The organism is Methylovorus sp. SPW-M1, from assembly GCF_053848825.1.
Window position 1 is genome coordinate 1,323,336 of the sequence record NZ_CM132626.1, and the last position, 461,373, is coordinate 1,784,708.

At 53.9% G+C, this 461,373-nt stretch carries 426 protein-coding genes, 9 tRNA genes and 1 other RNA gene (2 of these 436 running past the window's edge); 246 read left to right on the forward strand and 190 right to left on the reverse strand.

Annotated elements, in window-relative coordinates; genetic code table 11:
- The 17 genes from ACWWD9_RS06185 to ACWWD9_RS06265 all read left to right on the forward strand — a co-directional run.
- A protein-coding gene (locus ACWWD9_RS06185) for an entericidin A/B family lipoprotein (protein ID WP_309546563.1) crosses the window boundary here: on the forward strand, window positions 1-91 show its 3' portion. It extends 14 nt beyond the left edge of the window; 91 of the gene's 105 nt are visible here — the last part of the coding sequence; its start codon lies beyond the left edge, outside the window; the stop codon is at window positions 89-91.
- Window positions 91-729 (forward strand): 3-isopropylmalate dehydratase small subunit, encoded by a 639-nt coding sequence (gene leuD, locus ACWWD9_RS06190; RefSeq protein WP_013442394.1) that lies wholly within the window; start codon window positions 91-93, stop codon window positions 727-729. Before ACWWD9_RS06185 ends, leuD begins: the two co-directional genes overlap by 1 nt.
- A 35-nt stretch (window positions 730-764) precedes the next feature.
- Entirely contained in the window at window positions 765-1,820 is a 1,056-nt protein-coding gene (gene leuB, locus ACWWD9_RS06195) for a 3-isopropylmalate dehydrogenase (RefSeq protein ID WP_455868043.1), read from the forward strand.
- 60 nt (window positions 1,821-1,880) lie between these two features.
- Window positions 1,881-2,993: an aspartate-semialdehyde dehydrogenase gene (asd, locus tag ACWWD9_RS06200; RefSeq protein ID WP_455868044.1), complete on the forward strand. Its 1,113-nt coding sequence runs from the start codon at window positions 1,881-1,883 to the stop codon at window positions 2,991-2,993.
- Window positions 2,994-3,137: 144 nt separating this feature from the next.
- Complete coding sequence (locus tag ACWWD9_RS06205; protein WP_455868045.1) at window positions 3,138-6,341, forward strand: FimV/HubP family polar landmark protein; 3,204 nt, start codon at window positions 3,138-3,140, stop codon at window positions 6,339-6,341.
- Window positions 6,342-6,453: 112 nt separating this feature from the next.
- Entirely contained in the window at window positions 6,454-7,239 is a 786-nt protein-coding gene (gene truA, locus ACWWD9_RS06210; RefSeq protein ID WP_041362183.1) for a tRNA pseudouridine(38-40) synthase TruA, read from the forward strand.
- Window positions 7,240-7,332: 93 nt separating this feature from the next.
- Window positions 7,333-7,956: a phosphoribosylanthranilate isomerase gene (locus tag ACWWD9_RS06215; protein WP_013442389.1), complete on the forward strand. Its 624-nt coding sequence runs from the start codon at window positions 7,333-7,335 to the stop codon at window positions 7,954-7,956.
- Complete coding sequence (trpB, locus tag ACWWD9_RS06220; RefSeq protein WP_013442388.1) at window positions 7,943-9,145, forward strand: tryptophan synthase subunit beta; 1,203 nt, start codon at window positions 7,943-7,945, stop codon at window positions 9,143-9,145. Before ACWWD9_RS06215 ends, trpB begins: the two co-directional genes overlap by 14 nt.
- Before the next feature lie 25 nt (window positions 9,146-9,170).
- Complete coding sequence (trpA, locus tag ACWWD9_RS06225) at window positions 9,171-9,971, forward strand: tryptophan synthase subunit alpha (RefSeq protein WP_013442387.1); 801 nt, start codon at window positions 9,171-9,173, stop codon at window positions 9,969-9,971.
- 12 nt (window positions 9,972-9,983) lie between these two features.
- Window positions 9,984-10,850, forward strand: a complete 867-nt coding sequence (gene accD, locus ACWWD9_RS06230) for an acetyl-CoA carboxylase, carboxyltransferase subunit beta (protein ID WP_013442386.1) — start codon at window positions 9,984-9,986, stop codon at window positions 10,848-10,850.
- A gap of 12 nt (window positions 10,851-10,862) precedes the next feature.
- On the forward strand, window positions 10,863-12,155 hold the full coding sequence (folC, locus tag ACWWD9_RS06235; protein ID WP_455868046.1) for a bifunctional tetrahydrofolate synthase/dihydrofolate synthase: 1,293 nt from the start codon (window positions 10,863-10,865) through the stop codon (window positions 12,153-12,155).
- A 12-nt stretch (window positions 12,156-12,167) separates the two neighbouring features.
- Window positions 12,168-12,911 carry an SPOR domain-containing protein gene (locus tag ACWWD9_RS06240; protein WP_455868047.1) on the forward strand — a complete coding sequence of 248 codons (744 nt, stop codon included), beginning with the start codon at window positions 12,168-12,170 and terminating at the stop codon, window positions 12,909-12,911.
- A 13-nt stretch (window positions 12,912-12,924) separates the two neighbouring features.
- Entirely contained in the window at window positions 12,925-13,416 is a 492-nt protein-coding gene (locus ACWWD9_RS06245; RefSeq protein ID WP_455868048.1) for a CvpA family protein, read from the forward strand.
- A 70-nt stretch (window positions 13,417-13,486) separates the two neighbouring features.
- On the forward strand, window positions 13,487-15,025 hold the full coding sequence (gene purF, locus ACWWD9_RS06250) for an amidophosphoribosyltransferase (RefSeq protein WP_013442382.1): 1,539 nt from the start codon (window positions 13,487-13,489) through the stop codon (window positions 15,023-15,025).
- A gap of 211 nt (window positions 15,026-15,236) precedes the next feature.
- Complete coding sequence (locus tag ACWWD9_RS06255) at window positions 15,237-16,406, forward strand: O-succinylhomoserine sulfhydrylase (protein WP_455868049.1); 1,170 nt, start codon at window positions 15,237-15,239, stop codon at window positions 16,404-16,406.
- A gap of 106 nt (window positions 16,407-16,512) precedes the next feature.
- Window positions 16,513-16,797, forward strand: coding sequence for a sll1863 family stress response protein (locus tag ACWWD9_RS06260; protein ID WP_013442380.1), 285 nt, complete (start codon window positions 16,513-16,515; stop codon window positions 16,795-16,797).
- Window positions 16,798-16,837: 40 nt separating this feature from the next.
- Window positions 16,838-17,059 (forward strand): hypothetical protein, encoded by a 222-nt coding sequence (locus tag ACWWD9_RS06265; RefSeq protein ID WP_013442379.1) that lies wholly within the window; start codon window positions 16,838-16,840, stop codon window positions 17,057-17,059.
- A 102-nt stretch (window positions 17,060-17,161) separates the two neighbouring features.
- Here ACWWD9_RS06265 and ACWWD9_RS06270 read toward each other — a convergent pair whose 3' ends face one another.
- On the reverse strand, window positions 17,162-17,764 hold the full coding sequence (locus ACWWD9_RS06270) for a peroxiredoxin (RefSeq protein WP_013442378.1): 603 nt from the start codon (window positions 17,762-17,764) through the stop codon (window positions 17,162-17,164).
- Window positions 17,765-17,963: 199 nt separating this feature from the next.
- On the opposite strand from ACWWD9_RS06270, the gene gyrA reads away from it, so the two are divergent.
- The 12 genes from gyrA to ACWWD9_RS06330 all read left to right on the forward strand — a co-directional run bounded on the left by gyrA (window position 17,964) and on the right by ACWWD9_RS06330 (window position 31,080).
- Entirely contained in the window at window positions 17,964-20,510 is a 2,547-nt protein-coding gene (gene gyrA / locus ACWWD9_RS06275) for a DNA gyrase subunit A (RefSeq protein WP_455868050.1), read from the forward strand.
- A gap of 21 nt (window positions 20,511-20,531) precedes the next feature.
- Window positions 20,532-21,614 carry a 3-phosphoserine/phosphohydroxythreonine transaminase gene (gene serC / locus ACWWD9_RS06280; protein WP_455868051.1) on the forward strand — a complete coding sequence of 361 codons (1,083 nt, stop codon included), beginning with the start codon at window positions 20,532-20,534 and terminating at the stop codon, window positions 21,612-21,614.
- 9 nt (window positions 21,615-21,623) lie between these two features.
- Window positions 21,624-22,700 carry a prephenate dehydratase gene (gene pheA, locus ACWWD9_RS06285; RefSeq protein ID WP_455868052.1) on the forward strand — a complete coding sequence of 359 codons (1,077 nt, stop codon included), beginning with the start codon at window positions 21,624-21,626 and terminating at the stop codon, window positions 22,698-22,700.
- 131 nt (window positions 22,701-22,831) lie between these two features.
- Window positions 22,832-23,899: a GGDEF domain-containing protein gene (locus ACWWD9_RS06290; RefSeq protein ID WP_148211163.1), complete on the forward strand. Its 1,068-nt coding sequence runs from the start codon at window positions 22,832-22,834 to the stop codon at window positions 23,897-23,899.
- Between the two features lie 86 nt (window positions 23,900-23,985).
- Entirely contained in the window at window positions 23,986-25,080 is a 1,095-nt protein-coding gene (gene hisC / locus ACWWD9_RS06295; RefSeq protein ID WP_013442373.1) for a histidinol-phosphate transaminase, read from the forward strand.
- A gap of 32 nt (window positions 25,081-25,112) precedes the next feature.
- Window positions 25,113-26,132: a 3-deoxy-7-phosphoheptulonate synthase gene (aroF, locus tag ACWWD9_RS06300; protein ID WP_015830206.1), complete on the forward strand. Its 1,020-nt coding sequence runs from the start codon at window positions 25,113-25,115 to the stop codon at window positions 26,130-26,132.
- A 186-nt stretch (window positions 26,133-26,318) separates the two neighbouring features.
- Complete coding sequence (gene pqqA, locus ACWWD9_RS06305; RefSeq protein ID WP_013440845.1) at window positions 26,319-26,390, forward strand: pyrroloquinoline quinone precursor peptide PqqA; 72 nt, start codon at window positions 26,319-26,321, stop codon at window positions 26,388-26,390.
- 162 nt (window positions 26,391-26,552) lie between these two features.
- Window positions 26,553-27,470: a pyrroloquinoline quinone biosynthesis protein PqqB gene (pqqB, locus tag ACWWD9_RS06310; RefSeq protein WP_455868053.1), complete on the forward strand. Its 918-nt coding sequence runs from the start codon at window positions 26,553-26,555 to the stop codon at window positions 27,468-27,470.
- Between the two features lie 40 nt (window positions 27,471-27,510).
- Window positions 27,511-28,242, forward strand: coding sequence for a pyrroloquinoline-quinone synthase PqqC (gene pqqC, locus ACWWD9_RS06315; RefSeq protein WP_230337065.1), 732 nt, complete (start codon window positions 27,511-27,513; stop codon window positions 28,240-28,242).
- Window positions 28,217-28,501, forward strand: a complete 285-nt coding sequence (pqqD, locus tag ACWWD9_RS06320) for a pyrroloquinoline quinone biosynthesis peptide chaperone PqqD (RefSeq protein ID WP_013442368.1) — start codon at window positions 28,217-28,219, stop codon at window positions 28,499-28,501. The genes pqqC and pqqD overlap by 26 nt, the downstream gene beginning before the upstream one ends.
- Window positions 28,502-28,549: 48 nt before the next feature.
- Entirely contained in the window at window positions 28,550-29,737 is a 1,188-nt protein-coding gene (gene pqqE, locus ACWWD9_RS06325; protein WP_015830203.1) for a pyrroloquinoline quinone biosynthesis protein PqqE, read from the forward strand.
- A 137-nt stretch (window positions 29,738-29,874) separates the two neighbouring features.
- The gene (locus ACWWD9_RS06330; RefSeq protein WP_455868054.1) at window positions 29,875-31,080 is read left to right on the forward strand and encodes a multidrug effflux MFS transporter; all 1,206 of its coding nucleotides are present in this window, start codon (window positions 29,875-29,877) and stop codon (window positions 31,078-31,080) included.
- Between the two features lie 78 nt (window positions 31,081-31,158).
- Here the strand turns inward: ACWWD9_RS06330 and recQ are convergent, their stop codons facing one another.
- The 8 genes from recQ to ACWWD9_RS06370 all read right to left on the reverse strand — a co-directional run bounded on the left by recQ (window position 31,159) and on the right by ACWWD9_RS06370 (window position 39,782).
- A complete protein-coding gene (gene recQ, locus ACWWD9_RS06335; RefSeq protein ID WP_455868055.1) occupies window positions 31,159-32,988 on the reverse strand; it encodes a DNA helicase RecQ in 1,830 nt (609 codons plus the stop codon).
- A 174-nt stretch (window positions 32,989-33,162) separates the two neighbouring features.
- Window positions 33,163-33,486 carry a ferredoxin FdxA gene (gene fdxA / locus ACWWD9_RS06340; protein WP_013442364.1) on the reverse strand — a complete coding sequence of 108 codons (324 nt, stop codon included), beginning with the start codon at window positions 33,484-33,486 and terminating at the stop codon, window positions 33,163-33,165.
- 111 nt (window positions 33,487-33,597) lie between these two features.
- Window positions 33,598-34,896 carry a sulfate adenylyltransferase subunit CysN gene (gene cysN, locus ACWWD9_RS06345; RefSeq protein WP_015830200.1) on the reverse strand — a complete coding sequence of 433 codons (1,299 nt, stop codon included), beginning with the start codon at window positions 34,894-34,896 and terminating at the stop codon, window positions 33,598-33,600.
- A 72-nt stretch (window positions 34,897-34,968) separates the two neighbouring features.
- Window positions 34,969-35,904: a sulfate adenylyltransferase subunit CysD gene (gene cysD / locus ACWWD9_RS06350; protein WP_015830199.1), complete on the reverse strand. Its 936-nt coding sequence runs from the start codon at window positions 35,902-35,904 to the stop codon at window positions 34,969-34,971.
- Window positions 35,905-35,921: 17 nt separating this feature from the next.
- The gene (locus ACWWD9_RS06355) at window positions 35,922-36,692 is read right to left on the reverse strand and encodes a phosphoadenylyl-sulfate reductase (protein ID WP_455868056.1); all 771 of its coding nucleotides are present in this window, start codon (window positions 36,690-36,692) and stop codon (window positions 35,922-35,924) included.
- Complete coding sequence (locus ACWWD9_RS06360; RefSeq protein ID WP_455868057.1) at window positions 36,689-37,309, reverse strand: DUF934 domain-containing protein; 621 nt, start codon at window positions 37,307-37,309, stop codon at window positions 36,689-36,691. The genes ACWWD9_RS06355 and ACWWD9_RS06360 overlap by 4 nt, the downstream gene beginning before the upstream one ends.
- Window positions 37,302-38,972 carry a nitrite/sulfite reductase gene (locus tag ACWWD9_RS06365; RefSeq protein WP_013442359.1) on the reverse strand — a complete coding sequence of 557 codons (1,671 nt, stop codon included), beginning with the start codon at window positions 38,970-38,972 and terminating at the stop codon, window positions 37,302-37,304. Before ACWWD9_RS06365 ends, ACWWD9_RS06360 begins: the two co-directional genes overlap by 8 nt.
- A gap of 15 nt (window positions 38,973-38,987) precedes the next feature.
- Window positions 38,988-39,782 (reverse strand): sulfite exporter TauE/SafE family protein, encoded by a 795-nt coding sequence (locus tag ACWWD9_RS06370; RefSeq protein ID WP_455868058.1) that lies wholly within the window; start codon window positions 39,780-39,782, stop codon window positions 38,988-38,990.
- Window positions 39,783-39,928: 146 nt separating this feature from the next.
- Between ACWWD9_RS06370 and ACWWD9_RS06375 the strand changes: the two genes are divergently transcribed.
- Genes ACWWD9_RS06375 through ACWWD9_RS06385 form a run of 3 tightly spaced genes read left to right on the forward strand, consistent with a single transcriptional unit; the run spans window position 39,929 to window position 42,886 of the window.
- A complete protein-coding gene (locus tag ACWWD9_RS06375; protein ID WP_455868059.1) occupies window positions 39,929-40,864 on the forward strand; it encodes a CysB family HTH-type transcriptional regulator in 936 nt (311 codons plus the stop codon).
- Window positions 40,865-40,868: 4 nt separating this feature from the next.
- Window positions 40,869-41,378, forward strand: a complete 510-nt coding sequence (locus ACWWD9_RS06380; protein WP_455868060.1) for a DUF302 domain-containing protein — start codon at window positions 40,869-40,871, stop codon at window positions 41,376-41,378.
- An 11-nt stretch (window positions 41,379-41,389) separates the two neighbouring features.
- A complete protein-coding gene (locus ACWWD9_RS06385) occupies window positions 41,390-42,886 on the forward strand; it encodes a helicase HerA-like domain-containing protein (protein ID WP_455868061.1) in 1,497 nt (498 codons plus the stop codon).
- Between the two features lie 25 nt (window positions 42,887-42,911).
- Here the strand turns inward: ACWWD9_RS06385 and ACWWD9_RS06390 are convergent, their stop codons facing one another.
- Window positions 42,912-43,532, reverse strand: a complete 621-nt coding sequence (locus ACWWD9_RS06390; RefSeq protein ID WP_455868062.1) for a DUF4124 domain-containing protein — start codon at window positions 43,530-43,532, stop codon at window positions 42,912-42,914.
- Window positions 43,533-43,636: 104 nt separating this feature from the next.
- On the opposite strand from ACWWD9_RS06390, the gene ACWWD9_RS06395 reads away from it, so the two are divergent.
- Window positions 43,637-44,203, forward strand: a complete 567-nt coding sequence (locus tag ACWWD9_RS06395) for an IMPACT family protein (protein ID WP_159355560.1) — start codon at window positions 43,637-43,639, stop codon at window positions 44,201-44,203.
- A 60-nt stretch (window positions 44,204-44,263) separates the two neighbouring features.
- Here ACWWD9_RS06395 and ACWWD9_RS06400 read toward each other — a convergent pair whose 3' ends face one another.
- The 5 genes from ACWWD9_RS06400 to ACWWD9_RS06420 all read right to left on the reverse strand — a co-directional run bounded on the left by ACWWD9_RS06400 (window position 44,264) and on the right by ACWWD9_RS06420 (window position 49,790).
- Window positions 44,264-44,932, reverse strand: coding sequence for an OmpA family protein (locus tag ACWWD9_RS06400; RefSeq protein WP_159355562.1), 669 nt, complete (start codon window positions 44,930-44,932; stop codon window positions 44,264-44,266).
- Between the two features lie 145 nt (window positions 44,933-45,077).
- Complete coding sequence (locus tag ACWWD9_RS06405; RefSeq protein WP_455868063.1) at window positions 45,078-45,884, reverse strand: formylmethanofuran dehydrogenase subunit C; 807 nt, start codon at window positions 45,882-45,884, stop codon at window positions 45,078-45,080.
- On the reverse strand, window positions 45,881-46,789 hold the full coding sequence (gene fhcD, locus ACWWD9_RS06410; RefSeq protein WP_013442349.1) for a formylmethanofuran--tetrahydromethanopterin N-formyltransferase: 909 nt from the start codon (window positions 46,787-46,789) through the stop codon (window positions 45,881-45,883). Before fhcD ends, ACWWD9_RS06405 begins: the two co-directional genes overlap by 4 nt.
- Complete coding sequence (locus tag ACWWD9_RS06415) at window positions 46,786-48,465, reverse strand: formylmethanofuran dehydrogenase subunit A (protein ID WP_013442348.1); 1,680 nt, start codon at window positions 48,463-48,465, stop codon at window positions 46,786-46,788. Before ACWWD9_RS06415 ends, fhcD begins: the two co-directional genes overlap by 4 nt.
- A gap of 26 nt (window positions 48,466-48,491) precedes the next feature.
- Window positions 48,492-49,790 (reverse strand): formylmethanofuran dehydrogenase subunit B, encoded by a 1,299-nt coding sequence (locus ACWWD9_RS06420; protein WP_455868064.1) that lies wholly within the window; start codon window positions 49,788-49,790, stop codon window positions 48,492-48,494.
- Between the two features lie 354 nt (window positions 49,791-50,144).
- Here ACWWD9_RS06420 and ACWWD9_RS06425 point away from each other — a divergent pair, with 354 nt between their 5' ends.
- From ACWWD9_RS06425 to fae (ACWWD9_RS06475), 11 genes are all read left to right on the forward strand, one after another.
- Window positions 50,145-51,155 carry a beta-ribofuranosylaminobenzene 5'-phosphate synthase family protein gene (locus ACWWD9_RS06425; RefSeq protein WP_455868065.1) on the forward strand — a complete coding sequence of 337 codons (1,011 nt, stop codon included), beginning with the start codon at window positions 50,145-50,147 and terminating at the stop codon, window positions 51,153-51,155.
- 113 nt (window positions 51,156-51,268) lie between these two features.
- Window positions 51,269-52,180 (forward strand): NAD(P)-dependent methylenetetrahydromethanopterin dehydrogenase, encoded by a 912-nt coding sequence (locus ACWWD9_RS06430; RefSeq protein WP_193373532.1) that lies wholly within the window; start codon window positions 51,269-51,271, stop codon window positions 52,178-52,180.
- 27 nt (window positions 52,181-52,207) lie between these two features.
- Window positions 52,208-53,374: an ATP-grasp domain-containing protein gene (locus ACWWD9_RS06435; RefSeq protein WP_455868066.1), complete on the forward strand. Its 1,167-nt coding sequence runs from the start codon at window positions 52,208-52,210 to the stop codon at window positions 53,372-53,374.
- A complete protein-coding gene (gene mch / locus ACWWD9_RS06440) occupies window positions 53,337-54,320 on the forward strand; it encodes a methenyltetrahydromethanopterin cyclohydrolase (protein ID WP_013442343.1) in 984 nt (327 codons plus the stop codon). Before ACWWD9_RS06435 ends, mch begins: the two co-directional genes overlap by 38 nt.
- A 21-nt stretch (window positions 54,321-54,341) precedes the next feature.
- Window positions 54,342-55,262, forward strand: a complete 921-nt coding sequence (locus ACWWD9_RS06445) for an ATP-grasp domain-containing protein (RefSeq protein ID WP_455868067.1) — start codon at window positions 54,342-54,344, stop codon at window positions 55,260-55,262.
- Window positions 55,263-56,105 (forward strand): triphosphoribosyl-dephospho-CoA synthase, encoded by an 843-nt coding sequence (locus ACWWD9_RS06450; RefSeq protein ID WP_455868068.1) that lies wholly within the window; start codon window positions 55,263-55,265, stop codon window positions 56,103-56,105.
- Window positions 56,106-56,459: 354 nt separating this feature from the next.
- Window positions 56,460-57,413, forward strand: a complete 954-nt coding sequence (gene tal, locus ACWWD9_RS06455; RefSeq protein ID WP_013442340.1) for a transaldolase — start codon at window positions 56,460-56,462, stop codon at window positions 57,411-57,413.
- Between the two features lie 181 nt (window positions 57,414-57,594).
- Entirely contained in the window at window positions 57,595-58,224 is a 630-nt protein-coding gene (gene hxlA / locus ACWWD9_RS06460; protein ID WP_013442339.1) for a 3-hexulose-6-phosphate synthase, read from the forward strand.
- Between the two features lie 121 nt (window positions 58,225-58,345).
- Window positions 58,346-58,882: a 6-phospho-3-hexuloisomerase gene (gene hxlB / locus ACWWD9_RS06465; protein WP_013442338.1), complete on the forward strand. Its 537-nt coding sequence runs from the start codon at window positions 58,346-58,348 to the stop codon at window positions 58,880-58,882.
- 264 nt (window positions 58,883-59,146) lie between these two features.
- A complete protein-coding gene (fae, locus tag ACWWD9_RS06470) occupies window positions 59,147-59,683 on the forward strand; it encodes a formaldehyde-activating enzyme (protein WP_015830180.1) in 537 nt (178 codons plus the stop codon).
- A 100-nt stretch (window positions 59,684-59,783) separates the two neighbouring features.
- Window positions 59,784-60,365 carry a formaldehyde-activating enzyme gene (gene fae / locus ACWWD9_RS06475; protein ID WP_013442336.1) on the forward strand — a complete coding sequence of 194 codons (582 nt, stop codon included), beginning with the start codon at window positions 59,784-59,786 and terminating at the stop codon, window positions 60,363-60,365.
- Window positions 60,366-60,436: 71 nt separating this feature from the next.
- Here fae (ACWWD9_RS06475) and ACWWD9_RS06480 read toward each other — a convergent pair whose 3' ends face one another.
- A complete protein-coding gene (locus ACWWD9_RS06480) occupies window positions 60,437-61,135 on the reverse strand; it encodes a HisA/HisF-related TIM barrel protein (protein WP_455868069.1) in 699 nt (232 codons plus the stop codon).
- Window positions 61,136-61,237: 102 nt separating this feature from the next.
- Here ACWWD9_RS06480 and ACWWD9_RS06485 point away from each other — a divergent pair, with 102 nt between their 5' ends.
- From ACWWD9_RS06485 to ACWWD9_RS06505, 5 genes are read left to right on the forward strand one after another with little or no spacing between them, the layout of a single operon-like run.
- The gene (locus ACWWD9_RS06485; protein ID WP_455868070.1) at window positions 61,238-62,143 is read left to right on the forward strand and encodes an ATP-grasp domain-containing protein; all 906 of its coding nucleotides are present in this window, start codon (window positions 61,238-61,240) and stop codon (window positions 62,141-62,143) included.
- Window positions 62,136-63,194 (forward strand): hydantoinase/oxoprolinase family protein, encoded by a 1,059-nt coding sequence (locus tag ACWWD9_RS06490; protein WP_455868071.1) that lies wholly within the window; start codon window positions 62,136-62,138, stop codon window positions 63,192-63,194. The genes ACWWD9_RS06485 and ACWWD9_RS06490 overlap by 8 nt, the downstream gene beginning before the upstream one ends.
- Window positions 63,187-64,557 (forward strand): aminodeoxychorismate synthase component I, encoded by a 1,371-nt coding sequence (pabB, locus tag ACWWD9_RS06495; protein ID WP_455868072.1) that lies wholly within the window; start codon window positions 63,187-63,189, stop codon window positions 64,555-64,557. The genes ACWWD9_RS06490 and pabB overlap by 8 nt, the downstream gene beginning before the upstream one ends.
- A 1-nt stretch (window position 64,558) precedes the next feature.
- Window positions 64,559-65,185: an amino acid kinase family protein gene (locus ACWWD9_RS06500; protein ID WP_015830174.1), complete on the forward strand. Its 627-nt coding sequence runs from the start codon at window positions 64,559-64,561 to the stop codon at window positions 65,183-65,185.
- A gap of 51 nt (window positions 65,186-65,236) precedes the next feature.
- Window positions 65,237-65,632, forward strand: a complete 396-nt coding sequence (locus ACWWD9_RS06505; protein WP_013442330.1) for a 4a-hydroxytetrahydrobiopterin dehydratase — start codon at window positions 65,237-65,239, stop codon at window positions 65,630-65,632.
- 3 nt (window positions 65,633-65,635) lie between these two features.
- On the opposite strand, the gene ACWWD9_RS06510 is transcribed toward ACWWD9_RS06505, so the two are convergent.
- The 5 genes from ACWWD9_RS06510 to ACWWD9_RS06530 all read right to left on the reverse strand — a co-directional run bounded on the left by ACWWD9_RS06510 (window position 65,636) and on the right by ACWWD9_RS06530 (window position 73,202).
- The gene (locus ACWWD9_RS06510) at window positions 65,636-67,132 is read right to left on the reverse strand and encodes a diguanylate cyclase domain-containing protein (protein ID WP_455868073.1); all 1,497 of its coding nucleotides are present in this window, start codon (window positions 67,130-67,132) and stop codon (window positions 65,636-65,638) included.
- 28 nt (window positions 67,133-67,160) lie between these two features.
- Window positions 67,161-70,280: an efflux RND transporter permease subunit gene (locus ACWWD9_RS06515; protein WP_455868074.1), complete on the reverse strand. Its 3,120-nt coding sequence runs from the start codon at window positions 70,278-70,280 to the stop codon at window positions 67,161-67,163.
- A gap of 82 nt (window positions 70,281-70,362) precedes the next feature.
- Complete coding sequence (locus tag ACWWD9_RS06520) at window positions 70,363-71,421, reverse strand: efflux RND transporter periplasmic adaptor subunit (RefSeq protein WP_455868075.1); 1,059 nt, start codon at window positions 71,419-71,421, stop codon at window positions 70,363-70,365.
- 18 nt (window positions 71,422-71,439) lie between these two features.
- Window positions 71,440-72,831: a TolC family protein gene (locus ACWWD9_RS06525; protein WP_455868076.1), complete on the reverse strand. Its 1,392-nt coding sequence runs from the start codon at window positions 72,829-72,831 to the stop codon at window positions 71,440-71,442.
- A gap of 122 nt (window positions 72,832-72,953) precedes the next feature.
- Window positions 72,954-73,202 carry a hypothetical protein gene (locus ACWWD9_RS06530; RefSeq protein WP_015830169.1) on the reverse strand — a complete coding sequence of 83 codons (249 nt, stop codon included), beginning with the start codon at window positions 73,200-73,202 and terminating at the stop codon, window positions 72,954-72,956.
- Between the two features lie 299 nt (window positions 73,203-73,501).
- On the opposite strand from ACWWD9_RS06530, the gene ACWWD9_RS06535 reads away from it, so the two are divergent.
- From ACWWD9_RS06535 to ACWWD9_RS06575, 9 genes are all read left to right on the forward strand, one after another.
- A tRNA-Leu gene (locus ACWWD9_RS06535) sits at window positions 73,502-73,586 on the forward strand.
- Window positions 73,587-73,617: 31 nt separating this feature from the next.
- The gene (tig, locus tag ACWWD9_RS06540) at window positions 73,618-74,919 is read left to right on the forward strand and encodes a trigger factor (RefSeq protein WP_013442318.1); all 1,302 of its coding nucleotides are present in this window, start codon (window positions 73,618-73,620) and stop codon (window positions 74,917-74,919) included.
- Entirely contained in the window at window positions 74,919-75,545 is a 627-nt protein-coding gene (gene clpP / locus ACWWD9_RS06545) for an ATP-dependent Clp endopeptidase proteolytic subunit ClpP (protein ID WP_013442317.1), read from the forward strand. Before tig ends, clpP begins: the two co-directional genes overlap by 1 nt.
- 34 nt (window positions 75,546-75,579) lie before the next feature.
- The gene (gene clpX, locus ACWWD9_RS06550; protein WP_015830147.1) at window positions 75,580-76,851 is read left to right on the forward strand and encodes an ATP-dependent Clp protease ATP-binding subunit ClpX; all 1,272 of its coding nucleotides are present in this window, start codon (window positions 75,580-75,582) and stop codon (window positions 76,849-76,851) included.
- 169 nt (window positions 76,852-77,020) lie between these two features.
- The gene (gene lon, locus ACWWD9_RS06555; protein WP_013442315.1) at window positions 77,021-79,456 is read left to right on the forward strand and encodes an endopeptidase La; all 2,436 of its coding nucleotides are present in this window, start codon (window positions 77,021-77,023) and stop codon (window positions 79,454-79,456) included.
- A gap of 103 nt (window positions 79,457-79,559) precedes the next feature.
- A complete protein-coding gene (locus ACWWD9_RS06560) occupies window positions 79,560-79,832 on the forward strand; it encodes an HU family DNA-binding protein (protein ID WP_013442314.1) in 273 nt (90 codons plus the stop codon).
- Window positions 79,833-79,855: 23 nt separating this feature from the next.
- Window positions 79,856-79,931, forward strand: a tRNA-Val gene (locus ACWWD9_RS06565).
- A 56-nt stretch (window positions 79,932-79,987) separates the two neighbouring features.
- Window positions 79,988-80,064 (forward strand) — tRNA-Asp (locus tag ACWWD9_RS06570).
- Window positions 80,065-80,273: 209 nt separating this feature from the next.
- A complete protein-coding gene (locus ACWWD9_RS06575) occupies window positions 80,274-82,172 on the forward strand; it encodes a SurA N-terminal domain-containing protein (RefSeq protein ID WP_455868077.1) in 1,899 nt (632 codons plus the stop codon).
- A 168-nt stretch (window positions 82,173-82,340) separates the two neighbouring features.
- Here the strand turns inward: ACWWD9_RS06575 and ACWWD9_RS06580 are convergent, their stop codons facing one another.
- The 6 genes from ACWWD9_RS06580 to gloB form a co-directional block, all read right to left on the reverse strand.
- Window positions 82,341-83,126 (reverse strand): enoyl-ACP reductase FabI, encoded by a 786-nt coding sequence (locus ACWWD9_RS06580; RefSeq protein ID WP_013442312.1) that lies wholly within the window; start codon window positions 83,124-83,126, stop codon window positions 82,341-82,343.
- Window positions 83,127-83,230: 104 nt separating this feature from the next.
- Window positions 83,231-84,067: an ABC transporter permease gene (locus ACWWD9_RS06585; protein WP_013442311.1), complete on the reverse strand. Its 837-nt coding sequence runs from the start codon at window positions 84,065-84,067 to the stop codon at window positions 83,231-83,233.
- A gap of 2 nt (window positions 84,068-84,069) precedes the next feature.
- On the reverse strand, window positions 84,070-85,086 hold the full coding sequence (locus tag ACWWD9_RS06590) for an ABC transporter permease (RefSeq protein ID WP_013442310.1): 1,017 nt from the start codon (window positions 85,084-85,086) through the stop codon (window positions 84,070-84,072).
- A gap of 9 nt (window positions 85,087-85,095) precedes the next feature.
- Window positions 85,096-86,691 carry a peptide-binding protein gene (locus ACWWD9_RS06595; protein WP_455868143.1) on the reverse strand — a complete coding sequence of 532 codons (1,596 nt, stop codon included), beginning with the start codon at window positions 86,689-86,691 and terminating at the stop codon, window positions 85,096-85,098.
- A 91-nt stretch (window positions 86,692-86,782) separates the two neighbouring features.
- Window positions 86,783-88,495, reverse strand: coding sequence for a LysM peptidoglycan-binding domain-containing protein (locus tag ACWWD9_RS06600; protein ID WP_455868078.1), 1,713 nt, complete (start codon window positions 88,493-88,495; stop codon window positions 86,783-86,785).
- A gap of 72 nt (window positions 88,496-88,567) precedes the next feature.
- A complete protein-coding gene (gloB, locus tag ACWWD9_RS06605; RefSeq protein ID WP_455868079.1) occupies window positions 88,568-89,320 on the reverse strand; it encodes a hydroxyacylglutathione hydrolase in 753 nt (250 codons plus the stop codon).
- Between the two features lie 28 nt (window positions 89,321-89,348).
- On the opposite strand from gloB, the gene ACWWD9_RS06610 reads away from it, so the two are divergent.
- From ACWWD9_RS06610 to rfbD, 7 genes are read left to right on the forward strand one after another with little or no spacing between them, the layout of a single operon-like run.
- On the forward strand, window positions 89,349-90,068 hold the full coding sequence (locus ACWWD9_RS06610; RefSeq protein ID WP_015830141.1) for a class I SAM-dependent methyltransferase: 720 nt from the start codon (window positions 89,349-89,351) through the stop codon (window positions 90,066-90,068).
- Between the two features lie 2 nt (window positions 90,069-90,070).
- Window positions 90,071-90,535: a ribonuclease HI gene (gene rnhA / locus ACWWD9_RS06615; RefSeq protein ID WP_015830140.1), complete on the forward strand. Its 465-nt coding sequence runs from the start codon at window positions 90,071-90,073 to the stop codon at window positions 90,533-90,535.
- Window positions 90,532-91,236 carry a DNA polymerase III subunit epsilon gene (dnaQ, locus tag ACWWD9_RS06620; RefSeq protein WP_015830139.1) on the forward strand — a complete coding sequence of 235 codons (705 nt, stop codon included), beginning with the start codon at window positions 90,532-90,534 and terminating at the stop codon, window positions 91,234-91,236. The genes rnhA and dnaQ overlap by 4 nt, the downstream gene beginning before the upstream one ends.
- A 15-nt stretch (window positions 91,237-91,251) precedes the next feature.
- Complete coding sequence (gene rfbB, locus ACWWD9_RS06625; RefSeq protein ID WP_455868080.1) at window positions 91,252-92,328, forward strand: dTDP-glucose 4,6-dehydratase; 1,077 nt, start codon at window positions 91,252-91,254, stop codon at window positions 92,326-92,328.
- Window positions 92,325-93,203 carry a glucose-1-phosphate thymidylyltransferase RfbA gene (gene rfbA, locus ACWWD9_RS06630; RefSeq protein ID WP_455868081.1) on the forward strand — a complete coding sequence of 293 codons (879 nt, stop codon included), beginning with the start codon at window positions 92,325-92,327 and terminating at the stop codon, window positions 93,201-93,203. Before rfbB ends, rfbA begins: the two co-directional genes overlap by 4 nt.
- Entirely contained in the window at window positions 93,203-93,748 is a 546-nt protein-coding gene (gene rfbC / locus ACWWD9_RS06635) for a dTDP-4-dehydrorhamnose 3,5-epimerase (protein WP_455868082.1), read from the forward strand. Before rfbA ends, rfbC begins: the two co-directional genes overlap by 1 nt.
- Before the next feature lie 21 nt (window positions 93,749-93,769).
- A complete protein-coding gene (gene rfbD, locus ACWWD9_RS06640; protein ID WP_455868083.1) occupies window positions 93,770-94,675 on the forward strand; it encodes a dTDP-4-dehydrorhamnose reductase in 906 nt (301 codons plus the stop codon).
- A 63-nt stretch (window positions 94,676-94,738) separates the two neighbouring features.
- Here rfbD and queD read toward each other — a convergent pair whose 3' ends face one another.
- From queD to ACWWD9_RS06665, 5 genes are all read right to left on the reverse strand, one after another.
- A complete protein-coding gene (gene queD, locus ACWWD9_RS06645) occupies window positions 94,739-95,179 on the reverse strand; it encodes a 6-carboxytetrahydropterin synthase QueD (RefSeq protein ID WP_455868084.1) in 441 nt (146 codons plus the stop codon).
- Between the two features lie 95 nt (window positions 95,180-95,274).
- Window positions 95,275-96,192 (reverse strand): histone deacetylase family protein, encoded by a 918-nt coding sequence (locus ACWWD9_RS06650; RefSeq protein WP_455868085.1) that lies wholly within the window; start codon window positions 96,190-96,192, stop codon window positions 95,275-95,277.
- A gap of 138 nt (window positions 96,193-96,330) precedes the next feature.
- Window positions 96,331-97,209: a ribosome small subunit-dependent GTPase A gene (rsgA, locus tag ACWWD9_RS06655; RefSeq protein ID WP_455868086.1), complete on the reverse strand. Its 879-nt coding sequence runs from the start codon at window positions 97,207-97,209 to the stop codon at window positions 96,331-96,333.
- Between the two features lie 48 nt (window positions 97,210-97,257).
- On the reverse strand, window positions 97,258-97,566 hold the full coding sequence (locus ACWWD9_RS06660; protein WP_159355584.1) for a cytochrome c: 309 nt from the start codon (window positions 97,564-97,566) through the stop codon (window positions 97,258-97,260).
- 16 nt (window positions 97,567-97,582) lie between these two features.
- Complete coding sequence (locus ACWWD9_RS06665; protein WP_455868087.1) at window positions 97,583-98,827, reverse strand: M48 family metallopeptidase; 1,245 nt, start codon at window positions 98,825-98,827, stop codon at window positions 97,583-97,585.
- Between the two features lie 108 nt (window positions 98,828-98,935).
- Between ACWWD9_RS06665 and orn the strand changes: the two genes are divergently transcribed.
- Window positions 98,936-99,484, forward strand: a complete 549-nt coding sequence (orn, locus tag ACWWD9_RS06670; protein WP_455868088.1) for an oligoribonuclease — start codon at window positions 98,936-98,938, stop codon at window positions 99,482-99,484.
- 244 nt (window positions 99,485-99,728) lie between these two features.
- Here orn and glgA read toward each other — a convergent pair whose 3' ends face one another.
- Together glgA and ACWWD9_RS06680 are read right to left on the reverse strand one after the other, a co-directional pair.
- Window positions 99,729-101,210, reverse strand: coding sequence for a glycogen synthase GlgA (gene glgA / locus ACWWD9_RS06675; RefSeq protein ID WP_455868089.1), 1,482 nt, complete (start codon window positions 101,208-101,210; stop codon window positions 99,729-99,731).
- 141 nt (window positions 101,211-101,351) lie between these two features.
- Window positions 101,352-102,608, reverse strand: a complete 1,257-nt coding sequence (locus ACWWD9_RS06680; protein ID WP_455868090.1) for a putative Na+/H+ antiporter — start codon at window positions 102,606-102,608, stop codon at window positions 101,352-101,354.
- A 173-nt stretch (window positions 102,609-102,781) separates the two neighbouring features.
- Here ACWWD9_RS06680 and ppc point away from each other — a divergent pair, with 173 nt between their 5' ends.
- From ppc to ACWWD9_RS06730, 10 genes are all read left to right on the forward strand, one after another.
- Window positions 102,782-105,562 (forward strand): phosphoenolpyruvate carboxylase, encoded by a 2,781-nt coding sequence (gene ppc, locus ACWWD9_RS06685; protein ID WP_455868091.1) that lies wholly within the window; start codon window positions 102,782-102,784, stop codon window positions 105,560-105,562.
- 139 nt (window positions 105,563-105,701) lie between these two features.
- Window positions 105,702-106,079 carry a 30S ribosomal protein S6 gene (rpsF, locus tag ACWWD9_RS06690; RefSeq protein ID WP_013442289.1) on the forward strand — a complete coding sequence of 126 codons (378 nt, stop codon included), beginning with the start codon at window positions 105,702-105,704 and terminating at the stop codon, window positions 106,077-106,079.
- Window positions 106,080-106,391, forward strand: a complete 312-nt coding sequence (gene priB / locus ACWWD9_RS06695; RefSeq protein ID WP_159355588.1) for a primosomal replication protein N — start codon at window positions 106,080-106,082, stop codon at window positions 106,389-106,391. It begins immediately after the preceding gene.
- A 19-nt stretch (window positions 106,392-106,410) separates the two neighbouring features.
- Window positions 106,411-106,638, forward strand: a complete 228-nt coding sequence (gene rpsR, locus ACWWD9_RS06700; protein ID WP_013442287.1) for a 30S ribosomal protein S18 — start codon at window positions 106,411-106,413, stop codon at window positions 106,636-106,638.
- A gap of 11 nt (window positions 106,639-106,649) precedes the next feature.
- A complete protein-coding gene (rplI, locus tag ACWWD9_RS06705) occupies window positions 106,650-107,099 on the forward strand; it encodes a 50S ribosomal protein L9 (RefSeq protein WP_013442286.1) in 450 nt (149 codons plus the stop codon).
- A gap of 115 nt (window positions 107,100-107,214) precedes the next feature.
- Window positions 107,215-108,384, forward strand: coding sequence for a cystathionine beta-lyase (locus ACWWD9_RS06710; RefSeq protein ID WP_455868092.1), 1,170 nt, complete (start codon window positions 107,215-107,217; stop codon window positions 108,382-108,384).
- A 52-nt stretch (window positions 108,385-108,436) separates the two neighbouring features.
- On the forward strand, window positions 108,437-109,819 hold the full coding sequence (gene dnaB / locus ACWWD9_RS06715; RefSeq protein WP_013442284.1) for a replicative DNA helicase: 1,383 nt from the start codon (window positions 108,437-108,439) through the stop codon (window positions 109,817-109,819).
- A 12-nt stretch (window positions 109,820-109,831) separates the two neighbouring features.
- Entirely contained in the window at window positions 109,832-110,902 is a 1,071-nt protein-coding gene (gene alr, locus ACWWD9_RS06720; protein ID WP_455868093.1) for an alanine racemase, read from the forward strand.
- Complete coding sequence (radA, locus tag ACWWD9_RS06725; protein WP_041362159.1) at window positions 110,895-112,253, forward strand: DNA repair protein RadA; 1,359 nt, start codon at window positions 110,895-110,897, stop codon at window positions 112,251-112,253. The genes alr and radA overlap by 8 nt, the downstream gene beginning before the upstream one ends.
- A 20-nt stretch (window positions 112,254-112,273) precedes the next feature.
- Window positions 112,274-112,918, forward strand: coding sequence for an HAD family hydrolase (locus tag ACWWD9_RS06730; RefSeq protein WP_015830122.1), 645 nt, complete (start codon window positions 112,274-112,276; stop codon window positions 112,916-112,918).
- 28 nt (window positions 112,919-112,946) lie between these two features.
- On the opposite strand, the gene ACWWD9_RS06735 is transcribed toward ACWWD9_RS06730, so the two are convergent.
- Window positions 112,947-113,576, reverse strand: a complete 630-nt coding sequence (locus ACWWD9_RS06735) for a DUF2238 domain-containing protein (RefSeq protein WP_455868094.1) — start codon at window positions 113,574-113,576, stop codon at window positions 112,947-112,949.
- A gap of 182 nt (window positions 113,577-113,758) precedes the next feature.
- Between ACWWD9_RS06735 and ACWWD9_RS06740 the strand changes: the two genes are divergently transcribed.
- The gene (locus ACWWD9_RS06740) at window positions 113,759-114,001 is read left to right on the forward strand and encodes a hypothetical protein (protein ID WP_013442279.1); all 243 of its coding nucleotides are present in this window, start codon (window positions 113,759-113,761) and stop codon (window positions 113,999-114,001) included.
- A gap of 34 nt (window positions 114,002-114,035) precedes the next feature.
- On the opposite strand, the gene ACWWD9_RS06745 is transcribed toward ACWWD9_RS06740, so the two are convergent.
- From ACWWD9_RS06745 to hpnC, 5 genes are read right to left on the reverse strand one after another with little or no spacing between them, the layout of a single operon-like run.
- Complete coding sequence (locus ACWWD9_RS06745; protein ID WP_455868095.1) at window positions 114,036-114,782, reverse strand: YciK family oxidoreductase; 747 nt, start codon at window positions 114,780-114,782, stop codon at window positions 114,036-114,038.
- An 11-nt stretch (window positions 114,783-114,793) separates the two neighbouring features.
- The gene (locus ACWWD9_RS06750; RefSeq protein ID WP_015830119.1) at window positions 114,794-115,189 is read right to left on the reverse strand and encodes a phage holin family protein; all 396 of its coding nucleotides are present in this window, start codon (window positions 115,187-115,189) and stop codon (window positions 114,794-114,796) included.
- Complete coding sequence (hpnE, locus tag ACWWD9_RS06755; RefSeq protein ID WP_455868096.1) at window positions 115,186-116,535, reverse strand: hydroxysqualene dehydroxylase HpnE; 1,350 nt, start codon at window positions 116,533-116,535, stop codon at window positions 115,186-115,188. Before hpnE ends, ACWWD9_RS06750 begins: the two co-directional genes overlap by 4 nt.
- Before the next feature lie 46 nt (window positions 116,536-116,581).
- Window positions 116,582-117,418, reverse strand: coding sequence for a presqualene diphosphate synthase HpnD (gene hpnD, locus ACWWD9_RS06760; RefSeq protein ID WP_015830117.1), 837 nt, complete (start codon window positions 117,416-117,418; stop codon window positions 116,582-116,584).
- A 16-nt stretch (window positions 117,419-117,434) separates the two neighbouring features.
- Window positions 117,435-118,286: a squalene synthase HpnC gene (gene hpnC / locus ACWWD9_RS06765; RefSeq protein WP_455868097.1), complete on the reverse strand. Its 852-nt coding sequence runs from the start codon at window positions 118,284-118,286 to the stop codon at window positions 117,435-117,437.
- A gap of 131 nt (window positions 118,287-118,417) precedes the next feature.
- Here hpnC and ACWWD9_RS06770 point away from each other — a divergent pair, with 131 nt between their 5' ends.
- From ACWWD9_RS06770 to ACWWD9_RS06790, 5 genes are all read left to right on the forward strand, one after another.
- On the forward strand, window positions 118,418-119,164 hold the full coding sequence (locus ACWWD9_RS06770; protein WP_013442273.1) for an S-methyl-5'-thioinosine phosphorylase: 747 nt from the start codon (window positions 118,418-118,420) through the stop codon (window positions 119,162-119,164).
- A complete protein-coding gene (gene def, locus ACWWD9_RS06775; RefSeq protein WP_455868098.1) occupies window positions 119,154-119,687 on the forward strand; it encodes a peptide deformylase in 534 nt (177 codons plus the stop codon). The genes ACWWD9_RS06770 and def overlap by 11 nt, the downstream gene beginning before the upstream one ends.
- 69 nt (window positions 119,688-119,756) lie before the next feature.
- Window positions 119,757-119,846, forward strand: a tRNA-Ser gene (locus tag ACWWD9_RS06780).
- A gap of 62 nt (window positions 119,847-119,908) precedes the next feature.
- Window positions 119,909-120,184, forward strand: coding sequence for a cupin domain-containing protein (locus ACWWD9_RS06785; RefSeq protein WP_013442271.1), 276 nt, complete (start codon window positions 119,909-119,911; stop codon window positions 120,182-120,184).
- Between the two features lie 176 nt (window positions 120,185-120,360).
- Window positions 120,361-121,149, forward strand: coding sequence for an SDR family NAD(P)-dependent oxidoreductase (locus tag ACWWD9_RS06790; RefSeq protein ID WP_455868099.1), 789 nt, complete (start codon window positions 120,361-120,363; stop codon window positions 121,147-121,149).
- A 29-nt stretch (window positions 121,150-121,178) separates the two neighbouring features.
- Here the strand turns inward: ACWWD9_RS06790 and dinB are convergent, their stop codons facing one another.
- Genes dinB through map form a run of 3 tightly spaced genes read right to left on the reverse strand, consistent with a single transcriptional unit; the run spans window position 121,179 to window position 125,769 of the window.
- Window positions 121,179-122,354: a DNA polymerase IV gene (gene dinB / locus ACWWD9_RS06795; RefSeq protein WP_455868100.1), complete on the reverse strand. Its 1,176-nt coding sequence runs from the start codon at window positions 122,352-122,354 to the stop codon at window positions 121,179-121,181.
- Window positions 122,355-122,371: 17 nt separating this feature from the next.
- The gene (locus ACWWD9_RS06800) at window positions 122,372-124,960 is read right to left on the reverse strand and encodes a [protein-PII] uridylyltransferase (protein WP_455868101.1); all 2,589 of its coding nucleotides are present in this window, start codon (window positions 124,958-124,960) and stop codon (window positions 122,372-122,374) included.
- Between the two features lie 5 nt (window positions 124,961-124,965).
- Window positions 124,966-125,769, reverse strand: a complete 804-nt coding sequence (map, locus tag ACWWD9_RS06805) for a type I methionyl aminopeptidase (RefSeq protein ID WP_274377355.1) — start codon at window positions 125,767-125,769, stop codon at window positions 124,966-124,968.
- 221 nt (window positions 125,770-125,990) lie between these two features.
- Between map and rpsB the strand changes: the two genes are divergently transcribed.
- The 15 genes from rpsB (at window position 125,991) to rnhB (ending at window position 140,280) form a co-directional block, all read left to right on the forward strand.
- Window positions 125,991-126,740, forward strand: coding sequence for a 30S ribosomal protein S2 (gene rpsB, locus ACWWD9_RS06810; RefSeq protein WP_015830110.1), 750 nt, complete (start codon window positions 125,991-125,993; stop codon window positions 126,738-126,740).
- A gap of 87 nt (window positions 126,741-126,827) precedes the next feature.
- Entirely contained in the window at window positions 126,828-127,703 is an 876-nt protein-coding gene (gene tsf, locus ACWWD9_RS06815; protein ID WP_013442265.1) for a translation elongation factor Ts, read from the forward strand.
- A gap of 127 nt (window positions 127,704-127,830) precedes the next feature.
- A complete protein-coding gene (pyrH, locus tag ACWWD9_RS06820; protein ID WP_013442264.1) occupies window positions 127,831-128,547 on the forward strand; it encodes a UMP kinase in 717 nt (238 codons plus the stop codon).
- A 27-nt stretch (window positions 128,548-128,574) separates the two neighbouring features.
- On the forward strand, window positions 128,575-129,132 hold the full coding sequence (gene frr, locus ACWWD9_RS06825) for a ribosome recycling factor (RefSeq protein ID WP_013442263.1): 558 nt from the start codon (window positions 128,575-128,577) through the stop codon (window positions 129,130-129,132).
- A 39-nt stretch (window positions 129,133-129,171) separates the two neighbouring features.
- Window positions 129,172-129,921: an isoprenyl transferase gene (locus tag ACWWD9_RS06830; protein ID WP_455868102.1), complete on the forward strand. Its 750-nt coding sequence runs from the start codon at window positions 129,172-129,174 to the stop codon at window positions 129,919-129,921.
- A 3-nt stretch (window positions 129,922-129,924) separates the two neighbouring features.
- Complete coding sequence (locus ACWWD9_RS06835) at window positions 129,925-130,764, forward strand: phosphatidate cytidylyltransferase (protein WP_455868103.1); 840 nt, start codon at window positions 129,925-129,927, stop codon at window positions 130,762-130,764.
- A 15-nt stretch (window positions 130,765-130,779) separates the two neighbouring features.
- The gene (gene ispC / locus ACWWD9_RS06840) at window positions 130,780-131,973 is read left to right on the forward strand and encodes a 1-deoxy-D-xylulose-5-phosphate reductoisomerase (RefSeq protein WP_159355600.1); all 1,194 of its coding nucleotides are present in this window, start codon (window positions 130,780-130,782) and stop codon (window positions 131,971-131,973) included.
- Window positions 131,970-133,322, forward strand: a complete 1,353-nt coding sequence (gene rseP / locus ACWWD9_RS06845; RefSeq protein WP_455868104.1) for an RIP metalloprotease RseP — start codon at window positions 131,970-131,972, stop codon at window positions 133,320-133,322. Before ispC ends, rseP begins: the two co-directional genes overlap by 4 nt.
- Window positions 133,323-133,327: 5 nt before the next feature.
- A complete protein-coding gene (bamA, locus tag ACWWD9_RS06850; protein WP_013442258.1) occupies window positions 133,328-135,676 on the forward strand; it encodes an outer membrane protein assembly factor BamA in 2,349 nt (782 codons plus the stop codon).
- A 39-nt stretch (window positions 135,677-135,715) separates the two neighbouring features.
- Complete coding sequence (locus ACWWD9_RS06855; RefSeq protein ID WP_015830106.1) at window positions 135,716-136,219, forward strand: OmpH family outer membrane protein; 504 nt, start codon at window positions 135,716-135,718, stop codon at window positions 136,217-136,219.
- 29 nt (window positions 136,220-136,248) lie between these two features.
- Window positions 136,249-137,304: a UDP-3-O-(3-hydroxymyristoyl)glucosamine N-acyltransferase gene (gene lpxD / locus ACWWD9_RS06860; RefSeq protein ID WP_455868105.1), complete on the forward strand. Its 1,056-nt coding sequence runs from the start codon at window positions 136,249-136,251 to the stop codon at window positions 137,302-137,304.
- A gap of 9 nt (window positions 137,305-137,313) precedes the next feature.
- Window positions 137,314-137,775 (forward strand): 3-hydroxyacyl-ACP dehydratase FabZ, encoded by a 462-nt coding sequence (fabZ, locus tag ACWWD9_RS06865; protein ID WP_013442255.1) that lies wholly within the window; start codon window positions 137,314-137,316, stop codon window positions 137,773-137,775.
- Between the two features lie 5 nt (window positions 137,776-137,780).
- Entirely contained in the window at window positions 137,781-138,566 is a 786-nt protein-coding gene (gene lpxA, locus ACWWD9_RS06870) for an acyl-ACP--UDP-N-acetylglucosamine O-acyltransferase (protein WP_455868106.1), read from the forward strand.
- A 14-nt stretch (window positions 138,567-138,580) separates the two neighbouring features.
- Window positions 138,581-139,717 carry a lipid-A-disaccharide synthase gene (gene lpxB / locus ACWWD9_RS06875; protein WP_015830103.1) on the forward strand — a complete coding sequence of 379 codons (1,137 nt, stop codon included), beginning with the start codon at window positions 138,581-138,583 and terminating at the stop codon, window positions 139,715-139,717.
- Window positions 139,714-140,280 carry a ribonuclease HII gene (rnhB, locus tag ACWWD9_RS06880; protein ID WP_159355605.1) on the forward strand — a complete coding sequence of 189 codons (567 nt, stop codon included), beginning with the start codon at window positions 139,714-139,716 and terminating at the stop codon, window positions 140,278-140,280. Before lpxB ends, rnhB begins: the two co-directional genes overlap by 4 nt.
- Here rnhB and ACWWD9_RS06885 read toward each other — a convergent pair.
- The 5 genes from ACWWD9_RS06885 to ACWWD9_RS06905 form a co-directional block, all read right to left on the reverse strand.
- Entirely contained in the window at window positions 140,277-141,032 is a 756-nt protein-coding gene (locus ACWWD9_RS06885; protein WP_455868107.1) for an SAM-dependent methyltransferase, read from the reverse strand. The two genes, rnhB and ACWWD9_RS06885, sit on opposite strands and share 4 nt — an antisense overlap.
- Before the next feature lie 4 nt (window positions 141,033-141,036).
- A complete protein-coding gene (locus tag ACWWD9_RS06890; protein ID WP_455868108.1) occupies window positions 141,037-142,473 on the reverse strand; it encodes a DUF4139 domain-containing protein in 1,437 nt (478 codons plus the stop codon).
- A gap of 26 nt (window positions 142,474-142,499) precedes the next feature.
- Window positions 142,500-143,081 (reverse strand): Maf family nucleotide pyrophosphatase, encoded by a 582-nt coding sequence (locus ACWWD9_RS06895; RefSeq protein ID WP_455868109.1) that lies wholly within the window; start codon window positions 143,079-143,081, stop codon window positions 142,500-142,502.
- Between the two features lie 68 nt (window positions 143,082-143,149).
- A complete protein-coding gene (gene oadA, locus ACWWD9_RS06900) occupies window positions 143,150-145,000 on the reverse strand; it encodes a sodium-extruding oxaloacetate decarboxylase subunit alpha (protein ID WP_455868110.1) in 1,851 nt (616 codons plus the stop codon).
- Between the two features lie 39 nt (window positions 145,001-145,039).
- On the reverse strand, window positions 145,040-146,458 hold the full coding sequence (locus tag ACWWD9_RS06905) for an acetyl-CoA carboxylase biotin carboxylase subunit (protein ID WP_015830097.1): 1,419 nt from the start codon (window positions 146,456-146,458) through the stop codon (window positions 145,040-145,042).
- Between the two features lie 54 nt (window positions 146,459-146,512).
- Between ACWWD9_RS06905 and ACWWD9_RS06910 the strand changes: the two genes are divergently transcribed.
- The 16 genes from ACWWD9_RS06910 to ACWWD9_RS06985 all read left to right on the forward strand — a co-directional run bounded on the left by ACWWD9_RS06910 (window position 146,513) and on the right by ACWWD9_RS06985 (window position 158,911).
- Entirely contained in the window at window positions 146,513-147,016 is a 504-nt protein-coding gene (locus ACWWD9_RS06910; RefSeq protein ID WP_013442246.1) for a YceD family protein, read from the forward strand.
- Window positions 147,017-147,036: 20 nt separating this feature from the next.
- On the forward strand, window positions 147,037-147,216 hold the full coding sequence (rpmF, locus tag ACWWD9_RS06915; RefSeq protein ID WP_015830096.1) for a 50S ribosomal protein L32: 180 nt from the start codon (window positions 147,037-147,039) through the stop codon (window positions 147,214-147,216).
- A gap of 73 nt (window positions 147,217-147,289) precedes the next feature.
- Window positions 147,290-148,348 (forward strand): phosphate acyltransferase PlsX, encoded by a 1,059-nt coding sequence (gene plsX / locus ACWWD9_RS06920; protein WP_013442245.1) that lies wholly within the window; start codon window positions 147,290-147,292, stop codon window positions 148,346-148,348.
- Entirely contained in the window at window positions 148,345-149,298 is a 954-nt protein-coding gene (locus tag ACWWD9_RS06925) for a beta-ketoacyl-ACP synthase III (RefSeq protein WP_455868111.1), read from the forward strand. Before plsX ends, ACWWD9_RS06925 begins: the two co-directional genes overlap by 4 nt.
- A gap of 22 nt (window positions 149,299-149,320) precedes the next feature.
- A complete protein-coding gene (gene fabD / locus ACWWD9_RS06930) occupies window positions 149,321-150,250 on the forward strand; it encodes an ACP S-malonyltransferase (RefSeq protein WP_455868112.1) in 930 nt (309 codons plus the stop codon).
- A gap of 18 nt (window positions 150,251-150,268) precedes the next feature.
- The gene (gene fabG / locus ACWWD9_RS06935) at window positions 150,269-151,009 is read left to right on the forward strand and encodes a 3-oxoacyl-ACP reductase FabG (protein WP_455868113.1); all 741 of its coding nucleotides are present in this window, start codon (window positions 150,269-150,271) and stop codon (window positions 151,007-151,009) included.
- A gap of 102 nt (window positions 151,010-151,111) precedes the next feature.
- Window positions 151,112-151,348 (forward strand): acyl carrier protein, encoded by a 237-nt coding sequence (gene acpP, locus ACWWD9_RS06940; RefSeq protein WP_013442241.1) that lies wholly within the window; start codon window positions 151,112-151,114, stop codon window positions 151,346-151,348.
- Between the two features lie 50 nt (window positions 151,349-151,398).
- Entirely contained in the window at window positions 151,399-152,631 is a 1,233-nt protein-coding gene (gene fabF / locus ACWWD9_RS06945; protein WP_041362697.1) for a beta-ketoacyl-ACP synthase II, read from the forward strand.
- A 321-nt stretch (window positions 152,632-152,952) separates the two neighbouring features.
- Window positions 152,953-153,786 carry an aminodeoxychorismate lyase gene (pabC, locus tag ACWWD9_RS06950; RefSeq protein ID WP_455868114.1) on the forward strand — a complete coding sequence of 278 codons (834 nt, stop codon included), beginning with the start codon at window positions 152,953-152,955 and terminating at the stop codon, window positions 153,784-153,786.
- Window positions 153,773-154,777: an endolytic transglycosylase MltG gene (gene mltG / locus ACWWD9_RS06955; protein ID WP_455868115.1), complete on the forward strand. Its 1,005-nt coding sequence runs from the start codon at window positions 153,773-153,775 to the stop codon at window positions 154,775-154,777. Before pabC ends, mltG begins: the two co-directional genes overlap by 14 nt.
- The gene (gene tmk / locus ACWWD9_RS06960) at window positions 154,767-155,372 is read left to right on the forward strand and encodes a dTMP kinase (protein ID WP_455866557.1); all 606 of its coding nucleotides are present in this window, start codon (window positions 154,767-154,769) and stop codon (window positions 155,370-155,372) included. The genes mltG and tmk overlap by 11 nt, the downstream gene beginning before the upstream one ends.
- Window positions 155,369-156,391 (forward strand): DNA polymerase III subunit delta', encoded by a 1,023-nt coding sequence (holB, locus tag ACWWD9_RS06965; RefSeq protein ID WP_455866558.1) that lies wholly within the window; start codon window positions 155,369-155,371, stop codon window positions 156,389-156,391. Before tmk ends, holB begins: the two co-directional genes overlap by 4 nt.
- On the forward strand, window positions 156,388-156,768 hold the full coding sequence (locus ACWWD9_RS06970; RefSeq protein ID WP_013442235.1) for a PilZ domain-containing protein: 381 nt from the start codon (window positions 156,388-156,390) through the stop codon (window positions 156,766-156,768). Before holB ends, ACWWD9_RS06970 begins: the two co-directional genes overlap by 4 nt.
- A gap of 117 nt (window positions 156,769-156,885) precedes the next feature.
- The gene (locus tag ACWWD9_RS06975) at window positions 156,886-157,662 is read left to right on the forward strand and encodes a TatD family hydrolase (RefSeq protein WP_455866559.1); all 777 of its coding nucleotides are present in this window, start codon (window positions 156,886-156,888) and stop codon (window positions 157,660-157,662) included.
- Entirely contained in the window at window positions 157,653-158,417 is a 765-nt protein-coding gene (locus ACWWD9_RS06980) for an MBL fold metallo-hydrolase (protein WP_455866560.1), read from the forward strand. Before ACWWD9_RS06975 ends, ACWWD9_RS06980 begins: the two co-directional genes overlap by 10 nt.
- Window positions 158,418-158,497: 80 nt before the next feature.
- Window positions 158,498-158,911 carry a hypothetical protein gene (locus tag ACWWD9_RS06985; RefSeq protein WP_015830086.1) on the forward strand — a complete coding sequence of 138 codons (414 nt, stop codon included), beginning with the start codon at window positions 158,498-158,500 and terminating at the stop codon, window positions 158,909-158,911.
- Window positions 158,912-158,973: 62 nt separating this feature from the next.
- Here the strand turns inward: ACWWD9_RS06985 and ACWWD9_RS06990 are convergent, their stop codons facing one another.
- Window positions 158,974-159,891 carry a LysR family transcriptional regulator gene (locus ACWWD9_RS06990; protein ID WP_015830085.1) on the reverse strand — a complete coding sequence of 306 codons (918 nt, stop codon included), beginning with the start codon at window positions 159,889-159,891 and terminating at the stop codon, window positions 158,974-158,976.
- Window positions 159,892-160,052: 161 nt separating this feature from the next.
- On the opposite strand from ACWWD9_RS06990, the gene ACWWD9_RS06995 reads away from it, so the two are divergent.
- From ACWWD9_RS06995 to ACWWD9_RS07025, 7 genes are all read left to right on the forward strand, one after another.
- Window positions 160,053-161,042 (forward strand): XdhC family protein, encoded by a 990-nt coding sequence (locus tag ACWWD9_RS06995; protein WP_455866561.1) that lies wholly within the window; start codon window positions 160,053-160,055, stop codon window positions 161,040-161,042.
- Window positions 161,035-161,664, forward strand: coding sequence for a nucleotidyltransferase family protein (locus ACWWD9_RS07000; RefSeq protein WP_455866562.1), 630 nt, complete (start codon window positions 161,035-161,037; stop codon window positions 161,662-161,664). Before ACWWD9_RS06995 ends, ACWWD9_RS07000 begins: the two co-directional genes overlap by 8 nt.
- Before the next feature lie 70 nt (window positions 161,665-161,734).
- Window positions 161,735-162,205, forward strand: coding sequence for a (2Fe-2S)-binding protein (locus tag ACWWD9_RS07005; protein ID WP_013442227.1), 471 nt, complete (start codon window positions 161,735-161,737; stop codon window positions 162,203-162,205).
- Window position 162,206: 1 nt separating this feature from the next.
- Entirely contained in the window at window positions 162,207-164,402 is a 2,196-nt protein-coding gene (locus ACWWD9_RS07010) for a molybdopterin cofactor-binding domain-containing protein (RefSeq protein ID WP_455866563.1), read from the forward strand.
- Window positions 164,403-164,694: 292 nt separating this feature from the next.
- Window positions 164,695-166,113, forward strand: coding sequence for a cytochrome ubiquinol oxidase subunit I (locus tag ACWWD9_RS07015; protein WP_455866564.1), 1,419 nt, complete (start codon window positions 164,695-164,697; stop codon window positions 166,111-166,113).
- A 2-nt stretch (window positions 166,114-166,115) separates the two neighbouring features.
- Window positions 166,116-167,120: a cytochrome d ubiquinol oxidase subunit II gene (cydB, locus tag ACWWD9_RS07020; RefSeq protein WP_455866565.1), complete on the forward strand. Its 1,005-nt coding sequence runs from the start codon at window positions 166,116-166,118 to the stop codon at window positions 167,118-167,120.
- A complete protein-coding gene (locus tag ACWWD9_RS07025) occupies window positions 167,120-167,257 on the forward strand; it encodes a DUF2474 domain-containing protein (RefSeq protein ID WP_013442223.1) in 138 nt (45 codons plus the stop codon). The genes cydB and ACWWD9_RS07025 overlap by 1 nt, the downstream gene beginning before the upstream one ends.
- Before the next feature lie 52 nt (window positions 167,258-167,309).
- On the opposite strand, the gene ACWWD9_RS07030 is transcribed toward ACWWD9_RS07025, so the two are convergent.
- Window positions 167,310-167,732 carry a hypothetical protein gene (locus ACWWD9_RS07030; RefSeq protein WP_455866566.1) on the reverse strand — a complete coding sequence of 141 codons (423 nt, stop codon included), beginning with the start codon at window positions 167,730-167,732 and terminating at the stop codon, window positions 167,310-167,312.
- Between the two features lie 149 nt (window positions 167,733-167,881).
- Between ACWWD9_RS07030 and ACWWD9_RS07035 the strand changes: the two genes are divergently transcribed.
- The 6 genes from ACWWD9_RS07035 (at window position 167,882) to ACWWD9_RS07060 (ending at window position 171,350) form a co-directional block, all read left to right on the forward strand.
- A complete protein-coding gene (locus tag ACWWD9_RS07035) occupies window positions 167,882-168,625 on the forward strand; it encodes a ferredoxin--NADP reductase (protein ID WP_455866567.1) in 744 nt (247 codons plus the stop codon).
- A gap of 143 nt (window positions 168,626-168,768) precedes the next feature.
- Window positions 168,769-169,386 (forward strand): LuxR C-terminal-related transcriptional regulator, encoded by a 618-nt coding sequence (locus ACWWD9_RS07040; protein WP_455866568.1) that lies wholly within the window; start codon window positions 168,769-168,771, stop codon window positions 169,384-169,386.
- Between the two features lie 142 nt (window positions 169,387-169,528).
- The gene (locus ACWWD9_RS07045; RefSeq protein ID WP_455866569.1) at window positions 169,529-170,068 is read left to right on the forward strand and encodes a phage late control D family protein; all 540 of its coding nucleotides are present in this window, start codon (window positions 169,529-169,531) and stop codon (window positions 170,066-170,068) included.
- A gap of 5 nt (window positions 170,069-170,073) precedes the next feature.
- Entirely contained in the window at window positions 170,074-170,364 is a 291-nt protein-coding gene (locus tag ACWWD9_RS07050) for a hypothetical protein (protein ID WP_455866570.1), read from the forward strand.
- A 13-nt stretch (window positions 170,365-170,377) separates the two neighbouring features.
- On the forward strand, window positions 170,378-170,569 hold the full coding sequence (locus ACWWD9_RS07055; protein ID WP_455866571.1) for a hypothetical protein: 192 nt from the start codon (window positions 170,378-170,380) through the stop codon (window positions 170,567-170,569).
- A 127-nt stretch (window positions 170,570-170,696) separates the two neighbouring features.
- Window positions 170,697-171,350 (forward strand): hypothetical protein, encoded by a 654-nt coding sequence (locus ACWWD9_RS07060; RefSeq protein ID WP_455866572.1) that lies wholly within the window; start codon window positions 170,697-170,699, stop codon window positions 171,348-171,350.
- 128 nt (window positions 171,351-171,478) lie between these two features.
- Here ACWWD9_RS07060 and ACWWD9_RS07065 read toward each other — a convergent pair whose 3' ends face one another.
- Window positions 171,479-172,027 (reverse strand): hypothetical protein, encoded by a 549-nt coding sequence (locus ACWWD9_RS07065; RefSeq protein WP_049757284.1) that lies wholly within the window; start codon window positions 172,025-172,027, stop codon window positions 171,479-171,481.
- A 33-nt stretch (window positions 172,028-172,060) separates the two neighbouring features.
- A complete protein-coding gene (locus ACWWD9_RS07070; RefSeq protein ID WP_013442211.1) occupies window positions 172,061-172,255 on the reverse strand; it encodes a CsbD family protein in 195 nt (64 codons plus the stop codon).
- Window positions 172,256-172,541: 286 nt separating this feature from the next.
- Here ACWWD9_RS07070 and ACWWD9_RS07075 point away from each other — a divergent pair, with 286 nt between their 5' ends.
- From ACWWD9_RS07075 to ACWWD9_RS07110, 8 genes are all read left to right on the forward strand, one after another.
- On the forward strand, window positions 172,542-172,745 hold the full coding sequence (locus ACWWD9_RS07075) for a cold-shock protein (RefSeq protein WP_013442210.1): 204 nt from the start codon (window positions 172,542-172,544) through the stop codon (window positions 172,743-172,745).
- A 228-nt stretch (window positions 172,746-172,973) separates the two neighbouring features.
- Window positions 172,974-175,178 (forward strand): heavy metal translocating P-type ATPase, encoded by a 2,205-nt coding sequence (locus ACWWD9_RS07080; protein ID WP_455866573.1) that lies wholly within the window; start codon window positions 172,974-172,976, stop codon window positions 175,176-175,178.
- Between the two features lie 18 nt (window positions 175,179-175,196).
- Window positions 175,197-176,144, forward strand: coding sequence for a succinylglutamate desuccinylase (locus ACWWD9_RS07085; protein WP_455866574.1), 948 nt, complete (start codon window positions 175,197-175,199; stop codon window positions 176,142-176,144).
- Window positions 176,145-176,200: 56 nt separating this feature from the next.
- A complete protein-coding gene (locus ACWWD9_RS07090; RefSeq protein WP_455866575.1) occupies window positions 176,201-176,806 on the forward strand; it encodes a YceI family protein in 606 nt (201 codons plus the stop codon).
- A 146-nt stretch (window positions 176,807-176,952) separates the two neighbouring features.
- Window positions 176,953-177,615 (forward strand): DUF1345 domain-containing protein, encoded by a 663-nt coding sequence (locus ACWWD9_RS07095; protein ID WP_013442206.1) that lies wholly within the window; start codon window positions 176,953-176,955, stop codon window positions 177,613-177,615.
- Window positions 177,616-177,770: 155 nt separating this feature from the next.
- Complete coding sequence (locus tag ACWWD9_RS07100) at window positions 177,771-178,007, forward strand: KGG domain-containing protein (RefSeq protein ID WP_013442205.1); 237 nt, start codon at window positions 177,771-177,773, stop codon at window positions 178,005-178,007.
- A 305-nt stretch (window positions 178,008-178,312) separates the two neighbouring features.
- Window positions 178,313-178,957 carry a response regulator gene (locus ACWWD9_RS07105; protein WP_159355634.1) on the forward strand — a complete coding sequence of 215 codons (645 nt, stop codon included), beginning with the start codon at window positions 178,313-178,315 and terminating at the stop codon, window positions 178,955-178,957.
- 118 nt (window positions 178,958-179,075) lie between these two features.
- Window positions 179,076-179,981, forward strand: coding sequence for an SDR family oxidoreductase (locus ACWWD9_RS07110; RefSeq protein ID WP_455866576.1), 906 nt, complete (start codon window positions 179,076-179,078; stop codon window positions 179,979-179,981).
- A 110-nt stretch (window positions 179,982-180,091) separates the two neighbouring features.
- Here ACWWD9_RS07110 and ACWWD9_RS07115 read toward each other — a convergent pair whose 3' ends face one another.
- A complete protein-coding gene (locus ACWWD9_RS07115) occupies window positions 180,092-180,592 on the reverse strand; it encodes a DUF4142 domain-containing protein (protein WP_455866577.1) in 501 nt (166 codons plus the stop codon).
- 68 nt (window positions 180,593-180,660) lie between these two features.
- On the opposite strand from ACWWD9_RS07115, the gene ACWWD9_RS07120 reads away from it, so the two are divergent.
- A complete protein-coding gene (locus ACWWD9_RS07120) occupies window positions 180,661-181,083 on the forward strand; it encodes a hypothetical protein (protein WP_455866578.1) in 423 nt (140 codons plus the stop codon).
- A 37-nt stretch (window positions 181,084-181,120) separates the two neighbouring features.
- Here the strand turns inward: ACWWD9_RS07120 and ACWWD9_RS07125 are convergent, their stop codons facing one another.
- Complete coding sequence (locus ACWWD9_RS07125; protein WP_455866579.1) at window positions 181,121-181,300, reverse strand: hypothetical protein; 180 nt, start codon at window positions 181,298-181,300, stop codon at window positions 181,121-181,123.
- 14 nt (window positions 181,301-181,314) lie between these two features.
- On the opposite strand from ACWWD9_RS07125, the gene ACWWD9_RS07130 reads away from it, so the two are divergent.
- Together ACWWD9_RS07130 and ACWWD9_RS07135 are read left to right on the forward strand one after the other, a co-directional pair.
- Window positions 181,315-181,899, forward strand: coding sequence for a TetR/AcrR family transcriptional regulator (locus tag ACWWD9_RS07130; protein ID WP_455866580.1), 585 nt, complete (start codon window positions 181,315-181,317; stop codon window positions 181,897-181,899).
- A gap of 98 nt (window positions 181,900-181,997) precedes the next feature.
- A complete protein-coding gene (locus tag ACWWD9_RS07135) occupies window positions 181,998-182,831 on the forward strand; it encodes an oxidoreductase (protein WP_455866581.1) in 834 nt (277 codons plus the stop codon).
- Window positions 182,832-183,142: 311 nt separating this feature from the next.
- Here the strand turns inward: ACWWD9_RS07135 and ACWWD9_RS07140 are convergent, their stop codons facing one another.
- Window positions 183,143-184,051 (reverse strand): hypothetical protein, encoded by a 909-nt coding sequence (locus ACWWD9_RS07140; protein ID WP_455866582.1) that lies wholly within the window; start codon window positions 184,049-184,051, stop codon window positions 183,143-183,145.
- Between the two features lie 487 nt (window positions 184,052-184,538).
- Here ACWWD9_RS07140 and ACWWD9_RS07145 point away from each other — a divergent pair, with 487 nt between their 5' ends.
- A complete protein-coding gene (locus ACWWD9_RS07145) occupies window positions 184,539-185,483 on the forward strand; it encodes a hypothetical protein (protein ID WP_455866583.1) in 945 nt (314 codons plus the stop codon).
- A gap of 146 nt (window positions 185,484-185,629) precedes the next feature.
- On the opposite strand, the gene ACWWD9_RS07150 is transcribed toward ACWWD9_RS07145, so the two are convergent.
- Together ACWWD9_RS07150 and ACWWD9_RS07155 are read right to left on the reverse strand one after the other, a co-directional pair.
- Entirely contained in the window at window positions 185,630-186,412 is a 783-nt protein-coding gene (locus ACWWD9_RS07150; RefSeq protein WP_455866584.1) for a DUF4365 domain-containing protein, read from the reverse strand.
- A gap of 111 nt (window positions 186,413-186,523) precedes the next feature.
- Window positions 186,524-189,190, reverse strand: a complete 2,667-nt coding sequence (locus ACWWD9_RS07155) for an AAA family ATPase (RefSeq protein WP_455866585.1) — start codon at window positions 189,188-189,190, stop codon at window positions 186,524-186,526.
- Between the two features lie 126 nt (window positions 189,191-189,316).
- Here ACWWD9_RS07155 and ACWWD9_RS07160 point away from each other — a divergent pair, with 126 nt between their 5' ends.
- Window positions 189,317-195,754, forward strand: coding sequence for a hypothetical protein (locus ACWWD9_RS07160; protein ID WP_455866586.1), 6,438 nt, complete (start codon window positions 189,317-189,319; stop codon window positions 195,752-195,754).
- Between the two features lie 47 nt (window positions 195,755-195,801).
- Complete coding sequence (locus ACWWD9_RS07165; protein ID WP_455866587.1) at window positions 195,802-196,137, forward strand: hypothetical protein; 336 nt, start codon at window positions 195,802-195,804, stop codon at window positions 196,135-196,137.
- Window positions 196,138-196,142: 5 nt separating this feature from the next.
- On the opposite strand, the gene ACWWD9_RS07170 is transcribed toward ACWWD9_RS07165, so the two are convergent.
- A complete protein-coding gene (locus ACWWD9_RS07170) occupies window positions 196,143-196,574 on the reverse strand; it encodes a hypothetical protein (RefSeq protein ID WP_455866588.1) in 432 nt (143 codons plus the stop codon).
- Between the two features lie 94 nt (window positions 196,575-196,668).
- On the opposite strand from ACWWD9_RS07170, the gene ACWWD9_RS07175 reads away from it, so the two are divergent.
- Entirely contained in the window at window positions 196,669-196,953 is a 285-nt protein-coding gene (locus tag ACWWD9_RS07175) for a helix-turn-helix domain-containing protein (protein ID WP_455866589.1), read from the forward strand.
- A gap of 14 nt (window positions 196,954-196,967) precedes the next feature.
- On the opposite strand, the gene ACWWD9_RS07180 is transcribed toward ACWWD9_RS07175, so the two are convergent.
- The 12 genes from ACWWD9_RS07180 to ACWWD9_RS07235 form a co-directional block, all read right to left on the reverse strand.
- Complete coding sequence (locus ACWWD9_RS07180; RefSeq protein WP_455866590.1) at window positions 196,968-197,432, reverse strand: hypothetical protein; 465 nt, start codon at window positions 197,430-197,432, stop codon at window positions 196,968-196,970.
- Window positions 197,425-199,737 (reverse strand): hypothetical protein, encoded by a 2,313-nt coding sequence (locus ACWWD9_RS07185; protein ID WP_455866591.1) that lies wholly within the window; start codon window positions 199,735-199,737, stop codon window positions 197,425-197,427. The genes ACWWD9_RS07180 and ACWWD9_RS07185 overlap by 8 nt, the downstream gene beginning before the upstream one ends.
- Window positions 199,727-201,241: a site-specific integrase gene (locus ACWWD9_RS07190; protein ID WP_455866592.1), complete on the reverse strand. Its 1,515-nt coding sequence runs from the start codon at window positions 201,239-201,241 to the stop codon at window positions 199,727-199,729. The genes ACWWD9_RS07185 and ACWWD9_RS07190 overlap by 11 nt, the downstream gene beginning before the upstream one ends.
- 2 nt (window positions 201,242-201,243) lie before the next feature.
- A complete protein-coding gene (locus ACWWD9_RS07195; RefSeq protein ID WP_455866593.1) occupies window positions 201,244-202,464 on the reverse strand; it encodes a tyrosine-type recombinase/integrase in 1,221 nt (406 codons plus the stop codon).
- A 449-nt stretch (window positions 202,465-202,913) separates the two neighbouring features.
- Entirely contained in the window at window positions 202,914-203,204 is a 291-nt protein-coding gene (locus tag ACWWD9_RS07200) for a hypothetical protein (RefSeq protein ID WP_455866594.1), read from the reverse strand.
- A gap of 578 nt (window positions 203,205-203,782) precedes the next feature.
- Window positions 203,783-204,955: a zonular occludens toxin domain-containing protein gene (locus ACWWD9_RS07205; protein WP_455866595.1), complete on the reverse strand. Its 1,173-nt coding sequence runs from the start codon at window positions 204,953-204,955 to the stop codon at window positions 203,783-203,785.
- The gene (locus ACWWD9_RS07210) at window positions 204,952-205,251 is read right to left on the reverse strand and encodes a DUF2523 domain-containing protein (RefSeq protein WP_455866596.1); all 300 of its coding nucleotides are present in this window, start codon (window positions 205,249-205,251) and stop codon (window positions 204,952-204,954) included. Before ACWWD9_RS07210 ends, ACWWD9_RS07205 begins: the two co-directional genes overlap by 4 nt.
- On the reverse strand, window positions 205,251-206,609 hold the full coding sequence (locus ACWWD9_RS07215; protein ID WP_455866597.1) for a virulence factor TspB C-terminal domain-related protein: 1,359 nt from the start codon (window positions 206,607-206,609) through the stop codon (window positions 205,251-205,253). Before ACWWD9_RS07215 ends, ACWWD9_RS07210 begins: the two co-directional genes overlap by 1 nt.
- 113 nt (window positions 206,610-206,722) lie before the next feature.
- On the reverse strand, window positions 206,723-206,923 hold the full coding sequence (locus ACWWD9_RS07220) for a major capsid protein (RefSeq protein WP_455866598.1): 201 nt from the start codon (window positions 206,921-206,923) through the stop codon (window positions 206,723-206,725).
- Window positions 206,907-207,248 carry a hypothetical protein gene (locus tag ACWWD9_RS07225; protein WP_455866599.1) on the reverse strand — a complete coding sequence of 114 codons (342 nt, stop codon included), beginning with the start codon at window positions 207,246-207,248 and terminating at the stop codon, window positions 206,907-206,909. The genes ACWWD9_RS07220 and ACWWD9_RS07225 overlap by 17 nt, the downstream gene beginning before the upstream one ends.
- 1 nt (window position 207,249) lies before the next feature.
- On the reverse strand, window positions 207,250-208,119 hold the full coding sequence (locus ACWWD9_RS07230; protein ID WP_455866600.1) for a rolling circle replication-associated protein: 870 nt from the start codon (window positions 208,117-208,119) through the stop codon (window positions 207,250-207,252).
- 75 nt (window positions 208,120-208,194) lie between these two features.
- Window positions 208,195-208,476, reverse strand: a complete 282-nt coding sequence (locus ACWWD9_RS07235; protein ID WP_159355646.1) for a hypothetical protein — start codon at window positions 208,474-208,476, stop codon at window positions 208,195-208,197.
- 161 nt (window positions 208,477-208,637) lie between these two features.
- On the opposite strand from ACWWD9_RS07235, the gene ACWWD9_RS07240 reads away from it, so the two are divergent.
- Together ACWWD9_RS07240 and ACWWD9_RS07245 are read left to right on the forward strand one after the other, a co-directional pair.
- On the forward strand, window positions 208,638-208,973 hold the full coding sequence (locus tag ACWWD9_RS07240) for a hypothetical protein (protein ID WP_455866601.1): 336 nt from the start codon (window positions 208,638-208,640) through the stop codon (window positions 208,971-208,973).
- Window positions 208,970-209,326 (forward strand): hypothetical protein, encoded by a 357-nt coding sequence (locus ACWWD9_RS07245; protein WP_455866602.1) that lies wholly within the window; start codon window positions 208,970-208,972, stop codon window positions 209,324-209,326. The genes ACWWD9_RS07240 and ACWWD9_RS07245 overlap by 4 nt, the downstream gene beginning before the upstream one ends.
- A 68-nt stretch (window positions 209,327-209,394) precedes the next feature.
- On the opposite strand, the gene ACWWD9_RS07250 is transcribed toward ACWWD9_RS07245, so the two are convergent.
- The 4 genes from ACWWD9_RS07250 to ACWWD9_RS07265 form a co-directional block, all read right to left on the reverse strand.
- The gene (locus ACWWD9_RS07250; RefSeq protein WP_455866603.1) at window positions 209,395-210,087 is read right to left on the reverse strand and encodes a PP2C family protein-serine/threonine phosphatase; all 693 of its coding nucleotides are present in this window, start codon (window positions 210,085-210,087) and stop codon (window positions 209,395-209,397) included.
- A 2-nt stretch (window positions 210,088-210,089) separates the two neighbouring features.
- Entirely contained in the window at window positions 210,090-211,400 is a 1,311-nt protein-coding gene (locus tag ACWWD9_RS07255; protein ID WP_455866604.1) for a serine/threonine-protein kinase, read from the reverse strand.
- Window positions 211,401-211,604: 204 nt separating this feature from the next.
- Complete coding sequence (locus ACWWD9_RS07260; RefSeq protein ID WP_455866605.1) at window positions 211,605-212,489, reverse strand: dihydrodipicolinate synthase family protein; 885 nt, start codon at window positions 212,487-212,489, stop codon at window positions 211,605-211,607.
- A gap of 789 nt (window positions 212,490-213,278) precedes the next feature.
- Entirely contained in the window at window positions 213,279-213,809 is a 531-nt protein-coding gene (locus ACWWD9_RS07265) for a DUF4142 domain-containing protein (RefSeq protein WP_013442194.1), read from the reverse strand.
- A 213-nt stretch (window positions 213,810-214,022) separates the two neighbouring features.
- On the opposite strand from ACWWD9_RS07265, the gene ACWWD9_RS07270 reads away from it, so the two are divergent.
- The gene (locus tag ACWWD9_RS07270) at window positions 214,023-214,502 is read left to right on the forward strand and encodes an EF-hand domain-containing protein (RefSeq protein ID WP_013442193.1); all 480 of its coding nucleotides are present in this window, start codon (window positions 214,023-214,025) and stop codon (window positions 214,500-214,502) included.
- 144 nt (window positions 214,503-214,646) lie between these two features.
- Here ACWWD9_RS07270 and ACWWD9_RS07275 read toward each other — a convergent pair whose 3' ends face one another.
- The 14 genes from ACWWD9_RS07275 to smc all read right to left on the reverse strand — a co-directional run bounded on the left by ACWWD9_RS07275 (window position 214,647) and on the right by smc (window position 231,170).
- Entirely contained in the window at window positions 214,647-215,381 is a 735-nt protein-coding gene (locus ACWWD9_RS07275) for an endonuclease/exonuclease/phosphatase family protein (protein WP_455866606.1), read from the reverse strand.
- Between the two features lie 73 nt (window positions 215,382-215,454).
- Window positions 215,455-217,653 carry a VTT domain-containing protein gene (locus ACWWD9_RS07280; RefSeq protein ID WP_455866607.1) on the reverse strand — a complete coding sequence of 733 codons (2,199 nt, stop codon included), beginning with the start codon at window positions 217,651-217,653 and terminating at the stop codon, window positions 215,455-215,457.
- Between the two features lie 12 nt (window positions 217,654-217,665).
- Window positions 217,666-217,959, reverse strand: a complete 294-nt coding sequence (locus ACWWD9_RS07285) for a hypothetical protein (protein WP_159355654.1) — start codon at window positions 217,957-217,959, stop codon at window positions 217,666-217,668.
- A 122-nt stretch (window positions 217,960-218,081) separates the two neighbouring features.
- Window positions 218,082-218,699, reverse strand: coding sequence for a cation transporter (locus ACWWD9_RS07290; RefSeq protein WP_455866608.1), 618 nt, complete (start codon window positions 218,697-218,699; stop codon window positions 218,082-218,084).
- A 34-nt stretch (window positions 218,700-218,733) separates the two neighbouring features.
- Window positions 218,734-219,066 carry a YnfA family protein gene (locus ACWWD9_RS07295; protein ID WP_455866609.1) on the reverse strand — a complete coding sequence of 111 codons (333 nt, stop codon included), beginning with the start codon at window positions 219,064-219,066 and terminating at the stop codon, window positions 218,734-218,736.
- A 105-nt stretch (window positions 219,067-219,171) separates the two neighbouring features.
- Entirely contained in the window at window positions 219,172-219,849 is a 678-nt protein-coding gene (locus ACWWD9_RS07300; protein ID WP_159355657.1) for a mechanosensitive ion channel family protein, read from the reverse strand.
- A gap of 217 nt (window positions 219,850-220,066) precedes the next feature.
- Window positions 220,067-220,570, reverse strand: coding sequence for an HvfX family Cu-binding RiPP maturation protein (locus tag ACWWD9_RS07305; RefSeq protein ID WP_455866610.1), 504 nt, complete (start codon window positions 220,568-220,570; stop codon window positions 220,067-220,069).
- 59 nt (window positions 220,571-220,629) lie between these two features.
- The gene (locus ACWWD9_RS07310; protein WP_455866611.1) at window positions 220,630-221,241 is read right to left on the reverse strand and encodes a sulfite oxidase heme-binding subunit YedZ; all 612 of its coding nucleotides are present in this window, start codon (window positions 221,239-221,241) and stop codon (window positions 220,630-220,632) included.
- A 2-nt stretch (window positions 221,242-221,243) separates the two neighbouring features.
- Window positions 221,244-222,215 (reverse strand): protein-methionine-sulfoxide reductase catalytic subunit MsrP, encoded by a 972-nt coding sequence (gene msrP, locus ACWWD9_RS07315; protein WP_455868144.1) that lies wholly within the window; start codon window positions 222,213-222,215, stop codon window positions 221,244-221,246.
- Window positions 222,216-222,337: 122 nt separating this feature from the next.
- Window positions 222,338-223,255 (reverse strand): tetratricopeptide repeat protein, encoded by a 918-nt coding sequence (locus ACWWD9_RS07320; protein ID WP_455866612.1) that lies wholly within the window; start codon window positions 223,253-223,255, stop codon window positions 222,338-222,340.
- A gap of 2 nt (window positions 223,256-223,257) precedes the next feature.
- Window positions 223,258-224,082 (reverse strand): 3'(2'),5'-bisphosphate nucleotidase CysQ, encoded by an 825-nt coding sequence (gene cysQ / locus ACWWD9_RS07325; RefSeq protein WP_455866613.1) that lies wholly within the window; start codon window positions 224,080-224,082, stop codon window positions 223,258-223,260.
- Window positions 224,072-226,183: an NAD-dependent DNA ligase LigA gene (gene ligA, locus ACWWD9_RS07330; protein ID WP_455866614.1), complete on the reverse strand. Its 2,112-nt coding sequence runs from the start codon at window positions 226,181-226,183 to the stop codon at window positions 224,072-224,074. The genes cysQ and ligA overlap by 11 nt, the downstream gene beginning before the upstream one ends.
- A gap of 24 nt (window positions 226,184-226,207) precedes the next feature.
- Window positions 226,208-227,596: a cell division protein ZipA C-terminal FtsZ-binding domain-containing protein gene (locus ACWWD9_RS07335; protein ID WP_455866615.1), complete on the reverse strand. Its 1,389-nt coding sequence runs from the start codon at window positions 227,594-227,596 to the stop codon at window positions 226,208-226,210.
- A gap of 52 nt (window positions 227,597-227,648) precedes the next feature.
- Window positions 227,649-231,170: a chromosome segregation protein SMC gene (gene smc, locus ACWWD9_RS07340; RefSeq protein ID WP_455866616.1), complete on the reverse strand. Its 3,522-nt coding sequence runs from the start codon at window positions 231,168-231,170 to the stop codon at window positions 227,649-227,651.
- A 115-nt stretch (window positions 231,171-231,285) separates the two neighbouring features.
- Between smc and queF the strand changes: the two genes are divergently transcribed.
- Window positions 231,286-231,705 (forward strand): preQ(1) synthase, encoded by a 420-nt coding sequence (gene queF, locus ACWWD9_RS07345; protein WP_455866617.1) that lies wholly within the window; start codon window positions 231,286-231,288, stop codon window positions 231,703-231,705.
- Window positions 231,706-231,798: 93 nt separating this feature from the next.
- Here the strand turns inward: queF and ACWWD9_RS07350 are convergent, their stop codons facing one another.
- Window positions 231,799-232,254, reverse strand: a complete 456-nt coding sequence (locus ACWWD9_RS07350; RefSeq protein ID WP_455866618.1) for a PA2169 family four-helix-bundle protein — start codon at window positions 232,252-232,254, stop codon at window positions 231,799-231,801.
- Window positions 232,255-232,802: 548 nt separating this feature from the next.
- Here ACWWD9_RS07350 and ACWWD9_RS07355 point away from each other — a divergent pair.
- The 3 genes from ACWWD9_RS07355 (at window position 232,803) to ACWWD9_RS07365 (ending at window position 234,207) form a co-directional block, all read left to right on the forward strand.
- Window positions 232,803-232,878 (forward strand) — tRNA-Ala (locus ACWWD9_RS07355).
- A gap of 91 nt (window positions 232,879-232,969) precedes the next feature.
- Window positions 232,970-233,045 (forward strand) — tRNA-Glu (locus ACWWD9_RS07360).
- 64 nt (window positions 233,046-233,109) lie between these two features.
- Window positions 233,110-234,207, forward strand: a complete 1,098-nt coding sequence (locus ACWWD9_RS07365; RefSeq protein WP_455866619.1) for a choice-of-anchor A family protein — start codon at window positions 233,110-233,112, stop codon at window positions 234,205-234,207.
- Window positions 234,208-234,306: 99 nt separating this feature from the next.
- Here ACWWD9_RS07365 and ACWWD9_RS07370 read toward each other — a convergent pair whose 3' ends face one another.
- The 3 genes from ACWWD9_RS07370 to ACWWD9_RS07380 form a co-directional block, all read right to left on the reverse strand.
- Window positions 234,307-237,420, reverse strand: coding sequence for a methyl-accepting chemotaxis protein (locus ACWWD9_RS07370; protein ID WP_455866620.1), 3,114 nt, complete (start codon window positions 237,418-237,420; stop codon window positions 234,307-234,309).
- 198 nt (window positions 237,421-237,618) lie between these two features.
- On the reverse strand, window positions 237,619-238,791 hold the full coding sequence (locus ACWWD9_RS07375; protein ID WP_455866621.1) for a phospholipase A: 1,173 nt from the start codon (window positions 238,789-238,791) through the stop codon (window positions 237,619-237,621).
- Window positions 238,792-238,856: 65 nt separating this feature from the next.
- Window positions 238,857-240,605 (reverse strand): outer membrane protein assembly factor BamB family protein, encoded by a 1,749-nt coding sequence (locus ACWWD9_RS07380; RefSeq protein ID WP_455866622.1) that lies wholly within the window; start codon window positions 240,603-240,605, stop codon window positions 238,857-238,859.
- A gap of 152 nt (window positions 240,606-240,757) precedes the next feature.
- Here ACWWD9_RS07380 and ACWWD9_RS07385 point away from each other — a divergent pair, with 152 nt between their 5' ends.
- The 12 genes from ACWWD9_RS07385 (at window position 240,758) to ACWWD9_RS07440 (ending at window position 251,287) form a co-directional block, all read left to right on the forward strand.
- Window positions 240,758-241,321, forward strand: coding sequence for a sigma-70 family RNA polymerase sigma factor (locus ACWWD9_RS07385; protein ID WP_013442171.1), 564 nt, complete (start codon window positions 240,758-240,760; stop codon window positions 241,319-241,321).
- Window positions 241,322-241,325: 4 nt separating this feature from the next.
- Entirely contained in the window at window positions 241,326-242,027 is a 702-nt protein-coding gene (locus ACWWD9_RS07390; RefSeq protein WP_013442170.1) for an anti-sigma factor, read from the forward strand.
- A gap of 394 nt (window positions 242,028-242,421) precedes the next feature.
- On the forward strand, window positions 242,422-243,351 hold the full coding sequence (locus ACWWD9_RS07395) for a MerR family transcriptional regulator (RefSeq protein WP_013442169.1): 930 nt from the start codon (window positions 242,422-242,424) through the stop codon (window positions 243,349-243,351).
- 26 nt (window positions 243,352-243,377) lie between these two features.
- The gene (locus ACWWD9_RS07400) at window positions 243,378-244,424 is read left to right on the forward strand and encodes an SAM-dependent methyltransferase (protein ID WP_455866623.1); all 1,047 of its coding nucleotides are present in this window, start codon (window positions 243,378-243,380) and stop codon (window positions 244,422-244,424) included.
- 14 nt (window positions 244,425-244,438) lie between these two features.
- Window positions 244,439-244,990, forward strand: a complete 552-nt coding sequence (locus tag ACWWD9_RS07405) for a DUF2878 domain-containing protein (protein WP_455866624.1) — start codon at window positions 244,439-244,441, stop codon at window positions 244,988-244,990.
- A complete protein-coding gene (locus ACWWD9_RS07410) occupies window positions 244,983-245,768 on the forward strand; it encodes a DUF1295 domain-containing protein (RefSeq protein WP_455868145.1) in 786 nt (261 codons plus the stop codon). The genes ACWWD9_RS07405 and ACWWD9_RS07410 overlap by 8 nt, the downstream gene beginning before the upstream one ends.
- A 1-nt stretch (window position 245,769) precedes the next feature.
- The gene (locus tag ACWWD9_RS07415; protein WP_455866625.1) at window positions 245,770-246,402 is read left to right on the forward strand and encodes a DUF6134 family protein; all 633 of its coding nucleotides are present in this window, start codon (window positions 245,770-245,772) and stop codon (window positions 246,400-246,402) included.
- 2 nt (window positions 246,403-246,404) lie between these two features.
- Entirely contained in the window at window positions 246,405-246,983 is a 579-nt protein-coding gene (locus ACWWD9_RS07420; protein WP_013442164.1) for a lipocalin family protein, read from the forward strand.
- On the forward strand, window positions 246,983-247,936 hold the full coding sequence (locus ACWWD9_RS07425) for an acyl-CoA desaturase (protein ID WP_455866626.1): 954 nt from the start codon (window positions 246,983-246,985) through the stop codon (window positions 247,934-247,936). The genes ACWWD9_RS07420 and ACWWD9_RS07425 overlap by 1 nt, the downstream gene beginning before the upstream one ends.
- Window positions 247,933-249,171, forward strand: a complete 1,239-nt coding sequence (locus ACWWD9_RS07430) for an NAD(P)/FAD-dependent oxidoreductase (RefSeq protein ID WP_455866627.1) — start codon at window positions 247,933-247,935, stop codon at window positions 249,169-249,171. The genes ACWWD9_RS07425 and ACWWD9_RS07430 overlap by 4 nt, the downstream gene beginning before the upstream one ends.
- Window positions 249,164-249,970, forward strand: coding sequence for a DUF1365 domain-containing protein (locus tag ACWWD9_RS07435; RefSeq protein WP_455866628.1), 807 nt, complete (start codon window positions 249,164-249,166; stop codon window positions 249,968-249,970). The genes ACWWD9_RS07430 and ACWWD9_RS07435 overlap by 8 nt, the downstream gene beginning before the upstream one ends.
- Before the next feature lie 27 nt (window positions 249,971-249,997).
- Window positions 249,998-251,287, forward strand: a complete 1,290-nt coding sequence (locus ACWWD9_RS07440; protein ID WP_455868146.1) for a class I SAM-dependent methyltransferase — start codon at window positions 249,998-250,000, stop codon at window positions 251,285-251,287.
- A 7-nt stretch (window positions 251,288-251,294) separates the two neighbouring features.
- Here ACWWD9_RS07440 and ACWWD9_RS07445 read toward each other — a convergent pair whose 3' ends face one another.
- Window positions 251,295-251,822, reverse strand: a complete 528-nt coding sequence (locus ACWWD9_RS07445) for a class I SAM-dependent methyltransferase (protein ID WP_455866629.1) — start codon at window positions 251,820-251,822, stop codon at window positions 251,295-251,297.
- A gap of 155 nt (window positions 251,823-251,977) precedes the next feature.
- Between ACWWD9_RS07445 and mnmC the strand changes: the two genes are divergently transcribed.
- Window positions 251,978-254,044 (forward strand): bifunctional tRNA (5-methylaminomethyl-2-thiouridine)(34)-methyltransferase MnmD/FAD-dependent 5-carboxymethylaminomethyl-2-thiouridine(34) oxidoreductase MnmC, encoded by a 2,067-nt coding sequence (gene mnmC / locus ACWWD9_RS07450; RefSeq protein ID WP_455866630.1) that lies wholly within the window; start codon window positions 251,978-251,980, stop codon window positions 254,042-254,044.
- Between the two features lie 9 nt (window positions 254,045-254,053).
- Window positions 254,054-256,147 carry an O-linked N-acetylglucosamine transferase, SPINDLY family protein gene (locus ACWWD9_RS07455; RefSeq protein WP_455866631.1) on the forward strand — a complete coding sequence of 698 codons (2,094 nt, stop codon included), beginning with the start codon at window positions 254,054-254,056 and terminating at the stop codon, window positions 256,145-256,147.
- A 79-nt stretch (window positions 256,148-256,226) separates the two neighbouring features.
- Here the strand turns inward: ACWWD9_RS07455 and ACWWD9_RS07460 are convergent, their stop codons facing one another.
- Window positions 256,227-258,584, reverse strand: coding sequence for an EAL domain-containing protein (locus ACWWD9_RS07460; RefSeq protein WP_159355679.1), 2,358 nt, complete (start codon window positions 258,582-258,584; stop codon window positions 256,227-256,229).
- Window positions 258,585-258,807: 223 nt separating this feature from the next.
- On the opposite strand from ACWWD9_RS07460, the gene ACWWD9_RS07465 reads away from it, so the two are divergent.
- Together ACWWD9_RS07465 and ACWWD9_RS07470 are read left to right on the forward strand one after the other, a co-directional pair.
- Entirely contained in the window at window positions 258,808-259,896 is a 1,089-nt protein-coding gene (locus tag ACWWD9_RS07465; protein ID WP_013442155.1) for a PilT/PilU family type 4a pilus ATPase, read from the forward strand.
- Window positions 259,897-259,995: 99 nt separating this feature from the next.
- The gene (locus ACWWD9_RS07470) at window positions 259,996-260,793 is read left to right on the forward strand and encodes an intradiol ring-cleavage dioxygenase (RefSeq protein ID WP_455866632.1); all 798 of its coding nucleotides are present in this window, start codon (window positions 259,996-259,998) and stop codon (window positions 260,791-260,793) included.
- On the opposite strand, the gene ACWWD9_RS07475 is transcribed toward ACWWD9_RS07470, so the two are convergent.
- Window positions 260,750-261,628, reverse strand: coding sequence for a DMT family transporter (locus tag ACWWD9_RS07475; RefSeq protein WP_159355681.1), 879 nt, complete (start codon window positions 261,626-261,628; stop codon window positions 260,750-260,752). The two genes, ACWWD9_RS07470 and ACWWD9_RS07475, sit on opposite strands and share 44 nt — an antisense overlap.
- An 82-nt stretch (window positions 261,629-261,710) precedes the next feature.
- Between ACWWD9_RS07475 and dapC the strand changes: the two genes are divergently transcribed.
- Entirely contained in the window at window positions 261,711-262,892 is a 1,182-nt protein-coding gene (gene dapC, locus ACWWD9_RS07480) for a succinyldiaminopimelate transaminase (RefSeq protein ID WP_159355682.1), read from the forward strand.
- A 36-nt stretch (window positions 262,893-262,928) separates the two neighbouring features.
- Here dapC and miaA read toward each other — a convergent pair whose 3' ends face one another.
- The 8 genes from miaA to tsaE form a co-directional block, all read right to left on the reverse strand.
- Window positions 262,929-263,885, reverse strand: coding sequence for a tRNA (adenosine(37)-N6)-dimethylallyltransferase MiaA (miaA, locus tag ACWWD9_RS07485; RefSeq protein WP_455866633.1), 957 nt, complete (start codon window positions 263,883-263,885; stop codon window positions 262,929-262,931).
- Window positions 263,886-263,979: 94 nt separating this feature from the next.
- On the reverse strand, window positions 263,980-264,816 hold the full coding sequence (thiD, locus tag ACWWD9_RS07490) for a bifunctional hydroxymethylpyrimidine kinase/phosphomethylpyrimidine kinase (RefSeq protein WP_455866634.1): 837 nt from the start codon (window positions 264,814-264,816) through the stop codon (window positions 263,980-263,982).
- On the reverse strand, window positions 264,813-265,637 hold the full coding sequence (locus tag ACWWD9_RS07495; RefSeq protein ID WP_455866635.1) for a DUF817 domain-containing protein: 825 nt from the start codon (window positions 265,635-265,637) through the stop codon (window positions 264,813-264,815). Before ACWWD9_RS07495 ends, thiD begins: the two co-directional genes overlap by 4 nt.
- A 2-nt stretch (window positions 265,638-265,639) precedes the next feature.
- Entirely contained in the window at window positions 265,640-267,514 is a 1,875-nt protein-coding gene (mutL, locus tag ACWWD9_RS07500) for a DNA mismatch repair endonuclease MutL (protein WP_455866636.1), read from the reverse strand.
- Window positions 267,515-267,686: 172 nt separating this feature from the next.
- Window positions 267,687-268,058, reverse strand: a complete 372-nt coding sequence (locus ACWWD9_RS07505) for a putative quinol monooxygenase (RefSeq protein ID WP_013442147.1) — start codon at window positions 268,056-268,058, stop codon at window positions 267,687-267,689.
- Between the two features lie 68 nt (window positions 268,059-268,126).
- A complete protein-coding gene (locus tag ACWWD9_RS07510; protein ID WP_455866637.1) occupies window positions 268,127-269,482 on the reverse strand; it encodes an MBL fold metallo-hydrolase in 1,356 nt (451 codons plus the stop codon).
- Window positions 269,483-269,505: 23 nt separating this feature from the next.
- Complete coding sequence (locus ACWWD9_RS07515; protein WP_013442145.1) at window positions 269,506-270,891, reverse strand: N-acetylmuramoyl-L-alanine amidase; 1,386 nt, start codon at window positions 270,889-270,891, stop codon at window positions 269,506-269,508.
- Window positions 270,869-271,336 (reverse strand): tRNA (adenosine(37)-N6)-threonylcarbamoyltransferase complex ATPase subunit type 1 TsaE, encoded by a 468-nt coding sequence (gene tsaE / locus ACWWD9_RS07520; protein WP_455866638.1) that lies wholly within the window; start codon window positions 271,334-271,336, stop codon window positions 270,869-270,871. The genes ACWWD9_RS07515 and tsaE overlap by 23 nt, the downstream gene beginning before the upstream one ends.
- Between tsaE and queG the strand changes: the two genes are divergently transcribed.
- Genes queG through ACWWD9_RS07540 form a run of 4 tightly spaced genes read left to right on the forward strand, consistent with a single transcriptional unit; the run spans window position 271,337 to window position 275,944 of the window.
- Window positions 271,337-272,449 (forward strand): tRNA epoxyqueuosine(34) reductase QueG, encoded by a 1,113-nt coding sequence (gene queG, locus ACWWD9_RS07525; RefSeq protein ID WP_455868147.1) that lies wholly within the window; start codon window positions 271,337-271,339, stop codon window positions 272,447-272,449.
- 31 nt (window positions 272,450-272,480) lie between these two features.
- Entirely contained in the window at window positions 272,481-274,100 is a 1,620-nt protein-coding gene (locus ACWWD9_RS07530) for an ArnT family glycosyltransferase (RefSeq protein WP_013442142.1), read from the forward strand.
- A 23-nt stretch (window positions 274,101-274,123) separates the two neighbouring features.
- Window positions 274,124-275,122: a glycosyltransferase family 2 protein gene (locus ACWWD9_RS07535; RefSeq protein ID WP_455866639.1), complete on the forward strand. Its 999-nt coding sequence runs from the start codon at window positions 274,124-274,126 to the stop codon at window positions 275,120-275,122.
- 3 nt (window positions 275,123-275,125) lie between these two features.
- On the forward strand, window positions 275,126-275,944 hold the full coding sequence (locus ACWWD9_RS07540) for a ChbG/HpnK family deacetylase (protein ID WP_455866640.1): 819 nt from the start codon (window positions 275,126-275,128) through the stop codon (window positions 275,942-275,944).
- Window positions 275,945-276,088: 144 nt separating this feature from the next.
- On the opposite strand, the gene ACWWD9_RS07545 is transcribed toward ACWWD9_RS07540, so the two are convergent.
- A complete protein-coding gene (locus ACWWD9_RS07545) occupies window positions 276,089-276,553 on the reverse strand; it encodes a hypothetical protein (RefSeq protein WP_015830008.1) in 465 nt (154 codons plus the stop codon).
- A 197-nt stretch (window positions 276,554-276,750) separates the two neighbouring features.
- On the opposite strand from ACWWD9_RS07545, the gene ACWWD9_RS07550 reads away from it, so the two are divergent.
- The 3 genes from ACWWD9_RS07550 (at window position 276,751) to ACWWD9_RS07560 (ending at window position 282,256) form a co-directional block, all read left to right on the forward strand.
- Complete coding sequence (locus tag ACWWD9_RS07550) at window positions 276,751-278,397, forward strand: glycoside hydrolase family 17 protein (protein ID WP_455866641.1); 1,647 nt, start codon at window positions 276,751-276,753, stop codon at window positions 278,395-278,397.
- Window positions 278,397-281,000: a glycosyltransferase gene (locus tag ACWWD9_RS07555; protein ID WP_455866642.1), complete on the forward strand. Its 2,604-nt coding sequence runs from the start codon at window positions 278,397-278,399 to the stop codon at window positions 280,998-281,000. The genes ACWWD9_RS07550 and ACWWD9_RS07555 overlap by 1 nt, the downstream gene beginning before the upstream one ends.
- 269 nt (window positions 281,001-281,269) lie before the next feature.
- Window positions 281,270-282,256, forward strand: coding sequence for a hypothetical protein (locus tag ACWWD9_RS07560; RefSeq protein ID WP_455866643.1), 987 nt, complete (start codon window positions 281,270-281,272; stop codon window positions 282,254-282,256).
- 121 nt (window positions 282,257-282,377) lie between these two features.
- On the opposite strand, the gene ACWWD9_RS07565 is transcribed toward ACWWD9_RS07560, so the two are convergent.
- From ACWWD9_RS07565 to glgC, 5 genes are all read right to left on the reverse strand, one after another.
- Entirely contained in the window at window positions 282,378-284,237 is a 1,860-nt protein-coding gene (locus ACWWD9_RS07565) for an EAL domain-containing protein (RefSeq protein WP_455866644.1), read from the reverse strand.
- 95 nt (window positions 284,238-284,332) lie between these two features.
- Complete coding sequence (locus ACWWD9_RS07570; RefSeq protein ID WP_455866645.1) at window positions 284,333-285,262, reverse strand: ROK family protein; 930 nt, start codon at window positions 285,260-285,262, stop codon at window positions 284,333-284,335.
- A 31-nt stretch (window positions 285,263-285,293) separates the two neighbouring features.
- The gene (locus ACWWD9_RS07575) at window positions 285,294-287,300 is read right to left on the reverse strand and encodes an alpha-amylase/4-alpha-glucanotransferase domain-containing protein (RefSeq protein ID WP_455866646.1); all 2,007 of its coding nucleotides are present in this window, start codon (window positions 287,298-287,300) and stop codon (window positions 285,294-285,296) included.
- 76 nt (window positions 287,301-287,376) lie between these two features.
- Window positions 287,377-289,095, reverse strand: coding sequence for a glycoside hydrolase (locus ACWWD9_RS07580; RefSeq protein ID WP_455866647.1), 1,719 nt, complete (start codon window positions 289,093-289,095; stop codon window positions 287,377-287,379).
- A gap of 71 nt (window positions 289,096-289,166) precedes the next feature.
- Complete coding sequence (glgC, locus tag ACWWD9_RS07585; protein ID WP_013442130.1) at window positions 289,167-290,447, reverse strand: glucose-1-phosphate adenylyltransferase; 1,281 nt, start codon at window positions 290,445-290,447, stop codon at window positions 289,167-289,169.
- Window positions 290,448-290,609: 162 nt separating this feature from the next.
- On the opposite strand from glgC, the gene glgB reads away from it, so the two are divergent.
- Complete coding sequence (gene glgB / locus ACWWD9_RS07590) at window positions 290,610-292,790, forward strand: 1,4-alpha-glucan branching protein GlgB (RefSeq protein WP_455866648.1); 2,181 nt, start codon at window positions 290,610-290,612, stop codon at window positions 292,788-292,790.
- Window positions 292,791-292,964: 174 nt separating this feature from the next.
- Entirely contained in the window at window positions 292,965-294,620 is a 1,656-nt protein-coding gene (gene pgi, locus ACWWD9_RS07595; RefSeq protein WP_455866649.1) for a glucose-6-phosphate isomerase, read from the forward strand.
- A gap of 96 nt (window positions 294,621-294,716) precedes the next feature.
- Here the strand turns inward: pgi and ACWWD9_RS07600 are convergent, their stop codons facing one another.
- From ACWWD9_RS07600 to ACWWD9_RS07615, 4 genes are read right to left on the reverse strand one after another with little or no spacing between them, the layout of a single operon-like run.
- Window positions 294,717-295,667 carry a S49 family peptidase gene (locus tag ACWWD9_RS07600; RefSeq protein ID WP_013442127.1) on the reverse strand — a complete coding sequence of 317 codons (951 nt, stop codon included), beginning with the start codon at window positions 295,665-295,667 and terminating at the stop codon, window positions 294,717-294,719.
- Window positions 295,660-296,022, reverse strand: coding sequence for a Rieske (2Fe-2S) protein (locus ACWWD9_RS07605; protein ID WP_015829999.1), 363 nt, complete (start codon window positions 296,020-296,022; stop codon window positions 295,660-295,662). The genes ACWWD9_RS07600 and ACWWD9_RS07605 overlap by 8 nt, the downstream gene beginning before the upstream one ends.
- A complete protein-coding gene (locus tag ACWWD9_RS07610; RefSeq protein ID WP_013442125.1) occupies window positions 296,001-296,660 on the reverse strand; it encodes an HAD-IA family hydrolase in 660 nt (219 codons plus the stop codon). Before ACWWD9_RS07610 ends, ACWWD9_RS07605 begins: the two co-directional genes overlap by 22 nt.
- Window positions 296,661-296,675: 15 nt before the next feature.
- Window positions 296,676-297,677, reverse strand: a complete 1,002-nt coding sequence (locus tag ACWWD9_RS07615) for an RluA family pseudouridine synthase (protein WP_455866650.1) — start codon at window positions 297,675-297,677, stop codon at window positions 296,676-296,678.
- A 547-nt stretch (window positions 297,678-298,224) separates the two neighbouring features.
- Between ACWWD9_RS07615 and ACWWD9_RS07620 the strand changes: the two genes are divergently transcribed.
- Window positions 298,225-300,966 (forward strand): Rne/Rng family ribonuclease, encoded by a 2,742-nt coding sequence (locus ACWWD9_RS07620; protein ID WP_455866651.1) that lies wholly within the window; start codon window positions 298,225-298,227, stop codon window positions 300,964-300,966.
- A 154-nt stretch (window positions 300,967-301,120) separates the two neighbouring features.
- Here the strand turns inward: ACWWD9_RS07620 and uvrB are convergent, their stop codons facing one another.
- Window positions 301,121-303,157, reverse strand: a complete 2,037-nt coding sequence (gene uvrB / locus ACWWD9_RS07625) for an excinuclease ABC subunit UvrB (RefSeq protein WP_455866652.1) — start codon at window positions 303,155-303,157, stop codon at window positions 301,121-301,123.
- Between the two features lie 149 nt (window positions 303,158-303,306).
- Between uvrB and ACWWD9_RS07630 the strand changes: the two genes are divergently transcribed.
- From ACWWD9_RS07630 to ACWWD9_RS07645, 4 genes are all read left to right on the forward strand, one after another.
- Entirely contained in the window at window positions 303,307-304,317 is a 1,011-nt protein-coding gene (locus tag ACWWD9_RS07630) for a trypsin-like peptidase domain-containing protein (RefSeq protein WP_455866653.1), read from the forward strand.
- Window positions 304,318-304,446: 129 nt separating this feature from the next.
- Window positions 304,447-305,658, forward strand: coding sequence for a pyridoxal phosphate-dependent aminotransferase (locus ACWWD9_RS07635; RefSeq protein ID WP_013442120.1), 1,212 nt, complete (start codon window positions 304,447-304,449; stop codon window positions 305,656-305,658).
- 132 nt (window positions 305,659-305,790) lie between these two features.
- A tRNA-Asn gene (locus tag ACWWD9_RS07640) sits at window positions 305,791-305,866 on the forward strand.
- 57 nt (window positions 305,867-305,923) lie between these two features.
- Window positions 305,924-305,999, forward strand: a tRNA-Asn gene (locus ACWWD9_RS07645).
- A 56-nt stretch (window positions 306,000-306,055) separates the two neighbouring features.
- On the opposite strand, the gene ACWWD9_RS07650 is transcribed toward ACWWD9_RS07645, so the two are convergent.
- Window positions 306,056-306,829 (reverse strand): nuclear transport factor 2 family protein, encoded by a 774-nt coding sequence (locus ACWWD9_RS07650; protein WP_455866654.1) that lies wholly within the window; start codon window positions 306,827-306,829, stop codon window positions 306,056-306,058.
- Window positions 306,830-307,026: 197 nt separating this feature from the next.
- On the opposite strand from ACWWD9_RS07650, the gene ACWWD9_RS07655 reads away from it, so the two are divergent.
- The gene (locus tag ACWWD9_RS07655) at window positions 307,027-307,956 is read left to right on the forward strand and encodes a helix-turn-helix transcriptional regulator (protein WP_455866655.1); all 930 of its coding nucleotides are present in this window, start codon (window positions 307,027-307,029) and stop codon (window positions 307,954-307,956) included.
- Between the two features lie 28 nt (window positions 307,957-307,984).
- On the opposite strand, the gene ACWWD9_RS07660 is transcribed toward ACWWD9_RS07655, so the two are convergent.
- The 6 genes from ACWWD9_RS07660 to ACWWD9_RS07685 form a co-directional block, all read right to left on the reverse strand.
- Entirely contained in the window at window positions 307,985-309,622 is a 1,638-nt protein-coding gene (locus ACWWD9_RS07660) for a phosphoethanolamine transferase (protein ID WP_455866656.1), read from the reverse strand.
- A 158-nt stretch (window positions 309,623-309,780) separates the two neighbouring features.
- Window positions 309,781-310,173 carry a flagellar brake protein gene (locus tag ACWWD9_RS07665; protein WP_013442116.1) on the reverse strand — a complete coding sequence of 131 codons (393 nt, stop codon included), beginning with the start codon at window positions 310,171-310,173 and terminating at the stop codon, window positions 309,781-309,783.
- A gap of 178 nt (window positions 310,174-310,351) precedes the next feature.
- The gene (locus ACWWD9_RS07670; RefSeq protein ID WP_455866657.1) at window positions 310,352-310,855 is read right to left on the reverse strand and encodes a DUF2059 domain-containing protein; all 504 of its coding nucleotides are present in this window, start codon (window positions 310,853-310,855) and stop codon (window positions 310,352-310,354) included.
- A gap of 251 nt (window positions 310,856-311,106) precedes the next feature.
- Entirely contained in the window at window positions 311,107-311,790 is a 684-nt protein-coding gene (locus tag ACWWD9_RS07675; RefSeq protein ID WP_013442114.1) for a Crp/Fnr family transcriptional regulator, read from the reverse strand.
- A 509-nt stretch (window positions 311,791-312,299) separates the two neighbouring features.
- Window positions 312,300-313,754 carry an ATP-binding protein gene (locus tag ACWWD9_RS07680; protein ID WP_455866658.1) on the reverse strand — a complete coding sequence of 485 codons (1,455 nt, stop codon included), beginning with the start codon at window positions 313,752-313,754 and terminating at the stop codon, window positions 312,300-312,302.
- A 2-nt stretch (window positions 313,755-313,756) separates the two neighbouring features.
- On the reverse strand, window positions 313,757-314,440 hold the full coding sequence (locus ACWWD9_RS07685; RefSeq protein ID WP_015829986.1) for a response regulator transcription factor: 684 nt from the start codon (window positions 314,438-314,440) through the stop codon (window positions 313,757-313,759).
- Between the two features lie 239 nt (window positions 314,441-314,679).
- Here ACWWD9_RS07685 and ACWWD9_RS07690 point away from each other — a divergent pair, with 239 nt between their 5' ends.
- Window positions 314,680-315,219: a Spy/CpxP family protein refolding chaperone gene (locus ACWWD9_RS07690; RefSeq protein ID WP_455866659.1), complete on the forward strand. Its 540-nt coding sequence runs from the start codon at window positions 314,680-314,682 to the stop codon at window positions 315,217-315,219.
- Window positions 315,220-315,423: 204 nt separating this feature from the next.
- Complete coding sequence (locus ACWWD9_RS07695; RefSeq protein ID WP_455866660.1) at window positions 315,424-316,083, forward strand: EF-hand domain-containing protein; 660 nt, start codon at window positions 315,424-315,426, stop codon at window positions 316,081-316,083.
- Window positions 316,084-316,197: 114 nt separating this feature from the next.
- Here the strand turns inward: ACWWD9_RS07695 and ACWWD9_RS07700 are convergent, their stop codons facing one another.
- Together ACWWD9_RS07700 and ACWWD9_RS07705 are read right to left on the reverse strand one after the other, a co-directional pair.
- Complete coding sequence (locus ACWWD9_RS07700) at window positions 316,198-316,749, reverse strand: hypothetical protein (protein ID WP_013442108.1); 552 nt, start codon at window positions 316,747-316,749, stop codon at window positions 316,198-316,200.
- Between the two features lie 42 nt (window positions 316,750-316,791).
- On the reverse strand, window positions 316,792-318,693 hold the full coding sequence (locus ACWWD9_RS07705; RefSeq protein WP_455866661.1) for an ATP-binding cassette domain-containing protein: 1,902 nt from the start codon (window positions 318,691-318,693) through the stop codon (window positions 316,792-316,794).
- 240 nt (window positions 318,694-318,933) lie between these two features.
- Between ACWWD9_RS07705 and ACWWD9_RS07710 the strand changes: the two genes are divergently transcribed.
- The 5 genes from ACWWD9_RS07710 (at window position 318,934) to mfd (ending at window position 329,494) form a co-directional block, all read left to right on the forward strand.
- Window positions 318,934-322,851, forward strand: coding sequence for a YhdP family protein (locus ACWWD9_RS07710; protein ID WP_455866662.1), 3,918 nt, complete (start codon window positions 318,934-318,936; stop codon window positions 322,849-322,851).
- A 113-nt stretch (window positions 322,852-322,964) separates the two neighbouring features.
- Window positions 322,965-323,825: a carbon-nitrogen hydrolase family protein gene (locus tag ACWWD9_RS07715; RefSeq protein ID WP_455866663.1), complete on the forward strand. Its 861-nt coding sequence runs from the start codon at window positions 322,965-322,967 to the stop codon at window positions 323,823-323,825.
- A gap of 157 nt (window positions 323,826-323,982) precedes the next feature.
- Window positions 323,983-325,458: a metalloprotease TldD gene (gene tldD, locus ACWWD9_RS07720; RefSeq protein WP_159355707.1), complete on the forward strand. Its 1,476-nt coding sequence runs from the start codon at window positions 323,983-323,985 to the stop codon at window positions 325,456-325,458.
- A gap of 91 nt (window positions 325,459-325,549) precedes the next feature.
- Window positions 325,550-325,831 (forward strand): DUF2934 domain-containing protein, encoded by a 282-nt coding sequence (locus tag ACWWD9_RS07725; protein WP_455866664.1) that lies wholly within the window; start codon window positions 325,550-325,552, stop codon window positions 325,829-325,831.
- 243 nt (window positions 325,832-326,074) lie between these two features.
- Complete coding sequence (gene mfd / locus ACWWD9_RS07730; RefSeq protein WP_455866665.1) at window positions 326,075-329,494, forward strand: transcription-repair coupling factor; 3,420 nt, start codon at window positions 326,075-326,077, stop codon at window positions 329,492-329,494.
- Window positions 329,495-329,594: 100 nt separating this feature from the next.
- Here mfd and ACWWD9_RS07735 read toward each other — a convergent pair whose 3' ends face one another.
- Window positions 329,595-330,500, reverse strand: a complete 906-nt coding sequence (locus tag ACWWD9_RS07735) for a choice-of-anchor A family protein (RefSeq protein ID WP_455866666.1) — start codon at window positions 330,498-330,500, stop codon at window positions 329,595-329,597.
- Window positions 330,501-330,656: 156 nt separating this feature from the next.
- On the opposite strand from ACWWD9_RS07735, the gene ACWWD9_RS07740 reads away from it, so the two are divergent.
- Window positions 330,657-331,292, forward strand: coding sequence for a DedA family protein (locus ACWWD9_RS07740; RefSeq protein WP_015829977.1), 636 nt, complete (start codon window positions 330,657-330,659; stop codon window positions 331,290-331,292).
- 86 nt (window positions 331,293-331,378) lie between these two features.
- Here ACWWD9_RS07740 and ACWWD9_RS07745 read toward each other — a convergent pair whose 3' ends face one another.
- Together ACWWD9_RS07745 and ACWWD9_RS07750 are read right to left on the reverse strand one after the other, a co-directional pair.
- Window positions 331,379-334,804: a UvrD-helicase domain-containing protein gene (locus ACWWD9_RS07745; RefSeq protein ID WP_455866667.1), complete on the reverse strand. Its 3,426-nt coding sequence runs from the start codon at window positions 334,802-334,804 to the stop codon at window positions 331,379-331,381.
- A complete protein-coding gene (locus ACWWD9_RS07750; protein ID WP_455866668.1) occupies window positions 334,801-337,530 on the reverse strand; it encodes a PD-(D/E)XK nuclease family protein in 2,730 nt (909 codons plus the stop codon). The genes ACWWD9_RS07745 and ACWWD9_RS07750 overlap by 4 nt, the downstream gene beginning before the upstream one ends.
- Before the next feature lie 76 nt (window positions 337,531-337,606).
- Here ACWWD9_RS07750 and greB point away from each other — a divergent pair, with 76 nt between their 5' ends.
- From greB to efp, 3 genes are read left to right on the forward strand one after another with little or no spacing between them, the layout of a single operon-like run.
- A complete protein-coding gene (gene greB, locus ACWWD9_RS07755) occupies window positions 337,607-338,101 on the forward strand; it encodes a transcription elongation factor GreB (RefSeq protein WP_041370008.1) in 495 nt (164 codons plus the stop codon).
- Window positions 338,102-338,115: 14 nt separating this feature from the next.
- The gene (gene earP / locus ACWWD9_RS07760) at window positions 338,116-339,240 is read left to right on the forward strand and encodes an elongation factor P maturation arginine rhamnosyltransferase EarP (protein ID WP_455866669.1); all 1,125 of its coding nucleotides are present in this window, start codon (window positions 338,116-338,118) and stop codon (window positions 339,238-339,240) included.
- A 59-nt stretch (window positions 339,241-339,299) separates the two neighbouring features.
- The gene (gene efp / locus ACWWD9_RS07765; protein ID WP_013442094.1) at window positions 339,300-339,857 is read left to right on the forward strand and encodes an elongation factor P; all 558 of its coding nucleotides are present in this window, start codon (window positions 339,300-339,302) and stop codon (window positions 339,855-339,857) included.
- A 91-nt stretch (window positions 339,858-339,948) separates the two neighbouring features.
- Here efp and ACWWD9_RS07770 read toward each other — a convergent pair whose 3' ends face one another.
- Entirely contained in the window at window positions 339,949-340,809 is an 861-nt protein-coding gene (locus tag ACWWD9_RS07770; protein WP_455866670.1) for a TIGR03915 family putative DNA repair protein, read from the reverse strand.
- Window positions 340,810-340,814: 5 nt separating this feature from the next.
- Window positions 340,815-342,050, reverse strand: a complete 1,236-nt coding sequence (locus ACWWD9_RS07775; RefSeq protein ID WP_455866671.1) for a putative DNA modification/repair radical SAM protein — start codon at window positions 342,048-342,050, stop codon at window positions 340,815-340,817.
- 217 nt (window positions 342,051-342,267) lie between these two features.
- On the opposite strand from ACWWD9_RS07775, the gene ACWWD9_RS07780 reads away from it, so the two are divergent.
- The gene (locus ACWWD9_RS07780) at window positions 342,268-344,883 is read left to right on the forward strand and encodes a chemotaxis protein CheW (RefSeq protein ID WP_455866672.1); all 2,616 of its coding nucleotides are present in this window, start codon (window positions 342,268-342,270) and stop codon (window positions 344,881-344,883) included.
- A gap of 72 nt (window positions 344,884-344,955) precedes the next feature.
- The gene (locus ACWWD9_RS07785) at window positions 344,956-346,359 is read left to right on the forward strand and encodes a phage tail sheath family protein (protein WP_455866673.1); all 1,404 of its coding nucleotides are present in this window, start codon (window positions 344,956-344,958) and stop codon (window positions 346,357-346,359) included.
- Between the two features lie 7 nt (window positions 346,360-346,366).
- On the opposite strand, the gene smpB is transcribed toward ACWWD9_RS07785, so the two are convergent.
- On the reverse strand, window positions 346,367-346,825 hold the full coding sequence (smpB, locus tag ACWWD9_RS07790) for an SsrA-binding protein SmpB (RefSeq protein ID WP_013442089.1): 459 nt from the start codon (window positions 346,823-346,825) through the stop codon (window positions 346,367-346,369).
- A 116-nt stretch (window positions 346,826-346,941) separates the two neighbouring features.
- Between smpB and ACWWD9_RS07795 the strand changes: the two genes are divergently transcribed.
- Window positions 346,942-347,373 carry a type II toxin-antitoxin system RatA family toxin gene (locus ACWWD9_RS07795; RefSeq protein WP_013442088.1) on the forward strand — a complete coding sequence of 144 codons (432 nt, stop codon included), beginning with the start codon at window positions 346,942-346,944 and terminating at the stop codon, window positions 347,371-347,373.
- A gap of 12 nt (window positions 347,374-347,385) precedes the next feature.
- A complete protein-coding gene (locus ACWWD9_RS07800; RefSeq protein ID WP_455866674.1) occupies window positions 347,386-347,691 on the forward strand; it encodes an RnfH family protein in 306 nt (101 codons plus the stop codon).
- A 107-nt stretch (window positions 347,692-347,798) separates the two neighbouring features.
- On the opposite strand, the gene ACWWD9_RS07805 is transcribed toward ACWWD9_RS07800, so the two are convergent.
- Window positions 347,799-348,275 (reverse strand): DUF4124 domain-containing protein, encoded by a 477-nt coding sequence (locus ACWWD9_RS07805; protein WP_013442086.1) that lies wholly within the window; start codon window positions 348,273-348,275, stop codon window positions 347,799-347,801.
- Window positions 348,276-348,496: 221 nt separating this feature from the next.
- Between ACWWD9_RS07805 and guaB the strand changes: the two genes are divergently transcribed.
- The 15 genes from guaB (at window position 348,497) to ACWWD9_RS07880 (ending at window position 365,685) form a co-directional block, all read left to right on the forward strand.
- The gene (gene guaB, locus ACWWD9_RS07810; RefSeq protein ID WP_455866675.1) at window positions 348,497-349,957 is read left to right on the forward strand and encodes an IMP dehydrogenase; all 1,461 of its coding nucleotides are present in this window, start codon (window positions 348,497-348,499) and stop codon (window positions 349,955-349,957) included.
- Window positions 349,958-350,043: 86 nt separating this feature from the next.
- Entirely contained in the window at window positions 350,044-351,651 is a 1,608-nt protein-coding gene (gene guaA, locus ACWWD9_RS07815; RefSeq protein ID WP_455866676.1) for a glutamine-hydrolyzing GMP synthase, read from the forward strand.
- Between the two features lie 355 nt (window positions 351,652-352,006).
- Complete coding sequence (locus ACWWD9_RS07820; RefSeq protein WP_455866677.1) at window positions 352,007-352,510, forward strand: GreA/GreB family elongation factor; 504 nt, start codon at window positions 352,007-352,009, stop codon at window positions 352,508-352,510.
- A gap of 1 nt (window position 352,511) precedes the next feature.
- The gene (locus ACWWD9_RS07825; protein WP_041362125.1) at window positions 352,512-353,114 is read left to right on the forward strand and encodes a nitroreductase family protein; all 603 of its coding nucleotides are present in this window, start codon (window positions 352,512-352,514) and stop codon (window positions 353,112-353,114) included.
- Between the two features lie 126 nt (window positions 353,115-353,240).
- Window positions 353,241-354,836: an ABC-F family ATPase gene (locus ACWWD9_RS07830; protein ID WP_013442081.1), complete on the forward strand. Its 1,596-nt coding sequence runs from the start codon at window positions 353,241-353,243 to the stop codon at window positions 354,834-354,836.
- Window positions 354,837-355,021: 185 nt separating this feature from the next.
- Entirely contained in the window at window positions 355,022-356,479 is a 1,458-nt protein-coding gene (locus tag ACWWD9_RS07835; RefSeq protein ID WP_455866678.1) for a TolC family protein, read from the forward strand.
- A gap of 37 nt (window positions 356,480-356,516) precedes the next feature.
- Window positions 356,517-357,752 (forward strand): efflux RND transporter periplasmic adaptor subunit, encoded by a 1,236-nt coding sequence (locus ACWWD9_RS07840; RefSeq protein ID WP_013442079.1) that lies wholly within the window; start codon window positions 356,517-356,519, stop codon window positions 357,750-357,752.
- Between the two features lie 2 nt (window positions 357,753-357,754).
- Entirely contained in the window at window positions 357,755-358,474 is a 720-nt protein-coding gene (locus tag ACWWD9_RS07845; protein ID WP_455866679.1) for an ABC transporter ATP-binding protein, read from the forward strand.
- Window positions 358,467-359,687, forward strand: coding sequence for an ABC transporter permease (locus tag ACWWD9_RS07850; RefSeq protein ID WP_013442077.1), 1,221 nt, complete (start codon window positions 358,467-358,469; stop codon window positions 359,685-359,687). The genes ACWWD9_RS07845 and ACWWD9_RS07850 overlap by 8 nt, the downstream gene beginning before the upstream one ends.
- Window positions 359,688-359,939: 252 nt before the next feature.
- Window positions 359,940-360,530, forward strand: coding sequence for a Yip1 family protein (locus ACWWD9_RS07855; RefSeq protein ID WP_013442076.1), 591 nt, complete (start codon window positions 359,940-359,942; stop codon window positions 360,528-360,530).
- Between the two features lie 224 nt (window positions 360,531-360,754).
- Entirely contained in the window at window positions 360,755-361,219 is a 465-nt protein-coding gene (locus ACWWD9_RS07860) for a DUF2244 domain-containing protein (RefSeq protein WP_041362124.1), read from the forward strand.
- Between the two features lie 16 nt (window positions 361,220-361,235).
- On the forward strand, window positions 361,236-362,405 hold the full coding sequence (gene coxB, locus ACWWD9_RS07865; protein WP_015829957.1) for a cytochrome c oxidase subunit II: 1,170 nt from the start codon (window positions 361,236-361,238) through the stop codon (window positions 362,403-362,405).
- Window positions 362,406-362,446: 41 nt separating this feature from the next.
- Window positions 362,447-364,039 carry a cytochrome c oxidase subunit I gene (gene ctaD, locus ACWWD9_RS07870; protein ID WP_013442072.1) on the forward strand — a complete coding sequence of 531 codons (1,593 nt, stop codon included), beginning with the start codon at window positions 362,447-362,449 and terminating at the stop codon, window positions 364,037-364,039.
- 128 nt (window positions 364,040-364,167) lie between these two features.
- Complete coding sequence (locus tag ACWWD9_RS07875) at window positions 364,168-364,710, forward strand: cytochrome c oxidase assembly protein (RefSeq protein WP_159355728.1); 543 nt, start codon at window positions 364,168-364,170, stop codon at window positions 364,708-364,710.
- A gap of 96 nt (window positions 364,711-364,806) precedes the next feature.
- The gene (locus ACWWD9_RS07880; RefSeq protein ID WP_013442069.1) at window positions 364,807-365,685 is read left to right on the forward strand and encodes a cytochrome c oxidase subunit 3; all 879 of its coding nucleotides are present in this window, start codon (window positions 364,807-364,809) and stop codon (window positions 365,683-365,685) included.
- Window positions 365,686-365,710: 25 nt separating this feature from the next.
- Here ACWWD9_RS07880 and ACWWD9_RS07885 read toward each other — a convergent pair whose 3' ends face one another.
- Window positions 365,711-365,905, reverse strand: a complete 195-nt coding sequence (locus ACWWD9_RS07885) for a twin transmembrane helix small protein (protein WP_013442068.1) — start codon at window positions 365,903-365,905, stop codon at window positions 365,711-365,713.
- Between the two features lie 127 nt (window positions 365,906-366,032).
- Here ACWWD9_RS07885 and ACWWD9_RS07890 point away from each other — a divergent pair, with 127 nt between their 5' ends.
- The 5 genes from ACWWD9_RS07890 to ACWWD9_RS07910 are packed head-to-tail and all read left to right on the forward strand — an operon-like array spanning window position 366,033 to window position 369,897.
- Window positions 366,033-366,722, forward strand: coding sequence for an SURF1 family protein (locus tag ACWWD9_RS07890; protein ID WP_455866680.1), 690 nt, complete (start codon window positions 366,033-366,035; stop codon window positions 366,720-366,722).
- A complete protein-coding gene (locus ACWWD9_RS07895; RefSeq protein WP_455866681.1) occupies window positions 366,719-367,381 on the forward strand; it encodes an SCO family protein in 663 nt (220 codons plus the stop codon). Before ACWWD9_RS07890 ends, ACWWD9_RS07895 begins: the two co-directional genes overlap by 4 nt.
- 3 nt (window positions 367,382-367,384) lie before the next feature.
- Window positions 367,385-368,389, forward strand: coding sequence for a COX15/CtaA family protein (locus ACWWD9_RS07900; RefSeq protein WP_455866682.1), 1,005 nt, complete (start codon window positions 367,385-367,387; stop codon window positions 368,387-368,389).
- A 1-nt stretch (window position 368,390) separates the two neighbouring features.
- On the forward strand, window positions 368,391-369,296 hold the full coding sequence (gene cyoE, locus ACWWD9_RS07905; RefSeq protein ID WP_013442064.1) for a heme o synthase: 906 nt from the start codon (window positions 368,391-368,393) through the stop codon (window positions 369,294-369,296).
- Between the two features lie 25 nt (window positions 369,297-369,321).
- Window positions 369,322-369,897, forward strand: coding sequence for an SCO family protein (locus tag ACWWD9_RS07910; protein ID WP_455866683.1), 576 nt, complete (start codon window positions 369,322-369,324; stop codon window positions 369,895-369,897).
- A gap of 37 nt (window positions 369,898-369,934) precedes the next feature.
- Here the strand turns inward: ACWWD9_RS07910 and ACWWD9_RS07915 are convergent, their stop codons facing one another.
- A complete protein-coding gene (locus ACWWD9_RS07915; protein WP_455866684.1) occupies window positions 369,935-370,324 on the reverse strand; it encodes a surface-adhesin E family protein in 390 nt (129 codons plus the stop codon).
- A 421-nt stretch (window positions 370,325-370,745) separates the two neighbouring features.
- On the opposite strand from ACWWD9_RS07915, the gene ACWWD9_RS07920 reads away from it, so the two are divergent.
- The 8 genes from ACWWD9_RS07920 to ACWWD9_RS07955 all read left to right on the forward strand — a co-directional run bounded on the left by ACWWD9_RS07920 (window position 370,746) and on the right by ACWWD9_RS07955 (window position 378,887).
- Complete coding sequence (locus tag ACWWD9_RS07920; protein WP_455866685.1) at window positions 370,746-371,438, forward strand: MtnX-like HAD-IB family phosphatase; 693 nt, start codon at window positions 370,746-370,748, stop codon at window positions 371,436-371,438.
- 11 nt (window positions 371,439-371,449) lie between these two features.
- Entirely contained in the window at window positions 371,450-372,823 is a 1,374-nt protein-coding gene (locus ACWWD9_RS07925; RefSeq protein ID WP_455866686.1) for an aspartate aminotransferase family protein, read from the forward strand.
- Between the two features lie 71 nt (window positions 372,824-372,894).
- On the forward strand, window positions 372,895-373,728 hold the full coding sequence (locus ACWWD9_RS07930) for an alpha/beta hydrolase (RefSeq protein ID WP_455866687.1): 834 nt from the start codon (window positions 372,895-372,897) through the stop codon (window positions 373,726-373,728).
- A 16-nt stretch (window positions 373,729-373,744) separates the two neighbouring features.
- Window positions 373,745-374,005 carry an acyl carrier protein gene (locus ACWWD9_RS07935; RefSeq protein WP_013442057.1) on the forward strand — a complete coding sequence of 87 codons (261 nt, stop codon included), beginning with the start codon at window positions 373,745-373,747 and terminating at the stop codon, window positions 374,003-374,005.
- A 5-nt stretch (window positions 374,006-374,010) separates the two neighbouring features.
- A complete protein-coding gene (locus tag ACWWD9_RS07940; protein WP_455866688.1) occupies window positions 374,011-375,246 on the forward strand; it encodes a beta-ketoacyl-[acyl-carrier-protein] synthase family protein in 1,236 nt (411 codons plus the stop codon).
- A gap of 4 nt (window positions 375,247-375,250) precedes the next feature.
- Window positions 375,251-376,324: a GNAT family N-acetyltransferase gene (locus ACWWD9_RS07945; RefSeq protein ID WP_455866689.1), complete on the forward strand. Its 1,074-nt coding sequence runs from the start codon at window positions 375,251-375,253 to the stop codon at window positions 376,322-376,324.
- 169 nt (window positions 376,325-376,493) lie between these two features.
- Window positions 376,494-376,583: transfer RNA gene (locus ACWWD9_RS07950), tRNA-Ser, on the forward strand.
- A gap of 291 nt (window positions 376,584-376,874) precedes the next feature.
- Window positions 376,875-378,887: an SGNH hydrolase domain-containing protein gene (locus tag ACWWD9_RS07955; RefSeq protein ID WP_455866690.1), complete on the forward strand. Its 2,013-nt coding sequence runs from the start codon at window positions 376,875-376,877 to the stop codon at window positions 378,885-378,887.
- A gap of 97 nt (window positions 378,888-378,984) precedes the next feature.
- Here ACWWD9_RS07955 and ACWWD9_RS07960 read toward each other — a convergent pair whose 3' ends face one another.
- Both ACWWD9_RS07960 and ACWWD9_RS07965 read right to left on the reverse strand, forming a co-directional pair.
- Window positions 378,985-379,785 carry a helix-turn-helix transcriptional regulator gene (locus tag ACWWD9_RS07960; protein ID WP_455866691.1) on the reverse strand — a complete coding sequence of 267 codons (801 nt, stop codon included), beginning with the start codon at window positions 379,783-379,785 and terminating at the stop codon, window positions 378,985-378,987.
- Complete coding sequence (locus tag ACWWD9_RS07965) at window positions 379,785-380,717, reverse strand: NAD(P)-dependent alcohol dehydrogenase (protein ID WP_455866692.1); 933 nt, start codon at window positions 380,715-380,717, stop codon at window positions 379,785-379,787. The genes ACWWD9_RS07960 and ACWWD9_RS07965 overlap by 1 nt, the downstream gene beginning before the upstream one ends.
- A 227-nt stretch (window positions 380,718-380,944) precedes the next feature.
- Between ACWWD9_RS07965 and mltF the strand changes: the two genes are divergently transcribed.
- Together mltF and ACWWD9_RS07975 are read left to right on the forward strand one after the other, a co-directional pair.
- The gene (mltF, locus tag ACWWD9_RS07970) at window positions 380,945-382,372 is read left to right on the forward strand and encodes a membrane-bound lytic murein transglycosylase MltF (RefSeq protein ID WP_455866693.1); all 1,428 of its coding nucleotides are present in this window, start codon (window positions 380,945-380,947) and stop codon (window positions 382,370-382,372) included.
- A gap of 22 nt (window positions 382,373-382,394) precedes the next feature.
- Window positions 382,395-384,149 (forward strand): cation:proton antiporter, encoded by a 1,755-nt coding sequence (locus ACWWD9_RS07975; RefSeq protein WP_015829942.1) that lies wholly within the window; start codon window positions 382,395-382,397, stop codon window positions 384,147-384,149.
- A gap of 103 nt (window positions 384,150-384,252) precedes the next feature.
- Here the strand turns inward: ACWWD9_RS07975 and serS are convergent, their stop codons facing one another.
- The 4 genes from serS to ACWWD9_RS07995 are packed head-to-tail and all read right to left on the reverse strand — an operon-like array spanning window position 384,253 to window position 389,857.
- Window positions 384,253-385,542, reverse strand: a complete 1,290-nt coding sequence (serS, locus tag ACWWD9_RS07980) for a serine--tRNA ligase (protein WP_455866694.1) — start codon at window positions 385,540-385,542, stop codon at window positions 384,253-384,255.
- 33 nt (window positions 385,543-385,575) lie between these two features.
- A complete protein-coding gene (locus ACWWD9_RS07985; protein ID WP_013442048.1) occupies window positions 385,576-386,898 on the reverse strand; it encodes a replication-associated recombination protein A in 1,323 nt (440 codons plus the stop codon).
- 22 nt (window positions 386,899-386,920) lie between these two features.
- Window positions 386,921-387,550, reverse strand: coding sequence for an outer membrane lipoprotein chaperone LolA (gene lolA, locus ACWWD9_RS07990; protein ID WP_455866695.1), 630 nt, complete (start codon window positions 387,548-387,550; stop codon window positions 386,921-386,923).
- Between the two features lie 3 nt (window positions 387,551-387,553).
- Window positions 387,554-389,857: a DNA translocase FtsK gene (locus tag ACWWD9_RS07995; RefSeq protein ID WP_425325804.1), complete on the reverse strand. Its 2,304-nt coding sequence runs from the start codon at window positions 389,855-389,857 to the stop codon at window positions 387,554-387,556.
- Between the two features lie 242 nt (window positions 389,858-390,099).
- Between ACWWD9_RS07995 and ACWWD9_RS08000 the strand changes: the two genes are divergently transcribed.
- The 7 genes from ACWWD9_RS08000 (at window position 390,100) to ACWWD9_RS08030 (ending at window position 398,437) form a co-directional block, all read left to right on the forward strand.
- Window positions 390,100-390,564, forward strand: coding sequence for a Dps family protein (locus tag ACWWD9_RS08000; RefSeq protein ID WP_013442045.1), 465 nt, complete (start codon window positions 390,100-390,102; stop codon window positions 390,562-390,564).
- Between the two features lie 55 nt (window positions 390,565-390,619).
- The gene (trxB, locus tag ACWWD9_RS08005; protein WP_013442044.1) at window positions 390,620-391,570 is read left to right on the forward strand and encodes a thioredoxin-disulfide reductase; all 951 of its coding nucleotides are present in this window, start codon (window positions 390,620-390,622) and stop codon (window positions 391,568-391,570) included.
- Window positions 391,571-391,734: 164 nt separating this feature from the next.
- Window positions 391,735-392,256 (forward strand): Smr/MutS family protein, encoded by a 522-nt coding sequence (locus tag ACWWD9_RS08010; protein ID WP_015829935.1) that lies wholly within the window; start codon window positions 391,735-391,737, stop codon window positions 392,254-392,256.
- Between the two features lie 52 nt (window positions 392,257-392,308).
- Window positions 392,309-392,704, forward strand: a complete 396-nt coding sequence (locus tag ACWWD9_RS08015) for a VOC family protein (protein ID WP_455866696.1) — start codon at window positions 392,309-392,311, stop codon at window positions 392,702-392,704.
- Window positions 392,705-392,910: 206 nt separating this feature from the next.
- On the forward strand, window positions 392,911-394,197 hold the full coding sequence (locus tag ACWWD9_RS08020) for a TolC family protein (RefSeq protein ID WP_455866697.1): 1,287 nt from the start codon (window positions 392,911-392,913) through the stop codon (window positions 394,195-394,197).
- A gap of 1 nt (window position 394,198) precedes the next feature.
- Window positions 394,199-395,317, forward strand: coding sequence for an efflux RND transporter periplasmic adaptor subunit (locus tag ACWWD9_RS08025; RefSeq protein WP_455866698.1), 1,119 nt, complete (start codon window positions 394,199-394,201; stop codon window positions 395,315-395,317).
- 12 nt (window positions 395,318-395,329) lie between these two features.
- Entirely contained in the window at window positions 395,330-398,437 is a 3,108-nt protein-coding gene (locus tag ACWWD9_RS08030; RefSeq protein WP_455866699.1) for an efflux RND transporter permease subunit, read from the forward strand.
- A gap of 107 nt (window positions 398,438-398,544) precedes the next feature.
- Here ACWWD9_RS08030 and ispF read toward each other — a convergent pair whose 3' ends face one another.
- The 7 genes from ispF to ACWWD9_RS08065 form a co-directional block, all read right to left on the reverse strand.
- Entirely contained in the window at window positions 398,545-399,027 is a 483-nt protein-coding gene (ispF, locus tag ACWWD9_RS08035; protein WP_013442038.1) for a 2-C-methyl-D-erythritol 2,4-cyclodiphosphate synthase, read from the reverse strand.
- Complete coding sequence (gene ispD / locus ACWWD9_RS08040) at window positions 399,024-399,743, reverse strand: 2-C-methyl-D-erythritol 4-phosphate cytidylyltransferase (RefSeq protein WP_455866700.1); 720 nt, start codon at window positions 399,741-399,743, stop codon at window positions 399,024-399,026. Before ispD ends, ispF begins: the two co-directional genes overlap by 4 nt.
- A 121-nt stretch (window positions 399,744-399,864) precedes the next feature.
- Window positions 399,865-400,089, reverse strand: a complete 225-nt coding sequence (locus tag ACWWD9_RS08045; RefSeq protein ID WP_013442036.1) for a formate dehydrogenase subunit delta — start codon at window positions 400,087-400,089, stop codon at window positions 399,865-399,867.
- Window positions 400,086-400,946 (reverse strand): formate dehydrogenase accessory sulfurtransferase FdhD, encoded by an 861-nt coding sequence (gene fdhD, locus ACWWD9_RS08050; protein ID WP_455866701.1) that lies wholly within the window; start codon window positions 400,944-400,946, stop codon window positions 400,086-400,088. The genes ACWWD9_RS08045 and fdhD overlap by 4 nt, the downstream gene beginning before the upstream one ends.
- Before the next feature lie 6 nt (window positions 400,947-400,952).
- Window positions 400,953-403,799: a formate dehydrogenase subunit alpha gene (fdhF, locus tag ACWWD9_RS08055; RefSeq protein ID WP_013442034.1), complete on the reverse strand. Its 2,847-nt coding sequence runs from the start codon at window positions 403,797-403,799 to the stop codon at window positions 400,953-400,955.
- A 20-nt stretch (window positions 403,800-403,819) separates the two neighbouring features.
- Window positions 403,820-405,370 carry a formate dehydrogenase beta subunit gene (locus tag ACWWD9_RS08060; protein ID WP_455866702.1) on the reverse strand — a complete coding sequence of 517 codons (1,551 nt, stop codon included), beginning with the start codon at window positions 405,368-405,370 and terminating at the stop codon, window positions 403,820-403,822.
- Window positions 405,370-405,840 carry a formate dehydrogenase subunit gamma gene (locus ACWWD9_RS08065; RefSeq protein WP_015829927.1) on the reverse strand — a complete coding sequence of 157 codons (471 nt, stop codon included), beginning with the start codon at window positions 405,838-405,840 and terminating at the stop codon, window positions 405,370-405,372. Before ACWWD9_RS08065 ends, ACWWD9_RS08060 begins: the two co-directional genes overlap by 1 nt.
- A gap of 412 nt (window positions 405,841-406,252) precedes the next feature.
- Between ACWWD9_RS08065 and adh the strand changes: the two genes are divergently transcribed.
- The 4 genes from adh (at window position 406,253) to cfa (ending at window position 412,673) form a co-directional block, all read left to right on the forward strand.
- The gene (gene adh, locus ACWWD9_RS08070; protein WP_013442031.1) at window positions 406,253-407,773 is read left to right on the forward strand and encodes an aldehyde dehydrogenase; all 1,521 of its coding nucleotides are present in this window, start codon (window positions 406,253-406,255) and stop codon (window positions 407,771-407,773) included.
- A gap of 115 nt (window positions 407,774-407,888) precedes the next feature.
- Window positions 407,889-408,263, forward strand: a complete 375-nt coding sequence (locus ACWWD9_RS08075) for a DUF779 domain-containing protein (RefSeq protein WP_013442030.1) — start codon at window positions 407,889-407,891, stop codon at window positions 408,261-408,263.
- Window positions 408,264-408,443: 180 nt separating this feature from the next.
- Window positions 408,444-411,053: a sensor domain-containing protein gene (locus ACWWD9_RS08080; protein ID WP_455866703.1), complete on the forward strand. Its 2,610-nt coding sequence runs from the start codon at window positions 408,444-408,446 to the stop codon at window positions 411,051-411,053.
- A 441-nt stretch (window positions 411,054-411,494) separates the two neighbouring features.
- Complete coding sequence (gene cfa / locus ACWWD9_RS08085; protein ID WP_013442027.1) at window positions 411,495-412,673, forward strand: cyclopropane fatty acyl phospholipid synthase; 1,179 nt, start codon at window positions 411,495-411,497, stop codon at window positions 412,671-412,673.
- Between the two features lie 368 nt (window positions 412,674-413,041).
- Here cfa and ACWWD9_RS08090 read toward each other — a convergent pair whose 3' ends face one another.
- Both ACWWD9_RS08090 and ACWWD9_RS08095 read right to left on the reverse strand, forming a co-directional pair.
- Complete coding sequence (locus ACWWD9_RS08090) at window positions 413,042-414,313, reverse strand: OmpP1/FadL family transporter (RefSeq protein ID WP_455866704.1); 1,272 nt, start codon at window positions 414,311-414,313, stop codon at window positions 413,042-413,044.
- A 40-nt stretch (window positions 414,314-414,353) separates the two neighbouring features.
- Window positions 414,354-416,600, reverse strand: coding sequence for a putative bifunctional diguanylate cyclase/phosphodiesterase (locus ACWWD9_RS08095; protein WP_455866705.1), 2,247 nt, complete (start codon window positions 416,598-416,600; stop codon window positions 414,354-414,356).
- 333 nt (window positions 416,601-416,933) lie between these two features.
- Between ACWWD9_RS08095 and ACWWD9_RS08100 the strand changes: the two genes are divergently transcribed.
- Window positions 416,934-417,260 (forward strand): cupin domain-containing protein, encoded by a 327-nt coding sequence (locus ACWWD9_RS08100; protein ID WP_015829922.1) that lies wholly within the window; start codon window positions 416,934-416,936, stop codon window positions 417,258-417,260.
- A gap of 166 nt (window positions 417,261-417,426) precedes the next feature.
- Here the strand turns inward: ACWWD9_RS08100 and ACWWD9_RS08105 are convergent, their stop codons facing one another.
- Entirely contained in the window at window positions 417,427-417,822 is a 396-nt protein-coding gene (locus ACWWD9_RS08105) for a hypothetical protein (RefSeq protein ID WP_015829921.1), read from the reverse strand.
- A gap of 153 nt (window positions 417,823-417,975) precedes the next feature.
- On the opposite strand from ACWWD9_RS08105, the gene ACWWD9_RS08110 reads away from it, so the two are divergent.
- On the forward strand, window positions 417,976-418,437 hold the full coding sequence (locus tag ACWWD9_RS08110) for an Aca2/YdiL-like domain-containing protein (RefSeq protein WP_455866706.1): 462 nt from the start codon (window positions 417,976-417,978) through the stop codon (window positions 418,435-418,437).
- A 460-nt stretch (window positions 418,438-418,897) separates the two neighbouring features.
- Here ACWWD9_RS08110 and ACWWD9_RS08115 read toward each other — a convergent pair whose 3' ends face one another.
- The 8 genes from ACWWD9_RS08115 to ACWWD9_RS08150 form a co-directional block, all read right to left on the reverse strand.
- Window positions 418,898-419,359 (reverse strand): hypothetical protein, encoded by a 462-nt coding sequence (locus ACWWD9_RS08115; RefSeq protein WP_455866707.1) that lies wholly within the window; start codon window positions 419,357-419,359, stop codon window positions 418,898-418,900.
- Window positions 419,360-420,079: 720 nt separating this feature from the next.
- Window positions 420,080-420,682 (reverse strand): type VI secretion system amidase effector protein Tae4, encoded by a 603-nt coding sequence (locus tag ACWWD9_RS08120; protein WP_455866708.1) that lies wholly within the window; start codon window positions 420,680-420,682, stop codon window positions 420,080-420,082.
- Between the two features lie 396 nt (window positions 420,683-421,078).
- Window positions 421,079-423,607: a methyl-accepting chemotaxis protein gene (locus ACWWD9_RS08125; RefSeq protein WP_455866709.1), complete on the reverse strand. Its 2,529-nt coding sequence runs from the start codon at window positions 423,605-423,607 to the stop codon at window positions 421,079-421,081.
- A 349-nt stretch (window positions 423,608-423,956) separates the two neighbouring features.
- The gene (locus ACWWD9_RS08130; protein ID WP_455866710.1) at window positions 423,957-424,529 is read right to left on the reverse strand and encodes a DNA-3-methyladenine glycosylase I; all 573 of its coding nucleotides are present in this window, start codon (window positions 424,527-424,529) and stop codon (window positions 423,957-423,959) included.
- Between the two features lie 156 nt (window positions 424,530-424,685).
- Window positions 424,686-424,934: a hypothetical protein gene (locus tag ACWWD9_RS08135; RefSeq protein ID WP_455866711.1), complete on the reverse strand. Its 249-nt coding sequence runs from the start codon at window positions 424,932-424,934 to the stop codon at window positions 424,686-424,688.
- 426 nt (window positions 424,935-425,360) lie between these two features.
- Complete coding sequence (locus tag ACWWD9_RS08140) at window positions 425,361-425,609, reverse strand: hypothetical protein (protein ID WP_455866712.1); 249 nt, start codon at window positions 425,607-425,609, stop codon at window positions 425,361-425,363.
- Complete coding sequence (locus ACWWD9_RS08145; RefSeq protein WP_455866713.1) at window positions 425,606-425,965, reverse strand: hypothetical protein; 360 nt, start codon at window positions 425,963-425,965, stop codon at window positions 425,606-425,608. Before ACWWD9_RS08145 ends, ACWWD9_RS08140 begins: the two co-directional genes overlap by 4 nt.
- Window positions 425,966-425,983: 18 nt before the next feature.
- Complete coding sequence (locus ACWWD9_RS08150; protein WP_455866714.1) at window positions 425,984-426,262, reverse strand: hypothetical protein; 279 nt, start codon at window positions 426,260-426,262, stop codon at window positions 425,984-425,986.
- A gap of 115 nt (window positions 426,263-426,377) precedes the next feature.
- On the opposite strand from ACWWD9_RS08150, the gene ACWWD9_RS08155 reads away from it, so the two are divergent.
- The 4 genes from ACWWD9_RS08155 to ACWWD9_RS08170 all read left to right on the forward strand — a co-directional run bounded on the left by ACWWD9_RS08155 (window position 426,378) and on the right by ACWWD9_RS08170 (window position 429,523).
- Entirely contained in the window at window positions 426,378-426,815 is a 438-nt protein-coding gene (locus tag ACWWD9_RS08155) for a LexA family protein (RefSeq protein ID WP_455866715.1), read from the forward strand.
- Window positions 426,793-428,085: a translesion error-prone DNA polymerase V subunit UmuC gene (umuC, locus tag ACWWD9_RS08160; RefSeq protein ID WP_455866716.1), complete on the forward strand. Its 1,293-nt coding sequence runs from the start codon at window positions 426,793-426,795 to the stop codon at window positions 428,083-428,085. Before ACWWD9_RS08155 ends, umuC begins: the two co-directional genes overlap by 23 nt.
- A gap of 606 nt (window positions 428,086-428,691) precedes the next feature.
- Window positions 428,692-429,015, forward strand: a complete 324-nt coding sequence (locus ACWWD9_RS08165) for a hypothetical protein (protein WP_455866717.1) — start codon at window positions 428,692-428,694, stop codon at window positions 429,013-429,015.
- Between the two features lie 43 nt (window positions 429,016-429,058).
- A complete protein-coding gene (locus ACWWD9_RS08170) occupies window positions 429,059-429,523 on the forward strand; it encodes a hypothetical protein (protein ID WP_455866718.1) in 465 nt (154 codons plus the stop codon).
- A 43-nt stretch (window positions 429,524-429,566) separates the two neighbouring features.
- Here ACWWD9_RS08170 and ACWWD9_RS08175 read toward each other — a convergent pair whose 3' ends face one another.
- From ACWWD9_RS08175 to ACWWD9_RS08225, 11 genes are all read right to left on the reverse strand, one after another.
- Window positions 429,567-429,995 (reverse strand): hypothetical protein, encoded by a 429-nt coding sequence (locus ACWWD9_RS08175; RefSeq protein ID WP_455866719.1) that lies wholly within the window; start codon window positions 429,993-429,995, stop codon window positions 429,567-429,569.
- A gap of 64 nt (window positions 429,996-430,059) precedes the next feature.
- Window positions 430,060-430,371, reverse strand: a complete 312-nt coding sequence (locus ACWWD9_RS08180; RefSeq protein WP_455866720.1) for a DUF6980 family protein — start codon at window positions 430,369-430,371, stop codon at window positions 430,060-430,062.
- A 65-nt stretch (window positions 430,372-430,436) separates the two neighbouring features.
- The gene (locus ACWWD9_RS08185; protein ID WP_455866721.1) at window positions 430,437-430,862 is read right to left on the reverse strand and encodes a hypothetical protein; all 426 of its coding nucleotides are present in this window, start codon (window positions 430,860-430,862) and stop codon (window positions 430,437-430,439) included.
- A 928-nt stretch (window positions 430,863-431,790) separates the two neighbouring features.
- Window positions 431,791-432,192, reverse strand: a complete 402-nt coding sequence (locus ACWWD9_RS08190; RefSeq protein ID WP_455866722.1) for a hypothetical protein — start codon at window positions 432,190-432,192, stop codon at window positions 431,791-431,793.
- Entirely contained in the window at window positions 432,189-432,518 is a 330-nt protein-coding gene (locus ACWWD9_RS08195; protein WP_455866723.1) for a heavy-metal-associated domain-containing protein, read from the reverse strand. Before ACWWD9_RS08195 ends, ACWWD9_RS08190 begins: the two co-directional genes overlap by 4 nt.
- A gap of 10 nt (window positions 432,519-432,528) precedes the next feature.
- Window positions 432,529-433,122 carry a hypothetical protein gene (locus ACWWD9_RS08200; RefSeq protein ID WP_455866724.1) on the reverse strand — a complete coding sequence of 198 codons (594 nt, stop codon included), beginning with the start codon at window positions 433,120-433,122 and terminating at the stop codon, window positions 432,529-432,531.
- Window positions 433,123-433,255: 133 nt separating this feature from the next.
- Window positions 433,256-433,630, reverse strand: a complete 375-nt coding sequence (locus ACWWD9_RS08205; RefSeq protein WP_455866725.1) for a hypothetical protein — start codon at window positions 433,628-433,630, stop codon at window positions 433,256-433,258.
- A gap of 162 nt (window positions 433,631-433,792) precedes the next feature.
- On the reverse strand, window positions 433,793-434,761 hold the full coding sequence (locus ACWWD9_RS08210) for a DUF4892 domain-containing protein (protein ID WP_455866726.1): 969 nt from the start codon (window positions 434,759-434,761) through the stop codon (window positions 433,793-433,795).
- 74 nt (window positions 434,762-434,835) lie between these two features.
- Window positions 434,836-436,902, reverse strand: coding sequence for a TonB-dependent siderophore receptor (locus ACWWD9_RS08215; protein ID WP_455866727.1), 2,067 nt, complete (start codon window positions 436,900-436,902; stop codon window positions 434,836-434,838).
- A 507-nt stretch (window positions 436,903-437,409) separates the two neighbouring features.
- Entirely contained in the window at window positions 437,410-437,646 is a 237-nt protein-coding gene (locus tag ACWWD9_RS08220) for a hypothetical protein (protein WP_041362108.1), read from the reverse strand.
- Window positions 437,647-437,853: 207 nt separating this feature from the next.
- The gene (locus ACWWD9_RS08225) at window positions 437,854-438,222 is read right to left on the reverse strand and encodes a VOC family protein (protein ID WP_455866728.1); all 369 of its coding nucleotides are present in this window, start codon (window positions 438,220-438,222) and stop codon (window positions 437,854-437,856) included.
- A gap of 493 nt (window positions 438,223-438,715) precedes the next feature.
- Here ACWWD9_RS08225 and ACWWD9_RS08230 point away from each other — a divergent pair, with 493 nt between their 5' ends.
- Complete coding sequence (locus tag ACWWD9_RS08230; protein WP_455866729.1) at window positions 438,716-439,090, forward strand: hypothetical protein; 375 nt, start codon at window positions 438,716-438,718, stop codon at window positions 439,088-439,090.
- Between the two features lie 216 nt (window positions 439,091-439,306).
- Here the strand turns inward: ACWWD9_RS08230 and ACWWD9_RS08235 are convergent, their stop codons facing one another.
- Complete coding sequence (locus ACWWD9_RS08235; RefSeq protein ID WP_455866730.1) at window positions 439,307-439,963, reverse strand: hypothetical protein; 657 nt, start codon at window positions 439,961-439,963, stop codon at window positions 439,307-439,309.
- Between the two features lie 51 nt (window positions 439,964-440,014).
- Here ACWWD9_RS08235 and ACWWD9_RS08240 point away from each other — a divergent pair, with 51 nt between their 5' ends.
- Window positions 440,015-440,458: a hypothetical protein gene (locus tag ACWWD9_RS08240; RefSeq protein ID WP_455866731.1), complete on the forward strand. Its 444-nt coding sequence runs from the start codon at window positions 440,015-440,017 to the stop codon at window positions 440,456-440,458.
- Between the two features lie 7 nt (window positions 440,459-440,465).
- Here the strand turns inward: ACWWD9_RS08240 and ACWWD9_RS08245 are convergent, their stop codons facing one another.
- The 12 genes from ACWWD9_RS08245 to ssrA all read right to left on the reverse strand — a co-directional run bounded on the left by ACWWD9_RS08245 (window position 440,466) and on the right by ssrA (window position 448,219).
- Complete coding sequence (locus ACWWD9_RS08245; protein ID WP_455866732.1) at window positions 440,466-440,645, reverse strand: hypothetical protein; 180 nt, start codon at window positions 440,643-440,645, stop codon at window positions 440,466-440,468.
- Window positions 440,646-441,283: 638 nt separating this feature from the next.
- Entirely contained in the window at window positions 441,284-441,499 is a 216-nt protein-coding gene (locus ACWWD9_RS08250; protein WP_455866733.1) for a transcriptional coactivator p15/PC4 family protein, read from the reverse strand.
- Window positions 441,496-442,029, reverse strand: coding sequence for a hypothetical protein (locus ACWWD9_RS08255; RefSeq protein ID WP_455866734.1), 534 nt, complete (start codon window positions 442,027-442,029; stop codon window positions 441,496-441,498). The genes ACWWD9_RS08250 and ACWWD9_RS08255 overlap by 4 nt, the downstream gene beginning before the upstream one ends.
- A gap of 21 nt (window positions 442,030-442,050) precedes the next feature.
- A complete protein-coding gene (gene dnaB / locus ACWWD9_RS08260) occupies window positions 442,051-443,433 on the reverse strand; it encodes a replicative DNA helicase (RefSeq protein WP_455866735.1) in 1,383 nt (460 codons plus the stop codon).
- Entirely contained in the window at window positions 443,430-444,158 is a 729-nt protein-coding gene (locus tag ACWWD9_RS08265) for a replication protein (RefSeq protein WP_455866736.1), read from the reverse strand. The genes dnaB (ACWWD9_RS08260) and ACWWD9_RS08265 overlap by 4 nt, the downstream gene beginning before the upstream one ends.
- A 263-nt stretch (window positions 444,159-444,421) precedes the next feature.
- Window positions 444,422-444,625, reverse strand: coding sequence for a helix-turn-helix transcriptional regulator (locus ACWWD9_RS08270; RefSeq protein ID WP_455866737.1), 204 nt, complete (start codon window positions 444,623-444,625; stop codon window positions 444,422-444,424).
- Window positions 444,626-444,730: 105 nt separating this feature from the next.
- Window positions 444,731-445,474 carry a hypothetical protein gene (locus tag ACWWD9_RS08275; RefSeq protein ID WP_455866738.1) on the reverse strand — a complete coding sequence of 248 codons (744 nt, stop codon included), beginning with the start codon at window positions 445,472-445,474 and terminating at the stop codon, window positions 444,731-444,733.
- Complete coding sequence (locus tag ACWWD9_RS08280) at window positions 445,461-445,928, reverse strand: hypothetical protein (RefSeq protein WP_455866739.1); 468 nt, start codon at window positions 445,926-445,928, stop codon at window positions 445,461-445,463. The genes ACWWD9_RS08275 and ACWWD9_RS08280 overlap by 14 nt, the downstream gene beginning before the upstream one ends.
- A 9-nt stretch (window positions 445,929-445,937) precedes the next feature.
- On the reverse strand, window positions 445,938-446,180 hold the full coding sequence (locus ACWWD9_RS08285; RefSeq protein ID WP_455866740.1) for a hypothetical protein: 243 nt from the start codon (window positions 446,178-446,180) through the stop codon (window positions 445,938-445,940).
- An 83-nt stretch (window positions 446,181-446,263) separates the two neighbouring features.
- Complete coding sequence (locus tag ACWWD9_RS08290; protein ID WP_455866741.1) at window positions 446,264-446,458, reverse strand: hypothetical protein; 195 nt, start codon at window positions 446,456-446,458, stop codon at window positions 446,264-446,266.
- Window positions 446,458-447,678, reverse strand: coding sequence for a tyrosine-type recombinase/integrase (locus ACWWD9_RS08295; protein WP_455866742.1), 1,221 nt, complete (start codon window positions 447,676-447,678; stop codon window positions 446,458-446,460). Before ACWWD9_RS08295 ends, ACWWD9_RS08290 begins: the two co-directional genes overlap by 1 nt.
- Window positions 447,679-447,853: 175 nt before the next feature.
- Window positions 447,854-448,219: a transfer-messenger RNA gene (gene ssrA / locus ACWWD9_RS08300) on the reverse strand.
- 146 nt (window positions 448,220-448,365) lie between these two features.
- Here ssrA and ACWWD9_RS08305 point away from each other — a divergent pair.
- Window positions 448,366-448,833 (forward strand): DUF4186 domain-containing protein, encoded by a 468-nt coding sequence (locus ACWWD9_RS08305; RefSeq protein ID WP_455866743.1) that lies wholly within the window; start codon window positions 448,366-448,368, stop codon window positions 448,831-448,833.
- Between the two features lie 89 nt (window positions 448,834-448,922).
- Here the strand turns inward: ACWWD9_RS08305 and ACWWD9_RS08310 are convergent, their stop codons facing one another.
- From ACWWD9_RS08310 to ACWWD9_RS08355, 10 genes are all read right to left on the reverse strand, one after another.
- Window positions 448,923-449,651, reverse strand: coding sequence for a YoaK family protein (locus tag ACWWD9_RS08310; protein WP_455866744.1), 729 nt, complete (start codon window positions 449,649-449,651; stop codon window positions 448,923-448,925).
- Window positions 449,652-449,827: 176 nt separating this feature from the next.
- Window positions 449,828-451,279 carry an AdeC/AdeK/OprM family multidrug efflux complex outer membrane factor gene (gene adeC / locus ACWWD9_RS08315; protein WP_455866745.1) on the reverse strand — a complete coding sequence of 484 codons (1,452 nt, stop codon included), beginning with the start codon at window positions 451,277-451,279 and terminating at the stop codon, window positions 449,828-449,830.
- Window positions 451,276-454,398 (reverse strand): efflux RND transporter permease subunit, encoded by a 3,123-nt coding sequence (locus ACWWD9_RS08320; protein WP_455866746.1) that lies wholly within the window; start codon window positions 454,396-454,398, stop codon window positions 451,276-451,278. Before ACWWD9_RS08320 ends, adeC begins: the two co-directional genes overlap by 4 nt.
- A gap of 8 nt (window positions 454,399-454,406) precedes the next feature.
- Window positions 454,407-455,612: an efflux RND transporter periplasmic adaptor subunit gene (locus tag ACWWD9_RS08325; RefSeq protein ID WP_455866747.1), complete on the reverse strand. Its 1,206-nt coding sequence runs from the start codon at window positions 455,610-455,612 to the stop codon at window positions 454,407-454,409.
- A 375-nt stretch (window positions 455,613-455,987) separates the two neighbouring features.
- Entirely contained in the window at window positions 455,988-456,476 is a 489-nt protein-coding gene (locus ACWWD9_RS08330; protein WP_455866748.1) for a Spy/CpxP family protein refolding chaperone, read from the reverse strand.
- A gap of 192 nt (window positions 456,477-456,668) precedes the next feature.
- Window positions 456,669-457,877 (reverse strand): ammonium transporter, encoded by a 1,209-nt coding sequence (locus ACWWD9_RS08335; RefSeq protein ID WP_455866749.1) that lies wholly within the window; start codon window positions 457,875-457,877, stop codon window positions 456,669-456,671.
- Between the two features lie 217 nt (window positions 457,878-458,094).
- On the reverse strand, window positions 458,095-459,117 hold the full coding sequence (arsB, locus tag ACWWD9_RS08340; protein WP_455866750.1) for an ACR3 family arsenite efflux transporter: 1,023 nt from the start codon (window positions 459,115-459,117) through the stop codon (window positions 458,095-458,097).
- A complete protein-coding gene (locus tag ACWWD9_RS08345) occupies window positions 459,114-459,626 on the reverse strand; it encodes an arsenate reductase ArsC (RefSeq protein ID WP_455866751.1) in 513 nt (170 codons plus the stop codon). Before ACWWD9_RS08345 ends, arsB begins: the two co-directional genes overlap by 4 nt.
- A 19-nt stretch (window positions 459,627-459,645) precedes the next feature.
- Complete coding sequence (locus ACWWD9_RS08350) at window positions 459,646-460,131, reverse strand: ArsI/CadI family heavy metal resistance metalloenzyme (protein WP_455866752.1); 486 nt, start codon at window positions 460,129-460,131, stop codon at window positions 459,646-459,648.
- A 2-nt stretch (window positions 460,132-460,133) separates the two neighbouring features.
- Window positions 460,134-460,457, reverse strand: coding sequence for an ArsR/SmtB family transcription factor (locus tag ACWWD9_RS08355; protein ID WP_013441999.1), 324 nt, complete (start codon window positions 460,455-460,457; stop codon window positions 460,134-460,136).
- 220 nt (window positions 460,458-460,677) lie between these two features.
- On the opposite strand from ACWWD9_RS08355, the gene ada reads away from it, so the two are divergent.
- Window positions 460,678-461,373, forward strand: the 5' portion of a protein-coding gene (gene ada / locus ACWWD9_RS08360; RefSeq protein WP_455866753.1) for a bifunctional DNA-binding transcriptional regulator/O6-methylguanine-DNA methyltransferase Ada. It continues 387 nt past the right edge of the window; 696 of the gene's 1,083 nt are visible here — the first part of the coding sequence; the start codon lies at window positions 460,678-460,680; its stop codon lies beyond the right edge, outside the window.

Sequence of the window (461,373 nt, forward strand, 5' to 3'; positions counted from 1 at the left end):
ACTGTTGAGCCTCACAGCCTGTAATACTGTTGAAGGCATGGGAAAAGATATTGAAAAGGCTGGCGAAGCCATCCAGAAAACGAGCAAGTAATGCAGGCATTTACCCAATTGAATGGAGTTGTGGCACCGTTGGATCGCGCGAACGTCGATACCGATGCCATCATTCCCAAGCAATTTCTGAAATCCATCAAACGTTCAGGCTTTGGCCCCAATGCGTTTGACGAGTGGCGCTACCTGGATCATGGCGAGCCCGGCATGGACAACAGCAAACGTCAGATCAATCCTGACTTTGTACTGAACCAGCCTCGCTATCAAGGCGCGAGTATCCTGCTGACCCGCGAGAATTTCGGTTGCGGCTCCAGTCGGGAGCATGCGCCTTGGGCCCTGCTGGATTATGGTTTCCGCGCGATTATTGCGCCTAGCTATGCGGATATTTTCTTCAACAACTGCTTCAAGAATGGCATCTTGCCCATTATTCTGAGCGCGGATGTGGTGGATAGCCTGTTTCAGGCGGTGGAAGCTGATGAAGGCTACAAACTCACCGTGGACCTTGCGACCCAGACGGTGAATACGCCGGACGGCAAATCCTATGCGTTTGAGGTGGATGCATTCCGCAAGCATTGTCTGCTCAATGGCCTGGATGATATTGGCCTGACCTTGCAGCATGTAGACGATATCAAGACGTTTGAAACCAAGCATAAAGCAGCCCAACCCTGGCTGTTTAACTAACTTCTCATTAAAGAATCTTCAGGAAATCGCGGTATATGAAAATAGCAGTTTTGCCGGGTGACGGCATCGGTCCCGAAATTGTGGCGCAAGCGGTCAAGGTATTGAATGCCTTGAATATTGGCATTGAAATGCAGGAAGCGCCTATCGGTGGCGCTGGCTACGAGGCAGCTGGTGATCCATTGCCAGAAGCTACATTGGCGCTGGCAAAGTCCTCGGATGCCGTATTGCTTGGCGCTGTAGGTGACTGGAAATACGACAAACTGGAGCGTCATCTGCGTCCTGAGCGCGGCCTGTTGCGTATCCGCAAGGAACTGAACCTGTTTGCCAATCTGCGTCCGGCCTTGTTGTATCCCGAGCTGGCCTCGGCTTCTACATTGAAGCCTGAAGTCGTGGCCGGGCTGGATATCATGATCGTGCGTGAATTGACGGGTGACATTTACTTTGGTCAGCCACGTGGCATTTCCACACTGGAAAACGGCGAGCGTGAAGGCATCAATACCATGCGCTACAGCGAATCCGAAATTCGCCGTATTGCCCACGTTGCCTTTGGTATCGCCATGAAGCGCAACAAGAAGGTGTGCTCTGTGGATAAGGCCAATGTGCTTGAGACCACCGAGCTGTGGCGTCAGGTCATGATCGAAGTGGCGAAGGATTACCCTGAGGTCGAGCTTAGCCATATGTATGTCGATAATGCTGCCATGCAGCTGATCCGTGCGCCCAAGCAGTTTGATGTGATGGTCACGGGGAATATTTTTGGGGACATTCTCTCTGATGAGGCATCCATGTTGACCGGCTCCATCGGCATGTTGCCATCCGCCTCGCTGGATCAGAACAACAAGGGTATGTACGAGCCAAGCCATGGCTCTGCGCCTGATATTGCCGGTAAAGATATTGCCAACCCTCTGGCGACGATTTTGTCGGCTGCCATGATGCTGCGTTATAGCTTTAATGATGAAGCCAATGCTACGCGTATCGAGAATGCCGTTAAAAAAGCGCTGGCTGAAGGTTATCGTACAGCGGATATCTACACGGATGGATGCCGTAAGGTTGGCTGTGCTGCCATGGGCGATGCTGTAGTTGCCGCCTTGTAACTAGATCAAAAGCGGAAATTGACGGTCAATAAACCGGTTTTTTCGCTAAAGGAAATGCACATGTTAAGAGTAGGATTTGTCGGTTGGCGTGGCATGGTGGGTTCCGTGCTGATGCAACGTATGCGTGAAGAGCGCGACTTTGACCATATCGAGCCCGTGTTTTTTACTACTTCCCAAACGGGGGGGCAGGGCCCGGACATTGGCAAGGATGTGCCGCCCTTGAAGGATGCGCGCGCCGTGGATGAGTTAAAGGCCATGGATGTGATCGTTTCCTGTCAGGGTGGCGATTACACAACCGAGATTTTTCCGAAACTGCGTGCCGACGGCTGGAATGGGCACTGGATCGACGCGGCATCTACCCTGCGCATGGAGCAGGATGCCGTGATTGTGCTCGACCCAGTCAATCTTGATGTGATCAAGAATGCCTTGGTGAGTGGCGGCAAGAACTGGATTGGTGGTAACTGCACGGTTTCCCTGATGCTGATGGCGCTGAACGGCTTGTTCCGTGAAAACCTGGTGGAATGGGCTACCTCCATGACCTATCAGGCAGCGAGTGGTGCAGGCGCACAGAATATGCGCGAATTGCTCAAGCAGATGGGCGAGGCCCATCGTGTGGCTAGTGACCTCTTGAATAATCCGGCTTCGGCTATTCTGGATATCGATCGGGAAGTTGCCGGTATTCTGCGCGACGAGCGTTTCCCTACCGATCATTTCGGCGTGCCGCTTGCCGGCAGCCTGATTCCCTGGATCGACAAGGACCTGGGCAACGGCCAGAGCAAGGAGGAGTGGAAGGGGCAGGCTGAAACCAACAAGATACTAGGACGGGAAGCAACCCCGGTGCCTATCGATGGCCTGTGTGTGCGAATCGGCGCTATGCGCTGTCACTCCCAGGCGCTGACCATCAAGCTCAAAAAGGATGTGCCACTGGATGACATCATCGGACTGCTTGATGGCGCAAACCCCTGGGCAAGCGTCATACCTAATGAGCGTGATATCACTATTCGGCAATTGACTCCTGCTGCCATTACCGGGACCTTGAAAACCCCCGTCGGACGTTTGCGCAAGATGAGCATGGGCAATGAGTATTTGTCCGCATTTACCGTAGGCGATCAGCTATTGTGGGGCGCTGCTGAGCCTTTGCGTCGGATGCTGCGAATTCTGGTTGAACATTAAGGGTTTAAGCGCTCTGCTTTCGTCAGCAGAATGGACCATTTTTGGCAGTAAAAAATAGCATGTAAATGTGATGTGAGCTGTCAGCTTGCAACTCTAAATGATTGATGTTAGCTTACAATCTAATACTGCAATAAGGGTGGAATAGTGCATAAGTCTAAACTAAAACGGATTTCGCTCGCGGTTTTCCTGGCGATAATTCCATGGACTGCTGATGCTGCCGGGCTGGGAAGATTGACGGTCGCATCAGGTCTTGGAGAACCGTTAAGTGCCGAAATCGAGTTGCTTGGAACCACCCAGGATGAACTCGAGTCTCTCTCCGCTGCCATCGCTCCAGAAGCTGCTTACGCTGTACAAGGTGTAGAGCGCACTCCTATTCAAAATGCCATCAAGATCAATGTCAGCAGGAAAGCCAACGGCACTGCTGTTCTAAGATTAAGCAGTAATCAGCCGATTACTGATCCGTTTGTCGATATGTTGATCCAGGTTGAGTGGGCGACGGGCCGTCTGGTGCGTGAGTACACCATGTTGCTGGATCCACCTGGCTATGCCACGCCTAATCCCAATAGCAACCTGCCACAGGCTGCAGCACCAGCAAGCAATCCAGTTCCATCGGCTACTGCCCCGTCCGCGGTGGCTGCAGGTCCTGTGCGTCCAAGTGCAGACAGCGCTAGCGCCCCTCCGGCAAAGACAGCCAAACGCAATAATCGCAAACCCGCAGCGCCTGCTGAAAAGCCAGTGCCCGTGGAAAGTGAAAGCGCAGACAAGACACATACGACCAGTCGTGGCGATACCCTCAGCGCTATCGCGCGGAATGCTGATGTAGAAGGCGTCAGCCTGGATCAGATGCTGGTGGGTATCTATCGCGCAAACAAGCATGCGTTTGACGATAACAACATGAATCGCCTCAAGGTGGGGCAGATATTGCGCATTCCACCCACGCAAGAGGTGCAAGGAATCAGTAATGCCGAGGCGCGTCAGGAAATCCAGCTGCAGGCGGCTGATTGGAATGCCTACCGCAAACGTCTTGGCGAGTCTGTTGCTACGGCAAGTGCGGGTCGCGAAGGTGAGGGCAGCCAGTCCGCCAGTGGCAAGCTGACTTCGGCAGCGCAGGACAAGGCAGCTCAATCGCAGTCTGGGGCACGCGATGTTGTTCGATTGTCCAAAGGTGAGGCCCCTGATAGTGCCGCTTCCCGTTCTGGTCAAGAAAAGCTTAATGCCTTGCAGGAAGAGGCGATAGCAAAAGAAAAAGCCTTGCAAGAGGCGAGCGATCGCGCTGCTGCCCTCGAGAAGCAAGTGCGGGATATGCAAAAGCTGCTTGAGATCAAAAATCAAGCCATGGCTGAACTGAAAGATAATGCAGCTAATCAGCTGCAGAGCGCTAAAAATGGCGAGCAAAAAGCAGAGCCTGTTACGCCTGAAAAGCCCGCTCAAGCTGTTCCGGCAGTGAAGCCTGATAGTGGTGTGGTTAAAAAGGAAGAGGAAGCAACTTCTCCTGCGGTAAACCCCAAACCAAGTGTGACTCCTGCGCCAGTGCCGGATACTGAGTTGATTGCGGGTGTGGAGAATGAAAAACTGATGCTATGGGGTGGTGCAGGTGCTGCATTACTCGCACTGCTCGGTGGCTGGTTATATCTGCGTAACAAGCGTAAACGTAATTTGGATACGTTCGAGAAAGCGATCCTCACCTCCGGAGGCTTGAAGGCAAATACCGTTTTTGGCAGCACCCTGAGCAGCAAGGTGGACGCCGGGGATACCTCATTCCTGACAGACTTTTCGCAAACGGGTGGTGGCATGATCGACACACATGATGTCGACCCAATTGCCGAAGCCGAGGTCTACATGGCATATGGGCGCGATGCGCAAGCCGAAGAGATTCTGCGTGATGCGATTGCCAAGGACCCTAAGCGTTACGAATTGCATCACAAGCTATTGGAAATGTATGCCGCTCGCAAGGACACCGCTGCATTTGAAACCTTGGCCGGTGAAATTTATGCCACGATAGGGGCAAGTGACCCGCAGTGGCGCAAAGTGGCAGAACTGGGACGCAAGTTGGATAGCCAAAACCCCATCTACCAAGGCGGTGACGAAGGCCTGGGTCTGGATGATGATTTGGGCTTGGATGAAGTCCCTTCGACGGCTAAACCTGATATTGCCAGTGGCATGGACTTTTCTCTGGATGATAATCTGGATGACAGGGCTGTCTCTGACATTGAATCTGCAGATGACGCCTCTTCTGATCTGGACTTTGGTCTCGGCGAAGATAAGCCTGCCAATGAGACTGCCTCGGTAGAGGATGCTAATACGCTGGATTTCGTCGGATTCAATGTTAATTCTGGCGCCGACGAGAATGATGATCAAGACACAAGAAACAGCGAGATAGCGTCATCTTCGGCAGCGGGCTCCATGATGGCGCCCACCATTATGGATGATCTGCCTGAGCCATACTCAGTCGATGAGGATGTGAATCCGCAGCTTGAGTCTGATAACCAGCCCTCCGATTCCAGCGATCTTGATTTTCAGCTCAACTTGCCAGAATCCCCAGCGGCAAACACCATACAGATGGACATAGGCGAGTTCGGCAATACATTGCCTGGTTTGCCAGTGGAGGATGCATCACCCTCTGAGAATGCAAACGATACGCTTCCGACTACGTTTGATTTCGATTTGCCAGGATCGGAAGCGGGTAACAGTGACTTCCCTGATCTTGGATTGTCATCTTCGACTGCGTTCGACGAAGACAAACTGCCGAGTGTAGAGGCGGATGAACAGGGCGTTGCATTCGAAAACAGCGATGCCGCTGTAGACGCAGATGTATCTTCCCAACCTGCCAGCGATGATTCATTGCCGCAGCCCAAGGCATTTGTTCCTGACATCAGTCTGGACTTTGATACGCCTGAAAGCGAGCAGGATAAAAAAGTGGCTGACTCTGCCACCGCATCTGCAGACGCTCTGCCTGATGCCTTCAATGAGGATCCGGTGGAAGAGATTGTGTTCGAGTCGCCATCCAGTGATGTCGATCTCGACTTTAATCTGGATAACCTGGCTGACGCGGAAGAGGATGTCGCGTTGCCTGATCTGAATACAAATTCCACGGAATCCATTGCGCCGGCAGAGGTAGATTTTTCAGATATCAGTCTGGATCTTAATGGCGCCAATGCTTCCGATGAGCCACCTGCGGCCATTGCGGCTGAATCTGCCGAAGTAGATACCAAGTTGGATCTGGTCACGGCCTATATGGATATGGGCGATAATGAAGGTGCCAAGGAGCTGCTTGAGGAAGTGCTTAGCGAGGGCGGCCCACAACAGCGGGCCCGAGCACAGGCCATTATCAATAGTCTGGGTGCTTAGCGGATATCTGCATTTAGTTGTGTAGTTGTGATAAAAAGCCGGATGATTTGATCCGGCTTTTTTCTTATACGATGGCAAGCTGACACGGGATATTGTGAATGGTGAGGTTTAAATGAGAGTTGCCCTTGGGCTAGAGTACGACGGTGCCCATTTTTGCGGCTGGCAAAGCCAGCCGGGGGGCTGCGGTGTGCAGGATGCACTGGAACGGGAGCTGGCCCGTATGGCTTGCCATCCTGTGCGGGTGATTGCGGCTGGGCGAACCGATACCGGTGTTCATGCCCTGGCCCAAGTGGTGCATTTTGAAACAACGACCGAGCGACCGCTGAATGCCTGGGTTCGTGGAGTAAACGCAGGCCTTCCCTCCAGTGTCAGAGTGTTATGGGCGCAGCAGGTGGACGATGAGTTTCATGCCCGATTTTCTGCTCGCCAACGGTATTACCAATATATTTTGTTTGACCAGGCGGTAGCACCAGCCATCCTTGCTGGCAAAGTTGGCTGGTTTCATCAGCCTCTGGATGTAGACGCCATGGCGGAGGCTGCTGCGCATTTGATTGGTGAACATGATTTCAGCGCTTTCCGTGCTGCCGAATGTCAGGCCAAATCTCCCGTACGGACATTACAGCAGGCGGAGGTGCGTCGTGCAGGGCAGGCTATTCTGTTTGAGTTTAGCGGCAATGCATTTTTGCATCATCAGGTGCGTAACATGGTGGGTGCGCTGGTATATGTAGGGAAGGGGAGTCAGCCACCTGCGTTCATCCAGCAACTCCTGCAGAGTCATGACCGTCGTCTTGCTCCTCCAACATTCTCCCCGGATGGCTTGTATTTGAGTGGAGTAGGCTACGAATCGCGTTGGGGGCTGCCCGATACCCGCCGCTATGTGCATTTGTCATTGGCCTGAGGCTTTTTTCATATTGCCGCAATGTGACATGCGACAACGTTTCAGTTAACCTAGCGGTCTCAATCAATTCTGCTTTCATCAAAGAATCTCATCTTGCGTACCCGAGTCAAAATATGCGGCATTACCAGAGAGGAAGATGCCCTCACAGCAGTGCGGCATGGCGCTGATGCGATTGGACTGGTGTTTGTTGAGGCTAGCCCCAGACATGTCAGCATTGCTCAGGCACAAGCCGCTATTCTTAGCTTGCCTCCATTTATTGCGGTGGTAGGTTTGTTTGTCGATGCCGAGCCCTCATTCATTGAACAAGTGCTAAAAGAAGTGCGACTGGATATGTTGCAATTTCATGGCGATGAGTCTCCTGAAGAATGCCAGCGTTATGCTCGGCCTTATATGAAGGCAATACGCGTCAGGCCGGACACAAATTTGCTACAATACGCCCTCGATTATCCACGGGCCAGCGCGCTGCTGTTGGACGCCCATGTTGAAGGCGTAGCGGGTGGAACGGGCCAGCGTTTTGACTGGTCGCTTATTCCCGCAGAATTGCCTATGCCCATTGTGCTGGCAGGGGGGCTGAATGCGGACAATGTGGCAGAAGCGATAAAACAGGTTCGACCATATGCCGTTGATGTGAGTGGTGGTGTCGAGTCCCAAAAAGGAATTAAGGATGCCGGCAAAATTGCCGCATTCATGCGAGGAGTTACAGATGCAGCTTTATGATATGCCTGACGACAGAGGCCATTTTGGTCCGTACGGCGGGATTTTTGTCGCAGAAACTCTGGTGGAAGCCCTGGAAGAATTGCGTGTCATGTATGAGCGCTTTCGCCATGACCCTGAATTTCTGGCCGAATTTGCACATGATCTGAAGTATTTTGTAGGCCGTCCAAGCCCTATCTACTATGCCAAGCGCTGGTCTGAACGCGTTGGCGGTGCTCGCATTTATCTCAAGCGGGAAGATCTGAACCACACTGGCGCCCATAAGGTGAACAACACCGTGGGGCAAGCACTACTGGCAAAACGCATGGGCAAGCCACGCGTAATCGCTGAAACGGGGGCAGGCCAGCATGGCGTTGCGACGGCTACCATTGCAGCTCGTATGGGGCTGGAGTGTGTCGTGTACATGGGGTCTGAAGATGTGAAGCGCCAAGCTCCCAATGTCTATCGCATGAAGCTGTTGGGGGCGACGGTTGTGCCAGTGGAAAGTGGTTCAAAAACCCTCAAGGATGCGCTGAATGAAGCCATGCGCGACTGGGTAACCAACATCTCCAACACTTTTTACATTATTGGTACCGTGGCTGGCCCGCACCCTTATCCCATGATGGTACGGGATTTTCAGGCGGTGATCGGTGTGGAAGCCAAGCAGCAAATGCAGGAAATGATCGGGCGTCAGCCAGATGCGGTCGTGGCATGTGTGGGCGGCGGTTCCAATGCCATGGGTATTTTCTACCCCTACATCAATGAAGAAAACGTGCGCCTGATCGGCGTTGAGGCAGCGGGCCTGGGCCTGGCAACGGGCAAACATGCCGCGCCATTGACAGCCAATAGCTCAGTCGGCGTATTGCATGGAAACCGTACTTATCTGATGCAGGACGAAGACGGTCAAATCATCGAAACGCATTCGATCTCGGCTGGCCTGGATTATCCAGGAGTAGGGCCTGAGCATGCATGGCTGAAAGACAGCAAGCGTGCTGAATACGTGGCCATTACCGATGATGAAGCCATGGCGGCTTTCCATAGTCTTTGCCGCACCGAAGGTATTATTCCTGCACTGGAATCCAGCCATGCGTTGGCGTATGCAGAAAAGATGGCGGCGACCATGTCTCCTGACCAGGTCATTCTGGTGAACCTCTCCGGTCGTGGCGATAAAGATATCAACACGGTGGCCGGTTTGTCTGGCATTACCCTTTAATCATCCAGTATTTAAGATCCCATTCATGTCTCGCATAAAAACCACGTTCGATCAGCTCAAGCAGCAGGGAAAGAAAGCACTGATCCCTTACATTACCGCTGGTGACCCTCATCCTGACCAAACCGTAAAGCTGTTACATGCCATGGTGGCAAACGGTGCCGATATGATTGAGCTCGGCGTGCCTTTTTCAGATCCGATGGCAGATGGTCCTGTTATTCAGCGCGCCAGCGAGCGTGCGCTGGTCCATCACGTTGGCCTCAGCCGCGTACTCGACATCGTGCGTGAGTTCCGTCAGCAGGATAATGTGACGCCTATCATACTGATGGGTTACGCTAATCCGGTTGAAGCAATGGGGCAGGAGAAGTTTTCTGATCGAGCCAAAGCCGCCGGTGTGGATGGTGTACTGACGGTGGATTATCCGCCTGAAGAGTGCAAGGAATTCACCGCCCTGTTGCAGGCACGCGGTATTGACCCCATTTTTCTGTTATCACCGACCACCGAGCCTGCTCGTGTGGAGGTGATTGTGAACCAGGCCAGCGGCTTCGTTTACTATGTCTCCCTCAAGGGGGTGACGGGTGCCAAAAACCTCGATATTGAAGAGGTGGCGCAAAAAGTGGCTGAAATTCGAACCCTGACGGATTTGCCTGTAGGCGTGGGTTTTGGTGTGCGTGATGCGGCGACAGCAACGGCTGTGGCTGCGATTGGTGATGCTGTGGTGGTGGGCAGCCGTATGGTGCAGGCTGTGGAACAATCCAATGATCAAAATCTCGTTGATAACGTGGCTGCGCTGATGAAAGAATTGCGCATCGCGGTTGACGCTGCTTAAAAAGGACATGCCATGAGCTGGTTACAAAAACTACTTCCTCCCAAGATCAATCGCCCGACGGGCATTAATAAAAAAACCGTACCAGAAGGTCTCTGGAGCAAATGCCCTTCGTGTGAATCCGTGCTGTATCGGACGGATCTCGAAAAGAATGCTGAAGTTTGTCCCAAGTGTGGCTATCACAACCGTATTTCAGCGCGTGCCCGTTTGGCCATGCTGCTGGACGAGGAGGGGCGCTCCGAAATCGGCGCCGAAGTGCAGCCTGTAGACCCGCTGAAGTTCAAGGATAGCAAACGCTATGCTGACCGCATCAAGTCCTCGCAGGCAGATGTGGGTGAAACCGATTCCCTGATCGTGTTGCAAGGCAGCATCAAGGCTGTTCCTGTGGTAGCCGCTGCGTTTGAGTTCAAGTTCATGGGTGGTTCCATGGGTTCGGTGGTGGGTGAGCGCTTTGTGCGCGGCGTCAACGCTGCCATTGAGCGTCGCTCGGCGTTCGTATGCATTTCCGCCAGTGGCGGCGCCCGTATGCAAGAAGGCCTGTTTTCACTGATGCAAATGGCGAAAACCAGCGCTGCCTTGACTGCGCTTGGCCGCGCCGGTTTGCCTTATATTTCAGTGTTGACGGATCCGACCATGGGTGGCGTTTCTGCCAGTTTTGCCATGCTGGGCGATGTGATTGTGGCCGAACCGCAGGCGCTGATTGGCTTTGCCGGTCCACGCGTGATCGAACAAACCGTTCGCGAAACCCTGCCTGAAGGTTTCCAGCGCGCGGAATTCCTGCTGGAACATGGCGCGGTGGATATCATTGTTGATCGCCGTGAAATGCGTGACAAGCTGGCCAACCTGATCAGTAGCATGACCAAATTACCTGCTGTTGCCTGATTCCCTCGTATTGTGACTGATCTTTCAACGCCGCCTGACTCGTTGCAGGGCTGGCTGCAATACATTGAAGCGTTACATCCCAAGTCCATTGCCATGGGCCTGGAGCGTGTGCAGGCAGTGAGGCAGCGCCTTGATCTGCCCCTTGATTTCGTGGTCATTACTGTCGCCGGCACCAATGGCAAAGGATCCACCTGCGCCATGCTGGAGCAGATCTATCTGCAGTCCGGCTATCGCGTAGGCTGTTATACATCCCCCCACATTCTGCGTTACAACGAGCGGGTTCGTATCATGGGCCGTGAGGCTGCGGATGCGGATCTATGTGCCGCATTTGCCCGCGTCGAAGAGGCTCGTGGCGACACGGCATTGACGTACTTCGAGTTCGGTACCCTGGCCGCCTTGTGCTGTTTTTGTCAGCACGCATTGGATGTCGTGATTCTTGAAGTCGGTCTGGGCGGAAGGCTTGATGCCGTGAATGTCGTCGATGCCGATGTTGCCATCGTTACCAGTATTGATCTGGATCATATGGATTATCTCGGCGATAACCGGGAAAGCATCGGTTTCGAGAAAGCTGGCGTTTATCGTGCTGGCCGTGCCGCCATTTGTGCAGATGCATCTCCGCCAGCAACCTTGCTGAAACACGCCGAGACCATCCAGGCTGAACTGCTCTGTATTCATCGTGATTTTCACTACCAGGTGCAATCTGGGCGCTGGCATTACCAGTGGGCGGAGTTCACCTTGCATGACTTGCCTTTGCCAGCGTTGGCAGGGGATTTTCAGCTTTCCAATGCTTCCGCTGTATTGACGGCGATTCAAGCGCTGCATGACAAACTGCCGGTGAATGCTGAGGCAATTCACGCCGGTTTGCAGCATGTGAATCTCGCTGGGCGCTTTGACGTGCGACGGTCAGCACCCAGTGTCATTCTCGATGTGGCGCATAACCCTCATGCTGCCGCTGCGCTGGCCTCCAACCTGAATGCACAGGCGAATGCCGGTCGAACCCTGGCGGTTTTTGCCATGCTGGCGGATAAGGATATCCCCGGTGTGGTGGTGGCCGTACACGCCACGGTGCATGCCTGGTATCTGGCGGATATTCCTCAGATTCGGGGTGCCAAAGCCATTCAGCTGCAAGAAGCCGTGACCGAAATTGACCCCGACGTTCCTGTGCATGTATACCGAACGGTGGCAGAAGCCTACAGGCAAGCCTGTATAGATGCAGGCGAAAATGATAGAATTATCGTATTCGGATCATTTTTCACCGTGGCTGATGTCATGCAGCTTTTACCCGCGTCACCTGATAACCACTAGGATGTTTTACCCATGGCCTCTGATAATTTGAACGAGCAGGAAATTCAATTCAAGAAGCGTGCTCGTAGACGGCTGGTTGGTGCAGTTGCGCTCGTATTGCTGATGGTAACGGTCTTGCCCATGCTGCTTGATGATCGTGCCAGCAAGGCTCCACAACAAGAAATTGCCATTTCCATTCCTAGCCAGGATAGCAAATTCAACTCCAAGATTGTTCCGGTCAAGCCCGAAGCCACGGCGACTACCGAGCAATCCGGCTCTGCCATTCCAGAAGACCAACCCGTTACTGAACCTGAATCAACAGGCGAAATTGCACCGCTGTCACCGCCTATTGAGTCGCGTGCCGAGCCTGTTGCGCCAGCCAAGCCTGCAGTAGCCAAGCCTGCGGCTGCTCCAGCTCCTGTTAAAACAGCCCCTTCGACTGCAGTGGCAAAACCTTCCGAAGCCGTCAAACCTGCTGAAACCAAGCCTGCAGAAAGCAAACCCGTAGCCGCGGAGGTTGCGAAAAAAGATTCCTCTGAAAAAGTCGCAGGCTTTCTGGTGCAAGTCGGTGTGTTCTCCGATCCCGATAACGTGAAGCAGCTGCAACAGAAGCTGGCGGGCCTGGGCATTAAATCCACTACTGAAAAGCTGGATACCCCTAAAGGCCCTAAAATCCGGTTGCGCAGCCAGCTATATTCCACTCGTCCACAAGCCGAGCAGGCGCTGGACAAGATCAAGGCTGCAGGGTTGACCGGCATGGTGGTCACCAGCAAGTGAGGGGTTATCCCTTATGACAGTATTTGACTATGCCGTGCTCGGCATACTCGGGCTTTCGGTATTATTGAGCGTCATGCGCGGTTTTGTACGGGAAGTGCTGGCGCTGGCTGGTTGGGTAGCTGCTTTTTTCGTTGCCAAGCTTTACACCATGGAGCTGGCACTCTTATTACCTGAGGCAATTCCGTCAGAGGCCTTGCGTTTTCTGGCAGCGTTCCTCATATTGTTTTTAGCTACCTTGCTGTTATGCAGCCTGCTGGCGATTGTGCTGGGTCAGTTATTCAAGACAGTCGGCCTCGGGTGGCTGGATCGCGCACTTGGCGCGGTATTTGGTTTGTTACGTGGTGTGCTGATATTGCTCGTGCTGGTTTTTCTGGCCGGCCTGACCAGTGTGCCCAAGGATGAAAGGTGGCGCAATGCGATGTTCAGTGCGCCATTGGAGGCGATGGTGGTCAGCTTGTTGCCATGGCTTCCGCAAGATATTACTAAGCATGTCAAGTACGATTGAAGAACCATTTGCGGTATACACAGTCGTACGCGCTTCATCGGAATTCTCGTTTTTTTAAGGTGCTCACTCCATGTGTGGAATCATAGGCGTTGTCGGTAAAAACCCGGTCAATCAGTTGCTCTACGACGGATTGCTGGTTCTGCAACACCGCGGGCAGGATGCGGCGGGTATTGTCACTTGCGATGGCAATACGTTCTACATGCACAAGAATAACGGCCTGGTGCAGGACGTTTTCCAAACGCGCCACATGCGTAGCCTGCAAGGCAATGCCGGTATCGCCCATGTGCGCTACCCCACGGCGGGTTCTTCCTCTGCCGCCGAAGCCCAGCCTTTTTATGTGAATTCTCCCTTTGGCATTGTGCTGGGTCACAACGGTAACCTGACCAACTCCACGCAGCTGAAGGAAGAAATGTTCCGTCAGGATCTGCGTCACATCAACACGAGTTCCGATTCCGAAGTGCTGCTGAATGTGCTTGCTCATGAAATTGAGCACACCGCACATAGTGCAGTGCTGAACAGTGACATGATCTTTGAAGCGGTCGCTGGCGTGCACAAGCGTTGCCTGGGCGCGTATGCCGTCGTGGCAATGGTGGCCAACTTTGGCCTGCTGGCTTTCCGTGATCCCAATGGGATCCGGCCCCTGGTCATCGGCAAATCCGAAACAGAGAAGGGCGTTGAATATATCGTCGCTTCTGAAAGTGTGGCGCTGGATGTGCTGGGTTTCAAACTGGTACGCGATGTTGAGCCGGGCGAGGCTATTTTCATTGATATGGATGGCAATTTCTTCTCCCGCCAATGCGCTGAAAAGCCCAAGTTGTCCCCCTGCATTTTTGAATATGTTTATCTGGCACGTCCGGACTCGGTGATCGACAAGGTGTCTGTCTACCAAACCCGCTTGCATATGGGCGTTAGCCTTGCCAAGAAAATCGCCAAGGAGTGGGGTGATCTGCATATCGACGTGGTAATCCCTATCCCTGATACCAGTCGCCCAAGTGCCCTGCAATTGGCGAATGCCTTGAATCTCACCTACAGAGAAGGCTTTATCAAGAATCGCTATATTGGCCGTACCTTCATCATGCCAGGTCAGGCATTGCGCAAAAAATCCGTACGCCAGAAGCTGAATCCGATCGGCATGGAGTTCAAGGGCAAGAATGTATTGCTTGTAGATGACTCCATTGTGCGTGGCACCACCTCCAAGCAGATCGTGCAGATGGCCCGCGATGCAGGTGCCAATAAAGTGTATTTCGCCTCTGCTGCACCACCTGTACGTTTCCCTAATGTGTATGGCATTGATATGCCGACGCGCGATGAGTTGCTTGCCACCGGCCGTACCGATCAGCAAATCTGCGAAGAAATTGGTGCGGATGCCTTGATCTATCAGGATCTGGATGCGCTGATTGAAGCCGTCCAATTGAGCAATCCGGACATCAAGATGTTTGATTGCTCCTGTTTTGATGGGAATTATGTCACTGGCGATATCGACGAAACGTACCTCAATAACGTTGAAAGTGCGCGCGGCGATAAGCTGGGTCACAAGAAGCCTGCTAACTCCAGCACCCAGCTGGACCTCAATCTGGTGACCATCAAGGAATACGAGGAAGCTGTATAGACATGAACCTGGCAGCGGTGTTGGCCTTGACCACTACCGCTTGCAGGCATATCATGAACTTGCGCCGATTTGAGCTTAATTCATTTAACTCAGCTTGCGGGCGCCTTATAAATTCAGCTAAAGCGAGTGCATAAACCCGTTTTAGCGCCAGCTATCACGGGTTTTTTTATGCTCGGCGCTGGTTTGTTCTTGGCGTAGAAAGGAAATAACAATGACACAAGATTGGCATGCAGAAACCCTGGGGGTGCGTGCAGGCAGCGAGCACACGGAATTTGGTGAGAATTCCGAGGCCATGTTTCTTACTTCCAGCTTTGTTTTTGAAAATGCAGCCCAGGCGGCTGCACGCTTTGGTGGGCAAGAGCCAGGCAATATCTATTCGCGGTTTACCAACCCCACGGTCACCATGTTTCAGAACAAGCTGGCAGCGCTGGAAGGCGCGGAGTTCTGCGTAGCTACCTCGTCTGGCATGGCCGCTATTCTGGCAACCGTGATGGGCTTATGCTCGGCGGGCGATCATGTCGTAGCATCGCGCAGTATTTTTGGTACTTCGGTGCAATTGTTCAGCAATATCCTCAAGCGCTGGGGGCTGGAGACTACCTTCGTTTCGCTGACCGACCCGGATGAATGGCGTGCTGCCGTCAAGCCAAACACCAAATTGTTTTTTGTGGAAACGCCGTCTAACCCACTGACGGAAGTGTGCGACATTCCTCTGCTGGCCGGGATCGCCCATGAAGCCGGAGCCTTGCTGGCCGTGGACAATTGTTTCTGCACGCCTGCCTTGCAGAAGCCTTTGGCGCTTGGGGCTGATATCGTGATTCACTCAGCCACAAAATACATAGACGGGCAGGGGCGTTGCCTGGGCGGTGCTGTGTTGGGGCGCCGTGATGTGCTGGAGCCGGTATATGGCTTCCTGCGTACCGCCGGTCCGACCATGAGTGCATTTAATGCCTGGGTATTTCTGAAAGGCCTGGAGACGCTGCATGTACGCATGGCCGCCCACGTGCAAAATGCCCTGGCCCTCGCCACCTGGCTGGAGCAGCAACCGGCGGTTGCCCGCGTGTACTACCCAGGTCTGCCATCGCATCCGCAGCATGCGCTGGCAATGCGCCAGCAAAGCGGTGGTGGCGCTATCGTGTCATTTGATCTCAAAGGTGGTAAGGATGCCGCCTGGGGCTTGATTGATGCTACCCGCCTAATTTCCATTACGGCCAATCTGGGGGATGCAAAGAGCACGATTACGCATCCTGCGACCACGACACATAGTCGCGTGAGTCCGGAAGCGCGCGCTGCCGCAGGCATTGGCGATGGGCTGGTACGCATTGCCGTAGGTCTGGAACACATTGAGGACTTGAAGGCGGATCTGCTATTGCTCACGCGCTAGTCGGCGTGAATATTGGCAGATAGCCATATTAGCCCAGCACTTTTTTAATTGCCGTTAGTCACACAGTCGTAGGTTGGTATCCAATAACAATATGGGAGTCATTAGCATGAGTTTGAAAGACGAATATTTGGAAAAGCTGAAGCTGCAACTGGATGAGTGGTCAGCCGATATTGATGTGCTGGAAGCCAAGGCCCGCAAGGCTGAAGCGGAATTGCGGATCAAATATGAGCAGCAGATCGAAGCCTTGAAAGTAAAGCGTGAGGAAGCCAAGATCCGCGTTGGCGAGGTCAAGGAGTCCGCAGGTGAAGCTTGGCAGGAGCTGAAGAAGGGTGGCGATGCGGCATGGGAAAACATACGCAAAGCCTTTGAAGAAGCCCGCAAGAAGTTTTGAGGCAAGTCATTCCACGTTTAACTAGAAGAAAGGAATCCAGATGAAATCCTCTGTCGTAGTTGGTCTGATATTGATTGCCTTGGGTGCAGCGGCGCTGGTGTATAAAAACATCAGTTATTCGTCTGAGGAAACCGTGATGCAGATTGGTCCTGTGAAGGCCACTGCTGAAACTGAAAAGAATATCCCCATCCCGAATGTGCTGGGTATTGTGGCGATAGTGGCTGGCGTCGTGGTGATTGCGGTAGGTGGTCGCGGCAAATAAGCGGCCGTGTTCTGTATCTTCATGATATAAAAGCAAAAAGGGGCGTTTCCCCTTTTTGCTTTTATGGCGGGCAGAGTATCTGCCCGATAGTGTTGCCGTGCTTTAGAGCGAAGCGGCGTTATCGGCCAGATATTTGGCGACGCCTTCAGGAGAAGCATCCATGCCTGCCTTGCCTTTTTTCCAGCCGGCAGGGCAGACTTCGCCATGCTCTTCAAAGAATTGCAGCGCATCGGCAATGCGCAGTGTTTCATCAATATCACGGCCCAGAGGCAGGTCATTCACCACCTGATTCACCACAATACCTTGCTTGTTGATGAGGAAGGTGCCGCGGTAAGCCACGCCCCCGTCAGCCTCTACGTCGTAAGCCTTGGCGATTTCATGCTTGATATCCGCCACCATGGGGTAGCCAACCTTGCCAATGCCGCCTTTTTCCACTGGGGTATTTTTCCATGCCAGATGGGTGAAGTGAGAGTCGATGGAAACACCGATCACTTCAATACCACGTTTCTTGAATTCATCCAGACGGTGATCAAACGCAATCAGCTCGGAAGGGCACACAAAGGTGAAGTCCAGAGGCCAGAAGAAGATGACCGCGGCCTTGCCCTTGATGTAGCTTGCCAGATTGAAGTCTTCCTTGATCGTATTGTCACCCAGCACGGCAGCAGCAGTAAAATCGGGGGCGGGTTTGCCAACAAGTACGGCCATATTGATCTCCTTTTTGATGAGTAAATAAAAAATTCTAACAGCGTGCCAGACTACACCGCAAATGAAGAATTGGATAGCGCCATCACCTTCTGCAGCAATGGCCGGATGCTGTGATGGACGCGGCTTAAAGAGGCATGCCCTGCGTGGCTTATCGTGTTAAAATCAGGGTCTTTACAGCCACTTTACGCCGATAGCCCACATGGATCAGTTCGCAAAAGAAACCCTCCCTATCAGCCTCGAAGACGAGATGCGCCGTTCCTACCTCGATTACGCCATGAGCGTGATCGTGGGACGTGCACTACCAGACGTTCGTGATGGCCTGAAGCCCGTGCACCGTCGTGTGCTTTTTGCCATGCACGAGCTGAATAACGACTGGAATCGTCCTTATAAAAAGTCTGCCCGTATCGTCGGCGACGTCATCGGTAAATACCACCCTCACGGGGATACTGCCGTGTACGACACCATCGTGCGTATGGCCCAGGATTTCTCCTTGCGCTACATGCTGGTCGATGGCCAGGGTAACTTTGGTTCGGTGGATGGTGATAATGCCGCGGCCATGCGGTACACCGAAATCCGGATGGCGAAGATTGCGCATGAACTGCTTGCCGATATCGACAAGGAAACCGTCGACTTTGGCCCCAACTACGATGGCTCTGAGCACGAACCGCTCATCATGCCGGCGCGTATTCCGAATCTGCTGATCAATGGCAGCTCCGGTATTGCCGTGGGTATGGCAACCAATATTCCGCCGCATAATCTCAATGAAGTGGTCGATGCCTGTCTGGTCTTGCTGAAAAATCCAGAAACCACCGTGGATGAGCTGATTGACATCATCCCCGCGCCGGATTTTCCTACCGCAGGCATTATTTACGGCACGCTGGGTGTCAAGGAAGGCTACCGTACAGGCCGTGGCCGTGTGGTCATGCGCGGCCGCACCCATGTGGAAGACATGGAAAAGGGCAACCGTCAGGCGCTGATCATTGATGAGCTGCCTTACCAGGTCAATAAAAAGACCCTGATCGAAAAAATTGCCGAGCTGGTCAACGACAAGAAGATTGAAGGCATTTCCGATCTTCGTGACGAGTCTGACAAGTCCGGCATGCGCGTGGTAATCGAGCTCAAGCGCGGCGAGGTTCCGGAAGTCATCCTGAACAATCTGTACAAGCAGACCCAACTGCAAGACACCTTCGGCATGAATATGGTGGCATTGCTGGATGGTCAGCCACGCCTGCTTAACCTTAAGCAGATGCTGGAAGCCTTCTTGCGCCATCGTCGCGAGGTCATTACCCGCCGTACCGTTTACGAACTGCGCAAGGCACGCGAGCGCGGCCATGTGCTGGAAGGCCTTGCCGTCGCACTGGCCAACGTAGATGAAATGATTGCCTTGATCAAGGCTGCGCCTACGCCGCCAGAAGCCAAGAAGTCACTGATGGCACGCACCTGGGTTTCGCCTGTGGTGGAGGAGATGCTGAAGCGTGCCGCCATGGAAGCCTCGCGTCCTGATGGCTTGTCCGTCGACTTTGGCATGACGCCGAATGGCTATCGCTTGTCGGATGTCCAAGCCCAGGAAATTCTGCAGATGCGTCTGCAACGCCTGACTGGTCTGGAGCAGGACAAGATCGTCAATGAATACAAGGAGGTGATGGATGTCATCGCTGACTTGCTCGATATTCTCGCCAAGCCAGAGCGTGTGACGCAAATGATCGTGGATGAACTAGCCGCTATCCGCCAGCAGTTTGGCGATGAGCGCCGCAGCGAGATTGTGCACAACGCACAGGATTTATCGCTGGAAGATCTGATCACCCCGCAGGATGTGGTGGTGACACTGTCGCATACCGGTTACGTGAAGTCGCAACCGCTGGATGAGTACCGTGCCCAGCGCCGTGGTGGTCGTGGCAAGCAGGCCACCGCTACCAAGGAAGACGATTTCATCGACAAGATGTTCGTGGCCAATACCCACGATTACATCCTGTGCTTCTCCAGTCGTGGTCGCGTCTACTGGCTCAAGGTTTACGAAGTGCCTCAAGGCAGCCGTATCAGCCGTGGCAAGCCTATCGTCAATCTGTTCCCGCTGGAAGATGGCGAGAAGATCAATGCCATCCTGCCCGTGAAAGAGTTCGACGAAAATCACTTTATCTTCATGGCAACGGCCCAGGGTACTGTGAAAAAGACCGCACTGGTCGAGTTCTCCAACCCGCGTCGCGCTGGCATTATCGCCATCAACCTGGATGACGGTGACTACCTGATTGGTGCCGAGGTGACCAATGGCGCTAACGATATCGTGCTGGTATCCAATGGCGGCAAGGCGGTATGGTTCGACGAAGAAGATGTACGTGCTATGGGCCGCAACACCCGTGGCGTGCGCGGCATGAAGCTGATGGCCAAGCAGCGCGTGATCTCGCTGCTGATTGCCGAGGATGACAAGCAAACCGTACTGGTCGCTACTGAAAACGGTTATGGCAAACGTACTGTGCTGTCCGACTTCCGTCACTCTGGTCGCGGCACGCAGGGTGTCAAGGCCATTGCCACCAGCGAGCGCAATGGCAGCGTAGTGGCAGCGCGTCTGGTAAGTGATGAAGATGAAATCATGCTCATCACCACTGGTGGTGTGCTGATCCGTACCCGCGTCAAGGAAATCCGTGAGCTGGGCCGTGCCACCCAAGGCGTCACCCTGATCAATCTGGGTGAAAATGAAAAACTGTCTGGCCTCGAAAAAGTGGTCGAGACTGATGATGCCGATGAATAACTAAAAAGTTGGGGGCAGGGAATGACGCAGATCTATAATTTTTCGGCAGGGCCTGCGGTATTGCCCAAGGAAGTGCTGCAGCAGGCCGCAGCTGAAATGCTGGACTGGCACGGTTCAGGCATGTCCGTCATGGAAATGTCGCACCGCGGCAAGGAATTCATGTCCATCGCGGCGGAAGCGGAAGCAGATTTACGGGAATTGCTCGCCATCCCTGCCAATTACAAGGTGCTGTTTTTGCAGGGCGGGGCGCATGCGCAGTTCTCCATGATCCCGCTCAATCTGCTCAAAAGCAAGAAAGCGGCAGATTACATCGACACTGGCATCTGGTCGCAAAAAGCCATTGCAGAAGCTCGCAAGTATTGCGAGGTCAATGTGGCGGCCTCTTCGGCGGATCGCCATTACACCTATGCTCCCGAGCAGAGTGCATGGAAGCTGGATCCGGATGCGGCTTATGTGCATTACACCTCTAATGAAACCATTGGTGGTGTTGAAATATTCTGGACTCCCGAGACCGGAGATGTCCCTCTCGTTTGCGACATGTCGTCGCATATTCTTTCCCGCCCGATTGATGTCAGCCGCTATGGCCTGATCTATGCGGGCGCACAAAAAAACATCGGACCTGCCGGATTAACCATTGTCATCGTGCGCGAAGACCTGATTGGCGAGACCTTGCCTGGCACGCCAACGATGTTGGACTACAAGATTCACGCCGATAATGACTCCATGTATAACACGCCACCTACCTATGGCATTTACATAGCGGGTCTGGTGTTCAAATGGCTGAAAGCCAATGGTGGCCTGGCGGCCATGGAACAGCGCAATATTCGCAAGGCTGCCATGCTGTACGACTACATCGCCAGTTCCAGCCTTTATGTTTCACCGATTGCGCCTGACAACCGCTCGCGCATGAACGTGCCATTCACTCTGCGCAACACTGCCCTGGATGCGGAATTTCTCGAGCAGGCGCAGCAGCGCGGCCTGTTGCAGCTGAAGGGCCACAAGCTGGTTGGTGGCATGCGGGCGTCGATATACAACGCCATGCCCATCGAAGGTGTGCAGGCATTGGTGAGTTTTATGCAAGAATTTGAGCGTGCGCAAGGCTAGGAAATATTCATGAGCGACCAACTCAAACAATGTCGTGACCAGATTGATGCCATTGATCTCCAGTTGCTGGAGCTGGTCAATGCTCGCGCGCGTCTGGCACGTGAAATCGGCACCCTGAAAAACGGTGGTCCCATCTATCGTCCGGAACGTGAGGCGCAGGTGCTGCGCCGTCTGCTGGATGCCAACCAGGGCCCATTGTCGGCGGAGGCCGTTACCGCGATTTTCCGTGGCGTCATGTCCAATTGCCGTGCGCTGGAAAAAGAACTGACCGTGGCTTTTCTCGGGCCAGTAGGCACCTTCAGTGAAGAAGCTGCCAACAAGCAGTTTGGCGGCCTGACCTCGCCCATGGAGTGTGTCTCCATTGATGAAGTCTTCCGCATGGTGGAGTCTGGGGCCGCTGATTATGGCGTGGTGCCGGTAGAAAACTCGACCGAAGGCGCAGTAGGGCGCACTCTGGATTTGCTGATGGCGACCAGCCTGCATATTTGCGGTGAGATCGAACTGCCTGTACACCACAACCTGCTGTCTACGGCGGCTGACCTCAACGCTATCAAGGTCGTGTATTCCCACGCGCAATCGCTAGGACAATGCCATGAGTGGCTGAACCGCTATTTGCCGCATGCCGAGCGTCAGGCCGTGGTCAGCAATGCCGAGGCAGCCAGGCTCGCCAAACAGGCACCCGACGGCCAGGGCGTAGCGGCGATTGCCAGCAAGCGCGCTGCCGAGCTGTTTGATTTGCAGGTGCTTGCCGCCAGCATTGAGGATGATCCGCGCAACACCACGCGGTTTCTTATTCTTGCCAACCACGATGTCGCCCCGTCCGGTCAGGACAAGACTTCACTCGTGATCGCCGCCAAGAATGTGCCAGGTGCAGTGGTTTCCCTGCTGGCGCCGCTCGCCGAGTACCAGGTTAGCATGACCAAGTTTGAGTCCCGCCCTTCGAAAATCGGCATGTGGGAGTATGTGTTTTTTGTCGATGTTGAAGGGCACCATCTCGATGCATCAGTGTCACAAGCCTTGGAAGAGCTTAAAAAGCGGGCATCCATGCTCAAGGTGTTAGGTTCTTATCCCGTTGCAGTTATATGATGTAATCATCCACCCAACACGATTCGAGGCCTATGCTTATCAGTCGAGACATTTTGCGATCTGCAAGCCTGCACCCGTGGTCCCTTAGTTTCATCAACAAACGGCTTGAAACGCTATATCTGCATTACCTCATGCCCTCGGTCAAAAGCCAGGCACGCATGGGTTTGCTGCTGGGCGCCGTCATGTATGGGCTGTATGGCTTTCTGGATGTGCTGTTTGTCACGCCAGAGGCCGTGATCAAGGTCTGGTATGTGCGCACCATGGTGCTCATGATCGGCTTTGCCGTGTTTGCCATCAGCTTTACCAAAAAATTCACCCGTTATCACCAGCAGTTAATCGGTATCACCGGGCTGTTCGCGGGCATCGGCCTGTTTGCCAAGATGAGCTACCTGCCGCCCAACGCCATTAACTTCTATTACGCTGGCCTGATCATCATCACCTTCTGGTGCCACACATTCTCCGGCTTGCGTTTTGTCTACGCAACCGGGGTTTCGGTGCTGTTGTTGCTGATTTTTAATATGCTGTTCTGGGGCTTGCGTGACATGCCCAGCCTGGATATGACCAGTTATGATTTTTTCATCATCTCGGCCAATATCATTGGTGCCTTTGCCAGCTATATGAATGAAAAGCAAAGCCGCCAGCTGTTTCTGCGCGAAAAAGAGCTGGATAACGAGCGTTACCTGCAACAGGAGCGTGCACTGCACGACAGACTGACGGGCTTGCCCAATCGTGAACTGTTGCATGATCGCATTGAGCAGGCCATCCACTATGCTGCTCGTAATAGCCAGGTGTGTGCCGGCTTGTTTATTGATCTGGATAAATTCAAACCGATTAACGATACCTATGGGCATGCCGTAGGTGACATGGTGCTGAAAGAGGTGTCTTCCCGCTTCAAGAATGTCATGCGGGAGGCCGATACGCTGGCACGATTGGGTGGTGACGAGTTTTTTGTTCTCGCCAAGGATATTCAGACGCAGGAGGAGGCCGAGGCCTTTGCCCACAAGCTTTTGCAGCAGCTGCGCATACCGCTCACCTCCATCAACGCCTTCAATAGTAATTCGGTGTCTGCCAGTATTGGTATCTGCATGTTTCCATACCCGCACGCCACGGCGATTGATGTGGTGCGCCGCGCAGATCAGGCCATGTATCATGTCAAACGCATGAGCAAGGATGGTATTGCCGTGGCCGCCATCGATTAACATGAAGCTGCAAACAGCACGCAAGCAGCGGCCTGGCCGCTTTTTTATTTTTTGATCTGACAAGCAAGAGGTTTATCGTGACTAGAATGTGCGATCTCGCACCACCTTATATCCGCTCCATTGCCCCATACCAGCCGGGCAAACCCATCAGTGATCTGGCGCGGGAAATGGGCCTGCAGCCCGAAAACATCATCAAGCTCGCCTCCAATGAAAACCCGCTCGGCGTCGGCCCCAAGGCCCAGATGGCGATGGAAGAGGCCTTGCATGACATCGCGCGCTATCCAGATGGCAATAGCTTTGCGCTGCGCGATGCGGTTTGCAGCAAGTTTGGCGTTAAACCAGACCAACTGGTCTTCGGCAATGGCTCCAACGACATTCTTGAACTGGCGGCCCGTGCATTCCTGCATACAGGAACAGAAGCCGTGTATTCGCAGCATGCGTTTGCTGTGTATGCCCTGGTGACGCAAGCGGTCGGTGCAAAAGGCGTCGCGGTACCTGCAGTAAATTTCGGCCACGACCTGACGGCAATGCGGGCAGCGGTGACGCCGCGTACCCGTATCGTGTTTATTGCCAATCCGAATAACCCGACCGGCACCTTGCTGGGCAAGCAGGCGCTGCATGACTTTATCGCCAGTTTGCCGCGCGAGGTACTGGTGGTGCTGGATGAAGCCTACGACGAATATCTGGCACTTGAGCACAAGTCAGAGGCTATCAACTGGCTGGGTGAATTTGAAAACCTGATTATTTCGCGCACTTTTTCCAAAGCCTATGGCCTCGCAGGCCTGCGCATCGGCTTTGGCATGGCATCGCCGGATGTGGCGGACATGATGAACCGTGTGCGCCAGCCATTTAACGTCAATAGCATTGCCCAGGCAGCTGCCGTGGCGGCGCTGGATGATGAAGAATTTGTCCTGCGCAGCTTTGCCCTCAATCAGGCTGGTATGGCGCAAATCACGCAGGGCTTGCATGCCTTGGGGCTGGAATACATTCCATCGCATGGCAACTTTGTCAGCTTCAAGATCGCCGAAGCGGGCAAGGTTTATCAGCAGCTATTGCAGCAAGGGGTGATCTTGCGGCCGATTGCTGCTTACGAAATGCCGGATTACCTGCGCGTCAGTATTGGTCTGTTTGACGAGAATGCCCGCTTCCTGCAAGTGCTGGAATCAATCTGCCGTGGCTGATCGCCAGGGAGTGATGTCATGAGGAAAGCGCGATGATTATCGTCATGCACCGGGAGGCGACTGATCGCGATGTGGCCGCCATTGTGGCCCGCATTGAAGAGCAGGGGCTGGGGGTGAATGTATCCCGCGGCACCGAGCGTACCGTGATCGGTGCGATTGGCGATGAGCGCAAGCTTGACCAGGTCATGTTTGAAACCATGGCCGGCGTTGAGCAGGCATTGCACATTCTCAAGCCCTATAAAATCGTCGCGCGCGAATGGCATCCTGAGGATACCGTCATCAATATCCGCGGGATTCCGCTGGGTGGGCCGCAAGTGCAAGTCATCGCCGGACCTTGCTCGGTGGAAACGCCTGAGCAGATGGCGGCCTCTGCCAGCGCCGTGAAGGCGGCGGGCGTGAGGCTGATGCGCGGCGGCGCATTCAAACCCCGTACCAGCCCCTATACCTTTCAGGGCACCGGGGTTGAAGGGCTGGAGATGTTCCGTCAGGCCGCCGATGCCGAGAATCTGCCTATCGTGACCGAACTGATGGATGTGCGGCAATTGCCCATGTTCATGGACTATGGCGTGGATGTGATTCAGATCGGCACGCGCAACATGCAGAATTTTGATCTCTTGAAAGAGGTGGGGCGCATTAATGTCCCGGTCATCCTCAAGCGTGGCATGTCGGCCACTATCAGCGAATGGCTGATGGCCGCTGAATATATTGCCGCCGGTGGCAATCACAATATTATTTTCTGCGAGCGCGGTATACGCACCTTTGAAACGGCCTACCGCAATGTGCTGGATGTGACGGCGATTCCCGTGCTTAAAAAGGAAACCCATTTGCCGGTGATTGTGGACCCCTCTCATGCAGGCGGCAAAGCGTGGATGGTGCCAGCCTTGTCGCGGGCAGCCGTGGCGGCGGGGGCCGATGGCTTGCTGGTCGAGATGCATCCCAGCCCCTGCGATGCCTGGTGCGATGCTGATCAGGCGCTGAACCCGCAAGAGTTGCAAACGCTGATGGGCGAGTTGCGGGGCATTGCCGGAATTCTGGGACGCAGCATCGCCTGAATACCGCATGAATAGTCGCGTTGCGCGCATTTTCGGTACCAGACTTCATGATTATCATGAGCCCGCTTTGGTTGTTTTTGCCCTGTTGCCCTGAATGAAGGGGATGCACAATGGCTACACATCAACGCAAGCAAAGCAACAAGCTGTTGATGCCAGTGTTTCAACCCATAATTAAGGAGAATCAACATGTGGACCAAACCAGAAGCTACTGAAATGCGTTTCGGCTTTGAAGTAACCATGTACGTTTGCAATCGTTAATTTGATTGCTTGCAGGTTACGCAAGACGGGCCGGGTTTCCGGCCCGTCTTGTACTGAATGATGCCTGAGTGCTGTCTTGTGAGAGTATTCAGGCATCATCCAACGGGGATGTGGACATTAAAATAAAGACCCCGAATCCAGTTTTGAGAGAGAAGAACAAGCATGCAAATACATGTACTAGGCGCTGGCGCTGGCGGCGGCTTTCCGCAGTGGAACTGCAATTGTCCCAATTGTGATGGCTTGCGCACAGGCACGATCAAAGCCAAACGTCGTACCCAATCTTCCATCTGCGTGAGTGGCGATGGCATCAACTGGGTATTGTTCAATACCTCTCCCGATATTCTGCAGCAAATCCAGGAATTCCCGCCTTTACAGCCTGCCCGCGCGATTCGCGACAGCGGCATTGTCGGTATTGTGCTGATCGACGCCCAGATTGACCACACCACGGGCTTGCTGATGTTGCGCGAGGGCCAGGTGAAGCGTGAAATCTGGTGTACCGACATGGTGTATCAGGATCTCACCACGGGTAATCCCTTGCTGAATATCCTGGGGCATTACTGTGGCGTCAATCATCACCCCATCGCGGTGGATGGACAATCGACATTTGAAATCCCCGGCGCTGCCAACCTGCGCTTTACCGCCGTCGCTCTCAAAAGCGCGGCGCCACCGTATTCACCACATCGCAACGACCCACACCCTGGTGACACCATAGGCGTGCTGATCGAAGATACGAAAACCGGCAAGAAGTGCTGGTATTCCCCCGGTCTGGGCGAGATTGAGCCGCACCTGCCACCGTTGCTGGAACAGGCCGACTGCATCATGGTGGATGGCACATTCTGGACCAACACCGAAATGATAGACATGGGCCTGATGACCAAGACAGCCCGCAGCATCGGCCACCTGCCGCAGTCAGGCGAAGGCGGCATGATGGAGGCCTTGTCACCCTACAAGAAAGCGCGCAAGGTGCTGATTCACATCAACAATACCAACCCGATTTTGCGTGAGGACTCCGCCGAGCGGGCCGAGCTGGAACGTCACGGCATTGAAGTTGCCTACGACGGTATGGATATCGTTTTATAAAAACCAGGCTATAAAAATACCAAGATAGACGGAGATCATCATGAGTGCACCATGGAGTCGTGAGGAGTTTGAGGAAAAGCTGCGTGAGAAGGGCAAGGGTTATCATATTTACCATCCCTTCCACGTGATGATGTATGAGGGCAAGCTCACCCGCGAGCAGCTGCAATGCTGGGTGGCCAACCGCTTTTACTACCAGATTGGTATTCCGCAAAAAGACGCGGCCATCATGTCCAACTGCCCGGACAAGGAAATCCGCAAAGGCTGGATACAGCGCATTATCGATCACGATGGTGATGGCACTGCCGAAGGCGGTATTGAAGCCTGGATCAAGCTGGGCGAAGCCGTTGGCCTGACGCGCGAGGATGTGACTTCCCTGCGCCTGGTGAGCCCTGGCGTGCGCTTTGCCGTGGATGCCTATATCAACTTTGCCCGTCAGCGCCCATGGCAGGAGTCGGTGTGTTCATCGCTGACCGAGCTGTTTGCGCCACACATTCACCAGCAGCGCATCAGTTCCTGGCCCAGCATGTATCCCTGGGTTAAAGAAGAAGGCCTGATCTATTTCAAGAAGCGTCTGACCGAAGCCCGCCGCGATGTGGAGCAGGGCCTGGCTGTGACGCTGGACTACTTCAGCCAGACGCGCGAAATGCAGGAAAAGGCGCTGGATATTCTCCAATTCAAGCTGGACGTGCTGTGGGTCATTGCTGACGCCATCATGCTGGCCTCTACCGATATTAAGGTTGAAGATCGTGACTACCTCCGTCAACCCCGCTGATATTTACAGTCTGGCCCGCCACTACCGCTTTCAGTGGGAAGAGGCGCAGCAATGCTATGTGCTGTTGTTCCCCGAAGGCATGATCAAGCTTAACGGCGGGGCCGGTGAGGTGATCAAGCGGGTGGATGGTAATAAAACGGTGAGTGATATTGTTGCTGAACTGCAGCAAGCTTTCCCGGATGCACCGGATATTGAATCTGACATTCTCGCCATGCTCCAGCTGGCGCTTGAAAAAGCCTGGCTGGAAAAACGCAACTAATGTTTAAAAACTTAAGGTTGCAAAACTAAGGTTGCAAGGAGCGTTATCATGACTACTACAGGCAATAACGGCGTCGCCGCCTCCAAAACCAATACCCAGCCCCTGTGGCTGCTGGCTGAAGTCACTTATCGCTGCCCGCTGCATTGCGCGTTTTGCTATAACCCGACCGATTACGACAAGCATACCCAGAATGAGCTGACCACCGAACAGTGGATACAGGCGCTGCGCGATGCCCGCAAAATGGGGGCGCTGCAACTGGGTATCTCCGGTGGAGAGCCGCTGTTGCGCGATGACATAGAAGACATCGTGCGCGAGGCGCGCCAGCTGGGCTATTACAGCAACCTGATCACCTCAGGCGTGGGCCTCACGGAAAAACGCATACAGGAATTCAAAGAGGGCGGGCTGGACCATATCCAGCTCTCCATGCATGACATCACCGAAGAGATCAACAACTTCATCACCAATACCAAAACCTTTGAGCTGAAGAAAAAGGTGGCGGCCATGATCAAGGGCCATGGCTACCCTATGGTGCTGAATGTGGTGATCCATCGCTACAACATCGGGCACATCAAAGAGATTCTGGAGATGGCGGAAGCGCTGGGCGCGGATTATGTCGAGCTGGCCAATACGCAGTACTACGGCTGGTCGCTGATCAACCGCAGCCAGCTGATGCCGACCAAGGAACAGATTGATCATGCCGAAATGATCACCAACGAGTTCCGCCAGAAGGTCGGCAACAAGATGAAGATTTTCTTCGTGGTGCCTGATTACTTCTCGGATCGCCCCAAGAAATGCATGAACGGCTGGGGCGAAGTATTCATGATCGTGACTGCCAATGGCGATGTGCTGCCTTGCCATTCGGCACGCGTATTGCCGGGCATGGCATTCCCCAATGTGCGCGAACATGGCCTGGAATGGGCATGGAAAGAGTCACCGGCATTCAATAAATACCGTGGCGATGACTGGATGAAAGAGCCATGCCGCAGTTGCCCTGAAAAAGAGAAGGATCTGGGCGGCTGTCGTTGTCAGGCTTTCCTGCTGTCAGGCGATGCAGAGAGCGCTGACCCGGTATGTACGCTGTCGCCCAATCACCATCTGATTGAAAAGGCGATTGAGGATGCCAAGAACCCGCAATTGCAGGCGCAGCCGATTGTCTTCCGCAATGATAAAAACTCGCGGCGTATTGCCGCTGGCGAAGCCCCCGAACTGGTCAAGGAGTTTCATGCCTTGCCATAACACCATGGCGATGATCGGTTGATCATCGCCCGGGGCAGCATAGTCAGTCAGAAAAGCGCGTTGCTCTCCCAACGCGCTTTTTTGTGCGCCATTTTTTTGTGCCTCATTGATGCCATACACCTCCTATAATGACCCACATGCATAAAGCCTCCGCTCTTACCCTGTCTTTCCTGCTGGCTGGCCTGGCTGCGCTGGCGCCATTCACCATTGATACCTACCTGCCGGCATTTCATACGCTGGCGCAGGATTTTCATACCGACAATCTGGCCATCCAGCAAAGTCTGACGGCCTATCTGTTGCCATACGCCTTGATGACACTCTGGCATGGCGCGATTTCAGATGCGATTGGCCGCTTGCGGACGATTTACATCGGGCTGGGCATCTTTACACTGGCATCCATCGGCTGCGCGTTTGCCACTAACGTGGAGACCCTGTGGTTCTTCCGGGTGATACAGGGACTATCCGCAGGCGCAGGCAATGTGGTGGCGCGCGCCATGGTGCGCGATCTGTTTGAAGGCGTGATGGCGCAGCGGGTGATGGCGCAATTGCAGATGATGTTTGGCCTGGCACCTGCGATAGCGCCCATCATGGGTGGCTGGCTGCTGGGGATACATTGGCAGGCCATTTTTGTGTTTCTGGCTTTGTATGCGGGGCTCGCCATGCTGTGCGTACAACGCTGGCTACCGGAAACCATGCCGCCCGAAAAGCGCCGGCCACTCTCTGCGCGGGCAGTTTGGCAGGGCTATGCCCAGGTTTTTGGCGACAGGGAATATCTGAAACTGGTTGTCGCGGTGGGCGCCAATTTTGCGGGGTTTTTTGTGTATGTGCTGGCGGCGCCGGTATTTCTGGTTGAGCACCTTGGCCTGGGGCCGCAGCAGTTTGGCTGGATGTTCATCCCAACGGTTTGCGGCATGATGCTGGGTTCATATCTGGCCCGCCACAGCGCTGGTCGCTACAGTGCGCACCGCATCATTCGTCTGGGCTATGGCTGGATGGCGATGGCCGCCATATTGAATCTGCTGGTGTGCTGGTTGCTGCCGCCGCAGCCTTTATGGAACATTGCCCCCATCGTGCTCTACAACATAGGCTCAGCGCTGGTGTTGCCTAACCTGTCGATTGCCGCACTGGACCGCATGCCAAAACTGCGCGGCACCGCTTCGTCTGGCCAGGCATTCATGCAGATGTTGCTGGCAACCGTCTCTGCCGGTTTGCTGATTCCCTTGCTCTGGCATCATCCTGCGGGATTGGCCTTGGGCATGGCGGGGTATCTTTTGCTCGGGTTTCTGGCTACGCGCGCCAGCCTGGTGTGGCAGCCAATCAAGCCTGCCAGTCAGGACAAATAACTTCCGTCTTGAGTGTTTGTTAATCCCGCTTGATATTAGCGGCTTGCATCGCACTTGAGAGCAGGCGCGAAAAGATGTTCAGGCGTGGTCTTCCAGCACTTTCAGGAAATCATCGCCGTAGCGTGCCAGCTTGGCTTGTCCCACGCCGCCTATCTGGCCCAGTTCGGTCAGGCTCTGCGGTTTGCGGTTAAGGATTTCCAGCAAAGTGCTGTCATGGAAAATGACATAAGGCGGTACGCCTTGCTCCTTGGCAAGCTCCATGCGTTTGGCGCGCAGCGCTTGCCATAAGGGATTATCCTGCGCACCTGCAAAGGCTTCTTTGGCGCGTGAGCTGCGCTCGGCCTTGCTCATGCGGTTGCCAGCGGGCGTCGGGTCCTGACGTTGCCATACTTCGCACTCACCGCGCAATACGGGCCGTGCTGCCTCGGTCAGGCGCAGGCCACCATAGGCTGCGATATCGACTTCAAGCAAACCGCTGGCGGCCAGCTGCCGGAATACGCTGCTCCATTGCGCCACGCTGTATTGCTTGCCTATGCCAAAGGTGCTGACTTGCTGATGGTTGAACTTCTCCACTTGCGGCGTTACTTTGCCGATCAGGATATCAATCAGATGCCCCGTGCCAAAGCGCTGTCCGGTGCGATACACGCAGGAAAGCGCCATGCGGGCAGCTTCGGTGGCATTCCAGGTATCCGGCGGTGTCAGGCAATTGTCGCACTGGGCGCAATCGCCAGGGTGCGCTTCGCCAAAGTAGCGCAATATGCTCTGGTGGCGACAGCCGGTGGCTTCGCAAAAGCCGAGCAGGGCATCCAGCTTCTGCCGCTCGACGCGCTTGCGCTCTTCAGGGGCATCGCCCGAGTCCAGCATCTGCCGCATGGAGACTACATCGCCAAGTCCATAGGCCATCCAGGCATTGGCTTGCAGGCCATCGCGACCGGCGCGGCCGGTTTCCTGATAATAGCTTTCCATGCTTTTTGGCAGGTCCAGGTGCGCCACGAAGCGCACATTGGGTTTGTCTATGCCCATGCCAAAGGCGATGGTTGCCACCATGATGATGCCTTCTTCGCGCAGGAACTGGCGTTGATGCTTTTCTCGCGTCGCGGCATCAAGGCCAGCATGGTAAGGCAGGGCATTCCAGCCGCGGCTTTGCAGCCAGGCGGCGGTTTCATCCACCTTGCGCCGCGACAGGCAGTAGACAATGCCAGCGTCGTTGGGATGCTCGGTTTCAAGGAATTGCTCTAGCTGCTGGCGCGCATTGTTTTTCAGCACGATGCGATAGCGAATATTCGGCCGGTCAAAGCTGGAGATGAACTGGCGGGCATGCTCGAGGTTAAGCCGCTCGATGATTTCGGCGCGGGTAGGGGCGTCGGCCGTGGCGGTGAGGGCTACCCGTGGCACATCGGGGAATCGCTCATGCAATATCGTGAGCTGACGGTATTCAGGACGGAAATCATGCCCCCATTGCGATACGCAATGCGCTTCATCTATGGCAAACAGCGCAAGGCCGATGTGCGCCTGCACTTCGTCGAGTAATGACAGAAAGCTGCCCAGCATCAGGCGTTCCGGCGCCACGTACAGAATCTTGATGTCACCAGAAAGGATGCGTTGCTGCAGTTGATAGGCTTCATCCGCCTGCAGGCTGGAGTTGAGGAAGGCTGCCTCCACGCCAAGTTGCTGCAATGCCTCGACCTGATTCTGCATGAGCGCGATCAGCGGTGACACGACAATCGCCAGACCAGGCCGCAACAGTGCCGGGATCTGATAACACAGTGATTTGCCGCCACCCGTCGGCATCAACACCAGCGCATCGCCCCCTTGCGCCAGATGTTCAACGACATCTTGCTGGGGGCCTCGGAACTGGTTGTAGCCGAAGATACTTTCCAGTACCTCTTGGGCGTTTTGATGGCTCATGTGGGCGCTATCTGTGATGTGGCGGGCGTCATACGCAAGCGGGTATGCGGTGGGGGCTTATGCAGCGCTGACACGCTGACTCTTGCCCAAGGTCTTCTGCCAAAAGCAAAAGCCCCAACAGGGGCTTGGCTTTTTTGGCCATGACGGGCAAGGCCTGGGACATCCGGGCTAAAACTATTCGACCAGCAGATCGCGCTTGCCAGCTTTGCCGTTATTGCTGTCAGCGTCAGGCAGTGGATCCTTGCGACCGGTAATGGTGGGCCAGATAGCGGACAGGCGTGCATTCAGGGCAATGAATTCCTGCTGGTCAGCAGGTACATCATCTTCTGCGTAAATCGCTTCAGCAGGACATTCGGCAACACACAGGGTGCAATCAATGCATTCGTCAGGGTTGATTGCCAGAAAGTTGGGGCCTTCTACAAAGCAATCGACCGGGCAAACATCCACGCAGTCGGTGTATTTGCATTGAATACAATTTTCAGTGACAACATAAGCCATTCAAACAATCCTCTCAAAATCCCGGCGCTTTTAGACAGACGCCATTATAGTCGATATAAAACGTTATTTTTATTGATAATGCTGATAAGGCAATTCCAGTGAATCGATAAGCTAGCCGGTGATCATGCCAGCGCCGACCGTGTTATTGGTCGACTCATCAATCACGATAAAGGCCCCGGTAGCGCGATTGCGGCTATAGGGATCCACCATCAGTGGTTGTGCCAGGCGGAAGCTGATGCGCGCGATATCGTTCATGGCCAGCCCCTGGGTTGGCAACTCTTCCAGAGTGTTCACATCCACCTTGTAGGCGATCTCGCCGACCTTGGCTTTGGATTCGCGCGTAGTGTGGCGAATGATATAGGTGCGGGCAGCTGAGAGCGGGGTTTCCGACAGCCAGCAGACAAAGGCGTCAATCTGCTTGACCGGCTCAGGTGCTGCGCCAGTTTTTACGATCATGTCACCGCGGGAGATATCAATTTCATCTTCCAGCAGCAGGGTCACGGATTGCTCGGTAATGGCGGTTGGCAGCTGCTCTACACCCAGCTGAATCGCTTTTACTGTAGAAGTCTGACCGGAAGGCAGGGCGGTGACGGCATCACCGACGGCAATTTCACCGGATTCTACCTTGCCCATGAAGCCGCGGAAGTCATGCAGTTCCGGATCATCAGAAGCATGTGGGCGGCAGACAAACTGCACAGGGAAGCGGAAATCTTCTGATTGTTCCGAATGCGCAGCAGGCACGGATTCAAGCAAGTCGATCAGTGTTGGGCCGGTATACCAGTCCAGGCCTTCGCCGCGGTCCACAATCATGTCGCCGTTGAGTGCAGAAAGCGGGATGAAGGTGATGTCGTGGCCAGCGCGTTGCAGGCCGATCTGCTCGGCAAATGCCAGGTAATCAGCGCGGATACGCTCAAACACGGCCTGATCATAATCCACCAGATCCATTTTGTTCACCGCGACCACGATGTGCGGAATACCCACCAGATGCGCCAGGTAGGAGTGGCGACGGGTTTGCGTCAGCACGCCTTTGCGGGCATCGATCAGGATGATGGCAAGATTGGCCGTAGAAGCGGCAGTCACCATATTGCGCGTGTATTGCTCGTGACCGGGGGCATCGGCGATGATGTATTTGCGGGTGCCGGTGCTGAAGTAGCGGTAGGCCACGTCAATGGTAATGCCTTGCTCGCGCTCAGCTTGCAGGCCGTCGGTCAGCAGCGAAAGGTCAACCGCGCCCATGCCGCGTTTCTTCGAGGTTTTTTCCATCTGGGTCAGCGTGTCGGCCAGAATGGTTTTGGTGTCGAACAGCAGGCGACCAATCAGGGTGCTTTTGCCGTCATCTACACTGCCGCATGTCATGAAGCGCAGCAAGGAGTCGTTATGTTGTGGTGTTGTCATGATGTCTACCGTCATTAATTCAGTGATCCGCTAACCAGCCCATATCGGGGCAGTCTCTTGGGAATAGCGCAGGCTATTGCCGCCAGCCTAGAAGTAACCTTCCTTTTTGCGTTGCTCCATCGAGGCATCCGATGTCTGGTCATCCAGGCGGGTGGCGCCGCGCTCGGTGATCGTGGTGGTGGCGGTTTCCAGCACAATCTTGGAAACGTCGTCAGCATCACTGATCACGGGGGCCGTGCAGGTAATGTCGCCCACGGTTCTGAAACGCACCTGCATGTTGATCACTTCTTCGCCAGCCTTGGGCTGGTTGATGACTTCGCCTGTGGTCAATGGCACATTGACCGGGAAAATGGAGCCATTGCGCATGACCACGTCACGCTGATGCGCAAAGTAGATGCTGGGCAGCTGCAGTTGCTCGCGTTCGATGTATTGCCAGACATCCATTTCGGTCCAGTTTGAAATGGGGAAGGCACGGATGTTTTCACCCTTGTGACTGCGGGCGTTATACAGATTCCACAATTCGGGACGCTGGTTCTTGGGGTCCCATTGGCCGAACTCATCACGGAAACTCATGATGCGCTCCTTGGCACGCGCTTTTTCCTCGTCGCGACGGGCGCCGCCGATGCAGCAATCAAACCCGAACTCTTCAATGGCTTCCAGCAGCGTCACCGATTGATGCTTGTTGCGGGATTCATCTTCCGATTTCAGCACCACGGTGCCGCGCTTCATGGAGTCTTCCACCGAGCGCACGATCAGGCGTTCGCCCAGTTCGGCAGCGCGCTGGTCACGGAAATTGATGACTTCCGGGTAATTGTGGCCAGTATCAATATGCATGAGCGGGAAGGGGAAGCGACCTGGGCGGAAGGCTTTTTCGGCCAGGCGCAAAATGCACAGCGAATCCTTGCCGCCGGAGAACAACAGCACCGGGTTGGAGCATTGCCCGGCAACTTCGCGCAGGATATGAATGGCTTCGGATTCCAGCCAGTCCAGATGACTCAGGGTTTTCTTGTTCAAGTTTGACATAGTAGTTTCAGTAAGAATTATTTCTTGACGTGCAGGCCGCATTCCTTGGAGGTCGGGTCTTCCCACCACCAGCGGCCAGCGCGGACATCTTCACCCAGGGCAACCGAGCGCGTGCAGGGTGCGCAACCGATGCTGGGATAAAACTGGTCATGCAGCTTGTTGTAAGGCACCTCATGCAGGCGGATATAGGCCCACACTTCTTTTTCAGTCCAGTCGGTCAGCGGGTTGAATTTTTCCAGCTTGTTGCCAGCATCAAATTCACGCAGTGGCAGATCGGTGCGGGTGGCGGATTGCTGCGCACGCATGCCGGTGATCCATGCTTTTTTGCCTTGCAGCGCGCGGCCCAGCGGCTCCACTTTGCGCATATGGCAGCAGGCTTTGCGCAGCTCGATGGATTCGTAAAAGGCATTCATGCCATTGGTTTGCACGTAACGCTCTACGGTTTCAAAACGCGGAAACAGTATCCTGAGCCGGGTGGCGTAAGTGCTTTCCACTTCGGCAATCAGGTCATAGGTTTCAACCGGCAGGCGGCCGGTATCCAGCGAGAAAATCTCGATAGGCAAATGCTCGCGCAGAATGATGTCGGTCAACACCATGTCTTCGGCGCCCATGCTGTTGGCAAAGGTGACTTCGTGCTGGTCACCAAACTCGGCCACGATCTCCTGCAGTTGGCCAAGCAGTGCGGCACGCTTGGCGGCTACCGTGGCAGTCAGCTCGTCGGTCAATGCCGGGCGAGTGGCTGGGTTGCTGGCCGCGACGCGCAGCACGGAAAACTCACCGCCGCTCATTGTTGCGAAGCCGGTTGCCGACTAAGGCGACGCCATACCGGCTGCTTGTCGTCCACGGCACCCTGGTAAGGCTGGCTGAAGTCTTTCAGGCTGGCCAGGGCATCTTCTGCCGAACGGTCAGCGCGAATCAGGTAGCTGTCAAAACCACAACGCTTGAGGAAGAACAGCTGGTCGCGCAGCACATCGCCAAATGCGCGCAGGGTGTTTTTGTAGCCATGACGGGTGCGCAGCAGGTTGCCAATGGAGAAAATGCGGCCATCGGCAAAGCGCTCGACATGCACGGCAATCAGCGGCAACTGGTTGATATCGTCAAATGCGCTGACCAGGTCTGCCAGCACTTCGTGCGTATCCAGCCAGATGGCCAGCTCACCTGCGGCCAGGCGTGATTCCAGCTCGCCACGGCGGGCGATCCACAAGGAGAGCGGAACCAGTATCTTGCCGGTGGCAGGGATGACGGTAGCGGCAATCTGCTCTTCGCTGTAGGTTTTTTCGCCAGTCAGCTTGAACAGCACCACTTTGCCTGCCTGCTTGCGCACGGTTTCTTCGCCCAGCACGGGCAGTTTGACCAGATTCCATTCGTCTTCAACGATGGAGGTGCCGAGGATGAGATTAGACATGAGCGGCCTCCTTCTTGGCATAAACATGGGCTTTGAACGGGGCCACGCCGATACGGCGCACGGTATCGATAAAGCGTTCTTCTTCTGTACGCTCTTGCAGATAGACATCAATCAGGCGCTGTACGACGCCAGGCATCTCTTCGGCTGCAAACGATGGCCCAATGACGGTGCCAATGCTGGCGTCATTGCCCTGTTTGCCACCAATGGTGACCTGATACCATTCGGAGCCATCCTTATCTACGCCCAGAATGCCGATGTGGCCGATATGGTGGTGACCGCATGCGTTCATGCATCCCGAGATATTGAGCTCGATATCGCCGATATCATGCAGATAATCCAGATTATCAAACTGCTGCTGAATGGCTTCTGCAATCGGAATGCTCTTGGCATTGGCCAGCGAGCAAAAATCGCCGCCTGGGCAGCAAATGATATCGGTCAGCAGGCCGATGTTAGGCGTGGCAAGGCCAGCAGCGCGGGCTTGCTCCCAGATGCTGAACAAGTCGGACAGCTTGACGTCGGCCAGAATCAGGTTTTGCTCATGCGATACACGCAATTCACCAAAACTGTATTTCTCTGCCAGATCGGCGACCACATGCATCTGCTCGGACGTGGCATCGCCTGGCGCGCGGCCATGCGGTTTCAGCGAAAGGGTTACCGCACGGTAGCCTGCTTGCTGATGTCCGTGCACGCTGCGCTTAACCCAGGCAGCAAAAGCCGGGTTGCTGGCAATTGCGCTATCAAAGGAAGCATCATGCGCAGGCAGTGTGTCGTATGGCATCTTGGTGAAATACTGTGCCACACGCTGCAATTCGGCTTCGGTAATGGTGTTGGGGCTGTCTTTCAGGTAGGCCCATTCGGCCTCTACCTGCTTGCGGAACTCATCAATGCCCAGTGCCTTCACCAGAATCTTGATGCGCGCCTTGTAGGCGTTATCGCGACGGCCATGCAGGTTGTAGACGCGGATGATGGCTTCGCAATAGGTCAACACATGTTGCCATTCCAGATGCTCACGGATCACCGAACCCAGAATAGGGGTACGGCCCAGGCCGCCACCGACCCAAACCTTGATCGCCATCTTGTTTTCGCTGTCGCGATAGAACTCGAGGCCGATATCGTGCGCCTGCACGATCGCGCGATCCTGCTTGGTGCCGGATACTGCAATCTTGAACTTGCGTGGCAAGAGGGCGAATTCGGGGTGGAACGTGCTCCATTGGCGCATGATTTCCGCCACGGCACGTGGATCGATGATTTCATCGGGGGCAATGCCAGCGAACTGATCGGTGGTGATATTGCGGATGCAATTGCCGGAGGTTTGAATCGCATGCATCTGTACGGTCGCCAGTTCGGCCAGGATGTCCGGCACGTCTTCCAGCTTGGGCCAGTTCAGTTGCAGGTTCTGGCGGGTGCTGAAGTGGCCATAGCCACGGTCGTAGCGCGCTGCGATATCGGCCAGCTTGTGCAGTTGGCGTGAGGAAAGCATGCCGTAAGGCACGGCAATACGCAGCATGGGTGCGTGGCGCTGAATGTAGAGGCCATTCTGCAGGCGTAGCGGACGAAACTCTTCATCAGTGAGTTCACCGGCTAAGTAGCGGCGCGTCTGGTCGCGATACTGCGCAACACGTTCGTCTACGATGGCTTGGTCAATTTCGTCGTATTTATACATGGATACGGCTTGCCTTTATGCTAAAACAAATTTTAAACCGATAATCAGCAACAGCGTTGCCAATACTGGGCGTAATACTTTTTCCGGGATACGCGCGCTAATGTGGCTGCCTATCCAGATACCCGGCAGCGAGCCAATCAACAGGCTGCCCAGCAGGGTGAAATCTACATGGCCCAGCGACCAATGGCCGATGCCGGCAACGGCAGTCAGCGGAATGGCATGTGCCAGGTCGGTTCCCACGACCTTGAGCGTGCTCATCTTGGGGAACAGGAACAAGATGGCGATGGTGCCCAAGGCGCCAGCGCCTACCGATGACAGTGTCACCAGCACCCCCAGAATGGCGCCCGTCAGGATGGTCGCCGGAATCTGCATTTCCTTGAAACGGCCAGTGCTCACGACGACATCTTCAATCTCGCGCGTATGCTGGCGCATCAATACGCTTCTGATCAGCAGCGCACAGGCGGTAAGGATCAACGCAATACCCAGCGAATAGGTGATAAGCCCGCTGGTTTCCTTGCCTATCGACATTAGATGCTTGATCACATAAATGGTGCCTACCGCAAATGGCAGGCTGCCCATGGATAGCCAGCTCACCACTTTCCAGTCGACTGATTTATGTGTGCCATGATGCACCCATACACCACCGGTTTTGGTGATCGCTGCAAATAACAAATCCGTACCCACGGCGACTGCAGGTTTAAAGCCAAACAAAAAAACCAGCAGTGGTGTCATCAGGGAGCCGCCACCTACGCCAGTAATACCTACCAGCAAACCTACGGCAAATCCTGAGGCAATGTAACCAAAATCCATAGAGTCAATTCGTTATTTTGTATAGGGTTTTTCAAAAAGCATTTTTTCTGAAAAAGCTTTTTATTTTATCAGTAAATCTAGCGGTATTCATAATATGTTATTCTATGAATATCTGATTTGGTTATAAGGTTGGAGCAGGATACGTCATGAAGCTTCATCAATTGCGCTATGTACATGAGGTTGCCAAGCAGGGGATGAACATATCCCAGGCGGCAGAAACCTTGCACACTTCACAGCCAGGTGTCAGCAAGCAAATTCAACTGCTGGAAGAAGAGCTCCAACTGCAGATATTTCTGCGTAATGGCAAGCGCTTGGTCGGCGTGACTGAACCGGGCAAGATTATACTGGACTTGGCCGACCGCGTCATGCGCGAGATGAACAATATCAAGCGCGTAGGCGAGGACTTCACCCAGAAGCAGGCCGGTACGCTGGTGATTGCCACGACGCACACGCAGGCGCGCTATCGTCTGCCGGTAGCGGTAAAAGCCTTTACCGAGCAATATCCCGACGTGAAACTCACCATTCATCAGGGCAATCCCTCCCAGGTGGCCGAGCAGGTAGCCAGTGGCGAGGCGGATATCGGGATTGCCACCGAAGCAATCAGCAAGGAAGAAAAACTGGTAGCCCTGCCTTGCTACGACTGGAACCGTTGCGTTGTCGTCCCTCATGGACATCCTCTGCTAACGGATACCCCGCTTACCCTCAAGAAAATCGCCCAGTATCCCCTGATCACCTACGATTTTGGTGTGACCGGCGGCTCGGTGGTCAGCCATGTCTTCGAGAAAGAAAACCTGACACCGAATGTCGTGCTCACCGCGATTGATGCCGACGTGATCAAAACCTATGTGGGGCTGGGCATGGGCATAGGCCTGATGGCGAGCATGGCGTACGACAAGGACCGCGATAGTGGGCTGGCGATGCTGGATGCCAGCCATTTATTCCCTGTCAGCACTACCTACCTTGGCTTTAGACGCGATACTTTCCTGCGAGGCTATATTTATGGCTTTATCCAATTGCTGGCGCCACATCTGGACAAAAAAACCGTCAATGCAGCCATTCAGTCTGCCAATCCTGCGGCTTAGTGTCATGAATGGTCTGCGCCTGATTCTGCAGGCTGCGCTGTTGGGATTGCTATGGAGTAACGCGCTGGCAAACGCTGCCAGCGCCATGCCGCCTGTGGACCCCGATAATGCGATTTATGAAGTCCCCGTTGAGCCCGGCGTCAGCTATGACGATGTGGTGACCAGCCTCAAGGTGGTGTCGGAAGGCGAGAACTTTGTGAATCCCGCCAATTTTCCCATTGGTGAGCACATGAAGAAACGCGGTCAGGATCCGCATGGGGTGCTGGAAGTGCGTGCATTCTGCAATCTTGGCCTGGGCGCCGAGATCATGCTGGATCATCCCGAGTTTGTTGTATTCGCCCCTTGCCGTATTGCCCTGTATGAAAAAGCCGGAAAGCTGTTTCTGGGCCTGGACCGGCCGACCTTCGATTTGAAAAACATCAAGAATCCGACCCCGCGTGCCCAACATGCCGCACGCGAACTGGAAGCCACCCTGATAAAAATCATTGATAAAGCCCGCAAGGGTGATATTTGAACGAGGAATTCATGAGCACATCGATGCTGATAGCGAAAAGCGAAGAGTTTATTTACCTGCTGCCGCGCATGGCAAACCGCCATGGCTTGATTGCCGGAGCCACAGGGACAGGTAAAACTGTGACCTTACAGAGCCTGGCGGAAGGCTTTTCGCGGCTGGGTGTCCCCGTATTCATGGCGGATGTGAAGGGTGACCTCTCGGGCATGGCCTATGCCGGTGGGAATAACCCGAAAGTGCAGGCGCGTGTTGAGCAGCTTGGCCTGGAGAACTTTGCCCTTGCGGCATGTCCGGTAACCTTCTGGGATGTATTTGGCACCAAGGGCCACCCGATACGTACCACCGTGGCCGAGATGGGGCCTTTGCTGCTGTCGCGCATGATGAACCTCAATGAGGTGCAAAGTGGCGTATTGACTGCCATCTTCAAGATTGCCGACGACCAAGGCTGGCTGTTGCTGGATCTGAAAGACCTGCGTGCCATGATCCAGCACACCTCGGAGCATGCCGCTGAATACACCGCGCAATATGGCAATATCTCCACCGCCAGTGTGGGTGCCATTCAGCGTGCGCTACTGCAACTTGAGCACGAAGGCGCAGATCAGCTGTTCGGGGAGCCTGCGCTTAATCTCGATGATTTCATGCAGACCGATGCCCAAGGGCGCGGAGTCATCAATATTCTGGCTGCCGACACGCTGTACAACTCGCCGCGTGTTTATGCCACCTTGCTGCTGTGGCTGCTGTCCGAGCTGTTTGAAAAGCTGCCGGAAGTGGGCGACCTGGATAAGCCCAAGCTGGTGTTTTTCTTTGATGAAGCACATTTGCTATTCAATGAAGCGCCCAGTGCGCTGATGTACAAGATTGAGCAGGTCGTGCGACTGATACGCTCCAAGGGCGTGGGCGTATATTTTGTGAGCCAGAACCCGCTGGACATCCCGGATGTGGTGCTGGGGCAACTGGGTAACCGTGTGCAGCATGCTCTGCGCGCCTTTACACCGCGCGATCAAAAAGCGGTCAAGGCCGCCGCTGAAACATTCCGCGCCAACCCCGGCGTGGATGTTTCCCGCGTGATTACCGAGCTGGGTGTGGGCGAGGCTCTGGTTTCCCTGCTGGATGAAAAGGGCAGCCCGGCGCCCGTGGAGCGCGCTTTTATTTGCCCGCCCGGCAGTCGGATTGGGCCTGCTACCGATGCCGAGCGCGAAGCCATTATCAAGGCCTCGGTCTTGTATGGACACTACGAAAAAAGCGTGGACCGGCTATCCGCATATGAAGTCTTGAAGGGCAGGGCCGCAGCCTCTGAAGAAACACCCAAGGAGGCGGATAGTGGTGGTTTTGACTGGGGCACTTTGTTCGGTGGAGATGCGCCAGCGTCTGGCAAGAAACCATCCGGGCGGCAGCCTGACGGTATTCTGGAAACCGTGACCAAAACCGCTGCCCGCACCATAGGTGCCGAGCTGGGCCGTCAGATCATCCGCGGGGTGCTAGGCTCATTGCTGGGCAATAAACGCAAATAAGCCACATGCAACCGGGCTGGTTGGCTTAGTTTGCGCGGCCGCCCATAGGGCTGACAGTTGCGCCTCCAGGTTGCGTATTCCCCTGCGTGTAGGGGAAGCCGAAGCCCGGTCTGTATAAATTGCGTGTGCGTTGCGTATAAGTAGGGTCGACATCTGAACTGCCGCATGCGGCTTGTACCGCGCTGATCTGTTTATCCAGCACTTCGGGGTCTCCTGCCGCGCTATCGCTTGCTTCATACGCCGCCTGCAGGCTTTTGCGTGCGGCGATACATTCGCTGGATGTGCTTTTGTCAGCCACTTGGGCCTTGCCGCTATCGGTGTTGCGCAATTTGGCTTGCCGGATCAGTTCACGTTGCTCTGCCGTAATCGCCAGACGTTCGGCCTTGGCGATATCGTTAGCCGCCAACGCTGCCTTTACCGCATCGTCCAGTTGCTGAACATAGCGATTCTTGTCGGTACTGGCAGCACCTTCTTGCGCAGGCGCCGGGTCAGCCTGAATATCCAGCTTGGTTTGCCCGGCTTTGGAAGCGCAGGGGGTATCCGAATACACCACGCCCTGACTGGTTTCGCATTTATAAACCTGCGCCATGGCTGGCGTCGCTATCGCCAGCAGAGCCAGGCTGAATAAGCATGCGGCATTTTTCATCAATACGGTTTCTTCCCATTTGGTTTTGTTATGACCGCCGCAGAGTGCGATAATTCGCCCGCAGGCAGCCACTGCCACTTCATTTTTAGATCAGGCATTTTGATTTGCAAAGAATTTTAACATCGGCCCACGCCGAGCAGACCATTAATAAATCGCGCTTCATTGCGGCAGTCGATTATTGCGAAAACGAGCGCGCCGTTGCGGCTGCGTTGCGCAAACTGGCATCGCAGCATCAGGGCGCCTCCCATCTGGCGTATGCCTTTCGCTTGAAAACCGAGCAAGGTATTGTCCAGCGCTTCAGCGATGCCGGTGAGCCTTCGGGCACAGCGGGCAAGCCCATTTTGCAGTTTCTCGAAGGGCGCGATCTCATCAATGTATGCGTGGGCGTGATTCGGTATTACGGCGGTATCAATCTGGGGACTGGCGGCCTGGCCCGTGCTTATGGTGGCACCGCCAAGATGGCGCTGGAAGCCGCCCGTACCGGGCCCTATGTCGAAATGCGGCAGTATCGCCTGCAGCTCAGTTACAACAAGCTGGATCAGTTTGTACGGGAGTTGCAGCAACGGCATGGCGAGGTGCGGGACAAACAGTTTGGTGAATATGTGCAGCTTGAGATTTCGCTGCCATTGTCGGAAGAGGAGTGGCTGATCGGGCGTTACGGCACGCCCTGATTATGCTGCGACAAGACATTGCCAAGGGTGTTGACCGCCTGGCAATGCGGGATTGCTGAGTTATTGTGGGGTCGCTGCGGCGGCTTGCGGCTCGGCAACAAAAATTTCTACACGACGATTCTTGGCGCGATTGGCATCACTGTTGTTTTCTACCAGCGGCTCATGTGAACCACGGCCTTCTGTGGTAAAGCGGCTGGAGGCCACGCCACGCGTCACCAGGTAATCGCGTGCATGGTTAGCGCGGTTGAGGGACAGAGGGTTATTCACCGCATCCGTGCCTGTATTATCGGTATGGCCGACAATCGTCACTTTGGTGGCAGGGTTGGCGACCAGGCTCTGGGCAAAACTATCCAGCACTGGACGGAAGTTGGGCTTGATATCCGACTTGCCGCTATCAAATGAAATATCGCTTGGGATATCCAGCTTCAGGCGATTATCGGCGGTCTGGCTCACTTGTACGCCCGTCCCAGCTGTGGCTTGCTCCATCTGTTGTTTCTGCTCTTCCATGCGGCGTGACCATACATTGCCGCCAATCGCACCTGCACCTGCGCCTACGGCCGCACCAATGGCAGCTCCTTTGCTACCGCCTGCCAGTGCACCCACCACCGCCCCGACTCCGGCTCCTATGCCTGCGCCTTTTGCTGTGCCTTTCTGGGTTTCGGTCATGTTGGCACAGCCGGACATCGTTAATGCCAGCAATAGGGAGGAGGTAATCAGGGGAGACTTCATGGTGTTGTTCTTTCTCGGGTTATGGATATGTATTGGGCAGATGAGCTTGAGCGAAGTTCTGCCGGAGTGGATAAATTAAAAGCGGGTGCCGGCAATAAAAAACCCGACATCAGCAAGCTGTGTCGGGTTTTAGGGTCTGTCAGTGTTATTTGAAGACGAGGATCTCACCTTTGCCGTCATTGGCAATATCGCCCGCGTAACGTTGCACACGGTTGCGATTCACGGCGGCGAACTTGGTGGGCAGATCGCGGAAGGACTTGAACATCAGGCTCAGGAAGGGCAGGGTATGCGAACCGCAATCCTGAATCGTGGCATGCAGCTTGGGCGCATTGTTGAGCAGCACCGTGCCGCGACGCATGCCATAAGCCAGATACTCGCCAGTGGTGCCCATGACGCCGATGGTACCCGCGATCATGCGCGAGGCGCAGTAGCTGCCGACATTGCCTTCGATCAGCACCAGGCCGCGGCGCATCTGGTCACCTGCGCGCTCACCCGCATTTCCAGTAATGATGACGGTGCCGCCTTTCATGCCACGGCGCTCGCCGATAATGGCCGAGGCCAGGAAGTCGCCGACATTGCCATGCACATGCAACAAACCACCCGCCATGCCGCTGGCAGCAAAGTCGCCCGCATTGCCATGCAAGACGATCTCGCCCTTGCGCAGCTTGAACGCCAGATAGGAGCCGACATTGCCGTGTACGGTAATGCGACCGCTACGCATGCCATGCCCGATGTAATCCAGGCGGTCGGTGGCATTTTTAATGACGATATCGGTGGCATCGTCACCGGAAATATCAAACAGGGCGTCAACACGCGGTTTGTCATGGCCGCTGGGCAGTTCGATCGCGGCGATGTCTGCCAGCGATTTATCAGCCAGCGCATCTGGCGTCAGCGCGCTCAGGTCGACGCGTTGCTGCGGGGCTGTTTTCAGGGTAAAGGTAAGAGCGCTCATGCGTAGTCTCCGCTCATGATTTCGCGTAGTTTGAAGAGGAATGGCCCCAGCTTGCCACCGTAATTACCGGCAGAAATGCGTTTGATGCCATTAGCGGCACCCAGCTCACAGGCCGCGGCGATCCCTACCTTCATAGCCTTGTTGATGTCGTCGGCGGTCAGGCCGTCAATCACGATTTCCATCACCGACTCGATTTCCGGTGAAAGCTCGGTCTTGGTAATACCTTTCAGCGTCGGGCAGAAAGCGTCGTTGGTGGAGGCAATCAGCGTCTTGTACTTGGAGCCGACCTTGGAGCCTGAGCGCACCACGCCACCAGGGAAAGGCATGATCACATTCGGGATTTTTTTCATGGCTTCAATCGCCGCTTCACAGGCGGCGAGGGCCTGAGGTTGCGATTCGGCCAGAATCAGGAAGTTGCCACCGCCCACGGCACGTACCATGCCGGTGGTTTCTTCGGTCATGAATTCACCATCCATTACTGGCACGCGCCAGTAGCGTTTGCCGCCAAAGACCTTGGAGGTCTGGAAGCCATCGCCAAAGAAGCGCAGGTTTTTGCCGAGGTTGATGCGGTCGCCGCCTTCCAGGCCGGAGAATGCCGCCGCCGTGGGGCAGGTCAGTACACATTGCCCCATGCGGGTTTCCAGTTGCTTCATCAGCACGGCGCTCCCCATGGCAAACATCAGGACGGAGACGCCTGGGCGGCCATCCGGCGTTTCTTCCGGTGTCAGCTCGCGCTCAATGCCGGCTTCCACGCCACAGGCAATCACCGAGGTGGCAAAACCGGTCATGGCTTGCGCAGCGTTATATGCCCATTTCAGATTCTGGGCGGTAATGATGACGCGAGTGCCGCGCATGCCGAAGGCTTCGGCGAAGGTATCGTCTATCGATACTCCATTGATAATCATGCAGTTTTCTCCCGTCTGCCCTTGCATTCCTGAACGATGACGCGGCTATGGCCGCCTTCACTGATTTCATCGGCCGACACTTTGAAGTGTTCCATATTCATGGTGTGGTAAGTGTCGAAATACTTTTTCAGGTCTTTTTCGATACCGGCACGATCAAATTCCGGCTTCACTGTGTGCGTGCTGCCCCAGGTGACCTTGACCACTTCACCATTGCGCACCACCAGTTCGCCATCCTTGAATACATAGTCTGGCTTGGCAAACATGGCTTCGCGGTCGGGATTGTCGGTGTAGACGGTAATGTCGGCACCGGCACCCACGCCCAGATGGCCGCGATCATGCAGGCCGACCAGGCGCGCAGCGCCGGCACGGGTCATGATGGCGATTTCATACAGGCTGTATTCGCGCTCAATGCTGTTCAGGGTGCTCATGGCTTGCGCATCCAGGTTCAGCTTGGTGAACATGTCGTTGCGGAAGCTCTTGTCCATCAGCAGCTTGATCAGATGTGGATAGCTGGTAAACGGCGCGCCATTCGGGTGGTCGGTCGTCAGGAAAATGCGCCATGGATCTTCGGTCAGCAGGAAGATTTCCAGGCCGATTGCCCATTGCAGGGCATTCACGAAGTTTTGATCCTTGTATTTGAATGGCACCACACCGCAGCCAGCATCGCACTCGATATCCATGATCACCGACTTCTTGGGGCTGGCATGGCTGGCATTGGCAAACTGGCGCATATTGTCGCCAGAGGCGGTGACGGTCTGACCAAACAGAATCTGGCCGACGTCAGCAGAGACATTCTTGTGCTTGTTCAGTGCTTCAGCAATCGCGGCCGCGCCGGACGAAAACTTGCGATCGCCTTCGGTGCCGTAGCTGTGGAACTGGATGTGCGTAAGGTGCACCGGGAAGCCTTCTACTGCGCCCATGGTCTTGAGCGTGGTTTCGACGTTGCCAGGTACGCCCAGGTTGTTGCCATGCACATGCAGTGGGTGAGGCACGCCCAGCTCATGCACGGCGCGGCTCAGGGCCTTGAGCACTTCACGCGGGGAGATCTGATAGTGGGCATGTTGCTCATCCAGATCCAGCGCACGCTGATTGAACTTGAAGGCGCTGATGCCGCCTGGATTCACAACCTTGATGCCAATCGCCTGGCTGGCGTGCATGATCCAGGCCACGTAATCGTTGATGGCATTCTGATCCTGTTTGGCCGCCAGCATGCGCAGGAAGAAGTCATCGCTGCCTATCATGGCGTAGCCGCCCTTGTCGATGATGGGCGTATCGCACATTTCAAGGTGGGACTGACGTGCATTGACGGGCAACAGGGCAGGCTCGAAACCGGCGGTGTAGCCCATTTCGGCATAACGATAGCCGGTGGTCAGGGTGGAAGGTGCCGCATGGCCACAGCCTGAACGGCAGAATTCGGTATGCACGGTGGGGTCAATACGGTGATCTTCGGGCAACATGGTGCGGGCGATATTCACCTTGCCGCCGCCGATGTGCGTATGCATGTCAATGGCGCCTGCCATGACCACCTTGCCGCGCAAATCGTATTCCTGACTCACGGGTTCGCCATCTCTTGGGCGTTCCACAATGCGGCCGTCACGCACATAAATGTCCATGACCTTGCCATCAATCTGATGTGCGGGGTCGTAGACCGTGCCTCCGGTAAGTTTAATCAACATAGCGTATTCCTTAAGTCAGATGCGGCCTAGAGGCCGGCTTCGATAGCGGAGAGAACGTCGCCCAGGGTGGGCAAGTCGGTCGCACGCAATTGTTTGAGTGGCAGTGCCACCGAGCTGTCGCTGCGGAATTGAATGCCTTTGGTTTCAATGCCGGGTACCGCGACCGGAATAAAGACATCCGGCTCGGTTTCAAGCTCCAGATTGGGATGGCCGATCACGATATTGGGAATCTTGCTTGCAGGTGGCAGGCGTGCCGGGTTGAAGCTGCTGATCCATACCATGGCATCTACCTGACCTTCTGCCAGCAGGCGGTCAGTAGCATAGTGATGCGGTTCGTAATCCGGGTAATCATTGCGGTAGGACATGCGGAATGGGTAGCCGCTGATCCAGGAGCTGGTGTTGTATGCGCCGACATCCCCTTCGCTGCCACTCAGTGGCAGACCGGAAGAGCGGGTCGTGGCATTCAGTTTGTCGACTATGCCGACGATGTTCTGGATAGCCAGTTCGGCATGCGGGAAGTCGAGGGCGCTGGCGGTCCAGGCGACCACGCTGTACTTGGCGGCCTGCAAGCGTTCGGCCAGCTTGGCAAGGTCGGCTACCTGTATGCCAGCCACTTCGGTGGCGATGACTTTTTTGCCCAGCAGAATGGCACGCAGCACGCCCAATACTTCGGGCAATTGCGCTACATCACAGGGCAGTACCGTGGGCTGTATGCCTTTGGGCGATACGCCATGGCTGGTATCGAGGTCGCGACCACCGAGATAAACCACTTCGCGGCTGGAGGTGTCCTGGCCAAACATGGTTTCCGGATTCCAGATGTTGCGTTCAAAAAAGCGCGAGAAATAGCTGACGATATCGGTGCCGACTACGAGCAGCAGGTCTACCCGGTTTTTCACTTCGGTCAGCGTGGTGATCTGCCAGCCCGAGTTCTGCATCACCAGCAGATTGCGCATCGAGCTTTTGCCATTCATATGGTCTATGGTCGCGCCTGATTTCTCGGCCAGATTCATCACGGCACGCATGCCCTGAATGTCTGTGCCCAGACCGCTCAGCAGTGGATGCTTGGCTCCGCCCAGGATTTCGGTAGCTTTGGCAATGGCAGCTTGCAGGTCGCTCGGCTTGCCAGCAATGCGGGGCTGGGTTGTTTTTGGGGTGTACTGGAAGAACTTGACGCCCTTGGCACATGGGTTTTTGATGACTTTCAGTGCACCATCTGCATGTCGTTCCACGCTGAGATCGTCGCAGAGCAGGCCGCAGGCGGGACAGGTGACGGCTTCAATGGTACCGGGGCTGGATAGATCGATTGCTTGAGAGAGATGCTCCATGCGAAACCTTATCGTGTAAGCGGGTACCGGAGTGCCCTAATGATGATTTCCCTGTTATTTTTTAGTGTGCGCTCGGGAGTAACGGCTGCGCATCTATTGAATCTCGGCTGAATCACGGCCTTAAGCGGCCTTGACCCTGCTTAACTGCAAGGATTATGCAGCTTAACAAAAGCCAGCGTCAAGATTGAGTTTGCATGGGATTGCGCGTGCTTTGGCTGCCTGATCGGGATTAATTCTCATCTACACCATCATGTGGTCTCGCAGGGTGGTAGAGATTGTCTTTTTCGGGATATAAAAAACGGCCATGCTGGGCTACAATAAGCCGCTTTTGCAGCCCCCAACAAGCGATCAACGATGTCTAGCGGTTACACCCATCCCTCAGTCAACACGCCCTCTGGCCTTGCCAGTGTGCATGTAAAAACCTCTGCCAGATTGCACATGGGTTTTTTTGATCTGAATGGGGACCTGGGTCGTCGCTTTGGCAGTCTGGGCGTCTCGCTGGATAAGCCATGCACAGCGCTGACGGCTTATCCAGCTGCCACTATCATGGCAGAGGGGCCCGGTGCCAAGCGGGCATTGAAAACCGCACAGCGTATCGCCGATGCCCTCAATCTGCAGGCCGGTGTGCGCATCGTGCTTTCTGAAGCCATTCCCGAACATGCCGGGCTGGGGTCCGGGACCCAGATGTCTCTGGCGGTAGGTACTGCCATTAGCCGACTGTATGGCCTCAATCTTAGTTTGCGCGATATTGCTATCCTCACGGCGCGTGGGGCCCGCTCTGGTATCGGCCTCGGTACGTTTGCCACAGGCGGCGTGATCGTGGATGGTGGCCGCAGCAGCGAGACCGATGTGCCGCCGGTGATTGCCCATGCGGACTTTCCTGATCAATGGCGCCTTCTGTTGATATTTGACCATGGGCGTACCGGCGTGCATGGCACTCAGGAAGTCGACGCATTCCGCGAGCTGCCTCAATTTCCGGCGCAGAGTGCAGCAGAGCTTTGCCGCTATGTATTGATGCAGGCTTTGCCTGCGCTGGCCGAGCATGATTTGCCCGCCTTTGGCCGCGCCATACGTGAGCTGCAGGAGCGTACCGGGGATCATTTTGCGCCAGCCCAGGGTGGCCGTTATGCCAGCCCCAGAGTGGCGGAAATACTGGATTTTCTGGCGGGGCAGGGTGTGCCATGCCTGGGACAAAGTTCCTGGGGGCCTACAGGTTTTGCAGTTTTTGCCGATGTTGAAGATGCGGAGCGTATGCTGGAAGCGTTACAATCCCGATATACTGATGAGCAAGGCATTGAATTCCTGCTGTGCAAGGGCGGCAATGCTGGCGCTGAAATTAGCGTAGTTCAGGAACTCCTGGCCTAAAAACAATTAATGAATTTTTATGCGAGTAGTGCAGTTTCAAGTAGTTATGCAGTGAGCGGGCTGGGAACAGCCTGAAATTTAAAAACAGAACCACCTTTGCGAGGGCAAGCGACATGGAAGGGACCAAAGTGGAAAAGCCGTACGTATTACATTTTATTACACCAGCTAAAAATGCCAGCCCGTTTGACGTCAATATGGCGTATGACGCTGGTTACGATGCCATCGCGCAATATACCAATGTACAACTGAGTGAAGTGACCGGCCTCGTGCAGGATGCCATTTTCTCGCGTGGCCCTCGTGGCGTATGGCGCACCGGCATGCTGATCGGTGGCCGTGATGTTGACCTGGCCATGGATATGCTGGAAACAGCCAAGAAGTCCATGGTGCCACCATTCGAAATTTCCGTATTTGCCGATCCTTCCGGCGCATTTACGACCTCCGCTGCCATGATGGCACGCGTTGAGCAGCTGCTGACCAAGTATTACGGCGGTACGCTGCAAGGCCGCAAGGTCAGCATTTTCGGCGCAACCGGCCCAGTGGGTGGTTGTACAGCAGTGATTGCATCCAAGTACGGTGCAACTGTTGAAATGGTCGCCCACCGCGCGCTGTCCGATGTGGTGGAAAAAGCCGAAGCCTATAACAAGCGTTACGGTACCAATATCCAGTGCGTGGATGGCAGCACCGATGAGCTGAAGACTAAGATTCTGGCTACCAGCGATGTTGCCCTGTGCTGTGCCGCTGCTGGCGTGCGCGTGCTGACCATCGAGCAGATGAAGACTTCCAAGACGCTGAAAGTCGTAGCGGACGTGAACGCCGTTCCACCTACCGGTGCTGAAGGCGTGGGCGTCATGGCCGACGGCGTGCTGATCGAAGGCACTGAAATCTACGGCATCGGCGCCTTGGCGATCGGTAATATCAAATATCAAACCCAGCAACGTCTGTTCAAGAAAATGCTGGAAGGTCAGAGCCATGTGTACATTGATTTCATTACCGCCTTTGAACTGGCGCGTAAAGATCTCGTATAGGTAGCTCTGAAACACCAGATTGCCATAGTGGCGGCGATTGCCCGCCCTTATGTCGCAGCAGCATCGGCAGCGGGGTATCACGTACTCGCTGCCGATGTTTTTGGTGATGAGGATACGCGAGCAGCCAGTGCCGCCTTGCTGGTGTTGCCCTATCGCGATGGTGGGTTTACCGAGGATGCGATACGCCATACCTTGATCCCGGCGCTGTCTTTGCATCAGATTCCGTATCTGTTGTACGGCAGTGGCTTTGAAACCAATCCATCCTTGCTCGACCTGCTTTCCCCGCATATCACCATACTGGGGAATACCTCATCCACTATTTCACGCTGCAAGTCTCCCCGGGATTTTTACGCCAGCTGTCTTGCCCTCGATATTCCTGTTCCTGATACCCGGTTTGCGCTTGAGTCACTTATCGATGAGCCGCTGGATGCATGGTTATGCAAGCGGGCAGGGCATGCCGGTGGCATGCATGTCACGCCTGTCGCTGCTGGCATGCCCGAACCTGAAGCGGATGTCTATTTTCAGCGCAAGATCGCGGGTCAGCCAGTCTCGCTGCTCTTTCTGGTGCATGATGACCAAGTACATATAGTCGGTTTTCAGCGTCAGCTGGTGTGTCCGCATGGCAACTTGCCGTACCGCTATGCCGGGCTGGTCGGGCCCTTGGCACTGGCGCCTGGTGTGCAGGATGCGCTTGTGCAGGCGGCGAACCGACTGACCAGGCATTATGGCTTGCGAGGGCTCAATAGCCTGGATGCGATCATGGTGGAGGATGCGATTTTTGTGCTGGAAATAAACCCGCGCTTGAGCGCGAGTCTGGCGCTATATGAGCATCAGGCCCAGTGGTTGCGAGCGCATGTGGCGACATGCTTGGTGGAGCCGCAAGTGAATATTCCTGCTGCAGCGCCATCTGGGGTGGGACAGGTGAGGGCGAATCTGGTATGTTATTCCCCCATTGACGTTGAGGTGCCGGCTGGTTTTGCATGGCCTTCGTGGGTGGTTGACCGGCCGTCAGCGGGCACGCGCATTCAGCAGCATATGCCGCTCTGTACCATCGTGGCAACAGCAGGGAATGACCGGGAAGCAGAACACCTGGCGCGCCAGCGCGCGCAAGCATTGAATGAAGCATTAAATAATATCGAACCATCAGGAGAATCACATGAGTCAAGCAGCTTTGGATGTCAGTCGTTGGCCTAGCGTTAACAAACTCACCGCGCCTCTGGTGCAATACATTCTGGATAACGCCGATGCGCTGCGTGTCGGCGTTGAGAAGCATGCGACAGGCGCAACCATTGTCGATGCTGGCATCAAATCGCCAGGTGGTCTGGAAGCTGGTCGCCTGATTGCCGAAATCTGTATGGGTGGCCTGGGCCACGTCAGCCTGCATAACTCGGCGACATTTGCCCATTGGCCATGGATGCTGTCCGTCCATTCCAATAATCCTATCCTGTCCTGCCTGGGTAGCCAGTACGCTGGTTGGAGCCTCTCACACGAAAAGTTCTTCTCACTCGGTTCCGGCCCAGGCCGTGCATTGGCCGGCCGTGAAGAGCTTTACAAAGAGCTTGGCTATCAGGACAAGTTTGACTCCGCATGTCTGGTGTTGGAGAGCGACAAGGCCCCACCAACAGAAGTGATTGAAAAGGTTGCCCGCGATACCGGGGTTGCTGCAGACAAGCTGACCTTTATCCTGACGCCTACCCGCAGTCTGGCCGGTACCGTGCAAATCGTTGCCCGCGTGCTGGAAGTCGCCATGCACAAGATTCATACGCTGCATTTCCCCCTGGATCACGTGGTGGATGGCATGGCGAGTGCACCAGTGCCGCCTCCAGCGCCTGATTTCCTCATCGGCATGGGCCGCACCAATGATGCCATCCTGTTTGGCGGCCATGCCCATATCTTCGTCAAGGGCAGCGATGAAGCGGCCGCCAAGCTGGCACAAGATCTGCCAAGCAGTTCTTCACGCGATTACGGCCGTCCGTTTGCCGAAGTGTTCAAGAGCGTGAATATGGACTTCTACAAGATCGATCCTATGCTGTTCAGCCCGGCTGCCGTCACGGTAACTGCTGTCGATTCCGGCAAGAGCTTTGTCGGTGGCAAACTGGATCAAGCCTTGCTCGATCAGTCATTCGGCTATCCTGCTTAATCGTATTTACGGGTGTTACTTTTGAATCCGCGCATCCCGGTATTTACCGATGATCCGGGCTGGCATGGCAAACGCTTGCGTGAAGCGTTTGCCGCGCGCGGTCTGGAGGCCGTGTTTGTTTCATTGAAAGATTGCCGTCTGGATATCACCCAGGGCCATGCCGGCGTGGTGATTCCAGGCTTTGATCGCTTGCCCGACTGCGCATTTGTGCGTGGCGTGCCGGGTGGTACGCTCCAGCAGGTTATCGTGCGGCTGGATGTGTTGCATGCCCTGCAAATGCTAGGTGTGCGCGTCTATAACGATGGTCGTGCTGTCGAGCGCACGGTAGACAAAGCCATGACCAGTTTTCTGCTACACCGGCATCAGGTGGTCACCCCGGCGACCTGGGTGTGCGAGTCTCGGGCGCAGGCGCATGACATCATCAACCGTGAACTTGCGGCAGGTCATCATCTGGTGATCAAGCCACTGTTTGGCTCGCAGGGCATGGGGGTGCGCAAACTGGTTCCAGGCTCTGCGCTCCCGGTGCCTATGGATGAACACGTCGACGGTCTTTATTATTTGCAACGCTACATTGATAGCGGGGAAGGGCGCTGGCACGATCACCGCGTATTTGTCATCAATGGCAAGGCCATCGGGGCGATGGTGCGGCATGGCGCCAGCTGGGTAAATAATGTGGCCCAGGGCGGCCGCTGTGAAGTGCTGCCGCATACTGGCGAAATCGCCGAACTTGCCGAGGCTGCAGCCCGCGCAGTCGATATTGATTACTGTGGGGTCGATATTATCCGTGATCGTCATGGTAAGCTGTTCGTACTGGAAGTGAACAGCATCCCGGCCTGGAAGGGCTTGCAAGGGGTGGTTGAATTGAATGTGGCCGAAGCATTGGTGGATGATCTGCTGGCAAAACTGGCAACCGAGCCTCAATTGAGTCTGGCAAGTTCCTGAATGACTATCTCAGCGAGTGAGTTGGCAGGCCTGTATAAAGAGGCCTGCCTGGCGGAGTTAAGCGCGCTGAAGCCAGGCAATGTGCATATTTTTGCGGATGGACATGGCATGGTCGTGCAGGACTTCATTGCCAGTGCGGAGGCTTCCGCCCAGCCCTTGTGCGAGCCTGGACTGACCGTGGGGCAACGCATACAGCAGGCGATTCAAGCCACCTGGTCCGCCGTTAACTGCAATACCAATCTTGGCATTGTTCTTCTCGCTGCGCCCATGATTCAAGCCTCCTTGGAAGCAGGTCTGCCTTTGAGCGCGCATGCGTTGAGTCATACCTTGCAGAGCTTGACCGTGGACGATGCCAGGCTTGCCTATGCGGCCATCTTGCAGGCGTCGCCAGCAGGGTTGGGGAGCAGCGACCGGCATGATGTACACGAAGCACCAGCCGTGACATTGCTACAGGCCATGGAGCAGGCGCAATCTTACGATCTGGTGGCGCGCCAATATGCCAATGGATATCAGGAAATCCTGCAGTTCGGGCTTGGCCGTTACCATGCGGCCATGGCGCGATGGCAACGGGAGGCCTGGGCGGTAAGCGCCGTTTACCTGGGATTTCTCTCCCGTTATCCTGACAGTCACATTGCAAGAAAATATGGCGTGGCCGCCGCCGAGCGCGTCATGCAGCAAGCGCTGGTGCATGAGCAAAACCTGATGGCGAGCGATAACCCCAAAACCTACCAGCGTTCCCTCATGACCTTTGATCAGGAATTGAAAGCGGCAAAACTCAATCCGGGAACCACGGCCGATCTTACCGTGGCTACCGTGCTGGCAGCTGCATTATTCACGCCTTGAGCCTGGCCGGGTGGAGCAGAACTTATATGTAGTAATTGCCAGAATTCGGTTATACTTGGGTAATTAACGCATGGGTCGGCTGGATGCTTGTTTCGCTGGCTCGTGCTGTGTCAGGCATGTCCGTGCCATGGGCTACAAGCCCTGTATTCACTCTCGAATACCGACGGACACGACAAACCCCGTCGTTTCTGCACCTGAATAGCCACTGAACTCAATGCCGCGGCAATCATCGCCGGTGGCATTATATTTTTCTGATGTTCCTGATACATGCCAGCGCAGCTGGCGTACAGGGCGCGAATTGTTAAGTTGTATTGTTTGGTTTGCATTATTGAATTCATTTAAAGGAGGAGCAGTATGGCTAATTTGTTAGAGCAGTTGAAAGAGATGACCACTATCGTTGCTGACACCGGCGACGTTGAAGCGATCAAGAGTGTTAAGCCTGTTGATGCCACGACCAACCCATCCCTGCTGCTCAAGGCAAGTACTTTGCCTCAATACGCCCACCTGATTGACGATGCAATTGCTTACGCAAAAGCACAAGGTGGCAGCAAGGAAGCACAAATTGAAAACGCAGCCGACAAACTGGCTGTGCTGATCGGTATTGAAATTTCCAAGGTTGTTCCTGGCCGTATCTCCACTGAAGTGGATGCACGCCTGTCCTTCAACATCGACAAGATGGTGGCCAAGGGCCGCAAGCTGATGAAGCTGTATGAAGAAGCTGGTGTAGGCAAGGATCGCGTTCTGATCAAGCTGGCATCTACCTGGGAAGGCATCAAGGCTGGTGAAATCCTGGAAAAAGAAGGCATCAACTGTAACCTGACCCTGCTGTTCGGTTTCGGTCAAGCCCGTGCCTGCGCAGAAGCTGGCGTATTCCTGATTTCTCCATTCGTTGGCCGTATCCTTGACTGGTACAAAGCCAAGAACCCAGGCACTGAATACACTCAGGAAACTGATCCAGGCGTTGTGTCCGTACGTGCGATCTACGCTTACTACAAAGAACATGGTTACAAAACCGTTGTGATGGGCGCTTCGTTCCGTAACACTGGCGAGCTGATTGCTCTGGCTGGTTGCGACCGTTTGACCGTTTCTCCTAACCTGCTGCAAGATCTGGCAGCGACCGAAGGTACCCTGACTCGCGTTCTGAGCGACACCGGTGCTAAGTCCACCCCACCAGCCAAGATGACCGAAGAAGAGTTCCGTTTCGCTCTGAACGAAGATCCTATGGCCACTGAAAAGCTGGCTGAAGGTATCCGTGGTTTCGTGGTAGACCAAAACAAGCTGGAAAAGGCACTGGCTGAAAAGCTGTAATATTGCTGACTTGAATAGCGCTAATAATCAATTTATTAGCGCTATTCACTTTATTCAAGTAGTACATAAGTGCTATTGGATTTACCTAGCTTAACGTTGACATCAACTTTGATTCCAACTTAAGATAGTTTTTCTAAAAACTAAGCACTTAATTTTTTAAACCAACTGGAGGAAGTACATCGTGGCATTAACTCAAATGGCATTAGATTCACTGGATTTTGACGCAACCGTAGCTCTGGCTACCACTGTTGCTCCACACGTGGACATCCTGGAAATCGGTACCCCATGCATCAAGCACAACGGTATCAAGCTGCTGGAAACTCTGCGCGCCAAGTTCCCAAACAACAAGATCCTGGTTGACCTGAAGACCATGGACGCTGGCTTCTACGAAGCTGAGCCTTTCTACAAGGCTGGCGCTGACATCTGCACCGTTCTGGGTACTGCTGACCTGGGCACCATCAAGGGTGTAATTGACGCTGCTAACAAGTACGGCAAAGAAGCTCAAATCGACCTGATCAACGTTGCTGACAAAGCTGCTCGCACTCAAGAAGCTGCTAAGCTGGGCGCGCACATCATCGGCGTACACACTGGTCTGGACCAACAAGCTGCTGGTCAAACCCCATTTGCTGACCTGGCTCTGGTAGCTGGTCTGAACCTGGGCGTTAAGATCTCTGTTGCTGGTGGCGTTAAGGCTGCAACCGTTAAGCAAGTTAAAGACGCTGGTGCTACCATCATCGTTGCTGGCGCTGCCATCTACGGTGCTGCTGATCCTGCTGCTTCTGCTGCTGAAATCACTTCGCTGGCTCACTAAGCATCAAATTCCAGGGATTAAACCCATCTAGGAATTTAATGTAGTGATGAAAAATCCCGACTCAGCAATGTGTCGGGATTTTTTTTGAACATCAACGCTTACCGTCATTAAGGACATTCAAATGGATCATCAACAATTTATTCTGGACAAGCTGTCCGGCATTCTCAATGTGACCGACAAGACCAAGGGTGCTGAACTCTTGAAGCTGGTTGAAGCTGCTGGCCGTACATTTATCGGTGGCGCTGGCCGCTCTTTGCTGGTTTCGCGTTTCTTTGCGATGCGTCTTGTGCACGCTGGCTACAATGTCAGCATGGTGGGTGAGGTTGTTACCCCCGCCATCAAGTCTGGCGATCTTCTGATTCTGGTTTCGGGCTCTGGTGGCACTGAAACTCTGTTGCCTTTCGTGAAGAAAGCCAAGTCGCTGGGTGCCAAGCTGGTTGTTATCTCCATGAAGAAAACATCGCCTATGGCCGATGCTGCTGATCTGGTTATCCAGATTGGTCAGGATGACAGTTTCCCACTGACCAAGGGTATGCCGATGGGCTCCCAGTTCGAGCTGTCCACTCTGATTTTCCTGGAAGGCGTTATCTCTGAGCTGATCCATGCCAAGGGCCTGACAGAAGAAGGTATGCGCGCTATCCACGCTAACCTGGAGTAATCTTGAAGGCCTTCGGCATGTATTTTTCATGCCGGAGATAAAGAAAAACCGCAGTGTGCCGTTAACAAAGGCAACTGCGGTTTTTTTATTGTGGCGATGAATATATTGGAAGCCTTCAATTAGCCTGCATCCGGCCGCGCTTTTGTGTATAATTAGCGCAAAATTTTGATGGCTTGACGTTAAACAGACGGTAGGCTAGGTATGGCACCGCTAACCAAGCGATGCTATTTTTGTTTCTGCGGAAACTTTTATTTGGAGAATGAAATGGCTGTTATTGATCGTGTTCTAGTGGGTGAAGCTCTTGTGATTGACAACCGTCCTGACGGTAGCGGACTCGACCTCTTGAATGTTGCCCACATCGACTTGATCATCGGGCCACGTGGTAGCGCTGCAGAAGACGCTTTCTGCCGTACCCTGACCGACCAAAAAGAAGGTGTAAATGGTTTGCTGGCTGTTGTGGCTCCTAACATGATGACCAAGCCAGCTACCGTGATGTTCAACAAAGTGACCATCAAGAACGGCAAGCAAGCTGTTCAAATGTTTGGCCCAGCTCAACGCGGCGTTTCCATGGCTGTGATGGACTGCGTTGCTGACGGCACCATTCCTCAAGACGAAGCTGATGATGTGTTCATCTGCGTTGGCGTATTCATCGATCACAAGGCTGATATCGATGAGCGTATCCAAGAGTGGAACTACCAAGCTACCAAGCAAGCTATCAAGAGCGCTGTCGCTCGCGAGCCTAAGGTGGCTGATGTGCTGAAGAACTACAAAGCTTCTGCCCATCCTTTCCAAGCTAAGTAAGTCCAAAAGCGCCCCACACAATGGGGCGTTTTTCATTAAGGCACAGTTGCTCTTGTAGCTTCTGTGCCTTCTCTTTGCCAGTAAAAACAGAGGATTAATCATGTCCATACTGGATCGTCTATTTACATTGTTTTCAACGAAGCCCGAGGGCAAGGCGTCATCTGCGCATGTGATTGATCGCGTGCTGGTAGGCGAGGCTCTTGTCATTGAAGACATGGATCTCAAAAATGTGTCCCATATTGAGCTGATCATCGGGCCGCGAGGCAGTGCTGCCGAACGCGCTTTCACACGTACGCTGACAACCCAGCGACGTGGCATCAATGGCTTGCTGGCAGTGGTTGCGCCCAATGTCCGCACGCAACCCGCTACCGTGATGTATAACAAGGTGACGATCAAGAATGGCAAACAGGCTGTTCAAATGTTTGGTCCGGCACAACGCGGAGTGGCGATGGCGGTGATGGACTGCGTTGCAGAAGGGACTATCCCGGAAAATGAAGCGGACAATCTCTTTATTTGCGTTGGTGTCTTTATTGATGCCAAAGCAGACGATGACCGGAAAATCCAGGAATGGAATTACCGGGCTACCAAATTGGCTCTGGAAGGGGCCATCAAGCGTGAGCCTAGCGTCGATTATCTGCTGAAAAACTACCAGGCATCCAGGCATCCATTTCAGGCCAAATAATACTTAGCTGAATAATCCTGTTCGGGAGGGTTCAGCCAGATCTGACAAGTGCAGATTTCCTGATGGTTTGGCTACAGGCTGATGTGTGCAATATCCTGGCTGCTGATTTGCCCTGAGTGCAGGGCGCTTGCCACCAGAGCACCTGCGATGCCTTGTTCGCGCAGTCGCTGTAAATCGTTAATGTCCCTGACCCCGCCAGCCCCGTAGAGTTTGCCATGCTGTGCCATGCCTACGAGCTGTTGCAACCGAGCATGGTCTGGCCCTTGATTACTGCCAACATTGGCAAGCGTCATGCCAATCACTTGCTGCGGCCAAAGCTGGGGATTATCAAGCAATCCTTCCGGTCCCTGATAGCGATCCCCACTAAAATCCAGCGATAACACATGGGCAACGCCCTCGCTCATCAAATCTTGATAGGCGCCAATATCCGGCAAGCTTTCACTGCCGATCACAGGGGTCACTTCAAGTCCAGACCACGGTAGAAGATCGCGATGGTTTTTGAAGCCAGCATCCAGCCAGATGCGCAATTGAGGATAATGCTGGCGGATAAGTGCGATCTCATCCACATGGGCGGCCTTGCCCTGAATCGCGTTCAAATCGGCGATGTAGAGCGTATCAAACGGATATAATTCAAGCAGTGCCCGGGTGATGGCTAGCGGCTCGCTGCTGTCGCACAGGCCGGACTCAATGGGGCGGTAATGTTGCCGCTCCCCACGCTTTGCGTGCACGACGTGGTGCTCAAGAAGATCAATAACGGGGATGATGTTCATGTTGGTGAGGCGCGCTGTTTGAAGATACTGGTATGTGAATATATCACTGGCGGCGGATTATACCGTGCGCCTTTGCCGCCGTCGCTGGCTAAGGAAGGCACAATGATGCGGGACGCCTTGCTGGCTGATTTGCTTGCCTTGGCTGACCTGCAGATTGTGCTCACCTGTGATACCCGTGTTACTTGTCCGTATGCGGAAGTTGAAGTGCTGTGGGTGAATGATGATCCCTGGAATATATGGGAAGCCGCCATGCAAGAGGTCGACGCTGTCTGGTTGATCGCCCCGGAAACGGACGGCATATTGCTACGCTTGACCCTGATGGCGGAAAAGCTGGGCAAGCGAGTGTTGGGCAATCCCGGCAGCGCCATTCAAATCGCTAGCAGCAAGTCCGCCACCCTGCGTCTCTTGAGTGATGCCGGGTTAACTGTGGTGCCCACGTTGAACAAGGAAACACTGACAGCTGAACGCTTTATTCCCCTGGTGACAAAACCGGACGATGGGGCCGGTGCGGAAGAGACCTATTATTTTGAGGATTGGCCATCTTACGCCGACTGGATAAAAGACCATGCCTCCCATACCGTTCAAGCCTATGTGCAAGGGGAGCCCGCAAGTCTTTCCATGCTTTGTCTGCATGGGCGAGCCTGGTTGTTGAGCTGCAATCGCCAAGAGATCAGCTTGAAACAGCAGGGCGCTTACGCAGGCTTTGCCTATGCGGGCAGCGTGCTGAATGGCATGGCTGCCCATTGGCAAGCCTTTGCTGAGCTGGCACAAGGGGTTGCCCAGGCCATGCCAGACCTTGCAGGCTATGTGGGAGTGGACGTGATCGTGACCGCCACGGGGGCTTTGCACATACTGGAAGTGAATCCGCGATTGACGACCTCGTACGTGGGGCTGCAAGCCGCCACAGGCCTTAATCCGGCGCGCCTGATCATGGACTTGTTCTATAATCCTGACTTTAGTTTACCTCCGATCAACCGTCATCTCGTGGAAGTCTCTACTCATGTCTAATCTGATGGCAGATCGCCCCCTTACGCTGGGGTGGGATGTGGGTGGTGCCCATCTCAAGGCGGCCTTGCTGAATGCGGATGGCGTAGCCTTGCGCGTCGTTCAGGTGGCATGCCCCATTTGGCAGGGTCTGGACAGATTGTCCGCCGCCGTACACCAGGTGCTGGATCAGCTACCGGCTTATCCGCAGCAGCATGTGGTCACCATGACCGGCGAGCTCGCTGATATTTTTCCTGACCGGCTGAGCGGTGTCATGCAAATTGCCGATGTGTTAAGTCAGCAATTGATAGGCAAGCTCAGCTTTTACGCAGGCCGTCAGGGGTTTATTGCCCTGGCCGATGTGTCTTTTTACGCCAATGACGTTGCCTCTGCCAACTGGCTGGCCAGTGCCGATTTTGTGGCACGTCAGGTCAAGCACGGGGTGTTTGTGGACATTGGCAGCACGACGGCCGATATTGTCTCGCTGGTTTCCTCAAAACCGGCACCGCGCGGCTACAGCGATGCTGCCCGCATGCGGGCGGGTGAGCTGGTTTATACGGGCGTTGTGCGTACGCCGCTCATGGCCGTGACGCCTCGCATCAGCTTCGGTGGTGAGTATTACGCGCTTGCCGCCGAACATTTTGCAACCACGGCGGATGTTTACCGTCTTACAGGGGATCTGGACGAGGCCCATGACATGGCGGCCACTGCGGATGGTGCAGGCAAAACCCCGGCAGACAGCGCCCGCAGGCTGGCACGCATGATAGGCCACGATCTGGGCGATGCTGAAGCCGAGGCCTGGCTGTTGCTGGCGCATGCCTTCAAGCATGCCCAGCTGGATACCTTGCGCGAAGCGCTCTTGCGTAGCGCATCCCTGCATCCACAAACCGCATTTGGCGCGATGGTGGGCGCGGGCGCCGGACGTTTTCTGGTCGCTGAGCTGGCGGCACAATTACACAGGAAATACATTGAAGTGCAGACCCTGATACAAGCGGTGGATGAAGATGTACAGCGCTGGGCGGCCATTTGTCTGCCCGCATATGCGGTAGCTTACCTGGCGGTACAGCATGCTTAAGCACGCCATTCCTTATGCGCCCGATAGCGCGGTGCTGTTTGCGCGGATTGCGCATGAGCCGTGGGCGGTGTTTCTGGACAGCGGCAAGCCGGGGAGTGCTTATGGCCGTTACGACATCCTGGCAGCGCGGCCCTATATCCGTATAACGACGACAGATGGCGTAACGACGATTTCGGATGATGCAGGTAGCCATGATCACCATGACGATGCCTTTGCCCTGATCAATCAGATATTGGCTGCTTCCGCCACGCCTGCGGGTCAACTGCCCTTTGAAGGCGGGGCCATTGGCTATTTTGGCTATGATCTGGGGCGCACTCTGGAGACGCTGCCGGAGATCGCGCAGGATGCCGAGCATATCCCGCAATTGCAATGGGGCATTTATGACTGGGCGTTGGTCGTGGATCACCGTGAGCAGGCGGCCTGGCTGGTTTCGCATCAGCGTCACCCCTCCACCGAACAGACCTGGGCTGAACTCTGTCGACTGTTCGAAGCACCATTGCCTGATACCGCGGGTACGTTCGAGGTTAGCAGCGCGCTGCAATCCAATCTGGATGAAGCGGCTTATGCCCAGGCATTTCATCGTATCAAGCGCTATATCCATGAAGGCGATTGTTACCAGGTCAACCTTGCGCAGCGCTTTTCGGTGCAAGCAAAGGGTGATGCCTGGCAAGCCTATCGTTACCTGCGCACGCATAGTCCCGCACCGTTCATGGCGTATTTGAATTTTCCGCAGGTGCAGATTCTGTCTGGCTCGCCTGAGCGTTTTCTGCAGGTGAAAGATGGGCATGTGGAAACGCGCCCCATCAAGGGAACCCGGCCCAGAGCGGAAGACCCGCAACAGGATAAGAGCAATGCTGACGATTTGCAGCACAGTCTCAAGGATAGGGCCGAGAATCTGATGATCGTCGATCTGTTGCGCAACGATATCGGCAAGAGCTGCGCCGTGGGCTCGGTGCGGGCAGACAAACTGTTTGCGCTGGAAAGCTTCTCCAATGTCCATCATCTGGTGAGCACGGTCAGCGGCGAGCTTTCGCCGGGCACCACAGCGGTGGACCTGTTACGCGGGAGTTTTCCCGGCGGTTCCATTACCGGAGCCCCCAAGTTGCGCTCCATGGAAATTATTGAAGAGCTGGAACCGCATCGCCGCGGCGTTTATTGCGGCGCCATCGGTTACATGGGCTTTGATGGCAATATGGATACCAATATTGCCATCCGTACTGCCGTTTTCTCTGAAAACAGTCTGCGCTTTTGGGCCGGGGGCGGTATCGTCGCCGACTCCGTGATGGAAAAAGAGTACCGCGAAACCTGGGACAAGGCGTCTTCCATGTTGCAACTGGTCGCACATTTTCAGAAAGCAGGGTGATATGTGGGTGATTAAACTGGGCGGTAGCCTGCTGGGCTCCCCTGAGCTGCCGCAATGGCTGGAGATGATTGCGCAGCACAGCGATGGCAAGTTTATTATCGTGCCCGGGGGCGGAGTGTTTGCCGATGCCGTGCGCAGTGCCCAGACCAAAACCGGCATTCCCGACCCCGTCGCCCATCAGATGGCGGTAATGGCCATGGACCAGTATGGCATCCTGCTCACCGGGCTTAATCCGGCACTGGTGACTGCCAGCAGCGAGCTGGAGATAGCCGAGCGTGGCTGGCAGCATCGTGCCCTGGTGTGGCTGCCGTCGCGCATGGTCTGCGCAGACGAGACGATTCCCACCAATTGGGATGTGACCTCTGATAGCCTTGCTGCCTGGCTTGCCAGTCGGCTTGGTGCCGAGCACCTGTTGCTGGTTAAGTCGGACCGTCCAGAGGCCAGTGAAGTCTCACTGGAGCGTCTGGTGAAGGATGGCCTGGTCGACACGCATCTGGGCGATTATGTCGTCGGGCAAGCATTCAAGACCTGGGTCGTCCACAAGCAGGATTCCCATGTGTTGCAGCAGGGCGATTCCTTGCAGCAATTGCAGCAAGGCGCCGTGGCTGTGCGCTGCGCCTGGAATTAAATCCGCCCGCGGTGCAGTGGCCGCATTTTTCATCGACAAGGAGATTCAATCATGAGTGATCTCGTGGATACACCTAATACCCAGGATCGCGTGTACAGCGAATCTGAAATCCAGGCAAAAATTGCGGCCGAGTTTCCGCACTGGTTTTACGAGGATGGCTGGATTCGCCGCAAATACAAGACCAGCGGCTGGAAAGCGACCCTGATGGTAGTGAATACCGTCGGCCATTTGGCGGAGGCCGCCTGGCATCACCCTGATTTAACGGTGTCCTATGCCTTTGTCATCGTCAAGCTTTGCACCCACAGTGCCAAAGGCATTACCGACAAGGACTGGACACTCGCCGCCAAAATCGAATCCGTGATTCAGTGGCAGCCGGGCAAGGAGGGCGGGGCGCTGGAAGGCACGCCGAACGACGACCCACGCTTCAAGTACATCAAGTACGATTAAATCTCAGGCGTCAGCGGCGTCGATTTCTGAGAAGAAAGCATAGTGCCGCTGACTGTCGCGCTTGGCGATATACATCGCCTGGTCGGCCTTGTTAACAATGGTGGCTTCATCCTGCGCATGGTCGGGATAAATGCAGATACCGATGCTGGCTTCCTGATAGAGAGTCACTGATTCGGTGGTAAATGGGGCTCGTAGCGCCGCCAGCAGGTTGCGCACGACCTTCTCGCTGTCTTCAACGCAGCTGATGGAGTTCAGCAGAATCACAAATTCGTCCCCGCCAAGTCGCGATACGGTATCTTCCTCCCGCAGCTGACTGCGCAGGCGTCTGGCAATCTCCTTCAGCAGCAGATCGCCAATGTGATGGCCAAAGCTGTCATTAACCTCTTTGAACTTGTCGAGATCCACAAACAGCACCGCCAGTTTGCTGCCCTGGCGCTTGCAGGCAAACATGCCCTGATGCAAGCGGTCTTCAAACAGCAGGCGGTTGGGCAAGCCCGTGAGCGCGTCATAGTAAGCCAGCTTGTTGAGAGATGCCTCCACCGAGCGTTGCTGGCTGATATCCGAGATGGTCACGACCTTCAGCGGGCTTTCTTCAAGAGGAAAGTCGGACTCCTGCATGGCCGCATAAAAGGTGGCGCTATCCTGCCGCCTGCCCAGTAGCTGCTTATCCCACTCGAACAGCAGGTGCGCCTTGCGCAGGCCCAGCATGGCTTGCTTGTCCTCATAGCCAAAAAGCTGCGCTGCAGGCTGGTTGGCAGCATGCACTTTGTCATGCTCATCCAGAATCAGGATGCCGGCATTGATGGTGTCGATAATCTTGTCCAGGGTTTCCCGCTGCTTGTTGGCACGCTTCAGTTCACTCTTCATCAATAGCATCACCAATAAAAAGCTGAGTAACGCCATGCTGAGCATGAGGGTCTGCAGGAAGTGCACTTCCTTGGTCTTGTTGACGGCATTGGCTTCCAGGCTGCCTGTCAATTGATTCATCAATCGGAGCAATTCCTGATTTTGTTGCAGGGCCAGGCTAACGGCAGTATTGAGCTTGGCGTTATCCATGGTCTGGTCAGCCAGCAGATTTTCTATCGCCGACCTGTAGGGTGACCACAGGGCCTCCGCTTGCGTCAGCAACAGACGTGCCTTGGGCTGGGTTACCTTGCTTACCTTTTGCGGGAGGCCTTCGGTTCCTGTGGTCGTGCCGCCCTCGGTAAAGCTGCGCAGGGTGGTATCAAACAAATGATAGGTGAGTTCCAGCTCCTGCAGGCTGGCCTGTTTGACGGTTTCATCCGAAGGCGCACGTTCCAATTGCAACAGGCATTTGACCATGCGCTGCGATAGCATGCGCTGGCGCCCGGCAAGGTTGATGACAATGGCGTTTTCCTTGACCTGATCTGACAGCAGGAAGGTAGTGCCGAGCAAGGCCAGATCCAGCAGGAAAAAGGCTGAAATGGCGATACTGACGGCGCGAAAGCGCGCCTGGTTTTTTTTAGGGAGAAATTCCATACGTCGTTTTATCAAGCAATATTTGCTCCTATGCCATGCTGGTTTTTTTGAAGCGGCCAAAATGCAGCATGATGGTGGGCAAAATGAGCAGGTTGAGCAGGGTGGAGGTGACCAGGCCACCCACAATAATAGTCGCCATCGGGCCCTCGATTTCACGTCCGGGCTGACCGCTTCCGGCGGCCAGAGGCAACAGCCCCAATGCAGTCACCAGCGCGGTCATCAGGATAGATGGCAAGCGTTCGGATGCTCCCCGAATGGCGGTTTCCAGGCCCCATACCATGTTCTCTTTATCGACCAGATGCTGGTAGTGCGAGACCAGCATGATGGCATTGCGCAAGGTAATGCCGAACAGGGTAACAAACCCAACCAGTGAGCCTAGCGAGATCCATCCGCCAGTGAGTATCACGGCAATCACGCCCCCAATCAGGGCAAACGGCAGGTTGGCAAAGGTCAGCAGCAGATTGCGCAGCTGGCCAAAGGCGATGTAGAGCATCAGGAAAATGCCGACGACTGCCAGCAAGGAGTGCACCATTAAATCTTCACGGGACTGTGCCTGGGCTTCCGCCTCGCCAGAAAACGCGAGGTAGTTACTGGGCGATAGTTCGACTTCATCCCGTATGCGGGTTTTGACTTCTTCACTGAAGCTTTCAATGTCGCGTCCCGTCACATTGGCCGTCACAGTCTGGATGCGCTTGGCATCGGCGTGCAATATTTTGGAGCGCCCGTTTTCCTGGGTAATATCGGCGATATCGCGCAGATACAGCAGGCGACCCTCGTTATTGATCAGCGGCAGGTTGCCGATTTGCTGGATGCGCTGACGGCTTTCGGGTTCGAGCACAATACTGACCCCGACCACGCGGTTTGCCTGATACACCTGCGAGATGGGCAGGCTCTCATAAGCGAGACGGATGGTATCCAGCACATCGGTAGGCGATAGGCCCCATTGCAGCATGCTCTGTGGCCGCAAGCGGATGCTGAGCTGTGGAGTGCTTGGCGGTGCCTGCACCAGCACATCGGTTGCGCCAGATATCTGCGATACCACGGTCGCAATGGCCTGGGCATCGCGATCCAGAGCATCAAGATCACGTCCATACACGTTGATTACCTGAGCGGCTGCGTAGCCTGAGATAGTTTCTTCAATGCGCTCGGTCAGAAAGGTATTGATGGCAAAGTTCACCCCCACAAAACCGGGAGGGGTCGGGCCATCGTCGTCATAACCGGAAATCTTTTCGCGTATATCTTCCAGAATGCGGTTTTGCTCTTCTCCGGAGACGGTGCCGATCTCAATTTCGAACTCACTGTAGTGCGTGCCAAAGGTATCTGCCGCATTTGGCGCGCGCCCCACCCACTGTGCCACTGAACGTACGCCTTTGATGCTGCTGATGGTCTCAGCAACTTTTTTGCCTATGCGCAAGGACTCCTGCTCGGAGGTGCCGGGCACAGCTGTCATGTGCATGATGTAGTGGCCTTCATGCAGATTGGGAATGAACTGACTCTTGAACAGGGGCAATATACCCAGGCCCAGCGCAATGGCACTGAGCGTGATGAGCAAGACCAGTTTGAAATGCGCCTCGATGCGATACAGCAAGCGCACATAATGTCGCTTGATAAAGCGGATCATCGGCGAGTCTTCTGTTTCCAGCTTGGCCTTGCCCAGCAGCATGTAGCAGAGGGCGGGGGTCAGTGTCAGGGCAACGGCGAGTGACGCCAGAATGGCGCTGATGTAAGCCAGGCCTAGCGGAGCAAACAGCTTGCCTGCCACGCCGCTGAGCGTGAGCAAAGGCATGAACACCAGGGCGACGATAAACGTGGCATACACCACCGAGCTGCGGACTTCCATGGACGCCTGGAATACCACGCGATGGATGGCACGAGGTTGCGCCAGCAGACGGTTTTCGCGCAGGCGGCGGAAAATGTTTTCCGTGTCGATAATGGCATCGTCGACGACTTCGCCCAGCGCAATGGCCAGCCCACCCAGGACCATGATGTTGAGCCCGATATCAAAAAACTGCAGTACGACCACGGCCGTCAGCAGTGAAAGCGGGATGGCGGTAGCCGAAATAAAGGCGGTGCGCGCATTGAACAGAAACAGGAACAGCACTGTAATGACCAGCAGCGAGCCAATCAGGATATCGCTCTGCACCCCGTGGATGGCCGTTTCAATAAAGTTGGCAGGACGGAACAGGGCGGGATGCAGCGTGACCTGTTCATGGTTCATGCTAGGCTCAAGCTGGGCGATGGCTTTTTCCAGCGCACGGCTGACCGCATAGGTGTTGGCACCCAATTGGCCTTGTACAGAAAGGTAAATGCCGGTTTGCCCATTGATCTGCGCTGCGCTGATGGAAGGTGCCTCTCCCTCCACCACCTTGCCGATGTCACCCAGGCGTATGGTCTGGCCTTCGCGATGCAGCAGGGTGACCTGAGCCAGCTGTTCTGGCGTGTAAGATTGCCCCTCGCTATTGATGATGATGCGCTGGTTTTTGTTTTCGATGTAGCCAGCACCGCGCACGCCGGTGGCTTTGCTCGCGGCCTCCATCACTTGCTGCAGGCCGATGTTGTAGCGGATGAGCTGTTGCGGATCCACCTGGATCTGCAATTGCCGCACCTTGCCACCGAACACATTCACATCGGCCACGCCAGGCACCGCCATCAGATGCGGACGTATGGTCCAGTCCACCAGGGTGCGCAGTTCGGTCAATGTGCGTTTGTCTGAGGTCACGCCTATGCCGAGCACCGTGCTGGCCGAAGAGGTGAGCGGGGTGATGTTAGGCACGACGCCATGCGGTAGCTGGCTGGTCAGCGTGCTCAGACGCTCGGCGACTACCTGGCGATTGCGATAGACATCCGTGCCGGGTTTGAACAGTACTGTCACTACCGACAGGCCGGGGATGGATTGCGAGCGTATCTTGTCAACGCCTACTGTCCCGGCGATGGTGTTTTCCAGTGGCTGGGTGACCAGGTATTCCACCAGTTTGGCCGACATGCCTGGCGACTCGGTCTGAATCACCAGTTGAGTGGGCGAAAACTCGGGAAATACATCCAGATTGCTGCGCGACAGGCTATACAGGCCATAGATCACCATCAGGCTGGCAAGGCCTATGATCACGCCATGAAAGCGGATGGAGAAGCGGACGAGCGCGGACATCATGGCTGTATCCCCTTCATGAGGGTGGGGCCAACGAAGGGTGAGCCAGATAAATCAGGCTTAACGGCGGCGAGGTTCAAGATGCTTAGTCCTCGTTCTCGTTTTTGATCTGATAGCGCAACTCTTCCGACAATAAAAGCTGCACGCCACTCACCACAATCACGCTGTCCTGCTGCAGTACGCCGGCGACAAACCAGCCATTTTCTGCCTCAGCGGCGCCTTCGATCGACAAGCGTTTGAATTTGTCAGGCGCTGTTTGCATGTAAACCCAAGGCTTGCCGCCATACCAGACCACGGCACTGGCGGGTACCAGCATGCCGCTATGGGCCTGGCTGGTCGTCAGGCTGGCGCTCACGCGCATGCCGGATCGCAAGGCCGAAGCACTGGCCCGGTAGAAATAGGTTTTGCCTGCCAGCCCGGCATCGCTAACCGGGGCAATGGAAACAAAGCTGGCTTGCACAGCTTGCCCGCTGCTGCCGGTGGGCGTAAGACTTAGATGGCTTCCGGCTGAAGGCTCAGGCGCATCAAAAGGCAGGGTGATGCGTATCAGCACCTCGCGGTAACTCAACAAGGCATCCAGCAGCGCGCTACGGTCTTTGGTAGCCTCTGTTGCCAGGGTGGCTCCCCATTGCTGGCGCAGCGCATCCTCTGCATTGCGTGATGCAGTATTGGCCGCCTGCAGTTTGGCCAGGTCGGTTTTATATAGCGCTTCTGCCGCCATGACAGCGCGTATGGAGACGTTCTGGTCATCCTGGTTGAGTTGCTGCAGCCGCTCGTATTCCTGTCGGGTATTTTGCAGCGATGCCTGCGTTTGCTGGGCGTCGGCACGCGATGCCATGAAGCGGGTGCGCAGTTCAATCAGTCCATCGATCGCCAGCACGGTACCCAGCGCAGGCAGGCGGGCTGATTGCTGGGCAGGTCGTGCCTTGCCCAGTTGAATGTCACTCTGCTGGCGGGCTTCGGCGTTGAGGGTAACGATGGTGGCACCATGCTCGGTGGTGACGCGGCTGGGGTTTTCGATTTCCTCTTCCTGCTCCCGCGTGTATGCCTCGTATTCATCCTTGCCGTAGAACACAATCACCCAGAACATGGTGATGATCAGAATGGCCTGCAGGCTGATGATGGTGATGATTTTACGATTCATGCATAACTCCAGCTTGCATCAGGAATTGGGCTGCGCGAGCAGCGGATTAAGATTTTCGGGCATGTTGTTTTCATCGAGCAGTGGTCGTTGTGCCACCTGCTCAAGGGCTGCCAGGGCCTGGTATAACTTGTATTGCACATCCAGCAAATGCTGGCTGGCAAGCAAGGCTTCCAGCTCGGTGGTGCGCAAGCTGAGCCGGTCGGCATATCCATCGGCAAATTGCCTTTGTATCTGGCGTGTCAGCGCTTGCGCTGTCGTGACGAACTCGCGGGCCCGTGCCAGTTCCTGCAATGTGGCTGCATAAGCGGCTTCGGCGCGCTCCAGCTCAGCGATGATGCTGGCCTGCAATACCTGGAATTGTGCGCCCTCAACATCGCGCAGGGCTGTTGCCTCGGCAATCAATCCGCGGTTTTTGTTAATCATGGTCATCAGCGCCGAGATACCCAGCGACCAGATCTTGTCGCCCTGGTCATAGCTATAGCCCGGTGTCAGCGTCAGGTCGGGATATTGGCGGGCAATTTCCAGTTTCAGCTTGGCCTCGGCGGCATCATATCGTGCCAGCGCGGCACGCAAATCCAGCCGGTTCAGCATGGCAGCATCCCGCAGGCTGGTGAGTGTTTCAGGGGGAAGGGGAGATGCCTGATCAAAAGCTGCCGGCTGCAAGGTGAGTTGCTTGAAAGTCGTGAGGGGAAGGGCGCTGTTGCTCGCAAGCACGGCTTGCAATTCGGCAAGGCGGCCTTTTTCAGATTCGATGGCTTGCTGGGTTTTCTGGCGTAACACGCGGAAATTGGCGACTTCAATAGAGGAGGCCATGCCTGATTGCAGACGTTTTTCCAGCATGGCGGTGGTTTCATCACGCAGTTTAAGCTCTTGTTGCAGCAAGGCAAGCAACTGCGAGTGATAGCGGAAATCAAGCCAGCTTTGATGTACGCGGCTTCGTACTTGCCACGCTGTTTGCGCAATCTCTATCCTTGCCGCTGCGGAAAGACTTTCAGCCCGGTCAATCCTTGCCTGGCGTTTGCCGCCTGTCTCGATGGGAATGTCGATGCTCAAGCCATAGGTCCATGGCGAAATTCCGCCGGCGTGGTCACTATGTTTTTCGCTATCAAGATTGAGGCCAGGAATGGGCCGTTGGGCTGCGGTTAACTCGGCACTCTGGGCTGCACGCCATTGCGCCCGGGCGAGATCCAGGTCTGGATGATAAAAAAGTGCGCTGAGGGTGAGTTCACGCATGCCCCATGCGGTAACAGGAATCTGCGTTTCGGGGTATCCGCTGTCGAGCAGAAACTGTCTGAACTCAGGGCTGTCAGGCTGATGGGCAAGGTAGCGCTTGGCACTGGCGCGCGCGTCCAGTGGTTTCGCGTTATATGTTTGAAAGCCGCATCCGGGAATCAGCCATAATCCGGCCAATAAAGTAACGCATGTTGCGGCTTTGGTTGTTTTTATTTTAATCAATGCATTGCCCTCTCCACCTCGCAGGATATTACATGGCAAGGCAGAACTGGGCAATTTGCGAGTGGGGTATTCCGTCGTTATTCGACGATGGCGGCGTGAACGGAGGCGAGCGCGTCTTGCAGGGTTTCTTCGTTGAGGCTGTTGATGCTGGTTGCAAGCAACTCAGCGGCTTCCACCGTATTTTGCGGCAGATCATGGCTGTCAAGTTCCGCGATCAGCCCTGCTGCGGCACCGGCGACCTTGAGCAATGCATGACGCTCGCGCATCAGCAGCTCGAGCTCCGAGCGCAACATGTTGATTTCGTCTTGATTAATAGTGCTGTGCATGGTGTTGTTTGAATCCTAAGTAACCGTGGTAATAGTATGCGATCCAGCCCTGACCCGAAGGGCAGAACAATCAGAACGCCTCTGCATCATGCTATTTGTGCTGCATGCTGTCAATGCAAGGCCTGCTGATACTGCACGATGTAGTTTTCTGCGCGGCAGGAGTGAGCTACAATGGCACTCTTTTATAAAAATGGTTTATTCCCCATGCGGGGTTAAACACTGAAATTTTGATTGCGGGTGCTGCAAAGCCACCCCTCCGGCAAGCAAAGCGCCGGATGCTGCAATCGGCCCAAATCATGGCGAAAGTGGCGGAATTGGTAGACGCACTGGATTTAGGTTCCAGCGCCGCAAGGCGTGAGAGTTCGAGTCTCTCCTTTCGCACCAGACAACTTCTTTAGTTTTTAAGGAATACAGCATGGCAGCAACCGTTGAAACCATCAGCAATCTCGAGCGCCGCATTACCGTTTCGGTGCCACTGAAGCCTATCGAGGAAGAAGTGACTCAGCGGATCAATCGTTTGGCCAGAACCGCCAAGCTGCCAGGCTTCCGCCCAGGCAAGGTGCCAATGAAGCTGGTTTATCAGCAATACGGTGCCCAGGTGCGTGATGAAGTGTTTTCGGGTGCCGTTGAGCGCACATTTACCGAGGCTGTTCAAGAGAACAAGCTGCGTGTTGCCGGCTACCCAAATATTGAGCCCAAGCAATCCGAAGGTGGTGAGCATTTTGAGTATGTGGCTACCTTTGAAGTGTTCCCTGAATTTGAAATTGGTGACTTGAGCAAGGTCAAAATCGAACGTCCTGTTCTTGAAATCGGCGAAGCCGATGTCAAGAAAACTACGGATGTTCTGCTGAAACAGCGTGCTACTTACGAGCCAGTGAAACGTGCTTCCAAAAAGGGCGATAAAGTGAATATCGCGCTGCGTGCCCTGATTGATGGCAATGAGGTCGAGCGTACTTCTGAGCAGGGCCTGGACCTGATCCTGGGTGAAGGTGGCCGCGTGGCTGAGTTCGACGATCAACTGATCGGTAACAAAGTTGGCAGCCAGAAAACATTTGATATTTCCTATCCAGCAGACCATAAGCCGGAACAATTGGCTGGCAAGACGGTCACTTATGAAGTGACGTTCAATACTGTTCAACAAGCCAAGCTGCCGGAATTGGATGCTGACTTCGCCCGTGGTCTGGGTGTGGAAGATGGTGATGTTGAAAAGATGAAGGCTGAAATCAAGCAAAGCCTAGAGCAGGAAGTTGCCAAGCGCGTGCGTGCCAAGGTGAAAGAGCAAGTATTCCAGGCGCTGATCGAGAATGTAGCGCTTGAATTGCCGAAAGCGATTATTGAAGCAGAAACCAATCGCGTGATGCAGGCTACCCAGAACAATCTGCAACAGCGTGGTGTGGATGTGAGCACGGTTACCCTTGATCCTGCCATGTTTGAAGAGCAAGCCAAGCGTAACGCCAGTCTGCGTCTTATCCTGTCTGAGCTGGTGAACAAGAATTCATTGCAGGCCAATGCCGAGCAAGTGCGTGCCATGGTTGATCAGTTTGCGCAGAGCTTTGAGCGTCCTGAAGATGTCGTTCGTTGGTACTACGATGATCCCAAGCGTCTGGATGAGCCAGCTTCTTTGGCTACCGAAGAAAACGTGGTTAACTGGGTATTGCAGTCTGCCAAAGTGAGCGACAAGAAGGTTAAATTTGACGATTTGATGGGGAATGCTTAATGAGCATGCAAAGTCAGTGGGAACCGCAAGGCCTGGGGTATATCCCCATGGTGATCGAGCAAAGTGGGCGTGGTGAGCGTGCATACGACATCTACTCCCGCTTGTTGCGCGAGCGTGTGATTTTTCTGGTAGGGCCGGTGAATGACATGACTGCCAACCTGGTGGTCGCGCAATTGCTGTTTCTGGAAGCGGAAAATCCAGACAAGGATATCTCGCTCTACATCAATTCCCCTGGCGGCTCAGTCACGGCAGGCATGGCCATTTACGACACCATGCAGTTCATCAAGCCGGATGTAAGCACGCTTTGTATCGGTCAGGCTGCCAGCATGGGTGCCTTGTTGCTGACTGCAGGCGCTAAAGACAAGCGTTTTTGCCTGCCCAACTCGCGCGTGATGATTCACCAGCCCCTTGGCGGTTTCCAAGGCCAGGCCTCCGATATCGAAATTCACGCCAAAGAGATTCTTTACCTGCGTGAAAAGCTCAACCTGATTCTTGCCAGCCACACTGGTCAGCCAGTCGATGTTATCGAGCGCGATACGGATCGTGATAATTTTATGAGCGCGCAACAGTCCGTCAACTACGGCTTGGTCGACAAGGTGATTGCAAGTCGTACTGATGCCGCTTAAGATGGTGTCGTGCGTTTCAGATTAGGATAGTTTCATGACTAAAGAAGCCGAAGGCGAAAAGTTACTATATTGCTCGTTCTGCGGTAAAAGCCAGCACGAAGTCAGAAAGCTGATTGCCGGTCCATCCGTATTCATCTGCGATGAGTGCGTGGATCTTTGCAATGACATCATTCGTGAAGAAGTGCAGGGCGACAGCAGCCTGAAGCCTAATGGCGACCTGCCTACTCCCAAAGAAATCTGCAATATCCTTGACCAGTATGTTATCGGTCAAACCCAGGCCAAGAAAAACCTGGCAGTAGCGGTATACAACCACTACAAGCGTCTGGACCAGTCCGCGACGAAAGACAAGGATGAGGTTGAGATTGCCAAGAGTAACATTCTGGTCATTGGCCCAACCGGCTCGGGTAAAACCTTGCTGGCTCAGACTCTCGCGCGTCTTCTGGATGTGCCGTTTGTCATGGCCGATGCGACCACGCTGACCGAAGCGGGCTATGTGGGTGAAGATGTTGAAAACATCATGCAAAAACTTTTGCAAAAATGCGACTACGACATCGAAAAAGCCCAGCGCGGTATTGTATATATCGATGAAATCGACAAGATTTCCCGTAAATCCGACAATCCTTCCATTACCCGTGATGTATCAGGCGAGGGCGTGCAACAAGCCCTGCTCAAACTGATCGAAGGTACGGTCGCTTCAGTTCCTCCACAAGGTGGTCGCAAGCATCCTAATCAGGAATTTGTGCAGCTGGATACCACCAACATCCTGTTCATTTGCGGTGGCGCATTTGATGGTCTGGACAAGATCATTCGCCGTCGCTCGGAAAAGGGCGGAATTGGTTTCGGTGCAGAAGTGAAGAGCAAGGATGATCTGCGCGAAGTCGGCGAAGTATTGCGTGAAGTTGAGCCGGAAGATCTGATCAAGTTTGGTCTGATTCCTGAGTTTGTTGGCCGTTTGCCCGCCATTGCCACTCTGGAATCGCTGGACGAAGACGCCTTGATGAAGATTCTGGTTGAGCCCAAGAATGCACTGACCAAGCAATATGCCAAGCTGTTCAAGATGGAGGGCGTGGAACTCGAGTTCCGTGAATCTGCTCTGCGCCTGATCTCCAAGAAAGCATTGGAACGCAAAACAGGCGCTCGTGGCCTGCGCTCCATCATGGAGCACGCTTTGCTTGAGATCATGTTTGACCTGCCTTCCATTTCCAACCTCACCAAAGTGGTTGTCGATGAGGGTGTCGTTCGAGGCAATAATCCTCCCATCATGATTTACTCCGAGGAAGCTCGGACTGCAGAATCCGCCAGCTAACTGGCCGGTATGGTGGCGGGAGCCAGGCGATTGTCTGCTCCCGCGCCTCACGTTCTTTCGCACCATGCTTTTTTCGTACTGGCTCTTGAAGCGCCGGTGTTCGCCCCCAATTGACTAACATACGCGCACGGTATGTTGCTGTGCGCGGCCAACACTGAAGGTTTCCTCAATGACTGATCAAGAATTGCCAGTTTTCTCCGCTGATTCCGGTTTGATGCCGCTTCTGCCGCTGCGCGATGTGGTGGTCTATCCTCATCTGGTTATCCCCCTGTTTGTCGGTCGGGCTAAGTCCGTCAGAGCGCTTGAACTCGCTTCCGAAAATAACAAAGAAATTTTGCTGGTTGCCCAGAAATCCCCCAACAAAGACGAGCCAGATGCGGCGGATCTGTATGAGGTGGGCACCATTGCTACGGTTCTGCAAATGCTTAAACTGCCTGACGGCACCGTCAAGGTGCTGGTTGAAGGCGTTGATCGCGCCCGCGTCACCGAGTTTGTGGAAACGCAGGATTGCTTTGCCGCAAAGGCTGTGCGTATTGAAAATGACGCCGAAGATGACAGCGAAACCCAGGCTTTGATGCGGACTGTGTTTACCCAGTTTGATCAGTACGTAAAACTGAACAAGAAGATTCCTCCTGAGATTCTGACTTCACTGGCGACCATTGACGATGCAGGTCGTCTGGCAGATACCATTACCGCCCATCTCACCCTCAAGCTTGAGGAAAAGCAGCGCATTCTCGAAATGTTCAGCGTATCTGCACGTCTGGAGCATTTGCTGAGCCTGCTTGAGTCTGAAATTGACATTCTGCAGGTCGAGAAGCGTATTCGTGGCCGCGTGAAGCGCCAGATGGAAAAAAGCCAGCGTGAGTACTATCTGAATGAACAGGTGAAGGCTATCCAGAAAGAGCTAGGCGAGCAGGATGAGAGCGTTGAGCTCGACGAGCTCGAGCTGCGCATCAAAGCGGCCAAAATGACCAAGGAAGCCACCGCTAAAGCCAACGCTGAGCTGAAGAAGCTCAAGATGATGTCGCCTATGTCGGCAGAGGCGACGGTGGTCCGCAACTACATCGAAACCCTGGTGAATCTGCCATGGAAGAAGAAAACCAAGATCAGCCAGAATCTTGGTACCGCAGAAGATATTCTGGATGCGGATCATTATGGCTTGGATAAGGTTAAAGAGCGGATTGTTGAGTATCTTGCGGTGCAACAGCGCGTGGATAAGCTCAAGGCGCCTATTCTTTGCCTGGTAGGGCCTCCTGGTGTGGGTAAAACTTCGCTCGGCCAAAGCATTGCCAAGGCAGTGAACCGCAAATTTGTGCGTATGGCACTGGGCGGTGTACGTGACGAATCCGAGATTCGTGGTCATCGTCGCACCTATATCGGCTCTATGCCTGGCAAGGTTTTGCAGAGCATGGCGAAGGTCGGCGTCAAAAATCCTTTGTTCCTGCTGGATGAAGTGGACAAGATGGGCCAGGATTTCCGCGGAGATCCATCCTCAGCCTTGCTGGAGGTATTGGATCCTGAGCAGAACCATACCTTTGTGGATCACTATGTCGAGGTCGAATATGACCTGTCCGATGTGATGTTTGTCGCTACGGCCAACTCGCTCAATATTCCTGCGCCCTTGCTGGACCGCATGGAAGTCATTCGTCTGGCTGGCTATACCGAAGATGAGAAAGTCAACATCGCGATGCGTTATCTGCTGCCCAAGCAGATCAAGACCCATGGCTTGCAAGATAGTGAAATCAGTGTTCCTGAGGCTGTGATTCGCGATGTCGTGCGCTATTACACCCGTGAGGCGGGCGTGCGTAGCCTGGATAGGGAAATCTCTAAAATCTGCCGCAAGGTAGTGAAGGAGTTGTTGACCGCCAAGTCGCGCAAGCTCAAAACACCGCGCAAGATTGTGGTCAGCACTAAAAACCTCGACAAGTACCTTGGGGTTCAGCGCTATGACTATGGTGTAGCTGCCAAGGAAAACCAGGTAGGGCAGGTAACAGGTCTGGCCTGGACCGAGGTGGGCGGCGAATTGCTGACCATTGAGTCTGTCCTGTTGCCAGGCAAGGGTAAAGTTACCACTACCGGTAAGCTGGGCGAAGTGATGCAAGAGTCGATTCAGGCGGCCATGAGTGTGGTGCGTAGCCGCGCCAAGCAATTGGGAATATCGGAAGACTTCTACGAAAAGAACGACATCCATATTCACTTGCCTGAGGGTGCAACCCCCAAGGATGGTCCAAGTGCGGGTATTGCTATTACTACCGCGCTGGTTTCCATACTGGCGGGCATTCCGGTGCGGGCTGATGTTGCCATGACGGGTGAAATTACCCTGCGCGGCGAGGTGTTGCCGATTGGTGGTCTCAAGGAAAAACTGCTGGCGGCGCATCGTGGTGGCATCAAGACAGTGTTGATCCCCGATCAGAATGTGAAAGATCTGGTGGAAATACCTGAAAACATCAAGAGTTGCCTTGAAATTCATCCGGTCAAATGGATTGAACAAGTGCTTGAACTGGCGCTCGAACGCGTACCTCAACCCAAGGAAGAGCCTGAGGCCCTGCCTGATACCAAGGGTGAGTTACCTGCCAAGGATGTTTCTGCAATCACAACCCACTAAGGCAATTGCCGTAAAAGCTTGACACAAGCTTTTACGGCTTGCTATAAAGCATTTCACAGGGGGATTCGGTCCTGTATTCAATAATCGTCGAAAGGGGTTATACGTGAACAAGTCTGAACTGATTGATGAAATCGCTAAGGCTGCAGGCATCTCCAAAGCTGCGGCAGGTCGTTCGTTGGATGCAACTACTGCTGCTGTTACCAAGGCATTGAAAAAAGGGGACATCGTGACCCTGATCGGCTTCGGTAGTTTCTATGTAGGTAAACGCGCGGCACGCAACGGCCGCAACCCTCGTACCGGTACCACCATCAAGATCAAGGCTGCCAATTCCCCCAAATTTAGAGCTGGCAAAGCCCTTAAGGATGCTGTAAACTAGCGTTCTTTGCTGATGAGCAAAATGGGTGCTTAGCTCAGTTGGTAGAGCGTCGCCCTTACAAGGCGAATGTCGGCGGTTCGACCCCGTCAGCACCCACCATATAATCATCAGCATCGCGATAGCAAGCTCACAGGCATGCTCCTGCGCAAGTTTTAGGAGTGGTAGTTCAGTTGGTTAGAATACCGGCCTGTCACGCCGGGGGTCGCGGGTTCGAGCCCCGTCCACTCCGCCAGAGAATCCAAAGCCCGCGTTTTTATAAACGCGGGCTTCTCTGTTTTAGCTCACCGTTTTTTTCATTTACTCCCTCCTAATCTAGCGTTTCTATGGTGGCATCAGCCGCCATTGCCATGCCGAGTATGGTATATTCTCCGATTAAGTTATTGGCTGAGAGACCCAGGTCTTGCAGCTGTTTAAGGTCATTGAAGAATAAGGCGTATCGTTATGTTGGAAGCAATTCGTGAGCGTTCTAAAAGTTGGCTTGCTAAACTTATCCTCGCTGCAGTTACCATCCCGTTTGCCATTGTTGGTATTGATACTTATCTGAGAGATGCGGGTTCCAGCGTGTCAATTGCCAAGGTAGATGGCGAGTCGATTTCCGTGCAGGAATACAATAACTCGATGCAGCGCTTGCGTAATCAATTGCAAGCAGAGGGCAAAACCGATCCATCCGTACTGGAACAGCCTGACGTCAAGCAATCCATACTTGATCGTTTGATTATCAATCGTCTGCTGAATAATGCCGTAACCAAGAGCCATTTTGCTATTGGCGACGCTGCCCTGAGTGACCACATTATTACGCTTCCCGAGTTTCAGGAAAACGGCAAGTTTTCACAGGAAACCTATGACCGTTTGCTGACCAGCAACCGGCTGACACCTTCTCAATTCGAATCCACCATGCGTACCGATCTGCTTGTGCAGCAAGCGAGAGAGGGCCTAGCTGCTCTGGCCTACCTGCCAGAACCCATCAGCAAGCAAACCCTGGCTACGGAGCACCAGCAACGCGAAGTAACGATTGCTGAAATAAAGACGGCCGATTTTCTTGATCAGGTGAAGGTCGATGAAGCCCAGATCAAAGCCTACTATGATCAGCACAAAGACAAGTTCAAGGTGCCTGAGCAGGTCAAGCTTGAGTTTGTCCTGTTTTCATCCAATAACCTTATTCCGAAAGTGCAAGTATCGGATGAGGAAGTCAAAAAATACTACGACGAAAACGCTGCCAAATTTCAGGGTAACGAGCAGCGTCGTGCCAGCCACATCCTGATCAGTTTCGGCGTGAGTGCGACCGCTGAAGCCAAGCAGCAGGCGAAAAAGCAGGCCGAGGAAGTATTGGCGCAAGTGCGTCAACATCCTGATCAGTTTGCCGATCTTGCCAAGAAGTATTCCAAGGATCCAGGCTCTGCCGAAAAGGGTGGGGATTTGGGAAGTTTTGGTCGTGGCATGATGGTGAAGCCATTTGAAGATGCTGTATTCTCAATGAAGCCTGGTGAGATAAGCAACCTGGTGGAATCCGAGTTTGGTTATCACATCATCAAGCTGACCGAAATTACTGGTCAATCGCAAGGCTTCGATGCTGCCAAGCCGCAAATCAAGGCTGAGCTGCTCTATCAGAAGGCAATTGCGCTGTTTGCAGAGCAAGCCGAGAGCTTCAATAACATGGTCTATGAACAATCGACTAGCTTGAAACCCGTGGCCGACGCGTTTGGTTTGCAAGTGCAACATACCGACTGGATCAGCCATGCAGATGGTGCCAAGTACTTCAAGAGCGACAAGCTGATGAATATGGTATTCGCAGAAGAAGTATTGAAAGACAAGCGCAATACCGAAGCAGTGGAAGTATCTCCCAATAACCTGATTTCGGCTCGTGTTGTTGATTACAAGCCCGCGGCTCCCCGTTCTTATGAAGAAGTGAAGGCGGGTATTGAGGGTGTGCTGAAAGCAGAGCTGGCTGCGAAGCTGGCGATTAAAAAGGGCGAAGCTGCGCTGGCAGATCTGCGTCAGGGTAAATCACCACAGCTGGACTGGATTCCACCTGTCACGATTGACCGTAGCAACGCTCAAGGCCTGACGGATGTCGCCATGAACAATGCGTTCAAGATTGATGTGAGCAAGCTGCCTGCCTATGCTGGCGTGGCCGATAGCAACAAGGGCTACCTGCTGATCAAGGTGAATGGCGTGAACACTCCTCCAGCGAATGAGGATGCCGATAAGGCATCCGCCCGTGAGTTGCAAGCAGCCCTGGCTTCGGAGTATGTTGCTGCTTATGTGAAATCTCTGAAAGACAAGAGCAAGATTACGGTGAATAGCCGGTTGCTGCTGAGTAGCGGAACTGGCGACCAGTAGGGTACTGTTGTCGTATCAGGCATAACAAAAAAGGCGGGGTAACCCGCCTTTTTTGTTGGCCATATATTTCAGAGCCAGGAATGAATCACTCATCTGCATGGACGAAAAAAACGCCCGGTAATCCGGGCGTTTTTTATGCAGCTCTTGCACTACGAAGCCTACAAAGACTTAGTCCATGGTGCCGGCGGCTGTAATATTCATGCCGCCATCGACGTAAGTGATCTCGCCGGTGATGCCGGAAGCCAGGTCGCTGCACAGGAATGCGGATGCATTGCCGACTTCTTCAATGGTGACATTGCGGCGCAGAGGGGCGTGCTTCTCGTTAAAGCCCATCATTTTGTCAAAGCCGGCAATACCAGATGCTGCCAGCGTTTTGATGGGGCCGGCAGACACCGCATTAACGCGTATGCCCTTAGGACCAAGGCTCTGTGCCATGTAGCGTACATTGGCTTCCAGGCTGGCTTTGGCTACGCCCATGACGTTGTAGTTGGGCAGGGTGCGCTCAGCGCCCAGATAGCTGATAGTCAGCAGGCTGGCATTGCGACCTTCCATCATGGGCATGGCAGCCTTGGCCAGTGCGGCAAAGCTGTAGGAGCTGATGTCGTGCGCAATGCGGAAGTATTCGCGGGTGACCGATTCCAGGTAGTCACCATCCAGTGCAACTTTTGGTACAAAGGCAACGGAGTGGACGATGATGTCCACGCCATCCCAGTGTTTGGCCAGCGCGGGGAACAAGGCATCAATCTGGGCATCATCCGCTACATCACAGGGCAGCACGATCTTTGAATCAAAGTCGGCGGCCAGCTTGCCAACGCGCTCTTCGAATTTTTCGGTCTGATAAGTGAAGGCAAGTTCAGCGCCTTCCCGTTTCATCGCTTCAGCAATGCCATAAGCAATGGAGCGATTGCTGAGTAAGCCAACGATCAAGGCACGTTTTCCGGCTAGAAATCCCATGTGTCATCCTTAGAAATAAACTGAATGGACTGATCGCGGCAGGCATCATGCCAAGCGGTGTCGGGTATCCCGGGGATAAGCCGCCACCATGCGGATCAGATTTTTTATCGAGTATTGTTTGTGCGAGGGTCCAGCACGTCTCGCAGGCCTTCGCCGAGCAGATTATACCCTAACACGGTCAGCAGGATGGCAACGCCGGGAAACAGCGAAAGCCACCAGGCGAATTGAATGTACTCCTTGCCATCGGTGAGGATATTGCCCCAAGAGGCTTGTGGTGCCTGCACACCGAGCCCGAGAAAGCTCAGCCCGGATTCCACCAGAACGGCACTGGCAACGCCCAGTACAAAGCTCACCATAATGGGCGTCAAACTATTGGGCAGCATATGAATAAAGATCATGCGGAAGTCGCGTGCGCCCAGGGTTTCTGATGCCATCACAAATTCACGCCCCCGCAAACTGAGGAATTCTGCGCGTACCAGACGGGTGACCCCCATCCAGGAGGTGAGCCCGATGACGATCATGATGTTCCAGATAGAGGGTGTCAAAAAGGCTATGACGGCCAGAATGAGGAAAAACGTGGGAATGGACAGCATGACATCGACCAGGCGCATGATGACAACGTCGACCCAGCCACGGTAATACCCTGAGATGGCGCCCAGCACTATACCGATACTGGTGGCAATGCCGACGGCCACGATGCCCACCAGCAGGGAAATGCGTGCGCCGAACAACATGCGTGAGAACACATCGCGGCCAAGACCATCTGTCCCCATGGGATGTTGCAGGGAAGGCCCGAGGAGAATCGCTTTGACGTCGATGGCGTTGGGGTCATATGGCGCAATGAAAGGCGCCAGTATCGCCAACAGCAGAATGCCGAAAATGATGATGAAGCCACTTAAAGCCAATGGATTGCGCAAGGCCTGGCGCCATTTGTTAGGCATGGTTACATGACTCCCCGTCGCACGCGAGGATCCGCCCAGGCATAGGCGAGATCTGCGATCAGATTACCCAATAGCGTCAATGCGGACCCTATGGTCAGGATACCCATAATGACCGGAAAGTCACGCATAAGAACGGCATCGTAAAACAGCTTGCCCATTCCGGGAATGGCAAAAATGGATTCGGCAATGACGGAGCCGCCTATCAGCCCGGGAATCGCCAGGCCCAGAATCGTGATCAATGGCAGCATGGCGTTGCGCAGGGCATGGCGATACACCACGGTGTTTTCAGAGAGCCCTTTTGCGCGTGCGGTGGTGATGTAATCCTGATGCAGCACATCCAGCATGCCATTACGGATAAACAGCGAAATGCCTGCCAGCCCGCTCAGGCCTGAAATAAATACAGGAAGCGCCAGGTGGGTCAGCGTATCCCACAATTGGCCCCAGGCGCTCATCTTGTCGTGATTAAGGCTATGTATGCCGGAAATAGGCAGCCAGTCATGCACCACGCCTGTCCAGTACATCAGCATTAGCGCAAGCCAGAAGCCGGGAATGGCAAACCCGATAAACACAAACAGGGTAATGGCACGATCTGGTGGTCGATTCTGGGTAATGGCCGACACCACCCCCAAAGGCACCGCCGCAAAAATAATCAGGCCGAGGCTCAAGACATTAATCAATAAGGTAATCGGCAGTGCTTCCTGGATCATGCCCTTGATGACATTACCCTCGGCATCTTTGGTTTCCCAGAATACGGGCTTCTGGTGTGAGGCGAAGGAAGTGCCAAAATCCAGCTTGACCATGCGTTTCAGCCAAAGCCCATATTGCACGATCACGGGTTTGTCCAGATTGTATAGCTCGCGCAGCTTTTGCCGAGACTCTTCACTGGCCTTGGGATTGAAACTGGCTTCCGAGTTGGTGATGTCGCCTGGTGCCAGATGCATGATCAAAAAGGAAATCAGGCTGATACCGACCAGTAGCGGCACCATCCAGAACAAGCGTTTCAAGAGATAGCGGATCATGCATGCACCTTATTGGCTGATTTCATTGCGCCGCAATGGCGGAGGTATGTACCAGTCATAGGAGTTATAACCAATGCCAGCGGGCGGGGCAGGATTATCGATGCCTTTGACCCGCTTGTGGATCGCCGGCAAGCCGTAGCCTGCATACAAGTAAACGATGGGGCTATCGGCGAGCAGGATGCTGGCAAACTCATGGTAGATTTTCATGCGTTTGTCCGGATTAAGCTCCAGCCTGCCTTGCTCCAGCAGTTTGTCCACACGCGGGTTGTTATAGCCGATGAAGTTGAATTGTCCGGGCGCCTGCTGTGAGGAATGCCAGATGCTGTATTGATCGGGGTCCAGGGAAAGGCCCCAGCCCAGCAATACCACATCAAAATCGCCAGTCTTGATGAAGCGGCCAATGAAGCTTGCCCATTCCATGACGCGGATATTGGCGTCTATGCCAATTTCCTTCAGGCGGCGCTGCACCAGCACCGCACTCATTTCGCGTTGCTTGTTCTGATTGGTCAGAATATCAAAGCTCAGACGTTTGCCATCTCGCAACAGATAGCCTTCTTTGTCGCGCCCGGTGTAGCCCGCCGCTGTCATGAGCGCAATGGCCTTGTTGGGGTCGTAAGGGTAGGGTGAAAGATCAGGATTGGTCCAGCGCGTGCCAGGTTTGTAAGGGGAGGACACCGGTTCACCCATGCCTAACAATACACCATCAATCAGTTCCTGTTTGTCGATGGCGTAATTGATGGCCTGCCTGACGCGGATGTCATCAAAAGGCTTGTGCTTGAGGTTAAAGCCCAGATAAGTGTAGTTGTTGCCGAGCTCTTTGTAGAGCGCAAGCTTTTGCTTCAGGTCTTCCCGCGAAGGCACGATGCGTGAGTACTGAATCGGGTTCAGCGTCATCGAGTCAATATTGTCCGCCAGCAACTCCAGAAACTGCGCGGCAGGGTCCGGAATAAAGCGCGATACCAGACGATCAATGCGCGGTGGCCCCTGCGTGGAGTTGGGATTGCGCACCAGTGAAATACGTTCGCCCGCCTTCCATTCTTCCAGCTTGTAGTAATGACTGCCCACTGGCTTGAAGCGGAACGAGGTGGTATTGATATCCTGCCCCTTGAGCAGATGTTCCGGCAATATCTGCAAGCCCGCCCAGGAATCCAGCGCGGGCGCATAAGGATTGGCATAGCTCACTCTGAAGGTTGCCGCGTCCGGCGTTTCGGCGCGTATCACCAGCTTGTAATCCGAGCCATAGGGCGTACGCGTGTTGTCATCGGTGACCAGTTTCCAGGTGAACAGGACATCTGCGCTGGTCAATGGCTTGCCATCGGCCCATTTGAGGCCGGGCTTGAGCTTGAAGGTAATGGTTTTCTGATCAGGCGATACGCTCCAGCTTTGCGCCAGCTCGCCTTGCAGTTCGAGATTTTTATCGTACTTAAGCAGGCTGTTGAAGATATTGCTGGCGACGGCTGAAGCCGCCGCTTCACCTGCAATCATGGGAATAAGCCCACTGGGTTCGCCTGCGGTGGCATCAATCAGCGTGCCGCCAGAGCTGGGAGGGTAGGATTGGTCAAAGTCAGCGGCATTGCCGCCAGGCGCTTTGCTGCAGGCGGTCATCAGCAGGCCGATGGATACCAGAATGCCCATGCGCAAGGACAGGTGTTTAAGCAAAAGCGGCCTTTCCATTAACAAGGGACTTACAAAGGGATCAAGCTTGATCCGGCTTGGCAACGGTGAGTATCGCGCCAGGCACAATACGTGAACCGCTTATCTTGTTCCAGCGCTGTAACTCATCCCGGGCGATATCGAATTTTCTGGCGATGCTCTCCAGCGTATCGCCACGCTGTACTATGTAGCGCTGCTTCTTTTTGCTGGCCACCAGCTTGGCCTTGCTCACGTCAGCCTTGCGGTTTGCGGAGCTTGCGACAACGGCTTTGCTGATGGGGGCAGGGGCGGAAGCGACGTTCAGTATCTGGCCGGGTTTCAGTTTAGAGGACTTTAACTGATTTTGTGCCATCAACTGCTGTGTGGATAATTTGTAACGTTTTGCAATGCTGAGCAGCGTGTCTTTGCCGGTTACCTTATAGCGAATAATACGGGTGCTTTCCACTTGTGCAGCAGGAGGCTCGGCGATATCCACATGCTCGGCCATCACGATGTTGGCGTCCGTTTTGCTGTCACTGTCCATGGGTACAAGCAGGGGCCTTGCCATGATCAGGTTATCGCGCGATGGCAGGTCATTCACGTTACGCAGCTCTGCCAGCGGAATGCCAAACTTGCGGGCAATGTTGGCCATGCGCTCGCCGCGTTTGGCGTGGTAGGTCTGCCAGCTGACCAATGGCTTGTCGTAAGCTTCCAGATTGGCCTTGAAAGTTTCTGCGGTGCCTATCGGCAGCAGGATTTCATGCGCGCTGCCGCTCGCAGTCAGTACCGGCCGGTTGTACTCGGGATTGAGCGACGAAAACTCTTCAAACGAAATTTCGGCCAGCTTGGCAGCAAGGTGTGCATCAATCTGTTGCGGCGCGGTGACTTTGGTGAAATAAGGCCGATTGGGGATGGTCTGGATGTTCAAGCCGTAGAGTTCGGGGTTGGTCATGATGTTTTTGACCGCTTGCAGCTTGGGAACGTAATTTCGGGTTTCGGGAGGAAGGGGCAGGCTGTTGTAATCGGTGGGCAGGCCTTGCTGTCGGTTGCGCGCAATCGCTCGGCTGACAGTACCTTCGCCCGCATTGTAGGCCGCGAGCGCGAGATCCCAGGTGCCAAACATCAGATGCAGCTTCTGCAGATAGGTCAATGCGGCATCAGTGGCTGCCGTCACATCGCGGCGACTATCCACCCACCAGTCCTGCTTCAGCCCAAAATTCTTGCCCGTGGACGGAATGAATTGCCAGATGCCCGAGGCGTGGCTTTTGGAATATGCCTGCGGATTGAACGCACTCTCTACCATGGGCAACAATGCAATTTCCGTAGGCATGCCGCGTTTTTCAACCTCGACCACTACGTGATACAGATAGCGCTGGCTGCGCTCTACCATGCGTCTTACATAGTCAGGACGGGCGGCATACCAGGCTTCATGGGTTGCAGTATAGGGGGAGTCTACCTCTGGCATGCCATAGCCATTGCGTATGCGTTGCCACAGATTATCGGTCGAGACTTGCGCCAGTTCGGCGGCAGAGTGGCCCGGCTGGCTGCTTGCCAGTTCCGGTACATAGTTCAGTACCGGATCGTTCTGCAAGCGTGAGGAAAACTGGATCGAGGGGTCAATGCTACTGTCGCGTATGGGTTCGCTTAGAACGATGATGTCATCACCAGCAAGGTTGCGGTCTGCATAGACGGGGAAGGAAAACGGAAATGCCAGGATAACCAGCTTCAGTATGCGTTGCATAGTCATGAGGCGATGTCTTAAATAGCTGAAATTCATGCAATAGTAGCCAATGCCCGCCTCTCAAGTCAAGGCAAAGTTCAGCTTTAACATGTTCAATTATGTTAATGATTAAAAATGATTTCTCATTTCGCGGATGGCGGTAAAAATAGCGAGCGGATTCGCTTCATGTATGCCGGAAGCTTGCTGGATGGCTGGGCTTGCACAGCGCAGGAAAGGATTGCTCTCGCGCTCAATCGCAAGTGTGCTGGGCAGGCTGGGCAGACCTTGCCGTCTCAACTGCGCGACTTGCGCTTGTCTTGCCAGCAGGGCGGCGTTTTCCGGGTCCAGCTGTCGGGCGAATTTCAAATTGTGTTCGGTGTATTCATGCGTGCAATAGACGGCAGTTTCCGCTGGCAGTGCTGCCAGCTTGTTGAGTGAATCCAGCATCTGGGCAGGCGTACCCTCAAACAGGCGGCCACAGCCTGCACTGAACAGGGTATCGCCACAGAATAGAAGCTTTGCGCCATAATAGGCCACATGTCCGAGCGTATGGCCAGGGACCTCGAGCACGGTCAGCGTCAAGGGCAAGAAGTCGAGCTCTATCTGATCGCCCTCATGCACCGGTTGATGGGTAAAGGCATAGTTCTCGCGTGCCGGGGCATATACCCGAGCCCCGGTTTCGTGTTGCAGTCTTTCCACACCACCGATATGGTCGTTGTGATGGTGAGTGATGAGGATGGTCTGGAGTTGAAGCCCGGATGCGGCAAGTTGCTGCAATACGGGTTCTGCATCGCCTGGATCAACCACTGCCGCCTGGCCATGGGCGTGTAGCATCCAGATGTAGTTATCTGAAAAAGCTGGAATGGGAATGATGTCATACATGATGGGATACTTCGATGTTGAGGAATAAATGTCAATAGACGATCAGCAGTCATGGCTGGCAAAGCCTATTGGTGCCTATCTGCTGGAGCGCGAGCAATGTCTGTTCGACCAGGCCGTGGCCGATGTGTTCGGCTTCAATGCCCTGCAAATTGGCCTGCCGCAAGCCAATTTACTGCAACAATGCCGTATGCCATTCATGTTTCACACGGATCAGGAGCGCGGCGAAGTGCTTAGTGATTCCACCCAGCTGCCTTTTTCTGCCAATACCATCGATTTATTGCTCATGCCCCACACTCTGGATTTCAGTGAGGATCCGCACCAGACCCTGCGCGAAGCCGAGCGGGTACTGGTGGCAGAAGGGCACCTCATGATCAGTGGCTTCAACCCGCTCAGCAGCTGGGGCGTGAAGCGTATGCTAGGCAAGCGGCAAGGGTACCCCTGGCATGGCAACTTTTTACCTTTGTTGCGCATTAAGGATTGGCTAGCCTTGCTGGGTTTTGAGATAATCAGCACCGGCATGACCTGCTATGCGCCACCCTGGGTCAGCGCACGCTGGCTGGAGCGCAGCCGTTTTCTGGATCAGGCAGGTGGGCGTTGGTGGCCGATGCGCGGCGGCGTGTATTTTGTGGTGGCCCGCAAACGCGTGCTGGGCATGCGGGTGATTCGTCCCAACTGGAATGCTGCCAGAATCAAGCCGCGGCTGGTTGCATCGCCCAGCCAGAAAATCAAACGAAATCGAGACAAATAATTATGGCAGTTGAAGAAGGTTGCGTCGTCATCTACGCCGATGGCGCATGCAAAGGGAACCCCGGCCCCGGCGGTTGGGGTGCATGGCTCGCCATGGGCGGTCATGAGAAAGAAATGTGTGGCGGAGAACTGCTCACCACGAATAATCGCATGGAGCTGACTGCTGTCATTCGTGCATTGCAGGCATTGAAGCGGCCTTGCCAGGTCAAAATCTATACCGATTCCGTGTATGTTCAAAAAGGCATTACCGAATGGATGACCGGCTGGAAAGCGCGCAACTGGCGTACCAGTGACAAGAAGCCGGTCAAGAATGAAGACCTCTGGCGCGAACTGGATCAAACCGTGCAGCCGCACAATATTGAATGGCTGTGGGTGAAAGGGCACGCGGGTAACGCGGGCAATGAGCGTGCCGATGCCCTGGCGAATCAGGGCGTGCTGCAAGCCTTGGAGGCGAAAGAACGCGCATGAGACAGATATTTCTGGATACGGAAACCACCGGCCTTTATCCCGCACAAGGCCATCGCATTATTGAAATTGCGGCGGTAGAGGTCATCAATCGCCGCATTACCAGCCAGCATTACCATGTCTACCTCAATCCCGACCGCGAGATAGATGCGGGGGCGCAGGAAGTCCACGGCATTACCCTGGAGTTTTTACAGGACAAGCCACGCTTTGCCGATGTGGTGGGCGAGTTTCTGGACTTTGTGCAGGATTCCGAGCTGATTATCCATAATGCCCCGTTTGATGTGGGCTTTCTGAACGCCGAGCTGGGCCGCATTGAAAAGCCCGGCATCGAGTCCGTTGCCAGTGGCATTATCGACACGCTGAAGATGGCCAAAGAAATGCGTCCAGGGCAACGTAACAACCTGGATGCCTTGTGCCGCCATTTTGGTATTGATAACTCCAAGCGCACCTTGCACGGCGCCTTGCTCGATGCCGAGCTGCTCGCGGATGTGTATCTGGCGATGACGCGTGGCCAGGAGAGCCTGATCATCGATATGCTGGATACCCCGGTGCATAACGATGATAATGATGCCCTGCAGATTCAGGCTATCTCGCAAAAAGTGGTGTTGGCAGATGAGACCGAAACTGCAGCCCACCAGCAATACCTGCAAGGTCTTGCCAAGGGCGGGGCATGTGTCTGGCAAGAGTTGCAGCAAACCGAATAATCGAAAGCACTTATCTTGAACAATACGATTCTGGTGACAGGTGGCGCGGGTTTCATAGGCGCCAATTTTGTACTGGACTGGCTGGCGGCTGGTCTGGGACGCGTGGTCAATCTGGACAAACTTACCTATGCAGGCAATCTGCAAAATCTGCAGGCAGTACAACAGCATCCAGATCATATCTTCGTTCATGGTGATATCGGAGACCGGGCACTGGTAGCCAAGCTTCTCGCTGAGCACAAACCCCGCGCCATTCTCAATTTTGCTGCGGAAAGCCATGTCGACCGCTCCATCCATGGACCGGAAGACTTTATCCAGACCAATGTCGTCGGTACTTTTCATCTACTGGAAGAGGCCCGCCACTACTGGAGCAGCCTTGATACTACTGAGCAGGCTGCGTTCCGCTTTCTGCATGTATCCACCGATGAAGTTTATGGCACGCTGGCGGCGCATGATCCGGCCTTCACCGAGACTACGCCATATGCGCCGAATAGCCCTTACTCGGCATCCAAGGCGGCTTCCGACCATCTGGTACGCGCATATCAGCATACTTATGGTCTGCCTACCTTGACCACCAACTGTTCCAACAATTATGGCCCGTATCATTTTCCTGAAAAACTCATCCCGCTTTGCCTGCTGAATGCCCTGGCGGGCAAGCCATTGCCTATCTATGGCGACGGTCAGCAGATTCGCGACTGGCTCTATGTGAAAGACCATTGCAGTGCCATTCGCCGCGTGCTGGAAGCCGGACGGGTGGGGGAAACCTATAACGTTGGTGGCTGGAACGAAAAGGCTAATCTGGATGTGGTGCAATTGCTGTGTGACATCCTCGACAGCTTGCAGCCTCGTAAGGATGGGCAGAGTTACCGCGAGCAGATCACGTTCGTCAAAGACCGGCCAGGCCATGATCGCCGCTATGCCATTGATGCCAGCAAGCTATACAGCGAGCTGGGCTGGAAACCGCAGGAAAGTTTTGAAACCGGCATCCGCAAAACAGTGGCTTGGTATCTGGAGCATCAGGATTGGGTTGAGAACGTTAACTCTGGCGAATATCGCCGCTGGCTGGATCAGCATTATGCGGAGAGCGCAGCATGAGAAAAGGCATTATCCTCGCCGGAGGTTCCGGCACCCGACTCTATCCCGTGACGCAGGCAGTATCCAAACAGCTGTTGCCGGTCTACGACAAGCCCATGGTGTACTACCCGCTATCGACACTTATGCTGTCTGGTATCCGCGATATCCTGCTGATTTCCACGCCGCAGGATACGCCGCGTTTCGAGCAATTGCTGGGGGATGGCAGCCAGTGGGGTATTCATATTCAATATGCCGTTCAGGCTTCGCCTGACGGGCTGGCCCAGGCGTTTCTGATTGGCCGTGAGTTCCTGGGCAATGCACCCAGCACGCTGGTCCTGGGAGACAATATTTTCTACGGGCATGATCTGGGCAGCGACCTGCATGCCGCCGCCCATCGTACCAGTGGTGCCACGGTATTTGCTTATCCGGTGAATGATCCTGAGCGCTATGGCGTGGTGGAATTCAATGAGCAAGGCCAGGCGGTGAGTCTGGAGGAAAAACCAACTACGCCAAAATCCCGTTACGCAGTCACCGGGTTGTATTTCTACGATAACCAGGTGAGCGATATCGCCGCATCGCTCAAGCCATCGCCACGCGGTGAGCTGGAAATTACCGACATCAACAGCCATTACCTGGCTGCGGGTCAGCTCAAGGTGGAAGTGATGGGGCGTGGTCATGCCTGGCTGGATACCGGCACGCACGAGTCCTTGCTGGAGGCCTCGTTGTTTATAGAAACCATCGAAAAACGGCAAGGCCTCAAAGTGGCCTGCCCGGAGGAAATTGCCTACCGCATGGGCTATATCGATGCCACCAAGGTGGAAGAGATTGCGGCTTTGTACAGCAAGAATGGCTACGGCCAATATCTGACGCGCATGCTGAAAGAAAGGGTGTTTTGATGCAAGTCGTTGCAACGGATTTGCCAGATGTGCTGATTTTTGAACCCAAAGTGTTTGGCGATGCCCGGGGATTCTTTTTCGAGAGCTACAACCAGAATACATTTGAAGCCCTGACGGGTCTCAAACGCACTTTTGTGCAAGATAATCACTCCGCTTCGGCCAAGGGCGTATTGCGCGGACTGCATTATCAGATTCGGCAGCCCCAGGGCAAGCTGGTGCGGGTGGTGGCGGGCGAAGTGCTGGATGTCGCCGTGGATATGCGCAAAAGCTCCCCCAGCTTTGGGCGCTGGACCAGTGCCATTCTCTCGGCAGAAAACCGCCGGCAGATGTGGGTGCCAGAAGGCTTTGCCCATGGCTTTGTCGTGCTATCCGAGTTCGCCGAGTTTCTATACAAAACCACCGATTTTTATGCCCCCGAGCATGAGTGCTGCATACGTTGGGATGACCCCACGCTGAACATTGACTGGCAACTGACCGCACCGCCTGCGCTTTCTGCCAAAGACAGCCGTGGACTGGATTTCCTGTTAGCGCCTTGTTTCGATTAACTTTCCCCTGAATCGCTCCCATTGACTTCTCCCCGTATCTTACTCACCGGTGTGCATGGTCAGGTTGGTCATGCATTGTTGCCCATGCTGGCTACCTGGGGCACGGTCACGGCGCTGGATCGCGCCGCGCTCGATTTATCTGATGAGGTCGCTATCCGCAACACTGTGCGCACATTGCGCCCCGATGTGATTGTGAATCCCGCAGCCTATACCGGGGTGGACAAGGCCGAAACCGAGCCTGAGCTGGCGTATGCCATTAATGCTGAAGCGCCGCGCATCCTGGCGGAAGAGGCGGCAGAGCTGGGCGCGCGCATGGTGCATTACTCAACGGATTATGTGTTTGATGGCCGCGCCAGCAAGCCCTATCGCGAAACCGACATGACCAATCCTCTTGGCGTCTATGGTGCGAGCAAGCTGGCAGGGGAAAGGGCCGTACAACAAGTCGGTCCGCAGCATCTCATCTTGCGTACCAGCTGGGTATATGGCGCTTATGGCAAGAATTTCCTGCATACCATCCTGCGGCTTGCCCGCGAGCGCGATAGTCTGGGCATTGTCGCAGATCAATTTGGTGCACCCACCAGCAGTCACGATATCGCCAGCGCAACGCTTACCCTGCTGAAATCCTGGCAACCAGAGCGCAGTGGTATTTATCACCTCACCAACAGCGGATACACCAGCTGGCATGGCTTTGCCGTCACCATCCTGCAAGAGTATGAACGACTGCAGACCGAGCGCGGCTGGCCGCCACTGCGCGTGTCTTCGGAGGCGGTAAGGGCGATTACGACGGCCGAATATCCCACCCCGGCAGCCCGGCCTGCCAATTCACGGCTGGATGGCGATTTGCTGGAGCAGGATTGGGGTCTCAGGCTGCAGGATTGGCGTCAGGCTTTGGTGCAGGTGATGGAAACACCTGCGCTGTTAGGGTAGGCCTGGGATAAAGCCCGAGGAAGTTTGCGAGAAAGTTACCGAAGGGCGGGAGAGTGATAACGCTCAGGCGAGCGCATCAGCCCAGCTGTTTGGCGTTTCATACAGACGTACGCGTTCCAGCTTCAGATGATTGCCATACACATCCTGATAGCGACTATTCAGGATACGAAACGCTTCTGCCGCCATGTTTTCCGCGGTCGGCACGCTCTCCATCACCACCGTTTTATGATTGGGCAGGCTGTTGAGGAAGTTCAGCACATCCGTATCGCCTTTGTAGACCAGAAACGCATGATCCCATACGTCCACCACACTCTCGCGTGCAATGGCTTTGACGTCGGAGAAGTCCATCACCATGCCGTTATCGGAGCTGCCATCCTGCTGGATGATGTCGCCTGACAGGGTAATTTCCATGGCGTAACGATGGCCGTGCAGATTGCGGCATTGGCTTTTGTGGCAGGGGATGCGATGACCGGCATCGAATTCAAGGCGGGTAGTAATTTGCATGGCGGGATTATAGCAGGTGTCGCGAGGCGGCTGTCTCCAACCCGACGCGAATTTCTATGCAAAACAGGGTGTTTGCCAGAATATCTTGCCCCTATTCAGAGCAGGCCTCGCACATGCGCGACGGCGCTCTCTGCTAGCGCGGGCAGCGCATAGCCACCTTCCAGCACCGAGACGATACGCCCTTGCGCATGCTGATCGGCTATCTTTCTGGCAAAGGCCGTTATCCAGCTGTAATCCGCGGCTTCAAGTTTCAATCCCGCCAGCGGGTCATCCCGATGCGCATCAAATCCGGCGGAGATCATGATTAATTGTGGTTTGAAACGGGCAAGCGCAGGGGCAATTTCCCTTTCCACGACTTCCCGGAAAGCTCGGCCGCTGGTGCCGGCAGGCAGCGGAATATTGATCATGTTGGCGCTGCGCGTCTCAGCGCCGCGATGCGGGTAAAAGGGATGCTGAAACGTGGAGCACAGCATGACATGCGTATTCTGGCGAAAAATATCTTCGGTGCCATCACCATGGTGGACATCGAAATCCAGGATAGCCACACGGTCCAGCTTGTGCTGACTCAGGGCATGCGCCGTGGCGACGGCTACATGGTTGAAGATGCAAAAGCCTGCGGCATTGCTGCGCCCGGCGTGATGTCCGGGCGGGCGGGTGCAGCAGAAGGCGCGCTGCGCCTTGCCTGACATGACGAGGTCTACTCCAAGTATCGCGGCTCCACTGGCGTGCAGGCAGGCTGACAGGGTCATCGGTCCCATGGCCGTGTCGGCATCCAGCCGCACCAATCCGGCTGGCGGTGAAAGCTGGCGTATGCGGGCAATATAATCCGGGTTATGGACGCGGGCCAGTTGCGTATCCGTGGCGGCAGGGGCCTCATACAAACTGAGTTGCTTGATCAGACCGCTGGCCGCGAGTGCTTCATGGATTGCTGTGATGCGGGCGGGGGATTCCGGGTGTTTGCCATCCATCACATGCAACAGGCTGTCCGGATGGCTGATCATGGCAGTGGTCATGGGGACGACTCCAGTCTGAATGATGAAGAGGTGTCATCGGCTGGGACACCTCAACAGAGTTGGCTGTTCCCATCCATTCCTCAACTTGCAATCTATGGCCTGTCCATCTGCATGGCCTGCCAGAGAAAACTGAGGCAGCTAGCGCAACAGCTCCTGGGCCATGGATTGGTAATATTGCAGGCGCTCGGGGTGAATTTCATGCCGCTCTGCCGCCTCTCTCAGCGCGCAATCTGGTTCCTGCAGGTGGCGGCAATTATTGAAACGGCATTTGCCGAGATAGGGCCGGAATTCAATGAATGCACGCTCCAGCGCTTCAATATCGAGATGGTGCAGGCCAAATTCCTGCAGGCCGGGGGAGTCGATCAAATGGCTATCGGCATCCAGATGGTAAAGATGGGCAGCGGTAGTCGTGTGTTTGCCACTATCCAGCACTTGCGAGACTTCCTGCGTGCGCACCTGCTGGCCTGGCAGCAGGGCGTTGACGATAGTTGATTTCCCCATGCCGGATTGGCCGACCAGTACGCTGGTGTGACCTTGCAATAAAGGTCGCAAGGGGCTGATATCCTCATGTGCGGACATATGCAGCACGCGATAACCCAAGGCCTCATAGCGCTGCAGCTTGGCCATGGCTTCCTGCTTGTCACCCAGGTCGCATTTGTTGAGCACAATCACAACTTCAATGCCCGCGGCTTCCGCTGCCAGCAGGCAACGGTTGAGTAACTCTTCGTAAAAGCTGGGCGTGGTAGCCAGCACGATAATGATCTGGGTGACATTGGCGGCCAGCAGTTTGCTGCGGAAGGCATTGCTGCGATAGAGCAGGCTGGTACGAGGATCATTGCTTTCGATCACGCCCTCGGCCGTGTCGGTGAGCTTGATGTTGACGCGATCACCACAGGCCAGGTCGGTTTTTTTGCCGCGGGTGACGCAGCTGATTTCGCGACCATCGTCTAACTCCACGCCATAGCGCTTGCCATAGGCGGCAATGACGAGGCCGTGTTGCAGTTCCTGATTTTTCAAAGGCACATTTCTATCAGTGGTGATCAGGCATGATACCTGTCCCGCGGGTTATTTATCGAATTTATAGTAGGTCTGATTCAGGTAGCGGGCCACATGCAGCTCTTCATCCTCAAACCATTTCATGCCGAGCATGGTGTTGCAATTGCGGATCTGCGCCAGTAAACCACGAGAGGTTTTCACCAGGCGATGTTCACGGGTGTAGATGGCAGAGCCATCACCCCCGTATTTGCTCGCATGGCACTGTATGCAGTTTTTCTCCACCATGGTTTTGCCGATGGCAGCATCGCCTTCGGCAAAAGGCTCGGCATGCGCGTTCATTGTCAGGCTAAGCAGCAAAAGCAGGAACGATGTGCGCATGACGAGCTCTCCGATCTTATTTGACTGCCAGCTTGGCAATACGGATGCTGGCCGGTGGGTGTGAGTCATAAAACGCCGAGTGCAAAGGATCAGGCGTCAGGGTGGAAGCGTTGTCTCGATACAGCTTGACCAGGGCTTCAATCAGGTGGCGTGCATCGGCATGCTTGGCTGCATAATCATCCGCTTCAAACTCATTTTTACGTGAGTAGCTGGCCATCAGCGGGCGCAGCAGGAACAGGAAAACCGGGCTTACCAGCAGAAACAGCAGCAAGGCCATGTAATCGCTGGTCTCGCTTACGCCCAGGCCGGTATAGAACCATGCCTGTTGTTTGAGCCAGCCCAGCAGGGCGAGGCCGACAAAGGTCACGAAGAACATGAGCACAATACGCTTGATCACATGATGATGCTTGAAGTGACCAAGCTCGTGCGCCAGCACGGCTTCAATCTCGTCTTCATCCAGCCGGTCGAGCAGGGTGTCAAAAAACACCACGCGCTTGCTGGAGCCAAAGCCGGTGAAATAGGCATTGCCATGGCTGCTTCGGGTGGAGCCATCCATCACGAACAGGCCTTGCGACTTGAAGCCACATTTGGTCAGCAGGGTTTCAATGCGTGACTTCAGTGAAGCATCGGCCAGGGGAGTGAACTTGTTGAACAAAGGCGCGATAAAGCTTGGGTATACCGCCAGCATGACCAGATTGAAGACACTCCAGACGATCCACAGGTAAAGCCACCAATAATCCCCAGCACCTTGCATCAGCCAGAGGGCGGCAAACAGCAACGGGGCGCCAAGCAACAAGCCCACGAACGCATGCTTGACCATGTCGGTAAAAAACATGGCAGGGGTCATTTTGTTGAAGCCAAAGCGCTGATCGACGACAAAAGCCTTGTAGTAATCAAACGGCAACTCAACCAGGCTGCTGACGATCATGGCGGACAAAATGACAGCAGCGCCGCGCAGAATTTCATGATTGGCTAAGGCATCGCGCCACAGGCTGTCTATCAGTTCCAGGCCACCACCCAAGGTTAACGCTGCCAGCAAGACCGCCTGTGCCACGCTTTCGCTCAGCATCAGCCGGGTTTTGGCCGCGGAGTAGTCGGCGGCCTTCTGGTGCGCTTCAATACTGATGGTTTGGCTGAAGGCTGCAGGCACGGCAATGCGATGCGCCACGATGTGACGTATATGCCGTCGACCCAGCCAGAGCTTGATGGCAGTGGTCAGAATCAACAGGGCGGTGAAGAGGAGAGTAAGTGTCGAGGCCATAATGTCGGGGTTTTTCAGTTAAACTTATAAGGTACTGCCGTATGAAGCATCGTTACGGCGAAGGTTCACCAAAGCGCGCTGCATTAGCCTATTTTAATGGAAATCATTATGTCACAAGATCAAAATAACCTCATCTGGCTGGATATGGAAATGAGCGGCCTGCTGCCTGATAGCGACCGCATTCTCGAGCTGGCAGCCGTCGTTACCGACGCCGATTTGAATATCCTCGGGGAATCGCCCGTGCTGGTCGTGCACCAGTCCGATGCCGTGCTGGATGGCATGGACGCCTGGAACAAGGGCACGCACGGAAAATCGGGTCTGATTGACAAGGTCAAGGGATCGACGCTGGATGAAGTGTCTGCGTCGCAACAGATGATAGAGTTTTTGAAACAGTATGTGCCAGCAGGCAAGTCGCCTATGTGTGGCAACTCCATCTGCCAGGATAGACGATTCATGGCGCGTTACATGCCGGAGCTGGAATCCTATTTCCACTACCGCAATCTGGATGTCAGCGTGTTCAAGGAATTGGCACGTCGCTGGAAACCCAGTATTCACGGCGGTTTCAAGAAGGCCAGCAAGCACGAGGCGCTGGCGGATATCTATGAATCGATTGAAGAGTTGAAATACTACCGCGAGCATTTCCTCAAGCTGGATTGATTGTTGTCGAGCTTAACAGCAAAAAAATAGGGTGCCCGCAGGCACCCTTTAAGTGAGGAGAAGTCAAGCTTTGGAAGAAGCTCACTCAACACTAAGCATGTTGCATGCCATCGGTGGTTAACATTTGAGTGGGCTTTTGAAACTGAAGCTCAGCTGTACTATAAGTAATTAATATGACATCCAAATGAAAAAGCCTGATGCAGTTGATCAGGCTTTTTCATTTTAAGGTATTAGGTCAGCAGTGTTATCTAATACTTTGATAGACATTGATATATTCTTTCGCGCTTTGCTTCCAGCCTAGCTCCCTGCGCATGCCGTTCTGTTGGATTTTCTGCCAGGTGGCATGGTCATGAAAGTAGTTGATGGCGCGTCGCAGTGTGTTGTAAAGCTCCGTGGTCTCGGCAGCATCCATCACAAAGCCGGTCGCGGTTTGCGCTTGCAGGCTCGCCGGATCGGTATCGATGATGGAGTCGGCCAGGCCACCGGTACGATTGACCACTGGCGGGGTGCCATAGCGCATGCCGTACATCTGATTCAGGCCACAAGGCTCAAAGCGCGATGGCATGACGAAAATATCCGCACCTGCCATGATCTGGTGCGACAGGGCTTCGTTATACCCAATGCTCACGCTGACCGAGCCCGGGTGACGCTGCGCAAGCGCGCGAAAACCTTGCTCCAGTGCAGCTTCTCCGCCGCCCAGCAGCACTAGTTGGCATTGCTGCTCGGTAATCAGCGCATCCGCAATCGGTAGCAGCATGTCCAGCCCTTTTTGATGGGTGAGGCGGCTGACCACCCCAAGCAATGGTCGCTGGGCTGCTGGTTGCAGGCCTTGCTGCTGTTGCAACGCCAGCTTGACCGCCTGTTTCTTTGGCAGCGTGTTTTCATTATAGGCTTGGGCCAGATGGACGTCGGCAGCCGGGTTCCATTCGTCCACATCAATGCCATTCAGTATTCCGCGTATTTCGCTGCCACGTTCTGCCAGCAAGCCCTGCATGCCAAAACCGAATTCCGGCGTCTGGATTTCCCGGGCGTAAGTCGGGCTCACAGTCACCAGCGCATCGGCGTAGAACACACCCGCTTTGAGGAAAGACATCTGCCCGTAATATTCCAGCCCCTGCATCTGATAACTGTCCGCTGGCAAGTCCAGTCGGGCTACCCATTCCTGACCAAAGCAGCCTTGAAACGCCAGATTGTGGATGCCGAATACGCAGCGTGCCCGGCGCACACCAGGCTGGGAGCGGGTATGAAATTGCATGTAAGCGGGAGTTAAGCCGGTTTGCCAGTCGTTGCATTGCACGATATCGGGAATCCAGTCCTGCAGGGGGCTGTCGCTACAGCCGAGCCGCGCTGCGATCATGGACAGTACGCCGAAACGCACCGGATTATCTTCCCAGTCGCGTCCTGTGGTATCCAGATAGGGGTTGCCTGCGCGCTGAAACAAGCTGGGACAGTCAATGGCGAGCACCTCAACGCCGGTGTCGGGCATTTTCCCCAGCACCAGGCTGGCACGGCCGACGTAGGGCAGGTCTTGCAGTTCCAGTACTTTCGCCTGGTCCTGCAGTTTTTTCATGACCGACGGGTAGCCAGGAATCAGTAACCGGACTTCTTCGCCCTGATCCCGCAACGCCGCAGGGAGCGAGCCGCTGACATCGGCCAGACCACCAGTTTTGATGAGGGGATGAGCTTCTGAGCTAACAAAAAGAATACGCAATCGAGCGACTTTCATTGTAATCAATACAGGGATGCCAACAGCCGTTTTCCTGACCAACCGGGGAGTGGCAAATCATCATACTGACCCGTCCGCCATAGGGCAAGCTGGGCAGCAATGGCCAAAAAGACGCACCGATCATGGCCATTTTGCACTCGTTTAGAGCATGAAGAAACACACAATCGCCACCAGGGTAGGGGGCAAGGCGCCGAGTAATAATTGCCCTGCGCCTATTGAGGCATCCTGAAAGCCACTTTTAAGCAAGGCGACGCCCGCAGGGTTGGGGGCATTGGCAATCACGGTGAGCCCGCCACCCGCAACAGCCCCGGCGACCAGCATGTATTTCGATTCGTCTGAAATGCCTATGATCAGAGATCCCAGATAAGTGAGAGCAGCGTTATCTGTGACGGCCGTCAATGCCACGGCGCCAAAGAACAGCGCGACAGGCTCAAGACTTGCCACGATAGGTTGCAACCACCATTGCTGCATGCCGCCCAGCACGACCAGGCCCGCCAGGAAAAAGCCGACCAGCAGACCTTCTTTCAGGATCAACGGGTTTTGATAGCGTTCATAGGCCTGGGTAAAGCCCAGGAACAGCAGGAACAGGCCCATGAAAATGACCGGGTGATGGGCGAACATGACCACGCCCGCCAGAAACAGGAAATGGATGCCCGATACCAGCAATGGCGTTTTCTGGCCTGGGTGGGTTTCTCCGGCAGGTGCCTGGCGGAGGTGCTTGCGCAACATGATGGTGATGATGGTGGCATTGAATAGCACGGCTATGGCTGCTTTCCACCCAAAATGGGCCAGCATGAACGCGCTATCCCACTGCCAGGTGGCGGCGACCATCAGCACCGGCGGGGCAGCAAACGATGTCAGCGTGCCGCCAATCGAGATATTCACGAACAGCACACCCAGGGCGGCATATTTCAACCACTCCGGGATGCCATGGCGAAACACCTGCGGTGCCAGCATCAGGGCTGCCAGTGTCATGGTGGCAGGCTCGGTGATGAATGAACCCACCAGTGGCACAACGGCCAGGCAAAGCCAGGCCTGGGCCACGGCAGTATTGATGGGCAATAGCCGCGCGATCACGGCAATGATTTGCTGTACGGCTTGCAAGATAGGTTTGGATGCCGCCACCACCATGACCACAAAAACAAACAGTGGCTCGGTGTAATGCCGGGATTCGGCGTAATCGATGGCTTGCTCGCCGCCTGCCATGACTGCCATCAGTCCAATCAATATAAAAGCCCAGAAACCGAAGACGACCTCTACTTCGCCCAATAAATGCAGTAGCCCGGCATGGCGCGGGTGGCGATGGGCCAGGCTCTCGAAGAATTTGGCGCTAAAGGTGTGAAGCAGGGCGATGCCAAAAATGATGGCGGCGGTGATTTGAATCGACGTCGGGCTCAAACGGGGATCTCCGTTACAGGTGGGCGTGGTTTTATTATAGAGGGAATTCTGTTGCAATTAGACGAGGCTGCTCGCGCTGGCTGATTTGGATCGTTTATTGCTTCACTGAGGTAAGCCATGCATGGCATGAAAAAGCGGAACATAAAGGTTGGATGGTGATTGGGGAGCATGGAATGACAAGCCGGATTTATAGCCATAACGAAAAGCTGTTGCGCGAAAACATACGCTACCTCGGCAGAGTGCTGGGGGAGGTGATTAAAAGCAAAGAGGGCGAAGAGACGTTCGACCGCATTGAGGCAATACGCACAGCGGCGGTCAACTTTCATCGACATGGCAATACCAAGGCAGCCAAGAGCCTGGAAAAGCTGCTCAAAACACTGACGGTGGAGCAGGCGATACCCGTCATACGGGCTTTCAGTTACTTCAAGCATCTGGTCAATATTGCCGAAGATTTGCATGCGCATCAGCAAAGTCGCCTAGTGGAAGATCAGGCCGTGCCCGGCATGCTGACGCATTCACTGCAGAAGCTGGCGGCCAGTGATCTGGACGCTGCAGAAATTGGCGACTTTTTTGCCAATGCGCTGATTTCGCCTGTGTTAACCGCACACCCAACCGAGGTGCAGCGTAAAAGCATCCTCGATACCGAGCGGGCGCTTTCCCTGTTGCTGGTTGAAAAGAGCAATGTAGTTTCCATCCGCGAAGCCGAGCGCAATGAACGCATGATCGTGGGCGCAATTACGACCTTGTGGCAGACCCGGATCCTGCGTTTCAGCAAGCTCACGGTGGCCAATGAAATCGAAAATGCGCTGAGCTATTACCGCATGACCTTCCTGCAGGTAATTCCGGAGCTAATGCAGGATTTTGAAAACGACCTGCGCCATGTGTTTGCCGATAAATTGAGCCCGGAATACAAGCTGCCATCGTTTTTGCAGATGGGCAGCTGGATAGGCGGCGATCGCGATGGCAATCCCTTCGTCAATGGCGCTACGCTGGAGCAGGCGATCATTCAGCAGTCGGCTACGGCATTTTCGTATTATCTGGAACAGGTGGAGGCCTTGCGCTCGGAGCTTTCCCTGTCCACGCGATTGGTGGGCGTGACGCCGGCGCTGGTCAAGCTGGCGGAGGCATCCGGAGAGCAATCCCTGCACAGGCAGGATGAAACCTATCGACTGGCGCTCAATGGCATACACGCCCGCCTGGCCCAAACGGCCAAGCTGCTGGTGAACGAGCGCGGCGACGTGCGGCGCGAGATCAGTGCCATCCCATATACCAGTGCCGAGGCTCTGTTGGCCGACATGAATGTGATTGCAGAGTCGCTGCAAAGCCAGCAGGGCGAGGCGCTGATCTATCCACGGCTGGGCAAGCTGATCAAGGCCATTGAGACTTTCGGGTTTCATCTGGCCACGGTGGATTTGCGGCAAAGCTCTGATGTGCATGAGCTGGTGATCAAGGAGCTTTTTCTCAAGGCTGGGCAGGACTTCAACTACGCCACGCTGGATGAAGATGAAAAAGTGGAAGTGCTGCTGGAGGAGCTCAAGCAGCCACGCTTGCTGTTTTCGCCGTTTCAGCAGTATTCGGAGCTGGTGCAGTCCGAAATGGAGGTGCTGCAAAAAGCCCGCGGCATACGCGCCGGATATGGCAAGCGCGCCATACGCCAGTACATCATTTCCCATACCGAGACCTTGTCTGACCTGCTTGAGGTAGCCTTGCTGCAGAAAGAAACCGGCATGTTGCGCGGGGTATGGGGCTCGGCCAAGGTACAGATGGACCTCAATATCGTCCCGCTGTTTGAAACCATCGCCGACTTGCGCCACGCGCCCATGATCATGGGGCAATGGCTGAGCCTGCTGGGTATCCGCCATCTGCTGCGGTATCAGGGCAATGAGCAGGAAATCATGCTGGGCTATTCGGACAGTAATAAGGACGGGGGCTTCATCACCTCCAACTGGGAATTGTACAAGGCTGAAATTTCGCTAGTGGAGTTGTTCCGCCAGGCCAATATCCGCCTGCGGCTGTTCCACGGTCGTGGCGGCACTGTGGGGCGTGGCGGCGGCCCGACCTATCAGGCCATCATGGCGCAGCCACAAGGCACAGTCGATGGTCAGATACGCCTGACCGAGCAGGGCGAAATCATCGCCAACAAATACTCTGAGCCCCGGGTCGGCCGCCAGCATCTGGAAACGCTGGTGGCGGCCACCATTGATGGTTCGCTGTTTCCACCTGACCCTTTGCTGGCAAAAAAGCGGCGCTCCTTCGAGATCATCATGGAGGAGTTGTCAGCCACGGCCATGACCGCATACCGTACCCTGGTGTATGAAACAGCCGGATTTGCCGAGTATTTCTTTAATGCCACGCCTATCTCGGAAATCGCCGAACTGAATATCGGCAGCCGTCCTGCTTCGCGCAAGGCTACCCAGCGCATTGAAGATCTGCGCGCCATCCCCTGGGGATTTTCCTGGGGGCAATGCCGTTTGCTGCTGCCAGGCTGGTTTGGTGTAGGCAGCGCCATCCATGAGTATCTGTTTATTGAAGATAAATTGCAGCCGGCACGTCTCAAAACGCTGCATGACATGCTGGAGCAATGGCCGCTGTTCCGCAGCCTGATTTCCAATGTGGACATGGTGCTGGCCAAGACCGATCTGGCCGTGGCGCAGCGTTACTCCATGCTGGTGCCGGACAAGAAGCTGCGTGAAGGCATTTTTGCCGCCATTGAGCATGAATATCAGCTGACGACAGAAGCGCTCAATCTGCTGCTGAACAGCACGGAACGCCTGAGCAGCAATCCGGCGCTGGCCAATTCCATTCAGAATCGCCTGCCGTATCTGGATCCGCTCAATCACCTGCAGGTTGAGCTGATCCGCCAGTACCGCCAGGGCGCGACCAATGATCGGGTCAAGCTGGCGATACATCTCACCATCAATGGCATTGCCGCCGGGCTGCGCAATACCGGATAATGCCGTGGTGATACCTCACTCCGAGTAATAAAGCCGCAAAAACATTGTCTTGGGGATGGATACCCGCTATAATCGCGGGCTTTCCACCTTGCCTTACCGTTGTCGCAAACGGGAGGCTGCTAACCCAAAAGGAGTGTTTATGCGACATTATGAAGTAGTGTTCATCGTCCATCCGGACCAGAGCGAACAAGTGCCAGCCATGATCGAGCGTTACCGTACCCTGGTAACTTCCAACGGCGGCGCTATCCACCGTCTGGAAGACTGGGGCCGTCGTCAACTGGCTTACCCTATCCAGAAAATTCACAAGGCACACTACGTGCTGATGAATATCGAATGCAATCAAACCGTGCTGGAAGAGCTTGAGCATGCATTCAAGTTCAATGACGCCGTTCTGCGTCATCTGACCATTGCGACCAAAGAAGCCGTTGTTGCTCCATCCCCCATGATGAAGGAAGAAAAATCCAAGTCATTGCTGGGCAAGGATGAAGCCGCTCCTGCTGAGGAAGCTGCTGCTTAATTGAGTTCTACCACGCTGGAGGCTAATCAGTTAGTCATCGCGGGCGAAGTGGTGCAGATTGCAGAGCTTCGTTACACGCCAGCAGGAATACCGTTGTTGAGTTTTACCCTGCAGCATATCTCGGAAAAAACCGAGGCAGGCATGCAGCGCAGAGTCGAGTGTGCAGTGCCGGTAATTGCGATGGGCTCCATCGCAGAACAGCACAAGCACCTCAAGGAAGGAACCAGGGCCCGTGCGGCCGGATTCCTCGCCAAGCGCAGCATGAAAAGCACACAGCTGGTATTGCACATTACTACATTAGAGATAATCTGAATTTAGAAAGAGGTTCATCATGGCACGTGATATGTTCAAACGCCGCCGCTACTGCCGTTTCTCGGCAGAGGGCATTAAAGAAGTAGACTACAAGGATGTAGATCTGCTGAAAGATTTCATCAACGAAAACGGCAAGATCATCCCTGCACGCATTACCGGCACCAAGGCCCGTTATCAGCGTCAGCTGACCACCGCCGTCAAGCGCGCCCGTTTCCTGGCGCTGCTGCCATACACCGATAAGCACTAAGGGGATACGTCATGCAAGTTATTCTGTTGGAAAAAGTCGTTAACCTGGGTAACCTCGGTGACATCGTTAAGGTAAAAGACGGCTACGGCCGTAACTTCCTGATTCCTCAAGGCAAGGCAAAGCGCGCTACTGAAGCCAACAAGGCTGAATTCGCTGCTCGCCGCGCTGAACTGGAAAAGCAACAGGCTGAACTGCTGGTTGCTGCTCAGAAACGTGCTGAAGCACTGGTTGAGTACGTATTGGCTGTGAGCCAGAAGGCTGGCGTTGATGGCCGTCTGTTTGGTTCCGTTACCAATGGCGACATCGCTGAAGCGCTGACTGCCAAGGGTGTGCAAGTGGCCAAGGCTGAAGTACGTATGCCTAACGGTCCTCTGAAGACCATTGGTGATCACTCTGTCAGCATCGCGCTGCACCACGATGTGGTTGTTGAAATCACCGTTTCAGTGACTGGCGAAGCTTAATTTCTCGTCATCGCACTGAATGAAAAAGGCTGCCTGCGGGCGGCCTTTTTTTATGGCTGATCAAAATGATTGGGGTAAACTTGCCCGCTTAGTGTCTTTAATCATGAGTGTCTGAATGACAAAAAAGCATTCCCGCTGGACGGAATTAGTGCAGCCTGAGGGCATGGCCGGCGCCCGCGGAGCGGTGTTTTCCAGCCTGGTCGGTAGTATGGAGCGGGCGTCTACCGTGGTCTTTCCTGATGTCAAAAGCATGCGCGAGCGGGATTGGCGTAGCAAAACCCAATACAGCTATGGCTTGCTTGGTACGCCTACGACGCGGCGGCTGGAGAATAAACTTGCTTTGATCGATGGTGTGCAGCACGCATTGCTGCTGCCTTCCGGTTTAGCTGCTGTCAGCCTGATTTTTCTGGCATTGCTGAAAAGTGGCGAGCGCGTGCTGTTGCCGCGCAATGCCTATCAGCCAGGGGTCGACCTGGCGCGCATGCTGGCGGTGCGTTTTGGCATTGAGGTCGATTTTTATGACCCCTTACAACCAGAGGCTGTGCCTTTTACTGCCAACACACGTCTGCTCTGGGTGGAAACGCCAGGGTCGGTGACCATGGAGGTGGCCGATCTGAGGCAATTGGCTGAGCTTGCTCACGCACGAGGCGTTCTCGTGGCAGCCGATGCTACGTGGTCTGCCGGCATAGCCCAGAATGTGTTTGCCCTGAGCGCCGATATAGCCATGCAGGCGCTGACCAAATACCAGTCCGGCGGCAGCGATGTGATGATGGGCAGCGTCAGTACCGATGACGATGCGCTGCATGAGCAATTGCTGAAAACCCATATGCAGCTCGGGCTCGGGGTGAGCCCGGAAGATTGCCAGCTGGTGTTGCGCAGTCTGCCGCATTATCGCCTGCGCTATCTGGCGCAGGATATCGCGGCCCGCAAACTTGCTGAATGGCTGTCATCGCAACCGGGTATTGCGCGTGTCTTGCATCCGGCCTTGCCTAATTGCCCTGGGCATGCCATCTGGCAGCGTGACTTCACTGCCGCTGCCAGTCTGTTTTCTGTCTTGTTCGAGCCCGATATTGCGCAGGCCAGCATTGATCGTTTTGTTGAAGCCCTGGCGCTATTCCATATTGGCTACAGCTGGGGCGGGGCGGTGAGTCTGGCGATCCCTTATGATGTGCGTGACCGGTATCCGCATAGCGGCGGTCTGGTGCGCTTTTATGTCGGGCTTGAAGATGTGGATGACCTCATTGCCGATGTTGAGCAGGCATTGGCGCAGACGATCAATCTGTAACATAAGCACGATTTTCCACTCGTTGCCATGGCCGCGCTTGTTATAATGCGGCATGGCTGACGATATCCTTGAATCCCTGAAATTACCCCCGCATTCGGTAGAAGCCGAGCAGTCCGTTCTTGGCGGCTTGCTGCTTGAGAACGAGGCGATTGACCGCATTGCCGACCTGCTGGGACCTGCCGATTTTTATCGCCACGACCACAGGCTCATTTTTGAACACATCGCGCGTCTCATCGAGCGTAACAAGCCTGCCGATATCGTTACCGTCGCCGAGTCGCTGGAGAATTCTGCAGAGCTGTCCGGTGTGGGCGGTATCGCTTATCTGGGGGCGCTAGCGCAAAACACGCCTACCGCCGCCAACATCCGCCGCTATGCAGAAATCGTGCATGAGCGTGCCGTCATGCGCAAGCTGGTGGAAGTGGGGTCCGGCATTGCCGAGAGTGCTTATAATCCGCAGGGGCGCGATGCCCAGCAACTGCTGGATGAAGCCGAGGCCAAAATATTCCAGATCGCAGAAGGTGGACGCAAAACCTCGCAAGGCTTTCTGGACATGAAGACCATTCTGCCCAAGGTGGCAGACCGTATTGATTACCTCTACCAGCGCGAGAATCAGGGCGGCGTCACGGGCGTGCCTACCGGATTCAGCGATCTGGATGAGCGTACCTCTGGCTTCCAGCCTGGCGATCTGATTATTGTCGCTGGCCGCCCATCCATGGGTAAAACCGCGTTCTCGCTGAATATTGCCGAGAATGTGGCGCTTGAAACCAAACTGCCCGTCGCCGTATTTTCGATGGAAATGGCGGCGACACAGCTCGCTGCTCGTATGATCGGTTCGGTAGGGCGCCTGGATCAGCACCGTATGCGTAACGGTAATCTGGAAGACGAGGACTGGGTGCGCCTCACCACCGCGCTGGGCAAGTTGAATGACGCTCCGGTATTCATTGACGAAGGTGCGGGCTTGAGCTCCTTTGAAGTGCGTGCGCGTGCGCGCCGTTTGCATCGCCAGACCGGCAAGCTGGGCTTGATCGTGGTCGACTATTTGCAGCTGATGACAGGTGCGGCTGGTCGGCAGAGTGAAAATCGCGCTACGGAAATCTCCGAAATCTCCCGCTCGCTCAAGGCCTTGGCGAAGGAGCTTGATGTGCCGGTAGTGGCATTGTCCCAGCTTAACCGCGGCCTGGAGCAGCGCACTGATAAACGTCCAGTCATGTCCGACTTGCGTGAATCCGGCGCTATCGAGCAGGATGCCGACTTGATTCTGTTTATCTACCGTGATGAAGTCTACAACCCTGACTCACAGGACAAAGGCACGGCGGAAATCATTATCGCCAAGCAGCGTAACGGCCCGATTGGCCGGGTACGTCTTACCTTCATGGGCCAATTCACGCGATTCGAGAATCACGTCTCTGGCAGTTCCTTCCAGGACGAATATTAATTTCCTTTCTCCATGCGTCCCATTACCGCCACTATTCATCTTGCTGCCTTGCAGCACAACCTGCGCCGCGTTCGTGACTATGCGCCGCATGCGCGCACCATGGCGGTCGTCAAAGCGAATGGCTATGGCCATGGCCTACTGAATGTGGCGCGTGGCCTGGCCGAGGCCGATGGATTTGCTGTCCTCCGTTTGCAAGAGGCACTGGAGCTGCGGGCGGCGGGTTATCGACAAACCCTGTTGCTGCTTGAAGGCGTGTTTGAGTCTGCGGAGTTGAATGCGGCTGCCGACGCCGGAGTGTCCATCGTCGTGCATGCTGAACACCAGATTGCCATGCTGGAGCAGGCAAGCTTGCCAGTACCCATCGCCGTGTTTGTCAAAATGAATACGGGCATGAATCGTCTGGGTTTTGTGCCGCAGGCATTTGCATCTGCCGTTGCCCGATTGGCCGCTTGCCCCCAGGTGAGCAGCATTACCCTGATGACCCATTTTGCCACGGCCGATGAAGCGCCAGGCATTGCCACGGCCCTGCAGCGATTTGAAGCGGGCGCTGCCGGCATGCAGTATCCGAAATCCCTTGCCAACTCGGCTGCCATTTTGCGCCATCCTGAAAGTCATGCCGACTGGGTGCGCCCTGGCATCATGCTGTATGGCGCAACACCGGTGCAATCGGTCACGGCTGCCCATTTTGGACTGCAGGCGGTGATGCATCTGCAATCGGAGCTGATTGCCGTGCAGACCTTGCCCCCCGGCGAGAGCCTGGGCTATGGCGCCACGTTTGTGGCCGAGCGCGAAACCCGGGTTGGGATCGTGGCTTGTGGCTACGCCGATGGTTATCCACGCCATGCGCCTGGCGGTACGCCTATTGCTGTGGCCGGGCAGGTGAGCAAGACCCTCGGGCGGGTTTCCATGGATATGCTGTTTGTCGATATCACGGATATTCCAGCAGCTGACATCGGCAGTCCGGTCGAACTATGGGGCGCCACCATTCCCGTGGATACCGTAGCGGAGGCTTGCGGAACGGTGGGCTACGAGCTGCTTTGTGCGGTGACTTCGCGGGTTAATTTCAAGGTCGTGCATGGCTAAGGCAAAAACCGTTTACACCTGCACCGAGTGCGGGGCATCTTCTCCCAAATGGCAAGGGCAATGCCCCAGTTGCATGGCATGGAACACGCTGGTCGAGAGCATAGCGGAAGCGCCGACGGCCAACCGCTATGCAGCATTGGCGCAGACTGCTGGCTTGCAAAAGCTGGCGGAAGTGGAGGCGGCCGAGGTGCCGCGCCAGCCTTCTGGCATCGGCGAATTTGATCGCGTGCTGGGCGGCGGCCTGGTGGCAGGCGGGGTCGTGCTGATCGGGGGCGACCCCGGCATAGGCAAGTCCACCTTGCTGTTGCAGACACTGTGCCACGTTGGCCATCTGCGTAAAGCCATCTACGTGAGCGGTGAGGAGTCTGCCCAGCAGATTGCCATGCGTGCCCGCCGATTGGGGCTGGATGCTGGCCCGATTGATCTCCTGGCCGAAATTCAGCTGGAAAAAATTCTGGCGACCCTGCAGACGCACAAGCCGGATATTGCCGTCATCGACTCCATCCAGACCATATACTCCGAGGCTTTGCAGTCGGCCCCTGGCTCGGTGGCACAGGTGCGTGAATGCTCAGCCCAGTTAACACGTGCTGCCAAACAACTGGGGATCACGGTGATCCTGGTGGGCCATGTCACCAAGGAAGGCTCGCTCGCCGGGCCGCGCGTGCTGGAGCATATTGTCGATACCGTGCTGTATTTCGAGGGCGATCCCAACTCCAGTTTCCGCCTGATTCGCGCCTTCAAAAACCGCTTTGGAGCGGTCAACGAGCTGGGTGTGTTTGCCATGACAGAGAAGGGCTTGCGCGAAGTTAGCAATCCATCGGCGCTGTTTCTTTCCCATCATGCCGAGCAAGTGGCGGGTTCTTGTATTACGGTTACCCAGGAAGGCTCGCGGCCGTTGCTGGTCGAGATACAAGCGCTGGTTGATGAGGCACATGCGCCCAACCCCAAGCGCCTTTGCGTGGGCCTTGAGCAGAATCGGTTGGCCATGTTGCTGGCCGTATTGCATCGCCATGCGGGTGTTGCATGCTTTGACCAGGATGTGTTTATCAATGCGGTGGGTGGCGTGCGGATCAGCGAGCCTGCGGTCGATCTTGCGGTATTGCTGGCGATAGTATCTTCTTTAAAAAACAAGCCACTGCATAACAAACTGATTGTATTTGGTGAGGTTGGGCTGGCGGGAGAGGTGAGGCCGGTACAACGTGGTCAGGAGCGCCTGAAGGAAGCGGCCAAGCTGGGCTTCACCCATGCCATCGTGCCCAAGGCAAATGCCCCCAAGCAAGCCATTCCGGATTTGACGGTTATTGCTGTCGAACGCCTGGATCAAGCCTTGCAGAAAATTAAAGAACTATAATCAAAGATCAATGTAACTTTATGAAAAATATAATTTTTGATCTTGATGGCACATTGATCGATTCTTCCAGCAGCATACTCGGCAGTTTTGCAGAGGCTTTTCGCCAACATGGAATCGAACCGGCTCGCCCACTGACGGCCGAGCTTATCGGCCCTCCCTTGATGCAAACCCTCGCCATGATTGCCGGCCACGATGATGCCGATACACTGGCAGCACTGGCGCAGGCTTTCAAACAGCATTACGACAGTGAAGGCTATAAGCTGACCACGGTCTTCCCCGACATTGAACCCATGCTGGCGCTACTTGCCCGTGATCACAAGCTCTATATTGGTACCAACAAGCGTATTTACCCGACCCGTCGCATTCTCGACCATCTCGGCTGGGGGGCGTATTTTCAGGAAGTATATGCGCTCGATTACTTTCATCCTGCCGTCCCCAACAAGGCGACGATGGTCGGAAACATTGTCGCGGCCCATGGCATGAATAAAACCGAGACCATGTATATCGGTGACCGCCTGGAGGATGGCATGGCGGCAGAGGCCAATCAATTGGCTTTTGCCATGGTCACCTGGGGCTATCTGGACCCGGCGTCGGGGGATATGCAGGCACATTGGCTAAGCTTTGACCAGCCTCAGGCGCTGGCAGAAGCTATTATCAAGCAATAAGCTGGTTTCAGCTCACTCAATCAGTCTGTCAAGGCTCGTCGCGGCGATGGATTTCCAGCGACTGCATCTGCCGGTCATGGTATCTGGACAAGCCCAGTAGCGCCACGATGGCGCCTATCATGGCGCACAGCATATCGGATTGTGTGTCCCACACATCGCCTTGCGTGCCCAGAAACTCATCCGCGCCTTGCCCCATGGCAACAGCAGCGCCCCATTCAATCAGCTCATAAACTGCGCTGATGGCGAGCGCAATCGCCACGCACAGAAAGGCCGTCATGCGGCGGCTGGTGAGATAGCGCATGCGCAGCAATATCTCGCGGGCGATCAGGGCAGGCACAAAGCCTTGCATCAGGTGACCCAGTTTGTCGTAAGGGTTGCGATCAAGCCCGAACCAATTCTGCACGTCAAAGCCGACAGGTACGCGGGCATAGGTGTAAGCGCCGCCGACGATGAGCACCAGCGCATGCAGGCCTATCAACACATACAGCATGTCCGTCAGCCGGAATTGACGATATGTCTTGATCAGCAAGGGCAGGGCAATCATGACGGGCAGTGTTTCCATGAGCCAGGTGGCACGATCATAAGGGGCGATACCGGAAAGCAGGAGGCTCAGCAGCACGAGAAAGGCAACGGTAAGCGGGAGTCTGGTGGATGGCATGGCAACTTTTCAGTGAACAGGTGATGAATCATAGCCAGCCTGGCCCCTGCCGACAATCCAGCTTTGTGCGTTGGCGCATGGACTACCCACATCAGGTCGCTTGCGGTATATTCACACAAGGCCGCTGACAAGCGGCCTTTCTCAAGCTGGCCTTTTCATTTGAATCACTTGATGGGAGCGCAATGCCATCGCTTTACAAAAGTCGTGACGAACGTGTGCAGGATGTGATGTTGGCCTATCTCAATGTCGAGGAATCCAAACGGTTTTCGCTGACGCACGGCAACCGCTACCTGCCATTCTCGGATCTGGAAAAAGAGATGATGCTGGAAGATAAAGCCTGGGCCATGGCACGGCTGGTGATCGACAAGATCATGCGCTTGCCACCTCCCATCCGCGCCAGTGATTATCCGGCGCCCAGTATTTGACCCCTAGCAGGGCTGACTATGCGCCCAAGGCGCTTTACGCGGTCTGCGCCTGAACTATCTGGCCGCTGACGCCAGCGCTGTCTTTCCCCATCAAATAGAGATATACCGACATCAGGCTCTCGGCTGCCGGCAAGGAGTCATGCACTTCTCCAGGATGGCTTTTCTTGCGCTGAGGCGATTGCACGGGGCCGGGTATCACGGCATTCAGACGCACATTCGGTGTGTTTTCCAGCTCCAGCGCCCAGGTTTTTACCAGATGCTCCACGGCTTGCTTGCTGATGCCATGGCTGCCCCAGTAGGCGCCGGCCTGATGCCCGGCATTGGAAGAGGTGAAAATAACCGAAGTGTCAGTGCCACGCTTCAGCAATGGCAAGCATGCTTTGGTCAAGGCAAAGGGCGCAGTCACATTCACCTTGAACATGCTTTCAAACTGTTCCATGGTCTGAATCTCCAGCGGACTCAGATTATCGTAATGCGCGGCATTGTGCAGAATGCCATCCAGGCGGCCCAATTGCTGATAAATGCCTTCTGCCATTGCTGCAAAGGATGGCTCATCGGTTTTGCTCAGGTCCAGAGGGAAAATCACTGCCTGCGGATAGCCCGCGGCTTCAATGGCGTCGTAAACCGCTTCCAGCTTTTTCAGCGTGCGACCACACAAAATGACAGTGGCACCATGACGCGCAAAGGCCAGGGCGGCTTCCCGCCCTATGCCCTGGCCTGCGCCAGTGACAAGGATGACGTGGTCTGCTAACAGGTGGGCAGGGGCTTGGTAGTTATGCATGAAGCTTCAATCTAGATAGAGATGGTATTGGCGTTTTGAATGATGATGGCGCCCTGGCTAGGCAGCATCCATTCAATGATCAGGGTAAAGATGGCAATGAAAATACTGGCGAAAAATGCCGTCCAGAAACCGGAAAGCTGAAAGCCTTTCACCAGCTTGGCCACCAGCATGATCATGAGGGCATTGATCACCAGCACAAAGAAGCCCAGCGTGACCAGCGTGATCGGCAAGGTCAGGAAAAACAGAATAGGGCGTATGACCGCATTGGCAAACCCCAGGACGAGTGCCGACACCAGCAGAGATGGCACGCCGCTGAACTTGATGCCGCTGAACAGGTAGCTGGCCACCCACAGCGACAGGCTCATGATGGCCCAATGGAGGAGGAAGTTCGAGAGATCAGCGTTCATCGATGGCTTTCTGTATGAGAGGTGAGGGATAGTGTGATGTGCTGGGCGCATTGTACGCCGCTGCGGATGGCGCCTTCAATGGTGGCGGGATAATCTCCCGCCACATAATCGCCCGCCAGATAGAGCTTGGGCAGGCCGGTATGGTGGCTTGGGCGAACCAGCCCGACTGTGCAACTGAACGTGGCGCGTTTTTCGGCGATGACTTTGTACCAGTAGATGTGCGCCCGGAGTGCGGGGTAGTGGTCGTGCAGTTCGGCCAGCACGATTTCGGCCAAGGCATCCTGTCGCAAGGACTGATGCGCGCCCTCGGCACTGATGACAACGGCAATCAGGCCTTGCTGCCCATCCAGTTGCCCACGGTCAAATACCCATTGGCTGATGCCTGCATTGAGGCCCAGCATGGGAAAGTCCAGTGCTACGCTGGCATCAAACTGAAAGTAAACCGTGTAGATGGGTTGATATTGCAGGCTGGTCAGCGACTGTTGCAACGCTTCGGTGCCGGGCAGGTCCGCCAGCAGAGGTGTCGCCCGGAAAGGCTGGCAGGCCAGGACGACATGCGTATAGAGCGCGCTATTCTGATCTTCGGTATGGAGCCGGTAACCATCCCCTTCGACTTCTATCTTCTGCACCCCGTTGCGCAGCTGCACATCTCCTCCGTGCTGCTGGATATCCTCCATCAGCGGTGCGATCAGCAGCGTGGATAAATCCTGCCTGGGGAGTAGCAGGTGGCTATCGTGCTTGTCGCGGGCAAAGCTGTCGCGCAGAACATTGACGAATACCTGTGCGCTCGCCTGATCAATCGGCGTGTTGAGCGCACCGAGGCACAGGGGCTCCCACAGGCAGCGAATCAATGTCGATGTCTGCTTGCGTTCATGGAGCAAGGTCAGCACGGAAATGTCACGTGCCAGCTTGAATCTGCGCAGCTGCAGCCAGGTCATGAAGCGGATGGCGGAAAATCGTTCGCTCCAGCTCAATCCTTTGGCGCGCAATAAACCCAGCAGCAAATGCAGCGGTGCTGGCCAGGCATCTGCCGCCTGCAGTTCAAATCCTTCGGCCAGGCGCAAATCCAGCGGCAAGCGCATCAGCGCCTGTGCTTCATCCACACCTGCTTGCGAAAGCAGCGCCAGAGTTTGCTCATAGGCGCCCAGCAGGATATGTTGACCATTATCGAGCCGGGCACCTTTCCAGTTCAGGCTGCGTGCACGGCCTCCAGCCTGGGGAGCGGATTCCAGGACGGTGACCTTGATGCCCTGTCTGGCCAGGCTGGCGCCAGCGGCCAAGCCGGCACAGCCTGCGCCGATGATGCCAATATGCGCATTTGCCAGAGAGGATGATGAGGTCGACACGGTGTTACAGGGTGTGCAGAGGAGGGAAGTGCATGGCGCCGATGCTCTAGTTGCGCAGCCAGGTGCTGAATGCCAGCCACATTTTGCGCAAACCACCGAGTGAGGTACGTGAATTGAGCACTTTTTCGGCGCCGTCGGCTTTTATTTCGCGCAGCAGCGTGCGGTAAATGGCTGACATCATGAGGCCGGTGCGCTGGGTTTTGCGGTCTTCCTGTGGCAGCTCGCCAAGGGCTTTGTCGTAATAACGCTCGGCACGGGCAATCTGAAAATCCAGCAATTCCCGTACTTTTGGGGTTTCATGCCCATGCAGGATATCGATTTCGGTAACGCCGAACTGGGCCAGTTCGTCCTGCGGCAGGTAAATGCGGTCGCGTCGCGCGTCTTCCCCCACATCGCGAATGATATTGGTCAGCTGAAATGCCATGCCAAGATCCAGCGCATATTGCTCGGTGGCCGGGTTGCGGTAGCCAAAAATGGCAGCAGACAACAGGCCAACCACGCTGGCAACCCGATAGCAATAGAGCTCAAGCGCGGCAAAATTGGCATAGCGATTCTGCTCGCAATCCATCTCCATGCCAGCGATGATCTCAATAAAGTGTTGCTCTTGCAGCCGGTAGGTACTGATCGGGCCTTGCAATGCCTTGCTGACTGGATGTTGCGGATTGCCTGCATACAGGCCATGAATCTCCTCGCGCCACCAGGCTAGCTTGGTGCGGGCAATGCCGATGTCGGTACATTCGTCGGCAATGTCATCGACTTCACGACAGAAGGCATACAGCGCAGTAATGGCATCGCGCTGCGGCTTGGGCAGGAAGCGAAAGCTGGCGTAAAAACTGGAGCCGCTGGCAGCAGCTTTGTTTTCGCAATATTCTTGTGGGGACAAGGGATGCTCCGGGTGATTATTTGGCGCGTACGGCCTTGTACAGCATCAGCGCCCAGTCATGGGGCTTGAGCACAGGCCGCTGGGTGAACATGTCACCGCGTGATTTATGCAGCTTTTGCAGGATGCGCTCGCCGCCGGCAATGATGGTGCGCATTTCCAGGCCGGTGCGGCCGGATAGTGCCTTGCCGAGCGGCGCGCCCGATTGCAGCAGCCGCCGGGCGCGGTTGATCTGGAATTCCATGAACAGCCCCCAGGTACCGCTACTGTCAGCATTGGCAATCTGCTTTTCTTCAATGCGGTATTTGCGCATTTCATCGAGCGGGAAGTAAATGCGGTCTTTCTTGTAATCAATCTCCACATCCTGCAAAAAATTGATCAGTTGCAGCGAGGAGCAGATGGCATCGGAAAGCCCGATATTGCGTGGCGTGGCCGCCTGGTAGAGATGCAACAGCAGGCGCCCAACCGGGTTGGCAGAGCGTCGACAGTAATCCATGACTTCGCCAAAGTTTTCGTAGCGGCTTTTCACTACATCCTGACTGAAGGCATCCAGCAGATCGTAAAAAGGCTGCAGGGGCAGGGCATGGCGTTTGATGGTGTCGGCCAGCGTGACAAAAAATGCGGTGTTGGGCGTGTTGCCCTGTGCTATCAGGTCCAGCTCCTGCTTGAACCCATCCAGCAGCGCCAGACGTTGCTCGGGGGTATGATCGCCTTCATCTGCAAAGTCATCGGCTTGCCGCGCAAAGGAATAAATCACGCTGATAGGGCGTCTAAGCCGCATGGGCAGCAGCACGGAGGCAACAGGGAAGTTTTCGTAGTGCGCACTGGCGTGGGCCAGGCTTTCGGCAGTAACGGCTTGGAATGTATTCATGGCTGGGTGAAGTATGCCACAAAATGCCGTGCTTAAAGCTTGCGGAGAGGGCGCATCTGCAGAATTTACCGCGGCCGCTTTGCGTTACAATCGCGGATACTTTTTGACAACCGAACGCTAGGAATTTTTTAATGCTGGGAATCATAGGCGGTACCGGGCTTACGCAGTTGGCCAACCTCAAGATCACAAGGCGGCAGCTTATACGCACGCCCTATGGCGAGCCCTCGGGGCCATTAACCTTTGGTGAGCTGGGCGGCAAGTCGGTGGTGTTTCTGGCGCGCCATGGCAGCGGGCATACCATACCGCCGCATGGCGTCAATTACCGGGCCAATCTGTGGGCCCTGCATTCTGAGGGCGTGCGTGACATCGTTGCTGTTGCCACGGTTGGCGGTATTCATGCCGATCTGGGGCCGGGCACCATTGCCTTGCCCGACCAGATTATTGATTACACCCATGGCCGCAAAAACACCTATTACGATGATGTGGACAAGCCGGTAATTCACATCGACTTTACCGAGCCGTATTGTCCGCGCCTGCGCGGCCTTTGCCTGCAGGCCTCGCGCCAGTCTGGCGAACCGCTGATTGATGGCGGCGTCTATGCCGCCATGCAGGGGCCGCGGCTGGAAACGGCGGCCGAAATCAACAAGCTGGAACGCGACGGCGCCACCATGGTCGGAATGACAGGTATGCCAGAGGCCGTGCTGGCGCGTGAGCTGGAGATCAGCTATGCCGCCATTTGTCCGGTGGTGAACCATGCCGCCGGGCGCGGCAGCAGTGCGCATGGCATTCGTTATGAAGAGATAGGCGCCGTGCTGGACCAAACCATGGAGCGAGTACGTAACTTGATAGAACAGGTGGTGATGAATCATGCCGATTAGGCCTGTATTGCGGATGGGTGATCCGCTACTTCTGCAAAAGGCTGCGCCGGTGACGGCGTTTGATACTCCCGAGCTGCACACCTTGATTAAGGATATGGAAGACACCATGGCCCATATGAATGGGGCAGGCATTGCGGCGCCCCAGATAGGGGTCAGCCTGCGTGTGGTGATCTTCGGGGTAGGTAAGAATCCCCGCTATCCGGATGCTGAGCAAGTGCCTTATACCGTCCTGGTCAATCCAACCCTGCAGCCGGTGAATGATGATCAGGAAGATGGCTGGGAAGGCTGCCTTTCCGTGCCAGGCATGCGCGGCATCGTGCCACGTTATGTGCGCCTGCATTACACCGGCTTTGACCAGTATGGCAACCCGATAGACCGCCTGGTGAGCGGTTTTCATGCTCGCGTGGTACAGCATGAGTGCGACCATCTGGATGGCATTCTTTACCCGATGCGCATACGCGATCTGGCGAATTTTGGCTTCCAGGATGTGTTGTTTCCGAATGCCGATCTGGCGGATGACTGAATACGCTGGTATAATTTTGCGATTGTTTGCAGCGCGGTTGGTCATGCGCAGCGTGAAGCAAGCGTTTCCGGAAGAGTGGCAGAGCGGTTTAATGCAACAGTCTTGAAAACTGTCGTGGGTTCACGCCCACCGTGAGTTCGAATCTCACCTCTTCCGCCAAGGATACCCGTCAGCGGTGTTAAATTCATACCGATGCCATTCATTTAATTAAGGATTTAGACATGAGCCAAATCATTGTTGAGCATAACCCAAGCGAAGAAAAACTGAAGCAACTGGGCGTTTCCAGCTGGTCTATTTGGGAAAAGGAAGTTTCCAAGTTCCCACTGGATTTCGGCATCAAGGAAACCGCTTACGTTCTGGAAGGCGAAATCATCGTTACTCCTAAGGGTGGCGAGCCAGTCCGTATCGTTCCTGGTGACCTGGTTGTGTTCCCAGCTGGTCTGGACACTAACTGGGAAGTGGTTAAGCCACTGCGCAAGCACTACAAGCACGGTTAATTCCGGCTGTTTTGCCTGTCATACCGAAACCCGCGCAAGCGGGTTTTTTCTTGTCTATTTCTGCCATTTTTTACTCTATTGTCCAGCTTGAGCTGACAATCCTTCCCTTCAAAACATGCAATCCTGCGCTTCACTTCAGGTCACAATGGCATCTTTACATCAAGGGAGTAACTCTCATGCAACTCGAACTGGATAACAAACTTGCGCTGGTAACGGCATCGTCTGGTGGCATCGGTCTGGAAATTGCGCGCAGCCTGGCGGCAGAAGGCGCCAACGTCATCATTAACGGCCGTAGCGCGGCGGTGGTGGAGAAGGCAATCGCCGAGATTCACCGTTCGCATCCTGCAGCAAAGCTGCACGCCCTGGTCAGCGACAATGGTACTCAGGCGGGGTGTGAGGCCACCATTGAGCAGTTTCCTGCCGTGGATATTCTGGTAAACAACCTGGGGATTTATGAGGCGGTAGGATTTTTTGAAGAAAGCGATGCTGACTGGCAGCGCCTGTTCGAGGTAAATATCATGAGCGGCGTACGTCTGGCGCGGCATTATCTCGCTGGCATGCTGCAGCGCAATGAAGGGCGCATTGTGTTTATCTCCAGTGAGTCGGGTGTTTCGCCTGCACCTGAGATGGCGCATTACAGTGCGACGAAAACCATGCAGCTTGGTATCTCCCGTTCTCTGGCGGAGCTCACCAAAAATACGGCGGTGACTGTGAATGCGGTATTGCCAGGCCCCACTCGTACCGAAAGCGTGGAGAAATTCATACTGGATGTATACCCAGGCTTATCGCTGGCGGAAGCCGAAAAGAAGTTCATGGCAGAGAATCGCCCGACCTCATTGATTTCACGCCTGATCAACCCCGCGGAGATCGGCAATGTGGTGGCCTTTGTATGCAGCCCGCGTGCTGCGGTGATCAATGGCTCCAATATTCGCGCAGAGGGTGGCCTGGTTAGGACGGCATTCTAAGGTCGGTTTGAAAATATCCCGTTCTTTTGCTACTCAAAAGGCAGTGGCGCTTGTTTCTGTGTGGGATTTTCGCTGTCTTCCATCGGCATCAGCTGGCTGAGTTTTACGCCTAGCAGACGTATCTTCTTGGTCAGTGGTGCCCGTTTGAGGCATTCCCCGGCGGCTTTGCGTATGGCTACCGCATCGCTGATCGGGGAGGGTAGCGTCAGGTCTCGCGTGACGCTGGTGAAGTCCTGATAGCGCAGTTTGATGCCTACCGTGCCTGCCATATAGCGCTTGGCTTTCAAATCCTGGGCGACGCGCTCGCACAGGCTGGTGAATATTTCCCCAAGGCGGGCACGGTCGTGCCTGACATGCAAATCGCGCTCGAAAGTCGTTTCCCGGCTTATTGATTTGGGTTCGGAATAGGTGGTAACCGGACGACTGTCTTGTCCATTCGCCACATTCAGCAGCCAGGCGGCATAGCTGCGGCCAAACGTGGACTGCAGAAGCCCCATCTCGGCTTGAGCCAGCTCGGCAATGGTATGGATGTTTATCGTAGCAAGTTTGGCGACTGCTTTCGGTCCTATGCCATTGATTTTGCTGACGGATAGCGGCCAAATGCGCGATTGCAGCGAGCTTTCGTCCAGCAGGGTCAGGCCATCCGGTTTATCCAGTTCCGAGCCTATCTTGGCCAGCAGTTTGTTGGGGGCAATGCAGATGGAGCAAGTGAGCCCCGTCGCGCTGTAGACAGCATCTTTTAAACGCTGGGCAAGCGCCTGGCTGGGCTCGGTATGCTCGCTGAGGTCGATATAAATCTCGTCTATGCCCCGATCTTCCACATGCGGCGCAATATCCCGCACGGCTTGTTTGAACAGTCTGGAGTAATGGCGGTAGGCGTCAAAATTGGCGGGCAGGATAATCGCATCTGGCGCCTTGGCTGCCGCCTTCATTAATCCCATGGCTGAAAAAACGCCGAGCGCGCGGGCTTCGTAGGTAGACGTGGTCACCACGCCGCGACCGGCATAATCGCCGAGGCGGGCGAATTGCCAGCGCCCATCGGCCAGTTGCCGTGGCGTATCAATCGAACGGCCACCAACCACCACCGGTAGCCCTTTTAACTGGGGATAGTGCAGCAATTCCACCCCGGCAAAGAACATGTCCATATCCAGATGGGCAATGCGTCTTGGAGGGGTGGGAGGCGATGGACTTGTGGCGATGGACACTGAGCAGAAATGCCCTGTTATAGCTGACGGCTAAGGTCTTCTTTGAGCTTTTGCAGGGCGCTATCCGTCAATGCCTGACCAGACTTGCCTGAGATGAGAAAGGTGTCTTCCGCCCGATTGCCCAGTGTGTTGATCTTGGCCGTGTGCAGGTGGATGCCATGGGCCAGGAAGGTGTGCGCAAGCTGTGACAGCAAGCCTGGCCTGTCGCCCGCCACAATATCCAGCAGATGATAGTTGGATTGGCCCTCGCGCTGCAGGTGGATGGTGGCGCTGATCGGCATATGCTTTACCTGCCGGTTGAGGCGGCCTTGCAACGGTGTTTCCAGCGGTTGTTCTGGCATGAGCTTTTGCGTGAGCTCGTATTCAATGAAATTGAGCAGGTCGCGGTATACCACCGACTTGCTGCTTTGATCTGCCACCAGAAAGCTATCCAATGCATAACCATGGCGGCTGGTGTGGATGCGTGCTTCCTGAATGTTGTAACTCATGCGATCGAAAAAGCTGCAAATACGGGCAAACAGGTCGTCACGGTCACGCATGTATATCATGGTCTGAATGCCATCGCCTGCCGGGCTCAGGCGGGCACGGACGATCGGTTTTTCGGTATTGAGATGCGGCAGCAGCAAGCGGCTGTGCCATGCAATCTCCTGGCTGGTGTGCTTGAGGAAATAGCTGGAGCCCAGTTGCTCCCACAGCGGCTGATAGCTGGGCTTTTTGATGCCGTAATAGCTGAGAGTTTCTTCTGCCTGTTGCTGGCGCAGTTTGATCTCGATATTGCAGTCTGCATTGGCGCTGGCGTCACGCATCAGGCGCTGCGCGGCGGTAAACAGGTTCTCCAGCAGCTTGGCTTTCCAGGCGTTCCATACCGCCGGGCTGGTGCCGCGGATATCGGCCACGGTCAGCAGGTAAAGTGCGGTCAAGCGACGTTCGCTGCCCATCTGGCGTGCGAAATTTTCGATGACCAAGGGATCGCTGAGGTCGGCCTTTTGGGCGGTGCTGGACATGATGAGATGTGCCTCAACCAGCCATGCCACCAGCTCACTGTCTTCACGATTGAGCCCATGCGCCTTGCAGAAACGCTTGGCATCGACGGCGCCCAGTGTTGAGTGGTCGCCGCCACGGCCTTTGGCAATGTCATGGAACAAGGCGCCCAGATAAAGCAGGTAAGGCTTGTCAAACTGCATGAAGAGCTGACTGCACAGCGGAAACTCATGCGCCAGCTCGGGCAGGGCAAAGCGACGCAGATTGCGCAGCACATTCAGAATATGCTCATCCACCGTGTACACATGGAACAGGTCATGCTGCATCTGCCCGACGATGCGGCCGAAGGCGGGAATGTAGTTGCCCAGAATGCCGTAGCGATTCATGCGGCGCAGGGCATACGTGACGCCGTCTGGCTGTTTCAGGATATCCAGAAACAGCTGTTTGTTGACCGGGTTTTGCCGGAAGTCACGATTTACCAGCTTTTTAACCCGATACAGCGTGCGAAGCAGCGTGGGGCTCATGCCGGTTAATTCGGGATGCTGCTCCAGCAGCAAAAAGCTTTCCAGAATGGTGGTCGGGTTTTTTTGCAAAAGAGCGCTGTAACGCGCATCCAGCAGGTTATTTCTGGCCTCGAAGTGATCATTGATCAGCACTGCAGGGGCGGCATTCGGGTAGATTTTTTCGCGTAGCAGTTGCAGCAGGATCTCATTCATCAAATGAATGAATTTGGCGCTGCGGTAGTAGTTGTGCATCAGCTGCTCGCTGGCGCGTTTGCTGCGGCTGGTGACGTGATTGAGTTGCTTGGCCAGATCATTCTGGAAGTCAAAGATCAAGCGGTCTTCGCGACGCTTGGCAAGATAATGCAAGCGGATACGCAGCATCTGCAGGTATTGCTCATGGCGGCGAATCTGGCGCGCTTCCTGCTGGCTGATCAGGCCGTGCTTGACCAGGGTGCTCCAGGCGCTGCCCAGACTCAGGCTGCGCGTAATCCAGAGTATGGTCTGCAAATCGCGCAATCCCCCCGGGCTTTCCTTGATATTGGGTTCAAGGTTATAGGGGGTGTGGTTGAACTTGGCATGGCGCTGGCGTTGTTCCAGCATCTTGGCTTCAAAAAACGCCTGCGTATTCATGTTGGCGGCAAATGCGGCCTGAAATTCGGCATAAAGCTGCTTGTGCCCGGCCAACCAGCGCGATTCCAGAAGATTGGTCTGTACTGTCACATCCTTGGATGCTTCGTCTGCACATTCGCTGAGGGTGCGTACGCTGTGACCCACAGCCAGGCCAATATCCCAGAAAGTGCCTACCAGCGCTTCAATCTGGCGATCCAGTGCCTGGTCGTAATTGTCAGGCAGCAGAATCAGCAAATCGACATCGGAGTGTGGAAACAGCTCGCCGCGCCCATAACCGCCGACGGCAATCAGGCAGACATCCTGATTCAAGCCAGCGTCCTGCCAAAGCGCCTGCAGGAGCTGATCCACAAATTTGGAATGCCCTTTTAACAGGGCCGTGGTATTGCCGGATTGCTCAAAAGCCTCTTGCAAGGCTTGTTGGCGCGCATGCAGTTGCTGGCGCCAGTCTTTCGCCAGGCTGGCGTGAGGGGTATCCGGCAACGCTTGAGGCATACTGGTTAGTTGAAGCTGGGAATGGCGGGCGAGCCAGCGGAAACGGTGAGAACCTCGTAACCGGTATCCGTGACCAGCACCGTGTGTTCCCATTGGGCCGACAGGCTGTGGTCTTTGGTGACGATGGTCCAGCCATCTCCCAGTTGCTTGATGTCGCGCTTGCCAGCATTGATCATGGGCTCAATGGTGAAGATCATGCCTTTTTGCAGCTTGACGCCAGCGCCAGGCTTGCCGTAATGCAGCACCTGTGGATCTTCGTGGAATTTCTTGCCTATGCCATGGCCGCAGAATTCGCGCACCACGCTATAGCCACTTTTTTCTGCATACACCTGAATGGCATGGCCGATATCGCCTAGCGTCGCACCTGGTTTTACCTGTTGTATGCCCAGCCACATGCACTCATAGGTAATGTCGCACAGGCGTTTTGCCTGAATGGAGGGCTCGCCCACCATGAACATGCGGCTGGTATCGCCATGGTAACCATCCTTGATCACGGTAATGTCCAGATTCACGATATCGCCGTTTTTCAACACCTTGGGGCCAGGCACGCCATGGCAGATCTGGTGGTTGATGGAGGTGCAGATGGACTTGGGGTAGGGGGTGTGGCCATGCGGCGCGTAATTGAGGGGCGCCGGGATGGTTTTTTGTTCATTGACCATGTAGTCATGGCACAGTTTGTCGAGATGCTCGGTGGTGACGCCGGCCTGGACATAAGGCGTGATAAAATCAAGCACTTCGGAGGCAAGGCGGCCCGCGATGCGCATTTTCTCAATATCGAGGTCATTCTTGATGGTAATTGCCATATTCACTACATTAAGCCGAAGCTTGTTTTTCCTTGAGTTCAGACAGTCGCTTATGTTAACATATTGCACCCGTTTAGCAGCTTAATTGGCTGTTGGCGGCCTTAACCAGCATGCGCTTGATCTTTTTATTCGCATGCAAAATCTGCACACATGCCCCGTACAGGGTGTCCGTTCATACGGATGTTGGTTGGGCGTGTGGAAGCAATTAACCCTTACTGGAGACTTTTATGTCCGTAACTATGCGTCAAATGCTGGAAGCCGGGGTTCACTTCGGCCATCAAACCCGCTACTGGAACCCCAAGATGGCACCGTTCATCTTCGGTGACCGCAACAAGATTCATATCGTCAACCTGGAAAAAACCCTGCCGCTGTTCGAAGATGCACTGAAGTATGTGCGTCAACTGGCTGCTAACAAGGGCCGTATCCTGTTTGTTGGCACCAAGCGTCAAGCACGCGACATCATGAAGGAAGAAGCTGAACGCGCTAACTGCGCTTACGTTAACCACCGCTGGCTGGGTGGCATGCTGACCAACTTCAAGACCGTCAAGCAATCCATCAAGCGTCTGAACGACTACGAAACCATGCTGCAAGATGGCAGTCTGGACAAGTTCGGCAAGAAAGAAGCCCTGGGCTACAAGCGTGAAGTTGAAAAGCTGCAACGCTCTATCGGTGGCATTAAGGAAATGGGTGGTCTGCCAGACGCGATTTTCATCGTGGACGTAGGTCACGAAAGCGGCGCTGTTACTGAAGCTGCCAAGCTGGGCATTCCTGTTATCGGTGTTGTTGATACCAACAACTCTCCAGATGGCGTTGCTTATGTTATTCCTGGTAACGATGACTCCAGCCGTGCGATTCGTCTGTATGCCCGCGGTATTGCTGATGCAGTACTGGAAGGCCGCAGCCAAGCCATCACGGAAATCGTGAAGTCTGCTAGCGAAGAAGAATTCGTCGAGGTTGAAGAAACCGCGGCAGAGTAAGACCCTGATAAAAGGGGGCGAAAGCCCCCTTTTTTATACCTGTTATATGGCCTAGTCTGGCCGAAATCATCATTGAAGGAGCAAATAATGGCTGAAATTACCGCAGGCATGGTAAAGGAATTGCGTGAGCGCACTGATGCGCCCATGATGGATTGCAAAAAAGCACTGACAGAAGCCGAAGGCGACATGACCCGTGCAGAAGAAATTCTGCGTGTACGTTTCGGTAACAAGGCAAGCAAGGCTGCTGGCCGTGTTGCTGCTGAAGGTACCGTTGGCATCAGCATCAGCGCTGATGGCAAGACTGGCGCCATGGTAGAAGTTAACTCTGAAACTGACTTCTGTGCCAAGAACCAGGATTTCGTGAACTTCGTTAACGAACTGGCCGCTGTGATTGCCAGCAACAAGCCAGCCGATATCGCTGACGTTGCAGGCCTGAAGATGGGTTCCGCTACCGTTGAAGAAAACCGCACTGTGCTGGTTGGCAAGATTGGTGAAAACATCACTCCACGTCGCTTCCTGCGTGCAGATGCACAAGGCAAGCTGTACAGCTATGTTCACGGTAGCAAGATCGGTGTTGTGGTTGATCTGGTGGGTGGTGACGAAGCGCTGGGCAAGGACATTGCCATGCACATTGCCGCTGCCAAGCCCAAGTCGCTGGATGCCAGCGGCGTGGATGCAGCCCTGATCGAAGCCGAGCGCCGCGTGGCGATTGAGAAGGCCAAGGAAGCTGGCAAGCCAGACGCCATGCTGGAAAAGATTGCAGAAGGTACTGTGCAGAAGTTCCTGAAGGAAGTGACGCTGCTGAGCCAGCCTTTCGTCAAGGATGACAAGCAGTCCATCGAGCAATTGCTCAAATCCAAAAACGCCTCTGTTGCCTCTTTCACCATGTACGTCGTGGGTGAGGGCATTGAGAAGGTTGTTACCGACTTCGCTGCTGAAGTCGCTGCTGCAGCCAAGATCTAGGCTGCAGTTTCTCTGGTAGTAAAACCGCGGGGGCTTCACCCCTGCGGCTGTAATGATGTACTCGCTGCAAAACGATAATGTGATTTAATAACGCATTGTCGTTTTGCACAATTCAGATAGGAGCCCCATGACATCCCCCGCCTTTAAACGCATCCTGCTTAAATTATCCGGTGAAGCCCTCATGGGTGATGACAGTTACGGGATTAATCGTGCGACCATTTCCCGGATTGTGAATGAAATCAAGGAAGTGGTGGATATGGGCGTGCAGGTGGCCGTGGTCATCGGTGGCGGCAACATCTTTCGTGGAGTTGCGCCTGCGGCTGAAGGCATGGATAGGGCGACGGCTGACTATATGGGCATGATGGCAACGGTGATGAATGCATTGGCCTTGCAGGACGCCATGCGTCACATTGGGCTGGTGAGCCGCGTGCAGTCTGCCCTCAATATCGAGCAGGTTGCCGAGCCTTATATTCGTGGCAAGGCGATTCGTTATCTGGAAGAAGGGCGCGTGGTGATCTTCGGTGCCGGTACCGGTAATCCTTTTTTCACAACAGATACTGCAGCAGCGTTACGCGGTATGGAGATGAATGCGGAGATCGTGCTGAAAGCCACCAAGGTCGATGGGGTTTATACCGATGATCCCAAGACCAATCCCGATGCCATGCGTTACAAAACACTGACCTTTGATGAAGCCATCATCAAGAACCTCAAGGTCATGGATGCGACGGCACTGACGCTGTGTCGCGATCAGAAATTACCTATTTCCGTATTCAGTATATTCAAGCAGGGCGCCCTTAAGCGTGTAGTCATGGGCGAAGATGAAGGTACGCGCGTATTGCCTTAAGGCATGCGCCAGGTTTAGGAGAGAGTGATGCTCAACGAAGTAAAGAAAAACGCAGAACAAAAGATGCAGAAATCCCTGGAGTCGCTGAAGAGTGACCTCGGTAAAGTGCGTACGGGCCGTGCACATACCGGCCTGCTGGATCATGTCATGGTGGAATACTATGGCTCCATGGTCGCAGTGAATCAGGTGGCGAACGTTACCCTGGGCGATGCGCGTACCATCAACGTGCAGCCTTACGAAAAGAACATGGTGGCCAAGATCGAGAAAGCCATCCGTGATGGTGATCTGGGCCTTAATCCGGCAACCAATGGTGACGTGATTCGTGTGCCTATGCCCATGTTGACGGAAGAACGCCGTCGCGACCTGATCAAGGTCGTGCGTACCGAAGGTGAAAATGCCAAGGTGGCTATCCGCAATGTGCGCCGTGATGCCAATGATCAGCTGAAAAAACTGACCAAAGACAAAGAAATCAGTGAGGATGACGAGCGCCGCATGCAAGACGAGGTGCAAAAGCTGACGGACCGTTTTGTGGCTGAGGTTGACAAGCTTCTGCAAGTCAAAGAAGCCGACCTTATGGCGGTGTAAACTGCCTTGTTTGATTTGCCTTTAGAAACGGAGTCTTGATTGGCGCTTTTTTTCAGCTCCACGCAATCCATTCCCGCCACCGCTGAGGTGCCGCGCCATATTGCCGTCATCATGGATGGCAATGGGCGCTGGGCCAAGAAGCGATTCCTGCCGCGGGTCGCGGGCCACAAACGTGGCGTCGAAGTGGTGCGCGACATCGTCAAGCAGTGTGCGAGCATCGGCGTTGAATACCTGACGCTGTTTGCTTTCAGCAGTGAAAACTGGCGCCGTCCACAGGAAGAAGTCTCCTTCCTGATGGGGCTTTTCATGGAAGCCCTGCAGCAAGAGGTTTCCAAGCTTCATAAAAATAACATTCGCCTGGTCATGATTGGTGATCATTCCCGCTTTGATGAGTCCTTGCGCGAGCAGATTGCTCGTGCGGAAGCCCTGACGCGGGATAATACCGGTCTTACGCTGACCATTGCTGCGAATTACGGCGGCCGCTGGGATATATTGCAGGCGGTGAACCGTTTGCAGGCCGAGCATCCTGAGCTTGCTGGCAATTATAATGAAGAGCATCTGGCGCCTTATCTTTCCATGCATTACGCCCCAGAGCCTGATTTATTCATCCGTACAGGCGGCGAGCAGCGAATCAGTAACTTCCTGCTGTGGCAACTGGCATACAGCGAGCTCTATTTTACGGGCACCTTATGGCCCGATTTTGACTCGGCTGCTTTCGAACTTTCCATTGCATCTTATCGTCAGCGTGAGCGTCGTTTTGGGCGCACCAGCGAACAGTTACAACAATAAGTCATGCTAAAAGCGCGCGTTCTTACATCCCTGGTACTGATACCACTTTTTCTGGCTGCGCTGTTCTATCTTCCCGAGGTGTACTGGGCCTTGCTTATGCTCGTCATCATTACCATCGGTGCATGGGAATGGGCGAGCATGAATCGACTGGGCGGGGGGCAATGGCTATATCCGGCAGTGACATTTGCCATTGGCCTGCTCGCGGTTGCCGTCACTGACACATCGTATGTGTTTGTTCAACAGCATCTTCTGTTCTGGGGCTTGCTGGCCTCTGCCATTTTTTGGACCTTTTTTGTCCCCATCTGGTTATCCGGACGTTTCCGCATTCAAAACCAGGTGGGGGTAGCCGTTATCGGATGGGTAATCCTTATCCCGACCTGGCTCGCCTTCGTCAGTTTGCACCGCATCCAGCCAGGGCTGTTGCTTGCCTTGATGGTTGCGGTATGGATTGCCGATAGTGCGGCTTATTTCGCGGGCAAGCGTTTTGGCCGCCACAAGCTTGCACCGAAAATCAGCCCGGGGAAAACCTGGGAGGGCGTGCTGGGCGCTTGGCTGGCCGTCAGCGTATATGGGCTCATCCTTTGTAGCACATTGGGAATCACCCCCTGGATTATCCTCGGGCTTTGGGGGATTACCGTGCTGAGTATCATGGGAGATCTTCTGGAGTCGCTGGTGAAGCGGCATGCCGAAGTAAAGGACAGCGGTCGCTTGTTACCTGGGCATGGTGGTGTGCTTGATCGCATCGATGGCCTGACCTCAAGCTTGCCGCTGGCAGCGTTCTTTATTTATTTCCCGTTGTATTACCACTACGCCTATCCTTTATGGGCAAGTGTTTCCCAATAGCCCTGGGGGCGAAATTTGTTACAGTCATCACCACAAAACATTACCATCCTCGGTGCCACTGGCACCATCGGGCTCAATACGCTGGATGTGATTGCCCGGCACCCTGACAAATACCGCGCTTATGCATTAACGGCCAATGGTCGCGCCGAGGCCTTGTTTGATCTATGCAAGCAATATCATCCGCGATATGCCGTGCTGTTGCAGGAGGCCGCGGCAGATCGCCTGCGGCAGATGCTCGTCCAGGCGGGTATTGAAACGGAAGTTCTGTTTGGCATGGATGCCCTGGAGCAAGTCGCTTCCGCTCCTGAGGTGGATGCTGTCATGGCCGCCATCGTGGGAGCAGCCGGTCTCAGGCCTGCCATGGCCGCTGCCCGTGCCGGCAAGCGCATCATGCTGGCCAACAAGGAAACGCTGGTAATGGCCGGCAGCTTGTTCATGCAGGCGGTGGAGGAGAGTGGTGCGACCTTGCTGCCTATCGATAGCGAGCATAACGCTATCTTTCAGGTCATGCCTTCCAGAAAATACCCTGACCTTCACAGCGGCGGTGTACGCAAAATATTGCTGACGGCATCCGGCGGTCCATTCCGCAATGCCAGTCGGGAGCAATTGCTGCAAGTGACTTCGCAGCAGGCACTCAATCACCCCAATTGGGTCATGGGACCCAAGATCACCATCGACTCTGCCACCTTGATGAACAAAGGTTTGGAAGTGATTGAAGCGAAATGGCTTTTTGATGCAACGCCCGAGCAGATTGAGGTAGTGGTGCATCCACAAAGCGTCATTCATTCCATGGTGGAATATGTGGATGGCTCGGTGCTGGCGCAATTGGGGAACCCCGACATGCGCACACCCATCGCTTATGCCCTGGCTTATCCTGAGCGCATAGACAGCGGCGTGGGCTCGCTCGACTTGTTCAAGATTGCGACATTGAATTTCGAACGTCCTGACACTGGCCGTTTCCCATGTTTGCGCCTGGCTTTTGATGTGCTGAAGCGCGGTGGAACAGCACCTGCGATTCTCAATGCAGCTAATGAAGTCGCTGTTGAGGCGTTTCTGCAATCTCGCATAGGGTTCATGGATATCCCCGCCCTCATCGAGCGCGTGCTCTCGCTATCCAGCATAGAACCCGTTACTGACATTCCCAACCTGATTGCAGCTGACCAGGCCGCGCGTCAGCTCGCTCAGGAATGGATGGTGCAATCAGCATGATTACCGTCATCGCGTTTGTTGTTACCCTTGGCATCCTGATTACGATTCATGAGTATGGACATTTTCAGGTCGCGCGCTGGTGTGGTGTCAAGGTCTTGCGATTTTCACTGGGCTTTGGAACGCCATTGCTGACCAGAAATATCGGCAAGGACAATACCGAGTTCGTTCTGGCGGCTTTCCCCTTGGGCGGCTACGTGAAAATGCTGGATGAGCGCGAAGCCCCGGTTGCCGAGCATGAGCTGCATCGCGCCTTTAATCGGCAAGCCGTATGGAAACGTATGCTCATCGTGCTGGCTGGGCCGGTGGCGAACCTGTTACTCGCCATCCTGCTTTACTGGGTGCTGTTCATGCATGGCGTCATGGGTATCAAGCCACTGTTAGGGGATATTCCTTCAGAAACACCCGCAGCCATTGCGCAAATGAAATCCGGCGAGCTGATTACCGATATCGCTGGCGAGACTGTGGCCAGCTGGCAAGACGTACGCTGGATACTGATGCGTCAGGCGCTTGGTGATTCCCCAGTCTCGGTAGAGGGGCGGTTGAACGACGTTTCCCTGCATCATCAATTGAATTTATCTGTGTTGGACAAAGATGATTTTGAGGGAGACTTCCTGCCAAAATTGGGCCTCGTACCTTATCGCCCAAGCATGCCACCTGTGGTGGGGGAGGTCGTGGCGGGAAGCGCAGCAGAAAAGGCTGGTTTGCGTGCAGGAGACAACATACGCGCAATTGATGGCGTTGCCATTACAGCTTGGGATCAGGTGGTGGATACCATACGCCTTCATCCACATACGCCATTGAAGGTCACCGTCGCACGTAATGCTCAAACGGTGGATCTACAGGTTATTCCCGATAGTGTTCGAGAAAATGGCAAGGATATAGGCCGAATTGGCGCCGCTTACAAGGCAAACCAGAGCGAGCTGGATAAAATCATGACGACGGTGAGCTACTCACCAGGCGTGGCAGCTGCCAAGGCAGTTACCAGGACATGGGAAACCTCGGTTTTCAGTCTTCAAATGCTGGGAGGCATGCTGACTGGGGATGTGTCGTGGCGTGGCATGAGTGGGCCAGTGACGATTGCCAGTTATGCCGGTCAGAGTGCGAAGATTGGCTGGGAAGCTTTCCTGGGCTTTCTGGCACTCGTCAGTATTAGCCTTGGCGTGCTAAATCTGCTGCCTATCCCTGTGTTGGATGGGGGGCATTTGTTGTATTATATTGTTGAGGTTTTCAAGGGCAGCCCGGTTTCCGAGCGCGTCATGGAAATTGGTCAACGTATTGGACTGGCGCTGCTTGGATTGTTGATGGCATGCGCTTTTTATAACGATATAAATCGATTGATAACAGGCTGATCTGAATGAATTTAAGCATCAAGCTTAAGCATATACCGTTTGTGGTATTGGGTATGTATGCAACATCAGCAATGGCACTTGAGCCATTCGTAGTGAAGGATATTCGAGTAGATGGGATACAGCGTACCGAAGCCGGTACCGTATTCAACTACCTGCCTGTCAAGGTCGGTGAGACCATGGATGATGACAAGGCGACTCAGGCAATTAAAGCGCTTTATGGCACTGGGTTCTTTAAGGATGTGCGTATTGAGGCGGATCAGGATGTGCTGGTTGTTGTCGTTCAGGAGCGCGCTGCGATTGCCCAGCTGAATTTCAGCGGCAATAAATCCTTCCCCAGTGACAAAATGAAAGAAGGCCTGAAGCAGATTGGTCTGGCTGAGGGCTTGATTTTTGACCGATCCATGCTGGACCGTGCTGAACAGGAAATCAAACGTCAGTATCTTTCCCAAGGTAAGTATGGCGCTACCGTGAAAGCCGTGGTCACTCCTCTGGAGCGCAATCGCGTAGCAGTACAGTTCAATATTGAAGAAGGTGCCATCTCCAAGATTCGCAGCATCAATATTGTCGGCAATCAGGCTTTTGATAGCAAAACCCTGCTGGAAACCATTTCATTGACCACGCCAGGCTGGATGACCTGGTGGAACAAGAATGATCAGTACTCCAAGCAAAAATTGACCGCTGATCTAGAGACCTTGCGGTCTTTTTACATGAATCAAGGTTTTCTGGAGTTCAATATTGAGTCCACCCAGGTCTCGATTACCCCAGACAAACGTGACATTTACATCACCATCAATATCAGTGAAGGTGAGAAATACACCGTTACCGATATCAAGCTGGCTGGCGAAATGCTGCTGGCGGAAGAAGAAGCGCGCAAGCTGATCAGCCTGCAAACAGGTGAATACTTCAATCGCCAGAAAATTACAGAATCCAGCAAGGCCATTGGCGACCGGCTTGGTAACGACGGTTACGCATTTGCTAACGTCAATGCTGTGCCCGACGTTGATAAAGATAAGCATACTGTTGCCTTCACCTTTTTCATCGACCCAGGTCGCCGTGTATATGTCCGTCGTATCAACCTGACCGGTAATACACGCACCCGCGATGAGGTATTGCGGCGTGAAATGCGCCAGATGGAATCCGCATGGTATGGCGCTGACAAGATTAATCGTTCCAAGCAACGTCTGGAGCGTTTGCAGTTCTTCTCGGATGTGAACGTGGAAACGCCTGCGGTACCTGGCACAAATGATCAGGTGGACCTGAACATCAACGTCACTGAAAAATCGACCGGTAGCGTAATGTTTGGCGCTGGCTTGTCCAGTGCTGAAGGTGTGGTATTCGGTGTTACGGTGAACCAGAACAACTTCCTGGGTACGGGTAATCGCGTGTCTGCGCAGGTGAATACCGGTAAGGTCAACACCATCTACTCATTGAGTTACACCGATCCTTACTTCACGCCGGATGGCGTAAGCCGTACCTTCAATGCGTATCGCCGCGATATTGATACTTCGTATCTGAGTACAGGTAGTTACAAAACATCTTCTTACGGTACTGGCGTAAGCTTTGGCATGCCGCTGAATGAGCGTGATTCGGTGAGTGCAGGTCTGACCTTTGACTTTACCCAGGTTGATCTGACTTCAAGCAGCCCCATACAGTATCGTCGCTATTGCGGTGACTCTAACGCCAATGGGTGCGATAACACCAGCGTCTTGCTCAATCTGGGCTGGGCACATGATACCCGGGACAATGTGTTGTTCCCCAACAAGGGTGTTTACCAGCGTTTGAGCACGGAAATTGGGTTGCCTGGCCTGGACTTGCAGTATTACAAGGTGGAATACAAGCATTCCTGGTACAAGGACATTACGCCAAATATCACCTTCATGCTGAATGGTGAAGCAGGGTATGGTGACACTTATGGCAGCAAGGACTTCCCGTTCTTCAAGAACTTCTACATCGGTGGTGTAAACTCGGTGCGCGGTTATCAAACCAGCTCGATTGGTCCTCGTCTCTATGACACGGTGAATGAACGCGGGTATGCTATTGGCGGTACCAAGCGTCTGCTGGGTAATGCGGAGTTGTATTTCCCCATTCCTGGCATGAAGGATTCCAAGCAATTGCGCCTGAGTACATTTATCGATGCGGGTAACGTGTATACATCGGATGAGCGTATGGATCTTGGCGATCTGCGCTACTCAGCAGGTATTGGCGTGAGCTGGTATTCGCCATTCGGGCCTATCAAGCTCGTATTGGCCAAGGCCCTGAACGCACAAAAGGATGCTGTGCAAACCGATGGCAAAACCTTGTATAACGACGATAAGACGCAGATCCTGCAATTCCAGATGGGTTCGCAGTTCTAAGCTGTTTGTATGATTAAGTTTTAAATATTGGAGAATGAATTGAGTAAATTATTGAAAAGCCTGGTCTTGACAGCATTTGCTGCTTTTACACTGAACGTGTCTGCAGCAGAGCTCAAGGTGGGTTACGTACAAGTGGACAAGATTCTGCAAGAGGCGCCACAAACGGCGGAGAGCGGTAAAAAGCTCGAGAAGGAATTCAGCCCTCGTACCCAAGAGTTGGACCGTCTTCAAAAGCAGATCAAAGATATCGAAACCTCGCTGGACAAAGACAGCCTCACCTTGTCAGAAACTGACCGTCGCAATAAAGAGCGTGATGCATCCAACCTGAAGATCGAGTTTCAGCGTAAACAGCGCGAATTGCGTGAAGATGTGAACATGCGCAAAAACGAAGAGCTGGGTGCTTTGCAAGACCGCATCAACAAAGCCGTTACTTCGGTATCCGAAGCTGAAGGTTATGATCTGGTTGTTTACGGTGGCGTAGCGTACGCAAGCAAGAAAATTGATATTACCGACAAGGTACTGAAGGCTCTGGGCAAGAAGTAATTCTGGTATTAGAAAGCGATCCTGGCCTGATGAAAGCGCAATACTCCTTAACGGAGATCGTATCCAGGCTGGGAGGCGAGCTGGTCGGTGATGGTGATATTGTCATTAGCCGTGTCGCCTCACTGGCCAATGCCCAAGCTGGGCATATCAGCTTCATAACTGATTCCAAGTATCGTACTCAGCTTGCCGATACGGCAGCGAGTGCGATTATCATCAGTGAACAGCATCGTGCATTGACGACGCTGCCGCGCATCGTGACCGATAATCCTTATGCCTATTTCGCACGTGTTTCAGATCTGCTGAATCCGCGTGTCGAGTATGTGCCAGGCATTAGCCCGAATGCCAGTGTGGCTCCGGATGCTGTCGTACCTGCCTCATCTACTGTCATGGATTATGCTGTGATAGCGCCTGGGGTGAAGTTGGGTGAAGGCGTGGTGATTGGCCCAGGCTGTGTGGTTGGGCGCAATGTGCATATCGGCAGCCAGACGATGCTGCAGTCTCATGTCACGATCTATGCAGATTGCCAGATCGGTGAGCGTTGTGTCATGGCGGCAGGCGTGGTGATAGGCGCGGATGGTTTTGGATACGCCAATGATCAGGGGCGCTGGGTTAAAATCCCTCAGGTTGGCAGAGTCATTATCGAAGATGACGTGGAAATTGGCGTCAATACCTCGGTAGATAGAGGCGCCCTGGACGATACGATTATTGAGCAGGGTGTGAAGCTTGATAACCTGATTCAGATCGGGCACAACTGCCGGATAGGTGCCCATACCGTGATTGCGGGATGCGTTGGCATTGCCGGTAGCGCAATCGTTGGCAAGCATTGCCGGATAGGGGGTGCTGCCATGATACTGGGGCATCTGGAGATTGCAGATGGAGTGACGATTTCGCCGGGCAGCATGATTACGCGATCATTGCTGAAAACGGATACTTACACAGCGCTGATGCCGTTCCAGACACATGGCGATTGGCTCAAGACGGCGGCAAATATACGTCGTCTGGGCGATATGTCCGAGCGGGTAAAGCAGTTGGAAAATGAGTTGGCGCAGATCAGGGCGCAGCTGGACATAACAAATAGAAATTGAGGAAATGCCATGAATGATCAGGCTGTTACCAGCATGGATATCCATGAAATATTAGAGCACCTGCCGCACCGTTACCCTTTCTTGCTGGTCGACAAGGTCTTATCCCTGGAACTTGGCAAGGAAATCGTGGCTGTCAAAAACGTCAGCATGAACGAGCCTTTTTTCCCTGGCCATTTTCCTTATCATCCTGTCATGCCTGGCGTTCTGATTGTGGAAGCCATGGCCCAGGCGGCTGCCATTTTGTCGTTCAAGACGATGGACACCAAGCCCAATGATGAGTCGGTGTATTACTTTGCCGGCATTGATAGCGCGCGGTTCAAAAAGCCGGTATCGCCAGGTGACCAGCTTATTCTCAAGGTCAGCATAGATCGTATCCTTCGTGGTATCTGGAAATACAAAGGTCAGGCCTTGGTTGATGATGTGGTCGTGGCAGAAGCCGAAATGATGTGCATATTGAAGGCAATTGAGTAGCCATTATGACGTCCCAGGTTAAAATCCACCCGACAGCGATCATTGATCCGCGAGCGGAGCTTGATAGCACTGTTGAAGTTGGCGCTTATACCAGCATAGGTCCGGATGTGCAGATCGGGCCAGGAACGCGCGTAGGCAATAATGTGGTGATTGCAGGCCCTACGACCATAGGCAAGAACAATCACCTGTTTCATTTTTCCTCGCTAGGAGAGGCGCCACAGGATAAAAAATACCGTGACGAACCTACACGGCTCGAAATCGGCGATAACAACACCATTCGCGAGTTCTGCACCCTGAACCGCGGTACGGTTCAGGATAAGGGCGTGACCCGTATCGGAAACGATAACTGGATCATGGCGTATGTCCATATTGCCCATGATTGCCAGGTAGGCAATCACACGATTCTGGCAAACAACTCCTCGCTGGCCGGACATGTCGATATGTACGACCATGCCATTCTGGGGGGCTTTACCCTGGTGCATCAGTTCTGCAAAATCGGCTCGCATGTCATGACCGCCGTTGGCACCGTTGTTTTCAAGGATATTCCTCCTTATGTAACGGCCGCGGGATACGACGCCAAGCCACATGGCATTAATGCTGAAGGGCTCAAGCGACGTGGTTTTAGCGCGGATAGCATCACCCGTATCAAGCGCGCATACAAGACGCTTTATCGTCAGGGCTTGACCCTGGAAGAAGCCAAAGAGCAGCTGGCCTTGCAACTCGTGGAGTGCCAGGAGCTGGATATCTTGTTAGACTTTTTGAATATTTCCACCCGCGGCATTGTCCGTTAAGAAAGACCTGTAGCATGCCCATTATCGGCATTGTGGCCGGAGAGTCGTCCGGTGATCTTCTTGGCAGTCATTTGATCCGAGCCTTGAAAAAGCATAGGCCGGATCTGCAGTTTGTCGGCATTGCAGGCCCTAAGATGCAGGCCGAAGGGGCACGCACACTTTTCCCCATGGAGCGCTTGTCCATTCGCGGTTATCTGGAGGTCTTGCGTCATCTGCCTGGTTTGTTAAGGTTGCGCCGCCAGCTTGCCCGTGATCTTATCGAGGCTCGCCCCGAGCTTTTCATCGGGATTGATGCGCCTGACTTTAACTTTGGCCTGGAACGCAAACTCAAGCGCCGCGGCATTCCCACTGTTCATTACGTGAGCCCCTCCATCTGGGCCTGGCGCCGTGGCAAGATGTCAAAGATCAAGCGTGCGGTTTCCCATATGCTTGCGCTATTCCCCTTTGAGCCCGACTTATACAAAGAGGCCGGGGTGCCGGTCAGTTATGTGGGGCACCCATTGGCAGATATCCTGCCTATTGAGCCTGATCAGGTGCAGGCACGTCAGAATCTCAAGCTCAAGGCAGGGCAGGTCGTCATTGCCATGTTGCCGGGTAGCCGCCAGAGTGAAGTGCGCCAATTGGCGGCGCTCTATGTGCAAACCGCCCGAAAAATGTTGGAGCATCAGCCCGGTATCCAGTTTGTTGTTCCGCTGATTACGCGTGAAACCCGCAGGATTTTTGAGCAGGCCATTTACGATGAAAAAGCGGAAGAACTGCCGATCAATATTTTATTTGGGCATGCCCATATGGCGATGGAAGCTGCGGATGCCGTCATTGTGGCATCGGGCACTGCCACACTGGAGGCAGCCTTGCTGAAGCGCCCCATGGTGATCACCTATCGTATGCCTTGGCTGAGCTGGCAAATATTGAAACGCATGCTTTATCTCCCTTATGTGGGACTGCCCAATGTCTTGGCCGGGCGCTTTGTGGTTCCAGAGTTGCTGCAGCACAATGCGACACCAGAAAAGTTGTCTGAAGCCACGCTTAAGATGGTGAACGACAAAACCCAGATGGAAGAAATCAAAGCTGAATTCACGCGCATTCATCATCTTCTGCGGCAAAATACTGAGGAAAAAGCTGCAAGTGCCATTCTGGCTTGCTTGCCATGAGTGAACTCATCATTTGCGGGGTGGATGAAGCCGGGCGGGGGCCTTTGGCTGGGGCCGTTTACGCAGCTGCCGTGATTCTGAATCCTGCCAGGCCTATTCCAGGGTTGGCTGACTCCAAAAAACTGTCCGAAAAAAAACGGGATGCGCTGACGCTGGAAATCAAGCAGCATGCGCTTGCCTGGGCCATTGCCCACAGCACGGTGGAAGAAATCGATAGCATCAATATCCTGCAAGCCAGTCTGCTGGCAATGCGCAGGGCGGTCGAACAACTCGGCATTCAGCCTCACAAACTACTGGTGGATGGCTTGCACTGCCCACAGGTTTCCATGGTGGCAGAAGCGATTGTTGATGGCGACAGCAAGGTCGAGGCGATTTCTGCGGCCTCTATTCTGGCGAAAACTGCACGCGACAAAGAGCTGTACGCGCTTGACCAGCAATATCCTCATTATGGATTTGCCAAACACAAAGGCTATCCCACCGCATTCCACATGGCCATGCTGATTGAGCATGGCGTCTCGCCTGTGCACCGGCGCAGTTATGCGCCTGTCAAAAAACTGCTCTAGCGCCCGCCAGCTGCCAATAACAGAAATACGGTGGGTTGACGGTGGATATCCGGCAACTCGTGCCGCTTCCATTCGGAGATTGTTTTAGTCGCGATGCGCTCTGTGCTCAGGCTGATATTGGTGGCTACACAAAGCCTCGTCGTCCCCTGGCACTGGGCCAGAATATCCTCCAGCATATGCTGGTTACGGTATGGCGTTTCGATGAATAGCTGAGTCTGTTGCCACTTTTGCGATTCCCGCTCCAATTCTTTCAAGCGTTGAATTCGCGCAGCCTTGTCGCTGGGCAGATACCCATGAAAGCTGAATCGCTGCCCATCAAGCCCTGAGGCCATCAGGCTCAATAATATGGACGAAGGACCGACCAAGGGCACCACCTTGATGCCTTTGCGGTGCGCGAGTTCCACCAGTCTGGCGCCCGGGTCTGCAATGCCCGGGCAACCTGCTTCCGACATAATCCCTACGTTACGACCTTGCAGCAGAGGCTTGAGCAGCTCAGGCAAGGCTTTTTCTTCGGTATGCTCATTGAGCGGCAACAGGGTCAGTTCACGTACCGGCTTATCAGTTTTGATCAGGGATAAAAAGCGCCGCGCCGTTTTTTCGTTCTCCACCACAAAGGTGTCCAGCGTTCTGGCAAGTTTCAATACCTCAGCGGGCAGCGCATGATCCAGTCGGTCATCCCCCAGGGTGACAGGCAGCAGATAAAGCGTGCCCAAGGGCGATGATGTGACTGTGGAGGAGGAGGTCGTGCTCATGAGATCAATATTTAACCTGCGTGCGATAAGTGAGTACGGCTTGGCCTTCGGCTGGGATCTGGACTTTCCAGGCGTACAGATGGCTGTTCAGCTTGTTACCTGGCTGACTTTCCATCAGGATTTTCCAATCGCCGGGTATTGGTTCTTGCACAATGACCGTGACAGTTTCTTTTTTCGCATTGCGCAGCACAATCTCGTAAGCGCTTTCTGTGGCTCTGCTACCTTTGGCTGGATTGGGTAATTGCTTGAAGTCGGTTTGCTTCTTGTCGGCATTGATGTCGAAGGCATCACCCAGCTTCAGCCTGATTGTTTCATTGCGTGCGGTATGGTCAATATTGTCCTCACCTACAAACTGAGCATTGCCCTGGCGATCTTTTTTGTACACGCGCAGGGTGCCTTTAGGCAAAGGCATGCCAAGGCGGTCTGCTTCCTTGTTATCAAACTCGATAAAGACCCCGACTTTGAGTTTCTGGCCGATTTCATCCACGCTGGAACCATAGTAATAATCCGCGCCTTTCAGCAATAGCTCTTTGCGAACAGGCACTTGGCTTGCACTGAGCAGGGCAACTTGTTTGGATTGGTTTTCAGCCAGGGTAGTGGGGCGATCCAGGCTGTAGAGGTGATACTCCAGCAGGGATTCTTCACTGACCGGGGCGGCGGCATCCATCGCCATTTCCGATCGTGCCATCTTCATTAGCATGGGCCTGGCTTGTGGTGCGCGATGCACATCGCCGGCTACCAGTTGCAATTTGGCATTACGATACGTTGCGCCGCTGGTATTGTTGAGCGTGATCCAGGCTGACAAGTCCAGCTTGTCTTCAGCCGCATTCAGTTCGGCAACATAGTCAGCTTTCCAGGATAGGCCGCCGGTCAGGTAGCTGAGCTCCACGGTTTGGTCGCCGGCCTGCTTGTTGCTGAGATGGGTAAGCAGGGTGGGACGGTCGCGCAGATTGGCAGGGACATCCGGGTAGACAATGCGGCCTGCAATGCCGGTTTCAATGCGGTTGCCAATTTTGAGCACGGCACCATTATTCGCCGACAGCACCTGCGCTTGCTCGCTGGTCTCAACGCCCGTGGCAGGGTTGGTCCGAACGAGCTGGACTGTCTTGCCTACATATTTTTCCAGCAGCTTTTCCGGCGTCAGCAAATCAAAGTCGAAATTCTGCTCAACGACGTTCAGCGTACTGGGTGTGCTCAGGCTGCGTAACAGTGCAGTCTCGGGGCGCAATTGGGCGCTGACATCGCGCAGGGTCAATACACTGTTACCCGCAGGCAGTCTGGTTTTTCGCTGGTCTTTGATGAGGGCAAGGTCCTCGTTGTAAATGGTGACGGCTACCTGGGTTTGATCCTGCAATGTACTCAGTATTTCTTCTGTATCAGCGGCCAGTACTTGGCTGGCAAACAGACTGCTCAGACATAGAGCGAGAACACGGTTTTGCATGAAAATCTCCTTGGGGCGTTGCCCGCTTAGATAATGGTTAAGCCTTCGTTTTGCAGCATAGTGATGAGGCGGATCAATGGTAACCCGATCAGGGCGTTCGGGTCTGTGCCCTCCATGCGTGCAATGAGCGCAATTCCAAGCCCTTCCGATTTTGCGCTGCCTGCACAGTTGTATGGCTGCTCTTTATGCAGATAGGTTTCAATCTGGGCATCACTCAGCATTCTGAATTCGACCACGTAAGGCACAACATCCGCCTGCATGGTGCCAGTGGCGGCATTGTATAGACATAGCGCGCTATGGAAGGTGACCTCGCGTCCCCGCATGCTTTGCAATTGCTTTACAGCGTTTGCGTGCGTACCCGGTTTGCCAATTTGCTGCCCATCCAGCGTCGCCACTTGGTCGCAGCCAATGATCAGGGCTTGTGGGTATTGCGCGGCGACTTTGCGCGCTTTTTCCTGGCTGAGCCGCAAGGCGGTGTCTTCGGGCTTTTCATTGGCTAAAGGTGATTCATCAATATCAGGTGCGCAGCAGATAAACGGGATATCCAGCCTGGTCAGCAAGTCGCGGCGGAATGGGGAGGAGGAGGCAAGAATCAGTTCGACAGACATAAGTTCTTTTACCAATAAAAAAGCCGACAGATATGAAAACTGCCGGCTTGTTATGGATGATGCTGCGGTTAAGCGGGCTGGATTTCCAGCAAAGACTCGTCAGGAGTCACGCTGTCACCCTTGACGACATGCACGGCAACGACGATGCCGGATTTAGGCGCCTGGATTTCATTTTCCATTTTCATCGCTTCAATCACCAGCACTGCATCCCCGGCATTCACCTGGTCACCAGCCTTGACCTTCACTTCCACAATGGTCCCGGGCATGGCCGTAGTCACACACCCAACATGCGATGGGCGAGGGCGCCCAGTGCTATTGCTGGCGCTACTGGACGCTTTTTTACGGCCGTTGCCATTGGTATTGCCATCGCTGACTTCAATTTCGCTCAGTGTTTCGACTACAACTTCTTCAGCTACACCATCTACAGAGACATAGAATGGGCGCTGATCTTCTCCAGCATGACCGCTACCTGTCAGCTTGATGTGGAAGGTTTCACCGTGCAGGGTCACGTTGAACTCATGAGGCGCGTAGCGAGCGGCCGAAGTTGAGGCAGCTTCTTTGGTCAGTAGCGCTTCTGGTTTCAGTGTGCCTGCATTACGCTCCTGCAGGAAGGTTTTTGCCAGATCAGGGAACATGGCATAAGTCAGCACATCTTCCTCTGTCTTTGCCAATCCTTCAGATTCTGCGCGCAGTTTATCCATTTCGGCATCCAGCAGATCCGCTGGGCGGCAGGTAACGACCACGGCATCACCCACAGCAAGGTGTTTCACATCGGTATTGACGGTGCTTGGTGCCTTGCCATACTGCCCCAGCAGGTAGTTTTTCACCTCGTTGGTGATGGATTTGTAACGGGCGCCGGTCATCACATTCAGTACGGCCTGGGTTCCCACGATTTGCGAGGTAGGCGTGACCAACGGAGGGAAGCCCAAATCCTCACGCACACGTGGAATTTCTGCCAATACTTCATCCATGCGGTCCAGAGCGCCTTGCTCCTTAAGCTGGTTGGACAAATTCGAAATCATGCCGCCTGGCACCTGATTCACCAGTACGCGTGTATCAACGCCAGTGAAGGCGCTTTCAAATTGCCAGTACTTTTTGCGAACCTCACGGAAGTAGGCGGCAATTTCTTGCAGCTTGCCCAGATCAAGGCCGGTGTCGTACTCGGTACCTTGCAATGCCGCCACAATGCTTTCAGTGGTCGGCAGGCTTGCGCCTTCCGCAAAGGAGGAAATGGCACCGTCCACAATCGCGACGCCGTTATCCACCGCACGCAGGATGGACATGCTGGCCAAACCCGAAGTGGCGTGGGCATGCAGGTGTATAGGCAAATTGGTGGCAGCACGCAGTTCCTTGACCAGCTCGCCGGTGATTTCAGGCGTCAGCAGACTGGCCATGTCCTTGATGGCGATGGTGTCACAGCCGAAGGAGGCCAACTCTTTGGCCAACTCGACAAAATAAGGAATGCCATGCACGGGACTGGTGGTGTAGCTGATAGTACCTTCGGCGTGCTTGCCGACTTTTTTCACGGCTTCGATAGAGGTGCGCAGATTGCGCAGATCATTCATCGCATCAAATATGCGGAAAACATCCACGCCATTATCGGCGGACTTTTGCACGAATGCGCGTACCACATCGTCGGAATAATGACGGTATCCAAGCAGATTCTGGCCGCGCAGCAGCATTTGGATGGGCGTCGATGGCAAGGCCTTGCGCAAACTCTTCAGACGCTCCCAAGGGTCTTCCTTCAGATAACGTACGCACGCATCAAATGTCGCGCCACCCCAGGCCTCCAATGACCAGTAACCAATGGCATCAAGCTGTGGGCAGATGGGCAGCATGTCTTCAGTGCGCATGCGCGTTGCGATCAATGACTGGTGGCCATCGCGTAAAACTACATCAGTAACATATACTTTTGCCATATTCTTAACTTATCGCTTCACTATTAATACGGGTTCTATTTAGATGCCTTCGTGCGCTGCTATGGCGGCTGAGATGGCGGCGGCGATCAATTCGCGCGGTAGTTTGGTTTCATAATTGATCAGCTCCGGATGGGATTCAACAAAGCTGGTATCAAACTTGCCACTGCGAAAATCAGGATGATTAAGAATTTCCTGATAGTAAGGAATCGTGGTCTTCACGCCGTAAACCACCATGTCGTTCAGCGACCGGCGACCACGCTCGATCACACTTTCCCAGTTGAGTGCCCACACCGTTAACTTGGCGCACATGGAGTCATAATAAGGCGGAATGACGTAACCACTGTACATTGCCGCATCCATACGGACACCTGGGCCGCCCGGGGCATAGTAACGCGTGATTTTGCCAAAGCTTGGCAAAAAGTCCTTCTTCGGATCTTCAGCATTGATGCGAAACTCCATGGCAAACCCGCGGTAGTGCACATCTTCTTGCTTGTATTGAAGTTTAAGACCATCGGCAATGCGAATCTGTTCCTGCACGATATCAATACCGGTGATGGTTTCGGTAACCGTGTGCTCTACCTGCAGGCGGGTATTCATTTCCATGAAATAAAAGCTGTTATCCGAGTCCAGCAAAAACTCCACGGTGCCAGCATTCTTGTAGCCTACGGCCTTTGCAGCCTTGACTGCCAATTTGCCAATGTATTCGCGTTGCGCATTGCTTAATTGCGGCGAGGGGGCAATTTCAATCAGTTTCTGGTTGCGGCGCTGAATGGAACAGTCGCGTTCAAACAGATGAATCACGTTGCCATGGCTATCAGCCATGATCTGTACTTCAATATGTTTGGGATTAACCACGCACTTTTCGAGAAATACTTCGGGTTTGCCAAACGCTTTGCTGGCTTCCGAGATCACGCGGTCGTAGTTGCTGAGCAATTCTTTTTCATCATTACACCGGCGAATGCCACGTCCGCCGCCACCGTTAGTGGCTTTCAGCATGACGGGGTAGCCGATTTTGCGGGCAAGGGTGCGGGCTTCCTCGAGATCGGCCAGGTTGCCGTTACTGCCAGGCACACAGGGAATGCCCGCCTTGATCATGGCATTACGTGCCTGAATCTTGTCACCCATCTGGCGAATGACCTTTGCATCCGGACCAATGAATTTGATGCCGCGGCGGGCACATATTTCGGCTAATTCGGGATTTTCGGACAAAAAGCCGTAGCCGGGATGCAGGGCGTCGCAACCTGAAGCCACGGCCAGGTTGACGATATTATGTGCATTCAAATAACCCACCACAGGGTCTGAGCCAATGTTATAGGCTTCGTCGGCTTTCTTTACATGTAATGCGTGGCGGTCGGCATCAGAGTAGATGGCGACTGACTTGATTCCCATTTCTGAACATGCGCGAACGATGCGGACTGCAATTTCACCGCGATTAGCTATAAGTATTTTTTTGATCACGCTTGAGACCTGATTTTTTGACACAGAAACATGCAAATTATATCATGCGCCCCTATGGCTGCACAGAACATCATCAATAGCATTGAGTTTGCGCGAAAAGCGCTTGAAATTCATGGTACAATTCCGGTTTCGCAATTTCCGCGCCTTCAGGATGCCTATGCATCAGCCGATGGCGCGCTGAATTGGCGCTTGCTGGGGAATGTTAACGACGGCAAACCAACACTGCAATTAAAGGTGTCCGGGGATCTGGGTTTAACATGTCAGCGTTGTCTGGAAGCCATGTCATACAACATCGACATTTCGACATTGTATTACCTGGTGCCCGATGAGGATGCTATTCCGTCAGAAGAAGAGGATCTCGATGACAGGGATTACCTGGTTGCTGAAACGCATATGCAAGTGTCGGAATTGATAGAGGATGAGGTGTTGCTGGCGATGCCGCTGGCACCCAAGCACGAACAAGAGGATTGTGCCGTAAAGGGTGATCGTCTTGAGCTGGGAAAACCTAATCCATTTGCGGTGTTGCAGGGTTTGAAGTCCGGAAAGCACCGGGATTAATTAGTTAACAGGAGTAGATCATGGCAGTTCAACAAAACAAGAAGTCCCCATCGAAGCGCGGCATGCACCGTTCGCACGATTTTCTGACTAACCCACCATTGGCTGTTGAGCCAACCACAGGTGAAACTCACCTGCGTCACCACGTAAGCCCTAGCGGTTACTACCGTGGTCGTAAGGTTCTGCCTGCCAAGGGCGAGTAAGTTAGTATCAAACAGATGCGCCGGTTCTGATAAAGAATCGGCGCTTTGTTTTTATATAAAAGCCAATTAGTACATGGATATCACAGTTGCTGTGGATGCCATGGGCGGCGACCACGGCCCTCATGTCACCGTTCCTGCTGCGCTGCAAGCGTTAAAGCAGGATGCTGAAATCAATATCGTTCTGGTTGGATTAGCCGAGGTTATCGAGGCTGAGCTGGCTGCGCATCATGCAAAGGTCGGCCCCCGCTTGCGCATTCATCATGCAAGCGAGGTCGTCACCATGGACGAATCCCCGCAAAGCGCGCTGAAGAATAAAAAAGATTCTTCAATGCGTGTTGCCATCAATCTGGTCAAGAGTGGAGAAGCCCACGCCTGCGTTAGCGCTGGAAATACGGGAGCGCTCATGGCGACCGCCCGTTTTGTGCTGAAAACCTTGCCGGGTATCGATCGACCAGCTATTGCCGCCACCTTGCCGAGTCGCAAGGGCCTTACCTATATGCTGGATCTTGGCGCCAACGCTGACTGCACGCCAGAGCATCTGCTGCAGTTTGCCATTATGGGTGCCATGCTGGTGTCCTGTGTTGAGCACAAGGAAAGACCCACGGTGGGCCTGCTTAATATCGGCTCCGAGGATATCAAGGGCAATGAAGTGGTCAAACAGGCTGGAGAGTTGCTGCGGGCGAGTCATTTGAATTTTTACGGCAATATTGAAGGCAATGACATCTACAAAGGCACGACAGATCTGGTGGTGTGTGATGGTTTTGTCGGCAACGTTGCCTTGAAAACCTCCGAAGGCCTGGCTCAGATGATGGGTAGTTTTCTTGGGCAGGAATTCAAGCGCAACTGGCTGACCAAGATCATGGCCCTGGCTGCCATGCCGGTTCTGAAGGCATTCCGCAAGCGGCTGGATCATCGTCGCTATAATGGCGCCAGTTTCCTGGGCCTGCGCGGCATTGTGGTGAAGAGCCACGGTGGTGCGGACACGTTTGCCTTTCTGCACGCCATCAATGTGGCAAGTGAAGAATCCCGTAGTGGCGTATTGAAGCGCATTACAGAACAGCTGGAAATAGAACATATCAAGCCAGCACCAGCGTCGCAGCTACCCGCTGAGACTACGAAAGAATTAGCATGACATATTCCCGTATCGCCGGAACGGGCAGTTATCTGCCCGAGCGCATACTGACCAATGCAGAACTTGAACGCATGGTCGACACCAGTGATGAGTGGATCGTGACTCGCACTGGCATCCGCGAGCGCCACATTGCTGCTGAAGGCCAGTTTACCAGTGACCTGGCTTACGAAGCCGCATTGCGTGCCATCGAAGCTGCCGGTATTACCCATGAAGAAATCGATCTGGTGATCGTGGCAACCACCACACCGGATCGTGTGTTCCCGAGCACCGCCTGTCTGGTACAGGCTCGCCTTGGGCTCGGTCCTTGTCCGGCATTTGATATTCAAGCCGTTTGTAGCGGGTTTGTGTATGCCTTGGCGACTGCAGATAACTTCATCAAGTCCGGTGCCGCAAAAACCGCATTGGTGATTGGTGCAGAAACAATGTCGCGTATTACCGACTGGACTGATCGCAGCAACTGCATTTTGTGGGGTGATGGCGCGGGTGCCGTTATTCTGAGTGCTTCTGAAGAGATGGGTATTTTGTCCACGCATTTGCATGCGGATGGCCAATATGCTCGATTGCTCAATGTGCCGACCGGTGTTTCCCAAAAAGAAGGCAGCAAGACTATCCATATGGAAGGCAACGCTGTTTTCAAGGTGGCGGTCAATACGCTCGACGCTATCGTGGATGAAACATTGGAAGCCAATGGCCTGCAAAAGTCCGATGTGGATTGGCTGGTGCCTCATCAAGCAAATATCCGTATTCTCCAGTCCACCGCCAAGAAACTTGGCATGGGCATGGAAAAAGTCGTTGTTACCGTGGATCGCCATGGCAATACATCGGCGGCTTCTATTCCGCTGGCGCTGGATGTTGCTGTGCGCGATGGCCGTATCAAGCGTGGCGAAACCCTCCTGATGGAAGCCTTTGGTGGTGGATTCACCTGGGGCTCGGTACTAGTTAAGTTCTAAAAGACAACTCATAGAGATTGACATGACATTTGCATTTTTCTTCCCCGGACAGGGCTCTCAATCCGTCGGCATGATGCAGGGCTTTGATGGTCTGGCTGTGATCCGCGATACCTTTGTCGAAGCTTCCGATATTCTCGGTGAGGATTTCTGGAAAATGGCGACCGAGCCAAATGACTTGCTGAACCAGACAGCCCATACGCAACCCTTGATGCTGACTGCCGGGGTCGCGACATGGCGTGCCTGGCAGGCTCAGCATGGCGATGCGCCTGCCATCATGGCAGGACATAGTCTCGGCGAATATACAGCTCTGGTGGCTGCAGGTGCACTCAGCTTTGATGCGGCATTGCCATTGGTGCGTTACCGCGCAGAGGTGATGCAAAAAGCAGTTGCCGAAGGCGTAGGTGCCATGGCCGCCGTATTGGGCTTAAGCGATGAAGACGTGCGTGCAGCCTGTGCTGAAGCGGCTCAAGGCCAGGTTGTTGAAGCGGTTAATCTTAACTCCCCAGGTCAGGTGGTAATCGCAGGCCATCGTGAGGCCGTGGAGCGCGCGATGGAAGCAGCCAAAGGCAAGGGCGCCAAACGCGCCATTCTGCTGCCGGTCAGTGTGCCATCTCATTGCGCCCTGATGCAGCCCGCCGCCGCTGAGCTGAAGAATTACCTGCAAGATGTCACCATCAGCCCATCCCGTATTCCTGTCATTCACAATGCAGATGTTGAGTCGCATGATGATGCAGCGAAAATCAAGGACGCCCTTGTTCGTCAGTTATACAGCCCGGTTCGCTGGGTGGAAACTGTCCAGAAGATCAGCCAGCAAGGTATTGCACAAAGTGCTGAGTGTGGGCCAGGCAAGGTGCTGGCGGGGCTCGCTAAGCGCATTGTTCCTGAGTTGGCATGTGTTGCATTGATCAGCCAGGCTGCGATTGACGAAGCTCAATCTCAATTCAAATCATAATTTATTCAGGAGTCGCAGATGCTTCAGAATCAAATCGCGCTGGTCACTGGCGCTAGCCGTGGTATCGGTGCAGCCATTGCCCAGGCATTAGGCCGCAACGGAGCGGTTGTTATCGGCACCGCCACCAGTGAAGCCGGCGCTGAGCAAATTACCAAGGCGCTGCAAGCGGCAGGTATTAAAGGGCAGGGGTTGGCACTGGATGTCAATAACACCGAGCAGATCGATGCCGTGATTGACCAGATTGCCAAGACTTATGGCGATATTGGCATTCTTGTGAATAACGCAGGCATTACCCGCGATACCTTGTTGATGCGCATGAAGGAAGATGACTGGAACGCAGTCATCTCCACCAATCTTTCATCGGTATATCGTCTCTCGCAAGCGGTAATGCGCCCCATGATGAAGGCTCGTCAAGGCCGCATTATCAGTATTTCATCTATCGTGGGACACACCGGCAATGCCGGCCAGGTAAACTATGCCGCCGCCAAAGCTGGCGTCAGTGGTTTTACCAAGTCACTGGCTGCCGAGCTCGGCAGTCGTGGCGTTACCGTCAATTGTGTGGCTCCAGGCTTCATTGATACCGACATGACACGTGAACTCCCCGAAAAAGTGCGGGACGATCTGCTGGGCAGGATTCCCCTGGGCAAGCTGGGTCATGTGGATGATATTGCAGCGGCCGTCGTGTTTTTGGCTTCTCCATCAGCGGCTTATATTACGGGCGAAACCTTGCACGTAAATGGCGGCATGTACATGGCGTGATCGCCAGGTTTTTAGTATCAAGCAGTTTTTTGAATTCCTCGGGACTTTTGCTAGAATAGCCCGAGCTTTTGTAAGCAACATAAACTTGAAAGGGGTATTTAGATGTCTGACATCGAACAACGCGTTAAAAAGATCGTTTCTGAGCAATTGGGTGCAAATGAAGCTGATGTAAAGAATGAATCTTCCTTTGTAGATGACCTGGGTGCTGATTCGCTCGACACCGTTGAACTCGTGATGGCACTTGAAGAAGAATTTGATTGTGAAATTCCTGATGAAGAAGCAGAGAAGATCACAACCGTTCAGCAAGCGATTGACTACGTCAGCGCCAACCTCAAGTAATTTCCCCCATCCATTCTTAAATTCTGGAGTTGCTTTTGTCCAAGCACAATCTGCAGAAGCGCAGAGTTGTCGTGACTGGCCTGGGCGTCGTATCACCGGTTGGTGTCGGTGTTCAGGCGTCCTGGTCTGATCTACTGGCCGGGAAATCCGGTATCACCAGAATCACCAAGTTCGATCCTAGTCCCTTCGCCTCGCAAATTGCGGGCGAAGTGAAGGGTTTCGACGTCTCCCAGTTCTTGCCTGCCAAAGAAGCGCGTCGTATGGATACCTTTATCCAGTACGGCATGGCAGCAGGTATTGAGGCGGTGCGTGATTCGGGTATTGAAGTGACTGAGGAAAATGCCGAGCGTATCGGCGTTTCCATCGGTTCCGGTATCGGCGGCTTGCAGCTTATTGAAGAGACGGATGAGACGTTTCACACATCCGGTCCAAGAAAAATTTCGCCGTTCTTTATTCCCGGCACCATTATCAACATGATTTCCGGCAATCTTTCCATCATGTACGGCTTTAAGGGCCCGAACGTGGCGATTGTCACCGCCTGTACCACAGGCACGCATTCCATCGGTGATGCTGCCCGCATGATCGAATACGGCGATGCGGATGTCATGATTGCCGGTGGCGCAGAAGCGGCCATCACGCAACTGGGCGTAGGTGGTTTTGCCGCCGCGCGCGCATTGTCCACGCGCAATGATGACCCTGCGACGGCTAGCCGCCCATGGGATCGTGATCGTGATGGCTTCGTGATTGGCGAAGGCGCTGGTGTCATGGTGCTGGAAGAGTACGAATCTGCCAAGAAACGTGGCGCCAAGATCTATGCCGAGTTGGTAGGCTACGGAATGAGTGCCGATGCGTATCACATGACCGCGCCTAATATGGATGGTCCACGTCGTTCCATGCGTAATGCATTGAATAACGCTGGCGTAAATCCGGATCAGGTGCAGTTCATCAATGCACACGGTACTTCCACTCCGCTGGGTGATACCAATGAAACCAATGCGATCAAGGCGGCATTTGGTGACCATGCAAAGAATCTGGTGGTGAACTCCACCAAGTCGATGACGGGTCACTTGCTGGGTGGTGCGGGTGGTCTGGAGTCGGTATTTACGGTTCTCTCCATTCATCATCAGGTATCGCCTCCCACTATCAACATTTTCAATCAGGATCCTGAATGTGATCTGGATTATTGCGCCAATGAGGCGCGTGATCTGAAGATTGATGTGGCGCTGAAAAACAACTTCGGCTTCGGTGGTACCAACGGTTCCCTGGTGTTTGCCAAAATCTGATCTGCCGATCAGGCTTGTCTTATGCTCAAAACTGTGCATGGCCTTGATGGTTATGCACAGTTTTGTCGCATTTGACGGTCCTGTGACAGAAGGCCACACTCGAGATTGCTTTAATTTTTCAAGTTGTTGATTTTAATAAGCTAATTATTTTTAGCTCTTTTTGAGTCAAAATCAAAAAATCTAATGCCCAGCGATACTTAGCGGCATTATCCTGCAATCTTCCACAAATCTATCCACAGCTTTTGTGGATGCAAGACTCCTTTGTAATGACGTCAACATGCTTTAGGATAACGGTGTTTTTAACGAGCACATGAGCGCCCGATGACGTATCCCTTGCCGACATTGGTAAATGGTCGGCCCGATGCATTGATATCGCCTGCAGACCGCGGCTTGGCCTATGGCGATGGCGTATTTCGAACCTTGCCCGTTATTCTTGGCAACCCTCAGGTATGGGCTTTGCATTACCGCAAGCTGAGTGAAGACTGTTCACGGTTAAGCTTATCCTGCCCACCAGCCAGCGAGCTGTTAAACGATATTCAGCAGCTCTATGCCGATCATGCGAGTGGGGTTGCGAAAATCATCATCAGTCGCGGGGCAGGAGGGCGCGGCTATGCCATCAGTGCCGAGATGCAATCCACCCGCATTGTCATGCGAACTGCCATGCCGGATTACCCGCAGCATTATGCGGAAGCTGGGGTGCAACTGACACTGTGCAATCTCAGGCTGGCTCATCAGCCCAGGCTGGCGGGTATAAAGCATCTCAACCGGCTGGAAAATATACTGGCCCGTATGGAGTGGCAAGACCCGGATATTTTTGACGGGGTATTGCTGGATCAACAAGGGTTTGTGATCGAAGGCACCATGTCGAATATTCTGCTACGGTTTGGTTTTCGCTTGTTGACGCCGGATCTCAGGCGCTGCGGGGTGGCGGGTGTCACGCGTGATCGCATTCTGCAATTGGCGCCATCGCTGGGGCTGCAAGCAGGCGTGGCGGATATTTCGCTGGATCAAATGATGCAAGCGGACGAGATCATCATTTGCAACAGCCTGTTTGGTGCATGGCAGGCAACCCGCTTCAACGGAAAAACCTGGCAGCCTCAGCAACTGGCGGAACAGTTAAGGTATTTATTGCAGGAACAACATGAAATTGATTAGATCTTTACTGTTACTGGCATGCCTGGCGCTGGTGGTAGCAGGTGCATGGCTATATTTCTACAGTACAACGCCATTGGCGGCGCGTGCCACCACGGAAGACGTCTCCCTGAAAGCGGGCAGCAGCTTGCGTAGCGTCGGGCTGCAACTGGTGCAGCAGGGCGTGCTGCAGGAACCCTGGAGCTTTGAAGTGCTGGTGCGTCTGTTTGGCAAGGCGGGTGACATCAAGGCCGGTAATTATCAGATTGCGGCAGGTACTACGCCTTATCAGTTGCTGATTACCTTGACCAATGGCAATACCACGCAAGCCAGCATTACCTTTATTGAGGGGTGGACTTTTCAGCAAATGCGGGCTGCGCTGAATGCGCATGAGTCGGTACGCCACATGACCATGGCATATACCGATCAGCAGATATTGGCCGAGGTAGGGGCCACCGAAGAAATTCCCGAGGGCTTATTCTTCCCCGACACCTATTACTTCACGCCGCAATCCAGCGATAAAGATATCCTCAAGCGGGCTTACACCACCATGCAGCAAAAGCTCTCCACGGCCTGGGCCGGCAGAGACGCGGGCTTGCCTTATGCCACGCCATACCAGGCCTTGATCATGGCCTCCATCATTGAGAAAGAAACCGGCCGTGCCGTTGAGCGGCCGCAAATTGCGGGTGTGTTTCTAAATCGCCTGCGCCTGGGCATGCGCCTGCAAACCGACCCTACCGTGATTTACGGGGTAGGTGAGCGTTTTGATGGCAATCTGCGTAAAAAAGACCTGCTCCTGGATACGCCATACAACACCTATACACGTGCCGGCTTGCCCCCCACGCCGATTGCCATGCCTGGCCTGGGCGCCATTGAAGCCGCGCTGCACCCCATGAAAACCAAGGCGCTGTATTTCGTGGGCAAGGGCGATGGCAGCCATGAATTTTCATCGACGCTGGCAGAACATAACCGGGCCGTGGTGCAGTATCAATTGAGGCCCAATCGTGCGCGGTAAATTCATTACTCTCGAAGGCATGGATGGTGCGGGCAAAAGCACGCATATACCGGACATTCTGGCGCAATTGCAGACGCGTGGCGTAGAGGTGATATCCACGCGCGAGCCGGGAGGAACGGCGCTGGGTGAGCAGCTGCGTGAAGTACTATTGCATACCCCGATGGCGGCTGAAACGGAAAGCCTGCTGATGTTCGCTGCCCGGCAAGAGCATCTTTCTACCTTGATCTTGCCCGCGCTGGAGCGCGGCGCTTATGTGCTGTCGGACCGTTTTACCGATGCCTCGTTTGCTTATCAGCATGGTGGCAGAGGGCTGGCCGCGGAGCGCATTGCCCAACTGGAGCAATGGGTGCAGCAAGGGCTGCAGCCGGATTTGACCTTGCTGTTTGATGTACCAGTGGAAGTCAGTGTGCAAAGGCTGGCAGCGGCTCGCACCCCGGATAAGTTTGAGCGTGAATCTGCAGATTTTTTCCGGCGTATTCGCCGTGCCTATCTGGACCGGGCACAGCAGTTTCCTGAGCGCTTTCGCATTATTGATTCCAACCAGCCGCTGGAGCAGGTCAAACTGGCTGTGCGTGCTGCCCTGAGTGCCTTATGAGCCAGAAGCTGATGATTTTTCCCTGGCAACACGCCGTATGGGCGGGCTTGATCGCGCAGCGGAAAACCCTGCCGCATGCCATGTTGCTACGCGGACCGGCCGGCATAGGCAAGCTGCAGTTCGCGCAAGCGCTAAGCAAAGCCCTGCTGTGTCAGCAGCCACAAGCCGATGGGCATGCCTGTGGGGTTTGTGCCAGTTGCGGGTGGTTTGCCCAAGGCAGTCACCCTGATTTTCGCTTGCTGGCCCCCGAGCAGGATCAAGCTGATGAAGATACGCCAGCGCCCGCCAAGCCCACTACCAAAAAAACACAGATATCCGTCGCCCAGGTGCGTGAGCTAGGCGGATTCCTGGAGTTATCCAGCCATCACAACGATGGCGTGCGCATCGCGCTGATATGTCCGGCAGAAGGCCTGAATGTGGCCTCAGCCAATGCCTTGCTGAAAATGCTGGAAGAGCCGCCACCGGGCGTAGTGTTCCTGTTGGTGGCCCATCAGCCGCAACGCTTGCTGCCGACCATTACCAGCCGTTGCCGCAAGGTGGATATGCCGGTGCCCGATATGCAGGGCGCCTTGAGCTGGCTCAACGAGCAGGGGGTAGATCAAGCGGAGGTCAGGCTGGCTTACGCCGGCGGCTCGCCTATGGCTGCGCGCGATCAGGCGGAGGGCAGCAAGCCGCTGGAGCTGATACTGGCGCAACTGGCTCGTGGAGCTGGTGCCGATGCTTATTCGCTGGCGACAATGCTGAATGCCCTGGGAATGGCGGAGGCCATGCGGGTATTGCAAAAATGGCTTTATGATCTGCTTGCCTGCCGCTTTGCCGTACAGGCGCGTTACCACATCCTGCATAATGCCGCTTTGCAAGCCTTGGCCAAAAGCGTAGACTTGGCTCAAATGCTTGAATTACAGCGTAAACTTGACGATGCCTACCGCAGTGCGACGCATCCATTGAACAATGAGCTGCAACTGGAAAGCCTGATGTTGCAGTATGTGCAGTTATTTTCCGCCAAAACCAGAACATGAGTACCAGCGCGCTTCCTAATGACCCCTTGATCAGCTCCCCAGCCAAGCCTGGGGTATTGTCATTGGCCATCAAGGAAAAGGCAGCGCTTTACGCCTCCTACATGCCCTTCATCAAAGGGGGAGGCCTGTTCATCCCCACCAATAAACCCTATCGCATTGGCGATGAGGTTTTCATGTTGCTGAGCCTGTTGGATGATCCCGTCAAGCTGAAAGTCGTGGGCCATGTGGTATGGATAACGCCTGTGACGCAAGGTAGCCGTCCCCAAGGTATCGGGGTGCGCTTCAGCGAAAAAGATGGCGGTATTGAGGTCAAGAACAAGATTGAAGCCTTGTTGGGCGGTGCCATGAAGTCTCCTCGCCCTACATACACCATGTAGCTACAGCTTGCTGGCATTGGACATCCCAGTGTTTTGTTTCACCTGCAGTTAATTTATGTTGTCATTGTCCTGCATTGTCGTTAACCCGGTTTGTTGCCGTTATTGTGAATATTCTCCATGCTTGTCGATTCCCACTGCCATATCAATTTTCCTGACCTTGCCAGCAATATGCCTGCATTGCGTGCGGCCATGGCTGAAAATGCGGTTGGCCATGCCTTGTGTGTTTCCGTTACCTTAAAAGACTTTCCCGCCGTGCTGGCTGTCGCCGAAGCCCATGACAACATTTTTGCATCGGTGGGTGTGCATCCGGACTATGAAGACGAGCCCTTTTTCACTGCAGACGATCTGGTCAAGCTGGCGCAGCATCCCAAGGTGATTGCCATCGGCGAGACCGGGCTGGATTACTTTCGCCTCACTGGCGATCTGGAGTGGCAGCGGGAACGCTTTCGCACCCATATCCGCGCGGCCATCGCAGCAGACCGGCCCTTGATCATTCATACGCGGTCTGCGGCTGAAGACACCATATGCATCATGCGGGAGGAGGGCGCTGAGCGCATTGGCGGCGTCATGCACTGCTTTACAGAAAGCCTGGAAGTGGCTGAGCAGGCCATGGCGCTGGGCTTTTATATTTCCTTCTCCGGCATCGTGACCTTCAAGAATGCTGGCGCGCTGAAAGACGTCGCGCGGCAAATCCCGCTCGATCGCGTACTGGTCGAGACCGATTCGCCTTACCTCGCACCTATCCCGTTTCGTGGCAAAACCAATCAGCCTGCCTATGTGAAGCATGTGGCGGAAGAGGTGGCACGGTTGCGTGGCATCTCGCTGGAAGAGTTGTCCGAAGCTACTACCCGTAATTTCTTCACATTGTTCAGGCAGGCACGTCCATGCAATTGACCATGCTGGGCGTAGGCTCCAGCGCGGGCACGCCGGTCGTGGGCTGCCAGTGTGCAACCTGCCGCTCGAGCGACGCGCGCAACAAGCGCACCCGCTGCTCCTCGGCCATTACCTTTCCCACGGGTGAGGTGGTGTTGATTGATACCGGGCCCGACCTGCGTTTTCAGGCGCTACGTGAAGGCCTGAATCGGGTAGATGCGGTGCTTTATACCCATACACATGCCGATCATCTTCATGGCATTGATGATCTGCGCGCCTTCTGCCAGATACAACGAAAACAGATTCCGCTCTACGGCAAGGCCGATGCCCTGGCGCATATAGCCGACAAATTTGGCTATACCATCCGCGAGCCGAGTGATTTCTGGGATTTGCCCGTGCTGGGGCTCAACGAGGTAAAAGCGCCGTTTGAGCTATTCGGCAAGACCGTGACCCCGATTCCCGTCAAGCATGGCTACAGCGATATTCTGGGCTTCCGCATCGGAAACCTGGCTTATCTGACCGATGTGTCCGAAATCCCCGAGGCTTCGCTTCCCCTGCTGCAAGGTCTCGATGTGCTGCTGCTGGATTGCCTGCGCTATAAGCCGCATTACACGCATATCAACCTGGAGCAAAGCCTGGAATATGCTGCCATGATTGCCGCGGCCGACACCTATCTTATCCACATGACCCACGAGATGGAGTATGCGGCGGTCAGTGCCTTGCTGCCGCCCAATGTGCATGTGGGTTATGACGGTTTGCAATTGCATTTTGAATGAGCAGGTAGTGAAACTATCCTGCTGCATGTACTGCCTAAAAGTGCGATAATCGCCCCCTCAAACGTGTATCGGAACTCACTATGCAACTGAATACCATGCAATTGACCAAGACTTTTTCTGCCTCTGTGCTGCTGGCGGCTGTATTTGCCGTGGCTGCCTTGCCTGCCATGGCTGCCGACACCGCTCCTGCCAAAACCACAGCTGCAAAAAAAGGCAATTATTCAGAAACCGATTTCTTGCGTGCCTTCAGCGGCAAGTCGCGCCAGGTCGTGACCGAGCGCCTGGGCAAGCCTGTGAAAAAAGAACAATCCGTTATGCCATCCAATGCCGCTGGCGTGGTCGGCAAAAAGCTGGATACCTCCAAGCCGGTGAATGTGGAAATGTGGTACTACAACAATCTGGTCGAGTATTCCCCTAAAAAGACCTACAAGGTGACCGAGCTTACTTTTGTGAATGATCGTTGCATGAACATTGCGTTTTTCAACAATCGTTGATTGTTGCATGCTCAACAAAAAGGCTGCCATGTGCAGCCTTTTTTATTGTGCCTAAGACGGCATTACAGCATGGTGGGCATCACTGATTCCTTGGCCAGTTCTTCTGCCAGATAATCAAACACAATGCGCACGCGGGGTGCGACCGGGCCGCGCTGGGGGCGATAAACATACAGGGTCCAGGGCTCCGCGGTGTAATCCTCCAGCAGCGGGACCAAACGCCCCTCGCGTATGTGGGGAATCGCCATGCAGCTCCCAATCTGCCCGATGCCTATGCCATCCAGTACCGCTTGTATTTCCAGCTGCGAGTCATTGGTCAATAACACCTGGTTATTGATCTGTAACTGCTGACCGCGCGCAAACATCCATGGCCAGGCTCTGCCACTGCTGGGGGCGATCAGCCCCGTGGTCGGCAGATGCAGCAAATCCTGCGGCGTTAATGGTTTGCCTATGCGCTTGATCAAGGCTGGGGATGCCACATTCCAGAAAGCCACCCGGCTTGCCGCCTTCGCTATGAAGCCGTTGTCTTTCAGGGTAGCGCCCACCCGTATGCCAATGTCAATCTGCTCATCAATCACATCCGCAATATTGTCCGAAAGGCGAATATCAAACTGAATGCCGGGATAAGAGGAGGAGAGGTCGCGCAACAGGGGCAGCAGGAAAGTGCGGCCTATGCCCATGGGCACCGTGATACGCACCAGGCCACCGAATTCGCTAGGCTTGCTGCCCGCACCCGGAGTAAAGAGATTATCGACATCCGCCAGGGCTTTTCTGGCTTCAAGTGCAAAGCCGCGACCAAACTCAGTGATGCGGATTTGCCGTGTATTGCGATGAAACAACAGCTCACCCAGGGCATATTCCAGATCCTTGATCGCGCGCGTCACGGCTTGTGGCGAAATCCCCAGTCTGAGGGCAGCCTCTTTGAAACTGCTGGCATCTGCAGCTGCGCAAAATACCCGCATCATTTCCAGTTTGTTCGACATGTATGCATTCCTGTTTGTAATGCTGTGTATTATTCCACAATATGGAATTCTAAAATCATGACTATGTCATTTATCATGAAGTCCTAAGCGGGCATAATGAAATTCTTACACGCAAGTTTGTTGTATATCTTGTCTTCACACCTATGCCATCGGGGAGCGCCATGGATAGCGTCGATTTTTCAGTATTCACCACGGCCCTTGAATGGGCGCGACAAAAGCAGCCATTGTGGCTCATGACGGTGGTTGAAACCTTTGGTTCCAGCCCAAGGCCTGTAGGGGCCATGCTGGTATTACGTGCAGATGGCCTGATGGTGGGATCGGTTTCTGGCGGATGCATCGAAGACGATCTCGCCGATAAAGCGCGCCTTGGCCAACTGCCTCAGCACAGGGCCGAAGTGCTTACCTATGGCGTCACCACGGAAGAAGCGCGTCGCTTTGGCTTGCCATGCGGTGGCGTTCTCAAATTGCTGGTCGAGCCCATGCGCGATGATCGCTGGTTGCAGCAAGTACAGTCTCTTGTGGCTGAGCATCGCCTGGTTTCTCGTACCCTCGAACTGGATAGCCTGAACGTGGTGGTGAGCGATGCCGCCCCGGACAGCAGGCTCACGCTCAGCGCAACCCACTTGACCACGATACATGGCCCGCGCTGGCGCATGCTGATCATTGGTGCCGGGCAAACTTCGGTCTATCTCGCCCAAATGGCACAAGCGCTGGATTACGAAGTGATCGTGTGTGATCCTCGCGAAGAATTCAGACAGACGTGGTCGGTGCCGGGCACCCACATCACTGGCGATATGCCGGACGACGCCATTTTGACGCAGCAAGTGGATAGCCGCACCGCGGTGATTGCGCTGACCCACGACCCCAAGCTGGATGACATGGCCTTGCTGGAAGCATTGAAATCCCCTGCATTTTACGTGGGGGCGCTGGGGTCACATCGCACCAATCAGCAGCGCCGCGAGCGGCTGGCTCTGTTTGATCTTGCCCCTGAAGAAATTGACCGCCTGCACGGCCCGGTAGGCCTCAGCATTGGTAGCCGCACTCCGCCGGAGATCGCGGTGGCGATCGTGGCCCACCTGGTGTCCATACGCAATCATCCCCAATTCAATGCTGCCTCGTTTCAACCGGCCGAACTCAAGCAGCATGCCTGACAACAAGCATGACATCAGCCCGATTGTGCTGGCCGCCGGCAGTTCGTCCCGCTTTGGCGGACCCAAGCTGATGCAGCCACTGACCGGGGATAGAGGTGCCATCTGTGTGCTTTCACAAGCACTGCAGCCATGGCTGACGAGTTTTCCTGATGTGTGGGTGGTGGTGCCGCCTGAGCACAAGGCGCTGCGGGCGCAGGTAGAGCAAGAGCTGGATGCGACCGATCGCATTCACTGGCTGGCATGCGATCAGTCAGCATCGGGCATGGGGCACAGCCTGGCCTTTGGCGTGGCACAAACCGCCCAGGCCGATGCCTGGCTGATCGGGCTGGGTGATATGCCGGATATCTATGCGAGCACACTGCAATCACTTGCGGAAAAGCTTGCAAGCGGCCAGGCCCTGATAGCACCTGTTCATGCAGGCAAGCGCGGGCACCCGGTCGGATTCAATGCCCAGTTTCGCCAGCCCCTGATGGCATGCCAGGGCGACCAGGGGGCAAGGCAGATTGTGCAGGATCATATGGACCAATTGGTGACGCTGGATGTCGACGACGCCGGCGTGCTGTTTGATATTGATACTGTGGCGGATTGGCAGCGGCGCGAGTCGGCGTTTGCCGCGCCCTAGTTTTTCCAGCAATACAGATTACCCTGAATTTTTTTGCTTTTATTTTTAACTTTAACAAGATGAGGTAACCATGATCACCTTGAATGTAAACGGCGACCAGCACGATCTGGATGTGACCGATGACACCCCCATACTGTGGGCCTTGCGCGATGTGGTCGGCCTGACTGGCACCAAGTTCGGGTGTGGCATGTCGCTTTGCGGCGCCTGCACCGTGCATCTGGATGGCAAACCGATACGCTCCTGCGTCACACCGGTATCCGCTGCCACAGGCAAGGAAATCACCACGATTGAAGGCATAGGCGCCAGCGAACTCGGCAAGCGCGTGCAGGACGCCTGGATTGAACAGGAAGTGGTGCAATGCGGCTACTGCCAGTCCGGCCAGATCATGTCCGCCGTTGCCTTGCTGAAGGAAAATGCGACGCCATCGGATCAGGACATCGACAATGCCATGTCCGGCAATATCTGCCGCTGCGCCACCTATGCGCGCATTCGTTCCGCCATCAAGCTGGCTGCTGGTCAGCCTGCCGCCAAGGAGGCCTGATATGCACATGCTGCCCGAAACACAAACAGCCGAAACCGCACGCGGGGATGTCAGCCGCCGCGACTTTCTTAAACTTTCATCCGGTCTGGGCATAGGCCTGCTGCTGGAATTCAGCCTGCTGGGCACCGCCTGCAGCAAGCTGGGCATTGGCGGCAAGCAGGAATTCACGCCCAATGCCTTTATCCATATTGATCAGGATGGCGTCGTGACCATCGTCGCGCACAAGGTAGAAATGGGGCAGGGGACATATACCTCCATGCCCATGCTGATTGCCGAAGAGCTTGAAGTTGACGTCAGCAAGGTCAAGCTGCAACACGCACCGCCGGATGACAAAGCCTATGGGGATGCCTTGCTGGGCGCTCAGATTACCGGGGGCTCCACCTCCGTGCGCGGTGCCTGGAAGCCTTTGCGTGAAGCTGGCGCCCGTGCGCGCATGATGCTGATACAAGTGGCTGCCGATGAATGGAAAGTGCGCCCCGAGACCTGCTACGCTGAAAATGGCGAAGTCGTCCATCAGCCAACCGGGCGTCGCGTGCCGTATGGCGATCTGGTGGAGAAGGCCTCGCGCCTGCCTGCACCCACTGCTGTGACGCTCAAGGATCCCAAGGATTTCAAGATCATCGGCAAGCCTGTGCACCGCCTGGATGCGCCGTCCAAAGTGAATGGCACCGCCGAATTTGGCATTGATGTCAAAGTGCCGGACATGAAAATCGCCACCGTCAGTGCCAGCCCGGTATTTGGCGGCAAGCTGGTCTCCGTAGATGACAGCGAAGCCAAAAAGATTCAGGGCTTTCAGCAGGTAATCAAACTGGACAATGCCGTGGCCGTGATTGCCGACCACATGTGGGCCGCCAAGCAGAGCCTGGCTGCGCTGAAAATCACCTGGGATGATGGCGAGCATGCCGGTTTCTCCAGCGCCAGCCTGCGCGAAGACATTGCCAAGGCATCCGAAGCCAAAGGCGCCGTGGCCAAGAACACGGGCAATGCGCCTGGCGTGATTGCCTCTGCCGACAATAAGCTGGAAGCGGTTTATGAACTGCCGTTTCTCGCCCATGCCACCATGGAACCCATCAATTGCACCGTGCACGTTCAGGACGATGGCTGCGATATCTGGGTCGGCACCCAAGTGCCCGTGGTCGCACAGATGGTGGCTGCGCAGTTGACTGGCCTGGCGCAAGACAAGGTGCGCATTCATAACCATCTGCTGGGGGGCGGCTTTGGCCGTCGTCTGGAAGTCGACTCGGTGGCACAAGCGGTATCCATCGCCAAGCAGGTTAACTTCCCGGTCAAGGTGGTATGGACCCGTGAAGAAGATATACAGCACGATATGTACCGTCCGTATTACTACGACCATATCTCGGCCGCCATCGATGAGCATGGCAATCCGCAAGCCTGGCAGCACCACATCACCGGCTCATCCATCATGGCGCGCTTTTTCCCGGCCGCGGTGAAGGATGGCGTAGACCCGGATGCGGTCGAGGGCGCGACCGATCTGCAATATGCCGTGCCAAATGTGTATGTCGATTACGTGCGTCACGAGCCGCCATTGCCCACCGCTTTCTGGCGCGGCGTCGGCCCCACCCATAACATTTTTGTGGTGGAGAGCTTTATTGACGAGCTGGCCGCCAAGGCAGGCAAGGATCCCGTGGAATACCGCCTCGCCTTGCTAAAAAACGCCCCGCGCGCCAAGGCGGTGCTGGAACTGGCGGCAGAAAAAGCCAACTGGTCCAGCCCACTGACAGCGCCCGCCAAGGGCAAGGCTGGCAAAGGCGTCTCGGTGCTGTTTGCCTTTGGCACCTACATTGCCCAGGTGGTGGAAGTGGAAGTTGATGCGGATCAGCAGGTACGGGTGAAGAAAGTGGTCTGCGTAGTGGACTGCGGCTATACCGTGAATCCTGACACCGTGCGCGCCCAGATGGAAGGCGGCATCATGTTTGGCATTACCGGCGCGCTGTGGGGTGAAATCAACTTTGAGCAGGGCCGTGTGCAGGAAAGCAACTTCCATAACTACCGCATGATGCGCATGAATGAAGCGCCGGTGGTCGAGGTGCATCTCGTGCCCAGCCAGGAAAACCCGGGTGGTATCGGTGAGCCAGGCACGTCTGCCGTGATGCCTGCGGTGGCCAATGCCGTGTTTGCCGCCACTGGCAAGCGCGTGCGCAAGCTGCCGATTGCCAAGGCGCTCACGACTACCTGAGCCCGCAGGCAAGCCTGAGACGCTGGCTCTCATCAAGGATGAGAAGTCGGAATCGCAGGCGCTGATGTAAGTTTGCTGAAGAGGCCGACCTTAACCGGGTCGGCCTTTTTCATGCGATCAAGTCAGGGCAGGGCATGCTAACAGGCGCCTTTCCGGCATCACACTGTACCGATCAAATAGCGCCTGACTGTGCATTGCATAGTGCCATGCTTATCCTTAGGATTTAATTGGAAATTTATCTGGTGTTCGCAGGGTCATATGCCCAGACAGCCAGAAAACCTGAGGATGCATCATGTCAGTTTTAGCGTTGGATCTTGCCCGCATACAATTCGGGTTCACCATTTCGTTCCACATCGTGTTTCCCGCCATCACCATCGGCATGGCGAGCTATCTGGCTGTGCTGGAAGGCTTGTGGCTCAAAACCAAACAGGCCCATTACCTCGAACTCTATCGTTACTGGTCGCGCATTTTCGCGCTGACGTTTGGCATGGGCGTGGTATCCGGCCTGGTGATGGCCTATCAGTTCGGCACCAACTGGTCGGGCTTTTCCAATTATGCCGGCAGCGTCACCGGTCCCTTGCTGGCATATGAAGTCCTGACAGCCTTCTTTCTCGAGGCAGGGTTTCTCGGGGTCATGCTGTTTGGCTGGAACAAAGTCGGGCCTGGTCTGCATTTTGTTTCCACGCTCATGGTGGCCGTCGGCACCCTGATTTCCGCCACCTGGATTCTTGCCTCCAATAGCTGGATGCACACGCCGCAAGGGGTTGCTCTGGTGGATGGGCGATTGATCCCGGTAGACTGGTGGCAGATTATTTTCAATCCTTCCTTCCCGTATCGCCTCATGCACATGGTGGTGGCGGCCTATCTGGCAACGGCCTTGCTGGTCGCGGCTGTCGGAGCCTGGCATTTATTGAAAGGCACCACCACCAGAGCGGTGCGCACCATGTTTTCCATGGGCATGTGGATGGCCTTGCTGGTCGCGCCAGTGCAGGCCGTGATAGGTGACTTCCATGGTCTGAATACGCTGGAGCACCAGCCGGCCAAGATTGCCGCCATTGAAGGGCACTGGGAAAACCAGCCAGGGGAGGCCACGCCGCTGATCCTGTTTGGCTGGCCTGATATGGCCGCAGAAAAAACCCATTTTGCCCTGGAAATCCCACACCTTGGCAGTCTTATCCTGCGCCACTCCTGGGATGCCCCAATCCCCGCGCTGAAAGAGTTCGCGCCGGAAGACCGGCCCAACGCCACTATCGTATTCTGGTCATTCCGTATCATGGTGGGCCTGGGCATGCTGATGATACTGTTAGGCGTGTTATCGGCCTGGTTGCGCTGGCGTGGCCGCCTGTACGACACACGTCCTTTCCTACGTTTTGCGCTCTGTATGGGGCCAGCCGGTGTGCTGGCGATCCTGGCCGGATGGTTTACCACGGAAATAGGCCGTCAGCCCTGGGTGGTGTATGGCATGCTGCGCACCGCGGATGCCGTAACACCGCACAGTGCCTCAGAAGTTGGCCTGACGCTGGTGCTGTTTGTGCTGATTTACCTGCTGGTGTTTGGGGCAGGCGTGGCATATTTGCTGAGATTAATGCGCGTACCGCCGCAGCCAGATGAAACGCCAGCCAGCACGCCTGACCTGGAAGAAGACCATGTCTTTACCCTGGCCCCGGAATTCAGTGCCGACAAGCCCGGCTCAACCGAAGGAGGACGCTAGTCATGGAAGCCAATCTACCCCTGATCTGGGCCGGCATTATCCTGTTCGGCATCATGATGTACATCATCATGGATGGATTCGATCTTGGCATCGGCATTCTCTATCCCTTTTTCAGCGACCGGCATGACCGCGATGTGATGATGAATACGGTAGCGCCGGTGTGGGATGGCAATGAAACCTGGCTGGTACTGGGCGGCGCAGGCTTGCTGGCGGCATTTCCGCAAGCCTATTCCATCATCCTCAGCGCCTTGTATCTGCCGCTGATCTTCATGCTGATGGCGCTAATTTTCCGGGGAGTGGCCTTCGAGTTTCGCTTCAAGGCGCGCGATCACGAGCGCCATTTCTGGGATAAGGCCTTCATAGGCGGTTCCATGGCCGCGACCTTTTTCCAGGGCGTGACTCTGGGTGCCTATATCCGCGGTATTCCAGCGGTGAATGGCGTTTATACAGGGGGTGCGCTGGATTGGCTGACGCCATTTTCGCTGTTTACCGGTGTTGGCCTGCTGGCGACCTATGCCTTGCTGGGCAGCACCTGGCTGGTCATGAAAACCTCAGGCGAGCTGCAAGCGACGTGTTATCGGCTGTCGCGAGTGCTCGGCCTGGTGTTGCTGGCGATTATCGCCATCATCAGCCTGTGGACACCATTTATCGATAGCCGCATAGCCGCCCGCTGGTTCGGGCCTGATATGTGGATGTTGCTGCCTATCCCGCTGCTGGTGCTGTTCTGTTTCTATCAGCTGCAAAGAGCGTTGGCGCGCAAGGCCGAGGTATGGCCTTTTGTGTTTACCCTGGGGTTGGTGTTTCTGGGATACGTAGGACTGGGCATCAGCGTGTGGCCGAATATCGTACCGCCCGACATCAGCATACAGGCGGCCTCGGCACCACCCCAGAGCCAGGGCTTCGCCCTGGTAGGCGCGGTGATCATTATCCCTATCATCCTGATCTATACCGCCTGGGGCTATTACGTATTCCGCGGCAAGGTGCAAGCCGGGGAGGGCTACCATTAATGGCGGATAAATCTGAAAAACGCTGGGGACAGCGCCTGGGCTGGCTGTTTCTGATCTGGCTGGGCAGTGTGCTGGCATTGGGCGCAGTCAGCCTGCTGCTACGCCTCATCATGCGGGCAGTGGGGCTGACCACGTAATAGAGCCGGGCTGCTACCTCGTTAGTGCTTGAGTAGCTGCCCGACCTGCGCGTTAATGCACCAGCTTGCGGTTGAGCTTTTCCAGCATGCCCTTGCGGTGCTTGTGGGCCAGCTCATAATCGCGCAAGCGACGAATTTGCGACAAGGTCAGCGTAGCCAGTCGCGAGGTCACTTCCGGGATGGTAAGCCCGGCATACTCCTTGACCGACAGCCGCGGGTTACCCGTATGGGCATTGGCTGACTTCCTTGAGGTAGTGCTGGTGCGCGAAGTTTTGCGCATAGAAGCGCGGCCGGAATTCGCTGGTTTGGCGGATTTGCTGCTGGAAGATTTGGTTTCGCCTGCCTCGCTACGCTGTTTATTCACAATGCGGGCTGCCACTTCCTCTTCGCGCCCGGGGTAGCGATGATCATGCTGAAACTGGTGCTTGAGCTTTTCAAACTCGTGTTCCCGCTTGGGAGATGCGCCTCTAGGCATGATAAAACTCCTTTCCTTATCGTAAGGTGAAGTGTCAGAATGCATCGATTATGCATTGTTTTTTATAGGGAATAGTCCGTAATAAAAGTAGGAGTAATTGAAGGTGTTGCGGTCATCTCTGCATCACCATTTTCATTTAAGGATTAGCAATGGCGACATGGATACAAGGCAGGGTAGTGGAGCACAAACACTGGAATGCCTATCTGCATACGCTTTACATTGAGACTGATCTGGCACCTTTTGCCGCCGGGCAGTTTGTGAAACTGGGGCTGGAAATAGAGGGCGAAGTGGTGGCGCATCCTTATTCGCTGGTCAACCCACCGCAGCAGCGGCCGCTGGAGATTTTTTATATAGAAGTGCCAGATGGCAAGCTCAGTCCGCATCTGGTGCCCTTGAAACCCGGCGATGTTGTTCAGCTGTCGCCCACCGCCCATGGCTTCATGACGCTGGATGAGATTCCCGCCGCCCGCGATCTGTGGCTGATCGCGAGTGGCACCGGCATAGGGCCGTTTCTTTCCATGCTCGGCACGGAACGTTTGTGGCAGCAATACGAGCATGCCGTGCTGGTGTACTCGGTGCGCTATCAGCACGATCTCGCCTATCTGGAGCGCATACAGGCGCTCATGGCTGCACATCCGGGCCGTTTGCACTTTGTGCCCCTGGTAACGCGGGAAGCCTCCGACATCGGCTTGCCATGCCGCATCCAGCAGGCGCTGCAAGATGGCCGTCTGGAACAGCATGCCCAAACCACGCTAAGTCCCGAACATAGCCAGGTCATCCTGTGTGGCAATCCGCAAATGGTCGAAGACATGCAAAGCCTGCTCGCCACGCGTGGACTCAAGAAGCATAGAAGGCGCGAACCCGGCCACATCACCACCGAGACCTACTGGTAATCGCTCGCGGCCATCCGCCGTCACAGCAATCCCGAAGGCCATTTCCTACAACAGAATGGCATTACGCCTACAGCCACATCAGAGCTCGCGGCGTATGCTGGTATTGAATGCATCCCCTCGCAATTGCGGAAAAAGGAGGCTCAATGCGCATACACAATGTCATGTTGGTGAGTGGATATCGCGTCAGCCGATACGCCCTGAGACAACTGCTCGAAGCCACAGGTGAATTCAGGGTCACTGAATCTGCTACTAGCGCAGTTGCCGCCGCTCATGCTGTCATTCCCCCAGACTTGTTGCTGATTGATATCTCCGACCCGGCCAAGAACGGCCTGGAAATCCTGTGCGACCTCATGCACGACTTCCCCGACTTGCCTTGCCTGATCGTAGGCGGCCCGGAGGATGCCACATTGCGCAATCACTATGTACGCTTGGGGTGTCGCGCCTACATCCCCCGCGATGCCAGCAAACATGCCATCTTGCAGGCCGCTACTGCGCTCCTCTCCAGCAAACCTGTCGCAGAACCTTCGGGGCGTAATACCCCAGACGCCGCCCATCTGCCCCACATCGATCTCTCCGCGCGTGAGCGACAGGTGTTCTTCAAACTCACCTCGGGTAAATCCATACCCTCCGTCGCGCGTGAACTCCTGATCAGCGCCAGCTCGGTCAGCGTTTTTCGCTGCAAAATTCTGCGCAAGATGCACTGCAGCAACAACGCCGAACTGATCAGCTACGCCTTTCGTCACCGCCTTCTAAATACCTGACACTCACATTCAAGGTTATGTTTTTACGCACATAATCTTTTTTCTTGATGTGCCACTGACCGTGGTTCGCCCTTAAGGGCAATTTCCTGATTTCGCAATCCTGTGCATGATCGAACCCGCCTTTAGCCACGGATTCCCTGTCATGCTGCCCTCGCTGTTATCCTCCCGTCGCCTGCTTACCCTGCAATGTCCCGCGCTCCATCAGATCCTGCCCGATGGGCTGGAGCCTGTCCGTCTTGCCGGGGGAGAGGGCATCAACACCCTGTTTGACTACCAGCTCACGGTACGTAGCCGTCTGGGGGAAATCGGCAGTGATCTCGACTTCGGTCCGCTGATGGGGCAAGTATTGACCTGCGGCATCAGCCTCGAAGGCCACGGCCAGTTCCTGCCCGGTGCGCTGGGCGATCTCGGCATGGCGAATCAGGGGGCAGGCACACGGTATGTCAGTGGACTCATCACTGACATACGCCATGTGGCGGAAGACAGCCGCCATGCGCTCTATGTCATCACGCTACGCCCCTGGCTCCACCTGGCGACGCTGACCACCGACTGCAAGGTGTTTCAGGACCAGACCGTGGTCGAGATCACCGAAGCCGTACTGGCGGACTATCCCCACTTGCGAAATTTAACTCTGCAACAAACCAGTGGGAAAAAGACTTGGATGGTAGGTTCGGGCAGTTGATTCCTTTGACGCCTGAAGATCGACAACTGCTTGATGCAGCAACCCAAGTGCTGAATATTTCATCAGTGAATGCGAGCGGGTATGTCGAGCTTGAGGACGACACAACAGGCGATGAGGACAAGCGCCAACGCAATGCATTTTTCTGTCTGTTTCACGAAGGAAAGTCACTTTGCGGAGCAGGGGTGGTTAGCTATCTGAACTACCCCAACAGTGATATCACCGAGCAAGCAATAGAAATCCTTAGAACCATTGAGTTTTTACCCGATGTGCCAGCCGCTGAGCCAGTCAAACCTTAAACGCAGGGGACTGGTGGAGTCCGCCGATGCGCCCTATGTGCTGGAGCGCAAGGAGGTGGCTACCGAGGCCGTCCGGAGAACCCCCGCAGGCGATGAGACTTACCCCACAGGCAGGCTGTTTATTACCGCAGTCAGGCTTTCTGGCGGGCATGCGCAAAAGTTAACCTGCCAGCAATTGCCACCCGCACCGATTACTCCCGAATGAATGCCTTCGACTCCCGCTGCTCCGCCTATGGCGTAGCACTTGCCGTGCTCACGGAAATGAGACTTCCGGATGCAGAGGGCAAGCTAAGCATTGAGTATCCTGAAGGCTATACGCCAAGGAGGGTTTGATGAAACTATTACCTTATCTGATCTTGTTGATTCTCTCGTCAGTTACGTTTGCCGCCGGAAAGACTGCCGAGCCCAAAGGCCGTTTGGAAGCCAACCTCGGCCCAGGCTGCCATATCGCAGCGACCATGCCAATTACCAAAGGCGTTGACACAGGTCTGGGAGATGCCGGATTTCGTGTTGAGCCACTGCCTGCCAGCTGGAAGTCGAACATGGGGGAGATGTATTTTTCTCTTAATTGTCGGGATTTGGATGATCCTCGCGTCGCAGGCAAGCCTCTGCCACTCAAATATGACGAAAGCACCGGCCACTGGACTAAGGATATGAGTGATTGGATAAAGTATGCCCAAAGCCTGCCCGATCAATTTGATCGAGATTCTGAATTTGAAAATATAAACGCCACGGATATTTTGCATATCGATGCCATTAATTCAAAAGGCTGGGCCATGACCCAAAAAGATACAATTGGAGAGGAGCGCGGGAGGCGACACTCTATGTCGTTTTGTTTGCTTCACCCGCCAAAAGCAATCTGTGGGGCTGGTGTAACAGGATATTTAGCAGACCCCAAAAGCGACCTCACGGAGCGTGCGCTGGAGATCATCCGCACCATTGAGTTTTTACCCGATGTGCCAGCCGCTGAGCCAGTCAAGCCTTAAACGCAAGGGGCTAGAGTTTGCCGATTCGAGGGGAGTCACGGGGTAAGTATAGATCCCTGTATTTGCAGCATAAAAAAACCGGCAAATGCCGGTTTTTTTGACTATAGAAAGCTTGGGGAAGCTGAAGCTTACTGACGATAATCCGCTTTGGCTTTGTCCTTGCAGCTGGATTTAACATCGCCTGCGTAGCTATCGCATTTTTTCAGGGCGACTTCGTAGTCAGATTCCATTTTCTTTTCTGCGGCTTCCTGACGGGCTTCCAGTGTCTTGCGCGTTGCATCTACATTGGCCATGCCGGTGCTGCGGTCTGCCTTGGCTTTGGTCAGACACAGGTCCTTGGCATCGCCGTTGTAATCGTCGCATCTTTCCTTGGCTACTTCATAGGTGCCTTTGACCTTTTCTTCTTCTGCCGAGATACGGGCATCCAGTGTGCCCTTCAGGTTGGCATCGAGATCAGCCAGGCCAGCTTCACGCTTGGCTTTTGCTTCGGCCTTGCAAACATCTTCCTGGTTGCCTGAAAGCTTGCCACAGGCTTTTTTCTCCTGGTCGTAAACGGCGTTTACGCGGTTCTTGCCATCTTCATATTCGGCTTTGGTAATGACTTGTGACCAGGCCTGGCTGCTCATCAGCATGGCTAGCAGGCCACCCAATGCCATTTTGTGTGCGATATTCATCATGTTGCTCCAGTGATTAAGGGGGTAACGCAATCGTTAGTTGTTGCGAAACTTTTCGATCTGGGCTTCGGCTTCTTCTTTCGAGATACCGTAGAGTTCCTGCAGCTTGCCTGCGAGCATGTCCTTGTTGCCTTTGATCTCCTCTAGATGATCATCGGTCAGTTTTCCCCATTGCTGACGGACTTTGCCGGTCAGTTGTTTCCAGTTACCTTCGATTTGGTCCCAATTCATGGTGCTTCCTTTCGTTTATTTGATTTTTTTGCTGTTTTGGATCAATTGATCACCGGGCCATAGTAGCTAGCAAGGGTGTGGCAGGCTGTCGTCTAATGGCTGAAAGTGCCGTCAGAATGGGCTGTCAGCGAAAAAAAGCCCCCTTTGAAAGATTTCTCCTACAGGCGATTCAGAAAAATCTGTATGGCAGAAGGGGCAATATGGCCTACACTGGCGGTGTAGTACGTTTTATTTCATCCCATCGTCATCGTTTGGCGATGTTTTTATCAAGTGCAGGAGACAGCAAATGGCAACAGGTACCGTGAAGTGGTTTAACGATGCAAAAGGTTTTGGCTTTATTACCCCGGACGATGGAGGCGAAGACTTGTTTGCGCACTTCTCGGCCATTGCCAGCAATGGCTTCAAGAGTCTGAAGGAAAACGAGCGCGTGAGTTTCGACATCACGACTGGTCCTAAGGGCAAGCAGGCATCGAACATTCAGAAGGCGTAATAGCCCTGAATTGAGAAACGGCCCTCAGGGGCCGTTTTGCATTTATAGGCCTCCACATTGCATACGCACGTCATGCATGGCTGAGGTGGCCATTCTCTTTTCCTCGTCATCCAATCCCGGCAATCTCTCATCATCCCCAAACGCACAGCGGCAAAAGTCGTCAGCGACGATGCCTGGGTGTATCCTTAAGGCAGGCGTCACGCCGTCTCCCTTTGTTTGGAAAGTACCATGCCGGAAGCGAATACCCCTTTAACCGAGCTTGATGTTGCCATCAGTGGCATGACGTGCGCCTCATGCGTCGCGCGTGTGGAAAAAGCCATTCTGAAAGTGGAGGGCGTGAGCGCGGCCAGCGTAAATCTCGCAACAGAGCGTGCCCATATCCAATTTTCCTCCCCGGCCAGTGCCGAGCGCGTGGTGCAAGCGGTCAGCAAGGCGGGCTATGCAGCGACGCCACTTAAAGCCGAAACTGCCTTTTCTGCGCCGCCGGAAATCCATAGCGGCTGGAAAGTAGCGACTGCTGCGGCGTTTACCGTGCCTTTGATACTGCCCATGTTGCTGATGGTGGTCGGCATTCATTTCAATCTCCCCGGCTGGCTGCAATGGCTGCTCGCCACACCGGTGCAGCTCTGGCTGGGGGCATCGTTCTACCGTTCGGCCTGGCAGGCTGTGCTGCATCGCAGCGGCAATATGGACCTGCTGGTGGCACTGGGCACCACCGCGGCCTATGGCTTGTCGGTCTACATGCTGCTGATGGGGCATGAGCATCTTTATTTTGAAGCCGCCAGCGCGGTGATTACCCTGGTATTGCTTGGCAAATGGCTGGAAAGCCGCGCCAAGCGCCAAACCACTGAAGCCATACGTGCCTTGCAGGCCTTGCGTCCGGATACCGCCATTGTGCGGCGCGATGGCAAGGAGCTTAGCTTGCCGCTGGCGCAGGTTCGCCTGGGTGACTTGGTGATTGTGCGGCCAGGTGAACGCATTGCCGTGGATGGCGTGGTGCAGGAAGGTGAGGGCCAAGTGGATGAAGCCCTGATCACCGGGGAAAGCATGCCCTTGCACAAGCGGGTGGGCGACCAAGTGACCGGTGGCGCTTATAACCTGGATGGACTGCTGTGCGTTAAAACCACGGCCATAGGCGCCGAATCTACCCTGGCGCGGATTATCCGGCTGGTGGAAGATGCCCAGGTTGCCAAACCTGATATTCAACGCCTGGTGGACAAGGTCAGCGCGGTGTTTGTGCCCGTGGTGCTGGTGATCGCGCTTGTTACCTTGCTCGGCTGGCTGCTGGCAGGCGCGAGTGGCGAGCAGGCTATTCTCAATGCGGTGGCGGTGCTGGTGATTGCCTGCCCGTGTGCGCTGGGCCTGGCGACGCCAACCACCATCATGGTGGGGACGGGCATTGCCGCCAAACATGGCATTCTGATCAAGGATGCCCAGGTGCTGGAGCTTGCACATCAGATCAATGCCGTGGTGTTTGATAAAACCGGCACCCTGACCGAAGGCAAGCCGCGCTTGATGGCGGCCAAGGCGGTCGATGGTGACGAGCCTCAGCACACACAAGCGCTGGTCAGGCTAGCCGCCAGCCTGGAGCAGGGGAGCCGGCATCCGCTCGGGGTGGCTTTGCTGACGGCGGCTGAGGAACAGCAGATTACCCTGCCAGTGGTCACGCAACTGCAGGAGAAAGTCGGCCAGGGCTTGCAGGGCGAGGTGGAAGGCCGCACGGTGTATCTCGGCCATGGCCGCTGGATGCAGGCGCTGGGTGTAGATCTCGCGCCATTGCAGGCGGCTGCGGATGCCTTGCAGGCGCAAGGCCATACCGTATCGTGGCTGGCAACCGGGAATGTGGGGCGGGTGGTGTTGCTAGGGCTGGTCGCATTTGGTGACCAGATCAAGGCTATCAGCGCCCAGGCCATTGCCAGCCTGCACCGCCTGAATGTCGCCAGTGTGATGCTCACCGGTGATAACCCGCGCAGCGCCCATTACGTGGCCGACCGCGTGGGCATTCAAACCGTATTGGCCGAGCAGACGCCGGAGACCAAGGCGGCCTGCATTGCGGACCTTAAAACACGCCATGCCGTAGTGGCCATGGTGGGCGATGGCATCAACGATGCACCTGCGCTGGCGGCGGCGGATATCAGCTTTGCCATGTCCACGGGCACCGATGTCGCCATGCACGCGGCGGGCGTGACCCTAATGCGCTCGGATCCCGCGCTGGTGGCCGATACCATCGACATTTCACGCCGCACCTATGGCAAAATCAGGCAAAACCTGTTCTGGGCATTTATCTATAACGTGATAGGGATTCCGCTGGCGGCTTTTGGCCTGCTGAACCCGGTGATAGCGGGGGCTGCCATGGCATTCAGCTCGGTGAGTGTCGTCAGCAATGCCTTGTTGTTGCGTCGCTGGCGGCCGCCAACAACGCCAGACCATTAACCATTGGAAGCTTCGGGCATGTATTTTCATTCGCAAACTTTTCAAGCACCGGCAGACGGCCCCCGGCTGATTGTGCTGGGCGCAGTACATGGCAATGAAACCTGCGGCACGCAGGCGATTCTGCGCGTGCTGGATGAAATCGCAGCGGGCAGTATTCCCATACTGCGCGGCTCCGTGACCTTTGTGCCAATCACTAATCCTCTGGCATACCAGCATCACCGCCGCAGTGGCGACCGCAATCTCAATCGCAATTTATTCCCGAATGCCCAGCCGGTGGAGTTTGAAGACCACATTGCCAACTGGCTTTGCCCCTTGCTCGCCCAGCATGAGGTGTTGCTCGACCTGCATTCGTTTCATACCGATGGCGAGCCATTTGCGCTGATTGGCCCGCTGGATAACAACGGTCCGCTCGAGCCTTTCTCCCATGCAGCAAAAGAAGAAGGCCTGGCCCGGCATCTGGGCGTGCAGCGTTTTGTCGATGGCTGGCTGGATACCTATGCGCGTGGTGTTGCACGGCGGCAGGCCATGAACCCGGAAGCCACCCCGGCCGCCGAAAGTGATTTGCGCTATGGCGTAGGCACCACGGAATACATGCGCACGGTGGGCGGCTACGGCCTGACTCTGGAATGCGGGCAGCATGACGACCCCGCTGCGCCGGAGGTAGCCTACCGCGCGATTCTCAACACGCTCGCTTATCTGGGAATATCGGGAGAAGCAGCACCGGCTGCCGTTGCCCAGGCGGAATCATTGCGCATTTACGAGGTCGTAGATCGTGCCAGTGATCAGGATACTTTCGTCAAGGTCTGGCGCAGCTTTGATGCTGTGCAGGCGGGCGAGCTGATTGGTACGCGCGGCAATGGCGAAGACGTGTATGCAGAGGAGGGGGGCTATATCCTGTTCCCCAATCCTGATGCGGCTAGCGGGCAAGAATGGTTTTATCTGGCCAAGGCGGTGCAGCGTATCTGAAGCACGGTATCCGATCGCAAGCATTACCCTATTCATCTGGTCGATCGGAGCCTTTCATGTCAGTTGTTCACACCCGCTTTAGGTCTGCGCTTTTACCCCTTGCCTTGTTTTCCCTTGCCGCATTTTCACTTCCAGCGCAGGCGGATTGGATACTCAACCCACAGACCTCGGACCTCAGTTTCGTTTCCATCAAAAAGAACAGCATCGCCGAAATCCACCACTTCAAGGAGCTGAGCGGCAGCATCAGCGATGCCGGTGCCTTTAGCCTCAGCATCAAGCTCGCCAGTGTGGATACCGGCATCGCCGTGCGGGATGAACGCATGCGCAACATGCTGTTTGATACCGCCATGTTCCCCAGCGCCTCGGTCAGCGGCAAAACGCCCGCCAATGATTACAGCAGCCTGCCCGCAGGCACCAGCCGCATTGAGAGCCTGAAATTTACGCTGGACTTGCATGGCAAGACCGTGGAGCTCAACAGCAAGGTGCGCGTTACCAGCCTCAGCAACAACAAGCTGCTGATCAGCACCATTCAGCCGGTGATTGTGGACGCGGCGAATTTTGAGCTGGTGGCCGGCATCGAAAAGCTGCGCGAAGTCGCCCAGCTGCCTGCGATCAGCACCGCGGTGCCCGTTACCCTCAATCTGGTGTTTGATCGGCAATAACGAGTAGAATGCCCTGCCGGTGCGGTGAATAAGGCAGTAAGTTTGCATGCGTGCAAACCGATGAGCCGTCATTGACCTAGTGTGACTCTGCCGATATAGATTAGGCGCACCGGCCCCTCTGATCGCAACTTCACGAGCGAGCCTCCATGAGCATGGTGATACCTGAACCGTTAAAACGTCGTCCCCGCCTGTTGATGGCGCTCATCGCCGGCCTTGCCATGGGGCTGTTGCTGCCTTATGACTGGGATCTGGTCACGCGCCTGCTGGTCACGTGGAATGGCGTGGTGTGGTTTTACCTTATCCTCATCATCTGGCTCATATCGCACACCAGCCATGCCGACATCCGCCGGATTGCCGAGCAGGAGGACAAAGGCGCCATGGCCGTGCTTGCGGTGCTCTGCCTGGGCTCCATACTTAGCCTGGTGGCGATTGGCTTTGAGCTGGCATCGCTGGAAGATGTGACCCGCGCGGCGCGCGTGCTGCATTATGCGCTCACGGCGATTACCATTTTTGGCTCCTGGCTGCTGGTTGGCATGGTATTCACGCTGCATTACGCCCACTCCTATTACCTTTCAGACAAAAAGCATCGCCCGCTGAAATTCCCTGACGATGCCGTGGAGTTGAGTTACTGGGATTTTCTTTATTTCGCCAGCACGATTGCCGTGGCGGCGCAGACCTCGGATGTGGCGGTGATGAACACCAGCACACGCAAGGCCGTTACTGCCCAGTCCATCCTCAGTTTTATTTTCAATGTGGCGTTTATCGGCCTGCTGATCAACCTTGCCGGAAGCATGATCGGCGGGAATTAACGATTGGAGCTGGCCTAGCGCTTCGCCAGCCTATTTACAATGTCTGACCCCCGATTCGGACATGCGCTTATGCCGGTATCCCGCCTGACTCCCTAAGCTGAACGAACGCTCTTGTTGAAGAGTGTTTTTCAATCATCGCTTAAAGGAGACACATCATGGCTCAAAAGCAAAGCAACCGCGGGTTTGCCGCAATGGACGCCGCCAAGCAGCGAGAGATCGCCAGCATGGGTGGCAAAGCCGCTCACCAGAAGGGCTCTGCGCATGAATTCACCTCGCAGGAAGCCCGGCTCGCAGGACAGAAAGGCGGGCAAGCTGCACACCGCAAAGGCACAGCCCATCAATTTGACTCCCAGTCGGCCCGTGAAGCTGGCCGCAAGGGCGGTCAACATTAATCGACAAGCCTCGTCTTGTCTTCATCATTCACTTGTCTATCTGTTAAATCAGCCACTTACTGGTAAAAGTCAGGGTTCGACTTTCTAGCCGGTATTGAAGCCAAGTAAGGTTTTAACTTAAACCTGTAGAAACCTGTAGTAATAAAACCTGTGAGAGAAAAGCAGGGCGCATGCCTTGCTTTTTTCATGTCCGCTTGGCGGCCGCATAAAGAGAGTCCTACACCTGAATAAGGATTTCCTTATGCAGATGAGCTCGAATAGCGACTAGAGTAAAAACCATCTACACAACGTAAATACAAGGTCTTATGAAACACATTATTGTCGTGGATGGTTTCTCTGGCACTCGTAAGCTGTTGTGCCAACTCATCAGTAATACCCAGAAGCAATATGCCGTGGATCAGGCCATGAATGTGGTCGATGCCGAGGCCATCATCCGCCAGAAGCGGGTGAATCTGGTCATTCTGGATATCTCCAAGCCCACCAAAAACGGCTTGGAAGCCCTGCTTGACCTCAAGCAGCTGTTTCCCAAGATTCCCGTGCTGGTGATCAACGGGCCGGACCATGCGAAATATGCAGACCACTTTCTGGATATCCGCTGCGAAGGCTACCTTACCAAGGATGCGGATTACGCGGAGCTATGCAAGGCCATCCAGGCCATACTCGCGGGCGATTCGTATTTTCCCTCTATCCATCAGTCCAGCGCGCAACTGCCTGAAAAATCACGTTATCCCAAGCGCCTGTCGTCGCGCGAAATGCAGATATTTCTCAAGACTATCAAGGGCATGACCACGAAATCCATGTCCAATGAGCTGAAAATCAGCTCCAGCACGGTCAGCGTCACCAAATCCAACATTATGCGCAAAATGCAGTTGCGCGACCGGCGTGAGCTGATCATGTATGCCCTGCGACAAGAGTGGTTGCCGCCCAATTATATTTTCCAGCCTCGTTAAGCACGGCCAGGCCCAGACCCCATATATTCTTACACGGGTTTGACGTGCATCCTGACAGCCAGCATGGCGGGTCTGAATTAAGCTGAATATTCTCATTCATTCAGCAGGAGATTTCGCCATGCCAACAGATAACCAGGTATTAGAGGGCTCTCACGGGCACGATCATCGCGACATGCAGCAACCTCCGCAGCAGCAACACCAGCAGCCGGGCCGTGAAGAAGACATGGAACCGCGTCCCCAGTATATCGACCCCGCATACAAAGCCAGCGGCAAGCTGAAAGGCAAGGTGGCGCTGATTACCGGAGGGGATAGTGGAATAGGGCGCGCAGTGGCGGTGCATTTCGCCGCAGAGGGCGCCAATGTGGCGATCATTTACTACACCGACGCCGAAGAAGAGGATGCCTACAAGACGCTGGATATCCTGAGCGACTACGGTGCGTATGCCGAGGTATTCCAGGGTGATATCAGCGAGGTCAGCTTTTCCCGCAGCGTGGTGGACCAGATACTGAACAAATTTGGCCAGCTGGATATCGTGGTCAACAATGCCGCGCAACAGTTTGAGCAGAAGAGCCTGGTGGATATTGCGCCATCGCAGCTGGAGCAGACGTTCAAGGTGAATGTGTTCGGCATGTTTTACTTGACGCAGGCAGCGCTGCCACACTTGAAAAAAGGCGGTCGCATTATTAACACAGCCTCCGTTACGGCCTACAAGGGCAACCCGGTACTGCTGGATTATTCCGCCACCAAGGGCGCCATCGTGGCCTTTACGCGTTCCCTGGCGCAGCAATTGAGCGAGCAGGGGATTACCGTCAACGCCGTGGCCCCCGGTCCGATCTGGACTCCATTGATTCCCGCCAGCTTCTCCGCTGAAAAGGTGGAGAAGTTTGGACATGACACCCCGATGGGCCGACCCGGCCAGCCGAGTGAAGTGGCCCCGGCCTATGTCTTCTTAGCCTCTAATGACAGCTCGTATATCAGCGGGCAAGTCATACACCCCAACGGTGGCACCTCGGTTAACGGCTGAGCTTTAACCTCAAAAAGCGCGTCAAAACAAAAGGGGCTTTGGGCCCTTTTTGTGTTTTATAAACCATTAATAATCAATTGAATAATTAGTAAAGTTAATGTTTTAAATCATTATTGCGGCGGCTCTTTGAGCGATATTTCCAGCCGTTTACCCGCTTCAAGATGCTGCTTCAGCATGGGCAGGTTTTGAGTGGCAAACGCTTTCAGCTCCGGATTTTCCACCTTGGCAGCCGCCCTTTCGAATAACTCGACCTCATCCTGGTGCGCCTCCACGCCAATATCCTCGATGAATGCCAGATCAAACGGTTTGCCATTTTTTGCAGACATCAGATGCAATCGCAGCTTCTCCACCAGGCTGGGCTCTTCCTGCAACTCCAGTTCCAGCTTCAGGGCCATGCGCTTCAGCTTGTCACCGCACTTTTCGTGGTCTTTCAACACACGTTGCGCATATTCCTTTACCGCCGGCGTTTTACTGTGCACGACCGCCAGGCGATTAAACTCCATTTCCATCACGCTGGCTTTGACGGCATTTTTCAGGAACATCTCATCCTGCATGGATAAAGCCGCAGCAAAACAAGGCATTGCGGCCATGCTCAAGACCAGAAGCGCCATAAAGCGCCTGTAACGCATTTTTTTCGCTGGCCTATACACGAGGCTCAACCAGGCTTGAAAATTTGCCCATGAAAATCACAAAATCAGTGCTCCACAGCATTTTTGATCAACGCATCCGCTTCCAGGCAACGCTCGGCACATTGGCGGCATGCAGCAGCGCAATTATGGAAGATCTCGTTATCCGAATGCTCGATGGCATGTTGTTCGCATGCCGCAGCACAGGCATCGCAGATTTCAGCGCACACATGGCAAGTCATGAAAAAATAGGGCGACTTGCGCGACATGAATTTGATCGCCATGAAACAGCTTTCGGCACAATCGCGGCACAAGGCCGTCATGTGCGACATCCCAGGCGTATCCATCTGTATGCATTCCGTCACGCAAAGCTCACACCAGCGCGCGCAGTTAAAGCAATCCTCAGTACAGGTCTTGATGTGCATGTCCACGGGATCATGTTGACCAGACGTGGCTTTACTAAGAATAGAACCTAGCATGATGACCTCCAACGTATGTAATTACCTGAAGGGTTCACGCTAAACCACGCACGGCCGATGCGTTATAAGCCAATACCGCATTGACGGGTAGGACATCGTTGAGATGCTTTGCAGCCCCTGACTTAGCAATGGCATTGGGGGAGGTATTGGCTACATTGCCATTATTTTCAATGCTGAAGATCATAATTTTCTTGCATATTATGATGGTCGTCATATATGATGATCATCATGAAGAAACCAACCACACCACGTAACCCCATCAATCGCAAAGAAACAACGCATAAACGCATTGTAGAAACGGCGGCCCGCGCCATTCGCCGCAGTGGTTATGATGGCACTGGCGTAGCCGATATCATGAAAGAGGCAGGCCTTACGCATGGCGGCTTTTATGCCCATTTTTCCTCTCGCGATGCCATGTTGGCAGAGGCGGCGGATCTGGCAGGCGCCGACACTCTTGCCATCGCAGAAAGCATATTTGCTGAGGCACCTCAGGAGCAGGCGCTGTTTGCCTTGATGAATGCCTATTTATCCAATGAGCATATGGCCAATATTGAATCGGGTTGCGCCTTAGCTGCGCTGGGTTCAGAAATGCCACGTCAGGCGCCGGAAGTGAGAAAAGCATCTACGCGCCGTATCAAGGAAATGATCAGCCTGGTTGAAAGCCGGCTGACAGGCCCCGATGCTCATGAGAAAGCACTGCTCGCCATATCCACCATGGTCGGGACCTTGTTGTTGGCGCGTGCGGTTGATGAGCCTGAGCTGAGCCAGGATTTTCGGCAGGCAGCGTTATCGCACTACAAAGCCATCAAGTAATAGGGTTGTAAAGCAAGCATGTATTTTTTTTGGCCCCTTAATATGACGATCATCATATCAAGGCGTATATATTTAATCGAATGACATAGGAGACAGATATGAAAAAAAGAGTCGCAATCGTAACAGGCGCTTCATCCGGCATTGGTGAAGCGACAGCAGAATTACTCGCAAACTCGGGGTACAAGGTCTATGGCACCAGCCGCAAAGCCGATCAGGTAAGTAATCGACCCTACAAGATGATTGCACTGGATGTGACCAGCGAGGCCTCAGTCGCAGCCGCATTAAAGCAAGTCATTGATATCGAAGGCCAGATTGATCTGTTGGTGAATAACGCAGGCTTCGGCGTAGCCCCGGGCGGCGCGGAAGAAAGCTCCATCGAGCAAACCCAGCGGATATTTGATACCAACTTTTTTGGCCTTGTCCGCATGACGCGAGCCGTTTTGCCTTATATGAGAAAGCAGGGCGCGGGCAGAATTATCAATATCGGCTCTATCCTGGGCCTGATACCCGCACCCTACATGGCCACCTATGCCGCCACCAAGCACGCGGTAGAAGGCTACTCCGAATCCATCGATCATGAGCTGCGCACCCAGGGCATCCGAGTCTCGGTAATAGAGCCTGCCTATACCAACACGCAATTTGAATCCAACACCCAGGAACTAGACTCCAAGCTGCCGGAATACGCGACAGCACGTAAAGCCCTCGCCAAATTGATCAAAATTTCCGTAGCTGCTGGGGATGACCCTGGCGTAGTCGCCGAAGTGGTATTGAAAGCGGCCAGTGCCAAAAACCCCAAGCTTCGATATGCCGCCGGAAAGTTAGCACGGCGCTTGAGCCTGCTGAGAAGATTTGCACCTGCAGCATTAGTGGATATGGGTATTCGCAAAGAAATGAAACTGGACTCACTCGACAGCATCGCCAGTCAGGCATAAAGCAATATGCGGCGCAGCGCCTAGGTGGGCTTGGAAAGAAGAGCCCATTAAGGCGGGCGCCGTTTGACTTTTGGTTTAACCATATTATTACTTAACTGCACATTCTTAGTAATTACGGAATCGCGTTGCGCATCATGAACCACATGCTTATTGCATTACAACGAAAAATGATGAGATTATTCGTTGTCCTTAGCTAATCATGCAGCATGTTGCTCAACCTTATGCAGTTAGGCGCAACAGCTCTTAATGAGATTTATCACATGTAACTCGAACTGTGTTGCGTAACGCAACTGGAGACTTAATTAAACGACTTACTCGACCTCAATATAGGTGTCGGGTATGTAATAGGTGGAAGTAAATCCGTCTGTGGACATTCCCAAGGAATCTATGAGGGTAAATTTTCCTTCATACAGGAAATACGATGGCTTAAGTGATTCACGAACTGCATGAGCGAAATCATTCAATGCAACAACAATATTTGCCAGCATATCTACAGAGCTTTTCTGCCATTTTGTCGATTTTTCTGCATACTCATCGTAATCCTCCCGCCAAATTTTCTTCCAGCTTTTATCTTCGATGAAATGCCCAGTGTCTCCATTTGTACCTTCTACATAGCGAGCTCTGGACATAAAGTGTTGCATATATATGTATAAACGATCGGATAGATTAGTAATTGCATCTCGAACCTCATCGTAACCGCTCGGCCATATAGCCCGATTTGTGAACTCGCAAAAAGCGTTTATTCCATCGACGAACTCTTCCACTAAGATGCATCGAAAAGCGTTATCGCAGACCCAAGTCCAACGGTCTAGGACCAATTCTTCCGTAGCTCGATTTATCATTTCCGAGTAGTAACGGGTGGCCTCTGTTTCTTCGACCGCAGCAAGCTGGGTTTCAACCCATACTTCGTGATCAGCTTTGATTTGGTGCAGCAGCTCGATAGACCAGCTGGTTGGGTCTTGATCAATGACTGTGTGGTGAGTGGCGCAAAGAAGGATAAGATTGGGGTATCGATTACGATTTTCTAGCGTGAGGCTACTTTCCCCTCTGGGACCATTAGATTTCTCCGCAACAATGTGGCAGTTCTCACCAAGCAGAATGGCTTTTGATGGAACCACATCAGAGGCATCGGAGACCAATTGTTCCCGGCACTCTGGCATTGAGCACCTACCGGCTGCTTTTCCCCAAAGAATTTTCAAGTCTTTCTGTTGGAACCCCATGTTACCCCCTAAAAAGTGATCAGTTCGAGTCGCCTAATACTAGCCTACTGCAAAGGCTTATGTTGCTCGGTAACGCCGTTTAATAATGGCTAAGCAAAATCGTGCTAATAAACTCCAGTGTATCGTTGTCTTCAGCGTAGCATTCCTGCATGCAAGACTTCGATTCGGTTGCACTCTTTGCAAGTAGAGTATTGGTATTTCACCCACCAATATTATTTGCTTAGTCTTTATTTTGAATCATAATGCAAATGCCTTGATTCTAAAAAAAATTAACTTCCAACTCAGCAACTACTTCATGATATTTTCAAAAGGGGGGTATCTCTGTGCTTGGTTTTAAGAACCATCTGTCTGGCCTAATAACCCATGCGGCTCAGGATGAGCCAACTTATGCGGAAAAGCTAGAGAATGAATTCATGCCAATTAGCTGGCCGCTTTAAGAACTCAACGGACTTCATTAGATATTCAATAAAATAGTCGAAGCAAAACTATGCATCTTTTTAGACAATTCACGTGGGGGATTCGAAAATATTTTCTACCTACATTTTTAATTCTGATCATTTTTTCTATGACATATGTTGCCTATGACTATTTCATACAGCCTCATAAATTATGGGGTGACAATTGGGCTAGTTGTGGAAATTATGATAAATTTTCTAATCCCCAGAGTAATACTCTTGCATTAGAAATTAAAAATAAGGAACTCGATGCATTCAGTATAACCGGGGAGCTTAGTCTCACTCCAAAAGCATATGAAGCACTAACAAGGAAAAAAGCGATTTTTTTTATTACTCTTGAGCCATTAAGATCTCCAAGTAGTGGGATGTTAATCCCACAGTTTATTGAGCTGGACATTACTAATGTAACATTATCGTGGAATAATAAAAAAATCATAAAAGTAAAGGAGGCGGAGTTCTACCCTTGGGGCACGATGGTTTACTTCCCTTTTGATGAATATAGAATTGGGTTTATACCCAGGCTCAATGTGGCGTCCTCTAAAGATGAAGTTGCTAAAGAGTTTCCTTTGGACGCAGTAGTTTCAAAGATTACTTTAACTAAAGTAATGAGTGTCTCCAAGGCGAAAACTTGGAATGATTATGTACAGAATGATTCTCTTCAAGACAATAAGGGAACCAAATATGAAGAGGATGAATGTGCCGTTATAGCCAAACGCTCGGGTTGGTATAAATGTCTCATAGCTTTATTGTTGCTTTTGTTAGTAACTCCAGCAATCTATTTAATTTATAGACCAGAAGATAATCCCGGGATTGATTTAATAGCGGTGATATTAGGTGTTGCCACGATTCGACAATTTTTCCTAGGCAGTCTTTTGGACTGGCAATTGTCTTGGATTGACATCTTATTTGCGGGAATTACTGTTTTAACAGCCATAATCCCCCTTGTACACATTGTGAAAACGCAACTTAAAAAGTAGTGCACTGAATGTTGAAAAATGCCCCCGAAAGTGGGATGGGAATATGCCGCCGCCATGAAATCGAATGCATATTTTTTCTTCTCCTCCATGGGGTCAACATATGAATGGGATAGATTCCTATCGGCTTCTTTTTTAAATATGCTTCATTACGGGCTCATCGATATTGGGTAGGTAGGGTAGGGCTCACGCAAGAAGCCAGAGATGTCGGCCATATCCGACCAATCAGCTTCCATGCCGTCCATTACACTTTGAAGATCATGCAATGCGTAAAGCAGCTCATTCTTACAGTTACCGATCACGTTAAATCCCACTTTGGTCACTGCAGCAGCAGCCTCGGCTTGGTTCAATAAATTAAATAAATTATGACGGCTTTCCATGACATTAATCAGTTCGAAAGCATCTGGGGAGTCATCTTCAAAGTTTTTTATTTCCTGTAATATTTGTGTAATTCCCACATTTACTTCTCTCAGATATTCTTCGATGTGCAGCATGGCGAGGCGTTCTGATGCCTGAGTCAAAACAGAAGCGCTTTCCTTAGTGAATAATTCTGATGCCAAGTCAAATGTGATTTTGTGTTTACCTCCTTTTGTAACTTCATAATCTCGAGATGCTTCGATCAGATGCAGAAACATCTGCTCATTTTGAAGATTAACAAGCACTAAAAACACAGGAATTTCTAGAGAGAGCCAGTACTTGAGTTGCTTCTTACTGACATAGCGACAATCCATCTCTTCAGCTGACGTAGCTTTAACTTGTAATGCTACAAAACGCCCCGTACTTTCTCTTTCATCGGTGAGTATTTCTACCTGCGCATCGATACCAATGTCAATATCAAATAAGCGACATGGCCAACCAAGTTCGCGGGCAATCTTATAAGCAGCGAAAAACTCTCCAGCATCTCCAATTGCCGTGCTTATAGGGTATTTCATCTATCACTCCAAAGATTTGGATTTATGCTTAAAATAAATGGAAAAATTCCGCGGTGCTTCGCTGACCTGAAAGGACATTCAGAGAGTTGGCGAGGTAGCCGTATACTGCCGTTACCGCCCTAGCCGTAGATCAAGGCGATCGAGCTCTTCTAGTGTTTGTACGACCAACTCAACTAGCTCGCCATCAAAATCATCTCTCTCAGCTTCTTCATGCGTGCCTTTGTTAAGGTAGGTCCATATGAGATTATTGGCCGGAATACCTAGGATACGACCATAGGCTATTAGGAGAGGTGCCTTATTGCCATGGATGAAGGTCTGTGCATCTCTAAGCTTCTTGGCAAGCGCTTCACAGAGATTCCTCAAAGCGGGCTCAGCGCCGACTCCCGCAAGCATGAGATTCAAGACACCTTGATCATGACTTACTAGCCAACGCCACGTCTTCTCAGACAACATTTCCAAAGCTTGACGAGACGCTGCCAAAGCATCTCTGTCGTTCAGGGCTTCCCTTGCGGCTCTGGCTTTAGCAATGTAGTTCGCGCTAGGAATGTTTCCGGTCACTCTAGGCTGATAGTTGCCATCATGATGGCGGAACAAATAAACTTGACACTCGCTACGACGCTGAGCTGGGAGGTGTTGCTGAATATCTTTTATGAATTCATTGCTGTGGCAGGTAACGATTAATTGGGTACGAGCGAAATGGTCACTCTCAAAGATCGTTTCTCGAATACCGCCTCGATGGTCGTGGTCAATAGCATTGATGGCGTCGTCGAAGACAATTACAGGAGACCCAATGCTCTTCGCCTTCGCCATAAGAATCGCTAACCCGAGACAGCGAATGTGACCTTCGCTGAGAATATGAAGCGCATCGACCCTAAGATCTGGGGCGCCCTGGAAACAGATTTCAATTTTTCCGTCCCCTCCCAATGGAAGATGCAATGTGGAAAGTTTGTCCTCATCTCGGTCATTACGATTGAAAGAATTATAGAGATCCTTGGCGGTGTCATTGAGACCCGCTATCAACTGTCTTGGGAGCTGATCCCTGTAGGACCTCAATTCTTCGAGGAATCGGTCATAGGCCGCTTTGAACGGGGCATCCCGAACAATGTCTAGCTTCTCCTGCTCTGCTTGGGCAATAAGCTCAGCATTTGTTTCATCGAATGTTTTGATTCGGTTGTTTGCGGCCTCGACGTTATCTTTTAGCTGCTGGCGCTTGAGATCCTGCGCCTGAACCTTAAGTTGGAATTCAATAAGCCGGCGACGCTCGGCAACGTGCGGCTGACGATCCTGCTGGGCCTGCCTTGAGGCATTGTCTTGCGCAGACATGCGATCTACCACGGCCACAATATCATCCAGCAATAAAGGCACATCTTGAATGGCACGCACTTTGGGATAAATGTCTGACCACCAGCGCCCAGCAGGCTCTCTGGGAAGCTGCAAAATCCATCGGCCAACTGACGTTTCTTCCTCGTGTTGAGTGACGATAAACGCAGCAACAGAATCGAACACCTTACGTAGCTCGCGAGACGCTTGCTCAAGCTTGGTCTGCATGGTCTGTTGCTGATCTTGAAGAATACCGAGTTCTTCAAGCTGCTTTAATCCTTCAGTGGCTTTTTGGTATGGATCAGTCGCTACGGGAGTCTGGCCTTGTAGAGGGGTGTCGCATGCAGGGCAACGATCTCCGACAATCTCCTTTAGCGCGACGACTGACTCATACAGCGCCTTGAAGGAGACTTGGTCGCTTTGGGCTCTTAACGCTGCAATGATGGTGTCGAGCTCCCCTCCGCATTGATATGCTTTTTCAAAAGCATCCAAGAGGCCTTGGCGTGTTACGCCAAGAACACTCGGCAGCACTGTTTCTAAAATCCGATCAAGTTCCTGAAGGCGGCCAGGGGATTCGGCATTACCAATTAACGCTTTGAGCTCATCATAAGTGGTGTCGGCCTTGTATTCTTTCGCTAGAGCCTCTTCCTCTTCCGTCAGTCTCTGCTGAGATGCAGCCTCGCCCTCAACGGTTGTTCGATCCACGGCCAAAGCATTTCGACGCGCTGCTAATGTTTGTTGCCGTTCGCCGAGAAGGACAAGCTGCCCATCAATGCTCTCATTGAAATGACTTACAAACTCATTGAACTGATCCATGCCGAAGAGGGTGGCGATTAGTTCAGCACGCTCAGCGTTGGGGCGGGCGGCAATTCTGGAAAAAGCGTCGATCCGATTCTTTTCTACGAAACAAAAGCGATAGGTGTCGGGGTTGGCAATGACGTCGACTTCCCGACCTTGCTGATCCGTTGCTTTCAGTATTGGTGCATCAAATCGTCTGGCGTGGACATTGGCAAGATAAGTCCGGGCTACAATTCGCTTGTTTCCCGCCTCTTCGACGTCACCCAAAAGGGCATACTCCAATCCTTCGCACAAGCTTGTCTTGCCACTGCCGTTTGGGCCATAGAAAAGGATGATCTGCTTCCGGAGGTCAAATGATTCAGGTTCCCGAAAGCCCCGAAACGGACCTAGTGTGAGATGGCAAAGTCTAGTCCATGGCCATGCGCCTGCCTCAGCCTCAGCAGCTGCTTCTGGCGCAGCGTCAACAGTGTGCGCAAGGTCTCGACGAATCAGTCCCGAGAGGTAAGCGGATCGCTGGTTGCGCTGACGTGATGTTCCAGCAAGCTCATCGAAATTGAGTAGCGCTAAGTTGGCGAGACGTCGAACATCCTCCGGTACTTGCTTGCCAGGCTGATAAAGCCATCTCACAAAACGCTCGAAATCCTGCCTGGCAGATGCCATCCCAACCATCCTTGTTGTTAACTGCTTAGCCTTAGTCTAACGTAACGTTGCTGCCTGAGCGATCAGCTCAAATATAATTGGTGTAATTAAAAGATTAACTGCTGTTAAAAAAGGATAATAACAATAATGTCGAATATCGGTGCAGAAATCGATACAGTCCGCGCATCTCGAGCAGGCCACACCTTTCATGAGCGGTGGGCAGCCAGGCGAGCACTGCAATTAGTCTTTCCCAATGACAATCTATTTGCGATTGCCGTAGAGGGAATTTCATCGACCGAAACAGCGAGCCTCGGAGCCGCGGCTGAAGAGGTGGCTGACCTTGTCCTTTATTATGGCCTCGGAGAGAGTTTTCAGAACTGCGAGCGGCTCGAAACCGTTCAATTTAAATACAAGCTTCGTGCAGAGACTGTTACAGCGTCTTATCTGAAAAAGACAATCGAGAAGTTCTCAGACACGATTCTCGGCTATGAGAGGGAGTATTCGGAAGCTGATGTCGACAAAAAGCTCTCGTTCATCTTTGTCACGAACACTCAATTCACAGAAAGCCTATGGGACGCGATCAAGTCCCTCATCGAGGGAACGATACCTTCAGATCCTGGCGCAGCCACTCAGGCTCGTAACCTCAAAAAGTGGTGCTCCAAGCGGGGTCTATCCAACGCAAGCCGTCTCTTCTCGAGGATAGTTTTTCGAGCCGGAGAGAAGAGTCTTTCGGGTCTAGACAATGCGCTCAGGCGAACACTTACCGACTGGTCGGCGGGCACCGATTCAGAGGCCAAGCTCCGGCTTTATGGACTGCAGGACCTCGTCCTGAAGAAGGCCGGCCCCAGCGGTCAGGGCAAAAACCTAATCCACCGCGAGGATGTCTTAGATGCACTTGATTGCGAGCCAGAAGATCTTTTTCCAGCTGATACCCGCTTCATCGATGTGGGTGCCGTTGTTGAGCGAACTGAACTTTCGACGGTCGTTGATCTTATCAAGGAGTTAGATCTACCCCTTTTCGTTCATGCAGAAGGTGGGGTGGGCAAAACCGTATTTGTCCAAAGCCTTGCCACGAGAATGGCGAACGAATTTGAGGTAGTAGTTTTTGACTGCTTCGGAGGTGGCTCCTATCGTTCGGAGAATCATTCCCGTCACCTGCCTAAAATCGGGCTAGTGCAGATTATCAACGAACTGGCTTCGCGGACATTATGTGATCCAATGCTGCCAGGTAGCGATGACAGTCGCAAGATCATTAAAGCAGCATGCAAACGGCTTGCTCAAGCAGCGACGGCGATCCGTACCCAATCGAGCAAGCTGGGCTTGCTAGTCATTGTTGATGCTGCTGATAATGCCCAGCTCGAAGCTGACTATCGGCATGAGGATGCATTTCCGAAGCTACTTCTTTCGGCCATTAACGAAGATCCGATTGATGGAGTGAAGTTACTGTTTACCGCACGTACGCATCGCAAAGGTGAGGTCATCGGCAGCACTAAAGTAGAAGAGGTTGAGTTAGGGCCATTCACTGATCCGGAGGCCCGCGAATTTCTGAAAAATCGAAAACCAGATGCTTCGGGGACGGAAATCACTACCGGCCTGACTCGATCCGGGCGAAACGCGCGTGTTCTCGACTACCTCGTTCAGACCTGGGACACGAATGTTCTCGGCACAATTTCAGCTGCTCCAATCACAGTTCCCGAAATCATCGCCCAACGTTGCAATAAGATTGTTGCAGATCTTCACATTGCTGGATGGGCGGATTCAGATGTGACCGAATTTTTCGTCGCTTTGTCACTCCTTCCTCCACCGATCCCACTCGGAGAACTGGCTAACGCCCTAGGGTGGTCCGAGTCTCAGGTGAATACTGCCGCAACTGATTTGGCTCCAATGCTCGAAATCACATCGCATGGTGCAATATTCAGAGATGAACCTACGGAAACTTATGTCAGGGAGACATATTCCGAACAACCAGAGGCTCAGAAGACAATTGCTGACCGCCTTCTGCGTGCACAGGCGACATCGGCTTATGCCTCTGAAGCTTTGCCGCATTTTCTAGTCGTCATTAATGATAGCGATCGGGCATTTGCGCTAGCAGATTCAGATACCTTTCCGACAACGGTGCAGTCAGAGTTTGGTCGCCGTAGGCTAAAGCTCGCACGACTTCGTGCAGCTTTTCGATTGGCCGTAACAGATATTGACTTCGACCGGGTGCTTGGCCTCAGCATGCGACTGGCCCAAGTAACAACGGCCAATATGCGAGGTGACGAGTTCATTCGTAGCTCGCCAGCTCTTGCAATTGTACTTGGTGATGCTGACTCCTATCGCCGTCTTTTCGCGGATCGTTCGGGATGGCGCGGGGCTAGGAATGCACGACTGACAATCGCGCATCAATTTGCATTGAACTCTGAAGAAGCGCAAATCCACTGCGAGAGCACCATTCGATGGATCAACTGGCAAATCACTCAGCCGAGTGACGAGATGAAACACGACCGGGCTGGTCCAGAAATTGACGATTTTGCGGCCATACTATTCCAACATGTTACCAGAGGCGAATTCGACATTGTTGATCGCAACCTCGCTCGCTGGAATGATCAATTCTCACTATCCGCCAGTGACAAACTTTTGCAGCTATTAGAATTGTTCGACACAACAAACGGTACAACGATACTGGAAGATTTCGTGTCTTTTTCCGAAAGCGAACAATGTTCAGCGAAGGCACTTAAGCTGCGGCTTCTCACTCGACCTCGCTATTTGAGTAAAAAACAGGCGAAGGTGCTCGCGAAGTCAATTAGAACACTTGCCCAGTCCTATGATGCAGATGACGAGAAGGGCAGTTACTCAACTGATCTCGAACAGGGAATCAGCGGCGACATAGCGCAGGCAGCCTTGACAACGCTTTTTAATAGCTCACGCGCTGCAGCCGCAGCAGTCATTGATTATGGGCCACGTATCCGTCCATCGGCCTATAACTACGGCGAACGTTACGGTAATTCGAGTGCTTGGGCTCCAATCTTCCATACATGTGTTCGAGCCTGGTCCGCTGGGCGATCTGTCACTTACCATGACCTGCTTCCTAGAGAAGTAAAAGTTACTAGAAAGGCAAAGACTGTTTCTACTCAGGCAGAGTTAGTAGCATTTCTTAAGGAGCTTCGTGAGCCCGCTCCCCTCGGCCCTGCTAAAAAAGGCAGCAAGAAGCAAGTTCGGGCAAGATTTAGTGAAAGAGACCGTGAGGAAATCGGCAAAGGAATTGAACTGACTCTCGAGTTGATGCGGCCGATCGAATGCTCTGTTCTGTCGGGCATAGGCATTGCAAATGAAAGCGTTAGCGACTTCTTAAATGTATGGAGCAAGTATTTGCGAGAAAGCATGCACTGGAGGGAGGAGCGTGCATGTGATTTACTTGTCCGCACTATTGGGGTTGGCTGTGTTCGCATCTTGCTGACCCATGCGCCCTTAATATCGGTCGACCAAGCCAAGACTTTGATCAGTCTGATTTCTTCAAATCAGTTCTCCGTCCAGCAAAAAATCTATGTGTTAGGTCAGCTTGCTCAAAGGCCACTTCTTCATGCCCTTGCGGGTGAATTTGCGCAGGAGATCGCCAAACAAATCCACTTGGATGACAACATTGGGTCGCGCGGCGAGTATTACATGGAGCTCGCCGCTGCCCTTGTGGCCATGAGCATCGACGAAGCTCGTGAATATTACAGGCAAGGCCTGGCCCAGTTAGACCAGATGGGAGGGGAAAGCTATGAGCAGATTTACTCTCTGCTTCATTTTGCGAGTGTTCAGCAGGGCGGCTTACTAAAGCCTTCATTGTCCCAGAGATTAATGAATCTTTGCCAGACCATTGTGCAGAATGAGCCAAGTAAGTTCGGATGGACGCTATTTGCACGGGCCGCAGCCAAGTCTATCGGCCTGCCTGCGATTGCTAAGCTTGTGCGTTGGTACGACCAAGACGTAGCGAGCTTGTCTTATGGATTACCTCAGCTTGCTTGCTTTCTGGCTAAGAATGGAAATCTCGATCCGCGCCGTGCTGCTTTTTTCCTTATGATCTGTGAAGATCAGGGGTGGTGGGACTGGGGTATCGGAGAAGGGCTTGCGGACCTGCTGGAATTGTCTGAGCCTGCTGATCAGCGACGAATATTTGTTGCAATCGTTAAAAAATTGCGCGAAGAGCACTCGCTCGATGCTTGGCCGTCGCTTTGGGATGGCTTGCTAAAAGCAATTAATCAGTATTCAATGGTGGTTACCACCGAAGAGCGAGAGTCGATCGAACGGCTCAAGGCTGAAGCCCAGCGCAAGCAGGATGATAATAATCGCATTAACTCGTCGTCGGACTTTCTAACCAGTCAATCTCCAAAGACAAGCAAGGAAGAGATCGACAGCCTCATTACGTCATTGGTTTCGAATTGCGATCACTCATCGTCATATGCTATCAATAATGCACTGCAGGCGATCGATGCAAATGATAATTTTCCTTACGATACTCGACAGCGCTTCATCATTGAGTTGCGTGCCGCATGCCCCTATCCTAAACGATTACCTTTTTTGTTCGCGATCTGCGAATCGTCCGAACTATACCTAAAGCAGTCACTAGAAATACTAACTGAGTGTTGTGCGGAATGGAGCGGTTCATCCACGCATCTTGTTTCTAATGCAAAAATGCTTGTTGAGAGGTTGTTCGAGTGCAAGAGCGCTGAACTTTTCGAGGGTAATTTCTCTAATATTTCACGCGACATTCGCAAGTTATCAGACTTCTGTCGTGACAAGTGTTTTGTGTTGGAGCTCGTCCTTAGGAAAGTCGCCGCAGATGAGGTCGAGCTCGACGGCGATGAGTGGCTGCAACTAGCTACCTCATTATGTGAGGTAGCATCGGGTCAAACCAGTCTCGACGCGCTGGAATCGCTACTATCTGGACCAGCAACTCGCATTGCCGATGAAATTGGGGAAGGCCCATTCCGCCTTGAGCAAACAGTCAGGGATGAATCAGAGCTCTTCGCTGACGTCATTTGGCACCTTCTAGGTGAGGAGGATTCCTATATTCGTTGGACGGTTGCGAAGGGGCTGAGCACACTAGTCGAGTTGGAGCTTGGCGATACCCTCAACCTACTTATTGACCGCTTCGATCAAAGAGAAGTACCAATCCTAGCATCTGCCGATCACAAGCTTTCGTTCCAAAACTCCCAACAGTGGTTACTAATGGGGTTGGCACGAACTGCTTTGCACCATGGACAACTTATCAGACCACTTTGGTCCGAGTTACTGGATCTTGCCCATCGGGCCGACCTGCACGTTATAAACAAGGTTCATATAGCCAGGTGTCTTGGACACATTGGTAGCAGCAAAGAGGACAACACAGACTTGGAGGCGTTACTTAATGAAATAAATCAGCCGCCTTGTGGTTTTGTAATAAGTGATATTTACCCCCGTACTGCGAGATCGACATCAGGCTTTGGGTTTGATTATGAGTTTACGAAAAATGAGGTTAGTAGGTTGGCTCATCTCTTCAATGTCACACAAACAATGATCGAGGATGTCATTGCTGCTGAGATAACGCTCCGATGGCCAGAGGCTACGTCGATGGATTATTTTTCAGGGGTCGAGCGGTATCGCTGGAATCACAGTGATCGATACGAGCTCTACCGAGAGCATATACAAAAACACGCGTTACTTAATGCTGCTACTACCCTTTCAAAGTTATTGCCTGTGGCTGTTGGTAGTTATGAGTCTGAGAATAGCTCACCATGGATGGAATGGCGCGATCGTTACGACGTCACATTCGATGACGGATCTTGGCTGGCGGATTGGAAGGACCCTGTTCCTCAGCAGGCAAAAGAAGTTCTGCTAGGCGAAAGGTTAGGGCATCAAGAAATTCTGCAGAATCAGCAAATAGTACTACAGAAATTAGGATTCGTGGATGTAGCTTCCGACTCTCTGCTTCCTCTATATGGGCGTTGGTCATCGCCAGATGGCGTGACAGTAAGCATTACATCAGCACTAACGGAGCGAAAGGGTGCTATCGGCCGGTGCATTAAATTAGCCAAGCAACACAGTCATGATTTGTGGTTGCCGGAGTTCTGGGATGAGGGGTATTACGAGCCTCGCGATTATCAGAAAAATCCTTTCTCGCCATTAGTTTGGGCGCCCGAAATCCACAGGCTTGGTATTGACGAAGGTGACGAAAACGCGGCGGTAGGAGCAGCCGGGCGACCTCGTCTTGGAATTGACCTCACAACTCAACTGGGATTGATAAATGAGCCATCTCGAAGTGAGTGGCGTACAGCCAATGGAAATCTCGCGTTGAAGAGCCAAGTTTGGGGCAATTGGAAGCCCGATCCCAATGACAGTCGCTCTCGCCATCATGATGATGGTGAAATTTTGCTGGCTTCCCCGGATTGGCTTACTAGGACATTGTCCGTCCTCAACCGACGCCTTGTTTATAAGATAAAGTTATGGAAGTCCCGATCATATCGAGACTACGATCCTGCAAGCGGAGTTAAGATTGTTTTTGTGGGACTAAGACTGGATGAGTCGATAATGAGGTTTTGGCAGGCAAAGAGAGCCTCCAAGCAAGAAAGTAGCCTCTGACTTCAGTAATTAAGATATATCAAAATGTAAAAGGCGGACTTGAAATTATGATCGTTCTTCTATCTCCTGCCGATAAAGTAGATGTGACCCCAGAGGCTAAACTTGAAAGCTGGGCAATCCAAGAGATTCAATCCTTGAAAGGGATTACCTATCATTTCATCGGTTTTATCGATGGGCGAGGAAGAATATCCACACCAATTGCCGAATGGCATTCTGAATCGAAGATAGGCCGTACAGCTAGCGGTAGGCTATATGAGCTTGTGGGGCCACCTGGAGACATGTTTCAGTTTGAAATGAGAGCACTTTGTGGGGCTTGTTCGGTTAGATATAGAGCAGTATCAATACAAGATGTAACAAAGGATTTTGTTGGGTCGCGGCATTGACGTACTCAGAATTCCAACAATATTTCAATTTCCTTTAATTTTTCTGCTAAGCCCAAGGGAGGGTCATAAATCATTCCCCCCTCGCCATAGATCTCGAAGATCATCGTCCACGATTCACTTTGGTGCCGTTTCCTGCGGCCTCGCATGATTCTTTTCAAACGATACATTCTCCAGCAGTCGTCGTTATTCAAGTTTTTAGGCGTCGAAACATGGACTGCCGTTAGCTTTACTTCCGGATTATTAGCCAAGTGCTGCAGTTGAGCTACAGAGCTTAGGATAAACATTGAGTGAGACTCGAAGTCCTCAGCAAGATGTGCAGTCTCAGCATAGAACCATGGAATATGGAGCTGCACATGGATGTAGCTCCAAAGCTTTTCGCCATTAGGTGCAAGCTCTTTTGGTAAAGGAATCTCGCTGTGACTTACAGTCTCAAACATGTCTAAGGAGTATGCAATATCAAATGAATACTATAGATTGTAGTCCTATAGTATTCAAATTGGCTAGATATGACTTCTTTATAAAGGAAGTCATATGGAAATTAAGCGAGCATTCGGAAAAGCGCTACAAACAATAAGAAGGAAAAGGGGATTAACGCAAGAAGACTTCTCCGATATCTCAAGCAGAACCTATCTAAGTATTCTGGAGCGGGGGCTTAAATCACCGACGATTGAAAAAGTAGATGACTTGGCCAAGACGCTGAACGTCCATCCCCTCACGCTCTTACTCCAGGCATATGCAAATGTCGAGGAAGTACGAGATATAGAAAAGCTGATTGAAATAATTAGAATCGAAACTGAAGCGATAAGAAGTGCGTAATAAGCTCAAGTTGATCAATCATCTGAATTATTAGAATTAGAGGAGGGAATGGCCTTCATCGAGAGCAAAGCATCTTGGATCGATTGATAGGTCTCGAAAAATTTGGCCCATTTGGCATATCCTCCCAACTCTCCGACAACGCGAATCATGGCTATATGAGAGGCGGTCAATAACTCAACCTGACGTTGCAATTCGGCTATCTTCAGTTCTCGAATCGCTAGAGCTTGGGCGACATTTTCTTTTGACGTCTTACCTGCGCGAGTTTGCCACTTTCTAAACTCTTTTTGCCTTTCCTGGAATACTTTTAGCAAAGCCACTCTATGGGGATTGCGGGTAATTGACGAAGCGGCCTTTAAACACTCAAGTTTATTGACCACTCCTCTTGCAGTGATGTTTTCATCGTTCTCCAGCATCTCCTGCAGCACTCTCTCCATTTCCCCATTAATAGATAGAGGTTGGTCAACTGGCTGGTTAGTCATCGAGTACTGTCCTAGAGCCCCCTTGCCGCCTAGATAAATCCAAGCCTTCTGGGAAGACTTGAGCACCAGTAGGGGTCTTCAACAATTTACGTATGCTCTCTAATCTGATCGTGGCATGTTGAATTTGATTCGACCTGCCTATGGTATTTACAGGCCTAGCCTGGGCTTCAGTCAAAGCAATTTCAAATCTACGCTCAAGCTCGAGGAGATTGCTCAAATTTTCAGGGAGGTTTGTTGCGGTGAGGTGTCGGCATCCCGCAAAGCATTCTAAATGTTTGGGGCAAGGGTCAACAGTGAAACTATTGATGCAATGCCCATAAGGTGTTGAATGGAACCCATCAGCTTCGACCTTCAAATATTCGAAAGCAGCTTCTTCACCATCTTCTCGCTGAATTTTTCGGAAGTGTTGAACGATAGGACCATTAGCACGTCCAGACTTTATTAATCGAGCTACGGTTGAGGCTTTTTCTCCCAGCGAGATCTCTACCTCCGGCTGAAGATGTATCTGGTCCAACTCTTCGGCAAGGGATCTATGGTCATATTCATAGCTCTGTGTAACACTCTTTCGATTGAACTGTTTGGTTATTGCTGAATCTGCTAGACCAAGCCGGAAGAGCTCAGAGTTTTGTAGATGCCTCAAGGAGTGTGGATTAAGTTTCAACTGCCGGTCGTTATCATTAAGCCCATAGTTCTCAAATAAAGTTGATATGGAAACATGTGAAGCGGAAAGTGAATGTTGCAACATGGATGCATCGAATCTACCTACTGAATAGTAGCGCTTCACATCACACATTCCATCGTTACGGCCTTCAGCAAGCGCGCGCTTAGGCATTAAGAACATTAAATCCCATGCGGGAAGAACACCATCGGCTAATCTTAGAGAACTGGTATCAGACAATTTTGTTGATAATTTACTTTCCAAATATGCTTCAACTTCATCAACCCTAAGGAACACATGGCCCCAGTCATATCTAGGATCGCTCCACACGGTTCCATTTGCCCGCCTGAAAGTAACTCCTCCTTTCAGGCGATTGAAGTACATATAAAAAGCCTGGTTAAATTGAACGCTGCCGGAAATATGAAATTGCGACTCACGCATTTCATCAAACACACTCGAGTCAAAAGACTTGCGGTAGCGGGAAGAATAGATTTGTAATTGCTCAGCTGACAAATTTGCAAGCACAGGGTTGCCGGTAAGATAGGGATATAGCTCAACTGCAGATATAAGCTCTTCTTTATGGAACCATGGCAATATTCGCTTTTCCTCAACCTGACGACGTAAGGTATTCCTTAGAGGTCGCGTGGCACTTACTACTTGATCGAGCGTTTCAGTCAAGATCTCCTTAAACATTGGCGGTATGTACTGCGCTGTTTCAAAAAGAACAATGCTGTCCGAATTAGGGCTTTGCTGTTTTTCTGCAAAATGACGGAGCATTAAGGCTTGAGAATACCCTCCAAACTCTCCAGCTGGGCGGCCAGATGCATCGTAATAATCACGAAATCTTTTCCAATCTGCTGGCAAAAGACAAACCTCGCCAGCACGAAGGCCACAAAGAAGTAATACTTTAATTTGAGCAAATCGCAACATGTCCAAAAAGCTTTTGGGTTGCTCTGTGAAGACAATTCGAACCAGCTCCCAAAATGCTCTCTTTTCAGGAAGCTTCTCTGCGCTTTTCCTTTCAGTTAAATCCTTGCGAAGCTCTTCTGTAGACTTAGTAAACTTTGCCCGCTTATTTCTATTATTGTTACGAGGCAATTCCAAAGCAGGGTAGATCGGTCCACAGTTAGCAATATGGTTAGTATCGATCACATTTTTAACTACCCCAAGAATGGTGTCTGCTAGCTGGCCTGAAGGTTGGAACGCTTTAGCTACATCGTAGGCCACAAGAATATCTTCAGCTAATAACTCCCATGGTTCCCGAGAGATACAGGTAGCAATCACCCGAAGTGGCCTGGCAATACTATTGATCACATGAGCTGTGGTATTACGATGAGAAAATAACTGCTCCAGAATTGCGCTCTTTATAAGGTCTTGCCATGAACTGGTAAGCGGCGCTTTTTCTAAAGCCGGCAGTTCGAGATTGGCTCGTCTTGAATTCAACTCTTGCAGAGTATTAACATCACTTCCAAAATCTCTAATCCAATGCACCGGGGGAGGGGAGTCCTCAGCCATAGCTGTTAAATTCCAGGCACACTCTTTGGCTACGGTCCCATCGGAGTTGAGTGGTAAATCCCATGGGACTGCATGATTACTTGCCAAGGTACGACCAAAGGCAATGAATGCTTTGTAATGTTCATTCGCCATGGCCGCTCTCAATTTCGGTGATTATTGACTGAACATTTGCAATGGTTTTTTGCAACTGAAGAAAAGCTGGGGAATTAGAATCCCCGCGGCTCGACTCCGCAAAGAAAGACACAACCCCTCTAAATTCTTTCAAAACTGTCTTATGCACCGCACTATCTTGTAAAGGCATAAACTTCTTGCATCCGTAACAAGCCATGACTGGGTTAAATGCACAAGCAGGTTGGCCGCTTGTGCATCCACCTATGCCTGATATAGCTACCCCATGTGGCGCCCCCCCGATTTGTTGGTCATCTTTAAGCGCAGCAAGCTCCTCAAAACTTATAAAACGCTCACGCCCAATTTTTGCGACTTGTTGATAAATCTTCGAAACGCCGAGAGCATGATTAAGGAGTTCAGCCTGATTCGGGGAAGTCTGGAAATAGACCAAGGCTGTATCTAGATCACTGTGCCCTAGGAATTCAGCAAGCTCTTCTTGACTTGCTCCCGCATCTGCCAAGCGTTGCGCAGCAGTATGGCGAAGTTCAGTTGCACTTCTGCTTTCAGGTAAGAGTTCGCCAGTAAGCTTGGTAATGATCCTTGCAGTTTGGCCAGCGCTTTCTACCTGAAAAAATCTTTTTGAACCATCCAATCCTTGGTTTTTTGCTCTCCTGTATAGCTCAGCGAAAAGACCAGCCCATTCGTTTTTCACTCTTCGTGATAAATAAAAAGTAGTCTTTTTTATACGCTGTTTAATCATCCGGAAATTCAAGTGAACCGTGGGAGGCTTATCGGTATCGTCTTTCCAAATACGTATATCCTCCATACGCAGCATTGCAATTTGCAAAGGCCTTAAACCAAATTGAAAAGAGCTGATCAGGATAGTTACATCCCTTAGTTTCTGGTCAGAAAGTGAATCGGTATTTTCATGAATCAGATGAGCAAGCTCATCAAAATATGCGATCAAAACGGCTTCCTCATCTAAACCAAGAAAAACATCACCTGTTCTTACACTCGCATATTTATCTTGTGCACGGATGGGAAGGTTAGAAAGGGATGCTAAATAATCAGCTGACCAATGGGATAAATTAGACCAACATAAAAAATGAAGAATACTCTTCAGGGCACTTAGCTGAAGTGTTGTGTATTCTTTTGCTAACAATATTTGCCAATACTGACGCAATGCGGTTGGAGGAGTTTCCGTCAGGAGCCATAGCTCCTCAGAAGGAATGCGTTGTAGGCTTGAAAAGCGAATAGTGGCTGTTGCAGGGGCCAACGTCTGCAAGAGAAAAGATGCCCAGAACTTTAATAGAGGGATCAATCCTGGATCATGCAAATTAAAATTGAGCGAGACCTTTGAGCCTCCCACTGAAATATCCCATAAATCCGAATTTTTTGGATCCGTAATGGAACGATAGCAATCGTTGAAGTCATCGTAATACCTGATCACCGACGGAAGGTCAGGCAAATTGAAACGGAGCTTTTTGCCTGTAAAAGGAAGCAACCCTTGCTGTGACCAAGACCTCATTTTTAGCTCCTTGGTATAGCTCTTAATAGTGCAATTCGATCATCAAAAACGTTGTTCCATACACTGGCGAGTCGATCCTCAAAGACTGCTTTCGCATACTTTCGAGGCATATCTGATGATCTAGACCATCCGAAAAATGAACGCATCTTTTGTAGCGCCACATCCATAGAGTCGCCTAATTGGAGTAGCTGGTTTAGCCGAATAACTGCACAGGTATGCCGAAGGTCGTGGGCAGTAATTGATGTTTTGCCCGTTCTAAGTTCCAAATCACGCAGAGCATTCACTGGCAGAAATTGTGAGATTTTTTTAAAGAGGAGAGTAATCGACTCAGTGGATAGGGGAGTGTTGTGTTGAGAATTAATCAAAAAAGGATGCTCTGGTTTCCCCCGATAATTCTCGATGTACTCCTGAAGTATGTTGGCCGTTAACTCACTGACCGGTATTTGACGTATTGAATCTACAGTTTTGATGCTTGGTTTGTTATAGCGTGTGTCGTGAATTTCGTCGGCATAAGGATTTTTTTGTACAGAAAGCCAATAACGAGTAGAGCCGAAATCTTTGTCATACCCACCCTTTACCACATCAATAGGAAGTGAAAGCAATTCTCCTCGACGCAGCCCCTGATGAAGCAGCACAATAAATATTACAAAGACTTGCCATTTCGTCCGGTCGTTTCTAAAGGGATTGGTGGAGGATGCAGGATCCAGCATCAAATAAAGAGCTTCTACTACACTTGCCGGGAGCGACCTTATTGGATCTGGCCTAATTTGCCTTTTAATTCTTAGTTGTTGGTAAAGTAAATTCAGCCGATTCAGTCTTGTCTCTAACTCACGAAGTTCATCGAGTGAGCTATTGCTCTTGCTGAGCCTCAATAAAGTTACCCTGAGAAACTCAAAAGCGGTATGCCACTTAGCCTGATCACTACCATTAACTAAAGGCTGGTTTTGGATGGATATAAAGTAGGCCTCTAGTATTTCTCCAATGAATGAGAGATCCACCTCAGCAATAGCTGCATCCAATAAACCACATCCCTTGAGCGAATCAGCGAAGCTGTACAGAGCCTCGATATACCGCATATGTTTTTCTCGCGTGGTGTTAGCCAGATCAACTGGACTAAATACAGACCAGATAGTTGCCCAATATCTAGGGAGCCCCATCGGATCGACTAGTATCGGACCATGAACCTGTAAGGGTATATCTGGATGATCGAGACGCTTAAGCAATTGTCTCTCCGGAGAATTACATAATCAAATATTTACACGAAATATCCAATACCTCAACAAGTTATTGATTTATATATATAAGTACAATAAATATTGTATTTCATATGTGTAAATTCCAAAGATTATGCAACAAGCATATCTACGTTTTATGCTGGAGTCGTTGCGCCGATAAATAGTAAATCTTAGGCATCAACGCAACATGTCTAAATATACGATTGATGCGTATAATGTATATTATGTTAAATCAAGTCAGGAGATGCCGGAGGCGGCAAACGATGAAGAATATGAGGCTCACTTAACTATGTAATAACTGATACACCCACTCGGGGTTGATAATGAATATTACCGATAGTACAAATAAAACGAACGAAATGATAAAAACTAGAATTAAGGCGATTAGTAGTCTGTGTTCTAGATTTTGCTTTTTTGAAGGATAGTCCTTATTCCGGTTACGATTCATTGATTTCGCACTCCTCTAACACTGACAAACTATCCATTAACAAACCGTCAGCAAAGACCATGAGATAAGGATGCATTTCAGCATCATGTATTACTTTAAGAATCTTTCTTCTGCCATCCTCAGTTATATAGAAAACGTGCCCCTTGCTAATAGAGCGGATTACTACGGCTACAGGCTCATACCATTTTTCACCATTGCCATCTATTCCCCCAAGGTGAGTAACATTTTTAAAGTTCCCCGTCCCTTTTTTTGTAGCACACCGAACGTGATAACAATTCATAAGAAATCCCATAGTAAAGATAGTTATTATGTTTTGTTTTTATTGTGAATTTACATTTTAAGTATTAGCCTCTTAATCTCCCTAGTCAATAACCATTTCACATAAATGGTAAAGACAATTGGACGACCGGGGAATCTAAAATTTCAGCAAGCCTTTTCCGTGAAGTGGTATTCAAACTTACCAAATAACGACATGCAGCATTTACAAGGTTCTCCGATAGGCCGGCTTCAACGAGCCTCAATTTTTCCATACGAATTTTGCGATAGTATTTACGCCGTTTAGCTTTATCACGTCCTTCAACGCGAATATGCCAATAATAGTTTTTTAGATTGTTTGCCCACTCTGGCGGGTCATACTCTCCGCGATGATGAAATCCCTGCACTATCTACGCCCTTTTCTTTTTATTGTGTCCTTGGCCGCAGGGATTCCGAATAGGAAAAGCTCACGCTGGTTGTATTGTGTCCGTAATATAAATCTAGACGGCGCTTCGCGCCGGACTACCGTCTCGTCACGAAGACGCCATCCAGACACCCAAAAAAAAGCGCCTTTCGGCGCTGTGAGTAACCATCCCAGCATGATCAACTACCCGTAGCGTATGGCTGGGGTTGATTCGGGTAGCGGTTTTGAGATTGCGATTCACGCACTCGATTCGACGGGCTACGGGCTGATTCCTGATCCTGTGCAGGATTAGGAATCACGGCTACCGCCGCGGGCCCTACCGTCTCACCCTGCGGGCGCTGCGCGTCGCTCAGTGCGTTCTGATCCTGCTCACGTTTGTTGAGGGTGTATTGGTCTTTAGCGTACTTAGACGAGCCATCATCGAAATCCTGAAACATTCCGTTTTCGACAAACTGAAGACAAACAGCCTCATCCATGGTGATTTTTGTGCCCTGTTGAGTGTACGCGGTACACCTACCCCGAATTAACACGGCAGCGGCGATTCTGGGGGCCATGACGGGCTTGGTGATGTCGTCATACTTAGGAGCAGTGAACGGCAGATCAGGCACCCTTGGCCGCTGGGATTCACCCCATGTATAAACGGACTTTTCCGATCGGAAGCCATGCGAATCAGGGAAGGGCGCCCCGCCCTGCTCCATCGGCAACAGATCCTTGTTGTTTTCCAGAACATGCCCTTGCACGCCGCCGTGCAGCACGGTGTAACCGTAGTAAAGGAGTGCAATGACAAGTAACGGCAGGACGACCATCAACACTAAGCGCATAGGGATACGCTTTTTGACGGTGTGCATATCGGCGGACTTATACCAACCGTAGACTTCCTTGGGGTAAACGAAATGGGTCTCTATGCTATTTTTGGTGGACTTGTCGACGTTCTCCCGGACCTTGTGGAACTCGTGAATTTTCGACTTGGCAAAGCCGAAGAACCGCTCAACGTGATAGTGATAATTGACCAGGCGTCGCAAGTTGGAATCGACCAGCATAGGGTGCTGGGTGATCAAATACAGGTCATGCCCATCGTGGCGATGTGTTTCAAGCTGGCTAACGTGTAATGGCACTTGAGAACCTACAGCACGCGGCCGAAACGTAGACTGACATTCATCAATCACGATAATGGCACCCTTGGGGCACTCAACCCATTTATCGGCCGATTCCATCAACTGCCAATCGAGCGTTAATTCAGGGATGCCATGATAGAACACCGGGCGCTGTTCCTTGTCCGCCCGGTCCTTGACCTTCTTAAGGGTATACAGGCTCTTTCCAGAGCCGGGCAAGCCTGTAATCAGATGAATCATTTCGTCACCATCTTCGTAATACTGCCACCCTGCAAGCCCATGATTGCGTACTTAGCCACCACGGCCGAGGCGATCACGGATAGCGATTCACCGAGCCGCAGCATACCGACCGCACCGATCAGTTGAGGCGGGACACTGGTTAGCATGGCCAGCGCGTCAGACTTGATCGACGCAATGAGCAGATCAATGCCCTGATACGTGATAAACGAGATACCCAAGGCAACCAACACACGGCCAACAAGGGACTTTATGGACAGGGCAAGAGCGCCCCACAACATCGAGATAAAGGCAGGCATTAGACGATGACTCCGGCAACGATACGAAGGGCGGCCATATACGACAGGGCCAAGAAGATATAACCAAGCGCCTCAAAGAACGGGCACCAGTCAGACAGGGGAAGCGTGGCGCTCTGCCCCATCAAGGTGACAGTCAAATCAGTAAAGCAGCTCGCCGAAATAGGGCTGGAATTGTCCAAGCTGGACTGGACGTTAACGTGTTCACGGTTCGAGCTGTCGGCAGGATTAGGGGTGGTATCCGTACCATTTGTCATTGCCTCACCAAGGGCTTTGGCCGTGGCATTTTCCTTAAACCACTCGCAGTTACGCCGGGCTTGTTCCTTGGCCATGGCGCACTGGATCGCATCGCCCTTGCACGCGACAGCATCGCATGCGCCAGAGATATCGGAATCAGTGGCCGCCTTGCACTGCGCAGCCGTGGGATTCTCAGCGCAATAGCTGGTCTGGCTGACTGTTTTCGTTTCGGTCTTCGTTTCCTTGGTGCCGTCTTCATTGGTCTTTTCTGTCGTGGTGACGACAACCACGGTGCCATCACCGTTGAAAGTGGCGCTTGAATTGGAAGTGGTATTGCTGGAGCTACTCCCGGTCGGGTTGCCGTTGGCATCCTTGGTCGAGCTATTCGAGCTGGAAGAGGAATTGTTTTTGGTGGTGACAGGTTGCGAGCCTTGGGAGCCAGCCGAAACGCACGAGGTTACGCCACCCACACTGATATAGCTTTTGCCCTGGGACATGCAGTTAGCCTCAGGCGTAGGGGCGCTGTTATTTGTGGGGGCCGAGCAATTTACGCCTGTTCCGCTGCCATATTGCCCCACGCAAGCGCCCTGCCCGTTTGTCAGCTTGACGCACATATCAACAGAGATGGAATAGGTGCAATTATTGAGGCAATCGGACGAGCCATCCGAGCCGAAGTATTTAGAGCCAGTGACGCCGGAAACATAGCCCGACTGACATGCAGCACCGCAGGAGCCGTCAGGGAGGCGAACTTGACCCGAAGGGCAAGCAGCGACTGTACAAGTGGGAGGTGTAGCGGAAGAATTCAGCGTGCCGCCAGCAGGGCAGTAATACTCACGATTACCGATATTGAAAGCACCACGGGCAGTGCCATTACCGCTAAGGTAAATCGTCTGGACAGTTGAGCTAGCAAGCGTACAACTTGATGTGCTGGAATAACCCCAACCGTAAAGCGCACCATGCCATTGACCGAACTGGACGCAGCCGGCTTGCATATCCGTAAAGTAAGCTTCGGAATTTGAGCTGGTCGATATTTTGTAGCGCACTTGCGCGGGGATCGTGTCGGCATAGACAGCCGCAGAAAACAGCAGGAAAAGAGCCAGAATTAGGCGGAGAAAATGAGCCATAGTGCCCCCAGTAAACCAAGCATTACCAACCATCCATCCATATCCCCTACCCCTTTAAGAAAAAAGGCCCGGAGGGCTTAGAAGCTCCGGGCCGATTGGTCTCAATCGTGCAATTAACCGCCGTGCACCATGGAGAACACTTTCTTGACACCCCATACAGCCAAGATAGCGCCACCAATGGCAGTTACAGCTGCCACACCATCGCCCAGAGCGGTAGTTGCAGCAGTTACATCGATAGCAGCTTGCGAGGAAGTGGCTACAACACCCAGAGCCAAGCCAGTTGCACGAACGTACATGTTATTGATCAGCTTCATTTGAATTTCCTTTACTTTTAAGTTGAGAGATAACGGCCCGGAATACCGCGCCAATTGCCCACAGTAGCGCTATGCCAGCCGCTATCTGTTGACCCTGTTCGACCGTCAGGGACCATGCGCCCGAGGTCAATTCTTGAGGCTGTGCGATGACGTAAACACAGCTTGTTATGTCCGTAGGTTGCGGGCTGGTTACTTGATACTGCCCTGCCCCGATATCTGTTAGGCACTCGGCGGCGTTGGCATCTGCCATACCCCAAGCAAATGTAAAAGCCGCTCCAAAAATCAGGCCGATGGTGAAAAAAGCAAAAGATCGGATCAGCCGCATATCAAACCTCTTGAATGCCCCGTATTACGAGCAAATCCATGCCCTTATTCCAGATCGATATGTCTCGAATGCCACGCTGATAAGCCAATTGGGTCGTCATGGCAGCAGCCGCGCCAAATTGGGAATCTGAATCAGTGGCAGAAAAGGCACCGAAGAAAAACCGTGTAACTTTTGGCTTATCTATGCCCCGGCTGCATTTATATCGACGCTCGCCAAGCTCACGATCATGCTCAAAGGTCTTACTGATGTACTTGGTGAGATAGTTGGATAGCTCTTGAGCGCGATAGACAGGTGAAGCGCCAGAAAAGCGCTTTTTACGGTATTGAAGATCAACCTGCCCTTTTGTGTTTTCGCCTGTGTCCGTGGCATTGCCACCAATGGCGACATACCAGCATGAGCGAATATGGGCGAGGTCTTGTTTACCAACACAAGCCACATGCATATGAAGAGCGCCCCGCTCTTGATACTCTTTCACTGCGACATATTGCCAATCGGGGTAACGCTCACGCACCAGACGGATAAATCTAGTGAAATCACGGTTTAACTTGTCCGAATCCTGCATGTTTTCGCGGTAGACAAGGGTTAGCAGATGATCGGCACCAATGGTGCGAATACGGAAGCTGACTTGCTGGCGTGCGCGGCGCTCTGCCCTTCTAAGGTTCTCTTCCTTAGCGGCTTCTATTTCCTCGTCAGTCTTGGGGACTGAAGGCCCCCTAAGTCCAAGGGAGCGGCTTTTTCTCAGTTCATCCATGGGATTAACTAGCCTTTGCACAATTTCAACAAGCCCTGATTTAAATTCCCGGATAGTTACTTGATAATCCGGTAAGGCGTTGTATTCATAAGTTAAATTACCGTGTAAAATATCTTGCATGTTTCAGCGTTTCCTAACTAAACGTTGAGATTAGAAAGGCCAGTGAGGTGCGAACTCATTGGCCTTTTGTTTTTTCTACGATTGCTTGCGCACTTCCTGTGCTGGGGTTGCAGGCGTAATGCCTGTAATCACAAACTCAACGCGACCGCGATCACCTGCGCGGGGGCTGACATCCACCATGTAAGAACCTGGCATCAAGCCTTTGAGGGTGTCTTCATCTGCATAAACGCTATGATTGCCGGCAATTTCGCCAGTCCAAATTTGAAGGGTTCGACGGTGCCATGCACCACCGCTGCGAGCTGTGCCGCTTTCAATCTCACCTACGCCTAGAACTTGTACTTTCAACTGTGTCGCCATTTTTAAACGCTCCTATGAGGTACCGCCCTTTTGAAATTAGGCCCCTTTCGTCGGCGGTTTAACGTGGGGATATGAAATTTCATACAAATGTATAAGAAAATTCTTATCTTGTAAAGAAATTTCTTATATAAGAAGATTCTTAAAAAAGAGGGGGAGTAGCTATGAAGTGGATAGCAGGTGCAATAGCAGTTCTGGCTTTAATACTGATAATCAACGAACCCAAATATAGACGGCATGAAGAAGCTATAAATAGATTCATGGAACAAAGCACAAATGTGTCCGCAGAAATGAAAAGGCAAGCGGAGCAGTCTCGGGTCAATAGCTACAATGCGGAAAAAATTAAGCTTTTTGTGCCTGGAAGAGATTCAAAGACATGCATGGAAATTTTAGAGGTTAATGAAATTAATAACCGTGTAGTCGAATGCAATAAAGATCATTACGTTGAAATGCGACGGGATGAAGTTACTGACTTTAAGAAAGAACAGAGGCTGCCATGAACTCATACGAGCTAGTTAAAATTGCAAAAACCAAGCAAGGTATTGAGAGTGATCGAGCATTCGCCATAAACAATGGCTTCACCGTCCAGAATATATCGGACTGGAAAGCAGGGCGAGCAATACCTAATGCAAGAAACTTTCTGAAGCTTGCAACATGCGCAGAAATGTCTATTGATGAAGCTTTAAGGTTTGCAGAAGAAATGGAAGCAGCTAGATTTAAGCAGGCGGGATATTCAAACTTAACAATGATGGGAACCTTAACGGGCTTGTCATTACTTGCAGTGACACACTCTCCTGCTCTTGCTGGACTTATCGCAGTGAGCAGCGCCGCGACTGTATATTATGTTAAATAAAGAAGGTATGCTAAGCGACTTGCTTTAAGGATATGGAAAGGTCGTTCTCTAGAGAGGCTCACGTATTTTTAAAACTCAATTCCAACTAATGTGTAATTATCGTTTGTGCCCGCTTCATTAACTTTGAGCAGGATTTGATCACAACATTTTGCAAAATCTTTAAAGGCGGCAGAGAGTGAATAAATTTCACGCTTGCTTATTGCAGTATAAATCCCATCGGTCAGCAACAATAATCTATCGCCAGGCTGAACATCAAACGAAAAAGATTGCACGAGCGGGGAGTCAGAGTATCCGATTGCGCTGGTTAATACATTTTTTCTAGGATAGTCAGCTACGGTTTCTTTGGTTAATAATCCTTCCTCAAGCAACATGGCAACTTCAGTCTGGTCTTGAGTGAGCTGCTTTATGCCCTTCCCCCTTAAGATATATGCTCGTGAGTCACCACAATGTACGCCCATGAGAAACTGATCAGTAATTGAAACGGCGGTTAAAGTTGTAGCCATCCCCATAAGTGTCGGGGATTCCAAGCCCATTTTTAATAACAACGCATGGGCTTCATAAGCAGAAGCCTCAAGAGATTTGCTATTAAGGAAGCCATCCATAATGAGATCAATTGTTGTTTTTGAGGCTATTTCACCCCCATTATTCCCTCCAACGCCATCAGCTACAGCTGCAAGAGTCTTATTGGCAATAGTCTCCAAGCAAAAATAATCTTGATTAAAATTACGAGGGCCTTTATCACTAATTGCAAAAGTTTGCACAATCAACACACCTGAGCAAGGGTTGAAATCAATACTGGGTGCAACGCGGATCGATTAACCCCAATAGAGCGCTCTAAATGTGCAATTGCCCTACAAACTGCGCCTTTCATAACACGAAATTCGACACTTAGTCTTTTTGCTAAATTTTGGTCCATAGATGAGTCGCATTGAGTGAAGAACTTACGTTCGACGTACCAGCGATTATGTGTGGTTCCCATTATAAGTAACGCAATAAGCACATCAGATTTAACACCTAAGTCATTGATACCATTAAACAACTCAAGTCTATTCGCAATACCATCGCATGTATCAAAGTCAAACGACCCTTCCCTCACCCATTTCGTATAAGCTGAAGCAAGGCGGTAAGCAATATCTGGATAGTTATTGATGATTTCGGCTAACTTTGCTTGAGAGAGATTTTTTAAGAGGGTAAATGTATCGGTTGAAGGGTGATGTTTGTCAATGAAACGAACAATTCGCTCCCATGTAGGACGATCTAATGAGGCAGTACCATTAAGCATAGAAATATAATCGGCAACTTGAGGCGGGGTGCTTGCAATAGATCCGATTGTGCCTAATGAAAGTATTGCTTCACGAAGATCTCCAATTGATTCAAAACGACGTGCAGGATCTCTTCTTGTGCAAGCGCTAAAGATATCTCCATAAAATCCGGTCTCATTTATTTCATTACAAGGAACCCGAGCAGCAGTTCCAAAAAAATCATGCAAGATACAACCTACTGAATAGATATCTGAACGAGCTGAAGCCCGGCGTAAATCGCCAACAATCTCAGGGGCAGTATACCAATCCGAGCCCATCATCATGCCGGTTTGTGTTAAAACCGAAACTTGGGTGGCCTGAAGGGAAATTAAGCCAAAATCACTGATTACGTATCTAGATACCCCGTCAGATCCAACAATTTTAAGGACATTCTGAGGCTTTAAGTCTCTATGGCTGATATCCATGCTATGGAGTTCTTCAAGCCCGGAAAGAATATCCATAATGGCCTGCAAGGCGTGTCCATTAAGGTTTTTATCTTGCTGAATGTCAGCCTCTAAGGTAGATAAAGCGAGAGGCATTACATAAGATGGGGGATCAGCCTCAAGGTTCTTGCTAAGAACTGGCATTATATTAGGATGAGATATAGCCGCTTGAACCTCCGCCTCACGTATAAATCGTTTTTTTACGTTGTCCGCAAGTTCCGCTGAGAAATTCGGCTGATTGATATGAAAAACTTTCTGTGCAAATCTATTCCCTGCGCCATCAATAACCTCATAGACATCTCCAAATCCCCCTTGACCGATTAGCCGCATTTATTAGATACCTCGAATGGATATTTTGGAAATACCCATATTGTATATGCTTAGAAGGCATAATCGAAGCAAGGGGGAATGGGGTCATTATGAATTTATTTGAGTTCCGTGATCGTTACCGTGGTTGAATTTAGATAAAAACCGTTTAAAAGCAAACTCATTTGCCGCGGGCCCTACCGTCTCACCCTGCGGGCGCTTTGTGGTCTATAACAAATCCGCAATGCAGGCGCTTAATCGTTGCCGCTCTTCCCCACTCAGCGATTTAATTGGCAATGGCAGGCTGGGGGCTTTCACCAACCCTTTTAATTCGGCGATGGTGGCGATGACGCGCAGGCTGCCGTAGCGGCGGAAGAACGCCCAGATGGGCTCCAGGGCGGTGGATAGGCGGTTGACTTCATCGATATCGCCCCGCTGCGATGCTTTGACTATTGCCAGGATAGGTAATGGGAACAAGCCACCAAGCACGGAATACCAGGCTTCGCAGCCTGCGATCAGGCCTGTGGCGCCGGAGTGGTCACCGCTGATGCCTATCGTCACATGATGGGGTATATGCGCGCGCAGGCGTGCAACGCGCTCTTTGGCTTCATCAAGATGGTTTGAGAGCGGCGGGATTTTGATGGAGGCGATGTTGGGCAAGGCGGCGATGCGGCCATGCAACACGTCGCTGAATTCAAAATGGGTGGTGGTGGGGTTGTCGTACACGCAGATCGGGATCGAGCTATGTTGGCTGACGGCCTGATAATGCGCGAACACTTCGTCTTCCGTGAGCTTTTGATAAGAAACCGGGGCTAACAGCAGGCCGTTGGCGCCGGCTTTTTGAGCATCTTCGGCGAGTTTCAGGACATCTTTGGTACGCAATGCGCCTATGCCAACCACCACGGGCGTGCCTTGGGCGCTCTCCACTGCCAGTCGGGTGACCAGATTCCGCTCTTCGCGGTTGAGATAGGCATAGCTGCCGGTGGACCCCAATACGCCTATGGAATTTACTTGGGCCTGGGCAAGCCTGCTCACCAATTGGCTGAAGGCGTTTTCATCGATGGATACTTCGTCCATGGGGGTTAACGGGAAGGCGCTCAAACCTGTAAACATGGCGAAACTTTCTATGCGCGTAAATGCGTCATTTTAGCTTTCTAAAGCCAACTTCAGGGGCTTGCGTAGTGCTAATTGGCCCGTGCGCACTGCTCCACCCCTCAAAAAGCATATTTAATTGAAAAAACCTTTAAAAATAAGTTGCTTAAATGTGATTTGTCATAGTGAAACGGAAATTTCAGGCCTATATTGAACGCTAGCTTCCGATGAAGGCAGCTAACTTATAACCAGAGAGCGTATTGTCGAAATTTATCCAGGCAGATCATTAGACCTAAGGCGTGAGCGTCGGGGTCTATCCAAATCTGCATAGCTTCATGACAAGCTGAGAATTTTGAAGGGTTCAATATTGCAGGGAGTGCTGGTCCTTAAATGCGTTAAGGAAAGGTGGCTCTTATGAAAAATGAGAGACAAGCACGTGATTCAAATGGTACCCAGAAACAGAGCTGGGGGTTTGCTGGGCCGATTTTTCTTTTTATTGTCTTGTGTCTGATATTTTCACTACGCTGGATCTATTAGCCACATGTTGCAGGTCAACAAAAGCCCCAAATATGGGGCTTTTGTTTTGAGCATCAGGGGGATCTTGCCGCAGTGCAGGTCCGAGCCGCAAATCATGATGCTAATGGCGTATGCCGCCAGGCCCTGTAGGCGCCAACCGGGAGTTGCTGTAGGGTGAATTTGCAAGGCCGCCTGCCACGATGCATGGCAGGCAGACAATAAAAAGCTCGCCCATATAAGCTGCATGAGCGAGTGGAGAAAACACTCCGCCATGTGCGGCGAAGAGTCTAGAGATTAATCGTCGGTGCTGGCTTTGAGCTTCTTCGCCTCTGCCAGGTGATGCTTCAAGCCAGGCAGCATTTTGTTGGCGAATTGTTTTACATCGGCATCGTCGGCATTCTTCGCGGTTTTTTCAAACAGCTCGACGGTATCCTTGTGCGCAGCCACGCCTATGGATTCGGCATATTCCTCGTCAAAATCCTTGCCATCCTTGGTGGAGAGCAGCTTGGCCTTGGCTTTTTGCATCAGGCTAGGCTCCGTGGGGATTTCCACGCCCTTGGTTTTGGCGAGTGCGCTCAGCGCGGCATATGCCTCGGTGTGATCCTTGATCATCTGGTCGGCAAACTTCAATACCTGAGGGTTTTTGGATTTGCTCTTGGCCATTTCACTGGCGGCGATTTCGGCTTTGTTGGCCTGGGCAGCGTTTTCAAAGAAATTTTTGTCGCTCATCGATACATCCGCGGCACAGGCCTGGTGGATAGTACTCAATGTCATCAAGCCAACCAGCGTGCAGACGGATAGCAGTTTCATTCGGGTGAGACTCATGGTGTTCTCCTTGGTTATAGTGGCGGGCACAGTGACAAGGTACGCGGCTTATCTATTAGGGGTCATCGGGGAGTGTCCGATTTGTCTGTGGGATAAATCCGCCTTTTCAGTTGCCACTGGTAATCCCATCCCAAAGTTATGTAAGGGAAAGGTCATGGGGGCGACTAACGCATGTAACACCCTATCAATTCCCATACTTTGGAGATTTAAAAAATGAAAACATGTACAACTTCTGCCGGACTGATTGCCGCTACCCTGCTTGGCGCACTATTCACCACTGCTGCCGTGGCTGCTGACCCCATGCTGAGCACCGGAGGATATGCGACTGAAATGCATAAGATGGAAATGATGAAAATGCTGGATGCGGATGGCAATCACATGGTCACCAAAAGTGAGTTTGATCGCTATTACTCCAGTATTTTTGATGAGCTGGACAAGAATAAGGATGGCAATCTGGACGCTACTGAATGGGCTGGTACCAAGGCTACTGAGCAAATCAGCATTGCCACCGGTGGATATAGTCGTGAGCTGCGATCAATGAAGATGATGTCTATGGTGGATAAAAACAATGACCACAAAGTCTCAAAAGATGAGTTTATTGCTTATCACGACATGTTATTCAAGGCCATGGACAAGTCAGGAGACAATCAGATTGACGGCCAGGAATGGCTGGCAAAACAGACGGGCAACTGATAGGTCTAACCTGCTCAAGGTGGCGATCGGCCCCTTGAGCACTAACTGAAACTACTCCTGAAACTCATCAAAAGTCAGATGGCGCAGGATATGCCTCCCGGCTATATCTGCGCTTCTTTCGAGAGCAACTTTTTGCCTGCCAAGTCAGGTTCGCTTTTCCGGCCAAGGTTCTGGCCACTCAAGTTCAATCACAATCGGCAAGTGATCTGACAGTCTTCGGATATCGTTGCCATGGATGCGATGCGCGGTGATTTTGATACCTTCCGCCTCGTACCACACCCTATCCAGCCGCAACACCGGGCACAGGGAAGGGAAAGTCGCCTTGCAGGGCACCGGCGTCAAATGACCATCCAGAAAGCGCAGCAAGGCAGAGGGGCGTTGCCATTCGTTGATGTCGCCCATTAGCAGCAAGGGGCTTTTGGTCTCCTCCTCCACCGCTTGTATCAGCCGTATCAGGTTACGCGCCTCGCTGCGCCGTTCGTAGATCGAGAGCGAGAGATGAGTGCCGATCACACGCAGATTGCCATGCGGGCCTGCAATCAGTGCATCGGCCGCCATGCGCGGCTCTAGGCTGGGCCGGGTTTCCAGGTTGTGAATCAGCCCGCGCACGATGGGATAACGGCTGACGATGAGATTGCCATACCAGCCCTGCCCTTCCAGCATGCTGGGGCAGATCAGGTGAAACGGGCGCTCCGGCCCCGCCAGGCGTTCAACATCATCTGGCTGGCCACCCCGTGAGGGGCGCGTTTCCATCTCCTGAATCACCCCTGCATCAATATCCAGACGCTGCATGAGATGGTGTATGCGCTGGAGATCGCGCTGACCATCCAGACTGCGCCCGCCATGGATGTTGAAGCACAGCAACCGCATACGACTCATAGGCAAACAGCCCTTGCATGGCATGCAGGCAGATAGCGCCAAGCGTATTGGCAGGCGACAAGCATGATGCGGCTCATTTTGCTGCTGTCTGCCAGTGTTTGGCGGCCAGATGACTCAGCACGATGATGAGTATCCAGGCCAGCAGCCCGCCGCCCAGCAGCAGCATGTTGTGCATGTCCGGATGCTTCCAGAATGAGAGTGCCGATTGCCCCAATAACACGGAGACGGCAGTACCGGGCAGCATGCCCAGTGCCGTGGCCGCCATCAGCCGCCAGAAAGGCACATTCATCATGCCCAGCGCCAGGTTAACCACAGTGTAAGGCGCAATCGGCACCAGCCGCAGCAAGGTAAGTCCGACCAGGCCGCCCTTGTCCGCGTAATGCGCGATATTTTTCGCATAGCGGCCGGTGAGCGCGCGCAGCGAATCTTCCCCCAGCTGCTTGCCAGCAAAAAAACCGATGATGCAGCTCACCAGCGAGCCAAGCATGGCAATCAGAAACGCCTCCAGTGGTGGAAACACAATCACCACGGTGGCGGTCATGATCATGTGCGGAAAGAAAATCAGCGTGCCGACGATATAAGCCGCCATGCCGGCCGGGAATGCCCATGCCGTGTTTTTCACTTTCTCCAGCAAGGGGACGATTTTTTCCGGAGTGGCGTATTCGCTCAGCGGCGTGACTTTCCAGGCCAGCACCAAGGCGATGATCGCCAGCACGGCAATCACCAGCTTGGGCGGGATGGACGCCCTGAACTGTTTGCGCTGCCCACGCGATGTGATCAGCCGCGGCAACAAGGGATGCGCAGGATCGGCCAGCCAGGTGGCGATGCGCGAAAAGCGCTCATGGCGATAGGCTTCGTCATTAATACGGCGCAGATGCTGGCGGCTATGCGGAATATCCTCCAGAAATGTCTGCACGCTGGCACCGCTGGAGATCAGCTGCTGAATATCGTCTAACTCGCGGCCGGTGTGCTCGCGTATCAGGTCATTGCGCATGCCGGCAATCGCCTGTTGCGTAGCCTCATCATGGGCCTCAAACATAAGGTCGCATTCGGTATCCAGCGTCATGGAGCGGCGGTTGATATTGCTGGAGCCCACGCGCAGGTAGTGGTCATCCACAACCATCAGTTTGGAATGGATGCGGATGGCTTTTTCTTCGCCATGCTCGCTGCTGGCTGGATATGCCATGACTACGCGATCCTCAACTCCACCGTCTTCCAGCAGTTCCTTGAAGTGCACGCGCCCGGTGTACATGGATTTACGTTCCATGATGCCCTGCGGCCGGTCGCAGCTGATCAGCAGTGCACGCAGGCCAGGACGTTCCTTCAGCCGTTTGTTGAGCGCCCGAGCAATGTCTTTCTGCGTGAAAAACTGGTTTTCCATGTAGATGAACTGTTCGGCGCGGGCAATCATGTCCAGGTAAAGCTGCTTGATCTGGGTACGCACGGGCTGACGCAGGAAGGCGGGTTGCGTTAGTGCCACGGCGGTGCGGATATTGGTTAAAGCGGGCTTGGCAAACTTGGGCCAGACAGCTGGCAAGGCATCGCTGTCGGGCATGCGGGTGGGAATGGCGTGCTTGCCAGTGGCTTGATGCCATCGCTCGCGTACCAGCGTTGCCAGCGGCTGCACAACCGGCCCGGCCACCACGGCCTGAATATCATGGTAAGGCCCGAACTCCTTTTTGGCGCCCAGTTTGAGGGTGCCATCCGGGTCTACCCGCCGATCATCCTCGGTATGGTGTTCGCGCTTGTCCCAGCGGGCGATGGCGACATCCATGCCGCCACAAAAGGCAAGCTCATCATCTACCACCACCACTTTCTGATGATGGCTGGCGCCCAGTGGCAGCTGGCCATCGAACACGAAGTGGATATTGTCGGCGTCCTGCCATTTCCATTTGAATTCGGAAAAGCTCTCGCGCTCGGCGGCCAGAAACACCGAATAATTCCAGCGGTTGAGGTAGATCTGGATCGCCGGATTCTGCCCGGCTTTCCAGGTCAGCAGCTCATATAGCATGGGTGGGCAGCTGGCACTGGCGGCCTCTTCGCCGCGCAACAGCTCAATGCGGCTGTCGATATCCCACCCCAGTATGAAAATGCTGTGGCGGGCTTCGCAAATGGCGTGATACAGCGCGCGATAGTAATTGGCGCAATCTACCAGCAGCGCAGCGTGCGTGGCTTGCGCGGCATGCCAGCTATTGGCGTCGTGCAGCTGCATGGGCTGCGCGGGCTTGGCGTGTTCAGTATCCGGCAACTTGGTGTCCTCCCAGGCATCCACGGTCGGCTGCGCCTATTGTTTGGTCGATGGGGTGGGCTGGTGGATGTCCGTGCCTGGCTTGGTGCTGCGATCAGGCTGATCTTCTTGCGGCATGCGCGGCGGCACAATCACGCTTTTGTGCTCTTGCGGGTGTGCAGGGGGAATGGTCACGCTTTTGCTATCAGCGCTGCATGGCGGTTTGCTGGTGGCGGATGATTGGTCACAGGGCGGCAGTGTACTGCCCGAGGGATCGGCCGCATGGCTGACGGAGATCATCGCCATCAGGCACAACGATGCTGCAAACAAGCATAAACGTAGCATGGGCATGGTGGGCTCCAGTCAGGTGAATGTCATGAAAAACATGCCTTATGGCAGAAGCCATGCCTGTATGAAAAGCCAGGCGCCTTACAGTTCCGCTTGCGCTTGTCAGACGATCTTTATGAAACGCCTCATGCAGCGCTTCTCAGCGCATGCCATGCCGCTGCCAGCACCCTGGCAGATGAGCTGATCAGGAGCACGGAGAGCGCCAGGCCGACTACCAGATCTGGCCAGGCTGAGTTAAACAGCCACACGGCACCCGCAGCCACGATCACAGCGAGATTGGTGGCAATGTCATTGCGGGAGCAGGCCCAGACCGACGACATGTTGATGTCATCACTGCGGTGCTTCCAGAGCAGGAACAGGCACAGGCTATTCGCCAGCAGTGACAGCACACCTATGCCGCCCATGGCGTCAAACAGTGGCAATGCTGGCACAAACAGCCGGTAGATCACCTGCCCCAGCACAAACAGGCCTGCCAGCAGAATGAGGCCGCCCTTGAATAAAGCCACCACGGCCTTTTCGCGCGCGCTACGCGAGACTACATACAGGCTGAGCGCATAGGTCAGCGCATCGCCCAGGTTATCCAGGCTATCGGAAAGTAACGCGGTGGAATGGGCCAGCCAGCCTGCGACGAACACCACCACGAACATGGTGGCATTGATGCCAAGCACGATCTTCAGGGTTTTGCTCTGGCGCTGCTTCAGCGCCTCGATGGCACACGATGTGCCATGACAACAATCTGCCATGCGTCACCTCCTGTTATGAAAGTCCCCTGCCCGCTCAGGCGGCTCTGGGGGCAAACATGATGATGGCCATGCCGCACAGGGCAATGCCTGCGCCCAGCAGATCCCAGCCCGTAGGTCGTATGCCATCAACTTGCCACAGCCAGACGATGGCGACGGCAATATACACCCCGCCATAGGCGGCATACACCCGCCCTGCTGCCGTCGGATGCAGGGAAAGCAGCCAGGCAAACAGGGCGAGTGACAGCGCTGCAGGCAGCAGCAACCAGGCGCTTTTGCCCTTGCTTAAGTACAGATATGGCAGGTAGCAGCCCACAATCTCGGCTAGCGCGGTCAGCACAAACAATAAAAAGGTCGTGAGCGGATTCATATGGGATGGGTCAGGTTAAGCCTTGAATATACCTGCATTTTGCCCGGCTTGCGGACAATAAAAAAGCGCCCGCAGGCGCTTTCAGGAGTACCACAACCAGCAGGCTTACTTCTGGTTTTTGTTTTTCTGGAAGTTTTCGATAATGCCAGCGGCCCACTCTTTGCCACCCAAGCCAAAGGCAATCGCCAGCGCCAGGAAAATGGCACCGAATACGATGACGAACAGCGACGTCAGTAATTGCGTGCCGATATCCAGCTGCTCAAGGGCCACAAACATGGCCAGGATCTGGATGCCATATTCGGCCGAGGTGCTGATGGCGAGCGCACCGCTGAACTTGATGCCGTGCAGCCATGCAAATACCAGGCGGTTAACAAAGCGGGCCAGCAAGGTACCAAACAGCAGCACCAGAATGGCGATGATGATCTTGGGCAGGTAGTTCGCCAGCTGGTGCAGCATCACGGCCACTTCGTTCAGGCCCAGGGCATTGGCACCGGTGATAACGAACAGCAGGATGACCAGCCAGTAAACCACCTGGCTGATGACGCCGCTGAGCGTCAGGTCGAATTCACTGTGCTTGAGGAAGGCTTCAAGGCCGGATTTGTCAGCGAATTTATCGAAATGGGTGAACTCAAGGACGCGCTTGACGCCGACACAGGCGATTTTTGCCAGTACCCAGCCAAAAAACAGGATCACCATGACGGCTAACAACTTGGGGAAAAATGTCGCGACCTGACCCCAGAACTGATTGAGAGACGATAAAAAGATATCGATCTGAGTTTGCATTGGATCCTCCTAAATATGTATTGCGAGATACCTTGAATACCGCTAAGGCCGCAGCTGTGGAATGGATGTTGTGCTGCGTAGACTCAAAAAAGCCGAGCTGCATTTTGGCGCAATTAGTCCCATCTCGCAATAAACTTAGGGCTTTATCATTTCATTTTACTTTAGGTTTTAATCCTATCCATATGTAAATATTGAAAATAAAAATATTAATATGGGCTTATTTAAACAAGCGGCGCTGTAGCAGGTGATCCAGGCTGAGGGTGCCTGCCCCGCGGAACAATAGCGGCAGGAACATGACAATGTATAGCAGCGGCAGCTTGTAATTGCCCAGGCCATCGCCGTTTTCGTCGATGATGCGGTAACCGGTGAGCAACTCACGCAGGCTGTGCCATTCGGCTGGCCAATGCACGGCGGCAATAGCAACGATGGTCAGGATGATAAGGGAGAGACTGATAAAGCGAGTGGCCAGCCCCAGCACCAGCAGCGCGGCCCCACCCAGCTCAAACCAGGTGGCGATCTGCCAGCTGGCTTCTGGCGGTAACAGGCTGAATGGAAAAGGAAAGCTCACGTCAGCAAACCAGTTGCTGCCCATGAGCTTTTCAGACCCGGCCTCGCCGAATTCCCACGCCAGGATCAGGCGCAGTACCAGCGGCGGCAAGGCATCGCCTATGCGGTTGCTGATGTGTTGAAAGGATTGGTAAACGCGTAAAGAAGTCGACATTGGATTCCCCTTGTAAATAGTGAGTGTTACAAGGCTTAGTCGAGCTGGCGCGCCTATCCTTACACCATCTGCCCTTTTCTTTTGCGCAGGCTGAACACCAGGCGTATTGCCAGTAACGCCGCCAGCACCAGGGCATACAGCATGGGCTCGGTGATGTCTTTTTTCACCAGCCACCAGAAATGCAGCACGGCAAAGATGGCGACCAGATACACCAGGCGATGCAGGGTCTTCCAGCGCTGGCGCAGGCGCTTGATCATGGCATTGCTCGATGTCAGCGCCAGTGGCACGCTGAGCACGAATGCCGCAAACCCCACCAGCACATACGGGTGCTTGATGATGTCTTTGGCAATTTCCTGCCAATCAAACCAGTGATCCAGCCAGACATAGGTGGTGATGTGCAGACAGGCATAAAAAAACATGAAAAGCCCGGCCATGCGCCGCAATTGCACCGGCCATGCCGTGCCCGTCAGCAGCCGTAATGGTGTGAATGACAAGGTGACCAGCAGGATGACCAGGGCCCAGGTACCGGTAGACCGCTCGATGAATTCGATGGGGTTGGCGCCAAGGTCATCATGCATGCCCAGCCACAGCAGGCGGGCCAGCGGAATGAGCGCGAGCAGAAACAGGCCGGCCTTGAGCAGGCCCAGCTGTTTTCGATTGGGTGGGAGCATGGTTAGAAGTTCTTGCGCAAATCCATGCCGCTATACAAGTGTGCAACCTGCTCGGCGTAGCCATTGAACATCTGCGTCTTGATGCGTGGCGAGAATACGCTGCCACCGATGCGACGCTCTGAGGCTTGCGTCCAGCGCGGATGGTCCACGGTCGGGTTCACATTGGCATAAAAGCCATATTCGCGCGGCCCGGCTTTTACCCAGGTGGTTTGCGGCATGGTTTCGCGAAAGCGGATTTTGACGATGGCCTTGGCGCCTTTGAAGCCATATTTCCATGGCACCACCAATCGCAGCGGTGCGCCATTCTGATTGGGCAGCACCTCGCCATAGAGACCTACGGCGAGAATAGTGAGTGGATTCATGGCTTCATCCATGCGCAGGCCTTCGGTATAAGGCCAATCGAGGATAGGCACGCGGGCGCCTGGCATCCTGAGTGAATCATCCAGCGTGACAAATTCCACGAACTTGGCATTGGCAGTGGGCTCGGCCCATTTGATCAGTTGTGCCAGCGGCAAGCCCACCCAGGGGATGACCATGGACCAGCCCTCAACACAGCGCATGCGATAGATGCGCTCTTCCAGCGGGGCGATTTTCAGGATGTCTTCGAGATTGACCGTGCGCGGATTTTTTACTTCGCCCTCAATGGCAACACTCCATGGCGTGGGCTTGAACAGCTTGGAGTGCTCTGCCGGATCGCTCTTGCTGGTGCCAAACTCGTAGTAATTGTTGTAGGTGGTGACGTCGTCATACGGGGTGAGTTTTTCATCGGCCCCGTAAGCGGTTTTGGTATAGCCCGTGAGTTTTTTACGCTGCTCGGCAGCGGCCCAGGCCTGCCTGGGTAGCAGGCCATAACCAGCGGCTGCCGTTGCCAGCAGACCAAAACCGGCGGCCTTGATGAATTGCCGCCTGTCCTGATACACGCTTTGCGGGGTGATTTCGGAGGGGGTGATATCGGATTGTTTGCCTATCAGCATCATGATGCTCCTGCGTAAACCTGCCTGTGGGTCGGAATAAGTCCAGCAGCAAGCTGCCTGGCTTACCCCTTAGTCGTACAGAAAGCGAAGGCCTTACATTTTCATCAGGCCCACGTAAAAATTTACGGCCGTGGCAAGCTTTGCTGGCTACGGGCGATCTCATCCCCCAGGCGCTCGGCACCAATGTCTTGCGTAATGTGCTGGGCATCGGCCAGCAACTGACGGGCTTCTTCCGGATGCTTGCTGGCGGCCTTGGCCTGTGCCAGGTAGTAATAACCCTTGGCTTCCCAGTAGGCGCCGCCCTGATCCTTGGCGATCTTGATCACCTTCTGGATATATTTTTCAGCATTGGGATAGTCCTTTGCCACGGTGTAAATGCGGCCAAGTTCAAGGTTGGCATCACAGAACTGGTCCATATCCCCTGCCCGCTCCTGCATCAGCACGGCCTTGAGCTGGTATTCCACTGCCTGGTCGTGTTGCTGCAGGCTGCTGTAGGTAGAGGCAATGCGCGCAAAGCCATCGGCACGTTCGTTGTCGTTCGCCGCCAGGCCGCTACCTTGCAGATAGTGCTGCAGGCCACCCTTGAGGTCTCCGGAAGCGACCAGAGTATCGCCAATCAGGTTGAGGTCTATGCGCTGGAAATTGGCATCGTTGGCGATTTTGGCGAGGGCCAGACTTTGCTGGTAAGCCGCCAGTGCTTCGGGATAGCGCTGGGCGCTTTTTTGCACATTGCCTATTAAGGTCAGCGCGATGATGTGTTCCATGGGGGTGGTCGACAGCTTTTCCGCGGCCATCAGGGCATTGATGGCCTGATCAAACTGGCCGGTACCGCCGTGTGCACGGCCCTTGCAAAGCAAGGCCTGACGGTTGGATTTATCCTGCTTCAACACCTGCTCGGCAAAGGCCAGCGCCTTGGAGGCATCGCCCTCGCCTATGGCGCGGTTACAGGCGGCAATTTTCTCCGCCAGATTTTCATCTCCGGCCTGGGCCAGCGTACTGGCGGCCACCATCACTGCAAACAAAAAGACTCTTAAACGCATCGTTATTCCAGATAAAGTTGCCAGGCATGCGGCGTGGCGCCACATGCGAAAAATTCAGGATTCAGCAGGCTTTCCTTGCTGTTATAGATCAGCCTGTTGCCTGCCATATCCACCAGATGTCCGCCCGCTTGCTCCAGCACACACTGGCCAGCCGCGGTATCCCATTCCGAGGTCAATCCCAGCCGGGGATAAACATCTGCCCGCCCTTCTGCCACCAGACAGATTTTAAGGGAGCTGCCGATAGAGATTACCTGCGGAGGCGAATAGTTCCGGCTGAGCTGGTCCATAAAATGTTGCATACGGACCTGGCTGTGCGAACGACTGCCGGCGATGGTGATGTGGGGTAAGGCCAGCGCACGAGCATGAATCTGTCGTGGCTCGCTTTGGTCTGCCTGGTGAAAGGCACCTGCGCCCTGCGCTGCATAGTAAAGATCACCGGTGACGGGCGCGTAGACGACGCCCAGTATCGAAATACCCTCATGGATCAGCGCAATGTTGACGGTGAATTCGCCATTGCGCTTGATGAACTCGCGCGTGCCATCCAGCGGGTCCACCAGCCAGTAATGTTGCCATTGCTGCCTGACGAAGTAAGGTGCCAGCACTGATTCTTCTGATAGTACGGGCAGTTGCCAGGGCAAGGCACTAAGGCCTTTTTCGATGACCTCGTGTGCGGCCAGGTCGGCCGCTGTAACGGGTGACGCATCTGCTTTGCGGGTGACTGAAAACTCGCCCTGATACACCTCCATGATCGCCTTGCCAGCTTCTTTTGCGATGCGGATGACGTCCGGCAGGAGCGCCTGCAAGGCGATGGGCGTATCAGTCGTCATGGCTGGCCTGCTTGTCCTCCAGCAGTGCCATCAGGCCGCTTTCATCAATCACGGCAACACCCAGCTCCTGCGCCTTGGTGAGCTTGCTGCCAGCTTCTTCACCGGCGACCACAAAATCGGTTTTCTTGGAAACGCTGCCTGCTACCTTGCCGCCTGCAGCTTCAATCAAGGCCTTGGCCTGATCGCGCGACATGGTGGGTAGCGTGCCGGTGAGCACCAGGGTTTTTTGACTCAAGACTCCAGACGCGCTTGAAAGACCAGCAGCATTGCCTGTCATCTGGGATTCAAAACGCAAGAACTTTAATAGATCAGTTATTACAGTTTGATTATGACTTTCTGAAAAGAAAGTCACTATTGATTTCGCGACTATAGGGCCTACGTCTTGGATGTTTTGTAACGCTTCAACATCAGCATTTTTTAAGGCATCGATAGAAGGAAAATGACGAGCTAAATCTTTTGCAGTTGCTTCACCAACGTTCCTTATACCCAAAGCATAAATGAACCGCTCGAGGGGTTGGGATTTACTCTTCTCAACAGCATTCAATATATTTTGAGCTGACTTTTCTCCCATCCGATCCAGCGACGTCAATATAGTTTTGTCTAGGTTGTAAATATCCGCAAGCGTTTGAATATGTAGGCCATCTACCAATTGACTAACCAGCTTCTCCCCTAAGCCCTCAATATCCATCGCTCGCCGGGAGGCAAAATGCAGCACTGCCTGTTTGCGCTGGGCTGAACAAAAGAGACCGCCCGTGCAGCGTGCAACCGCTTCATCTTCTTCCCTGACGACATGCGAGCCGCACACTGGGCATTGATAGTTAATGGCTTCCAGCAAACGATAGGCAACGGAATTGGCTGGGCGCTTGTCCAGCACCACGGCCACGATTTCCGGGATCACATCCCCTGCCCTGCGCACGCTGACGGTATCGCCCACGCGCACATCCTTGCGGTCGATTTCATCCTGATTATGCAAGGTGGCGTTGGTGACGGTGACGCCGCCGACAAATACCGGCTTCAGGCGCGCGACGGGCGTGATGGCGCCAGTGCGGCCTACTTGAACATCAATGGCCAGTACTTCGGTCAGCGCCTCTTGTGCCGGAAATTTATGCGCCACTGCCCAGCGTGGGGCGCGCGACACAAACCCCAGTTCGTTTTGCTGGGCGATGCTATTGACCTTGTAGACCACGCCATCAATATCAAACGGCAGACTGGTGCGAGCCGCGCCTATGCGGCTGTAGTAGTCAAGCAACCCTTCCAGCCCCTTCACGGTGGCGCGCTGGTTACAGACAGGTAGGCTTAGCGATGCCAGATAGTCCATTGCCGCTGTATGGGTGGGGAGGCTTGGTACGCCCTCAGCAATGCCCATGCCATAAGCAAAGAACGTTAGATGCCGCTTAGCGGTAATGGCAGGGTCAAGCTGACGCAGGCTGCCTGCGGCAGCATTCCGTGGATTGACAAACAGCTTTTCACCGCAGTTAGCTTGCTGGCGGTTCAGTCTGTCAAAATCTCGTTTCAGCATCAGCACTTCGCCGCGGACTTCAATCAGTTTGGGAGGATTTTCTGCATTCAATAGTTTGGGGATATTGCGTATGGTACGCAGGTTGGAGGTGACGTCCTCCCCCTTGTAACCATCGCCACGAGTAGCCCCCTGTACGAAGAGGCCGTTTTCATAGGTCAGCGTGATGGCCAGGCCGTCAAACTTGGGCTCCACTGCGTATTCCACCTGCGTAATGCCCAGTGCATCACGGATACGCTTGTCAAAGGCGGTCAGCTCGCTTTCCTCAAACGCATTGTTGAGCGAGAGCATGGCCTGCCGGTGCTGCACTTTGGCAAAGGCCTTGAGCGGCGATGCGCCTACGCGTTGCGTGGGGGAATCCGGCGTGAGCAGCTCGGGGTGAGCGTGCTCCAGCGCCTGCAATTCGCGAAACAGCCTGTCGTATTCGCTATCCGGAACGCTGGGGTCATCCAGCACATAGTACTGATAATTGTAGAGATTGATCTGCTCGCGCAGCTGGCGGATCTGGACCTCTGGCGTGGCAGAGGTCTCGGTGGCTGGTGCATTGTCAAACAATGCTCCCTGGCTGGGGTCTGGCTTCGTCATAGGCAGGGGGCAATAAATTCAAACTCAGGAGAATAATCGGGCGGCCGTATGACCACCGGGCATGATGCCGCGGGTAATCATCTGCGCGTGCAGCATTTTCAGTTGCTGGCGAATCCGGTCTATCTGCGTATCAGTGAGCTGGCGGTAGTTGTCATCCACCAGGTTGGCGTTCAGGCTGTGGGACATCTGACGTGCGGCCAGCACCATCTGGTTGAATACCTCGGTGCAGTTTTTCACATGGGGGATATCCAGCTGGAATACCACACCCTTGATCACGACCGTGCGCAGCATGTCGGCATTGAAGGGGTTGCTATCCTGATTGATCAGTGAAAACGAGGTGTGACCCTGTTCATCGCGATAATGGAAAGCGCCATCGTTGCCGAGCACCAGACCACTGGCCTCGGCCAGGCCACGGAACTTGGTGCCAGTGAACGGGCCATTGCTGCCTTGCACAATATGCAGGCTGACCAGTTTATCGACTTCGATACAAAACGCATCCAGCGCCTGGGCGTAGACCAGCGGATCAGGCGCGCCTTGCCATTCCACCTGCGCGCCCAGATTAAGGGCAATATCTTCAGCCGCATTCTGAAAACGGATCAGCATTTCGCGCGAGACTGCGCCAGAGCGGTCTGCCATCTGCAGGCTGCATACGCAGCGGCAAAACTCGCCCTGCTCTTGCTCGCGCGTCAGCAAATGCCACTCGCGGAACGCATCAAGGCCAAAGGCATACACCGGCTTGTCGATTTCGGAGAAATTCAGGAACTGCTGGCGCAAGGCGGCGCCACTATAAGGGCGTGGCAGATAAAGAATCGCGCTAAGGTCGATTTGCGCATCCACATCAGCAGGCAGTGCAATGGATTCCGGAGCGTCGGCTTGCTCGGGTTCTGCGGCAGGCTCATCCCACGGGGCGGTTGCCGAGCCGAGGTTAACGACAGGCTCTTCTGACTGGGCTGGGGCAACAGGTTCTTCTTCGGGAGGCAAATCGCTTGCAGCGTTAGATGCATATACGGCGGGTGCTTCTTCTTCGGCAACATCTTCTGCGCTATCTATCCTGACCGGAGCTTCATCAACAGAAGGTTCGCTGATAGCGGGTGCTGCCTTGACTTCTGGCTCTTCGACGCTGAGGCTCGGCTCAGCAGCGTAGGAAGGCGCCACTTGCGCAGCAGGCTCGTCGTCCTGTATGCGCACACGAACCACGAATTCTTCTTCCTCGGGTTCTTCGCGTTTGTCACCGCGCAATACGGTGTGGGGGTCGATGCGAAAGTCTTCGTCCATCAGCACATCGGTTTCAGGCTCGACAAAACGGCTTTCGGTTTCTTTGTGCAGCTTACGCTCTTGCCACCAGTTGAAGAGCACGACTGCGATGATGATCAGTGCGCCCAGGGCAATCAATGCTAGCTGTAAATCGGTCATGTGTTAATGCACTCTATTGGTGTTTACTTGTAAATAAAGCGGAATCGTTGATTTATGCGGCCGACTCGTGCATCTGCAGCGCCATTTGCATGTCAACTTCCACCACGCGAGAAACCCCCGACTCCTGCATAGTGACCCCTATCATTTGCTGGGCCATCTCCATTGTTATTTTATTATGACTTACAAACAGGAATTGCGTGCGTTCCGACATTTTTTTTACCATCGCGCAAAAACGCTCGGTATTGCTGTCATCCAGCGGCGCATCCACCTCGTCCATCAAACAGAACGGCGCCGGATTAAGCCGGAACAAGGCAAATACCAGCGCCAGCGCTGTCAGGGCCTTTTCACCACCCGATAACAAGTGAATGGTGCTGTTTTTCTTGCCCGGTGGCTGCGCAAACACCTGCATGCCGGTATCCAGTATCTCGTCGCCCAGCAGCTCAAGACGCGCCTGCCCGCCGCCAAACAAGGAGGCAAACAGCTCGCCAAAGTGACGGTTGGCTTCGTCAAAGGTCTGCTGCAAACGGCTGCGGGTTTCGCGATCAATACGGCGTATCGCATCTTCCAGCGTCTGTATCGCCTGGTCCAGGTCTGTTGCCTGGCTATCCAGGTACTGTTTGCGTTCTTTTTCGCTTTCCAGCTCTTGTACGGCAGCAAGATTGACCGGGCCTAATGCCTCAATCTCTTCATTCAGCGTGCCCAGCTTGCGCTCGAGATCGCTGGCCTTGATCTGTGCCGGCAGGTTTTCGCCGAGCACGGCTTCGTCAAGCCCTGTGGCCTCCAGCCCTTGCTGACATTGTTCAAATTGCAATCTGGCCTGCTGCTCAGCCAGGCGTGCCTGCTCCAGCCTGTCGCGCATGGGGTGCATTGATTGCTCAATCTGCATGCGCTGCTGTTCCTGCACCTGCAGGCCCTGCTCGGCGACGGTCATCGCATCCCGCGCTGCAGCCAGCTCGGCTTCACGCGCCTGTTTGGCATTGACGGCCTGTTCAAGATTGGATTTCAGGGTGTCCATCTTGGCGGCAGCCAGCATGGCGTCTGTTTCTTGCTGGCGCACCACCAGGGCATCCATTTCTTCTGAAGTAGATTGAAGTCTGTTATTTAAATCATTGATATTGTTTGTGATTAACTTGTTGTTAAACACCTGCTCTTGCGCTTCGCGCTCGGCTTTCTGCAGATTGGCGCGTGCCTGCGCCAAGGCGTTTTCTGCGGTAAAGCGTTGCTGCTGTGTGCGTTGGCGCTCTTCGTGTAGCTGCGCCACCGAGGCTTGCAAGGTTTTTATGCCATTCTGTTTTTCCTGCAACTGGGCTTGCACCTCAGTGCGGCGCTCACGCAGCGTTTCCAGCTCATGCGCCAGTTGCTTGCCACGCTCCAGCGCGTGCTGCCGTTGTTGCTGCAAGCGCTGAATTTCCAGTTGCCGCTGGTGATGCTGTTGGGTTTGTACCCGCAATGCCTGTTGCTGTTGCTGGTTATCTTGGCGCAGGGTTTGCAAGGTGGATTCATGCGCCAGCAATGCGGCTTTGGCTTCGCTTACCTTGGCTGCCTGCTGTGGCAGCTCGCTGTTCAGGGCATCCAGCTCACGCTGGCGCTCCAGCACGCCGTTCAATTCGGATTTAGCTGCATGCAGACTGACGCTGTAACGTGTATAGATGTCGCCATGGCGGTTGATGAGCATTTCGCCCGATTGCAACTCCGCCTGCATGCCCTCAGCCTGGCTGTCGTCTTCTACGATGTAAATCTGGCTTAACCAGTCAGCCAGCACGCCAGCGGCTCCGGCATGCTTGAGATCTATGCGGTCCAGCAGGCGCGGCCAGGCACGTGCAGCTGAGGCACTGGTAGGTACAGAGGCCTCCGCCAACATCGCCCCCAGCGTAACGGCGGCCGGTGGCCGGGATGGGAATGCCTGCGACTTGCCGCCATTCTGCATCAGGGTATTGAGTCTGGCGCCCAGCGCCGCTTCCACAGCGACTTCCCAACCATCCGCGATCTTGAGTTGTTGCCACAGCCGTTCACTCGATGCGATACCGCTATTTTTGAGCCAGGACTCAAGCTGGCTCTCCCGCCCCAGCGATTGCTGGATTTTGCTCAGCGAATTGACCTGGGCTTCTGTTTGCGCGAAAAGTCGCTCGCTAGCCAATAACGCCTCGCGGGCGAGTCGCAGGGCATCCTGTTGCTCCTGCTCGCGCTGGCGCAGATGCGCGATACCCTGCTCCAGGGTGGTGATCGCCTCCTGCTGAGCAGTATGCTCGGCCTGCAGTTGGGAAAGTACGTTTTCATCGGGCACACTTAACTGCTGACGATCCGTTTCCAGCTTGCGTTCGCGCTGGCTCAACTCGGCGAGGCTGCGCTCCATATGCTCAATGCCGGAGGTCTCAAGTCGGATGGATTGTTCGGCATCGTTGAGGTTGCGTTGAGCCGCGGAGTGCGTGTGCAAGGCCGCCTGAAATGCGCGCTCGATGTCGGGCATGGCGGCTTTTTGCGTCGCAAGGGCTGCGCTCGCTTCCGTTTCACCAGTGGATGCCGTTTGCTGTTGTGCCTGCAAGGCAGCAAGCTGCTCCTTGAACGCGGCTTGCTGGCTTTCCAGCCGGGTGCGCTGGGCTTCAATCTGCTGCAGCTGTTGCTGCAGGCGGTCGCGGGCCTCCTGCGTGTGTTTGACCTGCTGCTCCAGCCTCGCCAGCTCTGCATTGCTTTCGTAATACAAGGTCTGCACTTGCTGGGTGATGATGTTGGTTTCCTGATAGCGCAGACGCAAGGTTTCGACCTCGCTTTCGCTATGGCGCAATGCTGCCATTTGCGCCTCCAGGTCGTTGACCATTTTTTCAACCTGGCGCTGGGTTTTCTCCCAGGCATTGCTCGCGTCCCGTTTCTTGAGCAACCACAGCTGCCCCTGGCTTAGCTTGAGGGTTTTTTGCAGCTCGTGATATTGCAGCGTGACGACCGCTTGTGATTCAAGGCGGGTGATCTGCTTGACCATTTCCTGGCGGATATCATCCACCCGCAAGAGGTTCTCGCGCGTATCGCGCAGGCGCAGCTCGGTCTCGCGGCGACGCTCTTTGTATTTGGATATGCCGGCGGCCTCTTCCAGAAACACCCGCATCTCTTCAGGTTTGGCTTCAATAATGCGGGAGATGGTGTTCTGGCCAATAATGGCGTAAGCCCGGCCGCCCAGGCCTGTTCCCAGGAAAAGATCGGCGACATCGCGGCGCCTGACGGCACTATTATTGATGTAGTAACTGGAACCCTTGTCGCGCTCAATGACGCGTTTGACGGATATCTCGGCGTATTGCGCCCACTCGCCGCCCGCGCCGCCCAGGCTGTTGTCGAAGATCAGCTCTACGCTGGCACGCGAAATCGGTTTGCGATTGGCCGAGCCGTTGAAAATCACGGCATCCATTGAGTCGCCGCGCATTTCCTTGGCGCTGGATTCACCAAGCACCCAGCGTATGGATTCCATGACATTGGATTTTCCACAGCCATTGGGACCCACAACCCCTACCCGCTGACCATGAATATGCAAGGTGGTGGGATCAACGAAGGATTTGAATCCGGCAAGTTTAAGGTGAGTGAGGCGCACTTTATAATGTGTTTTATCGTGAGGGCGAGCTTGTATAATAAGCGATTGTGCGATGTGAACCGAACTCTCCCGGGCGAGTCCACATCCAATCCATTCAATTTATACGGTAGCCCTTATGTCTAGTCAACCCACGAAAGCACTCGAAACCTTTGACAACCCGCAGCCAGGCCGCGATTTTCACATCCATATGGAAATCCCTGAATTTACCTGCCTGTGCCCCAAAACCGGCCAGCCCGATTTTGCTGTGCTGTATCTGGATTACATCCCCGATCAGAAGTGCGTGGAGCTGAAGAGTCTCAAGTTGTATATGTGGTCTTTCCGCGATGAAGGCTGTTTCCATGAAGCCGTGACCAATCGCATTCTGGACGACCTGGTCGCCGCCACAGACCCCAAATTCATGCGTCTGACCGCCAAGTTTTATGTGCGTGGCGGCATTTTCACCAATGTGGTGGCCGAACATCGCAAACCAGGTTGGGAGCCACTGCCCAGAGTCGAGCTCAGCCAGTTTGACGCGCAGTCGAATATTCGCGGTTAACATCCCCAACAGCAAATAATAAAGGCACGCCTTGGCGTGCCTTTATTATTTATGGCAAAGGGATTAAGCCCCTGCCTTAATACGGACTAATGATTAGCCCACTTCTGCCCGGGCAGCATCGCGCAGCTGTTTCACGCGATCATGGTTGCGCTGCACGCCTTCAAGCTGACGTTGCACCACATTGCGGACGGTTGGTGGCAATTCTTTCTCGATGGCTTTTTTGTATTTGGCCAGGGCGACATCTTCACCACGTTCGGTCTCATTCAGCACAGCCACCGTATCATTGCTGGTCAATACTGTTTTGAAATCCAGCCAGCGCCTGTGCAGAGCACCGGAAACGCTGGACTCGGTCTCAGGTTGGCCGCCAAGAGTGCGAACCAGATCCTGAAGCTCATGAACCGATGTAGCAACCTGTTGCGAGCGATCAAGAAAATATTCCTTGAGCGGCGTTACGTCTACATTCTCGGCCGCATTGCGAAAGCCCTCTTCGCCGTCTTTGGAGATTTCGATGAGATCATTCAGTGTGGAAATCACTTCTTTGTTATCCATAGCGTAACTCCTTGTTTTTAATTAATGGATGAATACTCAGTTTCCCCGCCTGCATCCGGATCGGCTATAAGATAAAGCAGCAAAACCATGTAAGAATTACCTTAGTGACGAGCATCTTTAATACTTGTGGGGAGCTCACCGCGTGCAGGTTAGGTGTCATTCGCGCCTTGCGTGGGTTAACCCCTCCAGCGAAGAGCAATTCAAATAAACCTTCAACTACTTATGCAAGCCCGCTCAGGCTTTACACCTTGCCACACGCCGGACTATGGTGAGGAGCAGTGCAAAACTGCAAACTTCAATCCCTTGGGCCCGAGCATTTTTGTCGGGCTTTTTTTTCGTTGATACCAGCTGATTTGCATAGTTGCAAACCGGGTTGAAACCGGAAAATTTTAGATAAATCCCGATGCGGTCGGGATTCATGTTTTTCATCATTGGCTTAGCTTTTGTTTTGCTTGATCACCAAATCGGCATGCCAAAGTTTTTTAGGTCATTTCGCTAAAAGTCGTTGACAGGCGCGGCTTCGGTCATTAATATGGCGCAACTTTTTCGGGGGTATAGCTCAGCTGGGAGAGCGCTTGCATGGCATGCAAGAGGTCAGCGGTTCGATCCCGCTTACCTCCACCAGTCTTCATTGACCGGGTTACGAAAAGTAAAAAAAATGCTTAATTTAGAAGTTTGAATTAATGCAAAAGTAGTGTAGAATACTGCCTCTCTTGTCCCCATCGTCTAGAGGCCTAGGACACCTCCCTTTCACGGAGGCGACCGGGGTTCGAATCCCCGTGGGGACGCCAATAAAGCGTCCACTGGTTAGCTGAATAAGTTGGCCGGTAGATTCAAAAAAGACAGAGCCTCAAGTTGAAAAACTTGGGGCTTTTTCTTTTTGATGAACAAAGCCAGCACATCATCTTAAATACGATGAGTGACAAATTCCTGTTTCAAAAGCCTTCACTAGTACCAAGGTACTATATACCCGCCAATTCCCCGCCATTAGAATGCGCCCATAACTTAAATAATCCGGGGAAATTCATCATGTTTAAGAAAACAACTCAGGCCGTTTTGGCACTCGCATTCATGACGCTGACTGCATCGGCAAATGCTGCAGTTGATTTGGGGGTTGCGGGGAAATTCAACGCGTTCGTATTTTCCACATTCAACAGCCAATACAGCGATACTGAAGGCGCAGTAGCGGTCGGTGGAAACACAACCGTCAACGGTTACAGTGTCAACGCCAACAATAAGCCATACAACGGTTACTCTCTGGTTGTCGGTGGCAATCTCAACTACACCAACGGCTCCATTAATAATGGCAATGCTTATGTGGCTGGCACCAGCACAACCTCCAGCCTGGGTGGCGGTGCAACCATCAGTGGCGGCACAGCTCCTTTTTCATTCTCGGATGAAAAGACCGAGTTGATCGCCCTGTCCTCTTCGCTTTCCAAGCTGAGTGCCAACGGTTCTGCAACTTATCAATATGGCGGCGTCACCTTTACTGGCGATGGCACCAGCGCTGTGCAAGTATTTAATGTGAGCGGTGCTGATCTGTATTCCGTGAACTACTCCAGCTTTGCCCAACTGGCATCCAATCAGACTATCATCGTCAATGTAAGCGGTGATGTGGCTGGTTTCCAGGGTGGGACGCCAAATGGCTTCAGCAACTACAACGTGCTGTTCAACTTCTATGAAGCCACGACATTGAATTTCAACAATGTCGGCGTGTATGGTTCCATCCTGGCGCCATATGCAACAGTGCAAGGTGGTGGTGGCCAGATCAACGGCAACGTGATCGTGAACGCCTGGAATTCCAACATTCAGATCAACGCCAACCATTACTTCACTGGCGCAGATATCACGATTCCAGTATCGGCAGTTCCTGAGCCACAAAGCTACATGATGCTGTTTGCAGGCCTGGGCCTGATCGGCTTCATGGCGACAAGACGTCGTTACTACGTTTAACTGGCACGTACAGTAAAACCAGTTCAGTAAACAAAAAACCCCGCATTTGCGGGGCTTTTTGTTTTGCGGACAAAGTCCTGTTGATACGCCTGAACCTCTTTAGAACGTCTGCCAGTTATCGCCATCCGTATTGGTGGCTGCCAGTACCGGCTTGCGCGTCGCATTCATCTTGCTGACGGTAGCAAGGCGAACCGCACTGCCAGATGCGGATTGCTCGAGCTTGAATACGCTTACAGCTGACTTCAGCTCATCTGCCTGCATCATGAGTGACTCTGCAGCGGCTGCCGCTTCCTCAACCAGCGCTGCGTTTTGCTGGGTGACTTCATCCATCTGCGTCACTGCCTTGTTGACCTGGGCAATACCTTCGCTCTGCTCTGAAGAGGCTTCGGCAATTTCGCTCATGATATCGCTGACGCGTTTTACCGAGCTGACCAGCTCGCTCATGGTAGTGCCGGCATGCTCCACCAGCTGGGTACCGGCCATGGTTTTATCCACCGAATCCGTAATCAGCTCCTTGATCTCCTTGGCTGCCGAAGCAGAGCGCTGTGCCAGCGTACGGACTTCGCCAGCAACCACAGCAAAGCCTCTGCCCTGCTCGCCTGCACGTGCGGCTTCCACAGCGGCATTGAGTGCCAGAATGTTGGTCTGGAATGCGATGCCATCGATGACAGTAATAATGGCCTCGATCTTGTGGGCGCTTTCATTGATGGATGCCATGGTCTTGACGACATCGGCTACCACCGCGCCGCCTTTGACCGCGACGCCGGATGCGGCCGTGGCCAGCGTATTGGCATGCATGGCGTTATCGGCATTCTGCTTCACGGTCGCCGCCAGCTGTTCCATGCTGGATGCGGTTTCTTCCAGGGAGGCGGCCTGCTCTTCGGTGCGCTGCGACAGGTCGACGTTGCCCTGGGCGATTTCCTTCGCCGCGGTGTTGATCGCCTCGGTGGCTTCTTTTACCGTGACAATAGGCGTGACAATCATTTCCAACGTGGCATTCACGCCTTGTACAATTTTGCGGAAGTCCCCGGAATGCTGGTTGGCATCTGCCCGCACCGTCACTTGGCCCTGACGCGCCGCATCCGCCAGCATGTCGGCATCTTTCACCAGATTGTTGATGGCGAGGACACAGGTGTTGATGTTGTCTTTCAGGATGGCAAAGTCGCCTGCGTATTGTTCAATAATTACCGGAGGAATGTCCCCCTGGGCAATACGGGCCACATAATCCGCGGCGACATTCAGGGGGCCAATCACATTGTCCAGAGTGTCGTTGATACCTTCGATCACCTTGCGATAATCGCCCTGATGCTGGCTGACATCGGCGCGTACGGACAGCTTGCCGTCCGCAGCTGCGTTGGCCAGCATGCTGGCATCGCGCACCAGCCCCTTCACTGCATCAATACAATCATTCAGATTGTTCTTGATGACATTGAAATCTCCTTCATAAGCATCGGTAATCTTGGGTGGAAACTGCCCCTTGGCCAGATGGTCGACATAGGTCGCCGCGACATTGAGTGGCGTAATCACGGCATCCAGCGTGGCATTAAAGCCTTCCACCACCCGGCGGAATTCGCCCTGGTATCGCTCCAGATCGCCGCGAACCGACAGTTGTCCGGCAACGGCGGCACGTTCAAGATGCCCCGCTTCGCTCACCAGATTCTGGATAGCCTCGATACAGGTATTGAGGTTGTGCTTGATCTTGTTGAAATCACCGTTGTAACTGTCCGTAATAAGCGGCGGAATATCGCCATGCGAGATCCGATCTACATAATTGGCCGCCACATTCAACGGCGTGATCACGGCATCCAGTGTGGCATTGACGCCTTCGACCACCTTGCGGAAATCTCCCTGGTGCTGCTGGCCATCCGCACGGGTTGCCAGCGCCCCTTCAATCGCAGCCTGCGACAGCATGGTCGTGTCACTGATCAAGCGCTTGATGGAATCGGACATCCCCTGCATGGCGGTCATCAGTTGACCGGTCTCATCGCGCGTGTTTACCGACATCACGGCTGAGGTGTCGCCCTGGGATAGCTTGCGTGCGGCATCCGCAGCATGCCGGATGGGCCGGGAAATCGTACCCGCCGCGAACCACAAGAACAGAATGCCTGCCAACGCCACCCCGACACCGACAGCTACCTGCAGTATGGTGCTATGCGTGGCGCGTGAGGACAGCTCCTGATCCAGCGCATGTGCCTTGGCCATCACCACCGCCGTTGGCACTTTGATCATCACGGCCCACGGTTTGCCGGTGCGGCCCAGGTTAATCGGGGCAAATGCCAGCATCTGGCCGCTCTTGTCGTTGACACTGACATTGGCAGCGCCAGACTGGATATTCGCTAACTGCTCGGCCGCGCCATCACCCACCAGCGTGTTGAACGCCTGGCCGACCAGGCCAGGGTTTTCGCTATCGCCAACGATCAAGCCCATGTTGCTGACAATCGCGACTTCGCCTTTGCCTTCAAACAGCTGCTTGTCGGCCTCTTCCGCCAGCTTCTGCACAAACGCCAGGTTGTAATCAGTACCGGCGACGCCGTAAAACTTGCCGCGCAGGCTGATGGGCACAGAAAGCGTGGTCAGCCATACCTGCTTGCCCTGCACGATATAAGGGAAGGGATCGAGCACGCTTTCGGTTCCGGTGTCATGCGGGCCAATATACCAGCCGCCTTTCATGACGCCATTCGGGTGCTTGTCCAGCGTGTCGTACTCCACGAGCGGCTGCACGGCAATATTGCCATTGGCATCGCGGTTCCAATACGGTGTAAAACGGCCTGTGATCGGATTGTTGCCATTCTTGCCGGAGCGGTGCTGGGCATCCTGTCCATCCAGCGCGTCAGGCTCCCAACAGGAATAGGTGCCGTTAAACTCAGGATTGTTTTTCAACACACTCAGCAGAATGGCGTTGATTTGATCGCGGCCTAGCGGCAGGTTTTCGGCCGTGTCTTTTGATAGCACAAAGGTATGTGCCATGGTGCGTGCTGCATCCAGCGCCACATCAAATTTGGCCTGGATTTTGCCAGCTTCGGCCCCCGCGAGGTTTTTCAGGCTCTCCCGGGTATTCTGGTCAACCAGGCCAGAGACTTGCTCTGACACGACTTGCTGGTTGGTCTTTGAAGAAATGAAGCCGAAGGTCACCAGGATGGCGGCACTTGCCAGCAATGAAATACCAGCAACAACGGCTATTTTCGTTTGTATGGATTTGAAATTTAACAGCATGTGAGCTCTCCCCTCGACCGGTGTCCGGACGGACGCCTTCTTGGGATAGCGCAAGACGCATGCCACACCACAAAAAAATAAATTAGATCATTTAATCAACAACTTAATTTTAAATTGTTCCAGACCCTGCCTTCGGGTACCAATGCCGGGGTGTACCGTATCGCAACAGGTGTTCCATTGCTCTACACTGCCCATTGATCAGCGCGTGAGCGATAAGCCCAGCCGTATTTGCGTGTCGCTATCCCGGTTATATCCAAGCAAGGTTTCGCCGTAACCGGAAAACACTTGCAAGTGGATGAACGCACCTGTCCGGTTGAATATCTTGTCGCTGATGGGATAGGTCACATCCACTTGCCCGGTGCTGTATCCGGCGGTGCCCTGGCGATAGAGTCCATTCAGCATCAAGCCATCCTCGCGGCCATAGCGTACCTGCCAGTCCACATAACCGCGATAGCGCTGTATGTCCGAGTTGCCGTCTTCCTTGTCGAGGTACTGATAGATTTTGGGCATGAAACTCAGGCTGCGCCCACTCGGCATGGCCCAATGCCAGGCTGGGCGCACAAAGGCGGTGTTGATAGAGCGTGAATCCACGCCGCCCTGCCCGTTAGACTCGTGCTCGACGCCACCACGCCAGTCATCCGGCATCAGGCCGCGGCCACTGCCACCCCATTCGTAGAACAGGCTGGGGCGATACGAGGTATCCCGGAACGGACTGGACTTCTCGCCTATATCCCAGATGGTGGTCTGGGTGTAGCCAAAATACAGATTGGTCAGGAAGGGCGCAAAATCAGCCACTGCGCCATCCGGGGCGAAAGGACGATATTTGAAGCTGATCTGGAAACGGGCATCTTCACCGCGCTCATCATTGGAGCCCAGCAGGAAGTAGATGGGATCATTCGCCGTCAGCGCAGGCTCCTCACCGGGTTTGGCAATGACCAGTTTGGGTGGGGCATCTGCCGCTGCAGGCTCGTTTGCCTGTGACGCACTGACCACCTGCATGGGCGGGCTGCTGTCGCCATCGGCTGCTACCAGCAGAATACGATTGGAAGACGCGTTCACCAGGTCAGCACGCACAACGCCTTTGTATGCCGAGCGCACTAGCCCTGCATATTGGCGCCGCGCGCTGGTAGTGTTGGAGGCAGGCTGCAGCGTCAGGTCCACGGTTTCACTGATGCCGCTTCCTGAAAGTTTCAGTTGCAAGGTTTGCGGCCAGTCGGTCTGGTTGTCAGGCTTCACCACATCCAGCGTCAGAGTCTGGCCCGTGGTCAGTGATTCTCCCTGGCTAGCGAGTATCCAGGTGTCCGCAGCAAATGCTGGCTGAGTGAATGCCAGCGCCAAAGCTAGCGCCAGCGGGTAAGGTAATCTTGTCATGCAGGCCTTTCTTGTTGTCGTTGTTAAGCGGGCACCGGTCACAAGGAGGCCTGGCAATCAGGCGTTTATTTGCCTAATGCATACACCAGCACACTGTCGCCTTGTTTGTACCCGAAAATTGCGTTGCCACCCGCGGCCACCGCAATGTATTGAACACCATCGATTTCATAACTGATGGCGGGTGCATTCACGCCTGCCTCCGCCTTTGCCTGCCATAGCAGCTTACCGTTGGAGGCATCATACGCGGCAAAGTTTCCATTGCCCTCGCCGGTAAATACCAGCCCACCCGCGGTTGCCAGCACGCCGCCCACCAAAGGCTGCGCTGTTTTGTGCTGCCAGGCAATCTTGCCATTGGCAAGATTGATAGCCGACAGCAGGCCCCAGCGTGGCTCTTCAGCAGGTTCGGATGAGGTGTAGCGCAAGGGCTTGCCATCGGTATCGACAGACTCATGCAAAGTATAGGTGATCGGCGCGTGTATGGCGGCTACGTATACCTGCCCGGCAGCTGCATCCAGTGCCACTGGCGACCAGTTGGCGCCCCCCAGAATGCCTGGGTAAAGCGTGGTGCCCTCCTTGCTGGCTTTATGAAACAGGTTTTTTTGCGGCACAAAGGCTTCAGACTTGAACAGCAAACGTCCAGTAGCGCGGTCATGGGCATAAAACCAGCCAGTCTTGCTGGCCTGACCAACCGCGGGAATGGTTTTGCCAGCATGCTGCCAGTCAAACAGGACTGGCGGGCTGGCAAGATCGTAGCCCCAGAGGTCATGCGGTACCTGCTGGTAATGCCAGCGCAGCTTGCCAGTCTCAATATCCAGCGCTACCAGGGACACGGTATATAAGTTATCGCCAGGCCGTTCAATATCATTCATCTGGGGCGATGGGTTGCCCGTACCAAAATAAAGCAGGCCCAAGTCGGTATCCAGTGCTGGCGTGCTCCAGGCGGAACCGCCACCATAGCGCCAGGCATCGGGATGCTGCCTGACCTGGGCTTTTTCCGTCGCCACATCGCGATCCAGCGTGATGCCATCGGCGGTCTTGACGGTAAATTGCCCCAGCCAGTGTTCCGGCGAAATCGTATCAAACTGCCATACACGTTTGCCGCTATCGACATCAAATGCCGCAATAAACCCCGGCCTGCCATAGCGCCCGGCCAAGCCAATGACCGCACCCAGCGGCGCATCTTCCCGTGGATTATCAATATGCAAACCGTAACCAACGCCGGTAATGCCGACCAGCACCTTGCCCTTGTACACAATAGGCGCCATGGCGATGCCGATACCGGTGCCACCTGACACCTTGGCACGGCTGTTGGGATCCTTGCTATCCAGGGATGCCTGGCCTTCGGTTTCCACCGCCTGGTCCACGGCATCAATATCCCACACCAGTTTGCCGGTCCTGGCATCCAGCGCGATCAGGCGCGCATCCACCGTGCCCATGAACACCTTGCCATAAGCCACCGCCACGCCACGGTTAGCCGGGCCACAGCACATTTTCCACTCCGGGCGGCGCTGGTGCTCATAGCGCCAGAGCTCCTTGCCCGTGCGCGCATCCAATGCCACCACATGGTTGTAAGGAAGCGAAAGGTACATCACGCCATTCGCCACGATAGGCGTAGTTTGAAAGCTGCCTGTCACACCAGTCTTGAAGCGCCAGGCTTCAGCAAGCTGATTCACGTTCTGGCGATTGATGATGGTGGAAGGCGCAAAGCGCTGATTGCTGTAATCGCGACCGAAGCTTGGCCACTCGGCTTTTTGTGGGTGATGAATGTGCTCGCTGTCGCTATCGGCTTGTGCGGTAGGCGTAGCCAGCTGCATGCATAGAAAAATCATTGAAACTAGTTGTGCAGCAAGGCTTTTGCCTGTCGTTCTCATATCCACCTCTTGATTAAAGCCGGGAGTGTTTCTAGCATGAGCCGGAGTATAAAGACTTATCAAACGCCATACCACTAACCAGACTAATAAGCACAATGGCCACCTCCCCTCCTTCTCCCGCTGAACTCTCATTGCTTCTTGCCAGAACATCGCAGGGTGATCGGCATGCCTTCAGCAAGCTCTACGACGCAACTTCGGCGAAACTATTCGGGCTTGCCGTACGTATATTGACCAGACGCGATCTGGCGGAGGAGGCCTTGCAGGATGCATTTGTCAGTATCTGGCACCACGCCGGCAGTTTTAATGAAGACAAAGCCTCGGCCATGACCTGGATGACCACCATCGTGCGCAACCGCTGCCTGGATCTGTTGCGAGCCATGCCGCATGAGCACGGACTGGGGGAGGATCAGGATTTTGACCAATGGGCATCGGAAGATCTCAGTCCCATCGAGCAGGCTATTTCAGGACAGGAAGCCCATGTGCTGCTGAACTGCATGAAAGCCCTGGCACCCCTTCAGCGCCAGGCGATTGCCATGAGTTATTTCCATGGCCTGGCACACGAACAACTGGCCCAGCAATTGATTCAGCCACTAGGCACGATCAAGACCTGGATACGCCGGGGATTGCAGTCTCTGAAAAACTGCATTGCGAAGGCCTGAGAATATGAACTACGACAACGACAACCTGAAAGACATGCTCTCAGCCGAATATGTGCTGGGCACCCTGCGAGGCAGAGCACGGCGACGCTTTCTCCGGCTGGTGGAAACCCGGCCTGAATGGCAGGCAGCCATCGACTGGTGGCGTCACAGACTGAATTTGCTGGCGGACATGGTGCCTGCCATCGCACCGCGCAAGGAAGTATGGCAGCACATCGAGATCCGCCTGTATGGACAACGCCTGCGCTCTGCACTTAACTGGTGGCGCGGTCTGGCCTTGGCTGCCAGCGGTTTTGTCGTGGTGCTGGCCGTGTTCATGGTGCTGCAAGCCCAGCAGCCTGCCGGTGTGACATCGCCCGCTCCGACCAATGTCGCGGTGCTGACCGATAATAATGCCAAGGCCGGGTGGATGCTCAGCCTGACCCGAAGCGCCGATGGCAAAGCCGAGATGCACGCGGCAGCCTTGCCATCACTCCAGGCCATCCCTGATAAATCCTTCGAACTCTGGATATTGCCAGCGGATAAATCTGCCCCGGTTTCGCTAGGCATTTTGCCGCAGCAAGGCAAAGGCAGCATGCCGATCCCCCCAACGCTGCTTGCAGCGCTTGATACGGGCGGTCTGGCCGTCACTCTTGAACCGCAGGGCGGCTCGCCATCAGGTTCGCCTACCGGCCCTGTGCTTTATCAAGGCAAGCTCGCTCAAATTTAGCAGGCAGCTCAGCAAGCCCGAACCGCCAAGCCAGGCTTTCTCACTCAGCGTCTGCTGTATCAGCTTGTGCAGCCAGAGTTTATGCACTTGGTGGCAACGGCACTCTGGTGTGGCTATGCCTGTCCACGTTGCGCTGGAATCAATTCGCCTGCTTGTGCATTTTCTTGAATCCAAATTTCAGCTTGCAACGTATATAGCCATATAGCGAATCACAAACAGCTTTGCTGAATTGCATAAGTTAATTTGAATAAGTATTGAATAGGTATTTTCTGAATAAGTTATTGATGTATAAATAAATTAAACTTTTGAATAAGATTTGAATCGAAATATAACAAAAGTGATGTGAGATGAATCACACGCTATTAAAACAGTGTTTCCTTTTCAGGAGTCAGTCATGCCCAATCCAGATGTAGATGCTTATCCTATACGTACCGTCTCGGCATTAACCGGGATCAATCCTGTCACGCTGCGTACCTGGGAACGCCGTTATCGATTGATCGAGCCGGTACGCACTCCCAAAGGACATCGTCTGTATACCAAAGACCAGATCGCCATTTTGCACAGAGTGGTGGATCTGCTGGATAAGGGCATCCCCATCAGCCGCATCAATTTTTCGCTGATTTCCGGCGAGGCCAATACCTACAGCAATCAGGAAGAAGAGTTCTGGAATCGCCTGATCACCCGCATGACTGCGGCCGTGGCCAATTTTGATGAAGTGGTGCTTGAGAGTACCTATAACGAAGCGCTGTCGCTTTATTCCATTGAAATCGTGACCGACATGCTGCTGATGCCCATGTTGATACGTCTGGGTGAGCGCTGGGAAAGAGGTGACGGTACCGTGGCCGAGGAACACTTCTTTGGCGTGTATCTGCGTAACAAGCTGGGGGCTCGCTTTCACCATCGCAAACGTCGCGATTATGGCCCTGCCCTGTTGACCGCCTGCATGCCAGGCGAGCGCCACGAAGCTGGCATCCTGCTTTTCGCGCTTAGTGCCTATGACCATGGCTATCGCTGCATTCTGCTGGGCACCGACATGCCGCTGGAAGAACTGCCGGCCGCTGTTGTGCAATCGAAGTCGCGCGGCATTGTGTTGTCCGCCTCATTCATCACCGATGCATCGCTGATCAAACGTCAGCTCACCCACCTGGTGAATGCGACCAATGTGCCCGTGTTTGTCGGTGGCCAGTCCTCCGTCACGCTGCATGACGCCATCAAGGAAGCCGGTGCCGTGCCGCTAGGCATGGAGATCGAGCAAAGCTTCAAGCGCATAGCCGAGTCATTCAAGAACAAATTTGCGCAGAGCCTGAATGTGGCAAGCGTTTAACCCCTGGCATTTACTAAGGATTTTTCATGCAAGTCACCAAACTGGCGATTGACTGGTCTGAACGCGGACTGGTCCCTGATTATGCGATACGCGCCGGTATACGGCGCCTGTTGGAGGTTCGCCTGCAGGACATCGCAGCGGCAGATTGCGCCGCGGCCGCAGACATTGAAAACACTTTCATCAACAGCATGCGGGAAGCGCCGATTGCGCTGGTGCCTGAGCTGGCCAATGCGCAGCATTACGAGGTTCCAGCCCAGTTTTTTCAGTATTGCCTGGGCAAGCATCGCAAATACAGCTCGTGCTACTGGGATAAAAATACGCGCACGCTGGACGAAGCAGAGGCCCTGGCGCTACAGCTGACCTGCGAACATGCAGACCTGCAGGATGGACACTCCATACTGGAGCTGGGCTGCGGCTGGGGTTCCCTCACCTTGTGGATGGCCAAGCATTATCCTTCCAGCCGCATCACGGCTGTCTCCAACTCCAAGTCGCAACGTGAATACATCATGTCGGAAGCCCTGAAGCGCGGCTTGCCGAATATTCAGGTGATTACCTGCGATATGAACGAATTCAATCCCGGCACGCAGTTTGACCGCATTGTGTCGGTCGAGATGTTTGAGCATATGCGCAACTACGACACCATGTTCAAGCATGTGCATGACTGGCTGGTACCCGGCGGGCGCTTCTTCATGCATATCTTCGTGCACAAGCTGACGCCGTATGCCTTTGAAGTCGCGGGCGATGACGACTGGATGAGCCGGTTCTTCTTCTCGGGCGGCATGATGCCTAGCGACGACCTGCCTTTGCGCTTCCAGCGGCATTTGCAGTTGCGTCAGATGTGGCGCTGGGATGGCACCCACTATGAAAAAACGGCCAACGCATGGCTGGCCAATATGGACGAGCATGCGGCGGCGATTGAACCTGTGCTGGCCGCCACCTATGGTGCCCAACAGACCGAAATGTGGCGCAATCGCTGGCGCATCTTTTTCATGTCATGTGCAGAGCTGTTTGGCTACAACAACGGCCAGGAGTGGTGGGTCAGCCACTATCAGTTTGAGCGTCCCGCGGCTTGAGATCGTCACCACCCATGTTCTTGAAAGTAATCAACTTCGTGCTGTTTCAGCTGGGCTGGATGGCCTGTGTCTGGGGCGGCGCCCATGGATTGCCCTGGCTGGGCGTGGCATGCACGGCGCCCATCCTCTACTGGCACCTGCGCCAGGCATTGCTTCCCGGGCAGGAAACCAGGCTGCTCCTGCTTGCCATGGTCATGGGCGGCCTGTTTGACCAGGCCTTGCTGACGCTTGAGCTGGTGAGCTACCCCGCCTCGGCATGGCCAGCAGGCTTGCTGCCGCTATGGATGCTTTGCCTGTGGTTGCTGTTTGCCTCCACCCTGAATGTCAGCCTGCGCTGGCTGCGCGGCTCCATGCCATTGGCAGCGGTGTTCGGCTTGATCGGTGGCCCGCTGGCATATCTGGCGGCAAGCCGGATAGGCGCTGTGACACTGGCATCCGGTTACCTGCCATGGCTGGTGCTTGCATTGGCCTGGGCAATCCTCACGCCACTGTTATTGTGGCTCTCAATCCGCTTTGATGGCTATGCCGTGGCGGCAGATCAACAGCACGGGTGGTCTCATGTTTGACGGCAGCATTTATTTGCAAGGGCTGGCCGCCATGGCCTTATTTGGTCTGGCGGGCTGGGGTATCAGTGTCTACCGGCACAACGTCACCATTGTCGACAGCATGTGGAGCCTGTTTTTCCTGCTCGGCGCCGGCGTTTATGCCTGGCTGGGCGGCGTCGAGCCACGTACCTGGCTAATTCTCGGCCTGGTCACGATCTGGGCGCTACGTTTGACCATTTACCTCAGCTGGCGCAATCGCGGCCCGCATGAAGATCATCGCTACCAGGCCATACGCCGCAACAACGAGCCGCATTTCTGGCTAAAAAGCCTCTACATCATTTTTGGTTTGCAGGCGGTGCTGGCCTGGCTGGTTTCCCTGCCCTTGCTGGGCAGCCTGCTATCTAATGCTCCGCTTGGCTGGCTCGATGTGCTGGGGGTCGCACTCTGGTTGAACGGGCTGGTGTGGGAAAGCCTGGCGGACTGGCAGCTCGCCCGCTTCAAGGCCAGTGCACCCGCCGGTGCCGTGATGGATCGCGGGGTATGGCGATACAGCCGCCATCCGAATTACTTCGGCGAGTTCAGCATCTGGTGGGGCTTCTATTTGCTGGCGCTGTCAGCTGGTGCATGGTGGGCACTGCCCGGGCCATTGCTGATGACGCTGCTGCTGCTGAAAGTGAGTGGTGTGGCCTTGCTGGAGAAAGATATAGCCGACCGTCGCCCTGCTTACGCCCACTACGTAAAAACCACCCCGGCGTTCTTTCCCTGGTTTCCAAAATCTCGCCTGCCCGAGGAGAAATAAGATGAAGTTCTGGCACGTCAGCGGGATTGCTTTGGCCTTTGTTTGCCACAGCGCGCAAGCGCAGGAGTGGCAATTCAATGTCTTCCTGGATGAAAAACCCATAGGCCAGCATCGCTTTGCGCTGGAAGAAAACGGCGCCCAGCGCACCCTGACCAGTGAAGCCAGCTTTGATGTGAAGTTTTTATTCGTCAACGCCTATCGCTATCGCCACACGGCCAAAGAGCAGTGGAATGGCAATTGCCTGAACGCGATTGAGGCCCGTACGGAAGAAAATCGCGAGACCACCATCGTCAAGGGCGCCCTGGACAAAAGTACGGATAAAGCCGCCTTCGTGCTGCAATCGCCCAAGCCCAAAACGCTGGGCGATTGCGTCATGACCTTTGCCTACTGGAATCCGGCCATGCTGAAGCAGACGCGCTTGCTCAATCCGCAGACCGGCGAGTACCTGGACACCCGAATTACCGCCCTGGGCAAGGAAAGCATCACTGTAAAAGGCCAACCCACCGATGCCGAGCATTACCGGCTGGAGGCGCCCAAACTCAAGATAGACCTGTGGTATTCCAGTGATCAGCAATGGCTGGCACTGCGCTCTACCACCCCGGAAGGCTACATCATCAACTACAGGCTACGCTAATCATGCAAAACTCCCGTTTCAAATCCCGCAGCCTGGCGTGTGTTGCCGCATTTGTCGCCAGCCTGCTTGGCGGTTGTGCGACGCAACAGCTGCCTCCTATCACGCCGGTACCTGAGGTTGATCTCGCCCGTTTCATGGGGCCCTGGTATGTCATCGCCGTGATTCCCACCGCGATTGAAACCGAAGCCTACAACGCCGTGGAGTCATACCAGCTGGACAAGGACGGCACCATCGCCACGACCTTCACCTTCAACAAGGGGGCGTTTGATGGCCCGCTCAAAACCTATAACCCACGCGGTTTTGTCCGTGAAGGCACCAATAACGCCGTATGGGGCATGCAGTTTATCTGGCCGATCAAGGCGGAGTACCTGATTGCCTATCTGGATAGCGACTATCAGCACACCATCATTGCCCGCAATGCCCGCGATTACGTGTGGATCATGGCGCGACAGCCGCAGATCAGCGAAGACACCTACCAGAAGCTGGTCGCCGAGGTGATCGCGCTGGGCTACGATAGCCGCGCCTTGCGCAAGGTGCCGCAGCAAGCCCTGCCGACCACGCCAGCCAAGGGGGCGGATTGATGCCGCAGGCAAGACCGATACAGCAACGGCTGCTGCGCTGGCTGGACAGCTCTATTGCGCCCGCAAACGTGGATGCCCATGCTGGCAATCAAGTGGACTGGCTGCGCGCCCTGCCCTTTGTGGCCTTGCACCTCGCTTGCCTGGCGGTGATCTGGGTGGGCTGGAGCCCAGTTGCCGTGCTGGTGGCGGGCCTGCTGTACCTGGTGCGCATGTTTGCCATTACCGGGTTTTACCATCGCTATTTTTCGCATCGCGCCTTCAAGACCAGCCGTTTCATGCAGTTTGTATTTGCCTTGCTGGGGGCGACGGCTGTGCAGCGCGGGCCGTTGTGGTGGGCTTCCATGCACCGCCATCACCACGCCAATTCAGACCGGGTGGAAGACGCTCACTCGCCCGTTCATCATGGGTTTTTCTGGAGCCATGTGGGCTGGTTTTTATCAGACGCACATTTTGCCACCCGCACCGAGCGTGTGAAGGAGCTGGCCGCTTTTCCCGAACTCCGTTTTCTGGACCGCTTTGATGTCGTGGTGCCCTTGCTGCTGGCTGCTGGCATTTATGCGCTGGGCGCATGGCTGGAGAGCATACGGCCCGAGTGGGGCACCAATGGCTGGCAGATGCTGGTGTGGGGCTTTGTCATCTCCACCGTGCTGCTTTACCACGCCACCTTCAGCGTCAATTCACTGGCACACCACTGGGGCAGCCGCCGCTACCAGACCGCCGACCAGAGCCGCAACAATGCGCTGATTGCCCTGTTCACCCTGGGCGAAGGCTGGCATAACAATCATCACCATTATCCCGGGGCCGCGCGCCAGGGCTTCTACTGGTGGGAAATCGACATTACCTGGTATGGGCTGAAAGCCCTGCAGGCGCTGGGCTTGATTCGCGACTTGCGCAGCATTCCCGCAGACATACGCAATGCCCGGCGCGTAAATAGCAACGAGAGCACCTTATGAAAATCGCCATTATCGGCGCCGGTATCGCCGGCAACACGCTGGCTTACCATCTGCATCGCGAACACGACATCACCGTCTTTGAAGCGGGAAGCTACATTGGCGGCCATACACATACCCATGACATCCAGCACGAAGGCAAGTCTTATGCGGTGGATACCGGCTTCATCGTGTTCAATGACCGCACCTACCCCAATTTCATCCAGCTGCTGAATGAGATCGGCGTGGGCTGGCAGGATAGCGACATGAGCTTCAGCGTGCGCTGCGAAAAAACCGGGCTGGAGTACAACGGTACCACGCTCAACTCGCTGTTTGCCCAGCGCCGCAATCTGCTGCGCCCCGCGTTCTATCGCATGATCAATGACATCCTGCGCTTCAACCGCGAGTCGCTGGAGCTGCTGGAAGAAGGCGAAGAAATCCCGCTGAGTGACTATCTGGCGCGCCACGGCTACCGCCAGGATTTTATCGATTACTACATCATCCCCATGGGCTCGGCCATCTGGTCAACCGAACCGCGCCAGATGCTGGCGTTCCCGGCCCGATTTTTTGTGCGGTTTTTCCATCACCACGGCATGCTCACGGTTAACGACAGGCCGCAATGGCGCGTGATACGTGGCGGTTCGGCACGCTATGCCGAGGCGTTGACCGCCGGTTTTGCAGATCGCATACGCCTCAACACGCCGGTGAGCCAGGTGCGCCGCCTGGAACACGCGGTCGCCATCACACCGGCGGGGGGCACGGAAGAAGTCTACGACTGGGTGTTTTTTGCCTGCCACAGCGATCAGGCCCTGCGCCTGCTGGCCGATGCAACGCCCGCTGAGCGCGAAGTGCTGGGGGCGATTCCCTATCAGGAAAACAGCATCGTCCTGCATAGTGACCGACGCCTGCTGCCCAAGCGCAAGCTGGCATGGGCGGCCTGGAATTACCACGTGACACCGACGCCGACCGACCGGGTGGCGGTCACCTACAATATGAATATCCTGCAGGGCTTGCAGTCCCGCGAGCCATTGCTGGTCACGTTGAATCACACTGCTGGCATCGCCGAAGACAAGATCATCAAGCGGCTCACGTATCATCACCCGGTATACACCACTGCCGGGGCGGCAGCCCAGCTGCGCCATGCCGAGATCAGCGGTGTGAATCGCACCGCTTATGCAGGCGCCTACTGGCGCAATGGTTTTCATGAAGATGGCGTGGTCAGCGCCCTGCGTGCGCTGGAGCATTTCAAGCATGCCTGACGCACGTCATTCTGACACCTGCAACAGCCTGAAGACGCCAAAGAGCGCGATCTACAGCGGCGTGGTGCGGCATCGCCGCTTCATGCCTGTGCTGCATGCCTTCCGCTATCGGCTGTTCATGATGTATCTCGATCTCGACGAGCTGCCCACGCTGTTCAGCCAGCGCTGGCTTTGGTCATCGCGCCGACGCAATCTGGCCTGGTTCAAGCGCAGTGATTATCTGGGCGATCCGACTGTGCCGCTCAAGACCGCGGTGCAGCAACTTGTGCATGAGCAAACCGGCATTACGCTGACCGGCCCCATCCGCCTGCTCACGCATATGCGCTATTTTGGCTATTGCTTCAACCCGGTCAGTTTTTACTATTGCTTTGATGCGGATGGCACCACCCTGCGCGCCATCGTCGCCGACATCACCAACACGCCCTGGGGCGAACGCCACGCCTATGTATTGAACTGCGATAACCCGCAAAAAGGCGGCTTTCGCTTTGCCATGCGCAAGGATTTTCATGTGTCGCCGTTCATGCCCATGGATATCGACTATGACTGGTTTTTCTCGCCGCCAGGCGCTGAGTTAAATGTGCATATGCGCAATCTGCATGCCGACGGCAAGATGTTTGATGCCACCCTGCAGTTGCAGCGACAGCCTCTGAATGGTGTTCGTCTCAACCTGCTGCTGTTGCAGTACCCATTGATGACGCTGAACGTGATTCGTGCCATCTACTGGCAAGCGCTACGGCTGTGGCTGAAGCGTGTGCCCTTTTTCAGTCATCCGCAACCCGCCGACTCCCGGCAACCTTAACTCTCGCTGAGTCTTCACATGAAAAACATGAGCCTGAAATCCATGACACCCAAGCCCACCCTGCCCACCGTTAGCCCGATTACACGCTTGCCGCAAAAAGCCGGCTGGCTGCAATCGCTTGCCAGAAAACTGGTGCTGCAACGTCTGGCCCGCCTGAGCCGGGGCGAGCTGATCGTGAGCGAGCAGCAGGAAACGTTGCATTTTGGCCAACCGGGTTCGGGCTTGCGTGTGCATCTCACTGTGCTGGATGCCCGTTTCTATGCGGACATTGCCTTTGCCGGCTCCATAGGCGCAGGCGAGGCTTACATGCAAGGCTACTGGCAGTGTGATGACCTCACCGGGCTGATTCGTCTGATGGCGATCAACCAATCGGTGATGGATACGCTGGAAGGTGGCTTTGCCAGCCTGTTTAAACCCTTGCTGAAAGGCCTGCACTGGCTGAACCGCAATACCGAGCAAGGCAGCCGCAAGAATATTGCCGCGCACTATGACTTGGGCAACGACATGTTCCAGCTGTTTCTGGACCCGACCATGATGTACTCCTCCGCCATCTTCGCGCGCGATGACATGACGCTGGAACAAGCCTCGCTGCACAAGCTGGAGCGCATCTGCCAGAAGCTGCAGCTCAGTCCGGCGGATCATGTGGTCGAGATCGGCACCGGCTGGGGCGGCTTTGCCATCTATGCCGCCAGCCACTATGGCTGCAAGGTGACCACCACCACCATCTCGCAAGCGCAGTATGACCTGGCGCAACAGCGTGTGGCGGCAGCCGGGTTGGGCGACAAGATCAATATCCTGCTGACGGATTATCGTGAACTGGAAGGCCAATACGATAAGCTGGTATCGATCGAGATGATCGAGGCCGTAGGCTATCAGTTCTACGATACTTACTTCGCGCAGTGCGCCCGCCTTTTGAAGCCGGAAGGCATGATGCTGCTGCAAGCCATCACCATCACCGACCAGCGCTACGATGCGGCCCGCCGCTCGGTGGATTTCATCCAGCGCTATATTTTCCCCGGCAGCTGCATCCCCTCAGTTACCGCCATGCTGCAGAGCATTACCCGGGCGACTGATATGCGCCTGTTTGACCTGGAAGACATAGGCCCGCATTACGCCCGCACCCTGGCCGAGTGGCGCCATAACTTCTTCCGCAATGAAGCCGCCATACGTGCGCTGGGTTACCCCGATGAGTTTATCCGGATGTGGGAGTTTTATCTGTGCTATTGCGAGGGTGGCTTTGCCGAGCGTGCGCTGGGCGATGTGCACATGCTGCTGGTCAAGCCGGAAAACCGCCGGGCGCCGCTGGCTGCCGCTTAAGACTGAATCAGCAGGCCTGCTTGCGGGCGCAAATGCGCTGCATCATGGCGGGTGTCTGCTGCTTGAACAAACCCTGCTCAAAGGCGAGCACCTCAAACCCTGGCGTCACCACTTGCCGCAGTTCATCCGGCTCCAGCAGAAAATCCGGGTTCTGCGGTCGTCCCAGCAGCTCCTGCCCGCGCATAAAGGTTTCGTAGATCAAGAGACCGGCGGGCTTGATGCTGGATAACAGCGAGGGAAACAAGGGCCGGTGCAGATAACGGCACACCACCACGGCATCAAAAAGATCTACGCCATAAGGCCACGGATCAGACTCCAGGTCAGCACATAGCGCCTCTACATTGGCGAGCTTGCTGAGGCCTATGCACGCCGTCGCATCAATATCCACCGCCTCGACGCGAAAGCCCTGGGCTGCCAGCCAGCGCGTATTGCGGCCATAACCCGCCGCCACATCCAGCACATGGGCACCCGCTGGCAACCCGGTGAGATGCTGGCGCACCCAGGCAGAGGCTTCATTGGTGGGTAGCGGCGTCATCTGGCAAGCGTGACGGGGAGAATGGGGATGTACAGGGTGCGCATATATCGTATTATACAGCGCAGTCTTTTAAAGACAGCGTTCAAGACAGCCATCCGGAATTTCACACCTCAGCATGCAAGCCCCAGTCAGATACTCCAAACGCAGGTACGCCCATGATTGAATGGCGCGATGGCGAGCCCTACTCCACGGTCTACCAGGATGTCTATTTCTCGCGTGAGAGCGGGCCGGACGAAACGCGCCATGTCTTTCTGCAGCACAACCAGCTGCGCGAGCGCTGGCTTGCCATGCATGGTCAGCCAGGCCAGGGAAATGAGGGGCGTCAGGCGCGCCATTTCACCATCGCCGAAACGGGTTTTGGCACCGGGCTCAACCTGCTGTGCGCCTGGCAGCTGTGGGAAGAAACCGCCCCGAATGATGCCCGCCTGCATTTCATCAGCACCGAAAAACACCCGCTCAGCCTCAGCGACATGCAGCAAGCCTGGGCCAGCTTGCCGGAATTTTCGCGCTACAGCGCGGAGTTGCTAGCCCAATACCAATGGCTGGCGCCCGGCATTCACAGGCTCTCGCTGGCGAACGGCCGCGTGATAGTGACCTTGCTGATTGGCGATGTGGCTGAAACCTTGCCCAGCCTGCGAGCCTCTGTCGACGCCTGGTTTCTTGATGGCTTTGCGCCGTCGCGCAATCCGGAGATGTGGCAGGCGCCATTGTTTACGCAGATGGCCATCCTCTCACACGCCGAGACCACCTTTGCCACCTTCACCAGCGCCGGCATCGTCAAACGCGGTTTGCAGGCGGCAGGCTTTGTGGTGCGCAAGGTGCCCGGCCATGGCCGTAAGCGCGAGATGCTTACTGGGCATTTTGGCGGCAAGCCGCTTGAGCAAAGCGTTGGCGAATCCGTTAATCAAGCAACTGCGCAAGATGCTCCGGCATCCGTCGCTATCGCTGGGCCAGCATCCACCGCCAGGCAACGTCATGCAGCGCCTGTGCGCCCTGCCCCAAACTCTCCAGGCAAGGCCATTGTTATTGGGGGCGGCATTGCCGGGTGTGCAACGAGTCACGCCCTGGCTCAACGCGGCTGGCAGGTCACGCTGATTGAGCGTCACCCACAGATTGCCGAGGCCGCCTCAGGCAATCCACTGGGCGTGCTTTACCCGCGCCTGGCCGGGCAAGACATTATCCTGAGCCGCCTCGCCCAGCACGGGTTTTTGCACAGTTTGCGCCTGTTGCAGCAATTGCAACTGAGCGCAGCGGACCATGCGCGCTGTGGTTTGCTGCAGCTGGCGTACGACGCACGCGAACGCGAACGCTGCCTGGCAATAGCCGCACGTGATTTGCCGCCGGATCTCGTGCAATGGCTATCCAGTGCTGAAGCCAGTGCGCTTGCCGGACAGGCGGTAGCGCAGGATGCCTTGTATTTCCCCGCAGGCGGCTGGGTGCATCCCCCCGCCTTTTGCCGCGCATTGGTGAACCATGCCAACATTCGTCAACGCGTGTCCACAGAGGCGCTCAACATCCAGCGAGTGGGCGATGAATGGCAACTCATCGGCGTCGATGGCTTGCTGGAGAAGACTCCGGTGCTGGTAATTGCCGCTGCCACCGATAGCGCGCGCTTTGACCTGACAGCGCATTTGCCCCTGCAAAATGTGCGCGGGCAGATCACCCTGCTGCCAGCCACCACTACGGATGTCCCGCTGAACACCATTGTCTGCAGCGATGGCTATATCAGCCCCGCCGTGGAAGGCCGTCATTGTCTGGGCGCCACCTTTGACGCGGACGATGCCGATACCCGCGTCAAGGCGCAGGACCATGCCAGCAATCTCGTCATGCTGGCGCGCACTCTGCCCGCCATGCACGCCAGCCTGCCACCGCTGGACCTCAACACACTTGAGGGGCGCACCGCATTTCGTGCCGCCACGCCGGATTACCTGCCCATGGCAGGCCCGGTACTCGATGCGGCGGCCCTGCAAGCCCGGCCACCGCGCCATACCGCCAACCCGGCGGACTTGCCCTGGCTCCCGGGCTTGTACGTGAATACCGGGCATGGCTCCAAAGGCCTGATCAATGCGCCGCTGTGCGCCGAGATGCTGGCGAGTGCCATTGCGGGTGAGCCTGCCCCGGTCGATAGCAAACTGCTCGCGGCATTGGACCCCAACCGTTTTCTGCTGCGCAGCATGGGCTTGAAGCGCCTGGTGCTTGGCCTCGCTGCCTATCCCTCGTAAAATCGGTTTATGTCACCCACGCAACTTTACCAACAGGCCAGCGGCGCCCATCGTGAAGGCCGCTTTCAGCAGGCAGAACTTCTCTACCGTCAATTGCTGCAACATGCGCCGCGCCATGCCGATGGCCTGCATATGCTGGGCATCCTCTGCTACCAGACCGAGCGCGCCGCCGAGGCGGCCGAGCTGATCGGTCAAGCGGTCGCACTGGAGCCGCGCAATGCCGATATGCTGATCAACCATGGGTTGACCCTGCGTGCGGCAGGCAAACGTCAAGAGGCCCTGAAAAGCTACGAGCGCGCCATGCTGCTGACGCCCAAGGATCTGGTGCTGCAAAACAATCTGGGTAACCTCTACCAGGAACTGGGCCGATTTGAAGACGCCGCCGCCTGTTATCGCCGCGTACTGCGTGTGCATCCGGGTGAAGCCGAAGTGCGGGATGCCCTCGGCCATAGCCTGCTGGGCTGGGGCAATGCCTGCCAGGATGCTGGAAGCTATGCCGAGGCCGAGCGCTGTTACGAAGAAGCGCTGACGCTGGCGCCCAACGATGCAGCCCTGCATTTCAACCTCGGCAATGCCAGGCGCGAGCTGGGCAAAACCGCGCAGGCCGCCGCCAGCTACCAGCGTGCCATTGCGCTGTCTCCTGCCGATGCCGATGCCCACAACAATCTGGGTAACGCTTTGCGCGAGCTGGGCCAGCTGCCGGAGGCGATTGCCTGCTACCAGCGCGCGCTGGCGCTAAAGCCTGATCTTTACCATGCACGGGTGCACCTGATACACCAGCAACAGCATGCGGCCGACTGGCGAGGCCTGGAGCAGCAGATAGACGAAGTGCGGGGCTGGTTGCATAGCGCGCCCACTGCGCAGATTTCGCCGTTTGCCTTTCTGGCCATGCCGGGCACCACGGCTGCCGAGCAGCGTCTGTGCGCAGAGCGCTGGCTGGAGAATCGCTATGCCAGCCTGACCGCCCAGGCCAGCGAGCTCGCCTTTACCCATATCCGCCATGAGAACAAGCGCTTGCGCATCGGTTATCTGTCGGCAGATTTTCGACGACATCCACTGGCGGCGCTGGTAACCGAGCTGCTGGAACTGCATGATCGCGATCAGCTGGAGGTGTTTGCGTACTCGTATGGTGTGGATGACAACAGTCCCGAGCGGCAACGCCTGCAGCATGCAGTGGATCACTTTGTCGACATTCGCGCACTCTCGCTGGTCGATGCTGCCAAGCGCATCCATGCCGATGGCATTGATATTCTGGTTGACCTTACCGGCTTTACCCAAAGCAGCCGCACGGGCATTGTCGCCCTGCGTCCTGCGCCCATCAGCATCAACTGGCTGGGCTTCCCCGGCACCATGGGCAGCCTGCACGACAATCCGCTGTTTGACTATGTGCTGAGTGATGCCTACATCACCCCAGCCGCCAGCCAGCCGGACTATGCCGAGCGCTTGCTGTTGCTGCCAGGCAGCTACCAGCCCAATGACAGAAACCGCCCTATCGGCAAGACGCCTGCCCGCGTTGACTATGGCTTGCCTGAAGAGGCTTTCGTTTATTGCTGCTTTAACCAGAGCTTCAAGATTACCCCGGCAGTATTCGCCTGCTGGATGCGCATCTTGCAGCAGGTGCCCGACAGCGTGCTGTGGCTGCTGGAGAGCAATGCCACCGCTACCGCCAACCTGCAGCAGGCCGCCAAGGAAGCAGGCGTAGACCCGGCCCGACTGGTATTTGCCCCGCGCGTTGCCATGGCCGACCATCTGGCACGCCACGCGCTGGCCGACTTATTCCTGGATACCTTGCCCTATAACGCCCACACCACCGCCAGCGACGCTCTGTGGATGTGCCTGCCAGTGCTGACCTGCAGCGGCGATACCTTTGCCTCGCGCGTGGCGGGCAGTCTTTTGCATGCGGTGAATCTGCCCGAACTGATTGCGCCTGACATGGCGGCCTATGAGGCCATGGCGATCAGCCTGAGACATGATCCTGCAACCCTGGAGGGATTGCGCGAACGCTTGCAGCAAGCCTCAGCAGACTTGCCATTGTTCGACACCCGCCACTTTGCCCGGAAGCTGGAAGCGGTATATCAGGATATCTGGCGGGCGCAGCGCTAGCGATTCCTCAAGATGCAAAAAAGCCGGGCGGGCCCTTATGCAGAGTCCGCCCGGCTTTTATTCAGATATGACTTAACGATCAGGTACTGCTCAGCATGGCCATGGCGGCAATGCTGATGTCGGCGACCAGGATGCCGGTCAAGCGACCAGTGTCATCCAGCATGGGCAGCGACACCGTCAGGCAGAAATCTTCGGTGGCAGTCGACAGGTAAATGCTGGAGATATAGGGCTTGAGGCTTTGCAGCACGACATTGGCATAGGCTTGTGGGCTTCTGTCTACCCCGGCGCCGCCGGCCTTGATCTTGCCGTACATATTGGGGTTGATCCAGTTCGGATAGCGTTGCACGCCCTTGTCATCCAGCTCAAATACCACCTCAAAGAACGGATATTCGGAGAAGCAGCTATCCAGGCAGTGGGCATCTTCGCTGCGGTGCCATGCCAGCAGCGAACGCAAGGCTTCCAGCGCCCGGCCCTGCCAGTCGGAATAATCCTCGGTTTCCGGCAGGATCAGTTGTGGTGGTTCGTCCTCCACCACAATGATGCTGCCGATATTGGACTTGCCGATTTTCTTCAGCGTTGCCGCGCGCTCGGCGGCGGCCACGCTGTTGGACAAGCGCCCCTGCTTGCCATTGACCACGGCAATCGACACGCTCGCCACCGGATGCTCCTTGCCATCTTCGGTCGTGAAGAAGCCGCGCTGCAAGTCGCTTTCGTCGTAAAGGTGTATCGCCAGTGTCTGGAAATGATGAATGACCGACAGCAGCGTTTGCGGCAAATCGGGATCGTAGTGATCCAGAATCAGCACAAAGTCATCGCCGCCGATATGGCCGACCAGCATACCAACCCGGCCCTGGAATTCCTGGCGCACGATTTCGGACAGCAGGCGGATCATGGCATCGCCACGGATAAAGCCGTAGCGGTCGTTGTAGGCCTTGAAGTGATCAAGATCGATATATACCAGCTCGGTGGTCGGATTGTTACGCAGGCTGATATCCAGCGACTGGCGCAGCGTAGGCCCGGTGGTCAGCTGGCTCAATGGATGCAGGCTGCCGGTGCTGGTCTTGCGACTGATCAGTTGCGACAGGATTTCCAGCGGCTGCAGAATGCCGATGTAGGTGCCATCTTCGTGCACCATCACCCAGGGTTCGACTTCACCGCGCTCCAGATACAAGCCGCGGGCCAGCATGCTGGTTGGCATGCGGTTGGTCACCATGCGCGGCAGTGGATCACAGTAATTGCTGAGCGCCAGGTTGCGATAACTGAAGGCTTTGCCGCGCTTGAGCAGGCCAATCGGGCGCTGCCCATCCAGCACCACGGCCATGGCCACATCCGGAAATTCAAGAAAGGTTCGGCGGGCCTGGTCTATCGGGGTATTGACGTCCATGGTCATGCCGCGCGTCACATATTCGGTAATGCGGAACTCATCCGGGATGTGCGAGCGGTGGGATTCATCGCGCGTGGGCAGCGAATTTACCGTGCTGACAGGCTTTTGCTGCGGCTTGGCGAAATAATAGCCCTGAGCATAAGTGAGGCCCAGATCCTGGCAGTAGGTAATGTCTTCCACCCGCTCCAGACCTTCGGCCACCACCGTGCACCCCAGGCGCTGCGCCATGGAAATGATGGCTTCCAGCAGCACCGTGCGTACACGGCTGCCCTGTGCCTCGTGCACAATGGCGCGGTCGATCTTGATAAAGTCGGCCCGCACGGCAGCCAGCGCACGCAGGCCGTTGAAGCCGGAGCCCATGTCATCCAGCGCAATGCGCAGGCCATGGGTGCGGATAATGTCGCAATACTTGGCAAGAAGCTCGGGCGAGACATCCTCGCTTTCCACGATCTCCACCACCACATCGCGCTGCTCGATGCCGAGCCGTGTCAGAGTTTCCAGCAAAGGTGGCAACCAGTCGTCCCGCATGATGGTTTGCGGAAGTACATTCACGAATACCGGGATGCCTTTGGCTATCGAATTCGCCTTGCCGGCCAGTGCCAGCCGCTGGCAGACAATATCCAGCTCCATGGTGCGGCGCACCTGCCGTGCCAGCTGAAAGGCTTCTTCACCATTCAGCAGGTGCCCATCGGGATCACGCAACCGACACAGGGCTTCGTAGCCAAAAATCTTGCCATTCTGGCTGAAGTCGACGATGGGCTGAAAATGCATCTGCACATGCTGCTCAAGATCATCCAGCAACCAGGGGTAACGCCGGCGCGCATAAAAGGTGCGGAACGGCATGATGTCGGCCAGGGCAGCTTCGAGGCTGGCCGGATTATCGCTCTCGGCAAGGTAAACCAGCGCCTCATCCAGTGCGGCGGCCGGGTATTCCTTGGTGATGGCTTCCAGCTGCGCCAGCAAGGCGGCTTCGTCCGCACATTCAAAGGACGCAATGGCTTTGCCACCCGTGATATTCAGGGTTTGATAATGTGTATTGAGATAAAGCTTCATAGATGAGGTCGTTGTGAAATCCCGGTTGGTTAATGCAAGCCTTGTGCCATCCCCGGCATGTGCTGAATGCCCGTTTATGGGCCCTGGGAATCGTCAGTCTGCCAGCATCGCGTGCATGGCGAAGTATAGCGCACCATTATCGCGCAACTGCATTTTGTCATCTCGAATTTCGCTGGCGTCGCCTTATGGTAAAGTAGGCCGATTACACGCTCAGGGGAGGACTATGGCAGCCATTGATATCACGCCGGTTTTGCGTTTCATGGTCGATAAAAACGGATCAGATCTTTTCTTCAGCACAGGTACCCCTATCCATATTGAGATTGAGGGAAAAACCGTGCCGGTGAACACGCAAGTGATGGCGCCCGGCATGGTAAAAGAGGTGGCCTATGCCCTGATGTCCCCCGAGCAGATCAAGGAATTTGAAGCCACGCTGGAAATGAACTTTGCCTATAGCGTGGATGAAATCGAAGATGCGCGTTTCCGCGTCAATATCTTTCGCCAGCGTGGCGATGTCGCTATCGTCATTCGCTGTATCAAGGCGCTGATTCCCACATTTGAAGCGCTGGGGCTGCCACCTATCCTGAAAGAGCTGATCATGAAGCCACGCGGCCTGGTGCTGGTCGTGGGTTCTACCGGGTCTGGCAAATCCACCACGCTCGCTTCCATGATCGACTACCGCAATGAAAATACCACCGGCCATATCCTGACGCTGGAAGACCCGATCGAATTCATCCACAAGCACAAAAAATCCATCGTCGATCAGCGCGAAATCGGCATTGATACCCTGTCTTTTGACAATGGCCTGAAAAACGCCATGCGGCAGGCGCCGGATGTGATTCTGATAGGTGAAATTCGCGACATGGAAACCATGAAGCACGCCATGGCCTACTCCGAAACCGGGCACTTGTGCCTGGCTACCTTGCATGCCAACAACGCCAACCAGGCCATTGAGCGCATCATTTCCTTCTTCCCTCCCGAGGGTAAAGCCGGTTTGCTGCTGGGGCTTTCCATGAATCTAGTGGCGATTGTTTCGCAGCGCCTGATCCCGGGCAAGCTGACCAAACGCGCAGCGGCTATCGAGGTGTTGATCAACACGCCTTATATCTCCGAGCTGATCCAGAAATCCAAGCTGGAAGAGATCAAGGATGTCATGGCGGACAACAACGATATCGGCATGTGCACTTTCGACCAGTCGCTGTTCCGCTTGTACAGCAACGACAGGATCACCGAGGAAAATGCGCTGGCAAATGCCGATTCCCGCAATGACTTGTCCTTGCGCATCCGGTTTGCGGATGAGTCCGAGGAATCCTGAGCTTAATCAGGCTTTACATTTTTTTGCCTGTGGAGCCCCTGTCGGGGCAGGCTGAGCGCGCTATAGTGGTGCCGTTCTGTTACCCCGACGATTCCACGCATGTCCACTACCCGCGCTTTCTCCGGCTTACGCCGCAAACTGCTTGCTTTTCTGCTGACCGCGCCAATGGCAGGCCGCGCGATATGGGCGAGCGCCAGTAACAATATCACCTGCATCGCCAAGCCCGAGCGCACGGAAGGCCCGTATTTTGTCGATCATCAGCTGAATCGCAGGGATATACGCCTGGATCCTGTCACGCATCTGTTCAGCCCTGGTGTGCCGCTGATATTGAGCATAGACCTGCTGAATCTGGCCCAGCACAGCTGCGAGCCACTGGCGGGCGCCACCGTCGATGTGTGGCATTGCGACGCACAAGGGGTATATTCAGGGGTGAGTGACATGAATACGCTGGGCAAGAAGTTTTTGCGCGGGTATCAGGTATCAGATCAAGCTGGGAGAGTGACCTTCAAAACCATCTATCCCGGCTGGTATTCTGGCCGGGCCGTGCATGTCCACTTCAAGGTACGTACCCAGAACAGCGCGGGGGCAAGTTACGAATTTACTTCGCAACTGTTTTTTGATGACAGGCTGAGCGATGCTGTTTTTCAGCATGCGCCATACAAACGGCCCAAGCCACGCGACACGCGCAATACGCGTGACATACATTATGGCAAAGATGGCAACCAGCTACTGTTGTCGCCGATAGAAAAGGCAGATGGCTATCACGCCAACATCACTGTGGCTCTGGACTTAAGCGATGACAAGGTCGGCGCTCCCGATGGATTCAGCATGCCACTGACCCCGGATGGTCGGCCTATGCCGCCTCCGCCCGGGCTGCGGCCACCGCAGCGAGGATAATCAGCCCGCCACCCAGCCACTCGTTCCATTGCATGGTTTCGCCAGCCCAGTAATACGAAGCCACCGCCGCCACTACCAGTTCAAACAGGAAAAGCACGGACGCCCGGGTAACGGGTATATGGGTGATGCCATATTGCACAAACAGGGTCGCCGCCATCAGCAACAGCGAAATCAGGCCCATGATCAGCCAGCTGGTGAGACTGAAAGTCGCGGGTGTCGGGAATGCCAGCGGCTGAAACGGCAGAAACACCAGACACATGCCGATCACCCCCACCCATACCGCCATCGACTTGGCGACGATGCTCAAATGTGCCGACTTGCGCGTGATGACATTGGTCAGCGCGAAGCCAATACCGGAAGACAGTCCCAGCCAGTCAGCCCGACTGCTCGGCAGCGGCCATTCTCCAGGCTGCCAGAGCATGATGAATGCACCGGTCAGCGATACCGCTATCACCGCCAGCCGCTTGGCATCCACCCGCTCCTTCAACCAGAAATGCGCCAGAATCAACGTCCACAACGGGGAAAGATAAAACAGCAGCATGACGCGCATCACTTCGCCATCAATGACCGCCAATACATAACTCAGATTGGTCCAGCCGGCGACCAGGCATAACCAGAAAATACTGGCAGGCTGCTTGAACAGCCCGCGCCAGTGCCGTCCGAACAAGAGCGCTGCCAGAAACACCGTCAGGCTATAGGTATAAAAGCTGGAAGCCACGCCAGAGACGCCTGCCTCCTGCATGAGGCGATAGGGATACCAGACCACACCCCAACAAAGGGCGCCAAACAGCAAGCCTGCGCTTGCGATGGTTTGTGTTGTTTTTTGCGATACCACAGAACGTCTTTTCTTGAAGTTAACCCGCCATTTGGCTGGCTGCTGCAGCCCAAGCCCGGCGGACTTGCGTTAAAATATACGAATGAATCCAAACCTGAATAAATTACAGCCCTACCCTTTTCAGCGACTGCGCGACCTGTTTGCCGGCATCAAGCCCAACCCGGACTATAGCCCCGTCAATCTTTCTATCGGCGAGCCCAAGCACGCGACGCCTGCGCTGATTCAGCAAGCCCTGGTGGACAATCTGGCCGGGCTGGCCAATTATCCCACAACTCTGGGGGTGCCCGCCCTGCGTGAAGCCATTGCGGCGTGGTTAAGCCGTCGCTATGGCATTCCACTGATGAATCCCGAAACGGAAATCGTGCCAGTCAACGGTAGCCGCGAAGCCTTGTTTGCCTTTGCTCAGGCGGTGATCGATAACAGCCGGCCAGCGCCGGTGGTGGTCTGCCCCAATCCGTTTTACCAGATTTATGAAGGGGCCGCCTTTTTGGCAGGCGCCGAACCGTATTTTCTGAATACGCTGCCCGAAAACGACTTTGCCATGGATCTGGAAAGCGTGCCGGAAAGCGTGTGGCTGCGTACCCAGCTCTTGTACTTGTGCTCGCCGGGCAACCCCACGGGCAAGGTAATGTCGCTGGAGCAATGGAAGCTGGCCTTCATGCTCTCGGATCGCTATGGCTTTACCATAGCCGCCGACGAATGCTACTCGGAAATCTATTTCACCGAAGGCGAAGCCCCGCTGGGCGCCTTGCAGGCCGCCCATCTGCTGGGGCGCGATTTCAGCCGCCTGGTGATTTTCAGCTCATTGTCCAAGCGTTCCAACGTACCGGGCATGCGTTCGGGCTTCGTGGCGGGCGATGCCACTATTTTGGAGAAGTTTCTGTTGTACCGCACCTACCATGGCTGCGCCATGAGCCCTGCGGTGCAGGCCGCCAGTGTTGCCGCCTGGAATGACGAAGTGCATGTGCAGGAAAACCGTCGCCTGTACGCCGAAAAGTTTGATCAGGTCACCCCGTTGCTGCAAGGTGCCATGGAAACTTCGCGGCCAGACGCTGCGTTTTATCTGTGGGCAAAAACGGATGGTAGCGATACCGACCTCGCAATTCGCTTGTATCGTGACCTGAATATCACGGTGCTACCAGGCAGTTTCCTGGCGCGCGAGGCGCATGGTATCAACCCTGGCAAAGGTTTTATTCGCATGGCGCTGGTGGCCTCTTTGCAAGAGTGCCTGGACGCAGCCAAGCGCATACAATCGCTCAGCTAGTACCCAAGCACCCCACCTGATTCCGTATATTCGGGATCAGGTTTCCTCTGCAAGAAACTGATTTATTGTAGAAAAAACCTTGGCCTCCAGGTCAGGGGCCAGGCAATCCAGCTCGACCGTATCCTGCATGCCACGCAACCAGGTAAGCTGGCGCTTGGCCAGTTGCCGGGTAGCCACAATCCCCTTTTCACGCATGGTGGCATGGTCAATCCGCTGATCCAGATATTCCCACACCTGCCGATAACCCACGCAACGCATGGAGGGCAGCCCGAGATGCAAGGCAGGATACTTCTGGCGCAGATGCTCGACTTCCGCAATCAGGCCCTGTTGCAGCATCAGATCAAAGCGCTCGGCAATACGCGCATGCAACACGCTCCGATCAGACGGCACCAGCGCCAGCTTGAGCAGGCGGTAAGGGAAGGTGCTGCCGTTATCGTCGACAAACAGGGCCGACATGGGGCCACCACTTAACTCGCAGACTTCCAGGGCGCGCTGTATGCGCTGCGAATCGGTAGGTTTCAATCTAGCAGCGGTTTCCGGATCCAGGGTTGCCAGGCGCGCATGCATGGCAGGCCAGCCCAACACGGCGGCCTCTTCATCCAGTCGCTGCCGCAGATCGGCATCCGCTTGCGGCAGATTATTAAGCCCTTCCTGCAAGGCTTTGAAATACAACATGGTGCCACCCACCAGCAGCGGTATGCGTCCACGCGCCGTAATCTCGGCCATCAGTTGCAAGGCATCGTGGCGAAAATGTGCGGCGGAATACGATTGCAAGGGGGAAATGACGTCAAGGAGATGGTGTGGCGCCTGCTTTAAAGTCGCGGCATCCGGCTTGGCGCTGCCAATGTCCATATCCTGATAAACCAGCGCCGAATCCACACTGATCAGTTCTACCGGCAGCTGCTGTGCAAGGGCAACAGCCAGACCGGTTTTACCGCTGGCGGTGGGACCCATCAGAAAGATGGCTGGCGGAAGTACGAGCGGCTCGCTCATGCCAACCTGCGCATGCGTACATGCGCATCAAAGAAAAGCATCTGGGACAGATTATTAATTACAATCGACATGAATAATGATTCTTAAGTTATTGTTATTTATTTAACTTTATTTTCATTTCAACCGGCGAGTATCCATGATTCATGGGACCGGTGCCTTGGCCTATCTTGACCGCAGCTCCAGCTGCAATCGCCTGCATTACGTAATCTCTGGCCGCAACCACCGCTTGTGGCAAGCTTTCGCCCAAGCCCAGAAAGGCGGCAATCGCCGATGATAGCGTGCAACCAGCGCCATGCAGATTCAAGGTGACGATACGGGGCGAGCTCATGACCAGCGGCTCGCCGCCCTTTTCCTGAAAAATATCCACCACGTCATGCCCCGGCATATGACCACCCTTGACCAGCACCGCGCGTGCACCCAGCTGCAAAAGATCGGAGGCAGCCTGCAGCATGTCATCCTGCGTTAGCAATGGTCGTCCCAGCAGCATGGCGGCCTCGTCCAGATTGGGCGTCACCACACTGGCGCGCGGGAACAACTCACGCACCAGGATTTGCACGGCTTCATCGCTGATCAGCCGGGCGCCATTCGCCGCCGCCATGACCGGATCCAGCACTATCTGCGACAAGCCATGATCATCCAGTGCCTGCGCCACGGTGATGACGACCTCAGGCGCATGCAGCATGCCGATCTTCACCGCATCCACGCCTATATCCTCCACCACCGCATCAATTTGCGCGCGCAGGATATCCTGCGGCACGCCATGAATCGCGCGCACGCCACAGGTATTCTGCGCTGTGAGTGCGGTGATGACTGTCATGCCATAACAACCAAGCGCCGAGAATGTCTTGAGGTCCGCCTGTATGCCCGCCCCACCGCCGCTATCGGAGCCGGCGATGGAGAGTATACGAGGATAGGTGTAATGCGTTTTCACAGGGGTGTATCCATGGACGTTGCATGCTCAACTTTCCCAGACGGTATTGTTAAGCGTACAAATTTTGGTTTATGTACAAAAGAAACGAGCACAAAACTAAGCATCATCAGCAGATACCAAGCCAGCAATTTGCTTGGTGACACCATGTGCCATTGTGAGGATTGATCAGGATAAACCCAGGCACGGCTGTAGGTGCCAATATTTTCGCCAAACCAAATGAACAAAGCGACCAATAGCCAGCCAAGCAATAAGGGCATGCGCCTGTATACCTGATCAACCTTGAAATAAATGTAAGTTCTGCCAAAAAGAATCACGCTGGCCGCCAGCAATATCCATCGAAGATCATAGAAGTAATGATGGGTGAAAAAATTAATATAAATCAGGACAACCAGAACAACAGGCTTCCATGCCTCAGGATACGCCGAGTATCTGAATTCAAAAATCCGCCAGATGCGCGCCAGATAACTCCCTACAGCGCTATACATGAACCCGGCAAACAATGGGAAATTACCGATCCCAAAATAAAAAGCTTCGGGATAATGCCATGAGCCTATGGCATCAGATGTTTTAAATAACTCCATGCCGGTGGCCACACAATGAAACAGCACAATCACAATAGCTTCTTTGGGCGTTTCAAATTTGAACGCAAGCAGGAAAAGCTGGAATGCTACCGCAGCCAAAAAGAGGGAATCATACCGAGGGAGTGAAAATGGATACCAGTAATTGGTAAGGAAAATCAAGCCGAGCAAATATCCCCCGAACATGCATGCGTATGCCTGCTTGAGGCCGAATAACCAGAACTCGCGGAGAAAGCGATGCATGCTTACTTGCCACGCATGAACATTTTATCCAGATCGGCCATCGTCGCCTGGAACCAGGTGGGACGGCCGTGATTGCACTGGCCGGAACGCTCGGTCGCTTCCATATCGCGCAGCAAGGCGTTCATTTCCTGGATGCTGAGAATACGGTTGGCGCGCACGGCGGCATGACAGGCCATGGTGGCCAGCAGCTCGTTGCGGCGTTCGGTCAACACGCGGCTGCCGCCGTATTCGCGCAGGTCGCGCAATACATCGCGGGCCAGGGCTACCGCATCGGCGTCTTGCAACATGGCCGGAATGGCGCGTACCGCAAGGGTCGATGGTGATAATTGCACAATTTCGAACCCAAGCTGATGCAGGGTTTGCTGGCCTTCTGGCGTCGACAGTTGCTCCTGCACCGTGGCAACTTCAAAGCGGTCGGCATTGAAACTGACGGGCAACAACAATGGCTGCATGGGAACGCTATCGCCATCCAGCGCGTTTTTCAGGCGCTCGTACATGATGCGCTCATGGGCGGCATGCATATCCACCACAATCAGGCCCAGGGCGTTTTGTGCAAGCACATAAACCCCGTGCAACTGGGCCAGCGCAAACCCCAGGGGGTATTCCTGCGCAGCCTGCGCCGGGCTGAGGCTGGAGGAAGCCTGCGATGGCGACAAGGTTGCCTGCAAATCGGCAGAGGAAATAGCACTGGGCACAAATGACGATGCCGTATCCACCGCCTCGCGAGGCAGGCCGCCGAACAGGGTCTGATAAAACCCCGGCGCTTCATTAGCGCGCAGATCAAAGCTGCCCTGCTGGCGCGGATAAGGCTGACCAGCCGGGATGCCGGAGGAATAGCTGGTGGCAGGTGCGGCAACAGGCGGTGGCACCAGCCCATTGGCTGGCAAGCCAACAGGGGTCGCCAGTGCCTTGTGCAGCGCATGGAAAATGAACCGGTGCACCGCCTGCCCTTCGCGGAAACGCACCTCGGTTTTGCTGGGATGCACATTCACATCGACCAGCGTAGGGTCGAGCTCCAGGAACAAGGCAAAAGCAGGGTGGCGATCATGATGCAATACATCCTGATAGGCCTGACGTATGGCGTGGCTGATCAGCTTGTCGCGTACAAAACGGCCGTTGACATACACGTATTGCGTATCGCGGGCACTGCGTGAAAACGTCGGCTTGGCGGCCATGCCCCACAGGCGCAAACCACCGGCAGACTCATCCAGCTCAAACGCTTCGGCGGAGAAGTCCGGCCCCAGTACTTCGGTGAATCTGCGCTTGGCCTCGCCTGGCGCGAGTCGCATCAAGGCCCGGCCATTGTGCTGCAGCATGAAGCCGACATCGGGGCGCGACAAGGCAATGCGCCGGAAGGCTTCTTCGCAATGCCCGAATTCGGTTTGCTCGGTTTTCAGGAATTTGCGCCGGGCTGGCGTGTTGAAATAAATATCCTGCACTTCCACAATCGTGCCGCGATCCAGCGCCGCGGGTGCTGCATCACCCAATAGTCCGCCGTCGGCGGCAATACGCCAGGCGTGGCTGGCTTCTGCGTGGCGACTGGTAATGGAGGTGCGCGAAATGGAGGCAATACTGGCTAGCGCCTCACCACGGAAGCCCAGACTGGCAACGCTTTCAAGATCATCCAGCGAGGCAATTTTGCTGGTGGCATGCCGTGTCAGCGCGAGGGTGAGATCGTCATGGGGAATCCCGTTGCCATCGTCCGTCACACGCAGCAGTTTCACACCGCCCTGCCCCAGCGTCACGGCGATATCCGAACTGCCAGCGTCCAGGCTGTTTTCCAGCAGTTCCTTCAAGGCAGAAGCGGGACGCTCTACTACCTCGCCAGCCGCAATCTGACTGATGAGCTGGTCGGGCAGAAGTTTAATCAGGGACATGGATGCATGGGCACAAAGGGGGCCGGGTAATCATGGAAAGCCTATTTTAACCGCAGCCGGCCATGATTACCTATGCGATTTTAGCCATCAAGCGTGGCCAAAATCGGTGGGAGGTTTGCTCACCATGCAGCAAGCAAGCGCATGGGTGCAAACAGCTTACAAAGCTTAGAACTTACAAACCGTCGATAAAGCGCAGGCCGTATTTCTTGGTGTTCACGCTCTGGGCACCCGCTACTTCGCTTTCAGCACCAATTTTGGATGCCAGCAAATCCACGGGGATGATCACGGGTTGTTCCGCCAGCAGATCATCGGCCACAGCAAACAAGGCGTCTGCCACTTTGCCTTTCAGGTGGCTGTTGCGGCCATCCTCGCTGCTGAAGCTATCAAAAATACCGAACGCGGTATCAGTGAACTTGAGCGCATACCAGGTAATGGTTTCGCTCTCGGCCAGCACCAGAGGCAGCGCATTTTTCAGGAACTCTTCTACCTCTTTCGCCTTTTCCGGTTTTGCCTCCAGACGAACGTATAACGCTGTTTTACTCATTTCCTATCCTTGGTGAGGTGTTACAAATTAACGATACATCGACATCATGCTTGCGTCGTGGCTATGGATCACAAATCCACGGACTCAAGATATTCAGGCACGGTCACATTCCATGCAAACCGTTCCTCAATGCGAAGTCTGAGGGCGTCAGCCGCAATTGGTTCGCCGTGCGTGATAAAGGTGCGCTTGGGCGGTGCGCTGAAATTATCCAGCCAGTGCAATATCTCATTGTAATCCGCGTGTGCAGAAAAGCTTGAAATGAATTCCACCTCGGCATTTATGGGCACATAGCCACCATGAATCTTGACGCTGGTGGCGCCATTGATCATCGCCGCCCCGCGCGTGCCAGCAGCCTGATACCCCGCAAACAGAATGGTGTTGCGTGGGTCTGGCCCGAAAGCCTTGATATGGTGAACCACACGCCCACCTGAGGCCATGCCGCTTGCGGCCAGGATAATCACTGGATGGTTGATCTCATTCAGGGCCTGCGACTCTTCCACGCTGTTGACCATGCGTGCGGTCTGCATGATCTCGCGGCACTCGGTTGCATTGAGTTTGTGTTCGCCTGCATGCCGCATGAAAATATCCGTGGCATCCACCGCCATTGGGCTGTTCAGGTACACCGGAATATCCGGTATCAGCCCCTGCTTTTTCAGCTTGTGGATGTAATACAGCAACTCCTGTGCACGGCCCACGGCAAATACGGGTACCAGCAGCACACCGCGCCGGCGCGCCGTACGGTTTATGATCTCGGCCAGACGCTCATCGGGCGTGGATTGGTCATGCACTCTATCCCCGTAAGTCGACTCCACCACCAGATAATCCGCCGCAGCCACCGGTGTTGGCGGCAGCATCAGTGGATCATTCATGCGCCCCAGGTCGCCAGAGAACAGAATGGAAGTCTCACTATCCTTAAGCAGCACCAAGCTTGCGCCCAGAATATGACCTGCAGGTGACAGCTTGATGGTCACACCGGGCACCACTTCCACTGTCTCTTCAAACTCCACCGGCGTCAGCAGTGCTACCGCGCGGGCAGCATCTTCCTGGGTATAGAAGGGCAAGGCGGGATTATGTTTGGAAAAGCCGCGTTTATTGGCATAGCGGGCTTCTTCTTCCTGCAGGTGCGCAGAATCTGGCAGCATGATTTCGCACAAATCACGCGTGGCGCTGCTGCAATACACACGGCCATTGAAGCCATTCTTTACCAGCAAAGGCAGATAACCGGTATGGTCGATGTGTGCATGCGTCAGTACCACAGCGTCAATACTGGCGGGGTCTATCGGCAGCCTGGCCCAGTTTTTCAGCCGCAATTGCTTTAAGCCCTGAAACAGACCGCAATCCACCAGCACGCGCTTGCTGCCACTGGTGATCAGGTATTTTGAGCCGGTCACGGTGCCAGTGGCGCCGAGGAAGGTTATTTTCATGAGCAGAAACCTGTTTTTAGTACTTATTTTTCAGCCATTTTAGGCTTGGCCAGGGCTGGATTGCTGGCGAAGTATTTTTTGATGCCGGTCAGAATGGAGGCGACGAGCTTGTCCTGATGATTTTCATCATTGAGCTTGCGCTCCTCTTCCGGGTTGGTAATGAAGGCCGTTTCCACCAGGATGGAGGGGATGTCCGGCGATTTCAGCACAGCGAATCCGGCCTGCTCCACGCTTTGCTTGTGCAGGTTGTTGATTTTACCCACGTTATCCAGCACGGATTTACCCAGCTTGAGGCTGTCATTGATGGTGGCGGTTTGTGAGAGATCCAGCAAGGTACGGGCAAGGTAAGGATCTTTCACATCAAAGCTCACGCCGCCGATGAGGTCAGACTCGTTTTCGCGCTGGGCCAGCAAACGCGCCATGGCACTGGTGGCGCCATGCTCGGACAAGGCAAATACTGACGAGCCCTTGGCTTGAGAGCTGAGTGCCGCATCGGCATGAATCGAGACAAAAAGATCCGCTTGCAGCTTGCGCGCCTTGACCACGCGGCCATGCAAAGGAATAAAGTAATCGCCATCGCGCGTCAGCACGCCACGCATATTGGGCTCAGCATCCACTGCCTGCTTGAGCTTTTTGGCAATCGCGAGCGTGATGTTTTTCTCGTATGAACCATTGGCGCCCTTGGCACCGGGGTCTTCGCCACCATGTCCTGCATCAATGGCGATGGTAATCACGCGCCCACCCTCTCGACTCTTGTTGGGTTCTGCCTTGAGTACGGGAGCCGCCTTGGCGCTCTCCGGCGCTTTGGCGGCTTCGGGCATGGACTGTGCCATGGTCTGTTCAGGCTTGCCGGGCAGATTGATCTCCGGCGCCTTGCTGGTATCCAGTGGAGCCGCCGTTTCTGGCTGCGCCAACACCTTCACATCAGGCTTCATTACCTGCTCAGCACTGGAGGCTGGCGTTTCACGCTGCTCCAGCATGGCCATCAAGGGATCAAGCGCAGGATAAATATCCAGCACCAGGCGATGCTGGTATTCACCGGCAGGCAATAGCGTGGCGAGCTCGGGGCGGATATCGGTTTTCAGGTCGATCACCATGCGCACAACACCGGGTTTGAAATTGCCAACGCGTATCTGGCGGATGTACGGATCCGACGCCAATACACGATCGCTCAGGCTTTTGAGATTGGAGCCGAGGTCCACGTCTACCAGATCAACGACCAGCCGCTCCGGGTCTTTGAGCCGCAACAGGTTATAGCTGATCGGCTTGTTCGACTCCAGGGTGATACGGGTGTAATCGGGTGCGGGCCAGACGCGGGTTGCCGTCACGGTAGTCGCGGCTACCGCCTGGAGACTGAAAAATACCAGCAGGAATGAACATGCCAGTTTAAGCGTGCGCAAGAGATTCAACGACAGCTTCCCCTGTTTGACTATTGGCGCTGACGGTTATCTTGCGGCCGCCAGCGTTGGGTTGGAGATGAATATCAAGATCGGGTTGCGGAATGAGATCACCGGCTTTTTCCGGCCACTCCACCAGGCAAATCGTGGCCGGATTGAAGTAATCGCGAAAGCCTGCCGCATCCCACTCCTCAGGATCAACAAAACGATACAGGTCAAAATGGTATACGGCTAGCGCATCCAGCACATAAGGTTCAACCAGGGTATAGGTGGGACTTTTGACTTTGCCGGTATGGCCCAATGCACGTAGCAGGCCACGCACCAGCGTGGTTTTGCCGGCGCCGAGGTCGCCATGCAGGTAAACGGTTAAACCCGGGGTGACGGCCTTGGCCAGTTGCGCCCCGAAATGCAGGGTGGCAGCCTCATCGGCCAGGTCAAATGTAATATCATGTGCCATATGCAATTTACTTCAGACAGCCCTGTGTTGCCCATTGATCTGCCAGCCTTGGCGCTGGATATCAAGCGCTGGGCGCAAGAGCTTGGGTTCAGCCAGCTTGGCATTACCGATACCGATCTCAGCGCCGCTGAGCCTGCCCATCAGGCCTGGCTGGAAAAAGGATTTCATGGTGCCATGGATTATATGGCAAAACATGGCAGCAAACGTACCCGCCCGCAGGAATTAGTCCCCGGCACCTTACGTATTTTGTCAGTCCGCATGAATTATCAGCCACCCGCCACGCGCGACAGCTGGGAGGTCATGGCCGATGGAGAAAGCGCCTTTATCTCGCGTTATGCCCTGGGCCGGGATTATCACAAGGTATTGCGCAGCCGGCTGCAGCAGCTGTGTGATCGTATTGCCGCCCATATTGCCCCGCTAACTGATGACAGTTTTGACTATCGCGTGTTTACCGATAGCGCGCCGGTACTCGAAGTTGAGCTGGCACAAAAAGCCGGACTCGGCTGGCGTGGCAAGCACACCCTGCTGCTATCGCGCGATGCGGGTTCCTGGTTTTTTCTGGGGGAGATTTATACCAATCTGCCCTTGCCGGTGGATACGCCCGGGCAGAACCATTGCGGCACTTGCCACGCCTGCCTGGATATCTGCCCAACTCAGGCTATTGTGGCGCCTTATGAAGTGGATGCCCGCCGCTGCATTTCATACCTGACCATTGAGCTCAAGGACAGCATTCCCGAAAGCTTGCGGCCGCTGATAGGCAATCGCGTGTATGGCTGCGATGACTGCCAGCTGGCCTGCCCATGGAACAAGTTTGGCCAGCTGACCGCGCAGGAGGATTTTCATGTGCGCCATGGCCTGGATAATGCCAGCCTGGTGGAACTGTTCGGTTGGGATGAGGCCACATTCAAGGAGCGCATGGCGGGTAGCGCCATTTACCGTATTGGCCACGAACAATGGCTGCGCAACATTGCCGTGGGCCTGGGCAATGCCCCGTCCAGCCCGGAGGTGATCAACGCCCTGAAGAAAAGGCTGGATCACCCATCCCCACTGGTCAACGAGCATGTGCGCTGGGCGTTAAAACAGCATGAACATTTATCGGCGGCAGCGCTATAATGCCGCACCTCAACTAGTGCCATAAACTCAATTGTTTAATCCATCGGTTTTCCGTCGCCTGACGATTATTCTTCTGATTGCCCTTGGGCTTTTCATTCTGCTGACCTTTGAACAATACGGCATCAGTAATGATGAAGAGGTCCAGCATATTTATGGGCGCCTGCTGCTGGATTTCTATACCTCCGGGTTTACCGATCAGGATGCGTTCCACTATCGCAATCTCTATTTGTATGGCGGCTTCTTTGATCTGGTAGCTGCCGTGCTGGAAAAATTTGTGCCGATCTGGATCTGGGATCTGCGCCATCTGCTTTCGGCCGCATTCGGCTTGTCCGGCATCATTGCTTCCTACAAGGCAGCCCGCTTGCTGGGCAATGAGCGCAGCGGGTTTATCGTAGCGGTTCTTCTTGCCATTACGGGTGCATGGACAGGCGCCATGTTTACCCACACCAAGGATGTTCCGTTTGCCACCTGCATGGTGTGGGCACTTTATTACTCCATGCGCTTGTCTCGTCAATTGCCTACCCCCAGCCTGGGGTTGTGCATCAAGCTGGGCATTGCGGTCGGTTGCGCGCTGGGGTTGCGCATTGGTGGCGTGTTCTCTGTATTTTATCTGCTGCTGGCTGTATTGATCGGTGGCTGGATCGCCGGACCTGGGTTTGGCGAAAAATGGCGCTACTGGCTGACCTCCGCCTGGCGCCTGTTACCAGCAGGTATCACGGCCTTTGCGCTCATGGCTTTATTCTGGCCCTGGGGCGTGATGTCGCCCGACCATCCACTGCAAGCGGCAGAGGCATTTTCCCATTTTGCTTTCAACATGCTGACCGTGATGGATGGTGAGGTCATGAAGATAGGCGAAGTGCCACGCGAATACTTGCCTTCCTATTTGCTGGTGCGGCTCCCGGAGGTATTTTTATTGGGCTTGCTCGCCATGCTGGTGATCGGTTTGTTCCATCTGCGTGAATGGCGCCCCAAATCCCGGCAGTTCCTGCCATGGCTACTGGTCGCGGTGGCAGCCTTGTTCCCGCTGGTGTTCATTTTGCTGGACAAACCTGCCCTGTATAACGGCGTGCGCCACTTCACCTTTCTGATTCCCCCGCTTGCCATTCTGTCGGGCCTGGGTCTCAGCATGAGCTGGGATGCACTGGCAAAAACACCCAAGCTGAGATGGCTGGGTGCCGGTGTCGTGACTGCCCTTACGCTGGCAACGACCGTCACCATGGTGCAGCTTCACCCGTACGAATATATCTACTACAACCGTTTGGCTGGCTCGATGCCCTATGCAGAAAGCCATTGGGAAGGCGATTACTGGTCAAGCAGCTTGCGCGAGGCCGCGGAGATACTGGAAGACAAGCTCCCTGAACTGCAGGCTGTAGACAAGCAGGCCGGAGATGGTCTCAATCATGCACCTTACAAAGTGGCGGTATGCGCCGAATCCATACAGGGTGATGCCTATCTGGATCATCGCTTCCAGATCACGAGTGACTGGGTCAGTGCGGACTTTTTTATTTCCAGCACCAATATGAACTGCGATAAAGTGTTGCAAGGCAAGATTATTGGCACGGTGGAACGCATGGGCGCTATTCTGGCGGTGGTCAAGGACAGGCGTAACCTGCATCCCAAGTATCGCTTCCCGCGCCCTGCCCCTCATTAACCCGGACTCATGAGTCGACAATTATGGTACTAGACCGCGCCTGCGCTAACCCACACATTACGGTGATCGTACCGGCCTTTAATGAAGAGGCCGCGATACACCTGACACTGGAAAACATTGCCAATCAGCTGAACCAGCTAAGCCCGAACTGGGATATCGTCGTGATCGACGATGGTAGCCGGGATCGCACCGCGCAGATCGTGCGCAATATGCCGCCGTTCCTGAACACCACCTTGGTGCGTTTTTCACGGAATTTTGGCAAGGAATACGCCATCAGCGCCGGGCTGGAATATGCCAAGGGCGACATTGTGGTGTGCATGGATGCGGATGGTCAGCATTCGTCTGAGCTGGTGACGGAGATGCTGGCGCAATGGCGACTGGGATACGACATGGTCTATGCGGTGCGCAATGATCGCGCTGTGGAGTCACGTTTCAAGCGCTGGGGTTCACGCCTGTTTTATCGCGCCATCAGCCTGGGTGGGCAGATTCATATCCCGCGCGATGCAGGTGACTTCCGCCTGATGGATCGCAAAGTCGTGGACGCCTTGCGTGCGCTGCCCGAGCGCAATCGCTTCATGAAAGGCATGTATGCCTGGGTCGGTTACAAGTCGATAGGCATTCCTTACACGCCCCTGCCTCGCCTGCATGGCGAAAGTGCCTTTTCGCGCCTGCGGCTGATGAGCCTGGCGTGGACAGGCATTACCAGTTTTTCGGTTATTCCATTGCGGCTGGCGAGCGCGGTAGGCGGCATATTGGCATTGCTGGCATTCATTTACGGCATGACCGTCGTGGTCGACAAGCTATTCCTGCATGAATCGATCCCTGGCTGGCCGACGACCATCGCCAGCATCATGTTCTTCTCAGGCGTGCAACTGCTGTTCATCGGCATTCTGGGCGAGTATCTGGCCCGCATCTACGATGAAGTCAAAGGGCGTCCGCCTTACATCGTGGCCGAGGTAACAAGCCCACAAAAAGCGCAGTCGGCGCCCACCGAGAACGAAACTGCGGGCACGAGCGAGTAAGCCGTGACGCATCCCCTGGTTATCAGCGCCGATGATTATGCTTACCATCAGGCAGTTGATGATGGCATTCTGGAGCTGATTCGCCAGGGCAGGCTCACTGCGACTTCATGCATGGTCATGAGCCCGCGCTGGCCGGAGGCCGCCAAAGCACTGACTCGGGATATCCGGCAAAAAGCGGATATCGGCCTGCACCTCGACTTTACGGAATTCGGCGCGCCTGTGCGCCAGCCTCTTTCCCGACTTATCCTGCGTACCTTTTTGCATAGCCTGTCAGCCCATGCAATTCACCAGAACATTCAGGCACAACTTGACCGGTTTGAAGAGGCGCTGGGTACCAGACCCGACTATATCGATGGTCATCAGCATGTACATCAGCTTCCGCAGATACGCCAAGCGCTGCTTGAGATCATCCAGCAGCGCTACGGTCAGCACGGCCCCTGGTTGCGTATTTCCAACCCGCCATCCGCTGATGGTCTGAAAGGCCACATAATTCGCGGCCTGGGTGCGCAGGCTCTGCAACGTGACGCCACCCAGCAAGGCCTGCATTGCAGCAGTCGCCTGCTGGGTGTTTACGACTTCCATGACACCGCCATGCCTTACCTCGACCGGCTGCGTATCTGCCTGCAACAAGCGCAAGACGCTGGTGGCATGCCAGTGCTGATGTGTCACCCGGCCCTGCCGGATGGTAAAGCCCCAGCGAGCGACCCCATTGCCCACGCGCGTGGCGCCGAGTTTAGCGCGCTGGGCGGCGCTGGCTTTGCCGCCTTGCTCCAGCAGTTTGCGATCAGCCCGCTACGTGGAAGTGCATACCTATCCACATAGATTCAAATTCGCCTCTCGGCAAGTTACTTGTTTTCAAAAAGCTGATACCCAATAAAAAAGCCCGGATATACCGGGCTTTTTTATGCGCCTGACTTATGCGCCTGACTTATGCGCCTTATTTATGCATCAGGGATGCTGAACTGATTATTTCTTTTTATCCTTGGGTTTTACCGTGGTTGCCAGCGGTGCTTTCAGCACGCAATTTTCGCTACCGTATACGCCACCGTTATCATCACCTTCGTAATACAGACGGCGGAAAGTCCAGTGACCCTGCGCGTTCTTTTTAACCAAGGCCACGCCAGTGCTGTGATCCAGGTTTTTCTTTTCGGAGAAATTGAAGCTGATGGCGAGGCGATTGCCGTCTGCTGCCACCTGCCCGCGATATGTTACCGAGTTCTCGGTTTCAACTTCGTAATGGTATGCGCCAAACGTGCCGGAGCTGCTGACATTGTTGAGACGCAAGGTGGCGGTAACCGTGTAATCGCCTACTTGATCATTATTGCCTTTGCATTCATACACACCACTGTAATTCTTGCCGGAAAAAGGGATTTTTGCTTGCGCAACACTGGCAACGCCCAGTAATGCGATGGCCAAAATGAGGTTTTTCATTGGGTTGTTTTCTCTACCAGTCATTTACAATTCTTTGCTATTGTACCGCGAAGCCACGCGCTTCAGCAGGTATTTGCAGGTTTCATTTTGTCTTAAGCGGGCTCCTGCATTATCATTCGGAAGGATTTGCACGCCCTGCGTCAGTCATTCATTATTTAGATGTCACCAAGAGTCCAACACCTACCGCTCGGGAACCTATGCCTAACGTCAGCACTCCACGATTGTGGATATACAGTATATTCAATTTAAGCCTGCTTGTTCTACTCGGTGCATGGCTGTGGTCTCAAAACAAGCCAGCGAACCTGACGGAAGCCACGCTGCCGGAAAGCGGCAAACTGCAGTGCGTGTCCTATGCTCCGTATTATGGCAAAGATCAGACGCCTTTCATAAAAGGCACCGTGATCAGCCGTCAACAAATTGACCGTGATCTGGAGTTACTGGCCAAGCGCTCTGAATGTGTACGCATTTATTCAGTCAGCCAGGGCCTGGATTATGTTCCTGAAGCGGCTGCGCGTTTGGGTATTAAAGTATTGATGGGGGCCTGGATAGGCGCCGACAAGATCGAGAATGATCGCGAGGTTGCACTGGCCATCAAGCTTGCCAATGAGTATCCACAGGCGATCCGCGCCATGGTCATTGGCAATGAAGTACTGCTGCGCAAGGAACAAACAGCCGAGCAGCTCAAGGCTTACTTTGATCAGGTAAAAGCCGCCACGCATGTGCCGATTACTTACGCGGATGTGTGGGAATTCTGGTTAAAGCACAAGGAACTGGAAAGCTCGCTAGATTTTGTCACCGTGCATGTGCTGCCCTACTGGGAAGATGATCCGCAACCGATTGAGCGTGCGATCAGCCATGCGACTGGCGTAATGCAGCGCCTGCAGGCGAGCTTCACCAAGCCGCTGCTGATCGGCGAGACTGGCTGGCCTTCTGTTGGGCGTCAGCGCAATGGCTCGGTGCCCAGCCTGCTTAATCAGGCCGAATACATCCGCGCCTTTGTCAGCACCGCCCAGCACAATGGCTGGCAATACAATGTGATTGAAGCCATGGATCAACCCTGGAAGCGCGAACTGGAAGGCGCGGTCGGCGGCTACTGGGGTCTTTACACCACTGATCTTGAGCCCAAGTTCCCGTTTAACGGCCCGGTCAGCGAGCGTCATGACCAGCCTGCCGAGCTTGCCATCTGGCTGGCATCTGGCGCTGTGATCCTGATCCTGTTTACCTTGCTGGCTGACGAACGTCGTTTGCCAGCCTTGATTGGTTCTGGCCTATTGGGTGCACTTGCCGGGCTGAGTGCCAAGCTGCAATGGCAATACCTGATCGAGGCCTGCCGCAATACTCTGGAGTGGAGCTTGCTAGGCGGCATCACAATTGCCGGCATATTGCTGCTGATTGCGATCCCGACCCAGTTCAAACGGCAGTCGGACAGTGGTAACAAGCTGATCAAACTGTGCATGTGGCTGATTGCCATTGGCGTATTTACCTGCTGCATGTTGAGCCTGCCGACATTGCAGATCGTGAATATTTTTGGGCTGACTGATCCATTTGCTACGCGCTGGCTGTTCGAGATTGATGGTCGCTATCGTGATTTCCCGCTGCCGCTGTATGCGCTGCCGGTTATCCAGCTGGCCATTGGCCTGACCATATTGAACATCAGCCGCAGCAATACATGGCGGCCTTACAAAGCAATCAATCTGCTGGCACTGGCCGCCATGGTGGCCTGCATTGCCTTCGAAACAGAAAACCGCCAGGCCATTGCCTGGTTGCTGCTGGTGCTGGCGACGACCTATGCCACCTGGCCGCGGACTACCCTTTTACACAAACTTAAAACGCTGAACGCCTAATGACTATTGCCAAACGTTTTGTCACCCCGCTGCTGTTTGCAGCCGCTATCGCCGCTGCGCATTTCGGATTATGGGCTGCCACCAATGGCACGCTTGAGCTGATTGATGCCCCACCACTGGTACGTGGCTTCGCCTACAGTGGTTACCAGCTTGACCAGAGCCCGCTGGATAAAAAGTACCCCAGCAGTGCCGAGCTGATGCGCGACTTGCGCATGCTGCACAACTACACCAATCGCATCCGGACCTATGGCTCCCTGGAGCTGGCTGAAATCCCGGCGCTGGCTTCGCGCCTGGGCATGAAGGTAACGGCTGGTGCGTGGCTGCAAGGCAACGACGGTGATAACCGTCGCGAAATTGCCGCTCTGGAAACACAGGTTGCCACCTATCCGCAAATCGAGCGGGTGATCATCGGCAACGAAGCGCTGCTGCGCGCCGACCTCACGGTGGAGCAAATGATAGGTTACCTGGATGAGGTGCGTGAAAACGTCAATGTTCCGGTATCCACCGCCGAACCCTGGCACGTCTGGCTGAAAAACCCCGAGCTGGTGCGCCATGTCGATTTCATTACGGTGCACTTGCTGCCTTACCACGAGGGCGTGCCTGCGGATAAAGCTGTTGACTATGCATTTCAGCGTTATCAGGAGTTGATGGAGAAATACCCGCGCAAGAAGATTGTCATTGGCGAAATCGGCTGGCCGAGCGAAGGTCCGGCCATTGGCGCTGCGGTAGCCTCCAAGGTGAATCAGGCGCAATTTGTCCGTGAGTTCCTGGCAAAAAGCGCTTACCAGAATTACGACTACTATCTGATGGAAGCCATCGACCAGCCATGGAAAGTCAAGGTTGAAGGCTGGGCTGGGGCTTACTGGGGCATGTTTGATGGCAAGCGCCAGATGAAATACTCGCTGCAAGGTGCAGTCCCCACCGATACCCGCTGGCTGATCAAGGCTGGCTGGGCTACGTTCCTGGGCTTCCTGCCCATCCTCTTCATTGCCTACCGTTTCCGGCATTGGGGCCTGGGTGGCCGCCTGTCCATGGCGATCTTGCTGCAAGCGTGTATCACTACACTGGTCATCGCCTACAACCTGCCGAGCGACTACTACTACAGCCTGCGTGACTTTATCGTGCTGATTGGGCTGATTGTGGGTATGGCGCTTACCTCCGCCGTATTGATGATCTACGGGGTGGAGTTCAGCGAGGTGATGTTCAAGGGTGGCTGGCTGCGCGCTTTCAAGCGTGCCAAGCCGCTACCGGCTGATCAGGAAAAATTCGTCTCCGTGCATCTGGCCTGCTACAACGAGCCACCGGAGATGGTGATTGCCACCATTGAAAGCCTGGGCAAGCTCGATTACACCAATTTTGAAGTGATTGTGGTCGACAACAATACCAAGGATGAAAGCAAGTGGAAGCCGGTGGAAGCCTACATGGCGAACATGCCGGACAACTTCAAGTTCTTCCATCTGCCGCAATGGCCTGGGTTCAAGGCGGGCGCACTCAATTTTGCCCTGCAACAGACCGATCCGCGCACCGAAGTCATTGGTGTGGTGGATGCTGACTACGTCGTCACCCCCGACTGGCTGGGTGCGCTGGTGCCGCATTTCAGCGAAGAAAAAGTGGCCGTGGTCCAGGCGCCACAAGCCCACCGTGAATGGGAAAACAATTTCTTCCGCCGCATGAGCAACTGGGAATTCGAAGGCTTCTTCCGCATTGGCATGCACCATCGCCACGAGCGTAATGCCCTTATTCAGCATGGCACCATGACACTGGTGCGCCATCAGGCCCTGGTAGATGTGGGCGGCTGGTCCGAGTGGTGCATTTGTGAAGATACCGAGCTAGGCCTGCGCCTGCTTGAAGAGCAATATGAGCTGCGCTACATCGACGAAACCTTTGGTCGCGGCCTGACGCCTTCCGACTTTAACGCCCTTAAATCGCAGCGTTTCCGCTGGGCGTTTGGCGCCATGCAGATCCTGAAACGTCACATGCCCAAGTTGCTGGGATCCTCCACCCTCAATTTTGGACAGCGTTATCACTTCCTGACCGGCTGGTTTGGCTGGCTGGGCGATGCATTGCAATTGGTGTTCACGCTGAGTTCCATCGGCTGGACCATGGCCATGCTGGCCTTCCCCAAATCCTTCAGTCTGCCGGTGCCTATCATGCTGACGCCGATCTTGTGCTTCCTCGTGGTCAAGGGTGCCTTGGGGCCGGTGCTTTATCGCAAGACGATGAAGGAATGCAAATGGATGGATATTTTTGGTGCTTCGCTGGCTAGCCTGGGGCTTTCGCATGCCATTGCCCGCGGCATTATTGCGGGGTTGGTGCAAAAACGTGGCGTTTTCAAGACGACTGCCAAAGGCAAAGGCACCGGCAAGCGCAGCCTGATCACCCCCATCCGTGAAGAAATCCTGCTGTTGCTGGCGCTGATTGTCGCCGCTGCCGCCATGATTTACTCGCGTGGCATCGAAAATGCAGATGCCCAGCTATGGGTCACCATGCTGGCGCTGCAATCCCTGCCTTACCTCAGCACGGTTGCCTGCCAGATTCTGGCGCAAATGCCTGATCGCAAAGACAAGGCAGCACCGCCAGCCGAAGCCCTTCCGGCAAACTAGCTACAGCAAAGGCCCTTCGGGGCCTTTTTTCATGGGGTGTACCTGCGTGTACTCAATATTCACCTACGTGCTTGTCAGAATCAGCTTATAGCCAGGCTCCAGATTGCCTAGCCGATTTCAAGCAGCACGCTGACAGGCGTTATTTGACGCTGATCATAGAATGATCCCACTGCAAACACCGAGTCATCAGTGTCTTGCATGAGGCACGTGTCAGCATGCCATGCTGATCGTGCTTTCCAAGATCAACAATATTCAGCTGGAGGAATACCATGGCAACGACACAAACCTATGATGAAACCACAACGGTACGAAGCGGGCCCTACCCCTACGCACCTACCCTTAAAACTATTTCCTGGTCCGCCATTTTTGCAGGCGTGGCCGTAACGCTGACTGTCCAGTTTTTATTGAGCATGCTGGGTGCCGGTATCGGCCTCAGCACGCTTGATCCCCTGCAAGCCAATGGCACACCAACGGCTGAGGCATTTGGCTTGGGCGCTGGCTTATGGTGGGTCGTGTCCTTCTTCCTGTCCCTGGTCGTCGGCGGTATTGTAGCTGGCGAAATGGCAGGACTGCCGGCCAGAATGGATGGCGCATTGCATGGTATCGTTACCTGGGCAACCGCCACCCTGCTTGGCGTTTATCTGGTTGGCAGTCTGATCGGCGGCACGCTGGCGGGTGTTGGCAATCTTGCCAGCTCGGCAGTCAGCGGTGCAGCACATGGTGCCGCAGCCGCAGCTCCTGAACTGATTAACAAAGGCCAGCAAGAAGCCGCCAACAGCAATTTCTCCTGGGAAACCGCAGAACGTGAGTTGCAAGGGCTGCTGGCACACGCGGCTAATCAAAGTGGTCAGGCCGCTGCCAATCAGGATGCCGCCAATCAAAGCGAGTCTGCCGAAATTTATGCCAAGGTAAAAACCCTGGTCGATAAAGGCAGCAATGCGACTCCGGAAGATCGCCAAGCCGTGGTTGACCTGATGGCTGAAAAAACCGGCATCAGCAAGGAAGAAGCTGCGCAAAAGCTGGATGCATGGGAAAAGTCTGCCAAGGATGCTCAGGCTGCCATCAACCACACCGCTGAAGTGGCGGGTGACAAAGCTGCCGTAGCGGCAGACAAGACTGCACGCGTTGGTGCACACCTGACCTTGTGGGGCTTTCTGGCCTTCCTGCTCGGTGCTGTGGCTGCAACACTGGGTGGTATTGCCGGTAGCAATTGCCGTGCAAACCGCACAGTAGTGACGACCACTACCCGTTATTAATCCCCTCGCCTGCTCTACGGCGTAAGCCTCGCAGGCAAAGGTATGGATAAAGCAACGCCTGGGAAGATCATCTCCCGGGCGTTGGTCTTTTGTGTACCATCAGCCGCCAACAGGCGATGGGTTATTTGCCACGGCGCTCCAGAAACAGGCTGTTGCCGCTGATTTTTTTCGCCTGCTTCTTGGCAATTGTCATAGCCGCCGCCACTTCATGATGGCTTCTGAACCCCACGGGGTCAGCCTTGACGCTGCCGACAGACATGCTGACAAAAGGGTAAAACAGCGGATTCCCCTGCCGGTCTTCGGCGGCAATACCCCCACGCTGCCGGTCTGCCTCATCATAGAAAGCCGGTATGGCCTGCGCCAGAATATTCAGAACACGCAGGCAACGCTCTTCCCAATCCTCACTCTGAAAAATCAGGATGAAGTCATCGCCGCCAACATGGCCGACAAAATCCAGCTCATTGGCTATCTGTTCATTCAAAAGTTTGCCCGTGTACTGGATCAGCTCGTCGCCGCGCCGGAAGCCATACACATCATTAAACGGCTTGAACGAATCAAGATCGCAATAACAGGCGTGAAAGGTAATACCTGCCTGCAGCAGCCTGTCCATGTGCTCGTTGATCGGGACATTGCCCGGCAGCATGGTCAAGGGGTTGGCATAGCGCGCGGCATTGATCTGCATCTGGGTGATCTCGCGCAGCAGGTCGTGACCACTGCCCATGCCCAGGTAATTGCCCGACTCCGTAATGATGAAGCCATTGGATAAGTGATGTGGCTCCATATTGATGATGAGGTCACTCAGGGCCTGCAGGCTCAGGCTGTTGTCCACGATCAGGGGCTGGTTATCCATGAAAATGCTGCAATAGCGCTTGCCGTAAAGCTCACGGGTATATGGCCGCGCCAGATGATCAATCATGTTATAGCGACTGATCAGCCCCACCGGGCGTCCCTGCGCCACCACCGGCAACGAATACAGCGAGGGTTGCTTTTCAAATATCTGATACACATCATCATTGCTGGTCTGCGGGCTGACAGGCGACACATAGCGTATCAGCTTGCTGATATTGGAACGCGCCTGCACGGGCACGGCAGCGCTCTGGTAGACATGCACGGCATTACGCTGCATCAACTCTGCTGCCACCGGGCTTAATGCGGTGTGCAAGGAAGCTTGCGGTCGATTGATCAGATAGCCCTGCCCATACGGGATTTTCAGATCTTTCACGATCATGAGTTCGGCTTCGGTTTCTATGCCCTCGGCTATCACCTTGGTGCCGGAGTTGAGCGCAATCTGCTGGATGGAGCGCACAAAGTCGAGCTTCACCTGATCCCGGTCTATATTGCGAATGAAATGCTTGTCTATCTTGACGTAATCCGGACGCAGCTCGGACCACAAACGCAGGCTGGAGAAGCCCTCGCCCAGGTCATCCATGGCGATTTCAAAGCCCATGCTGCGGTAGTGCTCGGCGGCATGGCGCAAGGTATCGTAATCAAAGGTAGGCGAGTTTTCGGTGAGTTCGATAATCACATCGTGCGGATCCAGCCCAAGCTGATGTATGTAGGAAAGCGTGGCGCCCCTTGCGACGTGCGGCTGTAGCAGAGAGGCCGGGCTGACATTCAGGAACAGTTTGGCATTGGCCCCTTGCTGGGCAAAGGACTCAAGCACCACCTGGCGGCTGAGATGTTCCACTTCGAGCAGCAGATGGTGCTGCTCCGCCTCTTCAAACAAGGCAAGTGGCATGTGTAAACGTGTATCGGCAGGCCCACGAATCAAGCCTTCATGTCCAAAAATGCTGGCACTGCGCAAATCTGCAATAGGCTGAAAGACCGCTGTTAGCTGGCGGTGCTTGAGTATCTTGTGCAATTCCAGTGATGAAATGGCCGCTTCATCCTGCGCTGCCGCCCGAACGGCAAGTGCGGGTTGCAGTACTACCCTGGCGCCCCAGCCACTTAAATGCGATTGTTGTACATGAACTTGTCTCATGATGCCCCCTTTTCGGAGGCGAGCTTAACAGCGGTAGATGACAGTTTTGTGGCAGATTTGCGGAGTTTGGCTGGCAGTTTTGAGGCAAACCCTTGTCAGGAAGATGACGCGAGAATGATCTCAGCCAGCGCAGCAGCACCGATAATGCCAGCGCGATCGCCACTGGCGGAAGGCTGAACGCGCAGTCTGTCGCGGAGCACCGGAATCATGTCGCGCTCCAGTCGGGTAAAAAAAGCAGGCGCCATCAAGTCCCAAGCCTGACTGACGCCACCACCAATCACGATAAGCCCCACGTCTACGCTCTTGACGACATGCGCCAGCGCTTGTGCCAGCGCGGCACCAGCAAGGGAAAAAGCCTCCACCGCCGCCTGGCCGCCTTCGCGCGCAGCCTGGGCAATGGCATTGACCTCCACGCGCTGACCGGTCGCCATGTGGTAACTCTGCGCTATGCCACTGGCGGATGCATATTGCTCCATGCAGCCATGATTGCCGCAGCCACATAACCGCCCACCAGGCTCCACAATCAAATGGCCGATTTCCATGGCAACCCCGTGCTCGCCGGTAAATGGGCGGCCAGCATAGATCATGCCGCCACCCACACCAGTACCGAGCCCGGCATAAAGAAGACTGTGTGGCTTGGGATCACACAGTACATATTCGCCATAGGCCGCAGCCAGGGCATCGTTTTCCACCACGACTGGCAGACCAATGGCAGCCGACAGATCGCCAGCCAGGTCCACATTGCGCAAGCCAGGCAGGTTGGGCGACTGCGCTACGGTACCGTGCACCGGATCAATAAAGCCTGGGAAACCAATGCCAACGGCCTTTGCCTGGGGATATTGCATGAGGCACTGGCGCAAGGTGGCCGCCGTAGTCGCAATAATCTGCCGCCATGCCTCGTCCGGGGGGTGCCGGGCACACAGACCAGAAAAGTCAGCCAGTGCGCGCTGCTCATGAATCAATGCGTGGTGCTGCACCACGCCTACTCGCAGATTGGTGCCGCCGATATCAACGCCTAAAAACAAATGCCTATCCCCTGTTCAACAGCTTTTACGGTTATTTGACATGCAGACTAATCGTTAGCGGACCATGCATCTGATTCAATGGCCAGCTCAGTTCCAGTGTCACCGCCTGCATGATTTTTTCAAACCCGGCCTCGGATTGCGACACACTGAAATGCGGGTATGTATTCAAATGGCACGGAATATTGACATCCAGCTGGAGGGCGCCGCCCAGGACTTCATCTTCCAAGGTCAATCGACTCAGTTCGGGCCATTGCAAGGGCTGACCGAATCCACCGGGAATGTGGTCACCAATGACAAACCGACCGGCGGGACCATCGCAGCTGGGCATGGCCAGATTGATTTCAACCTTGAAGACACCATTTGCGCTGGACGTTACTTCATAGCTGACATCAAGGGACTCGCCTTGCACACTGATTTTCTTCTGGAAAGTCAGCCCCTTATGTTCGGCTTTGTAATGCACCGCATTTTTACCACCCGCAGCAGGCTTGTAGCTGAGGCCAGTAAAACTGTCGGCCTCGTGCATGATAAAGTCACAAAACAGTACTTTTCGATAACTGTCCGTAGCAAGGTCAGCCTGGGTAATCTCGTGCTTGAGGCTGAGGCGCTCATGCGGATTGGCGATGCCCTCCCCACTATGGGTATGCTCGGGTTGCGCATGTACCTTGCGGTGATAATGTTCCTCTTGCCGGGTCAAGGTATCGCCGAAATTATGATGCAAGCGGTAGGTGTCAAATTCACAGACGGAGGCTGTCCCATCCTGACGAATCACCGCCTGTACCTCACCACTATGCAAGAACACCTCATCGTGACCATCGAGGTCGATATCCTCCATGACCTTGGTGGGACGGCTGGACACTTTGTCCAGCAGGCTTTCCAGCTTGAGCATGGCGTTATAAACCGCCCGCCGCAAATGCGGCAGGTAAAGACCGCCGAACAAGCCATGCCAGTAGGCATCATTGGCCTGCGATTCATACAGGGCCTGGCGCATATCGGCCGTTTTCTTGTTGTCCGGCAGCTGGTTAAAGCGTTCTGACAAGGCCAGCATGCGCTTGTGCATCCAGTTTGATTCCGGATAACGCATGAAGAAATTGCGCCAGATACCGCCGCGCACATAGGGCTTGGTGATTTCGTAGCGGTTATTGTATTTTTCCTGCCCGACCAGATCGGCGTAATGATGCGCCGCTGGCACAGGCAGGGTCCATTCGTTCATTTCAATGTACGAAGCGGTGGGTAGGTAAACCACGCCACGGGTTTTTGCCATGGCATGGTAATCAATGTAGCGCATGGGTTTGATAATCGATGAAGCCAGTACGCCTTCAATGAAGTTACGCAGCCAGCCACGCTCATACACCCACTCATAGGTTTCGGGCCAGATGCCAAACTTTTCAATGTCATCAAAGTAAATGGCCGCCGCCTGCTTGCTGTCGTCAGCCAGACTTTCCAGGTAGCCCACCACTTCTTCGGCTGGGGAGAACGGCAGGCGATAGCGCAGGGACTCGGAAATGGGGAAGAGATCAATCTGGCGGCCATCTTCTTCCGTAGTGTAGTAGCCCTTGAGAGCGTCGCCGCCGCGGCCGGTGCACATGAAGTGATAGTCATCGACCATGACATAACGGATGCCGGAATCCGACAGCGCGGGCACCACCGTGGCCTCCCAAACGCGCTCGGTCAGCCAGGCGCCCTGTGGCGTCTGCCCCAGTTTTTTCTTGAGGCAGGTGGAAAGCATGCCGATTTGCCCGACGCGATCGCGAGCGGGAATAGAAGCCAGCACAGGCTCGGTAAATCCCGCCCCTACCAGTTCCGCCTGTTCACGCGCCACCATTTCCTTGAGCAAGGCCATGTCTTCCGGGTATTTGTTCAGCATGTATTCCAGCAGCCAGCCGCTGATGTGAATGGCAAACTTGAAAGCCGGGTACTCATGCAACACACGCAAAAAAGGCCCATAGCAGCGTACATGCGCATCATCCAGCACGCTCTCGAAATTGCCCACGGGCTGGTGCGCATGGACTCCCAGCAAAAGTGCAACGGTCTTGGCCAAATTACGCTCCTGTCGCTTCAATCGTTAAAAGTGTATGTTTCATGACTTAAAGTGGGATGCCTTAAGTAGCGATGAGTTAGGCTTCCTGCCCACGCCGCATGGTACCGCCGACTGCAGGGTCTCCAGCGCCCACGCTGATGGGGTGATTCAATACCTCCGGCACTGGCAGCTTGAGCAAATGGTACAGATTGCTCAGGTTGCGCCGGTAAAGCCGGTCAAAACTGTCGACACTCATGGCGGAGTTGTAATCGCCAAACCACCAGAACCAATCGGAGCCTTCACAAATGGCCAGCTGCCGCTCGCACGCCACGATTTCCTCCTGGGTAAGCAGGCCATCCTGCATCGCCCGGTCATAGCATTCCTTGGCATCACACAGCAGATCCCAACCCCGATTTTTTTCGGCAGAACCTATCCAGGTGCTGAAGCTGCCATAGACCCAGCTGCCAGCGGCCACCTCCGGCAGGGTTTCCATCGCCACCGTATTGCCTGGCATGGCAAGAATGTCGCTGAAGGTTGCCATCTCGATATTGGGATGATCCACCAGAGCGGCATAAAGTTCGCTGAGAAAGTAATAAGCGTTGTAGGGATAATATTCCCAGGCATTTTCGCCATCGAGAATCACACTGACCACGGGGCACTGCGTGCGGGTATTGGCTGACTGAATCTGCTCCAGCGAGCGGATAAAGTCGCTCACCGCCTCGCTGGCGTAAAGCTTGGAATATTCGAAGCCGATCTTGTCCGACAGCCCGTCATCGCGGAAGAAACACAGAATGTCATGATGACCATCGGTGATGCGGTATGGCTGATAGAGGTAATCCTGCTTGGCCAGGCCGAAGCCTTCAAATGATTTGTAAAGGCTGTGCGTCAGGACGCCTTCGCCGGTGGCGGCCCACTTAAGTCCGTGCTGCGCCATCAGGGTGAGTGTGGCGTAAGACACGGCTCCCTCGGCTGGCCACATGCCGGTTGCTGGCTTGCCGAAACGCGTGGCATGCGATGCCTGCGCCTGGCGAATATGGGCACAGGCCCTGTCGCTACCGCCCGGATACCTTGGACTATGCGGCAAAGGCGCATAAGGCATGGCGTCGCGGGTAGATTTGAAATCAAGCAGCAAAGGGACGATGGGATGGTAATGCGGCGTAGTGGAGAGCTCGATGCGGCCCTGATCCTGCAAGGCTTTATAACGCGGAATCAAGCCGCTGATCAGCTCGCCGATCAGGCGAAACAGGGCACGCCGCTCTTCCAGGGTAAATTGCGTCCCTTTCTCCATCAGCTTTTGAACAAAGGTGTTGGTCCGGCGTATGCTTTCGCCCGTCCATGCCAGGTGATACCAGACCAGCAAGTCAGACTTGTACTGGGCAGAAAGATAATTGAAGGCTGCACTGCCCTCGATCTGCAGTGCTTTGTAAATATTGTGCAGGCGCTGGTAATGCGCAAAGGGCGCCAGCATTTTTTCATGGTGGCTTTTGAAGCAACTATCAATAATCAGATTGCATTGATCGGTGCTGATATTGTCCAGCGCCTCTTCAGCCAGAAGCGCCAGTAACGGATCGCGAATATCACCCGTTGCAAACTGATCGCTGTAATCTTCCAGTTGGTCTAGCAATACAGGCACAAAATTGAAGGTAACCCGGGCCTGCGGGTTGGCCTCCAGGTGCCATGCCATGTCGGTGTAATCCTTGATGGCGTGCAGGTAGGTCCAGGGCAGCACATATTGCCCGGTCAGCGTATCGCGATAGTCGGGCTGATGCATGTGCCAGTAAAGATTAAGGTAAAGCTTGGGGCGTTTATCCGTCATGTGGCCTCTCAAGACAGCAGGCTGCTGCTGTACTGAACAATGAAAGTCCCCAGGCCAGTGCCCGGGAACGCCTATCTTGCTTGATGTATGGATTGCCCCAGCATATCCGGGGTGACCAGCGTGATTCCCTTTTCAGATACGTAAAACCGCTTGCGATCCTGCTCCGGGTTCACCCCGATTTCCATGCCGTCGGGGATTCGAGTGCCTTTGTCGACCACTACCCGTTTGAGCGTAACATAGCGGCCTATGTCCACCTTGGGCAGAATGACCGAGTCTTCAATATTCGAGTAGCTATTGACGCGAATATCGGAAAACAGCACCGAGCGGCTGACCTTGGCGCCACTGATAATGCATCCGCCGGACACCAGGGAGTCGGTTGCCATGCCACAACGATCCGCATTGTCAAACACGAACTTGGCGGGTGGCAGCTGCTCCTGATAGGTCCAGATCGGCCAGTGACGGTCATAAAGATTCAGCTCGGGAATCACTTTGGTCAGCTCCATATTCGCTTCCCAATAAGCATCAACCGTACCAACATCGCGCCAGTAATAGTTGCCGTCGGAGGCGCCAACGCAACTTTCGGTAAACCGGTGGGCGTAAACACGATACTTTTTGATCATGTAGGGAATGATGTCGCGACCAAAGTCATGTTGCGAATGCGGAGCGTCAGCATCGCGAATCAATTGCTCGTAAAGAAACGATGCATTGAAGACATAAATACCCATGCTGGCGAGCACCTGGTCCGGATTATCCGGCAGTGGCTTGGGATTATCTGGCTTCTCACTGAAGTCGATGACGCGGTCTTCATCATCCACCCCCATCACGCCAAAGGCCTTGGCATCTTCCACGGGAACATTCACGCAAGCCACCGTCATATCGGCTTTGTTCTTCACATGCGAAGCCAGCATCTGGCCATAATCCATCTTGTAAATATGGTCGCCAGCCAGAATCAGCACATACTCGGCACCTGTGTTACGCAAGATATCCAGATTCTGAAAAACGGCATCTGCCGTGCCTTTGTACCACTCTTCCTGAATGCGCTGCTGCGCCGGAAGAAGCTCGACGAACTCATTGAATTCACCGCGCAGAAAGCCCCAGCCGCGCTGGATATGCTGCATCAGGCTATGTGATTTGTACTGGGTGACAACGCCGATACGGCGTACGCCCGAGTTCATGCAATTGGACAGCGGGAAGTCAATGATGCGGAACTTGCCGCCGAAGGGCACCGCCGGTTTGGCACGCCAATTGGTGAGATCTTTGAGACGGCTACCTTTACCGCCAGCGAGAATTAAAGCGACCGTATTTTTGGTCAGGGCACTAATGAAGCGAGTTGAGGTCAAATCCTGGTGCATTATTACTACTCCTGAATTATAGTTGTAATTAGTGCGTGAAGGCCGCCGTTATGGACTCCACAGCCTGTGTAGAGGCCGTTGTGACTCATTATAGTCACGATAATTGACGGATATCCAGTAGATTTAATTCCTTAATCCAGATATTTTTTTTCGATTGCCATTTTGCCAAAGCCCAATAAAAACGATGAATTATCGCTGATTCTTCAAGCGAAACATTACAACCCGCATAACGTGCTTGGATTGCATGTACATGACGGGCAGCACAGTTTTCGCGCATTTTTGCCATTCGCCGAACAGGCATGGCTCAAATTAGGGCACGACTGGCAACCTCTAGTCCGTGGCGAATCGAATGGTTTTTTTGAGTGGTCAGGCCAGGAACAGCCTGAAACACCATGCCAGCTCAGGATTGAGCAACATGGGGAAATCATTGAAACCTGGGACCCCTATTCCTTTGGCCCAATGCTCAGCAATGACGAGTTGTACTTGCTGGGTGAAGGCAAACTCAAGCTGGCCTACCGCACCCTGGGTGCACATCTGTGTACGCACCAAGGGGTTGCAGGCGTTCGCTTTGCCGTATGGGCGCCCACAGCCGAGCGCGTAAGCGTTGTCGGGGATTTCAATCAATGGGATGGCCGGGTTCACGCCATGCATTGCCATGGCTCCAGCGGCGTATGGGAGCTATTCATCCCCCAGCTCATTGAAAATCAGCTCTATAAATTTGAAATTCGCAATCGCAACACCGGCAATCTTCATGTCAAAACCGACCCTTACGGCTTCAGCTTTGAGCAATTGCCCGGCACTGCCAGCAAGATCACCCGGCTGGACGGCTACCAATGGCAGGACGATGCCTGGCTCAAGGCACGTGCAGAACGGGATTGGCTGCACGCCCCACTTAACTGTTACGAAGTGCATCTCGGATCCTGGCGGCGCGATGAGCACGGCCATTTCCTCGGGTATCGGCAGCTGGCCGAGCAACTGATCCCTTATGTTCAGGACATGGGCTACACCCATATTGAGCTATTGCCAGTATCCGAACACCCCCTTAATGAATCATGGGGCTATCAGACCACAGGCTATTTCGGTGTCACCAACCGTTTTGGCAGTCCCGATGATTTCCGTTACTTCGTGGATCGCTGTCACCAGGCGGGTATTGGCGTGATTCTGGATTGGGTGCCTGGGCATTTTCCCAAGGATGACTGGGCGCTGGCCCGCTTCGATGGCTCGGCGCTGTTTGAGCACGAAGATCCGCGCCTGGGTGAACACCAGGACTGGGGCACGTATATTTTCAATTACGGCCGCAATGAAGTTCGCAACTTCCTGATCAGCAATGCCTATTACTGGCTTAAGGAATTGCACATTGATGGTTTGCGCGTGGATGCCGTGGCGTCCATGCTTTACCTCGACTACTCGCGCAAGGAAGGCCAATGGCTGCCCAACAAATTTGGCGGTCGCGAGAATCTGGAAGTCATCGACTTTCTGCGCCAGCTCAACATGATGGTGCATGAGGATTTTCCTGGCGCCCTCACCATCGCCGAAGAGTCCACCTCTTTCCCCATGGTTTCACGCCCGGTTTATCTGGGCGGCCTTGGTTTCTCCATGAAGTGGAATATGGGCTGGATGAACGACACGCTGTCGTACATGGCCAATGATCCTATACATAGGCGTTATCACCAGCAAAAGCTCACATTTGGGCAACTCTATGCCTATACGGAAAACTTTTTGCTGCCCTTCTCGCATGATGAAGTTGTCCATGGCAAACGCTCCTTGCTGGAAAAAATGCCGGGCGATACCTGGCAAAAGTTTGCCAACCTGCGTTTGCTGATGACTTACCAGGCCACGATTTCCGGCAAAAAACTCAGCTTCATGGGCAATGAAATTGGGCAAAGCCGCGAATGGAATGTTAACGCTTCGCTGGACTGGCATTTGCTGGGAGAGCAGTTCAACCAGGGCATTCAGCGCCTCTGCCGTGATCTTAACCATGCCTATAAAAACTATCCCGCCTTACACGCGCTGGATTTTGAGCAGACCGGATTCCGCTGGATAGACTGCAACGATGCCGAGCAATCCACGATCAGCTTTGTGCGCACGGGCCAAGCGGGCGAAGCTCTGGTTATCTTGCTCAACTTCACCCCAGTGCCGCGCATGCAGTACCGGATTGGTGTTCCTCATGCAGGCAGCTATCGCGAGCTGATCAATAGTGATGCCGAATGCTATGGCGGCAGCAATATTGGCAATGGCGGCCTGTTGCACAGTGAACCTGTGCCCTGGATGGGATGTCAGCATTCCATTGAACTTACCTTGCCACCGCTTGCCGGACTGATATTGAAGCCCGAATCTGCATAAGGCCTGCATCACATTCGCTGATTTATTAATAAAATGTTAATTAAGCCAGTCTAGACTGGGCTGGCAGTATCGAAATATCGTAAAAATAGTTAGACTAGTAGCCAAATGCCACGCAGCAAGTGCGCATACCGCTAACAACACAACCTTCCAATACCGAATAAACTAAAAAACTGCATGAGTAATCCAACAAATTTGCCTGCATGGCAACAGCTGCAACGCCACTTCCAAGACATATTCCCTCTGCAAATGCGCGACATGTTTGCGCAAGACGACAAGCGCTTTGAGAAATTCTCGCTGCAATGGGGTGATCTGTTGCTGGACTATTCCAAGCATCGCATCACGGCGGAGACCATGTCGTTGTTGTTCACATTGGCACGCGAAACGGATGTTGAGCAGTGGCGTGAGCGCATGTTCAGCGGTGAAAAAATCAACTTCACCGAGAACCGTGCGGTACTGCATACCGCCTTGCGTAACCGCAGCAATACGCCGGTGCTGGTCGATGGCAAGGATGTAATGCCGGATGTGAATCGCGTACTGGCGCAAATGCGCAGCTTCAGCGAGCAAGTGCGCTCAGGTGAGTGGAAAGGCTATAGCGGCAAGCGCATTACCGATATCGTCAATATCGGCATTGGCGGCTCCGATCTGGGGCCTGTCATGGTCTGTACCGCGCTCAAGGCTTACGCAAGTCCGGAATTGAATGCGCATTTTGTATCCAATATTGACGGCGCTCACCTCGCGCAGGTACTGGAAAAATGTCAGCCCGACACCACGCTTTTCATCGTCGCTTCCAAAACATTCACCACTCAAGAAACCATGACCAATGCGCGCTCTGCCCGCACATGGTTCCTGGAGGCCGCAGGGGATGAAGCCCATGTAGCCAAGCATTTCGTGGCGTTGTCCACCAATGCCAAGGCTGTGAGCGACTTCGGTATCGATACCGCCAACATGTTCGAATTCTGGGACTGGGTGGGTGGACGTTACTCGCTGTGGTCGGCCATTGGTCTGCCTATCGCCATTTATATCGGCATGGATAACTTCGAGCAGCTGCTGGAAGGTGGTCATGAAACGGACCTGCATTTCCGCAGTGCACCGCTGGAGCAGAACCTGCCTGTCATCATGGCCATGCTGGGTATCTGGTACAACAACTTTTTCGAGGCAGAAACCCACGCCATCCTGCCCTACGATCAAGGCTTGTCACGCTTTACGGCATATCTGCAGCAAGCGGATATGGAAAGTAATGGCAAATTTGTCAACCGTGCGGGCGAACGCATCAACTACACCACAGGCCCGATTATCTGGGGTGAGTCCGGCACCAACGGCCAGCATGCGTTTTACCAGCTGATTCACCAGGGCAACAAGCTTATTCCTTGTGACTTCCTGATGCCACTGCACAGCCATTACTCGATTGGTAAAAATGGCGATGAACATCACCATATCCTGATTGCCAACCTGCTCGCGCAAACGCGCGCGCTGATGCAAGGCAAGTCCGCCAAGGAAGCCAAGATTGAGCTGGAAGCGCAAGGTCTGGATCATCACACCATAATGAACCTGCTGCCACACCGCGTCTTTGGTGGCAATCGCCCGACCAGCACCATGCTGTTCGACAAGCTGGACCCGAAAACGCTGGGCAAGCTGATTGCATTGTATGAGCACAAGATCTTTGTGCAGGGCATCGTCTGGAACATCAACTCCTTCGACCAATGGGGTGTGGAATACGGCAAACAGATTGCCCAGAAGATTCTGCCGCAACTCACCGAAGGCAAGCTGACCTGCGATTACGATGAATCTACCAACAAGCTGATTGATTACATCAAGTCACAAAACATCTAGCAACGTACTTCAGCGGTTTACCGCAATAAAAAAGCCCCGAATATCGGGGCTTTTTTATTGCCATGCCTGACTTCAAGCCAGGCCGGACTTTCAGGATCAATGCATTTTCATGCCATTGAATACGGTGCCCATGGCGGCATTGCCCATGGAGGCGCCGATGCGTTTGGCAAACTTGTCTGCCAGGCCTTCACGTGCGGTAAAGTCGACGATTTTCTCTTGCTTGATGATTTCGCGCGCCACGTAATCCGAGCTGCCAAAGCCATCTGCGAGGCCCATTTGCACGCTGGTTTCTCCACTCCAGAACAAACCGCTGAAGGTATCATCGGTTTCTTTCAGACGCTTGCCACGCCCTTCACGCACAACGGCAATGAATTGCTGGTGAATCTGGTTCAGCATGCTTTGCGCGTATTCTTTGTGCTTGGGATTCACAGGAGAAAACGGATCCAGAATCGCCTTGTTTTCACCAGCGGTGAGCAAGCGACGCTCAACCCCGACCTTGTCCATGATGCCGGTAAAGCCAAAGCCATCCATCAGAACGCCAATCGAACCGACAATACTGGCCTTGTCGACGAAAATCTTGTCAGCCGCAACCGCGATATAGTAACCACCGGATGCGCAAATATCTTCCACCACGGCGTATACCGGGATATTGGGGTGCAATTTGCGCTGACGATGGATCTCGTCATTGATAATCCCCGCCTGCACCGGACTGCCACCCGGGCTGTTGATACGCAGGATAATGCCCTTGGTATGCTTGTTTTCGTAGGCAGACTCAAGACTGCCGATGACATCATCGGCGCTCACCTGATCATCACTGCCGATCACACCGTAAATATCAATGATCGCGGTATGGTCACTATTGGCACTGCTATCGCCCCCTACCCAGTCCAGCGCATAAAACAACAACATGAAGAGGTAGATAAAAGTAAGCGATTTGAAAAGCACGCCCCAGAAACGGTTACGGCGTTGCTCCCGAATGGCGGCAAAAGCCAGCTTTTCCAGCGTTTGACGTTCCCAGTTCGGATCGTTTTGATTAGTGTCAGACATGCTTCAAACTTTCAAGGTTAATGAAAACAAAGGAATCCCGCTCGAATACGGGAAGCTGCTTGAGGCTGCGGCCTTTGCAAGGCCCCATCACACAATACCCGTTATCAGGCATAAAGTGCGCGCCGTGCGTGGCACAAATAATATATTGCTGGGTGAGATCAAAAAAATCGCCAGGATTCCAATCCAACTCCACCGGCACGTGGGCACATTGATTGATAAATCCACAGACCTTGCCTTTATAGCGCACCACGAACCCGGTCACGCGCTGCCCGAATTCAGGCAACTCAAACCGCACACCCTGCCCTTTTTCCAGCAGGCTGGCGCTTTCACAGATCAGGCGTTCATTATCAGCCATTGATTTAATTTAGTAAATTCATCGAAATGGGCAAGCGGCGCATGGGGCAGCAAGCGCTCCAGTGGGTGTGCGCCATAGCTCACCCCCAGGCTTCGCACCCCGGCGTTGCTCGCCATCTGCAAATCAAAACTGGTGTCTCCTATCATCAAGGTACGCTCCGGGCTCGCGCCTACCTCGTCCATCAACTCATGAATCATTTGGGGGTGTGGCTTGGAATGGCACTCGTCCACACAACGGGTTGCATGAAAATAATGCCCTATGCCACTGTTTTTCAGGGCACGGTTCAGGCCGGCCCGCCCCTTGCCTGTGGCCACCGCCAATGCAATACCGCGGCCATGCAGCTCGGCAACGGCCTCCGCTGCGCCGTTGAACAGGGGAATCTCGTTTTCGCCACTATTGTAATAGAGTGCATATCGCGCCATCAGTTGCTGAATTTGCGACTCCTGCACTGTACCGAACAGTTCAATGAGGGCTTCACGCAAGCCCAGACCGATAATGCCGCTCGCAGCCTCTTGGGTGGGCAAGGGCAAGCCGACATCCACACTGCTCTGGCAAATGGCGTCGACTATGAGTTGGGTGGAATTGGCAAGCGTGCCATCCCAGTCAAAAATAATAAGATCGAATTGATTACTGCGCATGGTGGACTCTTGCTTCTATTCAGGATTCTTGGTGGATGGTGATTTTTCGAGAGAGGTGAGGAAAGCTTGCAACGCTGCCGGGAGCGGGGCAATCAACTTCAGCTTGTCACCAGACAAGGGATGACGGATGCCGGTTTCCGCCGAATGCAGGAACATGCGTTTAAGTCCGCGTTTTTGCAACGCCTTGTTCAAAGCAAAATCGCCGTATTTGTCATCGCCAGCGATAGGGAATCCCAAATGGGCCAGTTGCACCCGCAACTGATGGGTGCGGCCTGTAATCAGTTGCGCTTCCAGCAGGGTAAATTCCCCATACGATTTTTTCAGGTGGAAAATGGTTTCCGAGTTCTGCCCCTCCTCTTCCACCGTCACCTTGCGCTCACCATTGGCCGTGACATGCTTTTGCAAGGCCAGCACCACGCGCTTTTTCTTTTCTTTCCAGTCCCCGCTGACCAGCATCAGATAACGCTTGTCCATATGATTGGCGCGCATGGCTTCGTGCAGGCCGACCAATGCGCTGCGTTTTTTTGCCACCATCAGGACACCTGAGGTTTCCCTATCCAGCCGGTGCACCAATTCCAGAAACTTGGCATGGGGGCGTTCCAGACGTAATTGCTCGATAACCCCGCGGCTGACGCCACTGCCACCGTGTACGGCAAAGCCAGCTGGCTTGTCGATGACCAGCATCGCTTCATCTTCAAAAATAACGGACTGTTCGAACCTGGCGGTAACTGGCCGAGTTTCTTCTGCGACAGGCTGTGGCTGCACCCTGATAGGCGGCACCCGCACCAGATCCCCCAGTTGCAAACGGTAAGTCGCATCTATGCGCTTGCTGTTGACCCGCACTTCCCCGCTACGCAATATGCGGTAGACATGGCTTTTGGGCACACCCTTAAGAGTTTTGGTGAGGAAATTATCGATGCGCTGGCCAGCCGAACCTTCGTCCACCGTCAGCATGGCTGCACTGTTGGGTCCAATGGTCGTGCCATTTGCATTACTTGCTTTGCTTAAATTAGTCATCTCACCTATACTACGAAAATCTCGAAATAAATGCGCTAAGCGCTTATTCGGGAATGAATTGATGTTTGAAAAAACACCTTGAAAAATACCTTGGTTAACTCGCTCGCCAAATAAAACATCGTAGCGATTTTCTGCAACATTACTAATTGCGCTCAAGCCGCTGCAAACCAGAATCGCTAATAAATGCGCGGCCAGGAATTGCTGGAACTAAAGAATTTTAGCCGATATGACGGCTAACCAGAGACAGAATTAAAGCACCGAGGTTTAAAGCAACCCGTTAACGAGATTTTTCGTCAACTAAATCAGTCTGATACATTAAAACGATCAGAATTCTTTTTTCCGCCATGCGACAGAATCGCAACCCGTGCGATGAAAAAAGCGGCCTAACCGCCTGGTTTTACCTCCTGCAGCAAACTCTGCTCACGCAGTAAAAGTGCACTCATATACACTGTGATTCACAGGAGCACTCCCTGCCGGACATCAGCAATCCTGCTTGTCGTTGAAGCGACAAGGTCTGCCAGACCGCTTAGAGCGCGGGAGCCTTACAATGAAACGCATGCTTTTCAATGCGACACAGTCGGAAGAACTACGTGTCGCCATCGTCGATGGTCAAAAACTGATCGACCTCGACATCGAATCCGCTGGCAAGGAACAACGCAAGAGCAATATCTACAAGGGTATCATCACCCGCATCGAGCCTTCTCTTGAGGCTGCATTTGTCAATTACGGTACTGACCGTCACGGTTTTCTCCCCTTCAAGGAAGTCGCTCGCAGCTATTTCCAGAACGACAGCGATGGCCGCGCCCGCATTCAGGATGTTTTGAAGGAAGGCCAGGAGCTTATCGTCCAGGTTGACAAGGACGAACGTGGCAACAAGGGCGCAGCCCTCACCACCTTTATTTCCCTGGCGGGCCGCTATCTGGTGCTGATGCCGAACAACCCTCGTGGCGGCGGTGTATCGCGCCGCATCGAAGGCGAAGACCGCAATGAACTGCGTGATCTGATGGCCCAGCTGGAAGTACCTAACGGCATGAGCATCATTGCCCGTACCGCAGGTATTGGCCGCAATATCGAAGAGCTGCAATGGGACCTGAACTACCTCTTGCAACTGTGGACAGCCATTGAGGGTGCCTCCACCATGCAAAGCGGCCCTTTCCTGATCTATCAGGAAGGCAGCCTGGTCATTCGTGCCATCCGTGATTACTTCCAGCCAGACATTGGCGAAATCCTGATCGACACCGCTGACATTCACGAGCAAGCCGTGCAGTTCATGAACCACGTCATGCCGGGCAATGTATCGCGCGTGAAGCTGTATCGCGACGAGATTCCTTTGTTCTCCCGCTTCCAGATCGAGCACCAGATTGAGACTGCGTTTTCACGCGAAGTGCGCCTGCCTTCCGGCGGCGCCATCGTGATTGACCACACGGAAGCCCTGGTATCCGTCGACGTTAACTCCGGCCGCTCCACCAAAGGCAGCGACATTGAGCACACCGCGTTCAATACCAACCTGGAAGCTGCCGATGAAGTAGCTCGCCAGCTCCGTCTGCGCGACCTGGGTGGTCTGGTGGTGATCGACTTCATCGACATGGAAAACCAGCGCAATCAGCGCGAAGTTGAAAACCGACTGCGCGACGCCCTGCATCATGATCGTGCCCGCGTACAAACCGGCAAGATTTCCCGCTTCGGCCTGCTGGAGCTGTCACGCCAGCGCCTGCGTCCAAGCCTGGGCGAGTCCAACCATATCCCATGTCCTCGTTGCCATGGCACAGGCCATATCCGCGGCATCGAGTCCACTGCGCTGCATATCCTGCGAATCACGCAGGAAGAAGCCATGAAGGAAAACAGTGCCATTATTCAGGTGCAGCTGCCGGTGGAAGCAGCAACCTTCCTGTTGAATGAAAAGCGTGCCGAGATACACAAGATCGAGCAACGCTCCGGTGTACAGGTTGTGCTGATCCCCAACATTCACATGGAAACCCCGAACTACAACATCTCGCGTATTCGCAGTGATGATGTCAACGAGGAAACCAGCCGCGCTAGCTACCAGATGGTAGAGCTGCCAACCGAGGGTGAATACAACCCGGCTGCGCAACAGGAAGTCAAAGCTGTGCGTGCCGAGGCTGCCGTCAAGGGCATTACCCCTGCATCTCCAGCGCCGATTGCCACGGAAAAAGCGGTTGAAGTGCCTGCCGCCCCTTCCCTGTTTGGCCGTTTCAAGAACTGGCTCAGCAAGATCACCGAAACCAAGGAAGAAGTGGTTGCGCCGGAAACCACCAAGCAGCGCAGCGACAACAACCGTAACAATCGCAATCAGCCACGCAATGCGCGTAACAACCGCAATGGCCGCAATGGTGAGCGCGGCGAACGTCCAGCCGCGGAACGCAATGCGGAGCGTGGTGGCGAACGCAACAACGAGCGCGCAGAACGCGGTGAGCGCCCAGCCAATGAGCGTAGCGAACGCCAGGAACGTGGCAACCGTCAGGAGCCACGTCAGCAGGAAGGCCGTGAACCACGCCAGCAAAACCAGCCGCGTGCAGAGCGTGGTGAGCCACGTGAAAAACCGGCCATCGCATCTCAAGCGCCTGCAGCAACCCAACAAGCCGCCAATGGCGAAGCTGGCAATGAGCCACGTAGCCGTCGCGGCCGTAATGGTCGCCGTGAGCGCCCGGCACGCGAGCCACGTGAAAACCAGGCACGCAAGGCAGCAGATGATGCCGCTATTGGTGCCCCGGTAGCAGAGGATGTGGCTCAACAAGTGGCAGCACCTGTCGCGGCCGCAGTTGAAACCGTTGCTCAAAACAACACCGTGAGCGAAGCGCCTGCTGTCGTGGAAACAGTTGCAGCGGCACCTGCCGTTGAGACCAGCCCCGCAGTCGAGCCTGTTGCCAAGGCAGTGGAACCTCAACAAGCGGATCTGGCACTGGTCAGTGATACCCCAGCTCCGGTAGTGGCAGCAGAACCTGTTGCCGCAGTGGCTGAAGCAGCACCAGCTGCAGAGCCTGTAGCCGAACCTGTTGTAGTGGCAGAAAAACCAGAGACTACTGACAAGCCGGAGAAGAAACCTCGCGCACCACGCCGCCGCAAGGCTGAGGCAGAAACCAAGCCTCTGGATCTCGCAGCAAGTGGCTTGCAACTGGTGGAAACCAAAGCCGATGCGCCGGTAGCCGCTGCGCCAGTGGAAGCAGAACCTGCAGCCCCACGCAGCCGTAAACCAGCGGCATGGCAGCAAAAAGCCACCAGCGATGAAAGTGCTGAGGCGCCACTGGTATTGATTGAAACACAGAAGTAAACATGTAGACTCTATTGGCAGCCGGTCAACGGTTACCAAATAAAAAGCCCGTTCCAACTCGGAACGGGCTTTTTTATGCCTGGCACTGCCATGATACTGCCATGATTTAAGCTACATCATATCAAGCCATCTCTCAGTGACTGGCTTGCATGCTTCAGGGCAGAATATCGGGAACATCTGTTCCGTAGAATTTGGCCTTGAGTTTTTTCAGCTGATCCCGGAATTCTGCTGCTTTCTCAAACTCCAGGTTTTGTGCGCTGTCATGCATGGATTTTTCGAGGCGCTTCATTTCCTTGATGATCTGTTTTTCGCTCAGGGCTTCATAGCTGGCCTGATCCTGCGCGGCCTGCCGTTCGCGTTTTGCGTCATCCTTGTCATACACGCCATCAATAATATCTTTGATGCGCTTGGTCACCCCCTTGGGCACGATACCGTGGGCCTCATTGAATGCCATCTGCTTGATACGACGCCGTTGCGTTTCATCCATGGCCAGTTTCATCGAGCGGGTAATGTTATTGGCGTAAAAGATCACCTTGCCATTAAGGTTACGCGCAGCGCGGCCTGCCGTTTGAATCAGGGAGCGCTCTGACCGCAGGAAACCTTCCTTGTCAGCATCCAGCACGGCAACCAGAGAAACTTCGGGAATATCCAGCCCCTCACGCAGCAGATTGATGCCGACCAGCACATCAAACTCGCCAAGGCGCAAGTCGCGAATGATTTCCACCCGTTCCACGGTATCTATGTCCGAATGCAGATAGCGCACCTTAACCCCATGTTCAGAGAGGTAATCCGTTAAATCTTCTGCCATGCGCTTGGTCAGGGTCGTCGCCAACACGCGCTCGCCCACGGCCACCCGCAGCTTGATTTCCGAGAGCAGATCGTCCACCTGGGTATCTGCCGGTTTTACGGTGATTTCCGGGTCGATCAGGCCAGTCGGCCGCGCCACCTGCTCCACTACCTGCTCCTGGTGCGTGGCTTCATAGTCGGCAGGCGTGGCGCTGACAAACACGGTTTGCCGCATGATGCGCTCAAACTCTTCAAATCGCAGCGGGCGGTTATCCAGCGCTGAAGGCAAGCGGAACCCATAATCCACAAGGTTTTCCTTGCGCGCGCGGTCGCCCTTGTACATGCCACCGATCTGCGGAATAGTCACGTGGCTTTCATCAATGATCATCAAGGCATTGGGTGGCAGATAATCAATCAGTGTCGGCGGCGCATCGCCCGGGGAGCGGCCGGTAAGATGGCGGCTGTAGTTCTCAATCCCCTTGCAGAAGCCGATTTCATTAAGCATTTCCAGATCAAACCGCGTGCGCTGCTCTATGCGTTGCGCCTCAACCAGCTTGTTGTTCTTGATAAAGAAGTCCACGCGATCACGCAGCTCCTGCTTGATGGTTTCCATCGCCCGCACTGTGGCTTCCCGCGCGGTCACATAATGACTGGAAGGGAAGATGCGGAAATTGTGAATCTTGTTGAATACCTGCCCGGTGAGGGGATCAAACAGCTGTATGGTTTCGATTTCATCGTCAAACAGGCTGATGCGGACGGCCGTCTCACTGTTTTCTGATGGGAACACATCCACCACATCGCCACGCACCCGAAAGGCACCGCGTGAAAAGTCAAAGTCATTACGGTCGTATTGCATCGTAATCAGCTTGTTCACAATGTCGCGCTGACTGATCTTCATGCCCTGATGAATATGCAGCACCATGCCATGGTACTCACCCGGATCCCCGATGCCGTATATGGCCGAGACGGTGGCGACAATAATGCTGTCTTCGCGCTCCAGCAGCGACTTGGTGGCTGAGAGCCGCATCTGCTCAATGTGATCATTGATGCTGGAGTCTTTTTCGATAAACAGATCGCGCGAAGGCACATAGGCCTCAGGCTGATAGTAATCGTAATAGGACACGAAATACTCCACCGCATTATTCGGAAAGAACTCGCGAAACTCCGAATACAACTGTGCAGCCAGCGTCTTGTTGGGCGCCATGACCATGGCAGGCCGCCCGGTACGGGCAATCACATTGGCCATGGTATAGGTTTTACCGGAGCCGGTTACCCCCAGCAGGGTCTGGTATTGCATGCCCTGCTCTATACCGGTGATGAGTTTTTCTATGGCGGCAGGCTGGTCGCCGGCGGGAGGAAAAGGCTGATGAAGCTGGTATCGACTATTGGGGAAAGTAACAATCACATCAAACACCTATAAAAGCGAATAGGTATTCTAGCAGTTCAAATCTATTAAGCCGAACTCGATTATTAATTAAATGTCTTTCTGGCAGGCTCACTTACAAACAAGACGGCCATAGGCCGCAACAATAACGACATTATGGAGAATGACTCATGCGTTACCTGCTGCCCCTGCTCACGGCATTAAGCCTTATCCCCACTGCGCATGCGTTTGACCGTGCAAAACTGATGGATTCCTTTTTCTCGATCGTCATGATCCGTGGATATAACCAGAATGGTAGTCTGGCTTATGGCTCCGGTGTGATCGTCGCCCCCAACAAAGTGCTGACCAACTGTCATATTTTTCGCCAGACCAAAGAGCCATGGATATCCCGCGGCGAAGATACTTACACCATTGCCTCGATACAGGCGGACCGCTGGCATGACCTGTGCCTGATAACGACAGACAACCTGCCATTCAAACCTGCCACGCTAGGCAAGGCCTCCGACATGAAAAAAGGCGAAGAAGTGATTGCCATTGGCCACTCCAGCGGCTCCCCTGCCCCCGTCACGTCACTGGGTACCGTCAAATCAGCTTATCCCCTGGATGATGGCATCATCCTGCGCAGCACTGCCCGCTTTGCCCTTGGCGCCAGCGGCAGCGGCTTGTTTAACGAAGAAGGTCAGCTGGTGGGCATCAATACCTTTAAAACCATAGGGCGGGTCGCTTACTTCTATGCGGTACCGATTGAGTGGCTGGACAAGGTAGCCCAGCAGCCTGCTGAAAGCGTCATGCAAATCACCGGCAAGGCTTTCTGGGAAGAGGAAGAAGACACCAAACCCTACTTTCTGCGCATCGCCGTGCCAGAGCTGCAGGAAGACTGGCTGAAACTGGAGCAAATCGCCCAGAGCTGGGCCAAGGCAGAACCCAACAATACCGAGGCATGGTACGAATTGGGATGGGCTGAGGAAAAGCTTGCGCGCACCGAAGAAGCCGAAAAACACTACCGCAAATCGCTGGCGCTGGATGCCAACAACACCGACGCCTTGTTCAGGATAGGTGTCATCGCCAACGACAAGGGCGACAAGCAAGAAGTGCATAAAATCAGCCTGGCGTTGCTCAATCTGGATAAAAATATCGCAGAGGAATTCGGCGATACCGTAGGTTGCAAGCTGGAATGCTGAAATACCGAGCATGAATTTCATGACAAGCACATGAAAGAACAATCAAAAAAACGCGCTGCCAGTTCCGCAGGATGGGTTTTGTGAGTAAAATTAGCGCTTTATCACTCACCCCCATTCAAGGAAGTTACTTTGGAGCCCTTAGCTTTACCGCTCTCGCAGCGCGTTCAAACCATCAAAGAATCCCCTACTCTGGCTGTGACGGCACGTGCAGCCAAGCTAAAGGCTGAAGGCCGCGACATTATTGGTCTCGGCGCTGGCGAACCCGATTTCGATACGCCGCAACACATCAAGGATGCCGCTAAAAAAGCCATCGATAGCGGCTTCACCAAGTACACCCCTGTCAGTGGCATTCCTGGCCTGAAAAAAGCCATCGTTGCTAAGTTCAAAAATGAAAACGGCTTTGACTACACCGAAAAGGAAGTGATCGTCGGCGTAGGTGGCAAGCAATGTATTTTCAACCTGGCGCTGGCAGTGCTCAACCCGGGCGACGAAGTCATTGTGCCTGCGCCTTACTGGGTATCGTACGCTGACATCGCCATGGTGGCAGGTGCAAAGCCCGTGATTATCGAGTGCGGCATTGAACAAGGCTTCAAGCTCACTCCAGCGCAACTCGAAGCCGCCATCACGCCGCAAACCCGCATGTTCATGATCAACTCGCCATCCAACCCCACAGGTTCGGTGTATACCCTGGCGGAGTTGCAGGCCCTGGGTGAGGTGCTGAAGAAGCATCCGCAGATTCTGGTTGCCACGGATGACATGTACGAACACGTCAACCTCACTGGCGAAAAATTCCACAACATCCTGAATGCCACGCCTGAACTCAAGAGCCGCTGCGTGGTGCTGAATGGCGTATCCAAAGCCTACTCCATGACCGGCTGGCGCATTGGCTATGCTGCAGGCCCAGCTCACATCATCAAGGCCATGGAGATTTTGCAGTCGCAATCCACCTCCAACCCCACCTCCATCTCGCAAGTGGCTGCGCAAGCCGCGCTGGAAGGCCCGCAGGAATGCATCACCCCCATGGTAGAAGCCTTCCGCGAGCGTCACGAGTATGTGGTGAATCGCTTCAACCAGATGCCCGGCCTCAAGTGTATCAAGGCTGGCGGCGCGTTTTATGCCTTCCCCGATGCGCGCGTTGCCATTGCCAACCTGCACAAGGCAGGCGTGATCAGCGATACCACCGATATGGCCTTGTCAGAATACCTGCTGGAAAATGTCGGCGTTGCCGTCGTTCCCGGTTCTGCATTCGGTGCCGAAGGCTATTTCCGTATCTCGTTTGCCACGTCCATGGAAAACCTGAGAAACGCCCTCGACCGGATTGAAAAGGCACTTACTGTTTGATTATAAAAGCATAAGATCAGGCGGATTTTAGCCACATTTTTCCGCAAAAAAACAGTCGATTTTACACGCTGTTTTTTGCACAAAAATGTTGACCGAAGCCCGCCGAGTCTTTATAGTAGCGCCTTCATCGATTCCCCGATAGCTCAGTCGGTAGAGCAACGGACTGTTAATCCGTGTGTCCCTGGTTCGAGCCCAGGTCGGGGAGCCAAATATGAAAAAGCCCACAGTCTTGTGGGCTTTTTTTCCGATGAACTTTGACCGATATTCCCCGATAGCTCAGTCGGTAGAGCAACGGACTGTTAATCCGTGTGTCCCTGGTTCGAGCCCAGGTCGGGGAGCCAGATATAAAAAAGCCCACCGTTTTGTGGGCTTTTTTGTTTTACAGCTCAGCACTCAATCAGAATCCGAATTTTCCATTCTGATTTTTCCAGTCCTGCCGCGGCGGGATTGCTTCCATGGTGTCCCAATGTTCGGCGATCTTGCCGTTCTGCACGCGGAAAAGATCGTAAAAAGAAGTCCACTTGCCAGCAAACTCCCCTTCACTGACCACCAGTACGAAATTGCCTTCGCCCAATACCTGATGCACCCGGGTATATTTCATGGTGATGCCTTGCTCGGCCAGATATTTAAGGGCTGCACCCAGGCCTGACAAGCCATCTGCAATGGCCGGGTTATGCTGGATGTAATGATCACCGTCAAAGTAAGACGCCAGCTTTTCCAGTTTGCCATTCACCAGGACATCATCGACGAAATCGACCACCAGCTTTTTATTAGCGGCGGTTTTTTCAAGGTCTTTGATGGTTTTATCTCCGTCCGTCATGGTGTGCCCACTCGGGTTGGCTTGTGCAGGCGTTTGCTGCAAGTTATCCCAGTGCTCGACGATTTTTCCATGTTCAAACCGGAATATATCGAACCCGATCTTGGGGCCAAAAAAATCATATTCCGTGTGGGTGATCACAAAGTCGCCATCTTGCAGCGCCCTGACGGTATTGACCTTGGCACTGCCTTTGGGCAATTGCTGCAAGACCGCACCAAACCCTGCCAAACCATCGCCTACATTCAGGTTATGTTGAATATATTTTTCGGCATTAATGTAGCCAACGGGTGCCTGTTCACCGGTTTCGATACTTTTGAGTAAATGAATTACCAGTTCCTTTGCTGTGGGTGTCATAGCAGTTTCCTTTCGTTCAGAGGTGGGGGCGGCGAAACTTTTCATCGCCAGAAGCAAAAGCCCTATCGCAAAAAGCGATGGCATCTTGTCAACATTCATACGCATTTAAAGCTCCATAGGGAAAAAGACATTAAAGATAAGACGAGGTAATATTAGGAAATTGAATGAGGTAATCACAGGTACTTTTGGCGCTATTTATGGTAAATAAAAGACATTTGTTGAACACGCGCGAAAAAACATCGCCTCCTGTACTGGAACGCGTGGTCTATACACCACCAGCGTCTTATGGGCTGGACATTGAAGTGATTCCATTTGCCATCCTGAGAACGCGAATTCTTGAAAACCGTTTCCGGCAGGCGCATCAGATTAACTTCTACCTGATGCTGCTGATCACGGAGGGTAGCTCTACCCCGGTAGTGGATTACCGTCCCATTGAATGCAGCAAAGGGACGCTGCTATTGCTAAGCCCTAACCAGGCGCTGCAATTTGATCTTCATGAAGGTTGCGATGGATGGATGATCATTTTCAAGGCGGAGTTTCTGACGTCTTCGAATGAAGATGCAGGCGTCAATATCTTCATGGCCAATGCGATGCATGGTGCTGCAGCGAAGCTGAATCTGGCCGCGGATGCAGAAAGCATTATTTGCGCACGCATGAAGCAGATGCATGCAGATACCCTGGCAGCCGGCACCAAAGCCATGAAGAATGCCATGCTGAGGTTTGAGCTGCAGGCGATGATGCTAAGACTGACGATGCTGGGAGAACAGATGGCAGAAGCTGAGCCGAATCCGGCTGAGCTTTCCCGGTTCCGGCGATTCAGAAAACTGGTTGAAGAGAAGTTCGCGCATCAACACGCAGTGGCCGACTATGCCGCTGAACTGGGCTGCACGGTGAAGAGTCTGACACGGGCAACACAGGCAGCGGTTACCATGGGGGCCAAGGAATACATTGCAGCCAGAATTAACCTGGAAGCCAAACGCCTGCTCACACATACACAGATGCCCGTCACCATCATCGCTGAAGTGTTGGGGTTTGATGAAGCAACTAACTTCGTCAAATTTTTTAAACGCAATAGCGGAATGGCACCGAATGCATTCCGCAAACTACATTATTCGATTTATAACTGACGAGACATCACCATTGGGCATGGCAGCATCATGGCGCACTTTTTTCGCGAAAAGTACCGCTCACATCAGGATTTTTAAATAGCCAGTCATCCTTGGCCGCACAGGTTTTGGTCTTCATCTCGAAGGCAATCAGCAAGGCACAGAACAAGTCATCGTGGCTAAGCGGTGCATCTTCATATGCCTTGATCATGCTGACCGGGTAGTCAAAGTGTTTACCGGCCCAGAAAACAGCAGGAACGTGGGTTTGTTCTATCGGCGCGGTGGCATAGGGAGCTGCATGCAGGTATACGCCCTTCTCCCCTAACGATTCACCATGATCACTGACATAAAACATCGCGGCTGCATGGGTGTTGTCGTACTTCTTCAAGAAATCGATAACATTGGCTAAAAAATAATCGGTATAGCGAACCGCGTTGTCGTAGCCGTTATTGATTTCTTGCTGGCTGCAACTACGAAGCTCGCCCGTCATGCAGACAGGTTTGAAATACTCAAAGGCTTGGGGGTAGCGCCGGTAGTATTCCGGCCCATGGTTACCCATCTGATGCAGCACGATCAATATGTCTTTGCCTTTATGCCCTTCGATATATTTATCCAGGCCTGAAAGCATGCCGATATCGCGGCATTCCGTATCGCATTCAGGATTGAAGGTAGGACTCTTGAAGTCTTGATATTCAACGCGGGCAGCCACTCCTTTGGAGTCGGAGTTGTTATCACGCCAGAGGACTTGCACGCCCTCTTCTGACAGCACATCAAGCGCGTTTTTATACTGGCTGGCCTTCTGACGCGTGTAATGTTCACGGCCCAAGGCGGAAAACATGCAAGGTACCGATTCTCCTGTCGATGTTCCACAGGAGCTGACATGCTTGAAGCTGATGACATCGCGCTTTGCCAGTTCGGGATTTGTCGGGCGGTCATAGCCATTGAGCGAAAAACGATCCGCCCTGGCTGTTTCACCCACCACCAGGATGACAAGCTCGTTCTCGGGATGCACACCCACCTCCTGAGTATCGGCCGCAGACTCATGCAACACGGTTTTCGAGCTTGCTGCTCGTGCATATTGGCTGACATATGACAGGGTCGAATAACTCCACCCCGTTGGGTTTGCATACAGCCGGGTAATCTTGTGCTCTTTCACAAAACCGGTGAAATTGGAGAGAGCAATGACAATCGACAGAATCAGCGCCAGCAACAGCCACAAAGAAAGTTTGACGCGGGAAACCAGCTCTCGCTTACGTCCTTCGGAGGCCGGCCAGTAGCGTATGGCGAGCGCCGCTGGAATCACGCCCAGAACCAGGAACCGCAAGACCATGCTGGCATTGACCAAGCCGGCGATTTCCTTGGCATCGGTCTCAAAGATATTGTTAATCATCACAACATCGATCACCACCCCGTAATGATCCATGTAATAAGCAGCCAGCGACGAAACAAGCAACAAGGTGGCCAGTACCCATTTGCCCATCCTGCCATGGCATACCCACAACAGGAAAAGCACGGTGCTTAGCGCAAAAAATAAGGCAATGCTGGAGAAATGCAGCAAGTTGATACTGAAAGGCTTATCCAGGGGATAAATTTCCAGCAACTTGGCCCATAGCGAAAGATTGGCCGCGAGTATGAAGAACAGCGAGGCAATCGCGAGAAAGCGGGTTTGGCGGGTAAAAATGTTCATCACCTTAAAATTGTTATCATGAAGTAGCCAACGCCTGACACGTTGACGGAGAAACTCCAAAGCCCAGCGAAATGCTCAGGCCATCACTTCAATGCAAATCCAAACAAAAAGCCTGCGATCAGCAGGCTCTATTGATTCATTCAATTAATGCAGTCGGCTTATTCCGCCGCAATCTGCTGCTTGTGCAGCAAGCGCTCAAGATAGGCAATATAGCGCATCAGGCGGGCTTGGGTTTGCGGCTTAACGTCCACATAGGAAAACCCAGCGCGGAAATGACGTAAGGCAGTACCCTCGTTCATTTCCAGTACATTTCTGACCAGCATGGTGACGTTAATTTCGCCAAACTCGGGAACCACAAAGTTACAGTCGTGATACGTCGCCCCAACCTCAAGTGTGCTGTGCTTGCTCTTAGGTAATACCAATGCCAGCCCTGCGATACTGATATCAAGTACAGGGAAGGAAGGTGCACTTTCTATCATCGGGATAGTGCACAACAGCCCCGGTGGTGGAATACGGAAAAATTCCCGCTGATTATGTTCTGGATGAATCATGGTTTTTTATCATTGAATTAAAGTTATTACAAAACCGAAAGTCGGTTTCAGGCGCGCCCTGACGCCTCTGAAACCGATAACCCTTGAGTGGGATTCTAGCAGGTATTTTTCCTGCTTGAATGAAAAATGCCACGCGAAAATCTTGCGTGGCATGACTTTTACATTTCAAGCAAAGTTGTTACTGTGCTTTGCGAAACTCGACAGCCCCCTCTTGTGCCGCCTGCTGGATTCTATCCTGTACCGGGACCAACAGCTTCTGGCTTTCCAGGATGATTTGCTGGGTAACCGCTGGCATTTTGTTCATGGCCGATTTGCCTGCTGGCGTTTTGTAAAATGCGGTCAGGGCATTCACTTCCTCCTGGGTAAAGTTCTTTTTGTAGAGGCTGGTATAAATGCTCTGGAAATTTTCCCAGGTCATGACTTCAGCCATGATGCTGGAAATTTTTTCCGACGTGGTATTCAAGACTTTTTCCTGTTGCGGGTTCAATTGCTTTCCGCCTAATTGCCCAAGAATCGAGGCTTTTACCGAGCTTGCATTTTGTGCCCGGATTTTTTCCAGCATCTGCTTGGCATTCATGGCATCCAGCAGATTTTTAATCGACTCATCAGTGGGCGCAGTTTGCGCTGCCAGCGATTGAAAAGAGAGAAGCAAAGCGAAGATACATACGATAAAACGTGTCACGTGACCTCCTGTAGAGTATGTCGGTTAGATGGCAAAAGCCCGATTCAGGCCACTATCGAACGTAAATCATACTCTAATGGGTCACCTTGTGGGTGCTCCGCTAACGTTAAGACTCCATGTGTCAAAAAAACATTAAGTCACCCCACTCCCTCCATCCACTCTCATTGGATTGCCTCACCCAGAGGCAATCCTCTCCACTTTCCCGCAGTCACTGCCACACGCACCCGATAGATACTGGCCTGATTCCCCCGTCAGACTTTTGATCCAGAGATCATGAAATCACTCGCCATCTGATGCAGAGCGGCAGGATTTTTGACGATCAGACGCATGCCTTCCTTCTCGATCACACCTTCAGTCACGAGTAAACCAAGGGCGCGTGAGACGGTTTCACGGCTCGTGTTAACCATGATAGCCACCTGCTGGTGCGAGGGGAAATGATCGACATATGGCTGATTTTTTGCCATGCGGGAAATCAGTAAAAAAACACGACTATATGCATTTGGCACGCCCAGCAAACAACGAAGATCCGTCACCATTCGCATGCGATGGCACATATCCTTCAACATGCGCTCGGCAACCTTTGGAACATGGTTGACCAGGCTGTTGACCTTGCTTTTGGGTAAGGCCGCGATGAGGGACTCTGAAACCGCAACAATGGAAGCTGGACGAGGCAGATCATCCAATACCGACAACTCTCCAAAATAATCCCCCGGAGCGATGAAATTAAGCCCGGTCTGGCGGCCCTCCAGCGAAATATCCACCACCATGAGGCGACCACTCAGCAAGAAAAACAACTCATTGGCCTCATCCCCTTTATGACATACAAAATGCTTTTTCTCGATTCGAAACATCCTGAAATATCGGGAATACTCATCCAGCAATGGCTGAGGGAGCCCTTGGAGCAAGGGCAGCGTTTTAACTTGTGTAATACTCATATGAACCCCTATAGACGCTTGTGAACCTGCTTTATAGTTATTTGCGTATCCGGTCATCAGTATTGATGGCTGCCGGATGCACAACCCGGTACAACATTCCTTCATCAATTTTTATTTTGGATTTGCCATGCATTGCTCAGAGCAAGCCAAGTTTTCTGCAGCCTGGAGAGTTGCTATGAACAAGTGAAAGGCTAGCAGTAGATTCACACCTCAACCATTGGCTCAAGGTGCTATATGGAAGACGTGCGGAAGAGGATTATCAGGAAGTTAAAAAACGGAAAAATAAGCAGGCAAGAGCATCAAAAGCGACCAAATAAAATCTCAAGCCATTGATTTTAATAAAGTATAAATTCAATGTACAAAAAGAGGCTTATGCCATTACGATGCGCAGGCGATTACCCGAAGGAAATCGCCGCGAGAAGGAAAATCTGCAGAGAGATGAAATGATAGAAAAATATTGAGGGGATGATGCGCGCTACATCGCACTCATGAGTCGAGTTGATGCAGCGCTAGTCCAGATATGGCAGTTGGACGGCGACTTCAAAGCCTACAGGAGAAATATTGCGCGCGGCAATTTTGCCGCCATGCATCTCGACCACCTGCTTGGCCAAGGCAAGCCCAATGCCGTGGCCATCTGAGCCCAATCCAGAGTTGGCTCGATAAAACGGCTGAAAGATGGTTTCCAACTCATGTGGGGCAACCCCCATGCCTTGGTCACGTATGCGGATGAGTACCATGCGTGTTGCGGGATCACTGCTGACGTCAATATCCACATCACTTCCATCGGGACCATATTTGAGCGCATTTCGCACGATGTTCTCCAGCGCTCGATGCAGCAAGTCTGGTTGCGCTTCCAGCACAAAATCATCGTGTGGCAGTAATCTCACTTCTATCTTGCGATCCTTGCCTTCAAACTGCGCGTCTTCCGCCAATGTAAACAGGAGATCACTAAGATCAACGCGCTCTTTGTGGATATTGGTCACACCGGATTCCAACCTTGAAAACGCCAAGAGCTCGCCTACCAATTTATCCATGCGTATGGACTCGCGCTCGATACGCTCGAGCGAGCTGCTGACTTTTTCCGGGCTTTGCCGTGCAAGTCCGATTGCCATCTGCATGCGCGCCAACGGCGAGCGCAACTCATGCGAGACATGATGCAACAGTCTTGATTGACCTTGTAGCAGAGCCCCAAGGCGTGATGCCATCGTGTCAAAGTCACGCCCAAGATCGCTCAGCTCATCGCGCCTATGCCCCATGGAGCCGGCTACACGCACCTCGAGATCGCCATCCGTTGCCGTAATAAATGCTTGACGCAAACTGCGTATGGGTTTGGAGAAATACCATGCCAGCAAGGCAGCGAATACCAGACTGGCGATCACGCCTGCCGACAGCGGAACTAATGGGAACACTCGCCAGAAACGTGAGCGCATGCCGCCATTGGGTGGTGGCCCGTCTCCAGCACGTTCGCCCGGTGGTGGCTGATGCATGTCGGAGGGATCGTGCATGTCGGGCGGTGGTCCATCCGGATGCCCCATGCCCTCATTGGGGGGAGGCTGTCCTCCGCGAGAACGCGAGGGAACAAACAAAATGTATTCATGACCATCATCTGCGTGAATGCTTCGCACCGCCTCGTCTTTATCGAGCTGCGAAATAGCCAGCTGCAGCAACTCGGGAGAAACCCTGCGTTGAAGCAGATCCTCACCCGCCTCGTTTACCACATAAATCTGCGGCATACGACGTTGCGGCCAGCCTTCCAGCATTTTGCGCGTGGCGCCCACACCGCCATGCTCCAGCGTCGCGGAGACCGCGGCCAGGACGGACATGGCAGGAGGACTCGCTTCAATCAGGGATCGGGAGTTTTCCAGGCTGCGATTATGGGCCCACACGGCCAAGCCAACACCGAATACCGATGTCAGCTGTGCAAACAGGAAAAAGAAAAAGAACTTCCAGTAAAGCCGCCCCATAGTTATTCGCGGACGAGCTGGTAACCCATACGATAAACCGTTTGTATGTAATGGCGGCCATTGGCATAGGCGTCAATTTTCTGACGGATGCTACTGAGATGGACATCAATACTGCGATCAAACCTGGCCAGGGGACGCCCGAGTCCTTGCAAGGAAAGATCGCTCTTGCTGACCACACGACCAGCATGACGTACCAGCACTTCCAGCAGATTGAATTCGGTACTGGTGAGTTCCAGCACATTACCTGACCACTCGGCGCGACGCTGTTCCGGCCACAGGGTCAATGCACCTACCGTAATCTGGACTGGCTGCGCATTATCCGAAGGCTGGGTGCGACGCAAAATGGCGCGAACGCGGGCCACTATTTCTCTGGGGGTACATGGCTTGGGTACGTAATCATCCGCCCCCAGCTCAAGCCCGACGATACGATCAGCATCTTCGCCCTTGGCGGTCAGCATCAACACCGGTGTATTTTTCTCAGCCCGAATGGCGCGCAAGGCATCAATCCCGTTCATCTTGGGCATCATCACATCGAGCAGGATCAGATCATAGGTATCGCGCAAAGCTTGCTCCGCGCCTGATTCACCATCATAAGCGACCGTTGGATCAAAGCCTTCCTGCTCAAGATATTCCTTCAGCATTCCTACCAATTCAACGTCGTCGTCAATCAGCAAGACTTTATTCATGGCGTAAACATCATTCCTCATTTTGATCATTTGATGATGATAACGAGCGAGACATACATGAGACAACGCTGCACCCTGTGTTTTACCTATTTTTACACACAAAACACAGCAGAGGTTTACCTAATTTAACCTCTATTTAACAGAGGTTTACAGACAAAATCGGCAGAATGGCATGGCAGTTGTCGGCGATGATGCCCGACTTGACTTACAGATTCAGGACTTACAAATCAGGAGAGATCATGAACACCAGCACATTATACAAGCTCACACTGGCGATTGGCCTGCTTGGCCTTAGCCTGCCATTATTACTGCAAGCACAGCCCTTGCTGCAGGATCCCCCTGCCCCAGGGTTTCCGCATCATATGGGCCCCGCTCTTCCCGACAACAAGCAAGGCCCCGGCCTGCCACCTTATCTGCGCGGCCTGGATCTGAGCGAAGCCCAGGAAGATCAAATATTCGCCTTGATGCATGATCAGATTCCCGCCCTGCGCGAACAACAAAAACAGCGCCGTCATGCGCTGGATGAGTTGGATGCCTTGGCCAAAGCCCCCACGTTTGATGAGCGCAAGGCGCAGCAACTGGCGGAAAAGTTGAGTGAAATCGAAAAACAATTTGTACTGTCGCGCGTACGCAATGACTTCAAGATCAATGGCATATTGACCGCTGAACAACGCAAGCAATTGGAAGAAACCAAAGCGCAATTCGGCAAACACAAGCCACAAGAGCCCGTAAAATTCACGCCACAGAACAGCAAAAAGCCCGCCTTGACTTTGATCTGATAGCAAAACTGATGTTCTAAAACCCGCTTTATCATGCTGATTTAGCGGGATTTTTCCTTAACATTGTTTTACCCAACTTAACACTTGCAAGTCGAAAAAATGCAGCGCTTTGGCCGATACTAGTCCATGTGGACACGGTATGGTCCTGCCATATCCTTGTTCCACATTGTTCCGGGGGGAGCAGTAAAAACAACAAGGAGAACAATGATGATATCTAGCGTTTCTACATCACAAATTGCCAGTAGTCTGTTTTCAAAACTGGACACCAAAAGTCAGGGCTACATAGAAAAAACCGATCTTGAATCGGCGTTTTCTTCCATCAGTTCAGACAGCAGTAGCAGCAATGTCGACGATCTTTTCAGCGCGCTTGATAGCGATAGCGATGGCAAGATTACCAAGGATGAGATGACGTCCGGCATCGACAATCTGTTGAGCGGGCTAAACAGCCAGTTTGACAGTATGCGCATGCAAGGCGGCATGGGCGGATCAGGCGGCCCGCAAGGCATGCCACCTCCTCCACCTAAAGGCGGCGAAGGCAAGGAGGACACCGGCCTCACCAAGGATGAAATGACCAGCATTGCATCCAGCACCGATGACAGCAAGCTTTCAAGCCTGATGACGGATATCTCCGAGAATTTTGAAGCGGCAGATACCAATCAGGATGGCAAGGTCACCATGCAGGAAGCCATGGCTTACAAGGAATCCACTAACAAAGCCAACGGAAGCAGTTCGGATAGTACCGACTCCACTAGCAGCTCTTCCAGCAACTCAGCCATGAGTCAGATCACGCGGCAAATCCAGCAATTGATTTCTGCGTATGGGCTGAGCGATAGCAACTCTTCCAGCTTGTCGTATTCGGCATAAGCAGGTCTTTGAAGTCCTGAAAACAAAAAGGCGCGGTCGTTTGACCGCGCCTTTTTATATTTCTCAAAATTCATCATATGAGAGGCTGGCAGGTTTACTCCCAGCAGTGCAACATCACAGGCTTTCAAATGCTTCGCACAGCATGCTCAGCATGGTGCCGAAAATAGGCAAGATATCCTCAGGACTGAATGGTGCATTCTCATCCGTGCCGGCGACGACAAACGCCACCACGGCTTTGTCCAGATCCTGCCGGTAATTCATCCAGTGCTCGGCCTCTGCATCCCCGATCAGCTGATATTTATGCTGACCGGACTCAATAATCTCCAGCCACTCATCTTCGCTCAGCTCCACAAACAATGATTTGGCAATGGTCACGGCCGTTTTCTGGAAGTCCGGCTGCACACCTTCATCGCCTAAGGGCAATACGAGATAGGTGTACACCAGCATGGCATAGGCCTGATAGACACTCAGCATGTCAAAATTTTCAACACGTTCATCTGCTGGGGAGCGCTCTGCCAGCTGGATGGCCTTGACAGTGAGATAGCATGCCAGGAAATGCGCAGCATCCTGCACATCACCGTCGTCCACGCTGATGGAGCCGGCATCGCCGCCCATTTCATGCAGCGCAATGCCGTAGAGCAGATTCAATCGTTGAGAATATTGCATGGTGTTTTTCCGTTGATTCAATAGGTAAAAAATTAAGCAGGATTATGCGGCCGGCATGCTTTCCAGCTGTGCCATGACCTCCAGCCAGCGCTCTTCAGCAGTTTCTATCTGCTGCGTCAGCTCAGCCTGTTTTTTCAGTAATTGCTGCAGCTCGCTCTTGTCGCTGGCACTATAAAGCTCGCCATCGGCCAAGCGCGCTTCCAGCGCCACTTTCTTCTGCTGCCAATCGGCCATGCGACTCTCCAGTTGTTCCGCCTCCTTGGTCAGCGGGCGGCGTTCAGCCAGCCTGGCCTGACGCTCAGCTTTGTTCTGGGCCTTATCGTTCTTTTTTACAAGCTCGGTCTGCGGGGGTAGCGCGCGCAATTTGTCCTGCGCCTTCTGCTCCGCCAGCCAGATCCGGTAATCCTCCAGATCGCCATCGAATACCTGCGCCTTGCCATCAGCGACCAGAATAAAACGATCGCAGGTTGCGCGTAGCAATGCCCGATCATGAGACACCAGCACTACGCCACCCTCATAAGCCTGCAAGGCCACCGTCAGGGCATGGCGCATTTCGAGGTCCAGATGGTTGGTTGGCTCATCCAGCAGCAATAGATTGGGGCGCGTCCAGATCAATAGCGCCAGCGCCAAGCGTGACTTTTCACCGCCGGAAAACATCCCGCAAGGCGCACTGGCCATGTCGCCACGAAAATCAAAGCCACCCAGGTAATTGCGATGCTCTTGCTCGCGTGTTTGCGGGTCAAGTCTCAGCATGTGCTGCAGTGGAGACTCATCAGCCCGGAGCTGCTCAAGCTGATGCTGGGCAAAATAGCCTATGCTGAGGTCTTTGCCTTCCACCCGCTTGCCACTCAGGGCAGGCATGCTGTTGGAAAGAAGCTTGATCAGGGTGGATTTACCCGCCCCGTTGCGCCCCAAGAGGCCAATACGCTCACCTGGCCGTATGGTCAGGGCTATATCATCCAGCACGGTCTTGCCTGCGTATCCAGCCGCCATGTCATCCAGCACCAGCAACGGGTCCGGGGTCGCCAATGGTGCACGAAATTCGAAACCAAAAGGACTGTCCGCATGCGCCGCACTGATCAGCTCCATGCGCTCAAGAGCCTTGATGCGGCTTTGGGCCTGCCGGGCTTTGGTGGCTTTGGCGCGAAAACGGTCGATGTAGCTTTGCAGATGGGCGACTTCGCGTTGCTGGCGTTCATACACTGATTGCTGTTGCGCCAGGCGCTCGGCACGCTGCCGCTCAAAATCCGAATAACCGCCGCGATACAGCGTGAATTTCTGCTGCTCGATATGCGCAATGTGATTGACAATCGCATCCAGAAAATCACGATCATGTGAAATCAGCAATAAGGTGCCCGGGTAGCTTTTCAGCCAGCTCTCCAGCCAGATAACCGCATCCAGGTCCAAATGGTTGGTGGGCTCATCGAGCAGTAGCAAATCAGAGCGACACATCAACGCCTGCGCCACATTCAGCCGCACGCGCCAGCCACCGGAAAAATCCGATACCGGACGCTCAAGGTCCGCCGAAGTAAAGCCCAGACCATCCATCAGCTCGGCAGCACGGGCTCGCGCTGCATAGGCACCAATTTCACCCAGGCGCGCATGCAATTCGCCCAGCCGCACACCGTCCTGTGCCTCTTCCGCTGCTTTCACCTCATGCTCCAGGCGCCGCAATTCCGCATCCCCATCCAGTACAAACTCGATGGCCGCATCCGGCAGCGCGGGTGTTTCCTGCGCCACATGGGCGATTACCCAATGCGGAGGAATCTCAAGGTCGCCCGACTCCGGGTGCAGCTCGCCACGCAACATGGCAAACACACTGGATTTGCCCGCGCCATTGGCGCCTGTCAAACCGACTTTATGGCCGGGATGCAGCTGGAAGCTGGCATCTTCAATCAGCACTTTTACGCCACGTGTGAGGTGGAGATTCTTGAATTGAATCAATCTGGTCTCTTTATCTGCTGTGCCTTGTCAAAAGGCCAAAGGCGACATTTTAAATGAATCAGGGTATTCCCGCCTCCGCCATATCCAACAAAAGTGGCGGAAACCCGCTTCCAACGGCCAATTTAATCGCCTAAAGCGTTGACCAATCTGTATTGAAAATGAAATACTCACAGGTTGTTAGCATTGCGGCGCACCGCTCCCTCTATACGTACCGGCTAACAGGTACGGCTTTGAAAGATTATGGTCAAAAAGTCTCTGTTTTGGGTTTACCGATTTACCCTGCTCACCCTGTGGCTCGCCATCTTTGTATTTGCGGCTGCGGTTCTGAGCATGCGTTATCTGGTATTGCCCAACATAGACAAATACCGGGCGGATATCGAAGCACGCGCCACCGCCGCGATGGGCCAGAAAGTCAGCATCGGTGAAATCAAGGCCAGCTGGGATGGCCTCAACCCCCACCTTAGCCTGTATAACGTGGATATTCATGACGCGGAAGAGCGCCCTGCCCTTAGCCTGGGGCATGTGGAAGCAAGCCTGTCCTGGCTCAGCATTCCTCTGCTGGAGCCCAGACTTTCCAGCATCGAAATTTACCAGCCTGAACTGACCATACGCCGCGACGCACAAGGCACCCTTTATGTGGCCGGCATGGCCATGGGCGGCCCTTCGCGGCCACAATTTGCCAACTGGGCGCTGCGACAGTCGCGCATTGATGTGCTGGACGCCAGCGTGATCTGGGAGGACGAATTGCGCAAAGCCCCTCCGCTCAGCCTGACGCAACTGAATCTGCGCGTGGTCAGCCCGGCATGGAAAGGCTTGATAGGCCATCACATGTTTGGTCTGCGCGCCTTGCCTTCCGCCGGTTCATCCGCCCCCATCGACATCCGCGGCAACCTCTATGGCAAAGACATCAGCCAGCCAGAAGACTGGAGTGGCACTGTGTACGCCAAGCTGGAGGGCACAGATATCTCGGCCTGGCGCAAATGGATTTCCTATCCTTTCGACCTTTATGAAGGCTATGGCGCAGCCCGTTTCTGGTTGCAGCTGGATGACGGCAAGCCCAGCAATATTGTCAGCGATGTCATCCTGAGTGATGTTAAAACGCGCTTGTCGGCAAGCAGCCCGCAAGCCACGCTCAACCACCTTTCCGGCCGCCTGAGCTGGGACAAACATAAAGATGGGCAGGAATTTACCGCCGAAAACATCAAGCTCAACACACCTGATGGCCTGGACATGCAAAACGGCAGCATCAGCCTGCGCGAGCGCTGGATCAAGGACAAGCAATGGATTGAAGGTCGCGTTCGCCTGGACGAGATTCTGCTGGACACCTTGAACACGTTCGCAGGTTACATTCCGCTGCCAAAGAACGTGAAGCAAAACCTGCAGGAGATCAGCCCTACCGGCAAGCTGGAAAATGTCGATATCAGCTGGCGCGGCAGCGAGACGATTCCGCAGGAATACAGCTTGCGCAGCAAATTCAGCAATCTTGGCATGCGGCCTTTCAAACAGTTCCCTGGCTTCAGCAATCTCAGCGGCAGCGTAGATGCAGACGAAGATAACGGCACGCTGACGCTGAATGCGCGCAACGCCTCGCTTGAGCTGGAAAACATCATGCGCTGGCCGATTCCGGCTGACCGCCTGAGTGGCGAAGTAAAATGGACCCACAATAAAACTGGGCTGGATATTCGCGTCAAGAATTTCGCCATCGCCAACCCACATCTGGCCGGAACCATCAATGCCAATTATCTGATGAACGGCGTCAAGGGTGGCTATCTGGACCTGAGCGCGAAGTTTGGTCAGGCCGATGCGCAGTATGCCCGCTTCTACTACCCCAAGATTCTCGGCGAACATACGCTGGCATGGCTGGATAGCGCCATCCTGAAAGGGCGTGGTCAGGATATCAATGTGACGGTCAAGGGCAATCTGCATGATTTCCCCTACCCGAATAACAAAACCGGCCTGTTCCGTGTCACCGCAAAAATCAATGACGGCGAACTGGACTACGCCCCGGGCTGGCCCAAAATCCTGGGTATCAAGCTGGATATGCTGTTTGAGGGCAATCGCATGGAGTTGAACGCCACCGATGGCACGATATTGGGAACGCGCATTACGAAAGCCAATATTGCCATCCCCGGGCTGCATGTCGCTGAGCCTGTCCTCAACATCACAGGCGAAGCCAATGGACTGGTCAGCGACGGCATACGCTTCATCAACAATAGCCCCTTGCTGCATCTGGCAGAAGGCTTTACGCCCACCTTGGTAACATCCGGCGATGGCAAACTCAACCTGCAGTTGAACATCCCCTTGCATGACCCCAATAACACCAAGGTAAAAGGGACATACACCATCAAGAATGGCAGCATGAGTGATAAGGAAATCCCCGAGATCACCCGCATCAATGGCAAGCTGGAATTCACAGAAAACGGACTGCATGCGCAGAATGTCAGCCATTGGATTTATGGCGGCCCTGCCGTACTCAATCTGGTAACCAACAAGGATCATTCCGTTCATATCACCGCACGCGGCCGCCTCAATGATGCCGGCCTGCGCCAGGCATTTGGCCCCGGAATGGCAGACCGTATTTCGGGCAGCACAGACTGGAATGGCGATATCCATATTCAGAACAAAATGCTCAATCTGACCATAGACTCAAGTCTGGTGGGTATTACCTCGTCGCTACCACCGCCACTGAACAAATCGCCAGCGGACATCATGCCTTTGCACGTTGAGAAGCGCCAAACAACGCCATCGCAAGATAGCTTCAATGTCGCGCTGGGCAATTTCATCACCGCGAAAATACTGCGCTCCGAGCTGAACGGAAAAATGAAGATAGACCATGGTGACATTGCAGTGAATGCGCCCGCCGAGTCGCCAAGCCAGAGTGCGCAACCCGGCATTAACGTGCGCGCCGTACTGGAGCAGCTGGATGCGGATGAATGGCGTAATCTGGCAGACAAAGCCACTGCCAGCATGGCCACGAGCAACACCCCCAGCATGAATGGCGCCGCTGCCCCGGCTGCCAGCGTAACAAGCGGCAATAGCAGTACTGCCCTGCCGCCGATTGCCAAGGTCGACCTGACGGTTAATCGTCTGGATATTTTTGACAAGCGCATCAATAGCCTCAAGCTTAACGCGCGTCCCATCACTGGCGGCTGGCAGTTGAATGTGCAGAGTCATGAAATGAATGGCGACATTCAATGGCTGAGCGCAGGCAATGGCAAGGTCATTGCCCGGCTGAAAAACCTGATTTCCCCCAGTTCCACACCGAATACCGCAGAGCTGCGCACCCAGGGTGATTTCAAGCAGCAGGCGCAGCAATACCCGGCTCTGGATATCGTGGCGGAAAACTACGAAATGGGGAACAAAAAGCTTGGGCGCCTAGAGCTGCAGGCGAGTGAACAGAATGATGACTGGAGCATAGAAAAACTCAAGATCATCAATCCGGATAGTACCCTGACTGCCGAGGGCGAATGGCATAACTGGAAGCGTAACCCCAATACCCGCATCACCCTGAACTGGGATATCAAAGATCTGGGCAAGACCCTGGAACGCTTTGGCTACCCCGGCACCGTCAAGGGTGGCGAAGCCGACCTGACTGGTCAGCTGAAATGGCCAGGCAGTCCACATGAGTTCAACTCTGCCGGCTTGAGCGGCAACTTGCAACTGGATGCGCGCCACGGGCAGATTCTGAAAATTCAGCCTGGCGTTGGTCGTTTGTTCAGCATGCTGAGTCTGCAAAACCTGCCGCGCCGCCTGACGTTTGATTTCCGCGATGTCTTCAGTAGCGGCTTTACCTTCGATAAAATCGGCGGTAGCGTCAAGATAGACAAAGGCGTGATGCGCAGCGATGACTTCCGCATGGAAGGTCCAACCGCACGCGTGGATATGCGCGGTGAAACCGACCTGCAGAAAGAAACCCAGCACCTTTACATCAAGGTCACGCCTTACCTGAGCGACAGCTTATCCATAGCGGCGCTGGCAGGTGGACCGGTGGTGGGCGCTGCCGCGTATGTTGCGCAAAAACTGTTGAAAGACCCGCTGAACCAGTTGGCGGCTGACGAGTACGAAATCGGCGGAACATGGGATAACCCGCAGGAGCTCAAGGGCGATAGCCGCACTCGTGCTCCTGCCAGCCCGGCGGCGAGCCCGCTCGGCAAGTAATCAGGCTTGCAGACCAGGTGTCAAGGATGGGCGTATCCTGTGTAAAGCGCCATGAAAAAGCAGTGCCCATAAAGTATCATCCATAAAAAACGATAATATTGTTCGGAATCAAGATGGCTATCAAATCTCGCGCAAAAGTAGTGAAATCTAGCAAACCTGCTGCTCCAGCTCCAGGTAACGTCCGGGTCGCAGCCATTCAGATGGCCTCGGGCCCGAATGTCTCCGCCAACCTCAGCGAAGCAGAGCGACTGATTGAAATCGCTGTCGCCCAGGGCGCCAAATTGGTGGCCTTGCCGGAATACTTTGCCATCATGGGCATCCGCGATACCGACAAGGTAGCCGCACGCGAAAAAGAAGGCAGCGGCCCGATACAGCGCTTTTTATCCAAAATCGCCAAGAAGCACGAAATCTGGCTGATCGGCGGCTCCATTCCGCTGGAATCCTCCACCGAAGACAAAGTCCGCAATGCCTGTCTGGTGTTTGATGACAAAGGCAAGCAAGTCGCACGCTACGACAAGATTCACCTGTTCGGCCTCGATCTCGGCAATGAGCATTACCGGGAAGAAACGACAATCGAAGCAGGCGATAAAGTCGTAGTGCTGGACTCCCCTTTCGGCAAAATCGGCCTTTCCATCTGCTACGACCTGCGCTTCCCTGAGCTTTACCGGGCCATGAAAGAAGTCGATATCATCATGGTGCCATCGGCCTTCACCGAGACTACGGGCAAAGCCCACTGGGAAAGCCTGGTGCGGGCGCGTGCTATTGAAAACCTGAGCTACGTCATCGCCCCGGCGCAAGGTGGCTACCATGCCTCCGGCCGTGAAACCCATGGCAACAGCATGATTGTGGACCCTTGGGGAGTGGTGCTGGACCGCTTGCCGCGTGGTTCTGGTGTGGTGATCGCCTCGGTGAATGCCGGTTATCAGGCCAGCCTGCGCGGCAGCCTGCCAGCGCTGAAACACCGCACCCTGTAACCAGCTCACCTCACCACAGACTGCGTTTTAAAGATTTACGCTACAACTTATCGCCTGAACACAGGCTTTAATGAGTCACAATTGCAGAAAATACGTAACAGGGGAACTCTGCTCCCCTGTTATATTCTGACCTATAGTCCCTTAGAGAGTAACGGCCATGAAGCCTGACCAGATACCCAGCAGTTCCAGCCCTTTAGCCGGCAGCCATTTTGACACCGCCACCGAAACGCTCTTGCAACCGAGCGGCCTCGATGTTGCCGCCTTGCAAGGCGTGCTGGGCAATATGATGTCGCACAAGGTGGATTATGCCGACCTCTACTTTCAGTACAGCCGTGCCGAAAGCTGGGGCCTGGAAGAAGGTCAGGTCAAATCCGGCAATTTCAGCATAGACCAAGGCGTGGGCGTGCGCGCCGTCAGTGGTGAAAAAACCGCCTTTGCCTACTCGGACGACATCAATCTGCCTGCCCTGCAGCAAGCAGCCAACGCCACCAAGGCCATTGCCGCGATAGGCGCCGAGCAAGCAGGTAGCGCGATTCAACGCATTGATGCGCCACAACTCTATATTCCGCACGACCCCATCGCCTCACTCAGTGCCGAAGCCAAAGTGAAGCTGCTGGAGCGCCTGGAAGGCTATGCGCGCAAAGCCGATCCGCGCATTACCCAGGTCATGGCATCGATTGCGGGCGAATACGAAGTGATCATGATTGCTCGCCACGATGGCATGATGGCTGCCGATGTGCGTCCTCTGGTGCGCCTGTCGATTCAGGTCATCGCAGAAGCCAACGGCCGGCGCGAGCAAGGCTCGGCTGGCGGCGGTGGTCGTTTTGACTATGCGTACTTCACCGATGAGGTGTTGCAGGATTACGCCCAGAAAGCCGTGCATCAAGCCTTGGTCAATCTGGAAGCGCGCCCTGCTCCCGCTGGCAGCATGACAGTAGTACTGGGTTCAGGCTGGCCCGGTATTTTGCTGCACGAAGCGATTGGGCACGGCCTGGAGGGTGACTTCAACCGCAAGGGCAGCTCTGCCTTTAGCAACGCGATTGGTCAGCAAGTGGCAGCCCGTGGCGTGACGGTAGTGGATGACGGCACGATTTCCAATCGCCGCGGCTCGCTCAACATAGACGATGAAGGCAACCCGACCCAGCGCACGGTACTGATCGAAGACGGCTACCTCCGTGGCTACATTCAAGACAGCCTGAATGCACGCCTGATGGGCATGCCGATGACGGGCAATGCCCGTCGCGAATCCTATGCCCACATTCCCATGCCGCGCATGACCAACACCTACATGCTGAATGGCAACATGGCCCCGGAAGAGATTATCAAGTCGGTGAAAAAAGGCTTGTATGCGGCCAACTTTGGCGGCGGTCAGGTCGACATTACCAGCGGCAAATTCGTGTTCTCGGCCGCAGAAGCCTGGATGATCGAAGACGGCAAACTCACCTATCCCGTCAAGGGCGCCACCCTGATCGGCAATGGCCCTGAGGTACTGAAGCGCGTATCGATGATAGGTAATGACATGGCGCTCGACAGTGGCGTCGGCACCTGCGGCAAAGAAGGCCAGAGTGTACCAGTAGGTGTCGGCCAACCCACACTTCGCATCGACGGCTTGACGGTAGGCGGAACGCTTTAATATGATGGAGGCAAGGCTTACCCGCCTTGCCTCCAACGCAGCGCAAACGCTGCATGCATCATGGAAGTCCCTCTTAACGAAAGGAACGGAAATGGCTGTATCGAAAGCAACTGAAGAAAAGAAACCCGCCGTCAAAAAAACGGCTGCGAAACCAGCAGAGCCTGCTGCCAAAAAAACCACCCCTAAAAAAACGGCCACAGCCAAGGCTGCTTCGGCAAAAACCAAATCCTCCCCACGCAAGATCAGCGCAGAAGAGCGCTACAAAATGACCGAGGTTGCCGCCTATTTCCTGGCGGAACGCAATGGCTTCAAAGGCAACCCTGTCGAATACTGGGAACAGGCGGAAGCACAGATCAGCCAATTGCTGGGCTAAGCTTCAGCCTGACTGGCTTTAACCAGCAGGCTGGTCTGTGGATACATGAACTGGAATAGCTGCGACAAACTCGCTCCGCAGCATTTCCTTCTTTTTGAATCCACCCTCTGATGCATTAGCCTTAAGGCCGTGTTCTGACCAAGCCATGAAAGGCTTAAGCCCTTGTATAGTGCCGCTTGCATAGCCGCAGCTTGCCGCAAGCGGCTATAATGCATTTGTTATTCATTCATTTGCGGTTTTTTCATGCAGTTTTCCCTGCCCATTCCGGCGTCTGGCTCCTCCGAACGTATCAAACCTTTGCCAACCGGCCTCGACAGCCTGGCCCTGGCAGAACTCGCGCGCGAGCTTAAACAAAAGCCTGAGCGCACACCGCTGGTGATCCTGTGTGCGAGCGCATTTGAGGCTCAGCGCCTGCTGGAAGAGATGCCGTGGTTCGCCGCTGACCTCAGCGTGCATATGATGCCGGACTGGGAAACCCTGCCGTATGATCACTTCTCACCGCACCCTGACCTGATTTCAGAGCGTCTGGCCACCTTGTACCAGATCAGCCAGAACACCTGCGATGTCATTATCGTGCCGGTGTCTACGGCCCTGATCCGGGTGCCGCCCAATGCCTATCTGGCCGCGCATACCTTCATGCTGAAGAAAAACCAGCGTCTGGATCTGGAAGCCTTGCGCACGCAATGCGCCGAGGCGGGCTACCACCATGTCAGCCAGGTCATGAGCCCGGGCGAATTCAGCGTGCGTGGCGGGCTGGTTGATCTGTTCCCCATGGGGAGCAGCCTGCCCTACCGCCTTGATTTATTCGATGACGAAATCGAAAGCATCCGCACCTTTGATGTTGATACCCAGCGCAGTGTTTATCCAGTTAGCGAGATACGCCTGCTGCCCGCACGTGAATTTCCGCTGGATGAAGCAGGCATCAGCCGCTTCAGACAGAATTTCCGCGAAACCTTTGAAGGCGACCCTTCACGCAGCCGTATTTACAAGGATGTGAGCAAAGGCATCGCCAGCGGTGGCATTGAGTGGTATCTGCCGCTGTTTTTTGAGGAAACAGCGACGGTACTGGATTATTTGCCGAGCTCTGCCATTCTCTGCATGCACGGCAATATCGATCATGCCGCCCAAGGCTTCTGGCGTGATGCACAATCCCGCTACCGCCAGCTGGCGCACGATCCTGAGCGGCCTATCCTGCAGCCAGAGGTATTGCTGCTCAAAACCGAAGACTTTTTTGCCCGCACCCATGCCTGGGGCCGGATTCAGCTCACCACAGAAACCGCTAGCGGCTTGCCCGCGCTGGAGATTGAGCGCCGCGCCGATCACCCCCTGCACAAGCTGCAGGAGTTCATCAAGAAATACAAAGGCCGTATCCTGATTGCCGCTGAAAGCCTGGGGCGTCGCGAGACCATGGCCCAGCTATTCAGCGATCATCAGGTGCCGTTTTCTGCCTGTGGCGATGGCCATGGCAACTCCTGGGAAGAGTTTCAGCAAGGCGATGCACGTGTGATGCTCGGTGTCGCGGCATTGCATGGCGGTTTTGTCGCCGATAAATTCTGCATCATCACCGAAGCCGAGCTTTATGCGGCCACGGTGCGCCAGCAGCGCCGCCGTGAAAAGGAAAAATCACGCAATACCGAAGGCATGCTCAAGGATTTATCCGAGCTGCGCGAGCAAGACCCCGTGGTGCACGAACAGCACGGCGTGGGCCGCTACAAGGGCCTGGTCAATCTCGACTTTGGCGAGGGCGAAACCGAATTCCTGCTGCTGGAATATGCAGGCGATGACAAGCTTTACGTGCCTGTTTCGCAGTTATTCCTGATCTCGCGCTACTCGGGCGGGCCACCGGAATCCGCGCCCCTGCACAGACTGGGTAGCGGCCAATGGGAAAAAGCCAAGAAAAAAGCCCTCAAGCAAATCCGCGATACGGCGGCTGAGCTGCTTAACCTGTATGCCCAGCGCGCCGCACGCAAAGGCCATGCCTTTACCCTCACCCTGCAGGATTACGAGGCCTTTGCCGAAGGCTTCCCGTTTGAAGAAACGCCGGATCAACTCTCCGCCATTGAGGCAGTCATCAGCGACATGCAATCCGGCCGGCCGATGGATCGCCTGGTGTGCGGCGATGTGGGCTTCGGCAAGACCGAGGTCGCCTTGCGCGCTGCGTTTGTTGCGGTCATGGGCGGCCGCCAGGTGGCCGTGCTGGTGCCAACCACGCTCCTAGCCGAACAGCATTACAACAACTTTGCCGACCGCTTTGCCGACTGGCCGATCAAGATCGCCGAAATCTCGCGCTTCCGCACCGCGAAAGAGCAAGCGGAAGCGATCAAGGGACTGGAAGACGGCAATATCGACATCATCATCGGCACGCACCGCCTGATCCAGAAAGATGTGAAGTTCAAGAACCTTGGCCTCGTCATCCTCGATGAAGAGCACCGTTTTGGCGTGCGCCAGAAAGAACAGCTGAAAGCCATGCGCGCCGAAGTGGATGTGCTGACACTCACCGCCACCCCGATTCCCCGCACGCTATCCATGGCCATGGAGGGCCTGCGCGAGTTTTCGGTTATTACCACGCCGCCGCAAAAACGCCTGGCGATCAAAACCTTTGCCACGCATTACTCCGAAGGCATCATCCGCGAAGCCGCCATGCGCGAATTCAAGCGCGGCGGCCAGGTGTACTTCCTGCACAACGAAGTCGACACCATTTTCGTGATGAAAGAAAAGCTGGAACGCATCCTGCCCGAAGCCCGTATTGGCATTGCCCACGGCCAGCTGCGCGAACGCGAACTCGAACACGTCATGCGCGACTTCTACCAGCAACGTTTTAACCTGCTGCTCTGCACCACCATTATTGAAACCGGCATTGATGTGCCCACCGCCAACACCATCATCATGAATCGGGCCGATATGTTCGGCCTGGCGCAGCTGCATCAGCTACGTGGCCGTGTCGGCCGCTCACACCATCAGGCCTATGCCTATTTGCTAACGGACCCAGACCGCAACATCACCCCACAAGCGCAAAAGCGCCTGGACGCGATTCAACTGCTGGAAGACCTTGGCGCCGGTTTCCACCTGGCCATGCACGACCTGGAAATCCGCGGCGCAGGGGAACTGCTGGGCGACTCACAAAGCGGCGAAATGCAGGAGATCGGATTTTCACTCTACTCCGACATGCTGAACCACGCAGTAAAACAACTAAAAGCTGGCAAGGAACCGGACATCAACGCCCCACTGGGCGTCACCACCGAAATAAACCTGCATACCCCCGCCCTGCTGCCGAATGACTACTGTCCCGATGTGCACGAGCGACTGGTGCTTTACAAGCGTCTCGCCAACTGCGACAACGACGACGACCTCGACACCATGCAGGAAGAGCTGATCGACCGCTTTGGCATACTTCCCGAACAAGGCGAAGCCCTTATCGCCTGCCATCGCCTGCGTATTGCCGCCAAGCCGCTCGGCATTACGAAAATCGACGCCAGTGATAGCGCCATTCAGCTCACGTTTAGTCAAAGTAGCGAGCTTGATCCAACCAAACTGGTCAGCCTGCTACAGCGCGACCGCCGCTACCGCATGAATGGGCCGGACAAACTAAGGATGACGGTGGAAACCCACACGATTAAACAACGGAGTGAATTGATTGAAACGCTAATCAAGGATCTAAGTTGAGGCATAATCGGCTTTACCCCAACCTTGATAGCCAATAAAAACACTACAGGCCGCAGTTGCGGCCTGTAGCGTTTTTAACTCATGAGGACTCGTCGAAAGATCAGAGCCTGCTTTTAAACTGCCTGTAACCCAGAATCATCAGAATACCCATGACCAGAAGGATCACGGCGTTAGGCTCGGGAACAGCGCTTACGGTGGGGGTGGCCATTTCGAAAGAGGAGAAGGCTCGATTGCTTACCGTCAGGGAGTTGCTCCAGCTATTGGCGACTGCGGTGCCGATGAAACTGCCGCCGCTACCGGTGATGGTGGCGTCTGTAGCAAGAATACTGGCGGCGAAGCTGATGTTGCTTAGGTTTACCGTCGTCGCGTCATAGAAGTTGAACAGCACGTTATAGCTGCTGAAACCTGACCAACCGCCACTCAGGCTGATATTGCTGCCGGAAACGTTGATGATCAATGTGGCGTTGGCGAGTACATTGGCAAAGCTCCAGTTGGAGATGTTGGTGAGGTCACTGCCATTCACGGAAAAGTATTCGACGCTTGAGCCGGTGCCTGTCAGGTTGCCGGTGCTGCCATAGCTATAGCTGACGGTGCCCGTAGAGGCGGTTGAAGCGAGTTTGTCGGACAAAGCTGAAAACGATGTTTTGGCCGCGGCAAAGTCAATGGGAGCACCACTGCTGGAATAGTTGTTGTAATTATCCCATTGAGGTTTGTTCACTGCACCGCCGACCCAGGTGGTTCCATTGACACCGCCATAAGATTTGGTGAGGTTTCCGCCTACGACCAATCCATAGGGGTTATTGGCAGAGTTGCTGATGGTGGATGTGCTGATATCTGCATTGCCACCCACAGCAAGGGCACCTCCGATAGAACTCCAGCCTGTACTTTTGTAGCTATCAAATACGAAAACGTTATAGTTGCTTGCTACGCCAAGATCCACTTTTTGGGCGACTGCATGCTGTGAAAAAAGTGCAGCGGCCATGACGACCATACTTACTAACTTCATTTTTGCTCCCTTTGGCAATGGGCTGATACATGTATGCATAATATAAAAAGCAATTACCAGGCCATATTTGATATGTAAATTTTATGCATAATCCCTTCATGCGTTACCGGTATGATACAAGCTCCAAATTTAAAACGATGTTAAGGCCCTCACACGATGCTCGAAAAACTTATAGCCATGGTGGCTTCATGGATCATTTTGGTCATTTCAACCCTGGGTTATGGAGGCGTAGCATTGCTGATGGCCATTGAATCCGCATGTATTCCCTTACCATCGGAGATCATCATGCCGTTTGCGGGGTATCTGGTTTATACAGGGGAGCTGACGTTGTGGGGCGTGGCCTTGGCGGGTGCAGTGGGCTGCGTGATTGGCTCTATTCCAGCCTATTATCTGGGCATGTATGGCGGCCGCCCACTGGTGCACAAATATGGCAAGTGGTTACTGATTTCGCACCATGATCTCGCATTGGCCGACCGCTGGTTTGAAAAACACGGGGAAATCACCATTTTCATCGGCCGCCTGCTACCCGCGGTGCGGACGTTTATTGCCTTTCCGGCAGGGATTGCCCGCATGAATATGGGCAAATTCATTTTCTACACCTTTACCGGCTCTGTGCTTTGGTGCGGCCTGCTGGCCTATGCCGGCATGAAGTTTGGTCAGCACTGGGATCAGCTCAAGGTGTATTTCCACGAATTTCATATCGTACTGGTGATCGCCGGGGTTATTTTCCTGGTGTGGTATGTGCGCCGCCACTTCAAGGCGGTACGTCGCAGTCACCATCATCACGATTAAAGCCGAAAGACTTTTGCAGATCAGAGCGTGGGCGCACTGCAACCACATTCTGATCTGCCTGACTCGCGCTTGATAAAGCCGCTAAATCAGAAAAGCTGATCCTCAGCAGCTAGTTCCACCAGCCTCCCCAGCGCCAGGAAGAAAATCGCCTTGCGTACCAGAGTTCGCTGATCAGCAAACAGACTGGCGTAGTTATCCAGTTGCAACCGGTAGCGCGCCACTTGCGCCCTTAACTGCTCCTCGCTGATGTCAGCCGGTAGCGCCACGGTTTTGTAATCGATAATCCAGCGCACGCCATTTTCCATAAACGTACGGTCCACCACATAGCGCTTCAGCTCGCTGGCATCGGCATAGCTCCAGGCCACTTCGGCATCCGCGTCCTCGCGAGCCTGCAATACCCACTGACCATCTGCGCTGCGTAAAGTCGTCAGCAGCAATTGCACCACCACAGCGGCGGCACCATGTGCCTGTGTTTCGGCATGGCCCTGTTGCTGCAACCAGCGCTGCATGGCAGGCAAGGCCTGGTGTATGCGCGCCTCTGTCCAGGTAGCCAAGCCTTGGCGCGCCATCAGCTCAAGATAACGGTGAGCCAGCGTACCCATATCGGCCTCCAGGCTGGCCGCCAGGCTGAGCGACTCACTGGCTTCGCCTGGGTTCCACAGCGGCGTAAAGGGCGTGGCGGTTTGCAAAACGGCGGGCATCTGCGGCTGTTGCAGCCTAACCAGCGGCGGCACAAAATCGGCAAGCGTGGCTTCGGCCTGCGGGCTGGTCTCGCTAACGTCCTCTGTTGCCAAGGCCTCGGCAAACTGCAGGGCAACTTGCGGCCACAGCAATTGCAAAAAGCTGCCAGACGCCGGACGTGGTTCGCCCTTGGCATTGATCGTGGCGGTGGCAATAAGATGCAGACGGCGCTCGGTACGCGTGGCGGCCACATACAGTACACGGGCATCTTCGTGCTCAGCGCGCTCTTTTTCCAGCAACCGCAGGTAATCATAAGGCGTTGGGCCGTCATCCAGCCGGGCACCCTTGGGTACAAAGGGCGCGGCCACCAGTTCCACGCTGCTGCCCTGCTCTTCATCCGCAATCGCAACTTCTTCCCACAGCAGCAAGGGGCTATCCTGATTCCCCGTCTTGCGCTCAAGGCCGGGCAAAATCACGGTATCAAACTCCAAGCCCTTGGATTTGTGGATAGTCATTAGTTGCAGGCGACCATCAGCCGCCTCGTCAGCGGCGGCATAGAGTTTCTCGACTTCCTCCGCCAAGCGTGTTGGCGTGAATTGCCCCTGATTGTCCAGCTTGTCCACCAAGGCAAAAAACGCCTGCACGTCCTGCACATCGCCCGGCTCCCACAGGCACCATGGCCCGCCCAGCATCAGCCAGGCGCTATGCAACCAGCGGCTTACGGGCAGCCGTCCCTGCTGTGCCAGCACTTCCTGCAAAATGCTGCGCACATGCAACGCGCGCTGGCGACCATCTTCGCTCATGGCCGCCAGGCGTGCATCCTGCTGCAATAAGCGCCAGATGGTGCTGCGATGATCACTCGCCGCCAGCACATGCATGTCCGCCAGCGTGAGCCCGCACCAGGGCGCACGCAAAATAGCCAGCCAGTTCACGCGGTCCGCACGATGATGCAAGGCATGCGTGAGCGCGAGCAGGTCCTGAATGATCTGGCGCCCGGCCAGGGCTTCAATTTCCACTGCCTGGAAACGGATATCGCGATGATGACGGCGAATATCCGCCACCAGATGCTCCAGATGGCTGCGAGCGCGCACTAAAACCGCGATACGACGCTGCGGATGAGCGGCCCACTCTTCGCGGATCAGCTTGACCATCAAGGCCGCTTCGCGCGTGCGCAATTGCTCATTGCTCTCATCCGTGCCCTGAATAAGCGGATGCATCACAACACCGGTATCGACCTCGTCTGCACGGGTAGCCACAAACGGGCGATAGCGAATGGCGCCACGTGCAATGCTGTCCTCCCGCGGGAACACTTTTGCGAATGCATGGTTGATCCAGTCCACCACCGGCGGGCAGGAGCGGTTATTACGGCACAGCTGCAATGGCGTCAGGTGAATATCGCCTATGCCCTCGCGCGCCACTTCCAGAAACAGGCCGACGTTGGCCTTGCGGAAGCGATAAATGGATTGCATGGGGTCGCCCACGGCAAACAGCGTGCGGCCATCTCCCGCTTCCCAGCCGCGCGTCAGGCGTTGCAGCAGATGCACCTGACCAGGGCTGGTGTCCTGAAATTCATCGACCAGCAGGTGCTGAATACGATAATCCAGCCGCAAGGCAAGATCGCTGGGGGCATCGGCATCATCCGCCAGGGCATTCAAGGCACGCTGTGATATCTCGACAAAATCGACTTCACGCGCCTCCTGAAATACAAACCACAGCTGAGCCACGGCCAGGTTAAGCAATTGCGCCAGGGCCGACACCACCTGCCAGCTCTCCTCCCCTGCACGCAACTGCGGCAGGCACCGCAAGCGGCACAAGGCAGCATCGGCACCAGCTGTGGCTTGCAGGGCGGCGATCAGCTCCGCCAGCTGTTCCTTATAAGGTTTGGATTCAGGGACCGCGGGGAAGCCGGTATTGACGTTGACGGTTTTGCGCCAGCTATCCTGCCCGGTAAACAGGAGCTCACAGGCAGCCAGCCACATCGGCAAGGCATTCGGAGTGGCGGGCATGGGGGTTTCCCAATCGCGCAGCAGGGCAATCGGCGCTTCACATGGCAGGTTAGTAGCGGCATAACGCGCAATCGGCATCAGCACCTGCTGCAGTCGCACCGGGAAAGCGGCCAGCGCTTCCTGCATGTCCTGCGTAATCAGATGTTGCAAGGCGGCCTCGGCCAGATCGCGGGTATCGGTGCGATTGGCATACGGCAGCCACTGATCGCGCTTGGCCAGCATGTCGGCCAGCAACTGGGTGAGGCGCAAACTGTCGTTATCCACATAGCGCAAGGCTTGCGTCACCGCATCGCTGCTGCCATCGGCCAGATCCAGCGTGCGCTCGGCAGCCAGCTGATAATAGGCGGAGGCATCTTCTGTGACCGCCGGTTGCGCGCCAAAGCGGCTCATCAGCGGCATCTGCCGTGCAAGATGGCTGCTCAGCGAGTCAATGGTAAAAATACGCAGGCGCGCCGGGTTTTCCAGCAAATGCCAGCCGCGCTCCGCGGCGTGCTGCAAAGCATCCTGACCCAGCGCAAAGGTCATCTGCTTGTGTGGCTGTGGCGGCCGTTCACCACTGGCCGCCATCAGCAGGCTGTCGAGAATACGCGCCCGCATCTCGGCTGCCGCCTTGTTGGTAAAGGTAATGGCGATGATTTCTTCCGGCTCGCGCACGGTGGTCAGTAGCTTGAGGTAGCGCTGGGTTAGCAGCTCGGTTTTACCGGCACCTGCTGGGGCCTCAACGATAAAGCTTTCCAGCTCCAGGGCACGACAACGGCTTTCGTCATCCTGCGCGAGCAGATGCTCTTGCAGCACGGCTTCGTCATTCAGCATATTGTCACTCATGCGCGGGGCCCCAATTGCCGGGCCTGCAGGCGCTCAAATTGCAGTTGCCGCTCGGGCAATCGCAGCAAGGGCAACACTTCGCAATACCTGAGCTGCAAAGGATCCGCCACCCGCACTGCGGCCTCGCCGGATTTGAGCTCGCGGGCAATTGCTTGCAGGCTTTCGCGCCAGTGATCGAGCAAGGTATGCCAGTCGGCAAAGCGTTCGGCATCAAAAATATCGCGCGCCTTGCGATCATCCAGTGTCATCAGCGCAGGCAGGATTTCCTCACCGGCAATCCCGGAAAACGCATGCTCTTCGGTGCGCACCATGGCAAAGCTGACGGCTGCCACCTCGCCATCATCGAGGCTGAATGCGGCATAGACCGGCAGTTGTGGCTCGGTAATGCGCGATTCCGCCCAGTTGCGGATATCCGGCTTTTGCCCGGTTTTGTAGTCCATGATAAGTACGCGCCCATCCGGCAGCTGGTCAATCCGGTCCAGCACCAGCCGGATTTCCACGCCTTCAATCATTACCTTGGTGTCGCGTTCGCAATCCAGCACAGTGAAATCCACTTCGCGCGTTTTTTCAAAGGCCAGCCAGGCGCTGACCAGCTTGATCAGGCGCTCCTGCTCCAGCTGGCAAAACGCAGGCGACAGCGTTTCGTCGCGTTCGGCTGCAAAGTCCTGCAAGGCCTGTTGCGCGGCTTCTGCCAGCGCCGCATTCAATTCTTCGGCATCCAGCGCCTGCAAATAAGCGAGGTCGCGCCCCTGCCAGAAATGCTGTAACACGCCGTGCACCAGCGTGCCGCGCTCGGCGGGCTCAAGCCCGTTCACCGGGGCTTTGAGCTCACGCGCGCCAAGACGATACTGGTAATACGACCATGCCGGGCAGATGGCCTGCGCTTTCAAAAGGCCCGTGCCGCCAGACACATGCTCGCCCTCGCCCACCGCCGGTGCCATGTGGTCGTCCAGCACTTGCAGGGCTGCGTGTTCGCCATGCGCCAGTTGCTCAGCCAGGGTCTGGGCTTTGGCCCAATCGCCATCGAACACGGGGATATCGCTCAATATCGGACTCGCGCGCAATTGCCGTTCGCCATCTTTCAATGCGCTGGAAAACACGATCAACGGTGCGGTATGCAACAAGCGCTGATGCAGAATGCGGGCAAACGCCGTTTGCACCGCACTATCGGCATTCGGCACGCCAGCGGCGCGCTGCACCGTGGCAGGAATAAGGGGGTTAGGTCTGGGTGGTGGCGGCCATACATGATCATTCATGCCCATCACCCACAGCGCATCCAGCGGGGCAGGAGCGCCTTCCAGCATACCCATCACCTGCACGGGCGGATCGCCACTAACCTCGGGCTGGAATATCTGCTCCCGGCAGAGCTCGCCCAGACGCTGCAAGGCCTGCATGCCATCAAGCGTATCGCCAAACACATCCAGCCGTGCCAGGGCTTGCAAGCTGCGCGAAAAGGCGCGCTGTGCCTGGAATTCATGGCTGGAGATACTGCGCTCGCCCGGCCACTGCAAGGCAGCCAGCAATTGCTCAAATGCGGCGGCCCACAACGAAGGTAATTGCCGACGCGGCTGCGCCTCACGCACTGCCCAGCCAGCCCGTAAATCTTGCAGCAGTTGACCTATGGGCAGCGGGTTTTCGCCTTCCTGCAGGCGCTCTATCAGGCGTAACAAACGCATCATGCTGACCGTTTGTGGCAGCCATTGCCGCATGCGGCTATCCAGCTGGGCTCGGGCGTCCGCCTCGCCCAGACTGGCCGACCAATAGGGATTGAGCAGCAACACGGAAAAATCCTGTTGCTCTATGCGTTGCTGCCAGAAGATACGAAGCAAGGCCAAGGCGGCATGCACCACCGGCTGCGTATTCAACGGCAACCCCAGGGAAAAGTCATAGGCACGATCCGCCTCCACCAGGCCGGGGCGTACGGTAACGGGGTGCAGCACCTCATCCAGCAATGCTGCAAGTCGCGTGCGCAGTTTGCCGAGCTCAGGCACCACCAGCCCCAGACGCGCTTGTGGGTTTTCATTCAGCTGCTGCGCGACCCAGGCGACGGCTGCGCGGCATTCGGCCTCCTGCGTCTCCAACATGGCATGCTGGGCGTGTCCGGGCTGCGGCAGCAAAGTGGCATGATTGCTGAGCACCACGCCGCGCTGCTGCAACAGGCTTTGCAGACGCTGTTCCTGCGGGCCCAGCCGGTCAAATCCGGCAAAGGCAATACTGGCAGGCAAAGACAGTTGGCCGCGCTCCAGGCAATCCAGCTGCCATGCCATATAGCGCACAGGCTCCAACCAGCCAGATTGGCGGCAACGCTGCACAAAATGCTCGCGCCAGCTCAAAAACTGGCGACTCTCTTCCGTGTGGCCGCCCGGCGGAATCTGCAGCTGCCATTCAAACATCAGGCGATGCGCCTCCATGGCGGCTTGCGCCATGCCGGGCACATCAAACAAAGCGGCAGCATTGTCATTCGCCAGCGCCTCTTCTATCACCTGCTCCCACAACATGCGTTCCTGCAGCTCACTGAGCACGCCCTGTGGCGCCGTGGCCACATCCACCTCGCCACTGAGGATGGCTTGCTCGGTGACATCATCCAGCCATTGCTTGAGCGTAAGGGTGGGAAGAGGCTGCCATGCCGACAATCCGCTGGCATGCTGACGGCGGTCATGATGCAAACGCAAGCTGCGTGCGAGGCGGGCCGTGGAGCAAAGGATCAGGGCGGGAGAATCAGGCATGTAAAAGATGGAATCAGATGGGCAATTAACCGGACTCAAGGTTAACATATAGGCCACTTAGATGGCGCGAACCGATATGGCAGACCAGAAAAATTACATTACGCCGGAAGGCTACGCCACCCTCAAGGCGGAATTCGAACAGCTTTATAAAATTGAGCGCCCCAAGGTCGTGAGCGATGTCTCGTGGGCGGCGAGCAATGGCGACCGCAGCGAAAACGGCGATTACATCTATGGCAAACGACGGTTGCGCCAGATCGACTCGCGCTTGCGGTTTCTGATGAAAAGCATGGACCTGGCCGTGATCGTCGACCCCAAGGAACAGCAGTCGCTGGAGAAAGTGTTTTTTGGTGCCTGGGTATCGCTTTACTCACTGGAGCGCGACATCGAACACCATTACCGCATCGTTGGTCAGAATGAGCTCGATCCAACCCGCGGCTATATCAGCTGGATTTCGCCGCTCGCGCGCGCCATGCTAGGCAAGCAGATTGGCGATGTGGTTCGCGCGCAGACGCCCGCCGGTGAGGAAAGCTACGAAATCATCGATATCCGTTACAGCCCGCCGGAAAGCTGAGCGGATACGCACGCATGACAGACAAGCGACAACGCTGGGATATCTTCTGCCGCATCGTCGATAACTACGGCGACATCGGCGTCTGCTGGCGGCTGGCACGCCAACTGGCCCATGAATATTCACTGGATGTCAGGCTGTGGGTTGATGCCTTGCCGGTGGCGCAACGTCTGCTGCCAGCGCTGGATACACAGCTGTCAGAACAAGTGCTGGATGGGGTCAACATCGCGCACTGGTCGCCAGACTTCCAGTTTGACCGGATAGCCGACGTGGTAATCGAGGCCTTTGCCTGCGAGTTGCCCGAGTCCTATATCGACGCCATGGCGGCGCAGCCGCCGGTGTGGATCAACCTGGAATATCTCAGCGCCGAAGCCTGGGTGGAAGCGTTCCATCTGCAGCCCTCCCCTCACCCCCGACTTGCGCTCAAGAAGACGTTTTTCTTCCCTGGCTTTACGGAAAACACCGGTGGGCTATTGCGCGAGCGCCACCTAACGAAAGAGAGAGATGCCGCGCAAGCTGGCTCTTCTACCACGTTCAGGGCCATGGCAAGCCCTGCCAATGCCCTGCGGGTTTCCCTGTTTGCCTATCCGCAAGCCCACATTGCTGGCTTGTTCAACGCCATGGCGAATGGCGATAGACCCGTGGTGTGCCTGATACCGGAGAGCAGCCTGCTGGCGCCTGTCAGCCAGTTTTTCGGCGCAGAAACACTCCAGCCTGGCGATCATTACTCGCAAGGTGCACTTAGCGTGCATATCCTGCCGTTTCTCAGCCAGGCGGAGTATGACCAGCTCTTGTGGTCGTGCGACCTCAACTTTGTGCGCGGTGAAGACAGCTGGATCCGCGCCATCTGGGCGGGACGCCCTTTTATATGGCAGCCCTATATCCAGAGCGAAGACACGCATCTGGTTAAACTCGAAGCGTTTTTGCAACGCTACCTGCCGCCTTTGGAAACAGCTGCGGCAGATGTCTGGGCCACGTTTCATCGGCAATGGGCACAAGGGCAACTGGCAGCCGACAGCTGGCCCCGGCTGGTGCATGCCTTGCCCGCCATTCAGCAGCATGCCAGCCAGCAATCGCAAGCCCTTGCTGCACAAGACGATCTGGCGGCCAAGCTGGTGATTTTTGTGAGAAATTTTCAATAATCTAGGGTATAATTCGCGGCTTTTTACACTTCACCCTTTTTAAGGTCGCAGGACAACACATGAAAACAGCTCAGGAACTTCGCGTAGGCAACGTATTTATGGTGGGTAACGATCCCATGGTCGTACTCAAAGCCGAATACAGCAAATCGGGCCGCAACTCTTCCGTGGTCAAGATGAAATTCAAGAATCTGCTCACCGAATCCCCGAGCGAAGCGGTTTACAAAGCCGATGACAAGTTTGATGTTGTCGTGCTGGAAAAGAAGGAAGTGAGCTACTCCTACTTTGCTGATCCGATGTACGTGTTCATGGATACCGAATACAACCAGTACGAAATCGAAGCCGAAACCATGGCCGATGCGCTGAACTTCCTGGAAGACGGCATGCAATGTGAAGTGGTGTTCTACAACGGCAAGCCTATCTCCGTTGAGCTGCCTAACTCCGTTGTTCGCGAAATCACCTACACCGAGCCAGCGGTCAAGGGCGACACCTCCGGCAAGGTCATGAAGCCAGCCCGTATTTCCACCGGTTTTGAATTGCCAGTGCCTTTGTTCTGTGACATCGGCGACAAGATCGAAATCGACACCCGTACGCTGGAATACAAAAACCGCGTCAAGTAAGCAATACACAGCATTTCATGGTGGCATGCACCATGCAAAAAAGGGAGCTCAGGCTCCCTTTTTTATTGTTCGAACACATCCCTTAACCCCGTCAATCAGGCTTGCGTTTGTAGCCGACAATTTTCCGCCTTGGCGCCTCAGGCGGTCTTTCCAGCATGGCTTGGGTACGCGCCCCCGCCTCCGCAATCAACTCTTCAATCAGCTCGGCTTCGGGCAGGTTGTGCCAGTATTTCTTGGGCATTTCCTTTTGCATGGCCTTGAGCTTGAGCCGCGCCGGATTGAAAATATGCCGGTAGTAACTCAGCCATAGCGCCTCACTGGCATCCTCTTCAGGCAAGGCCTCCGGCATGCCGCCGGGCAAAAACTGCATTGCTTTGCCATCCCAATGCATGCCCATGCGCGGGCTCATGATGGTCCAATCCATGCTGGTGAATCGGCCAATAAAGAAAGGCGCGATCGCCGCCATGATGTGATGTTCAGGCTCAAACCAGGCCAGGTAACGTGTCCGCCCTTCCACAACGGTTTCGCGAAAGCGGACAAAGGCTTTCATCTTGTGCTTGTCGCGCCCCACCGCTTTTGCCATGGCATGCAGGCGGGCAACATCGGCATCCCCCGTCAGCCGCATCAACCCGCGCTCACGCTGGCAACGCCAGAGCACCCGGTAAAGCAAGCCGAACCGCTCAGTCGCAGCATGCAAAATAACCATGCGCGCAAGCTCAATAAACTGCTTGGACACCATCAACCGCTGGCCGTCTTTGGCGGGTGGCGCCTGCGTGTCAGGTACTAACTTGACGGAGGCCATGGCAAATATATCCCCTTGGACGATGGACTCCTCGGTCGGCCGCACACACCAGTGCACATCGTGCGGGGCCACGCCTGCCAGAATCAGACGGCGTGCCGCATCGCGCCAGCCATCCATATCGGTTTCATGCTGTAGATAAACCGTTTCCATTTCAACTACAGGAATAATCCCAGTTGCTGCGGCATGGCTGGTGTTTCTTTCAGCTGGGCAGGCAGGCTGGCTGCATCCAGCGTGGCGCCGGGGTGATGGTCAGGCAGTTGAATGAACGGCAGCATGCGGTTGACCGGCGCCCGCATTCGCACCAGATCATCCAGCCGTACAGCCCTGACAAGGCGTGCAGCCAGAATGCGTTGCACATTGCGCACCCCCAGGCCGGGCACCCGCAGCAAGGTAGCCTTTGGGGCGCGGTTGATATCAACCGGGAACATGGCGCGATTCTGCAAGGCCCAGGCGGTCTTCGGGTCCATGTCCAACGCCAGCATGCCTTGCTCACCGGTAATGATTTCATGCGATTCAAATCCGTAAAACCGCATGAGCCAATCGGCCTGATACAGCCTGTGCTCGCGCACCAGCGGTGGTGATTGCAGGGGCAAGACTGGGCTCGCATCGGGGATAGGGCTGAAGGCCGAGTAATACACGCGCCGCAGGCGATACTGGCCATAAAGATCGGCGCTGGTATTCAGGATAGTCCTGTCATCCGTGGCATCTGCACCGACGATCATCTGGGTGCTTTGGCCTCCGGGTGAAAAGCGCGGCGGGCGCTTGCCCGTCAGGGTTTTATCTTTGCTCGCATCAATGCGCTCGCGCAATTTGCCCATGGAAACACGAATCGCCACGCCATCTTTTTCTGGTGCCAGGGTCGACAGGCTCGCCGCCGTCGGCAGCTCAATGTTGATGCTGAGCCGGTCGGCATAACGCCCGGCGCGCGCCAGCAATTCCGGGCTGGCATCGGGGATGGTTTTCAGATGAATGTATCCGCGAAAATCATGCTCTTCACGCAGTATGCGTGCCACTTCCACCACTTGCTCCATGGTGTAATCCGGGCTCTGGATTATGCCGGAGCTGAGGAACAGGCCTTCGATATAGTTTCGGCGATAAAACGACAGGGTGAGCTGCACCACCTCATCAATGCTGAAGCGCGCCCGAGGCACATTGCTGGTCACCCGATTAACGCAGTACACGCAGTCATACAGGCAAAAATTGGTGAGCAGAATTTTCAATAGCGAAATACACCGACCATCCGGCGCATAGCTATGACAAATGCCCATGCCCATAGTGGAGCCTATGCCTTTGCCATCGCGCGAGTTGCGCTGCTCGGTGCCGCTGGAGGCACACGAGGCATCGTATTTGGCGGCATCCGCCAGTATCTCCAACTTCTGTTTTAGCTGCATGAAGTTATTGTACGTTCGTTCAGTTAACTTGCCTAGCGAGCCACAAATTGCATCGTATTGAGCTTAGGCAACAGCTGAGCTTCGCTTGTGTAAATAACGAAAAATCCCGCTGCCAGATTCAGGCAATTATGACAATAGTTCGTGTGTCAACCTCAACGGGCACAAGTTTTGCTATATCTATCTAAGCGCCGTACCCAAACAAGAAAGTGAGTCTCTTATGCCTACCGATCAAATCCCCAGCAGCCACTGTCACATGATAGACAGCATGGTCAGTCTTAACCGTTATCGGGATGGCTTGCAGCAACTGCAGAATGTATGGGACAACCTTTCCCTGCTGAGCCAGCTTTCGGGTACAGGGACCGACATGACAGAAACCCGCCAGGCCTTCAGCCAGGTGACCAATGATGTGCTGAATAGCCTGGCCGAGGAAACGCTGGACAAGACCGTTACCTCCCTCACCTCCAAAGCCCAGGTAACCGTGGACATTGTGGTGCGTAACCTGTTTGAGCGCACCGCAGACATCGGTTTCCTGGCGACTGACGATGACATCCGTGCATTTCTGGACAAACATTTCAGTGGCTCCGCCTACCCCTCGGACCTGGATGCCCTGCGCCATCGCTTTCGCGAATACGTCAAAAAATACTCGGTTTACTCCAACATCATCCTGCTCGATACCGATGGCAATGTGCTGGTACAGCTGGATGAGAAAAACCCCGTGACACAAAGCCAGGACGCCTTGATTGCCGAGGCGCTGGAGACCACGGAAGCCTATGTGGAAGTGTTCCGCAAAACCGATCTGCTGCCTGAGCAGAACACCAGCCTGATCTACGCGTATCGCGTGACCACCACCAATCAGCGCGTGGCTGGCGTGCTATGCCTGTGCTTCCGTTTTGAAAACGAAATGGAAGGCGTGTTCGGCGACCTGATCACGCACCAGGATTGGGCCGTGGGCTTGTTGCTGGATCAAAAAGGGTGCGTGGTCGCCAGCAGCGACAAATATCAGATCCCGATTGGTGCCCCGCTTGAAGTGGCCGCCGACAAGGACTATCTGCTGACTCGCTTTGCCGGGCGTGAATACATCGCCGTTACCTGCAAAACCAAGGGCTATCAGGGCTATATGGGACCTGGCTGGATAGGTCACGCCATGATACCGCTGGAGCATGCGTTTGATGGCGATATTGCGACCTCTGTCGCCGGCATTGATAAGAAACTGCTCGCCAAGGTTATGCGCAGCCCCCTGCTCTTCTCGCAAACGCTGCTGGGCATTCCCAAACAGGCATCCACCATCCAGAACCGCCTCAATCAGTCGGTCTGGAACGGCAATATCTGGCAGAAACGCGAATCTGGCCAGACCGCGCATCAATCCAGCTTTTCCAAGACCTTGTTGTGGGAAATCAGCAATACCGGCTTCAAGACACAACATGTCATTGAGACTACCGTGTCTGACCTCTATCAGACGGTGGTATCGGTCATGTTGGAAAACTCGCGTTTCTTTGCGTCGCTCGCCGTCGATATCATGGATCGCAACCTGTATGAGCGCGCCAACGACTGTCGCTGGTGGGCATTGACGACGACCTTCCGTCAATTGCTCAGCCACAGCAACCGCTCCCGCAGCGATGTCGCCGCGATTGAAAAAGTGCTGTCATACATCAATGGCTTGTACACGGTGTATGCCAATCTGGTGGTCTTCGACCGTCAGGGCGAGATCATCGCCGTTTCCAATCCGGCCTACAACGATTGCGTAGGCACATTCATCGAAGCCGAATGGATGTCGCGCCTGAGAGGGCTGCGCAGCTCGCAGGATTACGTAGTATCACGCTTTGAGGCCACCCCGCTGTACAAAAACAAGCCAACCTACATTTACGCCGCCGCCATTCGTTCAGAAGACGACGTCGGCATCGTCGGCGGTATCGGCATCGTGTTTGACAGCGCCCCGCAATTCTCCGCCATGCTGACAGATGCCTTGCCACGCGATACAGCCGGCGAGCCTATCCCAGGCAGTTTCACGCTTTATGTGGACGGCGATTTGCAGGTCATCTCCTCCACCCTGCCTGCATTCAGCGTGGGCAGCACATTCACCATCCAGCCTGCCCTGTGCAAGCTGGCACCGGGCGAAGCGGCGTTCGATATCGTGCTGCATGAAGGTCGCTATTACGCTGTCGGCGCCCGTGCATCCTCAGGCTATCGCGAGTTCAAGGGACCGAATGACCCCTACCAGAATCCGGTGACGGCGCTGATCTTCATCCCCCTGGGCAATGCGGCGGATATCGATGCCATGATCACCTCCGACAATACCTACCAGCACACGCAATTCAAGCCCACCTCCAGCAGCACACCGGTCGCGGGCGCAGAAGAGTACGCCACTTTCTATGTCGGCAACGAATGGATGGCCTTGCCTGCCGGTCAGGTGCTCGAGGCGGTGCAACCGGAAAACATCAAGCAGCTGCCAGAAAGCGCACATATCCTTGAGGGTATGATGCAGCATAGGGGTGGCGTGATTCCGGTGCTGAATCTGGCCAAACTGATCAATACCGAGTGCCACACAGCGCCGGAGAATCGCCAGGTGATTGTGATCGAAGCAACGGAGGAATCCCCGCGCTTTGGCATCCTGGTCAGCGCACTGGGCGAGATCCCCTCGATTGTGCCGGCGAACATTGAGCTGATTGCCACCATCTTCTCCATCGGCAATACGCCTGCGGAAGGGGTTACCCGCGTTAAATCCGACAATGGCAAGGACAACCTGCTCATTGTGTTATCCACGCAAAGTCTCTGGAAGAAAATATATAACTACCAGCATGCACTGGAAAACAATGTCGTACAGATAGCGGCTTGATCGCCATCGGCGCACATAGCAAGACACCGCGCACAAGCGAGTATGATGGCGGCTTGAAATCCGCGCGAGATCATGAGCATGCCTAAGGAATACATCACGCCTGGCGTGTATGTGGAAGAAACATCCTCAACTCCGCCCGCCATTGAAGCCATGGCGAGCGGAGTACCGGTATTCATCGGCTATACCGAGCTCGCCGGCACTTCGCAGGAGCCGCTCACTCTCGTCCCTCGCCGTATCAGTCATCAATGGGAATTCATCCAGCTATTCGGCAGTGCGTATCCCGAAAGCGGCTTTGCAGTCTCCATCAAGGCCGACGGCACAGCCGCAGCGCAGGTGCAATCGACCAGCCCGCATGTGCTGCATGACAGCCTGGAACTGTTTTTTGCCAATGGCGGGCAGGATTGCTGGGTAATCTCCGTCGGCAGATTCAAAACAGCCAATGAGACACTGCAATTAGCGGAGTTGCAGGCAGGCCTGGATATCGCGGCCACCATGCAGGGCGTAGACCTCATCGTCATCCCCGAAATGCAGGCACTCAGCCTGGATGACTATCGCACCCTGGCCGATGCTGCCTTGTCCCATGCCGCCACCTGCCATGATCGCTTTGTGATTCTCGATATGCTGTTCAAACCCGCTCCGGGCAATACCTCCAGCCTGGCGCAGCATTTTCATGAGGGCCTGGAAATCTACAGGGAACAGGGTATTGGTCAGCAGCATCTGAGCTGGGGCGCGGTGTATGCGCCTCATCTTTTGGTCAGCCTGCCGCGCAGGCTGGATGAGCCCAATATCCATGTCACTCTGGCCGATGGCAGCGAGCTGTCGCTATCCAATCTGTTTGCGCATCATCGGGCTTTGTATACCGCCGTCATTGCCGCCATACACGCCCAGCCGCGGGTGCTGCCACCTTCCGGTGCCATCGCCGGATGCTATGCGGCCCAGGATCGCAACCGCGGCATCTGGAAGGCTCCCGCCAACATGACTCTGTCGCTGGTCAACGCTCCTGCCGTGGAGCTGCCGGTGGCGGATTACGAAACCATGAATGTGGATGTGATGCGCGGCAAGTCCATCAATCCCATCCGGCTTTTCACGCATAAGGGCACGCTGGTATGGGGTGCACGCACGCTGGCGGGTAACGACAATGAATGGCGTTATGTACCCACCAGACGCTTGTGTACCTGGATAGAAACCTGCATCCGCCGCAGCTCCGGCTGGCTGACATTTGAAGAAAACACGCCCGCGACCTGGCAAACACTGCAATCCAGCGTCGAGACGTTTCTGATGATGTTATGGCGTAACAGTGTGTTTACAGGGGAAAAGCCCGAGCAGGCTTTTTTTGTGCGGGTGGGTCAAGGGCTTACCATGACCCTGCAAGATGTGGCAGATGGGCGGGTGCGGCTGGAGATCGGGGTTGCCACCCAACGCCCAGCCGAGTTTGTTCATATGCAGCTCAGCTTCATGCTGGGAGCGCAGGCCTGAGAGGCCATCAGGCCTGCGATTTGACGTGACGTTTCATGAGCGAATTCTGCTCCATCTTCCAGTCGCGTTCTTTCTCGGTCTGGCGCTTGTCGTACTGCTTCTTGCCCTTGGCCAGCCCGATCTGCAGCTTGATGCGGCCCCGGGTGAAATGCAAATCAAGCGGCACCAGCGTATAGCCAGCGCGTTCCACCTTGCCGATCAGCTTGGCAATTTCCTCCGAATGTAGCAGCAGCTTGCGGGTACGAATGGCATCTGGCCGAACGTGCGTTGAGGCAGAACCCAATGGCGTGACATGGCAGCCAATCAGGTAAATCTCCCCGCGCTGAATGATGACGTAAGCTTCTTTCAGCTGGATACGGTTATCCCGTATGGCTTTGACTTCCCAGCCTTCCAGCACAATGCCCGCTTCGTATTTTTCCTCGATGAAATAATCGTGAAATGCTTTTTTGTTCTGTGCAATGCTCATGTCTATCCGTTCCGGTGATGCATATCCACATGACCATGTCGCCAGGGTCAAAGTTTATGGTGCCGCATCGGGAATATGGCTTAAAATTGCCATTTTACTCCAGTTGCAAAGCTCCGATGGCTCAGGTTGAAAAAACAGTATTGGTCCCGCATTCTTGCGAGCGCATGTATGCGCTGGTGGATGCCGTCGAAAATTATCCCGCCTTCTTGCCCTGGTGTGGTGGCACCGAAGTAATCCAGCGCGACGAGGAATCCACCACCGCCACGCTGCGCATTGATTATCACGGCATCAAGCAGCACTTCACCACCCAGAATATCAAGACCTACCCCACCATCATGGAAATACGGCTTAAGGATGGCCCTTTCCGCCATCTGGAGGGGGTATGGCGCTTTATTCCACTGGCAGAAGAAGCGTGCAAGATTGAGTTCCGGCTAAGCTATGAGTTCTCAAATGGCTTGCTGGAAAAGCTGATTTCGCCGGTATTCAGCCACATTGCCAACACCTTCGTCGATGCCTTTGTCGTGCGCGCCGACGAGGTTTACCGCTAAACGCCATACCCCATGGATTCCAGCCCGCAAATACTGGTTGAAGTTGCCTATGCCGAGCCTGACAGGCAACGCATTATCCCCCTCATGGTGGAGAGCGGCACAACAGCAGAACAGGCTATCCGGCATTCCGGCATTTTGACGGAGTTCCCGCAGATTGATCTCGGCATTAACAAGATCGGGATTTTCGGCAAGCATGCCAGCCTGCAAACCCCCTTGCGCGCAAGGGACAGAGTCGAGATTTACCGTCCGCTGATTGCCGACCCCAAAGACATACGCAGGAAGCGCGTGGCGGAAGGTCGGGACCTGAAAAAACGCTAACAAAAAAAACGGTGGCAATATCGCCACCGCTTGTTCTGGTAAGCCAACCAGGCTGGTCCTATTGTATCTTGGGCCTGTTTGTATCTTGGACCTGTTGTACTCTGGGCCTACTTGCAGTACTTATCCACCTGCTTCTGGGCCTCTTCCAGGCCTTTGTCAATCGCGCTGTCATCCAGATATTCGCGCTCGCCATCGGCGTTCATCTTGTAAATGCGTCCGCCCTGCTGATAGTTGGCGAGATTGCCACGCGCTGTGGCGCAGTTATCCTGCTTCTGTTTCTCTGCAGCCTGCTTTTGCTGATCCTGCTTTTTGGATCTTTCCGCATCATCGCGGCGACGCTGGGCATCAATCTCCTTCGACAGCTTGGGGTCCTTGATGGATGCTCCTTCCTCAGGCGCAGCTTTGGCCGGTGCTGGCGCAGGAGCGGCGATCTTGCCACCGCCTATGGTTTCATAGGGCAGGTTTTTGGGAGGAATATCCGAGTACCGCGTGGTGCCATTGGTATCTTTCCATTTATACACATCCGCCATCGCCATCATCGGCAACAGTAATAAAGCAACAAGCAGCAAACGCGAATGCATCATGAAAATTCCTTGGCTAAGATAAGGCCTAGCGTAAAACCAGTGGCGCCTGCCGTCAATGCGTACCTGACCAAGGGTGCTGGCCCATGTGGCGCATAGCGCCATGCAAGCCGGATCAGCACAGCAACGACCGTAAAGTGATACCAGATATACAGCAACGCATGATGGTCGTTTACCGAAATACGGCAAATCGGTATAATTAGCTTTTGTCGGAAAGAAATTATATGCGTCTGTTGCAACAAGCGCTTACCTTCGATGACGTATTACTGGTACCGGCACACTCCAATGTGCTGCCACGCGAAGTAAGCCTCGCCACCCAGCTCACCCGCTCTATTCGCCTCAATATCCCCCTTGTGTCTGCAGCCATGGACACCGTGACGGAAGCCCCACTGGCGATTGCTCTCGCCCAGGAAGGCGGCATGGGCATTATTCACAAAAACATGAACATTCAGACGCAAGCTGCCCATGTGGCTCGCGTCAAGCGTTTTGAATCCGGCGTGGTCAACGATCCCGTCACCATTCAGCCGCACATGACCGTACGTGATGTTCTGGCACTTACCCGCCAGCACAAGATTTCCGGCCTGCCCGTCGTTGATGGCACCAAGGTGGTCGGCATTGTCACCAACCGTGACTTGCGCTTTGAAACCAATCTTGACCAGCCTATCGTCAATATCATGACCCCACGCGAGCGTCTGGTCACCGTACCAGAAGGCGCCCCACGTGAAGCCGTCATGGCGCTCCTGCACAAGCACCGCCTGGAGCGCGTGCTGGTCGTGAACGATGCCTTTGACCTAAAGGGCCTGATCACGGTCAAGGATATTCAGAAATCGACGGATCACCCCCTGGCCTGTAAAGATGCCCATGGTCGCTTGCGCGTAGGCGCTGCGGTCGGCGTGGGCGAAGGTACCGAAGAGCGCGTCGCCGCGCTGGTAGAAGCCGGCGTTGACGCCATCGTGGTCGACACCGCCCACGGTCACTCTCAGGGCGTGCTGGATCGCGTCAAATGGGTCAAGCAGAACTTCCCGCAAGTGCAGGTGATCGGCGGCAATATCGCCACCGCTTCGGCTGCACTGGCACTGGTGGATGCTGGCGCTGATGGCGTCAAGGTCGGTATCGGCCCAGGCTCCATCTGCACCACACGTATCGTGGCCGGTGTAGGCGTTCCGCAAATCAGCGCGGTATCGAATGTTGAAGAAGCCTTGCGTGGCACTGGCGTTCCGTTTATTGCCGATGGTGGCATCCGCTACTCGGGCGACATTTCCAAGGCCATCGCCGCCGGTGCTTATTCCGTGATGCTGGGCGGCATGTTTGCCGGTACAGAAGAAGCCCCAGGCGAAATCGAACTGTTCCAGGGCCGTTCGTACAAGTCCTACCGTGGCATGGGTTCGGTTGGCGCGATGCAAAAAGGCTCCAGCGACCGCTACTTCCAGGACAACGAAGGCAATGCCGACAAGCTGGTACCGGAAGGGATTGAAGGCCGCGTACCCTACAAAGGCAGCGTGATTGCCGTCATTCACCAGCTAATGGGTGGCTTGCGCGCTTCCATGGGCTATGTGGGCTGCAAGAGCATCAACGAAATGCGTGAAAAAGCCGAGTTTGTGCAGATTACCTCGGCCGGCATGCGCGAATCGCATGTACACGATGTGCAGATCACCAAAGAAGCTCCGAACTATCATATCGACTAACATCAACCTGCATTGATGCATGGGCAAACCGCTTTGATACTGATTAAAGCCGTTTGCCCTTCATCATTTTAATGGCACTCAATACCATGGCTCACCAGAAAATCCTTATCCTTGACTTTGGCTCCCAGGTCACCCAGCTCATTGCACGTCGCGTGCGTGAAGCGCATGTTTATTGCGAAATTCATCCATGTGATGTCTCCGATGATTTCGTGCGCGACTTTGGCGCCAACGGCATCATTCTCTCCGGCAGCCATGCCAGCGTGTACGAAGAAGAAACCGACCGCGCACCGCAGGCGGTGTTTGAGCTGGGCGTGCCCGTGCTCGGCATCTGCTACGGCATGCAAACCATGGCCCAGCAGCTTGGCGGCAAGGTGGAAGCAGGCACCAAGCGCGAATTCGGCTTTGCCGAAGTCCGTGCGCGCGGGCACTCTGCCCTGTTCAATGCGATTCAGGATCGCACCAACAGCGAGGGCCATGGCCTGCTGGAGGTCTGGATGAGCCACGGCGACAAGGTCACCGAGCTGCCACCCGGCTTTAAAGTCATTGCCAGCAACGACACTACGCCGATTGCCGCCATGGCTGATGAAGAGCGCAAATTCTACGCAGTGCAGTTCCACCCTGAGGTCACGCACACACGCCAGGGCCAGGCCATGCTGAACCGCTTTGTGCTGGATATCTGCCAGACCCGCGCTGACTGGATCATGGGCGACTACATCAGCGAAGCCGTCGAGCGCATCCGCCAGCAAGTGGGCGATGAAGAAGTCATTCTGGGTCTGTCTGGCGGCGTGGACTCCAGCGTGGCCGCCGCGCTGATCCACCGTGCCATCGGCGACCAGCTAACCTGTGTGTTTGTTGACCACGGCCTGTTGCGCCTCAACGAAGGCAAGATGGTCATGGAAATGTTTGCCGGCCAACTGCGCGCGCGCGTAATCCATGTCGACGCCACCGCCCAATTCATGGGCCAGCTCGCTGGCGTGAGTGACCCGGAAGCCAAACGCAAGATCATCGGCCGTGAGTTCGTGGAAGTATTCAAGGCTGAAGCCGCCAAACTCAAGGCAGGCACAGGTGGGCACAAGGGTGCCACCTTCCTCGCCCAAGGCACCATTTACCCGGATGTGATTGAATCCGGCGGCGCCAAATCCAAAAAAGCCGTCACCATCAAGAGCCACCACAATGTAGGCGGCCTGCCTGAGCAATTGGGCCTGCAGCTGCTGGAGCCCCTGCGCGACCTCTTTAAGGATGAAGTTCGCCAGCTGGGCGTAGCCCTCGGCCTGCCGCCTGACATGGTGTATCGCCACCCCTTTCCTGGCCCCGGCCTTGGCGTGCGTATTCTGGGCGAAGTAAAACAGGAGTTCGCCGACCTGCTGCGTCAGGCAGATGCGATTTTCATCGAAGAACTGCGCAGCACCATAGACGAGGTCAGCGGCAAAAGCTGGTACGACCTCACCAGCCAGGCCTTTACCGTCTTCCTGCCAGTCAAATCCGTCGGCGTCATGGGCGACGGCCGCACCTACGACTACGTCGTCTCCCTGCGCGCCGTCATCACCAGCGACTTCATGACCGCGCACTGGGCCGAACTCCCCTACAGCCTGCTCGGCCGCGTCTCCAACCGCATCATCAATGAAGTCCGCGGCATCAACCGCGTCGTCTACGACATCTCCGGCAAACCACCGGCGACGATTGAATGGGAGTAGCGCTTTCGAAGGGAGGAGTAGGCTCCGCTCGCGTAGCGAGTGGTAGCGACCCCGCAGAAAGCGCTACGGGCCGAAACGTGATGGGAAATGAACCGACCACCGTGAATGAGGCCCGGCTTTCGAAGGGAGGAGTAGGCTCCACTCGCGTAGCGAGTGGTAGCGACCCCGCAGAAAGCGCTACGGGCCGAAACGTGATGGGAAATGAACCGACCACCGTGAATGAGGCCCGGCTTTCGAAGGGAGGAGTAGGCTCCGCTCGCGTAGCGAGTGGTAGCGCACCTGCACCAAGCGCTATAGGCGGGATGAATCAGTTAGAATGGCTGGCTGTAGCCAGCATGATGCAAAGAGGCTTGCGTTGAGCCGCGGCTTCGTTAAAGAGGATGATCTGGAGCATGCTGGCACGGATGTGCCGGAGCGTCCGGTAAGCCAGCACCCGAATTATGTAACGCCACATGGCTTGCACCTGTTACAGCATGATATGCAAGCCTTGGAAAAAGAGCGCACAACGCTATCAGCGCGCAAGGACGATCCAACGGCCCAACAGCGTCTGAGCATGATTAATCGCGATTTGCGTTATCTTGAAGCAAGACTGGAAGCCGCTATCATCGTCGATCCGACGCAGCAGTCTCGTGAACAGGTGCTGTTTGGCGCTCATGTGCATGTAGAAGACGACGAAGGTCAACGCCAAGTTTTCCAGATTGTTGGTGAGGATGAGGCAGACATTGCACAGAACAAGGTGAGCTGGATTTCACCCCTGGCGCGGGCTTTGATCGGTCATAAGCGAGGTGAGGTTGTCACATGGCAACGGCCTGCCGGCAATCTCGAACTTGAAATTATTGATATCCATTATGGGGAATAGCATGAACGTAAGCCAAGCCATTGAAACCCGTCGCTCGATCAAGGCATTCGACCCGGAACATACGATGAGCGAAGCCGAGATCGAACAGCTGATGTCGCTGGCATTGCTCTCCCCGACTGCATTCAATATTCAGAACTGGCGTTTTGTATTGGTGCAATCCCCCGAGCTGCGCAAGCAGGTGCGCGCAGCCAGCTGGGATCAGGCGCAGGTGACCGATGCTTCCTTGCTGGTCGTTCTGGTGGCGGATCTGCAATCCTGGAGCAAGCAGCCTGAGCGTTACTGGGCCAATGCGCCGGAAGCGGTGAGGAATTATCTGGTACCTGCCATTGGTCAATATTATGCTGGCAAGGAGCAGGTGCAACGTGATGAAGGCATGCGCTCATGCGGCATGGCTGCCATGACGCTGATGCTGGCGGCCAAGGAAATGGGCTACGACAGCTGTCCCATGGATGGCTTTGATTTTGATGCGGTGGCCAAACTGCTGAAACTGCCTGCCGACCATGTGCCTGCCATGTTTGTGGCGATTGGCAAGGGCATCAAGGAACCATGGCCACGTGGCGGTCAGCTGCCCATGAACGAGGTAGTTATCCGCGACACGTTTTAAGTCGCTGCACATGCACTCGCAGCACGAACAATATAGCAATAAAACACATTAATAAAATTACTCAATTCCTTGTTTATTAAATAAATAATGAATTAAAAAAGATTCAACTTTCTGGACGTATACGTAATGCTTATAGCAAACAATATCACCATGCAGTTTGGCGCCAAGCCACTGTTTGAAAATGTCTCCGTCAAGTTTGGCGACGGTAACCGCTACGGTCTGATCGGAGCCAATGGCTGCGGAAAATCGACCTTTATGAAGATACTGGCCGGTGTGCTGGAGCCTACTGCGGGCAATATCTCGCTGGATAGCAATGAACGCATGGCCTTTCTGCGTCAGGACCAGTTTGCCTACGAAGACCAGCGCGTCATCGATGTGGTGATGATGGGCCATGAGCAGATGTGGAAGGCGAATGTAGAAAAGAACGAAATCTACATGAACCCGGAAGCCACCGAAGAAGACTACATGCGGGCGGCCGAACTGGAAGGTGTCTACGCCGAATATGACGGCTATACCGCCGAAGCACGCGCAGGCGAGCTGCTGCTGGGTGTGGGCATCCCCATCGAGCAACACACCGGGCCAATGAGCGCAGTGGCTCCGGGCTGGAAACTGCGTGTGCTGCTGGTACAGGCGCTGTTTGCAAACCCTGACATCCTGCTGCTGGATGAACCGACCAACAACCTGGATATCAACACCATCCGCTGGCTGGAAGATGTGCTGAACAATCGTGACTGCACCATGATCATCATTTCGCACGATCGACATTTCCTGAATCAGGTATGTACGCATACTGCCGACATGGATTACGCCAAGCTGACGGTTTACCCCGGCAACTATGACGACTACATGGAAGCCTCAGCCCAGGCCCGTGCACAGCAGGCCAAGGACAATGCCAAGGCCAAACAGCAGATCGCCGACCTGCAGGAATTCGTTCGCCGCTTCTCGGCCAACGCCTCCAAGGCCAAGCAAGCCACCAGCCGCGCCAAGCAGATCGACAAGATCAAGATTGAGGAATTCAAGCCATCCAGCCGTCAGTATCCCTTCATCCGTTTTGAATACGATGATCGCGAAAAACTGCACCGTAACGCTGTTGAGCTGAAAAAGCTCAGCCATGGCTTTGACCGTCCCCTGTTCAATGACATCGACCTGATTTTTGAAGCAGGCGAAAAAGTGGCGATCATTGGTGAAAACGGCATTGGTAAAACCACCTTGCTGCGCTGTCTGGCAGGCGATCTGCAGCCTAACCATGGCGAAGTGAAATGGGCAGAGAAAGCCAAGCTCGGCTACTTTGCACAAGATCACGAATACGAGTTTGAAAAAGACCTCAACCTGTTCGACTGGATGTCCCAGTTCACCCAGGAAGGTGACGATGACAACTCGGTACGCAGCATGCTTGGCCGCCTGTTGTTCTCTGGGGAAGATACCAAGAAGTCAGTCAAGGTACTTTCCGGTGGTGAAAAAGGCCGCATGCTCTACGGCAAACTGATGCTGGCCCGCACCAATGTCTTGCTGATGGATGAACCGACCAATCACATGGACATGGAATCCATCGAAGCGCTGAATACCGCGCTGGACAAGTACAAGGGCACACTGTTTTTCGTGAGCCATGACCGTGAATTTGTGAGTTCGCTGGCGACCCGCATCATCGAAATCAAGGCCGATGGCATCAGCGATTACACCGGCAATTACGAAGACTACCTGGCAAGCCAGGGCGTCGAATAAGCATTTAATCTCACTTAAAAAACGAGCTAAATCAGGCCATTGCATGGCAGCCTCACCGCTGTTATTCAATGGCCTGTTAATTTTTGTAAAATGATTAGCATTTTTTGAACCGCTTACGCGCCTTTACGTCCATATCAGCGATAATTGTGTCCAATCACCATAAAGCGCTGAAAGTAACAGATCACATGTCGCCCCTTGCACGATCCGGTTTTACCGCCTCGCCATATGCTGCACTGCCAATCTGCCTAAGCCTGATCTCCCTCACAACCGCCCTGCCCGCACAGGCTGAGAGTTCCATCTGGTACAAAGATGGCAATCCGCTTGATGTGACCGTGCCTGCTGCGATCCCCAGTGGTTATGCAGGCAATACCGCATGCGCTGCCCCCAATCTGCAAAATGCACTCACCCTGGGCGAAGTGGCGGATGCGACACTGTGCAACAACCCGCAAACCCGGGAAGCCTGGGCCAACGCGCGCGTGCAGGCAGCCCAGGTAGGCATTGCCCGCTCGGCTTACCTGCCCAGCGTTACGGATACCGTAGGCACCAATATCAACGTAACCAGCCCTGAACTGGCCACACGCAATAACCCCTACAGCAACCTGAGCAACAGTATTGTGGCGTCTTACCTGCTGTATGACTTTGGCAATCGCGATGCCACGCTGGAAAGCGCCCGTCAGCTACTGCAGGCGGCCAGCGCCACCCAGGATGTCACCGTGCAGACGCTCCTGTTATCTGCCGTGCAGGCCTATTATCAGGTGCAAGCCAACATTGCCGCGCTGGATGCCAGCCGCGAAGCCGAGCGTGCCAGCGAAGAAAGCTTCAAGGCCGCGGATGCCCGCTACAAGGCCGGTGTTGCCACGCCTGCCGATAAACTGCAGGCACAAACCGCATATGCCCAGGCCACCCTCTCCCGTATTACGGCCGAAGGCAATCTGAAAACCGCCTACGGCACGCTGGCCAATGTCATGGGGATACAGGCCAATCAGCCGATTCGACTGGTCAACAATACCAACTACTCCACCCTGCAGCCGGTGAGTGATGATATTGACGCCCTGATCGAACAAGCCCGCAATCGCCGTCCCGACCTGATGGCGAGCGAGGCGCAGGTAAAAGCGGCGCAAGCCAGCATTGACGCGTCAAAAGCCGCCGCCAAGCCTACAGTTTCGATTGCCATGAGCAATAGCCAGCAAGATGGCAGCAGCCTTACTTCTGCCAACACCTCAACCTTGGGCCTCACGGTTTCCATTCCATTATTCAGCGGCTATGCGCCGACCTATCGCATACGCTCCGCCGAAGCCACGCGCGAAGTGCGGGCAGCGCAGCGCGATCGCATCCGTCTGCAAATCTCGCTGGATGTGTGGAACGCCTACCAGAATCTGCGCACCGCCAATGAATCGGTGATTGCCGCCCAAGTGCTGGTGCAAAGCGCCGAAGAGTCATCCCGCGTCGCCCTGGGTCGCTACAAGGCAGGCGTGGGCAACATCATCGACACCCTGAATGCCCAGAGTGCGCTAGCATCAGCCAAGCAGCAATTGATACAGGCCTATCTGAATGGCAATGTGGCACGGGCAACGCTGGCGCAAGCTGTTGGGGTGCTGGACAACGCCATGATCCAGACCCTGCCAGACCAGAACAATCCATAATCCATCTTATGCATGCATTTATGCTGAAAGCACGCTCATGAGTACTTCCTTTAAAAAAATCGGACTTAGCCTGGTACTGCTTGCGGTAGCAGGTGGCGGCTATTATTTTTATGACAAAAGCCATCAACCCAAACCCGATGAGCTTTATCGCTTCAAGGAAGTAACCCAGGGCGATGTGGAGCAGTCCGTCTCCGCCAACGGCACGCTGAACCCGGTGACGCTGGTAAACGTCGGTACGCAGGTGTCAGGCCGTATCAGCAAGCTGTATGTGGATTTCAATGACAAGGTGGAAAAAGGCCAGGTATTGCTGGAGCTGGACGATGCGCTTTTCTCCGCCCAGATTGCGCAATCAGAGGGCAATGTCCGCAATGCCCAGGCATCGTTGGATCTCGCCAAGGCCAATGAAGCCCGCATACGTTCGCTGTTCCAGCAGGAGTATGTATCCCGCCAAGAGCTTGATCAGGCCGTGCAGGCGCTGAAATCTGCCCAGGCTAACCTGTACACCATCCAGGCACAGTTGCGGCGTGACCAGACCAATTTGGGTTACTCCATCATCCGCTCCCCGGTCTCCGGCGTAGTCGTGGATCGCGCTGTTGACGTCGGCCAAACCGTGGCCGCAAGTCTGCAAACCCCGACGCTGATCACCATTGCGCAGGATCTGTCCAAGATGCAGATCAACACCAGCTTTGCGGAGGCGGACATCGGCAACATCAAGGAAGGTCAGGCCGCGAAATTTGCGGTAGATGCTTTCCCTAACCGCAATTTTGAAGGCGTAGTCAAACAGCTGCGCCTCAACCCCACGACAACCTCCAACGTGGTCACCTACAACGTGGTCATTTCGGTCGATAACCCAGATCAAACACTACTGCCGGGCATGACCGCTTACGTGAATATCGGCGTCGCCAAGCACGACAATGTCATGCTGGTACCGAATGCGGCCCTGCGCTACAAGCCCAAACTCGATGATGACGATGCCGGCAACATGCCGCCGGATGGCGCAAGACCGGATGGTGGCAAAGGCCCGGGCGAGCGCAAGCATCGCGGTGGTCCAGATGGCAAAAAACCGCGCGGCGACATGGCCAAAGGCAAGGTATATGTGCTGAATGGGGACAAACCCGAGGCCGTCAATGTCCTGCTTGGCATCACCGATGGCAAAGTCACCGAAATCAGGAGCCGTCATCTGAAGCCGGGCGACAAGGTCATTGTGGGCGATCTGCAAGGGCAAAACATGCCGCAGCAAAATTCGCCCGGCCCCAAGATGCGGATGTTCTAGCCATGCCTGGCCATGTGATCGAGGTAAAAAACCTCTACAAGGATTACCAGACCGCCGCCGGAAAATTCCCAGTGCTGAAGGAGGTTAACCTGGAAATAGATGCAGGCGACTTTGTGGCCATCATGGGCCCGTCGGGCTCCGGCAAATCCACCTTCATGAATATCCTGGGCTGCCTGGATCAACCCAGCAGCGGCGAATACATGTTGAATGACCAGCCGGTGGCGCGTCTGCAGGGGGATCGTCTGGCTAAAGTCCGCAACCACACCATAGGTTTTGTTTTCCAGGGCTTCAATCTGCTGGCGCGTTCCAGCCTGCTGGACAATGTCGCCCTGCCCCTGGTCTACGCCGGAATAGACAAACCCGAGCGGCATGCCCGCGCCCGGGTCTTGCTTGAAAAAGTTGGCCTGGCGAATCATGTGAACTCGCATCCCAACCAGATTTCCGGTGGCCAGCAGCAACGCGTCGCCATCGCACGCGCCCTGATCAATCGCCCCAGCCTGATTTTGGCTGATGAACCCACCGGCAACCTCGACAGCAAAACCAGTGAAGAAATCATGGCTTTGTTTGGCGAGCTTAACCGCGAAGGCATTACCATCGTCCTGGTCACCCATGAGCCCGACATTGCCGAGCACGCCAGCCGCCAGGTGCGATTCCTGGATGGCAAGATTGTGGAAGACACCCGGACAGCGCCGATTGCCGTGAAAGGAGCGCCTCATGTTTAGCGCCATGCTGGGAGAAGCCTGGCATGCCATGGGCGCCAATCGCCTGCGGACCTTTCTCACCATGCTGGGCATGGTGATCGGCGTGGGTGCAGTGGTACTCATGATGGCGATTGGCCAGGGAGCAGAACAAGCGGTCAAGAAATCCATCCAGTCCATGGGCAGCAATCTCTTTATCGTGCTGGCCGGGCCCCCAAATATGGGCGGCGCCCGCTCCGCGACAGGCAACGCGCCATCGCTCAACGTCAAGGATGCTGCCGCCATGGAGGATCTGGAAGGCGTGAGCAATGTGGCCCCGATCAACATGGGCAGCGCCCAGGTGATTTATGCCGGGAACAACTGGAACACCAGCATTATCGGCACGACGCCGAGCTATCTGGATGTGCGCTCATGGAATCTGAGCGACGGCTATGTATTTTCAGATTCCGATATCCGCTCGGCTACTCGCGTCGCGCTTATCGGCAAAACCGTGGTGCAGAATCTCTTCGGCGATGACGACCCGGTCGGCAAGACCATACGCATCAAGGATAGCCCGTTTATCATTTTGGGCGTACTGGATAACAAGGGACAAAGCCTGGATGGTCGTGATCAGGATGACACCATCATCATCCCGCTCACCACCTCGCAAAGACGGGTATTTGGGGCGCAATTCTCAGGCAGTGTGCGCCAGATTATCGTGCAGGCAGACTCGGATAAAGTCATGCCCATGGTAGAAGACAGCCTCAACAGTCTGCTGCGTCAACGTCATCGCATACGCGAAGGCATGGATAACGATTTTTCCGTGCGTAACCTCACTGCGCTTGCCAACTCGGCAGCGGAAACCACCAAAACCATGTCTCTGCTGCTGGGTGCTATTGCCTCGGTATCCCTTCTCGTGGGCGGTATTGGCATTATGAACATCATGCTGGTATCCGTAACCGAACGCACTCGTGAAATCGGCATTCGCATGGCGATAGGCGCACGTGAGCGGGATATTTTGATGCAGTTTTTGCTGGAAGCCATTGTGATTTCTATTGTCGGCTGCCTGATTGGCATCGGCATTGGCGTCGGAGGTGCACTCCTCGTCAGCCACATTACCCAGGCTCCGATTGTTGTCTCCAGCCAGTCAATTCTCACCGCTTTTATTGTCGCCGCTAGCGTCGGCGTCTTTTTCGGATTCTACCCTGCACGCAAAGCAGCACAGCTGAACCCGATCGAAGCACTGCGCTTTCAATAACCGACATTTTCACCGACGTTCGTCACATTTCATCGGCCTTGCATGCAGACGCATGCAAGGCATCCCGAGCATTTTACGCATGCGTCAAACGGCACTTTTACCGATCATTAAACAAAATTTATACAGATCAGTATTTTCAATGACTTAGCTTAATCCTCGCAAGCTGTTGATCGGAATGCTTTCTTTCACCGCTCAGTTAGGCGTATAGTGCAACGCACGGGTATTCCCATCAACTGCGCAGGAGGATACAAGATGCATCCGCTGACGTTATTCAAGTTGTTTTTCGCCCCCGTGGCTGGCTGGCAATCTCTGCTCCAAGGCCAACCATCCATACACCGGCTTTACCTGTTACACGTTATTCCATTTTCCCTGATTCCCGCGGCCATGCTCTATATCGCGGGCTCCGCTCATAGCTTTGCATTTCTCGAGCTCATGCCCGGCAACAAGCTGTTACTGGTGTCGATTGCCTTTTTCATTGTGCAACTCGTGGTCGTGCCCATCATGGCTAGCATCGTCCGGCAGCTGGCAGAAGTAGCCGACATTCATCCGACGTATCGCGAAAGCTTTATCCTGGCGGCAGTAGCCCCCACGCCACTCTGGATGGCGCCCATCTTTTTGCTGGTGCCTGATATTTACGTCAATCTGGCCATCGCCTCGCTGGCGATGATGGCTTCCGCCGGATTTATTTATTTCGGGATTCCCACTATTTTCAATATCCGCGACAGCGGACAATCCGCCCTGTTTTTCGGTGCCGTTTTCATGGCAGGCGTTATTGCATGGGGGTTTTTGATGATATGCACGCTGGTGGTCTGGGGCAGCATCCAGAATCTGCTGGTGAATTAAACCCGCTGTTTTTTTGAGCTGAGTCCTGCGGCTTTTTCTTCACAGGGCTACGCAAGCTGGAATTTTTTATGTAGACTCGCCCTCATTCGCATTCAAATGTCTCACTTGAATACGGATCAGGCAAGTCAATCAAGGTTATACGTTTTACAAGTTTCAAGATCGTCCAAGTAGTCTTCGCATCAAAAACCGTTCGTCAGAAACGGGGTAATTTGAGGAGAAGCAAGATGGCATCGAACTTTGTAGAAGTAAGCTTTATTGCACGTCCCAACTGCGCCTTGTCCCTCAAGGGCAAGTTAAGCGTTGTTGCGTCCATCGCTCTCCTCTCCCTCGTTATCGCGCTTGTATTCACCATGGCTGGTGCATGGCTGGTCTTGCCCTTTGCCGGACTTGAACTGATCGCTGTCGCTTATGCGTTCTACTTCATCCACCGGCATGCAGCAGACTATGAATCCATCGTGATCAACGAAACCCACCTCGCGATTGAAAAACACGACATCCATACGCACCGCCAAATCGTCATGCAGCGTTACTGGGCCCAGGTCCAGCTGCGCAACCGGCCTTATGGCGAGCAGGCGCTGTTTGTCCGATCGCATGGAAAGGAAGTCGAGCTCGGGCACCGCTTCATGAACAATGAGCAACGCCTGGAACTCGCCCACCAACTACAGCAAGCCATTCAATATGGTCGCTAATCCAATGGGAGCAGGCATGGCAAGGTTACGCATAACAAGAATCTGGCAATGTTTACTGGGCGCTCTTTTGCCCCTGACAGCACACGCGGACTACGCGTGGAATTTTCCAAAACCTGTCACACCGATGGCGCTGGACACCCTGCAGGTACACAACAAGTTCATGATTATCGTCATGGTGATCTTCGTTGTGGTGCTGGGCATCATGATCTACTCCATCGTCATGCATCGCAAAAGCCGCGATTACCAGCCCGCCGGCTTTACTGGCCCCAGCACCCGCGCGCAGCTTTTCTGGACCTTGGTGCCATTTGCCATCCTGCTTTACATCGACTTCATCCTGATGGGCATCCCCGCGTTTCATAGCGTAGTGGCCATGGAAGATACCCGCACCGACGCCGACATGGTGATCAAGGTCACCGGCTCGCAGTGGCGCTGGCAATACGAATACATGGATGGCCCGGCCAAAGGCATCAGCTTTGTCAGCAACATGACCACCCCCCAGGAGCAGATCAATAACCAGGCTGCCAAAAATCCGGAGTATCTGCTGGAGGTAGACAACCCGCTGGTCCTCCCCACCGACAAGAAAGTACGTGTCCTGCTCACCTCCAGCGATGTCATCCACAACTGGTGGATTCCGGCCTTTGGCGCGGCGCGCGATGCCATTCCGGGCTTCCTGCGCGAGACCTGGGTCAAGATCGAGGAGCCAGGCACCTTCCGTGGTCAATGCAAGGAGCTCTGCGGCAAAGGCCATGGCTTTATGCCTGCGGTGGTCATTGCCAAAAACGAGCAGGATTTCAATGCCTGGGCCACCAGCAAAAAAGCCGAGCTGCAAGCCGCCGCCGCGGGCGCTGACAAGGAATGGACCAAAGAAGACCTGATTGCCAATGGCAAGGGCATCTACGAGAAAAACTGCGCTGTTTGCCATCAGGTAGGCGGCCAAGGCCTGCCACCCGCCTTCCCGGCCCTGACGGGCAGCAAGATTGCCACTGGCCCGATCCTGGACAAGGACAACAAGATGGTCAAAGACGGGCATCTTGACCGGGTGATGAATGGCAAGGGCGTCATGCCCGCCTGGAAAGGCATTTTGAACGATACCGAAATTGCTTCCGTGATCACCTACGAGCGCAATGCGCTGGGCAATAGTGTGGGCGATATGTTGCAGCCCGCTCAAGTAAAGGCCATGCGTTAAGCCATATCCCATCTGCATCAAGGATTTAAAGGAGTTCGAAAATGAGTTACAGCACCACAGTCGACCATGAAGAACATCACGATCATCCAAGCGGAATGCTGCGCTGGCTGACCACCACCAACCACAAAGACATAGGCACCATGTACCTCACCTTCTCGCTCATCATGTTCATGGTGGGCGGGGCGATGATCATGGCGGTACGCGCCGAGCTGTTTCAGCCGGGCCTTCAGCTCATGCATCCCGAGTTCTATAACCAGCTGATCGGCGTGCATGCCCTGGTGATGATTTTTGCGGCGCTCATGCCCGCGGCCACTGGCTTCGCCAACTGGATGTTGCCTTTACAGATAGGCGCGCCGGATATGGCCCTGCCCCGCCTCAACAACTGGGGTTTCTGGCTTCTGCCTCCGGCTGCCATCCTGCTTACGCTGCCCTTTACCCTGGCCTTGTTTGGCATAGGCGATGGCGCGATTGCCACGGGCTGGACCTTTTATGCACCGCTCTCGGTACAAGGTGGCATAGGCGTGGATTTTGCGATTTTCGCCGTGCACTTGCTGGGGATTTCATCGGTGATGGGCTCGATCAACATCATTGTTACCATTTTCAATATGCGCGCGCCCGGCATGACACTGATGAAACTGCCGCTCTTTGCCTGGGGCTGGCTGATCACCGCTTTCCTGCTCATCGCCACCATTCCTGTGCTGGCAGGGGCCGTCACCATGCTGCTGACCGACCGCCACTTCGGCACCCACTTCTTTGATGCCGCTGGCGGTGGCGACCCTATCCTGTTCCAGCATCTGTTCTGGTTCTTTGGCCATCCTGAGGTGTATATCCTGCTGCTACCTGTGTGGGGCTTTATTCCACAGATCCTTTCCACCTTTGCTCGCAAGCCTATCTATGGTTACAAGGCGCAGGTGTATTCGCTCTGTGCCATCGGTATTCTCTCGGTCGTGGTATGGGCGCACCATTTCTTCACCGCGGGCATGCCTGTGCCGGCGCTGCTGTACTTCATGTACAGCACGATGGCGATTTCCCTGCCATTGGCGGTACTGTTTTACTGCTGGATCGCCACCATCTGGCGTGGCTCCATGACCTTTGAAACCCCCATGCTGTTTGCCATCGGCTGGATCATCCTGTTTGGCATCGGTGGCCTCACCGGCCTGGTACTGGCGGATGTGGCGGCGGATGCGCAATACCACCACACCTATTTCGTGGTGGCGCATTTCCACTACACACTGTTTGCAGGCGGCATCATGGGCATCATGGCCGGCGTGTACTACTGGCTGCCGAAAATGACCGGCCACATGTACAACGAAAAGCTGGGCAAGCTGCATTTCTGGCTGACGGCGATTTCGTTCAACCTCACCTTCATTCCACAGTTTTTTCTGGGGTTGGCAGGCATGCCACGCCGCATTCCGGATTACGCCCTGCAGTTCTCGGAGTTCAACATGATCTCCTCGATTGCGGCGTTTACCCTGGGGCTCACGCAGCTGCTGTTTGTATACAACATCGTGAGTTGCGCGCGCGGCGGCAAAAAAGCCACCGACAAGGTGTGGGAAGGCTCCAACGGACTGGAGTGGACATTGCCATCGCCCCCGCCCTATCACACCTTCAATGAACAACCGGTTATCCGCTAAGCCATGTCGCTTATTCCCATGGCAAACGATATGAAAAACGCCGAGGACAAACGTCGCCGCAACCGCTTGATTGCGCTGCTGCTGGCGGCCGTTGCCCTGTTCTGGTACGCCCTGGGCATGTGGATGCTATGGAAAAGATAAGCGCGATTGCCAGCCTCAGCCAGCTTAATCGCCAGCTCGGCTACAAGCTGCTGGTCATTGTGGCGATGGCACTCGCCTTCGCCTACGGCTTGGTGCCGCTATACGACGTGCTTTGCCGCGTCACCGGCCTCAATGGCAAGACAGAAAATGTGGCGGTGAGCGCGCAATCGCGGGTGGATACCACGCGCTGGGTGGAAGTGAGCTTCACGAGCAATGTCATGCCGGGGCTTGCATGGAGCTTTCACCCGGTGCAATCCAGCATACGCGTGCATCCAGGCAAGATAGAAACCGTGACCTTCATTGCCCGCAACATGGCCAATGAAACCGTCGCCGGGCAGGCTGTCCCCAGCGTCAGCCCGGGCAAGGCATCAGAGTATTTTAAGAAAATCGAGTGTTTTTGTTTTCAGCGACAGGATCTGAAGGCGGGCGAATCCCGTGAAATGCCTTTGCGCTTTTATGTCAGTCCCGACATTCCGGATGATGTAAAAGCCCTCACCCTGTCGTATGCGTTTTACAGTGCAATCAAATAGCAGCACCGAAACAGTACAGAAAAGGCATCAGCATTGAAGCAGAAGGATTAATCAAACCAATAACATTTGCATCATCTGGCTAACAGGAGCATATGGATGTCCACTCAAACGCATGACAAATACTTTGTCCCGACCCCCAGCCTTTATCCGGTGGTCTTGTCCAGCGGGCTATTGCTGCTCACCATGGGCTTTATCTTCAGCACCAACAGCTATGCCGCGGGCAAGTGGCTGATGCTGCTGGGCCTGGTGCTCATGCTCAGCATGATCTTCCGCTGGTTTGCCAAAATCATTGCCGAAAGCCAGAGCGGCATGTACCGCACATGGGAGGACAAGTCGTTCCGCTGGGGCATGATCGCCTTCATTTGCTCCGAGATTGCCTTTTTTGCCGCGTTTTTTGGGGCGCTGTTTTTCGCACGCATTATCTCGGTGCCTGAGCTCGCAAGCTTTGACCCGGCCTTTACCATGTACAAGGATTTTGTCGCCACCTGGCCTTCCGCCGGGCCGGGCGGGCATGTGCTGGGGCGCGAATATCAGCCAGCACAATTCACCCCCATGGGCGCATGGGGCATTCCTGCCATCAACACGCTGATACTGCTCAGTTCCGGCGTCACCGTCACCTGGGCGCATTGGGGCCTGCTCAAAAACAACCGCCGGCAGCTGGTATGGGGCTTGTTTTTCACTATTGTGTTGGGCTTGGCGTTTATCAGCCTGCAGGCCTTCGAATATCACCATGCCTATACCGAGTTGGGGCTGACGCTGGGCGCCGGTGTCTATGGCAGCACCTTTTTCATGCTGACCGGATTTCACGGATTTCACGTCACGCTGGGGACACTCATGCTGATCGTGATCTGGCTGCGCAGCATCAAGGGGCACTTTACGCCAGAGCATCACTTCGGCTTTGAAGGCGTTGCCTGGTACTGGCACTTTGTGGATGTGGTGTGGCTGGGGCTGTTCGTGTTTGTTTACTGGCTTTAATAGGCCGGGTTTTATACCGGCCGGGTTAATGCCCTATCACGCCGGTATAAAACCCCAGCATCAGCAAGAGAAACAAACCCAGGGAAAGGGCAATGCGCAAAGTAAGCGCCTTGATGGTGGCCTGCCCTTGTCCCTTGTTTCTCACCATTGAAAACAAGGCGTAAAACAGGCTGCCAACGATAAGTACCAGCATGACAACGATAGCGAGCTTAATCAACATGGCGATGTCCAGGTCAGGTTTTAATCAGTATGGATGGGGTCAGCTTATTTTGCAATTTCCAATAAAAACAAGGCAGCGTTATCGTTTTTCTCCGCGCATTCCCGGCGCATTGATCACTCTTTTCTGCATGGCGATATGCATCAAACTTGGCCTGTGGCAATACGATAAAGCCCAGCAAAAACAGGCATTGCAGGCCTTGTACTCACAATACCTTCATGCCGAGCCCAGCCCTCTGCCCATGCAGTTGAATAACGCCGAGGCCTGGCGTTATCGCCGCGTTACCGTTGAAGGTGAATACGAGCCGCGCTACCAGGTATTCCTGGACAATCAGGTCAGCCATGAACTGGCGGGCTACCATGTCATCACGCCATTACGCATACACAATACTCAGCAATACGTGCTGGTAAACCGCGGCTGGGTGCCAGCCATGCCCGAGCATCGTGAATTGCCAACCATAACCACGCCCACCGGGCCGCAACGCGTCACCGGGCAAGTATGGGTGCCGTCCACCCGCTATTACACGCTGGGAAAAAGCGATCCCAAACACTGGGATGCCGTGTGGCAAAACATGGACATGCAACGCTACGCCGCCCTGGTACCGTTTGCCATCAACCCCGTCATCGTCCGGCTTGATGCCGATAGCCAGGCCGGTGGATTTGACCGCGACTGGCCGCAACCGGCAGAGCGCATTGGCATGCATTTAAGTTATGCCTATCAATGGCTTGGCTTTGCATTTGCAGCCTTGGCCATTTATGTTTATCTCAGTATTGTGCCCGCCAATTCACCAACCCCACCACAAGAAAAACCAGCCTCATGACCATGGCCAAGTCTTCGCTCGATTCTTCCTTATCCCCTGCTGCCACCGGCCCCGCCTCATCGTGGCCCCAAGGCCGCAAGATGCTGCTTGGGATGCTGGTGTTTTTTGCCCTGCCGCTGCTGGTGGTGGCCGCCATGTATGGCTTGGACTGGCATCCGAATGGTCGTAGCCATGGCACCCTGGTCTCGCCATTGAAACTGTTGCCGCCCCCTGCTGGCATAGAGGATATGCGCGGGGCTGCCGTGCCAGCCAATCTGTGGCGCGACAAATGGAGCATGGTCTACGTTACCGGGCCATGCCGCGAGGCATGCGAAGAGCGCTTGCATCTCATGCGGCAAATACATGTTTCCATGGATAAAAACATGGGTAGGGTGCAGCGCATCCTGATTTCCAGCGACACCCATCTGCAGACGATGCAGGAACGCTACCCCGACCTGATCATTCTGCACGCGCCTTCCAGCGAAGTTCAGGCTTACGCGCAGCACTTCCAGATCGCGGGAGACCCATTAGCAACTCATGAGTCGCCAGTCACTGATAACAACACCATTTACCTGGTGGACCCGCTGGCGAACCTGATGATGTATTTCCCCGCAAGCCTGGCGCCTGGGGATATTCGGGCCGATATCGCCCGCTTGCTCAACTATGCCTGGGCGGGGTAAAGCATGGCCGCCGCGCTTTGGTTTAAACGCCTGATATTGCTGGCTCCGCTGCTGGCGCTCACCGTGGTTGGCCTCGGCGCCTACGTTCGGCTGTCAGATGCCGGGCTGGGCTGCCCGGACTGGCCTGGCTGCTATGGGCAATTAAGCGTGCCGCAACACCCGGCCGATGTCGCGGCAGCCGCCAGCGCCTATCCGGACAAGCCGCTGGAACAGCACAAGGCCTGGAAAGAAATGCTGCATCGCTACCTGGCAGGCACGTTGGGGCTGGTGATATTGGCGCTGTGCGTGCTGGGCTGGCGCGGCCGACTTTATTTGGCAATCTCGCCCTGGCTACCCACCTTGACGACTGCCCTGGTAGCGCTGCAAGCCATGCTGGGCATGTGGACCGTGACCTTGCTGCTGAAGCCAGCGGTAGTATCTGCGCATTTGCTGGGTGGCATGTTGACCCTCGCACTGCTGGTATGGATGGCACACCGGCATTGGGGGCGCATCGCCAGTTCGCAAGTCACATCCACGCATCACGTCTGGATCAGGATTGCACTAATCGTGGTGTTGCTGCAGATCATTCTCGGCGGCTGGACCAGCGCCAACTATGCCGCGCTGGCGTGTACGGATTTCCCTGCTTGCCAGGGCAGCTGGATACCCACACTCAACTATGCAGATGCCTACCATGTATTGCGCGAGCTCGGCCAGGGGCCGGATGGCAGCGCATTGTCAGCGGATGCACTGGTGACCATCCAGTGGACACACCGCCTGGGCGCCCTGCTTACGCTGATTGTTTGCGGCACGCTGGCACTCAGCCTGCTGAATAAAGGCACGCTGACAAACATCGCGCTGGTGCTGCTGCTTTTGCTGGTCTGCCAGATCAGCCTGGGTATTGCCAATGTATTGCTGCGGCTGCCCTTGGTGCTGGCCGTCAGCCATAACGTATTTGCGGCTTTGCTGTTAAGCACGCTGGTTGTGCTCAATTCCACCATCACCCCACTCAAACAGCCTGAGGAGACATGACATGGCCCATGCTATCGCATTGAATATCCAGGAAATCCGCGTCAGCCTGCGAAGCTTCTTCATGATGTGCAAGCCGCGCGTGAGTGCGCTGATTGTGTTCACCGCCATGATAGGCATGTTCATGGCCACACCGCATCTGCCACCGCTGGATATACTCATTGCCGCCACACTCGGTATCGCCATGACATCTGGCGCTGCGGCGGCCTTTAATTGCATCATTGAGCAAAAGATCGACGCCCGCATGGCCCGCACCCGACACCGACCACTGCCCACCGGTCAGGTCAGCACGCGGCAAACTCTGGTATTGGCCACCTTGCTGGGTTTCGCCGGACTGAGCCTGCTATATGCCATGGTGAACCCGCTGACCATGTGGCTGACCTTCGGCACATTACTCGGTTACGCCGTGATCTATACCGTGTTTCTCAAGCCCGCCACGCCACTCAACATTGTCATCGGCGGTGCATCTGGCGCCATGCCGCCGATTCTGGGCTGGGCCGCCATTAACAATGTGGTCTCGCATGAAGCGCTTATCATGTTCCTGATTATCTTTGCCTGGACGCCCCCGCACTTCTGGGCACTGGCGCTGTATCGCCGCGAAGAGTACGCCAAGGTAGGCATTCCCATGCTGCCAGTCACGCATGGGGTGCAATTCACCCTGCTGCATATCGTGCTTTACACCATCATCCTGGTCACCATCACCTTCATCCCCTACAGCATGGGTATGAGCCACCTGATCTACCTCATCTCGGCGCTGGTGCTCAATCTGGTGTTCATGGTGTATGTGGTGGCGCTGTATGCGGATTACTCGGATGCACTTGCCAAGCGTACGTTCCGTTATTCGATCACCTATCTGACGCTGCTGTTTGCCGCGCTGATGCTCGATCATTACTGGATGCTAGAATGGTAAATTACCTGTGTTGAGGAAGTTGCCGATGGTCAGAGCCCTGATGCTGTGCTTAATGCTGGCATGCCTGAGTGCATGCAAACCACAGCCGAAAGAAGCCTTTGAGGCGACGGATATCACGGGCGCCGACTTTGCATCCGGCCTCCATTTAACTGACCATCACGGCAAACCTGCCAGCCTTCAGGACTTCAAAGGCAAGGTCATAGTGCTGTTTTTTGGGTATACCCACTGCCCGGATGTCTGCCCCACCACCATGTCGGACATGGCACAGACCATGAAACTGCTGGGCAAGGATGCCGACCAGGTCCAAGTGCTGTTTGTGACACTGGACCCGGCGCGTGACACGCCAGATGTACTGGCCAACTATGTCCCATATTTTGACCCGCGCTTTATAGGCTTATATGGAACTGAAGCCGAGATCGCCGGAACCGCCCACCACTTCAAGATCAGCGCCAGCAAGCAACCACCTGATGCGCGCGGCAACTACAGCATAGACCATAGCGCTGGCACCTATGTCTATGATAAACAAGGCAAGATAAGACTCTACTTCAACTACGGCGCATCGCCAGCCATGATGGCACACGACCTCCGCCTCCTGATGTAAACCACGTGCCACATAAGGGCTGTTTCAGCCTTTATGCTCAAGGCCGAACCATGCGCCTCACCTGGCATGTCAACGTGCCCACCTTGTACCCCGCCGATTGCGGCGCCACCGGCACAAATGCATCCTCACCCTTGCCCTTGCTCAAGAGCTCGCCCTTGGCACCGTAGTACATGAACTCGCGCAAGCGAAAGGCATGCTTCACACAATCAAACTCAAATCGCGCTCGCTTTTCCACATACTTAACCCCTGCCGCAGCACCAGGCAATGCCAAAGCTGGCTTGTACAAGGTCTTGGTCCAGATCGACGAATACACATCGTCATCCGCATACGAATCCGTATCCACCCACAGCTCGCTACCCTCGGCTTTGCTGATGGACTCCCAGTCGGCTGCGTGTACTGAGTTAACGCCGACCATCAGTATGGTCATTACAGCAACTGCCAAATTCCACCCTAATACTCTCATACCCTTCATACCTATCCTGCGTGTAAAAAACCTTAGTGTATCCGGCCTCAAAGCCCGGTTGAAAAGACAGCCCTCAGAATCACATTAACCGCCTAATTATTAATGGTTATTTTACAAATTTATTTCTCCCTGGAAACCTTGGTCTGCCCTTAAGGGATATAGGCGCACATGCGCTAGCGCCATATCGTGTGATTAAAAATTACATCCTCCGAGGATTAATTAACCCTCGTCGCTCGTAAGGGTTGAGTAAGCATACCACGGCAAACTAGCCTCCATAGCAAACCCTGATCATTGTGCACCAAATGAAAAAAATTCATTTAAATCATCAGGATGGCGATGGAAGGCAACCATAGCAAAGCTTAGCCTACGTATACCGCTCACCAACATGGACTTTTTAATAATGCTGTTTATTGTGGATTTTGACGGCACGATCTCCAAGAAAGACACGATCGATGCTTTGCTGGAAAAGTTTGCTCCCGCCAGCTGGGAGGAGATCGAGCAATCGTGGTTACGTGGGGAAATAGATGCCGTGGAGTGCATGTCACGACAGATTGGCATGGTGCGCGGTGACCGCGATGCACTGGATGCTTTTTTCCGGCAGATCGAGCTGGATCAGGGCTTTGTGCCTTTTTATGAGTATGCCTCTCGCTTTGGTGAGGTGATTGTCGCCAGTGATGGTGTCGATCATGCCATCCACATGGCGTTCCGGCATTCAGGTTTTCCAGCTGTCCAGATTTTTTCAAATCGCCTTGATTTCACGCCTGAAGGCATCGCCATCAGCTTTCCCAACCGCCGGGCCGATTGCCAGGGCGGCAACGGCAATTGCAAATGTGTCATTGCCCGTGAGCAGTCCGCCATCTCGGGGGGGCCGGTGATTCTGATTGGCGATGGCAAATCGGATGCCTGCATTGCGCGACAAGCCGATGTGGTCTTCGCCAAAGGCAAGCTGATTGATTACTGCGAGCAGCAGGATATCGCCTACCACCCCTTTTCTACCTTCAAGGATGTTCTGGAGGCCATACGCACCTGGCCGCTGGAGCACAACACATTCCCAACCGCTATTCACGTTAAAGGATAACCACGGCCACTATGGAAACCAAGATCATCGAAATCCTGGATAAAAACAGCAAGTACTGCTCTCACGGGGATACCGTCAATTATGCCGACCCACCCAAAGTGTTCGAAGGCTGTGACGGCAGCTTTTTGTTTGATGAGCACGGCACGCCCTATCTGGACTGGCAGATGTGGTATTCCGCCGTCAACTTTGGCTACAAGAACAAGCGCATTGCCGACACGCTGAAAAAGCAGATTGATACGCTGCCTCAGCTCGCCAGCCAGTACCTGCACCGCGAGAAAGTCGAGCTTGCCGAGATCGTATGCAAGTACATGGAAGACAAATACGGCGTCAAAGGCCGGGTGCATTTCAATGTGGGCGGTGCGCAGGCGATTGAAGATTCGCTCAAGGTCGTGCGCAACCATACCGGCAAAACCCACCAGTTTGCCTTCATGGGCGGCTATCACGGCCGCACCCTGGGCGCTTCGGCCATTACTTCCAGCTACCGTTATCGCCGTCGCTTCGGCAACTTTGCCGACCGCGCGCACTTTGTTCCATACCCATACTGTTTCCGCTGCCCGTATGACCTGAAAGTGGAAACTTGCGATACCTATTGCCACAAGGAATTTGAAAAACTGTTTGATACCGAATACCAGTCGGTGTGGGATGAAAAAGCCAAGCAGTGCGAATTTGGCGCTTTTTACATCGAGCCCATGCAAGGCACAGGCGGCTACATCATCCCGCCTGAGGGCTACATGAAAAAGCTGCAGGAATCGCTGAAGAAACGCAATGTGCTGCTGGTAGCCGATGAAATTCAGATGGGTGTCTATCGCACCGGCAAGCTTTGGTCGTGGGAAAACTTCGACATCGTTCCTGACATTTTCGTCTTCGGCAAAGCCATTACCAATGGCCTGAATCCACTCTCCGGCATCTGGGCGCGTGAGGAATTGATCTCCCCGGAGAAATTCCCGCCCGGCTCCACCCACTCCACATTTGCTTCCAATCCGCTCGGCACATCGGTGGCGCTGGAAGTCTTGAAGATGACGCAGGAGGCTGACTTTGAGCCGCATGTTCGGCAACGCGGCGCCTATTTCCTCAAGCGCCTGCACGAACTCAAGTCGCGCTGGAAAGTGGTCGGCGATGTCAGCGGCCTGGGCCTGGCACTGCGTATCGAGCTGTGTGAGAAAGATGGCTTTACCGCCAGTCGCGCACTTGCCGACCGCATGTTCAACGAAGGTCTCAAGGGCGACTTGATGGTCGATGGCAAGCGCTATGGCCTGGTGCTGGATATTGGCGGCTACGAGAAAAACGTCATCACGCTGGCGCCATCGCTCATGATTTCGGAAGAAGAAATCGACCTCGGCATTAAGCTGTTTGAGCAGTTATTGCATCGTTGCGGAGCCGAGTAATTGCAAGCCACTCTCCACATGCAAGCCATCATGCCCCGCCTCCAGACACATGCCAAACAAGGGCAAGCCGCATGAGTCTGGAACAGCTGATTGGTGAAAACGGCTTTATCGAAGGCAAGGGACAAGATGCCGTGCTGCTGGTGCACGGCCTCACCGGCACCCCGGCCGAGATGAAACATTATGGCAAAGTGCTCGCCCGCAAGGGCCTCACCACCGTTTGCCCGGTGCTGGCCGGGCACTGCGCTTCGATCAAAACCCTGACCGCCACCACCTGGCAGGATTGGGTGAGTTCGATCGAGCAGGTGTTTCTGGAAATGCGCAAACGTTATCGCAAGGTGTTTATCGCCGGGCTTTCCATGGGGGCGCTGATCGCCCTCATGGTGGCAGCGCGTTATAAGGAAGCGGTGGCGGGCGTCATTCTGCTATCGGTCACGCTGTTTTATGACGGCTGGAACATGCCGCCATTCAAACAACGCTTCCTGCTGCCTATCGTTTTGTATACCCCGCTCAAATACTTCGTGCATTGGGAAGAAACCGCGCCCTACGGCATCAAGTGTGAACGCACCCGGGCGCTGGTCGCGGCGATTCTGGATAACAAGGATGCCCAGGCTTCCGAGAAGATCGGTTATTTCAAAACGCCCGCCACGGTGATTCTGGAAAGCGTACGCCTGATCCGCCAGGCCAAGAAACAGCTGGCGGATGTGGTATCGCCAGTGCTGATCGTCCACTCCACGGAAGACGACATGGCGAGCATCAAAAACGCCCATTACGTCGAAAAGCGCCTGGGCTCGCGTGATATCCAGACCATGTATATCAGCGACACCTATCACGTATTAACCCTGGATAAACGCAAAGACGACATTGCCAAGCGCAGCGCCGAGTTTTGCCTTGCCCTCGCTCACTGAACACAGGAGTAGTCTCATGGAAAACACCTTTGAAACCGTCAGAACGCTGATTGCAGAGAAACTGGAAATCGACAAAGCGACGATTACACCGGATAGCGTGCTAACCGAGATCGGGCTGGATTCGCTCGACACCTTTGACATCATTTTTGAGGCAGAAGATACATTCGGCATCAAGGTGCCCACGCCCAAAGAAGAAATCAAGACCGTGCAGGATGTCGCAAACCTGCTGGACCAGCTGCTGCAGGAACAAGCGCCCAGCCTGCAGGTGCAGAAGTAAACATCATGGCAAACACGCGTCGCGTCGTCATTACCGGCATGGGCATCGTCTCGCCGCTGGGCAATACCGTGGAAGAGTTTGGGCTTAACCTGATGCAGGGCGTATCCGGCATCAAACGTCTGGAGACCGACTTCAGCGATCAGCTGGAAATCAACATCGCCGCCAGTGCCGACTTCGATGGCACCCAGCACTTTTCCAAAAAAGAGCTGGCGGTGCTGGATCGGGTGAGCCAGTTTGCGCTCTATGCCGCCCAGCAGGCACTGGACAATGCCGGGTTGGACGCTGACAGCATGGACACCAACAAAACCGGCTGCTATCTCGGCACCGGCATGGGCGGCGCCGCCTCCACCGAAGAAGGCTACCACCGGCTTTTTAAAGAAGGCCAAAGCCGCCTCAAACCGTTTACCGTGCTGATGGCGATGAACAACGCCGCCGCCTCGCACATTGCCATGCATTACAGCCTGGGCGGCCCCAACCTCACCTACACCACCGCGTGCTCATCCTCTGCCATTGCCATTGGTGAAGCGAGCCGCCAGATAGCCTACGGACACTGCGATTACATGCTGGCCGGCGGTAGCGAAGCGCTGCTCACCTTCGGCACCATCAAAGCCTGGGAAGCATTGCGCACGCTGGCAAAGGTAGATGAGCAAAACCCGGCCGCCTCCTGCAAACCATTCTCGGCTGACCGCAACGGACTGGTGCTGGGCGAAGGCTGCGCCATGTTTTTGCTGGAAAGCTACGACTCCGCCATGGCCCGCGGCGCCACCATCCATGCCGAAATCGCAGGTTACGGCACTGCCAACGATGCCAGCCATATCACGCAGCCCTCCATCGCCGGACAAGCACGCGCCATGCAGGCTGCGCTGGATAATGCCGGTCTGGCCCCCGAGCAGATTGACTACATCAATGCGCATGGCACGGGCACACCACTGAATGATGCCACCGAAACCGCCGCCATCAAGCAGGTATTCGGCCCCCATGCTTACCAACTCGCCATCAGCTCCACCAAGTCCATGCATGGTCACCTCATGGGCGCCGCCGGTGCGGTTGAGCTGGTGGCCACCACGCTGGCCCTGCAAGCGCAATTGCTGCCGCCCACCATGCACCTGCAACAGCCTGACCCCGAGTGTGACCTCCACTATGTTGCCAACCACGCCACCCCGCAGCACGTGCGGTACGCCATGAGCAATTCGTTTGCTTTTGGCGGCACCGGTGGCGTCATCATCCTGAAAAAGAGCTAACGCCATGCAACCTGATTTAAGCCACTACCAGCCCGACACCCTTGCCGCCTTTGAAGTCGAAACCGGCTTCAGCGCCGCCAAATTCCTCGAAGAAAACTGGAAAGCACTGCTGCAGGACGACATTGAAGGTTATCGCCTGCATCTCGCCTTTGATACCGGCCACACCCCCGGTTTTAAAACCGGCTATATCGGCATTCGCAAAAACCAGGTGCTGCTCTGCATCGCGCCCTACTTCGTCACGCAATACGCGCTCGAAAGCAGCCTCAAAGGCACCATGCAAAACATCCTCACGCAGGTAAAAGAGCAACTGCCCAGCCTTATGACCATCAAGATGCTGTGCGTAGGCTCGCCGGTCACCGACTCCTGCAAGCTCGCCATCAGCCGCGAGTACCCTTTCGATCCTGCACTGATTCAGGTGCTGAATCGCACGCTGGCCACCATCGCCAAAAAAGAAAACGCCACCCTGATCGCTTTCAAGGATGTCAAAGACGCGGATTACCAGTTATACGGCCCGGTGCTCAAAGAGCTGGGTTACAACGCCCTGCCCAGCATGCCACTCGCCATCAACAAGATTACGCATGGCTCCGTGCAAGACTACCTGGCCAGCCTGAGCACAAATCTGCGCACGGACATCGAGCAAAAACTCAGCGCAGCCCGCGACATTCGCATTGAAGAGCACCAAGGCATCCCGCCGCACCTGGACGAAATCTACAACCTGTACCTCGAATCCCACGCCGGCCAACAGGCGCAATCCGAGCTGCTGACCAAAAAATTCTTTGAATACGTCGCCGGCCTCATGCCTGAGCAAACGCGCTTTGTGCTGTATTTCAAGCAAAGCACTCTCGTGGCTTTCAACCTGCTACTGCATCATCAAGGCGTCGTGCTGGACAAATACATCGGCATCAACCCAGCCGCCAACGCCCAGCACCATATCGATTGCTTAAGCTCGATACACAACATCGAGATGTGCATACGCGATGGTTTTCACACCTACCAAAGCAGCCGCGAGGTATACCACACCCGCAACACCATGCCCGCCAAGCTGCACGACACGCACACATTGCTCAAGTTGGCCTGATCGCGGCACTGGTGAATAAGATAGTGACGTGATGAATGGCAGAGGGGTGTTTCAGCTACAGCCACTGCCAAGGCCGCAAGCAAAAATCCCCCACAAAAAGTACAGCATCAAAAGCCGATAATGGTAGAATAGCGCCCTCATTAGCTGGGCAATCCAGCAACCGAGTCGCGGAGAGGTGGCAGAGTGGTTGAATGTACCTGACTCGAAATCAGGCATACGTGCAAGCGTATCGAGGGTTCGAATCCCTCCCTCTCCGCCAGCAACAAGGCTCCAAGCAATTTCCACTTTCAGCAATTAGTTTGCAAAACAGGGTTTAGTTTGCAAAATTCAATCATGAATCTTGCAAAGAGTAGCGCTCAACCTTGCTGCCCCGCAATAAACTCAACTAAGACACCCCATCACTCCCATCTCCTATCAGCCCAGGAAGACTGGCACCTGGATATGATCCAAACAGCCTATGGGCTTCAAGGGGTAAATAAAATAAACTGGATCATCGAAAATAAAAATAACTGACAAACTGTCGTTTTTTGGGAAGCAATGGGGAATTCGTATGAGCGCCACATTAAGAAGTTTATTTTTTGGGGAAGCGCATCAAGCGGATAATTATATGCCGCATATTGATGGTTTGAGGGCGGTTGCGGTCGGGTACGTTCTATTGTTTCACGCCTTTCCCATGATGTTCCCTGGCGGATTCATCGGCGTCGATATTTTTTTTGTTATTTCTGGCTACCTCATCTCATCTATCATTCTCACCCAGCTCAACCGTGGCAAATTCAGTATTCTGGATTTCTACAAGCGCCGAATTAATAGAATATTTCCTGCCCTGATTCTGGTTCTGGCAGCAACTTCATTATTGGCCCACCACTATCTCTTCAGCAACGAATTTGACTCCTTTAAAAATAGTCTCGCTGCAGGGGCTGCTTTCTTTGCCAATATTTTCCTTTATTTCCACAGCGATTATTTTTCTGCTTCCGCAGAAACCACCCCGCTATTGCATCTATGGTCTTTAGGCGTTGAAGAGCAGTTTTATATCGTTTGGCCGTTGGTACTGTTTATTTTTTGCAGGACAAAACATGGAATATTGTCAGTCATACTGCCCATCCTGCTCATTTCATTCGTAGCTTGCCTGCACTATTCATACACGAATAAGACCGCAGCCTTTTATTTACCCGTAATGCGTTTCTGGGAGCTTGGGGCTGGAGCACTGCTTGCGTGCTTTCAATCAAAATATACAAACCTGAAGTTTCTGAAAGGAATCTCGCCCTTAGGGAGAGAATCTATCAGTGTAATAACGCTAGGCCTTCTGTTCGCAAGTCTTTTTTTGATACGCTCGGATATGGTTTTCCCTGGCTGGATCGCAATAATACCGGTCACCCTCGCTGTGGCCATCATTGCACTTGGCTCCGAGTCTAGTGTTTTGAGGGGATTACTTGGCAACCCTCTATTCTTATTTTTTGGACTCATCAGCTATCCGCTCTATTTATGGCATTGGCCTATTCTTTCGATGATGCATATCGAACTAGGGGAGCCCTCAAGAATTGCGAAAGTAGCTGCACTGATGCTTTCGGTTGTCCTAGCCTGGGGAACATACCGTTTTGTTGAGCTACCGTTAAGATTTCGTGTCCAAGTTCAAAGCAAACCATGGTTTTTGCTTGGCTCATTAATATTCCTAGCCATAGCCGTTTTTTCCATCAATCAACGTGGCAATGAGCATCATCAGCAAGAAGAATTCCTTGAGTATTTTGCCAGCTATCAAACCACCCAAAATATAAAAGACGAATATCGATTTGATTGCAGCTTAATAAAGGACAGCAAGGTTTTTAACCCTGATATCTCCAAGAGCTGCTATACCCGAACAAAGGACAGAACAATATTTGTCTGGGGCGACTCCCATGCTCAGCAGCTTTTACCGGGGCTGAGAAGAAATCTCGATAAAGAGACCGATCTCCTCCAAATTGCAAGCTTTGGGTGCGCACCAAAAGTAATTACCGGCTCGAGTGATTCAGATCATTTAACAGCCTGCGACAGAGCTAATCTGGTGACGATGGAGAAGATCAAAACTGCTCACCCAGAAACGGTCATCCTTGCACAACGTCGTGATCACGAGAATTCGGACTGGAATCTTATTGTCGATTATCTGAAAAAGAATGGCGCAAAGAAAATTGTTATCGTGGGTCCAGTACCGCAGTGGAACCAACTGCTGAATCGATACTATGCAAAAAATTTATGGGCAAGTGCTAATAGCCGCACACTAGAAAACCTCAATGAAGATATTAAATCTACAGATACCATCATGAAAAGTAAGGTACTTCCTGCCGGGGTGGTATACATTTCCATGTTTGATATATTTTGCAACGACAGTGGATGCCTTACTTATTTAGGCAACGATCCTAAGACCGGGATGACTTCATGGGACTACGGTCACCTCACCATTACAGCTTCGGAATTTATTGCGCCGACAATCATGCGCCAAGTTGAAATTCCTCAAGTTCAAATAGCGGCATCTGATAAGCGGATGAGCATGAACTCACATCTTAATAAGGAGATAGTTACTTCCAAGTGAGGCATTATTGGATTACCAGGCACGTTTATAGCGGTTTTTACATTAAGCTTCAGTACAGACTTAATCTTAGCAAGACCGGCCAGTTGTTAAGCTTTATTTATCCTAAATCTGAATCCGCTCCCCCACGCGATTGCGTGTTCTCGTCATCGCGAAAATGAGCATCAGAATGACCGTCAGACTGGTCACGTGATTGTTCAGAGCTCGCCTTACCGCAGATGGTCGCCGCTATCGCTAGCCATTCTTTTACCATTTGTCGGCGATTCCCGAGATATCGCTCGTCAAGCACTTTCGCTTCCACCATTCGATCTGCCGCAAATACTCTATAAGCCTGATCGTGTTCGCACCAAGCAGCGAAACTGTGTTCAACCCCTTCGAATCCCAGCATAACCGGCCAGACGATCCGCTCCAGGATGGCTCCATTGTCATCGCGTACAAGAATTCGCATTTTGCGCTGTTCACGGATTGCCAGCCGACATTGTGCGAGATCAAACCTGGAGCTCGAAGCTTGATTGGCTTCCTTGATGTAAACGCTCGTGTTGTCGAGCCCATGTAACAGATGCGGCGGCAGGACTCCTGCTATTTTCGCTATTGCGTTTCGACTTGCGGCTGCTAACACGACATCGGTCTGCTGGCCCACCCATTCAGCCCCGAGCATCAAGGCCTGTAATTCCTCATGGGTGAACACGAGTGGAGGAAGCACGAACCCGGGACGAAGCGCGTAGCCCACCCCGGCTTCGGAAGCGATATCCGCCCCCATGGCTTGCAATGTCACAATATCCCGTCGGATGGTACGCAGGGATACTCCGGCCTCACGTGCGAGTACCGCGCCTGAAACCACGCCGCGATGTCGACGCAAAATCTGAATCAGATCCAGCAAACGTTGGCTACGGGACATCATTACTCCATCGTAACCAATGCCTTGCCGCGCAAGCGTCGCCCGCCTTCAACAGATGCAATCAAGTCGATAGCTTTAGCCAGCGGCACGATGTCGGCAATCTTAAGAGTCAGCGCGTTTGAGGCAACGGCGCTGCCCAGGCTTTCGAGCACATCCGCACGCGGCGTGCCGACGACCGGCTTCAAACGCCGGTCAAACAAAGCGCGAAGAAACCTCATGGGTGTTGGTTCGACGGTCGCGAATGTCCCCTTCTTGCGCAGCATTCGAATGCCAACGGAAGTCGGGATCGTACCCGCGGCATCGAAAACAATATCATAGGCCCCCTGAAGCGTTGCCAAGTCGGTCTTGGCATAGTCGTAGACGTCACTCACTCCGAGCAAGCGGGCCGTGTCGATCGAGTCTGCGCTACAGCTTCCGGAAACGCGAGCGCCGAACATGCGTGCGATTTGGACCGCAGCCTGACCTACCGCGCCAGCACAGCCGTTGATGAATACGTTCTGCCCCGGCCTCACTTTCGCTTTGTCGACCAAGGCATTCCAGGCGACCACGCCCACCGTTGGCAAACATACGGCTTCTTCAAACCTGATGCCTTCGGGAATTCTCGCCAGCGCATTTTCCTTGGCGATAGCGACCTCGCCCAAAGCACCGGCCTCTTTGAACCGAGCCATACCGAACACCGCGTCACCAACCCGAAAACGGCTGACATCGGCCCCAACCGCAGTAACGGTACCCGATAGATCGAGGCCCATCGCCCGCGGAAACGATTTCCCAGTCACGATTTTCATAGCGCCATTGCGAACCTTCCAGTCGATAGGATTAAGGGCCGCAAAATGCACCGCGATCGCGACTTCATCCTTCGCCGGCGCATCCGGGACAAAGGACTCCAGCCGCATGACCTCTGGACCGCCATAGCGATGATACTGGATACGCTTCATATAAGTGACCTCTCAAAGTAGAGGTCAATCTTAGCACCTCATGGTGCCAAAAAATGGCACCATTGATTGCTCACCATTGCGCTGCCGCATGACCAACCGCTCCCTTTGCAAAATAGCCTCTCCGTGGCAAGACCCCTTATCCTCGATCTGGATCAGACCTCCCTCTTTGACTCCTGGCTCAATTTTCCAACTGGACAAACCCCCAAAACTTGGCGAAACTTGGGCCGATGCGCATATTCCTGACCATACTGCTGGCCCTTCTTTGCTCGGCCTGCGAGCAATCTGGCGACAGCCCCGCCCATAGGCCGCTTACCAAAGAATTGATCGTGGTAACGCACAACGGGCCGAATACCTATTATGTGGATGGCGAGAACCAGAACGCGGGGTTTGAATATGATCTGGTGCAGATGTTCATGAAGGATCTGGGGCCGGAGTACAGCGCGAAGTTTCTGGTGGTGGGGAATATTTCGCAGGTGATCCCTACCCTGGTGAAGGGGCAGGCGCACTTTGCGGCGGCGGATTTGAGCATTACCAAGCTGCGCCAGCATCTGGTGAAGTTCAGTGTGCCTTATCAGAACACCCAGCAGAAAGTCATTTATAACGAATCCCAAAGCAAGCCGCCTAAGACGGTGAACGACCTGATAGGCAAGCGGATTGCGGTACCTGCAGGCACGAGCTATGCCGAGCGCCTGCGCGAGATGAAAGAGCGTGCCCCTGCCCTGCAATGGGAGGAGCTGAAGCGAGCCAGTGCGGATGAGCTGATGGAGCAGGTGGCGGATGGCTCGCTGGATTTTACGGTGGCGGATTCGCATCTGGCGAATATGCTCAAGAATTACTACCCCAATCTGGCGGATGGCATGAGCGTGGGCAAGCCGGAACAGGTGGCATGGGCCTTCCCCAAACGCGGGCAGGCCTGGATTTACCAGCGGGCCAATGCCTTTATCGAGAAGATCAAAAAAGACGGACGGCTGCGCAATCTGATTGACCGCTACTACGGGCACAGCGAGCGACTGAACCCCATGGACGTGACGAACTTTCTGGTGCGCACGCGTAATGTGTTGCCGCAATATGTGGGGCTGTTCAAGCAGGCGCAGGAAATCACCGGACTGGATTGGCGGCTGCTGGCAGGGGTGAGCTATCAGGAGTCGCATTGGGATCGATTCAATACCTCACCCACCAATGTGCGCGGCATGATGATGCTGACGGAAGATACCGCGGACCGCCTGGGCGTCACCGACCGGCTGGATGCGCGGCAAAGCATATTGGGTGGCGCACGCTATATTGTGATGCTGAAAGACATGCTGCCTGAGCGCATCCCCGAACCGGACCGCACCTGGCTGGCGCTGGCCGCTTATAACATCGGCTTTGCGCACCTGGAAGACGCGCGGATTTTGACCAAGCGCCTGAAGCTGAACCCGGATAGCTGGGCGGATGTGAAAAAAACCCTGCCCCTGCTTAATCGCGCCGAACATTACTCCACGCTGAAATACGGCTATGCCAGCGGCGGAGCGCCAGTGGTGTTTGTCGAGTCCATCCGCACCTATCACAAGATTCTGGAGCGCTACGAGCCCAAGCATCAGCCCGTGTTGCCGGATTTCAATCTGGTGAATGCGGGCATGACCACAGGAATCGCGCCCTACCAACCCGTACCATAATGTTCGACCAGTCAGACTAACCATGCACGCTCTCTCTTTCATACAGGATCTCGCTGTCATCATGCTGGTGGCGGGGTTTGTAACGGTCGTCTTCCAGCGCATCAAGCAGCCAGTGGTGCTGGGCTACATCCTCGCCGGGCTGATCATCGGGCCGCATACGCCGCCTTTGCCGCTGATTCATAATCAGGAAACGGTAGAAACCCTGGCCGAGCTGGGCATCGTGTTTCTGATGTTTTCACTGGGGCTGGAATTCAACCTGCGCAAGCTGCAAAAGGTCGGCGCCACGGCGTTTGTGGCGGCCATTACCGAGATCGTGGTGATGGTGTGCATAGGCTACGAGATCGGCCAGTATTTTGGCTGGAAAGTCATGGATTCGATCTTTCTGGGCGCCATGCTGGCGATCTCGTCGACCACCATTATCGTCAAGGCTCTGGAAGAGCTGGGCATGAAGCGGGAGCGCTTCGCGCAGCTCATTTTCGGCATTCTAATCGTGGAAGATATTCTCGCCATCGGCATCATCGCCCTGCTCTCCGGCATGGCGGCCACAGGGACCGTCAGCACCGGTGAGGCCGTAGGCACCATAGGCAAGCTGGTGCTGTTTATGGTGGTGTCGCTGGTGGTAGGTATTCTGGTGGTGCCGCGCCTGCTGGATTATGTGGCTTCGTTCAAGCGGCATGAAACCCTGCTGGTGAGCGTATTGGGCCTGCTGTTTGGCTTTTGCCTGCTGGTGATCAAAATGGATTACAGCATTGCGCTGGGCGCCTTCATGATTGGTGCCATCATGGCCGAAGCCAAGCAGATACGCGCTATTGAACGATTGATTGAGCCGGTGCGCGATATGTTCAGCGCCATCTTTTTCGTCACCATCGGCCTGATGCTGGACCCTAACGCCATCGTCGAGTACGCCGTGCCCATCATGGTAATTTCGGCAGCCGTCATCCTCGGCAAAATCATCTCCTGCGGCACCGGCACGCTGCTGGCAGGCAACGATGGCCGTACGTCATTGCGTGTGGGCATGGGGCTGGCGCAGATCGGCGAATTCTCCTTCATCATAGCCACGCTCGGCCTCACGCTGAATGTCACCAGCCATTTTCTGTATCCTATTGCCGTGGCCACCTCGGTAGTCACTACGCTGCTGACGCCCTATCTGATTCGCGCGGCTGACCCGCTTTCCAACCGGCTCACGCAACGTGTACCGGGCAAAATTGCCCGCTTTTTTGACTGGTACCAAGGCTGGCTGCAAGGCGAAGGCAACGCCGAAGACCGGGCATTGCTGGCAGGCCTCTACCGCAAGCTGATATTGCAGATATTCGTGAATGTGTGCCTGGTGGCGGCGCTATTTGTGGCCGCTCGCCATTTGCTGGCGAGCCCGCTCTTGCACCTGCCCGCCTGGGCTGGGGAAATCGATCTGAAGAAATCCCTGATCTGGGGCAGCACCCTGCTGCTTTCAGCGCCTTTCCTGATTGCAGCTTTTCGCAAGCTGCAAGCGTTCAGCCTGCTGCTGGCTGACCATGCCACGCAAACACTGGCCAGTGCGCAGGCAGACAAAGTCCGGCGCGTCATCTCACGCGGCATACCAGCGATTTCGCTGGCTTTTCTGACTATCCTCTTATTGGCGCTGAGCTGGCCGCTGATCCCCAGCCTGAAACTGACATTGGCCGTGGCGGTGATTGTGGGCCTGCTGTTCATTATTCTGCGCCGCTGGTTTGTACGCATGCATTACCTGCTGCAAATCTCACTGCTGGAAACCTTGAACCAGAAGAAAGACGAGCACTAGCAGGCAATAAAAAAACCACCGGGTCCGGTGGTTTTTTATCTGGTCATGCGCGCAATTGTGAGCCCGGCATCAGTTCAGGCTTTTCACGCTCACCATTCCGCTCTCATGCGCCCAGGCGTTCCAGCCCGCCCATGTAGGGGCGCAACACCTCAGGCACCACTACGCTGCCATCGGCTTGCTGATAGTTTTCCAGCACGGCTACCAGGGTGCGGCCCACGGCCAGGCCGGAACCATTCAGGGTATGCACCAGCTCGGGCTTGCCGCCTTCATTGCGGAAACGCGCTTGCAAACGGCGTGCCTGGAAGGCCTCGCAGTTGGATACGGATGAAATCTCGCGGTAGGTATTCTGCGCGGGCAGCCAGACTTCCAGGTCATAGGTCTTGGCAGCGCCAAAGCCCATGTCGCCAGTGCACAACGACACCACGCGATACGGCAGGCCCAGCGCCTGCAGAATATGCTCGGCGTGACCGACCATCTCTTCCAGCGCCTCGTAGCTTTTTTCCGGATGCACGATCTGTACCATTTCCACTTTGTCGAACTGGTGCTGGCGTATCATGCCGCGCGTGTCGCGGCCATAGGAGCCAGCCTCGGAGCGGAAGCATGGCGTATGCGCGGTCAGTTTCACTGGCAGGCTTTCTGCTGCCAGAATCTCGTCGCGCACGGTGTTGGTCAGGGTCACTTCCGAGGTCGGGATCAGGTACAGCGCTTCGCCCTCGCCTTCTTGCCCGCCTTTTTGCGCGGCGAACAAATCAGCCTCGAATTTGGGCAGCTGGCCGGTACCGCGCAGGCTGTCCGCATTCACAATATATGGTGTATAGCACTCGGTGTAGCCGTGGCGCTCGGTTTGCGTATCCAGCATGAACTGGGCAAGCGCGCGATGCAGGCGCGCTATCTGTCCGCGCATGAGCGTGAAGCGCGCACCCGCCAGCTTGGCACCGGTATCAAAATCCAGCCCCAGCGGCGTACCGACATCGGTGTGGTCCTTGATCTCGAAATCAAAATTCCGTGGCGTGCCAACCTTGCGCACTTCCACGTTGTCTTCTTCTGACTTGCCTTGTGGCACGCTGGCGTGCGGCAGATTGGGGATATTGAGCAGGAACTGCTGCAATTCAGCCTGAATCACGCCCAGGCGCTCTTCATCGGCCTTGAGCTGTTCACCCAACCCGGCCACTTCGGCCATGATGCTGCTGACATCTTCGCCCTTGGATTTCGCAATACCGATCTGCTTGGAAGTGGCGTTGCGCTTGGCCTGCAAATCCTGCGTGCGCGTCTGCACCAGCTTGCGATCACTCTCCAGCGCTTCAAATCTGGCGGTATCCAGCGCAAAGCCACGGCTCGCCAGACGGCTCACCACGGTGTCCAGTTCATTGCGTAATTGTTGTATGTCTAACATAAGGCTTCCTGATCGTTATTTCTGCTTGATAGTTTATTTTTTCTTGGGGGCACGCAGGGCTTGCGCATCCAGTTCGCGCAGCCGTGCCAGTTTTTCGGCAATCTTGCCTTCCAGTCCACGCGGCGTGGGCACGTAAAACTGAATGGCTTCAAGATCATCGGGGAAATACTGCTCGCCCGCGGCATAGGCATCCGGCTCGTTGTGCGCGTAGCGGTATTCCTTGCCGTAATCCAGCTCTTTCATCAGCTTGGTCGGCGCGTTGCGCAGGTGCAAGGGCACATTGCGCGATTTGTCCTGTGCGACAAACGCTTTGGCCTGATTATAGGCCATATAGGCGGCATTGCTCTTGGGCGCCACGGCGCAGTAGATCACCGCATTAGACAACGCCAGCTCGCCCTCGGGCGAGCCCAGTCGCTCGTATATCTGGCAGGCTTCCAGCGTCATGGTCTGCGCACGCGGATCGGCAATGCCGATGTCTTCCACAGCCATGCGGATCAGGCGGCGCCCCAGGTAAAGCGGGTCAGCTCCGCCATCAATCATGCGCAGAAACCAGTACAAGGCCGCGTCGGGGTTGGAGCCGCGCACCGATTTGTGCAAGGCGGATATCTGGTCGTAAAACGCTTCGCCGCCCTTATCAAAGCGGCGCAGCTTGCTTGCCATGGTGCTTTGCAAAAACTCGGCGTTGATCTCGGTCAGACCACTGGTCAACGCGGCATTGAACAAGCCTTCAACAAAGTTGAGCAGGCGGCGCGCATCGCCATCAGCATAGGCCAGCACCTGTTCTTTCACCTCGTCGCTCAGCGCCATGTCAGGCGCCATATTGGCACGGGCACGCTCCAGCAGCTCGGCAAGGTCAGCTTCAGACAGCGCTTGCAGCACAAAAACCCGAGCCCGGCTCAGCAAAGCACTGTTGACTTCAAACGACGGGTTTTCGGTGGTGGCGCCGATAAAGGTAATCAGGCCACTTTCCACAAACGGCAAAAATGCGTCCTGCTGGCCTTTGTTGAAGCGATGCACCTCATCGACAAACAGAATGGTGCGGCGGCCGGATTGCTGCAAAGTGTGCTGGGCGCGCTCCACGGCTTCGCGAATGTCCTTGATGCCGGAAAGCACCGCCGACAAGGGGATGAACTCGGCATCAGCGGTATTGGCGATCAGCCGCGCCAGCGTGGTTTTGCCAACGCCGGGCGGGCCCCACAAGATCATCGAAGGCAGCTTGCCGGACTGAAACGCCAGCCGCAGTGGCTTGCCCTCGCCCAGCAGATGCTTCTGGCCAACCACATCATCCAGCGTGGCTGGGCGCAAGCGCTCGGCCAACGGGGCATCGGGGGTATTCGGCTGAAAAAGATCGCTCAAAACAGTGTCCGCAGGGAAAAGGCTATTCGCCTACGACGTCCGCACCGGCAGGCGGCACGAAGCGGAACGCTTGCGCGGCCAGCGTGGGGTTGCGCTCAATCTGGCTGAATTCGATAAGCGTGCGGTGCCCAAAGCTGTCCAGCAACTCCATCTGCGCCAGCTGGTCGCCCTTGAAGCCGATCATGATCTGCTCGAAGCCGCTTTCCTTTTCGCGTGGCGTCGCCTTCACCCATTCCAGCCCGCCCTGGTTACCGCCATCCTGCAGGGCAAAGCTTTTTTCCATTTCCTTGCTGCCGGCCAGCATGGCAGCCGGACTGGAGCCAATGGCTTTGCTCAGCGAGCGCACAGTCACCTGGTTCAGCTCGGGGTCATACAGCCAAACCTTCTGGCCATCACCGACGATCTCTTGCACATAGGGCTTCTGGTAATCCCAGCGAAATTTGCCGGGGCGCTGCAATTGCATATCGCCGGTTACTTCCTGCACCTTGCGGCCTTGTGCATCGGAAACGGTCTGCTTGAATTGCGCCTTGAGTCCGACCGTATTCTGGTAAAAGGCCTTGAGCCGCTCGGGGCCATCGGCCTGTGCCAAAGCGGGGGCCAGCATGCTGGCGCTGGAGAAAGCCAGCAGAATGGTATTCAGAAAAGATCGCATCAGTTACTCGCTATGGCTGTTAGGGGCTAAAACTTCACGGTTACCGTTGCTCTGCATGGCAGAGACCAGGCCCGCACGTTCCATGTCTTCAATCAGGCGGGCAGCGCGGTTGTAGCCTATGCGCAACTGGCGCTGCACCGAGGAAATGGAAGCACGACGCGACTTGAGCACAATCGCCACGGCTTCATCGTACAACGGATCGGCTTCACCACCGCCGCCACCTTCGCCGCCATCCCCCACATCGCCACCTTCTTCGGTGGCACCGGTGAGGATGCCTTCAATATAGTTGGGCTCGCCCAGGGTCTTGATGTGCTCGACCACGCGATGCACTTCCTGATCCGATACAAAGGCGCCATGCACGCGCTGCGGATCGCTGGTGCCGGGTGGCTGGTAGAGCATGTCGCCCTGCCCCAGCAAGGCTTCGGCGCCCATCTGGTCAAGAATGGTACGCGAGTCGATCTTGCTGGATACCTGGAAGGCTACGCGCGTCGGGATATTGGCCTTGATCAGGCCGGTGATCACATCCACCGACGGCCGCTGCGTTGCAACTACCAGGTGAATGCCGCAGGCACGGGCTTTCTGCGCCAGACGGGCAATCGGTTCTTCCACCTTCTTGCCTACGACCATCATCAGATCGGCCAGTTCGTCGATGATGACGACGATGACCGGCAGCTCTTCCAGCGGCTCGGGGCTATCCGGCGTGAGCGTAAATGGATGCGGAATGCTCTTGCCATCCTTGGCGGCGTCGCGGATTTTCTGGTTGTAGCCTGCGAGGTTACGCACGCCCAGCACCGACATCAGCTTGTAGCGACGCTCCATTTCGGCCACGCCCCAGTTCAGCGCATTGCCAGCCTGGCGCATGTCGGTAATCACCGGGGCCAGCAAATGCGGAATACCGTCATACACCGACAGCTCCAGCATCTTGGGGTCAATCAGAATCAGGCGCACCTTGCTGGGCTCTGCCTTGTACAGCAGGCTCAGGATCATGGCATTGATGGCAACAGATTTACCCGAACCGGTCGTACCAGCGACCAGCACATGCGGCATCTTGGCAAGATCAGCCACCACCGGCTTGCCGGAGATATCCTTGCCCATGGCGATGGCCAGCGGCGAATTCATGTCGGCATACACCTGCGAGCCGAGAATCTCGGAGAGGAACACCACCTGACGCTTGGGATTCGGAATCTCCAGGCCCATGTAGGTTTTGCCGGGGATGGTTTCCACCACGCGCACGCTGATCACGGACAAGGCGCGTGCCAGATCCTTGGAGAGATTGGCTACCTGGCTGCCTTTGACGCCAGCAGCAGGCTCGATTTCATAGCGGGTAATCACCGGGCCGGGCAAGGCCGCAATCACCTTGACCTCAATGCCGAAGTCCATCAACTTGCGCTCGATCAGACGTGAGGTGAATTCAAGAGTCTCGGCAGATTGCACTTCCACCACGCCACTGGGTTCATCCAGCAGATGCAGCGGTGGCAAGGGAGAATCCGGCAAGGTTTCAAACAAAGGCGTCTGGCGCTCTTTTTCAATACGGTCGCTCTTGGGAATTTCCAGTGCAGGCGCTTGAATCTGAATAGGTGGCCGGTCTTCGGTGCGCTTGCGCTCGTTATCAACAAATTCGGTACGCAGCTGCTCGGCCACTTTGCCCAGCTTGCGGTCCTGCCTATCCTGCCATTTGTTGCGCACATAGGCATACGCCCACTCCAGGGCACCACCCAGCTTTTCCGTCATCATGATCCACGACCAGCCGGTAAACAGGCTGAAGCCCACCGCCATCATGAGCAGCAACGCCATGGTCGAGCCAGCAAAGCCGAGCATGCCGCGCAACAATCCATCGAAAACGCTACCGAGCATCCCGCCTGGCCCTAAAGGCAATTGCGCGGGCAAAGCCACCAAATGCCCGGACTCCAGGCTGGCAGACGCCACAAGCAACAGGCCAAAGCCAATGAAATTAAGCAATAACAGCGGCTTGCGCGTAGCCGCGACGACTTCCAGACGCAAGTACACCAGCCAGATGGCATAAAAGGCAAACACCGCCAGCCACCACGCCGAGAAACCAAACAGGTAAAGCAGAATATCCGACAGCCAGGCACCCACCGTACCGCCTGCGTTATGGGTCACCGCGGCATCGCTGGCGGTGTGTGACCAGGAAGGATCATCGCGCTGGTATGTCACGAGAATAATGGTGAGGTAGAGACCAACAACCACAAGCCCAAGCCACCAGGCCTCCTTGACGATGCCCGGTGTTTCGGTACGGGGCGTCTCGCGCTTGCTGTTTAAAGGGAGATTTTTTTTCTGGAAGAACAAGATGATCAGGCTATCCGGACAGTGGTTGAGCAACAATAAATCATTAACGGTTATTATATAAATAACCAGCGAATTATATCAGTTATGGCTGGTACTGCTTGTATTCCTCACACGCCGGTTAGCGATACTTATCAGGCAAATTTACAGAATCAATTTGCACTATTAATTTCGAGAACCTACCATACATAAAAATTGTCTGGCATAACGTTAACCACAACAAAAGAAAAGGATGGATACACCTCATGGATATCGGCATCAATGAAAAAGATCGCAAAAAGATTGCTGAAGGCCTCTCCCGTTTTCTGGCAGACACTTACACGCTCTACCTCAAAACCCATTTCTTTCACTGGAACGTCACAGGTCCGCAATTCCGCACCTTGCATTTGATGTTCGAGGAACAATATAACGAACTGTGGCTGGCAGTAGATCTGGTCGCTGAGCGCATTCGCTCGCTGGATGTCTATGCACCTGGCACTTACAAGGACTTCGCCAAGCTGACTTCCATCAAGGAAACCGATGGCGTGCCCAATGCACAGGACATGATCCGCGAACTGGTCGCTGGTCACGAAACCGTAGTCCGCACTGCCCGTTCGATTTTCCCTGTTGTGGAAAAAGCATCGGACGAAGCCAGTGCAGACCTGCTGACCCAGCGCCTGCAATTGCACGAAAAAACCGCATGGATGCTGCGCAGCCTGCTGGAAAAATAAGCTTTACCGCACTATCGACACTATAGAAAAAATCGTACTCAGGAGTCTTAACATCATGGCAACAAAACACGCCCACCTGCTCATTCTGGGCTCTGGCCCTGCGGGCTACTCAGCAGCCGTTTACGCGGCGCGCGCCAACCTGAAGCCCGTGCTCGTCACGGGGATTGCTCAGGGTGGCCAGCTGATGACCACCACCGAGGTGGACAACTGGCCCGCGGATGCAGATGGTGTGCAAGGCCCCGAGCTGATGGCGCGTTTTCAGAAACATGCCGAGCGCTTTAATACAGAAATGATCTTTGATCACATTCACACCGCCAAACTCACCGAAAAGCCTATCCGGCTGATCGGCGATAGCGGCGAGTACACTTGTGATGCACTGATCATTGCTACCGGCGCTTCGGCACAGTATCTGGGCTTGCCCTCTGAGGAAAAGTTCTCTGGCAAGGGCGTGTCTGCCTGCGCCACCTGTGACGGTTTTTTCTATCGCAACCAAGAAGTGGCCGTGATCGGCGGTGGCAATACCGCCGTGGAAGAAGCGCTGTATCTCGCCAATATCGCCAGCAAAGTAACGCTGGTGCATAGACGCGACAAGTTCAAGGCCGAAGCCATTCTGGTGGACAAGGTCATGGAGCGCGTGAAGGAAGGCAAGATCGTGCTGGAACTGCATTCCGTGCTGGAAGAAGTGCTGGGCGATGATAGCGGTGTGACCGGCATGCGCATCAAGAACAATGAAACCGGCGCCACCAAGGATATCCCCTTGCAAGGCGTTTTCATTGCGATTGGTCACAAGCCCAACACCGATATCTTTGCCGGTCAGCTGGAAATGGAAGGCGGTTACATCGTCACCAAGGCTGGTCGCAATGGCAATGCCACCGCGACCAGTGTGCCTGGCGTATTTGCGGCAGGCGATGTGCAGGATCATATTTACCGCCAAGCGGTTACCAGTGCAGGCAGTGGTTGCATGGCCGCCCTGGATGCCGAGCGCTACCTGGATCAACTGAAGTAAGGCATCGCGGCGCAAGCCACCATGCGCGCACGGCAACAGGCTCTGGCCCTGCCGTGCGTTTTTGTTTGTGATATTGCCGCTTGAGCACAAAAGCGGCTATTGTTTAACTGATTCAGTTGCTTACCTGGTAAATTTTCGTGACTGACACACCCGCAGATGACCCATTGGACGACGACGAGCTGCTCTTTCGCGAGGCAGTGAAAGGCGCTCGCCCCCTGCAATCGTCCAAGGTCACCTTTACGCCGCCACGCCCCAAACCCATCCCCAAACAATTCATTCGCGATGAGCGCCAGGCCCTGATCGACTCGCTCAGCGATCATTACATCCCCGCCCACGAACTGGAGAGCGGCGAAGAGCTGCTCTATCTGCGTGAAGGCCAATCCCCCGCCATTCTGAGCAAGCTGCGGCGCGGCCACTGGGTGGTGCAGGCAGGCATAGACCTGCACGGCCTGGTCGTGGATGAAGCCCGGCTTTATGTCGCCGAGTTTCTTGCCGATTGCAAGAAAAAGGGCATACGCTGTGTACGCATCGTCCATGGCAAAGGGCTGGGCTCACGTAACCGCGAACCCATACTCAAGCACAAGCTGCGCAACTGGCTGATGCAGAAGGATGAAGTGCTGGCCTATGCCCAGGCACGTGCCAACGATGGCGGCAGCGGTGCGGTGATCGTGTTGCTCAAGGCTTGAGTGCGGGCCACGTGCCGCTTGCATTCTCCACCCCTCCTTTCCCCAATCCATCATGAAAATTGACCATCTCGACCATCTGGTACTCACCGTCCGCGACATGCAAGCGACCATCGATTTTTATACTCAGGTGCTCGGCATGCAGCTCGTGACATTCGGTCAAGGCAGACAGGCACTGGCATTCGGCGCGCAAAAAATCAATCTGCACCAATACCAGCATGAGTTTGAGCCCAAGGCCGAGCACCCTACCCCAGGCTCCGCTGACCTCTGCTTCATCACATACACCCCACTGCCTGATGTCATGCAGCATGTGCAAGCATGCGGAGCAACGGTGATTGAAGGCCCAGTAGAGCGTACCGGCGCTAGCGGTCGCATCCTGTCGATTTACCTGCGCGACCCGGACGCCAACCTGATCGAAATCGCCAACCAGCTGCCTCTCGCCAGCGCCTGAAGTAGGCCGTCAACCTGCGTCAGCTCACCCTATGCGATGGTACAAAAGCGCAGTAGAGTAGCTAGTCTCATCACACATTTTTCACGTTGTGAAAAAGTATTTTTGGGTTGTAAGCAAACCATAAGGTTGCGTGCTTAGCATGCGCACCATGCCCTCATAAAGAGGTGGCAAAATTTGACCTTTCGAATAGCTGCAGGAAAGTGCCCATGAAACACCGCTACATCGTATTGCTGCTTTGCACGCTGGGCTTGGTATCGCTTGCCCATGCGGATGAAACATCAGAAGTACAACCCTCCGACTTGCAACACCTCAGCCTCTCTCAGGCCGAGCGTCTGTTACAGACCAATAATCGCGAAGTACTGTTTGCCCGTCGCGCACTGGAAGGCTCGCAAGCCGACAAACTCAGTGCCGGTCAGAAACCCAACCCCGTCCTCAGCCTCAGCAGCACCAATTTCAAACTGCATGGCAGCAATGGCAATGGCGGCCTGCAGGATAAAACCCTGGACAGCATTGTGCGGGTTGACCAGTTGATAGAGCGCGGCGGCAAACGGGAACTGCGTACCGCCGTGGCCGAAGATGCCATCAAGGCCTCGCGCTTTGATCTGCAAGACAGCATGCGCCAGCAGACGCTCAATCTGCGCTCCAGTTATTACGATCTCCTCCTGGCACAGCAGGCCGAACGCCTGCAGCAGGAAAATCAGGCCATTTTTGACAAGGTATTGCAGTCCGCCGAGCTGCGTCTCAAGGCAGGCGATATATCGGCCACCGATGTGGCGCGTATCCGCGTTGACGCCCTGCGCGCCAAAAACGATGTACGCCAGGCCCAGGCCGACCGCGAAAAAGCGCAAGCCATCCTGGCGTATATGATCGGGCAGGAAAAAAATGCCACCAGCCTGTATCTGACCGATGAATGGCCTACGCTGGCGAATGCACCGAATACCGGCAATACCGATATGACCTTGCTGGACCAGCGTGCTGACATTCAGGCCGCTGCCGCGCGCACCGCCCAGGCCATGGAAGCACGCAAGCTTGCCGAGTCACTGCAGACACGCGACATTACCGTGGGCGTACAATATGAGCATTACCCGGACGACAGTCGCAATACCGTGGGCGCAGCGGTCAGCATCCCCTTGTTTACCAACTATCAGTACCAGGGCGAAATCGCCAGAGCCGAAGTCAACCTGACAGCTGCCGAAGAAGCCCGGCAACAAACCCAGGCGATTGCCCTGGGTGAAATCTCGCGCGCACGTGCTGATCTCAATGCCGCCATCGATAAAGTACGTCGCTACGATGAACAAATGCTGGCAGAAGCCAAGACAGCGGCTGATGCGGCCGAATTTGCCTATCAGCATGGCGCCATGGGCGTGACCGATCTGCTGGATGCACGCCGTGTATACCGAACCCTGCAACTGGACGCAGCCAATGCGCGCGCCGATTATGCAAAATCCCTGGCCGCCTGGCAGGCAGCCACCCAACCACAGGAAGCTCCGTAACATGAACCGCAGCATTATTTCTCTCAGCCTGATCTGCCTCAGCGTCGCCACCCCTGGATTTGCCGCCGACAAGCCGCGCATTGCCAGTCCGGCTCCCACCTCGCAGGAGGTCGTGTTAAAACCCGGCTCAAGCCAGTTCTCCAGCCTGAAAATGGAAGCGGTTACGGCGATTCCCGCACCTGCCAGCGAGCCATTGAACGGCAAGATTGCATTTGATGAAAACCATACTGTACGCATCAGTTCCCCCGTCACCGGCCGCGTGGTCAGCATCAGCGCGCAGCTGGGTGATACGGTGAAATCTGGCCAGGCACTGGCGGTGCTCGACTCCCCCGATTTGGGCACCGCCCTGGCAGACCACCGTAAGGCGCAAGCCGACCTGCAGCTCAAGAAACAGGCGCTGGAACGCAGCCGCCTCTTGCTGGAAGGCGGCGTCATCGCGCGCAAGGAATTTGAAAACACCCAGGCTGACATGGCTGAATCACAGGCAGAAGCCGCCCGCACCTCCGCCATGCTCAGCAATCTCGGTACCCATGGCAGTGTGAATGGCGAGAGCTTCAGCTTGCGCAGCCCGATCAACGGCATGATTGTGGATCGTCAGATCAACCCTGGCAGCCAGGTACGGCCAGACGCCGCCAACCCGCTGTTCATCATCAGCGATCCCAATTCCCTGTGGGCCTCGATTGATCTGCCGGAGCGTGACTTGTCCAAGGTATCCGTTGGTCAGGCGCTAGCCATTGAGGTGGATGCTTATCCTGGCGAAACCTTCAGCGGTCGCGTGTTGACCATCGGTGGCATGGTGGACCCGGCGACACGGCGCATCCAGGTGCGTTGCAGTGTAGATGGCAAGGGCCGCCTCAAGCCCGAGATGTATGCCCGCATTACCCCGCTGCAAAGCTCTCAGGAGAAAGTCATCCGCCTGCCTAACAGCGCGCTCATTACCGAAGGCCTGTATAGCTATGTGTTTGTGGAGACCTCCCCTGGCCACCTGCAAAAACGCCGCGTGGAGCTTGCAACCCAAGCCCGCGACTTTGCCACCGTCAAAAGCGGCCTGGCACTGGGCGAGCGCGTGGTGACCTCGGGAGCCATTCTGCTCAATTCCGAGCTGGCCGCAGGCAAATAAGGCGATCACACCATGTTGGAAAAACTGATTACCTTCTCCCTCCAGCAGCGCGTCTTCGTGCTGCTGGGCACCCTGGCCGTGATTATTTCTGGCTATTTTGCCGTTCAAAACCTGCCGATTGAGGCCTTCCCCGACGTGGAAGATGTGCACGTAGGCATCGTCACCCAGGCGCCCGGACTGGCCCCGGAAGAAGTTGAGCGCGTGGTCACGCTGCCGATTGAACATGAAATGAGCGGCGTGCCTCACCTGATACAGATGCGTTCGGTGTCCATTACCGGCCTGTCTGTAGTTACCCTGACCTTTTCCGAGCATACCGATGACTATTTCGCCCGTCAGCAAGTGCTGGAGCGCCTGCAGGGCGTTGGCTTGCCTGCGGCTTACCAGCCTACCCTCGCACCACTGACCACCGCGGTGGGCGAAATCTACCGCTATCTGGTGGAAGCGCCCAAGGACATGCCGCAACGGGAAATCCGGGCAATTCAGGATTGGCAGATCATCCCCATGCTGCGCACCGTGCCCGGCGTGGCCGACATCACCAGCTTTGGTGGTGCGGTCAAGGAATACCAGGTCAGGCTTGATCCATATCTGCTGAAGAAATTTGATATCAGCATTGATCAGGTCAACCAGGCTCTGGGCAACAACAGCAGCAACGTCGGCGGTGGCCTCATGCATCGCGGCGACGAAGCGCTGGTAGTGCGCGGCATCGGCCTGTTCAAGAGCATTGATGATATTGGCCAGACCGTGATCACCTCGCGCGATGGCCGGCCGATTGTCGTCAGCGATGTGGGCCAGGCCGTGATTGGCGACAAGACCCGCTCCGGCATTGTGTCCTATAACGATCGCGATGACGTGATCGAAGGCATTGTGCTCATGAACAAGGGCCAGAACCCGGCCAAGGTGATTGAGGCGTTGCGCGAAAAAGCCAAGGAAGTGAATGCCAAGCTGCCACCTGGCGTGCGCATTGCCCCCTTCTATGACCGTACCAGCCTGATCGACCACACCGTGCATACCGTCACAGAAAACCTCATCGTCGGTGCCCTGCTGGTAGTAGCGATCCTCATCGTCTTCCTGCGCAACTGGCGTGCGGCGCTGATTGTGGCCAGCGTGATCCCGCTGTCGCTGCTGTTCGCCTTCATCATCATGGATATTCGCGGCGTATCCGCCAACCTGATTTCGCTGGGCGCGGTGGACTTCGGCATCATCATCGATAGTGCCGTGGTGCTGGTTGAAGCGCTAATGGTGCGGCTGGCGGTAACCGAGCTGGACAAATTCCCGCAGCAGGCCAGTTATGGCTGGCGCATCCATACGCTGAAGCAGACCGCCATTGAGATGGGCCGCCCTATTCTGTTTTCCAAGCTCATCATCATTCTGGCGTTCTTGCCTATATTCACCTTCCAGCGCGTGGAGGGCAAAATCTTCTCACCCATGGCGTTTACCCTGAGTTTTGCCTTGCTGGGCGCCATTTTGCTGACGCTGACACTGGTACCGGCCCTGCTGTCTTACACCATGCGCCGTGAAGACATGGCCGAGAGCCACAGCCCATGGCTGGAAAAGGTGCAGCATGCCTATCGCAACTTCCTGGTACGCATGGGCACTATGCGCAAGCGCGTGGTGATTGTTTCCGTTGCCCTGCTCGCCATCTCGGTGCTGCTGGCACCGCGGCTGGGGTCCGAGTTTCTGCCACGGCTGGATGAAGGCAATATCTGGCTCACCATCAGCCTGCCGCCTTCCACCAGTCTGGAAAAGACCAAGGAGGTGGAACGCCATGTGCGCAAGATATTGCTGGGCTATGAGGAAGTGCATCTGGTAGTGAGCCATGTGGGTCGCCCGGACGATGGCACCGACCCCAAGGGCCCGAACAATATCGAGATCCTGGCTGACCTGAAGCCCAAGGACACCTGGAAGTTTTCAAGCAAGGAAGCTCTGATCAAGGATATGTCGGCCAAGATACATACCATCCCCGGCATTCCCACCAACTTCTCGCAAGTAATTCAGGACAGCGTGGAAGAAGCGCTCTCTGGCGTGAAAGGGGAAATTTCGGTCAAGATTTTCGGGCCCGACCTCGGGATTCTGGAAGCCAAGGCTGACCAGGTGGTAGATGTACTGAATGGCATCAGAGGTGCAACCGATGTGGCTGCCATCCGCATTTCAGGCAACTCGGAGCTGGATATTCAGCTGGACCGCGCCCGCATGGCACGCTATGGCCTGCAAGTGGGCGACGTTAACAGCACCGTGCAAACGGCGCTGGCAGGCAATGCCGCCAATACTTTTTACGATGGCGATCGCCGCTTTGATGTCACCTTGCGTCTGAATGAGGAATATCGCGATGCGGTGGATGATATTGCCGAGTTGCCGATTGCCCTGCCCAACAATGCAGGCAGCATTCCCCTGAGCGAGATTGCCGATATTCAGGTAAAACAAGGCGCATCGCGCGTGGGCCGTGAAGGGGTATCCCGTATTGTGGCGATCAAGGCCAACCTGATTGACCGCGACCAGGGCAGCTTTGTAGAAGAAGCCATGGCCAAGGTGAAAGCGCAAGTGGCATTGCCCCCTGGCTACAACATCACCTGGGGCGGCCAGTTTGAGAACCAGCAACGCGCCATGCAGCGGCTGGAAGTGATTGTGCCTTTATCACTGATGCTGATCTTTGTGCTGCTGTTTACCGCCTTCAAATCGGTACGCAATGCGCTGCTGGTGCTGATGATGATTCCATTCACCCTCATTGGCGGCCTGGGTGGCTTGTGGCTGGCTGGCTTGCATCTGTCGGTATCCGCTGCGGTGGGCTTTATCGCCCTCGCCGGCATCTCGGTGCAAAACGGCGTAATCATGGTGGAGCAGATCAAGCGCATGATACTGGACGGTGTAAGCGTCAAGGACGCCGTGCTGGATGGCGCCGTGGCTCGCTTGCGACCTATCCTGATGACAGCGCTGATGGCAGGCCTGGGCCTGCTACCTGCGGCGCTGTCGCACAGCATAGGCTCCGAAACGCAGCGTCCGTTTGCCGTGGTAATTGTGGGCGGTCTGGTAACAGCCACCTTCTTCACCCTGCTGTTGCTGCCGTTGCTCTTCCCTACGTTCTCGGATGAAGCACGCAGCAAACCCTGGCGCAAGGAGCAATAAGCCCAGCTTTGCCAGTCAGTAGCTGGCAAAGCCAATAAAAAACGCCCGGACAGCAATGCCCGGGCGTTTTTTATTGTGCGATCACAATATCGCGGATGGCGCGAATACTAGATCTGGAAGCGTTGCAGCAGACAGACGGCTTCTGCCGCAATCCCCTCTTCACGGCCGACAAAGCCCAGCTTCTCGGTAGTCGTGGCCTTTACGTTGATCGCATCGCGCAGCAAGTTACAGTCCTCGGCGATGTTGGCGCACATCTGGTCGATATGGGCAGACAGGCGCGGTGCCTGCGCCATGACGGTGGCATCGATATTCACAATGGCGTAGTGCTTGGCGCGTATGAGCTTGACCACGTGGCGCAACAGCTCGCGCGAATCAATGCCCTTGTAGCGCACATCGGTATCCGGGAAATGCTTGCCTATATCGCCCAGCGCCGCCGCGCCCAGCATGGCATCGCAAATGGCATGCAGCAGCACATCGGCATCCGAATGCCCGAGCAGGCCTTTGCTGTGCGGAATATCCACACCGCCGATAATGCAGCGGCGCCCTTCAATCAGTTGATGTACATCAAAGCCATGGCCTATACGTATCATGCTTGTTCTCCTTGGGTCTGGTCAGCCCGCAGAATGGCTTCGGCCAGCCAGAGATCCTGCGGATAGGTGATTTTAAGATTGCGCAGTTCGCCCTGCACCAGCAGGGGTTTCAGGCCCAGCGCCTCGACGGCTTGTGCTTCGTCGGTGGGAATATAGTCAGGCAGCTGTCGGGTGTGCTCCAGCGCCCGCTTCAACAAGCCATGTGGAAACATTTGCGGAGTCTGCGCCTGCCACAGCGTATCGCGCGACTCAGTGCGCTGCACCCGCTGCTCGGGGTCAGCGCGCTTCAGCGTGTCGGCCAAAGGTATCGCCAGTATCCCCCCTACGCTATCCTGCTGCACAGCATCGATCAGGCGCTGCAACAAATGAGGTGTCAGCATGGGGCGGGCAGCATCATGCACCAGCACCCAGTCATGCTCACCCACCAGGCTTTGCATGGCGCTCAACCCATTCAGCACGGAATCCGAGCGCGTATCACCGCCCTGGTAATGGACATGCAAACGCTCAGACCTTGGCAAATCGGGCTGCGTGGCCCAGATGTCATCGTCTGGATTCAGCACCACATGCACGCTGCTGATACAGGGACTGGCGAGAAAAAGATTCACGGTACGCAGCACCACAGCTTGGCCGAGCAAGGGCAGATACTGCTTGGGGAGAGAGGCTTGCATGCGGCTACCAGAGCCACTTGCCGGGATCAGGACATGACTTTTTTGCATGCCCAGATTCTAGCATGCCGACCTGGCGGAAACAGACGAAGGCAGAAACAGGAACACATGGTTGGCTGACAGCAAGTTCGCTGACAGCCGGGCGCCGCATTTCAAACTGCAGGAAAGCAGGCTAAACCAGTTGTCCCACATGCTGGCGTACAGCATCGGTGACTATCGCATCCAGCCCCTGACCTTGCTGCTCATTCACATGGCTGACCAGTTGCTGGCGCATGTTATGCGCCCAGAAGCGTTTGATATGGCTGACAATTTCATTTTTTGCCAGCTCGCGATCAGGGTATGCAGAAAAAAACGTGCCAATCTGGTTGGCCATGGTAATCAGATGCTCAATATTCATGTCGACTCTTCAAAATCCCCGTAAATAATCTTTTCTGCGCCTGCATACACCACATGCTGGTGACTGCGGGTAAACCCGACCAGTGCAATCCCGCTGTTTTCTGCCACGCGAATCGCGAGGCCAGTAGGCGCCGAAATGGCCACCAGCATGGGGATCCCGGCTGTCACGGTTTTTTGCACCATTTCATAACTTGCCCGGCTGGTCGTCAGCACAAAGCCGCGCCTGTCATCCCCGGCGCGCGCAATCGCCCCTATCAGCTTATCAAGCGCGTTGTGCCTGCCCACGTCTTCGCGCACCATGCGTATCTCGCCTTCCGGACTTACCCAGGCACTGGCATGGGTAGCGCCCGTCAGCGCTTGCAGGGGTTGGCTTTTCTGTATGCTTTCCTGCGCCCGCAATATCGCTCGGTAATCAAACTTCAGGTCAGATGCCACCACTTTTTCGGGGATGCGCAAGGCCTGCTCCAGACTCTCGGCACCGCACAAGCCGCAGCCGGTACGCCCGGCCATGCTGCGACGTCGCTCCTTGAGATTGGCAAAGCACTCGCTGGCAATCTCCATGCGCAGTTCAACGCCTTTTTCCTGCGGCACGATATCCAGCCCGTAAAGATCACTGGGCTCACGCAAAATGCCTTCGCACAGCGAAAACCCAAGGGCAAAATCGGCCAGATCATCGGGCGTTGCCAGCATCACCGCATGCGAAATATCGTTATAAATCATGGCGACTGGCATTTCTTCCGCCACGCGATCCTGCAAGGCGGTTACGCCACTTCCTTCCCCATCAGCACGCCACTTTCTGACGGGATAGAGACCGGTAATATCCAACCCGGTCTCAGCATTCACTAATTTTTCAGTCACACATCTCTACTCAATCCGCGCCTCTTTAGCTGTGTTTTGCGCAAAAGCAATCTGCTCTTCACTGAACTGCCGATAGCTGCGCTGCCAGTCGGAAAGCTGTGAAACACGGGTGACCTGCACTGCCGTTACCTTGAACTCGGGACAATTTGTCGCCCAGTCGGAGTTATCGGTGGTGATGACGTTGGCGCCGGATTCCGGATGGTGGAAGGTGGTGTAAATAACGCCAGGCTGTACACGCTCGGTAATCTTGGCGCGTAGCACCGTTTCACCTGCACGGCTGGCAATCCCCACCCAGTCACCTTCGCTGATGCCGCGATCTTCAGCATCATGCGGATGAATCTCGACCATATCCTCAGGATGCCAGGCCACGTTATCGGTACGTCGTGTCTGCGCGCCTACATTATATTGCGAAAGGATGCGGCCCGTGGTCAGGATCAATGGATACTTGGCATTGACCTTTTCCGTAGTCGGCACGTATTGCGTAATGAAGAACTTGCCCTTGCCGCGCACGAATTCGTCAATGTGCATGGTCGGCGTGCCATTCGGGAATTCATCGGTGCAAGGCCATTGCACGCTGCCCAGTTCGTCCAGTTTCTTGAAGCTGACGCCTGCGAACGTGGGCGTGAGCGCCGCAATTTCATCCAGAATGTCCGAGGCATGCTTGTAATGCATGGGGTAGCCCAGTGCCGTGGACAGCTTGGCGGTGATTTCCCAATCCTCATAGCCATTCTTAGGCGTCATGACGCGACGGACTGGCGAAATACGCCGCTCGGCATTGGTAAAGGTACCGGTCTTCTCCAGGAAAGATGCACCTGGCAGGAACACATGGGCGTACATCGCGGTTTCGTTCAGGAACAGATCCTGCACGATGACGCACTCCATGGATTCCAGCGCGTGGGTGACGTGTTGGGTATCCGGGTCAGACTGGGCGATATCCTCGCCATTGCAATACAGCGCCTTGAAGCTGCCTTCAATCGCCTGATCCAGCATATTGGGAATGCGCAAGCCAGGGTCAGCCGACAACGGACGACCCCAGGCGGATTCGAACAAGGCACGGGTAGCATCGTCCGACACATGGCGATAGCCTGTGAACTCATGCGGCATAGAGCCCATGTCGCAGGAACCCTGCACATTGTTCTGGCCACGCAAGGGGTTAACGCCCACGCCTTCACGCCCGATATTCCCGGTAGCCATGGCCAGGTTGGCAATGCCCATCACCATGGTGGAGCCCTGGCTATGCTCGGTCACGCCCAAACCATAATAGATGGCCGCATTGCCGCCAGTGGCAAACAAGCGTGCCGCCGCGCGTAAATCAGCAGCCTTGATGCCCAGTTCGCTTTCCAGCGCTTCTGGCGAATTTTCTGGCTTGGCGACAAAGTCGCGCCACATTACAAAAGAATCCCACTCGCAGCGGGCCTTTACGAATTCTTCGTCAACCAGACCTTCAGTGACGACCACATGCGCCATGGCGGAAATCAGCGCCACATTGGTACCTGGGCGCAGCTTGAGGTGGTAATCCGCCTTCACATGGGGTGACGACACCAGGTCGATCGCCCGTGGATCGGCCACAATCAGCTTGGCGCCCTCACGCAGGCGGCGCTTCATTTGCGAACCGAATACGGGGTGACCATCCGTAGGATTGGCACCAATCACCATGATGACGTCCGACTTCATCACCGAGTCAAAGGTCTGGGTGCCAGCGGACTCACCCAGGGTTTGCTTGAGGCCATAACCAGTGGGTGAATGGCATACGCGGGCGCAGGTATCGACGTTATTGCTGCCGAACACGGCACGCACCAGCTTTTGCACGACATAAACTTCTTCATTGGTGCAACGCGAAGAGGTAATAGCACCGACCGACTCCTTGCCATACTTGCCCTGAATGCGCTGAATTTCACTGGCGGCATAGGAAATTGCCTCGTCCCAGGACACTTCCGTCCACGGATCGGTAATGCTCTTGCGGATCATGGGTTTTGTAATGCGATCCTTGTGTGTGGCGTAACCCCAGGCGAAGCGCCCTTTCACACAGGAGTGTCCATGATTGGCGCCACCATCCTTGTTCGGCACCATGCGAATCAGTTCTTCGCCCTTCATTTCGGCGTTAAACGAGCAGCCAACGCCACAGTAGGCACAGGTGGTCGTCACGCTATGCTCGGGCTGACCGTGCTGTATCACCGACTTTTCCATCAGGGTAGCGGTCGGGCAGGCCTGCACGCAGGCACCACAGGACACACATTCAGATTCCAGGAAATTGTTCACGCCGGAAGCGACTTTGGACTCAAAGCCACGGCCTTGAATGGTCAACGCAAAGGTGCCCTGTGTTTCTTCGCAAGCGCGCACACAACGTGAACAGACGATGCACTTGGAAGGATCAAACGTGAAATACGGATTGGAGGTGTCTTTTTCGGCACGCAGGTGGTTTTCGCCTTCGTAGCCATAGCGCACTTCGCGCAGGCCCACGGCGCCCGCCATGTCCTGCAGTTCGCAATCACCATTGGCGGCACAGGTCAGGCAATCCAGCGGGTGGTCGGAGATGTAAAGCTCCATCACACCGCGGCGAATATCGGCCAGCTTGGGGCTTTGCGTGCGGACTTTCAGCCCGTTATCCACTGGCGTGGTGCACGAAGCAGGATAGCCGCGGCGGCCTTCGATTTCCACCAGGCACAACCGGCAGGAGCCGAATGGGTCCAGGCTGTCGGTCGCGCAGAGTTTGGGGACGCTCACGCCTGCGACCATGGCCGCATGCATGATGGAGGTGCCAGCAGGTACCGTGACGTCAGTGCCATCAATATTGAGGGTCACTTGCTGATCGGAATGGCTGGCTGGGGTACCGTAATCTTTTTGGTGTTCCATGGCTATCTCCTAAATACTGCTCAGGCCGCTTGTGCTTTTTTATTAAGGCCGAAATCTTCTGGAAAATGGTTGATCGCGCTCAACACCGGGTATGGCGTCATGCCGCCCAGTGCGCAGAGCGAACCATTCAGCATCGTGTCGCTGAGATCGCGCACCAGGGCAATGTTCTGCGCGTGGTCGCGGCCTTGCATGATCTTGTCCATCACTTCCACGCCACGGGTTGAACCGATGCGGCATGGCGTACATTTGCCGCAGGACTCAATGGCACAGAATTCAAAGGCATAGCGGGCCATTTTGGCCATGTCCACGGTGTCATCAAACGCCACAATGCCACCATGACCAAGCACCGCCCACAATTTGGAAAACTCTTCGTAATCCAGTGGCGTATCAAACTGCGACTCCGGCAAATAGGCACCCAGCGGGCCGCCAACCTGCACCGCCCGGATAGGACGCCCGGTGGCCGAACCACCGCCAAAGTCATACAGCAACTGACGCAAGGTGACGCCAAAGGCTTTTTCCACCAGGCCACCATGTTTGATATTGCCTGCCAGCTGAATAGGCAGCGTGCCGCGGGAACGGCCCATACCGTAGTCACGGTAAAAAGCGCCGCCTTTATCCAGAATAATCGGCACACTGGCAAAGGAAATCACGTTATTGACCACGGTCGGCTTGCCGAACAAGCCTTCAATTGCGGGCAATGGTGGTTTGAAACGCACCAGGCCGCGCTTGCCCTCCAGGCTTTCCAGCAGCGAGGTTTCTTCACCACAGACATACGCCCCGGCAGCGCGACGCACCTCAAGCTCAAAGGCATGGCCGCTGCCGAGAATATTCGGCCCCAGATAATGCTTTTCACGGGCATGTTGAATGGCTTCATTGAGCACGGCCAGCGCATGCGGATACTCGGAGCGCAGGTAGATATAGCCCTGCGTAGCGCCTACTGCCAGCGCCGCAATCGTCATGCCTTCAATCAGGACAAACGGGTCACCTTCCATAATCATGCGATCTGAATAGGTACCGGAATCGCCTTCATCGGCATTGCAGACGATGTATTTCTGATCCGCCTTGCAGTCGTGCACGGTTTTCCACTTGATGCCGGTCGGGAAAGCCGCGCCACCGCGGCCGCGCAGGCCTGAGTCGGTCACCTGTTGCACGATCTCAGCAGGCTGCAGTGCCAGGGCGTTTTGCAAACCGCGATAGCCATCGTGCGCAAGATAATCGGTGAGGGATACGGGATCGGTAATGCCGACGCGGGCAAAGGTCAGTCTCTCTTGCTGCTTGAGCCATGGCAGCTCATCTGTCACGCCCAGCTTCAGGGCATGGGCACCGCCATTGACAAAGTCCGCAGCAAACAGCGACGACACATCCGCGACATCGACCGGGCCATACGCAATCCTGCCGGCGGGTGTTTCCACCTCCACCAGCGGCTCAAGCCAGAACATGCCGCGCGAACCATTGCGTATGATTTCAACCGCCAGATTCTGGCGTGCTGCGTGCTCGGCAATCGCCTTAGCGACTTTTTCCGCTCCCAGTGACAAGGCACTGGAATCGCGGGGAACATAGATACGGGTCATTACACCACTCCCTTCGCTTCGGCAATAATCGCATCCAGCCGCTTGGGGCTGACGCGGCCATAGACTTCTTCATCCACGGTAATCGCCGGGGAGCAGGCGCAATTGCCCAGACAGTACACCGGCTCTAACGTGATACTGCCGTCAGAGGTGGTCTGATGGTAATCAATGCCCAGCGATGCTTTCGCATGCGCTTCGAGTTCGGTGGAGCCCATGGACTGGCAGGATTCGGCGCGGCATATCTGGATAACATGGCGTCCGGGAGGATGCGTTCGGAAGTGGTGGTAAAAAGTGACGACGCCGTGAATTTCGGCTACAGAAAGATTAAGGGCTTTGGATATGCTGCCATAGCTCTCCTCCGGCACATATCCCACGTCGTCCTGTATGGCATGCAACAAAGGCAACAACCCGCCAGGCAGTGCCTTGTGTGCAGTAATGTGCGCGTCTATACGCGCTGCTTGCTCAGGTAACACAACATCTCCTCTACTACAAAACAACTTGGTTTTTATTATTCGAGTTCGTTGAGACTGCCTGTTTACATTTTGATACAATTTTAGAAAGCGTGTCAAATCACAAGTTCATTAATTTTGCATGTGCTGACACGCGAATTGCCGAGCTTATGAAGCATGCCTGTGAATTAAGTTGCGCCATCAGAGTCGGAGTTGCATCAGTTCGGCTTCGCTGAAAAATGATTTATGTGGGATAGCGCTAGCCAGAAGCCATGGATTGTGCCTACACTAGCCTATTAACCCCACAAAAAATCAGGTTAAGAAGGACATGCTGATCCAATCGGCATGGGCTGTACAGTAATTTATAAGTCGTTATAAAAAAATGTTTTATGTCGTTGTTTTTTAGTATTTTTCAATAACTCTTGGAGGAGTTGCTATGAGTCTGGAAAGCTTGAAGGGCCTGGGTGTTGAGATTCCATATCAGGCCAAATATGACAATTACATTGGCGGTAAATGGGTAGCTCCTGTAGACGGCGAATATTTCGATAACATCAGCCCGGTGACTGGCAAAGTGTTCTGCAAGGTCGCCCGCTCTAACGATAAGGATGTCAACCTGGCACTGGATGCGGCACATGCCGCCAAGGAAGCCTGGGGCAAGACCTCGACCACAGCCCGCTCCAATATTCTGCTTAAAATCGCCGACGCGATGGAAGCCAACCTTGAAAAAATCGCGATTGCCGAAACCATAGACAACGGCAAGCCCATCCGCGAAACCATGGCGGCAGATATCCCGCTCGCCATTGATCACTTCCGTTACTTTGCTGGCGCGGTGCGCGCTCAGGAAGGCGGCATCAGCGAAATCGACCACGACACCATTGCCTATCACTTCCATGAACCACTGGGCGTTGTCGGCCAGATCATTCCCTGGAACTTCCCGATTCTGATGGCGGCATGGAAACTGGCACCAGCCCTGGCTGCTGGCAACTGTATTGTCATGAAGCCGGCCGAACAAACGCCAGCTTCCATTCTGGTGGTCATGGAAATCATCGGTCACCTGTTGCCACCCGGCGTGCTGAATGTGGTCAACGGCTTTGGCGTAGAAGCAGGCAAGGCGCTGGCCACCAGCCCACGCATCGCCAAGATCGCCTTTACCGGCTCCACTTCCGTGGGTCGCCTGATCATGCAATACGCATCGCAAAACCTGATTCCAGTGACGCTGGAACTGGGTGGCAAATCCCCGAACATCTTCTTTGAAGACATCATGGACGCCGACGATGCTTACTTCGATAAATGTCTGGAAGGTTTCACCCTGTTTGCATTGAATCAGGGCGAAGTCTGCACCTGTCCTTCGCGTGCCCTGATTCAGGAATCCATCTACGAGAAATTCATGGAGCGCGCACTGAAGCGCGTCAAGGCTATCAAGCAGGGCAACCCGCTGGATGCTTCGACCATGATCGGTGCGCAAGCATCGAGCGAGCAGGTCGAGATCATCATGTCTTACATCAAGCTGGGCCGTGAAGAAGGCGCGGAAGTGCTGACCGGCGGCAACGTCACCAAGCTGGCTGGCGAACTGGGCGAAGGCTATTACATCGAGCCTACCGTGTTCAAGGGCCATAACAAGATGCGCATTTTCCAGGAAGAAATCTTCGGCCCTGTGCTGTCGGTGACCACCTTCAAGGATGAAGCCGAGGCTCTGGCGATTGCCAATGACACCATGTACGGCCTGGGTGCCGGTGTGTGGACGCGTGATGGCAGCCGTGCCTTCCGCATGGGCCGTGGCATTCAGGCTGGCCGCGTGTGGACCAACTGCTACCACCTCTACCCTGCCCATGCCGCCTTCGGTGGTTACAAGCAATCGGGTATCGGTCGTGAAAACCACAAGATGATGCTGGATCACTACCAGCAGACCAAGAACCTCCTGGTCAGCTACAACCCTAACGCATTGGGCTTTTTCTAAACCCTGGCTGTTTTAAGGGGTCATACCAGCGAGAGCGACGGAGCTATTACCCGTCCTCTCGCTTTTTCATTTTTATTGTGTGCTACATTCAGTAGCGCTTGAACAGGAGTTACCTATGACAGCAGCACGTATTGTGGCAACCCCCGCAGCAGAAGCGCTTATTGATGAGCTGAAAGCCAGGCATGGCAATCTCATGTTTCACCAGTCCGGTGGTTGCTGCGAAGGCAGCGCCCCCATGTGTCTCCAGGAAGGTGAATTCATGATAGGCAGCTCGGATGTCAAACTGGGCGATGTGCATGGTGTGCCTTTTTATATGGCGAAATTCCAGTTTCAATACTGGGAGCATACGCACATGACACTGGATGTGATTGCCGGTCATGGCGGCATGTTTTCGCTGGAGCAGGCAACCGGCAAACATTTCATCATACGTTCCCGACTGTTTACTGACGAAGAATGGCACCAGCTCGCCCCGATTGAAAGCTGCAGTTAGCCAAAACCAGAGGTAAACGTTACCCTACCCACACACGAGCTTTTCAATAAAATACGGCACAATAGCAAGCTGATTATCAGCAAACTGACTATTCCGACCAACCCATCGCGCACGGTGTTAATAAACACGGCCCAGCCACTTTTATAGTGTTGAACAAAGCAGCCAAGCCTATGGAAACCGATGAAACTATTTAGCCGAAAACTACGCTATGCAGCCATTCGCATCCCGCTGATCTATTGCGTATTTGCGGTACTGTGGATCATGGCGTCGGATCAGATACTGGCATTACTCCTCCCCGAAGCCGCCAGCATTACCCATTTTCAAACCCTCAAGGGCCTGCTGTTCATTCTGCTCACAGCCGCCCTGCTCTATCATCTGATTCACCGCCAGCAATTGCTGGCATCGCGTTATAACAGTCTGACGGTGCATGCCAATGACAGCATTCTGCTGTTCGACCATCAGGGCAAACTGGTGGATGCCAATGACCGGGCCTTGCGCATGTATGGCTACACGCGCGATCAGATGCAGCACATACACGCCCGCCAGCTGTTGCCGGATGCCACCAGCGATTGGCGCAGCTCCTTTCTGGCAGAGGCGCAGCATAACGGCATTATTTTTGAATCCGAGCACAAGCATGCGGATGGCAGCACTTTTTCGGTAGAGGTCAGCGCCTGTCTGCTGAAAATTGGCGGTAGTGATTATATTCAGGCCATTGTGCGCGATATAACCGAGCGCCTGCGCGTTGTCGAAAAACTGCGTGAGAGTGAACAGCTTCTCGCCCATATGTCGGCCATTGCCCATATCGGTGGCTGGGAATTTGATGTGGAAACCGGTATTGGAAGCTGGACGCGGGAAGTCGCGCATATTCATGGAGTGGAGTTCAAGGACAACATTTCTGCCGAATTCGGCCTTGGATTTTATGAAGCAGAATCCCGCGAGAAAATTGAAGCCGCCATTCAACAAGCCATCGACCATGGCAAGCCTTACGACCTGGAGCTGGAACTGGTCACCGCCCGTGGCATCCGCAAATGGGTGCGCACCGTCTGTACACCGCACATCATCGACGGCCGCGTGCTGAAGCTGCAAGGCTCGTTTCAGGATATCAGCGATCGCAAGGTGGCCGAAGATAAAATGCGGCTCGCCACGCTGGTGTTTGAAAACAGTAGCGAGGCCATCATGGTGGTAGATGCAGAGAGCCAGATTTTGTCGGTGAACCCCGCTTTCACGGAAATGACTGGTTACACCGCGCAGGAAGTGGTGGGCAAAACGCCTAAAATCCTCGCCTCTGGCAAGCAGGACCGCAAATTCTACGAAGAAATGTGGCATTTGCTGGATAGCAATGGCAAATGGCAAGGCGAGGTGTGGAACCGCCGCAAGAATGGGGAAAGTTACGCCGAGTGGCTGACCATCGATACCATTTACAATGAACACGGAGAAGTCATCCGCCGGGTGGCCTTATTCTCGGACATCACCAAGAACAAGCAGAATCAGGAAGTCATCTGGCGGCAGGCCAATTTTGACCAGCTCACCGGCCTGCCTAACCGCCGTATGCTGCACGACAGATTGAATCAGGAAATCCTGAAAGCGGACCGCAACCATCAGATGCTGGCGGTATTGTTCCTGGATCTGGACCGCTTCAAGGAAGTCAACGATACCTACGGTCACCTGATGGGTGACCAACTGCTGCAGGAATCTGCACATCGCCTACTGCACTCCGTGCGCGAGTGCGATACGGTGGCGCGCCTGGGTGGGGATGAATTTGTGGTGATTTTGTCCGGTCTGCAAGATAAGGATGTGGTGCAGGATATTGCCCAGTCCATCCTGAAAAAATTCGACACCCCTTTTCAGCTCGACAATGACCTCACCCATGTTTCTGTCAGCATCGGCATTACCATTTATCCGGAAGATGGCAACGCGGGGGAAGTGCTGTTCAAGAATGCGGACCAGGCCATGTACGTCGCCAAAAACAATGGCCGCAATCGCTATTCCTACTTCACCGCGTCCATGCAGGCACATGCCCAGAACCGCATGCGGCTCAGCAACGACTTGCATCTCGCGCTGCCGGGACAGCAATTCGAGTTGTATTACCAGCCGATTGTGGAGCTCGCCACCGGTCAGGTACACAAGGCCGAAGCGCTCTTGCGCTGGCAGCACCCCACCCGCGGCATGATTCCTCCTGACAATTTCATTCCATTGGCAGAAGAGACCGGGCTTATCGTGGATATTGGCAACTGGGTATTTTACGAAGCAGCACGTCAGGTCAAACGCCTGCAGTCGCTGCATCACGCCAGCTTCCAGATCAGCATCAACAAATCTCCCGTGCAATTCCATAACGAGACGCACGGGCATGAGGCATGGATTTCGTTTTTGCTGATGAATGATCTGCCCCGTCAGAGCATCGTGGTGGAAATTACCGAAGGTCTGCTGATGCATACCGACGAAAGTATTTCTGCCCAGCTGCTGGGGTTCCGCGATGCGGGCGTGCAGGTGGCGCTGGATGACTTCGGGACAGGCTATTCATCCCTCTCATACCTCAAGAAATTCGACATCGACTACCTGAAGATAGACCGCATTTTTGTACGCAACCTGAGCCGCAACTCCAGTGATATGGCCTTGTGCGAGGCCATCGTCATGATGGCGCACAAGCTGGATATCAAGGTGATTGCCGAGGGTATCGAAACAGAAGAGCAGCGCGAACTATTGCAACAGATCGGCTGCGATTTTGGTCAGGGCTACCTCTTCTCGCCGCCCTTGCCCGCGCCAGCTTTTGAAGCCTACCTTCGTCCCTGAAGTCTGCCGCAGAAAATGGGCAAAAAAATACCCGCCATCGGGGATAACAGCGGGTATAACAGGCTCACTCATCAGAGAGAGTCACAACATTAAGAGTCAGGAAATGTTGTGAGTTCATAATAGTGGCCTTCCGGTTTCTTATCTGTCGGCATTTGTCTGATATGCATGTCAGACAGCGGATTTAAACGCCTGGCATGCCATCCGGGCTCTTGAAATCCCCATTCGCTGGTAATACCCTTTAAAAAAACAGAACGCATATCCCTCGGGCTCCCTGCCTCAAGGATTTAGCTGGCATTGGTATTGCTAGGATTAACCCCATATATTCATGTAAAGCTTCGTTCTATATCGCCTTGGCCGTTGCAGGCTTCAGGCAAACGCGTTCATCCAGTTCTTGTCGATGCTTAACCGTGGCGCCCTGCGCCGCCTTAGTCATGGGAGTGAATGGTTGTGCACAAGCTAACAGAAACCACGCCGTTTTTTCATCAACCATCGCGACCGCAACCTGAGCCGCCGCGGGTAATCAGCGATCTTCTGGCCGATGTCGGGCTTTCCATCAATGGCAACCAGCCATGGGATATCCAGATCTACGATGAAAAAGTCTACCGGATGATTCTGTACAAAGGCTCGCTGGGATTTGGCGTGGCCTATATGGAAGGCTTGTGGGAAGCAGAACAGCTGGATGAAACCTTTCATCGCCTGCTGAGCGCCGATCTGGATCGCAAGTTGAAAGGCTGGGCCCGTGTTCGCTTATTGACGGAAGCCGTGCGCCATCGCATCTTCAATTTGCAGTCGCAAGAGCGTGCTTTTACCGTGGCCCACAAACATTATGACATCGGCAACGATGTATTCGAGGCCATGCTCGACTCCACCATGAGCTACTCCTGTGCCTATTGGGAACACGCCGACAATCTGGAACAAGCACAGCAGCACAAGCTCGACATGATCTGCCGCAAGCTGGCGCTCAAGCCTGGCGAACATCTGCTGGAAATCGGCTGCGGCTGGGGCGGCCTCGCGCGCTATGCGGCGGAGCATTATGGCGTGAATGTCACCGGCATTACTGTTTCCAAAGAACAACAAGCATTGGCCCAGCAACGCTGCGCGCACTTACCCGTTGAGATCAGGCTCATGGATTATCGTGATCTGCGCGGGCAGTACGACAAAATTGTGTCCGTTGGCATGTTTGAGCATGTGGGACCCAAAAACTATTCAGTCTACTTTCAGCAGGCGCACGACCTGCTCAAGCAGGATGGGTTATTCCTGCTGCATACCATAGGCAATTATGTGACGGCGCCCAACACCGATGCATGGATAGACAATTACATCTTCCCTAATGGCAAGATTCCGTCGGCTAACGAAATTACGCACGCCATTGAAGATAAATTCATCCTCGAAGACTGGCACAACTTTGGACAGGATTACGACCGCACGCTGATGAGTTGGTGGCAGAACTTCAACGAGGCCTGGCCTACGCTTTCAGAGCAATATGGCGAGCGTTTTTACCGCATGTGGCGCTATTACCTGATGTGTTGCGCGGGCTACTTCCGCTCGCGGCAAGGCCAGCTATGGCAGCTGGTATTGAGCAAACGTGAAAAGAGGCAGGTTTATCGCTCTGTCCGCTAGCGCATACGCGTCAAAAGCCAGTAGAATCGATAGACAAAAAAATACCCGCCGTTGGGGAAACGACGGGTATATAACGAAGGGTTGTGCAATACTTCTATTAGGGAATGAAAATATTGCAGAACCAATGGTATATATTTCCCGCTCATGCTCTCAGACGAGTTTGTCTGTCGACTTTGTAGGATTAGTCCTACAAGCCTTGACTGCCAACAAAACGCCGTTTGAGAGCATTTATTTTTTTATGGATTATCAATTACTTAATAAGTAATGCTTACTATCCACATAGGGTTTGATAGCTAATTCTAAAAATGTAACAGTTTGTAAAAGTTTTAAAACCGCGACTTCTCTCCGCACGTTCGTCTCATTTTTTATTAAAACCGCCTGCTCCACTGCACGGAAACAATATTGACGTCGCTGTCATAACTCCCGGTAATACGGCCATTAAAGCCGGCAGATGCACTACTCTGGTTGTCATCTATACGCGCATCCCTTAAAAACAAATGGGCATAGCCCACATCCAGACGATCCTTTTCTGAAAAGTCCCAGCCTGCGCCCAGGGTGAGCCAAAGCCGGTCATTGCCCGGAATGCGCGTGGTGCGATCACGCTCGTTCATGGCTTCTTCATCGTAAGCCAGCCCGGCACGCAGCTTCCATTGCGGGTTATACCGATAGCTGACACCGAGCGAATAGCGCATGGTGTTGCGCCAGTTTTCCGGGGTCAGGCTAAGCACAGTGCCGTTGCTATTGAGAATCCGCAATTCATTGAACTGGCTCCAACGTGTCCAGCTGATATCACCCAGCAGCTCCCATTGTTCATTCACATGATGAACAGCGCTCAAGGACAGGGATTCAGGCAAATCCAGATTGGCGCTGATCTTGCCGTTATTAGCCGCCAGCGCCTGTCCGAACTTCACCGTGCCCTCCAGATGCTGCACCACGCGCGAACGGTAAGTAAGGCCAATGCGCGTATCATTGGCTGGCTGATAGATGGCGCCGAGGTTAAATCCATAGCCCCAGTCATCGCCTGAAATATTGGCCGTGCTCTCACTCGTGACCAGGTTGACCGCGCGCGTCAGCTCGGCATCGGCATACATCACCGATACACCCACGCCCAGTGACAAGCGATCATTGACCCGAAATGCCACGGCGGGGTTGATGTTGTAGGTTTTGAGTTCCGACTTCACGGCCTGAAAGCGGCCTATCCAGTCCTTGTCATATTCCGTTTTGAGGCCAAAAGGTGCGTTCACGGCAATACCAATCCGTATGTCTGGCGTGACCACATGCGAGTAATAAAGATTGGGCACCACCGCCCAGCTGCCGAGGTCACCACCTTCCCCCGTGCCAGGCCGGCCCAAGGCACTCACCGAGCCCTCGTTGTTGAAATGCCCTGATGGGCGAATGGCATGCGCCCCCACCACCAGTTGCGATTGCGGCAGATAGACCATCCCCGCCGGATTGAAATACACCGTGGTGGCATCCTCCGCACTGGCGGCGGCGCCGGCATAGGCATTGCCCATGGCGCTCACGCTTTGCTCAATCAGCGAAAAGCCTGCGCCATGTGCCGCCGAGGGCAGGAGAATGGGAATCGCCACCACCGAAAGTGTCCTGAACAGCAGACCTATCGCTACCTGATTATTCCGCATAATCCCCCCCGCTTTTTTATTTTAGTAAGGTGTCTGGTGTTTACAGTGTGTGCTCAAATACCGATAACTCACTGGGTCTGCCATACAGATACCCCTGATAGGCATGGCACCCCACCTGCTCAAGAAACGCCTGCTGATACGGCTCCTCTATGCCCTCTGCAATCACATCCAGCCCCAGGTTTTTACCCATGGCGACGATGGTTTGCACAATCACGGCGCTGTCATTTTTTGGCGCATTGTCCTGGATCTCGCGCACAAAGCTCTGGTCTATCTTCAGCGAGTCCAGCGGCAAGCGCAGCAATAGTGAAAGCGAAGAGTAGCCTAGCCCAAAGTCATCCATGGAAAGCGAAACGCCAATACTTTTGAGTGCCTGCATCTTGCTTACAATGTCATCAATATTCTGTATCACCAGACTTTCCGTCAGCTCCAGCACCAGCAATTTTTCATTGCAGCCGCTTTCCAGCAAGGCATGGCGCACTTGTTCGACAAAATCTGCCTGCCCGAACTGCATCGCGCTGACATTGACGGACAGTCGCAGCTGGCTGGTCTTGGCATGGTGGCTCCACTTGCCCAGCTGCATGCAGGCTTGCTGCAGCACCCAGTTGCCAATCGGAATAATCATGCCGGACTCCTCCGCCAACGGGATAAACTCCCCGGGTGGCACCATGCCACGTTCGGGGTGGTGCCAGCGCAGTAACACCTCCGCGCCCGTTGTCCGCAATTCGCCATCCACTTGAGGCTGGTAATAAAGCTCAAACTGGCCCAGCGACAGGGCAAAACGCAGGTCATTTTTGAGGCTGGCCCGTGAATCAATCACCGGCAGCATGCTCTCATCAAAAAAGCGATAGTTGTTGCGGCCCGCCCGTTTGGTCTCATACATGGCGGCATCGGCGCGCTTGAGCACCTCTTCCACGTGCATGCCCTGACGATAAAACATGCAAATGCCAATGCTGGCAGAGCATTGATGCTTGTAATTCCCCAAGTCAAACGGCAGGCTGATATCGGCAAGAATCTTTTCGGCAATCTGGCTGGCGGTCTGGATGGCCGCACTTTCATCGCGGCCAATGTCTTCCAGCAACAAGACAAACTCATCCCCGCCAATGCGCGCCACCGTGTCGTGATTTCTCACGGCACGCAGTAAACGCGCCGCTACCTCTTTCAGCAGCAAATCACCAAACGCATGGCCGCGGCTGTCGTTCAGGGTCTTGAAGTTATCCAGATCAATAAACATCAGGCCGCCAATGCGATGAGAGCTTCGACTATTGTTAAGCGCCTGCGAGAGCCGCTCCATCAATAGCCGGCGATTGGGCAGATTGGTCAAGGCATCAAAATACGCCAGGCGCTCAATCTCATCCTGCGCCTTCTTGTAAGCCGTTTCGTCCTGAATCAGCGAGGCAAACCCGATAATGCGGTTCTGGTCATTCTTGATCGCGGTATTGAACCATTCGCAATGAATCACCCGGCCATCACGCCGCACATTGTCATGCTGCCAATGCTGACCGCCGGCCTCATGCGCCAGCTTGCTCATGATGTCCTGCGCCATCATCTGTCCGTCGGGGGGCACAATAAAACTCATGTGCCGCCCCAACGCTTCCGAGGGCGGATAACCGAAGATATGCTCGGCAGCGGCATTCCACGAGGTGACCCTGAAATTCACATCCCACTCAATCACGGCAAGCGGGGTATGGTCGATATGCAGCTTCTGGCGCTGAGCCATGGCATTGATGGCCTCCTGGCTCTCGTGCGCCATGATGCGCAACACGATGTTTTCGCGTAGCCGATTGGCTAATTTAAAGCTGGCAATGGTGACATATAAGATAAACAGCAGCAGATTGACGGCCATCAACATGGAGAAGTGATTGCCGCCCCAGAAAAACCGAGGCAAGCCCAGCAGTATCAACCCACCCGCAAAAGCATAGGCGGTAGGCTTATCGGTGGCATACGCCATGACGGCGCCGCCACACACCCCTGCCAGTGCCAGCGTCAGAAAGGCCTGATGCGCTGTATCGTGAGGATAAAAAAGGAAAATGCCAGACAGGCCCCAGGCAATACCGCACAACCCCGACAAGGCGCGGAACCAGTTAAGCCAGAACCCTGGAGGATAAGCATGCACAGGCGTGCGCTTGTAAACCCAGACCAGCGCCTTGCGCAAGCCATAGACAATCAGAAAAAATGTCATCCAGGCCAGGCATACCGCCAGTGGAACTACATCCAACTGCACGTACACCAGCAAACTTGCCACAATCGCCGCAAACACAAACGACCGCGTGCTACTGGCGTAGAGCATCTCCACGATTTCCAGCGTTAAATCTGAATGCTTACCCGAATATAACAATGCTTCTGGCGACGGCCGATATCCATTCCCTGACATACCCTCTCCGCACTGATCTTATTATTTTTTTACTCTTAATTAAGGTATCGTCGCATGTGCTTTTTTCTTTAATAATCCTCATGCAGACAAGTACATGCTACTCCTCTACTGCGAATACAGCACGTCATTGCTTTCGCATGAAAATCTGCACAACATGGCGTGCATAAGCACACGAGCAAGCGCAATTGCACTACCATACGCATGCGTTGCACCATGAACCACAAAAACCAGACAGGACATCACAAGCACATGAGCAAGATCATCGTTGAACACAATCCATCCAAAGACCATCTGGCCACGCTGGGCGTCACCAAATGGCCTACCTGGAAAAAAGAAGTCTCCGTATTTCCATGGGTATTCCCCGAGCAAGAGGTTGCCTACCTGCTGGAAGGCGAATGCATCGCCACGCTGGAAAACGGTGACACCGTCAAATTCGGCAAAGGCGATCTCGTCACCTTCCCTGCTGGTCTCAAAATTCAGTGGGAAGTAAAACAGCCTCTCTACAAACATTACAAGCTTGATGGCAACGCCCTGACCCAGGTCTTCAGAAGAATCCTGCTCAAAATCAAAGGCTAACTCCAGGCGCCAACAGCCTTAAGCCTGCCATTAGGCAATAAAAAAGCCCCATGCAAGCATGGGGCTTTTTTATTGGATTACGCCTGAGTGTAATCAGTGATGCCTTAGCTCAGCGCTTGATCTGCACGCTGATCGGGTCGCACAGTGATACTCAGTCAATCCGCATTTAACTTAATGTTTTCTTCTTGCTGGCAGGCTTCTTCGCTGGCGATTCTGCTTTTTGTGCCGCAGGCGTTACCGCCTCTTTCTCAGCCACGGCCTTCTTCACCGCTGCTTTGACGGCAGCAGGCGCTTCTTCCACCGCCTGCTTGGATGACTTGGCCTTCACCTTGGGCTCGGCATCAGCCTTGCTTTTAGCCTTGATGGCATGCATGCGTGCACGCCACTCATGCAGTTGCTCGTCCTCGATTTCCAGCTGAATCGCCAGGGCCTCTTCCTTGCTGAGCTTGTCTTTTTGCAAACGGCGCGGCAACTTACCTGCCATTCTGGAAAGCAAACGCTCCTGCTCTTCCGCACTCAGCTTTTTGGCCTGCTCCAAATACTCCGGACTACTCATCTTCATAACTACCCCCGATTTACATCATAAATTCAAGGGCTCAAGTCTATAGCAAGGCGCGACAGGCATGCGTTACAGTTTTGCGTCACTTTAATGACAACTCGACATAACCCTAACAAAAAAGCCTGATTCGCCCACGCAACAAGGTAAAATCACCCCATGAACGGAACCACCCTACAAGCACTCCGCCTATCACTAGGCTACACCCCACAAGAAGCCGCCTACATGGTCGCCGCCGTCCCCCTCGCCACCTGGAAAAACTGGGAAAGCAACACCCAGCCTATCCCCGACGAAATAGAAAATACCCTGCGCAAGCTCGTCAGCTACAAACGCCAGCTGATTGAAGAAGCCCGCGGCCAACTTCTGCACATCTGCAACGTGCAAGGCATGCCCGAGTCACTCTCCCTCACCTACTACGGCACCGAAACCGACTGGCTCACACAACAAGACGCCACCGCCGTGCAATGGAAACCCCACTGCATGGCCATGGCCGCCCTGGCGGAAGAGTTTCCCGTGATTGAGTTAGTGCTGTTTGACAACAACGCCTACCAAAGCTGGCTAGACGGCCGCCTGGATAGCCAATTGATGCGAGATCAGTGGGCGTCGGTGGTGACGCGATGAGATGAGTATGCAAATAAAATGGCGATTAATTTATCAAGTGCGAATTACTTAAAGAGCATCATCAGGCGCACACTCACTACTTATGCTAATTACCCTGAGTGATCTAAACTCCTCCCCTTCTGTTGTAATACGCAAGCACTTATCACCTTTAACGTAGTTGAATATACAAAAGCTTTTGTTATCTACAGAACAACTCTCAAGCTCATAAAATTTTCTACTTATAATATATTTCTCAAACCCAATGTAATCATATTCGTTTACTCTATGCATTCTCTTCGGTTGCCAACCTTCAGACAAAAGACGATCTCTTTTTTTTAAAAAAAATGAACCAACCTCCCCACCCAATATTGCATCAACATTAGCAGAATATGAGACATTTAACGTACAAAAAAATATAAAAAATAAGACGATATAAAGTTGAATATATACCATTTTAAATTAGAAATTAGAACGGGATTTTTTATTCTGATTTTATCAAATAAAAATTATTGTTTTTGAACTCATAAAAATCAGTCGAAAAAGCACCAACCTCAAAACTATCTTTGTCTATTCTCTTACCTCTTATAATAAGCAACCGACTACTTTTTTTATAAACTATCTCGAACTCCGATTCAGCACTGTCAGAAGTATCATACATAGCTGGAAGTTGGCTCACTACTTTTCCACTCTTTGTATCTATCACCCCACCATAAAGGCAACCACCACCACATGCATATGTAAAAATAATATATTTTCCAGAAAAGTTTACTGGTTGTTTATAAGCATTAATTAAGATAGTTTTTATTGATCTATTTTCTTTCGAAACAACAAGATTATTTTTTTTAAAATCGGTTACCAATGGAGCTGGATATTTTTCAAATTCATCTTGAGCATATATGTTTATTGAGAAAAAAAATAATATAAATATAAGTAAATTTTTCATAATAAAGTTGAATATATACCATTTTTTAATTTATAAATTAGAAAAGAATAAAAAAATATTTTAATTATTAATGGTGTTGCCTTGAGCCTACAAATAATAAAATCTACCATGTACTTTTCCCGCCCATGTGGAGATCATATCTTCCGGCATGTTTTTAAAAAAACCACCTTCAGCTTCAAAATTATTTTTTATGTTAAACAGTCTATTATATTCTTTGTACGGTAAAAAGAGTCATAATCAAAGAAGACCGGGTCTTCAGCCAAAGCTGGGAGAGATATAAGTGATTAAATTAGGATTAACTTTTTAATCATCTGCATGATTGAGGACTTGTTGACCAAAGGGAATTTGGCCTTTGGAAATTCATGAAATCCAGGGAAAAACATTTCCCAAGCCGCCTGAATTTGGCCTAGATGATTTTATATCGGATGCAAAACCTGTTTTTTCTAAAAATATCAGAAAGTTATCGCAAATTAATGAATGCTTTTTTGCTAAGAACCAACTATTTCTTAGGGCGACTAAAAAAAACTGCTCCAGTTAAGGCGAAAATAAATGATATTACTCCCCATAAGATAAAATACATATTGGCAATATCTGGATTTGTATCAAATAGACTGCCATTGCCTTTAAGAATAATTTTTCCGTAAAGGTATAAGCTACCCCAGCAAATAAGAGATCCCAAAACCACACCCAAAAAAACACCTAGAAAAAGTTTTAGTATTTTCATGCTATTGGAAAAAAAAGTATAGATTTTGATTTTCTAAAATCCGACCAAATACCATCAATTACAATGTTCCAATGTACTCTAAGGCCTGTTCCAAATCCAGTTAATTTATCTCCATTCCATAAATCTATATGTCCACCAGTTAGCGCCTCTGAATTGTCGCCATCTTGAAGCCAATAACCATTGAAAAATATAATTCCTGTTCTATTCTTAACCTTACTAACCCAATCATAACCTGTAATATTTTCAGGTTTTTGTGGAAGCCCACAAAAAGGAACTAATTTTAGCCACTCTGCCAATTCATAGGCACGGGTAGCTGTCGGAAGACCATTTAATAGAATTCTACCCAAAGTAGGTTTACCTGGCATTGGTTTAACTGTCTTTTGTGAGAAAGAAAGCATTTTTATGCCAACTTTATGAAATGTGGAACTTACTCTAATGGCACATTGATTTTTATAGTATCCATTGGGATCGTTATATGGATTACCACTGACATAGTTATCCCATAGTTCAGAAAATTTTATCGGCTTAATTTCGACACTACAAATTGAATCTTTTATAGTATTGGTTTGAACCTTTATGCTGTCAGATGCTTTTTTCATGTCTACTCCCCACGGAAGGGATGCGTCCTGCCACGAATGGTGGAGACAATGCAGATGATGCACATGAAGAGGAAAAGCAAACATTACCCCAAAGGGATATGTTCGATAAAAAATGTTTTAAATCTGATGCTTACAGATACATACTCTGTAAAAACCAGTCATCCTTAATGTTCGGGGAAAAAGAAAAGCAGCATGGATACTGATGCTTCGACTTTTATTGAGGAGTTGGAATACTTTTAGTTATTCAACGTGCGAATTGAATAAAGTCGAGCTGTTGCCATCTGGAAAATCCCGCTGAATGCCTTTAGAGGCATGCAAAAAATAACGGGATTTTTGCGTAAAAAACTATTTATTTAGTGTATAAGAATGATGGAATTTAGAGCATTCCGATCAAGATTATCCCGCAGTGAAACTCAATTGACGCACATTGGAGGACTGGGCTGGATCAGTCTTGAATTTCAAGACGGCGCCAACCAGATTATCCGCTTGCTCCATTAAGGATTCGGCGGCGGCGGCAGCTTCTTCAACTAACGCGGCATTTTGCTGCGTGACCTGATCCATCAATGTAATCGCGTTATTGACTTGATTGATACCGGAGCTCTGCTCAGCGGATGCCGCTGCAATTTCGGCAATAATCTGTGCCACGCGTTTAAACGCAGTCACGGTTTCATCTATTGTCTTTCCCGCGGCTTCCACTTGTCTTGTCCCATCAATCGTTTTCGAAACCGAGGCCGTTATAAGCTCTTTAATTTCTTTTGCGGCGGTAGATGAACGTTGTGCCAGGTTACGAACTTCTTCTGCGACCACGGCAAAGCCTCGGCCATTTTCCCCAGCCCGTGCCGCTTCCACCGCGGCATTCAACGCGAGGATATTGGTTTGAAATGAAATGCCATTAATGACACTGATGATTTCTTCAATCTGGTGCGCGCTGGCGTTGATGTCGCTCATGGTGTTAATCACCTCGCTCATGGCCTCGCCGCCCTTGACCGCGATACTGGAGGCTTCATTGGCGAGTTCGTTGGCGTGCCTTGCGTTATCTGCATTCTGCTTCACCGTAGAGGCCAGCTCTTCCATGCTGCTGGCAGTCTCTTCAAGCGAACTTGCCTGCTCTTCCGTTCGTTGAGAGAGGTCATTGTTTCCATTGGATATTTCACTTGCACCTTGATTAATTGTTTCGGCAGCCATCTTCACGACGACTATGGGGTCCGCAATTAATTGCAGGGTTTGATTAATTCCCTCCACGATTTTCTTGAAGTCCCCTTCATGCTGACTAGAGTCCGCTCTCACATAAATGCGGCCGTCCTCAGCGGCATCGACCAATACCTTGGTATCTTGAATAAGGCGATTAATGGCGAGAATACAGGTATTTAAATTGGATTTAATGATGTTGAAATCACCTTTAAATTCCTCGTTAATCGATTTGGGTATTGAGCCTTTGGATATCTGACTTATGTAGGAGGCTGCAATATTCAAAGGGCCTACGACGCCATCCAGAGTGGAGTTCACACCATCGACAATTTTTCTATATTCGCCAAAATGCTTCTGAGCATCGGCTCTAATCGCCAAATTACCTTCTGCAGCACTGGCCGCCAGTAATGACGCATCTTCAACCAGGCCATTGATGGCATCTATGCACTGGTTGATATTGAGCTTCAGGCGCTCGAAATCCCCATGGAATGATTGATCAATCTTCTTGGGGATACTTCCCTTGGATAGATCGTCGATATATTGGGCGGCCAGATTCAATGGCCCGATCACGGCATCCAGTGTATTGTTGAACCCATCCACAATCCGCTTGAAATCTCCCTGATGCTTCGCGGCATCCACGCGTACAGAGAGGTTACCTTCCTGAGCGGCTTTCGCCAGGGTATCAACATCGACAATCAGGTGTTTGAGGTTATTGCGCACCTGCTCAATTGTGTCGTTTATAAAGGCTTGCTTCCCGGGGAAGAGCTCTAACGGCGCGTTGAAATTTCCCTCGCCAAACTCCAGCACCACCTTGAGTGCCCGACGATTGAGGTCAATATGATCGGCGACCATATTGTTCACCCCTGCGACCATGGCCTGGTAAGCGCCTTGAAACTTTTCGGCCGCGACATGCACATCAATGTCGCCAGCCTTGTGCGCAAAAGACATTTGCTGAACATCCGAGATAAACGTGTTAATTGTTCTGGCCATGGACTGCATCTCGATCAGCAGCTGACCCGTTTCGTCCCGATGCACCGGAATGGAAGTTTCTTCCAATTGGCCATGCGAAATATTTTTTGCCATTTGCAGAGCTTTGTTTAATGGCTTGGTAATGGAATGGGTCAGTATCCAGGCGATCAAGAACCCCATGATTAATATAATCACCGACAATATGATCACCCACTTGATGGCGGCACTTACCGTCGCTTTCATATGAGCTGAAGCAATCGAAGTATTACGATGATTAAGCTCCAGCAGCTCCGCGAGCGCAGCATTCACCGGCTTGTCCGCTCCTTTTACGGATTTATCCAGCGTGACAATATCCGTCCCCGCAAGCTTCAGCTGCATGACCTGCGCCTGTGCCGCCTTGTAATCCGCCACACCCTTTGAGATCTTTTCCAGCAAGAGAGACTCTTCGTCTGACATGGCACCCAGGCGCTTGTAGCTTTCCATGCCTTTTTCAATATTCGCCATGCTCTGCGCAAATTTATCCGCGTACTCCCCGCCGCGCAGAACGTAATTTTTAAAATAATGTACCCCGTCTGCGAGGCCTTTAGAGGCGGTGTCGATGGCATCGCGCTTTTGCAAGGTGATGGATTCAAAACTTTCCCATGTTCGGCTTACATCATTCACCTGCAAAACGGCGAACACTGAGCTGCCAATCATTAATGTCATGATGACGACAAAGCCTATGGATAGCCTGGTACCCACACGAAAGTTCTGTAGTTTGGAGAGCATATGCAACCTCTAATAGGTAGGATTGACGTACAGAAATTAAAAGGATCAACTACTTATCGTCAATTTACAGATAAACCTTAGATGAACTATTTATGACAATTTGATGAAATGCGGGCGGACTGGCGGAGGGGAAAGACCAATCCGTATGGTGAATCAGCGGATAGCGCCCTGCGCCATTGAGCGAGGTCTTTAGTTAACCAATAGAGCGCTACGCTATGAACATTAATGTGCGGGTAAGGTATTCGAAGTTCGCTAAAGCGAGTGTGAGAGACGCGGATTGAGAAATCAGCAAAGCTGAGTGTGCGGGGACAATAGTTCAGTGAAGGTGGAGGCAGGCATTAATCAGACGTTACGGGGTTTTCCTGCTCCGACAAAAACAGTCCGCCGCATGATCATTCACAATACCTACGGCTTGCATCCAGGCATATACAATCGTCGGCCCCACGAACTTGAAGCCCCTTTTCTTGAATTCCTTTGAGATGCGCTCGGAGAGCGGGGAATTCGCCACCCAGCTTTGCCCATCGCCCTCAATCACCTTGCCATCCGTGAACGACCAGCAAAAATCACGGAAGCTTTCCCCACGACTTTCCATTTCACAGTAAATCTGCGCTCCCCGAATCGTCGCCTCGATCTTGGCCCGGGCGCGGATAATGCCAGGGTCCGCCATCAATCGCAGAATGTCACTCTCCCCGAAACCAGCGACCTTCACAGGATCAAAGTTGGCAAACGCCTTGCGAAAAGCCTCTCGCTTGCGCAACACCGTAATCCATGACAACCCGGCCTGAAAACCCTCCAGCATCAGCGTTTCCCACAACAAACGTGAGTCACGGATGGGGATAGCCCATTCCGTGTCGTGGTAGGTTTGCATCAGCGGGTCGCCTTCGGCCCACGAGCAGCGAGTGATTAATCGATTATTGGTCATTTTTGCAGTCAAGATCCCATAGATGATTTGTTCAACTTCACAAGTTTGGGAGCACAACACTTGGCAAGCAATACTTGCAACAAACTACTATGGCTAAATACCATCATGAGTAAAACGCTCTCATGAAGAACATCAAAATATTTAATGTCCAAGAAATTAAAAAACAAAAAAAAGCAATCGGTGATCAAACGTAACTAAATTATTTTTTTTGAAAAAAAATCTAAATGAAACAAAGAAGTTACCTAATGTTTTTTTATTAAAGTCTAACAAATATGCAGCTATTAAAAAACAATGAATAACTCCCAAAACAGGAAAATGTATCGAACCAAAAGCCGCAATTAACCCCAAGCCAATAAATGCTCCTCGAACTAAGATAGCTGCTATAAATTTCTCAATTAATTCCACCTTTTAAACTCAGCTCCACCCCATTATACTAATTGTATAAGCACATTATTTCCCGTAAATCACGCGATAGTGTCTGACTCCATCAGACTCAGTTACCATAATCTTCACTCCATCTCTACGTATCTGAGCAAGCTCACATCCTGCATCAATCACCTCCCCGTTACTTAGCTTCACTTTGCATACAGAATGGGAGCCCCCGCGCACATCGTATGCCGTAATGGAGATAACATGACCATAGATGTAAGATCGCTTGGCTTTTGAGCTACTATCAAAAACCCAATAACCACCGAAAATAAAAATTGCTAGTAGCAGAGAAATCCAAAAAAATTAATTAATTTCTCACGCCTCTCCATTCCATCTATAATTTTCTTATATTCCTGCTTCATATTTCTCTATAAAATTTCGGCTGTAATTACATTACATCGGCTACAAGTCTGGCGGAAATTTACATGCTTCAATCCATTCTTCTTCAGAAATGTCTTCCTTCTTATTACGACGATACCAAGCGCGATTCAAATGAGAATAAACATGGCCTAAATCGACTCTTAAATTGGCTTCATCATATTCTGGATTATTTTGAATCTCTGCGATGAGATTTATCAAATGCTCCTTTGCATCATCAAGCTCACAGAAGAACATGGTCCAGCCAATAGGATGTTTATCTTTATCGATCATGACTCAATGTCGCTTTGATCTTGAATGACATGGCTCTTACGCCATCTTTTTCCCGGGACACACCAACCACCGTATAGCAACTCAAGTATTACCCGCAATTGATACCAAATAGTTGTTTCTTGCGAGGCTTCTTCTGATTTGGGCGAGGCAATAAACTCGGCTAGCAGCTCTCGCGCAAAGGCATAGTCCTGCGGAAGCACCATAAACATCTGTGTGTTGTAATGATTAATATGCATTCCAGCGTATAGCTTACTGAATGCGCCACCCCGAAGATAAAAGTGAATACCGTGCGCATCCAGCATACTGGATATGACAACAGCTTCTGACTCAGTTTGAGGTGAATACACGGGAGTCATCAGCACTCCTTTCAGAGGTTATGGGGCAGCTTGATCACTAGACGTATATTCAATCCCACCTATCCATTTAGCCACCAAGTTATAGCCCCAGGCGCCAATAGCGGTGGAAATGAACCCAAACACGAGATAAAACAAGGGAAGAAATACCAAGAAAAATACTGGAGGCCGCTGCTCAGATGGCATACCCCAAAGGCTTAACACCATAAACACAACAAACGGAATGCTGAGCATAAAGTAAAGTAAGGCCAGCACTTTGGCGGTTTGAACAGGTGAAATGTGGGTGATTTGTTTTTTCATGAAGCTCCCCTTTTGGATAAATTGTAAAACGATTGTCGTTATTCATTGTTATTAAGCTGGACACTACCATCGCTGATTGTTAGCATCCACTGTACGATTGTACAATTCGCCAGCCATGAAAACCACCCCTACCGCCAGCGATCAGGATTTATTCCATATCCCTTTGCCTTTTTACGATATTCCCGTTTCGGCCGGGCAATCCCGCTTTCCTTCTCCGGCACAGGATTACGAGATAGCCGAGATTGACCTGAACAAGCAGCTGATCACCAATCCGCCGGCCACTTTCCTGACACGGGTAACCGGGGATTCCATGACCGGCGTGGGCATTTATCCAGGCTCGATTCTGGTGGTAAATCGCGCGCTCAAACCTCGCTCTTCAAGCATTGTCGTGGTATTGCTGGATGGGGAGTTGATGGTGAAGCGGCTTTATAAACATGCCGGGGTGGTAAAACTACTATCGGAGAATCCAACGTATGCGCCGATTACGCTGACTGAAGGGCAGGAGCTGATGATCTGGGGAGTGGTGACCTATGTCATTACCGCAGCCACTTAAATCGGTGTATGCGCTCGCGGATGCCAACTCCTTTTATGCCTCTTGCGAAAAGGTATTCAGGCCCGAGCTGGAAGGCAAGCCGGTGGTGGTGCTCTCGAACAACGATGGCTGTGTGATTGCTCAAAGCAAGGAAGCCAAGGCCGCGCTTGCGCTGTATATGTGCCGTCCCTGGTTTGAGGTAAAAGAGGCCGCCGAGAAAATTGGCACTATCGCTTTCTCGTCCAATTACGAGTTATACGGGGCGATGAGCAATCGCTTTGTGCAGACGCTCAGGCATTTCAGCCCCCGAGTCGAGGTGTACTCCATCGACGAATCGTTTATGGATATGACTGGTCTCAGGCGCGATCTCAGTGTGTATGGTCATGAGATCAAACACACCGTCAGGCAATGGACCGGCTTACCTATTTGCATTGGATTTGGTCACTCCAAGACTCTGGCCAAATTGGCCAACCACTGCGCAAAAAAACAGCCTGGATGGGATGGCGTATGTGACCTGACCAGCTTGAGCGTGCCTGAACTTGACCACTTACTTGCATCGTTGGAAATTTCGACGGTCTGGGGAGTAGGTAAACGCCTTGAACGACGGTTACATGCGGTGGGGGTCACTAACGTGCTGCGGCTGAAACATGCAGACCCCAAACGTATCCGTGACAAATTTGGCGTACTGCTGGAACGCACGGTGCGCGAGTTGAATGGCGAAGTATGGCTTGAGCTGGACCAGATGGTGCCCGAGGCCAATCAAGTCATGTCATCCCGCTCATTTGGGCATCGCCTTGATTCGTTAACAGACCTTCAGGCCGCCATCAGCTTTCACGCGGGCAATGCCGCCGAGCGCATGCGCAAAAAAGGGCTCTATGGCAACGCCGTGTATGTGTTCATACAGAATAGCCCGCATGACGAAGCCCCTTATTACTGCGGCCAGCAGATGATTGCCCTGCCCTCACCCACCAACAGTACCCAGCAAATTACCAAGGCGGCGTTATGGTTGCTGAGTAAAGTTTATCAACCGGGCGTTTACTACCTCAAAGGCGGCGTCATGCTGATGGAACTGGTGGCAGAAGGCGGCCAGCAACGCGAGCTTTTTGGTTTCAGCCAGCAGGACAGTAAAAACCATCGTTTGATGGGGATGATCGACAAGGTGAACGCCAAATATGGCCGGGGCACGGTTAAGACCGCGGCTGAGGGCGTCAGGCAGGATTGGCAGATGCGACGTGTGCTTAAAAGTCCGGGGTATCTACATCAATGGAAGGGTTTGCTTAAGGTCAGATAAGCACTTAAAAATTCACCCGCGTTAAGAGTGACGGTATTTTTTTACAGTATACGAAATGATCGATTTGAAGATACTGTAAAAAAATACCGTCAAGGCTCATCCACTATGAATGCAAGAGGTTAAATTCATCAGAAAATAAAAAAGCCCAAGTGGCTGACACCATTGGGCTTTTTATCTTACGTCATCTTACTTTGTATTGCTTTGTACTACTATACATCCTTAAATGGTGCCGGGGGAAACTGAACAAATGCCTGAAACCCAATATTTAAGCCATTTTAATCATTTAAATAATGGTAGTTACCCCCAATGTTACCCCAAGCATCTGGAACTTGCTCAAGTTCATCAGTTAGATCATTTCCATGTAACTTGCGAGTATACGCGGGAAAATTCCTTTCTCAGGTTCACTCATTTTGCGGTCGCCTAATTCCCACACATTTTACGCTCATAACTCCAACGTCCTCCAGAGTCCAAGCAGCGGTCAATCTGAAGCTGTCCTCTAATCAAAATAACTGACAAAATGACTACCAAACATATGATCACAGTAATTATGAGTTTCTTGACCATTTTTCATCCTAATTGTTTTATTAAAGTCTTTAGGAATTTAGAGTGAAACTTGAACCCAACAGCCTTAACATCTCTCTCGAGCGCAAAGACAATTTAGGATACTGGCTTTTAGCTGCCTGCGCTCTGGTCATACTCATATCAGCATGTATCGACCCAGCCTTCGCTAGCGCTTTTGCAGCTTCAAGCATTGTCGGACTCCCATTTCTTTGGACCATGCTCCTTTCCCCGAAAGGTTTAAAACGCCTTTCTGTCGCAGGTAGCGTTGGCACTCTAGGATATTATCTAGTGACCTTTATCTATATTGCTTTAGCTAAAAATATTTTGATTCCAACTACTTTAAAACTTATTCTGCATGTTTTTTCCTAACCTCCCTTTGAGCCCAGGCTGCGCAAATTTACGCAGGCCTCACTTGCAGCTCTGGATGCTCATCCATTATTTATTAGCTTTTCTGCTTGTGGGATGCTATGAAAGAAGCAATAGTCCAGAGCAATTGAAAGTAGCGAATGAAATCATTGCTCAAGCACCAAAGCCTATTGATTTTCAAGCCATTGGCAACGATAAATGGTCACGAGTTTGTTTTTTCGGTCCTTATGCGGCAGGGTCAAGCGATGTTCTAGGATTTGATTGGGATGTTACGCAAAAAATAGAAAATCATGGTAATGAGGGAATCAATACCATCGTTTTTACTACTCAAAAGCAAGTTACGGAATTTGTCGTTATGCCACGAGATAAAGCTGATTTCTGGAAGTTATCCAGACAATGCTTCGCTAGAGCTAATGCTAAATTTATTTATGATGGTTCAAGTTATATACATACAAATACTGCGCAAGCACTAACTGAGAAGCATAACGGGGCATCAAGCAAGACTTACTAAAACGCTTAGGGTAATGATGTCTCACGCTGTAAGCACTCTTGAGCTAAAGATTAGTAATATCCTCTAGAATTAATGTGTAACGATTATTTCCTATTTCAAATACTACAAAACTTGCTAGCAAGTCACTCCATTTATCATTTAAAGGTAAATCCAACTCAATGGTGGCTATGATTTTCATATCATTTGGTTTATAAAATCTAACGAGCTTGCACGGGTTTGGATTGCCTCCACTTGCGTTCTCCCATAATGAAACAGAAAAATTAGTAACGCCAGGATAGTATTGATCTGATCGATAATTTTTAATTTCTGCTTTAATACGCTCTGCGCCGGTCAATTCCGGAGTTTGGTAAGCCATAGCAAAGCCTAGAGCATTAAATACGACGTCATACTTTTCTGCTGCCAGCTCAGTTATCCAATTACTGGTAATTTCTAGTAAACCAGCTTCCGTCAGCTGATCTTCTTGAATGTCCATTTGTTAACCTAACTCCATGCTTACTTTACCAATCCAATTCCAAATTCGACCAAAAGCAGATTTTTTATGCTTGATCGCGATACCAAGCATCAGACTCGTATTCTGGTGGTATTTCTTGTGAGAATGGATCATCAAAGCCAAGACGCTCTAACTCATTGAACCATCTTTCCCGAAGAGAATGCGGCAGGCTTACGCCACACCAAGGGCAAAAGTGAATGGAAATACTACTTGATCCACCATCATGAATACGCAAGCCGTAGGAGTTAAATCTCGGCTCATACGTGATTAGTGAGTCAGGGCACTGAGATAAGTCATTATGGATTTCACATAAAAAATTAACTTGTGATCTCATCTTTTCACAGCAGAAATTTGACATAAGTCGCCCCCATATTTCCTAATATCGCGAGTTAGGTTAAATTCGTTCACATCCGCGTCTTGCATTTAATATTTTCGGCCATCTTCTGGAGTATGAACGTTAATCGTCACTAAAACATTATCAAGACGAATAGTCTGGTTGATCTTAAAAGATTGAGTAGGTGAATAAAGCGTGACTAATAAGTGAGGCTTATCATCATTCAACCAAGTCAACTTGGTGCTTGATATGCCTGACATTTCTTGGCTACTACTCTCTATTTTACCCAATGTAAATGCTACGATTTTATTCGTAATTTTCTTTGATCTTAGGCTAATCTGACTTTCAATATGACCGTCTCGATATTGGCTAATCTCATGACGAGCAATATACTCATCATTCTCAGCTGTCGACAATACTTCCGATTCAATGTCAGGTGAATAAAAAGCGCTATTAATCAATGAAGAAAGCAAACCAACAGCAATTAATAGTACAACTACTATAAATACTTTCATATTAGGCGTTACACTGCGCTTTCAATGGAGTTATTGAAATATCACCAATCCTGATACCTGTTCGTTTCAAAAAAGGTTAGCTTTTATCTACCTGCTCTACCCTAGGCTCATCCTCAATCGCATATCTCTTCTATTATTTATCAAGACCGGTTTTGGGCATTAGCTTTTTCCCAATCGTCTTCTCACAATGAAGACTAGCGGAGATCACGAGTATTACGACCATAGTTAGAAACAATCCCTTTTTTACAGTATCGTACTTGAAGGATAAGCAATGCGAAGAGGGGCAAGGATTTTTATTTGGCAAACCCATGCCAGCTTCCCAATTTTCTGTATTTTTAGGTTTGGAAAGTTTGTCTAAAGCGGCATAACGAACGCCTATACTCGACAAGAGCGATTAATTTTCCCCGCAATAAGCAATAGGGTTCCCATAATGGTGACCCAAAATAAGATTGCTATTTCAGCAGCATGCGTCACATATCATTTTGAGCCATTTTCTTCTTTTTTTTGGGTGCCTGTTGCAATCCCAGAGCGCCAAGGCACAATGAACAGTGTGATAGGCTACAAGGTAGACTGCCATGAATGAAAATATTGTGGAAAAAGTCGATCCTAACAATAAGCCAGGATGGAAGTGGCATGCTGTTGTTATGGGAAGCTTCTTTTTTTAATACTTACATTTCTTGCTGCTTTATTCTTTTTGATAGATCCGGACTGGGCATATGAAATAATGTATTCATCTGCTGTAGGCCCAACGAAAGGCTCTCGCAGGTGAACTTCATTCACCTGGATAACTCTATTTTTTAAATGCTGGTTCGGCCCTGGGCAAGGCTCGATAAAGTGAAGTATTGATTAATGGGTATCCCGCGTATTAACAGCGACCATTAAAAAAGGGCATCTCTGATGCCCTTTTCCTTTCAGATGATGAAATACCTCAAATCAGGAATGGCGCCACAAATGCAAAGAACCCACCAACCAGAAACATGGCAACAGAAATTCCATATATCCATAAGGATTTTTTTCGAGCAGCAGTACACAGTTTAGCCAACGCCGGATCTATAGGGCATGGCAAGGAGCGAGCCCTCCATTGCAAGAAACCAGCGATTAACAACATCAGCGCTGCCGATCCAAAAACCAATGGTTTATGCTCACTGATCCAGATCAGTTGTGGAAAATTACTGATCAATGAAGTGAGTGTAGCTGCTGAACCTATCGCCACAAGAGTTGCAGGCAGTGCGCAGCATATCAGGGTCGACCCACTCGTAAAGAGTGAAAGAAAGTTGACCCTTTTCGCCGCCTTCACGGCAATCATCTCAGAAGATTTGACATGTATCATTTGTCCTCCTGCTCAGATTTCATCTTGGAAACAGGAACAGCGACCATCTCTATGGATGTCACCTCATAGCCTGCGTCTTTGATAGTGGCTTTGAAGGTTTCATTGCTGATCATTTGTCCGTCATTCAATTCGACAGCGACAAGCTTTTGTTTCAGATTCACATACACATCCTTGGTCTGCGGCATCCCATGGAATTTCTTCTCGATCCCTTGAGCGCAGAAAGCGCATACCATGCCATTTACATTACCTTTAATAGTTTGCACCGCCATGGCTTGAGTGGACGTGAGTGCGAAAGCCAGAAAGAAAAGACTAACAATAGATTTCATAATAGCGTCCTTAAAAAATGTACATAAAGTTGAAACGCAGCTGATCGGCATTACTGAACCCGACTTCAACGAAATAGCTCTTATTGATAAGACGAAGCATGGGAGTCACTTCCACCATATCGGACAGATCGCGCATATATCGCGCTTCCAACACGAACCACGGCTGCGTTTTGTCGTAATCGGTTTCGTAGAATGAAAATCCGGCGCGTAACGCGCTATAGTCGTGGTTGATGTCACTCGCTCGATATAGTCGATGGGTTGCCTGGATATAGACTCTGGTTGTCTCATAATCAAACTGGACGCCTGGAGTAATCATCGTCTTATCAAAGCTCCGATCATTGCTCGGACGATCATCCTTTCCTTGCAGTGCGCCTACGCCCCCAACAAACCAAAGATTGGCCTGGGCATGCGGCAGATTCCATCGATTCAGTAACCGCGTATAGGTAATTTCTTCCAGATTACGTTTCTTCGACTCATCCTCTGATCGCATATAAGTCAGGCCAACCCCGAATGCGTCGCGACGTGTTATTGCATAATTAATAAAAGACTCTCGCCAGTTCTGGCTGAAATCTCCCATGACCATATAGGAATCGTTGAATCCCATAGGGCCCGCTTGAGAGCTTGCCGAACACATAGCGAGAAGAGCGCTGCTCATTAGCGCTGTGTACGATTTGTACATGGCTTCCCTTTCATATTTAGTCATCTCCGCCTAGAAAAAAGACGGATTAAGGCTGCGACTAGGAAAGGGATATAGGAGGGCGGAAAAGGTTGGCTGGAATCACTGATACATAGATCAGCTCAGTTGAGCCAATCTGTATCGTACTTGAGAATAGAAGGGGCAAGGCGGTATCGCATAATGCCATACCCAAACTCCCCAACGCTAAACAAACAGCGGCACACGTATCTTTGCAGGCAGCTTTACCAGTCTCTAACGGCGCACTCATTCCAGATGCCATGAACATATGGTCATGGCAAGGCATGGATTCTTTATCGAGTTGTTCTTGTGACTGAGAAATTGCTTGAATTAATGGAAGGCTCACAGCGGCAACACTCTGCATTGGCAAGGTCACCAACAGCAAATAAACACAGAATGTAGCCAAGGATTTCATCATGATCGAGAGTTAAGAATACTCTATCAGTATACATTCAAATATATTAGTTACTCTTTGGCCCGAATAATGGGAGAGTTTTTCGATGAGAGGTTGCAGCCGTCCCTGAAGGATGGCAAATTTCCGCTATCGATCCCACGCAGTGTTATGTGATAGCTTAATATACTACTGGAGTACCAATTCGACCCGTCGGTTAAGCGCTCGTCCAGTTTCATTGCCATTACTGCTGACAGGTGCGAGCGATGCCACCCCTTTACCTGTCAAGCGTTGAGCGTCGATTTTATAGCCTATGAGTGCCTTAACAACCGCATCCGCCCGTCGTTGCGAGAGTTCGAGGTTGTTGTTAAAACTCCCCACATTGTCAGTGTGCCCGACGATATAAGCGCGCATACCAGGATTGGCAACTAATAGTTTGGCCATTTCGTCGAGAGCAGGTTTGGAGTTAGGTTTCACCTCGGCTTTCGCCGTATCGAAGTAAATCCCGTACACCGCAACCTTGCCATTACTATCCAGACTTTTCTTAAGGTCGGATGCGCTTAAAACACTGACTTGATTGGTTTGCATGGGCTTAACCTCAGCAATTTGCTGATAAATTAACACTCGTTTGTTCGACCGGTCTTCCATCACCCATAGCAGTACATAAACATCGCCTTGCGCATTGTTGCGCCGGGTCAGCAAGTAGCGATCATTGTTGCCAAAAATGGCATCAAAGCCCGTTGGCATCACTTTGCCGCTATTCGCTAAATAACCGCCCATATCACGGCCGCATGCCGCACCTGCACATTGAAAAATAGGTGTAAACGCGTTCTTGCTAAGAGCTGCTTCGTAATTACGCATGACCTCAAGAGACGTCTTATCGGCAGCAAGTTCATAGCCAATCCGGGTTGCTTTGCCTTCTACGCTGATCAAATCCGATGGGCCGATGGCAGTTTCAATCGGTATTGGCTTAACCGGCATTATCACCTCATCAAAATCGCTCGCCTGATAATTCTGAATGGTGGTACCGGCAAAGCGTGTCAGTAAAGGATGATCTTTGGCACCTGCAATGTCGGCGGCCACTGCGGGCAACGCCACCCATGCCAGCGCGATGAGGGCACAGTTAGTCAATATGAGATTAAGTTTTAACTTAAGCAAAAGGAAGCTCCTCTAAACAATGATTGAAGCCGCTGAGAATCTGCATTCTAGGTACCGCCTCAGTCGAACACATGCTACCAATAATAGCTAAGTTGCGCATCGACCGTTCGCGAAGTACCCCAGTAGCAATAGAAATCGCAGGCACTAAGATATTCTTTGTTTAGCAAGTTGGAGGCATTTATCTGCAGATTCCAGTGAGAAGACAATGGGTAGCTTGCCATAGCATCAACCAGGGTATACGAGGCAACCTTTTCACCTGGGTAATATCGCTGATCCTCCGTGGATCCGTTATATCTCACTCCTAGGCTAACCTTCAATCCATTTAAAGTACCTTGTGTATGGCGATAATTTAACTTGGCAGCTGCCTGATTGTTAGGAATGAGCGGGGCTCGCAATGATTTCTCAGTAGAAATATCCTGATCAGCATTGTTATGTGTATAGCTCAAGCGTGCCGTCAAATTCTCCGCTAAAAATAAGTCGGATTGCAGCTCAACCCCACGATTACGGCGTTCGCCTGCCTGAATGGAAATATTTGAAGAGTCAGAAACTAATGAGTTTTTTTCAGTGAGATCGAAAACGGCCAAATTGAAGCTAGCCCTCATCCAAGTCGGTTCGTATTTTAGGCCAGCTTCAAGCTGCTCCCCCTCATAAGGCTTATAAGGCCGTCCATACCCATCTGTTCCAAGAACGGGATTGAACGAGGTTGAGTGGCTGACATAAGGAGAGAACCCCATGGGTAACTTAACCATCACGCTCGCATTGTGAGTATCCTCATGCCCCTTTTCCTTGTTGCTGACCAAGCTAACATAGGAGCTACTCTCATAATTGTCACGGCGTAAACCCAAGTTCACCAAGACAAAATTATCCCAATTAAACTTATTCAGAATATAGGTCCCCTCCTGTTTCAATCTAGTCTCATATGGATTGGAGGATACCGAGAATGGAGCTCCATATTGAGGATCGAACATATCGATGGCAGGGACAAAACCAAAACCGTTATTTTCAGCATCAGCCTTACTGCGTTTGTAATCCCAACCGACAAGAACTGTATTCTCGACTTTCCCTAAGCGGAAAATTTTGCTTAATCGATTATCGACATTATGGTCGCTAGCCTGACCATTCATGTATGAGTAGCCACGGAAAGCTTGTCTATTGTTATCTGACGACCAGGCAAATACCCCTAGAAAGTTATGATCCATTTTTCCGTAGCGGTAGTTTTGCGTAAACTTCAGATCATCGCCAAAGTCATGGCTAAACTCATATCCTAGCGAGTACTGCCTTCTCTCAAAGTTATCTCGGCCAGGCTCACCTAGATTAGTGTCATAACCGATCTTCCCATAAGGAGTGCTTCTTAAAGATCCATATGCGGGCAAAAACCCATTCGTTGGAGTACCTTGCTTCTTCAATGTGCTTGCCAACAATGTGAAACTTGTACGATCTGAAATGTCCCAGGTGATGCTTGGAGCAAAATAATATTGCTCCATACCCGTATGCTGAATGGGAGAATCGCCTTTAGAGTAAAGCCCTACTAATCGGTAGCGTACATCGTCACTAATGATTCCATTGTAATCACCACTAACTGTCCTTCTATTGAAATTACCGATACTAAAATTGATTTCCCCTGCTTCTTCTTTGAAAGGACGCTTCGAAACAAGATTAACTGTGCCACCCGCATCAGTAGCACCATAGTTGAAGGAGTTAGCTCCTTTCAGAACTTCCACCCGCTCCAAACCATAGGTTTCCTGCTCCCACACGAAAAAACTATTTCTTGTTACGGTCGTGCCATCCAGCGTGGTATTGGCGTCAAATCCTCGCACTTTGAACCAATTAGTTTTGTTATCTGCTCCAAATTGCTGGCTTACCACTCCTGCCTCGTACAGCAAAAGATCATCCAGCTTTTTATTGGCCCCCGCCTCTTTGATAGATTGCTCGTCAATGATTGAAACAGACTGCGCCTCGGATTTGAAGTTATTGCCAGTTTTATCGGCCGATCCTACGACAGTAATCGTTGATAGCGTAATGTCATCATTAGAGGAAGTATTTGATGTTTCGGCAGCAAGCACATGCGAGGCAGTCAGAAATCCACCGATGGCAAGCCAGTAGATTGACCGCTTTGTCTGAAAAGCGAGAGTGGTGTGCATAATGGGACCTGGAAGAAGGCGTAAAAAAGGTCATTATACAACGCAAATGATAATTGTTAGTATTTGTAAATATGACTTGAGTGACTGGATTGTCCGACATATCTGCTAAATACTTGATCAGAGATTTTGATGAGGTATCGCCATGATTTTGCCTCAGAAAAACTCGGTTATGATACACAGAAGATAATCGGGCGCCTCAGGGAGCGACTCTGGGCTGACCTTCCTCATAGACTACCTTCCACTTGCCACCAGCCTTTACATAGAAGTGTTTATGTATCACACCAGCAAGGATGAACGCACATTCGTAGTCCGCTTCATCAGCCTCAGAGACATCGCAATGAAAGCCTTCAAGATTGCTTTCACGGACAAGATTTGGCTGAGGGGTACGTTCGGCTAGCAGCCCCCTAACCTCAGCTTCAGTTGGAGGCGATGGAGAAGAACAAGAGCAGCACAGAAGGAAAACGACTATCAACGAATGCCTCATGGCTCCCCTTATGATCAACGTTTCTAGTTCATAACATCCAGATCAAAGCATCCATCCAAGAAATGGTCTAGTTCATTCCTTAGGCCCGCCTCAAGCTTCCGTTGCTGAACCAAGCCAATCTTCATTGCATTTGTGGGTCCTCGACTCTTGCCCATTAGTACCAGTTCAACCTCCTGATCGATAGAGTCTTGATATTCATCTAGCACTAATTTTGAGGTTGCCCATTGCTCATGAAGGCGCTGCCAGTTTTCGAGTTCCATTGCCCTTCTCCCTTCATCCAGTCGACTCTTGATTAATCATGCAATACCATTCACCGGATATAGGACGGGGCCGAATGTCATGTCAGCGAATGTTGAGCTATCGACAGGGGCAATCTATAGAATCAAACATAACCGTCAGGCGCAACTCCCCAGGCGGCATATCAACGCTTCCGTCATCGTGGTCTACCACCTCACGCCTCCTTATCCTTAAGCTGTATTCCGAAATTTACGGCTTGAGATGCTGACCGAATTACCATCTGGGTCTTTGACATTGGCAAAACTATACCTATTAGCTTCATGTATAGATCCAAACTCCAGCCCGTTCACTCGCGCACTTAAAATGAAATCGTTTATGTCTTCCACGTCAAAAGAAAGCTTAAGCCCAGCCTGCCCAAGCTTAACCGACTTGGCAGCTTGATGAATTAATATACTGGCACCCCCACTGGGATTGATAAGCTCGATTAAGCCATCAATCACCTCCCCGCTTGTATGGAAGCCGAAATATTTGCTGTAGAAAGCCGCGCTAACTTGTATATTTCGAGCATAAATAATGATTGTTCCTAATACAGGGGGCATATTTTCCTTACTTCCATTTTGATGGTCTATCAATTACGGGTTTTTAGTTATATGGTGTCCAGAGTTATACCATTCCAAAACTGAGCCATGTGTTTTCGAATTACATTACTACAAGCGAAGAGGGTATTATGAGTTTTGCGAATTCTGTTAGTGAACTACCTAATAAAGTCGAAAGCCTTGAGCAGCCTAGCCGCTGTGCGGAATGCGGTGAACTGATTTTTAAAGCGGTGACCTCGTATGATATTCAGTCAACCGGCCCCTACAAGACCATACACTTTCACCCCAGGTGTGCCTTGATTGCGGGTCAGAGATTAATCTCTGACTCTTACTTACACAGAGATGAAGGGTAATGTAACTCTGCAAGCACAGTGATAGCACTTGAATCATTCGGGAAGCACTTCGACAAAGAGTGAAGCCTTTATGTAATTACTTGATTATTTGTGATTAAAATATATGGTATAAGAAAATTTATCACAAAAAATAATGGGGCTATATGTTGAATCTTTTACTAATGGGTTTACTGGCTGCTATTCTTTTTTCCCCACCTTATCTTCTGCATAAAAAAGGAGATAAGCTTAAATGGAAAACTAGGTATTTTCTGTCGATACTGCCTGCGCTTTATACCGGCATGGGTTGGGAGATTGCCCGTGTCGGTGAGAATGTGGTCAATTGCCAAGGTGGAATAAAAAATCTCCACGGATGCGTATTAGGCGGTTTCGATATAACCCCACTAATTGGCTATGGCTTTTTCTTGCTTATCCCCTTCTTCTACCTTGCACTACCACTATCTTTATGGCTATTCCTCAAGACAATGGCAAAACAGTTAAACGCGTGGTATAAAAAATCAAAAGGGAAAATTCACTCATAGCCACATGACGAAGTCCCCAATTACTGCGGCTAGCATGCAAACTCTTTGGCTTCGGCCAGGAAGACAGAAAAAGCCACTGTTTGATGGGGATGATCTACCAGGTGAATACCAAATATGGCAGAGGCATAGTCAAGACCGCGGCCGAGGGTCAGGCAGGATTGGCAAATGCGGCGAGAGCTGATGCTGTGAAACTGAAGTCTTCATTTCGTCAGATGCCTAAGGTGTTCGAACGGTTAATAACGCTATGAGCTTGGCAGCCATAGGAGTAAAACGGAATAATCCCAGATCATCAAATGTCGGCTCTGCCGTGGAAATTAGGCCCAATGTTATAAGCCCTAGTGCTACTTGCCCATCTTGACTGGAAGGTTTAATCGACAAGTGCCGTGGATCAGGCTTTTCCTGCTCAACCTCACTGAGCCAGATACGGTTATAAGAAAAATTATCAACTAAAAATTTTGCCTCGTCTGCAGAAATATCTCGAATAATGCGACTCAAAAATATGACTTCCTGCTCACCATATGGTGGGGCCGATAGGCTATTGTTGATCACGTCCGTCAAAAGAACAATTTTTCTCTCGTCTATGGTATGCAATAAAGCCAAAATAGATTCATTTATTATTTTATATTGCTGATCAGTAAGCTCCGCTAGCCTTTCCTCTTGTCTGATGAGGGCTTCATTAATGTCACATAATGCAGCTTCTATCCGGCTTTTTTGCCTTTGCGCGGCGAGCGATGTCGTGAGAACCGGTAGAAGTGCGGCCAGAGGAGTACCTATGGATGCGGCAAGGGCCGTAAATGTAAGCTCAGATGCTAATCCACCGGAGAGTCTCTCTAGGGGACTTGCAGCCTTTACAATTGGTTGATTTGGTATCATAAAGAACCTTTATTCTTAGGCAATATGGACAATCAAAGGAAAGCTAATAAATTGCTTAATTTAGACGAAATACCATATGTTTCGATTAGTGTACCCTCATCTCTAGGTACGCTTTATCTTTATGATTTTCGAATGTTTGATTATGAGGATTTAGAAAAAAGGGAGAAGGCCGATCCTGTCGATCAAGTACGATCCCTTTTAATTGGTATAGCCAGTTTTGAGCATGCCAAGAGGCACAAGGACAGCAGAAAACCCCTCTCGCAGGAGGATGTCGACCGATTTTCAGCAGATGAAATTGAAGAGATAGCAGCGGCATACTTCTCCTTCATCCATAAAAACGCAGAGCTAGCTAAAAACACACCCTTTCAGTTTACTCGAGAAGAAGGGGAAAGCCCATCCACTTGCCTTATAAGATACCTTAAGGCCGCTAATAGCGCTCAAATTCAGCGCATGGTTGAAACAAGAAATAAAATTATTGAGTCCGTGGGTTCCTAAGTGAGCTTCACTTGTCATTATTTTCTTTCGGAGGTAGCAAAGTATTACGGTTCAGATTGTCCAGGAATTCCTGAGCTATCTTGTCCGATAGCTCCTTAAAGTTTGGAGTGTTGGCACCGCGCACCTTGGTTGGTGGGGTCACCGATTCGATTGATTGATCTTTTTTTGAATCTTCAGCTTCGCACATTTTTCCGCTTTCAATCCCTCTTTGTCATTGCCACAGTGTAATTTATTTTTACCAGCGGCAGGTCGTTCCGTTTAGTCTTGATCGTTTCACACCAAAGAGAAACTAGTCTTTCGCCGGTTGAATGCTTGGGCTCAGCATAAAGATTTTTCCAACCAATTATCGTAGTTCGAGGAACGGAAATTTTCTCAGATATAGCTACCAGAGATAGTCCCTTACCATTCAAATCAGCAATCACGCGAAACCAATCCACTGCATATAAGCGGCTTTCTCCCACCCTTTTCCCCTTATATAAAAACGCGCGCGCGACCCTTACCCCTTCCGTTTATTCCTAGTCCATGGATGTGGGCATTCAATCGATAGCAGTTTCTCCCGCGCTTGTTTTAACTTCTGCACCTTGGCAGCTCTGGTTTCCCTTTCCATTTCAGACTGCCCAGTTACCAGTTCATAAATCTTATCGAACGCCACGCCCTGTCCTCGTAGAAGTCTGAACAAACTAACCAGATAGGCTTGTTGGGCTTTGAATTCCTGTGATCTTTTGGCAGTCATAAACCTCATGGATTTGGTCGAGCGTGCATGTGCCAGTTTATTAATTTCGCGATGCTCATCCGCAGAAAGCTCGTAATTGTGCCTCCCGTGCATCACATTGCCTCAAGAATTTTGGCAAGATCATGGATTTTCGTGCTGTCCACGGTTATCCCTTTCCGGCTTGGAACATAGTCAGAGTTTTTAGTGGGCTTGTACCAGACTCGGATGTCTACCACTGAACGGCCCTTGTATTCTGACTGCGTAACTCGGACCTCAGAGTCCTCGCCCTTCCTTATTGCCCCTATTACCTTATCCGTAGGGGTTTTCATATATTCCCCCAAGGATCATTTTTCAAATTCAAAGAGATTCCAGAGGAGGCGTTGCCGGTTTGAGCGGCGGTTTTCCAACCCGATGCAATCTTGTATCCACCAGCCAGGACACTGCTTGTGGCATCGATATAAGAGGCGGTTTTCGCATTACTTGCCGAAATGTCGTAGGCATCAGCCTGGGCGTTCAGGCGATTGGCCCGGTTGCTGCCGTTGAGAATGGCCGTCAGGGCATCCTCTTCGACGTTTGCCGCGATACTCTGGTTGATAATGGTAGAGGTGCCATCATTGACATCCACCCCGCTGGCGGCCAAGGACGTGCGGGCCTGGGCCATCTGTTGGCGCCCTGCCTTGCGTATCTTTTCGGCTTGGACTTGTGCCGCGCCTTTCTCAGCCTGTGCATCAGCACGCGCCTGGTCGGCTTGGTAGCTTGCTTGCGCGGCCTGCTGGTTGCCAGTGTGTAATGCGCCTAGCACTGATAAACCAGTTGACCCAGCCAACAGATATGGCGCTGCGACTGCGAATTGCCCCATACTCATACCCTTTCTTAAAAATTAACTTTCGAATCCGCGCTTTTCTGCAACAGAACCACCAATCATCTTAGTTCCACCACGAACCCGCGGGCCGTTGTAATCCCTGAACTTCGATATCTCCCTGTCGAATAGGAGATAAATATCTCCTGTCGGCCCATTACGGTTTTTTCGCACCAATGCCTCGGCTAAACCTGTCCATTCATCTGAGCTGTTGTACATTTCCTCGCGATGTAGCATCACGATAATGTCTGCGTCTTGCTCGACTTCACCGCTATCGCGTAAGTCCGACATCATTGGTCTTTTGTCCTGCCGGGACTCAACGCCCCGATTGAGTTGTGCGAGCGCGATAATGGGAATTTGAAGTTCTTTTGCGAGGTTTTTTAGCCCCCTCGATATCGAACCGATCTCCTGTGTGCGGTTATCTCCTTTGCCAGTCATCAACCCGAGATAATCCACAACAATCAAATCAAGCCCACAATTGCGCCGAACACGTTTGGCTTTGGCTCTGACCTGATGAACAGAAACCGCAGGTCTATCATCGATCGTTAGTTTTTGTTGGCTAATCGACTTCCTGGCAGTCGTCATTGCATCCCAATGATTGTTTTCTCGGGTTCCAGTGCGCATCTGCTGAAGGGTTACTCCTGAGCGGGCGGCCAATATCCGCATGCCAATTTCCTTGGCACTCATTTCCAACGTGTGAAAAAGAACCGATTTACCGGCGGCGGCTGCTGCATCTGCAACATTGCAGGCAAACACAGACTTGCCAACGCTTGGTCTGGCAGCGACGATAATCAACTGTCCAGGTTCGAATCCACAAGTAATGGCATCCAGGTTTGCAAGGCCAGACAGCAACCCATTGAACTGATTGCCATCAGTTGCCCGGCTGTCCACTTCGGTCATGACAACCTGAATAGCTTGATCAAGTGTCATATCCGAAATTCGCTCTGTTTTGAAAAGGTTGAAAATCTCATTTTCGGCGTTTAGGGCGATTTTTTCAGGATCATCAATGGATGAACTCAGGCACGCCTCTTGCAGCTCATTGGCGAGCGAAAGAAGGGCCCTCAGCTGCCATTTGCGTTTAACTATTTCGGCATATCTGCGAATATTTGCAGCACTGGGGGTGTTTTGAGCGAGAGCTCCAATATAAGCAATCCCTCCTACATTCATCAGCTCCCCGCTGTTTTCCATGGATTCGGCGAGGGTAACAATATCGGCTGGCTGATTTGACTCAAGCAAGGCAACCAAATGCTGAAATAGAAGGCGATGATCGTGTCTGTAAAAATGTGTAGGGGTAAGCAAGTCGTCAATTCGCTCTAGCGCCTGGTTATCCAACAGCAACCCACCAATCACTGCCTGCTCGGCTTCGATAGCCTGAGGCGGCAAGAACATGTCATTAGGCGTCATGCTGCCTCCCTTCTAGCCTGCTCGCCGGCAGTAGTCCAAACAGCCAATTCCCCATCACGGATGAACCAAAGCTTGTACCAGTTTTTGCGAACTGCATTCCGATAGTGCGCCCGCCAGTCTGAATAACGCTTAGATGAGGCCAAATAGGCCCGTTTAAACTCTCCCCAGCAGATAGCCAGCATTTCCTGGCTAATACCAACCTTCTCGGCATAGGGAAATATTGGGTCATCATCCTGAATAGGTTTTTCACTGCTCTGTCTGCAGTGATCCAGAAATGTACTCAATGTGACTGAGCTATTTCTTTTGGTAGTTTCTTTTGGAGTTATCTTTTGTGTTTGCTGTTTTGGCAAGGTCAACTTGCCGTTTTGGCAAGGTTCACTTGCTGTTTTGGCAACCCCTTGCTGTTTTGGCAAGGTAATCCACTCCCCGTAATCCTTATTAATACCAAGGATCAATCCAAACCTACCTTGCCGTTTCAGCAAGACTTTTCTTTCAAAAAGTACTTTCACCGCCTTGGAAACATGGGCAAGATCGAGTCCGGTTGCATTTGCAATTTGCGTCAGTGTCATGTCGTCAGTTTTCTTTCCGAAACCATAAGTTTTACGGATGATTAACAGGATAATTTTCAGCTCCCGCTTACTGAATTCTGAGCGGATAACTGCATCGAATAGCTCGTTGGCGATGCGCGTAAACCCGTTCTCAAGCTGGGGAGATTCAGAGGTCATTTATCAAGCCTGACGCCATATCGGCTCACGGTGATCATGCCGCATATACGAGACCCGAACCTGACACTGACTAATCAAAAACTCTCTGCTTGCCTGGTCAAATTGATGAAGATACGCCCAGCATTTGTTTTTCGGGCCACTCCACAGAACAACAAAGGCCCCTTCTCGCATAGAAGCAGACCAAGGGCCGCGGATATTCAGCACCGATAATGTGCCGTGGAAATATATTTCTTTTGGGGGATTTTGGGCGAAGGACGACATGATCAGGCTGCCCGATTGCCGATTTCATTGATAAGGTTTCGGATGTCTTCCGCTCGCCAGACCGTGGTTCGAGGTGCGAGCTTTATGCCTTTGGGGTATTTACCATCAGCAACTCCCAGCCACCAAGCGGCTTGGCTGATAGGAATAAACTCTAAAACCTGTCGAATTCGCAGGAACCCTGTGTCAGGGAGAGATATCGTCTTCATAACCTTGCTCCATGTAGTTAGATCAACATGGAGCAATATTGGCGTTAATTAAGATTGTGTGGCATGGTGTAATAAGAGCTATTTTTTAAAATTTACACCACCCCGTTAGCTAGATGAAGTGATTCCTCTGGATCGTAAAATATCTCTAACGTTTAATTGGACGTCCGGGAAAAAAACTTGGGATAGTTTATCTAGGGTGCCATATAAGGGTGATCCGCATACTTCTTTAAGATAAGCTCCTGCCAGGCAGCAAAGTCTTTTCGCGCGAGACTCATCAGAATCATCTACGCTATGTAGATAATACTCTGAGTTACCCAAATTCTCTTCTAGGCGTTGAAGCAATTGATTGATACTTCCTAGACTAGGATTTTCTTTATTTTGCACAAGTGAAAAATGATTTAATTCTCTCTTCCAATCTTCAGAATCTTCATATTGAACCCGAAAGTGCTCATTATCCAAAAAGTGGTAAATGAGGCTTGAACAAGCTTTGGTTCCGATTAGCGGAAAAATTGATTGCTCACTTAACCCCATGCGGACTAACAGACTCCTTAATTTTTTTGCTGCTTTAACGGCTGCATTTCGGTCGACTCGCTGGGCCACAGTAGGTTTCTCGTAAACGGCTTGAGTTACTTGCGATACCAAGCCTTTCTCATAATCACTACTTTTTGCACGCTTAAGAATCTCGTTCCAAATGGACTCCATGAGAGGATCCGAGCACATTCTTGATGAAACATCCAGGTAAAGCATTGTTGCGGAGTTTTCATCTGCTAGATGGTAATTTTCAACAATTTCATCAACTAAAACTTTTGGTGCCCATGTCGGCCAACTTGAAATTCTAGAAGCTGTCATCGTTCGCCGCTCTCAAATCAAGCTTCATTGCAGCCCAATTACGAATTTCTAATAAAGCGTTTGCCCATTCGCCGGGCTCAATTGTTCGCCAGGACTTTTCAGGACGGGGCCATAATCGTTTCACACGGAATGATTGAATATCCGGCCACTCGGGATCAGCTGGATTTGGACTCCCTGCGGCTCGGTAAAGGACACAATAGCAGGGCAACCCTGCAAGTTTTGCCAATCGCATGGTTACCGTTGTTGACTTATGAGGCTGCCCTACATCACGAGCTGTTTCAATTAGCGCCACAGGGTGCTTGCTGCCCTCCTCATACTCCACATAGAGAGCAGCATCTAGATCTATCATCGCTAAAGACTGGGCTCGCTCAATCCCTACGAAACGGCGAGTCGACATACGCCTATGCCACGCGGAATAAGTGCGGTCTCTGGTACCGTATTTTTCTTCTTGCATAACGATCTCCTAGACTGCCTTCTGATTCAATAGCACCTTAGCTTCCGAGAGGAACTTAAGGGCCGAGTCCATAGCTGTCTCGAGAGTGCCCTTAAGTAAAGCATCCGTCTGACCAGCTCCTTGGGCATTGTAGATAAGGTCTAAAATGCTCTCGGCCCTGATAATTAATAAATTGACCCTATCGAAATTATCCATTGGGATAGAAACACAGACATCGTTCTGATGTTGCAAGGTAGAATTGGCATTAGCCATGGTGCAATACTCCTATTTAGTGTTGCATTTTGGTTAGGTGCCGCTAGAGAGTTTCCTAGGCCATCTAGCGGCGCCGCTTAAATTTAACTGTACGTTTTTTTAACGACCATAAATGAAATAGCTTCCGGGGTTTTCTTCATGAAGTTTATAGCTCGACTATAAGCTTCAGCCTCGTACTCACTTGATAAGTCGTCCAGTTGCACCATCCTTGCGGATGCCACTCCTCCGACCTCTCCAGCATCCATCCCAATAACTGGCACCCATATTTGATTAGTCATTATGCTGCTCCTTTTAAGTTTATGATTGTTGCTCCAGCCTTCAACTCATCCAAATAATCAGCCCACTTTTGCATCATCTGCCTACGTTGCTCAATAAACTTGGTCCGGTTATATGCTGCGCCCAGAACGTCGGGCACCGCATGTGCAAGTTGGTGCTCAATGATGTGGGGGTCCATCCCTAGCCGCTCATGTAATATCGTTCTAGCCATTGCGCGGAATCCGTGGCCGGTGATGTCGTTCTGAGTGTCATAACCCATACGCTTCAAAGCGGCATTAATAGCGGCCTCACTCATGGGCTTTTGAGGGTCATGGCCACCCATGAATACCCATACCCCATGACCAGACAGCGGTTTGATCTGTTTGAATAGCTCGACAGCTTGTGACGAGAGAGGCACCAAGTGATCCGTTTGTGTTTTGCTGACGCGGTAACGCCACTCACCTGCGTCCAAATCAATATCTGCCCATCTAGCAGTACGCAGCTCGCTAGGACGCACAAAAACCAATGGGGCCAGGCGTAAGGCTGTCTGAACTGTAAGCGTGCCTTTAAAGCCATCAATGGCTCGCAATAACTCTGCCACTTGCTTGGGGTCGGTGAAGGCCGCCATATGCTTAACGGATGTAGAAGGTAAGTAGCCTCGTAAATCAGCGGTGATGTCGCGCGCAGCGCGGCCGGTTTGGACGGCATATCGGAATACTTGGCCACTAGCCTGGAGAACCCTATGCGCGGTTTCTAGCTTGTTCTGATCTTTCACACGCTTGATGCAAGCAAGAAGATCGGGGGCGGCAATCTCGGAAATTGGCTTCGCGCCCACCCACGGGAAAACATACACCTCGAAACGGCGAGCTGTCCGCTCTCTGTGAGATTCGGACTTATCCTTCATATAGGAAGCAATCCATTCACGGGCAACCGCCTCAAAGCTATTGGTGCTGACATTATCCCTGGAGATTTTTTGAGTCTTGCGATGTTCGCTAGGATCGACAGGAGGTTCTTTGGCTAACAGCTTCCTTGCGTCATCCCGGCGATTTCTGGCATCACTCAATGACACATCGGGGTAAGTCCCAAAGGAAAGAAGTTTTTCCTTACCCCCGAATCTATATTTGAAACGCCACCACTTACCCCCAGCTGGGGTAACCTGAATGAATAGCCCAGCCTCGTCATAGACCTTGTAGGCCTTGTCGGTAGGCTTTGCATTGCGTATTTTGGTATCAGTCAGGGCCATTATGGGGTAACTCAGGGGTAAATATTACCATTTCAAAGCAGTTACCCCACAAGTTACCCCTGTTTATTCCCGGATGTCAATAGACCCTATTGGACTACTATGGACAACAAAAAAGCCAGGACCCTTATGGATACTGGCTTTCTTGTACTACATTGGACTTCTTTAAACTCTAATATGGTGGAGCCGGGGGGAATCGAACCCCCGTCCGCAAGCCCTCCACAGACAGTTCTACATACTTAGCTGTGTTGTTTGATTTAACTTGATACACACCAACGAGCAAGCAAATATCAAGCGAGTTACCTTGGATTTAATGCGTTATTAAGTAACCCAATAGCGCACGATCCTCTCTATATGACGCTGCTGCGGGTTTTACCCCGCCCGACCGAGAGGCTCTTCGGTGCAGCGTTCAGCCGGGATTAAGCGGCTAAAGCGTAAGTTTCGTCGTTTGCGACTATACTTTTTTCTAGTTTATTTACGAGGTGACTAGGCCTCGGTATGCCCTGCACTGCTTTGCAACCCACGTCGAAACCTGGTCGGCCCCTGTTGGTTTTGCATCTGCAACACTATGACAATGGGGATTGTCATTCGGTTTGCAAGAGTGCAATTATACGCGTTAATCGCTGAATCCCGCAGCACAAGCTGCATATCGGCTTGGCCACCGCTCACATTACTTGCTGGAGTAGATGAATGCCCTCACTGGATGCCCTGTTTGACCGTTTGCAACAGTCGGCTTTTCGTCGTCAGTTCAAGCTTGGGCTCAAGGAGCAGGCATATTTGCGTAACAAGGGCTTGCCACTGGTGATGCAGCACGCGGGGGAGATCGTGGCGAACCGGTTGGCGGCGGCATCGCCAGCACGCGATGGCAAGCAAACACCGTTTCGCGGGCATCCGGTATTTATTGCGCAGCATGCCACGGCGTGCTGTTGCCGCGGCTGTCTGGCGGAGTGGCATGGCATAGCCCAGGGCAGCGCGTTAACGGCGGATCAGCAAGCGTATATTGTGCGGGTATTGGCACGATGGCTGGACCAGGCGGCTGGCAATCTGCCGCCGGTAGCGGAGTCGGCCATTCGCCCGGCGGCAAAACCCAAGCCTAGGCGAAACACTGACAAGCATCTCGGACAACTCCCGATACTGTTTCCGGATGAGGCTGAGTAGTATGAATCACGCGGCATGACCTCTCTCACTTCATGCCGAAATACTCCGCAAGGGGTTATACCTGGCAGCGGTAACGTTGCCAGGTATTTTTATGCCCGGCGCAAAGAGGCGTGCAACACCAGGCCAGCCAGCAGCACCAAGGGCACCACCAGCGCGTAAAACGAGACATAGAGAAACGCATAAGCACCTGTTACCACGCCGGCCATAAAGGCAAAAATGGCGGGGCCGATGATCTTGAGGCGTTTAAGCGCGGTATCGCGATGCGTGACATCGCGACTGAGGATATCGACCATATCAATCACGGCCTGGGTGATATTGCCGGTCATGATGGTAGTAGGCACCTGGCCCGGGTTGATGAGGCGCGCCTGCGCATTCTGTATGCTCATGGCAGCTACCCCCATCATGCCGGCGAGAATCGCCATGGGGGCATCCGGATCCGTGATGGGCAGCGCAGACAGGCCGATCACCATAAACAGCAGCAAAAACAGCATTTGTGTGCAAAACAGCAGGCGCCAGCATTGCTGACCACGGCGCTGGTAATACAGCACCACCAGGCGGCACAGCGCCACGCACATCACAAACACGGGGATCGCCAGCAGCTTGGGGATAAGGCCATCGGCATGGGTGGTGAGCAGGCCACCGATCATCACGATATTGCCCGTCACGTGATTGGTAAACAGCCCAAATAGCGCGACAAACCCCAGCACATCGACAAACCCCGCCACATACGAGAGCAGATTGGACTGGCAGATAATGGCGAGTTCATCGCGCGCGATCGGGCTGATTTCGGGCTCTAAGGGGTGGTCTGGTAGTTTCATGCGTTATCCGGCGGTCAATCTTATGCGAGGCAAACAAACAGCGCTGTTGTCTGCGATAGTAGCATGCAACCGTCGCTGACTTGAATCACATCCCAAGCGGGCTGTGCCGAAAGCAGGTCTGGCCATGCATCTGTTCCAGACCTGCCTTCCGCATCACGCCGCCATCGGGATTCCCGCTAAGGATTGGTTTTGGTCGATTCGTTCCAGCCGCCACCCAGCACTTTATACAGCGTCACCTGATTGGTTTGCGCCGTCAGGTTTACGGTGATCAGGGTTTGCTGCGCAGAATACAGCGTCCGCTGAGCATCCAGCACCGCCAGGTAGCTATCAATCCCGCCACGGAAGCGGGCATCGGACAGCTTGTAGCTTTCTTGCGAGGCTTCAACCAGCGATTGCTGGGCTTGCAGCCGCTCGGTCAGGTTCTCGCGGATCGCCAGTGCATCGGCGACTTCCTTGAAAGCACTCTGGATGGCTTTTTCATATTGCGCCACGGTAATCTGCTGCGCCACCTCGGCACTCTTGAGTTTTGAGCGATTACGCCCGGCATCAAAAATCGGCAATGTCAGCTGCGGAGCAAACGACCACACCTTGGAGCCCGAGGCAAACAGCCCGGAAAGCTGGTTGCTGGCGCTACCCAGCGTGGTGGTCAAGGTAATGGTGGGGAAAAACGCCGCCCGTGCCGCACCGATATTGGCATTGGCCGCCTGCAGGCTGTGTTCGGCCTGCAGGATATCCGGGCGCCGCTGCAAAACTTCAGAAGGAATACCCGCGGGCAGATCAGCCACGCTAGTGACCTGATCAGGCTGCGATTGCGGCAGCAGGTTCTCCGGCACGGGCTGCCCTACCAGCAGCACCAGCGCATTCTGGTCCTGCTTCACCTGGCTGCGATAATTGGCCACATCAGCACGCGCCGTATCCACGCTGATCTGAATCTGACGCAGCTCCAGCGCAGAATACACGCCGATATCAAAGCCCTGTTTGGTGAGATCATACGAGGCCTGCTGGCTTTGCAAGGTATCTTGCGCAAGCTTCAGCCGTTGCATATCCGCCGCCAGCGTCAGCCATGCCGAGGCAACTTCGGATACCAGCGAAATATGCGTGCTGCGTCTGGCTTCTTCAGTGGCAAAAAAGCTTTGCAGCGCCTGCTCATTCAGGCTGCGGATACGGCCCCAGAAATCCAGTTCATAGGCGCTAAAGCCCACGGTGGCGCGATAGCTCTGCACCACCGAACCGCCCGAGCTTGAAGTCACGGTACCGGTCGTCGCATTGGTACTGCTGCTGGTACTGCTCGCACTACCCAGTTGTGCCGTGCGGCTGGCGATCACATTCACGGTAGGGAACAAGTCAGCGCGCTGCACCTGGTACTCTGCCCTCGCCTGCTCAATATTGAGGGCGGCCACGCGCAGATCGCGGTTGTTTTGCAAGGCTAGCTCAACCAGCTGCTGCAAACGGTTATCCAGCAAAAACTCGCGCCAGCCGATATCCGCCGCTGGCGTGCCCTGGTTCGATGCTTGCGCCGGCCATTGCTCGGCCACCGGCGCTGCCGGACGCTGATAATCCGGCGCCATGCTCGCGCAGCCTGCCAGCATGGCCGCCAGCACGGCCTGGGTGATCAGGGAATATTTCATGATTTCTGCTCCGTCGCTTCCGCCTCGGGTGCTTTATAAGGGAACCAGCCCCTGACCAGCACAAAGAACAGCGGAACAAAAAAGATACCTAACAAGGTGGCGGTCAACATACCGCCCAATACGCCGGTGCCAATCGCCTGGCGGCTGGCGGCGCCTGCGCCACTGCTGGCTGCCAGTGGCAGCACCCCGAAAATAAAGGCGAGCGATGTCATCAGAATAGGCCGTAAACGCTGCTGTACGGCTTGCAGGGTAGCCTCCATCAGACTCAGCCCCTGCTCTTGCAAGTGCTTGGCAAATTCCACGATCAGAATGGCGTTCTTTGCCGCCAGCCCCACCGTGGTCAGCAAGCCCACCTGGAAGTAAACATCGCCCGACAATCCACGCAGCGTGGTTGCCAGCAAGGCGCCAAGTATCCCCAGAGGCACGACCAGCATGACGGAGAAAGGCACCGCCCAGCTCTCGTAGAGTGCTGCCAGGCATAGAAACACGAACACCACGGACACGGCATACAGCATGGGCGCCTGCGAACCGGACAAGCGCTCCTGATAGGACTGGGCTGCCCACTCATAGCCTATGCCGGTCGGCATTTGCTTCATCATGTTTTCCACGCTGTCCATCACGTCGCCCGAGCTGGCGCCAGGGGAGGACTCCCCCACCAGCTCGATGGACGAGATGCCGTTAAAACGTGATAACTGCGGCGAGCCATAGGTCCAGTTGCCCTGCGAAAATGAGCTGAATGGCACCATGTCGTTATTCGCATTGCGCACATACCACTGGCCGATATTCTCCGGCAGCATGCGGTAAGGCGCGTCCGCCATGATATAGACGCGCTTGACCCGGCCACGGTCAATAAAGTCATTGACGTAACTGCCGCCCATCGCCAGCGCCAGCGTTTCATTGATATTGCCGGTGCTGAGGCTGAATGCGCCGGTTTTCTGGTCATCAATCTGCACGTTATATTGCGGCGTGTCGTCGAGGTCGTTGCTGCGCACGCGGGTCATGAGCGGATCCTGGCGCGCCATTTTGAGGAACTGATCGCGTGCGGCCACCAGGGCCTCATGCCCCAGACCGCCCAGATCCTTCAGCTCTACGGTAAAGCCAGCGCTCGCGCCCAAGCCACGCACACTGGGCGGCTGCGTCACAAAAATGGTGGCATCGCGTATCTTGCCCAGCGCACGCGTAGCTTTATCTGCAATTTCCGCAGCGCTCTGCCCCGGCCCTTTGCGTTCATCCCAGTCTTTGAGGCGGATGAAAATCCGCCCGGTATTCTGGCTGTTTCCGCTCACGCCCAAGCCTGTGAAAATATTGATCGCCACAATATCGGGCTCTTTGAGCAAATACTCCTGCACCTGATCCATCACCTTTTGCAGGCGCTGGTCAGTAGCGCCCACTGGCAATTGCACCTGGGCCATCAGCACGCCCTGGTCTTCAGTTGGGATAAACGAAGTGGGCAGGCGTACATACAACACCGCCATCACGCCGACGATAGCCGCATACACCAGCATGGCGAGCGCCTTGCGCTTGAGGATGCCCTGCACGCCACCATGGTAAGTCTTGGAGCCCCGGTCAAAGTTTCGGTTAAACCAGCCAAAGAATCCGCGGCGAGGTGCGTGCTCCCCTGGCTTGAGCACCGTGGCGCACAGCGCAGGTGTCAGGGTCAGGGCGACCAGTACCGATAGCAGCATGGCCGACACAATGGTGATCGAAAACTGACGGTAAATCACCCCGGTAGAGCCGCCAAAGAAGGCCATGGGGATAAATACCGCGGACAGCACCAGGGCAATGCCGATCAGGGCGCCCGTAATCTCATCCATGGATTTGCGGGTAGCCTCGCGCGCCGACAGCCCCTGCTCGCGCATCACGCGCTCCACGTTTTCTACTACCACAATTGCATCATCCACCAGCAGGCCAATCGCCAGCACCAGGCCAAACATGGTGAGTGTGTTAATCGAATAGCCAAAGGCCGCCAGAATGCCAAACGTCCCCAGCAGCACCACGGGCACCGCCACCGCAGGAATAATGGTGGCGCGCCAGCTCTGCAGGAAGATGTACATAATGAGCACCACCAGCAGAACCGCTTCGAACAGCGATTTGACGACTTCCTTGATGGAGATGCGCACAAACGGGGTGGTGTCGTAGGTCACCGCGGTTTTGAGTTTCAAACTGGCGGGGAAATAAGGCTCCAGCTCTTTGACTTTGGCTAGCACGGCCTCGGAAGTCTTGAGCGCATTGGCGCCCGATGCCAGCTTGACGCCCATACCTGCGGCCGGTTTGCCGTTATACCGCCCGGCAATCGCGTAATTCTCACTGCCCAGCTCGACCCGCGCCACATCGCCCAGATGCACCACGGAGCCATCCGCCGCCGATTTCACCACAATATTGCGGAACTGCGCGACCGTTTGCATTTTGCTGCGCGCGGTAATGGTGGCATTGAGCTGCTGCTGGCCAACGGCAGGCAAGGCCCCCAGCTGGCCGGATGAAACTTCGGTATTCTGTGCCTCAACGGCGGAGGTAATGTCCGATGGGATCAAGGCATATTTCTGCAGTTTTTCCGGGTTCAGCCAGATGCGCATGGAGTATCCGCTGCCCATGGTCTGCACGTCACCCACCCCATCCACACGGCTGATCTGATCCAGCAGGCTGCTGCTGATGTAGTCACCAATATCGGTGGTAGTGACCTTGGGGTCATCAGAGTAGATCGACATCACCATCAGGAAATCGGTGCCGGTCTTGTTCACCGTCACCCCCAGGCTCTGCACAATCTGCGGCAAGCGCGGCAAGGCCTGTTGCAGCTTGTTCTGCACCTGCATCTGCGCCACATCGGGGTCGGTACCCGCATCAAACGTCAGTGACACGCTGGCGCTGCTCGAACTGCTGGTCGAAGCCATGTAGGTCAGGTTATCGATCCCCTTCATGTACTGCTCAATAATCTGGGTGACCGAGTCTTCAATGGTTTTGGCGGAGGCGCCGGTGTAGGTGGCATTGATGGAAACGCGCGGCGGCGCGATATCCGGGTATTGCTCCAGGGGCAAGGTCTCAATGGCGGCGAGACCCGCCAGCATGATGACAATGGCAATAACCCAGGCAAAGATAGGGCGGTTAATGAAAAAACGGGCCATGCTTGCCTCTACTTCCCGGCGGCCGGAGCAGCAGCACCGGCAGGCGACGGTGTAGTGTTAGCCGCGCCAGGTGCAGCTACTTCCACGCTTTTTACCGTGTCACCAACCTTAACCTTCTGCAGGCCCTCGACAATCAGCTTTTCGCCAGCGCTCAAGCCCTTGCTGATCAACCACTGATTGCCTATCGCCCGCTCTACCGTCAGCGTGCGCAGCTCCGCCTTGTTTTCAGCATCCACCACCAGAGCCGTGCCTTCACCGCGGTTATTGCGGCTCATCGCCAGCTGTGGAATCAGGATGGCATTGGTATTCACCGCTTCCTGCAAAATACCGCGCACATACATGCCCGGCAGCAGCAAGCCTTCGGGATTGGGCACCACGGCGCGCAAGGTCACAGCACCGGAGCTTTGGTTGACGGTTACACCCGTCACGCTCAGCACGCCATCGTGCGCATAGCGGCTGCCATCCTCCAGCACCACCTGCATGCGCGTGGCATTTTCACCGGATTTTTTCAGGGCGCCACTGGCGAGCTGGCGCTTCAGCTGCAGCAAGGCACTGCTGGGCTGGGTGATATCCACATAAATCGGGTCCAGCTGCTGCACGGTAGTCAGCGCTGTGGTCTGGTTCGCCGTTACCAATGCACCCGGGGTGACCGTTGAGGTCTCTACCCTGCCAGCAATCGGCGATACGATGCGCGTGTAGGCCAGATTGATGCGGGCAGTTTCCAGCGCCGCCTTGGCCGATGCCAGATCCGCCTCACCCTGACGCAGGGTCGCCTGAATATCATCATTATCCTGGCTGCTGACCGCGTTAATCTTCACCAGCTGGGCATAGCGCTCTGCTTTCAGCCGCGTCGACACCAGACTGGCTTCCGTCTTCTGCAGTGCGGCCTGCGCGCTGGCATACGCAGCCTGATAAGGCGCCGGGTCAATCTGGTACAGCAACTCGCCAGCCTTCACATTGGCACCCTCGGTAAAGGCACGCTTCAGGATAATACCGCCGACCTGCGGCCGTATCTCCGCCACCATGTGCGCCGCCGTGCGGCCCGGCAGCTCGGTTTCGAGTGGCTGCGACTGCAGCTTGATGGTCATCACACCAACTTCAGGCGCGGGTTTGTCTTTGGGGGATTTGTCGCCAGATTGGCAGGCAACCGTCAATACAGAAATAAGAGCAAGCACCGCAACGGATGCTATCTGCTGGTAAGGTATTGTTTTCATTTATTCTCCGCTTTCCCGTTTTTTTGAGCGCCGGGAAATACGTACAGGATCAATTCAATCATCAAATTCCATACGAAAGGCATGCTGGGCAGGCTCTGCATTCAAACATGGGACGGAAATTCAGCCAAGACTGGCATTCAAGCACGGAAGAACCCGGGCAGAGCACAAGCATAACATTGGCATTATTCAACGTCATGCACATAGACATAAAAACAGGACGCAGCCATTTCACTGCGCCCTGCTTTATCTCGCACCCAAGGAGCCCGCATGCTTGTGGCAAGGGCTCTCAGGCCATACACCCATCGTGACGGGTATTACTCCAGACTGAAAGATAGATCGCCGGAGTAATGCGAGCGATAAAAACCGGACCTTCTATTAGCCACGATCATCCGGCTTTTTAGGTCCACGCTCCGGCCGGTCATTCCACTTCTGCTTCTGCTCCGGCGTCAGCAAGGCATACACCTGATGCGCCGCATCCGTGCGCAAGACAATCAGGTCCGCCTGAATCTTCGCCTGCTCGGCCGCTGCCGCCTGCACCTTGGCAGGGTCGTAAGGCTCAGCCTTCGCCAGCGTTTGCAGATTCTTCATGCCATCATGCAAGGCCTGCATCTTCTGCTCACGCACCGGCTTCTGCTTATCCATAATCTGCTTCACCTGCGCCTTCTGGTCCGCCGTCAGATCCAGCCCGCGCAAACCGCGATGAAACCCGGCATCTTCAGCACCAGGACCACCGGCATGCGCATGTTTGCCATGCGGGCCAGCACAAGCCTCATCGTCACCGGCATAACTCAGCGCCGTACCAAATGCCGCAAGTGAACCCACCAGCAACAGGCCTGGCAAAATAATGTGTTTATTGATTTTCATGTCTCGCTCCTTTAACTCACTCAGTATTAAGTGTTACGCAAAGTAAGACGCCGCGTGGAGCAAAAGGTTAAAGGGGTTTGAATCAAAGTATGTTAACTGGGGTAAATAGTTGTAAAGACCATCAAACCGAATAAAAACGCCCGACTAATCGGGCGTATTAAAATTGATTCAGTTAAATTTTTTAATCCGGGTTCAATCATCTCCCAACGCACTAAGCTGCGAAGTCGCAGGGATTTTATGAATGCTCAGATCAGCGCCCATGTACTCCTCCTCCTGCGTCAAACGGATGCCAACCACCGCCTTCAGCACGCCGTAGACCACCAATCCCCCCGCCAACGCGATTGCAACACCCAGTGCCGTGCCGATTAACTGCGAAACGATGTTGACGCCGCCCATGCCTCCCAAAGCATGCGAGCCGAAGATGCCAGCGGCGATACCACCCCAGGCGCCACACAGGCCATGCAGCGGCCATACGCCGAGGACGTCGTCGATTTTCCAGCGGTTTTGCACCAAGGTGAAGGCCCAGACGAACAACACGCCAGCAACGCCACCAGTGACCAGGGCGCCCAGCGGGTGCATGACGTCGGAGCCTGCGCAAACAGCGACCAGGCCAGCGAGCGGGCCGTTGTGTACAAAGCCGGGGTCGTTGCGGCCGAGTATGACGGCGCCGATGGTGCCACCGACCAGTGCCATGAGGGAGTTCAGCGCGACCAGGCCGCTGACGGCATTAAGGGTTTGGGCGGACATGACGTTGAAGCCAAACCAGCCGACGGTGAGTATCCATGCACCCAATGCCAGGAATGGGATATTGGATGGTGGAAATGCATGCAGACGGCCATCTTTGCTGTAGCGGCCATGGCGGGCGCCTAGCATGATGACGGCGCCGAGGGCGATCCAGCCGCCCATGGCATGGACAACGACTGATCCGGCAAAGTCATGGAAGGCAAAGCCGAATTGCTGGGTAAGCCAGGCCTGAATACCGTAATGGCCGTTCCAGGCGATGCCTTCAAAGAAGGGATATACCAGCCCGACCAGGGCAAAGGTGGCGGCGATTTGCGGATTGAATTTGGCACGCTCGGCAATGCCGCCAGAGATAATGGCGGGAATGGCAGCGGCAAAGGTCAGCAGGAAGAAGAACTTGACCAGCTCATAGCCATTCTTGGCGGACAGCACATCGGCGCCGTGCATGAAATCCACGCCATAAGCAATGCCATAGCCAATGAAAAAATAGGCAATGGTGGATACTGAAAAATCCACCATGATCTTGACCAGCGCATTCACCTGGTTTTTGCTGCGCACCGTGCCTACCTCCAGAAAGGCAAACCCGGCATGCATGGCAAGCACCATAATCGCCCCGAGCAACATAAAAACTACATCATTTGCTGACTGCACTGTCTCCATTACTTACTCTCCTGTGAAATTTTTGTTTGGCTCAAAAGAGCAAAATTCAAGCCAATACAGCAAGTTATTGTTTCTTCAGGATTTCAGTTTTGGGGCATTTTAGATTTTGCACTATTTAAGTGCATTTATAAGTGCATTGCACGTTTTGTGTGCATTAAGAGGATTTTGGCTTAAGGATATTGCTTCCGGCCGCGATATCGCGCTTGAAAATGGAGCATCAACGCTTTGCCTCATACCAATGCTGACTGCGATTCACCAGTTGCACGATAAGCAGCATGACGGGCACCTCGATCAGCACACCAACCACAGTAGCCAGCGCCGCACCGGAATGAAAGCCGAACAGGCTAATGGCAGTGGCCACGGCCAACTCGAAAAAATTGCTGGCGCCAATGAGGGAAGAAGGGCCGGCAATCGCATGCGACTCGCCCACCTGACGATTCATCCAGTAAGCCAAGCCAAAGTTGAAGAAGACCTGCACCAGAATCGGCACCGCGAGCAACAGGATCACCAAGGGCTGCTCCATGATGGCCTGCCCCTGAAAGGCAAACAGCAGCACCAGCATGAGCAGCAATGCCAGCATGGACCATGGCCCGGTTCTCTCCAGCACGGCATTGAGGCGGGGCGTGCCTTGTTGCAGCAGATGTTTGCGCCAGCCCTGGGCAATAATCACGGGGATCACGATGTAAAACAGCACCGACACCATCAGGGTGGTCCATGGCACATGGATGGACGATAGCCCCAGCAACAGTGCCACGATAGGCGCAAAGGCAATCACCATGATGCTGTCATTGAGCGCCACCTGCGAGAGCGTAAACAGCGGTTTGCCATTCACCAGTCGGCTCCAGACAAACACCATGGCAGTACAGGGTGCGGCGGCCAGCAAAATCAGTCCGGCGACATAACTATCAAGCTGCTCTGCCGGTAAATACGAGGCAAACACCTGATGGATAAACAGCCAGGCCAGTAACGCCATGGAAAAAGGCTTGACCGCCCAGTTGATGAAGAGCGTGACGGAGATGCCCTTCCAGTGCGATTTCACTTCGCTCAAGGAGCGAAAATCCACTTTCATGAGCATGGGAATGATCATGACCCAGATCAGCAGGCCCACCAGCAGGTTGATTCCCGCCCACTCCAGGCCAGCAGCAACTTCAAACCACGCGGGCAGCCATTGCCCCAGCATGACGCCGACCACAATGCACAAACCTACCCATAGCGAGAGATAGCGCTCGAATATGTTCACGAGGTCTGCTCCTGTTGTTTTTGCCCTATCGCCTGCATGTGCTGCCGAATGGCATCGGGGCCCAGCTGGCTCAGGGGCAACTCCACCAGTTGAGCAACGCAGCCTTCTATCTGCTGAAAAATGCGCTTAAACGCGGCGCGCTTTTCAGAATCCGAGCCCTGCACGGCGGCCGGGTCTTCGAATCCCCAATGGGCGGCGATGGGCTTACCGGGCCATACCGGGCAAAGCTCGCCTGCGGCGTTGTCACATACGGTAATGATGAAGTCCATTTGCGGCGCATCCGCCTGGGCAAACTCATCCCAGCTCTTGCTGCGCAAGGCGCTGGTGTCATAGCCTATCGCCGCGACTTGCTCGATGGCATACGGATTCACCTTGCCATTGGGATGGCTGCCTGCGCTGTAAGCCTTGAAACGCCCCTGCCCAAGCACATTGAACAAGGCTTCCGCCATGATGCTACGGGCGGAGTTTCCCGTGCATAAAATCAGTACCTTCACCATGTTCTCGCTCATGTTCGTGCCATCCAGATAATTAGCAGCAGCCGGGTTTGGCGTCTGCCGGTTTTGTTGCTTTGCCTATCATAGTGATCGGCACACAGCATTCGCCCTGCGTGGCGGGTTCCGCCGACGACGCGCCAAATACGGGGATAGCCTCCAGCGTGTGATAGGTTTCCCATGGCACGCCCTGGGGATCCGTCACCCAGTACTTGTCTGACTTGGCATAACAACAGGCCGCGCCCAGCTCAGGCTTTACCTGCGCTGCTGTTTGCTGCTCTATCGCCTGCAGGCGCGTGTGCATCTCCGCCAGTTCGTTTTCATTCTCGACTTGTATGCCCAGGTGATTCAGGCCAGCGGGCGCGTTGCGCATGGAGATGGCAAAGTTGATGCGGGGATCATCCAGCATCCACTTGGCGTAATCGGGCTTGAGCACCGCGGGGGCCGCATTGAACAGCGCCGAGTAAAACTGGATATTGGCGTCAAGGTCGTCCACCGCGATATGGATATGCATGCGTTTCATGGTTAAGCTCCTTTGCTTGCGCAATCGAGAGAGATGCAGGCGGTTCCGCCGCAACAGTTTTCAGTGAGGAATGCCAAGAGATCATTCATGCGGGTAAAGTTGGCCGAGTAAATCACAAAGCGCCCTTCCGTCTTCGCGCTCACCAGCTCGGCATGCGCCAGCTCCTTGAGGTGGAACGACAACGATGAAGGCGGGATAGAAGCCAGCTCGCTGATCTTGCCAGCCGCCAGCCCCTCGGGCCCGGCCTGAACCAGCAGACGAAATATCCCCAGGCGCGATTCCTGAGCCAATGCGGCGAGTGCTTTTACTGCTGATGTGTTTTCCATATTTCGATAATAGTCGAAATATGGAAATGGTCAACCGGTTTATTAATATGCGAGTCTGATATTGCGAGGCTGAGTCAGCAAACTTGGGCTTGCCCATTTGCCGCTACGCGCCGTGCAGCCCCGCGCCCACTCATCAGAAAATTCAATGATAAGAAGCGGAGTGCGGGCAGGAAGCCAACGCGCTAGATTGGTACTCCCCCGATTCATTGAGCGTAAAATCATGTGCAGTTCATTAACAAGCACGCCCTACTCCATGCCCTTGATTGATCCCCGTTGGCAACAGATCCAGCAGCGCGACCCGGCGGCTGAGGGACACTTTTTGTATGGGGTGCGGACTACAGGCATCTATTGTCGTCCCACGTGTGGCGCACGCACGCCCAAACCGGAACATGTGGAATATTTCAGCTCGGCGGCAGAAGCCGAGCAGGCGGGGTTTCGCGCATGCAAGCGCTGCAAGCCACACCTGGCAAAGGCGGATGCGCAAGCCGCTCATATTGAAAGCATTGCCCAGGCCTGCCGCCAGATTGAGCAAGCAGAGCAAATCCCAAGCCTGCAACATCTGGCAGAGATGGCAGGGCTTAGCGTTTCGCATTTTCATCGCCTGTTCAAGGCAGCCACAGGACTAACCCCCAAGGCGTATGCCATGGCACACCGCAACCAGCAGCTACGGGAGCATCTGCAAGACAGCCGCAGCGTCACCGGTGCAATGCTGGAGGCAGGCTTTAACAGCAGCAGCCGCTTTTATGCGCAATCTGACAGACTGCTGGGCATGACACCCACGCGCTACCAGCAGGGCGGGCGCGGCATGCTGATACGCGCAGGAGTCGCGCCATGCAGCCTGGGCATGGTGCTGGTCGCCGCCAGCGAGCGCGGCGTGTGCGCCATTGCCATGGGCGATGATGCCGCCACGCTGCTG

Coding starts and splice junctions, on each gene's coding strand:
- ACWWD9_RS07835 (WP_455866678.1), top strand. CDS start 355,022: ATGTCGCCCCTTGCACGATCCGGTTTTACCGCCTCGCCATATGCTGCA.
- hisC (WP_013442373.1), top strand. CDS start 23,986: ATGTGCGATCTCGCACCACCTTATATCCGCTCCATTGCCCCATACCAG.
- ACWWD9_RS07095 (WP_013442206.1), top strand. CDS start 176,953: ATGAGCATGGTGATACCTGAACCGTTAAAACGTCGTCCCCGCCTGTTG.
- ACWWD9_RS07305 (WP_455866610.1), bottom strand. CDS start 220,570: ATGTCGACTTCTTTACGCGTTTACCAATCCTTTCAACACATCAGCAAC.
- dnaB (WP_455866735.1), bottom strand. CDS start 443,433: ATGACGCCTAATGACATGTTCTTGCCGCCTCAGGCTATCGAAGCCGAG.
- clpX (WP_015830147.1), top strand. CDS start 75,580: ATGACTAAAGAAGCCGAAGGCGAAAAGTTACTATATTGCTCGTTCTGC.
- ACWWD9_RS08325 (WP_455866747.1), bottom strand. CDS start 455,612: ATGAAAACAATACCTTACCAGCAGATAGCATCCGTTGCGGTGCTTGCT.
- mch (WP_013442343.1), top strand. CDS start 53,337: ATGAGTCAAGCAGCTTTGGATGTCAGTCGTTGGCCTAGCGTTAACAAA.
- ACWWD9_RS08150 (WP_455866714.1), bottom strand. CDS start 426,262: ATGAAAAAACAAATCACCCACATTTCACCTGTTCAAACCGCCAAAGTG.
- ACWWD9_RS07350 (WP_455866618.1), bottom strand. CDS start 232,254: ATGGATAACAAAGAAGTGATTTCCACACTGAATGATCTCATCGAAATC.
- ACWWD9_RS07295 (WP_455866609.1), bottom strand. CDS start 219,066: ATGAATCCGCTCACGACCTTTTTATTGTTTGTGCTGACCGCGCTAGCC.
- ACWWD9_RS06665 (WP_455868087.1), bottom strand. CDS start 98,827: ATGGCCTCGACACTTACTCTCCTCTTCACCGCCCTGTTGATTCTGACC.
- ACWWD9_RS08330 (WP_455866748.1), bottom strand. CDS start 456,476: ATGAAAATCAATAAACACATTATTTTGCCAGGCCTGTTGCTGGTGGGT.
- trxB (WP_013442044.1), top strand. CDS start 390,620: ATGGCAACAAAACACGCCCACCTGCTCATTCTGGGCTCTGGCCCTGCG.
- ACWWD9_RS06710 (WP_455868092.1), top strand. CDS start 107,215: ATGACAAAAAAGCATTCCCGCTGGACGGAATTAGTGCAGCCTGAGGGC.
- ACWWD9_RS06380 (WP_455868060.1), top strand. CDS start 40,869: ATGAATGGTCTGCGCCTGATTCTGCAGGCTGCGCTGTTGGGATTGCTA.
- ACWWD9_RS06265 (WP_013442379.1), top strand. CDS start 16,838: ATGAAATCCTCTGTCGTAGTTGGTCTGATATTGATTGCCTTGGGTGCA.
- ACWWD9_RS08235 (WP_455866730.1), bottom strand. CDS start 439,963: ATGATACCAAATCAACCAATTGTAAAGGCTGCAAGTCCCCTAGAGAGA.
- ACWWD9_RS07400 (WP_455866623.1), top strand. CDS start 243,378: ATGCAAGTCACCAAACTGGCGATTGACTGGTCTGAACGCGGACTGGTC.
- ACWWD9_RS07885 (WP_013442068.1), bottom strand. CDS start 365,905: ATGTTGATTAAGCTCGCTATCGTTGTCATGCTGGTACTTATCGTTGGC.
- frr (WP_013442263.1), top strand. CDS start 128,575: ATGCTCAACGAAGTAAAGAAAAACGCAGAACAAAAGATGCAGAAATCC.
- ACWWD9_RS06260 (WP_013442380.1), top strand. CDS start 16,513: ATGAGTTTGAAAGACGAATATTTGGAAAAGCTGAAGCTGCAACTGGAT.
- oadA (WP_455868110.1), bottom strand. CDS start 145,000: ATGGCAAAAGTATATGTTACTGATGTAGTTTTACGCGATGGCCACCAG.
- ACWWD9_RS06255 (WP_455868049.1), top strand. CDS start 15,237: ATGACACAAGATTGGCATGCAGAAACCCTGGGGGTGCGTGCAGGCAGC.
- ACWWD9_RS07080 (WP_455866573.1), top strand. CDS start 172,974: ATGCCGGAAGCGAATACCCCTTTAACCGAGCTTGATGTTGCCATCAGT.
- ACWWD9_RS07005 (WP_013442227.1), top strand. CDS start 161,735: ATGATCACCTTGAATGTAAACGGCGACCAGCACGATCTGGATGTGACC.
- ACWWD9_RS07945 (WP_455866689.1), top strand. CDS start 375,251: ATGCAACCTGATTTAAGCCACTACCAGCCCGACACCCTTGCCGCCTTT.
- ACWWD9_RS06925 (WP_455868111.1), top strand. CDS start 148,345: ATGACATATTCCCGTATCGCCGGAACGGGCAGTTATCTGCCCGAGCGC.
- pabB (WP_455868072.1), top strand. CDS start 63,187: ATGCTTAAGCACGCCATTCCTTATGCGCCCGATAGCGCGGTGCTGTTT.
- cydB (WP_455866565.1), top strand. CDS start 166,116: ATGGAAGCCAATCTACCCCTGATCTGGGCCGGCATTATCCTGTTCGGC.
- ACWWD9_RS07925 (WP_455866686.1), top strand. CDS start 371,450: ATGGAAACCAAGATCATCGAAATCCTGGATAAAAACAGCAAGTACTGC.
- tsf (WP_013442265.1), top strand. CDS start 126,828: ATGGCTGAAATTACCGCAGGCATGGTAAAGGAATTGCGTGAGCGCACT.
- ACWWD9_RS07875 (WP_159355728.1), top strand. CDS start 364,168: ATGGAAAAGATAAGCGCGATTGCCAGCCTCAGCCAGCTTAATCGCCAG.
- ACWWD9_RS06520 (WP_455868075.1), bottom strand. CDS start 71,421: ATGAATCGTAAAATCATCACCATCATCAGCCTGCAGGCCATTCTGATC.
- ACWWD9_RS07070 (WP_013442211.1), bottom strand. CDS start 172,255: ATGAATTGGGACCAAATCGAAGGTAACTGGAAACAACTGACCGGCAAA.
- ACWWD9_RS08225 (WP_455866728.1), bottom strand. CDS start 438,222: ATGCCCCCTGTATTAGGAACAATCATTATTTATGCTCGAAATATACAA.
- ACWWD9_RS07940 (WP_455866688.1), top strand. CDS start 374,011: ATGGCAAACACGCGTCGCGTCGTCATTACCGGCATGGGCATCGTCTCG.
- orn (WP_455868088.1), top strand. CDS start 98,936: ATGTCACAAGATCAAAATAACCTCATCTGGCTGGATATGGAAATGAGC.
- ACWWD9_RS06890 (WP_455868108.1), bottom strand. CDS start 142,473: ATGCAAAACCGTGTTCTCGCTCTATGTCTGAGCAGTCTGTTTGCCAGC.
- rplI (WP_013442286.1), top strand. CDS start 106,650: ATGCAAGTTATTCTGTTGGAAAAAGTCGTTAACCTGGGTAACCTCGGT.
- lpxA (WP_455868106.1), top strand. CDS start 137,781: ATGACGTCCCAGGTTAAAATCCACCCGACAGCGATCATTGATCCGCGA.
- ctaD (WP_013442072.1), top strand. CDS start 362,447: ATGAGTTACAGCACCACAGTCGACCATGAAGAACATCACGATCATCCA.
- queD (WP_455868084.1), bottom strand. CDS start 95,179: ATGCAAATTACTACCCGCCTTGAATTCGATGCCGGTCATCGCATCCCC.
- ACWWD9_RS07580 (WP_455866647.1), bottom strand. CDS start 289,095: ATGACGGATAAACGCCCCAAGCTTTACCTTAATCTTTACTGGCACATG.
- ACWWD9_RS07965 (WP_455866692.1), bottom strand. CDS start 380,717: ATGAAGCGTATCCAGTATCATCGCTATGGCGGTCCAGAGGTCATGCGG.
- ACWWD9_RS07415 (WP_455866625.1), top strand. CDS start 245,770: ATGAAGTTCTGGCACGTCAGCGGGATTGCTTTGGCCTTTGTTTGCCAC.
- ACWWD9_RS07380 (WP_455866622.1), bottom strand. CDS start 240,605: ATGCAGCTGGCTACGCCTACCGCACAAGCCGATAGCGACAGCGAGCAC.
- rpsR (WP_013442287.1), top strand. CDS start 106,411: ATGGCACGTGATATGTTCAAACGCCGCCGCTACTGCCGTTTCTCGGCA.
- ACWWD9_RS07455 (WP_455866631.1), top strand. CDS start 254,054: ATGTCACCCACGCAACTTTACCAACAGGCCAGCGGCGCCCATCGTGAA.
- ACWWD9_RS08185 (WP_455866721.1), bottom strand. CDS start 430,862: ATGAAAGTATTTATAGTAGTTGTACTATTAATTGCTGTTGGTTTGCTT.
- pyrH (WP_013442264.1), top strand. CDS start 127,831: ATGACATCCCCCGCCTTTAAACGCATCCTGCTTAAATTATCCGGTGAA.
- lpxB (WP_015830103.1), top strand. CDS start 138,581: ATGCCCATTATCGGCATTGTGGCCGGAGAGTCGTCCGGTGATCTTCTT.
- ACWWD9_RS07890 (WP_455866680.1), top strand. CDS start 366,033: ATGGCGATATGCATCAAACTTGGCCTGTGGCAATACGATAAAGCCCAG.
- ACWWD9_RS08090 (WP_455866704.1), bottom strand. CDS start 414,313: ATGCGGAATAATCAGGTAGCGATAGGTCTGCTGTTCAGGACACTTTCG.
- earP (WP_455866669.1), top strand. CDS start 338,116: ATGACAGACAAGCGACAACGCTGGGATATCTTCTGCCGCATCGTCGAT.
- ACWWD9_RS07320 (WP_455866612.1), bottom strand. CDS start 223,255: ATGCGTTTAAGAGTCTTTTTGTTTGCAGTGATGGTGGCCGCCAGTACG.
- ACWWD9_RS07245 (WP_455866602.1), top strand. CDS start 208,970: ATGAACTCATACGAGCTAGTTAAAATTGCAAAAACCAAGCAAGGTATT.
- ACWWD9_RS07225 (WP_455866599.1), bottom strand. CDS start 207,248: ATGCGGCTGATCCGATCTTTTGCTTTTTTCACCATCGGCCTGATTTTT.
- ACWWD9_RS07170 (WP_455866588.1), bottom strand. CDS start 196,574: ATGTTTGAGACTGTAAGTCACAGCGAGATTCCTTTACCAAAAGAGCTT.
- ACWWD9_RS07100 (WP_013442205.1), top strand. CDS start 177,771: ATGGCTCAAAAGCAAAGCAACCGCGGGTTTGCCGCAATGGACGCCGCC.
- serC (WP_455868051.1), top strand. CDS start 20,532: ATGACGCAGATCTATAATTTTTCGGCAGGGCCTGCGGTATTGCCCAAG.
- ACWWD9_RS08190 (WP_455866722.1), bottom strand. CDS start 432,192: ATGATACATGTCAAATCTTCTGAGATGATTGCCGTGAAGGCGGCGAAA.
- ACWWD9_RS07845 (WP_455866679.1), top strand. CDS start 357,755: ATGCCTGGCCATGTGATCGAGGTAAAAAACCTCTACAAGGATTACCAG.
- ACWWD9_RS08130 (WP_455866710.1), bottom strand. CDS start 424,529: ATGACCAATAATCGATTAATCACTCGCTGCTCGTGGGCCGAAGGCGAC.
- ACWWD9_RS06650 (WP_455868085.1), bottom strand. CDS start 96,192: ATGACCACTGCCATGATCAGCCATCCGGACAGCCTGTTGCATGTGATG.
- ACWWD9_RS06885 (WP_455868107.1), bottom strand. CDS start 141,032: ATGAGCACGACCTCCTCCTCCACAGTCACATCATCGCCCTTGGGCACG.
- cysQ (WP_455866613.1), bottom strand. CDS start 224,082: ATGACGACTGATACGCCCATCGCCTTGCAGGCGCTCCTGCCGGACGTC.
- coxB (WP_015829957.1), top strand. CDS start 361,236: ATGGCAAGGTTACGCATAACAAGAATCTGGCAATGTTTACTGGGCGCT.
- plsX (WP_013442245.1), top strand. CDS start 147,290: ATGGATATCACAGTTGCTGTGGATGCCATGGGCGGCGACCACGGCCCT.
- ACWWD9_RS06355 (WP_455868056.1), bottom strand. CDS start 36,692: ATGAGCGGCGGTGAGTTTTCCGTGCTGCGCGTCGCGGCCAGCAACCCA.
- ACWWD9_RS07470 (WP_455866632.1), top strand. CDS start 259,996: ATGTCCACTACCCGCGCTTTCTCCGGCTTACGCCGCAAACTGCTTGCT.
- ACWWD9_RS06400 (WP_159355562.1), bottom strand. CDS start 44,932: ATGAAGTCTCCCCTGATTACCTCCTCCCTATTGCTGGCATTAACGATG.
- ACWWD9_RS07770 (WP_455866670.1), bottom strand. CDS start 340,809: ATGGAAACGGTTTATCTACAGCATGAAACCGATATGGATGGCTGGCGC.
- ACWWD9_RS08145 (WP_455866713.1), bottom strand. CDS start 425,965: ATGACTCCCGTGTATTCACCTCAAACTGAGTCAGAAGCTGTTGTCATA.
- ACWWD9_RS07045 (WP_455866569.1), top strand. CDS start 169,529: ATGCTGCCCTCGCTGTTATCCTCCCGTCGCCTGCTTACCCTGCAATGT.
- ACWWD9_RS07535 (WP_455866639.1), top strand. CDS start 274,124: ATGGTACTAGACCGCGCCTGCGCTAACCCACACATTACGGTGATCGTA.
- dnaQ (WP_015830139.1), top strand. CDS start 90,532: ATGAGACAGATATTTCTGGATACGGAAACCACCGGCCTTTATCCCGCA.
- ACWWD9_RS06580 (WP_013442312.1), bottom strand. CDS start 83,126: ATGGGATTTCTAGCCGGAAAACGTGCCTTGATCGTTGGCTTACTCAGC.
- hxlB (WP_013442338.1), top strand. CDS start 58,346: ATGGATCATCAACAATTTATTCTGGACAAGCTGTCCGGCATTCTCAAT.
- umuC (WP_455866716.1), top strand. CDS start 426,793: ATGTCATTACCGCAGCCACTTAAATCGGTGTATGCGCTCGCGGATGCC.
- glgA (WP_455868089.1), bottom strand. CDS start 101,210: ATGAAAGTCGCTCGATTGCGTATTCTTTTTGTTAGCTCAGAAGCTCAT.
- ACWWD9_RS06490 (WP_455868071.1), top strand. CDS start 62,136: ATGTCTAATCTGATGGCAGATCGCCCCCTTACGCTGGGGTGGGATGTG.
- ACWWD9_RS06385 (WP_455868061.1), top strand. CDS start 41,390: ATGAGCACATCGATGCTGATAGCGAAAAGCGAAGAGTTTATTTACCTG.
- ACWWD9_RS06990 (WP_015830085.1), bottom strand. CDS start 159,891: ATGTCGAACAAACTGGAAATGATGCGGGTATTTTGCGCAGCTGCAGAT.
- fdxA (WP_013442364.1), bottom strand. CDS start 33,486: ATGGCTTATGTTGTCACTGAAAATTGTATTCAATGCAAATACACCGAC.
- dapC (WP_159355682.1), top strand. CDS start 261,711: ATGAATCCAAACCTGAATAAATTACAGCCCTACCCTTTTCAGCGACTG.
- ACWWD9_RS06270 (WP_013442378.1), bottom strand. CDS start 17,764: ATGGCCGTACTTGTTGGCAAACCCGCCCCCGATTTTACTGCTGCTGCC.
- guaB (WP_455866675.1), top strand. CDS start 348,497: ATGCGTCTGTTGCAACAAGCGCTTACCTTCGATGACGTATTACTGGTA.
- ACWWD9_RS06405 (WP_455868063.1), bottom strand. CDS start 45,884: ATGAGCGCTCTTACCTTTACCCTGAAAACAGCCCCGCAGCAACGCGTC.
- ACWWD9_RS08350 (WP_455866752.1), bottom strand. CDS start 460,131: ATGAAACGCATGCATATCCATATCGCGGTGGACGACCTTGACGCCAAT.
- def (WP_455868098.1), top strand. CDS start 119,154: ATGCCGATTAGGCCTGTATTGCGGATGGGTGATCCGCTACTTCTGCAA.
- ACWWD9_RS08275 (WP_455866738.1), bottom strand. CDS start 445,474: ATGACAGCTTCTAGAATTTCAAGTTGGCCGACATGGGCACCAAAAGTT.
- ACWWD9_RS06730 (WP_015830122.1), top strand. CDS start 112,274: ATGAAAAATATAATTTTTGATCTTGATGGCACATTGATCGATTCTTCC.
- ACWWD9_RS07190 (WP_455866592.1), bottom strand. CDS start 201,241: ATGAGGTCTTGGTCACAGCAAGGGTTGCTTCCTTTTACAGGCAAAAAG.
- ACWWD9_RS06420 (WP_455868064.1), bottom strand. CDS start 49,790: ATGGAGCATCTCTCTCAAGCAATCGATCTATCCAGCCCCGGTACCATT.
- ACWWD9_RS08020 (WP_455866697.1), top strand. CDS start 392,911: ATGAAACACCGCTACATCGTATTGCTGCTTTGCACGCTGGGCTTGGTA.
- pqqE (WP_015830203.1), top strand. CDS start 28,550: ATGACTACTACAGGCAATAACGGCGTCGCCGCCTCCAAAACCAATACC.
- ACWWD9_RS08355 (WP_013441999.1), bottom strand. CDS start 460,457: ATGGAAAACACATCAGCAGTAAAAGCACTCGCCGCATTGGCTCAGGAA.
- ACWWD9_RS07395 (WP_013442169.1), top strand. CDS start 242,422: ATGCCCAATCCAGATGTAGATGCTTATCCTATACGTACCGTCTCGGCA.
- ACWWD9_RS07310 (WP_455866611.1), bottom strand. CDS start 221,241: ATGCTCCCACCCAATCGAAAACAGCTGGGCCTGCTCAAGGCCGGCCTG.
- ACWWD9_RS08265 (WP_455866736.1), bottom strand. CDS start 444,158: ATGACCTCTGAATCTCCCCAGCTTGAGAACGGGTTTACGCGCATCGCC.
- ACWWD9_RS08220 (WP_041362108.1), bottom strand. CDS start 437,646: ATGGAACTCGAAAACTGGCAGCGCCTTCATGAGCAATGGGCAACCTCA.
- ACWWD9_RS07895 (WP_455866681.1), top strand. CDS start 366,719: ATGACCATGGCCAAGTCTTCGCTCGATTCTTCCTTATCCCCTGCTGCC.
- adh (WP_013442031.1), top strand. CDS start 406,253: ATGAGTCTGGAAAGCTTGAAGGGCCTGGGTGTTGAGATTCCATATCAG.
- ACWWD9_RS06510 (WP_455868073.1), bottom strand. CDS start 67,132: ATGGAATTTCTCCCTAAAAAAAACCAGGCGCGCTTTCGCGCCGTCAGT.
- rpmF (WP_015830096.1), top strand. CDS start 147,037: ATGGCAGTTCAACAAAACAAGAAGTCCCCATCGAAGCGCGGCATGCAC.
- ACWWD9_RS06590 (WP_013442310.1), bottom strand. CDS start 85,086: ATGATCCGCTATCTCTTGAAACGCTTGTTCTGGATGGTGCCGCTACTG.
- ACWWD9_RS06745 (WP_455868095.1), bottom strand. CDS start 114,782: ATGCATAACTACCAAGCCCCTGCCCACCTGTTAGCAGACCACGTCATC.
- ACWWD9_RS07780 (WP_455866672.1), top strand. CDS start 342,268: ATGCCTACCGATCAAATCCCCAGCAGCCACTGTCACATGATAGACAGC.
- ACWWD9_RS07840 (WP_013442079.1), top strand. CDS start 356,517: ATGAGTACTTCCTTTAAAAAAATCGGACTTAGCCTGGTACTGCTTGCG.
- radA (WP_041362159.1), top strand. CDS start 110,895: ATGGCTAAGGCAAAAACCGTTTACACCTGCACCGAGTGCGGGGCATCT.
- ACWWD9_RS07160 (WP_455866586.1), top strand. CDS start 189,317: ATGTCGAATATCGGTGCAGAAATCGATACAGTCCGCGCATCTCGAGCA.
- rpsB (WP_015830110.1), top strand. CDS start 125,991: ATGTCCGTAACTATGCGTCAAATGCTGGAAGCCGGGGTTCACTTCGGC.
- ACWWD9_RS07155 (WP_455866585.1), bottom strand. CDS start 189,190: ATGGCATCTGCCAGGCAGGATTTCGAGCGTTTTGTGAGATGGCTTTAT.
- ACWWD9_RS07270 (WP_013442193.1), top strand. CDS start 214,023: ATGAAAACATGTACAACTTCTGCCGGACTGATTGCCGCTACCCTGCTT.
- ACWWD9_RS06360 (WP_455868057.1), bottom strand. CDS start 37,309: ATGTCTAATCTCATCCTCGGCACCTCCATCGTTGAAGACGAATGGAAT.
- ACWWD9_RS07630 (WP_455866653.1), top strand. CDS start 303,307: ATGCGTTACCTGCTGCCCCTGCTCACGGCATTAAGCCTTATCCCCACT.
- mltF (WP_455866693.1), top strand. CDS start 380,945: ATGCGCATATTCCTGACCATACTGCTGGCCCTTCTTTGCTCGGCCTGC.
- ACWWD9_RS07775 (WP_455866671.1), bottom strand. CDS start 342,050: ATGCAGCTAAAACAGAAGTTGGAGATACTGGCGGATGCCGCCAAATAC.
- ACWWD9_RS06595 (WP_455868143.1), bottom strand. CDS start 86,691: ATGACCGCCTGCAGCAAAGCGCCTGGCGGCAATGCCGCTGACTTTGAC.
- ppc (WP_455868091.1), top strand. CDS start 102,782: ATGACAAGCCGGATTTATAGCCATAACGAAAAGCTGTTGCGCGAAAAC.
- ACWWD9_RS07185 (WP_455866591.1), bottom strand. CDS start 199,737: ATGGCGAATGAACATTACAAAGCATTCATTGCCTTTGGTCGTACCTTG.
- ACWWD9_RS08115 (WP_455866707.1), bottom strand. CDS start 419,359: ATGAAAAATTTACTTATATTTATATTATTTTTTTTCTCAATAAACATA.
- ACWWD9_RS08195 (WP_455866723.1), bottom strand. CDS start 432,518: ATGAAATCTATTGTTAGTCTTTTCTTTCTGGCTTTCGCACTCACGTCC.
- ACWWD9_RS07015 (WP_455866564.1), top strand. CDS start 164,695: ATGTCAGTTTTAGCGTTGGATCTTGCCCGCATACAATTCGGGTTCACC.
- ACWWD9_RS07220 (WP_455866598.1), bottom strand. CDS start 206,923: ATGAAGCTGATCAATAACATGTACGTTCGTGCAACTGGCTTGGCTCTG.
- ACWWD9_RS07240 (WP_455866601.1), top strand. CDS start 208,638: ATGAAGTGGATAGCAGGTGCAATAGCAGTTCTGGCTTTAATACTGATA.
- ACWWD9_RS07150 (WP_455866584.1), bottom strand. CDS start 186,412: ATGAAATACCCTATAAGCACGGCAATTGGAGATGCTGGAGAGTTTTTC.
- ACWWD9_RS06980 (WP_455866560.1), top strand. CDS start 157,653: ATGCAATTGACCATGCTGGGCGTAGGCTCCAGCGCGGGCACGCCGGTC.
- ACWWD9_RS07700 (WP_013442108.1), bottom strand. CDS start 316,749: ATGCAATATTCTCAACGATTGAATCTGCTCTACGGCATTGCGCTGCAT.
- ACWWD9_RS07615 (WP_455866650.1), bottom strand. CDS start 297,677: ATGACTAATTTAAGCAAAGCAAGTAATGCAAATGGCACGACCATTGGA.
- mfd (WP_455866665.1), top strand. CDS start 326,075: ATGCAGTTTTCCCTGCCCATTCCGGCGTCTGGCTCCTCCGAACGTATC.
- lon (WP_013442315.1), top strand. CDS start 77,021: ATGACTGATCAAGAATTGCCAGTTTTCTCCGCTGATTCCGGTTTGATG.
- ACWWD9_RS07425 (WP_455866626.1), top strand. CDS start 246,983: ATGCCGCAGGCAAGACCGATACAGCAACGGCTGCTGCGCTGGCTGGAC.
- ACWWD9_RS06585 (WP_013442311.1), bottom strand. CDS start 84,067: ATGCCTAACAAATGGCGCCAGGCCTTGCGCAATCCATTGGCTTTAAGT.
- ACWWD9_RS08180 (WP_455866720.1), bottom strand. CDS start 430,371: ATGTCAAATTTCTGCTGTGAAAAGATGAGATCACAAGTTAATTTTTTA.
- ACWWD9_RS07385 (WP_013442171.1), top strand. CDS start 240,758: ATGGCCACCTCCCCTCCTTCTCCCGCTGAACTCTCATTGCTTCTTGCC.
- tsaE (WP_455866638.1), bottom strand. CDS start 271,336: ATGGCACATGATATTACATTTGACCTGGCCGATGAGGCTGCCACCCTG.
- ACWWD9_RS08250 (WP_455866733.1), bottom strand. CDS start 441,499: ATGAAAACCCCTACGGATAAGGTAATAGGGGCAATAAGGAAGGGCGAG.
- ACWWD9_RS07025 (WP_013442223.1), top strand. CDS start 167,120: ATGGCGGATAAATCTGAAAAACGCTGGGGACAGCGCCTGGGCTGGCTG.
- ACWWD9_RS06575 (WP_455868077.1), top strand. CDS start 80,274: ATGTTGGAAGCAATTCGTGAGCGTTCTAAAAGTTGGCTTGCTAAACTT.
- ACWWD9_RS07785 (WP_455866673.1), top strand. CDS start 344,956: ATGAGCATGCCTAAGGAATACATCACGCCTGGCGTGTATGTGGAAGAA.
- ACWWD9_RS07550 (WP_455866641.1), top strand. CDS start 276,751: ATGCCTAACGTCAGCACTCCACGATTGTGGATATACAGTATATTCAAT.
- ACWWD9_RS07930 (WP_455866687.1), top strand. CDS start 372,895: ATGAGTCTGGAACAGCTGATTGGTGAAAACGGCTTTATCGAAGGCAAG.
- ACWWD9_RS07555 (WP_455866642.1), top strand. CDS start 278,397: ATGACTATTGCCAAACGTTTTGTCACCCCGCTGCTGTTTGCAGCCGCT.
- ACWWD9_RS07130 (WP_455866580.1), top strand. CDS start 181,315: ATGAAGAAACCAACCACACCACGTAACCCCATCAATCGCAAAGAAACA.
- ACWWD9_RS07960 (WP_455866691.1), bottom strand. CDS start 379,785: ATGATGTCCCGTAGCCAACGTTTGCTGGATCTGATTCAGATTTTGCGT.
- ACWWD9_RS06290 (WP_148211163.1), top strand. CDS start 22,832: ATGCCCTCGGTCAAAAGCCAGGCACGCATGGGTTTGCTGCTGGGCGCC.
- ACWWD9_RS07180 (WP_455866590.1), bottom strand. CDS start 197,432: ATGACTAACCAGCCAGTTGACCAACCTCTATCTATTAATGGGGAAATG.
- ACWWD9_RS07410 (WP_455868145.1), top strand. CDS start 244,983: ATGTTTGACGGCAGCATTTATTTGCAAGGGCTGGCCGCCATGGCCTTA.
- ACWWD9_RS06995 (WP_455866561.1), top strand. CDS start 160,053: ATGGATAGCGTCGATTTTTCAGTATTCACCACGGCCCTTGAATGGGCG.
- ACWWD9_RS07135 (WP_455866581.1), top strand. CDS start 181,998: ATGAAAAAAAGAGTCGCAATCGTAACAGGCGCTTCATCCGGCATTGGT.
- ACWWD9_RS07210 (WP_455866596.1), bottom strand. CDS start 205,251: ATGCCTGCCTTTATCTCGATGTTGTGGGGCGCTCTTGCCCTGTCCATA.
- ACWWD9_RS06660 (WP_159355584.1), bottom strand. CDS start 97,566: ATGCGCACATCGTTCCTGCTTTTGCTGCTTAGCCTGACAATGAACGCG.
- ACWWD9_RS07275 (WP_455866606.1), bottom strand. CDS start 215,381: ATGAGTCGTATGCGGTTGCTGTGCTTCAACATCCATGGCGGGCGCAGT.
- fae (WP_015830180.1), top strand. CDS start 59,147: ATGGCTGTTATTGATCGTGTTCTAGTGGGTGAAGCTCTTGTGATTGAC.
- ACWWD9_RS06895 (WP_455868109.1), bottom strand. CDS start 143,081: ATGTCTGTCGAACTGATTCTTGCCTCCTCCTCCCCATTCCGCCGCGAC.
- ACWWD9_RS07235 (WP_159355646.1), bottom strand. CDS start 208,476: ATGGCGACACAGTTGAAAGTACAAGTTCTAGGCGTAGGTGAGATTGAA.
- ACWWD9_RS06975 (WP_455866559.1), top strand. CDS start 156,886: ATGCTTGTCGATTCCCACTGCCATATCAATTTTCCTGACCTTGCCAGC.
- alr (WP_455868093.1), top strand. CDS start 109,832: ATGCGTCCCATTACCGCCACTATTCATCTTGCTGCCTTGCAGCACAAC.
- ACWWD9_RS07725 (WP_455866664.1), top strand. CDS start 325,550: ATGGCTGTATCGAAAGCAACTGAAGAAAAGAAACCCGCCGTCAAAAAA.
- ACWWD9_RS07465 (WP_013442155.1), top strand. CDS start 258,808: ATGGCAGCCATTGATATCACGCCGGTTTTGCGTTTCATGGTCGATAAA.
- queG (WP_455868147.1), top strand. CDS start 271,337: ATGCAATTTACTTCAGACAGCCCTGTGTTGCCCATTGATCTGCCAGCC.
- ispD (WP_455866700.1), bottom strand. CDS start 399,743: ATGCAAAAAAGTCATGTCCTGATCCCGGCAAGTGGCTCTGGTAGCCGC.
- ACWWD9_RS07105 (WP_159355634.1), top strand. CDS start 178,313: ATGAAACACATTATTGTCGTGGATGGTTTCTCTGGCACTCGTAAGCTG.
- ACWWD9_RS08205 (WP_455866725.1), bottom strand. CDS start 433,630: ATGATGAAATCCTTGGCTACATTCTGTGTTTATTTGCTGTTGGTGACC.
- ispF (WP_013442038.1), bottom strand. CDS start 399,027: ATGATACGTATAGGCCATGGCTTTGATGTACATCAACTGATTGAAGGG.
- ACWWD9_RS07075 (WP_013442210.1), top strand. CDS start 172,542: ATGGCAACAGGTACCGTGAAGTGGTTTAACGATGCAAAAGGTTTTGGC.
- ACWWD9_RS07565 (WP_455866644.1), bottom strand. CDS start 284,237: ATGAGACAAGTTCATGTACAACAATCGCATTTAAGTGGCTGGGGCGCC.
- acpP (WP_013442241.1), top strand. CDS start 151,112: ATGTCTGACATCGAACAACGCGTTAAAAAGATCGTTTCTGAGCAATTG.
- ACWWD9_RS08060 (WP_455866702.1), bottom strand. CDS start 405,370: ATGACCCGTATCTATGTTCCCCGCGATTCCAGTGCCTTGTCACTGGGA.
- ACWWD9_RS07920 (WP_455866685.1), top strand. CDS start 370,746: ATGGACTTTTTAATAATGCTGTTTATTGTGGATTTTGACGGCACGATC.
- ACWWD9_RS06785 (WP_013442271.1), top strand. CDS start 119,909: ATGAGCCAAATCATTGTTGAGCATAACCCAAGCGAAGAAAAACTGAAG.
- rfbA (WP_455868081.1), top strand. CDS start 92,325: ATGAGAAAAGGCATTATCCTCGCCGGAGGTTCCGGCACCCGACTCTAT.
- ACWWD9_RS08245 (WP_455866732.1), bottom strand. CDS start 440,645: ATGTGCGAAGCTGAAGATTCAAAAAAAGATCAATCAATCGAATCGGTG.
- ACWWD9_RS08030 (WP_455866699.1), top strand. CDS start 395,330: ATGTTGGAAAAACTGATTACCTTCTCCCTCCAGCAGCGCGTCTTCGTG.
- ACWWD9_RS08100 (WP_015829922.1), top strand. CDS start 416,934: ATGAGCAAGATCATCGTTGAACACAATCCATCCAAAGACCATCTGGCC.
- ACWWD9_RS07600 (WP_013442127.1), bottom strand. CDS start 295,667: ATGTCTGACACTAATCAAAACGATCCGAACTGGGAACGTCAAACGCTG.
- ACWWD9_RS06515 (WP_455868074.1), bottom strand. CDS start 70,280: ATGATGTCCGCGCTCGTCCGCTTCTCCATCCGCTTTCATGGCGTGATC.
- rseP (WP_455868104.1), top strand. CDS start 131,970: ATGATTACCGTCATCGCGTTTGTTGTTACCCTTGGCATCCTGATTACG.
- cysD (WP_015830199.1), bottom strand. CDS start 35,904: ATGTCAAACTTGAACAAGAAAACCCTGAGTCATCTGGACTGGCTGGAA.
- ACWWD9_RS08080 (WP_455866703.1), top strand. CDS start 408,444: ATGAAACTATTTAGCCGAAAACTACGCTATGCAGCCATTCGCATCCCG.
- ACWWD9_RS07445 (WP_455866629.1), bottom strand. CDS start 251,822: ATGACGCCGCTACCCACCAATGAAGCCTCTGCCTGGGTGCGCCAGCAT.
- ACWWD9_RS06835 (WP_455868103.1), top strand. CDS start 129,925: ATGCTAAAAGCGCGCGTTCTTACATCCCTGGTACTGATACCACTTTTT.
- ACWWD9_RS08280 (WP_455866739.1), bottom strand. CDS start 445,928: ATGCAAGAAGAAAAATACGGTACCAGAGACCGCACTTATTCCGCGTGG.
- ACWWD9_RS06735 (WP_455868094.1), bottom strand. CDS start 113,576: ATGCCATCCACCAGACTCCCGCTTACCGTTGCCTTTCTCGTGCTGCTG.
- rfbC (WP_455868082.1), top strand. CDS start 93,203: ATGCAAGTCGTTGCAACGGATTTGCCAGATGTGCTGATTTTTGAACCC.
- purF (WP_013442382.1), top strand. CDS start 13,487: ATGTGTGGAATCATAGGCGTTGTCGGTAAAAACCCGGTCAATCAGTTG.
- ACWWD9_RS06750 (WP_015830119.1), bottom strand. CDS start 115,189: ATGAACGCTGATCTCTCGAACTTCCTCCTCCATTGGGCCATCATGAGC.
- rnhA (WP_015830140.1), top strand. CDS start 90,071: ATGGCAGTTGAAGAAGGTTGCGTCGTCATCTACGCCGATGGCGCATGC.
- ACWWD9_RS07200 (WP_455866594.1), bottom strand. CDS start 203,204: ATGAATTGTTATCACGTTCGGTGTGCTACAAAAAAAGGGACGGGGAAC.
- ACWWD9_RS07900 (WP_455866682.1), top strand. CDS start 367,385: ATGGCCGCCGCGCTTTGGTTTAAACGCCTGATATTGCTGGCTCCGCTG.
- ACWWD9_RS06610 (WP_015830141.1), top strand. CDS start 89,349: ATGTCAATAGACGATCAGCAGTCATGGCTGGCAAAGCCTATTGGTGCC.
- ACWWD9_RS07860 (WP_041362124.1), top strand. CDS start 360,755: ATGGCATCGAACTTTGTAGAAGTAAGCTTTATTGCACGTCCCAACTGC.
- fae (WP_013442336.1), top strand. CDS start 59,784: ATGTCCATACTGGATCGTCTATTTACATTGTTTTCAACGAAGCCCGAG.
- ACWWD9_RS08110 (WP_455866706.1), top strand. CDS start 417,976: ATGAACGGAACCACCCTACAAGCACTCCGCCTATCACTAGGCTACACC.
- ACWWD9_RS08270 (WP_455866737.1), bottom strand. CDS start 444,625: ATGAAGACGATATCTCTCCCTGACACAGGGTTCCTGCGAATTCGACAG.
- ACWWD9_RS06245 (WP_455868048.1), top strand. CDS start 12,925: ATGACAGTATTTGACTATGCCGTGCTCGGCATACTCGGGCTTTCGGTA.
- ACWWD9_RS08075 (WP_013442030.1), top strand. CDS start 407,889: ATGACAGCAGCACGTATTGTGGCAACCCCCGCAGCAGAAGCGCTTATT.
- fabZ (WP_013442255.1), top strand. CDS start 137,314: ATGAATGATCAGGCTGTTACCAGCATGGATATCCATGAAATATTAGAG.
- ACWWD9_RS07610 (WP_013442125.1), bottom strand. CDS start 296,660: ATGCGCAGTAATCAATTCGATCTTATTATTTTTGACTGGGATGGCACG.
- ACWWD9_RS07390 (WP_013442170.1), top strand. CDS start 241,326: ATGAACTACGACAACGACAACCTGAAAGACATGCTCTCAGCCGAATAT.
- truA (WP_041362183.1), top strand. CDS start 6,454: ATGAGAGTTGCCCTTGGGCTAGAGTACGACGGTGCCCATTTTTGCGGC.
- ACWWD9_RS07060 (WP_455866572.1), top strand. CDS start 170,697: ATGAAACTATTACCTTATCTGATCTTGTTGATTCTCTCGTCAGTTACG.
- ACWWD9_RS08045 (WP_013442036.1), bottom strand. CDS start 400,089: ATGAATATTGAGCATCTGATTACCATGGCCAACCAGATTGGCACGTTT.
- ACWWD9_RS07145 (WP_455866583.1), top strand. CDS start 184,539: ATGCATCTTTTTAGACAATTCACGTGGGGGATTCGAAAATATTTTCTA.
- ACWWD9_RS08305 (WP_455866743.1), top strand. CDS start 448,366: ATGCCCTCACTGGATGCCCTGTTTGACCGTTTGCAACAGTCGGCTTTT.
- ACWWD9_RS07030 (WP_455866566.1), bottom strand. CDS start 167,732: ATGCCTAGAGGCGCATCTCCCAAGCGGGAACACGAGTTTGAAAAGCTC.
- tig (WP_013442318.1), top strand. CDS start 73,618: ATGGCAGCAACCGTTGAAACCATCAGCAATCTCGAGCGCCGCATTACC.
- ACWWD9_RS08335 (WP_455866749.1), bottom strand. CDS start 457,877: ATGGAGACAGTGCAGTCAGCAAATGATGTAGTTTTTATGTTGCTCGGG.
- ACWWD9_RS07750 (WP_455866668.1), bottom strand. CDS start 337,530: ATGCCTGATTCTCCCGCCCTGATCCTTTGCTCCACGGCCCGCCTCGCA.
- ACWWD9_RS07710 (WP_455866662.1), top strand. CDS start 318,934: ATGGTCAAAAAGTCTCTGTTTTGGGTTTACCGATTTACCCTGCTCACC.
- ACWWD9_RS07010 (WP_455866563.1), top strand. CDS start 162,207: ATGCACATGCTGCCCGAAACACAAACAGCCGAAACCGCACGCGGGGAT.
- hpnC (WP_455868097.1), bottom strand. CDS start 118,286: ATGAATACATTCCAAGCCGTTACTGCCGAAAGCCTGGCCCACGCCAGT.
- ACWWD9_RS07715 (WP_455866663.1), top strand. CDS start 322,965: ATGGCTATCAAATCTCGCGCAAAAGTAGTGAAATCTAGCAAACCTGCT.
- ACWWD9_RS06370 (WP_455868058.1), bottom strand. CDS start 39,782: ATGGATTTTGGTTACATTGCCTCAGGATTTGCCGTAGGTTTGCTGGTA.
- ACWWD9_RS08230 (WP_455866729.1), top strand. CDS start 438,716: ATGTTGAATCTTTTACTAATGGGTTTACTGGCTGCTATTCTTTTTTCC.
- ACWWD9_RS08120 (WP_455866708.1), bottom strand. CDS start 420,682: ATGAAAAAAGCATCTGACAGCATAAAGGTTCAAACCAATACTATAAAA.
- ACWWD9_RS07290 (WP_455866608.1), bottom strand. CDS start 218,699: ATGGCAGATTGTTGTCATGGCACATCGTGTGCCATCGAGGCGCTGAAG.
- ACWWD9_RS07335 (WP_455866615.1), bottom strand. CDS start 227,596: ATGACCGATTTACAGCTAGCATTGATTGCCCTGGGCGCACTGATCATC.
- leuD (WP_013442394.1), top strand. CDS start 91: ATGCAGGCATTTACCCAATTGAATGGAGTTGTGGCACCGTTGGATCGC.
- ACWWD9_RS07125 (WP_455866579.1), bottom strand. CDS start 181,300: ATGACGACCATCATAATATGCAAGAAAATTATGATCTTCAGCATTGAA.
- ACWWD9_RS08140 (WP_455866712.1), bottom strand. CDS start 425,609: ATGATCGATAAAGATAAACATCCTATTGGCTGGACCATGTTCTTCTGT.
- ACWWD9_RS07215 (WP_455866597.1), bottom strand. CDS start 206,609: ATGGCTCATTTTCTCCGCCTAATTCTGGCTCTTTTCCTGCTGTTTTCT.
- ACWWD9_RS08025 (WP_455866698.1), top strand. CDS start 394,199: ATGAACCGCAGCATTATTTCTCTCAGCCTGATCTGCCTCAGCGTCGCC.
- ACWWD9_RS08000 (WP_013442045.1), top strand. CDS start 390,100: ATGGATATCGGCATCAATGAAAAAGATCGCAAAAAGATTGCTGAAGGC.
- ACWWD9_RS07830 (WP_013442081.1), top strand. CDS start 353,241: ATGCTTATAGCAAACAATATCACCATGCAGTTTGGCGCCAAGCCACTG.
- ACWWD9_RS08320 (WP_455866746.1), bottom strand. CDS start 454,398: ATGGCCCGTTTTTTCATTAACCGCCCTATCTTTGCCTGGGTTATTGCC.
- ACWWD9_RS07435 (WP_455866628.1), top strand. CDS start 249,164: ATGCCTGACGCACGTCATTCTGACACCTGCAACAGCCTGAAGACGCCA.
- greB (WP_041370008.1), top strand. CDS start 337,607: ATGGCAGACCAGAAAAATTACATTACGCCGGAAGGCTACGCCACCCTC.
- dnaB (WP_013442284.1), top strand. CDS start 108,437: ATGGCTGACGATATCCTTGAATCCCTGAAATTACCCCCGCATTCGGTA.
- ACWWD9_RS07285 (WP_159355654.1), bottom strand. CDS start 217,959: ATGCCCATGCTACGTTTATGCTTGTTTGCAGCATCGTTGTGCCTGATG.
- ACWWD9_RS07545 (WP_015830008.1), bottom strand. CDS start 276,553: ATGAAAAACCTCATTTTGGCCATCGCATTACTGGGCGTTGCCAGTGTT.
- adeC (WP_455866745.1), bottom strand. CDS start 451,279: ATGAAATATTCCCTGATCACCCAGGCCGTGCTGGCGGCCATGCTGGCA.
- ACWWD9_RS08290 (WP_455866741.1), bottom strand. CDS start 446,458: ATGACTAATCAAATATGGGTGCCAGTTATTGGGATGGATGCTGGAGAG.
- ACWWD9_RS07370 (WP_455866620.1), bottom strand. CDS start 237,420: ATGCTGTTAAATTTCAAATCCATACAAACGAAAATAGCCGTTGTTGCT.
- queF (WP_455866617.1), top strand. CDS start 231,286: ATGTCTAGTCAACCCACGAAAGCACTCGAAACCTTTGACAACCCGCAG.
- ACWWD9_RS07405 (WP_455866624.1), top strand. CDS start 244,439: ATGTTCTTGAAAGTAATCAACTTCGTGCTGTTTCAGCTGGGCTGGATG.
- ACWWD9_RS07955 (WP_455866690.1), top strand. CDS start 376,875: ATGAGCGCCACATTAAGAAGTTTATTTTTTGGGGAAGCGCATCAAGCG.
- gyrA (WP_455868050.1), top strand. CDS start 17,964: ATGGATCAGTTCGCAAAAGAAACCCTCCCTATCAGCCTCGAAGACGAG.
- lolA (WP_455866695.1), bottom strand. CDS start 387,550: ATGCGATCTTTTCTGAATACCATTCTGCTGGCTTTCTCCAGCGCCAGC.
- ACWWD9_RS07040 (WP_455866568.1), top strand. CDS start 168,769: ATGCGCATACACAATGTCATGTTGGTGAGTGGATATCGCGTCAGCCGA.
- ACWWD9_RS07560 (WP_455866643.1), top strand. CDS start 281,270: ATGGCAACGACACAAACCTATGATGAAACCACAACGGTACGAAGCGGG.
- cfa (WP_013442027.1), top strand. CDS start 411,495: ATGGTTGTGCACAAGCTAACAGAAACCACGCCGTTTTTTCATCAACCA.
- ACWWD9_RS07090 (WP_455866575.1), top strand. CDS start 176,201: ATGTCAGTTGTTCACACCCGCTTTAGGTCTGCGCTTTTACCCCTTGCC.
- ACWWD9_RS07850 (WP_013442077.1), top strand. CDS start 358,467: ATGTTTAGCGCCATGCTGGGAGAAGCCTGGCATGCCATGGGCGCCAAT.
- ACWWD9_RS07680 (WP_455866658.1), bottom strand. CDS start 313,754: ATGGGGCGGCTTTACTGGAAGTTCTTTTTCTTTTTCCTGTTTGCACAG.
- ACWWD9_RS07300 (WP_159355657.1), bottom strand. CDS start 219,849: ATGCAAACTCAGATCGATATCTTTTTATCGTCTCTCAATCAGTTCTGG.
- ACWWD9_RS07740 (WP_015829977.1), top strand. CDS start 330,657: ATGCTCGAAAAACTTATAGCCATGGTGGCTTCATGGATCATTTTGGTC.
- trpA (WP_013442387.1), top strand. CDS start 9,171: ATGTCTCGCATAAAAACCACGTTCGATCAGCTCAAGCAGCAGGGAAAG.
- ACWWD9_RS07915 (WP_455866684.1), bottom strand. CDS start 370,324: ATGACCATACTGATGGTCGGCGTTAACTCAGTACACGCAGCCGACTGG.
- ACWWD9_RS07495 (WP_455866635.1), bottom strand. CDS start 265,637: ATGCATCGCTTTCTCCGCGAGTTCTGGTTATTCGGCCTCAAGCAGGCA.
- ACWWD9_RS07065 (WP_049757284.1), bottom strand. CDS start 172,027: ATGATGAATATCGCACACAAAATGGCATTGGGTGGCCTGCTAGCCATG.
- ACWWD9_RS06450 (WP_455868068.1), top strand. CDS start 55,263: ATGACTATCTCAGCGAGTGAGTTGGCAGGCCTGTATAAAGAGGCCTGC.
- rpsF (WP_013442289.1), top strand. CDS start 105,702: ATGCGACATTATGAAGTAGTGTTCATCGTCCATCCGGACCAGAGCGAA.
- ACWWD9_RS07675 (WP_013442114.1), bottom strand. CDS start 311,790: ATGAGTATTACACAAGTTAAAACGCTGCCCTTGCTCCAAGGGCTCCCT.
- recQ (WP_455868055.1), bottom strand. CDS start 32,988: ATGAGCCATCAAAACGCCCAAGAGGTACTGGAAAGTATCTTCGGCTAC.
- leuB (WP_455868043.1), top strand. CDS start 765: ATGAAAATAGCAGTTTTGCCGGGTGACGGCATCGGTCCCGAAATTGTG.
- ACWWD9_RS06365 (WP_013442359.1), bottom strand. CDS start 38,972: ATGTATAAATACGACGAAATTGACCAAGCCATCGTAGACGAACGTGTT.
- miaA (WP_455866633.1), bottom strand. CDS start 263,885: ATGAGCGAGCCGCTCGTACTTCCGCCAGCCATCTTTCTGATGGGTCCC.
- ACWWD9_RS07935 (WP_013442057.1), top strand. CDS start 373,745: ATGGAAAACACCTTTGAAACCGTCAGAACGCTGATTGCAGAGAAACTG.
- ACWWD9_RS07695 (WP_455866660.1), top strand. CDS start 315,424: ATGATGATATCTAGCGTTTCTACATCACAAATTGCCAGTAGTCTGTTT.
- tldD (WP_159355707.1), top strand. CDS start 323,983: ATGAAGCCTGACCAGATACCCAGCAGTTCCAGCCCTTTAGCCGGCAGC.
- ACWWD9_RS06985 (WP_015830086.1), top strand. CDS start 158,498: ATGCAACTGAATACCATGCAATTGACCAAGACTTTTTCTGCCTCTGTG.
- fabD (WP_455868112.1), top strand. CDS start 149,321: ATGACATTTGCATTTTTCTTCCCCGGACAGGGCTCTCAATCCGTCGGC.
- fhcD (WP_013442349.1), bottom strand. CDS start 46,789: ATGATTATCAATGGAGTATCGATAGACGATACCTTCGCCGAAGCCTTC.
- ACWWD9_RS07165 (WP_455866587.1), top strand. CDS start 195,802: ATGATCGTTCTTCTATCTCCTGCCGATAAAGTAGATGTGACCCCAGAG.
- ACWWD9_RS07665 (WP_013442116.1), bottom strand. CDS start 310,173: ATGATTCATCCAGAACATAATCAGCGGGAATTTTTCCGTATTCCACCA.
- ACWWD9_RS07655 (WP_455866655.1), top strand. CDS start 307,027: ATGGTAAATAAAAGACATTTGTTGAACACGCGCGAAAAAACATCGCCT.
- ACWWD9_RS07205 (WP_455866595.1), bottom strand. CDS start 204,955: ATGATTCATCTGATTACAGGCTTGCCCGGCTCTGGAAAGAGCCTGTAT.
- ACWWD9_RS08155 (WP_455866715.1), top strand. CDS start 426,378: ATGAAAACCACCCCTACCGCCAGCGATCAGGATTTATTCCATATCCCT.
- ACWWD9_RS07605 (WP_015829999.1), bottom strand. CDS start 296,022: ATGGCTGATAATGAACGCCTGATCTGTGAAAGCGCCAGCCTGCTGGAA.
- ACWWD9_RS07115 (WP_455866577.1), bottom strand. CDS start 180,592: ATGGCGCTTCTGGTCTTGAGCATGGCCGCAATGCCTTGTTTTGCTGCG.
- ACWWD9_RS07085 (WP_455866574.1), top strand. CDS start 175,197: ATGTATTTTCATTCGCAAACTTTTCAAGCACCGGCAGACGGCCCCCGG.
- ACWWD9_RS07110 (WP_455866576.1), top strand. CDS start 179,076: ATGCCAACAGATAACCAGGTATTAGAGGGCTCTCACGGGCACGATCAT.
- ACWWD9_RS07430 (WP_455866627.1), top strand. CDS start 247,933: ATGAAAATCGCCATTATCGGCGCCGGTATCGCCGGCAACACGCTGGCT.
- ACWWD9_RS07660 (WP_455866656.1), bottom strand. CDS start 309,622: ATGAACATTTTTACCCGCCAAACCCGCTTTCTCGCGATTGCCTCGCTG.
- cyoE (WP_013442064.1), top strand. CDS start 368,391: ATGGCCCATGCTATCGCATTGAATATCCAGGAAATCCGCGTCAGCCTG.
- ACWWD9_RS07620 (WP_455866651.1), top strand. CDS start 298,225: ATGAAACGCATGCTTTTCAATGCGACACAGTCGGAAGAACTACGTGTC.
- ACWWD9_RS07745 (WP_455866667.1), bottom strand. CDS start 334,804: ATGAGTGACAATATGCTGAATGACGAAGCCGTGCTGCAAGAGCATCTG.
- ACWWD9_RS07000 (WP_455866562.1), top strand. CDS start 161,035: ATGCCTGACAACAAGCATGACATCAGCCCGATTGTGCTGGCCGCCGGC.
- ACWWD9_RS07855 (WP_013442076.1), top strand. CDS start 359,940: ATGCATCCGCTGACGTTATTCAAGTTGTTTTTCGCCCCCGTGGCTGGC.
- rnhB (WP_159355605.1), top strand. CDS start 139,714: ATGAGTGAACTCATCATTTGCGGGGTGGATGAAGCCGGGCGGGGGCCT.
- gloB (WP_455868079.1), bottom strand. CDS start 89,320: ATGTATGACATCATTCCCATTCCAGCTTTTTCAGATAACTACATCTGG.
- holB (WP_455866558.1), top strand. CDS start 155,369: ATGAGCCAGAAGCTGATGATTTTTCCCTGGCAACACGCCGTATGGGCG.
- ACWWD9_RS07120 (WP_455866578.1), top strand. CDS start 180,661: ATGAAAATCACAAAATCAGTGCTCCACAGCATTTTTGATCAACGCATC.
- ACWWD9_RS06240 (WP_455868047.1), top strand. CDS start 12,168: ATGGCCTCTGATAATTTGAACGAGCAGGAAATTCAATTCAAGAAGCGT.
- ACWWD9_RS08175 (WP_455866719.1), bottom strand. CDS start 429,995: ATGGACATTCAAGAAGATCAGCTGACGGAAGCTGGTTTACTAGAAATT.
- accD (WP_013442386.1), top strand. CDS start 9,984: ATGAGCTGGTTACAAAAACTACTTCCTCCCAAGATCAATCGCCCGACG.
- pqqC (WP_230337065.1), top strand. CDS start 27,511: ATGAGTGCACCATGGAGTCGTGAGGAGTTTGAGGAAAAGCTGCGTGAG.
- efp (WP_013442094.1), top strand. CDS start 339,300: ATGAAAACAGCTCAGGAACTTCGCGTAGGCAACGTATTTATGGTGGGT.
- ACWWD9_RS07505 (WP_013442147.1), bottom strand. CDS start 268,058: ATGAGTAAAACAGCGTTATACGTTCGTCTGGAGGCAAAACCGGAAAAG.
- ACWWD9_RS07460 (WP_159355679.1), bottom strand. CDS start 258,584: ATGAAGCTTTATCTCAATACACATTATCAAACCCTGAATATCACGGGT.
- ACWWD9_RS08295 (WP_455866742.1), bottom strand. CDS start 447,678: ATGGCCCTGACTGATACCAAAATACGCAATGCAAAGCCTACCGACAAG.
- ACWWD9_RS06970 (WP_013442235.1), top strand. CDS start 156,388: ATGAGTACCAGCGCGCTTCCTAATGACCCCTTGATCAGCTCCCCAGCC.
- ACWWD9_RS08015 (WP_455866696.1), top strand. CDS start 392,309: ATGAAAATTGACCATCTCGACCATCTGGTACTCACCGTCCGCGACATG.
- pheA (WP_455868052.1), top strand. CDS start 21,624: ATGAGCGACCAACTCAAACAATGTCGTGACCAGATTGATGCCATTGAT.
- ACWWD9_RS07685 (WP_015829986.1), bottom strand. CDS start 314,440: ATGAATAAAGTCTTGCTGATTGACGACGACGTTGAATTGGTAGGAATG.
- ACWWD9_RS06530 (WP_015830169.1), bottom strand. CDS start 73,202: ATGCACAGCACTATTAATCAAGACGAAATCAACATGTTGCGCTCGGAG.
- ACWWD9_RS07140 (WP_455866582.1), bottom strand. CDS start 184,051: ATGGGGTTCCAACAGAAAGACTTGAAAATTCTTTGGGGAAAAGCAGCC.
- ACWWD9_RS06375 (WP_455868059.1), top strand. CDS start 39,929: ATGAAGCTTCATCAATTGCGCTATGTACATGAGGTTGCCAAGCAGGGG.
- cysN (WP_015830200.1), bottom strand. CDS start 34,896: ATGACGGTAGACATCATGACAACACCACAACATAACGACTCCTTGCTG.
- ACWWD9_RS07035 (WP_455866567.1), top strand. CDS start 167,882: ATGGCGACATGGATACAAGGCAGGGTAGTGGAGCACAAACACTGGAAT.
- ACWWD9_RS07265 (WP_013442194.1), bottom strand. CDS start 213,809: ATGAGTCTCACCCGAATGAAACTGCTATCCGTCTGCACGCTGGTTGGC.
- pqqB (WP_455868053.1), top strand. CDS start 26,553: ATGCAAATACATGTACTAGGCGCTGGCGCTGGCGGCGGCTTTCCGCAG.
- ACWWD9_RS07910 (WP_455866683.1), top strand. CDS start 369,322: ATGGTCAGAGCCCTGATGCTGTGCTTAATGCTGGCATGCCTGAGTGCA.
- ACWWD9_RS08105 (WP_015829921.1), bottom strand. CDS start 417,822: ATGAAGATGAGTAGTCCGGAGTATTTGGAGCAGGCCAAAAAGCTGAGT.
- ACWWD9_RS08310 (WP_455866744.1), bottom strand. CDS start 449,651: ATGAAACTACCAGACCACCCCTTAGAGCCCGAAATCAGCCCGATCGCG.
- ACWWD9_RS06330 (WP_455868054.1), top strand. CDS start 29,875: ATGCATAAAGCCTCCGCTCTTACCCTGTCTTTCCTGCTGGCTGGCCTG.
- ACWWD9_RS07805 (WP_013442086.1), bottom strand. CDS start 348,275: ATGATGCATTCGCGTTTGCTGCTTGTTGCTTTATTACTGTTGCCGATG.
- ACWWD9_RS07375 (WP_455866621.1), bottom strand. CDS start 238,791: ATGACAAGATTACCTTACCCGCTGGCGCTAGCTTTGGCGCTGGCATTC.
- ACWWD9_RS06800 (WP_455868101.1), bottom strand. CDS start 124,960: ATGCCTCAAGCGTTGCCGGATACCCCTCACGCCAGCCTGGCGAAAGAC.
- ACWWD9_RS07795 (WP_013442088.1), top strand. CDS start 346,942: ATGGCTCAGGTTGAAAAAACAGTATTGGTCCCGCATTCTTGCGAGCGC.
- fdhF (WP_013442034.1), bottom strand. CDS start 403,799: ATGGAACACCAAAAAGATTACGGTACCCCAGCCAGCCATTCCGATCAG.
- ACWWD9_RS06500 (WP_015830174.1), top strand. CDS start 64,559: ATGTGGGTGATTAAACTGGGCGGTAGCCTGCTGGGCTCCCCTGAGCTG.
- trpB (WP_013442388.1), top strand. CDS start 7,943: ATGCAGCTTTATGATATGCCTGACGACAGAGGCCATTTTGGTCCGTAC.
- ACWWD9_RS07800 (WP_455866674.1), top strand. CDS start 347,386: ATGGATTCCAGCCCGCAAATACTGGTTGAAGTTGCCTATGCCGAGCCT.
- ACWWD9_RS07420 (WP_013442164.1), top strand. CDS start 246,405: ATGCAAAACTCCCGTTTCAAATCCCGCAGCCTGGCGTGTGTTGCCGCA.
- ACWWD9_RS06770 (WP_013442273.1), top strand. CDS start 118,418: ATGCTGGGAATCATAGGCGGTACCGGGCTTACGCAGTTGGCCAACCTC.
- bamA (WP_013442258.1), top strand. CDS start 133,328: ATGAATTTAAGCATCAAGCTTAAGCATATACCGTTTGTGGTATTGGGT.
- ACWWD9_RS07260 (WP_455866605.1), bottom strand. CDS start 212,489: ATGTTTACAGGTTTGAGCGCCTTCCCGTTAACCCCCATGGACGAAGTA.
- ACWWD9_RS06480 (WP_455868069.1), bottom strand. CDS start 61,135: ATGAACATCATCCCCGTTATTGATCTTCTTGAGCACCACGTCGTGCAC.
- ACWWD9_RS06505 (WP_013442330.1), top strand. CDS start 65,237: ATGAGTGATCTCGTGGATACACCTAATACCCAGGATCGCGTGTACAGC.
- serS (WP_455866694.1), bottom strand. CDS start 385,542: ATGTTAGACATACAACAATTACGCAATGAACTGGACACCGTGGTGAGC.
- ACWWD9_RS08285 (WP_455866740.1), bottom strand. CDS start 446,180: ATGGCTAATGCCAATTCTACCTTGCAACATCAGAACGATGTCTGTGTT.
- ACWWD9_RS08125 (WP_455866709.1), bottom strand. CDS start 423,607: ATGCTCTCCAAACTACAGAACTTTCGTGTGGGTACCAGGCTATCCATA.
- ACWWD9_RS08200 (WP_455866724.1), bottom strand. CDS start 433,122: ATGGGATTCAACGATTCCTATATGGTCATGGGAGATTTCAGCCAGAAC.
- pabC (WP_455868114.1), top strand. CDS start 152,953: ATGACGTATCCCTTGCCGACATTGGTAAATGGTCGGCCCGATGCATTG.
- tal (WP_013442340.1), top strand. CDS start 56,460: ATGGCTAATTTGTTAGAGCAGTTGAAAGAGATGACCACTATCGTTGCT.
- ACWWD9_RS06415 (WP_013442348.1), bottom strand. CDS start 48,465: ATGTTGATTAAACTTACCGGAGGCACGGTCTACGACCCCGCACATCAG.
- pgi (WP_455866649.1), top strand. CDS start 292,965: ATGAGTAATCCAACAAATTTGCCTGCATGGCAACAGCTGCAACGCCAC.
- ACWWD9_RS08095 (WP_455866705.1), bottom strand. CDS start 416,600: ATGCTCTACGCCAGTAGCACGCGGTCGTTTGTGTTTGCGGCGATTGTG.
- clpP (WP_013442317.1), top strand. CDS start 74,919: ATGAGCATGCAAAGTCAGTGGGAACCGCAAGGCCTGGGGTATATCCCC.
- ACWWD9_RS06430 (WP_193373532.1), top strand. CDS start 51,269: ATGGAAGGGACCAAAGTGGAAAAGCCGTACGTATTACATTTTATTACA.
- ACWWD9_RS07690 (WP_455866659.1), top strand. CDS start 314,680: ATGAACACCAGCACATTATACAAGCTCACACTGGCGATTGGCCTGCTT.
- ACWWD9_RS06790 (WP_455868099.1), top strand. CDS start 120,361: ATGCAACTCGAACTGGATAACAAACTTGCGCTGGTAACGGCATCGTCT.
- fabG (WP_455868113.1), top strand. CDS start 150,269: ATGCTTCAGAATCAAATCGCGCTGGTCACTGGCGCTAGCCGTGGTATC.
- ACWWD9_RS06390 (WP_455868062.1), bottom strand. CDS start 43,532: ATGAAAAATGCCGCATGCTTATTCAGCCTGGCTCTGCTGGCGATAGCG.
- lpxD (WP_455868105.1), top strand. CDS start 136,249: ATGAAAGCGCAATACTCCTTAACGGAGATCGTATCCAGGCTGGGAGGC.
- aroF (WP_015830206.1), top strand. CDS start 25,113: ATGATTATCGTCATGCACCGGGAGGCGACTGATCGCGATGTGGCCGCC.
- ACWWD9_RS08345 (WP_455866751.1), bottom strand. CDS start 459,626: ATGAGCGAGAACATGGTGAAGGTACTGATTTTATGCACGGGAAACTCC.
- ACWWD9_RS07175 (WP_455866589.1), top strand. CDS start 196,669: ATGGAAATTAAGCGAGCATTCGGAAAAGCGCTACAAACAATAAGAAGG.
- ACWWD9_RS06425 (WP_455868065.1), top strand. CDS start 50,145: ATGTCTAGCGGTTACACCCATCCCTCAGTCAACACGCCCTCTGGCCTT.
- mnmC (WP_455866630.1), top strand. CDS start 251,978: ATGATTGAATGGCGCGATGGCGAGCCCTACTCCACGGTCTACCAGGAT.
- smpB (WP_013442089.1), bottom strand. CDS start 346,825: ATGAGCATTGCACAGAACAAAAAAGCATTTCACGATTATTTCATCGAG.
- ACWWD9_RS08255 (WP_455866734.1), bottom strand. CDS start 442,029: ATGGGGCAATTCGCAGTCGCAGCGCCATATCTGTTGGCTGGGTCAACT.
- ligA (WP_455866614.1), bottom strand. CDS start 226,183: ATGACGAAGCCAGACCCCAGCCAGGGAGCATTGTTTGACAATGCACCA.
- ACWWD9_RS07825 (WP_041362125.1), top strand. CDS start 352,512: ATGAACGTAAGCCAAGCCATTGAAACCCGTCGCTCGATCAAGGCATTC.
- ACWWD9_RS06600 (WP_455868078.1), bottom strand. CDS start 88,495: ATGAATTTCAGCTATTTAAGACATCGCCTCATGACTATGCAACGCATA.
- msrP (WP_455868144.1), bottom strand. CDS start 222,215: ATGCTGATAGGCAAACAATCCGATATCACCCCCTCCGAAATCACCCCG.
- mutL (WP_455866636.1), bottom strand. CDS start 267,514: ATGTCCCTGATTAAACTTCTGCCCGACCAGCTCATCAGTCAGATTGCG.
- ACWWD9_RS08215 (WP_455866727.1), bottom strand. CDS start 436,902: ATGCACACCACTCTCGCTTTTCAGACAAAGCGGTCAATCTACTGGCTT.
- ACWWD9_RS07230 (WP_455866600.1), bottom strand. CDS start 208,119: ATGCAAGATATTTTACACGGTAATTTAACTTATGAATACAACGCCTTA.
- guaA (WP_455866676.1), top strand. CDS start 350,044: ATGGCTCACCAGAAAATCCTTATCCTTGACTTTGGCTCCCAGGTCACC.
- glgC (WP_013442130.1), bottom strand. CDS start 290,447: ATGCACCAGGATTTGACCTCAACTCGCTTCATTAGTGCCCTGACCAAA.
- ACWWD9_RS06910 (WP_013442246.1), top strand. CDS start 146,513: ATGGCTGCACAGAACATCATCAATAGCATTGAGTTTGCGCGAAAAGCG.
- ACWWD9_RS06485 (WP_455868070.1), top strand. CDS start 61,238: ATGATGCGGGACGCCTTGCTGGCTGATTTGCTTGCCTTGGCTGACCTG.
- ACWWD9_RS06740 (WP_013442279.1), top strand. CDS start 113,759: ATGCCATCGCTTTACAAAAGTCGTGACGAACGTGTGCAGGATGTGATG.
- ACWWD9_RS07510 (WP_455866637.1), bottom strand. CDS start 269,482: ATGAAAATAACCTTCCTCGGCGCCACTGGCACCGTGACCGGCTCAAAA.
- ACWWD9_RS07735 (WP_455866666.1), bottom strand. CDS start 330,500: ATGAAGTTAGTAAGTATGGTCGTCATGGCCGCTGCACTTTTTTCACAG.
- ACWWD9_RS07255 (WP_455866604.1), bottom strand. CDS start 211,400: ATGCGGCTAATCGGTCAAGGGGGATTTGGAGATGTCTATGAGGTTATT.
- ACWWD9_RS07975 (WP_015829942.1), top strand. CDS start 382,395: ATGCACGCTCTCTCTTTCATACAGGATCTCGCTGTCATCATGCTGGTG.
- ACWWD9_RS07650 (WP_455866654.1), bottom strand. CDS start 306,829: ATGACACCCACAGCAAAGGAACTGGTAATTCATTTACTCAAAAGTATC.
- asd (WP_455868044.1), top strand. CDS start 1,881: ATGTTAAGAGTAGGATTTGTCGGTTGGCGTGGCATGGTGGGTTCCGTG.
- ACWWD9_RS07440 (WP_455868146.1), top strand. CDS start 249,998: ATGAGCCTGAAATCCATGACACCCAAGCCCACCCTGCCCACCGTTAGC.
- ACWWD9_RS07880 (WP_013442069.1), top strand. CDS start 364,807: ATGTCCACTCAAACGCATGACAAATACTTTGTCCCGACCCCCAGCCTT.
- mltG (WP_455868115.1), top strand. CDS start 153,773: ATGAAATTGATTAGATCTTTACTGTTACTGGCATGCCTGGCGCTGGTG.